Here is a 324,011-nt window from a genome sequence, read left to right as displayed (position 1 = left end):
TCCAGCATTACTTGGCTCGATTAACTCTTTGAATTTCAAGGAGTTTTTCGTTCCGACTACGCTGGAAGTGGGGCGCATTATAAGGGGATTCGAGACCCCGTCAAGGGTTAATTTCAAAAAACCTTAATATCGCTGAAAACAAAGCGGGGAGGCCTATCGGCCTCCCCGCTTCTATATATAGCTACACCAACAACCGGTCACTCTGCCTTGAGGGTGACCCGCGCAAACGCCTTCTTGCCCGCTTGGCACACATGGGTTGCGCCAATTGCAAACATGAAGTCGCGCTCAACCACCGCGCCGTCGACCTTGACGGCTCCGCCATTGAGAAGGTCCCGCGCCATCGCCGAGTTCTTCACCAGGCCCGCCCGGTTCAGAACGGCAGCGATCGGCAAGTCTTCTGTCGCGCAAACTTCAATCTCAGGCAAGTCTTCCGGCAGCTCGCCCTCTTTCATACGGTTACCCGCAGCACGGTGCGCATTGGCCGCAGCCTCTTCACCATGGAAACGCGCAACGATTTCTTCCGCCAACTTGATCTTGATGTCACGCGGATTCGCGCCATTGGCCACATCGGTACGGAACTGCTCGATCTCTTCCATCGAACGGAAGCTCAGCAGCTCGAAGTAACGCCACATCAGCGTATCGGGGATCGATACCAGCTTGCTGTACATGACACCCGGCGCTTCCTGGATACCCACATAGTTACCCAGCGACTTGGACATCTTCTTGACGCCGTCGAGGCCTTCGAGCAGCGGCATGGTCACAATGTTCTGCGCTTCCTGCCCGTAGGCGCGCTGCAGCTCACGCCCCATTAGCAGGTTGAACTTCTGGTCGGTACCACCCAGCTCCACGTCCGCCTTCAGCGCCACCGAGTCGTACCCTTGCACCAGCGGGTAAAGGAACTCGTGGATGGCAATTGGCTGGTTGGTGGTGTAACGCTTGTCGAAGTCATCACGTTCGAGCATCCGCGCTACGGTGTACTGCGAAGCCAGGCGAATGAAATCGGCCGGAGTCAGCTTGTCCATCCAGGTAGAGTTGAAGGCGACTTCGGTCTTGGCCGGATCGAGGATCTTGAACACCTGCTGCTTGTAGGTTTCAGCGTTGTCCAGCACCTGCTCGCGCGTCAGCGGCGGACGCGTGGCGCTCTTGCCGCTCGGGTCGCCGATCATCCCGGTGAAGTCACCGATCAGGAAGATCACCTGATGCCCCAGCTCCTGGAACTGGCGCAGCTTGTTGATCAGTACCGTGTGCCCGAGGTGCAGGTCGGGGGCAGTAGGATCGAAGCCTGCCTTGATGCGCAGAGGTTGGCCGCGCTTGAGCTTCTCAACCAGTTCCGACTCGACCAATACTTCTTCCGCACCGCGCTTGATAAGCGCCAGCTGCTCTTCAACCGACTTCATAGACAGACCCGCAAGGCTCAGATTCAAGGGGAGCCAACCATACAAGATCGGCCATCAAATACAAGTTTCGCAATGGAATGTGACCTGACCGCAGCATTGCGGCGTCTACGCGCCCTTGCGTGAAAATGGATTTGGTTATATTTTATACAGTTATTTCATCTTCATCATGTCATTCATCTTTTCCATATTCACTTTTCTTCAAAGCCACCTTACCTATGACCAACGAAACGCCTAAAGCGCCCCCGCTTTATCCGAAAAGCCATCTGTTGGCCGCCAGCGGCATCGCCGCCCTGCTCAGCCTGGCACTGCTGGTATTTCCATCCAGCGAAGTCGAAGCCAAGAAGACCACGCTCAGCCTGGAGCTGGAAAGCCCGGCCGAACAGCTGAAAGACGAGTCCAAGGCCGCGCCACTGGTGCAAGTCGAAGGCGATCAGGGCACGCCCTTCGCACAGATCGAAAGCGCCGAAACCACAACCGAACAAGCGGCTCAGCAAGCCCCTGCTGCCGAGCAGAAACCAGAAGCCAAGGACCCTAGCCACCGCGAAGTGATCGTCGCCCGCGGCGACACCTTGTCGACGCTGTTCGCCAAAGTCGGCCTGCCGACCAATGCCGTGCACGACCTGCTGGCCAGCAACAAGCAGGCCAAGCAATTCAGCCAGCTCAAGCATGGCCAGGTGCTGCAGTTCGAACTCGACAAGACTGGCCAGCTGGCCAGCCTGCACAGCAAGGTAAGCAACCTCGAAACCATTCGGCTGACCAAGACGGCCAAGGGCTACACCTTCGCTCGCGAAATCAGCAAACCCGTTGTACGTACCGCTTACGCCCATGGTGTCATCAAGAGCTCGCTGTCGGCCTCGGCCCAGCGCGCCGGGCTTTCCCACAGCATGGCCATGGACATGGCCAAAGTGCTCGGCTATGACATCGATTTCGCACAGGACATCCGTCAGGGCGACGAATTCGACGTGGTCTACGAGCAGAAGGTCATGGACGGCAAGGTCGTTGGCACCGGCAACATCCTCTCTGCCCGCTTCACCAACCGCGGCAAGACCTACACGGCAGTGCGCTACACCAACAAACAGGGCAACACCAGTTACTACACCGCCGACGGCAACAGCCTGCGCAAGGCCTTCATCCGTACCCCGGTTGACTTCGCCCGTATCAGCTCGCGCTTCTCCGCCGGGCGCAAGCACCCGATCCTGAACAAGATCCGCGCGCACAAAGGGGTCGACTACGCGGCACCACGGGGCACGCCGATCAAGGCTGCAGGTGACGGCCGCATCGAGCTCGCCGGCCGACGCGGTGGCTACGGCAACACCGTCATCATTGCCCATGGCAACAGCTACAAGACTCTCTACGGTCACATGCAGGGCTTTGCCAAAGGCATCAAGAACGGCAGCAGCGTGAAACAAGGCCAGATCATCGGTTACATCGGCACCACCGGCCTTTCCACCGGTCCGCACTTGCACTACGAGTTCCAGGTAAACGGCGTGCATGTCGACCCACTGAGCCAGAAAGTCCCCATGGCCGACCCGATCACCAAGGCCGAACGCCAACGCTTTATGCAGCAGAGTCAACCCCTGATTGCCCGCATGGATCAGGAAAAGGCCACCATGCTCGCTGCGAACAAGCGCTGACGCCATGGCGCTCTACCTGGGGGTGATGTCCGGCACCAGCCTCGATGGCCTGGATATCGCCCTGATCGAACACGGCGAGCAGTTGGAGCTGCTCGCCACTCATTACGTGCCCATGCCCTCCGATCTGCGCCAAGCGCTGCTGAGCCTGTGCAGCAGCGGCCCAGACGAGATCGCTCGTGCCGCACTGGCGGAAAATCGCTGGGCCAGTTTGGCAGGCGAAGGTATCCAGCAATTGCTGGCGAAACGTGGCCTGCAGGCCAGTGCCATTCGTGCCATCGGCAGCCACGGGCAGACCATCCGGCATGAGCCTGCTCGCGGCTTTACCGTGCAGATTGGCAATCCGGCGTTGCTCGCCGAACTCACCGGCATCAGTGTGATTGCCGACTTCCGCCGCCGCGACGTGGCGGCTGGAGGCCAGGGTGCGCCCTTGGTGCCAGCCTTCCACGAAGCCTTGTTCAGCCACCTCGGGCAGCGCCTGGCCATTCTCAATGTCGGCGGTTTCAGCAATCTCAGTCTGATCGAACAGGACAAGCCGGTGCATGGCTTCGACTGCGGCCCTGGCAATGTGTTGCTGGACGCCTGGATCGAGCGCAAGCACGGCCAACCTTATGACGCAGACGGTGCCTGGGCGGCGAGCGGCCTGGTGCAGGCCGATTTGCTCAGCTGCCTGCTGACTGATCCGTTCTTCGCGGGCAGCGGGCCGAAGAGCACTGGCCGTGAAGTGTTCAACCTGCCCTGGCTGGATAGCCACCTTGACCGACTTCCCCCCTACCGTGACGAGGACATCCAGGCCACCCTGCTGGAACTCACCGCGCGCAGCATCATCGACGCGCTGAACAACGCTCAGCAAGGTACCGAAGCCTTGCTGGTGTGCGGCGGAGGCGCACGCAATGGTGCATTGATGGCTCGCCTTGGCGCATTGCTGCCCGCGGCTCAGGTGGCTAGCACCGCGGCGCACGGCGTCGATCCTGATTGGGTCGAGGCCATGGCCTTTGCCTGGCTCGCCCATTGCTGCCTCGAGGGTATCGCCGCCAACCGCCCCAGCGTGACTGCTGCCAAAGGGCTACGTGTGCTCGGCGCGATCTACCCGGCCTGACAGGCTACGCCACAATGCAAAACGCCGCGCAAATGCGCGGCGTTTTCGTATCGCAAGGCTCAGATCGAGAACGAGGAACCGCAGCCACAGGTGGTGGCGGCGTTCGGGTTCTTGATCACGAAGCGCGAACCTTCCAGGCCTTCCTGGTAGTCCACTTCGGCACCTGCCAGGTACTGGAAGCTCATCGGGTCGACCACCAGGGATACGCCCTCGCGCTCGACGATGGTGTCATCTTCGGCCACATCTTCATCGAAGGTGAAACCGTACTGGAAGCCCGAACAACCGCCGCCGGTGACGAACACGCGCAACTTCAGACGCTCGTTGCCTTCCTCGGAAACCAGGGTCTTCACCTTTTGCGCTGCCCCTTGGGTGAATTCCAGAACCGTGGGGGTGAAGGTTTCGACGCTCATGTAGATTCTCCCGGCGCAGTGCCGCCATATAACTCGATGACGCGCATTATCCGCTTCTCCGAGAAAATTGGTCAAGAATTGTGCGGCTTTAGTCGCGGCAAACAAAAAGGCCCGCACTGGGCGGGCCTCTTCGTAAACCTGCGCTTATGGCAGCAGGCCAGCGTGGGACAGACCCATGCGCTCGTCCAGGCCGAACAGGATGTTCAGGTTCTGCACCGCCTGGCCGGATGCGCCCTTGACCAGGTTGTCGATCACCGACAGCACCACCACCAGGTCACCACCCTGCGGGCGATGAACGGCGATACGGCAGACGTTGGCACCGCGCACACTGCGCGTTTCCGGGTGGCTGCCCGCTGGCATCACGTCGACGAACGGCTCATCGGCATAGCGTTTCTCGAACAGCGCCTGCAGGTCGACGGCGGTATCGGCGACGGTAGCGTACAGCGTGGCATGGATACCGCGGATCATCGGGGTCAGGTGCGGCACGAAGGTCAGGCCGATGTCCTTGCCCGCAGCCAGACGCAGGCCCTGGCTGATTTCCGGCAGGTGGCGATGGCCTTTGACCGCGTAGGCTTTCATGCTCTCGCCGGCCTCACAGAACAGCGAGCCCACGGCAGCCCCGCGACCGGCACCGCTGACACCCGACTTGCAGTCGGCGATCAAGCGCGACGGGTCGGCCAGGCCAGCCTCCAGGAGTGGCAGGAAGCCCAGCTGGGTAGCGGTCGGGTAGCAGCCCGGCACCGCGATCAGGCGCGCCTGGCGGATCTTCTCGCGGTTCACTTCAGGCAAGCCGTAGACCGCATCCTTGAGCAGCTCAGGGGCGCCGTGCGGTTGACCATACCACTTGCCCCACTCGGTGGCGTCCTGCAGGCGGAAGTCGGCGGACAGGTCGATGACCTTGGTGCCGGCAGCCAGCAGCTCGCCAGCCAGTGCGTGGGCAACACCGTGCGGGGTGGCAAAGAACACCACGTCGCAGGCCGCCAGGGCCTTGCTGTCCGGCACGCTGAAAGCCAGGCCGTCGTAGTGACCGCGCAGGTTCGGATACATGTCGGCGACCGCCACACCCGCTTCGGAACGCGAAGTGATGACCGCCACTTCGGCCTGTGGATGCTGCGCCAGCAGACGCAACAGTTCGACGCCGGTGTAACCCGTGCCGCCGACGATACCGACCTTGATCATAACGCTTGCCCCTTTATCAACGAGCCAACTGGAAAGCGCACGATAATAGGGGTGCAAGGCGCCTGTAACAACTCTTCGGGTGACCCTTCGGGCACTTGGCCTCTACTATCTGACGACCGTGAAAACCTGAAGGAACTCCCTCCATGCTCTACCTATGGATCAAAGCGCTGCACATCGTCAGCGTGGTCTGCTGGTTCGCCGGCCTGTTCTACCTGCCTCGCCTGTTCGTCTACCACGCCCAGAGCCAGGACAGCATCAGCCAGGAGCGCTTCGTGACCATGGAGCGCAAGCTGTACCGCGGCATCATGAACCCGGCAATGATCGCCACCTATGTGTTCGGGGCCTGGATGCTATACCTCACTCCCGGCTGGCTGAGCCAAGGCTGGCTGCATGCCAAGCTGACCCTGGTGATCCTGCTGACCGGCTACCACCATGTATGTGGCGCCCAGCTCAAACGCTTCGCCAGCGGCGCCAATACGCGCAGCCATGTCTACTACCGCTGGTTCAACGAGGTGCCGGTGCTGTTCCTGCTGGGCATCGTGATCCTCGTGGTGGTCAAACCGTTCTGACGCAACCCGTTCTGCACTGGAGCCTTGCCCATGTCTTTACCCGCTTCGCTGGAAAATCGCCTGCGCTTGCCGGTGGTCGCTGCACCCATGTTCCTGATATCCAACCCCGATCTGGTACTGGCCTGTTGCGGCAAGGGTGTGGTTGGCAGCTTCCCGGCCCTGAACCAGCGCGACAGCGCTGGCTTCAAAGCCTGGCTAGAGGAGATAGAGGCAGGCCTGGCGCAGTTGCATGAGCCGGCGCCCTATGCCGTCAACCTGATCGTCCACCCCACCAATCCACGCTTGCAGGCCGACCTGGCGCTGTGCGTCGCGCATCGCGTGCCGATCGTCATCACCAGCCTTGGCGCAGTCAAAGAAGTGGTGGATGCGGTACACAGCTATGGCGGCCTGGTATTCCACGACGTAACCACCCGCCGGCATGCGGAAAAAGCCGCCGAGGCGGGTGTCGATGGCCTGATCGCTGTGGCGGCGGGCGCAGGTGGGCATGCCGGCACCTGGAGCCCATTCGCCCTGGCGGCCGAGATCCGCCAGTTCTTCGACAAAACCCTTCTGCTGGCCGGCTGCATCAACCACGGCCACGAGATTCTCGCTGCCCAGTTGCTGGGCGCCGACCTGGCCTACATGGGCACTCGCTTCATCGCCACGCGCGAAAGCCGTGCGCAAGCGCCCTACAAGCAGATGCTGCTAGGTGCCCATGCCGCCGACATCATTCACACCCCCGCGGTTTCCGGTATTCCAGCGAGCTTCCTGCGCCCAAGCCTGGAACAGGCCGGCTACGACATGGCCGCGCTGAAATCCGGGCACGAGGCCGGCAAACTCAAGCCCCTCGATGATGAAGCGAAGGTCTGGAAGACCGTCTGGTCCGCCGGCCAAGGTGTGGGCGAGATCCATGACCTGCCCCCAGCGGCCGAGCTGATCGAACGCCTGCACGGCGAGTACCGGGCAGCGCTGGAGCGCAGCCAGGCACTCAGCGTCAAGGCCTTGTAGCAAAAGGCAACACCTTGCCCGGCCAAGTTGTACACTAGGCGCCCTCTTCAGCCCCCAGGAGCCTTGCATGACCCGTTACGCCATGATCACCGGTGCTTCCAGCGGCCTGGGCCTGGCCCTGGCGGAAGCGCTGGCGCGGCGCGGGCGTAGTCTGATCCTGGTGGCACGCCATCGAGAAACCCTGGAGCCGGTGGCCATGGAGCTGACCCAGCGCTTTGGTGTCGAAGTGCTGTTTCGCGCCTGCGATCTGAGCCAGCCGCTGCGCCTGTCAGGCTTCGTGCTGGAGCTTGAGGAAGGCGAACGGCGTATCGACCTGCTGGTCAATTGCGCCGGCCAACGTACCTACGGTCCGTTTCTGGCCCACGAATGGGCCGACGAGCAAGACTTGCTGGAGGTCAACATCCTCGCCATGAGCCGCCTGTGCCACGCCATCGGCAACCTGATGGCGGTACAGGGCGGCGGGCAGATCCTCAATGTCGCCGGCCTGGCGGCAGTCGCGCCAGGCCCATGGATGGCGACCTATTCCGCGAGCAAGGCGTATGTGCTGAGCTTCACCGAAGCACTGCGCGAAGAGCTCAAGCCTACCGGCATCAAGGTCTCGGTATTGTGCCCCGGCCCGGTGCGCTCCGCGCGTCGACACATTCCCCGACTCGACGGCAGCAGCCGCTGCCTGAGCCCCGAGGAAGTGGCGTTGTACACCGTCCGCGCCCTGGCAAAAAACCGTTCGCTGATCATGCCGCTGCGGCGCAACCGCTGGCTGGCCTTCGCCCCACGCCTGCTGCCGCGCTGGCTGTCACGCAAGCTGGCAGGGTTCATCCACCGACGTTACTGCCCGGTCGGAATGGAATAGCCACTGGGCGAGCGGCGCCTGGCTCAGTACACTCGGCCCGGACCCTCACCATGGAGCATGTGCTGTGGACGATTTATTCTGCAAGATCATCAACCGGGAAATCCCGGCGAAGATCATCTACGAGGACGACCAGGTTCTGGCGTTTCACGATATCGCGCCCCAGGCGCCGGTGCATTTTTTGGTCATCCCGAAAAAACACATCCGCACCCTCAGCGACCTGACCGAAGAAGACAAAGGCCTGGCAGGACATATCCTGTTCACGGCTCAGCGCCTGGCCAAGGAGCTCGGCTGCGAGGACGGTTTCCGCGTAGTCATGAACTGCAACGAGCAAGGCGGCCAGACCGTCTACCACATCCACATGCACGTGCTCGGCCAGCGCCAGATGCACTGGCCACCGGGCTGATCCAGGGCAAGCGACCCTGAAGCGATTGCGGTAAACTGTCGGGCACACTCTAGCGGAGGTGCCCGATGGCTACCGAACGTCACTACTCGCCGCTCGACCGCTTGTTGCTGCAGGCCGATACCGCCATGCGCACCTTGCTGCCCTTCAGCGGCCAACCGTCCCGGCCCTCCCCGGCCATCATCCAGCCGGATGTCGACCTGGACGAAAGCCAGACCCGCCACGTTGCCGGGCTGATGCGCATCAACCATACCGGCGAAGTCTGCGCCCAGGCGCTGTACCAGGGTCAGGCCCTGACCGCCAAGCTGCCGCAGATACGCAAGGCGATGGAACATGCCGCCGAGGAAGAAGTCGACCACCTGGCCTGGTGCGAACAGCGCATCCGTCAGCTGGGCAGTCACCCAAGCGTGCTCAACCCGCTGTTCTACGGCATGTCGTTCGGCATCGGCGCCCTCGCCGGCCTGGTCAGCGACAAAGTCAGCCTGGGCTTCGTCGCCGCCACCGAGCATCAGGTGTGCAAGCACCTTGACGAACACCTCGAGCAAATTCCCCACGAAGACGAGAAATCCCGCGCCATCCTCGAACAGATGCGCGTGGATGAAGAACAGCACGCCGAATCTGCCCTCGAGGCCGGCGGCTATCGCTTCCCTGCACCGGTACGCTTTGGCATGAGCCTGCTGGCCAAGGTCATGACCAAGAGCACCTACCGCATCTAAGGGCACGCCCATGACGGACCGAATAGACGCCAAGGACCTGGCGCGCGCCGTGCAAGCCGGCATACTCCAGCCAGGCCAGGACCAGGCCCTGCTGGAGTTCCTGCACCACCAGCCCGCCTCGCGTGGCAGTTTCCAGTTGGCACACGTCGCCTTCTACTTCGGCGCCCTGTTGATCATGGGCGCCATGGGCTGGTTGCTGACCGAGGCCTGGATGCGCGTTGGCGACGTGGCCCTGTTGGCCATCGCTGCCCTGTACATCGCCTTGCTCACTCTGTTCGCCCGGACTCTGCAGAAGCGCCAGCAGCCCATTGCCGCTGGCGTGCTGGCGGCCGTCGCGGTGAGCATCGTGCCGTTGGCAGTGTTCGCTCTCGAACGCCTGGCTGGCTGGTGGCCGCTGGACGATGTGCAAGCGAACTATCACCAGTACTACACCTACGTACAGGGTGGCTGGCTGATGATGGAGGCAGCCACGGTGCTGGCCGGCCTGCTGATGCTGCGCTTGATCCCTTACCCGTTCATCGTGATGCCGATCGCCGTCGCGTTGTGGTTCATGTCGATGGACCTGAGCGAGTGGGTGTACGGTTCACCGTTCAGCTGGGAGCAGCGGCGCACGGTGTCGCTGTGGTTCGGGCTGGGGTTGTTACTGGTATTTCTGCTGGTGGACGGCCGTACCCGCGAGGACTATGCCCATTGGGGCTACCTGGCTGGGCTCGCGGCGTTCTGGGGCGGGCTGACGATGATGGAAAGCGACAGTGAGCTGGGCAAGGCACTGTACTGCTTGATCAACCTTGGCCTGATGGGGATGGCCGTACTGCTGCGCCGGCCGCAGTTCATGGTGTTCGGGGCGCTGGGGGTGGCGGCTTATCTCGGCTACCTGTCGTACGAGGTGTTTGCCGAGTCGCTGCTGTTCCCGGTAGTGCTGACGTTGATCGGGCTTGGCGTCATTGGCTTGGGGCTGGGGTATCAGAAGCGGCGGGAGCGGTTGAGCCAGGCGGTGAGAAGTTGGCTTCCGGGTTGGTTACTGGTGGCCTTGCCGGCACTGCGCAACTGAAAATTGCTGGGGCCGCTTTGCGGCCCTTTCGCGACACAAGGCCGCTCCTACAGAGATCGCATAAGCATTGTAGGAGCGGCCTTGTGTCGCGAAAGGGCTGCGCAGCAGCCCCAAAATCCCGGGATCAACCCAGTTCGACGATCTCGTAGCCGTGGGTGATTTCCACACCAGCGCGCTCCAGCATGATCGACGCCGAGCAATACTTCTCCGCCGACAGCTCCACCGCCCGCTTGACCTGAGCTTCTTTCAGCCCACGGCCCTTGACCACGAAATTCATGTGGATCTTGGTGAAAACCTTCGGGTCTTCACTGGCGCGCTCGGCTTCCAGGAAGGCTTCGCAGCTTTCCACCGCCTGCCGGGATTTCTTCAGGATGCTCACCACATCGAAGCTGCTGCAGCCACCCAGGCCGAGCAGAAGCATTTCCATCGGTCGCACGCCCAGGTTGCGGCCGCCAGCCTCGGGCGGGCCATCCATCACCACCACGTGGCCGCTCCCCGACTCGCCGAGGAACATCGCTTCACCGGCCCACTGGATGCGTGCCTTCATCTGTCCGTACTCCTGAAATTCGCAAAAGGGTGTCAGCTTAAGCCTTGTATGGCTGTCGGAAAAGCTCAATGCGCGTCGCATTTGTGCCGAAACATCCTGCGGTGTCTGATAAGCTGGCGCCAATTGACTGGCGCTACGCGCCATGCAATGACTAACAAGAGCCTATGCGTCACATCGAACAGGATTTCGTGATGGTTGCCTCAGCCCTACCCGCCAAGATCAAGAACATCGACAAGCTGCTGGTGCATTGCCAGCGCCGCCGCTACACCGCCAAGAGCAACATTATCTGTGCTGGCGATCGTGCCGAAACCTTGTCATTCATCATCAAGGGCTCAGTCACCATACTGATCGAAGACGACGAAGGCCATGAGATGATCATCGCCTACCTCAACAACGGCGATTTCTTCGGGGAACTGGGGCTGTTCGAGCCGTCCAACAGCGATCAGCAGCGCAGCGCCTGGGTCCGTGCCAAGACCGAATGCGAAGTGGCGGAGATCAGCTACGACAAGTTTCGCGAAGTGACGCGGCAAGACCCGGAGATTCTCTATGCCCTTGGCAGCCAGATGGCCCAGCGCCTGCGCAACACGACGCGCAAGGTCGGCGACCTGGCATTCTTCGATGTTACCGGCCGGGTAGCCCGTTGCCTGCTCGACCTGTGCAAGCAGCCTGATGCCATGACCCACCCTGATGGCATGCAGATCAAGATCACCCGTCAGGAAATTGGCCGCATCGTCGGCTGTTCGCGGGAGATGGTCGGCCGCGTCCTCAAGGATCTTGAAGAACGCAGCCTGGTGCAGGTCAAGGGCAAGACCATGGTGGTCTACGGCACCCGTTAGTCCTTGGGCAGCTTCGCCAGCACGTCGTTGTAGGCTTGTGACAAGCGCTCGAACCAGGGCGCCTCAGGCACTACTTCGTGCAGGGCGATATGGCTATCGGCTCGGCAGCGCTGTTCCAGCTCGCAACATTCGTTGAAGCGGTTGACCGCGGCGACCATCGACTCGCGCTCGTTATCCAGCAGCAGCGCGCCATGCACCAGCACCACCGGCCGCTTGCCGCCCAGTCCCTGCCGCCAGCGCTGGGCCGTACCAACCAGCTTGCGGCCATTCAAGTTGACGTTGTAGCGACCATCACAAAAAGCCCCGTCGATTTCGCCCACTGATGCCACGCCGCCCCATTCGCGCAAGACATCGCACAGCGGCAAGCACAGGCGCTCGTAGGCGTTTTCGATTCGGCCATGGTCGCCTTCGCTGCGCGGCGCGACGTAGACCAGGGCAACGTTCACCGTCGAATGGGACTGGGGCACCGGCTCGCCGCCGCTTTCGCGCAGCAGCACCGGCCAGCCGGCGATTGCCAGCTCCGCGCAGGCGACTTCGAAGTTGTCCAGGCGGCTCATGCGCCGGGGCATGACCAGGGCGTGGTCGGTCGGGCGCCAGAACAGCACGCCATACTCCCGTTCGCCGCGGCATACGGCAGCCAGCAGGTCCTGTTCGGCGTGAAGGCCTTGTTCGACGGTGAGGGCCAGAGGCTGGTCAGTCATTGTCCACCTTTGATGTTGTTGCCCCGCGAAGAGGCCATGACAGGCATACAAAAAAGCCGGCATAAGCCGGCTTCGTTTCAATCAGTCCAGTTGCTGAACGGTCTTCTTCACCTGCTCGGGGAAAAACAACCGCTGCAATTCCAGCCCCGGCTGCTCGGCGCGCATGAACGCTTCACCGACCAGGAACGAGTACACCTCGTTGATTTCCATCAGCTCGACATCGGCACGGTTGAGAATGCCGCTCTCGGTAATGGCCAGGCGGTCGCGCGGAATGCGCGGCAGCAGGTCGAGGGTGGTTTCAAGGCTGACCTCGAAGGTGTGCAGGTTGCGGTTATTCACCCCCACCAGCGGCGTATCAAGGGTCTTCAACGCGCGCTCCAGTTCGTCACCGTCATGCACTTCGACCAGCACGTCCAGGCCAACGTCCTTGGCGGTGGCAGCCAGCTCGGCCATCTTCACGTCATCGAGCGCCGACACGATCAGCAACACGCAATCGGCCCCCAGGGCCCGGGCTTCGACGATCTGGTACGGGTCGACCATGAAGTCCTTGCGGATCACCGGCAGCGAGACCGCGGCGCGGGCCTGCTGAAGGTACTCATCGGCACCCTGGAAGTAGTCCACGTCGGTCAACACCGACAGGCAGGTCGCCCCGCCCTTCTCATAGCTGACGGCAATGTCCGCAGGCACGAAGTTCTCGCGGATCACACCTTTGCTCGGCGACGCCTTCTTGATTTCTGCGATTACCGCCGGCTGCTTGCGCTTGGCCTGTTCGATCAGGGCCTTGGCAAAACCACGCGGCGCATCGGCCGTCTTGGCCAGGGCCTCCAGTTCGGCAACGCTGACGCGCGCGCTGCGTTCGGCCACTTCCTGGAACTTGCGGGCAATGATCCTTTCCAGCACCGTCGGCACACTCATGCTTCGTTCTCCACCTTGAATACCGCGGTAAAGGCACCCAACTCCTGCAGCTTCTCCCAGGCCAGGCCGGTGTGCAGGACGTCGTGGGCCAGTTCCACACCCGCCTTGAGGCTCATGGCATGGTCAGCGGCGTACAGCGCTGCGCCCGCATTGAGCACGATCATCTCGGCCGCTTTCTGGCCGTTTTCGGTCTTGCGTCGGCCCAAGGCGTCGCGGATCAGCTCCAGCGATGCCTGTGGGCTCTCGACGGCCAGGCCATGCAGGCTCTGGCTCTTCATGCCGAGGTCTTCCGGCTCGACCCAGTATTCGGTGATTTCGCCGTTCTTCAGCTCGGCGACAAAGGTCGGCGCAGCCAGGCTGAACTCGTCCAGGCCATCCTTCGAATGCACCACCAGCACATGCTTGCTGCCCAGGCGCTGCAGCACCTCAGCCAGCGGGCGGCACAAGGCTTGGGTGAACACGCCCACCACCTGGTGTTTCACTCCGGCCGGATTCGTAAGCGGGCCGAGCATGTTGAACAGGGTACGCAGGCCCAGGTCACGACGCGGGCCGGCGGCGTACTTCATAGCGCTGTGGTGGCTTTGGGCAAACATGAAACCGATGCCGAGGCTGTCGATGCAGCGCGCAACCTGAACCGGCGTCAGGTTCAGGTAGATGCCCGCAGCCTCCAGCAGGTCGGCGCTGCCACTCTTGCCGGACACGGCGCGGTTACCATGCTTGGCGACCGTGCAGCCCGCGGCCGCCAGGACGAACGACGAGGCGGTGGAAACGTTGAAGATGTTGGCGCCGTCGCCGCCGGTACCGACGATATCGACCACACCATCGAGGCTTTTCAATTCGACCTTGTCGGCCAGCTCGCGCATCACCGAAACCGCACCGACGATCTCGTCGATGCTCTCGCTCTTCATGCGCATGCCCATCAGGAATGCGCCGATCTGCGCTTCGCTGCACTGGCCGGTCATGATCTCGCGCATGACGTCACGCATTTCCTCGGTGCTGAGGTCCAGGTGGCCGACGATACGGCTCAACGCGCTCTTGATATCCATGTTCGATCCTTAACGGCGGCCGCCGGTCTGCTTGAGGAAGTTGGCGAACAGCTCGTGGCCCTGCTCGGTGAGGATGGACTCGGGGTGGAACTGCACCCCTTCGATATTCAGCGTCTTGTGGCGCAGGCCCATGATCTCGTCGACCGAGCCATCATCGTGGGCGGTCCAAGCGGTGACTTCCAGGCAATCGGGCAGGGTTTCGCGCTTGACCACCAGGGAATGGTAGCGGGTAACCGTCAACGGGTTGTTGAGGCCGGCGAACACGCCAAGGTCGCGGTGGTGCACCGGGCTGGTCTTGCCGTGCATGACCTGGCGGGCACGCACCACGTCACCGCCAAAGGCCTGACCGATGGACTGGTGGCCCAGGCACACGCCAAGGATCGGCAGCTTGCCGGCAAAATGCAGGATGGCCTCGATGGAAACACCCGCTTCGCTGGGCGTGCACGGGCCAGGGGAAACGACGATGCGCTCGGGGTTGAGGGCTTCGATCTGAGCGATAGTCATTTCATCATTGCGAATGACCTTCACCTCAGCACCCAACTCGCCCAGGTATTGAACGACGTTGTAGGTGAATGAGTCGTAGTTGTCGATCATCAGTAACATCGGCTGAACCTCTTGAATCTACTGACTTTGAATTCGAACCTTCCCCGGCCACAAGCGCGGGCAGCGGATGTTTTAGGCAAACGGGAAGGTAAACAGGGGCGGGCCGGACGGGCCGGCAGGAGATAAAGTCAGGCGCGCCAACGCCAACGGGCGTGGGCCTTGATTACGCGCATCAAGAGTTTGCTGACGATCAACACAGGATAGGTCTCGCTCATACGTCCCGGCACAGTAGCCTACCGACGCGGCGGGCGCAATATGCCCGTAAACACGGGGAAACGAATGGACTTGGAAGGCATGCCCAGCGATTTGCTAAGGTCAATCCGATTGTCCTCATAAAAACAATGAAAAGGATGTTCACCAATGCGCCAAGCACCGTTACTGCGTTTCACCCTCGCCTCGTTGGCCCTTGCCAGCAGCCAGGTGTTCGCTGCCCCCTCCCCTTATTCCACGTTGATCGTGTTCGGTGACAGCCTCAGCGATGCGGGGCAGTTTCCCGACCAGACCGGCGGTACTTCGGGGGCACGCTTCACCAACCGTGACGCACAGGGCAATTTCGCCCCCGTATCGCCGATGATCCTCGGCGGCAAACTGGGCTTTGGCGCCAGTGAGCTGGGCCCTTCGACCTCCCCCGGCAACCTGGCTCAGGGCCTTCCTGACGGCAACAACTGGGCTGTCGGCGGCTATACCACCGGGCAGATTCTGGCGTCGATAACCGACACCTCCGAAACGGTCATCCCACCCGGCCAGCCAGGGGCCGGGGCGGTGCTGCGGGAGCGACCCGGCTACCTGGCCAACGGCCTGCGGGCCGATCCCAATGCGCTCTATTACCTTACTGGCGGTGGCAACGACTTTCTCCAGGGTCTGGTCAACAGCCCGGCAGGCGCCGCAGCGGCCGGCGCACGCCTGGCCGCCAGCGCCCAGGCCCTGCAGCAAGGCGGCGCACGTTACATCATGGTCTGGCTGCTTCCGGACCTCGGCAAGACGCCAAACTTCAACGGCACGCCTCTGCAAGGCCCGCTGTCGCAACTCTCCGGTGTATTCAACCAATCGCTGATCAGCCAGCTCGGCCAGATCGACGCCCAGATCATTCCGTTGAACATTCCTGTGCTGATCGACGAAGTCCTGGCCAGCCCGGAACAGTTCGGACTGGCCAGCGGCCAGAACCTTGTCGGTACCTGCTACAGCGGCAACGGCTGCGTGCAGAACCCGGTATACGGCATCAACGGCCTCACACCCGACCCGACCAAGCTGCTGTTCAACGACTCGGTTCACCCGACCATCGCCGGCCAGCAACTGATCGCCGACTACGCCTACTCGATTCTTTCCGCCCCGTGGGAGCTGACATTGCTACCCGAAATGGCCCATGCCAGCTTGCGCGCGCACCAGGACGAGCTACGCAACCAGTGGCAGACGCCCTGGCAGGCAGTGGGTCAATGGCAAGCCTTCGTCAGCACCGGCGCCCAGGACCTGGACTTCGACGATCAGCGCAGCGCCGCCCGTGCGGACGGACATGGCTACAACCTGACCCTCGGGGGCAGCTATCGACTGAACGACGCCTGGCGCGTGGGACTGGCAGGCGGCGTCTACCAGCAGAAACTGGAGGCAGGCGAGCAGGACTCGGACTACAAGCTCGACAGTTACCTGGCCACGGCCTTCGCCCAATTCCGCCAGGACCGTTGGTGGGCCGATGCCGCGCTGACGGCGGGCCACCTGGACTACCGCGACCTCAAGCGGACCTTCGCGCTTGGGGTAAATGACCGCAGCGAGAAGGGCGACACCGATGGCGAAGCCTGGGCCGTGACGGGGCGGCTGGGTTACGACCTGATGACCGAAGCCAGCCATTGGCAACTGGCACCGTTCGTCAGCGCCGACTATGCGCGGGTGAAGGTCGATGGCTATGACGAGAAGAGCGGACGCTCGACGGCGCTGGGCTTCGATGACCAGGAACGCACTTCACGGCGCCTCGGCGTGGGGTTGCTGGGCAGCGTGCAGGTGCTACCGAGTACCCGACTGTTCGCCGAGTTGGCGCAGGAACATGAGTTCGAGGATGACCAGCAGGATGTGACCATGCACCTGACGACGTTGCCGGCCAACGACTTCACCCTGACCGGGTATACGCCCCACAGCGACCTGACCCGGGCCAGCCTGGGGGTGAGCCACGAGCTGGTCGCGGGGGTGCATCTGCGGGGGAACTATAACTGGCGCAAGAGTGATGAGTTGACCCAACAGGGGCTGAGTCTTGGGGTGAGCGTCGACTTCTGAATTGCTGGGGCCGCTCTGCGGCCCTTTCGCGACACAAGGCCGCTCCTACAGAGGTTCGCGTCTTTCTGTAGGAGCGGCCTTGTGTCGCGAAAGGGCTGCAGAGCAGCCCCGACGCCAGCGAATTACTTAACGCAAGTCTGCTCGGCCAACGCCACCGCACGGAACATCGCCCGGCGCTTGTTGATGGTTTCTTCCCACTCCAGCGCCGGCACCGAGTCGGCAACGATGCCGCCGCCGGCCTGCACATGAAGCTCACCGTCCTTGATCACGGCCGTACGGATGGCAATCGCGGTATCCATGTTGCCGTTCCACGCGAAGTAGCCCACCGCACCACCGTAGACACCGCGCTTGACCGGCTCCAGCTCATCAATGATTTCCATTGCGCGAATCTTCGGCGCGCCCGACAAGGTGCCTGCCGGCAGAATCGCCCGCAGTGCGTCCATGGCGGTCAGGCCCTCGCTCAGTTGGCCGGTGACATTGGAGACGATGTGCATCACGTTGGAATAGCGCTCGATCACCATCTTCTCGGTCAAGCGCACGCTGCCGGTCGACGACACACGCCCCACATCGTTACGGCCCAGGTCGATGAGCATCAGGTGCTCGGCGATCTCTTTCTCGTCCGACAGCAGGTCGTCTTCCAACGCCCGGTCTGCCTCCTCGTTGGCACCACGCGGGCGAGTGCCGGCAATCGGGCGCACGGTGACCAGGTTGTCTTCCACGCGTACCAACACTTCCGGCGAACTGCCGACCACATGGAAGTCGCCAAAGTTGAAGAAGTACATGTAGGGCGTCGGGTTGAAGCAACGCAGCGCGCGATACAGGTCGATGGGCGCGGCCTTGAAATCGATCGACATGCGTTGCGACGGCACCACTTGCATGCAGTCACCCGCCAGGATGTATTCCTTGATGCGCCCTACCGCGTTCTCGTAGTCGTCACGGGTGTAGCTGGAGCGGAATTCAGGTTCGGCCGCCATCGGGCCGCTCAGGTCAAGGCCTCGGCGTGGCGTGATCGGCTGACGCAGGGTTTCCAGCAGACCTTGCAGACGTGCCTGGCCTTGTTCGAACGCCTGCTCTTCGGCCGGGTCGACCAGCACGATGGCGTGCATCTTGCCCGCCAGGTTGTCGAACACCACCACGGCGTCGGAAACCATCAACAGAATGTCTGGCACGCCCAGTGGGTCTGGGTTCGGGCTCGCGCCCAAGCGTTTTTCCACATAACGCACGCAGTCGTAGCCGAAGTAGCCCACCAAGCCACCGTTGAAGCGCGGCAAGCCGGGGATGTCGGCGACTTTGTAGCGGTCCTTGAAGGTTTCGACGAAGGCCAACGGGTCTTCGACCTCGTGGCTTTCCACTTCCACGCCATCCTGCAGGATGCTGACGTGGTAGCCATGCACACGCATCACGGTGCGCGACGGCAGGCCGATCATCGAGTAACGGCCCCACTTCTCACCGCCCTGCACCGATTCGAGCAGGTAGCTGTTGGGCTGGTCAGCCAGTTTCAGGTAGATCGACAGCGGCGTGTCGAAATCGGCCAGGGTTTCGCAGGCCAGGGGAATGCGGTTGTAGCCGGCAGCGGCCAGGCGCAGGAATTCTTCGCGGGTCATGGGTAGCCTCGTGGCAAGCAGCAATAGGGTCGGGCAAGCGGACGGGCCGGCAGGCGCCGGCGGGCATAAGTCAGGCGCGCCAGCGCCAACGGGCCAGGGCCTTGATGACTTTCATCCAGAATTTGCCAGTGACCGCCACGGTGGACTCTCTGTCGGGTGAGGCTTGAAGGTCCGCCAACGTTATCCCAGTGGCCGAGTCCGCGCAACCGGGCAGCAGCGCGCGCAGGTCGTCGATCACCAGGTTCGGGGTCTCTTCATCGATGGGCCGGCCATGGTTGTAGCCATAACTCAGGCCGACGCACTGCACGCCGGCGGCCTTGGCCGCCAGTACGTCGCTGCGCGAGTCGCCGACGAACAACGACTGCTCTGGCGTGACACCCGCCATCTTCATGACGTGCAGCAGTGCTGCGGGGTCAGGCTTCTTCTGTGGCAGCGTGTCGCCGCCGATGATCCAGCGGAAGTAGCGGCCGATCTTCATCTGGTCCAGCAACGGCCCGACAAAACGCTCGGGCTTGTTGGTGATCAGCGCCATCTCCACGCCCTGCTTGCGCAGCCAGCGCAGGGTGTCCTGGACACCGGGATAGATGACGGTCAGTTCATGGCTTTGGGCATAGGCCTCCATGAACAGCGCCAGCGCCTGTTCCGCCAGAGCATCGTCTACCGCAGCATGGTCGATGCTGCCAGCCAGCGCCCGGCGCACCAGCACCTGGGCACCGTTTCCGACCCAATGGCGAACGGCTTCAAGGCCTGCGGGCTCGCGCCCGAGTTCGAGCAGCATGCGGTCCACGGCAGCGGCCAGGTCTGGCACCGAGTCGATCAGGGTACCGTCCAGATCGAACATCACCAGCCTGGGCAGCGCCCCGGGGAACAGCTGCTCGAAGCCACTCATGGGCGGGCCTGGGCCATTTCGGCGCGCATCTTGGCGATGACTTCCTGGTAGTCCGGGGCGTTGAAGATGGCCGAGCCGGCGACAAAGGTGTCCGCACCGGCGGCAGCGATCTCGCGGATGTTGTTGACGTTGACGCCGCCATCGATTTCCAGGCGGATGTCACGGCCGCTGGCGTCGATCAGCGCACGGGCTTCGCGCAGCTTGTCGAGGGTGCCGGGGATGAACTTCTGCCCGCCGAAGCCTGGGTTGACGCTCATCAGCAGGACCATGTCGATCTTGTCCATCACGTACTTCAAGGCATCCAGGCTGGTGGCCGGGTTGAACACCAGGCCGGCCTTGCAGCCGCCGTCACGGATCAGCTGCAGCGAACGGTCAATGTGCTGCGAGGCTTCCGGGTGGAAGGTGATGTAGGTGGCGCCCGCTTCGATGAAGTCGCCGATGATGCGATCGACCGGGCTGACCATCAGGTGCACGTCGATCGGCGCGGTCACGCCGTACTTGCGCAGCGCGGTGCAGACCATCGGGCCGATGGTCAGGTTGGGCACGTAGTGGTTGTCCATCACATCGAAGTGAACGATGTCGGCCCCGGCGGCCAGCACCTTGTCGACATCCTCGCCCAGGCGGGCGAAATCGGCGGAGAGAATGGAGGGGGCAATAGCGTAGGGCTGCATGGCGCACCTGTTGGCAGAATCACGGTGGCGCGCATTGTAACTCACGGAATCGAATGAAGGCTGATTGGTATCAATCCGTCTCGACGAGTGCCTTCTTTGCCTGAACCGGCGATGAGGCCAGCCCAGGCAAACGCCTATCAGGCAGGCTGCTGGGTCCTCAACTTTTCGCTACGCCCCCGCAACCACTCCAGGGTCAGCAACAACACCACCGAGAAGCCAATCAGCAAGGTCGCCGCCGCCGCGATGGTCGGGCTCAGGTTCTCGCGAATGCCGCTGAACATCTGCCGTGGCAGTGTCGCCTGCTCCGGCCCGGCAAGGAACAGCGTCACCACCACTTCATCGAACGAGGTGGCGAAGGCAAACAGCGCGCCAGAGATCACCCCAGGCGCAATCAGCGGCAAGGTCACCCGGCGGAAGGCCAGCAACGGCGAGGCGCCCAGGCTGGCCGCCGCCCGCACCAGGTTGTAGTTGAAACCCTGCAAGGTCGCCGACACGGTGATGATGACGAACGGCACGCCCAGCACTGCATGCACCAGGATCAGCGAGATGAAGCTGTTACCCATGCCCAATGGTGCAAAGAACAGGTAACTGGCCACGCCGATGATGACCACCGGCACCACCATCGGCGAAATCACCAGCGCCATCACCAGCGACTTGCCCGGGAAATCGCCTCGGGTCAGCCCGATCGACGCCAGGGTGCCAAACACCATGGCCAGGAACGTGGCCGCCGGCGCAACGATGATGCTGTTCTTCAGCGCCCGCATCCATTCCGCCGAAGCGAAGAAGTCCTGGTACCACTGCATCGAGAAGCCCTGCAGTGGATACACCAGGAAACTGCCACTGTTGAAGGACAGCGGCACGATCACCAGCACCGGCAACACCAGGAACAAGAGAATCAGGCCGCACAGAATGCGCAGGCTGTAGAACCACACCCGCTCGACGGGTGACATGTATGGGCTCAGCATCACAAGGCTCCTCAGCTCAGGCGCAGGCGGCTGGCGCCGACCAGCCAGCTATAGATCAGGTACAGCAGCACGGTCGCCAGCAGCAACAGCCCGCCCAGCGCGGTGGCCATGCCCCAGTTGATGCTGGTGTTGGTGTAGAAGGCGACGAAGTAGCTGACCATCTGGTCGTTGGGGCTGCCGAGCAGCGCCGGGGTGATGTAGTAGCCGATGGCCAGGATGAACACCAGCAGGCAGCCGGCACCCACGCCCGCGTAGGTCTGCGGGAAGTACACCCGCCAGAAGCTGGCGAACGGGTGGCAACCGAGCGAAATCGCCGCGCGCATGTAGCTGGGCGAAATGCCTTTCATCACGCTGTACAGCGGCAGGATCATGAACGGCAGAAGAATGTGCACCATCGAGATGTACACGCCAGTGCGGTTGAACACCAGCTCCAGCGGTTGGTCGATGATGCCCATGGCCATCAGCGCACTGTTGATCAGGCCGCCTGACTGCAGCAGCACGATCCACGCCGCCACCCGCACCAGGATCGAGGTCCAGAATGGCAGCAGCACCAGAATCATCAGCAGGTTGCTCTGCCGAGTCGGCAGGTTGGCCAGCAAGTAGGCCAGTGGGTACGCCAGCACCAGGCAGATGACCGTGATCACCACACCCATCCACAGGGTGCGGGCAAAAATATCCAGGTAAATGGCCTGGTCGGGGGTAGCCTTGGCCAGCTCGCCGAGGTCATCGATACGGTGGTCGAGCGCCGCCAGCAGGTAGAACGAGGTTACCGGGCTGGTATTGCGGCGGATCGCCTGCCAGTAGGCCGGGTCACCCCAACGCTCGTCGAGGGCTTGCAGGGCATCTTTATAGGAGGCCGGCTCTGTCTTGAACGGAAGCGCCCGCGCGGTTTTCGCCAACAGGCTACGGTAGCCGGCCAGCTCCATGTTCAGGCGCTTGGACAGGTCGCCCAACGTCTGGTTCTTGCGTGACTCGGCCAGATCCTGGCTCAGAGCCTTGTAGACCTCTTCACCCGGCAGGCTCTTGCCGTCCCACTGGGCGATGATTTCCACGGTGCGCGGCATGCCGCCGACCACTTCCGGGTTGCCGACGCTCTTGAACAGCAGCGCCGCGATCGGCACCAGGAACACCAGCAGGAGAAACAGCGCCAGCGGCGCGATCAACGCCTGCGCCTTCCAGCGGTTGACCCGCTCGGCGTGCTTGAGGCGCTGCTTCAGATTTGGACCTGCGCCTTCGTTGAGGGGCACTGCAATGGCCATGGCGAACTCCGCAAAACAGGCTGAAATTGGGGCTGCTGCGCAGCCCATCGCCGGCAAGCCGGCTCCCACACCCTCAGGTGGTCAACTCCACCTGTGGGAGCCGGCTTGCCGGCGATGAGCCGCGTAGCGGCTCCCTATCGTTTACTTCTTCGCCGCCCAGGCGTTGAAGCGTTGCTCCAACTGCTCGCTGTTGTCGGCCCAGAAGGCCACGTCGATCTGCACCTGATTGGCAATGTTCTCAGGCGTGGTCGGCATGTCCTTTTTCACATCGTCCGACAGCAGGCTGACGGCCTTGGAATTGGCCGGGCCATAGGCGATGTTTTCGGAGTAGGTCTTTTGCTGCTCGGGCTGGACGCTGAAAGCGATGAATTTCTTCGCCTCGTCAGCATCCTTGGCGCCTTTCGGAATGGCCCAGGCGTCGAAGTCGTAGATGCCACCGTTCCACACCACCTTGAGGTTGCTCTCTTTCTGCACGGCGGCGATGCGGCCGTTGTAGGCCGAGCTCATGACCACGTCACCCGAGGCCAGGTACTGTGGTGGCTGGGCGCCCGCTTCCCACCACTGGATGCTCGGCTTGAGCTCGTCGAGTTTCTTGAAGGCGCGGTCAACGCCTTCTTTGGTGCCCAGCACCTGGTACACCTCTTTCGGTGCCACACCATCTGCCATCAGGGCGAATTCGAGGGTGTACTTGGCGCCTTTGCGCAGGCCGCGCTTGCCCGGGAATTTCTTCGTGTCCCAGAAATCGGCCCAGCTGGTAGGCGCGGTCTTGAGCTTGTCGGCGTTGTAGGCCAGCACGGTGGACCAGACGAAGAAGCCCACGCCGCACGGCTGGATGGCGCCCTTCACATAGTCGCTTTCGTTGCCGAACAGGGCCGGGTCGAGTTCTTCGAACATGCCTTCGTCGCAGCCGCGGGCCAGCTCTGGCGACTCTACTTCCACCAGGTTCCAGGACACGCTCTTGGTATCGACCATGGCTTTGACCTTGGCCATCTCACCGTTGTACTCCCCAGCGACGATCTTGCCCTTGCCAGCCTTCTCCCAAGGCTCATAGAACGCCTTGACCTGGGCCGCCTTGTTGGCGCCGCCGAAGGAAACCACGGTCAAGTCCGCCGCCATGGCCTGGCCGGCGGCGAACAGGCCGAGGGCCAGGGCGGTCAGTTTCAACTGCTTGCGCATTATTATTCTCTCCACAGTACAGGGTTGGTGAAGCAATCCATCAGTGGGCTTCGGCAATCGGATCGAGCGCGCGCGCGTGCTCCACCTCCCAGCCCAGCGGTACCACATCGCCCACGGCCAGTGCCGGGTCGAGCTCGGCGATCGGCTGCTTCACGAAGAAGTCGGCCTTGCCGCAGACTTCCAGGCGCACGCGCACGTGGTCGCCCAGGTAGATGAACTCGGCCACACGGCCAGAGAAGCGATTGACGCAGCTTTGGCTGTGGCCATTGAGGCGCACGCGCTCAGGGCGGATCGACAAGGTCACCGGCTCACCGGCCTGACCGACGTTCACGGCCAGCGCCTCGACCCGTTCGCCGCGCGCCAGTTGCACCTGGCAGCGATTGCCGTCACTGGCCAGCAGGATGCCGTTGATACGGTTGTTCTCGCCGATGAAGTTGGCGACGAAGGTGTTGCGCGGCTCTTCGTAGAGGGTACGTGGGTCGGCGATCTGCTGGATTTCGCCCTGGTGGAACACCGCCACGCGGTCGGACATGGTCAGTGCCTCGCCCTGGTCGTGGGTCACGTAAACCACGGTTACCCCGAGGCGCTGGTGGATGTGTTTGATTTCCATCTGCATGTGTTCGCGCAGCTGCTTGTCGAGGGCACCGAGCGGTTCGTCCATCAGCACCAGCTGTGGCTCGAACACCAAGGCGCGGGCCAGCGCCACACGCTGCTGCTGGCCACCGGACAACTGGCCGGGGTAGCGCTTGGCGAATGCGTCGAGCTGGACCATGTTAAGCACCCGCTTTACCCGCTCGCTGATGTCGGTCTTGCTCAGGTTGCGCACGCTCAAGGGGAAGGCCAGGTTCTCGGCCACCGTCATGTGCGGGAACAGCGCGTAGTTCTGGAACACCATGCCGATGTCGCGCTTGTGCGGCGGCACATTGTTGATCGAGCGACCCGCCAGCTGGATTTCGCCGGCAGTGGGGGTTTCGAAACCGGCCAGCATCATCAGGCTGGTGGTCTTGCCCGAGCCGGAAGGGCCGAGCAAGGTCAGGAATTCACCCTTGCGAATGTCCAGGTTGAGGTCCTTGACGATCAGCGATTCGCCGTCGTAGCTCTTCTGCACACCACGGAAGCTGACCAGCGTCTCACCGGTGGTCGCGTTCGAATTCGCCTCGCTCATGCCTGCACCTTCTTGTTGGATGACTGCGTGGCAAAAGACTAGTGCAGGCGCAAGCGCCCGGAAATCGGGACTGCTGAGAGAATGCCATCATCCAGGTGGAGGATTGCGTGTAAGGATTGCCCTACAAACATGTCGCAAACAGAACGGTCACACCAGCTTGTGCTCCATGGCGTACTTCACCAGTTCCGCCAGGGAATTGACCTTGAGCTTCTGCATCAGCCGCGCCTTGTGAGTGCTGATGGTCTTGCTCGACAACGCCAGTTGCTGGGCGATGTCATTGACGTTGGCGCCCTGGGCCAAGCGCTCGAACACCGAAAACTCCCGCTCCGAGAGCAGGGTATGCAGGGGCCGGGTTTCGGTCAGGCCCACTTCGAACACCATGCGGTCGGCCAGCGCCGGATCGATGTAGCGCCCGCCGCCGGCCACCCGGCGGATCGCCGTCAGCAGCAAGGCCGGATCACTGTCCTTGGTGGCATAGCCAGCCGCGCCGGCCTTGAGCGCGCGGGCAGCCATCTGCGCTTCGTCGTGCATCGACAGCATCAGGATCGCCGGCGCATCCTGCAGCGCACGAATGCGCGGTATCGCCTCCAGGCCGTTCATGCCTGGCATGGAGATATCCAGCAGCACCACTTCGCATGGGGTATGGCGCAAGGTATCGAGCAACTGCTCGCCATTACTGGCCTCACCCGCCACCTGCATGTCCTTGGCCAAGCCGATCAGCTGCTTGATGCCTTCACGGACGATGGTGTGGTCTTCAGCCACCAGCACTCGAATCACGCTCGTTCTCCTACTCCAACGGAATGGCCACGCTCAGGCTGGTGCCCTCGCCCGCTTCACTGTCCAACGTCATGCTGCCGCCCAGCATCAACACCCGCTCACGCACCCCTACCAGGCCGAACGAGGTTGGCCTGGGTTGATCGTGGCAAAACCCACGGCCGTCGTCGCTGACCGTCATGCGCAGCTGCCCACCTTCGTGCACCAGCTCGATTTCCACGCTGTGCGCCTGGGCGTGGCGCATGACATTGGTCAGCGCCTCCTGCAGGATGCGGAACAGCCCGGTGGCCTTGGCATCGCTCAATGCTGGCAGATTTTCCGGCACCTGTACCAGGCAAGGAATCTGCGTGCGCGCTTCGAAGCGCCGGGCCTGCCATTCGATGGCCGAAGCGATGCCGGCATCGAGAATCGGCGGGCGCAATGCCGTGGCCACATCGCGCACCAGCTGGAACAATTGGGCGATCAGGCGCTTCATGCTGGCCAGGCGCTCGTTCAGCGCGGGGTCCAGTTCGGCGAACGCCAGCTCGCACATCGACACTTCAAGCTTGAGCACCGTAAGCATCTGGCCCAGTTCATCGTGCACTTCGCGGGCGATCCGGGCTTTTTCTTCCTCGCGCACGCTCTCCAGGTGTGCCGACAGTTCGCGCAGCTGCTCCTGAGACCTGGCCAGCGCCAACTCGGCCCGCTTGCCCTGGGTGATGTCCCAGACCACACCGTCCCAGACCACCCGGCCGTTGGCCAGGCGCCGGGCACTGGCCTTGATGTCGGCCCAGCGCTGTTCGCCGTCGCGGGTCAGGATACGCCCCTGCCAGGACCAGTCCTGGCCACTGGCAATGGCCAGGTCCTGCACCTGGTGGTAGTTGGCCCGGTCTTCGGGGTGGACCAGGTTACGCAAGCCCATCTGCGGGTGCTGGATCTGCGCGGGGGTGTAGCCGACCAGCGCCTCGCTGCCCTCACTGATATAGGGGAATTCCGGGTCACCTTCGGCGGGAGCAGGCTCCAGGCGAAATACCAGGCCCGGCACATTGCCAGCAATCCCCTTCAACCGCGCATCGCTCTCACGCAACGCTGCCAGCGCACGGTGGCGCTCAGTCACATCGGCGAGATAGACCACCAGGTACTCGGCATCGCGAAAGCGCAGGAAGCTCAGCGACAGCTCTACCGGCAGCAGGCTGCCATCGGCACGCAGGCAGTGAGTCTCGAACTGCCGCACACCACCCTCTCCGGTACGCGCGCCTTTCCACAACTGCAGCCAGCGGTCCATGCCGAGGTTGGGCTCGAAGTCAATCAACGGGCGTTCGAGCAACTCGGCCTCGGCATAACCGAGCATACGTTCCACGGCATGGTTGGCGTAGCGCACATGGCTGTCCCAGTTGACCCAGAGGATACCCACCGTGCTCTGGTCGATGGCGAACTGGCTCAGGCGCAGCGCCTCTTCACGCACCTGCCGCTCGCTCAGGTTCTCCCTTGCCGCCAGCAGACTGCGCTCGAGCTGCCGCTGCTGACGACGCTGCCAGACCAAGGTGGCAAGCGCACACAGCAGCAACATGCCGAACAGCAAGGCGAGGTTCTGCCAGAAGCCGGTCGAATCACTCAGGCGCGGATACCTGGGTTGCAACCAGCGTTGGTGAAGCAGCTCCAACTCCTTGGCCGGCATGGCCTGCAGGCCGCGTTCGAGCACATCGGCGAGCATCGGCCAGTCACGGCGCGAACCGACCCGCAGCAACTGCGGCAGGCCAATGTCGCCGACCACCACCAGCTCGCTGAACTCGCTCTCTCGCGACAGCCGACTGAGTTGGGCCTCGTCGAGTACCGCAAAGCTGGCCTGACCGCCGACCACCAACTGCAAGGCCTCGCGCTCGCTGGGCACACCCTGCAGGTTGAGGTTGCCGTAATTACCACGCAGGTAGTCGGCCAGCACGCTGGGCATGCGCACTGCCACACGCTCGTCGGCTTCGAGTTTTTCCAGCTCCACGGCCATTGCCCCGGTGCGTGGCCCCACCACCAGTTGCGGTACGCGCATGTACGGATCGCTGAACAGCCACAGGCGCAAGCTGGTGGGGGTCTGGGTCAGGCCGGGGGCGAAATCGATTTCGCCCGCCTGCAGGGCGTGCTCAAGGCTGGCCTGGTCGGCGAAGTTGCGCCAGGTCAGGTCCAGCTGGAGCGCCCCGGCCAGCCAGTTCACCAGCTCGACATTGGCACCGTAAAGCTGCTGCAGGCGGCGATCGAACTGGGCATAGGGCGCTTGCAGCACCACGCCGACGCGCAGGCTGCGGTGACGCTCCAGCCATTGCTGTTGGGCGGGTTCGAGGACCACCGTTGGCGCCACTTCCGGTCTTGCCAAGGCGATCAAGGGCAGCCACAGGCAGCCGATAACCCACAGGAGACGCAATCGCTTCATTCACACGCTCGTCTTGGCAAGGGCGGCCATGCAGCATGGCCGTCACGGGCAAATACTATTAGGCTGCCGGTACTATTCCGGCCTTGGGTTGATTCATGTTCACACTTTATCGCACGACGCTGGCAATGTGCTGCCTGGCCTCGCTCCTGCCCCTCGGCGCCCTGGCCGCCGACGTCGAAACACCACCCGCGGCCGCCGGAGCAGCCGCCGCCCCCGCCCCGCGGCCACCCTTGCTCGAACGTAGCCAGGAAGATGCACAGGCGCTGGAGCGCCTGGTGCCCAAGGCCGAGCAACAGACACTGCAGGCTGGCAACGAAAGTTTCCTGGCGCTGTGGAAGCCGGCCAACGACAGCGACCCGCAAGGCGCCGTGATCATCGTCCCAGGGGCCGGAGAAAACGCCGACTGGCCGAACGCGGTCGGCCCATTGCGGCGCAAGTTCCCCGATATCGGCTGGCACAGCTTGAGCGTGAGCCTGCCCGACCTGCTGGCCGACAGCCCGCAAGCGCGGATCGAAAGCAAGCCGGTAGCGCAGGTGCAGAAAGACCAGGGTGAAACCGCCCCGGCCAAGGACACGCCTGCGGACGCCAACGCCAATATTGCCCAGGCCACGGCGGCCGATACCGACACCGCGCAAAGCACCGACGCCGAGCAGGCCAGCGAGCAGAATGATCAGGCTGATGCCGAGCGCATCTTCGCGCGCCTGGATGCTGCCGTGGCCTATGCCCAGCAGCACAACGCACGCAGCATCGTGCTGATCGGCCATGGCAGCGGTGCGTACTGGGCGGCGCGCTACCTGAGCGAGAAGCAGCCAGCGCAGGTGCAGAAGCTGGTGATGGTCGCCGCGCAGACGCCCGCACGGGTCGAGCATGATCTGGAAAGCCTGGCACCTACCCTCAAGGTACCGGCTGCCGACCTCTACTACGCAACCCGCAGCACCGACCGCAAGGCTGCCGAGCTGCGCCTGCAGGCCAGCAAGCGGCAGAAGGACAGCCAGTACAAGCAACTCTCTTTGATTGCCATGCCGGGTAACAAGGTGGCCGAGCAAGAGCAGCTGTTCCGCCGGGTGCGCGGGTGGATGGCACCGCAGGAATAAATTGCGCGGTCTGTACCGGCCCTATCGCCGGCTTGCCGGCGATAGGGCCCTCAAAGCCCCCGCCGCTTGCGGATCAACGCATAGGCCTGATGCAATTCACGCGTCCGCTCGGTCGCCTCGCGCACCTGCACCTCACTCGCCCCGCTCCCGGCCAGCTTGTCCGGATGGTGCCGGCTGACCAAGCGGCGATACGCCTGCTTGACCCGGTCGCCGTCGGTGTCGGCCTCTACCCCCAGCAGGCGCAGCGCCGCCGCATAGGTCATGACGTCCGGGCTCACAGGGGCCTTGCGTGGTTCGTACTCCAGCGACATGGCCTGCACCTGCCGCCGACTGAGCCCCAGCTTCTGCCCCCAGTCCAGGAGTAGATCACGCTCATGCGGGCCGGCCTTGCCGTCCGCCCAGGCCATGCGCCAGCACGCGCGCAGGGTGCCCTCAGCCGCATGTGGCTGCAGGCGAATGCGTCGTAGGTGCCCGTTCAACCGGTCCTTGCCCGCCTTGCCCCGGTTGAAGGCGGCGATCGCACGCAACCGCTGCGCCTCGGCCAGGTCCAGGCGCACCATCTCCTGTCGGGCCTGCCGGATATGCTGCTCGGCTACCCGCCCATCGCTCTTGGCCAACCGTCCGAGCAGCACGAACAGCAACTCCTCATCACCCAGGGTCGGGCGACCGCCAAGCCGTTCGCGCATGTCTTCCCAGCCCTGCACCTGCAGGCGCCGGTCCATGGCCTGACCCAGCAGCGCCCCGAGCAGCGCACCGGGAATGCTGGCCACTGCGAACCCCGCGCCCAGCCCGATCACAGTGCCTGGCCACCACATCTCAAGCGCGCTCGCCGATCAGGCGCTCGGCCTCGGCCAGGCGCTCCAGGGTGCCGACATCGACCCAGTTCCCACAGTAATGCTCGCCAGTGACCTGCCCCGCCCGCATGGCCTGGCGCAACAACGGCGCCAGTTTGAAGGCGCCTGCCTGGCAGCCTGCGAACAAGGCCGGATGCAGTACCGACAGGCCGCTGAAGGTGAGGGTGCCGGGCGCGTCGTCGCCATCCTCTACTCGCTCCCCCTCCAAGCGGAAGTCGCCACGCCCGTGGTGGCCTGGGTTGTCGACCAGCACCAGGTGCGCAAGCCCCTGCAGCGGCGCCTGCAGGCGGGTGAAATCGTAGTCGGTCCAGACATCGCCATTGACCAGCAGGAACGGCGCCTCGCCCAGGAGGGGCAATGCCTTGAAGATCCCGCCTCCGGTCTCCAGCGGCTCGCCCTCTGGCGAATAGCGAATGCTCAGGCCGAAACGGCTGCCATCGCCCAGGTGGTCCTCGATCTGCTGACCAAGCCAGGCATGGTTGATCACCACCTCGGTAACACCGGCGCCCGCCAGGGCGCGCAAGTGGTACTCGATCAGCGGCTGACCGGCAACCGGCACCAGGGGTTTGGGGGTGTGCAGGGTGAGCGGACGCATGCGCTCGCCCTTGCCTGCTGCCAGGATCATCGCTTTCATGCAGGTACTCCGGCCTTGAGCTCGGCGATCAGCTGACCCAGTTCCGCAAGCTCCGGACGGCGGCTGACCACTTCCTCTATATAGGCGAAGAAACGCGGTACGTCGGCCAGGTAACGCGGCTTGCCATCGCGGTGGCAGATGCGCGCGAAGATGCCGATAACCTTCAGGTGGCGCTGCACGCCCATCAGGTCACTGGCGCGCTGGAAGTCTTCAAACACCGGCTGCACCGGGATACCGGCAGTTTGCGCCTGGTCCCAGTAGTTGCGCAGCCAGCCTTCGACTCGGGCCTGTGGCCAGCTGAGGAAAGCGTCCTTGAACAGGCAGGTGATGTCGTAGGTGACAGGGCCGTAGACCGCGTCCTGGAAATCCAGCACGCCAGGATTGGGTGCGCTCTGCATCAGGTTGCGCGGCATGTAGTCGCGGTGCACCAGCACCTTGGGCTGGGCCAGGGCGCTGTCGATCAGCAGTTGGCTGGTGCGTTGCCAGGCAGCCTTCTGCTCGTCGGTAAATTCCTTGCCGAGCTCGCGACCCACGTACCATTCAGGGAACAGCTCGACTTCACGGCGCAGCAGCGCGTCGTCGTAGCTGGGCAGCGGCGCCTCCATCGGCAGGCGCTGGAATGCCAGCAGCGCATCGATGGCGTCGGCGAACAGTGGATCGGCGTTTTCGGTGTTGATGATGTCGAGGTAGGTCTGATGTCCGAGATCACCCAGCAGCAGGAAGCCGCGCTCCAGGTCCTGTGCGTGAATCTGCGGTACATGCACCCCCGCCCCGGCCAGCAGGTGGTCGATGGCGACAAATGGTCGGCAGTTTTCCTGGGGGGGCGGTGCATCCATGATCACGAAGCTGCGGCCCGCGCCCTGCCAGCGGAAGTAACGGCGGAAGCTGGCGTCGCTGCTGGCGGCGGTCAGGCTGCCTTCAGGCACCTCGCCCCAGGCGTTACGGCGGAAAAGATCATTGAGCTGCTCATCGAGCCAGACAGTCAGTTGTTGCAGGCGTGCATCGTGTTCAGGCATTACAAGGGTCTCCGACGGCCCTAGCCGTCAAGCGGGTCATGCTTTATTATCCAGCATCTTTTTCAGACCATCGAGAGGCGTGCGGCCCCACACGCGGGCAGATGGCACGCAGGAAGCCCGGACTAATAAGATGGCATTGAAATCCCCCGCGTTTCGTAGAAAGTTTCCGTTGCTGGTGACCGGCGGTCTGCTGGCCATGCAACCTCTTGCCAGCCCCTATGTGGTGGCAGCCGAGCAGTTCGACTGCCAAGTGTCCGCCTCCGGTGGTTGGGACTGCAAGCCCAAGTCCCCAGTGAACAACCTGCCCCCGCGCCCCGTACACGACGGTGCTGCGCTCACATCCGGCACCGAAGCACCGTCGGCAGAGACCGAAAGCGCTGAAAAGCCGATGCTGGTCACCGAAAGCAAGGGCCGTGGCCTGAAGTCGCGCAGCGAAGACTACAGCCACCTGGACTGGGTCCCGCGTGAAAAGCTCACCGCAGCCCAGTTGGCCGAAACCGGCCCGTACTGCGGGGGCGCGTACGTCGAGCCGACCCGTCCAGGCATGGCCGACACCACGCCGAAGGACGAATCGCCGACCTACATCAATGCCAAGGTATCCAAGTACCAGCAGGAGCAGCAGATCGCGACCCTCGCCGGTGACGTGGTCATGCGCCAGGGCAGTATGCAAGTCGAGGCCGACGAGGCCAACCTGTACCAGACCGAAAACCGCGGCGAGCTCAAGGGCAACGTCAAGATCCGCGACAACGGCTCGCTGGTGGTAGGTGACGAGGCGCAGATCCAGCTCGATACCGGCGAAGCCCAGGTCGACAACGCCGAATACGTGATGCACAAGTCGCATATTCGCGGTAACGCCCTGTACGCCAAGCGTGGCGAAAACGCCATCATCCGTCTCAAGGACGGTACGTATACCACTTGCGAACCTGGCAGCAACGCCTGGCAGCTCAAGGGCAACAACATCACCTTGAACCCGGCTACCGGCTTCGGTACCGCGACCAACGTCACCCTGCGGGTCAAGGATTTCCCGGTGTTCTACACACCGTACATCTACTTCCCGATCGACGACCGTCGCCAGTCCGGCTTCCTGCCGCCGTCGTTCAGCAGCACCAGCGATACCGGCTTCATGCTGGTCACGCCGTACTACTTCAACCTGGCGCCGAACTATGACGCCACGTTGTATCCGCGCTACATGGCCAAACGCGGCCTGTTGATGGAAGGCGAGTTCCGCTACCTGACCAAGTCCAGCGAAGGTCAGTTCGGCGGGGCGTACCTGAACGACAAGAACGACGATCGCAAAGACCAGACTGACTACGAAGATCAGCGCTGGATGGTCAACTGGCAGCACAAAGGTGGCTTGGACGAGCGCCTGATGACCGAGGTTGATTACACCGATATCAGCGATCCGTTCTACTTCCAGGATCTTGAGAGCGATCAGATTGGCGTCGAAAGCCATGATGTGGTGAATCAGCAGGGTGCATTGACCTGGCGTGGCGACAGCTACACCGCTCGCCTGAATATGCAAGCCTACGAGATGGCGACCATTTCGCAGATTACGCCCTACAACATGCTGCCGCAGATCACCATTGATGGCGCGTTGCCTTATAACCCGGGCGGTCTTGTATTCGGTTACCAGGCCGAGGCAGTGCGCTTCGACCGGGACTTGAAAGACGACTTCGTGACCGATGAAGATGGTAATCCAGACATTAGCGCTGGCGCCCCAGGCCGTCGTCTCGACGAAAACATCTTTGGTGTCGCCCGCGCCAACGGCAATCGCCTCAACGTTGCACCGGCTATCAGCTTACCGATGAGCGCCAGCTACGGCTTCATCACGCCAAAGCTGAAGTACATGTACACCCATTACGATCTGGATCTGGACAGCAAAGGGAAAAATGACATTGCATCCCTGGCTGCTGCCAATCCGGATGCGCTTGATGTTCAAGGTGACTTCTCGAGCAGCCTCGACCGTAGCATTCCGATCTTCAGCGTTGACAGCGGCCTGTACTTCGACCGCAATACCTCGATGTTCGGCAATAACTACCGCCAGACACTCGAACCGCGCCTTTACTATCTTTATGTCCCATACAAGGACCAGATGGACATTCCGCTGTTCGACAGCGGCGAAACCTTGTTCAACTTCGACTCGCTTTTCCGCGACAACCGCTTCAGTGGTACCGACCGCATTGGCGACGAGAACAAGCTATCGCTCGGTGTGACCAGCCGATGGATTCAGGACGATGGGTTCGAACGCCAGAACTTCAGCATCGGCCAGGCATACTACTTCAAGGATCGCAAAGTCCAGCTGCCAGGCATCGATTACCGCACCCGCAAGGACGCACAGTCGGACGTTTCGCCGTACGCGCTGGTATACAACTACTTCTTCAACCGCGACTGGCGTTTCAATTCGGACTTCAACTGGGACCCGGACAGCCGCAGCACCCGCTCGGGCAGCGCGATGTTCCACTACCAGCCTGAAGACAACCCGAACAAGGTGGTCAACCTCGGCTATCGCTATCGTAACGACACCATCGCCTACGACTCCACCACCGGTACGTGGAAAGTGGGTGGCGGTGATTACGGCACGCCAGGCGATCCGAACTACATCAAGGATTACTACAAGATCCAGCAGCACGACTTCTCGGTCATCTGGCCGATCGTGCCGCAATGGAGCGTGATCGCCCGCTGGCAGCACGACTACAACCGCAACCGCACCCTGGAAGCCATGGGCGGTTTCGAATACGACAACTGCTGCTGGAAACTGCGCCTGATCAACCGTTACTGGCTCGACTACGACGACTTCAGCCAGGCCACCCCGCAGAACGAAAAAGGCGACCATGGCATCTTCCTGCAAATCGTGCTGAAAGGCCTCGGTGGCGTGGTAGGCAACAAGGTCGAATCTTTCCTCGACGAAGGCATTCAAGGTTACCGTACACGTGAAGACCAAGCTTATTGATCGTCTGCGCCCAGCGTTGCTGGGTGCGGTGTTGCTCAGTGGTGTGGCGCATGCCGCACCGCAACCCCTGGACCGCGTCGTGGCCATCGTCGATAACGACGTGGTCATGCAAAGCCAACTGGACCAACGCGTGCACGAAGTGCAGCAAACCATCGCCAAGCGCGGCGGCGGTGTTCCGCCGACCGGCGCACTGGAACAGCAGGTACTGGAACGTCTGATCGTCGAGAACCTGCAGCTGCAGATTGGCGAACGTTCCGGCATTCGCATCACCGACGAGGAACTGAACCAGGCCATGGGCACCATTGCCCAGCGTAACGGCATGTCGATGGATCAGTTCCGCGCCGCCCTGGCCCACGACGGCCTGTCGTTCGACGACGCTCGCGAGCAGGTCAAGCGCGAGATGATCATCAGCCGCGTGCGCCAGCGCCGTGTGGCCGAGCGTATCCAGGTGTCCGAACAGGAAGTGAAGAACTTCCTGAACTCCGACCTTGGCAAGATGCAGATGTCGGAAGAGTACCGCCTGGCCAACATCCTCATCCCGACCCCGGAAGCGGCCAACTCTGAAGCTATCCAGGCTGCGGCGCGCCAAGTCGGCGATGTCTACCAGCAGCTCAAGCAGGGTGCCGATTTCGGCCAGATGGCCATTGCCCGTTCAGCCAGCGAGAACGCCCTGGAAGGCGGCGAAATGGGCTGGCGTAAAGCCGGACAACTGCCACCTGACTTCGCCAAGTTGCTCAGCAGCATGGCCGTTGGTGACATCACCCAGCCAATCCGCATTCCCAACGGTTTCATCATCCTCAAGCTCGAAGAGAAGCGCGGGGGCGGTGAGAGCGTGCTGCGCGATGAAGTGCATGTGCGCCACATCCTGATCAAACCAAGCGAAATTCGCAGCGAAGCCGCGACCGAGCAACTGGCCGAGCGCCTGTATGATCGGATCAACAACGGCGAAGACTTCGCCGAGTTGGCGAAAAGCTTCTCCGAAGACCCAGGTTCTGCCCTCAACGGCGGTGACCTGAACTGGGTCGACCCGAACAGCCTGGTGCCTGAGTTCCGCGAGCAGATGTCCAACGCCCAGCAAGGCGTGGTGACCAAGCCGTTCAAGACGCAGTACGGCTGGCATGTATTGGAAGTGCTGGGCCGCCGCGCCACCGACAGCACCGAACAGGCCCGCGAGCAACAAGCCCTGAACGTGCTGCGTAACCGCAAATACGACGAAGAGCTGCAGACCTGGCTGCGCCAGATCCGCGACGAAGCCTACGTTGAAATCAAGCTGCCTGGCGCCGACCAGGTCGCACAGTGAAGCCCCTGCGCTTCGCCGTCACACCCGGCGAACCAGCCGGCATAGGTCCCGACCTGTGCCTGCTGCTCGCCGCCGACGCCCAGCCCCACCCCCTGATCGCCATCACCAGCCGTGACCTGCTCGCCGAGCGGGCCACGCAGCTGGGGCTGGCCGTCAACCTGTTGCCGGTGCTGCCGGGCCGATGGCCCGATCAGCCCGCACCCGCGGGGAGCCTTTATGTGTGGGACACCCCGCTGGCGGCACCCGTGGTGGCCGGTCAGCTGAACCAGGCCAATGCTGCCTTCGTCCTGCAAACCCTGACCCGTGCAGGTTCAGGCTGCATGAACGGCGATTTCGCGGGCATGATCACCGCCCCGGTGCACAAGGGTGTGATCAACGAAAGCGGCATCGCCTTTTCCGGCCATACCGAATTCCTTGCCGACCTGACCCACACGACCCAGGTCGTGATGATGCTGGCGACCCACGGCCTGCGCGTGGCCCTCGTGACCACGCACCTGCCGCTTCGGGACATCGCGGACGCCATCACCCCTGAGCGCGTGGAACGGGTAACGCGTATCCTGCATGCCGACATGCGTGACAAGTTCGGCATCGCCAACCCACGGATCCTGGTCTGCGGACTCAACCCGCATGCCGGTGAAGGCGGCCACCTTGGCCGCGAAGAAATCGACATCATCGAGCCGACACTGGCCCGCTTGCGCAGCGAAGGCATTGACCTGCGCGGCCCGCTGCCGGCCGATACCCTGTTTACCCCCAAATATCTGGAGCACTGCGACGCAGTGCTGGCGATGTACCATGACCAGGGCCTGCCCGTACTCAAGTACAAAGGTTTTGGTGCCGCGGTCAACGTGACCCTGGGCCTGCCGATCATCCGTACCTCGGTCGATCACGGCACCGCCCTGGACCTTGCCGGCACTGGCAAAGTCGACACCGGCAGCCTGCGCGTCGCCCTGGAAACCGCCTACCAGATGGCCGAGAACCGACCATGAACGAGCATTACCAACACCGGGCGCGCAAGCGCTTCGGCCAGAACTTCCTGCACGATGCGGGTATCATCGACCGCATCCTGCGGGCGATCAACGCCAAGGCCGGCGAACACCTGCTGGAAATCGGCCCAGGCCAAGGTGCCCTCACCGAAGGGCTGCTGGGCAGCGGTGCACAGCTTGACGTGGTGGAACTGGACAAAGACCTGGTGCCGATCCTTCAGCACAAGTTCGCAGGCCGCGACAACTTCCGCCTGCACCAGGGCGACGCCCTGAAGTTCGACTTCAACCAGCTGGGCGTGCCAGCACGCAGCCTGAAGGTGGTTGGCAACCTGCCGTACAACATTTCCACGCCGCTGATTTTCCACCTGCTGAGCCATGCAGGGCTGATCCGCGACATGCACTTCATGTTGCAGAAGGAAGTGGTCGAGCGCATGGCCGCAGGCCCGGGTGGTGGCGACTGGGGCCGGCTGTCGATCATGGTGCAGTACCACTGCCGAGTCGAACACCTGTTCAACGTCGGTCCAGGCGCGTTCAACCCGCCGCCGAAGGTGGATTCGGCCATCGTGCGCCTGGTGCCCCATGAAGTGCTGCCGTACCCGGCCAAGGATCATCTGCTGCTCGAGCGCGTGGTTCGCGAAGCCTTCAACCAGCGCCGCAAGACCCTGCGCAACACCCTGAAGGGCCTGCTCGACAGCCAGGCCATCGAAGCCGCCGGCGTCGATGGCAGCCTGAGGCCTGAGCAACTGGACCTGGCCGCCTTTGTGCGCCTTGCCGACCAGCTGGCTGATCAGCAAGCCTGATTCAAACTGTACCGGCCTATCGCCGGCAAGCCGACTCCCACAGGCACACCACAGCATTCAAGCGCTGTGGCGCTCCCTGTGGGAGCCGGGTTGCCGGCGATAGGGCCATACAGGCACTTCACCTCCCCCTCCCCAATAGCCTAGACTGCATGGATCGCCGTATCCGCGTGCTTGCTCAAGGCCTTTGCATGTCCGACCCCCGCTATCAGATCGACGTCAGCGTCGTGACCCGCTACCTCAAAGAACAATCCGACCCCGAAAGCAGTCGTTTCGCCTTCGCCTACACCATCACCGTGCAGAACAACGGCTCGGTCACCGCCAAATTGATGTCCCGCCACTGGCTGATCACCAACGGTGACGGCGAAGTCGAAGAAGTGCGCGGAGCCGGTGTAGTGGGTCAGCAACCGACCATAGAACCCGGTCAGAGCCACACCTACAGCAGCGGTGCGGTTATCAGCACCCGTGTAGGCACCATGCAGGGCAGCTACCAGATGTTTGCCGAAGACGGCAAGCGCTTCGACGCCGAGATCGTGCCCTTCCGCCTAGCGGTCCCGGGAGCCCTGCACTGATGGCTACCTACGCCGTCGGTGACCTTCAAGGCTGCCTGCAGCCGCTGAAATGCCTGCTCGAACGGGTCGACTTCAACCCGGCGGTCGATCGTCTATGGCTGGTCGGCGACCTGGTTAACCGCGGCCCCGAGTCGCTGGAAACCCTGCGTTACCTCTACTCGATTCGCCAGTCGCTGGTCTGCGTACTCGGCAACCACGACCTGCACCTGCTGGCGGCCTGGCACAATGTCGAGCGCCTGAAGAAAAGCGACACCCTGCGCGAAATCATCGAAGCACCTGATGCCGACCTGCTGTTCGACTGGCTGCGCCAACAGAAGCTGCTGCACTACGACGAGCCACGCGGCGTCGCCCTTGTACATGCCGGTATTCCACCCCAGTGGACCCTGGGCAAGGCACTGGAGCTGGCAGCGGAAGTGGAACAAGCGCTACGTGATGACGGGCGCCTGAAACTCTACCTGGATGGCATGTACGGCAACGAACCCAACAAATGGAGCAAGAACCTCAGCGGCATCGAACGCCTGCGGGTCATTACCAATTATCTGACCCGCATGCGCTTCTGTACTGCCGAAGGCAAACTTGACCTCAAGAGCAAGGAAGGTGTGGGCACCGCACCCAAGGGTTACAAACCCTGGTACGCCCACAAAGACCGCCGCTCCCGCCACGTGAAGATCATCTTCGGCCACTGGGCCGCACTCGAAGGGCGCGTCGATGAGCCCGGAGTGATTGCCTTGGACACGGGCTGCGTGTGGGGCGGCGCCATGACCCTGTACAACGTCGACAGCGGTGAGTACCACCGCTGCGAATGCGCCGACGACGGCAACCTGCGCCAGCCGGCACAACCCGTTAAACTCACCGATCACCCCTGAAGGAAGCCGTACCCATGAGCGAATTCAAACGCATCCCTCCCGAGCAGGCCCTGACCCTGCGCGCGCAAGGTGCGGTCGTCGTCGACATTCGCGACCCGCAAGCCTTTGCCGCCGGCCACATCACCGGCGCCAAGCACCTGGATAATCACTCGGTCGCCGACTTCATCCGCAATGCCGACCTGGATGCCCCTACCCTGGTGGTCTGCTACCACGGCAATTCCAGTCAGAGCGCGGCTGCCTACCTGGCGGGCCAGGGCTTTTCGGACGTGTACAGCGTCGATGGCGGCTTCGAACTGTGGCGCACCACCTACCCAACGGAAACCGCCCAAGGCGCTGCCGAATAATTTTTTCATTTTACTGCAGCCCGCGCCCCACGCGGGCTTGCGCCTGACCTGACGAACGGTCACCGACAACTTCTCCGCCGCTTACCCTTGACCTTGCGGATAACCAACTATTCTTAAGCGCAGGCCATCCAAAAAAAGGGGAGAGCCGGTACACCGGCGTGCGGGTCATCGGTAAGCGTTACAGGGTGTTCTGGGGGGTATACAGCAATCGGCGAGTCCGGTTGCATGCCAGCATCAGCTGACTGATCCGGCGTCGTCTCCACGTATCGAGCGAGGTGACGTCATGAGTATTTTTAGCCACTTCCAACAACGTTTTGAGTCTACGCGCCAGGAAGAACTTTCGCTGCAGGAGTACCTCGAGCTGTGCAAAGAGGATCGCAGTGCCTACGCATCGGCAGCTGAACGGCTGTTGCTGGCCATCGGTGAGCCGGAACTGATCGACACCTCAAGCAACTCCAGATTGTCGCGAATCTTCTCCAACAAAGTGATCCGCCGGTATCCGGCCTTTGCCGACTTCCATGGCATGGAAGAGTGCATCGACCAGATCGTCTCCTACTTCCGCCATGCCGCCCAAGGCCTGGAAGAGAAGAAACAGATCCTCTACCTGCTGGGCCCGGTAGGCGGCGGCAAATCGTCGCTGGCCGAGAAACTCAAGCAGCTGATGGAAAAGGTGCCCTTCTACGCGATCAAGGATTCGCCCGTATTCGAGTCGCCGCTGGGCTTGTTCAATGCCACTGAAGATGGTGCCATTCTCGAAGAAGAGTACGGTATCTCGCGACGCTACCTGAACACCATCATGTCGCCATGGGCCACCAAGCGCCTGCAGGAATACGGCGGTGACATCAGCAAGTTCAAGGTGGTCAAGCTGTACCCCTCGATCCTCAACCAGATCGCCATCGCCAAGACCGAGCCGGGTGACGAGAACAACCAGGACATCTCCGCCCTGGTCGGCAAGGTGGATATCCGCAAACTCGAGGAATTCCCGCAGAACGACGCCGACGCCTACAGCTACTCGGGCGCGCTGTGCCGGGCCAACCAGGGCCTGATGGAATTCGTCGAGATGTTCAAGGCGCCGATCAAGGTCCTGCACCCACTGCTCACCGCCACCCAGGAAGGCAACTACAACAGTACCGAAGGCCTGGGCGCGATCCCCTACTCCGGGATCCTGCTGGCCCACTCCAACGAATCGGAGTGGCACACCTTCCGCAACAACAAGAACAACGAGGCGTTCATCGACCGGATCTACATCGTCAAGGTGCCGTACTGCCTGCGCGTCAGCGACGAGATCAAGATCTACGACAAGCTGCTGGTCAACAGTTCGCTGGCCAAGGCCCACTGCGCGCCAGACACGCTCAAGATGCTCGCCCAGTTCACCGTGCTCTCGCGCCTCAAAGAGCCGGAGAACTCCAACATCTATTCCAAGATGCGCGTCTATGACGGCGAGAACCTCAAGGACACCGACCCGAAAGCCAAGTCGATCCAGGAGTACCGCGACGCCGCCGGTGTCGACGAGGGCATGAACGGCCTATCGACCCGCTTCGCCTTCAAGATCCTCTCCAAGGTGTTCAACTTCGACCCGCACGAGGTGGCCGCGAACCCAGTGCACCTGCTGTATGTGCTGGAACAGCAGATCGAACAGGAACAGTTCCCGGCAGAAGTGCGCGAGCGTTACCTGCGCTACCTGAAAGAGTACCTGGCACCGCGTTACATCGAGTTCATCGGCAAGGAAATCCAGACCGCCTACCTCGAGTCGTATAGCGAGTACGGCCAGAACATCTTCGACCGCTATGTGCTGTACGCCGACTTCTGGATCCAGGACCAGGAATACCGCGACCCTGAAACCGGCGAGATCCTCAACCGCATCGCCCTCAATGAAGAGCTGGAGAAGATCGAGAAACCAGCCGGTATCAGCAATCCGAAGGATTTCCGCAACGAGATCGTCAACTTCGTACTGCGTGCCCGCGCCAATAACAATGGCAAGAACCCGAGCTGGCTGAGTTACGAGAAGCTGCGCGTGGTGATCGAGAAGAAAATGTTCTCCAACACCGAAGACCTGCTGCCGGTCATCAGCTTCAACGCCAAGGCCAGCAAGGAAGACCAACAGAAGCACAACGACTTCGTCACGCGGATGGTGGAGCGTGGCTACACCGACAAACAGGTGCGCCTGCTGTCGGAATGGTACCTGCGGGTCAGGAAATCGCAATAAAGCGGCAAGCTACACGCCGCGCGCCCCGGGCTGGCCTTACAGCCCGCGGCCGCGGCGGCTGCTTTACGTGCAGCTCGTAGCTTGAAGCGTGCAGCTGTTCCCAGCTACCGGAGGGACCATGAGCTACGTTATCGACCGACGCCTGAACGGCAAGAACAAGAGCACGGTAAACCGCCAGCGTTTCTTGCGGCGTTACCGTGAACACATCAAGAAAGCCGTCGAAGAGGCCGTGAGCCGCCGCTCCATCATGGACATGGAACACGGCGAACAGATCAGCATTCCGGGACGGGATATCGATGAACCGGTGCTGCACCATGGCCGCGGCGGCAAGCAGACCATCGTGCATCCGGGCAACAAGGAATTCACCGCTGGCGAGCACATCCCCCGACCTCAGGGCGGCGGCGGCGGAGGCGGCCGTGGCAAGGCCGGCAACTCCGGCGAGGGCATGGACGATTTTGTCTTCCAGATCACCCAGGAAGAGTTCCTCGAATTCATGTTCGAAGATCTCGAACTGCCTAACCTGGTCAAGCGCCACCTGACCGGTGCCGACACTTTCAAGACCGTGCGCGCGGGGATCGCCAACGAAGGCAACCCGTCACGCATCAACATCGTACGTACCCTGCGCTCGGCGCACGCCCGGCGTATCGCCCTGACCGGCAGCAGCCGTGCGCTGTTGCGTGAGGCGCAGAAGGAACTGGCCCGACTCAAGGTGGAAGAGCCAGACAACTTCACCGACATCCAGGAGACCGAGCAGGAGATAGAGCGGCTCAAGGCGCGTATCAATCGCCTGCCCTTCCTTGATACCTTCGACCTCAAGTACAACCTGCTGGTCAAGCAACCCAACCCCAGCTCCAAGGCGGTGATGTTCTGCCTGATGGACGTGTCCGGCTCGATGACCCAAGCCACCAAGGACATCGCCAAGCGCTTCTTCATCCTCTTGTACCTGTTCCTCAAGCGCAACTACGACCGCATCGAAGTGGTGTTCATCCGCCACCACACCAGTGCGCGCGAAGTCGACGAGGAAGAGTTCTTCTACTCCAGGGAAACCGGCGGCACCATCGTCTCCAGCGCATTGAAAATGATGCAGGAGATCATGGCCGAGCGTTACCCGGCCAGCGACTGGAACATCTACGCCGCCCAGGCTTCCGACGGCGACAACTGGAACGATGACTCGCCGATCTGCCGCGAGATCCTCTCCAAGCAGATCATGCCGCACGTGCAGTACTACACTTACGTCGAGATCACCCCGCGTGAGCATCAAGCGCTGTGGTACGAGTACGAGCGAATCGGCGAGTCCTTCCCCGATACCTTCGCCCAGCAGCAGTTGGTTTCGGCCGGCGATATCTACCCGGTCTTCCGTGAACTCTTCCAGCGCAGGTTAGCCACATGACCGCCAGAGCACAGAGACGCCAACCCATATCCACGGGGTCCGAGTGGACGTTCGAGCTGATCCAGACTTACGACCGGGAAATCAGCCGCCTGGCCGAACGTTATGCCCTGGACACCTATCCCAACCAGATCGAAGTGATCACTGCCGAACAGATGATGGATGCCTACGCATCCGTCGGCATGCCGCTGGGCTATCACCACTGGTCCTACGGCAAGCAGTTCCTCAGTACCGAGAAGTCCTACAGTCGCGGCCAAATGGGCCTGGCTTACGAAATCGTGATCAACTCGGATCCCTGCATCGCCTACCTGATGGAAGAAAACACCATGTGCATGCAGGCACTGGTGATCGCACATGCCTGCTACGGCCACAACAGCTTCTTCAAGGGCAATTACCTGTTCCGCACCTGGACTGACGCCAGCTCGATCATCGACTACCTGGTGTTCGCCAAGCAGTATATTGCGCAGTGCGAGGAGCGCCATGGCATCGATGCCGTCGAAGACCTGATCGACTCTTGCCATGCGTTGATGAACTACGGCGTAGACCGCTACAAGCGCCCCTACCCCATTTCAGCCGAGGAAGAACGGCGCCGCCAGAAGGAGCGTGAAGAGCACCTGCAAAAGCAGATCAACGACCTATGGCGCACCATTCCCAAGAGTGCGGAAAAAGGAGGCGAGCGCGATGATGCACGCTTCCCTGCCGAACCTCAGGAAAACATTCTCTATTTCATCGAAAAACATGCACCTTTGCTGGAGCCTTGGCAACGTGAAGTGGTGCGTATCGTGCGCAAGATCGCGCAGTACTTCTACCCGCAGCGCCAAACCCAGGTAATGAACGAAGGGTGGGCCACGTTCTGGCATTACACCCTGATGAACGACCTCTACGATGAAGGTCTGGTAACCGATGGCTTCATCATGGAGTTCCTTCAATCGCATACCAGCGTGGTCTTCCAGCCGGGCTTCGACAGCCCTTACTACAACGGTATCAACCCGTACGCACTGGGTTTCGCGATGTACACCGACATCCGCCGGATGTGCGAAAACCCGACCGAGGAGGACCGCCACTGGTTCCCTGACATCGCCGGCAGTGACTGGCTGTCGACCATCAAGTTCGCCATGAGCAGCTTCAAGGATGAAAGCTTCATCCTGCAGTACCTGTCACCCAAAGTGATCCGCGACCTCAAGCTGTTCAGCATTCTCGACGACGACCAACGCGACGACCTGCTGGTACCGGCCATCCACGACGAAGCAGGCTACCGCACGATCCGCGAGCAGCTGGCCTCCCAGTACAACCTTGGCAACCGCGAACCCAACGTGCAGATCTGGAGCATCGACCGCCGGGGTGACCGCTCCCTGACCTTGCGCCACCAGCAGCACAACCGCAAACCGCTGGGCGACTCCACCGAGGAAGTACTCAAGCACCTGCACCGGCTGTGGGGCTTCGACATCCACCTGGAGACCGTGCAGGGCGACCAGGTGGTCAAGACCCATCACATGCCACCGCGTGGCGAGCACGGCGAAGGCGGCGATTACGGCCGCATGGACCTGGCCGTCATTCATCATCTCTAGCCGCAAAGCACCGCCATTGCTGCCGACAGGGTATCCTGTGGGCAGTAATGGAGGCTGCACATGCACATCTACAAAGTCGGCGGCGCGGTCCGTGACCGCCTGCTCGGACGCCCGGTCAGTGATATCGACTGGCTGGTGGTCGGCGCTACCGTCGAAGAAATGCACGCCAAGGGCTATCGCCCGGTAGGCGCTGATTTCCCGGTTTTCCTGCATCCCAAGACGGGCGAGGAATATGCCCTGGCCCGCACCGAGCGCAAGAGCGGACGCGGTTATGGGGGTTTCACCTTCCATGCCAGCCCGGACGTAACGCTCGAAGAAGACCTGATTCGACGTGACCTGACCATCAATGCAATGGCCGAAGACGACCACGGTAACGTCATCGACCCCTACCATGGCCAGGTCGATCTGGAGCAGCGAATTCTGCGCCACGTTTCACCGGCGTTCGCCGAAGATCCCCTGCGAGTCCTGCGCGTAGCGCGCTTTGCCGCTCGCTATGCCCCGCTCGGCTTCAGGGTCGCTGACGAAACCCTTGCACTGATGCGGCAGATCAGTGCTTCCGGCGAATTGCAGGCGTTGACCGCCGAGCGCAGCTGGAAGGAGATCGAGCGCGCATTGATGGAGGACCAGCCACAAGTATTCATCCAGGTACTGCGCGATTGTGCTGCCCTGCGCGAACTGATGCCTGAGATCGAGGCTGGGACGGCCTCGCTGAGCGCGCTCGTCCTGGCCGCCGAGCACCATCAACCCCTGCACGTGCGTTGGGCCTGCCTGCTGTGCGGCCTGCAACCGGCTGCGATCAAGGCGCTCAACCAGCGCTTCAAGGCCCCGCGCGAATGCCAGGAGCTGGCCATGCTGGCAGGCGAGTTTGGTGAACGCGGCCAAGGCGCCTTTGAATTGGAGCCAGAGGCTTTACTGGAGTTGTTGCAGAAGTTCGACGTGTATCGGCGACCGCAGCGGTTCGAGGACTTCATAGCCACGTGTGAAATGGATGCGCGGGGGCATGGCGCGCAAAGTTACCCACAGGGCGACTACTTGCGTGGCGCAGCGACGGCAGCCAGGGAAGTGGATGTGAAGCCCTTGGTGGCCGCGGGGCTGACCGGGCAGCAATTGGGGGAGGCGCTCAAGCAGGAACGACTCAGAGCGCTGCAGGCCTATAAACACGCCGCAAGGCCCTGAAGGTTGGTCTTGCACGATCCTGTGGGAGCCAGCTTGCTGGCGATGAGGCCGGAGCAGGCACAACACAGCCGCATTGAGTAGCCTGTTCGGCCCCTATCGCCGGCAAGCCGGCTCCCGCAGGTACGTCACCGTTTTCAATGCTTGCGGTTGGCCCCGCTCCATTCAAGCTGGGGTCAGCTGCAACCCGCGCCACTCGAACGCAACAGGTGCCAGCACCTGCTCGATGCGCGCTTCCTGCCACAACTGCGCCATGCGCTTCCCCGCCCCCGGATGCACCAGTTCAGGCGCCAGCAATGCCAAAGGCCACAGCACAAAGGCATTCTTCAGGATCTCTGCCCTGGGCAACACCAACCCATCGTAGGTACCGTGCAGATCGTCATACATCAGCACATCGATATCCAGCGGCAAACCCTTGCGGTCCGGGGCATATCGGCCGTTGTCAGCCTCGATGAACTTGAGGCGGCGGTCCAGCTCCATCAGTGGCAGGTCGGTCTTGCCCGTCACCACGAAGTTGATGAACGGGCCACTCTTGATCCCTACCGCCTGGCTCTCGAAGGCCGGAGAACAGCGCATGTCGGTGAGTATGGCGGCCAAGGCATCGAGCCCGGCGCACAGGTGCCTGTGGCGGTCGATATTGCTGCCAAGCCCCAGGTAAACCGTGCTCAAAGACATCCGCGCTCGATCTCCACGCCAACACCACCACGGGCTGCGGGGACCGCGCCCGGCTTGGTCAGCTTCAGCCGAACCCAAGGGATGTGGAATTCGTCCATCAGCGTCGCGACCAAGCGTTCGGCAAAGGTTTCCACCAGCTCGAAGCGCGCCTGCTCGGCAAAAGCCTGGATACGCGACGAAACGCTGGCGTAGTCCAACGCCAAGCTCAGATCATCTCCAGCCGCAGCTGGGCGGTTGTCCCAGGCGAAACTCAGGTCCAGGCGCAGGCACTGGCGAATATCCCGTTCCCAGTCATAGGCACCAATGACGGTGTCGACTTCCAGGCCTTCGATGAACACTCTGTCCAAGCACTTCTCTCCACAGCACGACAAGGGCGACTGGCGCCGTTAGAATCAGGGCGTCCTCGCCCGGAATAGTTAGCATGTTTTGGTTACTGGCGCTGCTTGCCTACCTGCTCGGCTCACTGTCCTTCGCCATCGTCCTCAGCCGCCTTTCGGGCAGCCCGGACCCGCGTTCCAGCGGTTCGGGCAATGCCGGCGCCACCAACATGCTACGCCTGGCAGGCCGCAAGCTGGCGATCCTGACCTTGCTCGGCGACCTGTGCAAGGGCTTGTTGCCGGTGTTGCTCGCGCGCCTGGCCGGGCTCGACTTGCAGGAACAAGCCTGGGTCGGCATCTGCGCGGTACTCGGTCACCTGTTCCCAGTGTACTTCCACTTCCAGGGTGGCAAGGGCGTGGCCACCGCAGCGGGCATGCTCATGGGCCTGTACTTCCCTGCCGCGCTACTGGCCATCGGCGCCTGGCTGATGACCTTCTACCTCACCCGCACCAGTTCGCTGGCGGCGCTGATCGCCACGCCTCTGACCCTGCCATTGCTGGCGTGGCGCGAGCCCGAGGCCTTGCTGCCGGTCAGCGTGCTCACAGTGATGATCGTCTGGCGCCACCGCAACAACCTGCGCGACCTGTTCGCCGGGCGCGAGCGGCACTTCTGACGCGATTCACAGGGGAGGCAGCTGCTCCATCGGCCAGCGCGCCTGCACGCTGATCGCCAGGTCTTGCTGCTGCCCGGCCAACAAGCGCTGGCAGCCGGCATAGGCGATCATCGCGCCGTTGTCGGTGCAGAACTGGGGGCGAGCGTAGTACACGTTGCCTTTGATACCGGCGAGCATGTCCTCCAGGGATGCACGCAACGCCTTGTTGGCGCTCACACCACCGGCGATCACCAGGCGCTTGAGGCCGGTCTGCTTCAGGGCGCGCTTGCACTTGATGGTCAGAGTCTCCACCACCGCCTGCTGGAACGCCAGGGACACGTCGCAACGGGTTTGCTCATTGTCGTCGCCAGCATTGCGGCACTGTTGCCAGGTGTTGAGGGCGAATGTCTTGAGGCCACTGAAGCTGAACTCAAGGCCCGGGCGATCGGTCATCGGCCGCGGGAACACGAAGCGTCCAGGCACACCCTGTTCGGCCAGGCGAGCGATTTCCGGGCCGCCGGGGTAATTCAGGCCCATCAGCTTGGCAGTCTTGTCGAACGCCTCACCCGCGGCGTCGTCGAGGCTCTCGCCCAGCAGCTCGTACTGGCCGATACCATCGACGCGCACCAGCTGGGTATGCCCGCCAGACACCAACAAAGCGACGAACGGAAACTGCGGAGGGTTTTCCTCCAGCATCGGCGCCAGTAAATGACCTTCCATATGGTGCACACCGATCGCCGGGATATCCCAGGCAAACGCCAGGGCCTGGGCGCACGAGGCGCCGACCAGCAACGCCCCGACCAGGCCAGGACCCGCGGTGTAGGCGATGGCGTCGATCTCGGTGGCCACGCAGCCGGCCTCGTCCAACACCTGACGGATCAGCGGCAACATGCGTTTGACATGGTCCCGTGACGCAAGCTCGGGCACGACCCCGCCAAACACACGGTGCAGGTCAATTTGGCTGAACAGCGCATCGGCTAACAAACCGCGTTCACTGTCGTATAATGCGACGCCGGTTTCGTCGCAGGATGTTTCCAATCCCAGTACTAGCATGGGCTCGTCCCTTGTGGGGGCTGATTTCGAAGCCGCGCATGATAGTCCCCGTGCCGGGTGCCGACCAGCGGTTTTCGATCAGAGGCTTTGCATTCCGGCGTGCTAAGGGTTAACATCCGCAACCCTTGAAAACCGACGTTCTCCAGCACACCTTTGTTTTGCCAGGAGCACGTCTACCCCGGTAATGAATTAAGGTAGCCCTGGATGCCAGCCGTCAAAGTTAAAGAGAACGAACCCTTCGACGTAGCTCTGCGTCGTTTCAAGCGCTCCTGCGAAAAAGCCGGTGTACTGGCTGAAGTTCGTAGCCGCGAGTTTTACGAGAAGCCGACCGCAGAGCGTAAGCGCAAAGCAGCTGCTGCTGTTAAGCGTCACGCCAAGAAAGTTCAGCGCGAACAGCGCCGCGCCGTTCGTCTGTACTAATACAGACGTTCAACGCAAAGCTTCTGCCCTGCCCGGCTCACCGCCGGGCCGATGGCAGCGGTTGTTTCAACCTTGAGCAGCTAGCCCAAGGCGTCCGCCGCAACTCGTAGTGGACAACCGCTTCAACGCGTCAGTACTGGTCTTCGACCAGCCGTGCACGTCCTGACTGACGAGCCCCCGGCAACTTTGGTGGCTACCGACGAGCACACATTCCCTCGCACTTCCCCTAGCAGCACTCCCCCCAACCGGCGCGCTAGCGATTAGACTTGCCAGTTGCCAGATGACGAGACTGCCATGGCCGGGCTGATTCCCCAAAGCTTCATTGACGACCTGATCAACCGCCTCGACATCGTCGACGTGGTGAGTTCACGCGTCCAGCTGAAAAAGACCGGCAAGAATTACTCCGCCTGCTGCCCGTTTCACAAGGAGAAGACTCCCTCCTTCACGGTCAGCCCGGACAAGCAGTTCTATTACTGCTTTGGCTGCGGTGCCGGCGGTAACGCCCTTGGTTTCGTCATGGACCACGACAACCTGGACTTTCCCCAGGCCGTCGAGGAACTGGCGCGCGCCGCCGGCATGGAAGTACCTCGCGAGGAGGGCCGACGCGGGCAGAAACCGCGCCAGCCAACCGACTCGCCGCTCTACCCCCTGCTGGATGCCGCCGCCGAATTCTACCGCCAGGCCCTGCGCAACCACCCCACCCGCAAAGCAGCGGTGGAGTACCTCAAAGGCCGCGGCCTGTCAGGCGAAATCGCCCGCGACTTCGGCCTGGGCTTCGCCCCGCCGGGCTGGGACAACCTGCTCAAGCACCTGGGCGCCGACACCCTGCAACAGAAGGTGATGATCGATGCCGGCCTGCTGATCGAGAACGCCGAAAGCGGCAAGCGCTACGACCGCTTCCGCGACCGGGTGATGTTCCCGATCCGCGACAGCCGCGGACGTATCATCGCCTTTGGTGGCCGAGTGCTCGGCGACGACAAGCCCAAGTACCTCAACTCGCCGGAAACCCCGGTGTTCCACAAGGGCCAGGAGCTCTACGGGTTATACGAGGCGCGCAAGCACAACCGAAACCTCGACGAGATCATCGTCGTCGAAGGCTACATGGACGTCATCGCCCTGGCCCAGCAGGGCCTGCGCAACGCTGTGGCCACCCTCGGCACCGCGACCAGCGAAGAGCACCTCAAGCGCCTGTTCCGCGTGGTGCCCAGCGTGCTGTTCTGTTTCGACGGCGACCAGGCCGGGCGCAAGGCGGCATGGCGCGCCCTGGAATCAGCCCTGTCGGCCCTGCAGGACGGGCGTCGAGCGCGCTTTCTTTTCCTGCCCGAAGGCGAAGACCCCGACAGCCTGGTGCGCGCCGAAGGAACCGATGCCTTCATGGCACGCATCAACCAGCACGCGCAGCCGCTGGCTGACTACTTTTTCGAGCAGTTGAGCGTCGAGGCCGACCCTCGCTCGCTGGAAGGCAAGGCGCATATGGCGACCCTGGCCGCACCGTTGATCGAAAAAATTCCCGGCGCCAACCTGCGCCAGTTGATGCGCAATCGCCTGAAGGAAATCACTGGCCTCGATCCGCAGCAGGTCGAACAACTGGCCCAACACGCCCCCGCCGCCAGCAGCGTGCCGGACTATGACCCCGGCTTCGACTACGACGCCATGGCCAGCTACACCCCGGACTACGGCGACATGCCGGTGCACGACTACGCCCCGGCGCAGCAGGAGCAGCAGTGGAAGCCGAACAAGGGTGGCGGCAAGAAACCGTGGAGCGACAAGCCCTGGGACAAGAACCGCAAAGGTGGCAAGCCGTGGCAACAGCGCGACGAAGCGCCGCCACGCACCCCAGCGCCGGTGGAACCGCCGACCCTGGCCGCCCTGCGCACTTTGCTGCACCACCCGCTACTGGCCGGCAAAGTCGAGGACGCCAGCCATTTCGCCGACGAAGAACACCTTTACAGCCAGCTGCTGGTGGCATTGATCGAAGCCGCTCAGAAAAATCCTGGGCTAAGCTCAATGCAGCTGATCGCACGCTGGCACGGCACCGAACAAGGTCGCCTGTTGCGGGCCTTGGCAGAAAAGGAATGGCTGATCGTGGCCGACAACCTTGAACAACAGTTTTTCGACACTATAACTAGCTTGTCCGCCCGCCAACGCGAGCGCAGCCTGGAACAACTGCTCAGAAAAGCACGTCAAAGCGAATTGACCAGCGAGGAAAAATCACAGCTCCTCGCCCTGCTGAGCCGGAATGTTCCCGCACAAACGCCGACCTCATCTGGCGCGTGAGGCCCATGCTCGGGTATAATCCTCGGCTTGTTTTTTGCCCGCCAAGACCTTCAGTGGATAGGGTGTTATGTCCGGAAAAGCGCAACAGCAGTCTCGTATCAAAGAGTTGATCACCCGCGGTCGTGAGCAGGGCTACCTGACTTACGCGGAGGTCAACGACCACCTGCCGGAGGATATTTCAGATCCGGAACAGGTGGAAGACATCATCCGCATGATCAACGACATGGGGATCAACGTATTCGAGAGTGCTCCGGATGCGGATGCCCTTCTGTTGGCGGAAGCCGACACCGACGAAGCCGCGGCCGAAGAAGCCGCTGCTGCGTTGGCGGCAGTTGAAACCGATATCGGCCGCACGACCGACCCGGTGCGCATGTACATGCGCGAAATGGGTACCGTCGAGCTGCTGACCCGCGAAGGCGAAATCGAAATCGCCAAGCGTATCGAGGAAGGCATTCGCGAGGTGATGGGTGCCATCGCCCACTTCCCGGGCACTGTCGACTATATCCTCGGCGAATATGACCGCGTCACCACCGAAGGTGGCCGTCTGTCGGATGTTCTCAGCGGTTACATCGACCCTGACGACAACATCGCCGCCCCGACCGAGGAGGTGCCGATTCCTGGCGCCAAGGCCGCGGCTGCGAAGGAAGAGTCCGACGACGAAGAAGAAAGCGAAGAAAGCAGTGATGACGAGGAAGAGGCCGAAAGCGGTCCGGACCCAGTCGTCGCAGCCCAGCGTTTCGGTGCAGTCTCCGACCAGCTCGCTGTCACTCTCAAGGTGCTGAAAAAGCATGGCCGCAGCCATGCCGAGAGTATCGGTGCCATGCAGGCCCTGGCCGATCTGTTCATGCCGATCAAGCTGGTGCCCAAGCAGTTCGACGTACTGGTAGAGCGTGTACGTGATGCCCTGAGCCGCCTGCGTCAGCAAGAGCGCGCGATCATGCAACTGTGCGTCCGTGATGCGCGCATGCCGCGTGCCGACTTCCTGCGCCTGTTCCCGAGCAACGAAACCGACCAGACCTGGAGCGGTGACCTGGCCAAGCGCAACACCAAGTGGGCTGCCGCCCTGGGTGAAAAGGACGCCGCCATCGTTGCTTGCCAGCAGAAGCTGATCGACCTCGAGACCGAGACCGGCCTGACTGTCGCCGAGATCAAGGAAATCAACCGTCGCATGTCCATCGGTGAGGCGAAAGCCCGCCGCGCCAAGAAGGAAATGGTCGAGGCGAACCTGCGTCTGGTGATCTCCATCGCCAAGAAGTACACCAACCGCGGCCTGCAGTTCCTCGACCTGATCCAGGAAGGCAACATCGGCCTGATGAAGGCGGTGGACAAGTTCGAATACCGTCGCGGCTACAAGTTCTCGACCTACGCCACCTGGTGGATCCGCCAGGCGATCACCCGCTCGATCGCCGACCAGGCGCGCACCATCCGTATCCCGGTGCACATGATCGAGACGATCAACAAGCTCAACCGAATTTCCCGCCAGATGCTGCAGGAAATGGGCCGTGAACCGACCCCGGAAGAGCTCGGTGAGCGCATGGAAATGCCTGAGGACAAGATCCGCAAGGTATTGAAGATCGCCAAAGAGCCGATCTCCATGGAAACACCGATCGGTGACGACGAAGATTCGCACCTGGGCGACTTCATCGAGGACTCGACCATGCAGTCCCCGATCGACGTGGCCACGGTCGAAAGCCTCAAGGAAGCGACCCGCGACGTGCTCTCGGGCCTGACCGCACGTGAAGCCAAAGTGCTGCGCATGCGTTTCGGTATCGACATGAATACCGACCACACCCTCGAAGAGGTGGGCAAGCAGTTTGACGTGACCCGTGAGCGGATCCGTCAGATCGAAGCGAAGGCGTTGCGCAAGTTGCGCCACCCGACTCGCAGCGAGCATCTGCGCTCCTTCCTCGACGAGTGAAGACGAACCCCGGCCCAGGCCGGGGTTTTTCTTTTGGGATAAAGGCTCGTCGTGGCCACTCGCTACCTCACCGGGCCAAATGCCCGTCTACACTCGACTTCAGACCACCTGAATGCGAGGCCGATATGCCGCCGATGCCGGCCATTCTGTTGCTGCTCCTGATCCTGTGGAACACAACGGCCGGCGCCCTGACCCTGACAGACGAGGAAAAAACCTGGCTTGCTGCCCACCCGCAGCTGAAGCTGGGCGTCGACGCCTCATGGCCACCATTCGAGTTTCGTGACCAGGAGGGCCGGTACCAGGGATTGGCCGCCGATTACATCGCCTTGCTCCAGGAACGCCTGAGTGTATCGCTCAAGCCGGTCGAGCCCAGCAGCTGGACCGAGGTACTCCAGCAGGCGCGGGAAAACCGCATCGACCTGTTGCCCGGCATCATGTCCACGCCGGAGCGCCAAGGCTACCTGGCCTTCACCCGCCCCTACCTGGACTTCCCGATCGTCATCCTGGCCCATGATGGCGGCCCGCAACCACGCACCCTGAAGGACCTTTACGGCCTGAAGATCGCCGTGGTGGAAAACTACGCCCCCCACGAGCTGCTGCGCACCCATCACCCCGACCTCAACCTCGTGGCCATGCCCAATGTCAGCTCGACCCTGCAGGCACTGGCCACCGACGAAGTGGATGCGGTAGTCGGCGACCTCGCTTCGAGCATCTGGAGCCTGCGCCAGCTCAAGCTAGACGGCTTGTACGTCAGCGGCGAAACACCCTATCGCTACCAATTGGCCATGGCCGCTCCGCGCGACAAGAAGATATTGGTCGGCATCCTCGACAAGGTCATGGCCGACATGTCCAGCGACGAAATCAACCAGATCCAGCAACGCTGGGTCGGCAACGTGGTAGACCAGCGCAGCTTCTGGCGCGACGTGCTGATGTACGGCCTGCCCGCCGTCCTGCTGCTGGTGGCCATCCTGGCCGTGGTCATCCGCATCAACCGCCGGCTCAGCTCGGAGATATCCCGGCGCATCGCGCTGGAACAGGAGCTGCGCAGCAGCGAATACCACTACCGGGGCCTGATCGAGAGCCTGTCGGCGATCGCCTGGGAAGCCGACGCCAACGATTTCACCTACAGCTACGTGTCGCCCCATGCCGAAGACTTGCTCGGCTACCCCTTGCACGATTGGCTCAAAGCCGGCTTCTGGCGCAGTATCCTGCACCCCGAGGACGCGCTGTGGGCCCAGGCCTTCTGCGAAAGCGAAACGGCTGCCGGGCGCGACCACAGCCTCGATTACCGGGTGATTGGCGCCGACGGCCAAGCCCTTTGGGTACGCAATATCGTCAGCATGATCGAACACGGCCACCGGCCGGTGATGCGCGGGCTGATGATCGATATCAGCGAAACCAAGCGCACCGAGGACGCCCTGCGTCTGTCCGAGCAGAAGTTCGCCTCGGTGTTCCAGCAATGCCCCGATATTCTGCTGATCGCCCGCCATAGCGACGGCTGCCTGCTGGAGGTCAACGAAGCCTTCGAAGAACAGATCGGCCTTAGCCCAAGCCAGGTCATAGGCCGTACCGCGACCGAGCTGGACCTCTGGGGCGAGCGAGGCGCCGGCCCGCATCTGCTCGAGCGCCTGCATCAGGGCGGCATCCGCAATCTGGAAATGAGCTACCGCCGCAGCAACGGCCAGCTGTTCATCGGCCTGACTTCTGCAGAAACCTTCGAACTGGACGGCACCTTGGCCTTCGTCGTGGCGGTGCGTGACATCAGTCAACTGAAAGAAACCCAGCAACAATTGCAAATTTCCGAAGAGAAGTTCGCCAAGGCCTTCCATGCCTCTCCCGACGGCCTGCTGCTGTCGCGCCAGAGCGATGGCCTGCTGGTCGAGGTCAACGAAGGCTTCTGCCGCCTGACCGGCTATGAACTCAATCCCTCGATCGACCAGACATCTTTCGACCTGGGGATCTGGGTCGACCTCAATGAACGCAAGCGCATGATCGACCAACTGGCCCGCGATGGTTTCGTGCGCGATTTCAGCTGCCATATTCGCCGCAGCGACGGGCAGATACGCCTGTGCGAGCTGTCCGCAAGGCCGCTTCCGATTGGCGGGGTCGACTGCATGCTGACCATCGCCCGCGACATTACCGAGCGCCACCTGATGCAAGAGAAGTTGCAGCTGGCTGCCACCGTGTTCGAAAACACGGCCGAAGGCGTGCTGATCACCGACATCGACCAGCGCATCAGTGCCGTCAACCGCGCGTTCAGCGAAATCACCGGCTACAGCGAAATCGAGGCACTCGGGCAAACCCCGCGTCTAATCTCCTCCGGCCAGCATGACAGCGCCTTCTACGCCGCCATGTGGCATCAGCTCACCGCCGAGGGGCACTGGCAGGGCGAGATCTACAACAAACGCAAGAACGGCGAGTTGTACCCTAGCTGGCTGACCATCAGCGCCGTGCGCAACAACGAGCGCGCCATCACTCACTTCGTCGCCGTGTTCGCCGATATTTCCAGCCTCAAGCACGCCCAGGCCAAGCTCGACTACCAAGCCCACCACGACCCGCTCACAGGCTTGCCCAACCGCGCCCTGTTCGAGAACCGCCTGCAGGCCGTGCTCACCTGTTCGCAGACCTCCAACCGCCAGGGCGCCGTACTGTTCCTCGACCTCGACCGCTTCAAGCACATCAACGACAGCCTCGGTCATCCCGTCGGCGACCTGCTGCTCAAAGGCATCGCGCAGCGCCTCAAGGAGCAGGTGCGCGACGTCGACACCGTGGCCCGCCTGGGCGGCGACGAGTTCATCATCCTGCTGCCTGGCCTGCACAGGCCCAGCGATGCCAGCGCCATCGCCAACAAGCTGCTGGCCTGCTTCAGCGCCCCCTTCCAGGCCGGCGAGCACGAGTTCTTCACCAGCGCCAGTATCGGTATCAGCCTCTACCCGCAGGACGGCACCGACGTTGCCACGCTGATCCGCAACGCCGACGCCGCCATGTACCGCTCCAAGGCCAAAGGCCGCAACCGCGTCGAAGCCTACACCCGCGACCTCACCGCCCAGGCCAGTGAACGCATTGCCCTGGAACACGAATTGCGCCGGGCCATCGAGCGCAACGAAATGAGCTTGAGCTATCAGCCCAAGCTCAGCCTCAAGACCCAGGCCCTGGTCGGCGCCGAAGCACTGATCCGCTGGAGTCATCCCACCTTCGGCGAGGTGCCTCCTGAGCATTTCATTCATCTCGCCGAAGAGAACGGCACCATTCTGCAAATTGGCGATTGGGTACTGGAGCAGGCCTGTCGGCAGATGCATCACTGGAAGATGGACTACCAGGCCTTCGGCCCGCTGTCGATCAACCTCGCCGGGGCGCAACTGCGCCACGGCGGCCTGGCCAAACGCATCGAGCAATTGCTCAGGACTTACCAGCTCAAGGCTGGCGACCTGCAACTTGAGATCACCGAAAACTTCATCATGAGCCAGGCCGAAGAAGCCCTGGCCGTGCTGCACCAGCTCAAGCAGCTGGGCGTGCAGTTGGCCATCGATGACTTCGGCACTGGATACTCGTCGCTCAGCTACCTCAAGCGCCTGCCGCTGGACATCCTCAAGATCGACAAGTCGTTCATTCGTGGGCTTCCCGATGATCCTCACGATGCGGCCATTGCCCGCGCCATCATCGCCCTGGGCCGCAGCATGCAATTGACCATCATTGCCGAGGGGGTGGAAAACCAGGCGCAGCAACGGTTCCTGGCTGCCGAAGGGTGCGAGCAGATCCAGGGCTACATCGTCAGCCTGCCGCTGCCGCCGGAGGAGTTTGCCGCTAGCTTTCTTCGCATAGCACTATCCGATCTTTCGGATGGCACGCTTTCGAAACCCTCGTTATAATCCGGGCGCTTACTGAGGGCCTATAGCTCAGTCGGTTAGAGCAGAGGACTCATAATCCTTTGGTCCACGGTTCGAGTCCGTGTGGGCCCACCATCAAATCAGGAGCTGCAGCGCTGCTGCAGTTTCGAGATCGCCTCATCAGATTCAGCGCTCGATAGCGCAGCTTGCCTCCCTGGCCATGCGCCTTCAGGCGCTTGATGCCATGCTCCCGCCCCCTCCGCTGAGCGCCCCGCGTACCAGACGCTCACACCACGGCCAGTCCGACAACCTCGCAGAAATTTGCCAGGTCACACTTGTACGCCCGGCCGGGTGCACGACAGCCCAAACGCAGCCCCCTCTTGCTCGCCACGCTGGAAATCCAGTTTCGATCAGGTCGTGTCCTGGACAATAATGGTGCAGCGCTGGCAGTCGCCTTAAGAGCACCTGCACATCATTCCTGAAGTAGCTGAGGCTATCTCGAACACATCAAGGCGGCCTCACCCACAAAAATTACCGAGGACCACCAACGCGTTAAGGAAGAAACCTGACATGGCCGTACCCGAAAAGCTGAGAGAACTGGTTTCACTGTATGAAGAAAACAGAACGGAATACCGCTCAGGCAAATTCAATGAAACACAGGCAAGAATCCAGTTCATCAATCCGCTGTTCGAGCTTCTGGGTTGGGATGTCAGCAACAAGAACGAGTACGCCGAGCTTTACAAGGATGTCGTTCATGAAGACGCGGTAAAAATAGGCGGAAGAACCAAGGCCCCCGATTACTCGTTTAGAATCGGCGGCGCGAGAAAATTCTTTCTCGAAGCGAAGAAGCCTGCAGTCCCGGTCACAGACGACATACCCTCGGCCTACCAGCTCAGGCGTTACGGTTGGAGCGCCAAGCTTTCTCTATCGGTACTGTCCAACTTTGAAGACCTTGCCATTTACGATTGCCGCATCAAGCCGGAGCCCTCGGACAAGGCAAGCAAGGCACGCGTCAAGATCTACCACTTCAAAGACTACGTAGAGCACTGGGACGAGATCTATTCCATCCTGTCCAAAGAGTCCGTTCTCAGAGGGTCTTTCGATAAATTCTCCAACGACGCCCGCAAGAAAAGAGGCACGGCACAGGTCGATGATGCGTTCCTGGATGATATCGAGTCATGGCGAGAAGCCTTGGCCAAAAACATCTTTCTGAGGAACAAGACGCTCAGCATTCGAGAGCTCAATACCGCCGTCCAGCGAACGATAGATCGAATCGTCTTCCTGCGGATCGCTGAAGACCGCGGCATCGAGCCCTACGGAACCCTCGGCAATCTCAAAGGCACCAAGAACATCTACGCCGCGCTCTGTGAGCTTTTTCGCAAAGCGGACGCTCGCTACAACTCCGGCCTTTTTCACTTTGATGAAGCAGACGGCTCCCAGGAAACACTCGACAACTTCACGCTGACCTTGAAAATTGATGAAAAAGTCCTGCATGAAATCCTCAAAGGACTTTACTACCCCGACAGCCCTTATGTGTTCAGCGTTTTGTCTGCGGACATCCTTGGGCAAGTGTATGAGCAATTCCTTGGCAAGGTAATAAGCCATAGCAAGAACGCCATTACGATCACGGAAAAACCGGAAGTCAAAAAGGCCGGCGGGGTCTATTACACCCCCTCGTACATTGCCGAGTTCATCGTCGAAAACACCATTGGAAAATGGGTAAGCGGTCGCACTCCCAACCAGGTGTCTGGCAATGATGCGAGAGTCAAGGATTCCGCGCCCTTACGGATCATCGACCCTGCGTGTGGCTCTGGCTCCTTTCTCATCGTCGCCTACCAGTACCTGTTGAATTGGTACTGCACGAAATATGTAGAAGAAAACGCAGAAAAACACGCCAAAGGCAGGGATCCTAAACTCTACTATGCGGCGGGCGGTGAGTGGCGCCTCACCATTGCGGAAAAAAGACGCATCCTGACCAGTCATATCTTTGGCGTGGACATTGACCCACAGGCAGTGGAGGTCACCAAGCTGTCTCTCCTGCTGAAGGTGCTTGAAGGTGAGAACGGCGACGTCGTTTCCAGCCAGATGGATCTTTTCAAAATGCGCGTACTTCCCGACCTCGGGAAGAACATAAAGTGCGGAAACTCTCTTATCGGTGACGACTTCTACGAGCTGTTCGACGCCGACAGCTTGTCACTGGACGAACGACTGTCAGTCAACACGTTTAACTGGGACAGGGAATTCTTCAAGGCATTCAAAGGGAAATTCGATATTTTAATCGGAAACCCGCCGTACCTTTACTCGTCTGCCGGCGAGAACAAGAAATACTTCTCAGAACACTATAAATATTCTCAATATCAAACCGACTTCTACCAGTACTTTATCGAGAGATCCTACGCGCTTGTCAAAGATAACGGTGTCATCTCTTACATCGTCCCAGACTCGTGGCTGAACTCCTCGAACTTTAGCAACCTTCGCAAGCTCATGGTTGAAGTCAACGGCGTCAACACGCTGGTGTTCTTCGACTATCTGGTCTTCAAGTCAGCCAGCATCGAGAACACAATCTTCATCGGCTCTCCGACCCAGAGCAATTCAATTTCAGTCGTTCGATCATCGGCACCCGGCGTATTCACTGACTACGCTGTCCTTGACACCTCGAAGGTCATCGCGCGAGGCATCATTGACCCCCGGTACACCGACGCGGACGAGAAAATCATAGCCAAGGTGGACACATTCTCTCCCGCCAGTGAGCGGTATGATATCAACCGCGGCCTGCACGCTTACCGCACAGACGGTTATGGGAAATCCGCCTATCAAGACGGCCCCCAAACAAAAGCTGATAAAGATAAACGCTCTTATCATTCCGAAGAAAAACTTAACGACACCTACCTGCCTGAAATTCGCGGTCGGGATGTCGGTTTTTTTGATTATTGCTACAGCGGAAGCTTCATTTCATACGGCGACTGGCTGGCCGAGCCGCGTCCAGAGCGGTTCATGAGAGAGCCCAAAGTTGTTCTCAGGAAGACGCTGGGCAGAAGGCTATCGTGCACCATTATCGAAGAGCCTGCTGCTGTAGATCAGGCACTGTATATCGCTATTTCCAAAAACAGTTCGGCAGACGATCTGAAGCTGCTTGCCGGCCTGGCAGGGAGTACGTTCGGCGCGTGGTACATCCGCACAAAATATGCGATCTATGATCGCCTGCACCCTTGGTACACGAAAAAGAATCTTGCCGATTTCCCCATTCCGGAATCGACTTCATCGATCATCTCTGTCTATGAAAAGATTACTTCCAAGCGCGCCAGATTGAAGGAATCAAAGCTTGAGCAGGAGCGAAACCTGCTTATCGCGGACATTGAACGGCTTGAGACATCCCTGGATGACGCCGTCTTCAATGCCTATGGCCTGACAGACAGCGAGAGAGCGGTAGTACTGTCAGGGGCACTCGATTAAGGAAGCCTTGCACATGACAAAGCCGCGCGAATGCGCGGCTTTTCTATTTCCACCCAGATCTACTCTTTGCTGCGCAGCGAGGTTTGCCGAGGGTTGTAGAACGTGCTGTTGGCTGGGATGTCACGGGTTACCAGCGACATGGCGCCGATGACCACATTGTCCCCGATGTTGATGTGATCGGCGATGATGCAGCTGTTGGCCCCCAGGCTGACATTGTCGCCTATGTGCAGCGCGTAGTGCTCCAGGCCAAGGGTCTTGATGCCGATCGAGCAGTTCTGGCGGACGAAGAAATTGCGGCCAATGGTTACGTGCCGGGTAATCACTACGCCCGGCAAGTGGGCGATGCGCAGGCCGGGTGCAATCTGTGCACCAATGTCGATGTCCACGGCGTACTTCAGGTTCAAGCGCTGCTGCATGCGCCGGGCGTGGCGCCGGGCCAGTCCGCCGCGGGCGTCGAGGTACTGCGCCAGGCGGAAAGCGAAGAGATAGCGAAGTTTATTGTCCTTGCGTGCACGTCGCAGAACATTGAACAACAGGCTGATGCGGCGTCCGGGCCCTTTCTTGTTGGAGACTTCCATCCTCCAACATTCGAGCAGGTCGGCGAACTTCACACCGGGCCTCCAACTGAAACGGCTCATTATGATGCCGCATAAATGGCCGTCATGCACTCGGCCTTGCCCTGTTCCCCTATGGCTGGCTAGGCTAGCCAGCCCACTGCAGAGACTCTGCCATGCCGGATTCGCGCCCCATCACCCTCGACGAAATCGACCGCCAGTTGATCGCCCTGCTACAGATCAACGCCCGCGAGAGCGTTGCCACCCTGGCACGCCAGCTGGGCATCGCCCGCACCACCGTCAACTCGCGCCTGGCGCGCCTGGAAAAAGGCAAGGTCATCACCGGCTATGGCGTGCGCCTGGGCCAGCGCCTGATCGGTGGCGGCCTGCAAGCCTACGTCGGGATCAAGGTGCAGCCGCGTTCCGGCAAGGAAGTGGTGCGCCGCTTGAGTGGCATGGGACAAGTGCAGCAGCTGTGCGCGGTGAGTGGCGAGTTCGACTATGTGGCCTGGTTGCGCAGCGATACGCCAGAGCAGCTGGACCAGCTGCTGGACCAGATTGGCAGTGTCGAGGGCGTGGAGAAGACCACCACGTCGATCATTCTGAGCAGCAAGGTCGATCGCGGCCAGCCGGCCTAGCTCGCCCCGTTGGCAGAATCGTCAAGATTGATCAAACCTTCGTCGTTATGACGAAACAACTTACATTCAGCCATCACTCTGCATCTTAATTACGAACATCCCACTCCATAAAATGACCTCCAGCCATCTCCTATACTCAGGCTCCGCCCTTCGCGCAGCCGCTCTGGCAAGGTCACTTCATGAACAAGAAAAACCGCCACCCCGCCGACGGCAAGAAACCCATCACCATCTTCGGCCCGGACTTCCCTTTCGCCTTCGACGACTGGCTGGAGCACCCTGCCGGCCTGGGCAGTATTCCCGCCGAGCGTCACGGTGAAGAGGTTGCCATTGTCGGTGCCGGCATCGCGGGCCTGGTGGCCGCCTACGAGCTGATGAAGCTGGGCCTGAAACCTGTGGTGTACGAGGCATCGAAGTTGGGTGGCAGGCTGCGCTCCCAAGCCTTCAACGGCACCGACGGCATCATCGCCGAGCTCGGTGGCATGCGCTTCCCGGTTTCCTCCACCGCCTTCTACCACTACGTAGACAAGCTAGGTCTGGAGACCAAGCCCTTCCCCAACCCCCTGACCCCTGCTTCGGGCAGCACGGTCATCGACCTGGAAGGCCAGACCTACTACGCCGAAAGGGCCAGTGACCTGCCAGAACTGTTCCACGAAGTGGCCGACGCCTGGGCCGATGCACTGGAAAGCGGTGGCCAGTTCGCCGAGATCCAGCAGGCGATCCGCGACCGCGACGTAACGCGCCTGAAGGCACTGTGGAACAAGCTGGTGCCGCTGTGGGACGACCGCACGTTCTACGATTTCGTCGCCACCTCGCGCTCGTTCGCCAAGCTCAGCTTCCAGCACCGCGAGGTCTTCGGCCAGGTCGGCTTCGGCACCGGCGGCTGGGATTCGGACTTCCCCAACTCGATGCTGGAAATCTTCCGCGTGGTGATGACCAACTGCGACGATCACCAGCACCTGATCGTCGGTGGCGTCGAACAGGTGCCGCAAGGCATCTGGCGCCATGTGCCGGAGCGTTGCAGCCACTGGCCCGAGGGCACCAGCCTCAGCTCGCTGCATGGCGGCGCGCCGCGCACCGGCGTCAAGCGTATTGCCCGAGCCGCCGATGGGCGGCTGGCGGTCACCGACAACTGGGGCGACACCCGCCACTATGGCGCTGTCCTTGCCACCTGCCAGAGCTGGCTGCTGACCACCCAGATCGACTGCGAAGAATCCCTGTTCTCGCAGAAAATGTGGATGGCCCTGGACCGCACCCGCTACATGCAGTCGTCGAAGACGTTCGTCATGGTCGACCGGCCGTTCTGGAAGGACAAGGACCCGCAAACCGGGCGCGACCTGATGAGCATGACCCTCACCGACCGCCTGACCCGCGGTACCTACCTGTTCGACAACGGTGACGATAAACCGGGGGTGATCTGCCTGTCCTACGCGTGGATGAGCGACGCCCTGAAGATGCTGCCGCACCCGGTGGAAAAACGCGTGCAGCTGGCCCTGGATGCACTGAAGAAGATCTACCCGAAGACCGACATCGCCGGGCACATCATCGGCGACCCGATCACCATTTCCTGGGAAGCCGACCCGCACTTCCTCGGCGCCTTCAAGGGCGCACTGCCGGGCCATTACCGTTACAACCAGCGCATGTACGCGCACTTCATGCAGCAGGACATGCCCGCCGAGCAGCGTGGCATGTTCATCGCCGGCGACGATGTGTCATGGACCCCGGCCTGGGTCGAAGGCGCGGTGCAGACTTCGCTGAACGCGGTGTGGGGTATCATGAATCACTTCGGTGGCCAGACCCACCCGGACAACCCTGGCCCGGGCGATGTGTTCGACGAGATCGGGCCTATCGCCCTGGCCGATTGAGACAAGGAGGCAGCATGCGCATCGCTCTGTTCCAGGGCACACCCAACCCGCTGGACGTGCCCGGCAACCTGCAACGGCTGCGCCACCAGGCGCAACGGGCGGCCGAGCGCGGCGCGCAGTTGCTGGTGTGCCCGGAAATGTTCCTGAGCGGCTACAACATCGGCCTGGAGCAGGTCGAGCGTCTGGCCGAGGCCGAGGATGGCCCTTCGGCCATGGACGTGGTGGAGATCGCCCAGGCCCACCGCATCGCCATCGTCTATGGCTACCCGGAGCGCGCCGAGGATGGCGCCTTCTACAACAGCGTGCAGTTGATCGATGCCCATGGCCGCAGCCTTTGCAATTACCGCAAGACGCACCTGTTCGGTGAGCTGGACCGCTCGATGTTCAGCGCTGGCGCAAATCACTTCCCGGTCGTCGAACTGGAAGGCTGGAAGGTCGGGCTGTTGATCTGCTACGACATCGAGTTCCCGGAGAATGCCAGGCGCCTGGCGCTGGCGGGCGCCGAGCTGATTCTGGTGCCGACGGCGAACATGACGCCCTACGATTTCGTCTGCCAGGTGACCGTGCGCTCGCGGGCGCAGGAGAACCAGTGCTACCTGGTGTATGCCAACTACTGCGGGGCGGAAGGCGAGATCCAGTACTGCGGGCAGAGCAGCATCATCGGGCCGGATGGCAGCCTGCTGGCGATGGCCGGGCGCGATGAGTGCCAGTTGCTGGCGGAACTGGAGCATGAGCGGGTGGTACAAGGGCGCGAAGCGTTTCCCTACCTGACGGATCTGCGTCAGGAGCTGCATTGGCATAACGTCTGACGGCCCTATCGCCGGCAAGCCGGCTCCCACAAAAAGCGCGCTGCTCTGCTCTCCTGTGGGAGCAACTGTCTTGCTCAATTTCTAAAAGCTGATGCAATGCCTGTGGGAGCCGGCTTGCCGGCGATGAGGCCGGGCCTGCCAGTACAAATGGGTTAGCATGAACACCTGCCCCGGAGTTCCCATGCCTGACGCCACCCGCCATCTCACCCTCGCCAACGGCCTGCGTCTCACCCTGCGCCACGCCCCGCACCTCACGCGTGCGGCGGCGGCATTGCGGGTGCATGCCGGCAGCCACGATGCGCCGCCCAAATGGCCTGGCCTGGCCCATTTCCTCGAACACCTCTTCTTCCTTGGCACACCTGGCTTTCCGCTGGCCGATGGCCTGATGCGCTACGTCCAGGCCCTGGGTGGCCAGGTCAACGCCAGCACCCGCGAGCGCACCACCGACTTCTTCTTCGAAGTGCCGCCAGCCGCCCTGGACGGTGGGCTGCAGCGCCTGTGCCAGATGCTTGCCGAACCTGACCTTGCCATCGATCGCCAGCGCCGCGAGCGAGAAGTAATCCACGCCGAATTCATCGCATGGTCGCGCAACCCGCAGGCCCAGCAGCAGTACGCGTTGTTGCAATCGGTAGGTGCAAACCATCCGCTGCGTGGCTTTCATGCCGGCAATCGCTACGCGCTGGCCTTGCGGGATCCTGCCTTTCAGCGGGCCCTCGCGGGTTTCCATGAGCGCTTCTATCGAGGCGGGCAAATCTCCTTGAGCCTCTGCGGCCCGCAAACGCTGGACACGCTTGAACAGCTTGGCCGGCAAGCCGCCAGTCTGTTCGCGCCTGGCGAACCTGTAGCGCAGTTGCCTGCGCCCGCTTTATCGGCAAAACCGACCACACAGCTCTTTGCCCATGACGACCTGCCCAATGGCGCCGAACAGGCACTGGAATTGTTACTTGCCTGCCTGAGCGACAACAGGCCGGGCGGCTGGCTCGACGCGCTTCGGCAGCGAGGCTGGCTGCAAGGGTTCAAGGCGCAAATGCTGTACGCCTTCGCCGGGCAAGTGCTCTGGCACATCGACTTGCAGCTAAGTGCAGACGCCAGTGCCGATGAAGCCTGGGCCTTGCTACACGGCTGGTTCGGGTTCCTTCGCCAGCTTGACCCGGCGCAGCTCAATGCCGAGTTCAGGCTCTTGCAGCAGCGCCGTGAACGCAGCGCCAGCCCGCTTGAACTGGCCCGCCGAGACAGTGCAGGCCAACCATTCGCGGCGCTGGATAGCCAGGGTTTGCACGCGCTGCAATCGCTACTCGCACAGTTGCCGTCCCGCGAACAGGGGCAATGGCGACTGCCTGCCATCGACCCGCTGCTGCTGGACGCATTGCCTGCTGCCAAGGCGAACCCTCTGCCCGCAGCCGTTACGTTCTGCGACCAACTGCCTGCGGCGCGCCAGTTCGCAGCGCTATATCTGCGCTGGCATATACCTTCAGCTCTGCGCCTGCCTCTGCACGCAGCACTTGAACGCGCCCTGCGCCCACTGCAGCAGCGTTGTGAGCGCGCCTCATTGCAACTGCAATTCAGCGCCCCTGGCGAGTACTGGCAACTGCGCTGCGCCGGGCATCCGGCTGCGGTGATACGCACTGTAGAACTGGCGCTGGCCAGCTTGCGCGTACCTTCACCAGACAGTTGGGACACGCCAGTGAATCAGGCGCCTGCCTTGATCCCGATCAGAGCACTGCTTGAGCGACTGTCTGATGCCGTACTCGGTACCGCCGCCGAACCTGGGTCCGCCGGCCCTCTCGGGCAACAGGTACTCGAAGACGCATGGCAACACAGCCGCTGGCATGGGCTGTCCGTGGGCTTCGACCAGACCGCTCGCGATGCGCTTGGCGCCGTGCTGCAAGGCTGCCCTGGCCATGCTGGCAAGCCGGACGCTCCGCCCGCATGGCAGGGCCACCGCTGGCACCACGCCCAGGTCGCCGGCAACGAACATGCGCTGCTGCTGTTCTGCCCGCTGCCGGCTCGCCAGCAAGCCTGCGGCCGCCTGCTGGCCCAGCTGCTGCAGGGGCCGGTGTACCAACGTCTTCGGGTCGAGCTGCAACTCGGCTACGCGGTGTTCAGTACCTTCCGTCAGATCGAGGGCATCGGCGGCCTGTTGTTCGGTGTGCAGTCGCCGCACACCCGCCACGGTGAAATCATCGACCATCTGTGGGCCTTGCTGCGCCAGGGCGTGAAGCTCGACCCAAGCGCCCGCCAGGTGCTGGCCGAGCAATTCGATGCAGCCGCCATGGCCAACGACGATCTCGCGCAATGGCTGTGGCAGACGCACCTCGCGGTACAGGGTGACGAGCTGGCATCGCTGCGCGCGTCTATTCTGAGCACGCACCAAACAGATCTGGACGAGCTGCTCGATGCGATGCTCGACGAGCAATCTCCTTGGCTCTGCCTGGCCAATGCGGCTGCAGTCGCAGGGCCCTGGCGGTAGGATTATTACATCGGCTGCAAGAGCGCTTTTCGAAGAATTAACCTTCCGGTACAAATTTTTCTTGTAAGATAGCGCAATCCCAGCCAATGGAACCTCCTGCGCAAGGTGGCATCCCAACAAGTAGCTGATCACCCCAACCCATTCGGAAGGAGTCTCCCATGTGGACCAAACCTGCATACACTGACCTGCGTATCGGCTTCGAAGTGACCATGTATTTCGCCAACCGCTAAGCCTTGCTTGCGGCTCGACGCCTCGGCCCGCCGGGGCGTCGTCGTTTTTCAGATATGCTTTTCGGATAAAGAGCCAAGCCATGTACATCCAGATTCTCGGCTCCGCCGCCGGCGGCGGTTTCCCCCAGTGGAACTGCAACTGCGTCAACTGCAAGGGCTATCGCGATGGCACCCTGCGCGCCACGGCACGCACCCAGTCATCCATCGCCTTGTCCGACGACGGCGAGCACTGGATCTTGTGCAACGCCTCGCCCGACATCCGCGCCCAGCTCCAGGCCTTCGCGCCCATGCAGCCGGCGCGTGCCCTGCGCGACACCGGCATCGACGCCATCGTGCTGCTCGACAGCCAGATCGACCACACCACGGGCCTGCTCAGCCTGCGCGAAGGCTGCCCGCATCAGGTCTGGTGCACTGACATGGTCCATCAGGACCTGAGCACCGGCTTCCCGCTGTTCACGATGCTCAGCCACTGGAACGGTGGCCTGCAGTGGAACCGCATCGAGCTCGACGGCAGCTTCGTCATTCCGGCCTGCCCCAACTTGAGGTTCACGCCCTTCCCCCTGCGCAGCGCCGCGCCCCCCTACTCGCCGCACCGCTTCGACCCGCACCCGGGCGACAACCTTGGCCTGTTGGTCGAGGACACGCGCAGCGGCGGCAAGCTGTTCTACGCCCCCGGCCTCGGCCAGGTCGATGACCAGCTGCTGGCGATGATGGACGGCGCGGATTGCCTGCTGGTCGATGGCACGCTGTGGGAAGACGACGAAATGCAGCGCCGCGGTGTCGGTACCCGCACTGGCCGTGAAATGGGCCACCTGGCGCAGAACGGCCCCGGCGGCATGCTCGAAGTGCTGGATGGTTTTGCGCACCAGCGCAAGGTGCTTATCCACATCAACAACACCAACCCGATTCTTGACGAAGACTCTCCAGAGCGCGCCGAAGTGGTCCGCCGCGGGGTGGAAGTCGCCTACGATGGCATGAGCATCGAGTTGTAATGCACGCGGTCCCTGTGGGAGCTGGCTTGCCAGCGATGAAGCCAGCCTGGGCAGCTCCCACAGGATCCTGCTCCCGCGAGGCATTTTCTGTTCTACAGGAGCCAGCTGAATGAACGACGCACTGCCACTGTCCCCGGCCGAATTCGAACAGGCCCTGCGCGCCAAGGGCGCCTACTACCACATTCACCACCCGTACCACGTGGCGATGTATGAAGGCCGCGCCAGCCGCGAGCAGATCCAGGGCTGGGTAGCCAACCGCTTCTACTACCAGGTCAACATCCCGATGAAGGATGCTGCGATCCTGGCCAACTGCCCGGACCGCGAAATCCGCCGCGAGTGGATCCAGCGCCTGCTCGACCACGACGGCGCGCCAGGCGAGGATGGCGGTATCGAAGCCTGGCTGCGCCTGGGCCAGGCCGTGGGCCTCGACCCAGACCAGCTGCGCTCCCAGGAGCTGGTGCTGCCCGGCGTGCGCTTCGCCGTCGACGCCTACGTGAACTTCGCCCGCCGCGCCAGCTGGCAGGAAGCGGCCAGCAGTTCACTGACCGAGCTGTTCGCCCCGCAGATCCACCAGTCGCGCCTGGACAGCTGGCCGCAGCATTACCCGTGGATCGACCCCGCCGGCTACGAATACTTCCGCACCCGCCTGGGCCAGGCCCGGCGTGATGTGGAACACGGCTTGGCGATCACCCTGCAGCACTACACCACGCGGGCAGGCCAGGAGCGTATGCTGGAAATCCTGCAGTTCAAGCTGGATATCCTATGGAGCATGCTCGACGCCATGAGCATGGCCTACGAGCTGAACCGCCCGCCTTACCATTCCGTCACCCAGGAACGGGTGTGGCACAAAGGAATCGCCCTATGAGTCTTGATCGCAAACAGGTGCCGAACTGGCGCCCCGGCTACCGTTTCCAGTACGAGCCGGCGCAAAAAGGCCATGTGCTGCTGTACCCCGAGGGCATGATCAAGCTCAACGACAGCGCCGGCCTGATCGGCGGCCTGATCGACGGAAACCGCGACGTGGCGGCGATCATTGCCGAACTCGAACAACAATTCCCTGGTGTGCCCGAGGTCGCCGACGACATCGAGCAATTCATGGAGGTGGCCCGTGCCGAACACTGGATCACCCTCGCCTGAGGTGCCGGTCGGCCTGCCGCTGTGGCTGCTGGCCGAGCTGACCTACCGCTGCCCGCTGCAGTGCCCCTACTGCTCCAACCCGCTGGACTTCGCCGAGCAGGGCAAGGAGCTGACGACCGCGCAATGGTTCAAGGTAATGGCCGAGGCACGCGAAATGGGCGCGGCGCAGATCGGCTTTTCCGGCGGCGAACCGCTGGTGCGCCAGGACCTTGCCGAGCTGATCGCCGAAGCCCGGCGGCTGGGCTACTACACCAACCTGATCACCTCGGGCATCGGCCTCACCGAAGCGCGCATCGCCGCCTTCAAGGAGGCCGGCCTGGACCATATCCAGATCAGCTTCCAGGCCAGCGACGAGCAGGTGAACAACCTGCTGGCTGGCTCGAAGAAAGCCTTTGCGCAGAAACTGGAGATGGCCCGTGCGGTGAAGGCCCACGGCTATCCGATGGTGCTCAACTTCGTCACCCATCGGCACAACATCGACAAGATCGACCGCATCATCGAACTGTGCATCGCCCTGGACGCCGACTTCGTCGAGCTTGCCACCTGCCAGTTCTACGGCTGGGCGCACCTCAATCGCCTGGGCCTGCTGCCAACCCGTGAGCAACTCGAGCGCGCCGAGCGCATTACCAACGAGTACCGGGCGAAGCTCAAGGCCGAAGACAACCCGTGCAAGCTGATCTTCGTCACCCCGGACTACTACGAAGAGCGCCCCAAGGCCTGCATGAATGGCTGGGGCAGCCTGTTCCTGACCATCACCCCGGACGGTACCGCCCTGCCCTGTCACGGCGCCCGGCAGTTGCCGGTGCAGTTCCCCAACGTGCGCGACCACGACCTGCGGCACATCTGGTACGACTCGTTCGGCTTCAACCGTTTCCGTGGCTATGACTGGATGCCCGAGCCCTGCCGCTCGTGCGACGAGAAGGAAAAGGACTTCGGCGGCTGCCGTTGCCAGGCCTTCATGCTCACCGGCGATGCCAGCAAGGCCGACCCGGTGTGCGCCAAGTCGGCCGACCACGGCATCATCCTCAAGGCCCGCGAGGAGGCGCAAACCGCCGAGCTCGCCATTGAACAGATGACCTTCCGCAATGAACGCAACTCCCGTGTCATCGCCCGCGGCTGAATTCAGCGCCGCTCAAGCCGTCGCCGCCGGCACCGACTTCGCCGAGCTCAAGGTCAGTGGCCAAGGGCTGTTCTGGAACGAGTTCCGCCCGGCCGACGGCGCCTGCCGGGTCTGGCGCTGGCACGGGCAACAGGCCAGTTGCCTGACGCCAGACGGCTTCAGTGTGCGCAGCCGGGTCTACGAATACGGCGGCGGCAGTTTCTGCCTGGGTGGCGACGGGCTGTTGTTCGTCAACGAACAGGACCAGCAGGTCTATACCCAGCCACTGGAAGGCGGCGCCCCCCGCGCACTGACAGGAGATAGCGCCAGCCGCTACGGCGATGTGCAGTGGCACGGCGGCAAGGTGCTGGCAGTACAAGAGCGCCATGGGCAGTCGGTCCAGCACCGTCTGGTCGCTTTCGACGAATGCACCCTGGAGGTCCTTGCCGAGGGCGCCGACTTCTATGCCTCGCCCACCTTGAGCGGCGATGGCCAACGCCTGGCCTGGATCGAGTGGGACCGCCCGGCGCAGCCCTGGACGGTCACGCGGCTGATGTGCCGAGCACGTGATACCGAAGGCAACTGGGGACAGGCGCGCTGCATTGCAGCGGCTGACGAATCCCTGCAGCAACCGCGCTTCGACGCTGCAGGCCAGTTGTACTGCCTGTCCGATCGCAATGGTTTCTGGCAGCCGTGGGGTGAGATCGACGGTCACTGGCAAGCCTTGCCTGCCGAGCCCGCAGACCACGCGGCCGCACCCTGGCAGCTTGGCACCTGCACTTGGCTGGCACTGGGACCGCAAACCTACCTGGCCAGCTGGTTCGACGACGGCTTTGGCCAGTTGGGGATGCGTACCGCCGATGGCCGGATGGAACGCTACGCCAGCGCCTACACCCGCTTTCGCAGCCTGGCCATGGATGGCGAACACCTCTACGCCATCGCCGCTTCGCCCATCAGCCCGCCCGCCGTCATCGCCATCGAGCGCGCCAGCCACGAGGTGCGCATCCTGGCAGGCGGCGCCGACGTTTTACCGGCTGCCTGCATCAGCCTGCCCAAGCCGATCCACTACGACAGCGGCGGCGAAATTGCCCATGGATTCTTCTACCCGCCAGCTCGCGCGCAAGGCCCAGCGCCGCTGGTGGTGTTCATCCACGGCGGTCCGACTTCCGCCTGCTACCCAGTGCTCGACCCCCGCATTCAGTATTGGACCCACCGGGGCTTTGCGGTTGCCGACCTGAACTACCGCGGCAGCACCGGCTATGGCCGTGCGTATCGCCAGGCGCTGCATCTGCGTTGGGGTGAAAGCGATGTGCAAGATGCCTGCGCTGCCGTCGAGCACCTGGCCGCGCAAGGCTTGATCGACCGGCACAAGGCCTTCATTCGCGGCGGCAGCGCAGGCGGTTACACCACCCTGTGTGCCCTGGCTTTCCAGGATGTGTTCCGTGCAGGTGCCAGCTTGTACGGCGTCAGCGATCCCATTGCCCTGGGCCACGCCACGCACAAGTTCGAAGGCGATTACCTGGACTGGCTGATCGGTGATCCGCAGCACGATACCGAGCGTTATCGCCAGCGCACTCCGCTGTTGTATGCAGCGCAGATCAACGTGCCGGTGATCTTCTTCCAGGGCGAGCTGGATGCCGTGGTGGTGCCGGAGCAGACACGTTCGATGCTGGAGGCATTGCGGGCCAACGGCATCGAGGCCGAAGGGCACTTCTATCCGGGGGAGCGGCATGGCTTGCGCAAGGCCGAAAACCTGGCGCATGCGCTGGAGGAAGAGTGGCAGTTCTATTGCCGGGTGTTGGGACAGTAACGGCCAATCGCCGGCAAGCCGGCGATGAGGCCCTGCAGGCTAGCGCTTGGCGATGATGTACACCGCATGCACGATGCCCGGAATGTACCCCAGCAAGGTCAGCAGAATGTTCAGCCAGAACGCCCCGCCGAACCCCACCTGCAGGAACACGCCCAGCGGCGGGAGGATGATGGCGATGATGATGCGTACGAAGTCCATGCGAGTCTCTCCTCAAAGGGTCTAAACAGAGACTAGCCGCGCCAGACAGAGGTTCCACAGGCAAAAAAAAACGCCCCTGGCCAAATGAAACAGGCCAAGGGCGATGCGCAGAAACGCCAGACGGTTCGTTGAATTCGTGTTACGCCGATACTTCGCGGCGTGCATGCTGTTGCGCATGCAGGCGGGCGAAGGCCCGGGCCAGGCGCAGCAGCATCTCTTCGATGTTGCCCTTGCTCACGGTCAGTGCCGGCGAAAAGCGCACCACATCCGCTTGCGGCGCATTGAGCAGCAGGCCTTCGTGCAAGGCCGCCTGGACCAGGTCATGGGCCAGGTTTTCCTGCAACTGCAGGGCCCAGAGCAGGCCCTGGCCGCGCACCTCGCCCTGGCCATAGCGACCGGCCAGGCGGCTCAGGCCATCGCGCAGGTGGCGGCCACTGTCCTGCACATGCTCGAAGAAGCCCGGCTCCAGCACGGTGTCGAGCACCGCCAGGCCAGCTGCGCTCATCAGCGCATTGCCGTGGTGGCTGCCCTCCAGCTCACCGGGCTCGGCACAGCAGGCACTGCCCCGGGCCAGCAGGGCGGCCAGCGGCACGCCACCACCCAGGCCCTTGCCCAAGGTGATGATGTCGGCGCGCACACCATAGGTTTCCTCGGCCAGCAACGCGCCACAGCGGCCGATGCCGGTCTGCACCTCGTCGAGGATCAGCAGGATGCCCAGCTCGCGGCACAGCTTTTCGACACCCTGCAGGTACGCTTTGGTCGCCGGGATGACACCTGCTTCACCCTGAATCGGTTCGAGCATGATCGCCACCGTGCGCGAGTCGACTTGCGCATGCAGCGCCGCCAGGTCGTTGAAGGGCACCTTGCTGAAACCGGGCAGGCCAGGTTCGCAACGGTTGCACGGCAACGGGTCGGATGCCGAAAGCGCGCCCAGGCTGCGGCCATGACAGCCCTGGCTGGCGGTGATGATGTGATAGGCCCCGTTGCGGTGCCGCTGGCCCCACTTGCGCGCCAGCTTGATCGCCCCTTCACAGGCTTCGGCGCCGCTGTTGAGCAGGTAAGCCTGGTCGCTGCCGGTGCTCTCGCACAAGCGATCGACCAAAGCCAACAGGCCGCGGTTGTGGTAACCGGCGCCCGGGTTGATCAACGCCTGGGCCTGATTGCCCAGCGCCTTGACCAGCACGCTAGGGCTATGGCCAAGGCTGTTGACCGCACAACCCTGGGTGAAATCCAGGTAGGCGCGCCCTTCGTTATCCCACAACCACGAACCCTGACCACGCACGAATACGTGCTCGGCACGCGCGCTGCCTGGCATCAGGCGCTCGCGAGACGGTGCCGGGGCGTCTGCTTCGATCACCGGCGCACGCCTAGGCTCGGCAACCGCGGCAGGGGCCGAGCGGCGCAGGTTGAACAGGTTCATCGGGGCTCCAACCAATCACGGTAAAGGGCGGCCAGGGTCCGGTCTTGCTGCCGGCACTTGATAATTTTGCCTTGCCTATCAAAAGTGTTTTTCAAACGGGGTAACAATCCAGCAAATGCTCGCTGTAACCCGTTGCAATGCCGCGATAGACTAGGCTTCGGCAGCGCTTGCGGCCATTCCGTTTTTCCAGCTTTTTCGATAAGTGTTAGTTATGGATTTTCGCCAACTGCGTTATTTCGTCGCGGTGTATGAAGAAGGCCATGTCGGCCGCGCTGCCGAACGCCTGTCACTGTCTCAGCCGGCACTCTCGCAACAGATTCGCCAGCTCGAACACAGCCTCGACCTAAGCCTGTTCGAACGCAGCAACAAACGCCTGCTGCCCACCCTGGCGGCGCACACCTTGTACAACCATGCCCTGCCCTTGCTGGACGGATTGCAACGGGCCCATGAGGCGATGCGCAACTTCAAGGGACAGTCACTGCGCACGCTGGCCATCGGCGTGCTGCAAACGGTGCGGCCGAGCCTGGTGCCGCAGTTGCTGGAGCGGGTGCGCAAGGCTCAGCCGCACCTTGTGGTGCAGATCTATGAACTGTCGGGGCTGGAGATCGAACGGCGCCTGCTCAATGGCAGCCTGGACATCGGCATCAGCTACCTGCCTCCGCGCCAGCCCGGCCTGCACGGCATGCTGCTGTATGAAGACGAGCTGCAGCTGGTCATCCCGGATACCCATCCATTGAAGGACTTCAAAAAGGTATCCATCCGTCAGGCCGCAGAGTTGCCCATGCTGATGCTGGGCGAGGAATTCCAGATCCGCCAGATCTGGAAGGAGCAGCTCGCCAGCCAGGGCCGCCGGCCTCAGGTTCAGGCAGAAATGAACAACATGGCGGGGATTCTCGACAGCCTGGCCCATACCGCGTTGGCCACGATCCTGCCCGGGCGGGCCAAGGATGCCGCCGAAGATGACCAAGGGCTGCTGTGGAAGCCGTTGAGCGAACCGCGCGTTCCGCTCAAGGTTGGCCTGGTGTTCCGTGACGCCCAGCGGCAACAGGCTTCGGTGGAGTTGCTGCGCAATCTGCTGGAGGAAGAAGCCGATGCAAGACCGCTGGGCACCTCGCCGCTGGATGTGCTCGGCTAAAACACGCGCACAAAGAAAACCCCGCCTAAGCGGGGTTTTCCAGACTGTTTCCCTGTGACATCCCTATCGCCCCGCCACCCTGGCAGGAAATCCTTCGTTGTCCCTGTTCTGTCCTTTGCGCTTCCTGCGCAACGTCCATGTAAGAAAGAGTAACTGTGGATCCAATCTGAGGCCAGTGGCGAAAAGTCACCACGTCATGTAGGAAAAGGCTTACACGCGACCTCCAACAATCAGAATTGCTCGGCGTCCAGCAGGTACAGGGACTCGCTCCCCGCCTTCACCGACGCCACCAGCGAGGTCACACGCGGCAACAAGCGGGCGAAATAGAACCGCGCAGTGCCCAGCTTGGCCGAGTAGAACGCCTCATCGCCCTCGCCCGCCTTGGCTGCCCGCGCCATCAACGCCCACATGTAGGCATAGGCGACATAACCGAAGGCATTCAGATAGTCGACCGACGCAGCGCCAATTTCATTCGGGTTGCCCTTGGCCTGCTCCAGCACCCATTCGGTCAGCCCATCGAGCTGGTCCAGGTAGGCCGCCAGCGGTTTGGCAAACTCGTCCAGCTCGCCGCCAGCAGTGGCAATGAACTGGCGGATTTCACCAGAGAACAGTCGGTAGTACGCACCACCGCTGGCCACCACCTTGCGCCCCATCAGGTCCAAGGCCTGGATACCGTTGGTGCCTTCGTAGATCTGGGTAATGCGCACGTCGCGCACCAACTGCTCCTGGCCCCACTCGCGAATGTAGCCGTGGCCGCCGAATACCTGTTGGCCATGCACCGTGCACTCCAGCCCCAGGTCGGTGAGGAACGCCTTGGCCACCGGCGTCAGCAGTGCTACCAACTCTTCGCTGCGTTTGCGCGTGGCCGGGTCTTCGCTGTACTTGGCGCTGTCCAGCTGCATCGCCACGTAGGTGGAGAAGGCGCGGCCACCCTCGATCTGGGCTTTCATGGTGAGCAGCATGCGGCGCACGTCAGGGTGCACGATGATCGGGTCGGCGACCTTGTCCTTGGCCTGAGGGCCAACAGGGGCGCGGCTCTGCAAGCGGTCGCGAGCGTACTCCACGGCGTTCTGGTAGGAACGTTCCGCCGTGGCCAAGCCCTGGATGCCAACACCCAAACGCTCGTAGTTCATCATGGTGAACATCGCGGCCAGGCCCTTGTTCGGCTCGCCGACGATGTAGCCCACGGCCTCATCGAAGTTCATCACACAGGTGGCCGACGCCTGGATACCCATCTTGTGCTCGATCGAGCCGCAATTGGCCGGGTTGCGCGCGCCGAGGCTGCCGTCCTCATTGACCAGGAACTTCGGCACCAGGAACAGCGAAATGCCCTTGGGACCTGCCGGTGCGTCCGGCAGCTTGGCCAGCACCAGGTGGATGATGTTCTCGGTCAGGTCGTGCTCGCCGCCGGTGATGAAGATCTTGGTGCCGCTGACTTTGTAGCTGCCATCGGCCTGGGGCTCGGCCTTGGTGCGGATGATGCCCAGGTCGGTACCGGCATGGGGCTCGGTCAGGCACATGGAACCGGCCCACACGCCGGCATACATGTTCGGCAGGTACTTTTCCTTGAGCGCCTCGCTGGCGTGAGCGTTGATCGACAGACAGGCGCCAGCGGTCAGCATCGGGTACAGGCCGAAGGCCAGGCTCGACGCATTGACCATTTCCTCGACCTGCGCGGAGATGGCCTTGGGCATGCCCATGCCGCCGAACAGCGGGTCACCGCCCACACCTACCCAACCGCCTTCGGCGTAGGTCTTGTAGGCCTCGATGAAACCAGCGGGCGTGCGCACGGCGCCATTGTCCCAGTGGCAGCCTTCTTCGTCGCCGGCGCGGCTGAGCGGAGCAATGCTTTTGCTGGTGACCTTGCCGGCCTCTTCCAGCACGGCCATGGCGGTGTCGGCATCGACCGCCTCGGCCAGCTCGGGCAGTTGTGCCCACTGCTCGGCCACGTTGAAGACTTCATTCAGAACGAAGCGCATGTCGCGCAATGGTGCTTTGTAGTCTGCCATGACAACCTCTCGCTAGTCGGGGTCGGGGGCGGTCCGAAGGGACCGCGGCTCGGGGTTGAAATCAAGTGTAACCGAACAACTTTTTAGAGACATAGGGTCATCAAGCGACCAATAAGTCATGTTCGGTCACGCAGTCCGTACCGCCCCACGCTGCGATTGTTGCCCATGAACCATGACGCAATTACGCCCGGCACCCTTGGCACTGTAGAGGGCCTGGTCGGCGGACTTGAGCACTTCCTCCGGGTTTCGGTGGTCGATCTGACGCTCTGCCACGCCGATGCTGATGGTCACCGACACCGCTCCACCGCCACTGCCGGCGCGGCGTTGACGCCCCGCAGAGTCGTCTTGCGGGCGGTTGTTCTGGTCGCGCAACTGCATGGCATAGTTGGCGATCATCTCGCGCACCGCTTCCACATGCGGCACGCATTCCTCTGCGGACTTGCCCGCGAATACCAGGGCGAACTCCTCGCCGCCATAGCGATAGGCACGGCCGCCTCCGGTAATTTTCGACAAGCGGCTGGCGACCAGGCGCAGCACTTGGTCGCCCACGTCGTGGCCGTGGGTGTCGTTGAATTTCTTGAAGTGGTCGACGTCGGTCATGGCGATCACATAATTGCGTCCCAGACGTTGCATGCGCTCATTCAAGGCGCGGCGCCCCGGCAGCCCCGTCAGCTCGTCACGGAAGGCCATCTGGTAGGCCTCATGGGATACCGCGGCAGCGATCATCAGCATCACCTGGCTGCACATGATGTTCAGGGTGAACGGCAGGATGAACGTCTTGGGCAGCATCCAGAAAATACCCACCAGGCCGATCAGCTGGGCGGCGTGCAAGGGCCTCGGCTCGCGCAGGTATTGCACCACGAGCAGGATGAAGACACCGATGAACAGCGGATAGACCATCTGGATCAAGCTCATCCACTGGCCATGCAGCGATGGCCAGCGGATCTCCGCCAACCAGGCCAGCAAGGCGTCGGGGAAACTCTGCTCCAACGCCACCGCGACGCTGCCAACGGCGAACAGCACGGCGAACCGGGCAAGCAGGTCCTGGGCAAGGTGGGTTCGCTCCTGCCAGGCACCGAACAGACCGAACAATGCCGGTAACAGCAGGCAGACGAGGTGGAAGATCACCGCCGCGTCTTCACGCACCCGTCCATTGTCGCGGTAATAATCGGTCTGGGTATCGAGCAAGAAATAAGCGATGTACACCGTGACCATCAGAAACAGTTCGCGCTGGCGACGGTATACGGCGCAATAAGCACCACCCAGCAATAGCACCAACGTGGGCAGCACGTTGAACAGTGAAGTGAAGAAGACGTTGAGGTCTCTTACGTAAGCCGCCGCAAGCCCTGCCAGCAACAGAAACAACGAAGGCAGAAAGTGGCTAGCGCGTACAGCGTTTGGACGAAACAAGGGTAATCTCCAACCCGGCAGATCAATAATGGCATTGTGCCTCTACTTCATCGGCAGCGCACATGAATAGATGAGGACAAAGGTGATTAACGGCAGCAGGGGTGGAGGGCTTGAGCTTTTCTTGTAACTGGACCTCAGGGCTCGCGCTGCGACCCAAAGCATGAAAACCCGCCTACCACTGTGGGTAGGCGGGTTTCCATCACACGCCAGTGATGCAATGTGTTGTTACAAGTCGTTGTTGAATGGCAGCAGTGGCCCCTGCAGAGCGGAGCGACCTTCGGCCCCCACGGCATTGAGTTGGAAAATGGCGTCCTGCGCTGGTCGAGAGGGGGACGTCGAACCCTGCGCGACGGAGTTCTCATCGCCCTTCTCACCCTGTGGCAGCATCAGTGAGGGGTGATCGAACGGTGCCCGTTCCCACGCGACTCGCGGATCAAGCAAGCCGACCTCCATGAACTTGACCAGTGCATCCACTTCATCCGGGGTCAGGTTCAGCGGGGTCATGTCCGGGTCAAGGTTGGAGCCGTTGTGCTGATTGACTGCCGGATGTTCGAAACCGCTGGTGTTGCTGGCGTCTTCGCCACGGCGGTCGCCGCCGCGGTTGTAGAACTCCATGACCTGTTGCAGCGTTGCCCGGCTGCCATTGTGGAAATACGGCCCGGTCAACGCAATGTTACGCAGCGTCGGGGTCTTGAAAGCACCATCGACCGAGTCGCGGAAACCGACACTGGGCTTGAGTGTCGCGTCGCAAGGGACCGCTGCGCTCAGCGGCGCCTCGAAGGTGCAGACATCGACATCCAGTGGGTCAGGGATATTCCCGCCTTGCAGCACAGTGTTGTATTGACGGGTGAACGACAATGGATTGCCCCAGGCGTCCGAAGCGCCCAGCGCCAGGTCTTCCGAGGTCGGGCGCACACCGGTGTTGTAGAAACCGTTGTCGTAGAGCGTGGTCAAACCGTCCGCCATGACCATGCGCTCGATGCGCTCACGAGGCTCGAACAGCAGCCGGCTGGCCGCGTTGGTCAACTCCGCGCCACCATGGCAGGCCACACACTTGCCTTTGCCCAGGAACAGGTCCATGCCTTTCACCTGCTGAGCGTTCATGGCGCTGAGGTTGCCCTGCAAATAGGCATCCAGGGGTGCCTGGTCGGAGATCAACGTGGCCTCGTACATCTGAATCGCCAGCCCGAAGAACAGCGAGAAGTTCGCTTCCATCTGGCTGTAGGGCTGACCGCCCAGCGATACCTGTTGCGTGGCATTCCACAGGCGTGGCTGGAATGCGTTCTTGATCAGCTCGCGATAGGTCGGCCGGCGGGCACTGGAGACGGGCCCGAGCACCGAATCGGTGGGCGAGATTTTTTGCCCCCTGAGCATCATGGTGTCGAGCATGCGCCGACCGATGTCAGCGAAGGTACGCCCGCCACAGGACATTTCCACCGCGCTGCCGGGAGGCCCCACGGCTTGCGAGGCCGCCGAGGCATCCTTGAGGGCCAGTCGTGCCTTGACTGCCACGCCACTGCGATCATTGGTCACGAAGATGGCGGCGTCCGGGTCGCGATTACCGAACGGTGAGAAGCCGTTGAACACGTTATTGGCCCGACCATCCCAGAAGTTGCGGACGTTAAAGGCCGCATTGATGACCGAAGGCGCATTGCGCCCGGTGCTGCGCCGCACGTTGATACCGCCCACCTGGAAAATCCCGTCAGGTTGCCGTGTGCATTGGTCGAAGCGCGATTGCCGGGGTTTGACGAAGTTGGCCTCGATCACGCCTTGTGAGCCGATGACGTCATCCGTGGAGTAGACAATCATCGAGTTGCGATCCAGTGGATTGGCCAGCACGTGGGTCGGGAAGTCCCCTTTTTTCAATGTGTAGTTCGGGCCGCCCTTGCCACCGGAGCGGGTGGCGTAGCTGGGCACGTCGCCAGGAATATCGGCGGCCGTGAACGGCTTGTTGAAGATCGATGCAACGTTCGCATTGGAATTGGCCTGGCCGGGGTTGATCTGGTTGGTGACCCGGTGATCGACACCCGCGTGGTAGTGGCAGGAAGCGCAGGCGGTGGTGCCGTCGCTGCCGATTGCCATGTCCCAGAACAGGGCCTTGCCCAACGTGATTGCTGCCACACGATTGGTCACGTAGTCGGACATCAGGTCGACCTTGCGGCCATCCTCGGTACCTGAAGGATCCGGCGGGATCATGCCACGCAGTGAGTTCAGACTGGGGACTTCCGGCGCTGGCGCAGGGGGCTCGGCCGGGTCCGCAGCCCGAACGCTCATGAACGGCATGCCGACAGCGGCGAGGGTCATCGCTATCGCGCAGGCCAGGCGGGGGATTCGCAACGTTCTCAAATATTCAGCCATGATGAACTTCCCGATTCAGCACGGAGTAGCCAGCTCCGTTTTTTGCCTGTGTCGAGATGAACTCATCTGCTATTCCATCTTGCAGCTTGCAGCTTCACCCACTTCAACTGAACGTTGTTTGGGCAGCGCAAGGCCTCGCTGGCAAGGTAATCTCTTGGCTCAGGTTGTTTTTAAAACTGATCGTTCACGCACGCAGTGCGCTTAATGCCAACATAGCTGTAACAAAGTATTTCAGCTGAAAAAACTTTCAGTATTTTTATACCGACTCATTTACAGGATCATGCCAATAAATTCTGACAACCCCGCTTCCTCAATTCCGGTGTTAGTTCCCCACCATTATTGGGTGCCATTCCCCGAAACCCTGTAGCCAGCGCTCACTGGAGCCGCGTGAGCGCCGAAAATAGAAGCTTCAGGAATTTGGCAATGTAATTGCTAACTCATACTGATCGGCAATCAATAGTTGGAGCCAGCCTGAGTCCTGACTCAGATGTAATTCAAAAAACATGAATAACTGCACGTGCGCGCAAGTTGTACTGCGTCAGCATTGGCTATTGGATTTCCCCTACGCCATTTTTAAATCGCCAAAAAAAACGCCGCTCACTAGGAGCGGCGTTTCTTGATTACTTCACCCAGGCTTAATAACCCAGCGAGAAGTCCTCTTCCTTCATGTCCATCAGGTTATTCGCACCCGACAGCATGGTCGCCACATGCGTACGGGTACGCGGCAGGATGCGCTGGAAGTAGAAGCGCGCAGTCTGCAGCTTGGCGGTGTAGAACGCCTCCTCGCTGGTGCCGGCTGCCAGTTTCTCGGCAGCCAGGCGGGCGATGTCGGCCCAGAAGTAGGCCAGGCAGGCATAACCGGAATACATCAGGTAGTCCACCGAAGCGGCACCCACTTCTTCGCGGTCTTTCATCGCCGCCATGCCGACCTTCATGGTCAACTCGCCCCACTCCTTGTTCAGCGCGGCCAGGGGTTCGACGAACTCCTTGAGCGCATCGACGCCTTCCTGGGCCTGGCAGAACTTGTGCACGATCTTGGTGAAGCCCTTGAGCGCTTCGCCCTGGGTCATCAGCACTTTACGGCCGAGCAGGTCGAGTGCCTGGATACCCGTGGTGCCCTCGTACAGCATGGAGATACGGCTGTCGCGCACGTTCTGCTCCATGCCCCACTCGGCGATGAAGCCGTGGCCACCGTAGATCTGCACGCCATGGTTGGCAGCCTCGAAACCGACTTCGGTCATGAAGGCCTTGGCGATCGGCGTCAGGAACGCCAGCAGGGCGTCGGCCTTCTTGCGCTCTTCCTCGTCCTGGCTGTACTTGACGATGTCCACCTGCTTGGCGGTGAAGTACACCATCGCCCGGTTGCCCTCGGCGAAGGCTTTCATGGTCAGCAGCATACGACGCACGTCCGGGTGGACGATGATCGGGTCGGCGGCCTTGTCTGGCGCTTTCGGGCCGGTCAGGGAGCGCATCTGCAAGCGGTCACGGGCGTATTTCAAGCCACCCTGGAACGCCACTTCGGCGTGTGCCAGGCCCTGCAGTGCAGTGCCCAGGCGCGCGGTGTTCATGAAGGTGAACATGCAGTTCAGGCCCTTGTTGGCCGGGCCGATCAGGTAGCCGGTGGCGCTGTCGAAGTTCATCACGCAGGTGGCGTTGCCGTGGATGCCCATCTTGTGTTCGAGGGAGCCGCAGCTCACGCCGTTGCGCTCACCCACGCCGCCTTCGGCGTTGGGCAGGAACTTCGGCACGATGAACAGCGAGATGCCCTTGGTGCCAGCGGGTGCATCGGGCAGGCGGGCCAGGACGATATGGACGATGTTATCGGCCATGTCGTGCTCACCTGCGGAAATGAAAATCTTGGTGCCGGACACTTTGTACGAACCGTCGGCTTGCGGCTCGGCCTTGGTGCGCAGCATGCCCAGGTCGGTGCCGCAGTGTGGTTCGGTCAGGCACATGGTGCCGGTCCACTCGCCGCTGACCAGTTTGGTCAGGTAGGTGTGCTGCTGCTCTTCGGTGCCGTGGGCCGAGATGGTGTTCATCGCGCCATGGGACAGGCCTGGGTACATGCCCCACGACCAGTTGGCGCCGCCGACCATTTCGCTCAGGGCCAGGCCCAGCGACTCTGGCAGGCCTTGGCCGCCGTGGGCGACGTCGTGCGCCAGGCTCGGCCAGCCACCTTCGACGAACTGCTCGTAGGCTTGCTTGAAGCCGGTCGGCGTTTTCACGCCCGACTCGCTCCAAGTGCAACCTTCCAGGTCGCCGACACGGTTCAGCGGGGCCAGCACCTGCTCACAGAACTTCGCGCCTTCTTCGAGGATCGCGTCGACCATGTCGGGCGTGGCGTCCTGGCAACCCGGCAGGCTCTGATAGTGCGCCTCGTAGCCGAGCAGCTCGTCGCGGACGAAACGAATATCACGCAAGGGGGCTTTGTAATCAGGCATTGCGAGGAACCTCTGTGATGAGTTCGGTAGGGAGACCGCTGATACCGACCAGCTCTTGGTGGCTTTCGGTCAAACAGTTGTTTGAAACTAACGTTTAGCACGACCGGAGTCAAGGAGGGGCAGTAGTGCCATTAACGCCACGAAAAATGGCATTTATGCCATTTCAGAAAAACAGGTGCTTAAAACGACTGTGGGAGCAGGCTTGCCCCGCGAATGCGCCAGCCCAGACAGCGAAAAGTTGTCTGTCATGGCGCATTCGCGGAGCAAGCCCGCTCCCACAAAAGATGTCCGCAGTGCTTTCGAAATCAGGCGTAGGTGTCGATGAAGCGACCGAGCATTTCGTCGGACGCCTTGGCGACCTTCGTGCCGAGTTCGGCTTCGGTCTTGCCCAAGGCCAGCTGCACAGTGCTGGTGGCCAGGTCCATCTGCTGGCTGCGATCGACCGCGCGCAGGCGTTCGGCCTGAAAGTCGCTGGACTGGCTGGTGGCGGCTCGCTCGACGGTGGTGCTGGCGATCTGGCCGGCGGCCAGGTCGATTCGGTTCTGACCCGTGTGGATGGCGCTGAGGCCGGCGTAGTAGGCGGAGTTGCCGGTGATTTCCATGTCAGTACTCCAGTATCGCTGGATTGAAACAGACTGAATTAAAGCAGGCCAAGGCCCAAAAGGCCCGTTTAAATCCCTAATGGCCTAGTGCTAGCTGATAGACCAGGGTGATGCCTGCTAATCCAGCAAGTCCAGCTGCAGGTGCTCCGCCACCGCATCCGCAGTGGCCACCTTGAGCCTGGGCACGCGCCCAAGGCAGGGTGCCGGCAGGCGTTCCGCCAGGCTGGCAAGGTTCTCTTCAAGTCTTGATGTACGCGGTTCGATGATGTTGGCCACCCAGCCCGCCAGTTGCAGCCCATCGCGCGCGATCGCTTCGGCACTGAGCAAGGCATGGTTGATGCAGCCCAGGCGCACGCCCACGACCAGGATCACCGGCAGCTTCAAGGCAATCGCCAGGTCGGAGAGGTTGGCATGATTGGACAATGGCACCCGCCAGCCCCCCGCGCCTTCGACCAGGGTGAAATCCGCCCCTTGGTCCAGTACATAGCGCATGGCGTTCAGCAGGGCCGGCACTTCCAGCACCACACCGGCCTCGCGTGCGGCCACGTGGGGCGCAATGCCTGGCTCGAAGGCAAATGGGTTGACCGCTTCATACTCAAGCTTCAGCGTGCTTTCGTCGATCAAGGCTTGGGCATCGGCATTGCGCAGGCCTTTGGCGGTGACCGTGCAGCCGGAGGCCACCGGCTTGGCACCCAGAGTGCTCAGGCCCTGCAGCCGTGCCGCATGCAGCAGCCCTGCCGCGATGGTGGTCTTGCCAACATCCGTGTCGGTGCCGGCGATGAAATAGGCTTGGCTCATGTCACTCCTCTCATGCCCGTGGCTTGCGCATCACACCATAGACCACCTGGTAGGTGGCTGGCAGTCCTTGGGGCTTACGAAACGCCTCGTATGCCTGCAGCAAACCTTGCATGCGGGCGCGCCCGGTCAGCCCGGAAGGCCGCCCTGGGTTGAGATTGTGGGCGCCCAGCGCCTTGAGTTCATGGGTAAGGCTGCGCACATCCGGGTAATGCAGCACATGCGCCCGCCGCTGCAGGCCGACCTGCTCGAAACCACTGGCCGCGCACAGGCGCTGATAGTCCTCGAACTGGCGGAAGCGGTTCACATGCACCATGCCATCCACCGCCTGCCAACTGGCGCGCAGCTCATCGAGCGTGCCGACACACAGGCTGCTGAAGGCCAGCACGCCACCGGGTCGCAACACCCGTTGCGCCTCGTTCAATACGCTGGCGAACTGGCCGCACCACTGCACCGCCAGGCTGGAAAACACCAGGTCGACACTGGCGTCGCGCAGCGGCAAGCGCTCGGCATCCCCGGCCACATGATAGGCAGCGCCAGCCTGTTCGCCGCGAGCATGGCGCAGCATGCCTTCGGCGATATCCACCGCCACACCGCTGGCAGACGCGAAACGCTCGGCCAGCACCCGGCTGAAGTGGCCGGTGCCACTGCCCAGGTCGAGCCAGCGCGAGGGCGCCAGGTCGCCCGGCAGCTGCTTCAGCAGGCTCTCGCCCACCGCGCGCTGAAGGGCCGCCACGCTGTCGTAGCTGGACGCCGCACGGGAAAACGAGGCGGCCACCTGGCGCTTGTCCGGCAGCGCACCGGGCAAGGTTGGACGGGAAAGGTCAGTCATCGCCACTCTCATGCAGGAAACTCTTGATGCCCGCCGCCAGCTCCTGAGGATATTCCAGCAGGAAGGCGTGGGAACTGTCTTCGACCAGACCGACTTCAATGTCGGGCAGCAGCTCGCTCAGGGCTTTGGCCGCTTCGGCCGGCACCAGCGCATCGCTGCCGGCGAACAGGTGCAGCTGCGGGCCGCCGTAGGCCTGCAACGCTTCACGGGTATCCAGCTTGGCCAGTACTTCAAGCCCAGTAGCCAGGTACAGCGGATCGGTATCCGGCACACCGACGCCCAGCTGGCGCAACAGCGTGCGCGGTTGTTGGGCGCCGTCGCTGCACAAGCTGCGAAAACGCTTGAGGGTCACCGACGCGTGACTTCGGCAACCATCCAGGAAGGTGCCGAAGGTATCTTCGGCCATGCCAGGCCAGCCCGGGCGAGCGACGAAACAGGGGTTGCTGGCCAGGGTCAGCAACCCGCAACAATGGTCGCCGCGCTTGCGCGCCAGCTCGCTGGCAAGCATGCCACCGAACGACCAGCCACCCAGCCAGGTATCGGAAGGCAGTTTGCGGTCAAGGTGGTCTACCCAGGCTTGCACATCGGCGTCGGCCAGTTCCGGCAACGGCATCAGCTCGACCTGCAGGCGCGCATCCTGCGCCCGCAGGCTGGCGGCCAGCGGCTCCAGTGCGGCGGTGCCCAGCCCCCAGCCAGGCAGAAGGATCAGTCGGTTACGCATCGGCGGCCTCCAGCTGTGGATAACACTCGGCCAATGCATTCAACAATAGCTGTACCTGCGCCTCACTGTGCGCAGCGCTCAGGGTCACGCGCAGGCGTGCGCTGCCGACAGGTACGGTGGGTGGACGGATCGCGGTTACCAGAAGCCCACGCTCGCGCAGCATTCGCGACAGCCGCAGGGCCTGTGCACTGTCGCCAATCAGGATCGGCTGAATCGGCGTCGGGCTGTCCAGCAGTTGCAGTCCGATCTGCTCGGCGCCTTCGCGGAACTGGTGAATCAACGCAGCCAGGTGCTCACGCCGCCAGGTTTCGCGGCGCAGCAGCTCCAGGCTCTTGAGCGTTGCGCAGGCCAGTGCCGGCGGCTGACTGGTGGTGTAGATGTAGGGCCGGGCGAACTGTACCAGCGCCTCGATCAACGCTTCGCTGCCGGCGACGAAGGCACCTGAGGTGCCGCACGCCTTGCCCAAGGTGCCGATCAACACCGGCACGTCATCGATGCCCAGGCCGAAGTGCTCGACGATACCGCCACCCTGAGCGCCCAAGGTGCCCAGACCGTGAGCGTCGTCGACCATCAGCCAGGCACCGCGCGAGCGCGCGACCTTGGCCAGTGCCGGCAAGTCAGCGAGGTCGCCGTCCATGCTGAACACCCCGTCGGTCACCACCAGTGTGTTGCCGACAGCTTTGTCCAGACGGCTGGCCAGGCTGGCCGCATCGTTGTGCAGGTAGCGGCTGAAGCGCGCACCGCTGAGCAAGCCACCATCGAGCAAGGACGCGTGGTTCAGGCGGTCCTGCAGCACGGTGTCGCCCTGCCCCACCAAAGCGGTGATGGCACCGAGGTTGGCCATGTAGCCGGTGGAAAAAAGCAGGGCGCGCGGGCGACCGGTCAATTCGGCCAGCGCCTCTTCGACGGCATGGTGCGGCGTGCTGTGGCCGATCACCAGGTGCGAGGCGCCACCACCGACACCCCAGCGCTCGGCGCCGGCCTGCCAGGCGGCAATGACCTCGGGATGGTTGGCAAGGCCCAGGTAGTCATTGCTGCAGAAGGCCAACAACGGCTGACCGTCGACCACCACTTGCGGCCCCTGCGGGGTTTCCAGCAACGGCCGCTGCCGATACAGGTCTGCGGCGCGCCGTTCGGCCAGGCGCGCCGCCAGATCGAAGGCCATCTCAGGCAGACGCAGCGTCGTAGAACAGCTCGCTGCTGCGTTGCTCGACCAGCGCCTGCTCGATGGCGGCCTGGTGCACTTCGTCGGCATGTTCTTCGCGCGCTTCGGGCTTGATGCCCAGACGAGCGAACAACTGCATGTCCTTGTCGGCCTGCGGGTTGGCGGTGGTCAGCAGCTTTTCACCGTAGAAGATCGAGTTGGCACCGGCCATGAAGGCCAGGGCCTGCATCTGCTCGTTCATCTGCTCGCGGCCGGCGGACAGCCGAACGTGGGACTTGGGCATGAGGATGCGCGCCACTGCCAGCATGCGGATGAAATCGAACGGGTCGACATCTTCTTCCTCGGCCAACGGCGTGCCGGCTACCTTCACCAGCATGTTGATCGGTACCGATTCCGGGTGCTCGGGCAGGTTGGCCAGCTGGATCAGCAGGCCGGCGCGGTCATCGAGCGATTCGCCCATGCCCAGGATGCCACCGGAGCAGATCTTCATCCCGGCATCACGGACGTAGGCCAGGGTCTGCAGGCGCTCGCTGTAGGTACGGGTAGTGATGATGCTGCCGTAGAACTCCGGCGAGGTATCGAGGTTGTGGTTGTAGTAGTCCAGGCCGGCCTGGGCCAGGGCCGCGGTCTGCTCCTGGTCGAGCTTGCCGAGGGTCATGCAGGTTTCCAGGCCCATGGCCTTCACCCCTTTGACCATCTCCAGCACATAGGGCATGTCCTTGGCGGACGGGTGCTTCCAGGCGGCGCCCATGCAGAAGCGGGTAGAGCCGATGGCCTTGGCCCGTGCGGCTTCTTCCAGCACCTTCTGTACTTCCATCAACTTCTGTTTTTCCAGCCCGGTGTTGTAGTGGCCGGACTGCGGACAATATTTGCAATCTTCAGGGCAGGCGCCGGTCTTGATCGACAGCAGCGTCGAAACCTGTACTCGGTTCGGGTCGAAGTGCGCGCGGTGCACAGTCTGCGCCTGGAACAGCAAGTCGTTGAACGGTTGCTGGAACAGTGCCTTGACCTCAGGCAGAGACCAGTCGTGACGTGTTGTTGCAGTTGTGCTGGCGCTCATCGGCGTTTCCTTGTTTAGGCTGTAGCTGGCGCCGAGGCACAAGTGCCCGCCAGCGCATCACGGATAGCTCGCATAGTCATTGAAGGCCTATGAACTGTCAACCATGGTTAAAGTCGCTGGTTTACAAGTGTACGAATATTGATCACTCATGTTCTCTCTGCAACGAACGGGCCGAGCAGCCCTACCCGCTTTGTGGCGCTTGCGAGCATGAGTTGCCGTGGCTGGACGAATACTGCCTGCGCTGCGCACTCCCCTTGCCGATGGCCGGCCTCACCTGCGGCCAATGCAGCCGCCACGCGCCCGCCTTCGATCAGGTCATCGCGCCCTGGCACTACGGGTTTCCGCTGGACACGCTGGTCAACCGCTTCAAGCACGACAGTCAATGGCCTGTGGGCCGCCTGATGGCCGAACTGCTGAGCCTGAACCTGCGCCATCGCTTTCAGGAAGGCCTGTTGAAGCCCGCGCTGTTGTTGCCTGTACCGCTGGCCAGGCGTCGACTGCGCGAGCGCGGCTTCAACCAGGCCGGCATGCTGGCGCGCTGGCTGTCGAAAGGCTTGGGCATCCGTTGCAATGACCGGTTGTTGCTGCGTACACGCGAGACACCTGCCCAGCAAAGCCTGGATGCCAGGGCGCGCCGGCGCAATCTGCGCCAGGCTTTCGCGCTGGCCGATGAAGTATCGCTCGCAGGCATGCACGTGGCTGTGGTCGATGATGTGCTGACCACCGGCGCCACCGCGCAGGCCATCGCCCAGCTGTTGCGCCGGGCCGGGGCAGGCCGGATCGATGTGTATTGCCTGGCACGCACGGCAAAACCGGGGCAAGCTTGACGGGTCAGTCCCAGATAGGCGCCATCATGTCCCTGCCCGCCCTGCTCACCCAACACATTGCCCGCCGCCCCCAGCGCATCGCCTTGCTGCAGCACATCGCCGATCAAGGCTCGATCACCCGCGCCGCCAAGGCCGCCGGTATCAGCTACAAGGCCGCCTGGGACGCCATCGACGAACTCAACAACCTGGCAAGCCAACCCCTGGTCGAGCGCAGCACCGGCGGACGCGGTGGTGGTGGTGCACGGCTGTCGGCCGAAGGCGAGCGCGTGCTGCGCCTGTATCAACGCCTGCAGAACCTGCAGGCACAGCTGCTGGAAGCTGCCGAAGAATCCAGCGACCTCGACTTGCTCGGGCGCCTGATGCTGCGCACCAGCGCCCGCAATCAGCTGCAAGGCCAGGTCAGCGGTCTGCGCCGCGAAGGCCGGCATGATCGGGTGAGCCTGGCCCTGGGCGGCGGGCTGGAGATCGACGCGTTGATCACCCACGACAGCACCGAGCGCCTGGAGTTGACACTGGGCACCGTGGTGGTGGCGCTGCTCAAGGCGGGCTGGGTGCAATTGCTGGGCGCACGCGACGACGCCGAAGCCGGTAGCAATGTGCTCAAGGCGACCGTCGAAGAGGTACTTGAAGACGGGCATGAACCCAGTGAAGTGCGCTTGGCGCTGAGCAACGGGCAGACGCTGTATGCCTTTGCCGAGGTGCAGTGGCTTGCGCAGCACCCGCTGCAGGCGGGGAGCGAGGTGCGTGTGCAGTTCCATCCCTCCAGCGTATTGCTAGGGGTACCTGTTTAGGCTGGCCGCGCTTCGCGCGGTTCGCGGGGCAAGCCCGCTCCCACAGGTACACTCGGCGGGGATCCTGTGGGAGCGGGCTTGTCCCGCGAAGGGGCCGGCACTGATACCATGAGCCCTTGCAGCCCACCCCGGAGCACTCATGTCGCACCCCTTCTCCACCCTCACCCCCGACCTGGTCCTAGATGCCGTGGAAAGCCTCGGCTTTCTCAGCGACGCCCGCGTCCTCGCGCTGAACAGCTACGAGAACCGCGTCTACCAGGTAGGCATCGAGGATGCGCAGCCACTGATCGCCAAGTTCTACCGCCCGGGCCGCTGGAGCGACGCAGCGATTCTCGAAGAGCACCGCTTCAGCGCCGAGCTCGCCGACCTGGAAGTCCCCGTGGTCGCCCCGCTGCAGCACGAAGGACAGACCTTGTTCGAGCACCAGGGTTTTCGCTTCACCTTGTTCCCCCGTCGTGGCGGGCACGCACCGGAACCCGGCAACCTCGACCAGCTCTACCGCCTCGGCCAACTGCTTGGCCGCCTGCACGCCGTGGGCGCGGCACGCCCGTTCGAACACCGTGAGGCATTGGCTGTGGACAACTTCGGCCACGCCTCGTTGGCCACCTTGCTCGACGGCGGCTTCGTCCCCAAAGACCTGCTGCCAGCGTTCGAGTCCGTAGCCCGCGACCTGCTCAAGCGCGTCGAAGACGCCTACGCCCGCACGCCCCACAAGGTCATCCGCCTGCATGGCGACCTGCACCCCGGCAACCTGATGCACCGCGACGATGTCTACCACGTCGTCGACCTCGATGACTGCCGCATGGGCCCGGCGGTGCAGGACTTGTGGATGATGCTCGCCGGCAGCCGCGAAGAGCGCATGGGACAACTGGCAGAGCTGATCGATGGCTACAACGAGTTTCACGATTTCGATCCGCGCGAGCTGCCCCTGATCGAGCCGCTGCGTGCCCTGCGCCAGTTGCACTACAGCGCCTGGCTGGCGCGGCGCTGGGACGACCCGGCGTTCCCGCCGAGCTTCCCGTGGTTCGGCCAGCCACGTTATTGGGGCGACCAGATTCTCGCCCTGCGCGAACAACTGGCCGCGCTGGATGAACAACCGCTGAAATTGTTCTAGAAGCGCGCCTCGCTCTGTCTACAATAGGCGTCGCTTCAATTAGCTTCCTAAGCAAGGATTCTGCATGCACGCCGCAAACCCGCGCCACGGGTACATTCTGGGCCTTGGCGCCTACATCATCTGGGGCTTGTTCCCGCTGTACTTCAAAGCCATTCAGAACGTTCCCTCGGTGGAGATCATTGTCCACCGGGTGCTCTGGTCAGCCCTGTTCGGCTCCCTGCTGCTGCTGGTGTGGAAACACCCCGGCTGGTGGCGCGAGCTGCGCGAAAACCCGCAGCGGCTGGCCATCCTGGCCCTCAGCGGGTCGCTGATCGCCGGCAACTGGCTGACTTACGTGTGGTCGGTGAACAACGGCCGCATGCTTGAGGCCAGCCTCGGCTACTACATCAACCCGCTGGTGAACGTGCTGCTGGGCATGCTGTTGCTGGGTGAGCGCCTGCGCCGCCTGCAATGGGTGGCCGTGGGCCTGGCGGCGCTCGGCGTGGCGCAGCAGGTATGGCAGGTTGGCAGCTTGCCGTGGGTATCGCTGGCGCTGGCGCTGAGCTTCGGGTTCTACGGCCTGATTCGCAAAAAGGCGCCGGTCGCGGCGCTGCCCGGGCTGGTGGTGGAAACCTGGATGCTGGTCCCGCTGGCGCTGGGCTGGCTGTTGTTGAACCCCACCGCAATGAGCGCTCAGCCGGCGTTCTACAGCAGCAGTGAGGCGCTGTGGCTGATGGCTGCGGGGCCGGTGACGCTGGTACCGCTGGTGTGCTTCAACGCTGCGGCGCGTCACCTGCCCTACACCACGTTGGGCTTCCTGCAGTACCTGGCGCCTACCCTGGTGCTGATGCAGGCGGTATGGCTGTTCGACGAGCACTTGTCACCCAGCAGCCTGGTGGCATTCCTGTGCATCTGGGCGGGCTTGGCGCTGTACAGCGTCGATGCGTGGCTGAGTCTGCGCAAGCGTGCCTGATCAAAAAATGATCATAATTGTGCAGGCCACGTCGTTCGTGGCCTGCACAGAGATCTCCAAAGGTTATCCACACCCTCGTCCCCGTGGTTTGTGCACAAGCTACTGAAAACTGGGTGTTTTTTGCTCAAATGGCGGGAGGGCTCGGCCTTGTTGGGCTGGCGAGGTGCGCCCCCAGCTTATCCACAGGGACGTCCCCGGTATATCGGGATAACAGTCGGGGCTGCGTAGAAGTCCAGAGTGGACTTTTATTGTGGGAGCGGGCAATGAAGGGTCAATCCTCCGGCCGCAGCTTCAACTCCACCATCAAGTCATCCGCCAGGCTCTCCAGCTTCTGCTGCAGCTCATCCAGCGACAAGGTCAACGGCAGCGCCAGCAAGGCATCGGCATGGAACAACGGCTCACTGCTCATCGGTGCCGGGCGCACCTCGGTGGTGAAGCGCTCCAGGTTCACGCCGTGGTCAGCCAGCAAACGGGTGATATCGCGCACGATCCCTGGCCGGTCATTGCCCACCAGCTCCATCGCGATGGGCTTCCAGGTGCAGGAGGGTTCGATGCCGCTTTCAGCGATCAACACCCGAATACTGTACTGGCTCAGCGCCTGCAGCGACTTCACCAGCTCATCGTAATTCTCCGCCGGCACCGCCACTCGCAAGATCCCGGCGAACTGCCCGGCCATGCGCGACATGCGGCTCTCCAGCCAGTTGCCGTTATGGTCGGCAATGCACTGGGCAATGCGTTCGACCTGGCCGGCCTTGTCAGGGGCAATCACGGTCAGTACAAGATGATCCACAGCGCCTTCCTCTGCGTCGGGCCGCCCGAAGCGGCGTAAATACGGGGGATCGATTCAGTATAGGCAAGGCGCGGCAACCTGCCGCAGGACAGTTCGCAGAACTAATCGTGTACTGTTTCAAGATTTATCTGGAACAATCCACCGGTTTTTTGCGAACATAGCCACTCCCAGCGTGACCCGACGCGACCACACGGTCGCAGAGCGGCGCTTTGAGTCTGATGTTTACCTGCCTGCTGCTTCATGTAGTATGCGCTGGCGCGGACTACAAAACGTCGTTTCGATGTCTGCCAAGGCGCCTGTGAAAATACGCCAACCGCCCGCCAGCCTGTCTGGCGAGCCGCACCCAGCCGCGCTCGTGGATGACGAGAGCAAGCACTGGTGCCGTGTTTAGAGAAGCGCTACAGGCTTAATACAGAAGAGCGAAAGCGAAATAGCTGAGCAGAGGTGAGGCAAGCAATGACTGGATACGTTCAAGTCGGTGGCCTTCAGGTCGCCAAGGCCCTGTACGACTTCGTCAACAACGAAGCGATCCCTGGAACTGGCGTCAAAGCCGATGCGTTCTGGGCCGGGGCAGAAAAGATCATCAACGACCTCGCCCCAAAGAACAAAGCCCTGCTCGCCAAGCGCGACGAGCTGCAGGCCAAGATCGACGCCTGGCACCAGGCGCGAAAAGGCCAGGCCCATGACGCCGTAGCCTACAAAAGCTTCCTCCAGGAAATCGGCTACCTGCTGCCGCAAGTCGAAGACTTCCAGGCCACCACTCAGAACGTGGACGAAGAAATCGCCCGCATGGCCGGCCCGCAGCTGGTGGTGCCGGTGATGAACGCCCGCTTCGCCCTGAACGCCGCCAACGCCCGCTGGGGCTCGCTGTACGACGCGCTGTACGGCACCGACGCCATCAGCGATGAAGGCGGCGCGGAAAAAGGCCAAGGCTACAACAAGGTCCGTGGCGACAAGGTCATCGCCTTCGCCCGCGCCTTCCTCGACGAAGCCGCGCCACTGGCGGCCGGCTCGCACGTCGACTCGACCGCTTACCGCATCGAAGGCGGCAAGCTGGTTGTCACCCTCAAGGGCGGCAGCAACAGCGGCCTGCGTGACGATGCCCAGCTGATCGGCTTCCATGGCGACGCCGCCGCACCGACCGCCGTACTGCTCAAGCACAACGGCCTGCACTTCGAGATCCAGGTCGACGCCAGCACCCCGGTCGGCAGCACCGACGCCGCCGGCGTCAAAGACATCCTGATGGAATCGGCACTGACCACCATCATGGACTGCGAAGACTCGGTCGCCGCTGTCGATGCCGACGACAAGGTCATCGTCTACCGCAACTGGCTGGGCCTGATGAAAGGCGACCTGGCCGAAAGCGTGAGCAAAAGCGGCAAAACCTTCACCCGCACCATGAACCCGGACCGCGAGTACGCCGCGCCCAATGGCGGCAGCGTTACCCTGCACGGTCGTTCGCTGCTGTTCGTGCGCAACGTGGGTCACCTGATGACCAACCCGGCGATCCTCGACGCCCAAGGCAACGAAATCCCCGAAGGTATCCAGGACGGCCTGTTCACCAACCTGATCGCCCTGCACAACCTCAACGGCAACACCAGCCGCAAGAACACTCGCACTGGCAGCGTGTACATCGTCAAGCCGAAGATGCACGGCCCCGAAGAAGTGGCGTTCGCCGCCGAAATCTTCAGCTGCGTCGAAGACCTGCTGGGCATGCCGCGCAACACCGTCAAGGTCGGCATCATGGACGAGGAGCGCCGTACCACGGTCAACCTCAAGGCCTGTATCAAGTCGGCCGCCGAGCGCGTGGTATTCATCAACACCGGCTTCCTCGACCGTACCGGTGACGAGATCCACACGTCCATGGAAGCCGGCGCCGTGGTGCGCAAGGGCGCCATGAAGAACGAGAAGTGGATCGGCGCCTACGAGAACAACAACGTCGACGTCGGCCTGGCCACCGGCCTGCAAGGCCGTGCGCAGATCGGCAAGGGCATGTGGGCCATGCCGGACCTGATGGCTGCCATGCTCGAGCAGAAAATCGCTCACCCGCTGGCCGGCGCCAACACCGCCTGGGTGCCGTCGCCAACCGCCGCCACCCTGCACGCCCTGCATTACCACAAGGTCGACGTGCAGGCGCGTCAGCGCGAACTGGCGTCGCGCGTGCCGGCTTCGGTGGACGATATCCTGACCATCCCGCTGGCTGCTGATACCAACTGGTCGGCCGAAGAGATCCGCAACGAGCTGGACAACAATGCCCAGGGCATCCTGGGTTACGTGGTGCGTTGGATCGACCAGGGCGTCGGTTGCTCGAAGGTGCCGGACATCAACGATGTCGGCCTGATGGAAGACCGCGCCACCCTGCGTATTTCGGCCCAGCTGCTGGCCAACTGGCTGCGCCACGGCGTGGTCAGCCAGGAGCAGGTGCTGGAAAGCCTCAAGCGCATGGCTGCAGTGGTCGACAAGCAGAACGCCGGTGACGCCCTGTACCGCCCGATGGCGCCGAACTTCGACGACAACGTCGCGTTCCAGGCGGCTGTGGAGCTGGTGGTCGAGGGTGCCAAGCAACCGAACGGTTATACCGAGCCGGTGCTGCACCGTCGTCGTCGCGAGTTCAAGGCGCGTAACGGGTTGTAATCGGAGGGGTCGCTTCGCGGCCCTTTCGCGACACAAGGCCGCTCCTACAGGGATCACGCTGTACCTGTAGGAGCGGCCTTGTGTCGCGAAAGGGCTGCAAAGCAGCCCCGACCCTCGATCACTCGAGCTTCAATTCCTTCTTCACCAGCCCCAGCAACTTGCCCAGGTCCACCGGCTTGAGCAGGAAATCCACCACCCCCAGGTGCATCACGTCCACCGCCTCCTTCACATCGGTGTCGCCCGACACCACGATGATCGACAACGCCGCCCGCTCCGACTCACGGATCTGCCGGATCAGCTCCAGGCCATCCTTGGGCTCCATGCGCAGGTCGGTGATCATCAACGCAATGCGCGGCTCGTAGTGCAGCTTGAACATCGCCTCCTGCGCGCCATCGGCCACCATGCTGTCGATGCCCCTGCTCTTGAGGTACAAGCTCAAGGCCCCGCTGTTCACCGGGTTGTCATCGACCACCAGCACCACAGGTTTCGGCGCAACCGGCGCACTCACCACGGCCAAAGCTTCACGTTCGGCTTCACTCAGGATGTCGTCATGCTCAACCATGGTCGTCTCGTCAAAAAAATAGCCCGCTCAGTCGGTAGGACCGCACCTTGCGAAATTGATCACAGCCCGCTCATAGACTTACGTCCAATGGGCACCACACGGCCGCCAGCCGACCATGGGGGCCGAGAACAACAAGGCCGGCACCTATATATAGATATATATAGTTCGGCGTAGCGATACGGTCAGTTTCATGAGCAAAAAGGACGCCTACAGCCAGGCGGGCAGGACAGCCGTCCTGCAGAACATCCAGGGTACCCTGCAGTTTCTGCAGCGCTTCCCACCGTTCAACCAGATGGAGCACAGCCACCTGGGCTTTCTGGTGGAACAGTGCCAGCTGCGTTTCTACGCCAGCGGCGAAAGCATCCTCAAACCCGTGGATGGCCCGGTCGAGCACTTCTACATCGTCAAGCAGGGGCGCGTGGTCGGCGAACGCCAGCACCTGGTCAAACCGGGCGTGGAAACCACCTTCGAGATCACCAGCGGCGAATGCTTCCCGCTGGCCGCCCTGCTCGGCGAACGCGCTACCCGTACCGAGCACCTCGCCGGTGAAGACACCTTCTGCCTGCAATTGAACAAGGCAGCTTTCATCCGCCTGTTCTCGATGTCGGATGTGTTTCGAGATTTTGCGCTGCGCGGCGTCAGCAGCCTGCTCGACCAGATCAACCAGCAAGTGCGCCAACGTGCAGTGGAAACCCTCGGCACCCAATATTCGCTGAACACACCGCTGGGCGAACTGGCCATGCGGCACCCCGTGATCTGCGCCCCGGATACGCCCCTGCGCGAGGCCGTGCGGCTGATGCACGAGCAGCAGGTCGGCAGCATCGTGGTGGTCGACCCACAGCGCTACCCGGTGGGCATCTTCACCTTGCGCGACCTGCGCCAGGTGGTGGCAGCGGCCGACGCCGACCTCGGTGCGCCGATCGACCGACACATGACCGCCCAGCCGTTCTACCTCAGCCCGCAAGCCAGTGCCTTCGACGCGGCCATGGCCATGACCGAGCGGCACATCGCCCACGTCTGCCTGGTGGACAACCAGCGCCTGTGCGGCGTGGTTTCCGAACGCGACTTGTTTTCCCTGCAACGGGTCGACCTGGTGCACCTGGCGCGCACCATCCGCCACGCGCCGCGCCTGGACACCCTGGTATCGCTGCGCGGAGAAATCGGTCAACTGGTCGAGCGCATGCTCGCCCACGGCGCCTCCTCGACCCAGATCACCCAGATCATCACCCTGCTCAACGACCACACGGTCTGCCGGGTGATAGAACTGGCATTGGCCGAGCGCGGCGACCCCGGCGTGCCCTTCAGCTGGCTGTGCTTTGGCAGCGAAGGCCGGCGCGAACAGACGCTGCACACCGACCAGGACAACGGCATCCTGTTCGAAGCCCGCGACAGCGCCGAAGCCGAGAGCATCCGCGCCCGCCTGCTGCCACTGGCCCAATACATCAATCAGTGCCTGGCCCAGTGCGGCTTCACCCTGTGCAAAGGCAATGTCATGGCCGGCAATCCGGAGCTGTGCCTGTCGCGCGCCGAATGGACACGGCGCTTCGCCGGCTTCATCCGCGAGGCCAGCCCGGAAAACCTGCTGGGTTCGAGTATCTACTTCGACTTGCGTGTGGTCTGGGGCGACGAACAGGGTTGCGAGCAGCTGCGCCACAGCCTGCTCGAACAGGTGGCCGACAACCGTATCTTCCAGCGCATGCTGGCCGACAATGCCCTGCGCCAGCGGCCACCGGTAGGCCGTTTGCGCGACTTCGTGCTGACCCGCCAGGGCAACGACAAGGCCGCCACCCTCGACCTCAAGGTCCAGGGCCTGACGCCCTTCGTCGATGGCGCCCGCTTGTTGGCGCTGGCCAATGGCATTGGCGCCTGCAACACCCTGGAGCGTCTGCGCCAGTTGGTCGACAAAGGCGTCATCGAAGCACTTGATGGCGCAGCCTATGAAGAGGCCTACCACTTCATCCAGCAAACCCGCATGCAGCAACACCAACGCCAGAGCCGCGACAACCTGCCGTATTCCAACCGGCTCGACCCGGACAGCCTCAATCACCTGGATCGGCGTATCCTGCGCGAGTCCCTGCGCCAGGCCCAGCGCCTGCAGAGCAGCCTGGCCCTGCGGTACCAGCTATGAGCCTGTTCGCCTGGCTGCGCCCTGCCGCTGCGCCGCTGGACCACGCCCTGCGTGAGCGCCTTGCGCACCTGCCCAAGCCTGCGCCGCTGGGTGTCTGTTCCTTGCGCGAACAACGCTGGGTCGTACTCGACCTGGAAACCAGCGGCTTGAACCCCAGCCGCGATCAGGTGTTGTCGATCGGCGCCGTTGCCATTGAAGACGGGGCCATCGACTTTTCCCAGCAGTTCGAGCGCACCCTGCACCGTCCGACGCAGAAGACCAACGCCAGCGTACTGATCCATGGCCTGGGGCCGAGTGCCCTGGCTGCCGGGTGCGACCCAGCCGAAGCCTTGCTCGATCTGCTCGAATTCATCGGCGCCAGCCCGGTGCTGGCGTTCCACGCGCCGTTCGACCAACGCATGCTGGCCCGGGCACTCAAGCAGAGCCTTGGCTACCGGCTGCAGCAGCACTTTCTCGATGTGGCCGAACTGGCGCCGATGCTCAACCCCGATACCGTACTGCGCGAAGCCGGGCTGGACGATTGGGTCGCCCGCTTTGACCTGCACATCGAAGAGCGCCACCACGCCAGTGCCGATGCCCAGGTGACGGCGGAGCTGGCGCTGATCCTGCTGAGTCAGGCCCGCCGTCAGCAGCTGGACAGCCCGTTGCAACTGGAACAGCGCTTGCGCGGATGGCGGCGGCGCAAGGCGCAGAGTCACTGCCTTTAGCTCAGGTCTGGCCCCATCGCCGGCAAGCCGGCGATAGGGCCAGCACTGACAACCTCAATTTTCAGCCCCAGCATGCTGGCATTCCGATAAGCGTCCATTGCACGGCACCCCCCGCCTCTGCAACAATCGCGAATAATTATCGTTAGTTAATGCATACGTTCCGGGGGACGCTGCGTGTCTTCAGCACAAAGCCCACATGCCGATCTGGTCGGTGCGCTGTATCGCGACCATCGCGGCTGGCTGCTCGCCTGGCTGCAGCGCAGCATGGCCTGCCGCCAACGTGCCGAAGACCTGAGCCAGGACACCTTCGTGCGCCTGCTCGGCCGCGCACAGCTGGATACCCCTCGTGAACCCCGCGCCTTCCTCGCCGCCGTGGCCAAGGGCCTGATGTTCGACCACTTCCGCCGTGCGGCGCTGGAGCAGGCCTACCTGGCCGAACTTGCCCGTTTGCCGGAAGCCGAACATCCCTCCCCGGAAATCCAGCACCTGATCCTCGAAGACCTCAAGGCCATCGACCGCCTGCTCGGCAAGCTGTCGAGCAAAGCCCGCGCGGCCTTCCTGCACAACCGCCTGGACGGCATGGGCCACGCCGAGATCGCCGAGCGCCTGGGGGTTTCGGTATCGCGAGTGCGCCAATACATCGCTCAAGGCATGCGCCAATGCTATATCGCTCTGTACGGGGAGCCGACGTGAACGGCTCACCGGTTTCGTCCCGCGTCCTTGAAGCCGCCATCGCCTGGAAGATGAGCCTGGACGACGGCAGTGGCACGCACGATGATCGCAACGAATTCATGCGCTGGCACGCCGCCAGCGAAGAACACGCCCGCGCCTGGCGCCAGCTTGGCGCCCTCGACCAACGCGTCAGTGCTGCCGCCGGCCCGGCCCGTCAGGCGCTGCTGCAATCGCGCGCCGGCCTGCGCCGGCGCATCGCCAAGACTGGCAGCGGATTGGCTGGCATGCTGCTGCTCGGCTCGCTATTGGCCTGGGTCGGCGGGCCATCGCTGTCGCCCAGCTACTGGCTGGCCGACCAGCGCACCGCCACCGGCGAGCTGCGCACCTTGCGTCTTGAAGACGGCACGCTGCTAAGCCTCAACAGCCACACGGCGGTCGACATCGATTACCAGGGCGATCAACGCGTACTGGTCCTGCACCAGGGTGAAATTTCGGTCGAAACCGGTCACCTGGACCCTCGCCCGTTACTGGTACGCACCGACGATGGCCGCCTGCGCCCACTGGGCACGCGCTTCCTGGTGCGCCGCGAAGATCGCGGCACGCGCCTGGAGGTGCTGCAGGCTTCGGTCGCCGCTATGCCGCTGAACAGTGGTGACGAGCAGATACTGCGCGAAGGCCAGCAAGTGCTGATGAGCACCAATGGCCTTGGCCAGGTCGACCCGGTGCAGGCCGGTGCCGATGCCTGGACCCGCGGCATGCTGGTGGTGGACAACGTGCGCCTGGCCGACTTGCTGGCCAAGCTGGGCCAGTACCGCAGCGGGCACCTGGGCGTGGCCGATGAAGTCGCCAACCTGCGGGTCACAGGCAGTTTCCCGCTGACCGACACCGACCTGGCACTGGCCTCGCTGGTGCCGGCATTGCCGGTGAAGATCGAGCGGCATGCGCCGTGGTGGGTGACCGTAGTTCCCAAATAAAACCGTGTTGGCTTCATCGCCGGCAAGCCGGCTCCCACAGGGAAAGCACAGCTCTTGAGAGCAGTGACCTACCCGTGGGAGCCGGCTTGCCGGCGATAGGGCCAGAGCAGGCTGCAACCAAACCCGAACAATTCTCACTTTTTTGCAGATTACCCCTGTCACTTCACAGATCTCGCTCGGCAAGGAAGCAGAAAGCACTTATCCGTCGAGGAGCCGCTGCATGTCCCGCGCTGTTGATCGTTTCCTGCGTCCCAGCCTGATGGCCCTGGCCATCGCCGTGGCCGCCCCATTGGCCAGCCCTGCCCTGTTCGCCGCCGAGCAATCGGCTCCGCGCACCTATAAGCTACCTGCCGCCCCATTGGCCAACACCCTGAACCAGATCGCCAGCCAATCGGGCATTGCCCTGGCCATCGATCCGGCGTTGGTCAGTGGCCGCCAATCGGCGCCGGTCAACGGCCAGTACGACGGCCTCGGTGCGCTGCAAGCCGCCCTGCGCGGTACTGGACTGCAACTGGAGCAGAGCAGCGTCGGCAGCTATAGCCTGGTGGCGACCCCAGAAGGGACACTGGCGTTGCCGGAAACCACGATCGACGCCAACTCCAGCTACGAGAGCGCCTGGGGCCCCGTCGAGGGCTACACCGCAAAGCGCACCGCTGCAGGTACCAAAACCGATACCGCACTCGTCGAAGTACCGCGCTCGATTTCCGTCGCCACCCGCCAGCAGATGAGCGACCGTGGCGTGCACAGCCTGGATGACGCCGTGCGCTACATGCCGGGGATCGTCTCCGCCAGCTTCGGCAGCGACACCCGTTATGACTGGATGCGCGTACGTGGCTTCGAACCAACCCAGTTCCTCGACGGCCTGCCGCTGCCACGCGGTGTCTACGCGAACCCCAAGGCCGAAACCTGGAACCTGGACCGCCTGGCCCTGCTGCGCGGCCCGGCATCCTCGGTCTATGGCCAGACCCCGCCCGGCGGCCTGCTGGACATGGTCAGCCGTCGCCCGCAGGCCGAAAGCGCCAACGAAATCGAACTGCAGTACGGCAGCGACAACCACCGCCAGATCAACTTCGCCAGCACCGGCAAACTCGACGAGCAGGGCCAGTTCCTGTACAGCCTCAGCGGCGTGGTCCGTGATGGCGGCACACAGATCGACCACATCGACGACAAGCGCTACAACATCGCCCCGAGCCTGACCTGGAATATCGACGAAGACACCTCGCTGACCTTCCTGACCCAGTTCACCCGCGACGATACCGGCGTCACCAGCCAGTTCCGGCCGATCCAGGGCACCAAGATCGACATGCCGTTCGGCGACATCTCGCACCACAAGAACCTCGGTGACCCCGACTACGATTTCTATGACCGCACCTACTACGCGCTGGGCTACGCGTTCGAGCACCGCATCAACGACGTGTGGCAGTTCCGCCAGAACCTGCGCTACACCAAGTCGGACCTGGAGTTCCAGACGGTCACCGTCAACAGCTACCTGCCAGAGTTCGGCATGGTGGTGGACGACGAAGGCAATGTCGGTCGCGGCACCACCAATGTCGATGAAGACATCAGCCAGTTCGCGGTCGACAACAACTTCCAGGCTGATTTCGCCACCGGCGCCGTCAACCACACTCTGTTGCTCGGCCTGGACCACCAGCGCAGCAACACCAATTACCTGGCCATCTTCGGCTCGGCGCCGCCAATCAACGTCAACCATCCGGAATACGGCCTGCCGATCACCCGCCCGCCCCGCTCCGATGCGTTCTACGACTACAACCAGAAGACCTACCAGACCGGCCTGTACGTCCAGGACCAGATGGCCCTCGACAACTGGCGCCTGACCCTGGGCGGGCGTGAAGACTGGGTGCATACCGGCACCAAGTTCTTCAACAAGGGCGATGCCACCAACACCCAGCGCGACAGCAATTTCAGCGGCAACGCGGCGATCAGCTACGTCTTCGACTCCGGCTTCGTGCCGTACCTGTCCTATGCCGAGTCCTTCCAGCCGGCCAGCAATGCCAGCGTCGACCCGCAAGAATCGTTCAAACCGACCGAAGGCAAGCAGTGGGAGCTGGGTATCAAGTACCAGCCGCCAGGCTCCAACACCTTGCTGTCGGCTGCCATCTATGACCTGACGCAGAAAAACGTCTCGGTCACTAACAACGTTGGCAACGTCACCGTCACCAGCCAGACCGGCGAAGTGAAAGTCCACGGCCTGGAGCTTGAAGCCGTGTCCGACGTCACCGACAACCTGAAGGTGATCGCGGCCTACACCCTGGCCAAGTCGGAAGTGCAGGACGGCCTGTACAAAGGCAACCGTCTGCAACTGATGCCCAACCAGCAAGCCTCGCTGTGGGCCGACTACACCTGGCACACGGGTGTGCTCGATGGCTTCGGTGTCGGCGCCGGCGCACGCTATACCGGCAATACCTACGGCGACCAGGCCAATACCTACCTGGGTAAAGCCGACGCCTACACGGTCTTCGACGCGGCCGTGCACTACGACCTGGGCCGCCTGGACAACAGCCTCAAGGGCGCCTCGGTGGCAGTCAACGCCACCAACCTGTTGAACAAGGACTACATCTCCACCTGTGACGCGTTCTACTGCTACTACGGCGACCTGCGCAGCGTCGTCGCCAGTGCCACCTACAAGTGGTAAGCCTGTGACGTTGTGAGATCGCCGACCAAGCCGTCCCCTGTGGACGGCTTTGGTCTTTCTGAACATCGAGAAACAAAATGTAATGAAAAGCCCAACCATCCGCCGCTGGTCGGTGATCCACACCTGGAGCAGCCTGGTCTGCACCCTGTTCCTGCTGTTGCTGGCCCTCACCGGCCTGCCACTGATCTTCCATCACGAACTGGAACACCTGCTCGGCGATGCCCCCGAACTGCGCGAGCTGCCGGCGGCCACACCCCACCTTGACCTGCAACAGTTGGTGGTCAAGGCCGAGCAGCACCGTCCTGGCGAGGTGATGCAGTACTTCGGCTTCGATGAAGACGAACCCAACGGCGTGATGGCGATCACCGCCGCCACCGCCGGCACCGAGCCCAACTCATCGCACACCTTCATGCTCGACGCGCGCACCGGCGAGGCCGTGGCCATGCCAGCCGCCAACGGTGGTTTCATGATGATCATGCTGCGGCTGCATGTGGACATGTTCGCCGGCCTGCCCGGCAAATTGCTGCTGGCCTTCATGGGTGTGCTGTTCGTCGTGGCGATCGTTTCCGGCACGGTGCTGTACGCACCGTTCATGCGCCGCCTGTCCTTCGCCACGGTGCGCCACGACAAGTCCCGGCGCCTGCGCTGGCTCGACCTGCACAACCTGATCGGCGTGGTGACCCTGGCCTGGGCACTGACGGTAGGCGTCACGGGTGTGATCAGCGCACTCTCCGACCTGGTCATCGCTGCCTGGCGCAACGACAGCCTGGCCGCCATGGTCGAGCCGTACCGCGGTGCCCCGCCACTCACCGAACGCGCGCCGGCCACCCACTTGCTGGCCATCGCCGAGCAGGCCGCGCCCGGCATGCGCCCGGACTTCATCGCCTTCCCCGGCACACGCTTCTCCAGCGAGCATCACTATGCGGTGTTCATGAAAGGCGCCACGCACCTGACCTCGCACCTGCTGACGCCGGTCCTGATCGATGCACAGACTTTGGCAGTAACCGCCGTCGGCGAGCGCCCTTGGTACATGGACGCCATGGGCCTGTCGCAGCCGCTGCACTTCGGTGACTATGGCGGGCGGCCGATGCAGATTCTCTGGGCAGTGCTCGATGTATTGACCATCATCGTCCTCGCCAGTGGCCTTTACCTGTGGTGGGGCAAGCGGCGAAAAGGCAAGGGAGGCCGACCATGAGCCACCGTTCACAATCCACCTCGCGCCTGTTCACCTGGCCACTGCTGATAGCACTGCTGGGCGCCGTCGGGCTGTTCGCCGCGCTGCTCGGCGACGGTGGCTGGGACGTGCTGGCCTGGGTCGGGCTCGGCATTCCCGCACTGCTCAGCGCACGGGCTCTGTTCTGGCGCAGCTGAGGTAGCGGGCTAGCACCTGACAGGCGCCAGGCGTTTTCAGCATGGGCGACCTTGTCATCAGGACCAGCCCGCATGCGCCCTCTCGAACAACTCGAACGGATCGATCAACAGATCCGTGATCTACTGAAAAATCTCCCGGCACCACAGACCGACGATGCAGCCACACGCTCTCGCCTGCATGGCGACCTGGCCAGTTTCTGGAGCACACCGGACGACGAAGGCCTGACGCCCCGGCAACACCTGCTGCGGCTGCGTAATGCCCAACTGGTCGCCGAAGCCCGGCTGCGCCTGGATGACCAGACCCTGACCGACGAGCAGGCCGCGCTGCTATACACCTGCCTCGCCTTTCCCCTGGCCGGTCAGCGCAGGCATTTGCCATTGGGCCAATGCTCGCAGGTGTACCGCATACTGATCGAAGGCTTTCATCCCAACTGGCGCAGTTACCTGCCAGGCACGCTGGTCGTCATCGGCGGTACCGAAGAAGGCCGGATGCTCACCGGGCAAGCCACGACAGGGCCGGTGCTGCTCTGTAGCCTGACCCAAGGCATCGAAGCGTTCGACACCCTCGCAGAGCTTCATCGGGAGCTGTGTGAAAGGCTCGAAGACCCCTTGCAGAGCCAGTCGCTATTACGCCTCTACAGCGATGCCACTCAGGCCGAGCGTGCCCGCCAGGCACAGCGCCTGCGTTATGACTGGTACGCCGACAGCCTGCTCGAAGCGCAGATCGACGTGGTCATCGAGGCCCAGCGCCAACGCTTCAACGACCCGAACCTTTGGCTCGACGCTACTCGCGAGCGGATGAACGCCGCCATGGCGCTGGATCGCGACATCGACAGCCAGGCCTTGGTGCGCACGCGTTACTCGCTACTGCTGGAAAAGAACCTCCCCAATTGGCTGCGCAATGCCGGCACTCAAGGGCTGAGTCACATCATGCAAACCATGCAGGAACTGGTGGTAGCAGCCGAGCGAGCGGCGGCTCCTGGCATTCTCGACATCCGGGCGTTCACCCAGCAACACAGCCTGCTCGCCTGGGCCAGAGCGCGCCTGGGTGAGCGCTTGCGCAGCGACCTGGGCATCGACAGCCCACCCGAACAGATTGAGGTCAGCGTGGTCCGCACGCGGCGAACCGGGGCCATACTGCATCCGTTCGCCACCTCGTCCTATATCGCCTACCACGGCTTGCTGCGGGTGGGCGATGAAATGATCGAAATGGTCAAGGAGACCCAATCGCTGGACCAACTGGCCCTGCGCAACTTGCCCTGGTTCGATACCGACTATTGGCTGACCGCACAGGTGACACACCGTCAGGGCAAGGCGCTGCCGCCCGAACTGTCGGCGGCTTATGTGAAGGGCCTGATCAGGGACCTGAACGTGGGTGGCAGTTACAGAGACTTCCTGCAAACCCAGCTGATCACGTCCAAGGCTGGCAAGTGGCGGTTGCGCAATCATGCCCTGGTCAACCGTGCGCGCCTGCGTGCCGAAGCGGCCAAGGCCCGTTATGCCGGGCACTTCGGCGACGACCCCTTCGAACATGGCTATCAATGGGCGAACGCCGTGATCGATCATCCACACAACGCTTTGCGCCCACTGGTGGCCGGCTATGCGATCAAGGCCCGGCAACTGCGCATCATGGGGCATACGCTGCAAGGCGTGCTATTGATCAACACCACCGCCCAGCGCTCCCCCAGTTGCGTGTTGTACACCCCTGATGCACCGGACCGCAGGGCTTGGCGCCGATTCCGCAACACTCGCGAGCTACTGCGCACCCTACGCCAGCAGCCCCCTCTGAGCGACTACGTCGTCCAGCGTTTGCCGCTGCTGCCTGCCGCGCAGGTAAGGCGCTTGTTGAGCAAAGGCAAGCTCAGCACATCCCTGAGAACCCCGGAGATCGAAGACGACCTGTTCTATGCCTGCTACATGGCCGAAGCCCGTGCCATGCTGGCCGATGCCAATGCCAATAGCAGGACGACCCGGGAGGTCGACGCACAGTCGATCCTCGACCTGTCCTGGCGCCTGCTCGACTTCATCGGCCTGTTGCTGCCCAGCCGGGCCTTGCTGGCCCTGTCCGTCGGGCGTATGGCCATCGATGTCTGGGACGGCGTCAACGCGTTCAAACAGAAGGATGCAGAAGGCGTCCTGCGCCATGCCTACAACACCCTCAGCCATGCCAACGACGCTGCCATCAGCTACGCCGGCTCCGGCCTGCTGCGACGCACCCTGCGCGGCATGCCCAGGCAACCGCCGTTACCCTTGCCCAAACGCTTCGAGGTGCAGGTGGATGTCAGCACCCTGCGCTACCGCATCGATGGCATCTACGGCGAGGGTGTGTACGAGCAGGTCTCGCCGTTTGGCGGGATGTCGCAGTACTTCGTCAAGGACAAGGACAACCGCCACTACAAGGTCAGCTTCGATGGCCAGCGCTGGCGGGTCATCGACCCCGAACAGCCGGATGCCTACTTGCAGCAGCCAGTGAAGCGCAAGACCGACGGGCAATGGGTGATCGACTCACCACTACTCTGGTATGACGGGCTGCCGGACCTGCAGCAGTTGCTGGATGACTGCTACCTGAGCGAGGCGCTCGAGGGCGTGCCGCTGGAGGTGGCGCAAGGCTTGTATGAGGCTGATGGGCAGCTGTATCTGGTGCTGCGCAAAGGGCAAGTGCTCGTTCGCCGGCATCTGCTGCAGGATCGGTTGCATCTACCGATCCCGACGGCACAGGAGGCGGGTGTGGTGCCTTGGGCGGTATTGCGCTGGGAGGCAGGCAAGTGGCTGATCCGTGTGCGCCAGGCCGGGCGGAGCAGCGACTGGATACCGTTGCCGGATGTGCCATTGAAACTTGGCTGAAAGACTGCGGCGGCCAAGTTGCCATTGCCGGCGATAGGGCCCGAGAATACAGCCCAATTGCAGGGCTCAGCGTGATCCATGTGGGAGCGGGCTTGCCCCGCGAAACAGGCAGCGCGGAGCATGGCACCGGCTTCGCCGGTGTTCGCGGGACAAGCCCGCTCCCACAGGAATCGCGTCAACTTTTAGAAATTGAGCAAGACAGTTGCTCCCACAGGGGTCGTGGGGGTTTCGTCAGGCCAGCTTCGGCAACAAGCGGTCGAGCCGCTGGTGCAAGGCGCTACCACTCGGCCAGTTGCGCAGCAGCCGTGCCCGGTCCCGGGCATAGGCCGGCGCGAAGCTGAGCTGGGTGGCATGCTGGCACATGGCGTCGAGGTCGATCAGCGACCACTGGCCGTTCTGCCAGAACAGGTTATGGCCCTTGAAGTCGCCGTGGCTGATGCGCTCGCGGATCAGCTGCTGCATCACGTGCACCAGCGCATCGACCTGTTCCTCAGGCGCATCACCGTTTTCCACGTAAGGCGCGAAGCAGGCCGTCAGGTCCGGGCCATCGGCAAATTCGGTGACCAGGAAAGCCCGGCTGCGCAGGCCCATGACGCGCTGCTCCAGCACCGCCAACGGGCGCGGCGTGGCGATGTCGAGAAACGCCAGACGGTGGCCTTCGATCCAGGAGTGCCAGGCGCGGCTAGGTCGCCAGAAGCGCTTGAACCAGTGCGCGGTGTTCTTGATGTTGTAGCGTTTGAGCACCAGGGTGCGGCCGCCCACCTCGATGCGCGCCACACTGGCCGCACCGCCGGTCTTGTACAGGTGGCCCTGGTCGATCAGCGCATCGGCCTGCTCCAGCACCGGCAGCATGGCCTCGACTTCGCCACGGCGAATCGCGCGCAAACCGGACAGGCTGCGCTCGACGCTGAACAGCGTGCATTCGCGGCCGGCCTTTTCCAGGTAATCCTTCAGGCGCCAGTTGCGCACCTTGTCCACCTGCTTCTGCAGCGCTTCCATCGGCAACGCATGCTCGGCGTTGGCCAGCAGGTAGTGCACCAGCAGCTCTTCGATGAACGGCTCCAGGCGCTTGGGCAACTGGGCGAAGAACACGCCGAGGTTTTCCAGCACGCGCGGGCGCGACAACTGCTGGCCGGGCGTCTCGGCCTTGATGCCGGCGCCGTCGATCAGGTACAGCTTGCCGCCGTGACGCAGCAGGTTGTCCAGATGCAGGTCTTCCTGCCACAGGCCCTTGGCGTGCATCTGCGCCACGGCGGTCAGCGCTTCGCCGAGCACCAGGTGCTGCTCGTCCGCCAGTACCGGCAGGCCCTCTACCGCTGCCCAGGCATCGGCCAGGCTTTCGGCACCGTCAAGGAACTCGAACAACAGCCAGCCACCCTCGCCTTCCTTCAGGCCGTCGGCCAGCAGCTTCGGTGTGGTCAGGCCTTGTTCGGCCAGCAGCTTCACCCCGTCCAGCTCACGCTGGAAATGGCGCGCGGCGTTACTGCCCACCAACAGCTTGGCCAGCACCGGTGTACCACGCCAGACGCCGGCGCCCACATAACGCTGGCCTGGCAATACGCGCAGCAGGCTGAGCAGCTGCAGGTCGGCGCTGCCGGCCGCATCGGCCAGGGTCACGGACAAGGGCAGCGATGGGCTGCGTCCGGCGGCTTTCAATTCAGACAAACGCATCAGCGGGCCTCTTTTTCACGACGGCGTTGCGTCAGGCGTTGCAGCCAGTTTTCGACTTTGGCGCCCTCGGCCGGCTGTACCAGGTAGGCGGCCAGCAGCTGGCGCACGTCCGCCTCGCTCCAGGCGCGAGCACGGCGCAGCAGCGGCTCCAGGTCCTTGAGCCGGTCGCGCATGCCGAACAGCAGCGGTCGGGTCTTTTCCAGATCGATCAGTTGCGCATCCCAGCCGTCACGGCGACGACGCAGGAAGATGTGCTTGGGGTAGAAGCAGCCATGCACCTGGCCGGCGCCGTGCAACGTCCGCGCCAGCAGGCCGCAGGCCTGGAGGATACCGCCACGTTCGGCCTCGGTCAGCTCGGGCCACTGGGCCAGCAGGCTTTCCAGGTCGCTCCAGTCGTCCAGCGCGCGGGTCAGCAGGATCGCCCGGTGCTGGCCGTCCTGCTTGCGCTCCCCGTAGAACACCGCCTGCAGGGCCGGGATCTGCAGCTTCTGGTAACGGCTGATGTTGCGGAACTCGCGGGCGAAGGTCGGTTCGCCGAAGGGTCGGTGCAGGGTGCGGGTCAGGTAGTCGCTCTGGCGCTTGAGGTAGTAGCCTTTGCCTTCGAGCTCCAGGCGGAACACGCTGCTCCAGCCGCCACGGCCGGTATTGGGTTCGTCCACGGCATCGAGCTGCAGCGCCCACAGCGCCTCGAAGTCGTTGAGGCCATGGCGCTTGAGCAGCGCGAGGTCCGCGCTGGCCAGGTAATCGGTCATTCCCTTCCCTCGAAGAAACTCAGCACCTGGCGAATGCGCCGCTTGTCGCGCACGTTCAGGCGATGGCGCCCGCGGTACTGCAGGTAGAAACGCAGACGCTGAGTCGCCGACAGGTGATATTTGGCGACCTTGTCCAGGCACGCCAGGTCCTTGATCATCCGGTGGCGCCACATGAATCCACGCCAGAAGTCGCCGGTCGGACAGTCGATGAAAAATAGCGTGCCCAGGTCGTCGACCAGCAGGTTGCGCCACTTCAGGTCGTTGTGGGCAAAACGATGCTCGTGCATGACCCGGGTGTAGCGCGCCAGTTGGTGAGTGACATGCTTGACCCAGTGGCGGTCGGCCAGACGTGGGTCGTTGCGCTCGGCCAGCGCCGACAGGTCTTCAGTGTTCGGCAGCTCGCGGGTGATCATCGCGCCACGGCCAAAGGCCAGGCCTTTGCGTTCCAGGCCCCAGGCGACCACTTCGGCGGTAGGGATGCCCCACTTGGCGAACTGCTTGAGGTTCTGCCATTCGGCCTTGATCCGCGGTCGGCCCAGGTAGCGGCGCATATGCTTGCCGGCACCGGTGTAGCGCTTGACGTAGTAGTGGACGCCGCCACGCTCGACACGGATGACCTCGCTGAGTGGGTCGTGGGTCAGGCGCTCGCCCTGCAGGGCGAACACCGCATCAAGACTGCCGAAGTCCGCCGCCAGCTGTTCATAGCCCGGCGCCAGTGTCCAACCCGCCATCAGAGTGCATCCCCATAGCGTTGCTTGCGGTCGTAGAGTTTTTGCGCCTTGCGTTCGAGCCAGGCGAGCAGCGCCGCCTCGTCGACGAGGATCTGGCGCAGCGGGCGCTGGAAATACCCGCGCAGGAAGCGCAGCTTGTCACGCTGGGTCAGGCCGATGTCCAGCGCCGAGAAGTACAGCGCGGCCAAGTCCTTGTCACGCCAGCGGCGGCTGATTTTCGCCCGGGTCTGGGCACGGTGCAGGTCGATGACCGACAGTTTGAAGTCATCCGCCGTCACCGGGCGGTCGGTGTGCAGGAGGAAGTGGCAGATGTAGCAGTCGCGGTGGTTGACCCCGGCGCGGTGCATGCCGCCGGTCATCTTCGCCACTTCGCCGATCAGCGCACGCTTGAGGCGCGGCTCGGGCGGCTGCTTGACCCAGTCGAGGCTGAAGTCTTCCAGGCTGACGGTCGGCGCCAGCTCCTCGGTGACGATGAACGAATGCTGGGTCGCCGGGTTGCTGCCTCGCTCGCCATAGGCGACCGCCGTCATGGTCGGCACGCCAACCTCATGCAGGCGCTGGATGGCCTGCCACTCCTGACCAGCGCCGAGCACCGGCAGCTTGGCGGTGAGCAGGTTCTTGAAGATCTCGCTCCAACCGATGCCGCGGTGGATCTTGACGAAGAAACCTTCGCCTTCGACCACCGTACGCAGCGTGCGGCGCCCTTCCAGCTCGCGGTAGACCTCCCCTTGCAGCGCTTCCACGGCCTCGAAGGCATCACGCCCGGCCCACAGGCGCTTGAAGGGTTCGGCCAGTATCAGCTTCATGCGGTCTCCTGCCCCAGGATCACGTCGGCAGCATGCTGCGGCATGCTGTACAAGTCAGCGGTCTCGGCAAAGGCCAGGCCGTTGCGCGACCACTCGGCACGCGTTTGCGGCTCTTCGAGCATGCGCTGCAGGTAGCGGTTGAGCTGCTCCTGCTCGAACGGCTCATCCAGCACCAGGCCGCAGTCGGCCTCGGCGATGTAATGGGCGTAGCCACAGACCTTGGACACCAACACCGGCAGGCCGGCGACCAGGGCTTCGAGCAGCACCGTGCCGGTGTTCTCGTTGTAGGCCGGGTGGATCAGCAGATCGGCACCGAGCAGGAAGCGCGGGATGTCGCTGCGACCCTTGAGGAACTGCACCTGATCGCCCAGGCCCAAGGTGGCGCTCTGCAGCTGGAACACCTTGGGGTCGTCCTGGCCGATGACCATCAGCCTGGTGCGCTTGCGCAGCGCCGACGGCAGCGCGGCCAAAGCCTTGAGGCTGCGATCCACGCCTTTGGTCTTGAAGCCCGAGCCGATCTGCACCAGCAGCAGGTCGTCATCGCCCAGGTTGAATTCCTTGCGAAACTCGGCGCGGATCTCGGCGGCATTGGCCGGCGCGCGGCGGTCCTGGGAAATGCCCGGCGGCAGCAGGTGGAAGCGCTCGACCGGCGTGCCGTAGTGCTTGATGAACAGCGGTTGCTGCACCTCGGAAATCATCAGCACTTCGGTGTGCGCATCCTTGGCGAACACGGCCCGCTCGTAATCGGCAAAGTGCCGGTAGCGGCCCCAGCGCCGGTACAAACCGCCGCGCAGGGTCTGGGCCTTGTCCTCGAAGCAGCCGTCGGCGGCGTAGTACACGTCCAGCCCCGGCATCTTGTTGAAGCCCACCAGCCGGTCGACCGGGCGCTTGGCCAGGTCTGCCGCCATCCAGGCGCTGAGCTTCTCGTTGCGGCGGTGGTTGAACAGCGCCTTGACCGGCGCCACCAGCACCTCGAAGCCCGGCGGAATATCACCCTCCCAGATCAGCGTATAGACACGGATCTGGTGGCCCCGCTTCTGGCACTCCAGGGCAATGCGCATGAAATCGCGCTGCAGCCCGCCAAAGGGGAAATACTTGTAAAGCACGAAAGCCAGTTGCATCAACGGACATCCTCAGCCAGCAGCAGCGCGCTCAAGCGGCTCGCCACATGCTCGGGATTCAGGCGAGTGAAGCACAAAGGCCACTCGCGTTTGAGATCGAACCGGCGCACATCGTCGGCGCTCGGTTTATAGGTGCACTTTTTCTGCAGGCACGGCGCGCAAGGGAAGTCGCTGGCCTGGTGGACCTGGACGCGGCCGTAGGCGCCGGTCAGGCCCGGGTTGGTCGGGCCGAACAGCGAAATGGTCGGCACATCCAGTGCCGCGGCCAGATGGCCCAGGCCAGTGTCCACCGCCACGCAGGCCTTGGCCGCTGCCAGCACGCGAGCGACGCCGGCAAGGTTCAATTTGGGCAGTACTTCACAGTTGTTCAAGCCCTGGGCGATACGCTCGGCACGTGCCTTCTCGGCTGGGTTGCCCCATGGCAGGCGCACCTGCAGCTTGCGCCGGCCCAGGCGTTCGGCCAGTTCGCGCCAGTAGGCTTCGGGCCAGTGCTTGGTCGCCCAGGTGGTGCCATGCAGGAACACCACGTAGGGCGCGGCCGGTGGCAGCTGCAGGCGGTCGAGGTCCAGGCCGTAGTTGCCGATGCCTTCCGGCAAGTCGTAGGCCAGGGCCATGGCGAACAGCTGGCGTACGCGTTCCACCGCGTGCTGGCCGACCGCGACCGACAGGCGCCGGTCATAGAAGCGACTGGCCAGGCCTTCGCGCGCCGAGAAGCGGTCGAGCCCGGCCACCGGCGCCTTGACGTAGCGGGTCAGCCAGGCCGATTTGACCAGCCCCTGTGCGTCGATCACCAGGTCGTACTTGTGCTCGCGCAGACGTTGCTTGAAGGCCTTCCACTCACCGCTCTTGAGGGTCTGCCAGAGGTTCTTGCGCCAACGCCGAATGGCCACCGGGATGACCCGGTCGACCGCCGGATGCCAACTGGGGATTTCGGCGAAGCCCTCTTCCACCACCCAGTCGAAGCGAATGCCAGGGATGGCATGGGCAGCATCGGTGAGTGCCGGCAGCGTGTGGATCACGTCGCCCAGCGACGAGGTCTTGATGATCAGTACCCGCACTTAGTCGACCTCGGCCACGGTATCGATCAGGTTCGGCCCGCCCAGGCTGTACAGCGCCGTGATCACCTTGCCAGGCTCCAGCAAACGCAGGCAGTTGTAGTGGCCGAAGCGGCAGGTACGGTCGAAGCACGGGCTGCACTCGATGCCCGTGCGCACGATCTCCACGTGTTCTGCCAGCGGTGGCGTGAAGCCCGGGGAAGTCGAGCCGTACACCGCGACCAGCGGGCGGTTCAGCGCTGCGGCCACGTGCATCAGGCCAGAGTCGTTGGACACCACGGCATGGGCGCAGGACATCAGGTCGATGGCTTCTGCCAGCGAGGTTTCACCCGCCAGGTTGTAGGATTCTTCACGCAAGCCCGGAATCAGCCGGTCACGGATCTGCTCACCGACCGGGTGATCGTTCTTCGAACCGAACAGCCACACCTGCCAGCCTCGGCGAATCATGGCATCGGCCACTTCGGCATAGTGCTCGGCGGGCCAGCGCTTGGCCTCGCCGAATTCGGCGCCTGGGCACAACGCCAGCACCGGGCGATCCAGTTCGAGGCCGAACTTGGCCATGGCGGCCTCGCGGCTCGGCGCCTCGATCTGCAGGCTGGGCCGTGGATAGGGCTTAGGCAGCTCGGCGTCCGGCGCGTAGGCCAAGGCCATGAAGCGCTCGATCATCAGCGGGTAGCGGGCCTTGTCCAGCTTGCGCACATCGTTGAGCAAACCAAACCGCATTTCACCACGCCAACCGGTGCGCTTCGGGATGCCGGCGAAGAACGGCACCAGCGCCGACTTCAGCGAGTTGGGCAGCAGGATCGCCTGGTCGTACTGGCCGGCTAGGGACTTGCCGATACGCCGGCGCGTGGCCAGCTCCAGCGCACCGTGGCCGAGCGGGAAGCTCAAGGCCTGGCGTACCTCGGGCATGCGCTCAAGGATCGGCCGGCTCCACTCGGGGGCCAGCACGTCGATCACGCAGTCGGGGTGCTGCTGTTTCAGGCACTGGAACAGGGTCTGCGCCATCACCATGTCGCCGACCCAGCTGGGGCCAATGATCAGTATTCTCATGCTTAGTCCAGAAACGCTCGGGGAGGCTACAGGCTGCGCTACAGCCTGGCCTCCCCTCTTTATATTCAGGCTATGTGGCGGACAGTGTACCACCGGTGGTGGGACATGGACCTTTGGGGCTGCTTTGCAGCCCTTTCGCGACACAAGGCCGCGCCTACAGAGTGAATGCAATCTCCTGTAGGAGCGGCCTTGTGTCGCGAAAGGGCCGCAAAGCGGCCCCAACAATCTCAAGTCAGCCCAAGCTCACCCCAGATCCGCCGCACCTCGCGGCGTTCATCGGCAAACAGCGTCGCGTCGATCACCCCGGCCTCTTTCTGCAAGGCCTGGCGGTGTGAAGCAGAACGAAACGCCTTGTACACCTCGCGCAGCAGGATCGTATCGCTGGCCGGCATCAACTTGGCCTGCTCCAGCTCTTCCAGAATGCGGATGTTATCGGTCCATCGAAGAATGGCCGGATGGTCGTGGGACCAGGCCAGAGCGGCGTATTGCACCATAAATTCGATATCGACGATACCGCCGGCGTCCTGCTTGATATCGAACGCCATACCGTTGTCGAAAGCGTTGCTGGCAGTGCCTGCAGCCGTCGCCTTGGTGCCCAGGTTGTCGCGCATCTTGGCGCGCATCTCGCTGACTTCGCTGCGCAGCTTGTCGAGGTCGCGGGGCTGGCCCAGCACCTTGGCGCGCACACTTTCGAATGCCGTGGCCAGCTGCTTGCAGCCCACCAGCACCCGGGCCCGCACCAGGGCCTGATGCTCCCAGGTCCAGGCTTCGTTCTGCTGGTAGCGCTCGAACGCGCCCAACGAACTGACCAGCAGGCCCGACGCGCCGGAGGGGCGCAGGCGCATGTCGACGTCGTAGAGTTGGCCTGAGTTGGTCTGGGTGGTCAGCAGGTGGATGATGCGCTGCCCAAGGCGGGTGAAGAACTGCGCGCTGTCGATCGGTTTGGCGCCGTCGGTTTCGGCCTGCGGGTCGCCGTCGTGGATGAACACCAGGTCCAGGTCCGAGCCGTGGCCCAGCTCCAGGCCGCCCACCTTGCCGTAGCCGATGATGATGAACCCCGGGTCGCACAGGCTGCCGTCGCTGCGCTTGGGCTGGCCATGCCGGGACACGGTCTGGCGCCAGGCCAGGGCCAGCACCTGGTCGAGGATGGCCTCGGCCAGCCAGGTGAGGTAGTCGCTGACCTTCATCAACCGCAGGTTGCCGCTGATTTCCGAGGCGGCCACACGCAGGCTGTGGGCCAGCTTGAAGTGGCGCAGCGCCTCCATCTGTTGCTCAAGGTCGTCCTCGGGGATGCGCGTCAGCCGTTCGCGCAACTCGGCCGCCAGTTCCGGCGCCATCGGCGGGCTGAACAGCCGGCCTTCATTGAGCAGTTCATCGAGCAGCAACGGGTAGCGGGCGATCTGCTCGGCAATCCACGGGCTGGCAGCGCACAAGGTCAACAGCCGGCGCAAGGCGCTGGGGTTTTCGGTCAGCAGCACCAGATAGGCAGAACGCCGTGCCACGGCCTCGACCAGCGGCAGCACCCGCTCCAGTACCAGGTCCGGGTTCTCGTGCTCCACGGCCTGGGCCAGCAGCCGAGGGATAAAGGCATCCAGGCGCTCACGGCCGATGCGCTGCATCGAGCGCAACTGCGGGCTGCCATGCAGCCCGGCCAGGCGCCGCAAGGCTTCGGCGGGTTTCTTGAAACCGGCCTCCTGCAGCTGCCGGCAAGCGGCTTCTTCATCTTGTGCCTGCTCCCACAGCGGCGACCACTCGCCGCCGACCACTAGTTCGCCTTCGCCGTCTTCGTCATCCGGGTCGGCGATCACCTGGCGGAAGTGCCAGTCGACACGGCCACGCCAGTGCATCAGATGGTCATGGAAACTTTGCCAGTCGGCATAACCGAGCATGTAGGCCACCCGCGCGCGATCAAGTTCGCTGTCCGGCAGCATCTGCGTCTGGCGGTCGGCAATGGCCTGGATGGCATGCTCGGTATAACGCAGGAATTCATACCCCTCGCGCAGCTCAAGCACCACCGCTGTCGGCAGGTAGCCCTGGCCCTCCAGGGTCGCCAGCACCTTGAGCAAAGGCCGTTGCTGCAGGCTCAGGTCGCGTCCGCCATGGATCAGCTGGAAGGCCTGGGCGATGAACTCCACCTCGCGGATGCCGCCGGCACCGAGCTTGATGTTGTCGGCCATGCCCTTGCGTCGGACCTCCTGCTGGATCAGCTGCTTCATGGTGCGCAGCGCCTCGATGGCAGAGAAGTCCAGGTAGCGGCGGTAGACGAACGGGCGCAGCATGCCCTGCAACTGCGCACCGGCGTCATGGTCGCCCGCCACTACCCGCGCCTTGATCATGGCGTAGCGCTCCCAGTCACGACCCTGGTCCTGGTAGTACTGCTCCAGGGCGTTGAAGCTGAGCACCAGCGAACCGGCCGAGCCATAGGGGCGCAGGCGCATGTCGACACGGAACACGAAGCCATCGACGGTCACCGGGTCCAGCGCCTTGATCAGCCGCTGGCCCAAGCGGGTGAAAAACTCCTGGTTGTCCAGTGAACGCTTGACCCCTTCGGTTTCGCCACCTTCGGGGAAGGCGAAGATCAGATCGATGTCCGACGACAGGTTCAGCTCCACCGCCCCCAGCTTGCCCATGCCCAGCACCACCATATGCTGCGGCTGGCCGCTGCGGTGGCCGATCGGCGTACCGAACTGCTGGCAATGGCGCGGGTACAGCCATTGATAGGCTTCGTCGATGGCCGCATCGGCCAGGTCGGACAGGTCGCGGCAGGTTTCGCCGAGCTCGGCCTGGCGAGTGATGTCGCGCCAGATGATGCGCAGTTGCAGGCGGTTGCGCTCGCGACGCAGGTTGCGCGCCAGTTCCTCTTCGCTCTGCGCTGCCTGTGCCGCGGCGGCGATGTGCGCGCGCAGCTCGCCCCCTACATAACGTCGCTCCAGCTCACCGCTGGCCACCAGCGCAAACAGCATGGCCGGCTCGCGCTGGGCAAGGCCCAGGACGAAGTCGCTGGCCGCCGCCACCTGGTCGAATTGCTGCCGGTGGACCGGGCTCCAGGCCGTCAGGTCAAGTTCGGGGTGGCCAGCCAGCGCATCGAGCAGAAACTGCTGATTACGCGCGACCAGCGGTTGCAGGGTGGCAGGCAGTTCGAGCGGCAAAGGCAGGCGCATGGACTATCCTTGATCGGCGTGAATGAGAGGGTTGAATGCGGCCAAGAGGAAGCTGGACCACGGTTGGACTGTCGTACAAAAGTTGGAAATAGCTGAAAAAAACGAATCATTGGCATCAAACATCAAGAATCACCCGTTCGCGACACAACGCCAACCAACATGAACGTTTTTCCTCACAAGCCAAGGTGCGACCAAACGTCGCATTTGTGTAGTATTACTACTACCCCGCCCGTGTAAAAGCATGAAATACGAAAGCAAATGTAGTAAAACTACACGCCGCCGGTGCACACTCCGGTAATCCAAGAATTCACGACGTCTGCCCATAAGGCCAGTCGCAAACTCAGGCCCCCGATTCTGGTGGCCTTTCCGCCCTGGAGCAAGCCATGCAAGACCTCGATCCAATCGAAACCCAGGAATGGCTGGATGCCCTGGAGTCGGTCCTCGACAAAGAAGGCGAAGACCGCGCTCATTACCTGATGACCCGCATGGGCGAGCTGGCCACCCGTAGTGGCTCCCAGCTGCCATACGCAATCACCACGCCATACCGCAACACCATCCCAGTCACCCACGAAGCACGCATGCCTGGCGACCTGTTCATGGAACGCCGCATTCGCTCGATGGTGCGTTGGAACGCGCTGGCCATGGTGATGCGCACCAACCTGAAGGACTCGGACCTGGGTGGCCACATCTCCAGCTTCGCCTCCAGTGCCACCCTGTACGACATCGGCTTCAACTACTTCTTCCAGGCCCCGACCGAAGAACACGGCGGCGACCTGATCTTCTTCCAGGGCCACGCTTCGCCAGGCGTCTACGCCCGTGCCTTCATGGAAGGCCGCATCAACGAAGACCAGATGAACAACTTCCGTCAGGAAGTGGACGGCAAAGGCCTGTCTTCGTACCCGCACCCATGGCTGATGCCTGACTTCTGGCAGTTCCCGACCGTTTCCATGGGTCTGGGCCCGATCCAGGCGATCTACCAGGCGCGCTTCATGAAGTACCTGGAAGCCCGTGGCTTCATCCCGGCTGGCAAGCAGAAGGTCTGGTGCTTCATGGGCGACGGCGAGTGCGACGAGCCGGAATCCCTGGGCGCGATCGCCCTGGCTGGCCGCGAGAAGCTGGACAACCTGATCTTCGTCATCAACTGCAACCTGCAGCGCCTCGACGGCCCGGTTCGCGGCAACGGCAAGATCATCCAGGAACTCGAAGGCGTGTTCCGTGGCGGTGGCTGGAACGTCAACAAGGTCGTCTGGGGCCGCTTCTGGGACCCACTGTTCGCCAAGGACACCAACGGTGCCCTGCAGCGTCGCATGGACGAAGTCATCGACGGCGAGTACCAGAACTACAAAGCCAAAGACGGCGCCTACGTGCGTCAGCACTTCTTCAACACCCCAGAGCTCAAGGCCATGGTCGAAGACCTGTCCGACGACGAGATCTGGAAGCTCAACCGTGGTGGCCACGACCCGTACAAGGTCTATGCGGCCTACCACCAGGCGGTCAACCACAAAGACCAGCCGACCGTCATCCTGGCCAAGACCATCAAGGGTTACGGTACCGGTGCCGGCGAAGCCAAGAACACCGCGCACAACACCAAGAAGGTCGATGTCGACAGCCTGCGTCACTTCCGTGACCGCTTCGACATCCCGGTCAAGGACAGCGAGCTCGAGAACCTGCCGTTCTTCAAGCCCGAAGAAGGTTCCGCCGAAGCCAAGTACCTGGCCGAGCGCCGTTCCGCACTGGGTGGCTTCGTGCCACAGCGCCGCGCGAAGAGCTTCAGCGTGCCGACCCCGCCCCTGGAAACCCTGAAGGCGATCCTGGACGGCTCGGGCGACCGCGAAATCTCCACCACCATGGCCTTCGTGCGGATCCTCGCGCAGCTGGTCAAGGACAAGGAAATCGGCCAGCGCATCGTCCCGATCATCCCGGACGAAGCCCGTACCTTCGGTATGGAAGGCATGTTCCGCCAGCTGGGCATCTACTCGTCGGTCGGCCAGCTCTACGAGCCAGTCGATAAAGACCAGGTGATGTTCTACCGCGAAGACAAGAAGGGCCAGATCCTCGAGGAAGGCATCAACGAAGCCGGCGCCATGTCGTCGTTCATCGCTGCCGGTACTTCGTACAGCTGCCACAACCAGCCGATGCTGCCGTTCTACATCTTCTACTCGATGTTCGGCTTCCAGCGTATCGGCGACCTGGCCTGGGCCGCTGGCGACAGCCGCACCCGTGGCTTCCTGATCGGCGGTACCGCCGGCCGTACCACCCTCAACGGTGAAGGCCTGCAGCACGAAGACGGCCACAGCCACATGATGGCGGGCACCATCCCGAACTGCCGCACCTATGATCCGACCTACGGCTACGAGCTGGCGGTGATCATCCAGGACGGCATGAAGAAGATGACCGAAGAGCAACAGGACATCTTCTACTACATCACCGTGATGAACGAATCCTACCAGCAGCCAGCCATGCCGGCCGGTGTCGAGGAAGGCATCATCAAGGGCATGTACCTGCTCGAGGACGATACCCGCGAAGCCGCGCACCACGTACAGCTGATGGGCTCCGGCACCATCCTGCGCGAAGTTCGCGAAGCGGCGAAGATCCTGCGTGAAGAGTTCAACGTCGGTGCCGACGTGTGGAGCGTCACCAGCTTCAACGAACTGCGCCGCGACGGCCTGGCCGTGGAACGCGCCAACCGCCTGAAGCCTGGCCAGAAGCCAGAGCAGACCTACGTCGAGCAGTGCCTGGCTGGCCGCAAAGGCCCGGTTGTTGCCTCTACCGACTACATGAAGCTGTTCGCCGAGCAGATCCGTCAGTGGGTGCCGAGCAAAGAGTTCAAAGTCCTGGGTACCGATGGTTACGGTCGCAGCGACAGCCGCAAGAAGCTGCGTCACTTCTTCGAAGTCGACCGCCACTTCGTGGTGCTGGCTGCCCTGGAAGCCTTGGCTGACCGTGGCGAGATCGAACCGAAGGTGGTGGCTGACGCTATCGTCAAGTTCGGCATCGATCCGGACAAGCGCAACCCACTGGACTGCTGAGGAGTATTTTTAAGTGAGCGAACTCATTCGCGTACCTGACATCGGCAGCGGTGAAGGTGAAATCATCGAGCTGTTCGTCAAGGTCGGTGACCGTATCGAGGCCGACCAGAGCCTGCTGACCCTGGAGTCCGACAAGGCCTCCATGGAGATCCCGGCGCCCAAGGCCGGTGTCATCAAGGAACTGAAGGTCAAGCTGGGCGACCGCCTGAAAGAAGGCGACGAACTGCTGGTGCTGGAAGCCGAGGGCGCCGCTGCGGCGCCCGAGGCTCCGGCCGCGGCACCTGCCCAGGCTGCCGCACCGGCTCCGGCTGCTGAAGCTGCCCCTGCTGCCGCCCCGGCTGCAGCACCTGCCGCTGCCAGCGTGCAGGACATCCACGTGCCGGATATCGGTTCGTCGGGCAAGGCCAAGATCATCGAAGTGCTGGTCAAGGTCGGCGATACCGTCGAAGCCGACCAGTCGCTGATCACCCTGGAGTCCGACAAGGCCTCCATGGAGATCCCGTCGCCTGCTGCTGGCGTGGTCGAAGAAGTCCTGTGCAAGCTCGAAGATGAAGTCGGCACTGGCGACCTGATCTTCAAGCTCAAAGTCGCTGGCGCTGCCCCGGCTGCAGCACCGGCTCCGGCCGCTGCTGCGCCAGCCAAGGCTGAAGCTGCTCCGGCCGCCGCACCTGCTGCTGCCCCGGCTGCCGCTGCCCCTGCTCCGGTTGCCACCGCACCGGCTGCCGGCAACAACGCCAAGGTTCACGCAGGCCCGGCGGTTCGCCAACTGGCCCGTGAATTCGGTGTCGAGCTGGGCGCGGTTGCCGCTACCGGTCCGCACGGCCGCATCCTGAAAGAAGACGTGCAGGTCTACGTCAAGGCGATGATGCAGAAGGCCAAGGAAGCACCAGCAGCCGCTGGCGCAACCGGCGGCGCTGGCATCCCGCCGATCCCGGCCGTGGACTTCAGCAAGTTCGGTGAAGTGGAAGAAGTGGCCCTGACCCGCCTGATGCAGGTCGGTGCCAACAACCTGCACCGCAGCTGGCTGAACGTGCCGCACGTGACCCAGTTCGACTCTGCCGACATCACCGAGCTGGAAGCCTTCCGCGTTGCGCAGAAGGCCGTGGCCGAGAAGGCTGGCGTCAAGCTGACTGTGCTGCCCCTGCTGCTCAAGGCCTGCGCCTTCCTGCTCAAGGAACTGCCGGACTTCAACAGCTCGCTGGCGCCAAGCGGCAAGGCCATCATCCGCAAGAAGTACGTGCACATCGGCTTTGCCGTGGACACCCCGGATGGCCTGCTGGTCCCTGTGATCAAGAACGTCGACCAGAAGAGCCTGCTGCAACTGGCTGCCGAAGCTGCCTCGCTCGCCGAGAAAGCCCGCACCAAGAAGCTGTCGGCCGACGACATGCAGGGCGCCTGCTTCACCATCTCCAGCCTCGGCCACATTGGCGGCACCGGCTTCACGCCGATCGTCAACGCGCCTGAGGTGGCGATTCTCGGTGTGTCCAAGGCAACCATGCAGCCGGTCTGGGATGGCAAGGCCTTCCAGCCGAAGCTGATGCTGCCGCTGTCGCTGTCCTACGATCACCGTGTGATCAACGGCGCTGCCGCCGCGCGCTTCACCAAGCGCCTGGGCGACGTGCTGGGCGATATCCGCACCATGCTGCTGTAACACGCAGCCAACCTGCCTTCCTTCGGGGAGGCAGGTACCTTTTTCGAGCTGCCACGCTCGTACCTCAACCCCGTCAATTGGCGGGGCTTTTTTTTGCCTGTGCCGCAGCAACCTTCAGTTTCCCGCCCCGCCGCCGAAAACATACACATGACACGCCACATGGCCGCTTGCCAGCCCTGGGGACATGATGCAACCTTGCCAGATGCGCCGCCGCCCAGGCCGCGTCTCCCTCTTCAAGCGAGTCTTCGATGAAAAGCCAACCCGATGCCGCCAGCCGTGTGGCGGCCGAGGTCGTCACGCAGCTTCCCGTGCCCTCGCGGCTCGGCATGCTGCGTTTCGAAAGGCTCAACGAAGCGACCTGGGCAATGCTCTACCTCGACCCCGCCTGCGAGCGCCAGTTCGGCCTGCCCGCCTCCGCGCTGTGTGCGCTGATCGACGCGCCGTATGCCAGCCTCATGGAGCCGGAAGCGCGCTACCGCCTGCACGACGAAATCCAGCTGCAGCTCAACCGCCGCAGCTATTACCGCGTGCGCTACACCTTGCACGCACAGTCGCGCACGCTGCGCATACTGGAGGCCGGCGAAGCGTTCAAGCAGCACAACCGCCAGCTGCTGCGCGGGTTCCTTACGGTGCTCGAAGACGAAGACGACGAGCTGGATGCCACCGATCTCGAGTCGCGCAACAACCGTCTCGAACTGGCCCTGCAACTCAACCAGCGCGCCCAGCAAGAGCAGCTCGAACACCTGGAGCGCGTGCGCGGCCAGCAGGACCTGATCCTGCGTCTGGCCCGGCAACGCTATAGCGCCGAGAACTCGCTGCTCGAAGCTGCGCAGTTGATCACCCGCAGTGCCTGCGAAATCTACAAGGTCGACAGCGCCAGCATCTGGCACCTGGAAGAACAGCGCCTGGAGCCGATCAGCGCCTGGCTGCGCAAGGAGCAGGTCCACCGCCTGCCCGACCCTATCGACGCCAGCCGCTTTCCCGACTATCTGGAAGCCCTGCACGCCAGCCGCGCCATCGATGCGCACAACGCCAACCACGATCCGCGTACCCGTGAACTGGCCGAGACCCTGTACGCCGACAACAACGCCATGCTCGACGCCAGTATCCGTGTCGATGGCCAGGTGGTCGGCGTGCTGTGCCTGGAGCAGACCGGCCAGCCGCGCACCTGGCAATCGGATGAAATCGCCTTCGCCGGCGAGCTGGCCGACCAATTCGCCCAGGTCATCACCAACCACAACCGGCGCACCGCCGCCAGCGCCCTGCACCTGTTCCAGCGCGCCGTGGAGCAGAGCGCCAGCGCGTTCCTGCTGGTCAACCGCGATGGCGTGGTGGAGTACGTCAACCCCAGCTTCACGGCGATCACCCAGTACAGCACCGAGGAGGTCCAGGGCCACCACCTGGCCGAGCTGCCGGCGCTGGAGAACCTCAGCGAACTGCTGTTCGATTCGCCGTCGAGCCTGGCCATGGGCAACAGCTGGCAAGGCGAGTTCAAGAGCCGGCGCAAGAACCTCGAACCGTACTGGGGCCAGCTGTCGATCTCCAAGGTCTACGGCGACAACCGCGAGCTGACCCACTACATCGGCATCTACGAAGACGTCACCCAGACCAAGCTGGCCCAGCAGCGCATCGAGCGCCTGGCCTACACCGACAACCTGACCAACCTGGGCAACCGCCCAGCGTTCATCCGCAGCCTCGACGAGCGCTTCGCCCGCGAAGGCGACAGCTCGACCTGCCTGCTGCTGGTGGACATCGACAACTTCAAGCGGATCAACGACAGCCTCGGCCACCAGACCGGCGACAAACTGCTGATCAGCCTGGCCCGGCGCCTGCGCAACAGCCTCAGCGCCAGTGGCGTGCTGGCCCGTTTCGCCAGCAACGAATTCGCCGTGCTGCTCGACGACACCAGCCTGGAAGACGGCCAGGGCGTAGCGCTGCAACTGCTGCGCACCCTCGACAAGCCGATGTTCGTCGACAACCAGTTGATCAACGTGACCGCCTCGGTGGGCCTGGCCTGCGCGCCGCTGCACGGCAGCGACCCGACCACCCTGATGAAGAACGCAGGCCTGGCCCTGCACAAGGCCAAGGCCAACGGCAAGCATCAGGTGCAGGTGTTCACCGAAGTGCTCAATGCCGAGGCCAGCTACAAGCTGTTCGTGGAGAACAACCTGCGCCGCGCCCTGACCCAGAACGAGCTGGAGGTGTTCTACCAGCCCAAGCTGTGCCTGCGCAGCGGTCGCCTGCTGGGCCTGGAGGCGCTGCTGCGCTGGAACCACCCCGAGCGCGGCATGATCCGCCCCGACCAGTTCATCAGCGTGGCCGAGGAAACCGGCCTGATCATCCCCATCGGCAAGTGGGTGGTCCGCCAGGCGTGCTGCATGAGCCAGCAACTGCGCGAGGCCGGCATGGGCAACCTGCACGTGGCCATCAACCTCTCGCCCAAGCAGTTTTCCGACCCCGACCTGGTGGCATCGATCGGCACGATCCTCAAGGAAGAAGCCCTGCCCCCGCACCTGCTGGAGCTGGAGCTGACCGAAGGCCTGCTGCTGGAGGCCAGCGAAGACACCCACCGCCAGCTCGATGAGCTCAAGGCCCTGGGCCTGACCCTGGCCATGGACGACTTCGGCACCGGTTATTCGTCGCTGAGCTACCTGAAGAAGTTTCCGATCGACATCATCAAGATCGACCGCAGCTTCATCAACGAGATCCCCGACAACCAGGACGACATGGAGATCACCTCGGCGGTGGTGGCCATGGCCCACAACCTCAAGCTCAAGGTGGTGGCCGAAGGGATCGAGACGCCGGAGCAGCTGGCGTTCCTGCGTCGGCACCGCTGCGACGTGGGCCAGGGCTACCTGTTCGACCGGCCGATTCCGGGGCGTGAGCTGGCGGAAAAACTCAAGCGCTATCCGCGCGGTCCAATGGACTGACAGCTGCGCCAAGCTCGGGCACTATAGAGTCCATTCGGGCCTCATCGCGGATGAATCCGCTCCTACAAATGCGTGTAGGAGCGGATTTATCCGCGATGAAGCCAACACTGTTATTCAACTGAAAAACACAGAGGAACGGCCATGGTCCTGCGTTCGGAAATCCTGATGAACAAAAACGTCATGCCAACCGCCGAGCAAGCCCTGCCCGGCCGCGAAACCCCGATGACCCTGCCTGAGTTCCACTACGTGTTCGAAGGCACCCCGCTGCTCGGCCCGTTCTTCGAAGGCAGCATCGATTTCGCCATCTTCGGCCTGGGCTGCTTCTGGGGCGCCGAGCGCCGTTTCTGGCAGCGTGAAGGCGTGGTCAGCACCGTGGTCGGCTATGCCGGCGGCTTCACTCCCAACCCTACCTACGAAGAAGTCTGCTCGGGCCTGACCGGCCACACCGAAGTGGTGCTGGTGGTGTTCGACAAGAACCGCGTCAGCTACCGCGAACTCCTGACGATGTTCTGGGAGCTGCACAACCCGACCCAAGGCATGCGCCAGGGCAACGACGTCGGCACCCAGTACCGCTCGGCCATCTTCTGCACCTCACCGCAGCAGCTCGAAGAAGCCAAGGCCAGCCGCGACGCCTTCCAGGCCGAGCTGAGCAAGGCCGGCTTCGGCGAGATCACCACCGAGATCGACCAGGCACCGACCGTGTACTTCGCCGAGGCCTACCACCAGCAGTACCTGGCCAAGAACCCGGACGGCTACTGCGGCATCGGCGGCACCGGCGTGTGCCTGCCACCCAGCCTGCAAGGCAACTGAGCCATGGCCACGATGACCCTGTTCCACTCGCCCCTGTCGCCGTTCGTGCGCAAGGTCATGGTGGTGCTGCACGAGACCGGCCAGCTTGACCGCGTGGCTCTGCAGCCGGTGAACATCAGCCCGGTGAACGGTGACGAGCAGCTCAACCAGGGCAACCCAATCGGCAAGATCCCGGCCCTGCGCCTGGAAGACGGCACCGTGCTGCACGACAGCCGGGTGATCTGCGAATACCTCGACCTGCAGCATGTCGGCTTGCCGCTGCTGCCTCGCGAGGGTTCGGCGCGCTGGCGGCGCATGGCCCTGATGTCGCAGGCCGATGCGATCATGGACGCGGCGGTGTCGTCGCGCTATGAAAGCTTCTTGCGACCGGAGGACAAACGCTGGGATGGCTGGCTGGAGGCGCAGGGCGAGAAGATTCGGCGCAGCCTGGCCAACCTGGAGCAGGAGCACCTGGCGGAGCTGATTTCGGGGTTTGATCTGGTGGCGATTGGCGTGGCCTGTGCGCTGGGGTATCTGGACTTGCGCCAGCCTGAGTTTGGCTGGCGAGCGCGCCAGCCAGGATTGGCGGCGTGGTATGCCGAGGTGAGCAAGCGGCCGTCGATGGTCGCCACGGCACCGGTGGCCTGACAGACCGCTATCGCCGGCAAGCCGGCTCCCACAGGTACGGTGCAGTCCTTGAATCCTGCGCTGTACCTGTGGGAGCCGGCTTGCCGGCGATAGGGCCGGTACAGGCTGAACCAATCAGCAGTCAGGCTTGCCCGTAGTAAACCGCTTCGCCGGGTTCACTGCCGCCTTGAACTCGCGCAGCGCCTTGGCCCCCACCAGCAGCGGGTAGTTGAAGTGGCTGCGGTCCACCAGGTTCACCTCCACGGTGCGCTTCACATCCCCCAGGCACAGCTCCAGGTCGACCACCGGCCGCTTGGAGAGCTCCGGTGCATCACCTTCGTCCTCTTCTTCGGCACGGCCCTTGATCTTGCTGATGCGCGAGACCTTGTGCTCATAAACCTTGCCGTTCGAATCCTTGGTCGCCAGGCGAAAACGCACCCACTCCTCGCCATCGCGATTGAACAGCTCGATGTCCTTGGCCGACAGCGACGCGGTGTAGGCACCGGTGTCCATCTTGGCTTTCAGCGTTTCGCCAAGCTCAGGCAAGGCAATGTTCTCGTAGCGGCCATAGATCGTCGGCTCGGCGGCCATGACTGGCAGCGCCAGCAGCGATAACAGGGCAAGCATGGATTTCACAGGGCAGGCTTCCTTGTAAGGGGTCAGTGCTTAGACTGCACAGGCAGGATAGGTTCGCTGACACAAGGCTAAACAACATAATGTGAAACATTTGTCCCCGCCGCAGGCAATTGCACATTTGGCGTAGGACGCAGCCCTGCTTATCATTGCCCACTGCTTCCTTTCACAACACGAGTTTCCTTATGCGTCGCCTGTTCACTGGCATTCTCACGACCACCCTGCTGCTGCTCAACACTGTGGTGTTGATCTGCCCGCTGCTGGTCTTCGCCCTGCTCAAACTGGTCCTGCCGGGCCGTGGGCGTGACTATGCCTCGTGGGCGGTGATGTGGGTGGCCGAAACCTGGTCGGAAATCGACAAGGCCATTTTCGCCCTGTGCATCCCGACCCAGTGGGATATCCGCGGCGTCGAGAATCTGCGCAAGGACACCTCGTACCTTGCCGTCAGCAACCACCAGACCTGGGTCGACATCCCGGCGCTGATCGAGAGCCTCAACCGGCGCACGCCGTTCTTCAAGTTCTTCCTCAAGAAGGAGCTGATCTGGGTGCCGCTGCTGGGCCTGGCCTGGTGGGGGCTGGATTACCCGTTCATGAAGCGCTACAGCAAGGCGTTTCTGGACAAGCACCCCGAACTCAAGGGCAAGGACCTGGAGATCACCAAGGCCGCCTGCGAGCTGTTCAAGCGCCAGCCGGTGACCGTGGTCAACTACCTGGAAGGCACGCGCTTCACCGAGGCCAAGCACCGGGAACAACAATCACCCTATCGCTACCTGCTCAAGCCCAAGGCGGGCGGCGTGGCGTTCGTGCTGGCGGCGCTGGGCGAGCAGCTCGATGCGCTGCTGGACGTGACCATCGTGTATCCCGGCAACAAGGCGCCGGGATTCTGGGCCCTGCTCAACGGCAGCATCAGTCGGGTGATTATCGACATTCGCGTGCGTGAACTGGACCCGGCCTTGTGGGCGGGGGACTACGAGAATGATCCGGCCTTCCGCCAGACTGTGCAGGCCTGGGTGAATCGGGTGTGGGAGGAGAAGGATCAGCGGATCGAGCAGTTGCGCTCGGAAATACGTTGACCTGATCGGGCCCTATCGCCGGCAAGCCGGCTCCCACAAGTACACCACCGCTCTCAAGGCTTGCGCCATACCTGTGGGAGCCGGCTTGCCGGCGATGGGGCCCTGACACACACCGACTAATCCCAATTAAAACCCAGACTTATAATCAGCATTAGGAATACTTCTTTGTCACACCCCACCTAAGTGGATAAAAATCGATCAAAGCACAACTACAAAAAAGCCTGGATCGATCAATGGCCAACCAACCTAGCTCCGCCCCGCCCCAACTTCGCCGTGTCCTGGGCCTCCCAGCCCTGGTGTTCTTCGGCCTGGTCTACATGGTCCCACTGACCATCTTCACCACCTATGGCATCGTCACCGAACTCACCGGTGGCCGCACCGCCGGCGCCTATTTGGTCACCCTGCTGGCCATGCTGTTCACCGCCGCGTCCTACAGTTTCATGGTCAAGCGCTTCCCGGTCGCGGGCTCGGCGTATTCCTACACCAACATGGCCTTCGGCCAGAACGTCGGCTTCCTGGCAGGCTGGTCGCTGCTGCTCGACTACCTGTTCCTGCCGATGATCAACTACCTGCTGATCGGCCTGTTCCTCAACATCGCCTTCCCGGCAGTGCCCGCCTGGGCCTTCGTGCTTGCCTCCATCGCCCTGGTGACCGTGCTCAACGTGGTCGGCATCAACTCGGTGGCCAAGACCAGCAACCTGATCGTCGGCGCGCAGATCGTGTTCATCGGCGTGTTCGTAGCGCTGTCGTGGCAGACCCTGGGCAACGGCCAGCCAATCGACTGGCTGACGCCGCTGCGCGGTGATGGCAGCGCACCCGGCTTCGGCCCGCTGATGGCTGGCGCTGCCGTACTGTGCCTGTCGTTCCTGGGTTTCGACGCTGTTTCCACGCTGGCCGAAGAAAGCCGCGACGCTCGCCGCGATGTGCCGCGTGCCATCATCCTCACCACCCTGTTCGCCGGCCTGCTGTTCACCGTGCTGGCCTATGTGAGCCAGCTGGTACTGCCGGGTAGCACCTTCGCCAACGCCGATGCCGCCGCCAACGAGGTGATGCTCAAGGCGGGTGGGCAGTTCTTGGCCAACTTCTTCACCGCCGCCTATGTAGCTGGCAGCTTGGGTTCGGCACTGGCCTCCCAGGCAGCGGTGTCGCGCATTCTCTACACCATGGGCCGCGACCGAGTGCTGCCGCAGCGTACCTTTGGCCACCTGTCGCCACGCCTCGGCACGCCGGTGTTCGCCATCCTGCTGGTGTCGGCGTTTTCGCTGCTGGCGCTGGTGATCGACCTGTCCACCCTCGCCTCGCTGATCAGCTTTGGCGCGCTGGTGGCGTTCTCGGCGGTGAACCTGGCGGTGGTGAAGACCCACCTGATGGACGACAGCGCACAGCGCAACCTCAAAGGCCTGCTGTGCTATGGCGCGGTGCCGCTGGTGGGGTTGAGCCTGACCTTGTGGCTGTGGACCAGCCTGTCGGCGCTGACCATGGTGATTGGTCTGTGCTGGTTTGCGCTGGGGTTGGCGTATCTGGCCGTCTTGACCGCCGGTTTCCGCCGTCCGGTTTGCCTCGTCGATTTTTCCGAAGCCGGTTGAACGCGGCGCGGTTTCATAGCGGACCCTGATAATTCTGCTAGTTGTGCACGGCCTCGCGAAGACGAAGACTTATGCAACACGTCTTTTGCGAGGCCCTGTCCATTGAAAACCGCCGCCCTTGCCTATAGCCCGTACGGGTACATCGCCAATCAAGCACGTCTGGTCTCGATGCTTGGTTTCAATGGAGAACGGTACGATCCGCTGAACAGACTTTATGCGTTAGGAAAAGGCTACCGTAGCTACAATCCAGCACTGATGCGCTTTGTCGCACCCGACAGCCTGAGCCCATTCGCAGAGGGTGGCACCAACGCTTATGCCTATTGTGCTGGAGATCCCATCAACTACGTGGATCCCACCGGTCATGCACCCACTGTCAACCAGTTGATACAGGCCAGAAGCAGACTTAAAAAGCCCGCAAGTTCAGCCACGTCACAGAAAATTTATTTGAAAAAAAATCATGTCGGCAAGCGCAGTAAAGTCAACACTGCCCCCCTTGATACGCCCAGCTCCGTACCCGAAACACTCCAACTGTCCATCCCTCAGCGCCGCGCGGCCAAAAGCCAAGGCAGCTCGATCTTAAGCAACCCGGTTTCGCGGGAACACACCTACAAAGATCGGCAGGTATATTATTTATTCGTCGACAAACTGCTGAACACCCAAGCAAAGTCAGAGCAACTATTTTTCGATTTACCCGTCACAATCGCCTACAAATCACAGACAGATATAAAAACAACCAACATTGAACTTGCTCGCATTAGAGACGAGACCAATCTGTTACGAGCCACTGCAGCAAGACTCTATCCCTATACCGATCTACCCATTGCTCCGCGCGTAGTATGAACACAGTTATCGAAGATATAAGAGATGATCTCGCATGAGATTATAGAAGAACGAAATTGGCTGATAAAATTTAAAACCACCCTGAAGAGCTATCGGTTCTGAAGGCGAGGTGAGGGACACTTGATGAGAAGCGCGACGTTTCTTGCTTATACGCCTTATGGACATTTTCAAGATGCCCACGTGAATCAGCAGCTGCTCGGCTTCAATGGCGAAGTGCTAGAAAAGCGCTCTGGAACCTACCTGCTTGGTAATGGCTATCGCCCGTACAGCCCGGCAGTTATGAGATTCCTTGCACCTGATAGCTGGAGCCCGTTTGGCAGAGGTGGCCGAAATGCCTATGCCTATTGCGCAGGCGAACCGATCAACCGTCTTGATCCCAGCGGACATGTCGATATCAGCGGCATGCGAAGGGTTGCCAATCCAATGCGCGACCGGGCAAGAGCAATCGAGACAAGGCGGGTTCAACAACAACCCGCACAACAGCGGGTCGCGGAACTGAGACAGCGGCTAGCACAACGGCAACAAGCTCAAGTACCTCAACCGCGGAACAGAAACCCTCTAGCACAAGGTGGCGGAGATCAGCACTTCGCACACTTAGCCACGAACCAACGCGGTCCTCAGGGTAACGGCCCCCTGGCTTCCAGACAGCCATCTGTCTCTACGGAAAATCAGATGACTGTCCCTGAAGCAGTCGACCTGTATGACCGCCTGACGACCGCATTAGGGCACGAACAGACCTATATCAATAACCTTAATTATGTAGCGCCGGGTACCGAGATACGTCGTCAATATGACGCAGATATTGCCCGGATACGCACAGACATAGCAGACATACGGGACCGACTCGGCGTTCATCTCAGAGGTGGGCAATTTTAACTAACCGCACCCTGCAGGTTCGCTACTCATGGATAGGGTTCAGACCGAAGGCGTGGCCGCGGGTGCCGGTGTAGTCCACAGGCTACCCAGATTCTGCAGCAACGACCCAGCGATGCCCTGCTGGCCAAGATACTGCAGAATCAGCGGGGCAAACTGGCCGATCATCCCGGTGTCCATCCCCAGCGCCTTGAACGCAGTGTCCAGGTCATTGCGGTTCTCGACGTTGTTGCCCAGGGCATTGCTCAGCGCCGACTGGCTTTCGCTGTTCTTGCCCAGCAACTCGCCCAGGCCACTCAAGCCGCCCAGCGCATTGGCGCCCGACAGCAGGTCGAGGCCCGGCACGGCCTTGGTCAGTTGGCCATAGTCATCGCTGCTCAGGTTGTTGCGCGCCAACCCCAGCATGGCCCCCGCCCCGCCCACGGCTTGTTCGGGCGTGATCTTCAGCTCGCTACCCAAGGTATTGAGCAGATTGGCCTGCCCCTCGGGCGCCTGCACCTGGCCCTGTGGGTTTTGGTTCTGCATGGCCGACACGGCGTTGGCAGCGTCGCTGAGGTTGAAGGCGAACACCGGGCTTGCGGCCAGGGTCATCAGGGTTGCCAGGGTGAATGCTTTCATTGGGAGGAACCTCGTGGGCCGGGATGGCCGGGGAAACGAGGCATTCGACTCGGCGTTCGGGGGTTTGTTCCTGGGCAGGCTGGTTCGGCTACCTAGTATTTTTGTCAGTAGCCACTCCATTTGTTCCCCACTCATTATGGTGTCACACCTCACTCCATTGGTAGTTGCATCGGTAAACCACCAACGAGGCATCACTTGAAGAGGAATGCGCCATGCAATCAAAACGAGATGCCACCCAGCTTTTCTATCAGAACGAGAAACTCAGCATTGTCAAAGCAGACAGTAGTACACGCAGCGTTTTACGCATCGCGAATACGCCGCTGGCTGTGAAAAATAACGCCACCCCATCGGCTATTTTGATCTCCGACCGAACCGACTCTGTCCTTGGCACAATTGAGTCCAATCGACTCGAAAATGAATTGCACGCCTATACCGCCTACGGATACAACTCAAGGTTGCTTTCGCATTGCGGCCCGGTGGCCTTCAACGGTGAGCGCCTTGAGCCAATCACCCAGAACTATGCACTGGGCAATGGCTATAGGCTGCTCAGGCCTAATTTGATGCGCTTCTGCTCGCCCGATGATCTTAGCCCGTTTGGTGACGGTGGGTTGAACAGCTACATGTACTGTGGCGGAGATCCTATAAACAACACAGACCCATCGGGCCACTCGATAGTCAAATGGATAGGCAATAAATTCTTTGGACGGCAAGCGAAAAAAATTGAGCGCATTCAAACGTACAACAAGGGTGTAAACAAACGAAACGACCAGCGAAGCAGGATACTTTACGGCAAAAGTTATAGCGCCTATGAAGAAGGTCCTCGACCCTTGCCGTTGTCGCCAGGAGAGAGTACGCAGCGCTTGGTGGATATAAGCACTGGGATAAAAAAGCACGCATTCACAAAAACTAAATCACTCAATGCAAAAGACATAAAATACGCAGAAAAATATGACATCCCACTCAGTACGATAGACCAACACTTGAAAGAGCAATTGGAATTTGCAGAAACACTAATAGCAGAAAGACGCGGCTCCCCGGTACCAGCAAATAAAACAGCTTCTCTTGCGCCTAGCCGGCGCACAGCGCCCTTAGTGGTGGACATCAGAAGGGACAGAGACAGGTTTGCTTTCAATCCACCTATCTGAGTTAGGCGATACGGGAGGGCAAGCGGCACGTTAGTGACGCTTGTCCTCCCGCATGCCAACTCCAATCTGCCGCATCAAAGGTGGCTCCTCACCTACAGCCCCTGCAAAGCGGGTTTATCTCCCACCTTTTTAATTTTTTTCCTATTTCTTGTAGGAAATTTCTGAAACATACTCTCAACCCCCTCAAGCCATTGCGGTGACCTGGGTTGCGCACTAGTCTCGGGCGGTCGTTGCGAAAGCGGCGATCAGCTTTGACAGGCTGACTAGGTTAGAACGATGGTTTTGCCTTTATGGCGGCTGTACGTGGGGCACTTCGGTGCGCCGGGTTTCGTTCTTCCTACCGGTCTGTCAACCCATGTACAGCTGCCACCTTTCTGTTTGACAGCAGACGGTGACGAGCTCCCTTAACCAGGAGAACAAATATGTTAAAAATCGTCCCCGATCCACCTCACAATCCCCACTCTCTCGAAGACACCCTCATCCAGGCCACGGACTATGCCCTGTGCGCCCAAACCGTCGCGCATCAGGCGATTCTGCTGCAACCCAAATCACCGGTTTCGATTCTGATGATGGCCACGATGCATGAGCTTGAAGCGCTGCGGGTGCTGCTTGAGTCCGCGTTGATCCAGGCGCAGATGCCCGTGGAGCCGCGGACGCTGCACTAAGGGCTCAAACCATGTGCTGCATGGTCTGGCCTCATCGCGGGTAAACCCGCTCCTACAGGGACAGCTCAAGGCCATGGTCTGTGGTGAACCTGTAGGAGCGGGTTTACCCGCGATGAGGCCGGATCAGGCAGCAAAGAACCTTCAGGGAGATCGAACAATGACCACAGACGACACCAAAACCACCGTGGGCAAGACCTTCTTCTACCAGGCCGAAGGCCAAACCCAACCGCTGTTCTGCATCGCCCCAGGCATTCCTTGCCAAAGCGCCCGCGAACAGGCCTCGGAGCTGATGGGCTATGTGCGCGACATGACCCTCACCGGCCTGATGGAAGGCGACCAGCAACTGATCTGGGCTTCCCACTACCTCAGTGCAATGGCCAAGGCGCTACTGGATGATGCCGAGCTGGGAATGATGCACTGATACCCGGTACCTGATATTTCTACCAGTTTCATAATCCCTGCAACTGTTCAGAATGAACGTACTCAACACCACTGCAGGGGACCGAAGCCATGAGCAACTCATTGTTCTTCTACCAAGGTGACAAGCTCATCACCGTGAAACAGGGTGATCAGCATCGCAGCATCTTCCGCCATGCGGACATGCCGCTGGCCGAGCAGCAATCGGACGACCCAGCGGGCAACGGGCTACTGGTAACCGACGACAAGGGTTCTGTGCTGCAAGTATTGGACGCCGATAAAAACGAAGCCCCTCAATAGAGGGGCTTCGTCATTTCAGTCACATCACGCCGCACTGAAGGTCTTGTGCGGATCGATCACAAACTTCTTCGGCACACCTGCATCGAACTCACCATAGCCTTCCGGCGCCTGATCCAGGCTGATGACCTGCACACCCACCACTTCAGCGATGTTGATACGGTCCCACATGATCGCCTGCATCAGCTGACGGTTGTACTTCATGGTCGGAGTCTGGCCGGTGTGGAAGCTGTGCGATTTCGCCCAGCCCAGGCCAAAGCGGATGCTCAGCGCGCCGATCTTGGCGGCAGCATCGACCGCGCCTGGGTCTTCGGTCACATACAGGCCCGGGATACCGATGTTGCCGGCAACACGGGTCACTTGCATCAGCGAGTTCAGCACGGTAGCCGGGGCCTCGTGCTTGGCGCCTTCATGACCATGGCCACGGGCTTCGAAGCCTACGGCATCGACGGCGCAATCCACTTCAGGCTCACCGAGGATGTCGATGATCTGCTCGTGCAGCGGGGTGTCCTTGGACAGGTCGACCACTTCGAAGCCCTGGGACTTGGCATGTGCCAGGCGCAGTGGGTTGAGGTCGCCAACGATGACGCAGGCTGCGCCCAGCAGGCGGGCCGAGGCAGCCGCTGCCAGGCCGACCGGGCCGGCGCCCGCTACGTAAACAGTACTGCCTGGGCCAACGCCGGCCGTCACGGCTCCGTGGTAACCGGTTGGCAGGATATCGGACAGGCAGGTCAGGTCACGGATCTTCTCCATGGCCTTGTCGCGGTCCGGCAGTTTCAGCAGGTTGAAGTCGGCGTACGGTACCAGCACGTATTCGGCCTGACCGCCGGTCCAGTCGCCCATGTCGACATAACCGTAGGCGCCACCGGCACGGGCCGGGTTGACGGTGAGACAGACGCCGGTGTGCATCTCTTTGCACGAGCGGCAGCGGCCGCAGGCGACGTTGAACGGAACGGACACCAGGTCACCGATCTTCAGGCGTTCGACGTCACGCCCCATCTCGACGATTTCACCGGTGATTTCGTGGCCCAGCACCAGGCCGACCTGGGCAGTGGTACGGCCGCGGACCATGTGCTGGTCGGAGCCGCAGATGTTGGTGGAGACCACCTTGAGGATGACGCCGTGTTCGATCTTCTTGCCGCGCGGGTCCTGCATTTTCGGGTAGTCGATCTTCTGTACTTCGACCTTGCCAGCGCCGAGATACACCACTCCACGATTGCCAGACATGCTCTTACCTCGCTTGATTTGTATTTATGCAGCGTTGGTTGAAGCGCCGCCATCCGTGGGCGGCATGGGGTACTGGGATGCAGAGAATTGTGGGCCTGATGGGGGATGTCGCAGTGACTGGAAGCGACAGGGAGATGCCTTTTTACGGCAGGGGAAAAGGGGTTGGGCCAATCGCCGGCAAGCCGGCTCCCACAGGTACTGCGCCAGGCTTGAGGCCTGTGGGGTACCTGTGGGAGCCGGCTTGCCGGCGATGAGGCCCGAGAGTTCGCTACAGAACCACAGTCCGATTGGCGTTAAGGAACACCCGCCGCTCGATGTGATACCCCACCGCCCGCGCCAGGGTCAGGCATTCGATGTCCCGCCCCTTGGCAATCAAGTCTTCCGGATAGTGGCTGTGGTCCACCACCTCGACCCCCTGGGCAATGATCGGCCCTTCGTCGAGGTCGTTGTTGATGTAGTGCGCCGTGGCGCCGACCATCTTCACGCCCTTGTTGTACGCCTGGTGATAAGGCTTGGCACCCTTGAACCCCGGCAGCAACGAGTGGTGAATGTTGATCGCCCAGCCATCCAGGCGCCGGCACAGCTCGGGCGACAGCACCTGCATGTAGCGGGCAAGGATCACCAGCTCGGCGCCGCTTTCCTCGATCACCTGCAGCACCTTGCGCTCTTGCCCGGCCTTGTCCTTGGGGTCGAGGGCGAAGTGGTAGTAGGGAATCTTGTGCCACTGCGCCAGCGGCTCCAGGTCAGGGTGGTTGGACACCACCGCAACCACATCCATCGACAGCTGGCCGATGCGCTGGCGATACAGCAGATCGTTCAGGCAGTGGTCGGCCTTGGATACCATGATCACCACCTTGGGGCGGTGATTCGGCGCGGTCAGCTCGAAGGCCATGCCGAACGCTTCGCTGCGCTCGCCGAGGCCGGCACGAAAGCCCACCTCGTCGAAATCGTCCGGCTGGCGGAATTCGACGCGAATGAAGAAGCGCCCCGACTGCCGGTCATCGAAGGAGTGGTGCTCGGTGACGTAGCAGCGCTGCTCGAAGAGGTAACGCGTCACCACGTCGACGGTGCCGAGCATGCTCGGGCAGTCGGCGGTGAGAATCCAGGTATCCGGTGCCCGACTCATGTCATGTTCTCCTTAGGCCTCGATGCTCAGGCCGTACTCGGCCGAAGCGTCTTGCAGCCACAGCCACCAGTAGTCGGCGAAGCTGCGGCGAATCACCAGCTCCCAGGTGTCTTCGGCGGTGCGGCGGATCACCAGTTGCGACTTGGCGAACACGGTGCCCACGGCCTTGCCCACCGGGAAGTTGTTCGGATGAACATCATAGCTGGTGGACTTCATCAGCACTTCGCGCACGTTCGGGCCGCGCAGTTCCAGCAGGCTTTGCCCGCCGCTGACGTTGACCACCTGGATGTGCTTGCCTTCGAGGGCCGCGCGCAGCTTCTGCTCGACGGCGAACTCCTGGCCACCGGGGACGATCAGCAACCACTCGTCCGGTCCCATCCATTGCAGCGAGATCTCGCTGTTGGCGACCACGGTCAGGGCCACCGGCAGCTCCAGGCCCAGGGCCTTGTGCACGCCTGCGGCGAACTCTGGGTCATGGCCGTCGCCACGCAGGGTCAGGTGACCGAGGAACTTCTTCTCGCGCAGGGTCACGCCTGCGTTCTTGCGGCCTTTGCCAACCAGGCTGGCCAGGTCGGCGTGGTGCAGTGGCGACTGGGCCTTGGCCTCGGTGCCGGGGTTTTGCTGGAAGACGTTGATAGCGCTCATTTCTTACCTGCCTTGAATTCTTGGTCGTCGATACGACGCAGTTTCTGGGTTGGATTTGCCGGCCCTATCGCCGGCAAGCCGGCTCCCACAAGGGGGACTGCACCTACCTCCAGAACTGCATCGATCCTGTGGGAGCCGGCTTGCCGGCGATGGGGCCAGCCGGCTCACCACAGGGCCCGGAGTCAAACGTTCTGCCGCTCACCCTTCGGATCGAAGAACACCGAAGAAACGATCTCGGCCTCGATCACGCTGCCGTCCGCCTGGGGCGAGAACACGCGCTCGCCCATGCGCTTGAGGCCGCCCTTGACCACACCCATGGCGAACGAATAACCCAGGGAGTTGGCCGCGTAGCTGGAGGTGACGTGGCCGACCATGTCCATCGGGATCGGCTGTTTCGGGTCGAACACCAACTGGGCGCCTTCCGGCAACCACTTGGTCGGGTCTACCGGTTTCAGGCCGACCAGCTGCTTGCGGTTCTCGCGCACGCAGTCTTCGCGGTTCATGCCACGCAGGCCGATCCACGAAAACGGCTTGTTGCGGCCCACGCACCAGCTCATGTTGAGGTCGTCCGGGGTCATCGAGCCGTCGGTGTCCTGGCCGACGATGATGAAGCCCTTCTCGGCACGCAGTACGTGCATGGTCTCGGTGCCATACGGGGTCAGGTTGTACTGCTTGCCTGCTGCGATGACTTTTTCCAGCACGCCCATGGCGTAGTTGGCCTGCACGTTCACTTCGTACGACAGCTCACCGGTGAACGAGATACGGAACACCCGGGCCGGTACGCCAGCGACGGTGCCTTCCTTCCAGGTCATGAACGGGAAGGCGTCCTTGTCCAGGTCGATGTCGTCGGTCAGCTCGCTGAGCAGCTTGCGGCTGTTCGGGCCGGACAGGGTCAAGGTGGCCCAGTGGTCGGTGACCGAGGTGAAGTACACCTTCATTTCCGGCCATTCGGTCTGGTGGTACAGCTCCAGCCACTGCAGCACGCGGGCGGCGCCGCCGGTGGTGGTGGTCATGTAGAAATGGTTGTCGCCGACGCAGGCAGTCACGCCGTCGTCGAAGACCATGCCGTCTTCCTTGCACATCAGGCCGTAGCGGGCCTTGCCCACGTCGAGCTTGGTCCAGGCGTTGCTGTAGATGCGGTTGAGGAACTCGCGGGCATCCGGGCCCTGGATGTCGATCTTGCCCAGGGTCGAGGCGTCGAGCAGGCCCACGCTGTCGCGCACGGCCTTGCATTCACGGGCCACGGCGCTGTGGATGTCTTCACCGGCTTTCGGGAAGTACCACGGACGCTTCCACTGGCCGACGTCTTCGAACTCGGCACCGTTCTTCACGTGCCAGGCATGCAGGGCGGTGAAGCGCACCGGCTCGAACAGGTGACCGCAGTGGCGGCCGGCAACGGCGCCGAAGGTCACCGGGGTGTAGTTCGGGCGGAACATGGTGGTGCCCATTTCCGGAATGGTGATGCCGATCGAACGCGCGGCAATCGCCAGACCGTTGATGTTGCCCAGCTTGCCCTGGTCGGTGCCGAAGCCCAGCGCGGTGTAGCGCTTGACGTGCTCGACCGACTCGAAGCCTTCACGGGTAGCCAGTTCGATACCGGCGGCGGTCACGTCGTTCTGCTGATCGACGAACTGCTTCGGCCCCTTGCTGCCCTTGTCGTGCGGCACCTGGAACAGCGCCACGGTGGCCTCTTCCTTGCGTGCGACGGTTTTCGGCAGGGTGCCGGTGGCGGCCTTGAAGCCGGCCTCGGTGGCTGCGCGAACGCCGCCTTCGAAGCCATCGGCGATCACGTCGCCCAGGGCGTACACGCCGTTGATACCGCCCACGCATTCACGTTTCTGCGGTGCATCACCCGGCACGAAGCCGAGGATGTCGTCACGCCAGACCGGGCGACCGCCCAGGTGCGACGCCAGGTGAACGATCGGGCTGTAGCCGCCGGAGGTCGCGATCAGGTCGCACTCAAGGGTTTCGCCGGGGCTGGTGACTTTGTGTGCCTGCACATCGATGGCGGCCACGCGGGCGCCGGTGACGTGCTTGCTGCCCTTGGCCTCGACCACGGCGCTGGAGGTGAGGATGCGGATACCCTTGGCACGGGCTTCCTCGACCAGCGAACCACGCGGGTTGTGGCGAGCGTCGGCGATGGCGACCACTTGCAGGCCGGCGTCATGCCAGTCCAGCGCGGCGCGGTAGGCGTGGTCGTTGTTGGTCGACAGCACCAGCTTGCGGCCCGGTGCCACGCCGTAACGGCGCACGTAGGTGGACACGGCGCCGGCCAGCATGTTGCCCGGCACGTCGTTGTTGCCGTAGACCAGCGGGCGCTCGTGGGCACCGGCAGCCAGCACCACGCGCTTGGCGCGGACACGGTGCACGCGGTGACGCACCTGGCCGATCGGCGCGCGGTCGCCGAGGTGATCGGTCAGGCGCTCGTGGATGGTCAGGAAGTTGTGGTCGTGGTAGCCGTTGACCGTGGCACGTGGCAGCAAGGTCACTTCCGGCAGGCTGGCCAGCTCTTTGACCACGGCGTTCACCCAGTCAGCGGCGGGTTTGCCGTCGAGGGTTTCGCGGCTGTCGAGCAGGCTGCCGCCGAACTCTTCCTGCTCGTCGGCCAGGATCACCCGGGCGCCGCTGCGCGCAGCAGCCAGTGCGGCGGCCAGGCCCGCAGGGCCGGCACCGACGATCAGCACGTCGCAGTGCTGGTTCATGTAGTCGTAGCTGTCCGGGTCGTTCTGCAGCGGCGCACGGCCAAGGCCGGCTGCCTTGCGGATGTACTTCTCGTAAGTCATCCAGAACGATTTCGGGTACATGAAGGTTTTGTAGTAGAAGCCTGGCGGCATCATGCTGCCGCCGACCTTGCCCAGGATGCCCATGACGTCGTTGTTGACGTTCGGCCAGCCGTTGGTGCTGGTGGCGACCAGGCCTGCGTACAGGGCCTGCTGGGTAGCGCGCACGTTGGGGATCTGGGTGGATTCGCTGGAGCCGATCTGCAGGATGGCGTTCGGCTCTTCGGTACCGGCGGCGATGATGCCGCGTGGGCGCGAATACTTGAAGCTGCGGCCAACGATGTCGACGCCGTTGGCCAGCAGCGCGGCGGCCAGGCTATCCCCGGCATAACCCTGGTAGGTCTTGCCGTTGAAGGTGAAGTTCAGGACCTTGCTGCGGTCGATACGGCCGCCGCTGGCGAGGCGATAGGTCTGGCTCATACTTTTTCCCCTTGGCCTTTGACGGTCGACGGTGCGCTGCTGGGCTTGCCGCCTGCGGTGACTTGCGGCTTCTCGCCAACCTTGTAGGTTTCCAGAATTTCGTAGGTCACGGTGTCGCGGGTGACGTTGAAGTACTGACGGCAGCCGGCAACGTGGTCCCACAATTCATGGTGAATACCGCGCGGGTTGTCGCGGAAGAACATGTAGGTGCCCCACTCCTCGTCTGAGCAGGCGTTGGGGTCCAGCGGGCGGGCGATGTGCGCCTGGCCAGAGGCGTGGAACTCTTCTTCGGAGCGCAGCTCGCCGCAGTGGGGACAGAAAATATGCAACATGACGGTGGCTCCGATTAGTGGGCGACGGCGGCGGCGCCGTGTTCGTCGATCAGTGCGCCGTTGTAGAAACGGTCCATGGAGAACGGCGCAGCCAGCGGGTGCATCTCGCCCTTGGCAAGGCTGGCGGCGAAGACGTTGCCCGAGCCCGGGGTCGCCTTGAAGCCGCCGGTGCCCCAGCCGCAGTTGAAGAACATGTTCTTGACCGGGGTCTTGGAGATGATCGGGCAGGCGTCCGGCGAGGTGTCGACGATGCCGCCCCACTGACGGTTCATGCGCACGCGCGAAAGGTTCGGGAACATCTCGACGATGGCCTGCAGGGTGTGCTCGATCACCGGGTACGAACCGCGCTGGCCGTAGCCGACCCAGCCGTCGATACCGGCGCCGATCACCAGGTCGCCCTTGTCGGACTGGCTGATGTAGCCGTGCACGGCGTTGGACATGATCACGGAGTCGATGATCGGCTTGATCGGCTCGGATACCAGTGCTTGCAGCGGGTGCGATTCCAGCGGCAGACGGAAGCCGGCCAGCTTGGCCATGTGCCCGGAGTTACCAGCGGTGACCACGCCGACGCGCTTGGCACCGATGAAGCCTTTGTTGGTTTCCACGCCGATGACCGCGCCGTTTTCCTTGCGAAAACCGATCACTTCGGTCTGCTGGATCAGGTCAACGCCCAGGGCGTCGGCGGCACGGGCGTAACCCCAGGCCACGGCGTCGTGACGGGCGACGCCACCACGGCGCTGAACGGTAGCGCCGAGGATCGGGTAACGGGTGTTCTTCGAGCAGTCCAGGTACGGGATTTCGGCCGCGACCTGGGCGGTGTTGAGCAGCTCGCCATCGACGCCATTGAGGCGGTTGGCGGAGACGCGGCGCTCGGAATCACGGATGTCCTGCAGGGTGTGGCACAGGTTGTAGACGCCGCGCTGGGAGAACATCACGTTGTAGTTGATGTCCTGGGACAGGCCTTCCCACAGTTTCATGGCGTGCTCGTAAAGCTGCGCCGACTCGTCCCACAGGTAGTTGGAACGCACGATGGTGGTGTTACGGGCGGTGTTGCCGCCGCCCAGGTAACCCTTCTCGATCACCGCGACGTTGGTGATGCCGTGTTCCTTGGCCAGGTAGTAGGCCGTGGCCAGGCCGTGGCCGCCACCGCCGACGATGACCACGTCGTAGACCTTTTTCGGGGTCGGCGTGCGCCACATGCGCTGCCAGTTTTCGTGGTGGCTGAGGGAGTGCTTGAAAAGGCCGAAGCCCGAGTAACGTTGCATGGTCGTCTGCTCCACTCAGCGGTAGACAGGGAAGTCGGCGCACAGGGCCGAGACGTTCTTCGCCACATCGGCTTCGACGTCGGCGTCACCGAGGTTGTCGAGGATGTCGCAGATCCAGCCGGCCAGGGCTACGCACTGGGCGACCTTGAAGCCGCGGGTGGTGACGGCCGGGGTGCCGATGCGCAGGCCCGAGGTGACGAACGGCGACTGCGGGTCGTTCGGCACGGCGTTCTTGTTGACGGTGATGTGCGCGCGGCCCAGGGCGGCGTCGGCATCCTTGCCGGTCAGGCCCTGACGGATCAGGCTGACCAGGAACAGGTGGTTGTCGGTGCCGCCGGACACCACGTCGTAGCCACGGTCGATGAATACCTGGGCCATGGCCTGGGCGTTTTCGATGACTTGTTTCTGATAGCTCTTGAACTCAGGCTCCAGCGCTTCCTTGAAGCACACTGCCTTGGCGGCGATCACGTGCATCAGCGGGCCGCCCTGGGCGCCGGGGAACACGGCCGCGTTGAGCTTCTTCTCGATTTCTTCGTTCGACTTGGCCAGGATCAGGCCGCCACGCGGACCGCGCAGGGTCTTGTGGGTGGTGGTGGTGACCACGTCGGCGAACGGAATCGGGTTCGGGTACAGGCCGGCGGCGACCAGGCCAGCCACGTGGGCCATGTCGACGAACAGCAGCGCGCCTACCTTGTCGGCGATGGCACGAAAACGTGGGAAGTCGAGGGTCTTGGAGTAGGCCGAGAAGCCGGCGACGATCATCTTCGGCTTGTGCTCGACGGCCAGGCGCTCGACTTCGTCGTAGTCGATCAGGCCGGTGTCGGTATTGATGCCGTACTGCACGGCGTTATAGAGCTTGCCCGAGGACGACACTTTGGCGCCGTGGGTCAGGTGGCCGCCGTGGGCCAGGCTCATGCCCAGGATGGTGTCGCCGGCCTGCAGCAGGGCCAGGTAGACCGCGCCGTTGGCCGAGGAGCCGGAGTGCGGCTGGACGTTGGCGTAGTCGGCGCCGAACAGCTGCTTGGCGCGCTCGATGGCCAGCGCCTCGACCTTGTCGACGTGCTCGCAGCCGCCGTAGTAGCGCTTGCCTGGGTAGCCTTCGGCGTATTTGTTGGTCAGGCCGCTGCCTTGGGCCTGCATCACGCGCTTGCTGGTGTAGTTCTCCGAGGCGATCAGCTCGATGTGATCTTCCTGGCGTTGTTCTTCGGCATTCATCGCCGCCAGCAGTGCGTCGTCATAACCCTGGATCTGGTCTTGCTTGCTGAACATCTTGTTTCTCCCGGCAGCGATCAGTTCTTGTCTTTAAGGCACTGTGGCCCTTTGTGGCGATGGTATGACTGGCCGGGGTGGGTCAGATGCCTGCGCACGCCTTGCAATGGCGCGTTTACGACATTGGCTCACCGGCTACCCAAATCCTTGTAGGAGCGGCCTTGTGTCGCGAAAGGGTCGCAAAGCGGCCCCAGCCTCCAGCGGCGTCACCTGAACCCTTGGGGCTGCTGCGCAGCCCGTTCGCGACGCAAGGCCGCTCCTACATAGGCAACCGTTTCAGCAATGGTTTAGAGTGCTGATCTGCGTCGTTCAAAGGACAGTGCCATGACAGACAAGAGCCAACAATTCGCCAGCGACAACTACTCCGGCATCTGCCCCGAAGCCTGGGCCGCCATGGCCAAGGCCAACCAGGGCCATGACCGCGCCTACGGCGACGACCAGTGGACCGAGCGTGCGTCGGAATACTTCCGCAAGCTGTTCGAAACCGACTGCGAAGTGTTCTTCGCCTTCAACGGCACGGCCGCCAACTCCCTGGCCCTGGCCTCGCTGTGCCAGAGCTACCACAGCGTGATCTGCTCCGAGACCGCCCACGTCGAAACCGACGAGTGCGGCGCGCCGGAGTTCTTCTCCAACGGTTCCAAGCTGCTGACCGCGCCCAGCGTGAACGGCAAGCTGACGCCCGAATCGATCCGTGAAGTGGCGCTCAAGCGCCAGGATATTCACTACCCCAAGCCGCGCGTGGTGACCATCACCCAGGCCACCGAAGTGGGCACCGTGTACCGCCCCGACGAGCTCAAGGCCATCAGCGCCACCTGCAAGGAGCTGGGCCTGAACCTGCATATGGATGGCGCACGCTTCAGCAATGCCTGCTCGTTCCTCGGCTGCAGCCCGGCCGAGCTGACCTGGAAGGCCGGCATCGACGTGCTGTGCTTTGGCGGCACCAAGAACGGCATGGCGGTCGGTGAGGCGATCCTGTTCTTCAATCGTGCGCTGGCCGAGGACTTCGACTACCGCTGCAAGCAGGCCGGGCAATTGGCCTCGAAGATGCGTTTCCTGTCTGCGCCGTGGGTGGGTCTGCTGGAGGAAGGCGCGTGGTTGCGCCATGGCGCGCACGCCAACCATTGCGCGCAGTTGCTGGCGTCGTTGGTGAGTGACTTGCCGGGGGTGGAGCTGATGTTCCCGGTGGAGGCCAACGGGGTGTTTCTGCAGATGCCGGAACAGGCGATCGAAGCACTGCGCGGCAGGGGCTGGCGGTTCTATACCTTCATCGGTAGCGGTGGGGCGCGGTTCATGTGCTCGTGGGATACCGAAGAAGCGCGGGTGCGCGAGCTGGCGGCGGACATCCGCGCCATCATTGGCGCCTGACAGATCGCAATCGCCGGCAAGCCGGCGATAGGGCCGGTACTGGCCATACAACTACAGCAGGCAAACAAAAAGCCCCGACTCTCACGAGCCGGGGCTTTTTTGTGTCGCTACGACTGCAATCAGCCGTTGAACACTTCATCCACATTGTTCAGCGGATAGTGCTTCGGATACGGCAGGGTAGCTACGCCGGATTCGATCGCGGCCTTGGCCACAGCGTCGGAAACGACGGTGATCAGGCGTGGGTCCAGTGGCTTCGGAATGATGTACTCACGGCCGAATTCCAGGGCCTGGACGTTGTAGGCGTCGCACACTTCCTTCGGCACCGGCAGCTTGGCCAGGTCTTTCAGGGCGATAGCGGCGGCGATTTTCATTTCTTCGTTGATGCGCTTGGCGCGAACGTCCAGGGCACCACGGAAGATGAACGGGAAGCCCAGAACGTTGTTGACCTGGTTCGGGTAGTCGGAACGACCGGTGGCCATGATCACGTCGTTGCGGGTAGCGTGCGCCAGCTCCGGGGAAATTTCCGGGTCCGGGTTCGAGCAGGCGAACACGATCGGGTTGGCAGCCATCGACTTCAGGCCTTCCGGGCTCAGCAGGTTCGGGCCGGACAGGCCAACGAACACATCGGCACCGTCCAGGGCATCGGCCAGGGTGCGCTTGTCGGTCGCGTGGGCGAACTGGGCCTTGTACTGGTTCAAGTCGTCGCGGCCAGCGTGGATCACGCCGCTGCGGTCGATCATGAAGATGTTCTCGACCTTGGCACCCATGCTCACCAGCAGCTTCATGCAGGAGATGGCGGCAGCGCCGGCACCCAGGCAGACGATCTTGGCGTCTTCCAGCTTCTTGCCGGCGATTTCCAGGGCGTTGATCATGCCGGCCGCGGTAACGATCGCGGTGCCGTGCTGGTCATCGTGGAATACCGGAATGTCGCACTGCTCGATCAGGGTGCGCTCGATTTCGAAGCACTCTGGCGCCTTGATGTCTTCGAGGTTGATGCCACCGAAGGTAATGGAAATGCGGCGCACGGTGTCGATGAAAGCCTGTGGGCTTTCCGATTCCACTTCGATGTCGAACACATCGATACCCGCGAAACGCTTGAACAGAACGCCCTTGCCTTCCATCACCGGCTTGGAAGCCAGTGGGCCGAGGTCACCCAGACCGAGGATGGCGGTGCCATCGGAAATCACCGCAACCAGGTTGCCCTTGCCGGTGTATTTGTAGGCCAGCTCTGGATCACGGCCGATTTCGCGCACGGGCTCAGCAACACCTGGGCTGTAGGCCAGGGCGAGGTCACGGGCGGTGGCGGTGGGCTTGGAGAGCTCGACGCTCAGTTTCCCCGGACGAGGTTGAGCGTGATATTCGAGAGCGGCGGTTTTCAGGTCTGACATGGTGGGCATTCCGCTATTTACTGTTCTGACGGACCGCCGAGGATACGCAAAGAGCCGGGGAGCCACAAGACTGGTCGGTCACTTGTGTCAAGGCCTTTAGCCTACGACTTTACGCTATAACCCGCGGGGGCATTGGAATTGACAGTGTGTACAATCCAATAGCGAAATGTCTACATCTTTTCAGCCTGAAACACGCTCCAGCATGCTTGGATCGGTCAACGGCAACAGCCAACGTCGCTGCCCTGGCTTGAGCCCATCCTTGCGGGAACGATCCAGCACCCAGCCACGCGCCTCAACCTGGCGTCCTTTGAGGTTATCGAAGAAGCTGGCGGGGAAGTTGCCTTGCAGACGAGCGGGAATCTGCAGCACCACGCCGTTGTCCAGTTCCAGCCAGATGCCGGCGCGATTGCGCTCGATGCTGCCGATCCTGCCCGTGATCAACGCGAAGCCAGATTGCCTGACATCCTCGGCGCGCAGTACCGCAGCACGCTGCCACAGGCCCAGGTTCGCCTGGCGCGCCGCCTGCTCGGCGGCTTGCTGGCAGCCCGTCAGGCGGACATTGGGCGCAACCGCGACACGGTAACCCAGCCCCTCGCTCAGCAGTCGCGCTTCGAGATTGTCGCCATCAGCGGCGTAAACATGCGCCAACGTGCGACCGTACTTGTCCTTGGCCTCTTTACCCGGCACCAACCCGACACGCCCATCGCTGGCCTTGACCAGCGCCTGCAAGCGCCGCTTGGCCGCCTCGGCATAGGGCTCGCTGGTTCGGCCCTTGCGACCGATTTCCGGGGCATTGATGCCGATCATGCGCACACTGCGGCCATCGCTCAGGCGCAGTGTGTCGCCGTCCACCACCTGGCGCACCGCCACCGGCTGCGGCCGGTCCGGCAAGGGGCAGAAGGCCTGGACCGGAATGTGCCAGATCGCGCCCACAAAAAAGGCGCCCACAGGGGGCGCCTTTTTCAGCAACAACGCGAAACCCGAAGGATTCGCCATGCGCATGATTACTTCTTGGTACCGAACATACCGAAGCGATCGGCGAACTTCTGTACGCGACCACCGGTGTCCAGGACTTTCTGCTTACCGGTGTAGAACGGGTGGCACAGGTTGCAAACGTCGATCGCCAGGGTGTTGCCCAGGGTCGAACGAGTTTCGAACTTGTTACCGCAGCTGCAGGTGACTGCAACTACTTCGTAGTTCGGATGAATATCTGCTTTCATGGTCACTTCCTCGAGCTGCGTGCCGCCACCCAACACCAATTGTTGAATACCGCACGTAATTAGGCGGGGAATAATACCAGAGCATCACGCCAACGCAAGTTGTCGCTTGCACCGACCGTCGTCTGCTAGGCTCGCCAGTCATTGAAATGCCCTCCGAGATCTTCCGCGTGTCCGACGTCATCCTGCGCCTTGCCCTGCCCTCCCCCTTGCGTCGCCTGTTCGACTACCGGGCGCCAGCGAGCATGGCGCGCCAGGCCCTGGTGCCCGGCATGCGTATCCGCGTGCCGTTCGGCCGTCGCGAGATGATCGGCGTGCTGGTGGAGGTGTGCGAACAGAGCGAAGTGCCCGCCGACAAGCTCAAGCCGGCCATTGCCCTGCTCGACCCGGTCACACCGGTGCCGGCAGCACTGTTCAAGCTTTGCCTGTGGACTGCCCAGTATTATCAGCACAGCCTCGGCGATACCCTGAGCTGGGCGCTACCTACCCTGCTGCGCCAGGGGGAACCAGCCCAAATGCGCCAGGAGCGCTTCTGGCACGTGGCACCCGGCGCCCGCCTGGAAGACCCGCGCATCGCCCGTGCGCCACGCCAGCGCGACGCCCTGAAGACCCTTGCCCAGCACCCCCACGGTGTGGCCCACAGCCTGCTGGCCAAACTCAATCTGAACAAGGACAGCCTCGACTTGCTGCTGGCCAAGGAGCTGGTGCAGGTGGAAATTCGTCGCCAGCGCCCGGCAGCGCGCCATGAACACTGGCTGGCACAGCCGGAGCTGTCGCTCAACGAGGAGCAGCGCGAAGCTTTCGACACGGTGCGCGAGGGCTTTGGCGGTTTCGGCGCGTTCCTCCTGGCGGGCGTTACCGGCAGCGGCAAGACCGAGGTCTACCTGCAGCTCATCCGCGAAACCCTCGAGGCCGGCAAGCAGGCACTGGTGCTGATTCCCGAAATCAACCTCGGCCCGCAGACCCTGGCGCGCTTCGAGCAGCGCTTCAATGCCCGCATCGCCCTGCTGCACTCGGCCGTGAATGATCGCGAGCGTCTTGACGCCTGGCTGGCGGCGCGTGACGGAGAAGCCGACATCATCATCGGCACGCGTTCGGCGCTGTTCACGCCCATGAAGAACCCCGGCCTGATCATCATCGACGAAGAGCACGACGGCTCCTATAAACAGCAGGAAGGCCTGCGCTACCACGCCCGCGACCTGGCGCTGGTGCGCGCCCACCAGGAAAACATCCCGATCCTGCTCGGCTCCGCCACCCCGTCGCTGGAGACCTTGCACAATGCCCTGACCGGCCGCTACCGCCTGCTGCGCATGAACCAGCGCGCCGGCGGCGCACGCCCGCCACGCATGCTGCGCCTGGATGTGAAGAGCCTGCCGCTGGACAGTGGCATCAGTGGCCCGCTGCAGCAGGCCATCCGCCTGACCCTGGAAGCCGGCCAGCAGGTGCTGGTGTTCCTCAACCGCCGAGGTTTCGCCCCGACCCTGCTGTGCCATGACTGTGGCTGGCTGTCCGAATGCCCCCGTTGCGATGCGCGCATGACCGTGCACCAGCGCTCCGGCGTACTGCGTTGCCACCACTGCGGCTATGACGAACGCCTGCCGCACCAGTGCCCGAAGTGCAACCATGTGGACTTGCGCCCGGTCGGCGCCGGCACCGAACGCGCCGAAGAGCGCCTGAAGGTGCTGTTCCCCGATTACCCGATCCTGCGCGTGGACCGTGACAGCACAGCGCGCAAGGACGCCATGCACAACCTGTTCAGCACCATCCAGCGCGGCCAGCCGAGCATCCTCGTCGGCACCCAGATGCTGGCCAAGGGGCACCACTTCCCGCGGGTTACCCTGGTGGCCATTCTCGATGCCGACGGCGGGCTGTTCTCCGGCGATTTTCGCGCCAGCGAGCGCATGGCCCAGCTGATCGTCCAGGTGGCCGGACGCGCCGGGCGTGCCGAGGAGCCGGGCAAGGTCATCATCCAGACCCACCTGGCCGATCACCCGCTGCTGGTGCAGCTGACCGAGCAGGGTTACTTCGCCTTCGCCGAACAGGCCCTGGGCGAGCGCCACGCAGCCGGCCTGCCGCCCTACTCGCACCTGGCCTTGCTGCGCGCCGAAGCGCACAAGCCGGGGCAGGCCGAGGGCTTCCTCGACGAGGCCTGCAGCGCGGCGGAACGCCTGGTGGCTGAACAGCAGTTGCCGGGCATCGAACTGTTGGGCCCGGTCCCCGCTCCGATGGAGCGCAAGGCCGGTCGCTTTCGCGCACAATTGTTGATCCAGGCCAACACCCGGGCACCCTTGCATCGACTGATCAGTGCCTGGTTGCTAGTGTTGGAACAAATGCCGAGTGGGCGCCAGGTACGCTGGTCGCTGGATGTAGATCCGGTGGATCTGTACTGAATCCATTGGCCCTATCGCCGGCAAGCCGGCTCCTACAGGGAATTGCAGCGCTGCGTCCATTGTGGGAGCCGGCTTGCCGGCGATAGGGCCATCGAACACCGCCAAAGGTTGGCAACCCGGCCCCAGCAACGGATAATGCCCAGTTTTTCCACCTGCGCATCCAGGCGCCCTACCGCGCTTGCGGTCGAAAAGAGATCCCCATGAAAGACACCATTCGCCAGCTGATCCAGCAAGCCCTCACCCAACTCGTCACCGACGGTGTGCTGCCTGAAGGGCTGTCGCCGGCGATCCAGGTGGAAAACGCCCGGGACAAGACCCACGGCGACTTCGCCAGCAACATCGCCATGATGCTGGCCAAGCCGGCCGGCATGAAGCCGCGTGACCTGGCCGAAAAGCTGATCGATGCCCTGCCGGCCAGCGCCGACATCAGCAAGGTCGAAATCGCCGGCCCCGGCTTCCTGAACTTCTTCCAGAACACTGACGCCCTGGCCAACCGCCTCGACGCCGCCCTCGCCGACGCCCACCTGGGCGCACGCAAGGCCGGCCCTGCGCAAAAGGTGGTGATCGACATGTCGGCACCGAACCTGGCCAAGGAAATGCACGTCGGCCACCTGCGCTCGACCATCATCGGTGACAGCGTTGCCCGCGTACTGGAGTTCCTCGGTGACGAGGTCATCCGCCAGAACCACGTAGGCGACTGGGGTACCCAGTTCGGCATGCTGATGGCCTACTTGCAGGAAAATCCGATCACCAGCGACGAGCTGTCGGACCTGGAGAACTTCTACCGCGCCGCCAAGAAGCGCTTCGACGAGTCCGAAGAGTTCGCCACCCGTGCCCGCGGCCTGGTGGTCAAGCTGCAGGCCGGCGACCCGGATTGCATGGCGCTGTGGACACGCTTCAAGGACATCTCGCTGTCCCACTGCCAGAAGACCTACGAGCTGCTCAACGTCAAGCTGACCATGGCCGACGTGATGGGCGAGAGCGCCTACAACGACGACCTGGCCAACGTGATCAGCGACCTCAAGGCCAAGGGCCTGCTGGTCGAGGACCAGGGCGCCCAGTGCGTGTTCCTCGACGAGTTCAAGAACAGCGAAGGCGAGCCACTGCCGGTCATCGTGCAGAAGGCCGACGGCGGCTACCTGTACGCCACCACCGACCTGGCTGCCGTGCGTTATCGCAGCAACGTGCTCAAGGCCGACCGCGCCCTGTACTTCGTTGACCAGCGCCAGGCGCTGCACTTCAACCAGGTGTTCGAAGTGGCCCGCCGCGCAGGCTTCGTCGGCCACCCGATGCAGATGGAGCACATGGGCTTCGGCACCATGAACGGCGCCGACGGCCGCCCGTTCAAGACCCGTGACGGCGGCACCGTGAAGCTGATCGACCTGCTGACCGAAGCCAAGGACCGTGCCTACGCCCTGGTCAAGGAAAAGAACCCGAGCCTGGCCGAAGATGAATTGCGCCACATCGGTGAAGTGGTCGGTATCGGCGCGGTGAAATACGCCGACCTGTCCAAGCACCGCACCAGCGACTACAGCTTCAACTTCGAACTGATGCTCAACTTCGAAGGCAACACCGCGCCATACCTGCTGTACGCCTACACCCGCGTGGCCGGCGTGTTCCGCAAGCTGGGCAAGGGCTTCGACGAAGTCGAGGGCAGCATCGTCCTGCAAGCTCCGCACGAACAGGACCTGGCCGCACGCCTGGCGCAGTTCGGCGAAATCCTCAACAACGTGGCCGACAAGGGCACGCCGCACGTGCTGTGCAGCTACCTGTACGACCTGGCCGGCCTGTTCTCCAGCTTCTACGAGAACTGCCCGATCCTCGCCGCCGAAACGCCAGAGCAGCAACAGAGCCGTCTGCGCCTCGCTGCCCTGACCGGCCGTACCCTCAAGCAAGGTCTGGAACTGCTCGGCCTGGAAACCCTGGAGCGTATGTAAGTTGGCTGCCAAGAAAAAACCAGCACCCAAGCGCGGCGCCAGCCGCACCCAGGCACCGGCCAAACAGCCGATTCCCGGCTGGGTATGGTTGGCGGTCGGCCTGACCGTCGGCGCCTTCATCGTCTTCCTGATGAAGCTCGAGCCGGGTGGTGGCGACATCAAACGCGCCAAGCCCGAGCAACAGAAGCCGGAGAAGGTGGCCGAGGCTGGCAAGTCCACCGCTGCCACGCCGCAACAGCCGGTGAAGCCGAAGTACGACTTCTACACGCTGCTGCCGGAGTCCGAGGTCATCGTGCCGCCGGAGGCCGTACCCGAGAAGACACCACCGGTGCCGGCACAACCGGTGACCCCGGTCACCCCAGCGGAAGCCGCCAAGATTGATACGGCGCGCGCCCAGGCCGCCTTGTTGGGCCAGACGCCACCTCCGGCGCCGCCCGTGATCAAGCCGGCAGCGACCACGCAGTTCTTCCTCCAGGCGGGCTCGTTCCGCAAGCAGGCTGATGCCGACAAGGTGCGTGCACAGATCATCCTGCTGGGCCAGGCAGTCAAGGTCGAGTCGGGGACGGTCAAGGATGAAACCTGGTACCGCGTGCTGGTCGGCCCGTTCAGCAACCGTGAACAGCTGACCGGGGCGCAGAAGCAGCTGGCAGGGGCAGGTTTCAGCAACCTGCTGTTGCAACAGCGGCAAACCCGCCAGTAATGAAAAAGGCCTTGCCGCGTAATGCGACAAGGCCTTTTTTCTGCCTCAGCGACGCTCGGCGTTGACCTGGGAGACCTGGCCGTTCAGCGTCCAGAAGTCATACAGCACCCCCACCAGGAACAACCCGCCGGTGAAGAAGTAGAGGATCGCGCTGATCCATTTGCCCTGGTACAGCCGGTGTACGCCAAAGATGCCGAGGAAGGTCAACAGCAGCCAGGCGATGTTGTAGTCGATGCGCCCGGACTGGAAACGCATGTCGGCCTCGCGGTCCATCGACGGAATCAGGAACAGGTCGATCAACCAGCCGATGCCCAGCAGCCCCAACGTGAAGAACCAGATCGTGCCGGTGATGGGCTTGCCGTAGTAGAAGCGGTGTGAACCGGTAAAGCCGAAAATCCAGAGCAGGTACCCGATCACCTTGCTGTGGGTGTCGTGATACGGCGCTCCCTGTTGATAACTGTTCATTCGTAGCCCTCTTGGGTTATCTAAAAATTTTCTAAAAAAAAATGTGACTTTTCTGCTGCTGGCCGACGCATGGCACCATGACAATCGACCAACGGATCAAAAATTGATCAAAAAGCTGTTATAAAGTTGCCCGCCAACACACATAAAACATTCATAAAGAGCTTCATCTATGCCGCCTTTGTTCAAGACATGGCTGACCCTCTGCCTATTATTGCCCCTGGCCGCCCACGCCACCAATCGTGAGCAACGTCTTCCCAACGGTTTCACCGGTTACACCAGCAACACTTCGGTGAAGCACGCCCCGGTCAAACAGACGACGCTGCGCGCACGTCATAACGCTTCGGCCAAGGACCAGAGCCTGCCAGCCGTAGCCGCGATGTCGCCCAAGCAGAGCAGCGACGTGCTCAGCCGTGCCGTCAATGTGCTCGGCACGCCGTACGTATGGGGTGGCAGCAGCCCTAAAAGGGGCTTTGACTGCAGCGGGCTGGTCAAATACGCCTTCAACGACGTGGCTGACGTCGATTTGCCGCGCACTTCCAACGCCATGGCTCAAGGCCACGGCGTGAAAGTGGCGAAAAACGACCTCAAGCCAGGCGACTTGATTTTCTTCAATATCAAGAGCCGTCGGGTCAACCACGTTGCCATCTACCTGGGCAACGACCGCTTCATCCACGCACCGCGTCGCGGCAAGCGGGTGAGCATCGACAACCTGAGCAAGCCTTACTGGCAGAAGCACTATGTTGTCGCCAAGCGGGTGTTGCCGAAGGAACAGCAGCAACTGGCTCTGGCCAAGCGCTGATCTCACTGGCCCTATCGCCGGCAAGCCGGCGATAGGGCCAGAAGCCCTCATGCAGACTCGATCAACCCATTGATCTTCAGGCGATGCATCGCCCCCTCCATCGTCCGCATCCCCTCCGCCGCCCCCGTCTGCATCACCGAACACAACTGGGCCATGCGCCCCTCGCGAATCAGGTTGCGCACCGCCGCCGTGGCCACCAGCACCTCCCTTGCAGCCACCCGACCGCCGCCTGCCCGCTTGAGCAGTACCTGCGCCACTACCACGCGCAGCGACTCGGCCAACATCGCCCGCACCAAGGGCTTTTCCTCCGCGGCAAATACCTCCACCAGCCGGTCGATACTGCTCACCGCCGAGCGCGTATGCACCGTCGCCAGCACCAGATGCCCCGTCTCCGCGGCACGCAGTGCCAGACGAATCGTCTCCAGGTCTCGCAATTCGCCAATCACGATCACATCCGGGTCCTGACGCAGTGCACTGCGCAAGCCCTGGGAGAAGTCACGGCAGTGCCGGCCGATCTCCCGCTGGTTGACCAGGCTGCGCTGGCCGCTGTGGATAACTTCGACAGGGTCTTCCAGGGTGATGATGTGCAAGCAGCGCTCGCGATTGAGCTGATCGATCAGGGCCGCCAAGGTGCTGGATTTACCGCTACCAGTTGGCCCCCCGATCAGGATCAGGCCATCGGTATGCTGCGCAATAGCTCGATACACTTCTTCCAGCGCCAGTTCATCGAGTGTCGCGATGCGTTTGGGAATCAAGCGGAAGGTCGCTGCGGGGCCATTCAGCTGACGAAACAGGTTCAGACGAAAGCGCCCGAGTGACGGTAGCTCCAGGGCCAGGTCCAGTTCATCCCCCTGCTGCCACTGTTGCCGCTGGCCATCGCCAAGCAACGGCGCCAGGCCATCGTCAAGGGTCGCAGGCTGCACGCAAGGCAGATCCAGGCGTCGCAACTCGCCATCCAGGCGCAGCATCGGTATTTCGCCCGTGGCCAGGTGCAGGTCGCTCGCCCCTGCCTCCACAGCCCGGGCCAGCAGGTCGGTCACATCCATGAGACTCCCCAAAGGCCATCAAGCAGGTAGAATGCCGCAGAACCCAGAGCCGACGGCATCGATCCATGTCCACCATAGCAGACAACCTTTCCGCCCTCGCCGAGCGCATCGATAGCGCAGCCCGGGCCGTCGGACGCGACCCGGCCAGCATCCAGTTGCTGGCGGTGAGCAAGACCAAACCGGCCAGCGCCATCCGCGAAATCCATGCGGCGGGCGTGCGCGATGTGGGCGAGAACTACCTTCAGGAAGCGCTGAGCAAACAGGGCGAACTGCGCGACCTGCCCTTGATCTGGCACTTCATCGGCCCCATTCAGTCGAACAAGACCAAAGCGATTGCCGAACATTTCGACTGGGTACATTCCGTGGACCGCCTGAAGATCGCCCAACGCCTGTCCGAACAGCGCCCCGCAGGCTTGCCCCCGCTGAACATCTGCCTGCAGGTGAATGTCAGCGGCGAAGACAGCAAGTCGGGCTGTGCCCCGGCCGACCTGCCAGCACTGGCCAATGCCGTGGCTGCGCTGCCCAACCTGCGCCTGCGTGGGTTGATGGCGATCCCCGAGCCGACCGAAGACCGCGCGGAACAGGAGGCGGCCTTTGCCAGCCTGCGCCAGCTGCAGGAGCGCCTGGGCCTGGGCCTGGACACCTTGTCCATGGGCATGAGCCACGACCTCGAAGCGGCCATTGCGCAAGGTGCGACCTGGATACGCATCGGCACCGCCCTGTTCGGCGCACGCAGTTACCCTGCCAGCGACCCTGTCTGATTCCATGCTTTACTCACTCTTTCCCTCAAGGACCTGACATGAGCAAGACACGTATTGCCTTTATCGGCGCCGGCAACATGGCCGCCAGCCTGATCGGCGGTCTGCGTGCCCGAGGCCTGGACGCATCGCAGATCCGCGCCAGCGACCCGGGCGCCGACACCCGCGCCCGGGTGCAGGCCGAACATGGAATTGAAACCTTCGAAGACAATGCCAGCGCCATCGCCGATGCCGACGTGATCGTCCTGGCGGTCAAGCCACAGGTGATGAAAGCCGTCTGCCAGGCCTTGCAGCCCAAGCTGCAAGATGGCCAGCTGATCGTCTCCATTGCCGCCGGCATCACCTGCGCCAGCCTGCAAGCCTGGCTCGGTGCCCGCCCGGTGGTGCGCTGCATGCCCAACACCCCGGCCCTGCTGCGTCAGGGCGTCAGCGGCCTGTATGCAACGGCCGAAGTTTCCAGCGAGCAGCGCGAGCAGGCCGAACAGCTGCTTTCGGCTGTAGGCACTGCCCTGTGGCTGGAGCTGGAACAACAGCTCGATGCCGTCACCGCCGTTTCCGGCAGTGGCCCGGCCTATTTCTTCCTGCTGATCGAAGCCATGACCGCTGCCGGCGAAAAACTCGGCCTGCCGCGCGAAACCGCTTCGCAACTGACCCTGCAAACGGCCTTGGGCGCTGCACACATGGCAGTGGCCAGCGACGTCGACGCCGCCGAGCTGCGCCGCCGCGTCACCTCGCCTGCCGGTACCACCGAGGCGGCGATCAAGTCGTTCCAGGGCAACGCATTCGAGGCCATCGTCGAGCAGGCGCTGGAGGCTGCGGCCAAGCGTTCTGCCGAGCTGGCCGAGCAATTGGGCAAATAAGGAGTTCTTGATGAATGCACTGTCAGGCGCCGCGATCTTCGTGGTGCAAACCCTGGTCAGCCTGTACCTGGTGATCGTTCTGCTGCGCTTTGTACTGCAGCTGGTCAAAGCCAACTTCTACAACCCGCTGTGCCAGTTCGCCGTGCGCGCCACCCAGCCGCTGCTCAAGCCAATCCGCCGGATCATCCCCAGCGTCGGTGGCCTGGACACTTCGTCGCTGTTGCTGTCTGTCGTCATCCAGGCCCTGCTGATGGGCTTCGTGCTGATGGTGACCTACGGCACCTTTGGTGATGTTCTGCACCTGCTGATGTGGGCGATCATCGGCATCACCTCGCTGTTCCTGAAAATCTTCTGGGTCGCGATGATCGTCATGGTGATCGTCTCCTGGGTCGCGCCGAACAGCCACAACCCGGCAGCGGAACTGGCCTACCAGATCAGCGAACCGGTGCTGGCACCGTTCCGCCGCATCATGCCTAACCTGGGCGGCATGGACATCTCGCCGATCTTCGCCTTCTTGGCGATCCAGGTGATCCAATCCTTCGTCATGCCTCCGCTGGCCGCCTACGCCGGCATGCCACAGGAACTGTGGCGGATGATCTGACCCCGCGTGCACCTGGCGGCAAGCCATTGCTTGCCGCTGGGGGTAGCGCTCTTTAGACTTACGCCTCCGTCAAGCGTGAGCAGGGTCGATGTCCACTGTCCTTCCCGAAGATTCCGTCGGTCTGGTTACACCGCAAATTGCCCGGTTCGAAGAACCACTGGCCCTGGCTTGTGGCCGTTCCCTGGCCAGCTACGAGCTGGTCTACGAGACCTATGGCAGCCTGAACGCCAGCGCCAGCAATGCCATACTGATCTGCCATGCCCTGTCCGGCCACCACCATGCCGCGGGCTACCATGCCACCACCGACCGCAAGCCGGGCTGGTGGGACAGCTGCATCGGCCCTGGCAAACCGATCGACACCAACCGCTTCTTCGTGGTCAGCCTGAACAACCTCGGCGGCTGCAATGGCAGCACCGGCCCGAGCAGTGTCAACCCGGCCACCGGCAAGCCCTATGGCGCCGACTTCCCGGTACTGACCGTGGAAGACTGGGTGCACAGCCAAGTGCGCCTGGCCGACCGCCTGGGCATTCAGCAATGGGCCGCCGTGGTCGGTGGCAGCCTCGGTGGCATGCAGGCGCTGCAATGGACCATCACTTACCCTGACCGCGTACGCCATTGCGTCGACATCGCCTCGGCCCCCAAGTTGTCGGCACAGAACATCGCCTTCAACGAAGTGGCGCGCCAGGCCATCCTTACCGATCCGGAGTTCCATGGCGGCTCGTTCCAGGACCAGGGCGTGATTCCAAAGCGCGGCCTGATGCTGGCGCGCATGGTCGGCCACATCACTTACTTGTCCGACGATTCGATGGGCGAGAAATTCGGCCGTGAGCTCAAGAGCGACAAGCTCAACTACGACTTCCACAGCGTCGAGTTCCAGGTCGAGAGCTACCTGCGCTACCAGGGCGAAGAATTCTCCGGACGCTTCGACGCCAACACCTACCTGCTGATGACCAAGGCCCTGGACTATTTCGACCCGGCTGCGGCCCATGGCGGTGATCTGGCGGCCACCCTGGCCGACGTCACCGCCAACTACTGCATCATGTCGTTCACCACCGACTGGCGCTTCTCGCCGGCCCGCTCGCGCGAGATCGTCGACGCCCTGATGGCTGCGCGCAAGAACGTCTGTTATCTGGAGATCGACTCGCCTTATGGGCACGATGCCTTCCTGATCCCGACGCCTCGCTACATGCAGGGTTTCTCGAACTACATGAACCGCATCGCCATCTGAGGACAGCATGAGAGCCGATCTGGAAATCATCCACGACTGGATTCCCGCCGGCAGCCGGGTACTCGACCTGGGCTGCGGCAGTGGCGAGCTGCTGGCTTCGCTGCGCGATCGCAAGCAAGTCACCGGCTACGGCCTGGAAATTGACGCCGACAACATCGCCGCCTGCGTGGCCAAGGGCGTCAACGTCATCGAGCAAGACCTCGACAAGGGCTTGGGCAACTTCGCCAGCAACAGCTTCGACGTGGTGATCATGACCCAGGCCCTGCAGGCCGTAGAGTACCCCGACCGCATTCTCGACGAGATGCTGCGGGTGGGCCGTCAGTGCATCATCACCTTCCCCAACTTCGGCCACTGGCGCTGCCGTTGGTACCTGGCGACCAAAGGCCGCATGCCGGTGTCGGACTTCATGCCGTATACCTGGTACAACACGCCGAACATCCACTTCTGCACCTTCGCCGACTTCGAAGAGCTGTGTCATGAACGCCACGCCAAAGTGCTCGACCGCCTGGCCGTCGACCACTTGCACCGGAACGGGTGGGGTGGCCGGCTTTGGCCTAATCTTCTAGGTGAAATCGGCATTTATCGCGTCAGCAGCCCTGGCCTGCAGGAGCACCAGCTCGCGGTCTGACGCTCACCGGAGGAATCGCACCATGCGTCGTCTAGCCCTGTTCCTGATCAGCCTGTGCCTGGCCCTGCCAGTACTGGCTGCCGATGCCGCCAGGCCCGAGCGCAAGGAAGTGTTTGGCGACGTGACGGTGCACTACAGTGCCTTCACTTCAAGCATGCTCACGCCAGAGGTGGCAACGGCCACCGGCCTTGTCCGCAGCAAGAACCAGGGCGTGCTCAATATTGCCGTGCTCAAGGCCGACAAACCTGCGATGGCGGTGGTCAGCGGCACGGTCAAGGACCTGACCGGACGCAGCAGCCCACTGTCGTTCAAGCAAATCACCGAACAGGGCGCGGTGTATTACATCGCCCAGTTCAAGATCGACCAGCCAGAAACCGTCACCTTCGATCTGAATATCGAAACCGGCGGTACCAGCAATTCTCTCAGCTTCAACCAGGAAGTGTTCCCAGGCGAATGATGAATTTCCAGCAACTCGTATTGGCCAGCCATAACGCTGGCAAACTCAAGGAACTCCAGGCCATGCTCGGCCAGTCGGTGCAGTTGCGCTCGATCGGTGAGTTCAGTCAGGTCGAGCCTGAAGAAACCGGCTTGTCGTTCGTCGAGAACGCCATCCTCAAGGCCCGCAATGCGGCCCGCATTTCCGGCTTGCCGGCGCTGGCCGACGATTCGGGCCTGGCGGTGGATTTCCTAGGCGGCGCGCCAGGCATCTATTCGGCGCGCTATGCCGACGGCAAGGGTGACGCGGCAAACAATGCCAAGCTGCTCGAAGCGCTCAAGGATGTGCCGGAAGATCAGCGCGGCGCCCAGTTCGTCTGCGTCCTGGCCCTGGTGCGGCATGCCGATGATCCGTTGCCGATTCTCTGCGAAGGCCTGTGGCAAGGGCGCATCCTGTTCGAAGCCAGCGGTGAGCATGGCTTTGGTTACGACCCGCTGTTCTGGGTGCCGGAGCGCAACTGCTCGAGCGCCGACCTCGCCCCTTTGGATAAGAACCAGCTCAGCCACCGCGCCCGCGCCATGGCCCTGCTGCGTCAGCGTCTGGGCCTGGCATGATCGCAACGCTGTCCCAACCAGCCCCGGTGGCTTTCACCACGCTGCCGCCCCTGGCGCTGTATATCCACATTCCGTGGTGCGTGCGCAAATGCCCTTACTGCGACTTCAACTCCCACGCCGCCGGCCCTGAGCTGCCGGAAGAGGCCTATGTCGACGCGCTGCTGACCGACCTCGACCAGGAGCTGGCTGCCGCTCAGGGCCGGCCGATTTCGTCGATCTTCTTCGGCGGCGGCACGCCCAGCCTGTTCAGCGCCAATGCCTTGGGCCGCTTGCTGCGTGGCGTGGAGCAACGCATCCCGTTCGCCCCAGACATCGAGATCACGCTGGAAGCCAACCCAGGCACCTTCGAGCAGGAGAAATTCAAGGCCTACCGGCAAACGGGCATCAATCGCCTGTCCATCGGTGTGCAGAGTTTCCAGCCCGCCAAACTGCAGGCCCTGGGCCGCATCCACAATGGCGACGAAGCGGTCCGCGCAGCGGCCATGGCCCGCGCCGCCGGCTTCGACAACTTCAACATGGACCTGATGCACGGCCTGCCGGACCAGTCGCTGGAAGACGCCCTCGGCGACCTGCGCCAGGCCATCGACCTGGGGCCGACCCACCTGTCGTGGTACCAGCTGACCGTGGAACCGAACACGGTGTTCTGGAACCAGCCGCCGGAGCTTCCGGAAGACGACATTCTCTGGGACATCCAGGAAGCTGGCCAAACCCTGATGGCCGAGCATGGCTTCAAACAGTACGAAGTGTCGGCCTACGCCCAGCCCGGCCGCCCGGCACGGCACAACCTGAACTACTGGCAATTTGGCGATTTCATCGGCATTGGTGCCGGGGCCCACGGCAAGTTGACCTTCGCCGATGGCCGCATCCTGCGTACCTGGAAGACCCGCCTGCCGAAGGACTACTTGAACCTTGCCAAGCCCTTCAAGGCCGGCGAGAAGCTGCTACCGGTCGATGAATTGCCGTTCGAGTTCCTGATGAACGCGCTGCGCCTCACCGATGGCGTGGACGCCGAGCTGTTCACCCAACGTACCGGGTTGCCCCTGGCGCAACTGGCCGAGGCACGCCGCGCCGCCGAACAAAAGGGCCTTTTGCAGATCGAACCGGATCGATTGGTGGCCACCCCGCGCGGCCAGCTGTTCCTCAATGACTTGCTGCAGTATTTCTTGACCTAAGGATGACCCATGGATCTGGTACTTGATCTGCTGGCCACGGTTTCCCGCTGGAGCCGTAGCAACCTGTCGGAGATTTCCCTGGCCCTGGTAGGCTGCCTGCTGGTGCTGTTCGGCACCGATCTCAAGGCATGGGTGGAACAACGCCTGGGGGGCCTGGCAGGCGCCCTGCGTGTGCCGTTTATGGCGCTGCTGGTGATGATCGGCAGTGGTGCGGCGCTGATCTATGCCACGCCCTGGGTGGTGAAGGGGCTGAGCCAGTTCAACAACTATGCGTTGGCACCGGTGCTGTTGGTGGTGCTGGTGCTGATTGGCGTGGTGGCTGATCGGCGGGGGTGATGGTCCTAAAAGCTGCCCCGGAGAACCAGGGCAGCCCTACCACCTGACTAGCCCTTACTGGGCATCATCGAAGTGATCACGCATGAAATCCCTCGCGGTCTTGAGTACGAACAAGATCCGGATGAGCTTCCAAACGCGGCTCAGCGCATCAAGCAAACGCTTCATATGCCTTGGCCTCCTTGTTGGCGGGCCAATCTTCCAGCATCTAACCGGTTCTTCGATGCCTTCGAAAACTGTGTGAATGTTCTCGGTGAAGTGGCCAGGTTGATGGCCCTTCGAAATCAGCAACCGGCACGGTTCTCAGGCCATGTCGAAGGGGCCAGAAAGCAGAATTCTTCTCCTACCCGGCCCATCACCGAATTCATCCACACAGGAGCAACGCGATGATACTTGGGATGTACGGCCAAAGCTGTTAACCGCTCCGACACATATGATGCTGGATCTTTCAGATCATTGACGCACCCTGCGGGGCTGCCTATGATCCATTGACTGTGTGAGTGTTTTCGGTGAAGCCCCGAGCGAAGGATACTCAGTCCTATCGCTCACATAAAAAAACCGCTCTTCTCAGAGCGGTTTTTTTTGCCTGCAGTTCTGCAGAGACCAGCACATCCAAAGGCCAACTCAGCCTCTCAATCCTCCTTCTCGAACTTCAGATCCCAAACCCCATGCCCCAAGCGCTCACCACGGCGCTCGAACTTGGTGATCGGTCGCTCTTCGGGACGCGGCACATAAGCCCCATCCGCCGCCTGGTTACGGTAGCCCGGTGCAGCACTCATCACTTCCAGCATGTACTCGGCATACGGCTCCCAGTCGGTCGCCATGTGGAACACGCCACCCGGTTTGAGCTTGCGGCGTACCAGCTCGGCGAACTCGAGCTGCACGATGCGGCGCTTGTGATGGCGCGCCTTGTGCCAAGGGTCGGGGAAGAACAGCATCAAGCGATCGAGGCTGTTGTCGGCTACGCAGCGGTTGAGCACTTCGATAGCGTCGCAGTCATACACCCGCAGGTTCTTCAGGCCCTGGGTCAGCACGCCGTTGAGCAGTGCGCCAACTCCCGGACGGTGCACTTCCACACCGATGAAGTCCAGCTCCGGCGCGGCAGCGGCCATTTCCAGCAGGGAATGGCCCATGCCGAAACCGATCTCCAGGATGCGCGGCGCCGAACGGCCAAACACCTGGTCGTAGTCCACCGGGCTGTCGGCCAGCGGCAGGATGTACAGCGGGCCGCCCTGGTCCAGGCCGCGTTGCTGGCCTTCGGTCATGCGCCCGGCGCGCATCACGAAACTCTTGATGCGACGGTGGGGGCGCGCTTCGCCGTCAGGGGTGGTCGGCGTATCTTGCGGTTCAGTCATCGGGGGCTCTTACTTGATCAGACCATCCAGCGGCGAAGAGGCGCTGGCATAGAGTTTCTTCGGCATGCGCCCGGCCAGGTAGGCCATGCGGCCAGCCACGATGGCGTGCTTCATGGCCTCGGCCATCAGCACCGGCTGCTGGGCGTGAGCGATGGCCGAGTTCATCAGCACGGCTTCGCAGCCCATTTCCATGGCGATGGTGGCGTCGGAGGCGGTGCCTACACCGGCGTCCACCAGTACCGGCACCTTGGATTCTTCCAGGATGATCTGCAGGTTGTACGGGTTGCAGATACCCAGGCCGGTGCCGATCAGGCCGGCCAGCGGCATCACCGCGATGCAGCCGGCTTCGGCCAGCTGACGGGCAATGATCGGGTCATCGCTGGTGTAGACCATCACGTCGAAACCGTCCTTGACCAGCACTTCGGCGGCCTTGAGGGTTTCGATCACGTTGGGGAACAGGGTTTTCTGGTCGGCCAGGACTTCCAGCTTGACCAGGTTGTGGCCATCGAGCAGCTCACGGGCCAGGCGGCAGGTGCGCACGGCTTCGACCGCGTCATAACAGCCAGCAGTGTTCGGCAGGATGGTGTAGCGGTCCGGCGGCAACACGTCGAGCAGGTTCGGCTCGCCTGGGTTCTGGCCGAGGTTGGTGCGGCGCACGGCGACGGTGACGATTTCGGCACCCGAGGCCTCGATGGCCAGGCGGGTTTCTTCCATGTCACGGTACTTGCCGGTGCCGACCAGCAGGCGCGACTGGAAAGTACGCCCGGCCAGGGTGAAGGGCTTGTCGCTACGAACGTTGCTCATCGTTGTTCCTCGGGAAAAGGTTGCTGGGCTTGCAGGTGAATCGCCGGGACGGAATCAACCGCCACCGATGGCGTGGACCACTTCGACCTGGTCGCCTTCGTTCAGCTGCGTGCTGTCGTGCTGGCTACGCGGCACGATATCCAGGTTGAGTTCCACCGCCACCCGGCGCCCAGTCAGCTCCAGACGCGTCAGCAGGGCCGCGACGCTTTCGCCAGCGGGTACTTCGTAAGGTTCACCGTTCAGTTGAATGCGCATGCGCACGGCCACCATCGTTCTTTGGGGCCCGCATTCTAGCGCCGAACAACGCCTTTACCCAAGGGCGACGGGAGCCATTAGTCGCGATTGTGGACCGTTTGGTCAGCCCAGGCGCCAGGCCGCCAGGCCCAGGCACAGCCAACCGGCGAGCAAGCACAGGCCGCCAATGGGGGTGATGATGCCCAGCTTGCCCAGCCCGCTGAGGGTCAGCAGGTACAGGCTGCCGGAAAACAGCACGATGCCCAGGGCGAACAGGCCGCCGGCCCAGCCCACCAGACGCCCTGGCAAGTGCGCCGCCAGTACAGCCACACCGAAGATCGCCAGGGTATGCACCAACTGGTAGGTCACACCGGTGTGAAAGATTACCAGGTACTCCGCCGTCAGCCGGTTTTTCAGGCCGTGGGCGGCGAACGCGCCAAGGGCGACACCGGTAAAACCGAAAAAGGCGGCGAGCATCAGGAAGCTGCGAAGCATGGGACGACTCCTTGGATCGGGTCTGTATAATGGCCCCTTCCACCGGTCCGGCCAAGCCATCGCCATGCTTTCATCGATCATCCGCCGCTTCGCCCGCGCCCTGCTCTGGTTCGCTGCCGGCAGCATCGTACTGGTGCTGGTGTTTCGCTGGGTGCCGCCACCTGGCACGGCATTGATGGTCGAGCGCAAGGTGCAGTCGTGGGTAAGTGGCGAGCCAATCGACCTGCAGCGCGACTGGGAGCCTTGGGAGAATATCTCCGACGAGCTCAAGGTCGCGGTCATTGCCGGTGAAGACCAGAAATTCGCCACGCACTGGGGCTTCGATATCCCGGCCATCCAGGCGGCGCTGGCCTACAACGAACGCGGCCGCAGCATTCGCGGCGCCAGTACGCTGACCCAGCAGGTGGCCAAGAACCTGTTCCTGTGGTCCGGGCGCAGCTGGTTGCGCAAGGGGCTGGAGGCCTGGTTCACGGCGCTGATCGAACTGTTCTGGTCGAAGGAGCGCATCCTTGAGGTCTACCTGAACAGTGCGGAATGGGGCAAAGGGGTATTCGGTGCCCAGGCAGCGGCGCGTTACCACTTTGGAATCGATGCAAGCCGGCTGAATCGGCAACAGGCGGCACAACTGGCGGCCGTGCTGCCAAGCCCGATCAAGTGGAGTGCCAGCCGGCCGAGCGCCTATGTAGCGAGCCGCGCGGGCTGGATTCGCCGGCAGATGAGCCAGCTGGGCGGGCCTGGTTACCTGATGCAACTGGATGCTTCGCGCAGGCCTTGAGCTGATTTGCTGATTGTTCTGGCCCTATCGCCGGCAAAGCCCCTGCAAATAAAAAAGCCGCCAACCCTCATCAGGCCAGCGGCTTCTCAGTACAGCCAGGCAGCGGTCAGACCGCGATCAATGCCTTGACCTTGTTCATCGCATTCTTCTCCAGCTGGCGAATACGCTCAGCCGAAACACTGTACTTGTCCGCCAGCTCATGCAACGTTGCCTTTTCTTCCGCCAGCCAGCGCTGGTAGAGGATGTCACGGCTACGCTCATCCAGGCCCTGCAGTGCTTCATGCAGGTTGCTGGTGGAGTTGTCACTCCAGTCCGCGTCTTCCAGCTGCACGGCCGGGTCGTAACGGTGGTCTTCCAGGTAATGCGCAGGCGACTGGAAGGCGCTGTCATCGTCCGCTTCGGCTGCCGGGTCGAAGGCCATGTCCTGGCCACTCAGGCGGCTTTCCATCTCGCGCACTTCACGTGGCTCGACGCCAAGGCTTTCCGCCACGCGATGCACTTCGTCATTGTTCAACCAGGCCAGGCGTTTCTTCTGGCTGCGCAGGTTGAAGAACAGCTTGCGCTGGGCCTTGGTGGTGGCCACTTTGACGATACGCCAGTTGCGCAGGATGAACTCGTGAATCTCGGCCTTGATCCAGTGCACTGCGAAGGACACCAGGCGCACACCCATTTCCGGGTTGAAGCGCTTGACCGCTTTCATCAGGCCAACGTTGCCTTCCTGGATCAGGTCGGCCTGGGCCAGGCCGTAGCCTGCATAGCTACGGGCGATGTGTACGACGAAACGCAGGTGGGCCATCACCATTTGCCGAGCGGCCTCAAGATCCTGCTCATAGTAGAGACGCTCGGCCAGATCACGCTCCTGCTCGACAGTCAGCAGCGGGATGCTGTTGACCGTGTGCACATAGGCTTCCAGGTTCGCACCAGGTACCAGGGCATAGGCAGGTTGCAACGATGTGGTCATTCAAGAACCTCCGACTTACTAGACTCGCGCCTTGTGAGCGCTGCCAACATTGACCCGGAACGACGGTACAAGTTCCAAAATGAAAAAAATGTCAATGCTGGCACGAAAAAACTATCGTGGTGCCAACTCGTTCAAGTGTCGGGCCACCGCGATCCATGCACCGATATACCCCAACAGCACCGCCCCGATCAAGAGCGACAGACCATCGGATGCTGGCACTCCGCCCAGGGCGAAGTCGCTGTCATACAGCCCGGACAGCCCTACCACGGCCTCGTTCAGCCAGTTCAGGCCAAACGCCAGAATCCCCCAGGCCAGCATGCCCGCACCCAGGCCGTACAAGGCCCCCATGTACAGGAAAGGCCGGCGTACATAGCTGTCGGTGCCGCCTACCAGCTTGATCACTTCGATCTCGACGCGACGGTTTTCAATATGTAGACGAATTGTGTTACCGATTACTAACAGCAAGGCCGAAATCAGCATGACCGCCAGGCCGAACACGAACCGGTCGCCCAGTTTGAGAATCGCCGCCAGGCGCTCGACCCATACCAGGTCAAGCTGTGCATTCTCGACGCGCGGCAGCTCGGCCAGGCGTTGACGCAGCGCCTCGAGCGCCGGCTTGTCGACTTCGCTCGGGGTTACCACCACCACGCCGGGCAGCGGGTTGTCGGGGAGTTCGCGCAATGCCTCACCCAGCCCGGATTGCTGCTGGAATTCTTCGAGCGCCTGCTCGCGGCTGACGTACTGGGCATCTGCCACGCCCGGCATGCCTTTGATCTCGTCGCGCAGGGCCTCGCCTTCCTTGCTGCCCGCATCGAGCTTCAGGTACAGCGAGATTTGCGCCGCACGCTGCCAGGAGCCGCCGAGCTTCTCGACGTTCTTCAGCAGCAGCGACAGCCCCATGGGCATGCTCAAGGCTACCGCCATGACCAGGCAGGTGAAAAAGCTGCCGATCGGCTGCTTGCCCAGCCGGCGCAGGCTGTCGGCCAGGCTGGCACGGTGGCTTTCCAGCCAGGCATGCAACAGGGTCCGGAAGTCCGGGCCATCATCGTCATGTTCCCCGCGCTTGTTCTTCGCGGGCTGCGGGTCGGCAGGTTTCGGTGCGACCCGTTCGGAAACCTTCGGTGTACGTGCATTGCTCATTGCCCGGCCTCCCCATCGCCGATCAGACGGCCGCGCTGCAAGGTCAGCATGCGGTGGCGCATGCGCGCGATCAGTGCCAGGTCGTGGCTGGCAATCAAAACCGTGGTACCCAGGCGGTTGATGTCTTCGAACACGCCCATGATTTCCGCGGCCAGGCGCGGGTCAAGGTTACCGGTGGGTTCGTCAGCCAGCAGCAAGGCTGGCTGGTGGACGATGGCCCGGGCGATACCGACCCGCTGCTGCTGGCCGGTGGACAGGTCGGCCGGGAACAGGTCGCCTTTGTCGACCAGCGATACACGCTCCAGCGCCGAATCCACCCGCTTGGTGATCTCGGCCTTGGACAGGCCGAGAATCTGCAGCGGCAAGGCGATGTTGTTGAACACCGTGCGGTCGAACAGCAGCTGATGGTTCTGGAACACCACCCCGATCTGCCGGCGCAGGAACGGGATCTGTGCATTGCTGATCTGCCCCAGGTCCTGCCCCGCCAGCAGCAATTTACCGCTGGTCGGTCGTTCCATGGCCAGCAGCAGGCGCAGCAAGGTGCTCTTGCCGGCGCCGGAATGGCCGGTGACGAACAGGAATTCGCCCCGGCGCGCCCGGAAACTCAGCTCATGCAAGCCGACATGGCCGTTGGGATAGCGCTTGGCAACCTGTTCGAATCGGATCATGGGTGCTCTCGCTCGGCGAACAGAGCCTTGACGAACGGCTCGGCTTCAAAGGTGCGCAGGTCGTCGATCCCCTCACCGACACCGATGAAGCGGATCGGGATGTTGAACTGCTTGGCCAGGGCGAAGATCACCCCACCCTTGGCAGTACCGTCCAGCTTGGTCAGGGCCAGGCCGGTCAGTTCGACGCTCTGGTTGAAGTACTTGGCCTGGCTGATGGCGTTCTGTCCGGTACCGGCGTCGAGCACCAGCAACACCTCGTGCGGTGCCTCGGCATCGAGCTTGCCAATGACCCGACGGACCTTTTTCAGCTCTTCCATCAGGTTGTCCTTGGTGTGCAGGCGGCCGGCAGTGTCGGCAATCAGCACATCGACGCCACGGGCCTTGGCGGCTTGTACGGCGTCGAAGATCACCGAGGCGGAGTCGGCACCGGTGTGCTGGGCGATCACCGGGATCTGGTTGCGCTCGCCCCACACTTGCAGCTGCTCGACAGCGGCGGCACGGAAGGTGTCGCCCGCGGCCAGCATGACCTTCTTGCCTTCGAGCTGCAGTTTCTTGGCCAGCTTGCCGATGGTTGTGGTCTTGCCGGCGCCGTTCACGCCGACCACGAGGATCACGTAAGGCTTGTTCTGCGCTTCGACCTTCAGCGGCTGCTCGACCGGGCGCAGCAGCGCGGCCAGTTCTTCCTGCAGCGACTTGTACAGGGCGTCGGCATCGGCGAGCTGCTTGCGCGCGACCTTCTGGGTCAGGTTCTGGACGATGGCCGAGGTGGCTTCCACGCCGACATCAGCGGTCAGCAGGCGGGTTTCGATCTCGTCGAGCAGGTCGTCATCGATGACCTTCTTGCCAAGGAACAGGCTGGCCATGCCCTCGCCGATACTGGCGCTGGTCTTCGACAGGCCTTGCTTGAGGCGAGCGAAGAAGCCGGGCTTGGACTGCTCGGTGGCGGCAGGGGCAGCGACCACCGGAGCCGGCTCAGGCTCGATGACGGCTGGGGCCGCGACTACAGGCTCTACGACTGCCGGGGCCGCAGCTACGGTAGCGACGGGCTCTGGCGCCGGGCGCTCAGGAATCGCCGGAGGAGCCTTGGGCTCGAGGTCCGGGACCAGGGCGACAGGCTCTTCCGCAACAGGCAGGACCAGGTTGCTGACGGGCGGCTCAACTGGGCGAGCAACCGGGATTTCAGGGGCTGCAACCACCGGGGTCGGGCTTTCGACCTGTGCTGGGGCAGGCTCCGCATTCGCGGGCAAGCCCGCTTCCACAGGGGCCTGGTGTACAGGCTCAGGAATGTCGGCTGGCGCAGGAATAGTGACTGGCACAGGCTCAGGGGCCGCTATCGGCTCATACTGCACTGTGCGCGGCACCTCAGGAGCAGCAGGCGCAGCAGGGGCTTCGGCAGCCGCCGGCGCTGCCGGAGCGGCTTCAGGCAGCTCGACGGCGGGCTGCTCGGCTACCGGCTCGGCAGCTTGAGCTTCAGGCGTTTGTGGCTGTTCGGCGACAGGTTGCTGCGGCTTCTTGCGAAACCAGCTGAACAGGCCTTTTTTCTCGCCAGCCTCGGCCGGCGCTTTTTTGTCGTCGTTGGAACCAAACATGGAAGACGGCTATCTCAGGGTAGCGATGGGCCAGCAGTGGCGCATCGGGAATTCTCTAAACGCAGAACAGACTATTTTGAATCCGGCTGGTTCATGCGCAATGTTTTGTCTAAATGGGCCTAGGGCCAGAACGGCGACAGGCATGGTCGCCAGGCAACCGGATCAGTATCCTAGCACCTCCTGGCCCGCCGACGCTAAACCCTGCGGGCCGCCGAACAGGTTAAACACCTTATGAATGCTCTAGCCCGCCGCGCCGCTGGCCTGCTGCTCAGCACGCTCTGCCTGCCACTCATGGCTTTCGCCGCCGATGTGCAACCCACCCACGAGTTCATCCTCGACAACGGCCTCAAAGTGGTCGTGCGAGAGGATCACCGCGCGCCTGTGGTGGTTTCGCAGATCTGGTACAAGGTCGGCTCCAGCTACGAGACGCCGGGCCAGACCGGCTTGTCCCACGCGCTCGAGCACATGATGTTCAAGGGTAGCGCCAAGATCGGCCCCGGCGAGGCCTCGCGCATCCTGCGTGACCTTGGCGCGGAAGAGAACGCCTTTACCAGCGACGACTACACCGCCTACTACCAGGTCCTGGCCCGTGACCGCCTGCCAGTGGCCTTCGAGCTGGAGGCCGACCGCCTGGCCAGCCTGCGCCTGCCGGCTGACGAGTTCGCCCGGGAAATCGAAGTGATCAAGGAAGAGCGCCGCCTGCGCACCGACGATCAGCCCAGCTCGAAAGCCTTCGAGCTGTTCCGCGCCATGGCCTACCCGGCCAGTGGGTACCACACACCGACCATCGGCTGGATGGCTGACCTCGAACGGATGAAGGTCGAGGAGCTGCGCCACTGGTACGAGTCCTGGTACGCACCGAACAATGCCACCCTGGTGGTGGTCGGCGACGTCACCGCCGATGAGGTCAAGGGCCTGGCACAGAAGTACTTCGGCGCCATCCCCAAACGCAGCGTGCCGCCGGCCAAGCTGCCGCTCGAGCTTGCCGAACCGGGCTTGCGCCAGCTGAGCCTGCACGTGCGCACCCAGCTGCCGAGCCTGATCTACGGCTTCAACGTACCCGGCCTGGCCACTGCCAAGGACCCACGCACCGTGCACGCCCTGCGGCTGATCTCGGCGTTGCTCGACGGCGGTTACAGCGCCCGCCTGCCGGCACGCCTGGAACGTGGTCAAGAACTGGTGGCCGGCGCCTCGTCCAGCTACAACGCCTTTACCCGCGGCGACAGCCTGTTCCTGATCTCGGCCACGCCGAACGTGCAGAAGCAGAAAACCCTGGCCGATGTGGAAAAAGGCGTCTGGCAGCTGCTCGACGAACTCAAGACCACCCCGCCCAGCGCCGAAGAGCTGGAGCGCGTGCGCGCCCAGGTGATTGCCGGCCTGGTCTACGACCGTGACTCGATCAGCAGCCAGGCCACGACCATTGGCCAGCTGGAAACCGTTGGCCTGTCCTGGAAGTTGATCGACAGCGAGCTGGACGAACTCAAGCGCGTCACCCCCGAGGATATCCAGAACGCTGCACGCACCTACTTCACCCGCGAACGCCTGAGCGTTGCCCATGTACTGCCCGAGGAGTCCGCTCATGAGTGATCGCAGCGCACCACGTTACACCCTGATCGGCGCAGGCATCATCGCGCTGGTGGTGGCAGTGGCCGCCGTCCTGGCGCGCCCGGCTCACTCCGAGGCCGACAGTAGCGCCGCACGCTCGGCCAACACCCTGCAATCACTGGCCGAACTGGACGGCAAGGCACCGAGCCGGCGCCAGCTGAACATCCAGAACTGGACCACCGCCGAGGGCGCCCGGGTGCTGTTCGTCGAGGCCCGTGAGCTGCCGATGTTCGACCTGCGCGTGACCTTCGCCGCTGGCAGCAGCCAGGACGGCAAGACGCCCGGCCTGGCCAGCCTGACCAACGCCATGCTCAACGAGGGCGTGGCCGGCAAGGACGTGACTGCCATTGCCGAAGGCTTCGAGGGCCTCGGCGCGGACTTTGGCAACGGGTCCTACCGCGACATGGCCGTGGCCTCGCTGCGCAGCCTGAGCGCCAAGGACAAACGCGAGCCCGCGCTCAAGCTGTTCGCCGAAGTGGCCGGCCAGCCGACCTTCCCGGAAGACGCGCTCAAACGCATCAAGAACCAGCTGCTGGCCGGCTTCGAGTATGAAAAGCAGAACCCCGGCAAGATCGGCGGCAAGGCCCTGTTCGCCCAGCTCTACGGCGACCACCCCTACGGCCAGCCCAGCGATGGCACTGCCGAGAGCATCCCGGGCATCACCCTGGAACAACTGCGCGCCTTCCACGCCAAGGCTTATGCTGCCGGCAACGCCGTGATCGCCCTGGTCGGCGACCTCAGCCGCGAGGAAGCCGAAGCCGTTGCCGCCCAGGTATCCGCCGCCCTGCCGAAAGGCCCGGCACTGGCGGCACCGGCCCAACCGGTAGCGCCCAAGGCAGGCATCACCCACATCGACTTCCCGAGCAAGCAGACGCACCTGATGCTCGCCGAGCTCGGCATCGACCGCCAGGACCCGGACTGGCCAGCCCTGTCGCTGGGCAACCAGATTCTCGGCGGCGGCGCCTTCGGCACTCGCTTGATGAGCGAAGTACGGGAAAAGCGCGGCCTGACCTATGGCGTGTACTCGGTATTCAGCCCGATGCAGGTGCGCGGTCCGTTCATGATCAACCTGCAGACCCGTGCCGAGCTCAGCGAAGGCACGCTCAAGCTGGTTGAGGATATTCTTGCCGACTACCTGAAAAGCGGTCCGACCCAGCAAGAGCTGGACGACGCCAAGCGCGAACTGGCGGGCAGCTTCCCGCTGTCCAACGCCAGCAATGCGAGCATCGTCGCCCAACTGGGCGCCATCGGCTTCTACAACCTGCCGCTGACCTGGCTGGAAGACTTCATGCAGCAGTCCCAGGCGCTGACGGTCGAGCAGATCAAGACAGCCATGAACAAACACCTGGCAGCCGACAAGCTGGTGATCGTCACCGTTGGCCCAAGCGTGCAGCAGAAACCGCTGCCAGCCCCCACTGACAAACCTGCCGAGCAAGCGCTCGGCGTACCGGAGCACTAATGCCTAGATCCAACCCTCCCGCCCGCCCCCAATCGAGCCAAAGCAAGGGCCAGGGTCACCTGCGCATCATCGCCGGCGAATGGCGCAGCCGCCGTCTGGCGGTACCGGAAGGCGAAGGCCTGCGGCCAACGCCCGACCGCGTGCGCGAAACCCTGTTCAACTGGCTGGCGCCTCATATCGAAGGCGCCCGGGTGCTGGATGCCTTCACCGGCAGCGGCGCTCTGGTGCTCGAGGCATTGTCCCGCGGCGCCGAGGATGCCGTGGCGCTGGACAGCAACCCGGCAGCGATCGCTAGCCTGAAGAACAACCTGGAACTCCTGCGTTGCCCGCGCGGGCAGATCCTGCAGACCGACGCCCTACGCTACCTGCAAGGACCGGCCAAGCAGCAGTTCGACCTGGTGTTCCTCGACCCGCCGTTCCACCAGGACCTGCTGGCCAATGTCTGCAACCTGCTGGAGCAGAACCAGTGGCTGCGCGACCAGGCCTGGATCTACACCGAAAGCGAAGCGGCCCCTTCGACCCTGCAACTGCCGGGCAACTGGCGCCTGCACCGCGAGAAGAAGACCGGCCAGGTGCACTACGCACTGTGGCAACGGAGCTCAACCGACCAATAGCGCAGATACGGCGGTGAGGTTTCATGGCACTCTAGGCAGGCACAACACGAGTCGCCCAGTATGCCCAGTCTCACTGCCACCTTCCGCCCGGCCATCGGCCTGTCCAACCCCCACTTGCAGACCCTGTGGGGCCCGCTGTGGCGAAAGCTGCCCGCGCTCGAGCGCAACCGCGAGCGCCTGTGGCTGGCCGATGGCGACTTCCTCGACCTCGACTGGCATGGCCCGCACCTAGCCGATGCGCCGCTGGTGCTGGTGCTGCATGGCCTGACCGGCTCCTCCCACTCCCCCTATGTCAAAGGCTTGCAGCAGGCGCTGCAGGCGCGTGGCTGGGCCAGCGTGGCGGTGAACTGGCGCGGCTGCTCGGGCGAGCCCAACCTGCTGGCCCGCAGCTACCATTCCGGCGCCAGCGAAGACCTGGCCGAGGTGGTCGCCCACCTGCGCGCCGAACGGCCATTGGCACCGCTGTATGCCGTGGGTTACTCGCTGGGCGGTAATGTACTGCTCAAATACTTGGGCGAGAGCGGTTGTGCCAGCCAGCTGGAAGCGGCGGTGGCGGTTTCGGTGCCCTTTCGCCTCGACCAGTGCGCCGACCGTATCGGGCAAGGTTTTTCCAAGGTCTATCAGGCCCATTTCATGCGCGAGATGATGGCGTATGTGCAGTCGAAGCAGCAGCACTTCCGTGCGCAGGGGCATCATGAGGGCCTGGCTGCACTCGACCGCCTGGGGCCGTTGCGCAACTTGCGTACCTTTTGGGACTTCGACGGCAAGGTCACCGCGCCGCTCAACGGTTTCAGCGATGCCCACGACTACTATCGCCGGTCATCGAGTCGTTATTACCTGGGGGAGAACCGCACGCCAACGCTGATCATCCACGCCGTTGATGACCCCTTCGTCTCCGGCCACAGCCTACCCACGGTCAGCGAGCTGGCACCTCAGACGCATTTCGAACTGCATGCCCGCGGTGGGCACGTGGGGTTTGTCGAGGGCAGCCTGCGCAATCCGGCTTACTACCTGGAGCGGCGGATTCCGCAGTGGCTGGTCGAGGGCAGGTAGCGCTCGACTGGCCTCATCGCCGGCAAGCCGGCTCCCACAGATGTTTCTGGAATCGCTGGAACCCCTGTGGGAGCCGGCTTGCCGGCGATGAGGCCAGACCTGTTTACTCGCCCGTCGCTACACCGTGCTTCGGATCATTGATCCACTCGCTCCACGACCCGGCATACAACCGACCCAGTGGATAACCCGCCAACGCCAGGGCGAACAGGTTATGGCAGGCGGTTACCCCCGACCCGCAATACGCGACCAACTGCTCGGGCTCGCGTCCGGCGAGTTTTTCAGCAAAGCGCTGCTTGAGTTGCTCCGGCGCCAGGAAACGCCCCTCCGCGTCCAGGTTGTCGGTAAAGGCTGCACATTGGGCGCCCGGAATATGCCCGGCTACCGGGTCGATCGGCTCCACTTCACCGCGAAACCGCGGCAAGGCACGCGCATCGATCAAGGTCAGCTCGGGGGTGCCCAGACGCTTGAGCAGATGCTCGGCATCGATCAGCAGCTTGGGGTCCGGCTTGCCGTTGAACGAACCCTCTCGCTTGACCGGTGCATCGAGGCTCAACGGTAGATGCGCCGCGTGCCAGGCCTTGAGGCCACCCTCGAGAATGGACACGTCACTGCGCTTGCCCAGCCACACCAACAGCCACCAGGCACGTGCGGCAAAGGCACCGGGGCCATCGTCGTAGAGCACCACCTCGCTGTCGTCGTCCAGCCCCCACTCGCGCAACCGCTCGACCAGACGCTGCGGATCGGGCAGCGGGTGGCGACCGGTTCGTCCCTTGCTCACCGGACCGCTCAAATCCCTTTCCAGGTCGGCAAAGTGCGCCCCGGCGATATGCCCCTCGGCATAACTACGCTGGCCGTAATCCGCATCCTCCAGGGCAAAACGACAATCCAGGATCACCAGGTTGGGCGAGTCCAGACGCTCGGCCAGCTGCTGCGGGGTGATCAATTGCGCAAGGGGCATGACAATCTCCTGATCGATGGCACGAAGACCCTGGCTACTGTTCCAGGGCCTGGTTAAAGGGAACGTGGAATTCCTGGCACAACGCGTCCACGGCACTGCGCGCGCTATTGGTAACGAAGCCGAGCTCCAGCACCAGCACCTGATAGACGCCGCGCTTAAAGGCTTCTTCACCCAGGTGGGCGGAATGCTCGCGCGTGGTACTGAGAAAACGGACCCAGGACGTCAGCACGATCCAGGCGTTGATGGTCAGCGATTCGATCTGCGCAGGCTCCATGGCCAGGATGCCGGCATCGACGAAGCCGCGGTAGATCGCCTGGCCCTGGCGCAGGCACCGCTCGGAAAACCGCCGGTAACGGGCGGCGAGCTCGGCATCGCTGTCCAGCAGGTGCTCCAGATCGCGGTGCAGGAAGCGGTAGTTCCACATCGCCGCCAGCAGCGCCTTGAGGTAGAAGCGCTTGTCTTCCACCGTGGCCACGCGCCCTTGCGGCGGGCGCAGGAAGCTATCCACCAGTTCTTCGTACTGGCTGAACAGCAGCGCGATGATCGCCTGCTTGTTGGGGAAGTGGTAGTACAGGTTGCCGGGCGACATTTCCATGTGTGCGGCAATGTGGTTGGTACTGACGCTGCGCTCGCCCTGCTGGTTGAACAGCTCCAGGCTGTTCTGCACGATGCGTTCGCGGGTCTTCATGCGCGGGGCCATGCTCAGCTCCCAGTCTGAAGGCTTTCGATAATGGCTCATCTTACGGTGTAACACGCCCCGGATGCACCGCTCGGTACCGGGAAAAAAATCGCACCATGGTACGAATTAGAGTATAGGCTCTAGACATTCTCAACCCACAGAGGATGCCACCGTGACCTCGCCCATCGCCTTGCCTCCTGTGCATTCCGACACCGACCTGGAAGCGACGTTCGCCGCCCAGCGCAAGGCGTTCGCCGGCAACCCGATGCCACCGGCGGCGCAACGGCGACAGTGGCTGAAAAGCTTGCGCGAAGCGTTGCTGGCGAATCAGCAGCAGCTGATCGAAGCAATCGACACGGACTTCTCCGGGCGCAGCGCAGATGAAACCTTGCTGGCCGAGCTGCTGCCGTCTGTACAAGGCATCCGCCATGCCGAGCGCCACCTGCGGCGATGGATGCGCCCAGCCAGAAGAGCCGTCGGCCTGGCCTTCCAGCCCGCCAGTGCGCGTGTGCTGTATCAGCCGCTGGGGGTGATAGGCATCATCGTGCCGTGGAACTACCCATTGTTCCTCGCCATCGGTCCGCTGACCTGCGCCCTGGCCGCGGGCAATCGAGTCATGCTCAAGCTCAGCGAGGCCACGCCGGCCAGTGCCCAGGCGCTGAAGGCCTTGCTTGAGCAGGTGTTCCCTGAAGACCTGGTCAGCGTGGTGCTGGGCGAAGTGGCGGTGGGCCAGGCATTCGCCAGGCTGCCCTTCGATCACCTGCTGTTCACCGGCGCCACCAGCGTCGGTCGCCAGGTCATGCTGGCCGCCGCGCAAAACCTGACCCCGGTGACGCTCGAGCTGGGCGGCAAGTCGCCGGCCATCGTTTCGGCCAGCGTACCGCTGGACGCCGCCGCCGAGCGCATCGCCTTCGGCAAGACCCTCAACGCCGGCCAGACCTGCGTGGCCCCCGACTACGTACTGGTGCCACGCGAGCGCCTCGAAGCCTTCAGCGATGCCTACAACCATGCGGTTCACCGTTTCTACCCACGTATTGCCGACAATCCCGACTACAGCGCCATCATCAACCCACGGCAGCTGCAGCGCCTGCAGCAGCTGCTGGACGACGCCCGCGCCAAGGGCGCCCGGGTAGTCGACCTGTACCCCGATGAGCCGCGCCAGGGCCGGCGCTTGCCGCCGCACCTGCTGCTGCAGGTGAGCGACGACATGCATGTCATGCAGGACGAGATCTTCGGCCCACTGCTGCCGCTGGTCCCCTACGACAGCCTCGACGATGCGCTGGCCTACATCAACCAGCGCCCGCGTCCCTTGGCGCTGTACTACTTTGGCTACGCCCGTGCCGAGCAGGAACATGTGCTGCAGCACAGCCATTCGGGCGGCGTATGCCTCAACGACACCCTGCTGCATGTGGCCCAGGACGACTTGCCCTTCGGCGGCATCGGCCCTTCCGGCATGGGTCACTACCACGGCCACGAGGGTTTCCTGACCTTCAGCAAGGCCAAGGCAGTGCTTGCCAAGCAGCGCCTGAATGCGGCGCGCCTGATCTACCCACCGTATGGCAAGGCCTTGCAGCGCCTGGTCTACAAACTGTTCATCCGCTGAGACCTGCACCATGCATCGTCGCGACTTGCTGCGATTCAGCCTGGGCGCAAGCGCCTTCCTGGCCACCGCCAGCCTGGTCGGTTGCAGCTCCCAGGCGCCTGCCAGTGGTTATCAGGTACTGCGCGCCGACGACCTGCCACTGCTGCGCGCCATGATCCCGGTGGTGCTCGCCGGGACGGCGGCCAACGACGTGCTGGTGCTGCACAGCCTCGACCACAAGCTGGCAGCGCTGTCCCCGGAAATGCTCAAGCTCACCCGACAGCTGTTCGACGTGCTCAGCCTGCCCCTGACCCGAGGGCCGTTGACGGGCGTATGGGGCGCCTGGGAGCAGGCCGGTGCGGATCAGGTGACGGCGTTTCTGCAGCGCTGGCAGGACAGTTCGCTGAACCTGCTGCGCATGGGCCACGCCTCGCTGCTGCAACTGCTGCAGATGGCCTGGTACGAGCGCCCGGAAGCCTGGACGGCCTGTGGCTACCCCGGCCCGCCGAAAATCTGACCCACGACAAGAGCCCTGCCAATGCCTGTCATCGACCCGTTTCGCCAAGGCCTCGACCGCGGCTGGATTGCCCGCGACGGCTCACGCCTGGAGCACGACCTCACCTTGCAGGCCGACATTGCCGTGATCGGTAGCGGCGCAGGGGGCGCCACCAGCGCGCAGATCCTCAGCGCTGCAGGCTACAAGGTGCTGCTGATCGAGGAAGGCCCCCTGAAAACCAGCAGCGATTTCCACCTGCTGGAGAGCGAAGCCTATGCCAGCCTGTATCAGGAAGGCCTGGGCAGAATGAGCAAGGATGGCGCCATCACGATCCTGCAGGGCCGGGCGGTGGGCGGAACGACGCTGGTCAACTGGACTTCGAGCTTTCGCACGCCAGCGCAGACCTTGGCCCACTGGGCCACGGCGCACGGTGTGAAAGGCCTGGGCGAAGCTGAAATGAGCCCCTGGTTCGAGCGCATCGAACAAGAGCTGGGCATCACGCCCTGGGCCATGCCGCCCAACGCCAACAACGATGTGCTGCGCCGCGGTTGCGAGCAGCTCGGCTACCGCTGGGCGGTGATCCCGCGCAATGTGCGGGGTTGCTGGAACCTCGGCTATTGCGGCATGGGCTGCCCGGTCAACGCCAAGCAGTCGATGCTGGTCACACGCATTCCCGCCCTGCTCGAAAACGGTGGCGAGCTGCTGTACCTCGCGCGTGCCGAGCGCTTCGAGCACGACGGCGAACGCATCGCCCAGTTGCACTGCCAAGCCCTGGATGCCCAAGGAATACAGCCAACGGGGCGAAGCATCAGGGTTCGCGCTCGGCACTACATCCTCGCCGGCGGCGGCATCAACAGCCCCGCCATGCTGCTGCGCTCCAAGGCACCCGATCCCCACGACCTCCTGGGCAAGCGCACCTTCCTGCACCTGGTGAATTTCAGCGCGGCGCGCTTCGACGAACGCATCGACCCCTTCCATGGCGCCCCGCAGTCCATCTACAGCGACCACTTCCAGTGGCAGGACGGCGTCGACGGCGCAGTGGGCTACAAGTTGGAAGTACCGCCCCTGCACCCGGCCCTGGCCAGCACCTTGCTCGGCGGCCATGGCACCGACAATGCCCAGCGCATGGCTGAACTGCCGCACACCCACGTCATGCTTGCGCTGCTGCGGGACGGTTTCCACCCGCAAAGCACGGGTGGCACGGTGGCGTTGCGTGGCGATGGTTCCCCGGTGCTCGACTACCCGGTCAGCGACTACCTGCGCGATGGCCTGCGCCGGGCCTACCGCAGCATGGCGCAGATCCAGTTTGCCGCGGGCGCCACCCACGTTACCCCGCTGCACAGCGATGCCCGCGCCACGACCGACCTGGCGCAGACGCTAAGCATGATCGACGGTTTGCACCTGGAGCTGTTCCGTACCCGCCTGGGCAGCGCCCATGTCATGGGCGGCTGCGCCATGGGCGAAGACCCGCGCCAGGCGGTGTGCGACAGCCTGGGCCGCCATCATCAGCTGGAAAACCTGTCGATTCATGACGGTTCGCTGTTCCCCACCAGCATCGGCGCCAACCCTCAATTGTCGGTGTACGCCCTGAGCGCAAAGCTCAGCGAAGCCCTGGTCGCCCGCCTGGCACACAGTGCATGACAACGAATACGGCCCCTGTCTATAGTGCCATCAGCCGGCCGGATGACTTGGCCGGGCGCAATCGCTGCGCTACCATCCGACTCCCCAACGCACTCCAGCCAGGATGACGCGATGAACCGAGTGTTGTACCCGGGTACTTTCGACCCCATTACCAAAGGCCATGGCGACCTGGTCGAACGCGCCTCGCGGCTTTTCGACCACGTGATCATCGCGGTGGCGGCCAGCCCGAAGAAAAACCCCCTGTTCCCCCTGGAGCAGCGGGTAGCGCTGGCCCGTGAGGTCACCCAGCACCTGCCCAATGTCGAAGTCATCGGCTTCTCTTCGCTGCTGGCGCACTTCGCCAAGGAACAGGGTGCCAACGTCTTCCTGCGGGGCCTGCGCGCGGTTTCGGACTTCGAGTACGAATTCCAGCTGGCGAACATGAACCGGCAACTGGCGCCCGACGTCGAGAGCCTGTTCCTCACCCCTTCGGAGCGGTATTCGTTCATTTCCTCGACGTTAGTGCGGGAAATCGCCGCGCTGGGCGGTGATATCAGCAAGTTCGTCCACCCGATCGTGGCCGAGGCATTGACCGAACGGTTCAAGAAGTAAGCCCAAGCGCCTGATTATCGCGCCCGCGTGCACTGCGGGCGCGAATGCGGCACAATTGTGCCCATTGCGTTGAACATGCCCGGGCGCAGAGCCCCGGCCGGAGTCCCCATGTCCCTGATCATCACCGACGATTGCATCAACTGCGACGTCTGCGAACCCGAGTGCCCGAACGAGGCCATCTCCCAAGGCGAAGAGATCTACGTGATCGACCCGAACCTGTGCACCCAGTGCGTGGGTCACTACGATGAGCCGCAGTGCCAGCAGGTCTGCCCGGTCGACTGCATCCCGCTGGATGAAGCGCACCCGGAAACCGAAGATGAGCTGATGGCCAAGTATCGCCGCATCACCGGCAAAGCCTGAGCATGTAGGAGCGGCCTTGTGTCGCGAAAGGGCTGCGAAGCAGCCCCAGGGATCTGCGCATCATGCATGGATCGCCGGGGCCGCTTCGCAGCCCTTTCGCGACACAAGGCCGCTCCTACAAGGCGCCGTGCAACGCTCAGCGCTGGCAGCGCGGGCAGTACACGCTCGCCCGCTGCCCCAGCTTCACCTCGCGCAACGTCGTGCCGCACAGCTTGCACGGCATCCCGCCGCGCCCATAGACGAACAGCTCCTGCTGGAAGTATCCCGGCTGCCCATCACCGCCAATGAAATCGCGCAGGGTGGTCCCGCCCTGTTCAATGGCCGCCGCCAGCACGCGCTTGATCTCGATGGCCAGCTTCAGGTAGCGCGCCCTCGAAATCCCGCCCGCTTCCCGCCGTGGGTCGATACCCGCGGCGAACAGCGCTTCGGTCGCGTAAATGTTGCCCACCCCCACCACAACCGCGTTGTCCATGATGAACGGCTTGACCGCCATCGACCGCCCGCGTGACAGCTGGAACAGGCGCTCGCCGTCGAACAGGTCGGTCAGCGGCTCTGGCCCCAGGCGCAGCAGCAGCTCATGGTTCAGCGGGTCGAGGCTCCAGAGCATGGCACCGAAACGCCGCGGGTCGGTGTAGCGCAGCATCAACCCCGACTCCAGCTCGATGTCGACATGCTCGTGCTTGCCTGCCGGCAGCCCGACCTCGACCAGCCGCAAGTTGCCCGACATGCCCAGGTGGCTGATCAGCGTGCCCACCTCGGCATTGATCAGCAGGTACTTGGCACGCCGTTCGACGCTGACGATACGCTGCCCGGACAGCCGCACGTCCAGGTCCTCGGGAATCGGCCAGCGCAGGCGCCGGTCACGCACCACCACGCGGCTGACACGCTGGCCTTGCAGATGTGGCGCAATACCGCGCCGGGTTGTCTCGACTTCGGGTAGTTCTGGCATGGATCAGTGCCCGCCCAGCTCGCGAATGGTCTGTTTGAGGTTCTCGAAGTCGTACTCCGACAAGCCGATGTAGTCCAGTACCAGCGGGCCGACCGCATGCCACTCGTGGTCGACGGCCTGGTTGCCCAGTACCCGGTACGAGGCGCAGATGTGCTCGGCCATCTTCAGCACCGCCAGCAGGTTCTTCAGCTGGTTCTGGGTATTGCGCGACGACTCCTCGCGGAACACGGCCAGCGCGTTGTGGTGGTTGGCGATGGCCGCGCTGATGTGCTCCGGCAGGCGCCACGACTTGGCCGTGAAGTAGCCGACTACCGAGTGGTTGGTGTTGAAGGTGCGGTTTTCGGTATCGACCACCCGGGTTTCTGCGCTGGCGCTGGCATAGGCCTCTTCCAGCACCTGCATGTAGTTGGGGAAGCGCTTGAGCATCAGCGGCACGCCGCAATCATGGAACAGCCCAAGGGTGTAGGCCTCGTCTGCCGCCTGGATGCCCGTGCGCTTGGCCAGGGTCAGGCAGGTCATGGCCACGTCCTGGGCGGTGTCCCAGAAACGGTTTAGGGTGACGATGGTCTCGTCGCTCATCTCGCCCTTGATCGACTGGGCGTTGATCAGGTTGATGATGGAGCGGCTACCCAGCAAATTGACCGCACGCTGGATCGACCCAATCTTGTTGGCCAGGCCGAAGTGCGCCGAGTTGACCAGCTTGAGCAGGGCACCCGACAGGCCGGGGTCCTGGGAAATCAGCTTGGCGATGGTATCCAGGTCCGGGTCGGGCATGTACTGCTCGAACTGCAGGTCGACCATGATCTGCGGTTGCGGCGGAATGGTGATGCCTTGCAAGGCTTGCTGGATCTGTTCGGCGCTGAGTTCTTGGGACATGCGTGCACACTCGTTGAGGACGGAGGATTCTAGCACTGGATCGCGTCTAGGCTGGCCCTGTAGGAGCCGGCTTGCCGGCGATGAGGCCAGCACTTTGTCGTGCCCTGCACCGATCCCAGGGCCAACCAGTTATACTCCCGCTCTTTTTTCCCGGAGCGACGTCATGTCCCTGCCCAGCCTTCGCCTCAAAGCCAATGCCGACCGCCGCCTGCGCGCCGGCCACCTGTGGGTCTACAGCAACGAAGTCGACGTCAGCGCGACCCCGCTGCAAGGCCTGCAGGCCGGCCAGCAGGCGATCCTCGAGGCAGCCAATGGCAAGCCGTTGGGCATCGTGGCGCTGAGCCCGAACAACCTGATCTGCGCCCGCCTGCTGTCGCGTGACATCAAGCTGCCGCTGGACAAGTCGCTGCTGGTGCACCGCCTCAACGTCGCCCTGTCCCTGCGCCAGCGCCTGTTCGACCAGCCGTGCTACCGCCTGGTCTACGGCGACTCCGACCTGCTGCCAGGCCTGGTGGTCGACCGCTTCTTCGATATCCTCGTGGTACAGCTGGCCTCGGCCACCATGGAACAGCACAAGGATGACGTGATCGCCGCCCTGGTTCAGGTGATCAAGCCAAGCGGCATCCTGTTCAAGAACGATTCTGCGGCCCGTGATGCCGAAGGCCTGCAGCGCTACGTCGAAACCGTTTACGGCGAAGTACCCGACTGGGTGGCGCTGGAAGAGAACGGCGTGAAGTTCGAAGCGCCGGTCCGCGAAGGTCAGAAAACCGGCTGGTTCTACGACCACCGCATGAACCGCGCGCGCCTGGCACCCTATGTCAAAGGCAAGCGTGTGCTCGACCTGTTCAGCTACATCGGTGGCTGGGGTGTGCAGGCAGGCGCATTCGGCGCCAGCGAAGTGTTCTGTGTCGATGCCTCGGGCTTTGCCCTGGATGGCGTCGAGCGTAACGCCGCACTCAATGGCATCAGCGAAAAAGTAACCTGCATCGAAGGTGACGTGTTCGAGGCCCTGCGCGAGCTGAAAGCTGCCGAAGAGCGTTTCGACGTGATCATTGCCGACCCACCCGCCTTCATCAAGCGCAAGAAAGACCTGAAAAACGGCGAAGCGGCCTACCGCCGCCTCAACGAGCAGGCCATGCGCATGTTGAACAAGGACGGCATCCTGGTCAGCGCCTCGTGCTCGATGCACCTGCCTGAAGACGACCTGAACAACATCCTGCTGACCAGCGCTCGTCACCTGGACCGCAACCTGCAACTGCTCGAGCGCGGCGGCCAGGGCCCAGACCACCCGGTGCACCCGGCAATCGCCGAAACCCGCTACATCAAGAGCATTACCTGCCGCCTGCTGCCTAACAGCTGATTGGCAAACGCATAGAAATGGGGCCGCATTGCGGCCCCATTTTCATTTCTCAGATATCCAGCACGTACGAAGCGATCCCGAAGTACACCAGCACCCCCGCCGCATCGGCGATGGAGGTGACCAGCGGCCCACTGGCAGTCGCTGGGTCAAGCTTGAGCTTGGTGAACATGAAGGGCAGGCTCATGCCGATCAGGCTGCCCAGCAACACGATCACCAGCATGCTGCTGGCAACGATCAGGGCAATCTCCGGCCCGCCTCGCAATGCCCCGAGCGATGCCACTGCCAGTGCCATGGTGCCACCGAGCGCCAACGCGACCCCGCACTCTCTCCCCAGCATGCGCAACCAGTCACGCATGACCACTTCGCCCGTCGCCAGGCCGCGCACCATCAAGGTTGCCGACTGCGCCCCGGCATTGCCACCGCTGTCCACCAGCAACGGCAGGAAGAACACCAGCACGATATGCGCGGCAATGGTCTCTTCGAACGCCGCAATGCCCGCCCCCGAGAACAGGTTGCCGAACACCAGCAGCACCAGCCACAGCACGCGCTTGCGGTACAGCAGGCTGACCGTGGCATCACGCAGGTTGCCGACATGATTGGTGATCGAGGCGCCCTTGTGGAAATCCTCGGTGGCTTCATCCACCACCACGTCGAGCGCTTCGTCGCAGGTGACGATGCCCACCAGGCGTCCGACTTCGTCCAATACAGGCACGGCCAGCAGGTCATGCTCACGGATCTTGCGCGCGACCTCTTCCTGGCGAGTACTGGAACAGACGCAGATGACATTGCGCACCATGATGCGCTCGATGGGCTCATCCGGCGCCGCCAGGATCAGCTCGCGCAACGACAGCGTCCCCAGCAGGTTGCGCTGCCCGTCGAGCACGTAGGACTGGTAGATGGTTTCGGCATCCGCCGCTTCCCGGCGCAGCATGTCGATGGCCTGGCTGGCGGTAAGGCCGGCGTCGAGGCTTGAGTACTCACTGGTCATCAAGCTGCCAGCCGTGCCTTCGCCGTAGCCTTCCGGGTGCAGAAAATCATCGCGCCGGGCCTGGGCAGCCTGGCGCGGGGTAAGCGGAGTATCACGGAATTCGGAAGTGTGTTGCATGAGGTTCTCCAGGCGCCGACGCAGGCGCCCACAGACCTCAGTCACATGGACTCAAGCCCTCGGCAGCCCTGGCGGCGGCGCGCTCAGTGCCAGATTGCGGGTTCATGTCGAACCGAAAACTGGGAAGGTCCATTAAGGGTGTTTCTCGTCAAGCCGCACATGCGGCGCGGGGATAATAGGCAAGGTTGCAAGTGGCGACAGCTGGGAAAGCGGCAGGCAAAGGCTTTTCAGACCCCTCCTACAAATCATTTCCCTAAATCATGCAAAACGTGATGGTTGTTGGCGATGATGTTGGTAATCAGCGACTCTCCCGGGAAGTCCGCAATGATAATGCCGACGGTTCTTTTGCTCGTTCCCCATGCATTGAGACCCTTCAGGTCATCCCGTGTCAGAACGTTGGTTCCTTCGAAGGAAATGGTGCATAGCCCGAGCACGCAGGTCGTTCGCGGGAAGCTCGTGTACCAGGCCACGTCACCTACGGAAACCAGCCCGGTAGAGAGCCTGGGGGCATCCGTGGCAGGCGACACATGCCCACTGGCGACGAAGTAGGGAAAAGCGCCCCCACTACCAGACAGATAATTGACGTAGAACCTGTTCGGATCCCCCGCTGCCGCCCGGTACAGCTGGTGCATGACCTTGATGTACTTCTCGTGCAGATCCCAGTTGTTGGCCAGGGCATAGGCATCCTGAATATCGAAATTGTCGTATCTGAGCCCATAGGGATTGAGGTTGGAAACGTTGGAAAGCACCACGAACTTCCCTCGCGCCTCGCCAAGCGTGACGTTGCTACGCGGCGCCTTGAGGTGGACGCTGGAAAACTGCTTCATGTAGCGGTCGAATACGTCCACCAGACTGGCGGTTACATTGCTGTCCGCCTGGTGTTCCTCCCTGACCCGGAACAGCACTGTTTCACTGGGGTTGGCCTGAAGAAAACGTTCGATCGAGCGCAAGGCTGAGCCAAACATCTTGTCGAGGTAGACCGGGCCATGATGCAGGGCCAGGGCATCGCCGGTTCGCCTCAAGCGCAGATCGAACACCCTGATGCCATAGTTGAGCTGTTCATCGAAGTTGAGTGACTGCGTGACGACGATGTCGTCGACGATTGGGAACAAGTGTTTGTCGAACGTTGCCGAGTCGTGGGTGCCCGGCATCGCCAGTTCACTCAGTTGCACGTCGTCACGGATCGACGCCATCCAGTCTTTCTTGTGGGTAAAGGGATCATTGGCATCGTGGGAGTAGGCATCATCCAAGTGAGGATGGGCCTGGACGGTGAGGCACAACAGCAGACCGCCAAGGCCGAGAAGTGTGCAGAAGGCTCGCATGATGAGATTCTCCGAAGGGCGATTGACCTTCGCTACCCTAAGGGCCGGGCTCTGCACAGGGCGCTAAATAGATAGCGAAACCGGACGACCGCACCTCGGGTTCCACGCGCTTATTCATTCCCTCGCGGCGCCAGCGGTGTAGAATCGGCCTATTCATCGCCAGTCATCCCCCGGCGGGTTTATGAGCTCTGGCCAAGCATGCGGCGATCCCGTAGTGTCTTGGGCCCCCATCCGTGCCAGTGGCAACCGGCCTGCGGTGCAAAGGACAAGAGAAGCTCACTTCCCTTTTTGTGACCTGATTCAGCCGCCAGGAGCGCTTCATGCCTGATTATCGTTCCAAGACCTCCACCCACGGCCGCAACATGGCCGGCGCCCGTGCCCTGTGGCGCGCAACCGGGATGAAGGACGAAGATTTCAAGAAACCGATCATCGCCATCGCCAACTCGTTCACCCAGTTCGTCCCAGGTCATGTGCACCTGAAGGACCTGGGCCAACTGGTTGCCCGCGAGATCGAACGCGCCGGTGGCGTGGCCAAGGAATTCAACACCATCGCGGTCGACGACGGCATCGCCATGGGCCATGACGGCATGCTCTATTCCCTGCCGAGCCGCGAGATCATCGCCGACGCCGTCGAGTACATGGTCAACGCCCACTGCGCCGACGCCATCGTCTGCATCTCCAACTGCGACAAGATCACCCCCGGCATGCTGATGGCCGCCCTGCGCCTGAACATCCCGGTGATCTTCGTTTCCGGCGGCCCGATGGAAGCCGGCAAGACCAAGCTTGCCAGCCACGGCCTGGACCTGGTCGACGCCATGGTCATCGCCGCCGACTCCACGGCCTCCGACGAGAAGGTTGCCGAGTACGAGCGCAGCGCCTGCCCGACCTGCGGTTCCTGCTCCGGCATGTTCACCGCCAACTCGATGAACTGCCTGACCGAAGCCCTGGGCCTGGCCCTGCCGGGCAACGGTTCGACCCTGGCGACCCACGCCGACCGCGAGCAGTTGTTCCTCACCGCTGGCCGCACCATCGTCGAGCTGTGCAAGCGCTACTACGGCGACAACGATGAGTCGGTGCTGCCGCGCAGCATCGCCAACTTCAAGGCGTTCGAGAACGCCATGATGCTCGACATCGCCATGGGCGGTTCGACCAACACCATCCTGCACCTGCTGGCCGCCGCCCAGGAAGGCGAGGTCGACTTCGACCTGCGCGACATCGATCGCCTGTCGCGCAAGGTACCGCAGCTGTGCAAGGTGGCGCCGAACATCCAGAAGTACCACATGGAGGACGTCCACCGCGCCGGTGGCATCTTCAGCATCCTCGGCTCGCTGGCCCGTGGTGGCCTGCTGCACACCGACCTGCCGACCGTGCACAGCCGCAGCATGGAAGAAGCCATCGCCAAGTGGGACATCACCCAGACCGATGACGAAGCGGTGCACACCTTCTTCAAGGCCGGCCCGGCCGGTATCCCGACCCAGACCGCGTTCAGCCAGTCGACCCGTTGGGAAACCCTCGACGACGACCGCGAGAACGGCTGCATCCGTAGTTTCGAGCACGCCTACTCGCAAGAAGGCGGCCTGGCTGTGCTGTACGGCAACATCGCCCTCGACGGTTGCGTGGTGAAGACCGCCGGTGTCGACGAGTCGATCCACGTGTTCGAAGGCAACGCGAAGATCTTCGAAAGCCAGGACAGCGCCGTGCGCGGCATCCTCGCCGATGAAGTGAAGGCCGGCGATATCGTCATCATCCGTTACGAAGGCCCGAAAGGCGGCCCGGGCATGCAAGAGATGCTCTACCCGACTTCGTACCTGAAATCCAAGGGCCTGGGTAAAGCCTGCGCCCTGCTCACCGACGGTCGCTTCTCGGGCGGTACCTCGGGCCTGTCGATCGGCCACGCCTCGCCGGAAGCCGCCGCTGGCGGCGCCATCGGCCTGGTGCGCGACGGCGACAAGGTGCTGATCGACATCCCTAACCGTTCGATCAACCTGCAGGTCAGCGATGAAGAGCTGGCTGCGCGCCGTGTGGAGCAGGACAAGAAGGGCTGGAAGCCGGTCGAAGTGCGCCCGCGCAAGGTCACTACTGCGCTGAAGGCTTACGCGTTGCTGGCGACCAGTGCCGACAAGGGTGCTGTGCGTAACAAGGCGATGCTGGAAGGGCTGTGAGGCCTTGACGGTGTGAAACAAGAACCGGCGCCCTGAGCGCCGGTTTTTTTATGCCTGTACCGGCCCTATCGCCGGCAAGCCGGCTCCCACAGGGGACAGCGCAGCTCTCAAGCACTGTGGTGTCCTTGTGGGAGCCGGCTTGCCGGCGATAGGGCCATTACAGACACCCTGGAAAGCTACTGAATCTGCTCCGGCGTCACGATCACCCAGTTCTTGTCCGCCGTCACCGGCAACCCCTCCTTGGCCTGCGCCGCCGCCTGCTTGGCGATCATCCCGTTCAGCTGGTCCATGTACTTGGCCTTGCGATTTATCCACAGATGGATGCCGCCCTTGTCCACATCCACCCCATGGAACTGCATGTAGCCATCACTGGTCGGCGTATCTCCACCGACCAACACCGGTTTCTTCCATTCATCGATATAGGTGAGGATCGCCGCTTGCTTGCCGGCCATCCAGGTCGCGGGTGTCCACAGGTAGGGCGTCAGTTCCAGGCCGTCGTTGGCCTTGGCATCGTATTTACCCTCGGTGATCTGCTTGCGCGCCGTGGTCAGTTGGCCGCTGGCACGGTCCTTGAGCAGCAGGCTGACGCCAATCACATTCTCGGGTTTCACGTTGTAGCCGTACTTGGGGTCCGAGGCGACCATCCGCACCAGCTCCTCCGAGGCCGCCGAGATCACGTAGACCTCGATGCCGTTCTCCATCAGCTTGTTGTACAGCTCGGCCTGGCCGGTGAAGACCTTGGGCGGCTGTACCTCGATGGTCTTGACCTGATCGCCCTCGAAATAAGTGCTTGGGACCGGCTTGCCCGAGGCCATCAGCTCATCGACCTGGGCCTTCAGTTCCTTGAGGGTGAAGCCGGAGAACACCTGGGCCACCCACGGGTAGCAGACCATGTCGTCGACTTCGCACAGGCGATAGTAGTAGCTGAACAGGCTTTCCTTGTGCGTAGCGGTGTCCTTGAACGGCATCAGCTTGAGCGAGGGGTCGAGCTTGTCACGGGTCAGCAGCCCCTTGTTCTCCATGAACGGCAGTAGCGCTTCTTCGAGGTCAAAACGGTAGCTGGTGTTGTCCATGTCGAATACCGCGTAGTTACCTTTGTTGGCATTGGCGGCAATCATGGCATCGAGCTGTCTGGCCGCTTCCGCCGGCCAGTGCTTGAGCTCGGTGGCGAAGGTTTCGACGCTGAACAACAGGGACAAACCGATGGCCAAGGCTTTCGGAGCGAACTTCATGTGCGGATCTCCTGAAATAATCCCGGAAAACTAGTCCAGGAATGCCTGCCCGGCGCCCCTCATAACGACCTTTGTGCAGCCGTAAACGCCGTGTTTATTGCTATTTGCGACAAACCGTTATTCCATTAGCGACTAAGCAAATTACTTTTGGGTATAAATTCGTTTGTTTTCAGGCTGTTAGCATTTCCGTTCGCAATCGCTCACAGAGGCGATGCCTCTTCTGCTTTTTCCTGGAGCTTCAATGAACCTGCCGTTGTCTCTCAACCTGCTGGCGTTCCTGGCCTTGCTGCTGGGCCTGGCGCAAACCCGCCGTACCGACTGGAGCCTGGCCAAGAAGGTCTTGCTCGGCCTGGTGCTGGGCGTGGTGTTCGGCCTGGTGCTGCACACGATCTACGGTGCTGGCCATCCGGTACTGAAAGCCACCATCGCTTGGCTCGATCTGGTCGGCAATGGCTACGTCGGCCTGCTGCAGATGATCGTCATGCCGCTGATCTTCGCCTCGATCCTCAGCGCCGTGGCCCGCCTGCACAACGCCTCGTCGCTGGGCCGCATCAGCGTGCTGAGCATCGGCACGCTGCTGCTGACCACCGCCATCGCCGCGCTGATCGGCGTGGCCTTGACCAACCTGTTCGGCCTGAGCGCCGAAGGGCTGGTGGCCGGCGTACAGGAGAGCGCACGCCTGCAGGCCATCCACAGTGACTATGCCGGCAAGGTCGCCGACCTCAACATCCCGCAGTTGCTGCTGTCGTTCGTCCCCAGCAACCCGGTGGGCGACCTGGCACGGGCCAAGCCGACCTCGATCATCAGCGTGGTGATCTTCGCCGTGTTCGTTGGCCTCGCCGCGCTGCAACTGATCAAGGACGACGCCGACAAAGGCGGGCGGGCGCTGTCGGCCATCGACACCCTGCAAGCCTGGGTGATGCGCCTGGTACGCCTGGTGATGAAACTCACCCCCTACGGTGTGCTGGCGCTGATGACCAAAGTGGTGGCCAGCTCCAACCTGGACGACATCCTCAAACTGGGCAGCTTCGTAGTGGTGTCGTACATCGGCCTGGGCCTGATGTTCGTGGTGCACGGCATCATCCTCGCCGTCACCGGCGTCAGCCCGCTGCGCTTCTTCCGCAAGGTCTGGCCGGTGCTGACCTTCGCCTTCACCAGCCGCTCCAGCGCAGCCAGCATCCCGCTGAACATCGAGGCGCAGACACGCCGGCTGGGTGTGCCGCAATCGATCGCCAGCTTCAGTGCTTCGTTCGGTGCGACCATCGGCCAGAACGGCTGTGCCGGCCTGTACCCGGCCATGTTGGCGGTGATGGTGGCGCCGGCGGTGGGTATCGATACCTTCGACCCGCTGTGGATCGCGACCCTGGTGGCGATCGTCACCTTGAGTTCGGCCGGTGTCGCGGGTGTAGGTGGCGGGGCCACCTTCGCTGCGCTGATCGTGCTGCCGGCCATGGGCTTGCCGGTTGAACTGGTGGCGCTGCTGATTTCGGTGGAGCCGCTGATCGACATGGGGCGCACGGCGTTGAACGTGAATGGGTCGATGACGGCGGGTGTGGTGACTAGCCAGCTGTTGAAAGAGACCGACAAGGATGTGCTGGCCGGTGACGAGCATGCCGAGTTGAGCCATAGCTGAAATCGCCGAGGGCGCTGCGCGCCCTTTTCGCGACACAAGGCCGCTCCTACAATACCCAGCCCCTGTAGGAGCGGCCTTGTGTCGCGAAAGGGCTGCAAAGCAGCCCCCGCTCCCTCAAACCTTGTCCCACACCTCGAAGTGATAGGCAGGCTTGTCCACCTCGACCTGCGCCTCGCTCGAAACCCGCCGCCACTGCCCCTGATCGAACTCAGGGAACCAGGCATCCCCTTCCGGCGCCAGTTCCACGCGCGTCAGGTACATGCGGCTGACCAAGCCCTTCTTCAGCGCCTGTGCATACAGCTGCGCACCACCAATCAGCATCAACTCGTCAACGCCCTGCTCCCGCGCCCACTGCTCGGCACGCACCAGCGCCGTCTCCAGCGAAGCGAACACCTCGGCACCCGCCAGTTGCAGCCCCGGTTGGCGGCTGACCACGATATTCAACCGCCCCGGCAGTGGCCGGCCCAGCGAATCCCAGGTCTTGCGACCCATGATGATCGGCTTGCCCAGGGTCGTGGCCTTGAAGTACTTGAAATCCCCCGGCAAGTGCCAGGGCATGGAGTTGTCGATGCCGATCACGCGGTTCTCGGCATGCGCCGCGATCAGGCTCAGAGGAAGTGATGTATTCATGCCCGCGAGGATAGCACCCGGCGTGTGGGTTATGCTTCTGCCCTGAACCGTGCAATGGAAGACCTTGTGACTGCACTGACTCCCCTGGACAAACGCTGGCTCACCGAAGCGGTGCGCCTGCGCGAGGAACACGCCGGCCTCCTGGAGGACCAGGAAGCCAACCGCCGCGCCCGCCAGCTGGGCGGCGACCTGGCGGCGCGTATCGAAGCCCGCGCATTGTTCCTCGCCGAACGTGACGGCATCAGCAGCGCCTTGCGCCACTGGAAGCAAGGCGCACGCCTGGCGCTGCTGGCGCTGATGGTAATGGCCGTACTCAGCGGCGCCGGCCTGGCCTTTGCCGCTCTGGGTGACGGGCAACGCCCGGTCAACGTGTTCTGGGCCCTGGGCAGCCTGCTCGGGGTGAACCTGTTGATGCTGCTCGGCTGGGTCGCTGGGCTGGCCATGAGCAGCGAACAGGGCGCCAGCCTGGGTCGCCTGTGGTTATGGCTGAGCGAACGCTTCGCCCGCGACGCCAAGGCTGCGCACCTGGCGCCAGCGCTACTGGTGCTGCTGCAACGCCAGCGCTTGAATCGCTGGCTGCTGGGTGCGCTGGTACACGGCCTGTGGCTGCTGGCGATGCTCAGCGCGCTGGTGCTGCTACTGGCCTTGCTCGCCACCCGGCGCTATGGCTTCGTCTGGGAAACCACCCTGCTCGCCGCCGAGCCCTTCATTCAACTGACCCGGGCCCTTGGTGCCCTGCCCTCGCTGCTCGGTTTCGCCGTACCCGACGAGGCGATGATCCGCGCCAGCGGCGACACCTTGCCGGCGCTGGACCTCGCCCGCCAGGCGTGGGCCAGCTGGCTGCTCGGCGTGGTCGTGGTCTATGGCCTGCTGCCTCGCCTGCTTCTGTTCGGCCTGTGCCTGTGGCGTTGGCGCCAGGGCCGCCAGCGCCTGACCCTGGACCTGAGCCTGCCGGGCTACGCGCAACTGCGCGAATCCTTGATGCCGCGCAGTGAACGCATTGGCGTGCAGGACGCCGCGCCCGAGGCATTGCCGCAATTCCAGGCCGGCCAAATGGACACCGACAACAGTGGTGCCTTGCTGGTGGGCCTGGAACTGGACGAGCAACATCCCTGGCCACCCGCCTTGCCCCATTCAGTGACCAACGCCGGCGTGCTCGACAGCCGCGAGTCGCGCAACAAACTGCTCGAACAACTCAGCCGCTTCCCCCCCGCGCGCCTGGCGATCGCCTGCGACCCCCGCCGCTCGCCCGACCGCGGCAGCCTGGCGTTGCTCGCGGAGCTGGCACGCAACGCTGGCGCCACCCGCATCTGGTTGCTCCAGCCAGCACCGGGCGAGGCCCTGGATGCCGAACGCCTGGGAGACTGGCACGAGGCGTTGGACCGCCTTGGCCTGCCCCATGCCGACACCTCGCCGCTGACCTGGCTGGAGCATGGCCATGACTGAGCCGCTGAAACTGGCCGTGGTCGGCCACACCAACGTCGGCAAGACCTCGCTGCTGCGCACCCTGACCCGCGACGTGGGCTTCGGCGAGGTGTCCCATCGGCCCAGCACCACGCGCCACGTGGAGGGCGCACGCCTGTCGGTGGACGGCGAGCCGCTGCTGGAGCTCTACGACACACCCGGGCTGGAAGACGCCATTGCCCTGCTCGACTACCTGGAGCGTCTGGAACGACCGGGTGAGCGCCTGGATGGTCCGGCCCGCCTCGAACGCTTTCTGCAAGGCAGCGAAGCGCGCCAGCGTTTCGAGCAGGAGGCCAAGGTGCTGCGCCAGCTGCTGGCGAGCAATGCCGGGCTGTACGTGATCGACGCGCGCGAGCCGGTGCTGGCCAAGTACCGTGACGAGCTGGAAGTGTTGGCCAGTTGCGGCAAGCCGCTGCTGCCGGTGCTCAACTTCGTCGCCAGCAGCCAGCACCGCGAGCCGCAGTGGCGCGAAGCCCTGGCACGCCTTGGCCTGCATGCGCTGGTGCGCTTCGACAGCGTGGCGCCGCCGGAAGATGGCGAACGCCGCCTGTATGAAAGCCTCGCCCTGCTGCTGGAAGAGGCTCGCCCGGCGCTGCAACGGCTGATCGACGACCAGCAAGCGCAACGCCTGGCACGCCAGCGCAGCGGCAAGCGCCTGATCGCCGAACTGCTGCTCGACTGCGCCGCCTGCCGGCGCAGCGTCACGGCCGAGCCGGCTGCCGAAGCCAAGGCCATCGAGGGGCTGCGCCAGGAAGTACGTCAACGCGAGCAACGCTGTGTCGAGGCGTTGCTCAAGCTCTATGCGTTCCGCCGCGAGGATGCCAATGCTGGCGACCTGCCACTGCTGGACGGGCGCTGGGGCGATGACTTGTTCAACCCCGAAACCCTGAAGCTGCTGGGCGTGCGCCTGGGCAGCGGGGTGGCAGCCGGGGCGGCGGCTGGCGCGGGTGTCGACCTGCTGGTCGGTGGCCTGACCCTCGGTGCCGCCGCACTGGCCGGCGCCATCGCCGGTGGGGCGCTGCAAACCGCGCGCAACTATGGTTCGAGGTTGATGGGCAAGCTCAAGGGCCAGCGCGAGTTGACCGTGGACGACAACGTGCTGCGCCTGCTCGCCTTGCGCCAGCAGCAGTTGATGGTGGCGCTGGAAAATCGTGGGCATGCGGCACAAGACAGCATTCGCCTGGGGCCACTGGATGAGAAGGCCTGGCGCGAGGGCAAGCTGCCCGAGGCCTTGAGCAAGGCCCGGGCGCACCCGCAGTGGTCGACCCTCAACCCCGGGGCGCGGGTGAATCAGGCGGAGCGGCAGGAGCAATTGGAGGCGCTGGTTCTGCAGATTTGAAGTTGGCTGTGCCGGCCTCATCGCGGCTAAAGCCGCTCCTACAGGGTCTGCGCAACTCTTGTAGGAGCGGCTTCAGCCGCGATGAGGCCAGCACAGACACCCAACAACTCAGAGCAGAGCCAACGCCTTGCCCTTCAGCACCGCCAGATCGATCACCGGCACGCCCACCTCCTTGGCCTGCTCATCCCACTCGCGCATCCGCAAACTCACCTTGAACAGCGGCCCCTGTTCGAACGCATCCGCCTCGGCCTCCGTCATCACCCCGCCCTGATACTCCAGGGTCCGCCGGCTGGCCTCGCTCAGCCGTGCGTAATACCCCGGCTGACGCAACGTCAGGTAACGCTTGGCCTCCACGTGATACTGCACCAGCAGCGCCATGCGCTCGCTGAACCCACAGCGACGCAGGTATTGGGCACCGATGCGTTCATGGCTGACCACGCCATAACCGCCCATGTCCCCCTCGCCGCCACACAGGTGGCCGATATCGTGGAAGAACGCGGCCAGCACCACTTCATCGTCGAAGCCTTCTTCCATGGCCAGTTGCGCGGCCTGGGACATATGTTCGAGCTGGGTGATGGCTTCGCCGATGTAGTCGTCGCTGCCGTGGCGTTCATAGAGGGCGAAGGTGTTGTCGATGACCTGGTCGGGGGTGAGCATCGATTGGATTTCCTCAGGTGAAATTTAAGGTGCCTGTCAGTCCCTATCGCCGGCAAGCCGGCTCCCACTGGGATAGCGTAGGCCAACGCTGTTCCTGTGGGAGCCGGCTTGCCGACGATACTGACAGGCCTCGCAGCGCTTACTGCTGCGCCACTTTCTCCGACTTGCCGTCATAGCGCTTACGCCACTCGGTCAGAATCTCGTCACGATTTTTCGAAGCCCAGGCAAAGTCGTTCTTGATCAGGCGCTGCTCGTAGTCAGCCGGCAACTCCGTCTGCGGCTTGGCGATGCCGGGTGCTGCGAGTACGGCGAAGTTCTCTTTGTACAACTCCATGGCTGCGGGGCTTGCCGAGAAGTCGGCCAGGCGCTTGGCCGCCTCGGCGTTCGGCGAGCCCTTGATCACGGCAGTGGCCTCGATCTCCCAGCCCAGGCCTTCCTTCGGCAAAACGATCTCCAGCGGCGCACCCTGGCGCTTGAGCTGCACCGCCGGGTACTCGAACGAAATACCGATCGGGAACTCGCCGGCCGCCGCCAGCTTGCAGGGCTTGGAACCCGAATGGACGTACTGCCCGATGTTCTGGTGCAGGGCGTCCATGTAAGCCCAGCCCTGGGGTTCGCCAAAGGTCTGCAACCAGGCGCTCACATCGAGGAAACCGGTGCCGGACGAGGCCGGGTTGGGCATGACGATCTTGCCCTTGTACTCCGGCTTGGTCAGGTCCTGCCAGCTCACCGGCTTGCTCAGGCCCTGCTTCTCGGCCTCGATGGTGTTGAAGCAGATAGTCGCGGCCCACACGTCCATGCCGACCCAGGCAGGCGGGTTGGCAGCGTCACGGTAGTTGGCGGAAATCTTGCCCAAGTCCTTCGGTGCATAGGCTTCGAGCATGCCGTTCTGGTCGAGGATGGCCAGGCTGGAAGCGGCCAGGCCCCAGACCGCATCGGCCTGCGGGCGCTCTTTTTCGGCCAGCAGCTTGGCGGTGATGATGCCGGTGGAATCCCGCACCCATTTGATCTCGATATCAGGGTTGGCCTTTTCGAACGCCTGCTTGTAGCTCTTGAGCTGCTCGGCTTCCAGGGCGGTGTACACGGTCAGCTGGGTGCCGGCGGCCGAGGCCTGCAGGCTGAAAACGGCGGATACGGCAGCGGCAAGTGCAAGGGGCTTGAACATGATGCGTTTCCTATCAGTGTGGGCAGTCGGTCAATGGCCGGCAGCGCGCTGGCGCCAGGCCTGGGAGCGGCGCAACAGGCCGCGTGAAGCGGCGGCCAGCAGCAAGGAGGCGGCGGCGCTGGTCAGCAGGATCAGGGTGGACATGGCTGCAGCGCCGCCAACGTTGCCGGCATCGTCCATGTTCAGCACGGCGACAGCGGCGAGGATTGTGTCGGGGCTGTACAGGAAGATGGCCGCCGAGACGGTGGTCATCGCCGAGACGAACAGGTAGCGGATGATGTCCAGCAGCGCCGGCAGGCAGATGGGCACGGTGACCCGCACGAAGTGCTTGTACAGCGGCGCCTTGAGCGATAGCGCAGCCGCCTCGAACTCGCCATCGAGCTGGCGCAGCGCGGTGGTCGCGGTCATCTGCGCGGTGGTCAGGTAATGGGCGATGGTGCACACCACCAGCAGCGCCATGCTGCCGTAGAACACATGCAGCGGGTTGCCGGTGAGGTTGAAGAAGAAGACATAGCCCAGGCCCAGCACCAGCCCTGGCACCGCCATGGGGATGAAGCTGAGCAGACGCAGTGCCTGGTTGAGCAGGCGCTGGCCTTGGGTCTTCTCCATCAGGTAGGCACCCGTGAAGATCACCAGGCTGCCGATCAGCGCGGTGGCGATGGCCATGGTCACGCTGTTGCGGTAGGCCAGCCAGCCGCCGCCCGCCGTGTCTTCGAACATGTAGTGCTTGAACGACAAGGTCAGGTTGTAGGGCCAGAAGGTGACCAGCGACGAGTACACCGCCATGCCGATCACCGTCAGCAGCGCCGCGCACACCAGCAGCACGATGGCCAGGAAGCAGGCATCGCGGCCTCGCGACGACTTGGGCTCGAACACCTGGGCACGGCCGCTCATGGCATCGCCCTGGCGCCGGCGCAACCAGGCATCGACGGCAAAGCTCAGCAGCGCAGGCACCAGCAGTACCATGCCGATCAACGCACCACGGCCGAACTGCTGCTGCCCCACCACCGCCTTGTACGCTTCCAGTGCCAATACCTGATAGTCGCCTCCGACCACGACTGGCACGCCGAAGTCGGTGATGGTCAGGGTGAACACCAGGCAGAACGCGGCGAACACGGCCTGGCGCGTGGCCGGCCAGGTAATGCTGCGAAACGCTCGCCAAGGCCCGGCGCCCATGCTTGAGGCCGCATCGAACAGCCGCCCATCGGCCAGCGACAGGGCCGAGAGCAGGATCATCAGCGCATGGGGGAAGGTGTAGATGGCCTCGCCCAGGACAATGCCCCAGAAGCCGTAGATGTTGTCGTGCAGCAGCCCGCGCAGCAGGCCCTGGTTGCCGAACAGGTAGACCAGAGCGATGGCCGGCAGCATCGACGGCGCCAGCAACGGCAGCAGCGAGATGCCCCGCCACAGGCCCTTGCCCGGGATCAGCGTGCGCTGCAGGGCATAGGCGAACAGGTAGGCCAACGGCACCACGATGGCAGCGACGCTGAAGGCCACGCTGAGGCTGTTGCCGAGCAGCCAGTGGAAGTTGTCGCTGGCGAACAGCTCACGGGCCGCGAGCAGGCCACCACCCTGGCCGGCCTCACCACTGAATCCGCGCCAGAAGATCGCCAGCAGCGGCATCAGCACCGCCAAAAGAAGCAGGAACAGCAGCAGGCTCTTGCCACCGACGACGAACAGGCGATCACCCAGGGCGACATCACTGCGCGATGCGCGCTTGGCCTCGGAGAGCGGCAGGGACATTGGCGCGGCCATCTCAGGCAAACACCTGCAGGCTCTGTGGCGGCAGCGCCACCCAGATGTCCTGCGAGCCCAGGCGCGGCATGGCTTCTGGCGCCAGCTCGGCGAGCAGGGCGTGGCCCGGCAAGGCCTGCAGTTCGAAACTCATGCGGCAGCGGTTGCCGAGGAAGGTGATCTCGCGCACTTTCGCCGGGAACAGGTTTTCCTCGTGCACGACCGGGTTGACCGTGATCGCCTCCGGGCGGCAGAACAGCCGGCCACTGCTGGCCCGTGGCGCGCCGGCGGCCAGGCGCATGTTCATGGCGCCGACCTGGGCGTGGCTGTCGCCATTGCGCTGGAACGGCAGCCAGTTGCCCTGGCCGACGAATTCGGCCACGAACGGCGTGGCCGGCTGGTCGTAGATTTCCTGCGGGGTGGCGTACTGCTCGACCTGGCCGTTGTTCATCACGGCGATGCGGTCGGCCATGAGCATGGCTTCATCCTGGTTGTGGGTCACCATCAGCGTGGTGATGCCCAGCTGGCGTTGCAGCTGGCGCAGCTCGGTGCACAGGTGCTCTCGCACACGGGCATCGAGCGCCGACATCGGCTCATCCAACAGCAACAGCGACGGCGCCGGGGCCAGCGCACGGGCCAAGGCCACACGCTGCTGCTGGCCGCCGGAGAGTTGGCCGGGGTATTTCTTTTCGCTGCCGGCCAGGCCCACCAGTTCAAGCATCTCGGCCACGCGCTGGCGGCTCTGTTCACGGCTGCTGCCGGTCAGGCCATAGGCGATGTTGGCTTCGACGGTGAGGTTGGGGAACAGCGCGTAGGACTGGAACAGGATGCCGTAGTCACGGGCCTGGGGCGGCAGCTCGGAGATATCGCGCTCGCCGATGTACAGCGTGCCACGGTCCTGGCGTTCGAGGCCGGCGATGCAGCGCAGCAGGGTGGTCTTGCCGCAGCCAGAAGGGCCGAGCAGGCACACCAACTCGCCGGCGGCGATGTCCAGGCAGACATCGTTCAGCGCGGTGAAGGCGCCGAAACGCTTGTGGATACCGCGCACTTTCATTTGTGCGCCTGGGGTGGCGTGGTTCATGGCAAGGCCTCATCGAAGAGATGGGGCCATGCTAGGAAGGCTGTGCGAAGGTTCTGTGGCTTTAGGGCAAAAGCGGGTGATAGTGGTATAGGCAGATTTTGTATTGGCCTTGCCGGCGATAGGGCCGGTACGGCCACCACAGAACTGTCAGAACTGCGAACCAGACACTTCCTGCGCCACCCCAAGAAATGCCGCCGGCAACCGCGCCTGGCGCCGCTCCTTCAAGCAATACAGGTATTCATGCATCACCGGCGCATTCTCCAGCGTCAGCACCCGCAGTTCGGAGTTGTGCGGCACCTCATGCCGGGCAATCACACTGATGCCGATATTGCGCAACACCGCCTCGCGGATCGACTCGCGGCTGCCGATCTCCAGCAAGGCCCCAGCCTTCACACCGGCCTCCTGCAGCATCTGCTCGGTCAGCTTGCGGGTGGTCGAACCCTTTTCCCGCATCAGCAGGCAATGCCCTGCCACCACGTCGATGGACACCGCCTGGCGGTGCGCCAGCGGGTGATTGCGGTGCACCGCCACCACCAGCGGGTCGGTGCCCAGCACCCGCCGCACCAGGCGGGCATCTTCGAGCAGCTGAGACGAGGCGGCGATATCGACACGGTAGTCTTCAAGCATCTCCAGCACCTGCTGGGAGTTGCCGATCTCCACCGCCACTTCCACCTGCGGCAGGCGCTCGCGGAAGATCTTCACTAGATCGAGGACGTAGTACGGCGCGGTAGCAGCGATACGCAGACTGCCCTGGGCATGGCCGCTGTTGCGCAGCTCGAACTCGATGTCGGCCTCCTGCTGCAGCAGTGCCTTGACCATCGGCAACAGGCGCACGCCTTCTTCGCTCAGCACCAGGCGCCGGCCGCCACGGTAGAACAGCTCGACGGCGTACTGGCTCTCCAGGTTGCGAATCTGGGTGGTCACCGTGGGCTGGCTGAGCCCGAGCTTCTTGGCCGCCAGGGTGATGCTGCCCAGGCGGGCCACCATGTAGAAGGCTTTGAGCTCGGCACTCAGCATTGCAGGACCTCTGTTGCGCGCAGCCTGCGCTACTTGCGCAACAGCCGCAGACCGTTGAATACCACCAGCAGACTCACGCCCATGTCAGCGAACACCGCCATCCACAGGGTCGCCATGCCGGCAAAGGTGATCGCCAGGAACAGCGCCTTGATGCCCAACGCCAGAACGATGTTCTGCGTCAGGATCGCCGCACTTTGGCGCGACAGCCTGACGAACGCCGGGATTTTGCGCAAGTCGTCATCCATCAGCGCCACGTCGGCCGTTTCGATCGCGGTGTCGGTCCCGGCAGCGGCCATGGCAAAGCCGATTTCGGCGCGGGCCAGGGCCGGCGCGTCGTTGATGCCATCACCGACCATGCCGACGCGGTGGCCCTGTGCATACAGCTGCTCGATAGTGGCCAGCTTGTCGGCGGGCAGCAGGTTGCCTTCGGCACGGTCGATGCCGACCTGGGCGGCGATGGCCTCGGCGGTGTGGGGATTGTCGCCAGTGAGCATGACAGTCTTGATACCCAGCGCGTGCAATTCGGCGATGGCCTGGCGGCTGCTGTCCTTGACCGTGTCGGCCACGGCGAACAGCGCCAGCGGACCGGAACGGTCGAGCAGCAGCACCACGGTCTTGCCCTGGCGCTCCAGCACATCGAGCTGCGCTTCGAGCTCGGGTGAGCACAGGCCAAGCTCTTCGACCAGGCGGTGATTACCCAGGTGATAGGTTTCGCCGTCGATATCACCGCGCACGCCTCGGCCGGCCAGGGCGGCAAACGCGCTCACTTCGTTCAGCGGCAGGTTCTGCGCCTTGGCGAACTGGGCAATGGCGCCCGACACCGGGTGGTCGGAGCGTGCGGCCAGGCTTGCCGCCAGGGCCTGGGCACGGCCTTCGAACAACGGCTCCAGCACCTTGGTGTCGGTTTGCACCGGCTTGCCGTGGGTGATGGTGCCGGTCTTGTCCAGGGCCAGGTAATCGAGCTTGCGGCCGCCTTCCAGGTAGACGCCGCCCTTGATCAGGATACCCTTGCGCGCCGCGGCGGCCAGACCGCTGACGATGGTCACCGGGGTCGAGATCACCAGTGCGCAAGGGCAAGCCACTACCAGCAGCACAAGGGCGCGATAGATCCAGTCGAACCAGGCGCCGGCCATGAACAGCGGGGGAATGATCGCCACGGCCAGGGCCAGCGCGAACACCACCGGGGTGTAGATGCGCGAAAAGGTATCGACGAAGCGTTGGGTGGGCGCCCGCGCGCCTTGGGCCTCCTCGACGGCTTTGATGATGCGCGCCAGGGTGGATTGCCCGGCGCCGGCCGTCACCCGGTACTCCAGGGCGCCGGCCTGGTTGATGGTGCCGGCGAACAGTTTGTCGCCAACGGCCTTCTCGACAGGCAGGCTTTCGCCGGTGATCGGCGCCTGATCGACGCTGGATTGCCCACTGACCACCTCGCCATCGAGGCCGATGCGTTCACCCGGACGGACCCGCACGCGAGTACCGATGGCGACGTCGCGCACCTCCACGTCCTGCCATTGGCCATCCGCCTGCTGCACCGTGGCCATGTCTGGGGTCAGCTGCATCAGGCCGCCGATGGCATTGCGCGCACGGTCGAGGGAGCGCGCTTCGATCAGTTCCGCGAGGGTGAACAGCACCATGACCATGGCCGCTTCCGGCCACTGGCCGATCAGCACCGCGCCGGTCACGGCAATGCTCATCAGCGCGTTGATGTTGAGGTTGCGGTTCTTCAGGGCAATCCAGCCCTTCTTGTAGGTACCCAGGCCGCAACCGAGGATCGCCACCAGCGCCAGCGCGGCGACCAGCCATTCGGGTGCCAGCGCGCTGAAGTGCACGACCTCCGCCGCGACTGCGGCAAAGCCGGACAACGCCAAGGGCCACCAACGGGTCTTGCTCGGCTCGGCAGCCTTGTCCACGTCCTGCGCAGTCAAGGGCTCGGCCTTCATGCCGAGGCTTTCGATGGCCCGCTCGATCTCGAGGGTGCCCGCGAAGGTATGGTGCACGCCCAGCACGCGGTTGATCAGGTTGAACTCCAGCTGCTCGATGCCGGCCAGCTTGCCGAGCTTGTCCTGGATCAGGGTCTGCTCGGTGGGGCAGTCCATGGCTTGAATGCGAAAGCGGCTGAGTTGAGCCTTGCCACTGGCCTTTTCGGTCAGTTGCACCAGGGCGGGCGCGGCTTTGGAGCCGCAGCAGCTGTGGGCGTGGTCATGCGCGTGCTTGTGTTCGTGGCTGACAGGCTGGTTCATGGGGTCATCCTTAATGTGCGCCTGTTGCCAAGTGAACACCCTGTAGCCACTATAGGGTCAAGCCACCTGCTGGAGAATGTGCCATGAAGATCGGAGAGCTGGCCAAGGCCACCGACTGCGCCGTGGAGACCATCCGCTACTACGAGCGTGAGCAACTGTTGCCGGAGCCGGCACGTACCGACGGCAACTATCGGCTCTACACCCAGGCCCACGTCGAGCGGCTGACCTTCATTCGCAACTGCCGCACGCTGGACATGACCCTCGACGAAATCCGCAGCCTGTTACGCCTGCGCGACAGCCCTGAAGGGTCGTGCGGCAGCGTCAATGCGTTGATCGATGAGCATATCGAGCATGTACAGGCGCGGATCGATGGGCTGGTGGCGCTGCAGGCGCAGCTGGTGGAGCTGCGTCAGCGTTGCAATGCGCAAGGGGCGGAATGCGCGATCTTGCAGCAGCTTGAGGTGAACGGGGCGGTGTCGGTGCCCGATACCGAGCATTCGCATGTGGGGCGTAGTCACGGGCATTGAAATGCAGGGGCTGCTTTGCAGCCCTTTCGCGACGCAAGGCCGCCCTACAGGCATACGCGTGTTCCTGTAGGAGCGGCCTTGTGTCGCGAAAGGGGCGCAAAGCGCCCCCAGCAGTCAAACAGCCATCGGCGCCGTCATCGGCGCATGGTGCTCGTAACCTTCCAGGCTGAAATCGCTCGGCTCGATCTTCTCCAGCCACTCCGGCTCGTACTTGCCAGTCTTGGCGAAGTCCGGCACGCGGTCACTGATGACCAGCTTCGGCGCTTCCAGCGGCTCACGCTTGAGCTGCTCATTGAGCATGTCCAGGTGGTTTTCATACACATGGGCATCGCCGATGAAGTAGGTGAACCACCGCGGGGTGTAGCCGGTGAGGCGACCGAACAGCGACAGCAGCGCCGCGCCTTCGGTGAGGTTGAACGGCGTGCCCAGGCCCAGGTCGTTGGAGCGGATGTAGAGGGTCAGGGAAATTTCCTTGGTCTCGACATTCGGGTGGAACTGGTACAGCAGGTGGCACGGTGGCAGGGCCATTTCGTCCAGCTGGGCGCAGTTCCAGCCGTGGAACAGGATGCGCCGGCTGCCCGGGTCGTTGGCGATGGTGTCCAGGCACTGGCGCACCTGGTCGATGGCCTTGTACAGGATGACGAACGCCTGGCCGTCTTCTTCGTCCTGGGCAATCTTGCGAAAGCCTGCTTTCTCGGCCATCTCGATGGCCGCCGGGCTGCTCAGCGGGATGCGCTTGTAACCCGGCCACTGGCGCCACTGTACGCCGTAGATCTCGCCCAGGTCGTCATGGCCCTGGCGGAACGGGTTGGCCAGCCACTGGGCGTTCTCGTTGGCGTTCTGGTCCCACACCTTGCAGCCCAGCTCGCGGAATTCTCCGGCGTTCTTCACGCCACGCAGGAAGCCGACCATCTCGCCGATCGCCGACTTGAACGCCAGCTTGCGCGTGGTGATGGCCGGGAAGCCTTTTTGCAGGTCGAAGCGCAGCATGGCGCCTGGCAGGCTGATGGTGCGGATGCCGGTGCGATTGCCTTGCAGCGTGCCGTTTTCGATGACGTCGCGGACCAGATCTAGATACTGTTTCATGGCTTACCTGTAACAAGAACGGCAGGGGGATCGCCCCTGCCGTGAGAATCATACGGCGGGTTTTGCCGTGGGTTTACGGTTGTAGGCCAACCAGATCAGGAAGATGCCGCCGACGATCATCGGCACGCAGAGCAACTGACCCATGGTCAACCAGCCGAAGGCGATGTAGCCGAGTTGGGCATCGGGCACCCGCACGAACTCCACGATGAAGCGGAAAATACCGTAGAACAGCGCGAACATGCCGGAAACGGCCATGGTCGGGCGCGGTTTGCGCGAGTACAACCAAAGAATCACGAATAATGCCACACCTTCCAGGGCGAACTGGTACAGCTGCGACGGATGACGCGGCAGCTGGGCGGGGTCGCTGAACGGTGGGAAGACCATTGCCCAAGGCACATCGGTAGCCTTGCCCCACAGTTCGGCGTTGATGAAGTTGCCGATACGCCCGGCACCCAGGCCGATCGGCACCAGCGGCGCGACGAAGTCCATCAGCTCGAAGAACGACTTGTTGTTGCGCTTGCCGAACCACAAGGCCGCCAGCATCACGCCAATGAAGCCGCCATGGAACGACATGCCGCCTTTCCACACTTCGAAGATCAGCGTCGGGTTGGCCAGGTAGGCGTGCAGGTCGTAGAACAGCACGTAACCCAGGCGCCCACCGACGATCACCCCCATCGACAACCAGAACACCAGGTCGGAGAGTTTCTCGCGCGACCAGGTAGGGTCGAAACGGTTGAGCCGGCGCGAGGCGAGCAGCCAGGCGCCACCGATGCCGATCAGGTACATCAGGCCGTACCAGTGGATTTTCAGCGGCCCGATGGCCACGGCCACGGGATCTATCTGCGGGTAAGGCAGCATGGATATTCCTCTTGGTTCAAATCAGAAAGCTCAGCCCGACGCAGAACAGCAGCGCGGCGAACAGGCGCTTGAGCAGGCGCGGCGACAGTTTGTGTGCCAGGCGCGCGCCGAAGCGGGCGAAAAACATGCTGGTCACGGCGATGCCGACCAGCGCCGGCAGGTAGACATAACCCACGCTGTGGGCGGGCAGGTGCGTTTCGTCCCAGCCCAGCCACATGAAACTGAGGGCGCTCGCCACGGCGATCGGCAGCCCGCAGGCAGACGATGTCGCCACCGCCTGCTGCATGGGCAGGCTGCGCCAGGTCAGGAACGGCACGGTCAGCGATCCACCGCCGATACCGAAGATCGCCGAGGCCCAGCCGATCACGCCGCCCGCGCCGACCAGCAAGGGTTTGCCGGGAACGCCGTGGCTGGCCTTGGGCTTGAGATCCAGGGCCATCTGCGCGGCAACGATCAGGGCGAACACACCGATGATCTTTTGCAGCTGCGGCCCCTGGATCAGCGAGGCGGTCTTGGCGCCGATACCGGCGCCGAGCAGGATGCCGACGGTCATCCAGGCGAAGATCGGCCATTGCACCGCGCCCTTGCGGTGGTGCTCGAGCACGGCGTTGATCGAGGTGAAGACGATGGTCGCCAGCGAGGTACCCACTGCCAGGTGGGTCAGTACCGATGCGTCGAAGCCCTGCAAGGTGAAACTGAACACCAGCACCGGCACGATGATGATGCCGCCGCCCACGCCGAACAGCCCGGCCAGCACGCCCGCACAGGCGCCCAGCAGCAGATAGAGTGCGAACTCCATTCGTCGTCCCCGAGAAAAACAATCCGGCATGGTAACGGAAGCCGGCCTCGTGGCTCTAGTGAACTCTGCGTCAGGATGGAACGCCTGCGCCACAGTGGGTAGAGTGGCGAAAAACACAGAGGCTCAACCTATGTGCCTGATCGTATTCGCCTGGCGGCCGGGGCATGCCCTGCCGCTGATCGTCGCGGCCAACCGCGACGAGTTCTATGCCCGGCCGACGCAGGCCCTGGCAGCGTGGGAGGATGCGCCTGGCGTGCATGCCGGACGTGACCTGGAGGCAGGCGGTACCTGGCTGGGCGTGGGGCCGCAAGGGCGATTCGCGGCGTTGACCAACATCCGTGACCCTGGGCAGCCGCCTGGACCGCGCAGCCGCGGTGAGCTAGTGGCGGGGTTCCTGCAGGGGGAACTAGGGGTCGAGAGCTATCTCGACCACGTCGCTAGCCGCAGTGCGCTGTATTCGGGGTTCAACCTGCTGGTGGGGGATGGGCGTCAGCTGGGCTACCTGAATGGCCGTGAAGCGACACCGCGACTGCTCCAGGCTGGGGTGTACGGGCTTTCCAATGCTGGGCTGGATACGCCGTGGCCCAAGCTTGTGAAGGCGCGTGAAGGGCTGGAGGGCTTGCTGGCGACTGCGGATCCGCAGCGGTTGCTGGCTTTGCTGGCCGATGCTGAGCCGGCGGCGGATAGCGCGTTGCCGGAGACCGGTGTGGGATTGGCGACCGAGAAGCTGCTGTCGAGTGTGTTCATTGCCAGCCAGAACTATGGGACTCGGGCCAGTACGGTGCTGATTGTGGATGATCAGGGGAAAAGGCGGCTGATCGAGCGCAGTTTCGGGCCGTTTGGTGGTCACTTGGGAGAAGTTGAGATCATCGCCTGACAGTAGCGGCCCTATCGCCGGCAAGCCGGCTCCCACAGGGTTCGGTGCGATCCTTGTGGGAGCCGGCTTGCCGGCGATAGAGCCGGTGCAGACCTCAGAGCGTCTTGTTGGCCCCAGGCCCGATCATCCGCGCCAGGCCCAGGTTCTTCAGCGCCAGCTGCAACGAGCTGTGGATAACCTGCGGGTTGTCATGGCTCATGGCCTCGGCCAGCAGCTCCTTGGCCTTGCTCATGTTCATCTGGCGCAGCATCCACTTCACTTTCGGCAGGTTGGTGGCGTTCATCGACAGGCTGTCGAAGCCCATGGCCATCAACAGGATCGCCGCTGCCGGGTCACCGGCCATCTCGCCGCAGATGCTCACCGGCTTGCCTTCGCCATGGGCGTCGCGCACCACAGTATTCAAGGCCTGCAGCACTGCCGGGTGCAGGTAGTCGTACAAATCGGCGACCCGCGGGTTGTTGCGGTCGACCGCCAGCAGATACTGGGTCAGGTCGTTGGAGCCGACCGACAGGAAGTCCACTTGCCGCGCCAACTCCTTGGTCTGGTACACCGCCGCCGGAATTTCCACCATCACACCCACGGGCGGCATCGGCACATCGGTGCCCTCGTCGCGTACCTCGCCCCAGGCGCGGTGGATCAGGTGCAGAGCCTCTTCCAGCTCGTGGATGCCGGAGATCATCGGCAGCAGGATGCGCAGGTTGTTCAGGCCCTCGCTGGCCTTGAGCATGGCGCGGGTCTGGACCAGGAAGATTTCCGGGTGATCGAGGGTCACGCGAATGCCGCGCCAGCCCAGGAACGGGTTTTCTTCCTTGATCGGGAAGTACGACAGCGACTTGTCACCGCCGATGTCGAGGGTGCGCATGGTCACCGGCAGCGGATGGAATGACTGCAGTTGTTCGCGGTAGATCGCCAACTGCTCCTTCTCGCTGGGAAAGCGCTGCTGGATCATGAAGGGGACTTCGGTGCGATACAGGCCGACACCTTCGGCGCCACGCTGCTGGGCACGGGCCACGTCGGCGAGCAGCCCGGTGTTGACCCACAGCGGCATGCGATGGCCGTCCGGGGTGATGCACGGCAGTTCGCGCAGGGCGTCGAGGCCCTGGGCCAGCTGGCGTTCTTCTTCGACCACTTCGCTGTACTGCTTGCGCAGCACGTCGCTGGGGTTGGTGAACACCTCGCCCTTGTAGCCGTCGACAATCATCTCGATGCCGTCGACCTTGGAATACGGCAGGTCGACCAGACCCATCACCGTGGGAATACCCATGGCCCGGGCCAGGATGGCCACGTGCGAGTTACCCGAGCCCAGCACCGAAACCAGGCCGACCAGCTTGCCTTCCGGCACCTCGCCGAGCATCGCCGGGGTCAGCTCTTCGCTGACCAGGATGGTGTTGTCGGCATAGACCAGCGATTGCGAACGGGCTTCCTGCAGGTAGGCCAGCAGCCGCCGGCCAAGGTCCTTGACGTCCGAGGCGCGCTCGCGCAGGTAGTCGTCGTCCATCAGCTCGAAGCGATTGACGTGCTCGCCAACCACCTGACGCAGGGCGCCCTGCGCCCATTGCCCGGTCTTGATGACTTCCGCCACCTCGCCGCCGAGGGCGGCATCTTCGAGCATCATCAGGTACACATCGAACAGCGCGCGCTCTTCTGGGCGCAGCTGGGTGGCCAGCTTGGCCGACAGCTTGCGCATGTCTTCGCGCACCCCTTCGAGGGCGTTGTTGAACAGTTTGAGTTCGGCGTCGATGTCTTCGACGGTCTTGTCCGGCACCACTTCCAGGTCGGCCGGCGGCAGCATGACCACCGCCCGCCCAACGGCGGCGCCCGGCGAGCCAGGCACGCCAACGAAACGCGCTTCCTGGATGCCCTTGCCCTGGCGGCCCAGGCCACGGATGGAGCCGGTGGCCTCGGCATGGGCGATAACCCCGGCGAGCTGGGCGCTCATGGTGACCAGGAAGGCCTCTTCGCCCTCGTCGAACTGACGGCGTTCTTTTTGCTGAATGACCAGTACGCCAACCACCCGCCGGTGGTGAATGATCGGCGCGCCGAGGAACGAAGCGAATTTCTCTTCGCCGGTTTCGGCAAAGTAGCGGTAACGCGGGTGATCGGCGGCGTTTTCCAGGTTCAGTGGCTCTTCCCGGGTACCGACCAGGCCGACCAGGCCCTCGTTGGGGGCCATGCTGACCTTGCCGATCGAACGCTTGTTCAAGCCTTCGGTAGCCATCAGCACGAAGCGGTTGGTTTCCGGGTCAAGCAGGTAGACCGAGCAGACCTGGCTGCCCATGGCCTCCTTCACGCGCAAGACAATGATCCCCAACGCCGTCTTGAGATCTTTGGCGGAGTTCACTTCCTGGACGATCTTGCGCAGCGTATTGAGCATGGCTCGGGGTCGAACTCCGTCGTCAGTCGCGCGTCAGCAGACGCGGTGCTAGCTCTTTCAGGGCGCGGCGGTAAACCTCGCGCTTGAATGTCACCACCTGGCCCAGCGGATACCAATAGCTGACCCAGCGCCAGCCGTCGAATTCCGGTTTGCCGGTAAGGTCCATCCGCACCCGTTGCTCATTGCTCACCAGGCGCAGCAGGAACCACTTCTGCTTCTGGCCGATGCACAGCGGCTGGCTGTGGGTACGGACCAGTCGCTGGGGTAAACGATAACGCAACCAGCCGCGGGTGCAGGCAAGAATTTCCACATCGTCGCGTTCAAGGCCAACTTCTTCGTTCAGCTCGCGGTACAGGGCATCTTCCGGCGTCTCGTCAGGGTTGATACCACCCTGAGGGAATTGCCAGGCATCCTGGTTGATCCGCCGAGCCCATAGCACCTGCCCGGCATCATTCGTAAGAATGATCCCGACATTGGGGCGAAAACCATCCGGGTCGATCACGGCAGCAACCTCGCAAACGCATGTCACCGCATTGTTCCACAAAGCCTGCGAGCGCAGCAACGCGCCCGCCAAGCTTATGTGCAGCGAGGTGAAAACTCCGTATTCTGCGGGCCTACTCTGTAGCTGATGCGAGTGACCGCGATGCGCCTGGCTTTATTCGACCTGGACAATACCCTCCTCGGTGGCGACAGCGACCATGCTTGGGGTGACTACCTGTGCGAGCGGGGCATTCTCGACCCGGTCGCCTACAAGCAACGCAACGATGCCTTCTACCAGGATTACCTGAACGGCACCTTGGACCTGCAGGCCTACCTGGCCTTTTCCATGGAAATCCTCGCGGCCACCGAGCCTGCGCAACTCGACCAGTGGCACCGTGAATTCATGCGTGACTGCATCGAGCCGATTATCCTGCCCAAGGCCCTGGCCTTGCTGCAGCAGCACCGCGAGGCGGGTGACCAGCTGGTGATCATCACCGCCACCAATCGCTTCGTGACCGCACCGATTGCTCGCCGTCTGGGTGTGCGGGTGCTCCTGGCTACCGAGTGCGAGATGCGCGGTGGCCGCTACACCGGGCGTAGTACCGATATACCGTGCTTCCGTGAAGGCAAGGTGACGAGGCTTGAACGGTGGATGCTGGAGAACGGGTTCGATCTGGAGGACAGCTATTTCTATAGCGACTCGATGAATGACTTGCCGTTGCTGCAGCGGGTGACGCATGCGGTGGCGGTGGATCCGGATCCTAACTTGCAGGCGGAGGCTGAGCGGCGGGGGTGGCCGGTGATTTCGTTGAGGGATTGAGATTGCTGGGGCCGCTTTGCGGCCCTTTCGCGACACAAGGCCGCTCCTACAGGGGGCGCGTTTCTCTGTAGGAGCGGCCTTGTGTCGCGATGGAGGGCAAAGCCCTCCCATGCCTCAAATCGGCTTGGCGCCCATCAAACCGGCAATCGACAGGAAGCACACCCCGCTGAACACCGCCAAGGCCAGGGTAAACCGCAACCCCACCACCTCGGCCTTGCGCAGCCGGTTCAGGCGCACCAGCAACCACCACACGGCAAACGCGCCAAGCGTATAGATGACGCTAGAGGCCAGCACCCAGGTCTGCCCCAGCGGCCAGCCGACCAGATGCACCAGCCACCAGCCAGTGAACGGCATGCTCACCAGGCACACAGCCATCAGCAACCAGACGAACACCAGCGGCCGGCGCAGCAGCTTGCCATAAGCCTCGGCGTCCCCCTGACGACGGGCGCGCACCGTCCAGATCGCCAGGCCCAGCGCACCCAGCAGGAGCAATGCAGTAGCAATGACGTGCAGCGCCTTGAGGGTTGTCAGATGTTCCATGAGCTTCGCATCCTTGAGCAGTAAGCCAAGCTTAGCCGCTTAGCCCAGAAACAGCCGGTAAGCCGGGTTGTCGGTCTCGTCCCAGTACGGGTAACCGATCTTTGCCAGCGCCGCCGGCACCAGGTGGCGCTCGTCTTCCGGCACCTGCAGCCCTGCCACCACACGCCCGTCGGCTGCGCCGTGGTTGCGGTAGTGGAACATCGAGATGTTCCAGCGCCCGCCCAGCTTGGTGAGGAAGTTGAACAACGCCCCCGGCCGCTCGGGAAACTCGAAGCGCAGCACGATTTCGTCGCTGGCACCGGCCGAGTGGCCACCGACCATGTGGCGGATATGCAGCTTGGCCAACTCGTTGTCGGTCAGGTCGGTCACCGGGAAGCCCTGCTCGATCAGCTGCTGCACCAGTGCGGCCCGTGGGTCGTTCTCCGGGTGCGTCTGCACACCGACGAAGATGTGCGCCTCGTCGGAGGTGTGCTTGCGGTAGTTGAATTCGGTGATCTGGCGTTTGCCAATGGCTTCGCAGAAGGCTTTGAAGCTGCCCGGGCGCTCGGGAATGGTCACGGCGATGATCGCTTCGCGCTTTTCACCCAGCTCGGCACGCTCGGCGACATGGCGCAGGCGGTCGAAATTGACATTGGCGCCCGAGTCGATGGCCACCAGGGTCTGCCCGGTAACGCCCTTGAGCTCGACGTACTTCTTGATCCCGGCGACACCCAAGGCGCCAGCAGGTTCGGTGATCGAGCGGGTATCGTCGTAGATATCCTTGATTGCCGCACAGATCTCGTCGGTGCTCACCGTGACCACTTCATCCACATGCAAGCGGCAGATATCGAAGGTGTGCTGGCCGATCTGCGCCACCGCCACGCCATCGGCAAACAGCCCGACCTGTGGCAGCACCACGCGCTCGCCCGCAGCCATCGCCGCCTGCAGGCAATTGGAGTCGTCCGGCTCGACGCCGATCACCTTGATTTCCGGGCGCAGGTACTTCACGTAGGCGGCAATACCGGCGATCAGGCCACCGCCGCCAACCGGCACGAAGATCGCGTCCAGCTGACCGGGGTGTTGACGCAGGATTTCCATGGCCACGGTGCCCTGGCCGGCAATGGTGTGCGGGTCGTCATAGGGGTGGATGTAGACGAAGCCCTTCTCGTCCACCAGTTTCAGCGAATAGGCCAGCGCTTCAGGGAACGAGTCGCCATGCAGCACCACCTTGCCGCCCCGCGAACGCACGCCCTCGACCTTGATCTCCGGGGTGGTCTTGGGCATCACGATGGTGGCCTTGATACCCAGCTCCCGGGCCGCCAGGGCTACGCCCTGGGCATGGTTGCCCGCCGAGGCAGTGACCACGCCACGGGCCAGCTCCTCAGGGCTCAGTTGCGCCAGCTTGTTGTACGCCCCACGGATCTTGAAGGAGAACACCGGCTGCAGGTCTTCGCGTTTGAGCAGAATCTGGTTGCCCAGGCGCTTGCTCAGCTGTGGAGCGCTCTGCAACGGGGTTTCGACGGCGACGTCGTAGACGCGCGAGGTGAGGATCTTCTTGACGTACTGTTCGAGCATCGGGAAAGCATCACTGGCCGCGGGACAAGGGCTGCGAGTCTACCCCAGCGCTACGTCGGGCGACCACAGCAAAGCCGCCCAAGCCGTTATACTAGGCAACTTTGAAACCGCCCTGCCCCTTTCGGAGCCCGCATGACCCAGGACCAACTCAAACAGGCCGTCGCCCAGGCCGCTGTCGACTTCATTCTGCCGAAGCTGGATGAAAAGAGCGTCGTCGGCGTCGGTACGGGTTCGACTGCCAACTTCTTCATTGACGCCCTGGCCCAGCACAAGACAGCCTTCGACGGCGCGGTCGCCAGCTCCGAAGCCACTGCCCAGCGCCTGAAGGGCCATGGCATTCCGGTCTACGAGCTGAACAGTGTCAGCGAGCTGGAGTTCTACGTCGACGGCGCCGACGAAAGCGACGCGCACCTGAACCTGATCAAAGGCGGTGGCGCGGCACTGACCCGCGAGAAAATCGTCGCGGCCGTGGCCAAGACCTTTATCTGCATCGCCGATGCCAGCAAGCTGGTACCGGTGCTGGGCGCCTTCCCGCTGCCGGTCGAAGTCATCCCGATGGCCCGTAGCCATGTGGCCCGCCAGCTGGTCAAGCTGGGCGGCGACCCGGTGTACCGTGAAGGCGTGGTGACCGACAACGGCAACGTGATCCTCGACGTCTACAACCTGCAAATCACCAACCCGGTGGAGCTGGAAGCGCAGATCAATGCCATCGTCGGCGTGGTGACCAACGGCCTGTTCGCGGCGCGGCCGGCGGACCTGCTGCTGCTGGGCACTTCGGAAGGTGTGAAGAGCCTCAAGGCCGAGTGATGCCACCACCGGCAAGCCGGCTCCCACAGGGTGTTCTCCACCGCCCTTGTGGGAGCCGGCTTGCCGGCAATGAGGCCCAAAAGAACACTCAATCAGCCGGCTGCTTGAACACATAGAACAGGTTCGGCTCACTGACCAGATAGATGGTCCCCGCCTCATCCATCGCAATCCCCTCCGCCTGCGGCACTGTCTGCTTGAGCCCCTGAAACCCCTTGCGCAATGACAAGGTGCTCAGCGGCCTGCCCTCGACATCCAGCTCCAGCACCAGCCGCGACTCATCCGACAACGCCAGCAAATGCCCACTGCGCTCATCGAACTGCAGGCTGGAGAGATCGCGCACGAACAAACCCGAATCGCGCTTGCGATCCTGCAGCACATGCACCGCATAGGGCTGATCGGGGTTTTCGTGGGGGAAGCCATGCACCTCGTAGATCAGCATCGGGTCGCGCTCCTTGGCCACGAACAGACGCTTGCCCGCAGAGTCGTAGGCCAGCCCTTCGAAACCCTTGTTGCCGTTCAGGCCGATGCCCAGGGACAGTTGCTCGGCGTCCCCGGCATCGAGAAACAACGTGTCGTCGTCGACACGCACGCGGATCAGCCGCTGCTGACGCTCATCGGTAATCACATAGCTGTTGGGGCCGACATATTCGACGGCTTCCGGGTCGCCGAAGCCGGTCAGCGGGAGGCGGCGCAGAATACGACCGTCGAGTGACAGCTCGATCAACTCCGAACGGGCGTTGGTGACGGTGAACAGGGTCTTGCGGTCGGGATCGTAGGTCAGCGCTGACAGGTCGTCATCCAGCCCGTCCACCGGCTGAGCCTCGATAACCACCTGATAGCGCTCAAGGCCCATGCTCTGCTCGGCCGGTTGCCACCAAGCCTTGACGTTGAACCAGGCCCGCTCGTACAGGCGAAATTCCTGACCGGCCAGGCCCAGTACCAGCAGCCCGGCAAGCACGAACAGCAAAGGCAAACGAAGAAAACGACGCATAACGGCAGACTCGACTCAGGGGGTGGCGAATCTAACCATGGGTTACTGAAGTAAAGCTTAATCTCGGCGTCAGAATGATCCGAAAATGCTATCAGTTTTTCTTGAAGCGATAAAAGAGCGCAGGCTCGCTGACCATGTACAGGTTGCCCTGGTCATCCATGGCCACGCCTTCGGCACGCGGAATGGTGTGCTCAAGGCCGTTGAAGCCGCCCAACAGGGTCATGAAGCTGACTTGCTGACCCTGTTCATCGAGCTCCAGCAGCATGTTGGAGTCGGCCGACAAGACCAGCAGGTGACCGGTACGCGGGTCGACGCTTAGGGCCGAGAGGTTGCGCACGTCGAGCTCGTCACTGGCCAGCAGCTGCTTGTCACCCTGGAGCGGGTTGCGACCGTCGGTGGCCCAGGTGTACAGCTTCGGTGGCCGCTCTTCGCCAATCACCAGGCGCTGGCGCATCGGGTCCCAGGCCACGGCCTCGAAGCCCTTGTTGCTCTTGACCGACTTGCCCAGGTCGTAGCTGTGGAAGTCCGCATGGTTCAGCGTGCGAGTCTGCGCGTCCACCTTGACCACCGTCAGGTCGTGCAGGCGCTCATCGGTGATGGCCAGCTGACCATCTTCGAGCACGGTGAGGCCTTCCGGGTTGCTCCAGCCCACCAGAGGGATTTGCCGCAGTACATCGCCTTCGAGGCTGAGCTCGACCAGGAACGGGTTCTTGCCCATCACCACGAACAGGGTGCGGGTCTGCGGGTTGAACGCCACGTCCGAGGCTTCGTCATCATCCATGCCGGGCAGAGGCTTGGCATCGATATCGACCTGGTAGTCCGGCAGCCAGACGCTTTCGCTGCGCTCGGCGCTACTCTCGAAGCCTTCCTTGACCCACAGCAGACCACGATCATCCCAGTGCATGGCTATCGCCAGCCCGTAGCCAATCACCGTGGCAACAGCCAGGCCAAAGGGCCAGCGCAGGTAGAAGCGGCGCTTGGGCCTGGAGGAAGCAGGGGCGCTGGAAGGAGATGCCATGCGGAGTGGTCCTGGGAAAAAGGGGTTGGCGCATTATCCGGATGGATTGTGAAAAAAACGGTAAATCGCGCCGCCCTCTTCGCGGGGCAAGCCCGCTCCCACAGGTACTGCACTGAGCACAGGACAGCAGAATACTTGTGGGAGCGGGCTTGCCCCGCGAAGGGCTCGCCTCGGTATCAGATCAGAGCACGCGGCTTTCGAAGCGGCTCGCGCCCGGCAGTTCCAGCACCAGCTCATCGCCCACATTGAACGGACCCACGCCAGCCGGCGTACCGGTCAGAATCACATCACCCGCCTGCAGCGAGAAATGCCGCGCCATGTACTGAATGACCGGCACGATCGGGTTGAGCATCATCGCGCTGTTGCCATCCTGGCGCACTTCGCCGTTGACGGTCAGGCGTACCGGGATATCGGTGACATCGTCAAAGGCGGCGGCCGAGACGAAGGGCGGCAGCACGCACGCCCCGTCGAAGCTCTTGGCCAGCTCCCACGGCAGGCCCTTCTCCTTGAGCTTGGCCTGCACGTCGCGCAGGGTCAGATCGAGCGCCGGCGCATAGCCGGAAATGGCGTCGAGCACTTCTTCCTCGGACGCATGGCTGGACAGCGACTTGCCAAGCAATACCGCAATCTCGGCCTCGTAATGCACCGAGCCACGGTCGGTCGGAATCTTGAAACCACCTTCCAGCGGCACCACGCAGCTACCCGGCTTGATGAACAGCAGCGGTTCGCTGGGGATGGGGTTGTCCAGTTCCTTGGCATGCTCGGCATAGTTGCGGCCGATGCACACCACCTTGCCCAGCGGGAAGTGGATACGCGTGCCGTCTACGTACTGGTGCTGGTAACTCATGGCCGACTCCTAGGCTTGCTGCTTTTTATTCAGGAGCGAAGATCTTACCCGGATTCATGATGCCGTTAGGGTCGAAGACGGCCTTAATCGCCTTCATGCAGGCAATTTCTTCAGGTGAGCGGCTGTAACCCAGGTAGTCGCGCTTGGTCATGCCCACGCCGTGCTCGGCGGAGATCGAGCCGTTGTAGCGCTGGACGATCTCGAACACCCACTTGTTGACCTTGGCGCATGAGGCGAAGAAGTCGTCCTTGCTCATGTGGTCGGGTTTGAGAATGTTCAGGTGCAGGTTGCCGTCGCCGATATGGCCGTACCAGACCACCTCGTAATCCGGATAGTGCTCGCTGACGATGGCATCGATGTCGCGCAGAAAGGCCGGCACCTTGGAAACGGTCACGGAAATATCGTTCTTGTACGGCGTCCAGTGGGAGATGGTTTCCGACAGGTACTCGCGCAGCTTCCACAGGTTCTTCAGCTGGGTTTCACTCTGGCTCATCACCCCGTCCAGCACCCAGCCCTGTTCGACGCAGTGTTCGAACGTGGCCAGCGCCTCGTTGGCCACCGCCTCGGTGCTGGCCTCGAACTCCAGCAAGGCATAGAACGGGCAGTCGGTGGCGAACGGCGCCGGCACATCGCCCCGGGCCATGATCTTGGCCAGGCCTTTATCGGAGAAGAACTCGAACGCGGTCAGGTCGAGCTTGCCCTGGAAGGCATGCAGCACTGGCATGATCGAGTCGAAGTCCGGCGTGCCCAGCACCATGGCGGTGAGGTTGCGCGGGGCACGGTCCAGGCGCATGGTCGCCTCGACCACGAAGCCCAGCGTACCTTCGGCGCCGATGAACAGCTGGCGCAGGTCGTAGCCCGTGGCGTTCTTGATCAGGTCTTTGTTGAGCTCCAGCAGCTCGCCCTTGCCAGTGACCACCTTCAGGCCGGCCACCCAGTTGCGGGTCATGCCGTAGCGAATCACCTTGATGCCGCCGGCATTGGTGCCGATATTGCCGCCAATCTGGCTGGAACCGCTGGAGGCGAAGTCCACCGGGTAATAAAGGCCATGCTCTTCGGCAAAGGTCTGCAACTGCCGGGTGATGACTCCTGGCTGGCAGACCACGGTGCGGTCGAAGGCATTGAAGTCGAGAATCTGGTTCATGTAGTCGAAGGCGACCACCACCTCGCCATTGGCCGCCACGGCCCCGGCCGACAACCCGGTACGCCCGCCAGAAGGCACCAGCGCGACCTGATGGCGATTGGCCCAGCCGACGATGGCCTGCACCTGCTCTACAGTCTTGGGGAACACGATGGCCGTGGGCGCCGGGGGGTAATGCTTGGTCCAGTCCTTGCCAAAGGCCTCCAGGGAAGCCGGGTCGGTCAGAACCTTGCCCGGGTCGACAAGGGTCATCAGTTCATCAATTACCGCAGGCTGGGTCATCGCTGGAACTCTCGACTTATTCATAGTCACCCTGAGTACTCTTCACCTGTCGGGATAAGCTCAGATTGTGTCGCGTATGCTAGCATAGCCCTCCCGCTGTTCATGCTAAGGCCGATGCCGCGCCTAGCATCACCCCTCGCCATTTTTTCTCCGGGATACAGGTTTACGCAGATGAGCAAGACTTCTCTCGACAAGAGCAAGATCAGGTTCCTTCTTCTTGAAGGTGTGCACCAGAACGCGGTCGATACCCTCAAGGCTGCCGGCTACACCAACATCGAATACCTCACTGGTTCGTTGCCGGAAGCCGAGCTGAAGGAAAAGATCGCCGATGCCCACTTCATCGGCATCCGCTCGCGCACCCAACTGACTGAAGAGATCTTCGACTGCGCCAAGAAGCTGGTCGCCGTCGGCTGCTTCTGCATCGGCACCAACCAGGTAGACCTGGCCGCTGCCCGCGAGCGCGGTATCGCCGTATTCAACGCGCCGTACTCCAACACCCGTTCGGTCGCCGAGCTGGTGCTGGCCGAAGCCATCCTGCTGCTGCGCGGCATCCCCGAGAAAAACGCTTCCTGCCACCGTGGTGGCTGGATCAAGAGCGCTGCCAACTCCTTCGAGATCCGCGGCAAGAAGCTGGGCATCGTCGGCTACGGCTCGATCGGCACCCAACTGTCGGTACTGGCCGAGAGCCTGGGCATGCAGGTCTACTTCTTCGACCCGCTGACCAAGCTGCCACTGGGCAACGCCGTTCAGGTCACCAGCCTGCACGAACTGCTGGGTCTGGCCGATATCGTCTCGCTGCACGTGCCTGAGCTGCCGTCCACCCAGTGGATGATCGGCGAGAAGGAAATCCGCGCGATGAAGAAGGGCTCGATCCTGATCAACGCCGCCCGTGGCACCGTGGTCGAACTGGACCACCTGGCCGCCGCGATCAAGGACAAGCACCTGATCGGCGCCGCCATCGACGTGTTCCCGGTCGAGCCGCGCTCCAACGACGAAGAATTCGAAAGCCCGCTGCGCGGCCTGGACAACGTGATCCTGACCCCGCACATCGGTGGTTCGACCGCCGAAGCCCAGGCCAACATCGGTCTGGAAGTGGCTGAGAAACTGGTCAAGTACAGCGACAACGGTACTTCGGTATCCTCGGTCAACTTCCCGGAAGTGGCCCTGCCGGCGCACCCGGGCAAGCACCGCCTGCTGCACATCCACGAAAACATCCCAGGCGTGCTCAGCGAGATCAACAAGGTCTTCGCCGAGAACGGCATCAACATCTCCGGTCAGTTCCTGCAGACCAACGAGAAAGTGGGCTACGTGGTAATCGACGTGGACGCCGAGTACTCGGACCTTGCGCAAGAAAAGTTGCAACAGGTCAAGGGCACCATCCGCTCGCGCGTACTGTTCTGAGTGTGATCGCTGCATGAAAAAGGGAGGCCCTGGTGGCCTCCCTTTTTTGTTGTGCTTACTTCACCTCGACGGTGATCTTCTTCGACTCGACGCTCGGCTTGAACGGTACGTGGTACTTGTCACCCAACACCAGTTGCAAGGTGTGCTTGCCCGGGGTCAGGGTAATGGTGGCCTCGGTCTGTGCCTTGCCGAAGTGCAGTACTTGCGGGCCGGCCGGCAGCGCTACACCGCTCTCAGGCATCAGGCTGGTCGGCAGCGGTTGGTCGGCGACAGGCTCCTTGTCCACATCCACCAGCAGGTGATGATGGCCCGAGTGCTCCGTCTGGTCACCCGCCGGCTTGAGCGCGATGCCCTCGATGCCGAACTTGACGGTGAAGGTCTTGTCGACCGTGGCGCCATCGGCGGGGGAAACGATGAAGACCTTGGCATCCTTGGGTGGCTCTTGGCTCTTCAGCACGGTATCGGCGGCGCTGGCCACGACTGCGGCTCCCATTAGCAATCCGGCGACGGCAGCACGCGAAAATAGGCTGTTCATTCACTTCTCCTGTGATTCACTTAAAGACCGCAGCCTGAAAAAAACAACGGCGGCGGTGTTTCACCATAGCCCACAAAGAGAAATATTTCAGTTAGGGTTAAACCTCGCCAAGGCTTCAAGGTCATAGGCTGCGCTCGACCGCGACGAAGGAACAAAGTTGCGGCGATAGTTATTCAACTGCCGAAAAAGGGGCATTACATGCGTTCGACCATGGGCGTACTGCTAGCAGTACTGATCACGCCATTGGCTCAAGCCGAGCTGATAGACGAAATAGCCGACCGGGGCGAACTGCGTATTGCCGTGCAGGCCGACAGTCCACCTTACGCATTCAAGGAAAATGACCACCTGACCGGTTTCGAGATCGAGTTCGGCCAGGAATTGGCCAAGGAGCTGGACCTGCGCGCCGAATTCATCGAGGCGCCGGCGGCAGAGGTGCTGCCGGGTGTCGAAAGCGGCAAGTACGATGTTGCCTTGACCCCTGCGGGCAACACACCCGAGGCGAAAGGCCCATTCGATGTCAGTCAGCCGTTCGGTGAGAAGAAGTTCGTGATTCCGTTCCAGAAGGACAACCCGGCCTTCGAAAGCGCCCTGAACAATGCCCTGCAGCGGCTCAAGGACCGTGGGCGCACGTCGGAACTTGAGCAGAAGTGGTTCAAGGGTGAGCAGGAGACTGCGGCGGGGCAGTGAGTGCTTTTTAGACTGTACCGGCCCTTTCGCGGGGCAAGCCCGCTCCCACAGGTATTGCACACAAATCTAAAGCTGTGGAGTTCCTGTGGGAGCGGGCTTGTCCCGCGAAGAGGCAGGCGCAGAACTACGCTGAAAGCGCGGCCAACGCCCGCTGTACCTCTTCCAGCTCCAGCTCGCTGAACACCTGCACCCCCTCGCGCCGCAGCAACGCCGTGGTCACCCCCTCCCCCGGCACCTTCACCCCAGTGAATGTGCCATCGTAGGTCAGCCGGTTACCACACGAAGGGCTGCCGGCCTTGAGCACCGCGACCCGGATGCCATGCCGGCGTACCAGTGCCAGGGCTTGCTGCGCACCGGCAAGAAAAGCCGCACTGACATCCTCGCCCGCCACCGTCAGCACCTGCGCGCCGCCATCGAGCACGTCGCCACCCTGGCCACCTGGAATCTCCGCCGGCGGCCGTGGCGTCGGCAACCCGCCGGCCACTTCCGGGCACAACGGCACCACGCGGCCCTCGGCCTGCCAACGCTGCAAAAGATCAGGATGCCCACTGGCCCGCCCGTCATAACGCACCAGCTGCCCCAGCAGACAGGCGCTGACCAGCACCTTGGGCAGCTCAGAACAGGTCGTTGCCACGGCGCCGAAACCAACCGGTCAATGACAACCGCTCACGCGTGGCGGGCAGCACTTCATGGGGCACCTCGCCCGACAGGAACACCACCAGGTTCCCGGCCAGCGGCTGCACATCGTGCTCCACACCATCCGCCAGAAACATGCGCAGCTGGCCGCCATCCTGTGGCTGCCAGTCTTCATTGAGGTAGAGCACCGCCGAAACCATGCGCCGGTCATCGTCGCGAAAGCGGTCCAGATGCCGGCGGTAGAACGCCCCTGGCGGATACAGGGCGAAGTGGCATTCGAAGTCTTCAAGGCCCAGGAACAGGCCCTGGTTGATGGCCAGGCGCAGGTGGTCCATGGCGTCCAGGTATTGATCACAGGCTTCGGCCTGGCCTGGGTCGATCCACTGGATCTGATCACCGCGAATGGTCTCGCGCACCTCCTGGGAAACCCCGCGCCCAACCCCGGCAGGATTGAGTTCGCCTTCGGCATCGCGGCGCCGACACTCAGCCGCCAGCGCGCGAACCAGGTCGGCAGGCAGAAACAGCGCTTGCTGGGACCAGCCATGGGTGGCCAGATCGTCGACGACGGCCGCAAGCATCGGGTGTTCAGGGGAAATGTGCATGGCGCGCATCATATCCATAAGCCCTGCACTCGCACAGCGCCACTTGGCCGAGAAACTCCCTCCTGTCTCGACAAACCGGCGTTCGGCCAAGGACAATAGCCACCTGCCGACAGGAGTCCTGAATGCGCCGTCTGTTTTCTCTGTTTTTTCTGATGATCTGCACCATGCCTGTCTGGGCAGACAGCCTCGATCAACTGTACAAGGCCGCCGGCTGGCCCGACCAGCGCGCCCACTTCAACGATGCCGTGAGCGCTGCCCAGCTGCGCTACCGCAACAGCCTGCCGCCTGCGGTTTACCAGGCGCTGGTCAACAACAGCAACCAGCGCTTCCAGGCCCAGGCCATGGACCGGCGGGCCCAGGCACAACTGCGCGTCGCCCTGCCTGACCCGGCGCCGGCGCTGGCCTTTTTCCAGTCCCCGCTGGGGCGCAAGATTGTCGCCGCCGAACTGCTGGCCACGCGCAAGGACCAACTGGCCAAGAACGCCAAGGGCCTGCCGAAGATCCAGGCCAGCGACAACCGTATCCTGATCATCGGCCACCTGGCCCAGGCCCTGCCCGCTCGTGAGGCCGGTGCCGAAGTCAGCCTGGCGATTGCCGGGGTGGCCGCCGACAGCTTGAGTTCGATGATCCCCGGCCTGTTCGGCGGTGGCCAGGCCCAGGGCCTGCTCGATGGCCAACGTCAACGGCTCATGAACCAGATTGGCGAAGACCTCAACAATACCTTGCTGTACGTCTACCGTGACCTGTCCGACGCCGAACTCGAACAGTTCGCCACCTTCGCCGAGTCGCCGGAAGGCAAGGCTTACTACCAAGCCGCCGTGGCCGCGGTGCGTGCGGGCCTGGCGGTCGGCCAGAACGGCGCGGACCTGAAGTGATCAGCCCAGGCGCTGGTCGATGAAGTCGAAGTAGCGCTGGCGAATGCCCGGCAGTTCGTTGGCCAAATGGTGGCGAGCCTCGGGCAGCATCAGAATCTGCGGTTCGGCGAACTTGGCCTTGAGCACTTCGAGGTTATACGGCCAATCCACCGTGCCATCGGCCTCCCCCTGTACGATCAATGGCTGGCGCGTGCTGCGTGGCGCAGCCTCGATACGCTTGACCCACGCCATCAGCGCACCGACCCAGGCCGTCGGCAGACGCCGGGGTTGCAGCGGGTCGGCTTCGAGGAACGGGAGGAAGGTCGGGTCGTTGGTGTTCTCGCTGAAGCGCCGCTCGATGCCGTTGACGAAGTGACGCAGCACCCGGTAGCTGAACTTCGACCACCGCCAGGCCCGGGGCCGTACCAGCGGCGCCAGGAGAATCACCTGGCCATCGATGGGGCTCTGTGCGCCCTTGTGCAACACGTGGTCGACGGCGATGGCGCCGCCCGTGCTCTGCCCGCAGAGGTGCCAGGGGCGCGGCAAGGCAAGCTGTTGCGCCTGCTCGAACAGCGCATCCAGCACCTGCTGGTACAACGCGAAATCGCTGATGCTGGCACGCTCGCCACTGGACAGGCCGTGGCCCGGCAAGTCGCAGCTGATGACCGTATAGCCAAGCTTCAACGCCCATTCGATCACATGCCGATAGAGGCCCATGTGGTCGTAGTAGCCGTGCAGCAGAAACAGGGTCGCCACAGGCTGCTGCGGCGCCCACACCTGCCCGACCAGATCGAAACCCGCCGCCTGGAAACCACCCAACCAGCTCTGCGCCGGCAGGTTAAGGCCGTAAAAGCGCTGGTACGCCTGCGCCTGCGCAGACAAGGGCTGGCGTGCGCCAAGGGGCGCGAGGCTGGCGCGCAGGCGGTCGGGGTCAAAGGCAGCAGGCATTGGGTACATCCACAGCGAAGCGAGTATTGATCTGGGATATTCAGCTCTGAGCTTCGCCGTGGCAAGCTTGGGACATGTGTCACCTGCACCGGCCCTATCGCCGGCAAGCCGGCTTCCACAGGACGATCACCCCTTTCAGACCTGGTGCTATCCCTGTGGGAGCCGGCTTGCCGGCGATAGGGCCGGTGAATCCACCACAAGGCCCACGCGCACGCTCATGCAGACCCGCCTCCTCAAACCCATCCTGACTACGCTCGCACTGCTGCTCGGCGCCGCCGTCCTCTGGCAGGCGTACTCCAGCTTCCAATCCCGCTACCTTCGCCCCTTCGACAACCAGACCACCTTCTTCGACGGCAGCCAACTGCGCCTGCCCGCCGAGCTCGCCGGGCCCGGCCCCATCCGCGTGGTGCACTTCTGGGACCCGGCCTGCCCGTGCAACGTCGGCAACCAGCAACACCTGGGCGATCTGGTCGATCAGTTCGCCGGCCAGGGCGTCACCTTCCACGTCGTGCAAAAACCGGGCAGCCACGGCCAGTTGCCCGCCAACCTCGGCAGCCTGCAGCCCATCGCCCAACTGCCCGGCAGCGAGCACCTGCCCGCGTCTCCCGCCGTGGCGATCTGGGATCAGCAGGGCCACCTCGCCTATTTCGGACCCTACAGCGAAGGCGCGGTGTGCAATGCCAGCAACAGCTTCATCGAGCCGATCCTCAAGGCATTGCTCGACGGCCGCCAGGTCACCGCGTCCAACACCCTGGCGGTGGGCTGCTACTGCCCCTGGGCCGGCTGACCCCACCACGGCGTAGAAATACCTGTCGGGGGCTATGCTCTGTTCGCGAGTGGTTCACACGAATGCACAAGGAGTCTCGATGAAACGCAGCCTCACCCTGTTGGCCGTGGTGGTGGCCGTGGCCGCCGGTGCCGGCTTTTGGTACGTGCAGGGCAAGCTGCCGCAGCGCCAGGGCGAGGCCACCCTCGCCGGGCTGCAGGCGCCCGTCAGCGTGCGCTACGACGCCCGCGGCGTCCCGCACCTGCAGGCCGAGAACGAAGCAGACCTGTACCGTGCCCTCGGCTACGTGCACGCCCAGGACCGATTGTTCCAGATGGAAATCATGCGCCGCCTGTCCCGTGGCGAGCTGGCCGAAGTGCTGGGCGACAAGCTGCTGCCCACCGACACGCTGTTCCGCAGCCTGCGCATCCGCGAGCAGGCCGCGCTCATGGTGCAGCGCCTGGACCACCAGTCGCCCGCCTGGAAAGCCCTGCAAGCCTACCTCGACGGTATAAACGACTGGCAGGACAGCCACCCCAAGCCCATGGAGTTCGACCTGCTCGGCATCACGCCCAGACCGTTCACCGCTGAAGACACCCTGAGCATCGCCGGCTACCTAGCCTACAGCTTCGCCGCCGCATTTCGCACCGAGCCCGCCCTCACCTACATTCGCGACCAGTTCGGTCCGCAGTACCTGGAGATTTTCGACCTCGGCTGGCAGCCCGAAGGCGCACTGGCCACCCCGCTGGCGACGGTCGACTGGCAGAGCCTGGAAGCACTGGCCCGCCTCAGCCACGATGCATTGAGCGAAGCTGGCCTCCCGCAGTTCGAGGGCAGCAATGCCTGGGCCATCTCCGGCAGCCGCACCCGCAGCGGCAAGCCATTGCTGGCTGGCGACCCGCACATCAGCTTCGCGGTGCCGGCCGTGTGGTACGAAGCCGAGCTGTCGGCACCGGGCTTTAACCTGTACGGCTATTTCCAGGCCCTCAACCCATTCGCGCTGCTTGGGCACAACCGCGACTTCGGCTGGAGCCTGACCATGTTCCAGAACGACGACGTCGACTTGATCGCGGAAAAGACCAACCCTGCGAACAACGACCAGGTCATGGTCGATGGCCAGTGGCGAACGCTGGAAAAGACCGAACAGCAGATCGCGGTCAAGGGTGAGCAGCCTGTGACCATCAGCCTGCGCCGCTCACCCCACGGGCCGATCGTTAATGAGGTGCTCGGCGCCACCGCCGGTACCACGCCGATCGCCATGTGGTGGGCGTTCCTGGAAACCGAAAACCCTATCCTCGAGGGTTTCTACCAGCTCAACCGCGCCGATACCCTGGCCAAGATGCGCGAGGCCACGGCCAAGGTGCAGGCACCGGGGCTCAACTTCGTCTGGGCCAATGCCAGTGGCGACATCGGCTGGTGGGCTGCCGCGCAATTGCCGATCCGTCCGGACGGGGTGAACCCGGCGTTCATCCTCGATGGGGCGAGTGCCCAGGCGGACAAGCTGGGTTTCTACCCGTTCAGCGCCAACCCGCAACAGGAGAACCCGGCCAGTGGCTACATCGTCTCAGCCAACGTCCAGCCGCCTGCCGCGATGGCGATTTCCGGTTACTACAACCTGCCCGACCGCGGTCGCCAGCTCGACCGCCACCTGGCCAACCCTGAGGTGAAATGGGACACCCAGAACAGCCAGGCCCTGCAGCTGGATACAGCCAGCGACTATGGTCCGCGAACCCTGGCGCCGCTGCTGGCGACCCTGCGCCATGTTGCCCAGGGCGACGAAGAAAAGGAGCTGGTCGAGCAACTGGCGGCCTGGACCGGCGATTATCCGCTGGGATCCACCAGCGCCACGCTGTTCAACCAGTTCCTCTACGAATTGGCCTATGCCGCGCTGCACGACGAATTGGGCGACACCTGGTTCCCGGTGCTGATCGGCACCCGCGCCATCGATGCCGCACTGCCGCGCCTGGCGGCCGACGCCGATTCGCCCTGGTGGAATACCCGTGGCGCCAACCAGCGCACTGATCGCACCAGCGTCGTGCGCATCGCCTGGCAGCAGAGCCTCAAGCACCTGCGCGACACCTTCGGCAACGAGCCGGCCAGCTGGCAGTGGGGCAAGGCGCATACCCTCACGCACAACCATCCGCTGGGGGTGAAGAAGCCGCTGAACCTGCTGTTCAACGTCGGCCCGTTCGCGGCGCCCGGCACCCACGAGGTGCCGAACAACCTCTCGGCGAAGATCGGGCCGGCACCGTGGCCGGTGACTTACGGGCCTTCGACACGGCGGCTGATCGACTTTGCCGATGCCGGGCAGGCGTTGACAAGCAACCCCGTCGGGCAAAGTGGCGTGCCGTTCGATGCGCACTATTCGGACCAGGCAGAGGGGTATATCGAAGGGCGGTATCAGCGAACGCAGATGGGGGCAATTCCAACGCAAAGCTCACTCAAGCTGGTTCCGGCGGAGTGAAGGGGGCTGCTCTGCAGCCCTTTCGCGGGACAAGCCCGCTCCCACAGAGATTTGTGGTGAAACTGTGGGAGCGGGCTTGTCCCGCGAAAGGGCCGGCAAAGCCTGCTCAGCATTTGCGCCAGCCACAAACGAAAACGCCGACGCAAATGCGTCGGCGTTTTCCATGCGAGGGCCTGGCAGGCGAATCAGAACGCCGGCAGCACCGCGCCGCTGTACTTCTTGGCGATGAAGGCCTTCACTTCAGGGCTGGTCAGGGCCTTGGCCAGCTTCTGGATCGCATCGCTGTCCTTGTTATCCGGGCGTGCCACCAGGAAGTTCACGTAAGGCGAGTCGCTGCCTTCGATCACCAGCGCATCCTTGGCCGGGTTCAGGCCCGCTTCCAGCGCGTAGTTGGTGTTGATCATGTCCAGGTCGACCTGATCCAGCACACGCGGCAGCATGGCCGATTCCAGCTCGCGGAATTTCAGCTTCTTCGGGTTCTCGGCGATGTCTTTCGGCGTGGCCAGAGCGTTCTTCGGGTCTTTCAGGGTGATCAGGCCAGCCTTCTGCAGCAGCAGCAGGGCGCGGCCGCTGTTGCTGCCCTCGTTAGGGATGGCAACGGTGGCACCGTCTTTCAGCTCGCTAAGGCTCTTGACCTTCTTCGAGTAGCCACCGAAGGGCTCGACGTGCACGCCGACCACGGTTTCCAGGTGAGTGCCCTTGCCTTCGTTGAAGTTCTGCAGGTACGGCAGGGTCTGGAAGTAGTTGGCGTCCAGACGCTTCTGGTCGACCTGAACGTTAGGTTGCACGTAGTCGGTGAAGACCTTGATCTGCAGGTCCACGCCTTCCTTGGCCAGGGTTGGCTTGATCAGTTCGAGGATCTCGGCGTGAGGAACCGGAGTGGCGGCAACCACCAGTTTCTCGGCAGCGGCGGCCAGGCCGGAGAACGACAGGGCGGCGGCCAGGGCCGTGGTCAGCAGGGTCTTCTTCATGGTGGTCCTTGTTCTGATTCTGGGCCATCGGCGATGGCAAAGTCGGTTGCCCAACCGGTTCACCCGGGAGCGTGAGGCGACAATACCGAGATTTTTTATTCCAGAACAATATCTTTTAATTAGCTGCTTATACCGAAAACAAATTGCCATCACGGTATTTGTTCATGAGCGCTGTCTAGCGTGCGGTGTCTGGCAAATCGAGGTCCTCTGGCAGGATCTCGTCACCGTCATTGACCAGCAGCGCGAAGTGGATGACGTTCTCCAGCTCGCGAGTATTGCCCGGCCAGGCATGGGCCTCCAGCAGGCGTTGCGCCGCTTCGCTGATCAGCGGCAGCGGGCGTTGCAGGCGCACGCAATAGATACCCACGAAGTACTCGGCCAGCGGCAGGATATCGCCACGCCGCTCACGCAAGGGCGGCAGCTCCAGCGCACCTTCGAGCAGGTATTGGTACAACCGCTCGTTGAAACGGCCTGCGCGTACCACCCGCGCCAGGTCGATGCTGGTCGCGGCCACCAGGCGCACATCCACCGCTTGCGGCTGCTGCGCGCCAACCCGGGTGACCTCACGGTTTTCCAGCGCCGCCAGCAACTTGCCCTGGATCTCAAATGGCAAATCGGCGATTTCGTCCAGGTACAAGGTGCCGCCGTTGGCCGAACCGAACCAGCCGGCGCGGCTGCTGGCAGTGCCACCCAGGGTCCCGGCGCTGTAGCCGAACAACTCGGCATCCGCGTAGGTCGGGCTGATGGCGGCGCAGTTGACCGACACGAACAAGCCGGCGCGGTCGCTGGCGCGGTGGATCTGCCGCGCCAGCAACTCCTTGCCGGTACCGGTCTCGCCACGGATCAACACCGGCAGCGCTTGCGGCGCCAGGTGCTCCAGCGCCTGGCGCAGCTGCTGCGAGCGTGGGTCGATGAACACCAGCGCCTTGGCACGGATGCTCAGTGGGCTCTTGTCCAGTTCAGGAAAGGTCAGCAACGGCTGGCCAAAGGGGTTTTGAAATGTCATGCAAAACTCCCGCCCCGGGTCGTGGGTGGCCGGGCGTCAGGCAAAGGTGAACGATAAGGTGGATCAGGCGCGACGCAGCGCGCGCTGCTCAACCCGGCTTTGCAGGCGATACAGGTAGGCGAAGCCCTGTTCCCAGCGCTCATGCCCGGACTTGACGTTGATGTGCCCGGCATTGCTCAGCAGGCCGGCTTCAGCGCCCCAAGCCTGGGCCAGGTACAGCGCACGCGGCACACTGACCGCAGGGTCGTTGTCCGAGCTGACCACCTGGCTGGGAAACGGCAATGCCTGCAACGGGATCGGCGCGAAGTTGCGCAAAGCCGGTGCGCAGGTCGGGCGCTCGACGTCCGCCGGCGCCACCAACAATGCACCGCGTACACGCCCCAGAAGCACCGGGCTGGCCTGCGCCGCCCAATGGGCGACCGTGATGCAGCCCAGGCTGTGGGCGATGAGAATCACCGGCGAGGGTTCGGCCGCGATGGCCCGCTCCAGCGCTTGCACCCAGTCCTGGCGCTGCGGGGTCAACCAGTCATGCTGCTCGACCCGGGCGCTGTTGGGCAGGCTGCGCTGCCAGTGGCTTTGCCAATGGTTGTCTGGCGATCCTTGCCAGCCCGGCACAATCAGGTAACGAATCGACTCATTGCGCATGGGGACGCCTCCAGTAAGTTTGCGTGCTTGCAGGTCAGTATAGGGCTCGAGTTATATCAGTAAAGGAATAAGAAGCTATTTATTAATAACTAAAAATGCAAAATCAATGACCCGCATCAATAAAAAAAGGGCCATCCCCTGCCAAGAGATATGGCCCTAAGCACTTGCCTGAAGAGGGTTCGCCGGTCAGCGTGCGGTGATCACCGCCAGCTTGCTGATTCCGGCACGTTCGATGGCCGCCATCGCGCGGGCCACTTCGCCATAGTTCACGCCGTCGTCGGCCTGAAGCTGTACACGCACTTGCGCATCCTTGTCCTTGGCCGCCTTGAGGTTGCTTTCCAGCAGCTGGGGCTGGATCTCGTCCTTGTTGATGAACAGCTTGCCGTCACCGTCGATGCTCACCACCAGCGGATCCTTCTGCTCTACCGGGGCCACCGCCTCGGTCTTGGGCAGGTTGATGGGAATGGCGTTGGTCAGCAGCGGCGCGGTGACGATGAACACCACCAGCAGTACCAGCATGACGTCCACCAAGGGCGTGACATTGATTTCACTGAGGACTTCGTCGCTGTCCTGGGTCGAAAAGGCCATATCAGGACGCCTCCTTCACCGGCTGGGTGAACCCGACATGGGCCTTGTGCGCCGCCGGGTGCACCAGTACGCGGAAGGCACTCTTCTGCGCCAGGCTGTAGAAGTCGTGGGCGAAGTCATCCAGGTCGGCGGCGGTCAGCTTGAGGCGTCGGAGGAAGTAGTTGTAGACCAGCACCGCCGGCACGGCGACGGCGATACCCACGCCGGTGGCCACCAACGCCGCGCCGATCGGGCCGGCCACGGTTTCCAGGCTGGCCGAGCCGGCCGCGCTGATGCCCTTGAGCGCTTCCATGATGCCCCACACCGTGCCGAACAGGCCGATGAAGGGCGAGGTGCTGCCGATACTGGCCACCACCGCCAGGCCGGTTTCCAGCGAGCGACGCTCACGCACGATCTGCTGGCGCAGGGCACGTTCGAGGCGGTCCTGGTGGTTGATGGCGTGGCTCAGGTCATTGGCCTGGGTATCGCCGACGGCGATCGCGGCGTAACCGGATTGGGCGACACGGGCCGCAGGGCCGGGTGACTCATGGCTGATTTCGGCAGCCGAATCCAGGCTTGAAGCCGCCCAGAACTGCTGGTGGAAGCGCTTGTCCTGGTGCTTGAGCCGCACGAACTGCACGACCTTGACCAGGGCCAGGCCCCAGGTGACGACAGAGAAACCGACCAACAGCCAGATGACTGCGCTTTCAACGGATTCGAGGGGGGATGCCAGCAGGCTCATGATGATGTCTTCCTGTGTTCTGCGAAAAAGTTAACGAAGCTTGAAATCGATTGGCACGCTGACCCAGCCGGCCTGGGCCACGTCGCCCTGCTTGGCGGGAACGAAGCTCCAGCGCTTGACCGCGGCCAGGGCGGCGGCATCGAGGGCGTCGCGACCACTGCTTTTCTGGATCTGGATCTGGCCCGGCTTGCCGCTGGCCAGCACCTCGACGCGCAACAGCACGGTGCCTTCCCAGCCACGGCGCAGGGCCATCTGCGGGTACTCCGGCGCCGGGTTTTTCAGGTACGCGGCGTTGGCCGAGGGTGGCGTGACCGGCGCTGGCGCGGGTGGCGCGGGCGGTGTCGGGGCCGCTACCGGAGCAGGTGGCGGCGCCTCGACCGGCTTGGGCTGTGGTTTGGGCGGTTGCTTGGCCACGGGCTTGGGCAGCGGTTTTGGCTTGGGCTTGGGCTTGGCGGCCAGCTCGTCGACCACCGGTGGCGGTGGCTCCACCACAGGCGGTGCCGGGGCCGGTGGAGGCGGCTCGACCACAGGCGGCGCGGGGGCGGCGAACTCGATGGTCATGGGTGGAATCTGTGGCGGTACCACTGGCAGCGCGGGGGTCGGCGCCTGGCTGACCCAGTAGGCTGCGGCACTGTGCAAGGCCAGCACCAGCAGGGCCAGCGCCAGCTTGTCGCGGCGCTTGAGGCCACTGACCGGGGTGCGTTGCAGACGCAGTTGGCCCAATGGCAGGCGTAGCGTCCGTCCGAGCTCGACCAGGTCACCCGGGGCCGGGCGCCATGGCTGGTCGTAGGCCCTGACGGCCGTCTGGACATTACCCATTGATCAAACTCCTGGGGTTCTTGATTCAGGTGTGTGGTTGAATCATCGGGGCCAGAGGCTTATCTCTTAAAGTAATGTTTAAAGTTAAAAATAGATCGTTTAGAAATATATGTTTTCGAGGGACGTTGCAAAGCCGCGCCGTTCGTGGGCCGTAGGCGAATGCCCAAAACAACATGCATTGAAGGCATATGAAATATTCGTGCAAGGCATGGGGTTGATGCGAGGGCTTCGCCCTCGATCGCGACACAAGGCCGCTCCTACAGGAGACCGCGTTCTTCTGTAGGAGCGGCCTTGCGTCGCGAAGGGCTGCAAAGCAGCCCCAACAATCTGCCAGGCAATAAAAAACCCGGAACCATGCCCGGGTTTCTCACGCTCAAAAGCGACTCAGATATCCGCCACCTTCTGCCACACCTTCGGCCGGAAGAACAGCGTCTCGCCCCGCGCCAGCCCGGTCAGGCTGTCGTGATCCTTGACCACTTCAGCTTCGATCAGCTCGCTCTGCCCTTCCACCTTCAAGGTCACCCGGGTAGTCGCACCGAGCGGACGAATATCCCGCACCTCGGCGGCATGGTGCCCCTCGGTCTCATGACGCGACAGCGACACTTCATGCGGGCGGAACAACACGTGATGCCCTTCGCTCAAGGCCAGGCGGTTGGAATCGCCCAGGAAGTGGTAGACGAAGTCGTTGGCCGGCTTCTCGTAGACCTCGCCAGGCGAGCCGATCTGCTCGATCACGCCCTTGTTCATCACCACGATGCGATCTGCCACTTCCATGGCCTCTTCCTGGTCGTGGGTCACGAACACCGAGGTCAGGTTGATGTCCTCGTGCAGCCGCGCCAGCCAGCGGCGCAGCTCTTTACGCACCTTGGCATCGAGGGCGCCGAACGGCTCGTCGAGCAGCAGCACCTTGGGCTCCACCGCCAGGGCGCGGGCCAGGGCGATACGTTGACGCTGGCCACCGGAGAGCTGCTCAGGGTAGCGGTCGGACAGCCAGTCCAGCTGCACCATGTTCAACAGCTCATGGACCTTCTCGGCGATCTTGCTCTCGCTCGGGCGTTCGCCCTTGGGCTTCATGCGCAAGCCGAAGGCGACGTTGTCGAACACGCTCATGTGACGGAACAGCGCGTAGTGCTGGAACACGAAACCGACGTTGCGATCACGTACATCATGGCCGGACACATCCTCGCCATGGAACACGATGCTGCCGTCATCCGGCGTTTCCAGGCCGGCGATGATGCGCAGCAAGGTGGTCTTGCCGCAGCCGGACGGGCCGAGCAGGGCCACCAGCTCACCGCTGTGGATATCCAGGTTGATGTTGTCCAGAGCCTGGAAGCTGTTGAAGCGCTTGCTGACGTTACGAACTTCGATCGACATGAATCATTCCTCCGCGGCGCTATGGCGCAGGCGGTTAATACGGTTCTCGCTCCACTGCTTGAGCAGCAGGATGAAGAGCGCCAGGATCAGCAGCAGGCTGGCCACGCTGAAGGCCGCGACGTGGTTGTACTCGTTGTAGAGGATCTCCACGTGCAGCGGCAAGGTGTTGGTCACGCCGCGAATGTGGCCGGACACCACCGACACCGCGCCGAACTCGCCCATGGCCCGCGCGGTACACAGCACCACGCCGTAGATCAGGCCCCATTTGATGTTGGGCAAGGTCACGTGCCAGAACATCTGCCAGCCGTTGGCGCCGAGCAGGCGCGCGGCCTCCTCCTCTTGCGTGCCCTGCTCCTGCATCAGCGGGATCAGCTCACGGGCGACGAAGGGTACGGTGACGAAGATGGTCGCCAGCACGATGCCCGGCAGGGCGAACACGATCTGGATGTCGTGGTCCTGCAGCCAGGGGCCGAACAGGCCCTGGGCGCCGAACATCAGCACGTAGACCAGGCCGGCGATTACCGGGGACACCGAGAACGGCAGGTCGATCAGGGTGACCAGCACGCTTTTGCCGCGGAACGTGTACTTGCTCACGCACCAGGCGGCGCTGACGCCGAACACCAGGTTCAACGGCACCGAAATGAACACTGCCAGCAGGGTCAGCTTCAGCGCCGACAAGGCATCGGGTTCGAAGATCGCCTCGAAGAACGTGCCGAAACCGCTCTTCAATGCCTGCGACACCACGATCACCAGTGGCAGTAGCAGGAACAGCGCGAACACCAGCCAACCAAGGCCGATCAGGATGCGCCGCGAGGTGGCGCTGCCACGCCGGGCGGCATTGGCGGCGGCGCTGGCGCTCAGGGATGAACTGGACATAGCCGGGCCTCCTTCAAGGGGTTTCGATACGGCGCTGCAGCAGGTTGATCAGCAGCAGCAGGATGAAGGAAACCACCAGCATCAGCACGCCGATGGCGGTCGCGCCGGTGTAGTCGTACTGGTCGAGCTTGACCATGATCAGCAGTGGCAGGATCTCGGTCTTCATCGGCATGTTGCCGGCAATGAAGATCACCGAACCATACTCACCCACGCCACGGGCAAAGGCCAGGGCGAAGCCGGTGAGCCAGGCCGGCAACAGCGCCGGAGCCAGTATGTGGCGAAACACCTGCAACGGTTTGGCGCCCAGGCAGGCGGCGGCTTCCTCGACCTCACGGGGGATGTCGGCGAGTACCGGCTGCACCGTGCGCACCACGAACGGCAGGGTGACGAAGGTCAGTGCCAGGGTGATGCCCAACGGCGTATAGGCGATCTTGAAGCCCAGGTCGGTGGCGAACTGGCCGACCCAGCCTGACGGCGCATACAGGGCGGTCAACGCGATGCCGGCAACTGCAGTGGGCAGAGCGAATGGCAGGTCGATCATCGCATCGATGATCTTGCGCCCGGGGAAGGTGTAGCGCACCAGCACCCAGGCCAGCAGGGTACCGATCACACCGTTGATGATGGCGGCGAACAGGGCAGTGCCGAAACTCAGTTGCAGCGCGGCGATCACCCGCGGGGCACTGATGATGTTCCAGAACTGCTCCCAGGTGAGCTGCGCGGCATGCACGAACATGGCGGCCAGCGGTATCAGCACGATCAGGCTGAGGTACACCAAGGTGTAGCCCAGCGTCAGCCCGAAGCCGGGTATGACGGGGGAAATGCGACGTGACATAAATATCCCTGGTTGAACGCACGAAGCCCGGCGGTTATGCCGGGCCGGTGCAGGCTTCTGAATCCTGGGGCTGCTGTGCAGCCCTTTCGCGACACAAGGCCGCTCCTACAGGCCAACCGCGAACCTTTGTAGGAGCGGCCTTGTGTCGCGAAAGGGCCGCAAAGCGGCCCCCGTTTTTTCACTGCGCCTGATAAATCTGGTCGAACACCCCGCCATCGTTGAAGAACTTGGGTTGTGCAGTCTTCCAGCCACCGAAGTCCTTGTCGATGGTTACCAGGTCCAGTTTCGGGAATTGCTTGCCGAATTCGGCAGCGACTTTCTCGTCCCGTGGGCGGTAGAAGTTCTCGGCAGCGATTTTCTGGCCAGCTGGGCTGTACAGGTACTTCAGGTACGCCTCGGCGATCTGCTCGTTACCCTTTTTCTCCGCGTTCTTGTCGACCACGGCCACTGGCGGCTCGGCGAGGATCGACAGCGACGGCACGACGATTTCGAACTTGTCACTGCCACCGTCTTCCTTGAGCGCCAGGAAAGCTTCGTTTTCCCAGGCCAGCAATACATCGCCCTGGCCGTTGTTGACGAAGGTGATGGTCGAGCCACGGGCGCCGGTATCCAGCACCGGTACGTGCTTGAACAGCGCCTGCACGTAGGCCTTGGCCTTGTCTTCGCTGCCACCCTGCTTCAGGCCATAGGCCCAGGCGGCCAGGAAGTTCCAGCGGGCGCCGCCGGAGGTTTTCGGGTTGGGGGTGATGACCGAGACGTCGTTCTTGATCAAGTCGCCCCAGTCCTTGATGCCTTTCGGGTTGCCCTTGCGCACCAGGAACACGATGGTCGAGGTGTACGGCGTGCTGGCGTCCGGCAGACGCTTCTGCCAATCCGCCGGCAGGGTCTTGCCGAGCTTGGCGATTTCATCGATGTCGCCGGCCAGGGCCAGGGTCACCACGTCAGCGCGCAGGCCATCGATCACCGCACGGCCCTGCTTGCCCGAGCCGCCGTGGGACTGCTGGATCTTCACTTTGTCATCCGGGTGAGCCTGCTGCCAGTGCTTGATGAATTCGGCGTTGTACTGCTGATACAGCTCACGGGTCGGGTCGTAGGACACGTTCAGCAGTTCGTAGTCCTTGGCGATAGCGGAACCGGCAAAAACGGCACTGGCCAGAGCGGCGAGCGCATAACGGCGGATGGACATGGTGAAGCTCCCGATTGGCATTTTTCTAGTTTTGGAAGAGGGGCGGTATCAGCCGGGCTTGTTGCCGGGCTGCTGCAGGCGGAACTTCTCCTTGCGCTCGATCTGCACGACCTGCGCGTTGTGCACGGTAATCTCCACTGCGCCGAAACGCAGGTCGCGCAAGGCGCTCTGGATCTCACGCAGAATGATGGCTTCGTCCTGACCGTCGATGCTTCGCAGCGATGCGCTCATGCTCGTTCTCCTGTGAACAAGGGTGCCGGGCAGAGGTTTTGAAGGGGTGCGCCTGGCTTGAGAGCAATAGTAGTGAGGCGCGGATATTCTTAAAAATACTGTTTAAGAATTTTTATATAACTGTTTTTAGTTGATGGCACGAAGCCATTGCGGGAGCGGGCTTGCCCCGCGCATGCAATGGTGAATTCACCATCGCATGCGCGGGGCAAGCCCGCTCCCACAGAGGTCAATGTGCAGGTTTTTCGCTGTGTTCAGGTTCTTTGATCTTGTACCAGGCCACATACAGCGCCGGCAGGAACAACAGCGTCAGCAGCGTTGCACTGATGATGCCGCCAATCATGGCGTAGGCCATCGGCCCCCAGAACACCTCACGAGCAATCGGGATCATGCCCAGGCTGGCGGCCGCCGCCGTCAGCAGGATCGGCCGGCGACGGTGGTTGGTGGCCTCCATCACCGCGTCCCACGGCGAATAGCCCTGGGCCTCGAACTCATCGATCTGGGTCACCAGAATCACCGAGTTACGGATGATGATGCCCGCCAGCGCCAGAATGCCGAGGATCGCCACGAAGCCCATGGGCGTCCCCGTGGGCACCAGCGCCAGGACCACGCCGATCACCCCGAGCGGCGCCACGCTGACCACCAGGAACAGCTTCTGCGTGCTGTGCAACTGGATCATCAGGAAGGTCGCCATGAGGAACAGCATCAACGGAATGACCTTGCGAATCGGACCCTGGGCCTTGGCACTCTCCTCCACCGTACCGCCGGTTTCCACTTGATAGCCGACCGGCAACTTGCTGGCGAACTCGTCGATGCTCGGTTTGAGCTGGGCCACCAGGTCGGTGGGCTGTATATCGCCATTGACCGAAGACTTGATGGTGATGGTCGGCTTCCGGTCGCGACGCCACACGAGCGGTTGCTCCAACTCGTAGCGTACCGTGGCGAACGCCAGCAGCGGAATCGAGGTGCCGCTCGGGGTAACGATCTGCAGGTTTTGCAACGTGTCCGGCGAGCCCCGCTCACTGTCCACGGCGCGAGCGATGACATTCACCAGGTAGATGTTGTCGTTCACCTGCGTCACCGGTGCACCGCTGACGATGCTGTTCATCACATTGGCCACGTCCTCGGAAGACAGGCCCAACTGACGCGCCTTGTCCTGGGCGATTTCCACCCGCAGCACTTTACCGGGCTCGTTCCAGTCGAAGATCATCTCGCCGATGTGCTCGTTGCTGTCGAGCAAGGTGGCCAGGTCGATGGCATGCTTGCGCACCAGGTCGATGTCCGGGCCGCTGACCCGGTACTGCATCGGCCGTCCCACCGGCGGACCCATTTCCAGTGACTGGACGTTGGTGCCGATGCCGACGAACTCTTCGTGCAGAATCTTCTGCAAGCGCGCCATCATCCCCGCACGCTCCTTGAAGCCTTTGCTGACGATCACCAGCTGGGCGTAGTAGGGGTTCTGTAGCTGCTGGTCCAGTGGCAGGTAGAAGCGAATGGCGCCCTCGCCGATGTAGGTGCTCCAGTGCACCAGGTCCGGGTCGTCCTTGATGCGCGCCTCAAAACGGTCGACCACCTTGCGTGTCTCTTCGATCGAGGCGTTTTGCGGCAGGTTGAGGTCGACCAGGATTTCCGGGCGGTCCGAGGACGGGAAGAACTGGTTTTGCACGAACCGCAAGCAGAACAGCGAAAGGGCGAACAGCAGCACCGTACCAATGATGGTCAGCCAGCGGTGGCGCATGCACCACACCAGCCCACCTTCGAACGCTCGTCCGACCCGGCCAGGCTCGGCCTCGTGCGCCTTGAGCTTCTCAGCCTTGAGAATATGCACGCCAAGCACGGGCGCGAAGAACACCGCCACCACCCAGGATACGATCAGGGCCACGGCGATCACCGCGAACAAGGTGTAGGTGTACTCACCGGCCGAACTGCCATTGAGGCCGATCGGCACGAAGCCAGCCACGGTCACCAAGGTGCCGGTCAGCATGGGAAATGCCGTCGAGGTGTAGGCGAACGTTGCCGCCTGCTCCTTGGTATCACCCAGTTCGAGCCGCGTGACCATCACCTCCACGGTGATCATCGCATCGTCCACCAGCAAGCCCAGGGCAATGATCAGTGCACCCAGGGAGATCCGCTGCATGGTGATGCCACTGTACTCCATGAACACGAAGACCATGGCCAGTACCAGCGGGATCGAACAGGCCACCACCAGCCCGGCGCGAATCCCGAGGCTTACGAAACTCACCGCCAGAACGATCACCACCGCTTCGAACAGGGCGCTGGTGAAGCCACCGACCGCCTCCTTCACGACTACCGCCTGGTCCGACACGGTGTACACGCCGACGCCCACGGGTAGGTCTTTGATCACGCTGTCCATCTTTTTCTTCAGCGCAGCACCAAACACCTGCATGTTGCCGCCCGCCTTCATGCCGATCGCAAGGCCAATGGCGGGCTGGCCGTTGTAGCGGAACATCGGCGAAGGCGGGTCGACGTAGCCGCGCTCGATATCGGCGATATCACTGAGGCGGAAGAAGCGGTCGTTGATGCGCAGGTTGACCGTCTGCAGGTCTTTCTCCGAAGCGAACTGCCCGGTGGTACGTACCGAAATGCGCTCAGGTCCCGCCTCGATCACCCCGGCCGGGGTCACCGCGTTCTGCTGTTGCAGGGCCTGCATGACCTGGCGCTGGTCGATGCCCAGGGCCGCCAGCTTACGCGTGGAGAAATTCAGGTAGAGCACTTCGTTCTGGGTGCCGATCAGCTCGATCTTGCCGATGTTGGGCACCTCGCGCACCTCGGCGCGGGTTTGTTCCACGTAGTCGCGCAACTGGCGATGGGTCAGGCCGTCGGCGGTAAAGGCGTAGATCGAGCCGTACACGTCACCGAACTCGTCGTTGAACGCCGGCCCCTGGATACCTTGCGGGAACTGGCCGCGGATATCCTGGATCTTCTTGCGCACCTGATACCAGATTTCCGGGATGTCGGGCGCCTTGGTGGTGTCGCGCAAGTAGACGTAGACGGTGGACTCGCCGGGGCGGGTGTAGCTCTTGGTGTAATCGAGGGAGTCGAGCTCCTCGAGCTTCTTCTCGATACGATCGGTGATCTGGTAGAGCGTTTCGTCCTGGGTCGCACCTGGCCAGCGGGTCTGGATCACCATGGTCTTGATGGTGAACGACGGATCCTCCTCGCGCCCCAGGTTGAAGTAGGAAAAAATGCCCATCAGCAGGCCGACGAACATCAGGTACCAGACGAACGACTGGTGACGCAGCGCCCATTCGGAGAGGTTGAAGCTTCCTTTCATTGTGAATCCTCGGCGAATGTGACCTTCTGGCCAGGCTTGAGACTATTTACTCCGGCGGTGACGACACGCTCGCCAGGCTGCACGCCGGAAGCCAGCACAATGCTGTCGTCCGTGCGCTCGATCAACTTCACGTCACGCATCGCAACCGTTTTCTGCTGCGGGTCGATCACCCACACTTGAGTCTTGCCCTCGTGTTCCAGTAGCGCACTGCGGGGCAGCTCACTGCGCGGGGAAATCGCCGAGGTCAGGGTGACGCTGATCGCGGTCCCCAGGTGGAAGGCACTCGGTGTGCTGGCCAGGGTCAGGCGGGCGCGCCGGGTGCGGGTGGCTGCATCGGCCTGGGGCCCCAGTTCGCGCAGGGTGGCGGTGGTATTGATGCTGCTGTCCAGCTGCGAGGCGACGGTGAAGGTGAGGTCCTTGGTCAGCGCTTCGGCTATGCCGATCGGCAGGTCGATCACCGCTTCCTTGACGTCTGGACGGGCCAGGGTGACCACGGGCTGGCCCGCTGTCACCGTCTGCCCGGCCTCGGCCTGCCAGTTGGTGATGACCGCCGCATGGTCGGTGCGCAGCGTGCTGTAGTCGAGCTGGTCGCGGGCCTGGCTGACGGCCGAGCGGGCCTGCTCCAGGCTGGCGCTGGTGGTTTTCAGGTCGGTCTGGGCGATGTCCAGCTGTGCCTGGGCGCCGACGCCGCGGTCATACAGCTGTTGCTGACGACGGGCATTGGCCTGGGCGTTGATCCATTGCGCCTGGATCTTGGCCAGGTCGCCCTCGGCGGCACGCAGCTGGTTCTGTTGATCGGTCGGGTCGAGCGTGGCCAACGTATCGCCAGGTTTTACCTGGGCGCCCACGTCGAGCCAGCGGCGGGCGATGCGCCCTGATACACGAAAGCCCAGGGTGCTTTCAAAGCGCGCCTGGATGGTCCCGGCGAAGCGCCCCAGATGCGACTGGTCCTGAGCTTCGACCAGGGTCGAAAGCACCGGTCGGACGGCTTCGGCGGGTGCTTCTTCTTTGCCACAGGCCGTCAGCAACAGGCCGGACGCAAGCACGAACAGCATCCGCTTCATGGTGCGGCTCCTCCATCCTTGGCATCGACCATTTGCACCTGCATGCCCGGATGCAACAGCTGGCCGCCACTGACCACGACGGTTTCACCTCCTTTGATGCCTTGGGCGATGACGACCTTGCCGGTGAGGTAGCGGGCAACCTGAACCTTGCGCAATTCGACCTTGTCGTCCTCACCCACTACCCAAACGCCAGGCTCGTGCACGTCCTTGGTCAGCGCCGACCAGGGCAGCTCGATGCTCGGCCGCCCCTGGGCATTGGCCGTGGCGGTCACGGGTGAGCCAAGCTGCATGGCCGGGGGTACGTTGCGCAAGGAAACCTTGACCTGCACCGTACCGCTTTGCGCCGACACGGTCGGCGTGATTTCACGAACGAAGCCCTGAGCCTGGACCTTGGGGTTGTCCAACAGGCTGACGATCACCCCCGCATCGCTGGGCGGCGCTACCAGTAGCGATTCATAGACGTTGAACACGGCGTCGCGGTCGCCATCGCGGGCCAGGCTGAAGATCGGCATGGTCGCCTGAACCACTTGGCCGACCTCGGCCTGGCGCTCGGTGATCACGCCATCGGCTTCGGACACCAACGCGGTGTAACTCAGTTGTTCGTTGGCATTGGCCAGTTGCGCCTGGGCGGCCTTGAGTGCGCTCTGGTTGCTGCGCAGCGCCGCCTCGGCGGAGTCGTATTCGCTTTGGCTGGTGTAGCCCTTGGGCAGGAGTTTCTGTTGCCGCACGAACGCCGCGCTGGCCTGGGTCACCCGTGCCTGGGCGGCGAAGACCTCGGCCTTGGCCGAGTCGACGTTGTTCTGCAGGTCTTTCGGGTCGAGTCTGGCCAGCACCTGGTTGGCCTTGACGTGATCGCCCACGTCGACGCTGCGCGAGATGATCTTGCCACCCACGCGGAATGACAGGTCGGTTTGCACCCGCGCCTGCACGTCGCCGGTGAGGGTAACCCTGGCCGCAAAATCAGTGGGTTGAACTTGAAGCACACCGACCCGGGGCTTGGGCTCTGGTGGATGTTCCTTGCTACATCCCGTGAGCAAGTACAGCAGACCCATGCCTGCCAGTAACAATGGAAGCGTCACCCTCATGCAGGCTCCTAAGCTTGCGCGCAAAACAATTCGAAAAGTTGCGACTGTTAGCGTAGATCAGGGTTCCACAACCGGCACTGACAAGGATCAGTTGGTGTTCGATGGTGGGCAGGAGATTGCAGGCCAGCTCGATCGCTGTGGGAGCGGGCTTGCCGGCGATGAGCGAAAGACGGTTAGGGCCCTATCGCCGGCAAGCCGGCTCCCACAAGGTACACCATCGCTTTCAAAGCCTGTGATGTACTTGTGGGAGCAGCCGATCAGGCCGACGCAGCAGCGGGCGCTGGGCGCTTGATCTGGGGTTGCGACACGTTGGCTGCGGCACCTTCCTCGATGGCCTGCTGGATCGCCTTGCGACGACGCTCTTCGGCCCGGCGGCTGAAGAACCAGACAAAGAAGGTCACCAACGACACCGACAGCAGGATCAAGCTGGCCACGGCGTTGATCTCCGGCTTCACGCCCAGGCGTACAGCGGAGAACACTTCCATCGGCAAGGTGGTCGAGCCCGGCCCGGACACGAAGCTGGCCAGTACCAGGTCATCCAGCGACAGGGCGAACGACATCATGCCGCCCGCCGCCAGCGACGGCGCGATCATCGGGATGGTGATCAGGAAGAACACCTTCCACGGCTTGGCACCCAGGTCCATGGCCGCTTCCTCGATCGACAGGTCCAGCTCACGCAGGCGTGCCGACACCACCACCGCCACGTAGGCCGCGCAGAACGTGGTGTGGGCGATCCAGATGGTGACGATGCCACGCTCCTGCGGCCAGCCGATCATCTGCGCCATGGCCACGAACAGCAGCAACAGCGACAGACCGGTAATCACCTCGGGCATCACCAGCGGCGCGGTGACCAGGCCACCGAACAGCGTGCGGCCCTTGAAGCGGGTGACCCGGGTCAGCACGAAGGCCGCCAGGGTGCCCAGCGCCACTGCGGCCACCGCCGTGTAGCAGGCGATCTCCAGCGAGCGCATCACCGAACCCATGAGCTGGGTGTTGTCGAGCAGGCCGACGTACCACTTGATCGACCAGCCACCCCACACCGTCACCAGTTTCGAGGCGTTGAACGAGTAGATCACCAGGATCAGCATCGGCAGGTAGATGAACAGCAAGCCGAGCACCAGCATCAGCTTGGAAAAACTGAAGCGCTTCATGCCCTGCCCTCCATTTCTTTGGCCTGGCTGCGGTTGAACAGCAGGATCGGCACGATCAGGATCGCCAGCATCACCACTGCCAGGGCCGAAGCCACCGGCCAGTCACGGTTGTTGAAGAACTCTTGCCACAGCACCTTACCGATCATCAGGGTTTCCGGGCCGCCGAGCAGTTCAGGAATCACGAACTCGCCCACCACCGGGATGAACACCAGCATGCAGCCGGCGATGATGCCGTTCTTCGACAGCGGCACGGTGATTTTCCAGAAGCTGTTGAAGGTGCTCGAACCCAGGTCCGATGCAGCCTCGAGCAGGCTCTGGTCGTGCTTCACCAGGTTGGCGAACAGCGGCAGGATCATGAACGGCAGGTACGAATAGACCACGCCGATGTACACCGCCAGGTTGGTGTTGAGGATCTGCAGCGGCTGGTCGATCAGCCCAATCCACATCAGGAAGCCGTTGAGCAGGCCGTTGTTGCTGAGGATACCCATCCAGGCATAGACGCGGATCAGGATCGCGGTCCAGGTCGGCATCATGATCAGCAGCAGCAGGACCGTCTGGGTTTCCTTTTTGGCGTTGGCAATGGCGTAGGCCATCGGGTAGCCGATCAGCAGGCACAGGAGGGTGCTGATGAACGCCATCTTCAACGAGCCCAGGTAGGCCGAGATGTAGAGTTCGTCCTCGGTCAACAGGCCATAGTTGGCCAGGTTCAGCACCAGCTGGATCTTGTCCTCGACGTAGCTGTAGATCTCGGTGTAAGGCGGGATCGCCACGTCGGCTTCGGCAAAGCTGATCTTCAAGACGATGAAGAACGGCAGCATGAAGAACAGGAACAGCCAGATGAACGGCACGCCGATCACCAGGTGCCGCCCCTCCGGGGTAAGGCGCTGGAACGCTCGCTTGAGCTTGCGAAGTTTCATGACCGCAGTACCACGCCGCTGTCGTCTTCCCACCATACGTACACTTCATCGCCCCAGGTTGGCCGGGTGCCCTGGCGCTCGGCGTTGGCGACGAACGACTGGACCACCTTGCCGCTTGGCAGCTCGACGTAGAACACCGAGTGGCCACCGAGGTAGGCGATGTCGTGGACCTTGCCGCGCGACCAGTTGTGCTCGCAGGTCGGTTGCTGGGTGGTGACCAGCATCTTCTCCGGGCGCAGGGCGTAAGTGATGTGCTTGTCTTCCACCGACGTGGTGATGCCGTGGCCGACGAAGATCTTGCGCTCCAGCTCCGGGCTGGCAATGATCGCGTGGCCTTCGGCGTCTTCGACCACTTCACCTTCGAACAGGTTGACGTTACCGATGAACTCGCACACCAGGCGGCTGGTGGGGGTCTCGTAGATGTCCACCGGCGAGCCGATCTGGGCGATCCAGCCCAGGTGCATGATGGCGATGCGCTGGGCCATGGTCATGGCCTCTTCCTGGTCGTGGGTCACCATCACGCAGGTCACGCCCACGCGCTCGATGATCTCTACCAGCTCCAGCTGCATCTGCGAGCGCAGTTTCTTGTCCAGGGCGCCCATCGGCTCATCGAGCAGCAGCAGTTTCGGGCGCTTGGCCAGCGAACGGGCCAGGGCCACGCGCTGGCGCTGGCCACCGGAGAGCTGGTGCGGCTTGCGCTTGGCATACTGGGTCATGTGCACCAGCTTGAGCATCTCGGCCACGCGGGCGTCGATCTCGGCCTTGGGCATCCGGTCCTGCTGCAGGCCAAAGGCGATGTTCTGCGCCACGGTCATGTGCGGGAACAGCGCGTAGGACTGGAACATCATGTTGATCGGCCGCTCGTAGGGCGGCATGTCGGTGATGTCGACGCCATCGAGCAGGATCCGCCCTTCAGTCGGGCGCTCGAAACCGGCCAGCATCCGCAGCAAGGTCGATTTGCCGGAACCGGAGCCACCCAGCAGGGCGAAAATCTCGCCTTTGCGGATTTCCAGGGACACATCGTCCACGGCTACCGTTTCGTCGAACTTTTTTGTGACCCGGTCGATTTTGACCAGCACCTGCTTGGGTTGCTGGCCACCCTCGAGGGCTTTCTTATAGGCACCGGAGGCAACTGCCATGAGTGAAACTCCCAACAAGATTTTGTTGCCCGCCGCGCTTGAGTGGCGGGCCTGGATTGTTACTTGCCCGACTTGACCTTGGTCCAGCTGCGGGTCATCAAACGTTGCACCTTGGGTGGCAACTCACTGTTGACGAACATCTTGTCCAGCACTTCCTGCGGTGGGTATACCGCGGCGTCAGTCCTCACGGCCTGGTCCATCAGGTCGCCAGCCTTGGGGTTCGGGTTGGCGTAACCGACGTAATCACTGACCTGGGCGATAACCTCAGGCTTCAGCAAATAGTTGATGAAGGCGTGGGCCTCTTTCACGTTCTTGGCATCCTTGGGGATCGCCAGCACGTCGAACCAGAGGTTGCCGCCTTCCTTGGGAATCGCGTAGGCCAGGTTCACGCCCTTCTTCGCTTCTTCAGCGCGGGCCTTGGCCTGGAACACATCGCCGGAGAAACCTGCCGCGACGCAGATGTCGCCGTTGGCCAGGTCGGTGATGTACTTGGAGGAGTGGAAGTAGGTAACGTACGGGCGTACTGCCAGCAGCTTCTGCTCGGCCTTTTTGTAGTCCTTGGGGTCGGTACTGTTGGGGTTCAGACCCATGTAGTTGAGCACCGCCGGGAGCATTTCGTCCGCCGAGTCGAGGAAGGCCACACCGCACTTGGAGAGCTTCTTCATGTTCTCGGGCTCGAACAGCACGGCCCAGGAGTCGATGGTGTCCACGCCCAGCGCGGCCTTGACCTTGTCGACGTTGTAGCCGATGCCATTGGTGCCCCACAGGTAAGGCACGGCGTACTGGTTGCCCGGATCGTTCTTTTCCAGGCGTTTCATCAGCGCCGGGTCCAGGTTGGCGTAGTTCGGCAGCAGCTTCTTGTCGAGCTTCTGGAACGCGCCCGCCTTGATCTGTTTGCCGAGGAAATGGTTGGACGGCACCACCACGTCATAGCCGGTGTTGCCGGCCAGCAGCTTGCCTTCCAGGGTTTCGTTGGAATCGAAGACGTCCTGCACAGGCTTGATGCCCGTGGCTTTTTCGAAATCCGCGAGTGTGGTCGGGCCGATGTAATCGGACCAGTTGTACACATGCACCGTAGGCGCCGCTTGGACGCTGCATGCCAGCGTCAGGCCCGCTCCAGCCATCAAGGCCTTGCGTAATACAGAAATAGACAAGTGGGTGGTCCTCACAATCAGTGCCTTGGTAACGGCGCAGTACTGCCGCGCAGGAAAAACCGGCGCGCAACTTACCTTCGCAGCTTCAATGCCGCAATCATCAATTGCCATTCACGGGCTCTGGGCCGGCAAACCCCGGCCCAGAGGTGTTGCATCGGGCTTATTTACCCGACTTGATCTTGGTCCAGCTGCGGGTGATGGCACGCTGGGCGGTGGCATCAGGTGCAGCGATCGCGTACAGCTGCTTTTTCACTTCAGCTGGCGGATAGATGCTCGGGTCGCTGGTGATGTCTTTGTCGACGAACTGAGTGGCAGCAGCGTTGCCGTTCGGGAAGCGCACGGCGTTGGTGATCTCGGCCATGATTTCCGGCTGCATCAGGAAGTCCATGAACTTGTAGGCAGCTTCTTTATGCTCGGCATCCTTGGGGATGGCGACCATGTCGTAGAAGGTACCGGCACCTTCTTTCGGAATGATGTAGTCGACCTTGACCTTGTCGCCGGCTTCGTGGGCGCGGGCCTTGGACTGCTCCAGGTCACCCGAGTAGCCGACGGCTACACAGATGTCGCCGTTAGCCATGTCGCCAATGTACTTGGAGGAGTGGAAGTAGGTGATCGAAGGACGGATGCTGAGGAACAGGTCTTCGGCCGCCTTCAGGTCTTCTTTCTTGGTGCTGTTGGTTGGCTTGCCCAGGTAGTGCAGCGCGGCCGGAATCATTTCGGTCGGCGCATCCAGGAAGCTCACGCCGCAGCTCTTGAGCTTGGCGATGTTCTCAGGCTTGAACACGGCGTCCCACGAGTCGATCTTGTCCACGCCCAGCACGGCCTTGATCTTCTCCGGGTTGTAGCCGATGCCGATCGAGCCCCACATGTACGGGAAGGCGTGCTTGTTGCCCTGGTCGCTGGCGTCACCGACGGCCTTGAGCAGGTCTTGGTCGAGGTTCTTCCAGTTCGGCAGCTTGGAGCGGTCCAGCTCCTCGTAGACGCCGGCCTTGATCTGCTTGGCCAGGAAGTTGTTGGACGGCACGACGACGTCATAACCCGACTTGCCCGCCAGCAGCTTGGCTTCCAGGGTTTCGTTGCTGTCGAAAACGTCGTACTTGACCTTGATACCGGTCTGTTTCTCGAACTTGGCGATGGTGTCCGGAGCGATGTAGTCCGACCAGTTGTAGACGTTCAATACTTTGTCTTCAGCCTGAACAGCAGTAGCCATGGCACCCATCAGGGCTGCGGCCAGCAACGTCTTGCCCATTTTATTCATGCGTCATGCTCCAGATTTTTTTGATTAGCCATCCGTTCAGCAGCCAGGTCCCGCAGTACACGCGTTGGGCGACTGAAACAGTCGCTAGTCTGGCAAGTTACAAGGCGCTGTTTCAAGGAAAGCAGCCCCTTGTAACCAACTAATGTCACAACGCTAGCCTAGCAAAGGCTCAATGGATCGCTTCGAGGGTCAGATCCAGGCACTTGCGCGCCTTTTCCACCAGCTCGTCGACCTCCGCATGGCTGATCACCAGGGGTGGTGCAATGATCATGGTGTCGCCCACCGCGCGCATGATCAGGCCGTTTTCGAAGCAGAAGTTGCGGCACACCATGCCCACGCCCTTGCCTTCGTAGCGGCTGCGGGTGGCCTTGTCTTTGACCAGCTCGATCGCACCGAGCAGGCCCAGGCCGCGAACCTCTCCCACCAGCGGATGGTCCTGCAGTTCCCGCAGACGTTTTTGCAAGTAGGGTGCCACTTCCGTACGTGCGTGCTCGACAATCTTCTCGTCGCGCAGGATGCGCAGGTTTTCCAGGCCCACAGCCGCTGCCACCGGGTGCCCGGAGTAAGTGAAGCCGTGGTTGAAGTCGCCACCTTCGCTGAGCACCTTGGCCACCGTGTCACGCACGATCACACCGCCCATAGGGATGTAACCGGAGGTAAGACCCTTGGCGATGGTCATCAGGTCGGGCTTGAGGTCGTAATAGTCGGAGCCGAACCACTCGCCGGTACGGCCAAAGCCGCAGATCACTTCGTCGGCGACGAACAGGATGTCGTACTTGGCCAGGATCTCCTTGACCTTCGGCCAGTAGGTATCCGGTGGGATGATCACCCCGCCCGCACCCTGGATCGGCTCGGCGATGAAGGCGGCGACGTTGTCTTCGCCCACTTCCAGGATCTTCTTCTCCAGCTGCTCGGCTGCCCACACCCCGAATTCGTCCGGGGTCATGTCGCCGCCTTCGCCGAACCAGTACGGCTGCGGGATGTGCACGATGCCCGGGATCGGCAGGCCGCCCTGCTCATGCATGCCGCTCATGCCGCCCAGGCTCGCGCCGGCGACGGTGGAGCCGTGATAGCCGTTGATGCGGCCGATGATGGTCTGTTTCTGCGGCTTGCCCTTGAGCGCCCAGTAATGGCGGACCATGCGCAGCACGGTGTCGTTGCCTTCGGACCCGGAACCGGTGAAGAACACGTGGGACATGCCCTCGGGGGCGACGTCGGAGATGGCTTTGGCCAACTCCAGGGCCGGCGGGTGCGCGGTCTGGAAGAACAGGTTGTAGTAAGGCAGCTCGCGCATCTGCTTCTCGGCAGCCTGCACCAGCTCTTCGCGGCCATAGCCGACTGCCACGCACCACAGGCCGGCCATGCCATCGAGGATCTTGTTCCCCTCGCTATCCCACAAATGCACACCCTGCGCCTTGGTAATGATGCGCGGCCCCTTCTCCTTCAGCTGCTTGTAGTCACTGAAGGGTGCAAGGTGGTGCTCGCCGCTCAGGGTTTGCCATTCACGGGTTTGCGGGTTTTTGACGCTCATGTGCTTCTCCAGGGTCCGCAGGCCGCCGGAGGGCGGCCTCAGGGGGTTGATCACACAGCAAACAGCAGGAACTCACGCTCCCAGGAGCTGATGACACGCTTGAAGTTCTCATGCTCGGCGCGCTTGGTGGCGACGTAGCCGGTGATGAATTTCTTGCCCAGGTACTGGGTCAGTGCACGGCTGATCTCCATGCGCTCCAGGGCATCTTCGATAGTCAGTGGCAGGCGCAGGTTGCGCCGCTCGTAGCCACGCCCCACGACCGGAGCGCTGGCGGCAATGCCTTCGACCATGCCGATGTAGCCACACAGCAGGCTGGCGGCAATGGCCAGGTAAGGGTTGGCGTCGGCGCCCGGCAGGCGGTTCTCGACACGACGGTTCTGCGGGCCGGCATCCGGTACGCGCAGGCCGACGGTACGGTTCTCCTCGCCCCACTCGACGTTCACCGGCGCCGACGTGTCGGGCAGGAAGCGGCGGAACGAGTTGACGTTGGGGGCGAACAGCGGCAGCGCCTCGGGAATGAATTTCTGCAGGCCGCCAATGTGGTGCAGGAACAGTTCGCTCATGCTGCCGTCTTCATTGCTGAAGATGTTCTTGCCGGTGGTCGCGTCGACCACGCTCTGGTGCAGGTGCATGGCACTGCCCGGCTCGCCGGTCATCGGCTTGGCCATGAAGGTGGCGGCCACGTTGTGCTTGAGCGCCGCCTCGCGCATGGTGCGCTTGAACACCAGGATCTGGTCGGCCAGGTGCAGGGCATTGCCGTGACGGAAGTTGATCTCCATCTGCGCCGTGCCGTCTTCGTGGATCAGCGTGTCGAGGTCCAACTGCTGCAGTTCGCACCAGTCGTAGACATCTTCGAACAGCGGGTCGAATTCGTTGGCCGCTTCGATGGAGAACGACTGGCGGCCTGTTTCCGGGCGGCCCGAGCGGCCTACCGGTGGTTGCAGCGGGAAGTCCGGGTCTTCGCTGCGCTTGGTCAGGTAGAACTCCATCTCTGGCGCGACGATCGGCTGCCAGCCCTTGTCGGCATAGAGCTTGAGAACTTTCTTGAGGACGTTGCGCGGCGACAGTTCGACCGGGTTGCCCTTCTTGTCGTAGGTGTCGTGGATGACTTGCGCGGTCGGCTCGATGGCCCAGGGCACGAGGAACACAGCGTCTTCGTCGGGCCGGCAGATCATGTCGATGTCGGCCGGATCGAGCAGTTCGTAGTAGATGTCGTCGTCGACATAATCGCCGGTCACGGTCTGCAGCAGCACGCTCTCGGGCAGGCGCATGCCTTTTTCGGCAATGAACTTGTTGGTCGGCGAGATCTTGCCGCGGGTGATGCCGGTCAGGTCACTGATCAGACATTCGACTTCGGTGATCTTGTGCTCTTTCAACCAATCGGTGAGCTGGTCGAGGTTGTTACTCATAGATACCTCAGGAGGTAATGTGGTCCGCGCATTGATTCTGGATGGAGTGGATTGCTAAAGCAAAAACACTCACGCAGAAGCACAGTGGATACACTGGAAACGAGCGTGTCCGTAATGAGTTTGAAAGGCACGAAGACAAGAAGCGCAGCGAAATGACGCTACGAGGTGAAGTCCGGGCGCGCAAACCGTCAATTATTGCGGCCAGGGCGACCACAACGCAGTTGATGCTTGCAGGAACGACAGGGATACCCGAGCGCACCGCATAGGCAGCGCTTTCAGGTCGCGACAAGCGGACCATGTGACCCTCGTATTATTGTGTTCTGGGTTGAGGCCGAGCTTAGCCTTGTTCATTTTTTTACACAATACCTCCGTAAAAAATAAAACACGGCGTGTCGGAGATAGCCCTTGGCATCGGAAATAGCGGATAATGGCACGCCCCGATATGCAGCAAATCTGCCGTCGATGTGCCATTTCAGGGCATCATGGGGTTGGCTTGACATCAGTAGGGCTTTTCGATTGACTGGTCCTGCAAGCCCCCCTTGATTGATATTTTTAACAACAAAGGTGTTGCATCATGTCGGTACCCCCGCGTGCCGTTCAGCTTAACGAAGCGAACGCGTTCCTTAAGGAACATCCTGAGGTTCTCTACGTTGACCTTCTGATTGCAGATATGAATGGTGTGGTGCGTGGCAAGCGCATAGAGCGCACCAGCCTCCACAAGGTTTACGAGAAAGGCATCAACTTGCCTGCCTCCCTCTTCGCCCTGGACATCAACGGTTCCACCGTCGAAAGCACCGGGCTTGGTCTGGACATCGGTGATGCCGACCGCATCTGCTACCCGATTCCCGGGACCCTCTCCAACGAACCCTGGCAGAAGCGCCCTACCGCGCAGCTGCTGATGACCATGCACGAAATCGAAGGCGAGCCGTTCTTCGCCGACCCGCGTGAAGTGTTGCGCCAGGTGGTGAGCAAGTTCACCGACATGGGCCTGACCATCTGCGCCGCGTTCGAGCTGGAGTTCTACCTGATCGACCAGGAGAACGTGAATGGCCGCCCGCAGCCGCCACGCTCGCCGATCTCGGGCAAGCGCCCGCAGTCGACCCAGGTGTACCTGATCGACGACCTCGACGAATACGCCGATTGCCTCCAGGACATCCTCGAAGGTGCCAAGGAGCAAGGCATTCCGGCCGATGCCATCGTCAAGGAAAGCGCCCCGGCGCAGTTCGAAGTCAACCTGCACCACGTTGCCGACCCGCTCAAGGCCTGTGACTACGCGGTGCTGCTCAAGCGGTTGATCAAGAACATTGCCTACGACCATGAAATGGACACCACCTTCATGGCCAAGCCCTACCCGGGCCAGGCAGGCAACGGCCTGCATGTACACATTTCCGTGCTGGACAAAGATGGCAACAACATCTTCACCAGCGAGGATCCCGAGCAGAACGCCGCGTTACGTCACGCTGTCGGCGGTGTGCTCGAGACCCTGCCCGCGTCCATGGCGTTCCTTTGCCCGAACGTCAACTCGTACCGCCGTTTCGGCGCGCAGTTCTACGTACCGAACGCGCCGAGCTGGGGTCTGGACAACCGCACCGTGGCCCTGCGCGTGCCGACCGGTTCGCCGGATGCCGTGCGCCTTGAGCACCGCGTGGCCGGTGCCGACGCCAACCCGTACCTGATGATGGCGGCCGTGCTGGCCGGCGTGCACCATGGCCTGACCAACAAGGTCGAGCCCGGTGAGCCGATCGAAGGCAACTCGTACGAGCAGCTGGAGCAGAGCCTGCCGAACAACCTGCGCGATGCCCTGCGCGAGTTGGACGACAGCGAGATTCTCAACAAGTACATCGATCCGAAGTACATCGACATTTTCGTCGCGTGCAAGGAAAGCGAGCTGGAGGAGTTCGAGCACTCGATCTCCGACCTCGAGTACAACTGGTATCTGCACACTGTGTAAATGAAAACGCCGCCCATCAGGGCGGCGTTTTTCATTGGGATATTGGGGCTGCTTTGCAGCCCTTTCGCGACACAAGGCCGCTCCTACAGAAGTCCGCAATCAACCTGTAGGAGCGGCCTTGTGTCGCGAAAGGGGCGCAACGCGCCCCCAAATATCACAACGGTTTCTCAAAGATCTTCGAATTGCGCTGGTAGTTGTACAGCGAAGCCCGCGCCGCCGGCAGTCGCTCCACGCCACTGGGCGCAAAGCCACGCTCACGGAACCAGTGCGCAGTCCGCGTGGTAAGCACGAACAGCGTATTCAAGCCCAACTGCCGCGCCCGGCCCTCGATGCGCTCGAGCAGCTCATCCCCGCGCCTGCCATGGCGATATTCCGGGCTCACCGCCAAACAGGCCAGCTCACCCGCCTGCGAATCAGCAATCGGATACAACGCCGCACAGGCGATGATCATGCCTTCGCGCTCGACCACGCTGAACTGCTCGATCTCCCGCTCCAGCACCTCACGTGAGCGCCGTACCAGGATTCCCTGCTCTTCCAGCGGACTGATCAGCTCCAGCAAGCCACCGACATCCTCGATGGTCGCCTCGCGCACCACTTCGAACTGCTCCTGCGACACCAGCGTACCGCCGCCACCGCGGGTGAACAGCTCGGTGAGCAGGGCGCCGTCCTCGGCATAGCTGACGATATGGCTACGCGCCACGCCGCCCTTGCACGCCTCGGCCGCCGCATCCAGCAACTCGCCTTGATAATCGCTGCCCAGCCGCGCCAGGTGTGGACCGATCTGCTGTGGACGCAGTTCACGCACCAGCTTGCCCTGCTCGTCCAGCAAGCCAGGCTCGGCGCCGAACAGCAGCAATTTGTCGGCACCCAGCTCGATGGCGGCGCGGGTGGCCACGTCCTCGCAGGCCAGGTTGAAGATCTCGCCGGTAGGCGAGTAACCCAGCGGCGACAGCAGCACGATGGAACGCTCGTCGAGCAGGCGGCTGATGCCCTTGCGGTCGATGCGGCGCACTTCGCCGGTATGGTGGTAGTCCACCCCTTCAAGCACGCCGATAGGACGCGCGGTCACCAGGTTGCCGCAGGCCACGCGCAGGCGCGAACCCTGCATCGGCGATGCGGCGATGTCCATCGACAGGCGCGCCTCGATGGCCAGGCGCAAGGCCCCTACTGCATCGATCACGCAGTCCAGCGTGGCGGCATCGGTGATGCGCATGCCACGGTGGTAATGCGGGGTCAGGCCACGGGCCGCCAGGCGGCTCTCGATCTGCGGCCGCGAACCATGCACCAGTACCAGGCGCACGCCAAGGCTGTGCAGCAGCACCAGGTCGTGAACGATATTGCCGAAATTCGGGTGTTCCACCCCATCGCCGGGGAGCATGACCACGAAGGTGCAGTCGCGATGGGCATTGATGTACGGGGAGGCATGACGCAGCCAGTTGACGTAATCGGGCATGACAGGGCCTGTGGATAAAGTGGACGGAGAACGGTAGATGACACAGCGTTCAGGATCATCGTCGGAACAGGCTTGCGGTCACGCGCGGTCTCCTCTAGGCAACAACGAATCAGCAGGGTGGACGTTTAATGAAGGCAATAGTGCCGGATCAGGTCACGCAATAGACGCACGGTAGGCTCGATTCGTGACATTTCCAGGTATTCGCCGGGCTGGTGGGCACAGGCGATATCACCGGGGCCGAGCACGATGGTCTGACAACCCAACTGCTGAAGATAAGGCGCCTCGGTGCCGAACGCCACCGCTTCGGCGCGATGCCCGGTCAGGCGTTCGGCCACCTGCACCAGCTCGGCATCGGCGGCCTGCTCGAACGGCGGCACCGCCGGGAACAACGGCGCGTAGTCGATGCGCACCTCATGGCGTTCGGCCACTGGCTGCAGCTTGGCCCGAATGGCCGCGCGCAGCTGCTCCACGTCCATGCCCGGCAACGGGCGCAGGTCGAATTCCAGGGCGCATTGGCCACAAATACGGTTGGGATTGTCACCGCCGTGAATGCAGCCGAAGTTCATGGTTGGCGTGGGCACGCTGAATTGCGGGTTGCGGAAGGTATCCTGCCACTGCCGGCGCAGGCCCATCAGCTCGCCCATCACCGCATGCATGGCCTCCAGGGCGCTGTGGCCCAGGCTGGGGTCCGACGAATGGCCACTGCGCCCGAGGATGTCGATGCGGTCCATCAGAATGCCCTTGTGCATGCGAATCGGCTTCAAACCGGTGGGCTCGCCGATCACCGCCGCACGGCCCAGCGGCTGCCCGGCCTCGGCCAGTGCGCGGGCGCCGGACATCGAGCTTTCTTCATCGCAGGTGGCGAGGATGAGCAGGGGCTGCTTGAAGTCATGCTCGAGCAAGGGGATCACGGCCTCGATGATCAAGGCGAAGAACCCCTTCATGTCGCAGCTGCCAAGGCCCACCCAGCGGCCGTCGATTTCGCTTAGCTTGAGCGGGTCACTGGCCCACAGCTGCTCGTCGTAGGGCACCGTGTCGCTATGCCCGGCCAGCACCAGGCCACCGGGACCGGTGCCGCGGCTGGCCAGCAGGTTGAACTTGCCTGGGCTGACCTGCTGGATATCGCAACGGAAACCCAGGTCGCCCAACCAGCCCGCCAAGAGGTCGATGACCTGGCGGTTGGACTGGTCCAGCGCAGGCTGGGTGCAACTGACCGAGGGCGCGGCGATCAACGCGGCAAACTGGTCTTTGAGCGTGGGCAACGGCATGCGCGTACTCCTCGGAAGCGTTGCCCATCATAGGGCCATCCGCCGTAAGGAATAAACCGTTGCCAGCCCAGTCCTGTAGACTGCACGGCTATCACGCCCTCCCTTCGAGCCTGCGATGCACAAAGAAACCGAACTCAAGCTCCGCGCCAGCCGCGATACCCTCGCTGCCCTGCGCGAGCACCCTCTGCTGAAAAAGCGCAACAAGTCCGGCTGGCAGACCCGCGAACTGCTCAACCAGTACTTCGACACCCCCGAGCGTGACCTTGCCGCCGCCCGTGTCGCCCTGCGCCTGCGCCGCGATGGCGAGGAAGTCATCCAGACCCTGAAGTGCCGTGGCCAGAGCGTCGCCGGCTTGTCCGAGCGCAACGAGTACGAGTGGCACCTGGACAAGGTCAAGCTCGACCTGAAAAAGCTCGACGCCACCTGCTGGCCCGAGCAACTGGCCGAACTGGACAAGAAAACCATCAAGCCGCTGTTCACCACCGACTTCACCCGCGAGTACGCGGAAATCGCCTGGGGCCGCGGCAAGAGCAAGGTTGTGATCGAGGCCGCGCTGGACCAGGGCTTCGTGATTGCCGGCAAGCGCAAGGAAGAAATCTGCGAGCTGGAGCTGGAGCTGCGCGAAGGCGAGCCCGAAGCCCTGCTGGAGCTGGCCGCCGAACTGGCCGCCAGCCTGCCACTGATGCCGTGCGACATCAGCAAGGCCGAGCGCGGCTATCGCCTGATGGAGCCGGACAGCTACGAGCTGAGCCTGCCTCACACCGAGCTGGAAGCCGAAATGGCGCTGGACGATGCCTTCACTGCCCTTGCCTGGCAGCTGCTGGGCAGCAGCCAGCGCCTGGCCGAGCAGTATCGCCACAATGGCCACTGGCGCCTGCTGCAGGACTGGGTGCAGTGCCTGGCCGAGCTGCGCGCAGTGGTCAGCAGCCTGGGCCAGGCCGCGCCGCGTGCCACCACCCGCGACCTGCGCACCAGCCTGGACGCGCTGCTGGAAGACTGGCGCCCGCTGGTGCAGGCCGGCAATGACGACGAAGATATCCGTCGCGCTGCCCCCGAGCAGTTCATTGATGAGCTCGAGGACGTGCGTTGGGGTCAGTTCTCCCTGGAAACCTCGCGCTGGTTGCTGGCTCGCGGCTGGACCGTCGAGCGCAAGGGCCGCGGCGAGCGCCAGGGCAAGGCACAACTGGCCAGTTGGCTGGCCCATTTGCTGGGCGAGGAAGGCCGGGCGCTTAAGCTGCCGCTGTATACCCAGCGTCCGGAAGACCTGGCCGAGCAGTTGCCGCGTATCGAACAGTTGCTGGTCTGGTTGCGTCATGCACGTCAGGTGCTTGAAGCGCCGCAGATGGACCGCCTGTATGGCGACCTGAAAAAGCTCCACGAGCTGGCGGAGCAACCGCTGTCCGAGGAGCCTGACGAGCTGCTGGAGGCCCGTATCGAGCAGGCTCGTGCGATCGATCAGAGCCGTGGCTGGAAGCATCTGCTCAGGGCTTGATACCCGCCGAGCCCCCATCGCCGGCAAGCCGGCTCCCACAGGTACACCGCAGCCCTGTAGGAGCCGGCTTGCCGGCGATGGGTTCAACGCTTCAACGGCAGGCTGGTGGTGGACTTGATCTCCGACAGCGCCACGATCGAGTTGACCTCCTGAATACCCGGCACGTTCGACAGTTTTTCGAAGAAGAACCGCTCATAGGCTTCGATATCCGACGTGACGATACGCAGCAGGAAATCCACCGACCCCATCAGCACATAACATTCCAGCACTTCCTCAAAACCGCGGATCGCCTCGGTGAATTCGGTGAAGTTGGTGCGCCCGTGTGCATTGAGCTTCACCTCGGCAAAAATCTGCGTGTTCAGGCCCACCTTCTTGCGATCGAGCAACGTTACCTGCCCCCGAATGACCCCCTCTTCCTTCAGCCGTTGAATGCGGCGCCAGCAAGGCGATTGCGACAGCCCCACGCGCTCGGCGATTTGAGCGCTGGACAGCGACGCGTCCGCTTGCAGCAGTTCGAGGATGCGGCGGTCGTAGGCATCCAGATCGCTTTGCATGACTAATTCCTAAACTAATGAATTCGCGAATAGACCTATTCGCCACCAGGCGAAATTCATCGAATCATAGCGAAAAAAAACCGACTCCAACCTGCAAGAATTTCTCCCACCTTTGCGGAGACCAGCATGAACGCTCTCGAACGCCCCCAACCCCGTACCGATGCCTGGGCCGCCAACGCCAGCCATGCCACCGTGCACTATTGCCTGCAGGCTGAAGCCGAACCGGACAGCCTGTGCCGCGTGCTCAACCTGTTCGCCCTGCAGTTCCTGACCCCACACAGCGTGAACGTCAGCCAGCAGGATGATCTGCTCGACATCGAAATTGGCATCGGCGGGCTCAGCTGGCATCGGGCCGAGGTCATTGCACAGAAACTGCGCAACCTGGTGTGTGTGGCAAGTGTCAGCCTGGAGCGTCAGGTGCGCGTGGAGTTGGCGGTGGTCTGATCCGCTGCCGCAAGACTTCGAAACCCTTTACCCCCCAGGAATCACAACTGCCGGCTAGCCTTGCCCAAGAACTCATCACCTGGCACGGATGCCGCCATGCACACCACGGACGATCGCTCCCTAGACTTGTCGTTACTGCTGGACGCCCTGCAGAGCGACCAGCACCTGGCCACCGACGATGCCCACCGGGTACTGGAATTCGCCAACGCACACCCAGGCCGCCACCCGCTGGAAACTATCGCCGCACTCAACCTCGAAGACCGCCGCACCCCCGGCCAATGGCTGCACCTGGACAGCCTGTGTCAATGGCTCGCCCGCAAAGTTGGCCAACCTTACCTGCGCATCGACCCCCTGCAACTCGACCTGGTGCAGGTCAACGGGCTGATATCCCCTGCCTTCGCGCGGCGCCACGGCATCTTCATCGTTGCCAGCGATACCAACGGCATCACCGTCGCCAGCGCACAGCCCTACCAGGACCAATGGCAAGCCGACCTGGGCCGTAGCCTGGGCAAGCCGATCCTGCGTGTGCTGGCCAGCCCGCTGCAGATACGCCAGATGGGCCAGTCGATGGTGCGGCTGGCTCACTCGGTACAAGGCGCACAGCGTCTGCAGCCGGCAAGCTTCGGCGAGCTGGAACAGTTGCTGGACGTGGGCAAGCGCCAGGCAGAGCCCGGCGCCGATGATGCGCCTATCGTGCACATCGTCGATTGGCTGCTGCAGTACGCCATCGAGCAACGCGCCAGCGACATTCACCTGGAACCACGCCGCGATCAAGGACGGTTGCGCTACCGGATAGACGGCCTGCTGCATACCGTCTATGCGTTTCCGGCGAATGTGATGCTGGCGGTGGTCAGCCGGCTTAAACACCTCGGGCGCATGGATGTGGCGGAAAAACGCCGACCACAAGATGGCCGGGTGAAGAGCCGGCTGTCAGCCGGGGGCGAAGTGGAAATGCGCTTGTCGACCCTGCCGACGCCGTTCGGCGAGAAGTTGGTGCTACGCCTGTTCGACCCGCTGCAGTTGCAGGAAGACTTCGACCGCCTCGGCCTTGAAGGTGAACAGCTGGCCCAGTGGCGATCGCTGCTGCAGCGACGCCAAGGCATCCTGCTGGTCACTGGCCCCACGGGGTCCGGCAAAACCAGCACGCTTTACGCGAGCCTCAAGCTGTTGGCCACACCGGAGGTCAACCTGTGCACCATCGAAGACCCGATCGAGCGCCTGGAGCCGACCTTCAACCAGCTGCAGGTGCAGCCGGCGCTGGACCTGGGCTTTGCCAATGGCGTGCGCGCCATGCTGCGTCAGGACCCGGACATCATCATGATCGGCGAGATCCGCGACCGCGAGACGGCGCTGGTGGCCGTGCAAGCTGCGCTAACCGGGCACCTTGTGCTCTCGACCCTGCACACCAATGACAGCTGTAGCGCCATCACCCGCCTGCTGGAGCTAGGCGTGGCCGATTACCTGATCAGGGCCACCCTGGGCGGGGTGATGGCCCAGCGCCTGGTGCGCTTGCTCTGCCATGAATGCCAAGGGCGTCCATCGAGCCCTTCCTGCCAGGTTTGCCGGGGTACCGGCTTTCATGGCCGCACAGGCGTGTTCGAATTGCTGATTCCCAGCGAAAGCCTGCGCGCACGGATCAGTGTCGACACTGATCTGGCCAAACTGCAACGGCAAGCTCTAGCTGAAGGGTTGCAGGATTTGCGCAGCTGCGGGGAAGCGAAAGTGGCCCGTGGGCTGACCCTTTCAGAAGAGGTGCTGCGGGTCTGCTCATGAGCAAAAAACCCTTGTATTCAAGGAACTTGCGACCATTTGGCCCGATCAAAGCGGGCATCTCCAACCCTCACCCTTCGAGGTGTTTCATCATGCGTCTCAAAACCGCCATCGCAGCTGCTGCCCTGCTTTCGCTGCCTCTGGGCTCCGCCATGGCCGATACCTTCTGGCGTAATGTAATGACTTCCGGTGCCACCACGGCATCGAGCTACATCACTTCGCACGACAAAAAGCTGGTACTCGCGGCGCAGGATGACGCGGGCAGCTTCGTCGCCAGCGAGGGCGCTATTCGTGGGCCGTTCCTCGAGCAGGCGCTGCGTCAGGTACGCACCGAGAACCCAGGGATGCAGGCTTCGGACATGGAACTGGCCAATGCCATTTTGGCCAGGAATGCGGTAGCCGAGTAATCGCTGCGGGGGCTTCGCCCCCGATCGCCGGCAAGCCGGCTCCTACATGCAGTGAGAACCTGTGGGAGCCGGCTTGCCGGCGATGACGCACACCGATCTCAGCGATAAGCCTCCACCGGCACACAAGCACAGAACAGATTCCTGTCCCCATACACGTTGTCCACCCGGTTCACCGCCGGCCAGTACTTGTGCTGGCGCACGTGAGCACTGGGTGCCACCGCCTGCTCAAGGCTGTACGGCCGGGTCCACGGCGCCAGCACATCGGCCAGCGTATGCGGTGCGTGCTTGAGTGGGTTGTCCTCCGCCGGCCAGGTACCGTCCTGCACCTGGTCAATCTCCGCACGAATCGCCAACATCGCTTCGATGAAACGGTCCAGTTCGGCTTTCGATTCGCTCTCGGTCGGCTCGACCATCAGTGTCCCCGGTACCGGGAACGACATGGTCGGGGCATGGAAGCCATAGTCCATCAGGCGCTTGGCGACATCCTCTTCAGTGATACCGGTCTGGGCCTTCAGCGGCCTGAGATCGAGAATGCACTCATGGGCCACACGCTGATTGCGCCCGCGGTACAGCACCGGAAACGCCCCGCCCAGCTGGCTGGCCAGGTAGTTGGCCGACAGAATGGCCACCTCGCTGGCGTCGGCCAATTGCGGGCCCATCATGGCGATGTACATCCAGCTGATTGGCAGGATGCTCGCGCTGCCCCAAGGGGCGGCACTGACGGCGCTGTTGTTCGGGTCCAGGCCCGGTACCGGCACCACTGGGTGGCTGGCAACGAAAGGCTTGAGGTGGGCGCCAATGCCGATCGGCCCCATGCCGGGCCCGCCGCCACCATGCGGGATACAGAAGGTCTTGTGCAGGTTCATGTGCGAGACGTCGGCACCCATGTCCGCTGGCCGCGCCAGGCCGACCTGGGCGTTGAGATTGGCGCCGTCCATGTACACCTGGCCGCCCTGTTGATGGACGACCTCGCATATCTCGCGAATGCCCTCTTCATACACGCCATGGGTCGAGGGGTAAGTGACCATCAGGCAGGACAACCTTTCCCCTGCCGCTTGTGCCTTGGCCTTGAGGTCCACAAGGTCGACATTGCCCTCGTCATCACAATCGACGATCACCACCTCCATGCCGGCCATTTGCGCCGAGGCCGGGTTGGTGCCGTGGGCCGATGACGGGATCAGGCAGAGGGTGCGCTGGGCTTGGTGGCGGCTGCGGTGGTAGCGCGTGATCGCCATCAGGCCGGCGTATTCGCCCTGCGCGCCGGAGTTGGGCTGCATGCAGATGGCGTCGAAGCCGGTAATGGCGCACAACCAGCTTTCCAGCTCATCGATCATCGCCTTGTAGCCCGTGGCCTGGGCAGCAGGCGCGAAGGGATGAAGCTGGGCGAAACCGGGCCAGGTGATGGGGATCATCTCACTGGTGGCATTGAGCTTCATGGTGCAGGAACCCAGCGGAATCATCGACTGATTCAGCGCCAGGTCCTTGTTCTCCAGTTGCTTGAGGTAGCGCAGCATCTCGGTTTCGCTGTGGTGCAGGTTGAACACCGGGTGGGCAAGAAATGGCGTACGTCGTACCAGGGCGGCAGGAATGCCCTCGGGCAACGCTTGCTGGTCGAGGGTGGCAATGTCCAGGCCATGGTTCACGCCGAGGAAGATGTCGAAAAGCCGCAATACGGTCGCTTCGCTGCAGGTTTCGTCCAGGCTTACCCCCAGGTGCCCGCGACCGAGGATGCGCAGGTTGATGCGCGCCGCTTCGGCGCTTTCGATGATCGCCGCCTGGGCGCCGCCGACATCCACCGTCAGGGTATCGAAGAAGTGCTGGTTGAGGCGCTTGAGGCCCTTGGCCTCAAGGCCGGCCGCCAGCACGAAGGTGAGCCGGTGCACGCGCTGGGCGATGCGCTGCAAGCCTTCAGGGCCATGGTAGACCGCATAGAAACCGGCAATGTTGGCCAACAGCACCTGGGCTGTGCAGATATTTGAGTTGGCCTTCTCGCGGCGAATGTGTTGCTCGCGGGTCTGCAGCGCCATGCGCAGCGCGGTATTGCCACGGGCATCGCGCGACACGCCGATGATGCGCCCGGGCATGGCCCGCTTGAAGTCGTCGTGGCAGGCGAAATAGGCCGCATGGGGGCCGCCGTACCCCATGGGCACGCCGAAACGCTGGGTCGAGCCCAGCACCACATCGGCACCCAGTTCACCTGGCGGTGTCAGCACCACCAGGCTGAGCAGGTCGGCGGCCACGCAGGCCAGGGCATGCTGGCTGTGCAACTGGTCGATCAGTGGGCGCAGGTCGCGCACTTCGCCATGGGTGTCGGGGTATTGCAGCAAGGCGCCGAACACCTGGTGCTTGGCGAGGTTATCCACAGCGTCGATGATCAGCTCGAAACCGAACCCTTCGGCGCGGGTGCGTAACACCGACAGCGTCTGCGGGTGGCAGTGCTCGTCCGCGAAGAACGCATTGCTCTTGTTGCGCGCCACCCGCTTGGCCAGGGCCATGGCTTCGGCAGCAGCGGTGGCTTCATCGAGCAACGAGGCATTGGCCAGGGCCAGGCCGGTGAGGTCGATGACCATTTGCTGGAAGTTCAGCAGCGCTTCCAGTCGGCCTTGGGCGATTTCTGGCTGATAGGGGGTGTAGGCGGTGTACCAGCCGGGGTTTTCCAGCACGTTGCGCAAGATGACGGTGGGGGTGACGGTGCCGTGGTAGCCCATGCCGATCAGGCTGGTCCAGACCTGGTTCTGCTCGGCGTAGCCGGCGAGCTTGGCCAGTGCGGTCTGTTCGTCCAGGGCTGGCGGCAGGTCGAGGGGGCGGTTGAGGCGGATGCCCGGTGGCACTGTCTGCTCGATCAACTCGCTGCGGCTCTTCAGGCCAAGGGTAGCGAGCATGGCCTGCTGCTCCGAGGCATCGGGCCCCAGGTGGCGGCGCAGGAAAGGGTTGAGCTCTTGCAGTTGATGCAGGGATGGCGACTGGGACATGACGACGCTCTCTTCCTAGACCAGGTCTCATGGAGACTTATAAGTCTAGGAAGGATTGCCGAGAGTGCGGGAAAACTTGCTTGCAGGTTCGGCCTCATCGCCGGCAAGCCGGCTCCCACAGGGTTCGCTGCGGTCCTTGTGGGAGCCGGCTTGCCGGCGATGAGGCCAGAGGCTTATTCGCCGATAGCGGCTTGGTAACCCGCAGCATCCAGCAGCTTGTCCAGCTCCGCCGGGTTGCTCGGCTTGAGCTTGAAGATCCAAGCGCCGTAGGGTTCTTCGTTGAGCATCTCCGGGCTGTCGGCCAGCGCTTCGTTGACCGCGATCACTTCGCCACCGATCGGGGCGTAGATGTCGGAAGCAGCCTTGACCGACTCGACCACACCCGCCGCATCGCCAGCTGCAAAGGTTTTGCCGACTTCGGCCAGCTCGACGAACACCACGTCACCCAGGGCTTCCTGGGCGTGGTCGCTGATGCCCACGGTCACGCTGCCATCGGATTCCAGGCGCGCCCACTCGTGGCTTTCGGCAAAACGCAGATCGGCGGGGATATTGCTCATGTCTTGTATTCCTCGATTGGGTCAGCGGTTCGGCCCGCCGTTGATTGTTCAGATGAGAATCTTGCCGTGGCGCACGAAGGTCGGTTTGACCACCCGCACCGGGTACCACTTGCCGCGAATCTCGACCTCGGCACGGTCGCCGGTGGCCATGGGTACGCGGGCCAGGGCAATGGACTTGCTCAGCGTAGGAGAGAAACTACCACTGGTGATCTCCCCTTCGCCAATGCCGCCAACGCGAACGACCTGATGGGCACGCAGAACACCGCGCTCTTCCAGTACCAGGCCGACCAGTTTGTCCTGCACGCCACGCTCGATTTCCGCCAGCAGGCCGGCACGGCCAATGAAGTCGCGCTCGGCAGGTTCCCAGGCGATGCACCAACCCAGGTTGGACGTGAGTGGGGTGTGGCTTTCGTCGATGTCCTGGCCGTACAGGTTCATGCCGGCTTCCAGGCGCAATGTGTCGCGGGCACCCAGGCCACTGGGGGCGATACCGGCACCGACCAGGTCGTTGTAGAAGGCGACGGCCTCACAGCCCGGCAGAATGATCTCCAGGCCGTCCTCACCGGTATAACCCGTGCGCGCAATGAACCAGTCGCCTTCGGCAACACCTTCGAACGGGCGCAGCTCGCGAATCAGCGCGGCGCGCGATGCGCTGAGCAAGGCGGCGACCTTGTCCCGGGCCTGTGGACCTTGAATGGCGAGAATGGCCAGATCAGGGCGCACCTTGAAATCGACAGCGAACCCGCTTTGCTGGGTCTCCAGCCAAGCCACGACCTTGGCCCGGGTTGACGCATTGGTGACCAGGCGATAGCCATTTTCGGTGCGATAGGCGAGCAGGTCATCGATGACCCCGCCCGCTTCGTTGAGCAATGGGCTGTACAGCGCCTTGCCGATAGCGTCCAGGCGGGCGACATCGTTGGCCAGCAACCGCTGCAACCAAGCGGTGGCATCAAGGCCAGCGACGTCGATCACGGTCATATGGGAAACATCGAACACCCCACAGTCGCTGCGCACCTGATGGTGCTCCTCGACCTGCGAGCCATAGTGCAGGGGCATGTCCCAGCCACCGAAATCGACCGTCTTGGCGCCTAGCGCCAGGTGCAAGTCGTACAAGAGCGTGCGCTGTCCCATGGGTTCTCCTTCCGGGCGTGGCGAAGCGGCGGCGGTTGTTGACGTTTGATCGTCAGCTCTTCTTGTAGGACCCGCCGCGCGAATGCCGCGCATTGTAGCCGCAAGGGCGCGGGCTGGCATCCTCAGTGAGTGTGACCGGGGCGCCGGGCAGAACGGCGAATCAGGCCGATGACCGGCAGCAGGCCCACCAGCACCAGGGTCAAGGCAGGCAATGACGCGCGCGCCCACTCGCCTTCGCTGGTCATCTCGAACACCCGTACCGCCAAGGTGTCCCAGCCGAACGGGCGCATCAGCAAGGTGGCGGGCATCTCCTTGAGCACGTCGACGAAAACCAGCAGCGCAGCGCTGAGGGCACCCGGCACCAGCAGTGGCAGATACACCTTGAAAAATAATCTCGCGCCACCGACACCCAGGCTTCGCGAGGCCTCGGGCAACGACGGGCGGATGCGTTCCAGGCCGCTTTCCAGCGGCCCGTAAGCCACGGCGATGAAGCGCACCAGGTAGGCCAGCAGCAGGGCTGCCAGGCTGCCCAGCAGCAGCGGCTTGCCCGCCCCGCCCAGCCATGTCGAGAGCGGAATCACCAGGTGATTATCGAGGTAGCTGAACGCCAGCATGATCGAAACCGCCAAGACCGAACCGGGCAATGCGTACCCCAGATTGGCCAGGCCAACCCCGGCACGTATACCGCCCGTCGGCGCCTGGCGACGCGCGAAGGCCAGCAGCAACGCCACGCACACCGTGATCAGCGCGGCCATGCCACCCAGGTACAGGGTGTGCAGCACCAGTCCGACATAACGTTCATCCAGGTCATGCCGCCCACGCTGCCAGAACCACACCAGCAATTGCAGCAGCGGAATGACGAAGGCACAGGCAAACACCAGAAGGCACCAACCGCTGGCCAGCAGCGCCTTGATGCCTCGCAAGTGGTACAGCGCCTGCCCGCGGGGCCGCTCGTTGCCGGTGCGGGTTGCGCCCCGTGCTCGGCGTTCGCCGTACAGCACCAACATCACCGCCAACAGCAACAGGCTGGCCAGCTGGGCCGCGCTGGACAGGCTGAAGAAGCCGTACCAGGTCTTGTAGATGGCAGTGGTGAAGGTATCGAAATTGAAGACCGCCACCGCACCGAAATCCGCCAGGGTCTCCATCAGGGCCAGGGCGATGCCTGCGCCAATAGCCGGCCGTGCCATGGGCAAGGCCACCCGCCAGAACGCCTGCAGTGGCGACAAGCCCAGTACCCGCGCGGCTTCCATCAGGCCCTTGCCCTGAGCCAGGAACGCCGTGCGTGCGAGCAGATAGACATAGGGGTAGAACACCAGCACCAACACGGTGATCACGCCCCCCGTCGAACGCACCCGCGGCAGGCGCATCGGCCCGAACACTTCGCGCAAGGCGCTTTGCACGGGGCCGGCGAAGTCGAGCAGGCCGACGAAGACGAAGGCCAGGACGTAGGCGGGTATCGCGAAGGGCAGCATCAGCGCCCAGTCCAGCCAGCGCCTGCCGGGGAATTCGCAAAGGCTGGTAAGCCAGGCCAGGCTGACACCGAGCACGGTGACACCCACGCCCACGCCCAGCACCAGGGTGACGGTGTTGCCCAGCAGGCGGCTCATCTGGGTGTCGAGCAGGTGCGACCAGATTTGCAGGTCGATCGATTGCCAGGCCAGCAGCAGGACGCTCAGGGGCAGGAGCACCAGGGCGGCGATCAGGGAGACCGGGAGATACCAGCGGCGTTGGGGGGCGTGGGGCAAGGTCAAGAATCTCGGTTGCGATGGCGACCGCTACGCGGTCGATCGCGGGCAAGCCCGCTCCTACAGGGGTCGGTGCCGCCCGCGAGGGTTTCACAGTACCTGTGGGAGCCGGCTTGCCGGCGATTGGGCCCTAACAGACCCCAGAAGGATAAGGCCTGGTGCTTAGTTCCAGCCAGCCCGGTCCATCAAACGAATGGCCTCGGCCTGACGCTTGCCAGCCACCTCGACCGGAATGCTGTCTGCCTTGAAGCTCCCCCAGGCCGCCACTTCCTCCGAAGGCTTGACCTTCGGGTTGGCCGGGAATTCCTGGTTGATGTCGGCGAACAGCTTCTGCGCTTTCTCGCCGGTCATCCATTCCACCAGCTTCTTCGCTGCTTCAGGGTGCGGTGCATGCTTGGTCAGGCCGATACCCGACAGGTTGACGTGCACCCCGCGGTCGCCCTGGTTCGGCCAGAAGATCTTCACCGGCAGTTTCGGGTTCTGGTTGTGCATACGGCCGTAGTAGTAGGTGTTGACCACGCCCACATCGCACTGGCCCGCCTCGATGGCCTGGATCACCGCGTTGTCGTCCGAGAACACGTCGGTGGACAGGTTGTTGACCCAACCTTTGACGATCTTTTCGGCCTCAGCCTCGCCGTGGTTCTCGATCAGCGTGGCGGTCAGCGACTGGTTGTAGACTTTCTTCGCCGTGCGCAGGCAAAGGCGGCCTTCCCACTGCTTGTCGGCCAAGGCTTCGTAGGTGGTCAGTTCCTCGGGTTTGACCCGATCGGTGGAGTAGATGATGGTGCGTGCACGCAGGCTCAAGCCGGTCCAGTCATGGGACGAGGCGCGGTACTGTGGTGGGATGTTCTGGTCGATGATCGGCGACTTGATCGGCTGCAGAATACCCATCTGCTCGGCCTGCCAGAGGTTGCCGGCATCGACGGTCAGCAACAGGTCGGCCACACCGTTCTCGCCCTCGGCCTTGATGCGCTGCATCAGGGGGGCTTCCTTGTCGGTGATGAACTTGATCTTGACCCCGGTTTCGGCGGTGTAGGCATCGAACACGGGCTTGATCAGCTCGTCGATGCGCGAGGAGTACACCACCACTTCGTCCGCCGCCTGGGCGGCGCCGCCGAACAAGGTCAGGGCCAGGGCGGCCAGTAGGGGCTTGCGTGGCAACATGGGAAGCACTCCTTGGATCGTATGAGAGGCGCAAATGGTAGTTAATCCCATTTTCTGGCTCACCTACCCAGCCGTTACCGGATGTTGCAGGCTGGGACTGCTTCGCAGTCCTTTCGCGACACAAGGCCGCTCCTACAAGGGACAACACGTTCGTGTAGGAGCGGCCTTGTGTCGCGAAAGGGCCGCAAAGCGGCCCCAGCCATCTCAGGCCTTGGCCAAATCCGGAAGATCCCCACTCAACCCAAGCGCCTGACGCACAAACACCGCCTTGGCCTCCGGCATCTGCTCCACCAACTTCAACCCACTGTTGCGCAACCAGCGCAACGGCAGCGGATTGGCCTGGAACAACCGCTCGAAACCTTCCATCGCCGCCATCAGCGCCAGGTTATGCGGCATGCGCCGTCGCTCGTAACGGCTGAGCACCTTCACATCCGCCAGGCGCTCGCCACGCTCACAGGCATTCACCAGCACTTCGGCCAGCACGGCGGCATCGAGGAAGCCCAGATTGACGCCTTGCCCTGCCAAGGGGTGGATGGTGTGCGCGGCATCGCCGATCAGTGCCAGCCCCTCATCCACATAGCGCTTGGCGTGGCGCTGACGCAGCGGTACGCAGACACGCGGGTCGGCCTCCAGCACGTCGCCCAAGCGCCCTTCGAAAGCGCGTTCCAGGGTCTTGCGGAAGACATCGTCAGGCATCTCCATGAGCTGCTCGGCCTGCTCCGGCGTGGTCGACCAGACGATCGAGCACCAGTCCTGCTTGCCGTCACGCAGCAAGGGCAGGAACGCCAGCGGCCCCTCATCGGTGAAGCGCTGCCAGGCGGTGCCCTGGTGTGAGGCGCTGCAGCGCACACTGGTGACGATGGCGTGGTGCAGATAGTCCCATTCGCGGGTTTCGCAACCGGCCAGGCGCCGCACCGCCGAATTGGCGCCATCGGCGGCCACCACCAGCGGCGCACGCAGGTGGCGCCCATCGGCCAGGGTCAGCAGCCACTCGTCGCCAGAACGACGCAGTTGCTCCAGACGGGCATTGGGCAGCAGGCCGATGTCGCTGTCGTGCAGGCGGTCCAGCAGGCCGTCCTGCACCACCCGGTTCTCGACGATGTGGCCCAGCGTCTGGGCATGCACGCTGGCAGCCGAGAAATGAATCTGCCCGGTGCCACTGCCGTCCCACACATGCATGTCGGTATAGGGTGCGACACGCCGCTTGGCGATACCTTCCCAGGCGCCCAGGCGCTCCAGGATGCGCTGGCTGGCGGCCGACAGGGCACTGACCCGGGGCTCGAACGGCGCGTTGCCATCGAACGGTTTGACCGACAGCGAGCCGCCATCGAGCAGGAGGATTTCCAGGCCGCTATGGCGCAAGGCCAGGGCCAGGGCGCTGCCGACCATACCGGCACCGACAATCAACAGATCTGCGCGCATTTCCATGCCTTACGCCTGCCTCGCTTGCGGCTTGAGCCGCACGTATAGGGTTTTATCGACCCGCGCCACCAGCTCACCGGTGCCGTCGCGGATATCGACCTGCAAATGTGGCAGGTACTTCTTGCCACTGGCGGTCTGCTGGCGGATTTCCTCAAGCAGCGCGTCATCGACATGGAATTCGGCATACACCGGGCCCTTGCCTGGGGTGATGAAGTCGATGCTGGCGGCCTTGTCCCAGACAATGTATTCACGGCCCAGCTGCTCGATCAGCAGCAGCATGTAGAACGGGTCGACCATGGAATACAGACTGCCGCCGAACTGGGTACCGACATAGTTGCGGTTCCAGCGGGTGAGCTTCATGCATACCTTGACGCTGCGCATGTCCGGGCTGATGTGCTGGATGCGGATACCGGCACCGAGGTACGGCGGGTAGAGGTTCAGCAGCCAGCGCAACATGCGCGCCCGGCGCGCCAGCCTGCGCGGGTCGCTCATGCCTGGCCCCGCGGATCGGGGCGGGTGCCCAGGCCCATGGCCTGGCGGGCGAACCAGCTTTTTGCCGGTGGCAGCAGGTCGAGGCCGAGCAGACCGATGTTGCGTCCAGCCGCAAGCAAAGGCTGATTGCTGCCGAACAGGCGAGTGACCTGGTCGGAAAAGCCGATGGTCAGGGCCTGGTCGAGCCGCTGGCGTTGATGATAGGCCAGCAAGGTCGCCAGGTCGCCTGGCTGCTGGGGACCCGCCAACAGCGCGTCGGCCAGCGACTGCACGTCGCGCAGCGACAGGTTGAAGCCCTGCCCGGCGATCGGGTGCAGGCTGTGCGCGGCATTGCCCAGCACCACCAGGTGCGGGCGTACCTGCTCCTGTGCTTCGACCAGCGCCAGCGGATAGAGGTGCCGCGCGCCGACCTGGCGCAACGCGCCAAGGCGGTAGCCGAAGGCATCCTGCAACTCGCGCAGGAAGCTGCGCTCGTCGATTTCCGCCAGGCGACGGGCATCCATCCCCTGCCGCGTCCAGACCAATGCGCAGCGGTTTTCCGGCAACGGCAACAGGGCCATGGGGCCCTGCTCGGTAAAGCGTTCGAAGGCCTGGCCGCCGTGCGCTTCGCCTGGGGAGATATTGGCGATCAGCGCACTTTGTTCATACGGCGTGCGGCGCACGTGGATGCCCAGTTGTTCGCGCAGATCGGAGCGGCCACCATCGGCCAGCACCGCCAAATCGCATTCCAGGCGGGTGTCGTCTTCCAGCTGCAGCCGGTAGCCGCCTTCGATGGCCTGCATCGCCCGCACTTCGGCCGGGCAGCGCCAGCTCACCACTTCTCGGTCCAGCCCTTGCCACAGGCACTGGCCAAGCCAGGCGTTCTCGACCACGTAGCCCAGTGCCGGCACGCCTTCTTCCTGCGCGTCGAGGCGCGTGGCGCCAAAGCGTCCACGGTCGGACACATGAATTTGCCGGATCGGCTCGGCACGCGGGCTGATCGCTTGCCAAAGGCCAAGGTGCTGATAGATCTGCTGAGTTCCGAACGACAGCGCCGACGAGCGTGCGTCGTAGCTCGGCTGGAAGCTGTCGCCAGGCGCGAAGGGTTCGATCAGCACGATTTTCCAGCCACGTGCCTTGGCTCCGGCCTGCAGCGCCAGCGCGAGGCTCGCGCCCACCAGCCCGCCGCCGATGATCGCCAGGTTGACCCGATTCATGCTGCGTCCTTACGGGCTGCCTGCATCAGCGCCTCGATCTCGGCGACCGTGCTGGGCACGCCCGAGGTCAGAATTTCACAACCTTGCCTGGTCACCACCACGTCGTCCTCGATCCTTACGCCGATGCCACGCCATTTCTTCGCGACATTCTGGTTGTCGGCGGCAATGTAGATGCCTGGCTCGACGGTCAGCGCCATGCCGGGCTCCAGCACGCGCCACTGGCCGCCCACCTTGTATTCACCGACATCGTGCACATCCATGCCCAGCCAGTGTCCGGCACGGTGCATGTAGAAGGCCCGGTAGGCCTCACTGTCGATCAGCGCCTGCACTTCACCCTTGAGCAGCCCCAGTTCAACCAGGCCCTCGGTGATGACCCGCACGGTGGCCTCGTGGGCGTGGTTCCAGTGCTTGCCCGGTGCGATCTCGGCGAAGGCGGCGTGCTGGGCTTTGAGTACCAGCTCGTAGATGGCCTTCTGCTCCGGCGAAAAGCGCCCGCTGACCGGGAAGGTGCGGGTGATGTCACTGGCATAGCAGTCGATCTCGCAGCCGGCATCGATCAGCACCAGGTCGCCGTCCTTGAGCGGTGCGTCGTTTTCCTGGTAGTGCAGGATGCAGCCATTGCGACCGGCGGCGACGATCGAGCCGTAGGCAGGCATCTTCGCCCCGCCCTTGCGGAACTCGTAGTCCAGCTCGGCTTCCAGGCTGTATTCATGCAGCCCTGGCCGGCAGGCCTGCATGGCCCGCACATGAGCCCGGGCGGAAATCGCCGCCGCAGCACGCATCACCTTCACTTCCGTCGCCGATTTATACAGGCGCATGTCGTGCAGCAGGTGATCCAGCGCAACGAACTCGTTCGGCGGCTGGGCGCCGAGGCGGGCCTTGGAGCGGATCACGTTGATCCAGTCCATCAACCGACGGTCGAACTCGGCGTTGCTGCCCATGGCGCTGTAGACCCGCTCGCGGCCTTCGATCAGGCCGGGGAGGATCTCGTCGATGTCGGTGATCGGAAAGGCATCGTCCGCGCCGAAGTCACGGACCGCGCCTTCCTGCCCGGCGCGCAGGCCGTCCCATTGCTCGCGCTCGGGGTTGCGCTCGCGGCAGAACAGCACGTATTCGCCATGCTCGCGCCCTGGGATCAGCGCGATCACCGCCTCCGGCTCCGGGAAGCCGCTGAGGTACTGGAAGTCGCTGTCCTGACGGTACACGTGCTCGACGTCGCGGTTGCGGATGGCAACCGCGGCCGCCGGCAGAATGGCAATGCTGTTGGGGACCATCTGTGCCATCAGCGCCTTGCGCCGACGGGCATACTCGGCCTTGGGTATGTGGCTCATGGGCAGAACTACCCCCGGTTGATCAGTGCAGCGATGGTTTTGGCGCAGGCGCGGCGGGTGCGGCCAGTTCCGTGAACAGCAGCAGCGGCGCGACACGCAGGTATTCCATGACTTCCATGTAGTCGCTCTCGCCGTCTTCGGACTCTTCCAGGGCTTCCTGGACCTGGGAAATGGCCACCAGGTCCTGGAGCACTTCCTTGGCATCGGTGGACAGGTCCTTGCCGCCGGCGTTCAGCCCGAAGCCGGTGATGAAGCCCTGGCACCATTGGCCCAGCGCCGTGGCGCGGTCGGTCAGCGAGGTTTCGTCGCCCGGCAGCAGCAGGACGATGGCGATGTCTTCGCCGGTAAGCTCGGCTTTGACCATTTCCTGCAGGCCGATCAGGGCTGCGCGAACCGTGTCTTGCGGCTCGTTCTCCAGCACACCGGCGGCGTCGGCCAGCCAGGAGTCGGGGTCGAAGCCGGCACCGGCGCAGCTGCGGCCAATCAGCAGGCCATGCAGCTCGGCAGGGGAAACAGGGTGGCCGTTGCTCGAGAGCAGTGCGGCGAATGCAGTGTAGGGCGATTGGGTATTAGGCATGGTCGGCTAGGCGCCAGACGGCGCATTTGACTAGAATGAAGACCTTGTATCCTAGCATCGGCAGGCGCGCCAAGACCATCGGCACTGGCCGTCGCCGTACAGGGAGAGGCATCATCGCAGGGTGATTCAACGACGGAGCGAATCGAGTGCAACCCACGCAAGAGAACGACCTGCAGGCGCTGATGAGCCGGTTCGAGTTGCTGATCGAACGTGTCGAGCAACTAAAACGGCAAAATGCACTCCTAATAGCTCAGGAAAAATCCTGGCGCGAGGAGCGCGCGCACCTCATCGAAAAGAACGAAATCGCCAAGCGCAAGGTCGAGTCGATGATTTTACGCCTGAAGGCCCTGGAGCAAGACTCATGAGTTCAAGCAATAGCGTCACCGTGCAGATCCTCGACAAGGAATACTCGATCATCTGCCCGCCGGAAGAGCGCAACAACCTGGTCAGCGCCGCGCGCTACCTGGATGGCAAGATGCGTGAGATCCGCAGCAGCGGCAAGGTGATTGGCGCCGACCGTATTGCAGTCATGGCCGCGTTGAACATCACCCACGAGATGCTGCACCGCCAGGAAGATCGAAACGACGCTCCTGCTGGCGGCACCACCCGCGAACAGGTACGCGACCTGCTCGATCGCGTCGACAAGGCATTGTCCGACGATGCGGATACCAAAATCGGCTGAGATTGGTATACTGGCGCCACTCCCTGGGGGATGCGCCAGTCGGTTATGTCCCTGAGCCGATACGCACAACCACGGGGGTTGCACGCTGGGGCCGGTGTGCATGTCCGCCCGACGGAAAGCCTTAACGCCCCCTGCAATCTCCACCTTGAACTTTCGGGTTCAAGGGCTACACCGATAGCGGTCTTATCGGGGAGCCTGATTTCCTTTGCCTGCCGGCTCGGCAGGCAATCCGACACCTGGGACCGCCAGTGCCATGACTGAAACTGAGCCGCTTACCCGCCCCCAGCTTCGTCGTCTGCTTCGCAATGCCCGCCGCGCACTCACCCCTGCCCAGCAGCGCCAGGCCTCGCTTGGCCTGTATCGCCAATTGGCCCAGCACCCGCTGTTCCGGCGCGCCCGCCATATCGCCCTGTACCTGCCCAACGACGGTGAAATCGACCCGCAGTTACTGCTGCGCGAGGCCCAGCGCCGGGGCAAACGCACGTACCTGCCGGTACTGCACGCCTGGCCGCGGACCCGCATGGTGTTCCAGCGCTTCGAACAGGGTGAAAAACTCAAGCGCAACCGCTTCCGTATTCCCGAACCGATAACCGACCGCAAGCGCCAGCGGCCGATCTGGTCACTGGACCTGATCCTGCTGCCGTTGGTCGGCTTCGATGAAGTGGGTGGGCGGCTGGGCATGGGCGGCGGCTTCTACGACCGCAGCCTGGCCTACCAGTCGCGCCGCAAGGCGTGGAAGAAACCCTTGTTGCTGGGGCTGGCCCATGAATGCCAGAAGGTCGAACGACTGGCGCAGGCCAGTTGGGATGTACCTTTGCAAGGCACGGTCTCGGACCGTGGCTGGTACCTGGCGCCGAACTGAGCGGCGTCAGCGGCGGGGGATCAGCGCTGCGGCTGGCCGGCGTCGACCGGGGTCTGGTAGGCAATGTCCAGCTTGCGCTCCAGGATGCCCTGGGCATAACCGGTGGTGACCACGCCAAGGCCAAAGATGAAGACCAGAATCCACAGCAGATCCGGTTTGCGTTGGTTCATCGAAGCATGCCCCCCTAGGCACTGTCAGGCTCGGCGACTTTCTTGGAGTCCCCGGAGCTTCTAGCTTTAAAATCGGCGCATTCTCCGACAACCTGAGTCGACACGCAAACGTTGACGCCAACCGGCTGTCGGTTTCGTGCAACAGGTTATTTCAAACCTTTTCAGGAGCAGTATCCATGGCCTATTGGCTGATGAAATCCGAGCCCGACGAACTGTCGATCGAAGGGTTGGGCCGCCTGGGCGAGGCGCGTTGGGATGGCGTGCGCAACTACCAGGCACGTAATTTCCTGCGGGCCATGAGCGTCGGTGACGCGTTCTTTTTCTACCACTCCAGCTGCCCGCAACCGGGCATTGCCGGAATAGCCCGGATCACTGCAGCCGCTTATCCCGACCCTACTGCGCTGGACCCCGAGAGCCACTATCACGACGCCAAGGCCACCCCTGAGAAGAACCCGTGGAGCGCGGTGGATGTGGCGCATGTGAAGACGTTCAGGCAGGTGCTGGGGTTGGGGCTGCTCAAGCAGCAGAGTGCGCTGGCGGAGCTGCCGCTGGTGCAGAAGGGGACACGGTTGTCCGTGATGCCGGTCACCGAGGAGCAGTGGGCGGCGATCATTGCGTTGGCGAGTTGAATGGGATTGGCCTGGCTGGAGATCTTTAGCGTTCTTGCGATCGAGCGCCGCCCGCGCGGCGCTCGATCTCAATCGCACCGCAATGCTTGTGGCGAACGCTTCAAAAAATCATCACTGCACAATCAGGTTATTGAACAGCAGATCCTCGACAATCGGCTTGCCCTCTTCCGCCTCCATCACCTGCTGCACCTGCTTCAACGCTTCCTGGCGCAGCTTCTCCTTGGCATCGACGTTGCTCAGGTTATCCACGGATTGCTGGGCAAACAGTGCCACCAGCTGATTGCGAATCAGCGGTTCGTGGTGCTTCACCGCCGCGGCGGCGATATCGCCAGTCACACGCAGGGCCACGTCGGCCTTGTACACCCGCAGTCTAGGACCGCCATCGAGGGCGTAATTGCCGACAAAGGGCGGGCTCAGGCTGATGTAGGAGACCTTGGGCGCTCCTTCTTTGGCTTCCTCGGCCATCGCCGCCGCCGGCAGCATCAGGGCCAGCACCATCAACATCCACGCTTTCACGAATTCGCTCCTCAACACGATTGGCGCCAGCTTACCCAGCACACCTCTGAAACCCAAGCCTGGTCTTATGCCGGGCCATCAAGGCGGGGCATGCTCGTTGACCCGGCAAACGACCCTCCTACACTTATCGGCCACTACACGCAAAGGAATAGCCCCGATGAAAGCTGTGTTGTGCAAAACCCTGGGTCCGGCACGCAACCTGGTTCTGGAAGAGGTGGCCAGCCCGGTGCCGAAGATCAACGAGGTCCTGCTCGACGTCCAGGCAGCCGGGGTCAACTTCCCCGACACCTTGATCATCGAAGGCAAATACCAGTTCCAGCCGCCGTTGCCGTTTTCGCCAGGGGGCGAGGCCGCAGGGGTGGTCGCCGCGGTCGGTGACAAGGCCGGGACCTTCAAGGTGGGTGACCGGGTAATGGCCCTGACCGGTTGGGGAGCGTTCGCCGAACAGGTGGCGGTGCCGTTCTACAACGTGCTGCCGATCCCCGCGAGCATGGACTTCCCCACCGCTGCCGCCTTCGGCATGACCTATGGGACTTCGATGCATGCGCTCCGCCAGCGTGGCCAGCTTCAGCCTGGAGAAACCCTGCTGGTGCTGGGTGCATCCGGCGGCGTTGGGCTGGCGGCGGTGGAGATCGGCAAGGCGATGGGCGCCAAGGTCATTGCCGCAGCCAGTAGCGCAGAAAAACTTGCCGTGGCCAGGGCGGCGGGCGCCGACGAACTGATCGACTACAGTCAGGCCAGCCTCAAGGACGAAATCAAGCGCCTGACCGGTGGCCAAGGTGTGGATGTGATCTACGACCCGGTCGGTGGTGAGCTGTTCGACCAGGCAGTGCGCGGTCTGGCGTGGAATGGCCGGTTGCTGGTGGTCGGGTTTGCCAGCGGGACGATCCCGAAGATGGCAGCAAACCTGGTGCTGCTCAAGGGCGCTGCGGTGCTAGGGGTGTTCTGGGGCGCGTTTGCACAGCGCCAGCCGCAGGATAACGCGGCCAACTTCAGGCAACTGTTTGCCTGGCATGCCGAGGGCAAGCTCAAGCCACTGGTGTCGAAGACTTATCCACTGGCTGAGGCGGGGGCAGCTATCGAACAGCTGGGACAGCGTAAGGCTGTGGGTAAGTTGGTGGTGCTGGCGAGGTAGGGCTGAGGTTGTTCACGCGGGCCCTATCGCCGGCAAGCCGGCGATAGGGCCGGAACAGGCTGAATCAAACCTCGCGCAAGTTATGGCAGCGCCTGAACCGCGCTTCCAGGTTGCGATCCGGCATCTGGTGGCTGCGCAGCGCATTCAACGTCTGTTCGACATAGTCGCGGGTGGTGCCATACCGCCCCTTGGCGCTGGCCAGAATCTGGCGGAGCAGGGCATCCGGCAGGTTGCCGGCGTAGCACGGCAGATGCCGCTCCAGCACAAAGCCCAAGGCCTGCACCTTGCTTCCATCACTCAACCGGCAACTGAGCCAATGCGGCCGATAGGCCGGGTACGGCATCTCTCGCTGCCACAGGGCCATCAGCGACTCGTCCAGATTGCTTTCATCGAGACGATAGGCAAACCCGCTGCAGGAACCGCCGCGATCCAGGCCAAATACCAGGCCCGGCGTCTCTGGTGTGCCACGATGCTCGTGCGACCACAGGTAAAGCCCACGGTGATAACCATGCACTCGCGCCCGCTGACGCTCCACGGAATTACACTCCGGGCGCCAGATCAACGAACCATAAGCGAACAACCACACCGGCCCACCCTGATGCCGCGACATGGTCGACTGCATGGAATTGAACAGTTGCTCGTGAGTCAGTTGTTGGCCGAAATCGAGCGCCGGAGGGTATGAAACTTCCCAGGATAAACTTTCAAGTGCCGACATAAGCTGCCGCCATTAATCCCCGTGAACTATGCATGGAGCGAGAACCGCTGCGTGGCGGGCCTTGCGCCGCCACATCATGGGTGCATGCATTTACCTTAGGATACAAACACGCCCGTGCTCAAGCCCTGCAAGCAAAGTCTTACGCAAACTTCCGACGATTGGAGAGGATTATTCCAAGTTACGCGATAGTTATTGGCCAAGGCGGTAACAATTACCGCCTTATACCCACTAACAAGAAGTTCGGTTATTAACCGCGTGGCGCGTAGGCAAACACATCGGCGCGCATCCGGTGCGCATCCATGCCCTTCTCCACCAGCGCATCAAGGGTGGCGTAGACCATGTTGGGCGAACCGCTGGCATAGACGTGAACAGCATTGAGGTCCGCGACGTCTTCGCAAACTGCCTCGTGCAGCAGGCCGCAACGGCCTTCCCAACCACACAGGTCGCTGACCACCTTGTGCAGGAACAGGTTCGGCAGGCGCTGCCATTCGTCCCAGTGTTCGAGGGTGTAGAAGTCCTCGGGACGGCGCACGCCCCAGTAGAGGTGCACTGGGTACTTGAAGCCCTGGGCGCGGCAGTGCTCGACCAGGCTGTGCATCTGCCCCATGCCAGTGCCCGCAGCAATCAGCACCAGCGGCCCCTCGGGCAACTCGGCCAGGTGCGCGTCACCGAACGGCATCTCGATGCGGGCAATGCCATCACGCTTCAACTGCGCCAGCAGCTGCTGGGCGCTGTCTTCGCGGCACAGCACGTGCAGCTCCAGGTCACGTCCACCATGGGGCGCCGAGGCCAGGGAGAAGGCGGCCTGCTTGCCGCCCTCGCGCTCGATCATCAGATACTGCCCGGCGTGATAGCGCAGTGGCTTGCCCGCAGGCGCGCGCAGGCGCACGCGCCAGACATCGCCGCCAACCTCGACGCACTCGGTGACGCTGCACGCCAGCTTGCGCACCGGCAGTTCACCCAGGGCCAGCACACCATCCCAGAGCAAGACGCAGTCCTCCAGCGGTTCGGCAATGCAGGTGAACAGCTCGCCGTGGTCACGGACCTCACCTTCCTGACGAACACGGCCTTCGACCAACAACGCGGCGCAGACATGGCAATTGCCATTGCGGCAGCTGCTCGGGCAGTCATAGCCCAGCCGCCGCGCACCTTCCAGGATCCGTTCCCCGGGTTCGAGCGCCAGCACTGCCCCGGACGGCTGCAACGTTACCTGCATCAATCTATTCCCAACTGATCCCACAGCTCATCGATACGGCGGGTGACGGCCTCGTCCTTGACGATGACCCGGCCCCATTCGCGTGTAGTCTCGCCCGGCCACTTGTGCGTGGCGTCCAGGCCCATTTTCGACCCCAGCCCCGATACCGGCGACGCGAAGTCCAGGTAGTCGATTGGCGTGTTGTCGATCATCACCGTATCACGCTTGGGGTCCATGCGCGTGGTGATGGCCCAGATCACATCGTTCCAGTCGCGGGCGTTGATATCGTCATCGGTAACGATAACGAACTTCGTGTACATGAACTGTCGCAGGAACGACCACACACCCAACATCACGCGCTTGGCATGGCCTGGGTACTGTTTCTTGATGGTCACCACCGCCATGCGGTAGGAACAGCCTTCCGGCGGCAGGTAGAAATCGACGATTTCCGGGAACTGCTTCTGCAGGATCGGCACGAACACTTCGTTCAGCGCTACGCCGAGGATCGCCGGCTCATCTGGCGGTCGCCCGGTGTAGGTGCTGTGGTAGATCGGCTTTTGCCGATGGGTGATGCGCTCGACAGTGAACACCGGGAAGCTGTCCACTTCATTGTAGTAGCCGGTGTGGTCACCATACGGGCCTTCGGGTGCCATTTCGCCCGGGTGAATCACGCCTTCGAGGATGATTTCAGCGGTGGCAGGGACCTGCAGGTTGCTGCCACGGCACTTGACCAGCTCAGTGCGGTTGCCGCGCAGCAGGCCGGCGAAAGCGTATTCGGACAGGGTATCCGGCACGGGCGTCACCGCGCCGAGGATGGTCGCTGGGTCAGCGCCCAGGGCCACGGCGACCGGGAATGGCTGACCCGGATGCTTCTCGCACCATTCGCGGTAATCCAGCGCGCCGCCACGGTGGCTCAGCCAGCGCATGATGACTTTGTTGCGGCCGATCACCTGCTGGCGATAGATGCCCAGGTTCTGGCGGTCCTTGTTCGGGCCACGGGTAACCGTCAGGCCCCAGGTGATCAGCGGCGCCACGTCGCCCGGCCAGCAGTGCTGGATCGGCAGCTGGCCAAGGTCGACGTCATCGCCCTCGACCACGATTTCCTGGCACACCGCATCCTTGACCACCTTCGGCGCCATCGACACGACCTTCTTGAAGATCGGCAGCTTGGACCAGGCGTCCTTCAAACCTTTCGGCGGCTCTGGCTCCTTGAGGAAGGCCAGCAACTTGCCGATTTCACGCAATTCATCGACCGACTCGGCGCCCATGCCCATGGCCACCCGTTCCGGGGTGCCGAACAGGTTGCCCAGTACCGGAATGTCGAAGCCCGTGGGCTTTTCGAACAGCAACGCCGGGCCCTTGGCGCGCAGCGTGCGGTCGCAGACCTCGGTCATCTCCAGAACGGGGGAAATCGGAACCTGGATGCGCTTGAGTTCGCCGCGCTGCTCCAGGCCACGGATGAAGTCGCGCAAATCGCGATACTGCATGCATGTGCCTCGTGTTGGCCGTATCGGTCGGGGTGCAGAGTGTAGCGCCGTTCAGGGCTTTATTGGGGGCAAAAATGATTTGGGGCCGCTTCGCGTCCCATCGCCGGCTTGCCGGCGATGGGCTGCGAAGCAGCCCCAATCATTTCCGGTCGGAAGCGCTTACTTGCGCTTCATGGACAGGAAGAACTCGTCGTTGGTCTTGGTCTGCTTGAGCTTGTCGACCAGGAACTCGATGGCGGCGATCTCGTCCATCGGGTGCAGCAGCTTGCGCAGAATCCACATGCGCTGCAGTTCGTCATCAGCGGTCAGCAACTCTTCGCGGCGGGTGCCGGAGCGGTTGATGTTGATGGCCGGGAACACACGCTTTTCAGCAATGCGACGGTCCAGGGGCAGCTCCATGTTGCCGGTACCCTTGAACTCTTCGTAGATCACTTCGTCCATCTTCGAGCCGGTTTCCACCAGCGCAGTGGCGATGATGGTCAGCGAACCGCCTTCCTCGATGTTACGCGCGGCGCCGAAGAAGCGCTTCGGCTTCTCCAGGGCGTGGGCGTCGACACCACCGGTCAGTACCTTGCCGGAGCTCGGGATCACGGTGTTGTAGGCACGCGCCAGACGGGTGATGGAGTCGAGCAGGATGACCACGTCCTTCTTGTGCTCGACCAGGCGCTTGGCCTTCTCGATGACCATCTCGGCAACCTGCACGTGGCGGGTCGGCGGCTCGTCGAAGGTCGAAGCGACCACTTCGCCACGCACGGTGCGCTGCATTTCGGTCACTTCTTCCGGGCGCTCGTCGATCAGCAGAACGATCAGGTGGCACTCGGGGTTGTTACGGGTGATGTTCGCCGCGATGTTCTGCAGCATGATCGTTTTACCCGCTTTCGGCGGGGCGACGATCAGGCCACGCTGGCCTTTGCCGATCGGTGCGCACAGGTCGATGACGCGACCGGTCAAATCTTCGGTGGAGCCGTTACCAGCTTCCATCTTCAGGCGCTTGTTCGGGAACAGCGGCGTCAGGTTTTCGAACAGGATCTTGTTCTTCGCGTTTTCCGGGCGGTCGAAGTTGATGGTGTCGACCTTCAGCAGGGCGAAGTAACGCTCCCCTTCCTTCGGTGGGCGGATCTTGCCGACGATGGTGTCGCCAGTACGCAGGTTGAAGCGGCGGATCTGGCTGGGCGAGACATAGATATCGTCGGGGCCGGCCAGGTAGGACGCATCAGCAGAACGCAGGAAACCGAAACCATCCTGGAGAATCTCCAGCACGCCGTCACCCGAGATCTCTTCGCCGCTCTTCGCATGCTTTTTCAGCAGGGCGAAAATCACGTCCTGTTTGCGCGAACGGGCCATGTTTTCGATGCCCATCTGTTCGGCCATTTCCAAAAGATCGGTAATCGGCTTTTGCTTGAGTTCAGTCAGGTTCATAAGGGGAATGACGTAATCATGTAAGGAAGGGAGAATTAAGCGTTGGCTTAATGAGGCCGCGCCGCTAGATGGCGACAGGATCGCGTACTGATTCGAATTAGGGATGCTTCGGCGACGGCATGCAGAGGGCACTGGAGAAGCAGTGCGAGGTCGAATGTAACACTTGCTTTTTTCGACGTCTAGTGGGTTAAAAAAGAAAGCCCCGCATTTGCGGGGCTTTTTCACATCACAGGTGGGCGTCGAGGAACGCGGCCAGCTGCGACTTGGACAGCGCGCCGACCTTGGTGGCCTCGACGTTGCCGTTCTTGAACAGCATCAGCGTCGGGATGCCACGCACGCCGTGCTTGGCCGGGGTTTCCTGGTTGTCGTCGATGTTCAGCTTGGCGACGGTCAGTTTGCCCTCGTAGGTGGAGGCGATGTCGTCCAGTACTGGCGCGATCATCTTGCATGGGCCGCACCATTCAGCCCAGTAGTCGACCAGCACCGGGCCTTGAGCCTGCAGGACTTCGGTCTCGAAGGTGGCGTCGGTGACGTGTTTGATCAGATCGCTGCTCATGGATATCTCCAGGGTCGTAAGCAAAAAACGTGGCCCATGATAGCCGCACCCAGGCCCTACAGGAAGTCACGGACGATTGAGTGTAACTATAGTTGTGCAAGACGCCTCGAATCGAAACCGTCACACAAGTGTCATAGCATCGAATGGCACATTGCCTTGCATCAACCCTTGGCGTACCGCGCGTTGGCGACAGCCAAGGATCGTGGCACGATTGCCGGGTTAACGACCGAGAACACTCAGATCATGCCGCATACTACAGCGAAGAACCTGTCTCTGATCGCCGCCATCGACCTTGGCTCCAACAGTTTTCACATGGTCGTGGCCAAGGCCCACCACACCGAGATACGGATTCTCGAGCGCCTCGGCGAAAAGGTTCAGCTGGCCGCCGGCATCGACGAATCGCGCATGCTCAGCGAAGAAGCCATGGAACGGGGGCTTGAGTGCCTCAAGCGCTTTGCTCAGCTGATCAACGGCATGCCCGCAGGCGCTGTGCGCATCGTCGGCACCAACGCCCTGCGCGAAGCGCGTAACCGCAACGAATTCATCCAGCGCGCCGAAGCCATCCTGGGTCACCCAGTGGAAGTGATTTCCGGCCGTGAAGAAGCGCGCCTGATCTACCTGGGCGTATCCCACACCCTGGCCGACACCCCGGGCAAACGCCTGGTCGCCGACATTGGTGGCGGCAGTACAGAATTCATCATCGGCCAGCGCTTCGAGCCGCTGCTGCGCGAAAGCCTGCAGATGGGCTGCGTCAGCTTCACCCAGCGCTACTTCCGCGATGGCAAGATCACCCCGGCGCGCTACGCCCAGGCCTACACCGCCGCGCGCCTTGAGCTGATGAGCATCGAGAATGCCCTGCACCGCCTGACCTGGGACGAAGCCATCGGCTCGTCCGGGACCATCCGCGCCATTGGCGCCGCGATCAAGGCCGGCGGCCTGGGCAATGGCGAGGTCACCGCCGAAGGCCTGGCCTGGGTCAAGCGCAAGCTGTTCAAGCTCGGCGAGGTCGACAAGATCGACTTCGACGGCATCAAGCCGGACCGTCGCACCATCTTCCCGGCCGGCCTGGCGATTCTCGAAGCGATCTTCGACGCGCTGGAACTGCAGCGCATGGACCACTGCGACGGCGCCCTGCGCGAAGGTGTGCTGTTCGACCTGCTCGGCCGCCATCACCACGAAGACGTGCGCGAACGCACCTTGAACTCGCTGATGGAGCGCTACCACGTCGACCAGGGCCAGGCCGCGCGCGTCGAGCGCAAGGCCTTGCATGCGTTCGACCAGGTGGCCAAGGCGTGGGATCTTGAAGAAGGAAACTGGCGCGATCTGCTGGGTTGGTCGGCGAAAATTCACGAAATCGGCCTGGATATTGCCCATTACCACTACCACAAGCACGGCGCCTACCTGATCGAGCACTCCGACCTGTCAGGCTTCTCCCGCGAAGACCAGCAGATGATGGCTCTGCTGGTGCGCGGCCACCGCCGCAATATTCCCAAGGACAGGTTCGCCGATCTGGGCGATGAAGGCGTGAAACTGCTGCGCCTGTGCGTGCTGCTGCGTTTCGCCATCCTGTTCCACCACATCCGTGGCACCCAAGAGATGCCCAAGGTGCAGCTTCTAGCGGCCGACAACAGCCTCGACGTCGCCTTCCCGGAAGGCTGGCTGGAGCAGAACCAACTGACCCAGGCCGACTTCGCCAACGAGGCGGAATGGCTGACCCGGGTCAATTTCGTCCTCAGCGTACGTTGAGCACCGGCAGGCTCAGGCGCTCCAGCAAGGTCGCCTGAGCACTGCGCGGGTTCTGGTTGCCGGTCGGGCTGCTGCGCACGTAGCGCCCGTCGGGCTGCAGGGTCCAGGCATGGGTGTTGTCGGTCAGGTAGCCTTCAAGCTCCTTCTTCACCCGCAGCAACAGCTTCTTGCCCTCCACCGGGAAGCAAGTCTCGACGCGCTTGTCGAGGTTGCGCTCCATCCAGTCGGCGCTGGACAGGTAGATCTGCTCTTCGCCGCCATTGAGGAAGTAGAACACCCGCGTGTGTTCCAGGAACCGGCCGATGATCGAGCGCACCTGAATGTTGTGCGACACCCCCGGGATACCAGGACGCAGACAGCACATGCCGCGCACCACCAGGTCAATCTTCACCCCCGACTGACTGGCCTTGTACAGGGCCTTGATGATCTTGGCATCGGTCAGCGAGTTGAACTTGGCGATGATATGCGCAGGCTTGCCTTCCAGGGCGAACTGGGTCTCCCGGGCGATCATGTCGAGCATGCCCTTCTTCAGGGTGAACGGCGCGTGCAGCAGCTTCTTCATGCGCAGCGTCTTGCCCATGCCGATCAGTTGGCTGAACAGCTTGCCGACGTCCTCGGTGAGGGCGTCGTCGGAGGTCAGCAGGCTGTAGTCGGTGTACAGGCGGGCGTTGCCAGCGTGGTAGTTGCCGGTGCCCAGGTGCGCATAGCGGACGATCTCGCCTTGTTCACGGCGCAGGATCAGCATCATCTTGGCGTGGGTCTTGAAGCCGACCACACCGTAGATCACCACCGCGCCGGCAGCTTGCAGGCGGCTGGCCATCTGCAGGTTGGACTCTTCGTCGAACCGCGCACGCAACTCGATCACAGCAGTGACTTCCTTGCCGTTACGCGCCGCGTCCACCAGGGCGTCGACGATCTCCGAGTTGGCGCCGGAGCGGTACAGGGTCTGACGCACGGCGAGCACATGCGGGTCCTTGGCGGCCTGGCGCAGCAGGTCGATCACCGGGGTGAACGACTCGAACGGGTGCATCAGCAGGATGTCCTGCTTGCTGATCACGCTGAAGATGTTGTCGGCATTCACCAACAGCTTGGGGATCGCCGGGGTGAACGGCGTGTACTGCAGCTCCGGGTGGCTATCGAGCCCGGTGATGCTGAACAGGCGGGTCAGGTTGACCGGGCCGTTGACCTGGTACAACTCGCTCTCGCTCAGGCTGAACTGCTTGAGCAGGTAATCGGACAGGTGTTTCGGGCAGGTGTCGGCCACTTCCAGGCGCACGGCGTCGCCGTAACGGCGCGAGAACAGTTCGCCGCGCAGGGCCCGGGCAAGGTCGTCGACCTCTTCGGAATCCAGCGACAGGTCGGCGTTACGGGTCAGACGGAACTGGTAGCAACCCTTGACCTTCATGCCCTGGAACAGGTCATCGGCGTGGGCGTGGATCATCGACGACAGGAACACGTAGTTGTCGCCGGCACCGCCTACCTCTTCCGGCACGCGGATGACCCGTGGCAGCAAACGCGGCGCCGGGATGATCGCCAGGCCCGAATCGCGGCCGAAGGCGTCGACACCTTCAAGCTCGACGATGAAGTTGAGGCTCTTGTTCACCAGCAACGGGAACGGGTGGGTCGGGTCGAGGCCGATCGGCGTGATGATCGGTGCAATCTCGTCGCGGAAATAGCGACGCACCCAGGTCTTGAGCTTGGGTGTCCAGTAACGACGACGGATGAAACGAATGGCGTGTTTTTCCAGCTCCGGCAGCAGCACGTCGTTGAGGATCGCGTACTGACGCTCCACTTCGATGTGCACCAGTTCGCTGATGCGTGCCAGCGCCTGGTGCGGCTGCAGGCCATCGGCACCAGCCTGTTCACGGGCAAACGTGATCTGCTTCTTCAGGCCCGCCACACGGATCTCGAAGAACTCGTCCAGGTTGCTGGAGAAGATCAGCAGGAACTTCAGGCGCTCGAGCAGTGGATAGGATTCATCCAGTGCCTGCTCCAGCACGCGAATGTTGAACTGCAGCTGCGACAGTTCGCGATGAATGTACAGGCTGCTGTCGTCCAGGTTCGGAACGGCGATGGCAGGGGTCGGCGCAGGGGCAGGCACAACCGCTTCGACCACGGGCTCCGGGGCCTCGGGCAGGTCTGGCGGGGTCTGCACCATTTCTTCGGGGACGGCCTGGGCATCCTTGATCGCGACAGGGGTTAGCACTTCATTATTCATCTGGACGTTCCTGAGGACGTTAACGCCCTATCATCAATTGAGCGGGACGATAAGCGGCCATTATGACGCCTGTGTTACACCTTGAGGCAAGCCCATGACTTGCGGCCGAAGGCATTGTCCGTGTAGGAATAGTTCACGTCGAGACACATTTGGACACTTTCACGAAAGCGCGCGAAGGGGTAGGCTGCGCGTTCATTTCGCCAGCACCTCAGAAAATGCTTCAACAATTCCTGCAGGATTTCGGCTACTTTGCCCTTTTTCTCGGCACCTTCTTCGAAGGCGAGACCATCCTGGTGCTTGCGGGATTCCTCGCATTCCGCGGCTACATGGACATCAGCCTGGTGGTGGTCGTAGCGTTCTTCGGCAGTTATGCCGGCGACCAGCTGTGGTACTTCATGGGCCGTCGCCACGGCCGCGCCATCCTCGCGCGCAGACCGCGCTGGCAGGCCATGGGCGACCGAGCGCTGGAACACATCCGCCGCCACCCGGACATCTGGGTGCTGAGTTTTCGCTTCGTCTACGGCCTGCGCACGGTGATGCCCGTGGCCATTGGCCTGTCCGGCTACCCACCACGGCGCTATCTGCTGCTCAACGGTATCGGTGCGGCCGTCTGGGCATTGGCCCTGGGCGCGGCCGCGTACCACTTCGGTGCCATCCTCGAAGGCATGCTGGGCAACGTGAAGAAGTACGAGCTATGGGTGCTCGGCGGCCTGTTGCTGCTGGGTGGCCTGCTCTGGTTGCGCCGGCGCTTCCGCACCCTGCGCGCGGAGCGCAAAGCGGCGGCAGAAGGCCAGAGCCCAGAGGCTGACAAGGCTGTAAGCCCCGAGCAGGAACCACGCCAGGGGCGTGACCAGCACTAAGCCAGACGCGCCGGCCAGGTACAACGCCGGCGCATTCGACAGCAGCCGCGCCAGTTCCAGGCGCACTGCCCACGGCCGGTTCTCCAGGGCCGCACCCAGCACGAACAGGCCAAACGCCGTCACCGACCAGCCCAGCACCAGCGCGGCGCTCGGCACCTGCTCGGCAACGTCCATCAAGTAACTGCCCAACGCCACGTAGGCCACGAACTGTGCGGCCACATACACCTGCTGCGCGCGCCCCAAGGCAATCTCGAACTTTCGGAACAACGCCAGGTTCTGCTTGGCCTGTGGATAACGCCCAACGACATCCGCCGGGCGCCAACCGGTGGGCATGAACCAGATACGCAGTTTGTCCCACAAGCGTCGGGTGCGCCGGGCATCGTCCCAGAGCTGTGCATAGAACTGCAGGTTGGCCCACAACGGGTTCCAGCTCGCCAGCGGCGTGGTCACGCCAAACACCACCGGCTCGGCCGGATCCTCTTCCTTGAAGGTGCCAAACAGGCGATCCCAGAGAATGAACACCCCGCCGTAGTTGCGATCCAAGTAAGCAGGATTCTGCGCATGGTGGACGCGATGATTGGACGGTGTGATCAGCACCCATTCAAGCCAGCCCAGCTTGGGAATATGGCGCGTATGTACCCAGAACTGGTAGAGCAAATTCAACGACGCCACCGTGATGAACACCACTGGCGGCACGCCGATCAGCGCCAGCGGCAGGTAGAAGATCCACGAAAAGATGAAACCGCTGCTGGTCTGGCGCAGGGCGGTGGTGAGGTTGTACTCCTCACTCTGGTGATGCACCGAATGAGCGGCCCAGAGCACATTGCGTTCATGCCCCAGGCGGTGCAGCCAGTAGTAGCACAGGTCATACAGCACGAACGCCAGCAGCCACACCCACCAGGCCTGCTCCGGCAAACGCAGCAGCGCCAGGTGCTCCCAGGCCAGTGCATAGGTCAGCAGCCCTACCCCTTTGGTCAACAGGCCCGTGCTGGTGGAAAGCACCCCCGTGCTCAAGCTGTTGATCGAATCGGCAACGGTGAAGTTGCGCTGGCCGCGGACACGGTCGGCGATCAGCTCTACCGCTATCAGCACGAAGAAGAACGGCACGGCCAGCAGAATAAGGTCCATGGAGGGTAGCCTCGAAGGTTATCCACTGAGATTAGGATGCGCCCGCGCGAATCCCTATGGCCACATCTGCCAAACTAGAGGACATTTAGTGCCTCGAAAATGGAGTAATGAGCATGACGAAAAAAGTAGCGGTGATTCTTTCCGGCTGTGGCGTGTACGACGGCGCCGAAATCCATGAAAGCGTGATCACCCTGCTGCGCCTCGACCAGCGCGGTGCACAGGTACAGTGCTTTGCGCCGAATATCGCGCAGCTGCATGTGATCGACCACCTGACCGGTGAAGAGATGCCTGAGTCGCGCAACGTGCTGGTGGAGTCGGCGCGCATTGCTCGTGGTGAGGTGAAGGATATCCGTGAAGCCAAGGCCGAGGACTTCGATGCGCTGATCGTGCCCGGTGGTTTCGGCGCGGCGAAAAACCTGTCGAGCTTCGCCGTGGATGGCGCCAAGTGCACCGTGAACCCGGATGTGCTGGCCTTGGCCGAAGCCTTTGCCGTGGCCTGCAAGCCGGTCGGCCTGATCTGCATTTCGCCAGCGCTGGCGGCGAAGATCTATGGCCCGGGCGTGGTTTGCACCATTGGCAACGATGCCGGGACCGCTGCCGCCATGGTCAAGATGGGTGCTACCCATGAAGAATGTGATGTGCATGACATCGTCGAAGACACCCAGCGCAAGCTGGTGACCACTCCCGCCTACATGGTCGCCAAGTCGATCAGTGAAGCGGCGGGTGGCATCTACAAGCTGGTGGACCGAGTGCTGGAGCTGACCCACGAGGGTGAGTGATCAGCCTTTGGCCAGGCGGGTCAGGATACGATCCAGCGCATTGGCGAACGCCTGTTTCTCGCGTTCGCCATAGGGCGCCTGCCCGCCCCCGACCTGCCCCTGCTCGCGCAGTTCGGTGAACAGGTTGCGCACCGCCAGTCGCTCGCCCATGTTGCGCTCGTCGAATTCGCGCCCACGCGGGTCCAGCGCAGCCACGCCCTTCTTGATCAAGCGGTCGGCCAGTGGAACGTCACTGCAGATCACCAGCTCGCCGGGCACGGCGTGCTCGACCAGGTAATCGTCGGCAGCGTCCATGCCGCTGGGCACCACGATCAGCCGCACCACGGCGAAGGCGGGCTTGGCCACGGCCTGGCCGGCCACCATGATGACCTCCAGCTTGCGCTTGAGGGCGAATTTGACGATCAGGTCCTTGGCTGCCTTGGGGCAGGCATCGGCGTCGATCCATATGCGCATGTAGCAATCCCTTCTGTCAGAGCCGGCCTCTTCGCGGGACAAGCCCGCGAAGAGGCCAGCAACATCAACACCTAAACGGCAGCCCGGCGCTTCTCAGCCAGGCGACTACGCCCATAGAGCACCAAAATAGCCAGCAACGCCACCGCCTGTGCCGCCAGCGAATACGCATCGGCATGAATCCCCAGCCAGTCGAACTCGAAGAACGCCACCGGCCGCGTGCCCAGTACGCCCGCCTCCTGCAACGCCTTCACGCCATGCCCGGCGAACACCACCGACAGCGCACACAGCAAGGCCGCGTTAATGCTGAAGAACAGCGCCAGCGGCAGTTTCGCCGAGCCGCGCAAAATCACCCAGGCCAGGCCGACCAACAGCACCAGCGCCGTGGCACCGCCTGCCAGCACCGCCTGATGCCCAGCTGGGCCGGCCTGCAGCCACAGGGTTTCATAGAACAGGATCACCTCGAACAGCTCGCGGTACACCGAGAAGAACGCCAGCACGGCAAAGCCGAAGCGCCCGCCCCCGCTGACCAGGCTGCTCTTGATGTAGTCCTGCCAGGCCGCGGCGTGGCGGCGGTCGTGCATCCATACGCCCAACCACAGCACCATCACCGACGCGAACAGCGCCGTGCAGCCTTCTAGCAGTTCACGCTGGGCGCCACCGACGTCGATCACATAGGCCGCCAGCGCCCAGGTGCCGAAGCCTGCGACCAGCGCCAGGCCCCAGCCGACATTGACGCTGCGCACCGCCGACTGCTGGCCGGTGTTACGCAGGAAGGCCAGGATCGCGGCCAGTACCAGAATGGCTTCAAGGCCTTCGCGCAGCAGTATCAGCAGGCCGGAAATGTAGCTCAGCGACCAGCTCAGGCCATCGCTACCCAGCAGCTTGGAGGCTTGGTCAAGCTTGACCTTGGCTTCGGCCATGCGCTGTTCGGCCTGGGCGACCGGCAAGCCGTCCTGCAGTGACTGGCGGTAGGCCATCAAGGACTTTTCGGTGTCCTTGCGCGCCTGGGTGTCGATGTTGTCCAGCGAGCTTTCCACCAGCTCGAAGCCTTCCAGGTAGGCGGCTACCGAGAGGTCGTAGGCCTGGTCGTGATCGCCTGCGCGGTAGGCGGCCAGGCTCTTCTCCAGGGTGCTGGCGGTGTATTCGAGCAGCTGCGCCGGGCCCCGCTTGACCTGCGGCGGCTGGGCACGTTGGGCGCGGAATGCCTGTACGGCTGCGGCGCCTTCGTTGGCAGCGACTTCGGCCGGGGTCTGCCGGGCCAGGTCGGCCAGGTTCCAGGTCTTGTCGCCCTTGGCCGCCTGCGGGTCGGCGGTGAAGCTGGCGATGTAGGCGGCCACGTCCCAACGCTGGCGGTCATCGAGCTGGTCGGCGAAAGACGGCATCTCGGTGCCATCGATGCCCAGGTTGATCGTGTTGTAGAGGTCGAACAGGCTGAGCTGGTCCAGGCGCTCGGTCTTGCGCAGGTCGGCTGGTGCAGGTTCCAGGCCCACGCCTGCCGGACCGTCGCCCGCGCCGGTGTCACCGTGGCAGATCGAGCAATTCTGCGCATACAGCGAAGCGCCACGGGCCGGGTCCGGGGTGATCACCGGGGCCTGGCTGACTTCATAGGCTACCGCCAGTCGCGCGCCCAGCTGGCGAGCCTGTTTGGCGACTGCGGCACCGTCCTGGCGTTGGTCGATGGCCTGTCGCAGCGCTTGGACGCCCTGCTCCAGGGTGTTTTGCTCGGCATTGGCTGGCAGCCCTTTGACCAGATCGGCCAATACCGCGCTGAATTCTTGTTGCTCACGGTATTCGCCGCTGTCGATCACCTTGCCGTCGCGCACGGTCGGCGGGTAGTCGGCGCCGATGTAATCGAGCAGGTGCAGGGCCTTGCCGGCCTCGGCAGGGGATTCGGCCAGCACCACGGTGCTGCATAGCGCCAGCATGGGCCATAGCAACCAGGCAAGCAGACGGGAACGGGAATTCATGGCCAATCTCGAAGGAAATACGAAAGAGAACATTGTTCACTTCCACTCAGGTTCCCTCAAGGTTTGTGGGCGGATTTCATGAAAAATCTTGAGACAAATGCTTGGCAAGGGCTTCGCCCTCGATCGCCGGCAAGCCGGCTCCCACAGGTACCCCGCCGTTTCAGATCCAGCGGGGTACCTGTAGGAGCCGGCTTGCCGGCGATGGGCCGCGCAGCGGCCCCGGTACTCAAGGCCTATTGAAGAACCTTGTTCAATCCCAGCTCCAGATCATCGATCAAGGCCTTGGCCATCTCACTGAGAATCCGCGCCGCACTACCGGCGACGCGGTCATTTTCCATCTCCGCTTCGGTGGTGAGGTAGCGGATGCAGCCGAGCAGCACCGACAGCTGCGAGAAGGCATGACCGAAGGGAACATCAGGTTTCAGGGTGAACAAGTCGAAAGTTTCAACACCTGCCGTTGAAGCGTCGCGTGGCTCATTCACAGGCTTCGCTCCTGTTCTCAAGTGCTTTGAGGCCAGGGTGATCCATGACGGCGTTGAGCACAGCGCACATGACGCGCATGCTCATGCCCATGGCATCGCGGCGCACGCCTGGAGGGCTGTCGATAAGCACATTGGCGGTTTGGACGAGGGTGAGGGTCAGTGCGCTCACCAGCAGATCGCGTTCCATCGGCGCGGGTGGGGTTGCGAGGGTAACGGCAGGCACGTCGAGTGCGAGAAGGTAGGCGGGTGGATCAAGGACGAGCTTTTTTCATGGCGGATCTCCTGTACTGGAAATGTTCTGCCTTCCTCCTCGTCTCACGGATTTGGGTGGCAGTCGTGCATGGGGTGAGACCCGGGGTACAGGAACCCGGCCAGACCGAAGCTTGCCCACGCACGACCGCCATTAAGCGGTGCTACCTGTAACCAGCCGGGTGTCTCACGCCCGGTCGCCTTGCGAGGCGCCCGAGGACAGTATTCCGGGAACACTTTCCAGCCAAGACAGCACCTTCCGACAGGTGCCGTAGGATAATTCGACAGAGAACCAGAACTGAAGCATTTGGTTTCAGATTCGGAAATGTCCTACGACCCTGACGAGGGCTTCGCCCTCGATCGCCGGCAAGCCGGCTCCCACAGGGTCAGCGCTGCGCTCAAGTCTGCGCAAATCCTGTGGGAGCCGGCTTGCCGGCGATGGGGGCACCGCTGTAACACCAGGTGCCAATTGAACCAAACCTTGCAGATCCATCATTACTAGCCTGATGAGCTAACCATCAGGAGGCAGGGAACATGGAACGTCCCCATTCAAATCAGTTGAGAATTGGCCGGTTTTCAGAAAGGAATCGGCTGTATCTCCTCACCAGCACCACATTGCACAGAGCCCCGGTATTGAGTGGGTTTCACTCGGCTCGTCTGCTGGTCAGCCAGTTTCGCCAGGCCGAACTGGAAGGTGCCGCCCGATCTTTAGCCTGGGTGGTGATGCCTGATCATTTCCACTGGTTGATTGAATTGGGGCCGGTGAGCCTGAAAACCCTGATGCGCCGAGTGAAGTCGCGAAGTACCTGCGTTATCAACCATCATCTAGGGCGATATGGAAGGCTTTGGCAGAAGGGGTTTCACGACCGGGCTTTGCGGCGCGAAGAGGATGTGCAGGATGTGGCGCGGTATATCGTGTTGAACCCGAAACGGGCGGGTTTGGTTGATCGGGTGGGGGATTATCCGCATTGGGATGCGATCTGGCTTTGATTGAGGTGTTGTCTGTCAGGGCCTCATCGCCGGCAAGCCGGCTCCCACAGGGTCGGCGCTGCCCTCAAGCTCTGCGCAAATCCGGTGGGAGCCGGCTTGCCGGCGATTGGGCCTCAATGCTTGGCGGCATCCTTCCAGCCACCACCCAGCGCCAAGAACACCCCAATCTGCCCAAGCGCCACCTGGCTATTGGCAGCCGCCAACTGCGCACGCACATCGGTATAGGTGCGCGTCGCTTGCAGATCGGCCAGGAACGACTCACGCCCTGCCTGGTAATACCGGTGCGTCTGGTCCGCCGCTTCCTTCGCCGACTGCTCCGCTTCGGCCAGCGCATCACGCCGGTCCAGCAAGGCGCTGTACTGCGCAAGCCGGGTCTGGGTCTCGCGCACGGCGTTCAGGACCACGCCGTCAAAATGCGCCAGCGCGGCCTGGGTCGAAGCCTCGGCCATGCGAATGCGGGCACGGGTGCCGTTGGTTGGAATGGTCCAGCTGATCTGCGGGCCAAAGCCCCAGCGGTTGGTCGAAGGTTCGCCGAGGTTTTCGAGAATGCCGATTGTGCCGACCTGGGCGCCGATGCTGATATCCGGGTACAGCGCACCCGTGGCCACGCCAATAGTCGCCGTAGCCGCCGCCAGCTGGCGTTCGGCCTGGCGCACGTCGGGGCGGCGCTTGAGCAACGCGGCGCCATCGCCAACCGGAACCAGCTGATTCAAATGCGGCAGCTCGGCGCAATCGGCAGTACCGGCAGGCAGCTGCTCGACCGGCTTGGCCAGCAGTGCCGCCAGGGTATACATGCCGGTCTCACGCTCGGCCTTGAAGCGCGGCAACTCGGCGCGCAACGACTTGAACTGGGTCTGCGAGCGGGTGACCTGGGTTTCATCGCCTCGGCCGGCATCGCGCAGGCGTTGGTTGAGCTGCACGCTCTGCTCCTGCAGGTCGAGCGACTCACGGGCGATGTGGTATTCCTCGTTGGCCGAGCACACCTGCGTATAGGCTTTGACCACATCCGCCACCAGGGTGATGCGCGCGGTGTCGGCAGCAGCCTGCACGGCATCGGCATTGGCCTGGGCCGCTTCGGTGCCGCGCTTGAAGGTGCCCCACAGGTCGAACTGGTACGAAGCGCTGATGATCGCCTCGCCGATGTTGGCCACCGGCACCTTCTCAGGCAGCAGGAAGGCTTCGCCCGACTCCTGCAAACGCTGGGCGCCGGCCTTGATGCCGCCATTGAAGCCACCTTGCGACTCGGCCACTTCGACCTGGGCCCGGGCCTTGGCGATGTTGGCCGCGGCCACACGCAACTCGGTGTTGGCACTCAGCGCCTGGCGTACCAGCTCGTTGAGGCGCCGATCCTGATACAGCTGCCACCAGTCCTCGGGCACCGGCGCCGACACCACGCTATCGGCATCCTGACGCAACGAGCCGTTGAGGTCGCTGCGCTGCACCGCCGCATCCTTCGGCACTTCGTAGTCGGGGCCAACCATCATGCAGGCCCCCAGAGACAGGCAAAAGCCAGCCAGGATCAGCTGTTTCATGGATGCTGCCCCTCGATGATCGAGACCGTGGCGGTACGCCCGGCGATCATGCGAAAGTCCTGCGGCACTTCGTCGAAGGCGATACGCACCGGGATCCGCTGGGCCAGGCGCACCCAGCTGAACGCCGGGTTGACGTTGGGCAGCAGGTTGGCGCCGCTGCTGCGGTCGCGGTCTTCGATACCGGCAGCGAAGCTCTGCACATGGCCGCGCAGACGGGTGTTGTCGCCCATCACGCGGATGTCCACGGCATCGCCGATCTGAATACCGCCCAGCTTGGTTTCTTCGAAGTAGCCATCGACGTGGTACGAAGCACTGTCGACCACGGACAGCACCGGGCGGCCAGCGGTGACGAACTCGTGGTTACGCGGCGCACGGTCATTGAGGTAGCCATCCACCGGGCTGCGCACCACCGAACGGTCGAGGTTGAGCTGGGCGGTGTCCACCGCCACCTGAGCCTCGCTGACCGCCGAGCGGGCACGCGACTCGCGGGACTGGCTTTCTTCCAGTTGCTCCGCCGCCACCAGGTTGCCCAGCTTGCGGTTGCGCTGCGCCTCGCGGGAGGCCTGGGCCAGGGTTTCCTGGCGCTCGCCAAGGGTGGCCTTGGCCTGGCGCAGGGCCAGGGTGAAGCGGTCCTGGTCGATGGTGAACAGCACATCGCCGCGTTTGACGGTCTGGTTGTCGCGCACTTCGACTTTCTGGATCAGGCCGGAGACATCCGGGGCGATCTGGATCACGTCGGCGCGGATATGCCCGTCGCGGGTCCAGGGGGCGAACATGTAATACACCACCATCTGCCACACGAGCACGGCGGCGAAGGTCACTACCAGCAAGGTCAGGACCACACGGCCCAGGGTCAACAAAGGTTTTTTCATGGCAGCATCAGGCTTCGGCAAAAATGGTCCACCGCGCCAAGCAGCACGGCATACAAAGCAACGTTGAACAGCGCCCGGTGCCAGACCAGGCGGTAGAAATGCAGACGCACCAGCACCGCGTGCACCCCGAGAAACAGCAGGTAGGTGCAGCACATCATCACCAGCAGCGTGGGCAGGAACACCCCGCTGATATCTAGTTCACCGATCACAGGGGCGCTCCGTCCAGCCCAGGGGGCAGTTGCGGTTGTTCGGCAGGCTCGAGCATCACTTCGACACCCGGCAACAACGCCAGGCGCAGACCGCTCAGGGCGTGCAGCAGGTGGGTGCGGGCATCGCCGCGTTCGTACAGTTCATCCAGGTTCAGCGCTTGGCGCGCACGCTCCATGTTGCGCAGCAGCGCGGCGGGCGCATGCAGGCGTTCGCCGGCGCGCAGGCAGGCCGCGTAGTGGCTGCCGACTTCCTCGATCACCGTTTGCAGGCGTTCACGGGCCTGGGTGCCGGCACGCGGCAGGTAGGCCAGCAGGTCGAGCAGGTTCAGGCCTACGCGCACGTCGCGCAGGGCCACACCGCTGTCCTGGCCGGTCTGCGACAGGCGCGGCAGGTGCTGCATCAGGCGGTCGAGCATCTGCACGCCAACCTGGCGGTGCTCGGCCAGGGTGGCCGGCGCGGTCATTTCGACGATGTCGCGCCAGAGGAAACGGGTCATGCGCTTGGCCGCCAGCTCCACGCCGAACGGGCGCATCACCAAGGTCCAGATGAAGGCGAACAGCAGCCCGACCGGGCCGGCCAGGTTGGAGTTGAGGAAGGTGAAGAAATCCGCGTCGTAGGCGCCCTGGATGCTGATGAAGGTCGAGGTGTTGACGATGGTCAGCAAGGTGCCCAGGTAGAAGCGCGGCTGCACGGTCAGGGTGCCGATGCAGATGAACGGCACGGCGAAGGCCAGCACCAGCATCGGGAAGTCATGCAGGTTCGGCAGCACCAGGAACAGGTACAGGCTGGAGAAGATGACCGACATCAGCGTCCAGAAGAAGAACCGATAGATTTGTGGCGCCGGGTCGTCCATGGCGGCGAAGAAACTGCACGATACGGCGGCGAGGATCACCGCGCTGGCGCCGTCGTTCCAGCCCAGGCCGATCCACAGGCCACAGGCAACGATGATCGCCAGCACCGTGGACACCACCGAATAGAGCATCAGGCCGCGGTCAAAAAATGCCGTCAGGCGGCCCAGCCGCCAGTGCCGGTAAACCGGGCGCCAAGGCTTGGCGTCGTCGGTGCGCAGGAAGTGCTGCAGGGTGCAGCAGTCCTGCCACAGGTCGACCCATTCGGTCAGACGGTACAGCGCATTGGACAGCAGCAGTTCGGCACGCTGGTCAAGGGCGGCAGCGCCCGGCTGCAGGCGGTCGATGTGCTCGTGCAGTGCCGTCCAGCGCGCCACCGAGGCATGCTCGGCGGTGCCTGCAAGCCATTCGCGCGCCGCGGCCAGCACCGGCTGCAACTGGGCGAACTGCGCCGGGGCGCGGCCTTCGAGGGCGACCAGGGCGTCGTCGAGGGCATCGATCACCGGCAACAGGTGAATCATCCGACCACGCAGCTCGCGGGCGTTCTTCAGGGTGTGTGGGCCGGCGCCTTCATGGCCGAGCTGGCCGATCATCAACTCCAGCGAGTTGAAGGTGGCGACCATCGTGCCGCGCATGCTGCCTACTTTGTCGGCGGCAACCTCGCGGGCCAGGTAGGTATCGCTGTAGCGGATCGCCTCGGTGAACCAGCTTCCGGTAGCGCCGACCACCACCGGGGCCAGGCGCCGCGGCCAGAAGATCGCGCCCACCACCGCTGCGCAGACGATGCCCAGGCAGATTTCCTGGGCCCGTGAGGAGGCCACGTCGAATACCGCCAACGGGTTGTCGACCACCGCCAGGGCGATCATCGGCAGGGTGTAGCCCGCCAGCATCAGTACGTAGTTGTTGGCCGTGCGCAGGTTCAGCGACAGGTACAGCAAGGTGCCGGTCCACAGGGCAATGGCCACCGTCAGCAGCAACGGCGACTGCACCAGCGGCGGCACCAGGAAGATCGCCCCGCCAGCACCGAGCAGCGTGCCCATGGCGCGATACAGGGCCTTGGAACTGGTCGGCCCGACAAACGGGCTGGAGACGATGTAAACGGTCGCCATCGCCCAGTACGGGCGCGGCAGCTGCATGAGCAGGGCGATGTACAACGCGATCATCGACGCGGCAAAGGTACGCACACCGTAGAACCAGTCGCGGGCGGGTGGCACCGAGCTGAAGAAGCCGTTCATGCCACCCCGCCCGCCGTGCCCAGGCCGGCGGCTTCGAAGGCACGCAGCACACGCAGGGTGGCTTGCAGGTCGGCCTCGTCGATACCTTGCAGCACGTCGTGGCGCAACCGCACCAGTTCCGCTTCGATGGCCACGGCCAGGCTACGGCCTTCGGCGGTCAGGCTCAGGGCCTTGGCGCGGCGGTCCAGTGGGTCCTCGCTGCGGCACACCAGGCCGGCCTTGCACAGTTGGTCGAGCAGGCGCACCAGCGACGGGCTTTCCAGGCCGGCGGCCTGGGCCACGGCCACCTGGTGCACGCCATCGCCCAAGCGCACGATCATCAGCAACGGCGCGGCGCAGGCTTCGGAAATGCCGTAGCTGGTCAGGGCCGAGTGGCAGATCCGCCGCCAGTGGCGAGCGGCAACGACCATGCCGGTGCTGACTTGCAGGCGCAGAGAGTCAAGGGTCATGTGGGGGGAACCAAGGATATTCATAGTTTGCTAACTATCAATATACGCCTTGCCCTCCCCCTGTCGTCAACCGGGGGCGACGGAGGGAATGGATGAATTGTTGTTCATGCTCAGGGATAAGGTGGCTGAACTGGCCCTATCGCCGGCAAGCCGGCGATGAGGCCCCAACAGGCACAGCTAAACCTGATCTTCCAGCTTCATCGCCAAAGCCAACTTGCTGCCCATCTGCACCGCCCGATCCCGCCAATCCAGATAGCGCACCGCATCGAACCGGCTGAAATGCACCGCCAACTCTTCGGCCGCCTGCATGACCCCAGTCGCGGCCGCCAGCTCCAGCCAATACAACCCGGCCTTGATATCGGCCGCCACGCACAAGCCATGCAGCAGGCGATAACCCACTTCGAAGCGACAACGCGCTTCACCCCGTTCGGCGCCACGGTAGAACCACTGATAAGCCCTTGGCAGATCCACCTGCCAGTCGAGCCCCGCATCGCACACCTCTTCCTCGTACAGATCGCCAAGCGCGGCAGCGGCGTGCAGCATGCCCCGCTCGAACGCCTGCCGGTAGCACTGCGCAGCTTGCACATAGGAGGTCTCGACGCCCTTGCCGAAGTAATGTTGCTGCCCCAGGTTGAACCAGGCCGCCGCATTGCCCTGCAGGGCCGCCATGCGCAGCAGGTGCCCGGCCAGCGCGGTGTCGGCGCGCCAATACTTGCCATTCAGCCAGATCCAGCCGAGGTCGTTGAGCGCCGCCACGTTACCGGCCAGTGCCTGATGGCGCAGGTCGGCATACACCGCCTGCAGGTCCGATGCTTCATCCAGCCGGCTGACCAGCAACGTCCGCTGGCTGGGCAAACCCACGCCGGCGAACAGGCGCTGCCGCCTTCCGCCAAGGGTCGGCGGGCAAATCACCTGCTCAGGCAAAAGACGGGCGAGCAGCGAATGGATATTGCTGACAGCAGACATGTTCATCCTCATTGAACGATCCACAGGCCCGACCGCGGCTGTGATGAGGCGTAATTCTGCGCGATGGCACGTCGAAACCTGTCGCGAACGATTCGGCATGTGGCAACCAATCGCAGGTTCCTTGATCTGATCGTGCCATGGCTAATTGCCATGACCCCCTCATGCCGCCATGCTACTGCGGCAAGCCTAGACAAGGACGTTACCTTTTGCCGTTCGCAACTACTCGCGCCACCCTCAGCCGTCAATGGGCGTTGCTGCGCCAGCTACCCAGCCGCTCACCGGGCATAACCAGCGCCGAACTGGTGTGGCGCCTGCGCGATGTGGGGTTCTCCGTCAGCAAACGCACGGTGGAGCGCGACCTTAATGAGTTGTCGCTGATCTTTCCGCTGGAACGCAATGACAAGAGCATTCCGTTTGGCTGGCACTGGTCGGCGAAGGTTGTAGGAGAGCATCGCGGAAACTTCGACCTGCAAGGTTATCTGCGCGGTGAAACGCTGCAGCCGGCCCAAGGTGATGGACTGCAACTGCAGGCCTGGGTCAGCGATCAGGTGGCCCGTCAGTTGCGAGAGATGCCCTTGAGTGCGGACATGCAGCTCACGGCGCTGGAGCAGGGGCATCGGCTGCAGGCCACGTTGGACGATGGCTGGGCGTTGCGCTGGTGGGTGTTGAGCCAAGGGGATGGGGTGATGGTGGAGCAGCCGGATCAATTGCGAGAGGAGATAGCCAAAACCCTGAGCAATGCGGTTGCCCTTTACCAGAATTAGTGGCTGTACTGGCCCTATCGCCGGCAAGCCCGCGATAGGGACGTACAGAAACATCGGCTATCTCGAACAGTACGCTCTCCACTTCCAGCCGCGAACCGAGCAATGGAGACGTCTACGACCCGGAGGGCTCACTAGCCCTTCAGCGCTACTATTAGATTAGGCCTTTTTGAACCACATACTACTGTAGCCAAGAGCGTATACCCACTAGGGCCCCTAGTAACGCAAAGAAAGAGCCGTGTAAAAACAGAAGCAGACACTTCATCCCACGGGGAAACTCCTTTACATCATCTATTTCAACAAGTCCTCTGCGAGCATAAATCCTAGGCAAGAGCAGCATCATTACAACACCATGGAGACGCATGATCTTCCCGACCAGCTCATTTTTATTGTGAATTGCTTTATTTTCCTCCACCGCTTTAGAGTTTGGCAGCCTCGACTCTATTAGCTCAATATAGCTACGCGCCACATAGGCTATGGAGAACATGACCAGCGCCATAAGCAATATTATAGATACCACAATAAGAGCAACCACATCAGGCGTGACGAAAACCATTATAAAACTCCTGCACAGCCACACTTAACCCTTTCAATCAGCCTCATGAAAATTACAACCATACAACTCCTACAAATAACAGTTAGCCCCGCAAAAAACCTATCCACAGACAAAAAGCCGCAAGTGAAGCAGATACAATCAAGTGCAACGCCCATATAGAAAGTAGCAGCCTCTTGATGCGCACAGGTAGTGACTGCACATCCCCAGGGTGAAGAAAACCCTTGCGGATACATAATCGGCTCATGGATAACATCGCCGAAATAGACCCCACACGCATAACCTTCCCAAACACTCCAGCACCCGCAAAGATATTTTTATTACCAACAACCACTGCGCTATTCTTGAAGAATGATTCGACATATTCCAGATAACGACAAGCAACGAATATCCATCCCCCAATGATTAATATAGGCGATGCAAACAAACATATACCAAGCACCGCTACTTGCGCGCTCGTCATTTTGCTGCCTCATATAAAATTAGGCCCAGCCCCTCTCCCCCCATACTTCCTAACTCTGCTCCCGCCATACCGGCGAGGCCTCCACCGATGACTACGCAAGCAAGCGCTCCCGCTCCACCTGTTGGAATGCCAATTGCACCGCAGATGATAGGAGCAACGAAACCTCCCGCCGCGCCTACAGTAGTTCCTAGACTCGTACTGCCTATCAAACCGCCTCCCTCGACATACTTAGCCTTTTTACATTCTTCCTCGCGACCTGACGTACATGCCTCATGAATGGATAGACCCGTTGCCGCCACATCTAATGCGACGCCCACATAGCCGCCTTTCTTGATTAAATTTGCAGCTCTAGCCACCCCTGTAATTTTCTGCGCATAATTGGAAACCTCCCCCGCACTCAAATAACTTTTGGTAGACAACTGCAACATCCGCTTAATCGATCCCTGGTTGCGCAGTCCTGAGCCAAAAGCCGCGGTATTCTCAAGCTGGTCATTCAACTGCATGAAAAGTGTTGCGCGTTTGGCATAAAACTCTTCCCGCGCCCTGAACGCACCGCCACTCATATGCTCACGGTGCAGCTGCTCGATCTGCTCCATCGTCTTTTTGATCGCCTCCAAGTGCCTGGCCCAGCCATCGCTGGCTGCACCGGCCCCCATGGACGCATGCGCCAGCAGACTCTGCAGCATCTCGAAGTTCTCCAGCAGAAAGCCATCAACGCCCCCGCCGTTAAACACGATGTCACGGTGAATGCCCACTGCCTTGGCCATGAGAAAGGCCTCATGACTGGTACAAGACGGCGTACTCGGGTCACCCACGATCACCAGTTCGCCGGCAAAGACCACTGTATTGACGATATGCGCATTCAGCACATCGAACTTGGCGCGCTGATTGGCGTTCATCGGCGTGCCGTTCTTGAGCGTTGCGTAGTTTTGCGCCTTGGGATTTATAAAGCTGCGTGCCTCGGACATGGTCATCCCTCACGCAAACTTCTTGTTGGCGATCCGGTCCCATCCGCCGGTCACATTGCCGCCCGCACTGCCATCGACGCGCTGCTGTCGTGTGTAGGTGGTCTTGATACGGCCGTAGTCGAGCTGGACGATTTCGGTCGGCACGCCCGCGTGTGCAGTTTGTGCGTAGTCGGCGATGATCACTTCTTCGAGCACCACTTCGTAGTACTTGAGCTTGTCACTGCCGGCGCGGCAAACGACCAGTTTCACTTCTTTCAGGTGCTGCCCGGCACAACTGGCTTCGAGCAGTTTGCAACTGGCACTGTCCAGGTACTTGGTGAAGGTCAGATTGCTCAGGCTGGTGCGCCCAGAAGTGGCGCCGCCAGCGGAACTGGCGGTGGCCGACGTGCTTTGGCTGGTACCGAATGTGTAGCCGAGAATCTCGATCCAGTTGGTGTACTTCTCGTCCTTTGCTTCGCCCGTGATTTCGGCGATTTGAATGTAGGCATCGAAAGCCATGTTCACTGCTCCCTGTAAACGATTGGATCGGGGAAGGTCACTTGATGCGACCGTCACGAGCGGATGAGGCTAGGCCCGAAGGAGGAAGCCCCGCAATCGTTTAAAGGAGATCGGCGATAAAATCAGACGTTTCCTACAGATTCACCGACAAATTGCCGATGGGATGTTAGAAATTGTTACTGCAAAACCGTCTACCGCTGCATCCCCCAGCGCCGCACGGTCAGCCGCTCCAGGGTATTGAACACCAGCCCCTCGACCAGCAACCCGATCAGGATCACCACCGCCAACCCGGCGAACACCTTGTCGGTATACAGCTCGTTACGGTTCTGGAAGATGTACCACCCCAACCCACCCTTGCCACTGCTGGCGCCAAACACCAGTTCGGCCGCGATCAGCGTACGCCAGGCAAAGGCCCAGCCGATCTTCAGCCCCGAAAGGATCGACGGCAGTGCCGCCGGCACCAGGATATGCAGCACCAGGCGCAGCCCTTTCAGGCCATAGTTGCGCCCGGCCATGCGCAAGGTTTCCGACACGCCGAGAAAGCCTGCGTAAGTATTCAGCGCCAGCGCCCAGAGCACCGAGTGCACCAGCACGAAAATCAGGCTGTTGTCGCCCAGCCCGAACCACAGCAGGGCCAATGGCAGCAGGGCAATGGCCGGCAGCGGGTTGAACATCGAGGTCAGGGTGCCCAGCAGGTCACGGCCCAACTGAGTCGACACTGCCAGGCTGGTGAGGCCGAAGGCCAGGACAATACCCAGCACATAGCCCTTGAGCAGGATCACCAGCGACACGCCGACCTTGGCCGGCAGCTCCCCGCTGACAAGGCCGTCCCAAAGGGCGGCGGCGGTCTGCAGGAAGGTCGGCAGCAGCAGGTCATTGCCCTGGTAGCGGGCAATGCCCTCCCACAGTGCGGCGATCACGACAAGGATCACCGCCTTGCGCAACCAGCCGTGCTGCCACAGGCGCTGGGCCAGCGGCAGGTTGCGTTCCACAGGCACGCTGAGCAAGGGCTCCAGCTGCACCTCGTATTCCTGGCGTACAGGTGTAGTGGTCATGGCTGAAGCTCCTGTCAGTAGGCGATGCGGATGTCGTTGAAGCCCAGGTCATCGGCCTGCTCCGGGGCTTCGGCCTCGTCGAACAGGAGCCGATGGATGCGCCGTGCGCTGGCCTGGAAGTCCGCAGCGCCAAGGCTGCCGAGGTCGTACTGGTGGCTGTGCACCTCGGCCCGCACCCGTCCCGGATGCGGCGACAACAGCAGGATGCGATTGCCGACCACCAGCGCCTCCTCGATGGAGTGCGTGACGAACAGCAAGGTGAAACGCACCTCCTCCCACAGCAGCAGCAATTCTTCCTGCATCTTGCGCCGGGTCAGCGCATCGAGCGCGGCGAACGGCTCGTCCATCAGCAGGATCTTCGGTTGGGTGGCCAAGGCTCGGGCAATCGCCACGCGCGCCTTCATGCCGCCCGACAGCGTGTGGGGGTAGGCATCGGCGAAGGCAGCCAGGCCGACCTTGTCCAGGTAATGCAAGGCGCGTTCTTCAGCCTCGGCGCGCTTGAGCTGACCAGACACCAGCAACGGGAACATGACGTTCTGCTTCACCGTCTTCCATGGCGGCAACTGGTCGAACTCCTGGAACACGACGATGCGATCAGGGCCAGCGCCGTTGACCGGCTGGCCCTGCAGCAGGATCTGCCCTTCCCGGGGGCTGATGAAACCGGCCACGGCCTTGAGCAAGGTGGACTTGCCGCAACCGGATGGGCCGAGCAGGACGAAACGGTCGGCACGGTCGACTTCGAAGCTGACCTGGTGAGTGGCCCGCACCACGCGTTGCGAGGTGCGGTATTCGAGGCTCAGGTTGTCCACCTTGAGCAAGGACGGCGTAGTGACACGGCTCAGGTTGCTGACCGTGTGGCCTGGCAATGGGGCGGTCATGATCGATCAGCTCCCCTGCAACGGGCGTTCATCCTGGAAGAAGTAGTCCTTCCACGATTCCGGCTTGTGCTTGATGGCGCCCACCCGGTACAGGAAGTCGGCCAGCTTGTAGGTGTTCTTCGGCGTGACGGTGAACTCGTACTGCGGGTTGTCGATCAGCTTGATCAGCGCATCGCGGTCGATCTTGGCCTTGGTCACGCGGATGTAGGTATCCGCCGCAGCCGCCTTGTCCTTCTGCGCGAAGTCCGCCGCCTCGGCCAGGGCGTCGACGAAGGCCTTGTAGGTCTTGGGGTTGTCGTTGCGGAATTTCTCGGTGGCGAACAGCAGCGTCGGCGAGTTGGGGCCGAGCAGGTCGTAGCTGTTGAGCACTACGTGAACGTTCTTGTTGGCCAGCGCCTGGTCCTGGAACGGCGGGTTGGAGAAGTGTCCGTTGAGCTCGGTGCCTCCGGCCAGCAACGCGGCGGTGGCATCCGGGTGCGGCACGGCCAGGGTGTACTTGTCGAGGCGGTTGTATTCCTTGTCGCCCCACTGCTGGGCGGCGGCGTACTGCAGGAAGCGCGATTGCACCGAGACGCCGACCGCAGGCACGGCAATGCGGTCCTTGTCGGAGAGATCGGCGATGGTCTTCACGTTCGGGTTGCTGCTGACCAGGTAGTACGGGAAGTTGCCCAGCGAAGCCACGGCCTTGACGTTCTGCCGGCCTTTGGTGCGGTCCCACACGGTCAGCAGCGGGCCGACGCCGGCACCGGCGATATCCACCGAACCGGACAGCAGCGCGTCGTTGATCGCCGCGCCACCGGAGAGCTGGGCCCAGTCGACGTCGATGTCGATGCCCTGCTCCTTGCCATGTTTTTCGATCAGGTGCTGGTCACGCACCACGTTGAGCAGCAGGTAGACGATGCCGAACTGCTCGGCGATGCGAATCTTGCCTTCGGCATGGGCCACGGTGGGCGCCGCGAGGCTGCCGACGACCAGGCTGGCGCCCAGGCCGATGCTTGCCGCCAGGCGGCTGATGGATTTGCGCATGATGTTTTCCTCAGTCGTCAGAACGGGGCATCGCCCTGGATGGTGGTACGGAACAGTTTGCGCCGCAGGTGCGCCGGGCAGCCGGTGGCCAGGTGGATCAGCGAACGGTTGTCCCAGAACACCAGGTCATGGGGCTGCCACTGATGGCGATAGATGTTCTGCTCAAGCACGCTCAGCGCGTACAACTGCTGCAGCACATCGCGGCTTTCATCCTCCGGCAGGCCGACGATGCGGGTGATGAAGCCCTCGCTGACAAACAGCGCCTTGCGGCCGTTTTCCGGGTGGGTTCGCACCACCGGGTGGATGACTTCTTTCACCTGGGCAAGCTGCTCGGCCGTGAGCGTCGGGCGCCAGTTGCCCTCGAACTTGGTCTCGGCATAACGGGCGGTATAGGAGTGAGCGGCACTGCGGCCCTCGACCACGTTGCGCAGGGCATCGGGAACGGCGTCCCAGGCCTTGTGCATGTCGGCGAACAAGGTGTCCCCCCCTTCGCTGGGCAGCTCCTGGGCATGCAGCATGGAGCCCAGGCTGGGGAGTTCTTTGTAGGAGAGGTCCGAATGCCAGAACTTGCCAGCATCGCCCAGGCCGATGTTCTGGCCGTTTTCGATGATGTTGGAAACGATCAGGATCTCGGGGTGGCCGGCCAGCAGAAACTGCTTGAGCACATGGATCTGCAGCTCGCCGAAGCGGCGGCTGAAGTCGATTTGCTGCTGCGGGCTGATGCGCTGGTCACGGAACACCAGCACAGGGTGGTCGAGGTGGGCGCGATGAATACGGCTGAAATCTTCGGCACTGACTGGCTTGGTCAGGTCCAGGCCGACAATCTCGGCGCCCACGGCACCGGAGAACGGAAGGATTTCGAAGAATTGCGGCTGGGCGCTGTCGATGGACGACAAGGCGTTCGAGGCGGCTGGCATGTGTCACTCCCACGCAGTGCGCGACTTCAATGGCGCGCAACGATCAGAAACGCACGGGGATTACCCGTGTGGGTTCAAGTCGTGCGGCGCATCGATTGGTCGACGGGTACGCAGTGGGAGCGACTATAAAGGCATAAGAAAAATAATTTAAATACCGTTAGAGAATAACCATATGAAGCAGTCAATTCTCTGCCGAGGGGCGCGCTGGGCGCCCCTTAGCGCCATTCGCTGTAGGGCTCCAGTGCGGTGACGGGCAAGGCCAGGTTGCCGCGCCACGGCTCGAACAGGTAGCGCACGTAGAGCAGGGCGTGGCTTGGTGTGTAGTCGTCGCTGTGCTGCCAGTCGAAACCTCCACCCAGTACCCAGCGATCGTTCAGGCGTCGTTCGAACGCGCCATGCAGGCGGTAGCCCAGGCCGGTGCTTTCGCTGGAGTCAGTCATCGCATTGATGTTGGTTTCGCCGATATCCGAAGGTGCAATGTCGTAGTGCTCAAGAATTTTGCGGTTTACGCTCGAGTCCGGGTACAGGCGGCTACTGCCACTATGGGCGCGAGACCAACTGACCGAACCTTCCAGCAGGAACGACCAATCATAATTGCGCCAGGCATAGCTAACTGGCACTCCGATCGATTCGTAGCGTTCGGGGCTGTAGTACCCGCCCTGGCCGAGGCTGTAGCCACCCAGGTCCTTGTCATAATTCCAACGCATCACGGTCAAGCCAACGCGCATCCGCTCGTCCGCCCTTTCCACGACGCGGCGGTAGTACCCCGCCATGATGCGTGTGCGCTCGTTGTCAGCGACGTTCTCGCCATACAGCCAGTGGTGCCCCAGGCTGGCCCAGACGCCGTGATCACCACCTTGGTCCCAGCTCAGGCCAAGTGTGGCGCCATTTGCCGTCACACCGCCCCAGCGGATGCGGGTATTGGGGTCTCGGGTGCCGCCAAACGAAAGCAACGAGTTGCTCATTGGCCGGCGCGAGGCAGCGAGCGACCAGCCGACCTGCCCGAGGTCGCCATTGAGAATCGCGCCGCCCAACCAGTTGTTGACCTCGAAGCCTTGGGTCGTACCCAGGTCGAAGCCCCAACGTTCGTTCTGCCAGCCCGCGGCCAGAACCGCACCGTTGGCGCTTTCCGAACTACCCGCACAGCCCACGCGCTCACCATCCTTCTTGATGAACTGGCAAGAACCAAAATCCTCTGTGTGCTTGTTGTTTTCACCCACGTCGAATGAACCCGCATCCATGCCAATGCGCTCCACGCGCGCAAACGCCCTGCCGTCTTCCCAAGGGGTATCGACATGCAGCAAGGTCGTTTGGGTGCTCAGCCGGGAAATACCGTCCGTACCGTCATTCTTGCGCCAGCCGTAGTCGTGCATGAGGGTGACGCTGGTGTTGCGCTGCTGGTACAGCTCATCGACGTCACTGCGCAGGCTGCGCGCCAGCCAGTCATCCGTGTCCTTCGCGCGGCTGGCGTAGGTCAGGGCGCGGTCATCACGCGGCTCCACCGCCTCACGGCTGAGCAACTGTGCATCGGCCATGGCCGCCGCATACAGGTCGAGCGCCCGCTGTGGATCGTTGGCGGCCACCAGGCGGGCGGCGTCGCGGCGCAGCAACGGGTCGGGTTGGGTCTGCTGTGCGGCGATATGGTCCAGCAGTCGGACAGCCTTGTCCTTCTCGCCCAGCGCAACATAGACCGCAGCCAGGCGCCGCTGGGCATCGCTTTGCGCGTCGGTCAACTGCAGGGGCTGCGCGTCCAATGCTTGGCGCACACGCGCCAGGTCGCCTTCGGCGATCCAGCTTTCCATCACGCCCAGGCGGGCCTCGGGGCGCTGCGGCTGAACCTGCAGCACGCGCTCGTAATAGCCACGCGCCTTGCGCTGGTCGCCCCGCTCTGCGGCCCAGTCCGCCATCAGCAGGAGGTCGTCCGGGTCACCCTGGCCATGGGCCAGGCCGGCTTCCAGCACCGCTGTGGCCTCGTCGGTGCGGCCCTGGTCCTGCAGGCGCTGGGCCTGGGCCAAGGTCATGCGTCGGCGCACACGCTTGTCGAGGGCACGCATGTCGTCGGTCCAGGCGCCTTGCGGTACGGCGCGCAAGGTGTCCTGAGCCTGTGCATCACGGTCACTGGATTCCAGGTACAGACCATGGGCATAACGCGTGGCGGGGTCGGCCGATTGACGTTGCAGTATCCGGGTGAAGGCGGCGTCTGCCTCGGCGTTGCGCCCCTGCTGGCGCAGACTGCTGGCCAATTGGTAGGCCAGCCAAGGCTCATCGGGCGCCAACTCGGCAGCCCGACCCAGGACCTGACTGGCAGTAGCCCAGTCCTGACGCTGCAATGCCGCATCAGCCTGTTCGCGCAGGCGGCCAAGCTCCAGGCTGCGGCGCAGGCTGGCGAACTGGGCCTGTTGGGCTCGCGGCAAGCTGTCCAGGTAGGCTTCGGCCTTGTCTGTCGATTGCGCCTGGTAGATCCGCATCAGGCCACGCACCGCGCTTTCATTGCCCGGCACCATGCGCTGCACCTGCAGGTATTGCCGTTCGGCGCCGGCCAGGTCGCCTTCGGCAAACGACACATCGGCCAGCCCGAGCAAGGCGAACTCGTCCTTGGGGCGTTGCTGGCGCGCCTGCTGGTAGAGCGAGCGGGCGGCGCGCAGGTTCTGCTTCTCCAGCGCGCTGTCGGCCCTCTGCAACAGCCCCCAGTACTGGCTGGAGGCTTCAAGATCTTTCCATTTGCTCATCAAGCGGGTGTTCTGCTCGATGGCGACAGCCCGGTGAAAAGACGCGTTCGCTTCCGAATAGCGGCGCTGGCGCATCAGCGCAACGCCAAGCGCACCGTGCAGGCTGGCATCGTCGGGATAGCGGCGCAGGGCCAGACGCAGCTGCGCCTCGGCCTGGGCGTTACGTTCCTGATCAAGCAGGGCCTTGCCACGCTGCCCAGCCTGCCAGGCCGGGTCGCCCACCAGGGTGCGCTGCTGCTTGAGGTTTTCGTTGGCCTGCGACAACAGCGGCGAAGCGGGATAACGCTGGATGAATGCCTGCCAGGCAGCCACGCTACTGGCATTCACCGGTTGCTCGGACAGGTAGTCGAACTCGCGCTGCGCGGCGGCATCGCGGGCCGTCGGGTCGCGCGACAACTGGTGGAGCACGGCCAAGGCCTCGCTGTCGCGATCTTCGCTGAACAGCCAGCTGGCCAAGGTCTGACGCAGGCCGGCATTGCCCGGGTACTGGCGATCGAGTTGCTGCAGCTGGCGGATCGCTTCCGGCCGTTGCCCTGGCAGGTTGGCTCGCACACGCCAGTAATCCAGCGCCAGCTCCAGGCTGGGCGGTTCGCCGGCGAACAACTGGTCATAAGCGACCAGGGCTTCTTCGTAGCGCCCTGTCACCGCCATCAGGCGCGCTTGCTGCAGGCGCCGCATCTGCTCCGGTTGCTGCAGCTGCATCAGGCGCCGGGCTTGCCGGTCCTGAAGACTGCCCGGCGCCACTTCGGCGATTCTTGCGCGCAGTTGCTCGGCTTCCTCAGGCTTCTGCTCACGCAGCGCCAGGCTCAAGGCGGCCAGCAAGGCATCAGGGTTGCGCGGCTCGAGCAGGCGCAACCGGGCCAGGGCGTCGTGAATCAGGTCGTCGCGGTGCAACGCTTCGCCGATACGCACCTGCTCGAGCAGCCATTGGCGTTGTTCATCCCGGTCCTTGGGCTGCGCAGCCACGGCGCAAGACAACGCGGTCAGCGTCAGCACGCCGATCATTCGGAACATGGCGCACTCCAGGCAGGCAGCAGACGACCTTGGTTGTCGAAGCGATAGCGGGCTTCGTCCCAGCCCTGGCCGAACATGGCAAGGACCTGGTTGTAATACGCCTGCGCGTCGACGGGCTGCTCGCGCAGCCTTTTGCGCTGGGCTTCGAGCGCTGTCGGGTCAGCAGAGGCGTTGGCCAGCAGCGGTAGCAGCGCCGCAGAAAAGCCCGCCGGGCCATGACCGCTCAGCTTGCCGCTACGGGCATCGACGCTTTCCGGCGGCAGGCCGCCTTGCGTGGTGGCGGCGACCATCGGCGCGAAGTGACGCAGCAACTCGTCGCGCTGCGGCGCGCCGTTGGCCAGCATGCCCAGCCACAGGTAAACACGGATGGCGTCATAGTCCCCGGCGTTGCCGTGCTCAGGGTCGGGCTCGATGCCTGCCGCAGGTGTCCACAGCAGCCAGTCCGGTGCAAAGCCCTTGGGCGACGCCTGTAGCCAGACGCGCCGGACGTTGCCCGCCATCTCACCCCACAACGGGTCCACAAGGGCAAAGCGGTCGAACAGCTGCGGCGGCAGGTAGCTGGGGTTCAGGCGCCAGCCACGGTTGTCTTCGAAGCCATAGTCTGCGGGCAACAGCATCACACCCAGGCCGGGCAGCTTGCGCACGGTCTGGGCGGCGATGCGCCAGAGCATCTGCGTGCCCAGCTGGGTATAGGCCGGCTCGTCCCACAGCCGCCCGGCTTCGAGCAGGCTGTAGGCGATCCACAGGTCGGCATCGCTGGCATTGTTGCTGTCCAGCACCTGCCACTGCTGCTTGCTGCGCCCCCACAGCCAAGCCGGCAGGTGACGCGAAAGGTCGCCTTCGGCCAGGTTGTTGCCGGTCCAGCGCAACAGCTTCGCGAACGCCTGCCGGTCATTGCCGACCAGGGCGAAGAACAGCGCATAGCTCTGCCCTTCGGAGGTGGTGATCTGGCGCTCGTCACTGCGGTCGAGTACCCGGCCATCGGCGCTGACCAGTTCGGCCTTGAAGCGCTCCCAGGCCGGCCACGGACAAGTCGTCGACGCCGTGGCGACAGCGGGCATGCACAGCACCAGCAGCACTGCCAACAACTGGCGCATGGTCAATCGGCTCCGCCCAGGCGACGACGCGAAGCCCAGCGCAGCGCACGCCACAACAGGAAGGCGAACAGCAGCACGCTGACGGTGGCGATCACCGCGATCAGTGCCGGGTAGTCAGACAGGTGGAACCACAGCAGCAGCCACCATGGCAGCTGGCCGACGTAATAGTGTTCGCCAACGAACTGGCTGCTGACGCCGCTGCTGCGCACCAGGGCGACAGAGCCTGCCACTGCATCCAGCTTGCCGGAATCGGCCAGCACATCGCGCAGCATGCCGTAAGCGGCATCGGAGCTGGCCAACAGTGCAACGACGCTGCGCTGCTCGTGGAACGGCGACTTCAGGCCGGTGATCGCCGCAATCGGCGCCTGGGCGCTGATTTCGACCCGGCTATTGGATACCACCGGCGAGGTATCGAAGCGGCGGTTGCCGGTTTGCTCCAGCACGCGCCCCTGCACCATCCAGTCACGCTGTGCATTGAGCAGCAGGCCAAGGTTGGGCTGCTCGCGCAGGTCTTCGGGCAGGCTGCCGATCAGCAGCAGGTCGGCATCGGCTTCTGAAGCCTGCTTCCAGTTGTCGCTCAGGCGCACGTTCAGGGCCGGGTAGCCCACCTGCCCGCCTATGCTGCTGATCACATCCAGCAGGGTGCCGACCTGCATTGGCGTCGGCTTGGCCGGCACCACGATCACGGTATCGGACAGGTCGGCCATGCGGCTGTAGGGGAAGCCGCTGCGTACGAAGGCGCGCAGGTCGGGCATGGCCATGTAGTGGTGGTAGCCGGACAGGTCGATGGTCGAGTTCTCGTCGATCGCCGCGCGCACGTCCACCGGCAGGGTGGTCTGGCAATGGTCGCGCTGTGCGCTGCCCATGGTGCTGGCAAAGCTGAAGTCGAACCGCAGGCGGTTGCGCGCGCCGATCTTCAACGCCGGTACCAGCGATTGCTCGGTCAACGCGGTGCTGTCGGTAGACAGCACGTTCAGGCGCATTTCTTCCAGGGTGCTGCTGCGACGGTCGTTGCCCACCAGCGGCATGCTGGTGATGTACTGGTCGTTGACGCTGATGCTCAGGCGCGATTCGTCGGTGACGGCGGGCGGCGTGTAGCGATACAAGGTCTGCAGCGGGATGCCCTGGTTGCGCCAGACGAACAGGTCCGGCGGCAGGTTCACATCCAGGGTGATCGGCCGCGGCTGCAAGCCGCTGACCTGCAGCTGCTCGGGGTAGTCGAGCAGCTCGGAGAAACGCACCGGCCGGTCGGTACGCGTCCAGTTCGGCGCATCGTACGGCTTGCGTGGTTGCAGGGCGGTCATCTGCTCGACCTTGACCCGCGGGCCGCGGAACAGGTCGCTGCCAACGGCCAGCGCCGACGCGGCCTTGATCAGGTCCTCGTCATTGCGGCCAAGCACCAGCAACAGTTTGCTCCAGCGATCGTCCGGGTGGTCGATCAACTGCACCACCGGGCCATCGACTGCGGGGAATTTTTCCAGGTCGGCGATAAACGCCGGGCGCCGCTCGTTGGTGGCGAACACCACGGCAGGCCGGGGTTTGTCGCCGCTGGCCGGCAGGCTGTTGAACGACACCGGGAAGGTTGCCTTGCGCCAGCCCGCCTTGCTGCCGAAGTACGACGCGAGGATTGCCGCAGCACGCTGTTCACCCACGGTCGGTGCGTCGGCGAACACCACCGGCAGCTCGACCTTGCTGGTGTCGCGCGCGTCGTAGAACGGCAGCGGGAAGTAGGCCAGGTCATTCTCCAGCGCCAGCGCCTGCTCGCGCAGCTGGACCTGACTCTTGCGGTTGACGTTCAGCCACAGGCCACTGTGCGCCGGGTCTTCACAGATATCGGTGTAATGCCCGACGAACTCCAGGCGCACCCGGTTGAAGTCGCTGATCAGCTTCGGGTCCAGCGGCATCTGGCGACGCACGCGCTGGCCGAGCTGTTCCTTCTCGATCGGCACCACGCCCATCAGCTCATCGTTGAGGTACACGCGCAGATGGGACAGGTTCGGCAGCAGCGCTGGCGAAGGGGTGTAGTCCAGCTGCAGCACCGCGTCGGTTGCCAGGCGGTCCCGGCGCACGCCGAATTCGATGTTTTCGCTGTTGCGCACGCCCAGCAACAGGCTGTCGGCCGGTCGGCCAAGCTGCTCGAACGTCTGGTTGACGGGCCAGGTGGGCACCGATGGCTCGTCCGGTACGGCAAGGGGGGCTACATCGGCGACGGCAGCGTTCTGGAACAGCGAGGCAAGCAGCGCCATCGCCAGGCCCCAGGTGCGTGCGGGATAACGAGTCATCATGCGTCTCGGTCAACAAGGTTCGTGGATGGGAGAGGTCGGGGGGTGCGCGGCAGGTAGCTGCCCAGCCAGCGCGCCAGGTCGCGCACTGGCAGCAGTCGATCGCGCAGCCAACCAGGTGTGTGTTCGATCAGGCGCAGGTAACCGATGCCGCCCATCTTGAGGACGTCGACCAGGCTGCGCAGCGGGCGTTCAACTTCGTGATTGTCCTGCCAGTTCAGCCAGGCATCGGCGCGGGCGAAGGTGCAGTGCACCAGGTCGATGCGCTGCTGCTGGGTGAGGCCATCAAAGGTCAGGCCCACATGTCGGCCGACGATGCGGGTCACCCGTGCATTGAAGGCAAATTCACGCTGTCCGCGGCTCAGCAGCAAGCGCACGCGCTCGCCTGGCGCAGGCGACACGCCGTCGCCCAACTGCAGGCCGATGCCGCCATCGGAATAGTCGACCAGGGTGCAAGGGAAGCCGTGCCCGCTTTCCAGCTGCAGGGCAGCCGGCAAGTTCATCTGCACACGGTGTGCACGCCGCACTTGACGTACTTCGGCGGCAACCGCGCAGGCGGCGCCGATGATCAGCAGGTTGTAGAGCACCCACAGCGAACTGACGATCACTGTTCCGATTTCCGCAACCGGGCCAGTGAACAGGCGCCAGACGGCAAACCCCAAGCCAGCCACGTTGAGGCCGGCGAGGAACAGGTAGGGTCTGGCGATGTGCCAGTCGAACTGGCCATGCTCCATCAGACCGCCCTTGGCCGTGACGTTGAACGTGCCTTTCTTCGGCGCGAACAGCGCGACCGTGGTCGGGCGGGCGATGTACCAGGCCAGTACGGTCTCGTAGACCTCGCCCCAGAAGGTCTGCCGGTACTTGCCCTGCGTGCGCGAGTTGGTGAGGCTGGCGTGAATCATGTGCGGCAGTACGTAGAGCAGGATCATCACCGCCGGCGCGTAGATGATGTAGGCGTGCAGCAACAGGAACGCCAGCGGTGCGGTGAGGAAGACCAACCGCGGCAGGCCGGCGAGGAAGTGCAGCATGGCGTTGGCGTAGCAGATCCGCTGGAACAGGCTCAGCCCGCGACCGAACAGGGGGTTGTCGGTACGGAAGATCTGCACCATGCCGCGCGCCCAGCGTATGCGCTGGCCAATGTGCGCCGACAGGCTTTCGGTGGCCAGGCCCGCGGCCTGGGGAATACTCAGGTAGGCCGAGGTCCAGCCCTGGCGGTGCAGGCGCAACGCGGTATGGGCATCTTCGGTCACCGTTTCGACGGCAAAACCACCAATGCTCTCCAGCGCGGTACGCCGCAGCACGGCACAGGAGCCGCAGAAGAAGGCGGCGTTCCACATGTCGTTGCCGTCCTGGATCAGCCCGTAGAACAGCTCGCCTTCGTTGGGACGGCGGCGGAAGGAGCCCAGGTTGCGCTCGAACGGGTCGGGCGAGAAGAAGTGATGGGGCGTCTGCACCAGCGCCAGCTTGGGGTCCTTGAGGAACCAGCCGACCGTCATCTGCAGGAAGGAACGCACCGGCACGTGGTCGCAGTCGAAGATGGCAATCAGCTCGCTGTCGGTCACACCCAACGCATGGTTGAGGTTACCGGCCTTGGCGTGCTTGCTGTTCGGCCGCACGATGTAGCCCACCCCGACCTCGTCGGCGAAGGCACGAAACGCCTCGCGCTTGCCATCGTCGAGGATGTAGATGCGCAGGCACTCGCGCGGCCAGTCCAGGCCCAGGGCGGCGAGCACGGTGGTGCGCACCACCGACAGATCCTCGTTGTAGGTGGGGATCATCAGGTCGACTGTCGGCCAGTGTGCAGGGTTTGCCGGGAGGGCCGCCGGCTTGCGCTCCAGCGGCCAGCAGGTCTGGATGTAACCCAGGATCAGCACGAACCAGGAGTAGGTTTCGGCGGCGAGCAGAATCACGCCACAGACCAGGTCGAGCTTGTCGTTCCAGTTCAAGGTCGAGGTGTAGCGCCACCACAGGTAGCGGCACGAAATGATCGTCGACAGCACGATCAGCATCAGGGTCGGGAACCGGCCTGGCATGTAGCGCACCAGCATGGCGATGCCCCACAGCAGGAAAATGAACACCAGCTGCGCCTGGTAGCCGAACGGCTCGGTCACGCAGAGCACGGCCAGAAGCACGGCGCACAAGGTGAGCACGGTATAGAACAGGCGACGGCCGAACACACTCAGCCGGCGCAAGCGCTGGGCGGCATCGTGCTGCAAGTTGCTGTCGCGAAAACGTCTCGGCACCTGGCGCATGGTTTCGGCCAGCCGCGCGCGATACCTGCGCAGCACCTGCCATGCCCCGTGCAAGTGGCCGACCGCGAAGGACCAGGCGCGCACGGGCCGGCCCGGCTTGCGCGGCTGAGGCACACGCCGCAGCAGCAGCCAGAGGCACTGGATCAAAAGGCGCAGCGGGTCGCCCAGCGTCGGCCGCTTGCCGACGAACTGCGGAAACAGTCGCTGATGCTCGGCCAGCAATGCCTGCCAGGACGGCGATTCGAGCCGCAGCAACAGGAACGCCACCCACACACCCAACGTGAACAGCAGGGCGACCGGCCAGTGCGCGCCGCGTGCGGTGAAGTAGGCGTAGGCCGAGCGTGGCGTCACGTTCACGCTTGCCGCCTCGCCAGGCAGCGCACCGCCAGGCTTTGCACGTCGCGCGATGCCAGGCATTGCGGTGCGTAGTGACCCACTGGCGCCTTGCTGGCGAAGGCTTCGCCGAACGCTTCGTCACGGTGCACCAGCTGCAGCGGCAACTGGTTGCGGAACAGGTCACGCCACACCATCACCACATCGCTCTGCAGGCTGCTGGCAGGGTCGAAACGGTTGACCAGCAGCAGGTCGTAGCGCTCGACCGGCTGGCGACCGAGCAATACGTGGCTGGTCATCTCGGCTTCGGCCACCAGGATCCGCATGTCGGTGTCGAAGCCGCGTGTGGCTTTGGCCGCGACCGGGTGAGGCAGGTCGAACAGCAGCCAGTCGAAATGCTCGGCCAGTGCGGCCTGGCGTGTACGCCACACTTCGGGCTGCTGGTAGGCCCCCAGGTCGTCGAGCCGCTCTTGCGCCACTTCACCGAAGGGCATCAGGCACAGCCCGTCGAGCACCTCATAGATGGGCTCGCCGAAAGGCCGCCCCTGCAGTTCGGCGCACGCCCAGCCATCGCGCTGGTCGAGCGGCAGGTTGAAGTGCAGGCCCAGCAGGTTGTCCGGGCTCATATCCACCAGCAGCACGCGCTCGCCGAGCTCGCGCATGGCATAGCCCAGCGCTGCCAGCAGGGCAGTACGGCCCAGCCCGCCGCGCAATCCATGCAAGGACAGGCTGATCATGACCGCAGGGTCTCATGCTTTTCGGGCTGCTCGACGGCAGCGTTGCCGAGGGTGGCCATGCAGCTTTCGCCCAGCAGCGGCCAGCGCTGCAAGGCCTGCTGTACGCCGACCATCATGGAGATGTCCTGGTAGCTCAAGGCAGGCATGGCCAGGTACTGACGCAGTTGGGCGATATCGTCACTGCGGTCGGAGGGGTCAGCTTTGCCAGCCATCATGGGCTCTCCTTGGGAACAGGCTGCCAATCCGGCTGGCCTTGCAGACGCATGTAGGTCCGGCCCTGGTAGTCCAGGACCTGGGCACCGGAGGTTTCCGACACGCGCTCGGTGGTGGGCAGGTCAGTCAGCAGGCTCGGCAGGTCGAGGGTCTGGCCGGCACCCAGGCCGGCATAGACACGCGACACCAGCTCGGACAGGGCCAGGAAGCTGGTAGGTGCGGTGACTTTCAGCGGCTCGCTGCGGGCCGGCTGGCCCATGCCGATGAACTTGAGGCCGACCGGCACGTGGGTGATCGACGGCGTTGGGATTTCGCGCATGCCGGGCAACTGCATGCGGTCGCCGTGCAGGGCAGCACCGTGTTCGGGAACGATGGCGACCACCACGCGGCGGCCGCTGGCTTCGAGTTCGTCGAGGAACTTGCCGAGGTCGCCGAACAGGCGATTGGCCCGCGTGGCGTAATCGGCCTGGCGCGTGCCGCCGTCGGCGGTCACCAAGCGGTTGCCATCATGCAAGCTGATGGTGTTGTAGAACAGCGAGACGTGCTCGGCACCGGAGCTCTTGCGCTTGCCCCACCAGCCGTTCAGGACGTCCAGGTCGCCGGCGATCGGCGAGCCGTCGAAGCTGACCAGCGCCCGCGGGAAGTCGCTGACACTGAAGCCAGGCTGAGGCATGTGCTGCCGGGTGATGTCGCCGATGAAGTTGTCGAAGCGCCCGCTGTGGTTGAGCAAGGTCTGGCTCTGGAAACCGAGGTTGGCCAGGTTCTGGAACAACAGGCACTGTTCGGGCGCCTGCTGGTACAGACCCACATGGGACGATTGACCACAGCTGGCCCGCAGCATGCGAATCGCTGCCGGACCACTGTAGGAAGTGGCCGAGTTGAACTGATCGAAGACCACGTCCAGGCGCGAGAACAAGGGGTTTTCGTGCAGGCCGACGGCCGAGAGGTCATCCCAGGCCAGGGAGCACACGTTGATCACCAGCAGGTCGAACGCCTGCTCATCCGGCTTGGCAGCAGGGAACGTGGTCACCCGTTGACGTTCGCTGGTGAAGAAGCGGTCAAGCCAGGCATTGAGGGTCGCGGTGTCGGCGACCGCCCCGGCAGGCGCAGTGGCGGCGGTGGCGGCCGTGTTGGCTGCACCGGCAACGGCCGGCTGGCCGGCTCCGGTGCCCAACGACGGCAGCCCGCCAACCGCCAGCCACGCCAGGCCGACCAGGCTCAAGGTGCTCAGGCGCACCCAGTGCCGCAGGAACAGGTACCCCACCACCAGCAGCACCAGGGCGCCGACCAGGTTCCAGTTGACGAACCTGGCCATCAGTTCCAGCAGGTAATCCCACGAGAAATCGAGCACGCCCGGCTGCTCCAGCAAGCGCCTGAACGGCGGCAGCCAGGTGTCTTGATAGAACAGGGCGACACCCACTGGCACGGCCACCACCTGGCGCCCGACGCGCAACCAGCGCCCAGGCAGGGGGACCAGCAAAAATGCGGCGAACAGCAGGTTGGGCAGCGCCTGGAAGTCCAGCATGCCGCCGGCAACCAACAGGAACTTGGCCAGGAAGTAGAGGTTCCAGGCACCCAGACCGTGCCAACGGCCCGGTATCGAGGTTGAAAATGTCGAGCTAGTCATGATCAGGGTCCTGACGCACAACACGGCGGCGTACACCCACCGGCTTCAGGTAACGGGGGCGCAGATGACGGCTGAGCCAGCCTTGCACCATGGCACGTACGCGAAGCACGAACATGACGAGGATCAAGGTAACCAGCGCACTGATGCCGACTACCTGGAGCAATTGCGCGAAGTTCACTTGGCCCCCCAATGACGCAGGGTGATCTGCCGCGGTGCCAGGGCAGGCCTTTTATGCGCCGCTGGCAGCGCCAGCGACTCGGCCAGTGGCGGTTGCGGTATGGTTTCGTCGAGGAAGGCCGTGCCGCCCAGGCTGTCGAGGCTGACCAGGACCTCCTGGCCGATGAACAGCTCTTTCCAGGACAGCTGGAAGATATGGTCCAGCGCCTGCTCGACACCTTCCGAACGGCAGGCGAACAGGAACAGGAACAGCACGTCGTCGACCACACAGGCGATATCGCCATCGCGGCGGAACACCGTGCGCGAGCAGGCCTGTAGTGGGCTCAGGCCGGGGGCGGGGCGCAGCACCAGCAGCTGGTGGACGATTTCACCGTTGCGATGGCCCTGCCACATTTGTTGCACCGCTTCGGCAAAGGCACGCGGGGCCACCAGCCCACAGATCGGCAGCGGCCGCAGGCGGGCGAGCAAGGCATCGAAATCAGCGGGGAGATGACGGGGCCATACATAACCCTGAATGCTGTCGACCATGGTCAGGAAGCGCGAAAGACTGGCACCGAAGGGCACGATCTGGCTGGCACCACAGGCCAGCAGCAGTTGCTCGTCCTGATAACGCAGCGTCGGGGCCATTTCGCGTACCACCAGCTTCAGGGCATTGCCGCGCAGTTGACGCAAGGTGTGCAGTTGACGGGCCAGCACGTCGAGACGCTGACCACCGTCCATGGCGAAAATCACGGTTGCCGACACGGCGCGCCCGGCCTTGGCCCCTAGCTCGCTGATGCTGTCGAACACTTGCCAGTGCTCGGACAGTGCCGGCGCACCTTCAAGCACCTGGCTCTGGGCCAGGCACAGCAGTTCATCGCCACCCGCATCGGACAGCGGCTGAAGCCGACCGGCAACCGCAAACCCGCTGGCCTGGCGCGCCAGTTCGACGTCCATGGGGCCGACAACGCCAAGCAGGTTGCTCCAGTAATGCTGCAGATAGCGCACACCGCCCTGGCCACGGTAGAGCTGGGCAAGTCCGTCGAGGGATTGGTTGAATGCGCGCAGGCGCTCAATCAGCGAGGCGCTCTGACCTTCACTGATCACCACGATCAGTGCACCGGCGGCGAGTGCCGCTTGGCGCAACGTCTGGCACCAGCGCTCGACCTTGCCCCCTTCCCACGCAGCCGTCGATACCAGTGCTACCAGCACCCGGCCCGGCAAGTCGATGCGTGGCAGGTCGTCTTTGAGCTGCAGGATGGCCCGGGTGTCAGCCTCGTACAGAGTCAGTTCGGCAGGACCACAAGCCGGGTCCAGCCCTTCGAGGGACTCTTGCATGACACGCGCATCACCGAGCAACGCAGCCCGGCCTTGTTCAGGCATGGCGGCGATGACTTGGCGGCAGAGCGTAGCGGCGTTTTCTGTGGTGTCACAGGCCAACCAGTACAAGCCTTGGTCATGAAACTGACTATGCTCGGCACCCAAACCGGGAATAGCCAACAATGGAATACTTTTCGTCAAAACGATGACTCTGAATTCAAAATCGAAGCTGATTCAAGGATGGGAGGCCGCACGCATGTCGTCGCGGCTTTTTGACGAAATTGCTCGTCAAAAAAACGGCGCCTGCAGATTGGGCTTGGTTTGAAAGCGTCAATTCTACAGCACCAGGGGAAAATAGTGTCAAGTTGCTATTTAACAGACAGCCGCACACGTTTGCCAGAGACAATCTGACGCACCGTTGCAAACGGTGATCCAGCTCTCAAACAGGGTCTCGGAATGCCCCTTGATGATCGGTTTGAGCAGGGAGCACTCGGCAACCTCTCGATGAACAGGCGCAATACCGCATCATTGCCTATGCTGCGCCTTAGCCAGCAAGCCAAGGAACCCACGTGACGAGGATGGACGCCATGTTCTACGTGCAGCGTAACGCCAGCGGTCAGTTGCAGCGGGTGGAAGCCGCCCCTTACGCCGAATACACGGAAATCCTCCCGGCCGACCATGTCGAAATCCTGGAGTGGTTTGCCGACGACGTCGTCGAGAACAGTCTCAAGCAGCTCAAGCAGAGTGACCTGGACATGATCCGCGTGCTCGAGGACCTGATCGAGGTGCTGACCACCAAGGGCGTGATCAGCATCACCGACCTGCCGGCCGGCGCACAGGCCAAGTTGCTCAGTCGCTCCACAGCGCGCAAGGCGCTGGGCAGCCTGAATAACCTGATCGAAGAAGAAGAGGAAGGCGGGTTGATCTGAGCCCCTGGGGCGCGTGGCGCCCCGGCACACTTGAAATTAGCGCCAGGGCGCAGGTTCGCCAACCAGCTGGCCCTGGATACCGCCCACACCCATTTCCACCAACACCAACCGCTCCCCTTCTGTCTCCACCCGCTCGGCAATCAATGGCAGGTCGATGCTGTGCGCCGCGCGCTGGATAGCTTCGATGAACAATCGCTTGTGCTGTTCCTGATCGATATTGCGGATGTAGCTGCCATCAATCTTCAGGTACGCCAGGCCCAGATGCGCCAGGTTGCCGATCATGCTGAAGCGGCCACCAAAACGCTGAAGTGCCAGGCCGAAACCAAGCCCTCGCAGGCGCCGGGTCAACTGTTCCAGCGCCGCCTGCTCGGGCAATTGCTCTTCGCCGATCTCGAAGATCAGCCGCGCGCCCAGTGCCGTGTTCTGGTCCAGCAACTCATAGACCCGCTGCAGGGCCTTGGGGTCGGCCAGGGTCGCGGCGGTCAGGTTCAACGCCAGCACCTGATCATGGCTGCGCAGGTGCGCGAGCACTTTTTCCAGCACCAGCAGATCCAGTCGCGACATCCAGCCGAAACGCTCCAGCCAGGGCAGGAAGCGGCCGGCGGGCAATGCCTCGCCCTGGTCGTCATGCAGCCGCGAGATCACTTTGTAATGAAGGAGCCGCTGGCCCGTCTGGGCATCCACCACCGGCTGGAAGAACAGCTCGAACTGGCCGCCGGCAAACGCCTCGTCCAGGCGTGTATGCCATTCGTGCTGGTTGTCGCCGGCAACGGCAGCCGCGCCCTGCTCAAGGCACACCCAGCCCGGTGTCGGTTGGTTCTCGGCACGCGCCAGTGCCTCGTCAGCCAGCTTGAGCAGCGCCTGCGGGGCATCGCCCGGGCTGAATGGCGCCAGCCCAATGCAGGCGACTGGCGAGAGGTCGCTGGCACCTGTCTCGTGCAGGCTTTGCAGCGCCGCCTCAAGGGCCTGGGCAAGGCGTACCGCGTCTTCGTGGACCATGCCGGGCGCCAACACTGCGAACTCCCCGCCTCGGCTGCGTGAAATCAGGTCGTTGGTCTCGGGGAAGCTGGCACAGGTGCGCCGAAGCTGCTCGCCAACTGCCTGCAACAGCTGGTTGGTACGTTGCCCGCCAAGACGCGCGTTGAGCCCGGCCAGCCCCTGCACACGCAGCAGCAGCAGGTAGCCGGCACGGGCCTCCTCCAGGTTGCTGACTCGGGCGTTGAGCTGCATCTCGAAGTAGCGCCGGTTCGACAGGCCGGTCAGGCTGTCCTGATACGACTCGGCACGCAACCGCTCACTGCGTTCGGCCTGTTCGCTGAACAGGGCCTTGAGCTTGTCGACCATCTGGTTCATTGCCTGAACCACCCGGCGCAGCTCCGGCGTGCGCGGCTCGGGCAGGCTGAGAAACTCGCGGCGGGCAATGGCCTGGGACTGCTCGACCATGGCATCCAGCGGACGCAGCTGGCGGCGCAGCAGCAAGGCTCCCAGCGCCGCGCTCGCGGCACCGCACAGCAGCAGCCAGCCCAAGCTGCCCAGTGCGCTCTGCCAGAGCTTGCCGATGGCGAACATCGGATGGCTGATCACCTCGACCCGTGCGGCCTGCTGCCATCCGCGGCTGACGATGGCATCGCCGCCCGCTGCTTCCAGGCCGATCAGGCGGATGAACCAGGCAGGGACACCGCCAGGGTCTGGTTTGGCGTGACGCTCCACCAGCACCGCGTTGGAGCCCAGGTCGATGACCTTGATGCTGGCGTAGTAGCCACTGTCGAAGATCGAGCTGACCATCAGCTCTACCATGGCCGGGTCATCGATGCCCGGCGTCAAGGAGAGCGCCAGTGCGGTGGCCGCATCCTGGGCATGCGAGCGCAGCTGGTTGACGTACTGACTACGCGAGCTTTCCAGGCTCACCATGAAACTGCCGCTGAATGCGACCACCAGGAACAGACAAATGGCCAACAGCAATTGTTTGAACAGTGACATCTGCGCTCCTTCAGTAGACCGGTTCGGCCGGGAACCCTTCGGCCTGCATTTTCTTCAACAAGTCCTGCCAGCGTGACAGGCGCTTGGTGTCACCGACCTTCTTGTTGCCCGCGCCCCCCGTCAGCCACAGGCCTTCGCCATTGAAGGCGTAGACCGGCAACAGGTCGGTGCGTTGGTTGGCCGGCTCGATCGCGTCCATCAGGCTGTCGAGCACCAGCGGCTGTGCCTGTGGGTTTGAATAATAGGTCAGCACCATGTGCGCACGGTTCTGACGCAGGGCCTTGACGTAAGTGATACGCAGCTTATCGCTGGCAATACCCATGCGCCGCAGGCTGAAGTACTTGGCGATGGCGTAGTCTTCGCAATCACCGGCGCCCTTGATGAGTGCCTGGATCGGCGTGGCCCAGTAATCGACTTCACGCCAAAGGTCGATGTCTTCGACGTAACGCAGCTGCTGGTTGAAGAACAGGTTGACCACCTGCAGGCGCTGCAACTCGGTGCCCTGGTTTTGCGTGGCCATCAGGTTCTGCCAGGCATCGATGCGGCCTTTCCCTGCACCGAGAGGGCCATACAGCGTTTGTGATTTGCGGCTGATGTCGGTGAAATCCCAATCCGCATGCAAACCGCCGAGCAACAGGCTACCCAGTAGCACAGCAAGGCCGGCACGGCGCACGGCAATTTTGAGGACCCAGGATATCGCCACTGCGAAGACCTGTTCAGACCAATCGAAAACAGCGATGGTGGCGCCAGTCGGTTTAAAAGACAATGGCATCCGGCAATCAGGACACCAGTGGTCGGGACGCTATAACTTTATTGATAACGCTTAATGTGTAGCGCTTTCTTTGCCAAGCGACTTCATCCAACATGAATGAACTCCTGCTTCGCGAGTCTCAGTGCGCGCGTTGGTTTGACAAGCCTCCTTGCCGGTTACTCGTTTCATTGGATCAAACTTTCATTATCGAGGCAGACTCCGCGTGCCCGAGAAAATCAAACTGAGCAACGTGCTGACCGCTGAACAGCTGCCGTCGCACCTGGCCCGTGCCGTGATCGAAGAACGCCTGCGTAGCGCCATTCTCGATGGCCGCCTGCCGCCCGGTACCGCCGTGCGTCAACAGGAGCTTGCCACCTTGTACGGCGTCAGTCGCATGCCGGTACGGGAAGCGCTGCGCCAGCTTGAAGCGCAGTCGCTGCTGAGGGTGGAGATGCACAAAGGTGCAGTGGTTGCCCCCTTGATCGGGGTGGACGCGGTCGACACTTATGAGCTGCGCGTGCTACTGGAGAGTGAAGCGTTACGTCAATCGATCCCGTTGCTGGATGCCGCTGACATTGCCAGTGCCCGCAGTTACATCCAGCAACTGGAAAACGAAACACGCCATGCGGAAATCGGTCGCCTTAACCGGCTGTTCCACATGTCTCTGTATAGCAAGGCACCGAATCAGAAGCTGTTGCGCCTGATTGAAATCGAGCTCAATGAGGAAGAGCGCTTTCTGCGCTTCCACTTGTCATCGATGGGCCTGGGCAAACTCACTCAGGACGATCACAACGCGCTGGTGGATGCGGCCAGCGGCAAGCGGGTGGACGAGGCCGTGAAGGTGCTGGAGCAGCATCTGAACAAGGCGGCCCGGGTGATGAGGGCTTACCTGGACAAGCAGGTGGCCAAGTAGTACTTCCACACCGCCAGGCGCCTGCGCCGAAGCCTGGCATGTGACGCGGTTCTGTGACCGGCCCCGAAAAGACAAAGCCCCTGTCTGCGATGCAGACAGGGGCTTTGTGTTTGAATCTTGACGATGACCTACTCTCACATGGGGAAACCCCACACTACCATCGGCGATGCATCGTTTCACTGCTGAGTTCGGGATGGGATCAGGTGGTTCCAATGCTCTATGGTCGTCAAGAAATTCTGTGTGCTGGCCCGTCCTCGGGACGTGCCTGCGAATTTCTATGGCTTCTACTTAAAGACAAAACCCCTACCTGCTTGCGCAGATAGGGGTTTTGCGAAATGAATCTTGACGATGACCTACTCTCACATGGGGAAACCCCACACTACCA

Annotated in this window: 289 protein-coding genes, 1 tRNA gene, 1 rRNA gene, 1 other RNA gene and 1 pseudogene; 123 read left to right on the top strand and 170 right to left on the bottom strand. The window is 62.9% G+C overall.

What is annotated here, in order from left to right:
• Positions 1-197: 197 nt before the first annotated feature.
• A complete protein-coding gene (gene tyrS / locus ACIPZG_RS19095) occupies positions 198-1,397 on the bottom strand; it encodes a tyrosine--tRNA ligase (RefSeq protein WP_400716113.1) in 1,200 nt (399 codons plus the stop codon).
• Positions 1,398-1,612: 215 nt separating this feature from the next.
• Between tyrS and ACIPZG_RS19090 the strand changes: the two genes are divergently transcribed.
• Positions 1,613-3,031: a peptidoglycan DD-metalloendopeptidase family protein gene (locus ACIPZG_RS19090; protein WP_400716111.1), complete on the top strand. Its 1,419-nt coding sequence runs from the start codon at positions 1,613-1,615 to the stop codon at positions 3,029-3,031.
• 4 nt (positions 3,032-3,035) lie between these two features.
• Positions 3,036-4,127, top strand: coding sequence for an anhydro-N-acetylmuramic acid kinase (locus ACIPZG_RS19085; protein ID WP_400716109.1), 1,092 nt, complete (start codon positions 3,036-3,038; stop codon positions 4,125-4,127).
• Positions 4,128-4,186: 59 nt separating this feature from the next.
• On the opposite strand, the gene erpA is transcribed toward ACIPZG_RS19085, so the two are convergent.
• Together erpA and argC are read right to left on the bottom strand one after the other, a co-directional pair.
• Positions 4,187-4,537, bottom strand: a complete 351-nt coding sequence (erpA, locus tag ACIPZG_RS19080; protein ID WP_008089525.1) for an iron-sulfur cluster insertion protein ErpA — start codon at positions 4,535-4,537, stop codon at positions 4,187-4,189.
• A gap of 144 nt (positions 4,538-4,681) precedes the next feature.
• Positions 4,682-5,716, bottom strand: a complete 1,035-nt coding sequence (argC, locus tag ACIPZG_RS19075; RefSeq protein ID WP_400716107.1) for an N-acetyl-gamma-glutamyl-phosphate reductase — start codon at positions 5,714-5,716, stop codon at positions 4,682-4,684.
• A gap of 143 nt (positions 5,717-5,859) precedes the next feature.
• Here argC and hemJ point away from each other — a divergent pair, with 143 nt between their 5' ends.
• The 6 genes from hemJ to ACIPZG_RS19045 all read left to right on the top strand — a co-directional run bounded on the left by hemJ (position 5,860) and on the right by ACIPZG_RS19045 (position 10,289).
• Positions 5,860-6,285: a protoporphyrinogen oxidase HemJ gene (hemJ, locus tag ACIPZG_RS19070; RefSeq protein ID WP_400716105.1), complete on the top strand. Its 426-nt coding sequence runs from the start codon at positions 5,860-5,862 to the stop codon at positions 6,283-6,285.
• A gap of 30 nt (positions 6,286-6,315) precedes the next feature.
• The gene (locus ACIPZG_RS19065; RefSeq protein WP_400716103.1) at positions 6,316-7,272 is read left to right on the top strand and encodes an NAD(P)H-dependent flavin oxidoreductase; all 957 of its coding nucleotides are present in this window, start codon (positions 6,316-6,318) and stop codon (positions 7,270-7,272) included.
• Positions 7,273-7,339: 67 nt separating this feature from the next.
• Positions 7,340-8,122: an SDR family NAD(P)-dependent oxidoreductase gene (locus tag ACIPZG_RS19060; protein ID WP_400716101.1), complete on the top strand. Its 783-nt coding sequence runs from the start codon at positions 7,340-7,342 to the stop codon at positions 8,120-8,122.
• Positions 8,123-8,186: 64 nt separating this feature from the next.
• Positions 8,187-8,525 carry a histidine triad nucleotide-binding protein gene (locus tag ACIPZG_RS19055; RefSeq protein ID WP_008089536.1) on the top strand — a complete coding sequence of 113 codons (339 nt, stop codon included), beginning with the start codon at positions 8,187-8,189 and terminating at the stop codon, positions 8,523-8,525.
• A 65-nt stretch (positions 8,526-8,590) separates the two neighbouring features.
• Positions 8,591-9,238, top strand: coding sequence for a 2-polyprenyl-3-methyl-6-methoxy-1,4-benzoquinone monooxygenase (coq7, locus tag ACIPZG_RS19050; protein ID WP_008089539.1), 648 nt, complete (start codon positions 8,591-8,593; stop codon positions 9,236-9,238).
• Positions 9,239-9,248: 10 nt separating this feature from the next.
• A complete protein-coding gene (locus ACIPZG_RS19045) occupies positions 9,249-10,289 on the top strand; it encodes a DUF2157 domain-containing protein (protein WP_400716099.1) in 1,041 nt (346 codons plus the stop codon).
• Positions 10,290-10,413: 124 nt separating this feature from the next.
• Here the strand turns inward: ACIPZG_RS19045 and ACIPZG_RS19040 are convergent, their stop codons facing one another.
• Positions 10,414-10,836, bottom strand: coding sequence for an OsmC family protein (locus ACIPZG_RS19040; protein WP_004376171.1), 423 nt, complete (start codon positions 10,834-10,836; stop codon positions 10,414-10,416).
• A 191-nt stretch (positions 10,837-11,027) separates the two neighbouring features.
• Here ACIPZG_RS19040 and crp point away from each other — a divergent pair, with 191 nt between their 5' ends.
• Positions 11,028-11,672: a cAMP-activated global transcriptional regulator CRP gene (crp, locus tag ACIPZG_RS19035; protein ID WP_400716097.1), complete on the top strand. Its 645-nt coding sequence runs from the start codon at positions 11,028-11,030 to the stop codon at positions 11,670-11,672.
• On the opposite strand, the gene ACIPZG_RS19030 is transcribed toward crp, so the two are convergent.
• The 4 genes from ACIPZG_RS19030 to ACIPZG_RS19015 form a co-directional block, all read right to left on the bottom strand.
• Positions 11,669-12,373 carry a biotin/lipoate A/B protein ligase family protein gene (locus ACIPZG_RS19030; RefSeq protein ID WP_400716095.1) on the bottom strand — a complete coding sequence of 235 codons (705 nt, stop codon included), beginning with the start codon at positions 12,371-12,373 and terminating at the stop codon, positions 11,669-11,671. The two genes, crp and ACIPZG_RS19030, sit on opposite strands and share 4 nt — an antisense overlap.
• An 81-nt stretch (positions 12,374-12,454) precedes the next feature.
• Positions 12,455-13,288, bottom strand: a complete 834-nt coding sequence (gene trpC / locus ACIPZG_RS19025; RefSeq protein WP_400716093.1) for an indole-3-glycerol phosphate synthase TrpC — start codon at positions 13,286-13,288, stop codon at positions 12,455-12,457.
• Entirely contained in the window at positions 13,285-14,334 is a 1,050-nt protein-coding gene (gene trpD / locus ACIPZG_RS19020; RefSeq protein WP_400638930.1) for an anthranilate phosphoribosyltransferase, read from the bottom strand. The genes trpC and trpD overlap by 4 nt, the downstream gene beginning before the upstream one ends.
• Positions 14,335-14,343: 9 nt before the next feature.
• On the bottom strand, positions 14,344-14,937 hold the full coding sequence (locus tag ACIPZG_RS19015) for an aminodeoxychorismate/anthranilate synthase component II (RefSeq protein ID WP_400716091.1): 594 nt from the start codon (positions 14,935-14,937) through the stop codon (positions 14,344-14,346).
• A gap of 360 nt (positions 14,938-15,297) precedes the next feature.
• On the opposite strand from ACIPZG_RS19015, the gene estP reads away from it, so the two are divergent.
• Positions 15,298-17,199, top strand: a complete 1,902-nt coding sequence (estP, locus tag ACIPZG_RS19010; RefSeq protein WP_400716089.1) for an esterase EstP — start codon at positions 15,298-15,300, stop codon at positions 17,197-17,199.
• Positions 17,200-17,321: 122 nt separating this feature from the next.
• Here estP and trpE read toward each other — a convergent pair whose 3' ends face one another.
• The 9 genes from trpE to ACIPZG_RS18965 form a co-directional block, all read right to left on the bottom strand.
• Entirely contained in the window at positions 17,322-18,803 is a 1,482-nt protein-coding gene (gene trpE / locus ACIPZG_RS19005; protein WP_400716087.1) for an anthranilate synthase component I, read from the bottom strand.
• Positions 18,804-18,873: 70 nt separating this feature from the next.
• On the bottom strand, positions 18,874-19,692 hold the full coding sequence (locus ACIPZG_RS19000; RefSeq protein WP_400716085.1) for a phosphoglycolate phosphatase: 819 nt from the start codon (positions 19,690-19,692) through the stop codon (positions 18,874-18,876).
• Positions 19,689-20,363, bottom strand: coding sequence for a ribulose-phosphate 3-epimerase (rpe, locus tag ACIPZG_RS18995; protein WP_400716083.1), 675 nt, complete (start codon positions 20,361-20,363; stop codon positions 19,689-19,691). Before rpe ends, ACIPZG_RS19000 begins: the two co-directional genes overlap by 4 nt.
• Positions 20,364-20,500: 137 nt before the next feature.
• Positions 20,501-21,328, bottom strand: a complete 828-nt coding sequence (locus ACIPZG_RS18990; RefSeq protein WP_008091220.1) for an ABC transporter permease — start codon at positions 21,326-21,328, stop codon at positions 20,501-20,503.
• Between the two features lie 11 nt (positions 21,329-21,339).
• Positions 21,340-22,587 carry an ABC transporter permease gene (locus ACIPZG_RS18985; RefSeq protein WP_400716081.1) on the bottom strand — a complete coding sequence of 416 codons (1,248 nt, stop codon included), beginning with the start codon at positions 22,585-22,587 and terminating at the stop codon, positions 21,340-21,342.
• 141 nt (positions 22,588-22,728) lie between these two features.
• A complete protein-coding gene (locus ACIPZG_RS18980) occupies positions 22,729-23,763 on the bottom strand; it encodes an ABC transporter substrate-binding protein (RefSeq protein WP_400638923.1) in 1,035 nt (344 codons plus the stop codon).
• Positions 23,764-23,803: 40 nt separating this feature from the next.
• Positions 23,804-24,928, bottom strand: a complete 1,125-nt coding sequence (locus ACIPZG_RS18975; protein WP_008091215.1) for an ABC transporter ATP-binding protein — start codon at positions 24,926-24,928, stop codon at positions 23,804-23,806.
• Between the two features lie 147 nt (positions 24,929-25,075).
• Complete coding sequence (locus tag ACIPZG_RS18970; protein WP_400716079.1) at positions 25,076-25,705, bottom strand: response regulator; 630 nt, start codon at positions 25,703-25,705, stop codon at positions 25,076-25,078.
• Between the two features lie 10 nt (positions 25,706-25,715).
• Positions 25,716-28,103, bottom strand: a complete 2,388-nt coding sequence (locus ACIPZG_RS18965; protein WP_400716078.1) for a PAS domain S-box protein — start codon at positions 28,101-28,103, stop codon at positions 25,716-25,718.
• 95 nt (positions 28,104-28,198) lie between these two features.
• On the opposite strand from ACIPZG_RS18965, the gene ACIPZG_RS18960 reads away from it, so the two are divergent.
• Positions 28,199-29,197, top strand: coding sequence for an alpha/beta hydrolase family protein (locus ACIPZG_RS18960; RefSeq protein WP_400716076.1), 999 nt, complete (start codon positions 28,199-28,201; stop codon positions 29,195-29,197).
• Between the two features lie 50 nt (positions 29,198-29,247).
• Here the strand turns inward: ACIPZG_RS18960 and ACIPZG_RS18955 are convergent, their stop codons facing one another.
• From ACIPZG_RS18955 to ACIPZG_RS18945, 3 genes are read right to left on the bottom strand one after another with little or no spacing between them, the layout of a single operon-like run.
• Complete coding sequence (locus ACIPZG_RS18955; RefSeq protein ID WP_400716074.1) at positions 29,248-30,012, bottom strand: TerB family tellurite resistance protein; 765 nt, start codon at positions 30,010-30,012, stop codon at positions 29,248-29,250.
• A gap of 1 nt (position 30,013) precedes the next feature.
• Positions 30,014-30,685, bottom strand: a complete 672-nt coding sequence (gene murU, locus ACIPZG_RS18950) for an N-acetylmuramate alpha-1-phosphate uridylyltransferase MurU (RefSeq protein WP_400716072.1) — start codon at positions 30,683-30,685, stop codon at positions 30,014-30,016.
• On the bottom strand, positions 30,682-31,701 hold the full coding sequence (locus ACIPZG_RS18945) for an aminoglycoside phosphotransferase family protein (protein ID WP_400716070.1): 1,020 nt from the start codon (positions 31,699-31,701) through the stop codon (positions 30,682-30,684). The genes murU and ACIPZG_RS18945 overlap by 4 nt, the downstream gene beginning before the upstream one ends.
• A gap of 130 nt (positions 31,702-31,831) precedes the next feature.
• Between ACIPZG_RS18945 and ACIPZG_RS18940 the strand changes: the two genes are divergently transcribed.
• The 11 genes from ACIPZG_RS18940 (at position 31,832) to ACIPZG_RS18890 (ending at position 45,850) form a co-directional block, all read left to right on the top strand.
• The gene (locus tag ACIPZG_RS18940) at positions 31,832-34,651 is read left to right on the top strand and encodes an LPS-assembly protein LptD (protein ID WP_400716068.1); all 2,820 of its coding nucleotides are present in this window, start codon (positions 31,832-31,834) and stop codon (positions 34,649-34,651) included.
• Positions 34,632-35,951, top strand: coding sequence for a peptidylprolyl isomerase (locus tag ACIPZG_RS18935; RefSeq protein ID WP_400638916.1), 1,320 nt, complete (start codon positions 34,632-34,634; stop codon positions 35,949-35,951). Before ACIPZG_RS18940 ends, ACIPZG_RS18935 begins: the two co-directional genes overlap by 20 nt.
• On the top strand, positions 35,948-36,937 hold the full coding sequence (gene pdxA / locus ACIPZG_RS18930) for a 4-hydroxythreonine-4-phosphate dehydrogenase PdxA (protein ID WP_400716066.1): 990 nt from the start codon (positions 35,948-35,950) through the stop codon (positions 36,935-36,937). Before ACIPZG_RS18935 ends, pdxA begins: the two co-directional genes overlap by 4 nt.
• Positions 36,934-37,734 (top strand): 16S rRNA (adenine(1518)-N(6)/adenine(1519)-N(6))-dimethyltransferase RsmA, encoded by an 801-nt coding sequence (rsmA, locus tag ACIPZG_RS18925; protein ID WP_008091200.1) that lies wholly within the window; start codon positions 36,934-36,936, stop codon positions 37,732-37,734. Before pdxA ends, rsmA begins: the two co-directional genes overlap by 4 nt.
• Before the next feature lie 188 nt (positions 37,735-37,922).
• Entirely contained in the window at positions 37,923-38,303 is a 381-nt protein-coding gene (gene apaG / locus ACIPZG_RS18920) for a Co2+/Mg2+ efflux protein ApaG (protein WP_008091198.1), read from the top strand.
• The gene (locus ACIPZG_RS18915; RefSeq protein WP_400716064.1) at positions 38,303-39,169 is read left to right on the top strand and encodes a symmetrical bis(5'-nucleosyl)-tetraphosphatase; all 867 of its coding nucleotides are present in this window, start codon (positions 38,303-38,305) and stop codon (positions 39,167-39,169) included. Before apaG ends, ACIPZG_RS18915 begins: the two co-directional genes overlap by 1 nt.
• Before the next feature lie 14 nt (positions 39,170-39,183).
• Complete coding sequence (gene glpE / locus ACIPZG_RS18910) at positions 39,184-39,513, top strand: thiosulfate sulfurtransferase GlpE (protein WP_400716062.1); 330 nt, start codon at positions 39,184-39,186, stop codon at positions 39,511-39,513.
• Between the two features lie 283 nt (positions 39,514-39,796).
• Positions 39,797-41,719, top strand: a complete 1,923-nt coding sequence (locus tag ACIPZG_RS18905; protein ID WP_400638911.1) for a PrkA family serine protein kinase — start codon at positions 39,797-39,799, stop codon at positions 41,717-41,719.
• 118 nt (positions 41,720-41,837) lie between these two features.
• A complete protein-coding gene (locus ACIPZG_RS18900) occupies positions 41,838-43,109 on the top strand; it encodes a YeaH/YhbH family protein (protein WP_008091189.1) in 1,272 nt (423 codons plus the stop codon).
• Positions 43,106-44,674: a SpoVR family protein gene (locus ACIPZG_RS18895; protein WP_400638910.1), complete on the top strand. Its 1,569-nt coding sequence runs from the start codon at positions 43,106-43,108 to the stop codon at positions 44,672-44,674. The genes ACIPZG_RS18900 and ACIPZG_RS18895 overlap by 4 nt, the downstream gene beginning before the upstream one ends.
• 60 nt (positions 44,675-44,734) lie before the next feature.
• Entirely contained in the window at positions 44,735-45,850 is a 1,116-nt protein-coding gene (locus tag ACIPZG_RS18890) for a multifunctional CCA tRNA nucleotidyl transferase/2'3'-cyclic phosphodiesterase/2'nucleotidase/phosphatase (RefSeq protein ID WP_400716060.1), read from the top strand.
• Between the two features lie 162 nt (positions 45,851-46,012).
• Here the strand turns inward: ACIPZG_RS18890 and folK are convergent, their stop codons facing one another.
• Both folK and folB read right to left on the bottom strand, forming a co-directional pair.
• A complete protein-coding gene (gene folK / locus ACIPZG_RS18885; protein ID WP_400716058.1) occupies positions 46,013-46,522 on the bottom strand; it encodes a 2-amino-4-hydroxy-6-hydroxymethyldihydropteridine diphosphokinase in 510 nt (169 codons plus the stop codon).
• Positions 46,513-46,869, bottom strand: coding sequence for a dihydroneopterin aldolase (gene folB, locus ACIPZG_RS18880; protein WP_400716056.1), 357 nt, complete (start codon positions 46,867-46,869; stop codon positions 46,513-46,515). Before folB ends, folK begins: the two co-directional genes overlap by 10 nt.
• Positions 46,870-46,943: 74 nt before the next feature.
• Between folB and plsY the strand changes: the two genes are divergently transcribed.
• The gene (gene plsY / locus ACIPZG_RS18875) at positions 46,944-47,513 is read left to right on the top strand and encodes a glycerol-3-phosphate 1-O-acyltransferase PlsY (RefSeq protein ID WP_008091177.1); all 570 of its coding nucleotides are present in this window, start codon (positions 46,944-46,946) and stop codon (positions 47,511-47,513) included.
• Positions 47,514-47,519: 6 nt separating this feature from the next.
• Here the strand turns inward: plsY and tsaD are convergent, their stop codons facing one another.
• The gene (gene tsaD / locus ACIPZG_RS18870; RefSeq protein WP_400638905.1) at positions 47,520-48,545 is read right to left on the bottom strand and encodes a tRNA (adenosine(37)-N6)-threonylcarbamoyltransferase complex transferase subunit TsaD; all 1,026 of its coding nucleotides are present in this window, start codon (positions 48,543-48,545) and stop codon (positions 47,520-47,522) included.
• Between the two features lie 204 nt (positions 48,546-48,749).
• Here tsaD and rpsU point away from each other — a divergent pair, with 204 nt between their 5' ends.
• From rpsU to ACIPZG_RS18840, 6 genes are all read left to right on the top strand, one after another.
• Positions 48,750-48,965 carry a 30S ribosomal protein S21 gene (rpsU, locus tag ACIPZG_RS18865; protein ID WP_003255575.1) on the top strand — a complete coding sequence of 72 codons (216 nt, stop codon included), beginning with the start codon at positions 48,750-48,752 and terminating at the stop codon, positions 48,963-48,965.
• A 294-nt stretch (positions 48,966-49,259) separates the two neighbouring features.
• Positions 49,260-51,242, top strand: coding sequence for a DNA primase (gene dnaG / locus ACIPZG_RS18860; protein ID WP_400716054.1), 1,983 nt, complete (start codon positions 49,260-49,262; stop codon positions 51,240-51,242).
• Between the two features lie 67 nt (positions 51,243-51,309).
• Complete coding sequence (gene rpoD, locus ACIPZG_RS18855) at positions 51,310-53,160, top strand: RNA polymerase sigma factor RpoD (protein ID WP_008091168.1); 1,851 nt, start codon at positions 51,310-51,312, stop codon at positions 53,158-53,160.
• Between the two features lie 125 nt (positions 53,161-53,285).
• Entirely contained in the window at positions 53,286-57,029 is a 3,744-nt protein-coding gene (locus tag ACIPZG_RS18850) for an EAL domain-containing protein (protein WP_400716052.1), read from the top strand.
• Between the two features lie 16 nt (positions 57,030-57,045).
• A tRNA-Ile gene (locus ACIPZG_RS18845) sits at positions 57,046-57,122 on the top strand.
• Positions 57,123-57,557: 435 nt separating this feature from the next.
• A complete protein-coding gene (locus tag ACIPZG_RS18840) occupies positions 57,558-60,440 on the top strand; it encodes an Eco57I restriction-modification methylase domain-containing protein (protein WP_400716050.1) in 2,883 nt (960 codons plus the stop codon).
• Between the two features lie 59 nt (positions 60,441-60,499).
• Here the strand turns inward: ACIPZG_RS18840 and ACIPZG_RS18835 are convergent, their stop codons facing one another.
• Positions 60,500-61,078, bottom strand: a complete 579-nt coding sequence (locus tag ACIPZG_RS18835; protein WP_400716048.1) for a serine acetyltransferase — start codon at positions 61,076-61,078, stop codon at positions 60,500-60,502.
• 92 nt (positions 61,079-61,170) lie between these two features.
• Between ACIPZG_RS18835 and ACIPZG_RS18830 the strand changes: the two genes are divergently transcribed.
• From ACIPZG_RS18830 to ACIPZG_RS18785, 10 genes are all read left to right on the top strand, one after another.
• A complete protein-coding gene (locus ACIPZG_RS18830; protein ID WP_008091161.1) occupies positions 61,171-61,632 on the top strand; it encodes an Lrp/AsnC family transcriptional regulator in 462 nt (153 codons plus the stop codon).
• Between the two features lie 179 nt (positions 61,633-61,811).
• Positions 61,812-63,494, top strand: coding sequence for a flavin monoamine oxidase family protein (locus tag ACIPZG_RS18825; protein WP_400716046.1), 1,683 nt, complete (start codon positions 61,812-61,814; stop codon positions 63,492-63,494).
• Between the two features lie 14 nt (positions 63,495-63,508).
• Positions 63,509-64,303, top strand: a complete 795-nt coding sequence (locus ACIPZG_RS18820; RefSeq protein ID WP_400716044.1) for a carbon-nitrogen hydrolase family protein — start codon at positions 63,509-63,511, stop codon at positions 64,301-64,303.
• A gap of 181 nt (positions 64,304-64,484) precedes the next feature.
• Entirely contained in the window at positions 64,485-66,773 is a 2,289-nt protein-coding gene (gene pqqF, locus ACIPZG_RS18815; RefSeq protein WP_400716043.1) for a pyrroloquinoline quinone biosynthesis protein PqqF, read from the top strand.
• Between the two features lie 158 nt (positions 66,774-66,931).
• Positions 66,932-67,003 carry a pyrroloquinoline quinone precursor peptide PqqA gene (gene pqqA / locus ACIPZG_RS18810; protein WP_003243383.1) on the top strand — a complete coding sequence of 24 codons (72 nt, stop codon included), beginning with the start codon at positions 66,932-66,934 and terminating at the stop codon, positions 67,001-67,003.
• A gap of 80 nt (positions 67,004-67,083) precedes the next feature.
• Positions 67,084-67,995: a pyrroloquinoline quinone biosynthesis protein PqqB gene (gene pqqB, locus ACIPZG_RS18805; protein WP_400716041.1), complete on the top strand. Its 912-nt coding sequence runs from the start codon at positions 67,084-67,086 to the stop codon at positions 67,993-67,995.
• A gap of 109 nt (positions 67,996-68,104) precedes the next feature.
• A complete protein-coding gene (gene pqqC, locus ACIPZG_RS18800; RefSeq protein ID WP_008091151.1) occupies positions 68,105-68,860 on the top strand; it encodes a pyrroloquinoline-quinone synthase PqqC in 756 nt (251 codons plus the stop codon).
• A complete protein-coding gene (gene pqqD / locus ACIPZG_RS18795) occupies positions 68,857-69,132 on the top strand; it encodes a pyrroloquinoline quinone biosynthesis peptide chaperone PqqD (RefSeq protein WP_400716039.1) in 276 nt (91 codons plus the stop codon). Before pqqC ends, pqqD begins: the two co-directional genes overlap by 4 nt.
• Complete coding sequence (gene pqqE, locus ACIPZG_RS18790; RefSeq protein WP_008091148.1) at positions 69,104-70,252, top strand: pyrroloquinoline quinone biosynthesis protein PqqE; 1,149 nt, start codon at positions 69,104-69,106, stop codon at positions 70,250-70,252. The genes pqqD and pqqE overlap by 29 nt, the downstream gene beginning before the upstream one ends.
• A complete protein-coding gene (locus ACIPZG_RS18785) occupies positions 70,218-72,041 on the top strand; it encodes a prolyl oligopeptidase family serine peptidase (RefSeq protein ID WP_400716037.1) in 1,824 nt (607 codons plus the stop codon). The genes pqqE and ACIPZG_RS18785 overlap by 35 nt, the downstream gene beginning before the upstream one ends.
• A 39-nt stretch (positions 72,042-72,080) precedes the next feature.
• Here ACIPZG_RS18785 and ACIPZG_RS18780 read toward each other — a convergent pair whose 3' ends face one another.
• The gene (locus ACIPZG_RS18780) at positions 72,081-72,239 is read right to left on the bottom strand and encodes a YqaE/Pmp3 family membrane protein (RefSeq protein ID WP_008095322.1); all 159 of its coding nucleotides are present in this window, start codon (positions 72,237-72,239) and stop codon (positions 72,081-72,083) included.
• A 139-nt stretch (positions 72,240-72,378) separates the two neighbouring features.
• Positions 72,379-73,659: an aspartate aminotransferase family protein gene (locus ACIPZG_RS18775; protein WP_400716035.1), complete on the bottom strand. Its 1,281-nt coding sequence runs from the start codon at positions 73,657-73,659 to the stop codon at positions 72,379-72,381.
• A 211-nt stretch (positions 73,660-73,870) separates the two neighbouring features.
• Here ACIPZG_RS18775 and ACIPZG_RS18770 point away from each other — a divergent pair, with 211 nt between their 5' ends.
• Positions 73,871-74,794, top strand: coding sequence for a LysR family transcriptional regulator (locus tag ACIPZG_RS18770; protein WP_400638883.1), 924 nt, complete (start codon positions 73,871-73,873; stop codon positions 74,792-74,794).
• Positions 74,795-75,024: 230 nt separating this feature from the next.
• Here the strand turns inward: ACIPZG_RS18770 and ACIPZG_RS18765 are convergent, their stop codons facing one another.
• From ACIPZG_RS18765 to bioB, 10 genes are all read right to left on the bottom strand, one after another.
• Positions 75,025-76,803, bottom strand: a complete 1,779-nt coding sequence (locus ACIPZG_RS18765) for an acyl-CoA dehydrogenase C-terminal domain-containing protein (RefSeq protein ID WP_400716033.1) — start codon at positions 76,801-76,803, stop codon at positions 75,025-75,027.
• A gap of 126 nt (positions 76,804-76,929) precedes the next feature.
• Positions 76,930-78,213, bottom strand: coding sequence for a diguanylate cyclase (locus ACIPZG_RS18760; RefSeq protein ID WP_400716031.1), 1,284 nt, complete (start codon positions 78,211-78,213; stop codon positions 76,930-76,932).
• 225 nt (positions 78,214-78,438) lie between these two features.
• Positions 78,439-80,571 carry a cytochrome-c peroxidase gene (locus ACIPZG_RS18755; protein ID WP_400716029.1) on the bottom strand — a complete coding sequence of 711 codons (2,133 nt, stop codon included), beginning with the start codon at positions 80,569-80,571 and terminating at the stop codon, positions 78,439-78,441.
• A gap of 635 nt (positions 80,572-81,206) precedes the next feature.
• Entirely contained in the window at positions 81,207-83,012 is a 1,806-nt protein-coding gene (locus ACIPZG_RS18750; RefSeq protein ID WP_008095332.1) for a phenylacyl-CoA dehydrogenase, read from the bottom strand.
• 305 nt (positions 83,013-83,317) lie between these two features.
• Positions 83,318-83,614 carry a pyrroloquinoline quinone biosynthesis protein PqqE gene (locus tag ACIPZG_RS18745; protein ID WP_400716028.1) on the bottom strand — a complete coding sequence of 99 codons (297 nt, stop codon included), beginning with the start codon at positions 83,612-83,614 and terminating at the stop codon, positions 83,318-83,320.
• A 117-nt stretch (positions 83,615-83,731) separates the two neighbouring features.
• On the bottom strand, positions 83,732-84,412 hold the full coding sequence (gene bioD, locus ACIPZG_RS18740) for a dethiobiotin synthase (RefSeq protein ID WP_008095337.1): 681 nt from the start codon (positions 84,410-84,412) through the stop codon (positions 83,732-83,734).
• A 10-nt stretch (positions 84,413-84,422) separates the two neighbouring features.
• On the bottom strand, positions 84,423-85,241 hold the full coding sequence (bioC, locus tag ACIPZG_RS18735; protein WP_400716026.1) for a malonyl-ACP O-methyltransferase BioC: 819 nt from the start codon (positions 85,239-85,241) through the stop codon (positions 84,423-84,425).
• Positions 85,234-85,962 (bottom strand): alpha/beta fold hydrolase, encoded by a 729-nt coding sequence (locus ACIPZG_RS18730; RefSeq protein WP_400638878.1) that lies wholly within the window; start codon positions 85,960-85,962, stop codon positions 85,234-85,236. The genes bioC and ACIPZG_RS18730 overlap by 8 nt, the downstream gene beginning before the upstream one ends.
• Positions 85,955-87,127, bottom strand: coding sequence for an 8-amino-7-oxononanoate synthase (gene bioF, locus ACIPZG_RS18725; protein ID WP_400716024.1), 1,173 nt, complete (start codon positions 87,125-87,127; stop codon positions 85,955-85,957). The genes ACIPZG_RS18730 and bioF overlap by 8 nt, the downstream gene beginning before the upstream one ends.
• A gap of 1 nt (position 87,128) precedes the next feature.
• The gene (gene bioB / locus ACIPZG_RS18720) at positions 87,129-88,187 is read right to left on the bottom strand and encodes a biotin synthase BioB (protein WP_008095345.1); all 1,059 of its coding nucleotides are present in this window, start codon (positions 88,185-88,187) and stop codon (positions 87,129-87,131) included.
• A gap of 89 nt (positions 88,188-88,276) precedes the next feature.
• Between bioB and ACIPZG_RS18715 the strand changes: the two genes are divergently transcribed.
• From ACIPZG_RS18715 to rarD, 4 genes are all read left to right on the top strand, one after another.
• Positions 88,277-89,014, top strand: coding sequence for a double zinc ribbon domain-containing protein (locus tag ACIPZG_RS18715; protein ID WP_400716022.1), 738 nt, complete (start codon positions 88,277-88,279; stop codon positions 89,012-89,014).
• 26 nt (positions 89,015-89,040) lie between these two features.
• A complete protein-coding gene (locus ACIPZG_RS18710) occupies positions 89,041-89,805 on the top strand; it encodes a TOBE domain-containing protein (protein WP_400716020.1) in 765 nt (254 codons plus the stop codon).
• Positions 89,806-89,944: 139 nt separating this feature from the next.
• Positions 89,945-90,919, top strand: a complete 975-nt coding sequence (locus ACIPZG_RS18705) for a serine/threonine protein kinase (protein ID WP_400716018.1) — start codon at positions 89,945-89,947, stop codon at positions 90,917-90,919.
• Between the two features lie 64 nt (positions 90,920-90,983).
• Positions 90,984-91,871 carry an EamA family transporter RarD gene (gene rarD / locus ACIPZG_RS18700; RefSeq protein ID WP_400716016.1) on the top strand — a complete coding sequence of 296 codons (888 nt, stop codon included), beginning with the start codon at positions 90,984-90,986 and terminating at the stop codon, positions 91,869-91,871.
• Between the two features lie 271 nt (positions 91,872-92,142).
• On the opposite strand, the gene ACIPZG_RS18695 is transcribed toward rarD, so the two are convergent.
• The gene (locus tag ACIPZG_RS18695; RefSeq protein WP_008095353.1) at positions 92,143-92,661 is read right to left on the bottom strand and encodes a glycine cleavage system protein R; all 519 of its coding nucleotides are present in this window, start codon (positions 92,659-92,661) and stop codon (positions 92,143-92,145) included.
• A 456-nt stretch (positions 92,662-93,117) separates the two neighbouring features.
• On the opposite strand from ACIPZG_RS18695, the gene ACIPZG_RS18690 reads away from it, so the two are divergent.
• On the top strand, positions 93,118-95,295 hold the full coding sequence (locus ACIPZG_RS18690) for a malate synthase G (protein WP_400716014.1): 2,178 nt from the start codon (positions 93,118-93,120) through the stop codon (positions 95,293-95,295).
• 118 nt (positions 95,296-95,413) lie between these two features.
• Here ACIPZG_RS18690 and ACIPZG_RS18685 read toward each other — a convergent pair whose 3' ends face one another.
• Entirely contained in the window at positions 95,414-95,857 is a 444-nt protein-coding gene (locus ACIPZG_RS18685; RefSeq protein WP_400638871.1) for a response regulator, read from the bottom strand.
• Between the two features lie 190 nt (positions 95,858-96,047).
• On the opposite strand from ACIPZG_RS18685, the gene ACIPZG_RS18680 reads away from it, so the two are divergent.
• The 8 genes from ACIPZG_RS18680 to ACIPZG_RS18645 all read left to right on the top strand — a co-directional run bounded on the left by ACIPZG_RS18680 (position 96,048) and on the right by ACIPZG_RS18645 (position 107,206).
• Entirely contained in the window at positions 96,048-97,985 is a 1,938-nt protein-coding gene (locus ACIPZG_RS18680) for a putative nucleotidyltransferase substrate binding domain-containing protein (protein WP_400716012.1), read from the top strand.
• Positions 97,982-98,692: a PolC-type DNA polymerase III gene (locus ACIPZG_RS18675; protein ID WP_400716010.1), complete on the top strand. Its 711-nt coding sequence runs from the start codon at positions 97,982-97,984 to the stop codon at positions 98,690-98,692. The genes ACIPZG_RS18680 and ACIPZG_RS18675 overlap by 4 nt, the downstream gene beginning before the upstream one ends.
• Positions 98,693-98,866: 174 nt before the next feature.
• Entirely contained in the window at positions 98,867-99,385 is a 519-nt protein-coding gene (locus tag ACIPZG_RS18670) for an RNA polymerase sigma factor (protein ID WP_400638868.1), read from the top strand.
• Positions 99,382-100,338 (top strand): FecR domain-containing protein, encoded by a 957-nt coding sequence (locus ACIPZG_RS18665; RefSeq protein ID WP_400716008.1) that lies wholly within the window; start codon positions 99,382-99,384, stop codon positions 100,336-100,338. Before ACIPZG_RS18670 ends, ACIPZG_RS18665 begins: the two co-directional genes overlap by 4 nt.
• Before the next feature lie 220 nt (positions 100,339-100,558).
• The gene (locus tag ACIPZG_RS18660; protein ID WP_400716006.1) at positions 100,559-102,991 is read left to right on the top strand and encodes a TonB-dependent siderophore receptor; all 2,433 of its coding nucleotides are present in this window, start codon (positions 100,559-100,561) and stop codon (positions 102,989-102,991) included.
• A gap of 82 nt (positions 102,992-103,073) precedes the next feature.
• Positions 103,074-104,186: a PepSY-associated TM helix domain-containing protein gene (locus tag ACIPZG_RS18655; RefSeq protein WP_400716004.1), complete on the top strand. Its 1,113-nt coding sequence runs from the start codon at positions 103,074-103,076 to the stop codon at positions 104,184-104,186.
• A complete protein-coding gene (locus ACIPZG_RS18650) occupies positions 104,183-104,362 on the top strand; it encodes a hypothetical protein (RefSeq protein WP_400716002.1) in 180 nt (59 codons plus the stop codon). Before ACIPZG_RS18655 ends, ACIPZG_RS18650 begins: the two co-directional genes overlap by 4 nt.
• A gap of 72 nt (positions 104,363-104,434) precedes the next feature.
• A complete protein-coding gene (locus tag ACIPZG_RS18645; protein WP_400716000.1) occupies positions 104,435-107,206 on the top strand; it encodes a dermonecrotic toxin domain-containing protein in 2,772 nt (923 codons plus the stop codon).
• Between the two features lie 231 nt (positions 107,207-107,437).
• On the opposite strand, the gene ACIPZG_RS18640 is transcribed toward ACIPZG_RS18645, so the two are convergent.
• From ACIPZG_RS18640 to glnE, 8 genes are all read right to left on the bottom strand, one after another.
• The gene (locus ACIPZG_RS18640; protein ID WP_400715998.1) at positions 107,438-108,877 is read right to left on the bottom strand and encodes a lipopolysaccharide kinase InaA family protein; all 1,440 of its coding nucleotides are present in this window, start codon (positions 108,875-108,877) and stop codon (positions 107,438-107,440) included.
• Positions 108,877-109,629 carry a lipopolysaccharide kinase InaA family protein gene (locus tag ACIPZG_RS18635; protein WP_400715996.1) on the bottom strand — a complete coding sequence of 251 codons (753 nt, stop codon included), beginning with the start codon at positions 109,627-109,629 and terminating at the stop codon, positions 108,877-108,879. Before ACIPZG_RS18635 ends, ACIPZG_RS18640 begins: the two co-directional genes overlap by 1 nt.
• The gene (locus ACIPZG_RS18630) at positions 109,626-110,360 is read right to left on the bottom strand and encodes a lipopolysaccharide kinase InaA family protein (RefSeq protein ID WP_400715994.1); all 735 of its coding nucleotides are present in this window, start codon (positions 110,358-110,360) and stop codon (positions 109,626-109,628) included. The genes ACIPZG_RS18635 and ACIPZG_RS18630 overlap by 4 nt, the downstream gene beginning before the upstream one ends.
• Positions 110,360-111,166 (bottom strand): lipopolysaccharide core heptose(I) kinase RfaP, encoded by an 807-nt coding sequence (gene rfaP / locus ACIPZG_RS18625; protein WP_400715992.1) that lies wholly within the window; start codon positions 111,164-111,166, stop codon positions 110,360-110,362. Before rfaP ends, ACIPZG_RS18630 begins: the two co-directional genes overlap by 1 nt.
• Entirely contained in the window at positions 111,163-112,287 is a 1,125-nt protein-coding gene (locus ACIPZG_RS18620; protein WP_400715990.1) for a glycosyltransferase family 4 protein, read from the bottom strand. Before ACIPZG_RS18620 ends, rfaP begins: the two co-directional genes overlap by 4 nt.
• On the bottom strand, positions 112,287-113,345 hold the full coding sequence (waaC, locus tag ACIPZG_RS18615) for a lipopolysaccharide heptosyltransferase I (protein WP_400715988.1): 1,059 nt from the start codon (positions 113,343-113,345) through the stop codon (positions 112,287-112,289). The genes ACIPZG_RS18620 and waaC overlap by 1 nt, the downstream gene beginning before the upstream one ends.
• Positions 113,346-114,395: a lipopolysaccharide heptosyltransferase II gene (gene waaF / locus ACIPZG_RS18610; RefSeq protein ID WP_400715986.1), complete on the bottom strand. Its 1,050-nt coding sequence runs from the start codon at positions 114,393-114,395 to the stop codon at positions 113,346-113,348.
• A gap of 227 nt (positions 114,396-114,622) precedes the next feature.
• The gene (gene glnE / locus ACIPZG_RS18605) at positions 114,623-117,556 is read right to left on the bottom strand and encodes a bifunctional [glutamate--ammonia ligase]-adenylyl-L-tyrosine phosphorylase/[glutamate--ammonia-ligase] adenylyltransferase (protein WP_400715984.1); all 2,934 of its coding nucleotides are present in this window, start codon (positions 117,554-117,556) and stop codon (positions 114,623-114,625) included.
• 383 nt (positions 117,557-117,939) lie between these two features.
• On the opposite strand from glnE, the gene aceE reads away from it, so the two are divergent.
• The 5 genes from aceE (at position 117,940) to ACIPZG_RS18580 (ending at position 126,603) form a co-directional block, all read left to right on the top strand.
• Positions 117,940-120,585 (top strand): pyruvate dehydrogenase (acetyl-transferring), homodimeric type, encoded by a 2,646-nt coding sequence (gene aceE, locus ACIPZG_RS18600; protein WP_400638855.1) that lies wholly within the window; start codon positions 117,940-117,942, stop codon positions 120,583-120,585.
• Between the two features lie 13 nt (positions 120,586-120,598).
• Positions 120,599-122,236, top strand: coding sequence for a dihydrolipoyllysine-residue acetyltransferase (gene aceF / locus ACIPZG_RS18595; RefSeq protein WP_400715982.1), 1,638 nt, complete (start codon positions 120,599-120,601; stop codon positions 122,234-122,236).
• A gap of 248 nt (positions 122,237-122,484) precedes the next feature.
• Positions 122,485-125,166 (top strand): putative bifunctional diguanylate cyclase/phosphodiesterase, encoded by a 2,682-nt coding sequence (locus ACIPZG_RS18590; protein ID WP_400715980.1) that lies wholly within the window; start codon positions 122,485-122,487, stop codon positions 125,164-125,166.
• Between the two features lie 141 nt (positions 125,167-125,307).
• Entirely contained in the window at positions 125,308-125,976 is a 669-nt protein-coding gene (gene msrA, locus ACIPZG_RS18585) for a peptide-methionine (S)-S-oxide reductase MsrA (RefSeq protein WP_400715978.1), read from the top strand.
• A gap of 3 nt (positions 125,977-125,979) precedes the next feature.
• Positions 125,980-126,603 (top strand): glutathione S-transferase, encoded by a 624-nt coding sequence (locus tag ACIPZG_RS18580; RefSeq protein ID WP_400715976.1) that lies wholly within the window; start codon positions 125,980-125,982, stop codon positions 126,601-126,603.
• 114 nt (positions 126,604-126,717) lie between these two features.
• On the opposite strand, the gene ACIPZG_RS18575 is transcribed toward ACIPZG_RS18580, so the two are convergent.
• Positions 126,718-127,218, bottom strand: coding sequence for an ATP-dependent zinc protease (locus tag ACIPZG_RS18575; RefSeq protein ID WP_400715974.1), 501 nt, complete (start codon positions 127,216-127,218; stop codon positions 126,718-126,720).
• 182 nt (positions 127,219-127,400) lie between these two features.
• On the opposite strand from ACIPZG_RS18575, the gene ACIPZG_RS18570 reads away from it, so the two are divergent.
• From ACIPZG_RS18570 to ACIPZG_RS18555, 4 genes are all read left to right on the top strand, one after another.
• Complete coding sequence (locus ACIPZG_RS18570) at positions 127,401-128,288, top strand: acyltransferase (protein ID WP_400715972.1); 888 nt, start codon at positions 127,401-127,403, stop codon at positions 128,286-128,288.
• Positions 128,289-128,521: 233 nt separating this feature from the next.
• Positions 128,522-129,874 carry an APC family permease gene (locus ACIPZG_RS18565; protein WP_400715970.1) on the top strand — a complete coding sequence of 451 codons (1,353 nt, stop codon included), beginning with the start codon at positions 128,522-128,524 and terminating at the stop codon, positions 129,872-129,874.
• A gap of 102 nt (positions 129,875-129,976) precedes the next feature.
• Positions 129,977-130,714 carry an RHS repeat-associated core domain-containing protein gene (locus ACIPZG_RS18560; protein WP_400715968.1) on the top strand — a complete coding sequence of 246 codons (738 nt, stop codon included), beginning with the start codon at positions 129,977-129,979 and terminating at the stop codon, positions 130,712-130,714.
• Between the two features lie 123 nt (positions 130,715-130,837).
• Positions 130,838-131,590 carry an RHS repeat-associated core domain-containing protein gene (locus tag ACIPZG_RS18555; protein ID WP_400715966.1) on the top strand — a complete coding sequence of 251 codons (753 nt, stop codon included), beginning with the start codon at positions 130,838-130,840 and terminating at the stop codon, positions 131,588-131,590.
• A 39-nt stretch (positions 131,591-131,629) separates the two neighbouring features.
• Here ACIPZG_RS18555 and ACIPZG_RS18550 read toward each other — a convergent pair whose 3' ends face one another.
• Positions 131,630-132,205, bottom strand: coding sequence for a DUF2780 domain-containing protein (locus ACIPZG_RS18550; RefSeq protein WP_400715964.1), 576 nt, complete (start codon positions 132,203-132,205; stop codon positions 131,630-131,632).
• A 212-nt stretch (positions 132,206-132,417) separates the two neighbouring features.
• On the opposite strand from ACIPZG_RS18550, the gene ACIPZG_RS18545 reads away from it, so the two are divergent.
• The 4 genes from ACIPZG_RS18545 to ACIPZG_RS18530 all read left to right on the top strand — a co-directional run bounded on the left by ACIPZG_RS18545 (position 132,418) and on the right by ACIPZG_RS18530 (position 134,732).
• On the top strand, positions 132,418-133,350 hold the full coding sequence (locus ACIPZG_RS18545) for an RHS repeat-associated core domain-containing protein (RefSeq protein WP_400715962.1): 933 nt from the start codon (positions 132,418-132,420) through the stop codon (positions 133,348-133,350).
• 422 nt (positions 133,351-133,772) lie between these two features.
• On the top strand, positions 133,773-134,015 hold the full coding sequence (locus tag ACIPZG_RS18540) for a hypothetical protein (protein WP_008095907.1): 243 nt from the start codon (positions 133,773-133,775) through the stop codon (positions 134,013-134,015).
• 157 nt (positions 134,016-134,172) lie between these two features.
• Positions 134,173-134,436: a DUF3077 domain-containing protein gene (locus ACIPZG_RS18535; protein WP_400715960.1), complete on the top strand. Its 264-nt coding sequence runs from the start codon at positions 134,173-134,175 to the stop codon at positions 134,434-134,436.
• A gap of 89 nt (positions 134,437-134,525) precedes the next feature.
• Positions 134,526-134,732 carry a hypothetical protein gene (locus ACIPZG_RS18530; protein ID WP_400638846.1) on the top strand — a complete coding sequence of 69 codons (207 nt, stop codon included), beginning with the start codon at positions 134,526-134,528 and terminating at the stop codon, positions 134,730-134,732.
• A 24-nt stretch (positions 134,733-134,756) separates the two neighbouring features.
• On the opposite strand, the gene fdhA is transcribed toward ACIPZG_RS18530, so the two are convergent.
• From fdhA to ACIPZG_RS18495, 7 genes are all read right to left on the bottom strand, one after another.
• Positions 134,757-135,956 carry a formaldehyde dehydrogenase, glutathione-independent gene (gene fdhA / locus ACIPZG_RS18525; RefSeq protein WP_008095899.1) on the bottom strand — a complete coding sequence of 400 codons (1,200 nt, stop codon included), beginning with the start codon at positions 135,954-135,956 and terminating at the stop codon, positions 134,757-134,759.
• A gap of 268 nt (positions 135,957-136,224) precedes the next feature.
• On the bottom strand, positions 136,225-137,082 hold the full coding sequence (purU, locus tag ACIPZG_RS18520; protein WP_008095897.1) for a formyltetrahydrofolate deformylase: 858 nt from the start codon (positions 137,080-137,082) through the stop codon (positions 136,225-136,227).
• 12 nt (positions 137,083-137,094) lie between these two features.
• Entirely contained in the window at positions 137,095-137,727 is a 633-nt protein-coding gene (locus tag ACIPZG_RS18515; RefSeq protein ID WP_400715958.1) for a sarcosine oxidase subunit gamma, read from the bottom strand.
• A gap of 182 nt (positions 137,728-137,909) precedes the next feature.
• Positions 137,910-140,927 (bottom strand): sarcosine oxidase subunit alpha, encoded by a 3,018-nt coding sequence (locus ACIPZG_RS18510; RefSeq protein WP_400715956.1) that lies wholly within the window; start codon positions 140,925-140,927, stop codon positions 137,910-137,912.
• A complete protein-coding gene (locus tag ACIPZG_RS18505; RefSeq protein ID WP_400638842.1) occupies positions 140,924-141,259 on the bottom strand; it encodes a sarcosine oxidase subunit delta in 336 nt (111 codons plus the stop codon). The genes ACIPZG_RS18510 and ACIPZG_RS18505 overlap by 4 nt, the downstream gene beginning before the upstream one ends.
• A 14-nt stretch (positions 141,260-141,273) precedes the next feature.
• Positions 141,274-142,524 (bottom strand): sarcosine oxidase subunit beta family protein, encoded by a 1,251-nt coding sequence (locus ACIPZG_RS18500; RefSeq protein ID WP_008089646.1) that lies wholly within the window; start codon positions 142,522-142,524, stop codon positions 141,274-141,276.
• A 15-nt stretch (positions 142,525-142,539) separates the two neighbouring features.
• Entirely contained in the window at positions 142,540-143,793 is a 1,254-nt protein-coding gene (locus ACIPZG_RS18495; protein ID WP_008089648.1) for a serine hydroxymethyltransferase, read from the bottom strand.
• Between the two features lie 324 nt (positions 143,794-144,117).
• Between ACIPZG_RS18495 and ACIPZG_RS18490 the strand changes: the two genes are divergently transcribed.
• On the top strand, positions 144,118-145,158 hold the full coding sequence (locus tag ACIPZG_RS18490; protein WP_400715954.1) for a low specificity L-threonine aldolase: 1,041 nt from the start codon (positions 144,118-144,120) through the stop codon (positions 145,156-145,158).
• A 119-nt stretch (positions 145,159-145,277) separates the two neighbouring features.
• On the opposite strand, the gene ACIPZG_RS18485 is transcribed toward ACIPZG_RS18490, so the two are convergent.
• The 3 genes from ACIPZG_RS18485 to rpmE all read right to left on the bottom strand — a co-directional run bounded on the left by ACIPZG_RS18485 (position 145,278) and on the right by rpmE (position 147,766).
• The gene (locus ACIPZG_RS18485) at positions 145,278-146,546 is read right to left on the bottom strand and encodes a malic enzyme-like NAD(P)-binding protein (RefSeq protein WP_400640200.1); all 1,269 of its coding nucleotides are present in this window, start codon (positions 146,544-146,546) and stop codon (positions 145,278-145,280) included.
• 180 nt (positions 146,547-146,726) lie between these two features.
• The gene (locus ACIPZG_RS18480; protein WP_400715952.1) at positions 146,727-147,548 is read right to left on the bottom strand and encodes a thermonuclease family protein; all 822 of its coding nucleotides are present in this window, start codon (positions 147,546-147,548) and stop codon (positions 146,727-146,729) included.
• 2 nt (positions 147,549-147,550) lie between these two features.
• Entirely contained in the window at positions 147,551-147,766 is a 216-nt protein-coding gene (rpmE, locus tag ACIPZG_RS18475; protein ID WP_008092997.1) for a 50S ribosomal protein L31, read from the bottom strand.
• Positions 147,767-147,933: 167 nt separating this feature from the next.
• Between rpmE and ACIPZG_RS18470 the strand changes: the two genes are divergently transcribed.
• The 3 genes from ACIPZG_RS18470 to ACIPZG_RS18460 all read left to right on the top strand — a co-directional run bounded on the left by ACIPZG_RS18470 (position 147,934) and on the right by ACIPZG_RS18460 (position 152,790).
• On the top strand, positions 147,934-150,153 hold the full coding sequence (locus tag ACIPZG_RS18470) for a primosomal protein N' (RefSeq protein ID WP_400715950.1): 2,220 nt from the start codon (positions 147,934-147,936) through the stop codon (positions 150,151-150,153).
• A gap of 200 nt (positions 150,154-150,353) precedes the next feature.
• A complete protein-coding gene (argS, locus tag ACIPZG_RS18465; RefSeq protein WP_400715948.1) occupies positions 150,354-152,090 on the top strand; it encodes an arginine--tRNA ligase in 1,737 nt (578 codons plus the stop codon).
• 1 nt (position 152,091) lies between these two features.
• Positions 152,092-152,790, top strand: a complete 699-nt coding sequence (locus tag ACIPZG_RS18460) for an SPOR domain-containing protein (RefSeq protein ID WP_008092993.1) — start codon at positions 152,092-152,094, stop codon at positions 152,788-152,790.
• 45 nt (positions 152,791-152,835) lie between these two features.
• Here the strand turns inward: ACIPZG_RS18460 and ACIPZG_RS18455 are convergent, their stop codons facing one another.
• Positions 152,836-153,255, bottom strand: a complete 420-nt coding sequence (locus ACIPZG_RS18455; protein WP_400715946.1) for an NINE protein — start codon at positions 153,253-153,255, stop codon at positions 152,836-152,838.
• Positions 153,256-153,424: 169 nt separating this feature from the next.
• On the opposite strand from ACIPZG_RS18455, the gene ACIPZG_RS18450 reads away from it, so the two are divergent.
• Positions 153,425-154,054 (top strand): C40 family peptidase, encoded by a 630-nt coding sequence (locus tag ACIPZG_RS18450; protein ID WP_400715944.1) that lies wholly within the window; start codon positions 153,425-153,427, stop codon positions 154,052-154,054.
• Between the two features lie 47 nt (positions 154,055-154,101).
• Here ACIPZG_RS18450 and ACIPZG_RS18445 read toward each other — a convergent pair whose 3' ends face one another.
• Entirely contained in the window at positions 154,102-155,100 is a 999-nt protein-coding gene (locus ACIPZG_RS18445; protein WP_400715942.1) for a type IV pilus twitching motility protein PilT, read from the bottom strand.
• Between the two features lie 65 nt (positions 155,101-155,165).
• Here ACIPZG_RS18445 and ACIPZG_RS18440 point away from each other — a divergent pair, with 65 nt between their 5' ends.
• From ACIPZG_RS18440 to ACIPZG_RS18400, 9 genes are all read left to right on the top strand, one after another.
• Positions 155,166-155,861: a YggS family pyridoxal phosphate-dependent enzyme gene (locus ACIPZG_RS18440; protein ID WP_400715940.1), complete on the top strand. Its 696-nt coding sequence runs from the start codon at positions 155,166-155,168 to the stop codon at positions 155,859-155,861.
• A 38-nt stretch (positions 155,862-155,899) separates the two neighbouring features.
• Positions 155,900-156,718, top strand: a complete 819-nt coding sequence (proC, locus tag ACIPZG_RS18435; RefSeq protein ID WP_400715938.1) for a pyrroline-5-carboxylate reductase — start codon at positions 155,900-155,902, stop codon at positions 156,716-156,718.
• A 10-nt stretch (positions 156,719-156,728) separates the two neighbouring features.
• Entirely contained in the window at positions 156,729-157,319 is a 591-nt protein-coding gene (locus ACIPZG_RS18430) for a YggT family protein (RefSeq protein WP_400715936.1), read from the top strand.
• An 88-nt stretch (positions 157,320-157,407) separates the two neighbouring features.
• A complete protein-coding gene (locus tag ACIPZG_RS18425) occupies positions 157,408-158,547 on the top strand; it encodes a homoserine O-acetyltransferase (RefSeq protein WP_400715934.1) in 1,140 nt (379 codons plus the stop codon).
• A 7-nt stretch (positions 158,548-158,554) separates the two neighbouring features.
• Positions 158,555-159,175 carry a methionine biosynthesis protein MetW gene (metW, locus tag ACIPZG_RS18420; protein WP_008092977.1) on the top strand — a complete coding sequence of 207 codons (621 nt, stop codon included), beginning with the start codon at positions 158,555-158,557 and terminating at the stop codon, positions 159,173-159,175.
• 22 nt (positions 159,176-159,197) lie between these two features.
• Positions 159,198-159,632 (top strand): DUF4426 domain-containing protein, encoded by a 435-nt coding sequence (locus ACIPZG_RS18415; RefSeq protein ID WP_008092975.1) that lies wholly within the window; start codon positions 159,198-159,200, stop codon positions 159,630-159,632.
• Entirely contained in the window at positions 159,629-160,225 is a 597-nt protein-coding gene (gene rdgB, locus ACIPZG_RS18410; protein ID WP_043273294.1) for an RdgB/HAM1 family non-canonical purine NTP pyrophosphatase, read from the top strand. The genes ACIPZG_RS18415 and rdgB overlap by 4 nt, the downstream gene beginning before the upstream one ends.
• On the top strand, positions 160,222-161,397 hold the full coding sequence (gene hemW / locus ACIPZG_RS18405) for a radical SAM family heme chaperone HemW (RefSeq protein WP_400715932.1): 1,176 nt from the start codon (positions 160,222-160,224) through the stop codon (positions 161,395-161,397). The genes rdgB and hemW overlap by 4 nt, the downstream gene beginning before the upstream one ends.
• Before the next feature lie 9 nt (positions 161,398-161,406).
• A complete protein-coding gene (locus tag ACIPZG_RS18400; RefSeq protein ID WP_008092971.1) occupies positions 161,407-161,733 on the top strand; it encodes a DUF3392 family protein in 327 nt (108 codons plus the stop codon).
• A 629-nt stretch (positions 161,734-162,362) separates the two neighbouring features.
• Here the strand turns inward: ACIPZG_RS18400 and trmB are convergent.
• The 4 genes from trmB to ACIPZG_RS18380 all read right to left on the bottom strand — a co-directional run bounded on the left by trmB (position 162,363) and on the right by ACIPZG_RS18380 (position 164,618).
• Positions 162,363-163,085, bottom strand: a complete 723-nt coding sequence (gene trmB, locus ACIPZG_RS18395) for a tRNA (guanosine(46)-N7)-methyltransferase TrmB (RefSeq protein ID WP_400715930.1) — start codon at positions 163,083-163,085, stop codon at positions 162,363-162,365.
• Between the two features lie 9 nt (positions 163,086-163,094).
• Positions 163,095-163,889 (bottom strand): thiazole synthase, encoded by a 795-nt coding sequence (locus ACIPZG_RS18390; protein ID WP_008092966.1) that lies wholly within the window; start codon positions 163,887-163,889, stop codon positions 163,095-163,097.
• Positions 163,890-163,943: 54 nt separating this feature from the next.
• The gene (thiS, locus tag ACIPZG_RS18385) at positions 163,944-164,144 is read right to left on the bottom strand and encodes a sulfur carrier protein ThiS (protein ID WP_008092964.1); all 201 of its coding nucleotides are present in this window, start codon (positions 164,142-164,144) and stop codon (positions 163,944-163,946) included.
• Between the two features lie 102 nt (positions 164,145-164,246).
• Entirely contained in the window at positions 164,247-164,618 is a 372-nt protein-coding gene (locus ACIPZG_RS18380) for a DUF423 domain-containing protein (protein ID WP_400715928.1), read from the bottom strand.
• A gap of 64 nt (positions 164,619-164,682) precedes the next feature.
• Here ACIPZG_RS18380 and mtgA point away from each other — a divergent pair, with 64 nt between their 5' ends.
• Positions 164,683-165,393: a monofunctional biosynthetic peptidoglycan transglycosylase gene (mtgA, locus tag ACIPZG_RS18375; protein ID WP_400715926.1), complete on the top strand. Its 711-nt coding sequence runs from the start codon at positions 164,683-164,685 to the stop codon at positions 165,391-165,393.
• A 106-nt stretch (positions 165,394-165,499) separates the two neighbouring features.
• Here mtgA and rpoH read toward each other — a convergent pair whose 3' ends face one another.
• The 4 genes from rpoH to ftsY form a co-directional block, all read right to left on the bottom strand.
• Entirely contained in the window at positions 165,500-166,354 is an 855-nt protein-coding gene (gene rpoH / locus ACIPZG_RS18370) for an RNA polymerase sigma factor RpoH (RefSeq protein ID WP_008092958.1), read from the bottom strand.
• A 111-nt stretch (positions 166,355-166,465) separates the two neighbouring features.
• Complete coding sequence (ftsX, locus tag ACIPZG_RS18365) at positions 166,466-167,494, bottom strand: permease-like cell division protein FtsX (protein ID WP_008092956.1); 1,029 nt, start codon at positions 167,492-167,494, stop codon at positions 166,466-166,468.
• Complete coding sequence (gene ftsE, locus ACIPZG_RS18360) at positions 167,491-168,162, bottom strand: cell division ATP-binding protein FtsE (RefSeq protein WP_008092954.1); 672 nt, start codon at positions 168,160-168,162, stop codon at positions 167,491-167,493. Before ftsE ends, ftsX begins: the two co-directional genes overlap by 4 nt.
• Complete coding sequence (gene ftsY, locus ACIPZG_RS18355) at positions 168,159-169,751, bottom strand: signal recognition particle-docking protein FtsY (protein ID WP_400715924.1); 1,593 nt, start codon at positions 169,749-169,751, stop codon at positions 168,159-168,161. Before ftsY ends, ftsE begins: the two co-directional genes overlap by 4 nt.
• 231 nt (positions 169,752-169,982) lie before the next feature.
• Here ftsY and ACIPZG_RS18350 point away from each other — a divergent pair, with 231 nt between their 5' ends.
• The 4 genes from ACIPZG_RS18350 to ACIPZG_RS18335 are packed head-to-tail and all read left to right on the top strand — an operon-like array spanning position 169,983 to position 174,482.
• Entirely contained in the window at positions 169,983-171,338 is a 1,356-nt protein-coding gene (locus ACIPZG_RS18350; protein WP_008092950.1) for a pitrilysin family protein, read from the top strand.
• Positions 171,331-172,815: a M16 family metallopeptidase gene (locus ACIPZG_RS18345; RefSeq protein ID WP_400715922.1), complete on the top strand. Its 1,485-nt coding sequence runs from the start codon at positions 171,331-171,333 to the stop codon at positions 172,813-172,815. Before ACIPZG_RS18350 ends, ACIPZG_RS18345 begins: the two co-directional genes overlap by 8 nt.
• Positions 172,815-173,429, top strand: a complete 615-nt coding sequence (rsmD, locus tag ACIPZG_RS18340) for a 16S rRNA (guanine(966)-N(2))-methyltransferase RsmD (RefSeq protein ID WP_400715920.1) — start codon at positions 172,815-172,817, stop codon at positions 173,427-173,429. The genes ACIPZG_RS18345 and rsmD overlap by 1 nt, the downstream gene beginning before the upstream one ends.
• 60 nt (positions 173,430-173,489) lie before the next feature.
• Positions 173,490-174,482, top strand: a complete 993-nt coding sequence (locus ACIPZG_RS18335; RefSeq protein ID WP_008092942.1) for a hydrolase — start codon at positions 173,490-173,492, stop codon at positions 174,480-174,482.
• A 103-nt stretch (positions 174,483-174,585) separates the two neighbouring features.
• Here ACIPZG_RS18335 and ACIPZG_RS18330 read toward each other — a convergent pair whose 3' ends face one another.
• The gene (locus ACIPZG_RS18330; protein ID WP_400715918.1) at positions 174,586-175,440 is read right to left on the bottom strand and encodes a sulfurtransferase; all 855 of its coding nucleotides are present in this window, start codon (positions 175,438-175,440) and stop codon (positions 174,586-174,588) included.
• Between the two features lie 34 nt (positions 175,441-175,474).
• Positions 175,475-176,140 carry a TetR/AcrR family transcriptional regulator gene (locus ACIPZG_RS18325; RefSeq protein WP_008095798.1) on the bottom strand — a complete coding sequence of 222 codons (666 nt, stop codon included), beginning with the start codon at positions 176,138-176,140 and terminating at the stop codon, positions 175,475-175,477.
• A 151-nt stretch (positions 176,141-176,291) separates the two neighbouring features.
• On the opposite strand from ACIPZG_RS18325, the gene ACIPZG_RS18320 reads away from it, so the two are divergent.
• The 5 genes from ACIPZG_RS18320 to ACIPZG_RS18300 all read left to right on the top strand — a co-directional run bounded on the left by ACIPZG_RS18320 (position 176,292) and on the right by ACIPZG_RS18300 (position 180,789).
• Positions 176,292-177,722 (top strand): coniferyl aldehyde dehydrogenase, encoded by a 1,431-nt coding sequence (locus ACIPZG_RS18320; RefSeq protein ID WP_400715916.1) that lies wholly within the window; start codon positions 176,292-176,294, stop codon positions 177,720-177,722.
• Between the two features lie 10 nt (positions 177,723-177,732).
• Positions 177,733-178,218 (top strand): twin-arginine translocation pathway signal protein, encoded by a 486-nt coding sequence (locus ACIPZG_RS18315; protein WP_400715914.1) that lies wholly within the window; start codon positions 177,733-177,735, stop codon positions 178,216-178,218.
• A 21-nt stretch (positions 178,219-178,239) separates the two neighbouring features.
• Positions 178,240-179,838 (top strand): GMC family oxidoreductase N-terminal domain-containing protein, encoded by a 1,599-nt coding sequence (locus ACIPZG_RS18310; protein ID WP_400715912.1) that lies wholly within the window; start codon positions 178,240-178,242, stop codon positions 179,836-179,838.
• Between the two features lie 111 nt (positions 179,839-179,949).
• Positions 179,950-180,429, top strand: a complete 480-nt coding sequence (coaD, locus tag ACIPZG_RS18305) for a pantetheine-phosphate adenylyltransferase (RefSeq protein ID WP_008095803.1) — start codon at positions 179,950-179,952, stop codon at positions 180,427-180,429.
• A 108-nt stretch (positions 180,430-180,537) separates the two neighbouring features.
• The gene (locus tag ACIPZG_RS18300; protein ID WP_008095804.1) at positions 180,538-180,789 is read left to right on the top strand and encodes a YfhL family 4Fe-4S dicluster ferredoxin; all 252 of its coding nucleotides are present in this window, start codon (positions 180,538-180,540) and stop codon (positions 180,787-180,789) included.
• 136 nt (positions 180,790-180,925) lie between these two features.
• Here the strand turns inward: ACIPZG_RS18300 and mutM are convergent, their stop codons facing one another.
• On the bottom strand, positions 180,926-181,738 hold the full coding sequence (gene mutM / locus ACIPZG_RS18295; protein ID WP_008095806.1) for a bifunctional DNA-formamidopyrimidine glycosylase/DNA-(apurinic or apyrimidinic site) lyase: 813 nt from the start codon (positions 181,736-181,738) through the stop codon (positions 180,926-180,928).
• Positions 181,739-181,741: 3 nt separating this feature from the next.
• Positions 181,742-182,560: an HDOD domain-containing protein gene (locus ACIPZG_RS18290; RefSeq protein WP_177324915.1), complete on the bottom strand. Its 819-nt coding sequence runs from the start codon at positions 182,558-182,560 to the stop codon at positions 181,742-181,744.
• Positions 182,561-182,777: 217 nt separating this feature from the next.
• On the opposite strand from ACIPZG_RS18290, the gene ACIPZG_RS18285 reads away from it, so the two are divergent.
• Positions 182,778-183,974, top strand: a complete 1,197-nt coding sequence (locus tag ACIPZG_RS18285) for a class I SAM-dependent rRNA methyltransferase (protein ID WP_400715910.1) — start codon at positions 182,778-182,780, stop codon at positions 183,972-183,974.
• A gap of 49 nt (positions 183,975-184,023) precedes the next feature.
• Here ACIPZG_RS18285 and mgtE read toward each other — a convergent pair whose 3' ends face one another.
• Complete coding sequence (gene mgtE / locus ACIPZG_RS18280) at positions 184,024-185,079, bottom strand: magnesium transporter (protein ID WP_400715908.1); 1,056 nt, start codon at positions 185,077-185,079, stop codon at positions 184,024-184,026.
• Positions 185,080-185,324: 245 nt separating this feature from the next.
• Positions 185,325-186,401 (bottom strand): phosphatidylinositol-specific phospholipase C, encoded by a 1,077-nt coding sequence (locus ACIPZG_RS18275; protein WP_400715906.1) that lies wholly within the window; start codon positions 186,399-186,401, stop codon positions 185,325-185,327.
• A 320-nt stretch (positions 186,402-186,721) separates the two neighbouring features.
• Between ACIPZG_RS18275 and ilvD the strand changes: the two genes are divergently transcribed.
• A complete protein-coding gene (gene ilvD, locus ACIPZG_RS18270) occupies positions 186,722-188,563 on the top strand; it encodes a dihydroxy-acid dehydratase (RefSeq protein ID WP_008095814.1) in 1,842 nt (613 codons plus the stop codon).
• Between the two features lie 176 nt (positions 188,564-188,739).
• Here the strand turns inward: ilvD and ACIPZG_RS18265 are convergent, their stop codons facing one another.
• A complete protein-coding gene (locus ACIPZG_RS18265) occupies positions 188,740-189,795 on the bottom strand; it encodes a haloacid dehalogenase-like hydrolase (RefSeq protein ID WP_400715904.1) in 1,056 nt (351 codons plus the stop codon).
• A 241-nt stretch (positions 189,796-190,036) separates the two neighbouring features.
• Here ACIPZG_RS18265 and ACIPZG_RS18260 point away from each other — a divergent pair, with 241 nt between their 5' ends.
• Positions 190,037-191,428 (top strand): L-cystine transporter, encoded by a 1,392-nt coding sequence (locus ACIPZG_RS18260; RefSeq protein ID WP_400715902.1) that lies wholly within the window; start codon positions 190,037-190,039, stop codon positions 191,426-191,428.
• A gap of 114 nt (positions 191,429-191,542) precedes the next feature.
• On the opposite strand, the gene ACIPZG_RS18255 is transcribed toward ACIPZG_RS18260, so the two are convergent.
• The gene (locus ACIPZG_RS18255; protein ID WP_400715900.1) at positions 191,543-192,058 is read right to left on the bottom strand and encodes a dihydrofolate reductase; all 516 of its coding nucleotides are present in this window, start codon (positions 192,056-192,058) and stop codon (positions 191,543-191,545) included.
• 54 nt (positions 192,059-192,112) lie between these two features.
• Here ACIPZG_RS18255 and ACIPZG_RS18250 point away from each other — a divergent pair, with 54 nt between their 5' ends.
• Entirely contained in the window at positions 192,113-193,504 is a 1,392-nt protein-coding gene (locus ACIPZG_RS18250) for a DUF2868 domain-containing protein (protein WP_400715898.1), read from the top strand.
• Positions 193,497-194,861, top strand: a complete 1,365-nt coding sequence (locus ACIPZG_RS18245; protein WP_400715896.1) for a GTPase/DUF3482 domain-containing protein — start codon at positions 193,497-193,499, stop codon at positions 194,859-194,861. The genes ACIPZG_RS18250 and ACIPZG_RS18245 overlap by 8 nt, the downstream gene beginning before the upstream one ends.
• Positions 194,862-194,969: 108 nt before the next feature.
• Here ACIPZG_RS18245 and ACIPZG_RS18240 read toward each other — a convergent pair whose 3' ends face one another.
• From ACIPZG_RS18240 to ACIPZG_RS18215, 6 genes are all read right to left on the bottom strand, one after another.
• A complete protein-coding gene (locus ACIPZG_RS18240) occupies positions 194,970-195,518 on the bottom strand; it encodes a phosphonate degradation HD-domain oxygenase (RefSeq protein WP_400715894.1) in 549 nt (182 codons plus the stop codon).
• A gap of 139 nt (positions 195,519-195,657) precedes the next feature.
• Positions 195,658-196,683: a putative 2-aminoethylphosphonate ABC transporter substrate-binding protein gene (locus ACIPZG_RS18235; RefSeq protein WP_400715892.1), complete on the bottom strand. Its 1,026-nt coding sequence runs from the start codon at positions 196,681-196,683 to the stop codon at positions 195,658-195,660.
• A gap of 30 nt (positions 196,684-196,713) precedes the next feature.
• A complete protein-coding gene (locus ACIPZG_RS18230) occupies positions 196,714-198,438 on the bottom strand; it encodes a putative 2-aminoethylphosphonate ABC transporter permease subunit (protein WP_400715890.1) in 1,725 nt (574 codons plus the stop codon).
• A 1-nt stretch (position 198,439) separates the two neighbouring features.
• Positions 198,440-199,498 (bottom strand): putative 2-aminoethylphosphonate ABC transporter ATP-binding protein, encoded by a 1,059-nt coding sequence (locus tag ACIPZG_RS18225; RefSeq protein WP_400715888.1) that lies wholly within the window; start codon positions 199,496-199,498, stop codon positions 198,440-198,442.
• Positions 199,499-199,645: 147 nt separating this feature from the next.
• Positions 199,646-200,515, bottom strand: a complete 870-nt coding sequence (locus tag ACIPZG_RS18220; RefSeq protein ID WP_400715886.1) for a LysR family transcriptional regulator — start codon at positions 200,513-200,515, stop codon at positions 199,646-199,648.
• Positions 200,516-200,544: 29 nt separating this feature from the next.
• Positions 200,545-202,755: a heavy metal translocating P-type ATPase gene (locus ACIPZG_RS18215; RefSeq protein WP_400715884.1), complete on the bottom strand. Its 2,211-nt coding sequence runs from the start codon at positions 202,753-202,755 to the stop codon at positions 200,545-200,547.
• A gap of 83 nt (positions 202,756-202,838) precedes the next feature.
• Here ACIPZG_RS18215 and cadR point away from each other — a divergent pair, with 83 nt between their 5' ends.
• Positions 202,839-203,282 carry a cadmium resistance transcriptional regulator CadR gene (gene cadR / locus ACIPZG_RS18210; protein ID WP_008093256.1) on the top strand — a complete coding sequence of 148 codons (444 nt, stop codon included), beginning with the start codon at positions 202,839-202,841 and terminating at the stop codon, positions 203,280-203,282.
• A gap of 114 nt (positions 203,283-203,396) precedes the next feature.
• On the opposite strand, the gene ACIPZG_RS18205 is transcribed toward cadR, so the two are convergent.
• Genes ACIPZG_RS18205 through ACIPZG_RS18195 form a run of 3 tightly spaced genes read right to left on the bottom strand, consistent with a single transcriptional unit; the run spans position 203,397 to position 206,025 of the window.
• Positions 203,397-204,368: a thymidylate synthase gene (locus tag ACIPZG_RS18205; RefSeq protein WP_400715882.1), complete on the bottom strand. Its 972-nt coding sequence runs from the start codon at positions 204,366-204,368 to the stop codon at positions 203,397-203,399.
• A gap of 48 nt (positions 204,369-204,416) precedes the next feature.
• Complete coding sequence (gene lgt / locus ACIPZG_RS18200; protein WP_400640166.1) at positions 204,417-205,226, bottom strand: prolipoprotein diacylglyceryl transferase; 810 nt, start codon at positions 205,224-205,226, stop codon at positions 204,417-204,419.
• Positions 205,227-205,242: 16 nt separating this feature from the next.
• Entirely contained in the window at positions 205,243-206,025 is a 783-nt protein-coding gene (locus tag ACIPZG_RS18195; RefSeq protein WP_400715880.1) for a sulfite exporter TauE/SafE family protein, read from the bottom strand.
• 130 nt (positions 206,026-206,155) lie between these two features.
• Between ACIPZG_RS18195 and ACIPZG_RS18190 the strand changes: the two genes are divergently transcribed.
• The gene (locus ACIPZG_RS18190; protein ID WP_400715878.1) at positions 206,156-206,902 is read left to right on the top strand and encodes an NRDE family protein; all 747 of its coding nucleotides are present in this window, start codon (positions 206,156-206,158) and stop codon (positions 206,900-206,902) included.
• Between the two features lie 94 nt (positions 206,903-206,996).
• Here the strand turns inward: ACIPZG_RS18190 and ptsP are convergent, their stop codons facing one another.
• Entirely contained in the window at positions 206,997-209,276 is a 2,280-nt protein-coding gene (ptsP, locus tag ACIPZG_RS18185; protein WP_400715876.1) for a phosphoenolpyruvate--protein phosphotransferase, read from the bottom strand.
• Positions 209,277-209,298: 22 nt separating this feature from the next.
• Entirely contained in the window at positions 209,299-209,778 is a 480-nt protein-coding gene (locus ACIPZG_RS18180; RefSeq protein ID WP_003249017.1) for an RNA pyrophosphohydrolase, read from the bottom strand.
• A gap of 141 nt (positions 209,779-209,919) precedes the next feature.
• Between ACIPZG_RS18180 and ACIPZG_RS18175 the strand changes: the two genes are divergently transcribed.
• Positions 209,920-210,576, top strand: coding sequence for an HAD family hydrolase (locus ACIPZG_RS18175; RefSeq protein ID WP_400715874.1), 657 nt, complete (start codon positions 209,920-209,922; stop codon positions 210,574-210,576).
• A 114-nt stretch (positions 210,577-210,690) separates the two neighbouring features.
• On the opposite strand, the gene ACIPZG_RS18170 is transcribed toward ACIPZG_RS18175, so the two are convergent.
• Together ACIPZG_RS18170 and ilvA are read right to left on the bottom strand one after the other, a co-directional pair.
• Positions 210,691-211,116, bottom strand: coding sequence for a DUF2269 domain-containing protein (locus ACIPZG_RS18170; RefSeq protein WP_400715872.1), 426 nt, complete (start codon positions 211,114-211,116; stop codon positions 210,691-210,693).
• A gap of 39 nt (positions 211,117-211,155) precedes the next feature.
• A complete protein-coding gene (gene ilvA, locus ACIPZG_RS18165) occupies positions 211,156-212,670 on the bottom strand; it encodes a threonine ammonia-lyase, biosynthetic (protein ID WP_008093230.1) in 1,515 nt (504 codons plus the stop codon).
• A 132-nt stretch (positions 212,671-212,802) separates the two neighbouring features.
• Here ilvA and rpiA point away from each other — a divergent pair, with 132 nt between their 5' ends.
• Positions 212,803-213,477, top strand: coding sequence for a ribose-5-phosphate isomerase RpiA (gene rpiA, locus ACIPZG_RS18160; protein WP_008093229.1), 675 nt, complete (start codon positions 212,803-212,805; stop codon positions 213,475-213,477).
• A gap of 88 nt (positions 213,478-213,565) precedes the next feature.
• Here the strand turns inward: rpiA and ACIPZG_RS18155 are convergent, their stop codons facing one another.
• The 4 genes from ACIPZG_RS18155 to ACIPZG_RS18140 all read right to left on the bottom strand — a co-directional run bounded on the left by ACIPZG_RS18155 (position 213,566) and on the right by ACIPZG_RS18140 (position 217,756).
• Positions 213,566-214,468, bottom strand: coding sequence for an SdiA-regulated domain-containing protein (locus ACIPZG_RS18155; protein ID WP_400715870.1), 903 nt, complete (start codon positions 214,466-214,468; stop codon positions 213,566-213,568).
• A 91-nt stretch (positions 214,469-214,559) separates the two neighbouring features.
• The gene (locus tag ACIPZG_RS18150) at positions 214,560-215,486 is read right to left on the bottom strand and encodes an SdiA-regulated domain-containing protein (protein ID WP_400715868.1); all 927 of its coding nucleotides are present in this window, start codon (positions 215,484-215,486) and stop codon (positions 214,560-214,562) included.
• 181 nt (positions 215,487-215,667) lie between these two features.
• On the bottom strand, positions 215,668-216,333 hold the full coding sequence (locus ACIPZG_RS18145; protein ID WP_008093224.1) for a fumarylacetoacetate hydrolase family protein: 666 nt from the start codon (positions 216,331-216,333) through the stop codon (positions 215,668-215,670).
• A 25-nt stretch (positions 216,334-216,358) separates the two neighbouring features.
• Positions 216,359-217,756 (bottom strand): FAD-binding oxidoreductase, encoded by a 1,398-nt coding sequence (locus ACIPZG_RS18140; RefSeq protein WP_400715866.1) that lies wholly within the window; start codon positions 217,754-217,756, stop codon positions 216,359-216,361.
• Between the two features lie 171 nt (positions 217,757-217,927).
• Between ACIPZG_RS18140 and serA the strand changes: the two genes are divergently transcribed.
• On the top strand, positions 217,928-219,157 hold the full coding sequence (gene serA, locus ACIPZG_RS18135) for a phosphoglycerate dehydrogenase (protein ID WP_008093221.1): 1,230 nt from the start codon (positions 217,928-217,930) through the stop codon (positions 219,155-219,157).
• Between the two features lie 55 nt (positions 219,158-219,212).
• Here serA and ACIPZG_RS18130 read toward each other — a convergent pair whose 3' ends face one another.
• On the bottom strand, positions 219,213-219,692 hold the full coding sequence (locus ACIPZG_RS18130; RefSeq protein WP_400715864.1) for a DUF4399 domain-containing protein: 480 nt from the start codon (positions 219,690-219,692) through the stop codon (positions 219,213-219,215).
• A 198-nt stretch (positions 219,693-219,890) separates the two neighbouring features.
• On the opposite strand from ACIPZG_RS18130, the gene ACIPZG_RS18125 reads away from it, so the two are divergent.
• Positions 219,891-220,379, top strand: a complete 489-nt coding sequence (locus tag ACIPZG_RS18125) for a transporter substrate-binding domain-containing protein (RefSeq protein ID WP_008093218.1) — start codon at positions 219,891-219,893, stop codon at positions 220,377-220,379.
• 124 nt (positions 220,380-220,503) lie between these two features.
• Here the strand turns inward: ACIPZG_RS18125 and ACIPZG_RS18120 are convergent, their stop codons facing one another.
• Positions 220,504-221,013, bottom strand: coding sequence for a DUF523 domain-containing protein (locus tag ACIPZG_RS18120; RefSeq protein WP_400715862.1), 510 nt, complete (start codon positions 221,011-221,013; stop codon positions 220,504-220,506).
• Positions 220,994-221,626 (bottom strand): 2OG-Fe(II) oxygenase, encoded by a 633-nt coding sequence (locus ACIPZG_RS18115; protein ID WP_400716121.1) that lies wholly within the window; start codon positions 221,624-221,626, stop codon positions 220,994-220,996. The genes ACIPZG_RS18120 and ACIPZG_RS18115 overlap by 20 nt, the downstream gene beginning before the upstream one ends.
• A gap of 113 nt (positions 221,627-221,739) precedes the next feature.
• Between ACIPZG_RS18115 and ACIPZG_RS18110 the strand changes: the two genes are divergently transcribed.
• Positions 221,740-222,492 (top strand): DUF2059 domain-containing protein, encoded by a 753-nt coding sequence (locus ACIPZG_RS18110; RefSeq protein WP_400715860.1) that lies wholly within the window; start codon positions 221,740-221,742, stop codon positions 222,490-222,492.
• Here the strand turns inward: ACIPZG_RS18110 and ACIPZG_RS18105 are convergent, their stop codons facing one another.
• The gene (locus ACIPZG_RS18105; RefSeq protein ID WP_400715858.1) at positions 222,493-223,419 is read right to left on the bottom strand and encodes an alpha/beta hydrolase; all 927 of its coding nucleotides are present in this window, start codon (positions 223,417-223,419) and stop codon (positions 222,493-222,495) included.
• Positions 223,420-223,636: 217 nt separating this feature from the next.
• Here ACIPZG_RS18105 and ACIPZG_RS18100 point away from each other — a divergent pair, with 217 nt between their 5' ends.
• Both ACIPZG_RS18100 and ACIPZG_RS18095 read left to right on the top strand, forming a co-directional pair.
• Positions 223,637-224,206, top strand: a complete 570-nt coding sequence (locus tag ACIPZG_RS18100; protein WP_400715856.1) for a DUF6436 domain-containing protein — start codon at positions 223,637-223,639, stop codon at positions 224,204-224,206.
• Between the two features lie 79 nt (positions 224,207-224,285).
• Positions 224,286-226,649, top strand: a complete 2,364-nt coding sequence (locus tag ACIPZG_RS18095; protein ID WP_400715854.1) for a penicillin acylase family protein — start codon at positions 224,286-224,288, stop codon at positions 226,647-226,649.
• Positions 226,650-226,834: 185 nt separating this feature from the next.
• On the opposite strand, the gene ACIPZG_RS18090 is transcribed toward ACIPZG_RS18095, so the two are convergent.
• The 21 genes from ACIPZG_RS18090 to ACIPZG_RS17990 form a co-directional block, all read right to left on the bottom strand.
• Entirely contained in the window at positions 226,835-227,620 is a 786-nt protein-coding gene (locus ACIPZG_RS18090; RefSeq protein WP_008093207.1) for a MetQ/NlpA family ABC transporter substrate-binding protein, read from the bottom strand.
• Between the two features lie 175 nt (positions 227,621-227,795).
• Positions 227,796-228,626 carry a sigma 54-interacting transcriptional regulator gene (locus tag ACIPZG_RS18085; RefSeq protein ID WP_400715853.1) on the bottom strand — a complete coding sequence of 277 codons (831 nt, stop codon included), beginning with the start codon at positions 228,624-228,626 and terminating at the stop codon, positions 227,796-227,798.
• A 63-nt stretch (positions 228,627-228,689) separates the two neighbouring features.
• The gene (locus ACIPZG_RS18080) at positions 228,690-229,271 is read right to left on the bottom strand and encodes an alpha/beta hydrolase (RefSeq protein ID WP_400715852.1); all 582 of its coding nucleotides are present in this window, start codon (positions 229,269-229,271) and stop codon (positions 228,690-228,692) included.
• A 186-nt stretch (positions 229,272-229,457) separates the two neighbouring features.
• Entirely contained in the window at positions 229,458-229,859 is a 402-nt protein-coding gene (locus tag ACIPZG_RS18075; protein ID WP_400715851.1) for an ExbD/TolR family protein, read from the bottom strand.
• Position 229,860: 1 nt separating this feature from the next.
• Positions 229,861-230,580 carry a MotA/TolQ/ExbB proton channel family protein gene (locus tag ACIPZG_RS18070; protein WP_008093200.1) on the bottom strand — a complete coding sequence of 240 codons (720 nt, stop codon included), beginning with the start codon at positions 230,578-230,580 and terminating at the stop codon, positions 229,861-229,863.
• A gap of 30 nt (positions 230,581-230,610) precedes the next feature.
• The gene (locus tag ACIPZG_RS18065; protein ID WP_400715850.1) at positions 230,611-231,399 is read right to left on the bottom strand and encodes an energy transducer TonB; all 789 of its coding nucleotides are present in this window, start codon (positions 231,397-231,399) and stop codon (positions 230,611-230,613) included.
• Positions 231,400-231,783: 384 nt separating this feature from the next.
• On the bottom strand, positions 231,784-232,773 hold the full coding sequence (locus tag ACIPZG_RS18060; RefSeq protein ID WP_008093195.1) for a sulfate/molybdate ABC transporter ATP-binding protein: 990 nt from the start codon (positions 232,771-232,773) through the stop codon (positions 231,784-231,786).
• 3 nt (positions 232,774-232,776) lie between these two features.
• The gene (gene cysW / locus ACIPZG_RS18055) at positions 232,777-233,649 is read right to left on the bottom strand and encodes a sulfate ABC transporter permease subunit CysW (protein ID WP_008093193.1); all 873 of its coding nucleotides are present in this window, start codon (positions 233,647-233,649) and stop codon (positions 232,777-232,779) included.
• 13 nt (positions 233,650-233,662) lie between these two features.
• Complete coding sequence (gene cysT / locus ACIPZG_RS18050) at positions 233,663-234,481, bottom strand: sulfate ABC transporter permease subunit CysT (protein WP_008093191.1); 819 nt, start codon at positions 234,479-234,481, stop codon at positions 233,663-233,665.
• A gap of 178 nt (positions 234,482-234,659) precedes the next feature.
• A complete protein-coding gene (locus ACIPZG_RS18045; protein WP_400715848.1) occupies positions 234,660-235,667 on the bottom strand; it encodes a sulfate ABC transporter substrate-binding protein in 1,008 nt (335 codons plus the stop codon).
• A 48-nt stretch (positions 235,668-235,715) separates the two neighbouring features.
• Positions 235,716-235,898 (bottom strand): sulfur starvation response protein OscA, encoded by a 183-nt coding sequence (gene oscA / locus ACIPZG_RS18040; protein WP_400715846.1) that lies wholly within the window; start codon positions 235,896-235,898, stop codon positions 235,716-235,718.
• Between the two features lie 226 nt (positions 235,899-236,124).
• A complete protein-coding gene (locus ACIPZG_RS18035; protein ID WP_400715844.1) occupies positions 236,125-239,190 on the bottom strand; it encodes an efflux RND transporter permease subunit in 3,066 nt (1,021 codons plus the stop codon).
• Positions 239,187-240,254 (bottom strand): efflux RND transporter periplasmic adaptor subunit, encoded by a 1,068-nt coding sequence (locus ACIPZG_RS18030; protein ID WP_400715842.1) that lies wholly within the window; start codon positions 240,252-240,254, stop codon positions 239,187-239,189. Before ACIPZG_RS18030 ends, ACIPZG_RS18035 begins: the two co-directional genes overlap by 4 nt.
• Entirely contained in the window at positions 240,251-241,339 is a 1,089-nt protein-coding gene (locus ACIPZG_RS18025) for an efflux RND transporter periplasmic adaptor subunit (protein WP_400715840.1), read from the bottom strand. The genes ACIPZG_RS18030 and ACIPZG_RS18025 overlap by 4 nt, the downstream gene beginning before the upstream one ends.
• A 257-nt stretch (positions 241,340-241,596) precedes the next feature.
• Positions 241,597-242,490: an ABC transporter permease subunit gene (locus ACIPZG_RS18020; RefSeq protein WP_008099340.1), complete on the bottom strand. Its 894-nt coding sequence runs from the start codon at positions 242,488-242,490 to the stop codon at positions 241,597-241,599.
• Positions 242,487-243,407, bottom strand: coding sequence for an ABC transporter permease subunit (locus tag ACIPZG_RS18015; RefSeq protein ID WP_008099341.1), 921 nt, complete (start codon positions 243,405-243,407; stop codon positions 242,487-242,489). The genes ACIPZG_RS18020 and ACIPZG_RS18015 overlap by 4 nt, the downstream gene beginning before the upstream one ends.
• Positions 243,404-244,546, bottom strand: a complete 1,143-nt coding sequence (gene potA, locus ACIPZG_RS18010; protein ID WP_400715838.1) for a polyamine ABC transporter ATP-binding protein — start codon at positions 244,544-244,546, stop codon at positions 243,404-243,406. The genes ACIPZG_RS18015 and potA overlap by 4 nt, the downstream gene beginning before the upstream one ends.
• Before the next feature lie 59 nt (positions 244,547-244,605).
• Positions 244,606-245,700 (bottom strand): polyamine ABC transporter substrate-binding protein, encoded by a 1,095-nt coding sequence (locus ACIPZG_RS18005; RefSeq protein WP_400715836.1) that lies wholly within the window; start codon positions 245,698-245,700, stop codon positions 244,606-244,608.
• A 160-nt stretch (positions 245,701-245,860) separates the two neighbouring features.
• Positions 245,861-246,958, bottom strand: coding sequence for a polyamine ABC transporter substrate-binding protein (locus ACIPZG_RS18000; RefSeq protein WP_400715834.1), 1,098 nt, complete (start codon positions 246,956-246,958; stop codon positions 245,861-245,863).
• Positions 246,959-247,127: 169 nt separating this feature from the next.
• Positions 247,128-248,489, bottom strand: coding sequence for an aspartate aminotransferase family protein (locus tag ACIPZG_RS17995; protein WP_400715832.1), 1,362 nt, complete (start codon positions 248,487-248,489; stop codon positions 247,128-247,130).
• A 50-nt stretch (positions 248,490-248,539) separates the two neighbouring features.
• Positions 248,540-249,898 (bottom strand): glutamine synthetase family protein, encoded by a 1,359-nt coding sequence (locus ACIPZG_RS17990; RefSeq protein WP_008099348.1) that lies wholly within the window; start codon positions 249,896-249,898, stop codon positions 248,540-248,542.
• A 574-nt stretch (positions 249,899-250,472) separates the two neighbouring features.
• Between ACIPZG_RS17990 and ACIPZG_RS17985 the strand changes: the two genes are divergently transcribed.
• Entirely contained in the window at positions 250,473-251,849 is a 1,377-nt protein-coding gene (locus ACIPZG_RS17985; RefSeq protein WP_008099349.1) for a glutamine synthetase family protein, read from the top strand.
• 154 nt (positions 251,850-252,003) lie between these two features.
• Here ACIPZG_RS17985 and argA read toward each other — a convergent pair whose 3' ends face one another.
• Positions 252,004-253,302, bottom strand: coding sequence for an amino-acid N-acetyltransferase (argA, locus tag ACIPZG_RS17980; RefSeq protein WP_008099350.1), 1,299 nt, complete (start codon positions 253,300-253,302; stop codon positions 252,004-252,006).
• A gap of 125 nt (positions 253,303-253,427) precedes the next feature.
• Positions 253,428-254,570: an acetylornithine deacetylase gene (gene argE / locus ACIPZG_RS17975; protein ID WP_400715830.1), complete on the bottom strand. Its 1,143-nt coding sequence runs from the start codon at positions 254,568-254,570 to the stop codon at positions 253,428-253,430.
• A 115-nt stretch (positions 254,571-254,685) separates the two neighbouring features.
• Between argE and ACIPZG_RS17970 the strand changes: the two genes are divergently transcribed.
• Positions 254,686-256,062, top strand: a complete 1,377-nt coding sequence (locus tag ACIPZG_RS17970; RefSeq protein WP_400715828.1) for an inorganic triphosphatase — start codon at positions 254,686-254,688, stop codon at positions 256,060-256,062.
• Between the two features lie 83 nt (positions 256,063-256,145).
• Here ACIPZG_RS17970 and ACIPZG_RS17965 read toward each other — a convergent pair whose 3' ends face one another.
• Positions 256,146-256,616 (bottom strand): Lrp/AsnC family transcriptional regulator, encoded by a 471-nt coding sequence (locus ACIPZG_RS17965; protein ID WP_008099356.1) that lies wholly within the window; start codon positions 256,614-256,616, stop codon positions 256,146-256,148.
• A gap of 126 nt (positions 256,617-256,742) precedes the next feature.
• Here ACIPZG_RS17965 and ACIPZG_RS17960 point away from each other — a divergent pair, with 126 nt between their 5' ends.
• The 3 genes from ACIPZG_RS17960 to ACIPZG_RS17950 all read left to right on the top strand — a co-directional run bounded on the left by ACIPZG_RS17960 (position 256,743) and on the right by ACIPZG_RS17950 (position 259,237).
• The gene (locus tag ACIPZG_RS17960) at positions 256,743-257,060 is read left to right on the top strand and encodes a hypothetical protein (protein ID WP_400715826.1); all 318 of its coding nucleotides are present in this window, start codon (positions 256,743-256,745) and stop codon (positions 257,058-257,060) included.
• Between the two features lie 96 nt (positions 257,061-257,156).
• Entirely contained in the window at positions 257,157-258,833 is a 1,677-nt protein-coding gene (locus ACIPZG_RS17955; RefSeq protein ID WP_400715824.1) for a GspE/PulE family protein, read from the top strand.
• A gap of 89 nt (positions 258,834-258,922) precedes the next feature.
• Positions 258,923-259,237, top strand: a complete 315-nt coding sequence (locus ACIPZG_RS17950) for a DUF2388 domain-containing protein (RefSeq protein ID WP_400715822.1) — start codon at positions 258,923-258,925, stop codon at positions 259,235-259,237.
• A 98-nt stretch (positions 259,238-259,335) separates the two neighbouring features.
• Here the strand turns inward: ACIPZG_RS17950 and gcvP are convergent, their stop codons facing one another.
• The 10 genes from gcvP to ACIPZG_RS17900 all read right to left on the bottom strand — a co-directional run bounded on the left by gcvP (position 259,336) and on the right by ACIPZG_RS17900 (position 271,824).
• Positions 259,336-262,209, bottom strand: a complete 2,874-nt coding sequence (gene gcvP / locus ACIPZG_RS17945; RefSeq protein ID WP_400715820.1) for an aminomethyl-transferring glycine dehydrogenase — start codon at positions 262,207-262,209, stop codon at positions 259,336-259,338.
• A gap of 173 nt (positions 262,210-262,382) precedes the next feature.
• Complete coding sequence (gene gcvH, locus ACIPZG_RS17940; RefSeq protein WP_400715819.1) at positions 262,383-262,766, bottom strand: glycine cleavage system protein GcvH; 384 nt, start codon at positions 262,764-262,766, stop codon at positions 262,383-262,385.
• 48 nt (positions 262,767-262,814) lie between these two features.
• The gene (gene gcvT, locus ACIPZG_RS17935) at positions 262,815-263,897 is read right to left on the bottom strand and encodes a glycine cleavage system aminomethyltransferase GcvT (RefSeq protein ID WP_400715817.1); all 1,083 of its coding nucleotides are present in this window, start codon (positions 263,895-263,897) and stop codon (positions 262,815-262,817) included.
• 122 nt (positions 263,898-264,019) lie between these two features.
• Positions 264,020-265,642, bottom strand: coding sequence for an ABC transporter permease (locus ACIPZG_RS17930; RefSeq protein ID WP_400715816.1), 1,623 nt, complete (start codon positions 265,640-265,642; stop codon positions 264,020-264,022).
• Between the two features lie 162 nt (positions 265,643-265,804).
• Positions 265,805-266,806 carry an extracellular solute-binding protein gene (locus ACIPZG_RS17925; RefSeq protein ID WP_400643407.1) on the bottom strand — a complete coding sequence of 334 codons (1,002 nt, stop codon included), beginning with the start codon at positions 266,804-266,806 and terminating at the stop codon, positions 265,805-265,807.
• A gap of 204 nt (positions 266,807-267,010) precedes the next feature.
• Positions 267,011-268,228: a 2-octaprenyl-3-methyl-6-methoxy-1,4-benzoquinol hydroxylase gene (locus ACIPZG_RS17920; protein WP_400716119.1), complete on the bottom strand. Its 1,218-nt coding sequence runs from the start codon at positions 268,226-268,228 to the stop codon at positions 267,011-267,013.
• 9 nt (positions 268,229-268,237) lie between these two features.
• Positions 268,238-268,720, bottom strand: a complete 483-nt coding sequence (locus tag ACIPZG_RS17915) for a DUF4442 domain-containing protein (RefSeq protein WP_008099375.1) — start codon at positions 268,718-268,720, stop codon at positions 268,238-268,240.
• Positions 268,717-269,916 (bottom strand): 2-octaprenyl-6-methoxyphenyl hydroxylase, encoded by a 1,200-nt coding sequence (gene ubiH / locus ACIPZG_RS17910; protein WP_400715814.1) that lies wholly within the window; start codon positions 269,914-269,916, stop codon positions 268,717-268,719. The genes ACIPZG_RS17915 and ubiH overlap by 4 nt, the downstream gene beginning before the upstream one ends.
• On the bottom strand, positions 269,913-271,247 hold the full coding sequence (pepP, locus tag ACIPZG_RS17905) for a Xaa-Pro aminopeptidase (RefSeq protein ID WP_400715812.1): 1,335 nt from the start codon (positions 271,245-271,247) through the stop codon (positions 269,913-269,915). The genes ubiH and pepP overlap by 4 nt, the downstream gene beginning before the upstream one ends.
• Positions 271,248-271,269: 22 nt before the next feature.
• The gene (locus ACIPZG_RS17900; RefSeq protein ID WP_008099383.1) at positions 271,270-271,824 is read right to left on the bottom strand and encodes a YecA family protein; all 555 of its coding nucleotides are present in this window, start codon (positions 271,822-271,824) and stop codon (positions 271,270-271,272) included.
• A gap of 182 nt (positions 271,825-272,006) precedes the next feature.
• On the opposite strand from ACIPZG_RS17900, the gene ACIPZG_RS17895 reads away from it, so the two are divergent.
• From ACIPZG_RS17895 to ACIPZG_RS17880, 4 genes are all read left to right on the top strand, one after another.
• Positions 272,007-272,189, top strand: a complete 183-nt coding sequence (locus tag ACIPZG_RS17895) for a TIGR02449 family protein (protein WP_043274084.1) — start codon at positions 272,007-272,009, stop codon at positions 272,187-272,189.
• Positions 272,186-272,506, top strand: a complete 321-nt coding sequence (locus tag ACIPZG_RS17890; RefSeq protein ID WP_400715810.1) for a cell division protein ZapA — start codon at positions 272,186-272,188, stop codon at positions 272,504-272,506. The genes ACIPZG_RS17895 and ACIPZG_RS17890 overlap by 4 nt, the downstream gene beginning before the upstream one ends.
• Positions 272,507-272,523: 17 nt before the next feature.
• Positions 272,524-272,703, top strand: a non-coding RNA gene (ssrS, locus tag ACIPZG_RS17885) — 6S RNA.
• A gap of 56 nt (positions 272,704-272,759) precedes the next feature.
• Entirely contained in the window at positions 272,760-273,368 is a 609-nt protein-coding gene (locus ACIPZG_RS17880; protein WP_400715808.1) for a 5-formyltetrahydrofolate cyclo-ligase, read from the top strand.
• 20 nt (positions 273,369-273,388) lie between these two features.
• On the opposite strand, the gene ACIPZG_RS17875 is transcribed toward ACIPZG_RS17880, so the two are convergent.
• Positions 273,389-273,538 (bottom strand): hypothetical protein, encoded by a 150-nt coding sequence (locus tag ACIPZG_RS17875; protein ID WP_008099392.1) that lies wholly within the window; start codon positions 273,536-273,538, stop codon positions 273,389-273,391.
• 176 nt (positions 273,539-273,714) lie between these two features.
• Here ACIPZG_RS17875 and ACIPZG_RS17870 point away from each other — a divergent pair, with 176 nt between their 5' ends.
• Positions 273,715-274,167: an EVE domain-containing protein gene (locus tag ACIPZG_RS17870; protein WP_400715806.1), complete on the top strand. Its 453-nt coding sequence runs from the start codon at positions 273,715-273,717 to the stop codon at positions 274,165-274,167.
• 111 nt (positions 274,168-274,278) lie between these two features.
• Here the strand turns inward: ACIPZG_RS17870 and ACIPZG_RS17865 are convergent, their stop codons facing one another.
• Positions 274,279-274,683: a flagellar basal body-associated protein FliL gene (locus ACIPZG_RS17865; RefSeq protein ID WP_400715804.1), complete on the bottom strand. Its 405-nt coding sequence runs from the start codon at positions 274,681-274,683 to the stop codon at positions 274,279-274,281.
• A gap of 157 nt (positions 274,684-274,840) precedes the next feature.
• Between ACIPZG_RS17865 and ACIPZG_RS17860 the strand changes: the two genes are divergently transcribed.
• The gene (locus ACIPZG_RS17860) at positions 274,841-275,818 is read left to right on the top strand and encodes an NADPH:quinone oxidoreductase family protein (protein ID WP_400715802.1); all 978 of its coding nucleotides are present in this window, start codon (positions 274,841-274,843) and stop codon (positions 275,816-275,818) included.
• A gap of 64 nt (positions 275,819-275,882) precedes the next feature.
• Here ACIPZG_RS17860 and ACIPZG_RS17855 read toward each other — a convergent pair whose 3' ends face one another.
• The 5 genes from ACIPZG_RS17855 to trxA all read right to left on the bottom strand — a co-directional run bounded on the left by ACIPZG_RS17855 (position 275,883) and on the right by trxA (position 281,190).
• A complete protein-coding gene (locus tag ACIPZG_RS17855; RefSeq protein ID WP_400715800.1) occupies positions 275,883-276,533 on the bottom strand; it encodes a gamma-glutamylcyclotransferase in 651 nt (216 codons plus the stop codon).
• Positions 276,534-276,780: 247 nt separating this feature from the next.
• On the bottom strand, positions 276,781-277,749 hold the full coding sequence (locus ACIPZG_RS17850) for a CDP-6-deoxy-delta-3,4-glucoseen reductase (protein ID WP_400715798.1): 969 nt from the start codon (positions 277,747-277,749) through the stop codon (positions 276,781-276,783).
• Positions 277,749-279,215, bottom strand: coding sequence for a 4-hydroxy-3-polyprenylbenzoate decarboxylase (ubiD, locus tag ACIPZG_RS17845; RefSeq protein ID WP_008096851.1), 1,467 nt, complete (start codon positions 279,213-279,215; stop codon positions 277,749-277,751). The genes ACIPZG_RS17850 and ubiD overlap by 1 nt, the downstream gene beginning before the upstream one ends.
• A 159-nt stretch (positions 279,216-279,374) precedes the next feature.
• A complete protein-coding gene (gene rho, locus ACIPZG_RS17840) occupies positions 279,375-280,634 on the bottom strand; it encodes a transcription termination factor Rho (RefSeq protein WP_003253661.1) in 1,260 nt (419 codons plus the stop codon).
• A 226-nt stretch (positions 280,635-280,860) separates the two neighbouring features.
• The gene (gene trxA, locus ACIPZG_RS17835; RefSeq protein WP_008096856.1) at positions 280,861-281,190 is read right to left on the bottom strand and encodes a thioredoxin TrxA; all 330 of its coding nucleotides are present in this window, start codon (positions 281,188-281,190) and stop codon (positions 280,861-280,863) included.
• Between the two features lie 243 nt (positions 281,191-281,433).
• On the opposite strand from trxA, the gene ppx reads away from it, so the two are divergent.
• Positions 281,434-282,936 (top strand): exopolyphosphatase, encoded by a 1,503-nt coding sequence (ppx, locus tag ACIPZG_RS17830; protein WP_008096859.1) that lies wholly within the window; start codon positions 281,434-281,436, stop codon positions 282,934-282,936.
• Here the strand turns inward: ppx and ppk1 are convergent.
• The gene (gene ppk1, locus ACIPZG_RS17825; protein ID WP_400715796.1) at positions 282,923-285,154 is read right to left on the bottom strand and encodes a polyphosphate kinase 1; all 2,232 of its coding nucleotides are present in this window, start codon (positions 285,152-285,154) and stop codon (positions 282,923-282,925) included. The two genes, ppx and ppk1, sit on opposite strands and share 14 nt — an antisense overlap.
• Before the next feature lie 215 nt (positions 285,155-285,369).
• On the opposite strand from ppk1, the gene ACIPZG_RS17820 reads away from it, so the two are divergent.
• Complete coding sequence (locus ACIPZG_RS17820) at positions 285,370-286,014, top strand: DedA family protein (RefSeq protein ID WP_008096862.1); 645 nt, start codon at positions 285,370-285,372, stop codon at positions 286,012-286,014.
• Between the two features lie 501 nt (positions 286,015-286,515).
• Here ACIPZG_RS17820 and ACIPZG_RS17815 read toward each other — a convergent pair.
• Positions 286,516-287,142, bottom strand: a pseudogene (locus ACIPZG_RS17815) (sterol desaturase family protein); the annotation flags it as partial.
• A gap of 113 nt (positions 287,143-287,255) precedes the next feature.
• Here ACIPZG_RS17815 and elbB point away from each other — a divergent pair.
• Positions 287,256-287,921, top strand: a complete 666-nt coding sequence (gene elbB / locus ACIPZG_RS17810) for an isoprenoid biosynthesis glyoxalase ElbB (protein ID WP_400715794.1) — start codon at positions 287,256-287,258, stop codon at positions 287,919-287,921.
• On the opposite strand, the gene ACIPZG_RS17805 is transcribed toward elbB, so the two are convergent.
• From ACIPZG_RS17805 to ACIPZG_RS17790, 4 genes are all read right to left on the bottom strand, one after another.
• A complete protein-coding gene (locus ACIPZG_RS17805; RefSeq protein WP_400715793.1) occupies positions 287,922-288,374 on the bottom strand; it encodes a YaiI/YqxD family protein in 453 nt (150 codons plus the stop codon).
• A 71-nt stretch (positions 288,375-288,445) separates the two neighbouring features.
• On the bottom strand, positions 288,446-290,374 hold the full coding sequence (locus tag ACIPZG_RS17800; RefSeq protein WP_400715791.1) for an FTR1 family protein: 1,929 nt from the start codon (positions 290,372-290,374) through the stop codon (positions 288,446-288,448).
• A 200-nt stretch (positions 290,375-290,574) separates the two neighbouring features.
• The gene (locus ACIPZG_RS17795; protein WP_400715789.1) at positions 290,575-290,823 is read right to left on the bottom strand and encodes a DUF3077 domain-containing protein; all 249 of its coding nucleotides are present in this window, start codon (positions 290,821-290,823) and stop codon (positions 290,575-290,577) included.
• A complete protein-coding gene (locus ACIPZG_RS17790; protein WP_400715787.1) occupies positions 290,816-291,010 on the bottom strand; it encodes a hypothetical protein in 195 nt (64 codons plus the stop codon). The genes ACIPZG_RS17795 and ACIPZG_RS17790 overlap by 8 nt, the downstream gene beginning before the upstream one ends.
• A 596-nt stretch (positions 291,011-291,606) precedes the next feature.
• On the opposite strand from ACIPZG_RS17790, the gene ACIPZG_RS17785 reads away from it, so the two are divergent.
• The gene (locus ACIPZG_RS17785) at positions 291,607-292,062 is read left to right on the top strand and encodes an REP-associated tyrosine transposase (protein WP_400715785.1); all 456 of its coding nucleotides are present in this window, start codon (positions 291,607-291,609) and stop codon (positions 292,060-292,062) included.
• 113 nt (positions 292,063-292,175) lie between these two features.
• Here ACIPZG_RS17785 and ACIPZG_RS17780 read toward each other — a convergent pair whose 3' ends face one another.
• The 6 genes from ACIPZG_RS17780 to ACIPZG_RS17755 form a co-directional block, all read right to left on the bottom strand.
• Positions 292,176-293,594 (bottom strand): efflux transporter outer membrane subunit, encoded by a 1,419-nt coding sequence (locus tag ACIPZG_RS17780; RefSeq protein WP_400715783.1) that lies wholly within the window; start codon positions 293,592-293,594, stop codon positions 292,176-292,178.
• A complete protein-coding gene (locus ACIPZG_RS17775; protein WP_400715781.1) occupies positions 293,591-294,466 on the bottom strand; it encodes an efflux RND transporter periplasmic adaptor subunit in 876 nt (291 codons plus the stop codon). Before ACIPZG_RS17775 ends, ACIPZG_RS17780 begins: the two co-directional genes overlap by 4 nt.
• On the bottom strand, positions 294,463-294,675 hold the full coding sequence (locus ACIPZG_RS17770) for a DUF1656 domain-containing protein (RefSeq protein WP_400715779.1): 213 nt from the start codon (positions 294,673-294,675) through the stop codon (positions 294,463-294,465). The genes ACIPZG_RS17775 and ACIPZG_RS17770 overlap by 4 nt, the downstream gene beginning before the upstream one ends.
• Entirely contained in the window at positions 294,672-296,759 is a 2,088-nt protein-coding gene (locus tag ACIPZG_RS17765) for an FUSC family protein (protein WP_400715777.1), read from the bottom strand. Before ACIPZG_RS17765 ends, ACIPZG_RS17770 begins: the two co-directional genes overlap by 4 nt.
• Positions 296,756-297,208 (bottom strand): MarR family winged helix-turn-helix transcriptional regulator, encoded by a 453-nt coding sequence (locus tag ACIPZG_RS17760; RefSeq protein ID WP_008096890.1) that lies wholly within the window; start codon positions 297,206-297,208, stop codon positions 296,756-296,758. The genes ACIPZG_RS17765 and ACIPZG_RS17760 overlap by 4 nt, the downstream gene beginning before the upstream one ends.
• 177 nt (positions 297,209-297,385) lie before the next feature.
• Positions 297,386-298,174 (bottom strand): tetratricopeptide repeat protein, encoded by a 789-nt coding sequence (locus ACIPZG_RS17755; protein WP_400715775.1) that lies wholly within the window; start codon positions 298,172-298,174, stop codon positions 297,386-297,388.
• 206 nt (positions 298,175-298,380) lie between these two features.
• Here ACIPZG_RS17755 and ACIPZG_RS17750 point away from each other — a divergent pair, with 206 nt between their 5' ends.
• Entirely contained in the window at positions 298,381-298,938 is a 558-nt protein-coding gene (locus ACIPZG_RS17750) for a WYL domain-containing protein (RefSeq protein ID WP_400715773.1), read from the top strand.
• A 178-nt stretch (positions 298,939-299,116) separates the two neighbouring features.
• Here the strand turns inward: ACIPZG_RS17750 and ACIPZG_RS17745 are convergent, their stop codons facing one another.
• From ACIPZG_RS17745 to bcsE, 17 genes are all read right to left on the bottom strand, one after another.
• Positions 299,117-299,491 carry a hypothetical protein gene (locus ACIPZG_RS17745; RefSeq protein WP_400715771.1) on the bottom strand — a complete coding sequence of 125 codons (375 nt, stop codon included), beginning with the start codon at positions 299,489-299,491 and terminating at the stop codon, positions 299,117-299,119.
• Between the two features lie 82 nt (positions 299,492-299,573).
• On the bottom strand, positions 299,574-299,951 hold the full coding sequence (locus ACIPZG_RS17740; RefSeq protein WP_400715769.1) for a hypothetical protein: 378 nt from the start codon (positions 299,949-299,951) through the stop codon (positions 299,574-299,576).
• Positions 299,948-300,919: a hypothetical protein gene (locus tag ACIPZG_RS17735; protein ID WP_400715767.1), complete on the bottom strand. Its 972-nt coding sequence runs from the start codon at positions 300,917-300,919 to the stop codon at positions 299,948-299,950. The genes ACIPZG_RS17740 and ACIPZG_RS17735 overlap by 4 nt, the downstream gene beginning before the upstream one ends.
• Positions 300,920-300,928: 9 nt before the next feature.
• Positions 300,929-301,417: an Hcp family type VI secretion system effector gene (locus tag ACIPZG_RS17730; protein ID WP_400715765.1), complete on the bottom strand. Its 489-nt coding sequence runs from the start codon at positions 301,415-301,417 to the stop codon at positions 300,929-300,931.
• Positions 301,418-301,608: 191 nt separating this feature from the next.
• On the bottom strand, positions 301,609-302,472 hold the full coding sequence (locus ACIPZG_RS17725; RefSeq protein WP_400715763.1) for an ABC transporter permease: 864 nt from the start codon (positions 302,470-302,472) through the stop codon (positions 301,609-301,611).
• 14 nt (positions 302,473-302,486) lie between these two features.
• On the bottom strand, positions 302,487-303,350 hold the full coding sequence (locus ACIPZG_RS17720; RefSeq protein ID WP_400715762.1) for an ABC transporter ATP-binding protein: 864 nt from the start codon (positions 303,348-303,350) through the stop codon (positions 302,487-302,489).
• 6 nt (positions 303,351-303,356) lie between these two features.
• Positions 303,357-304,376, bottom strand: coding sequence for an ABC transporter substrate-binding protein (locus ACIPZG_RS17715; protein ID WP_400715760.1), 1,020 nt, complete (start codon positions 304,374-304,376; stop codon positions 303,357-303,359).
• A gap of 17 nt (positions 304,377-304,393) precedes the next feature.
• Positions 304,394-305,293 carry a TauD/TfdA dioxygenase family protein gene (locus ACIPZG_RS17710; protein WP_400715758.1) on the bottom strand — a complete coding sequence of 300 codons (900 nt, stop codon included), beginning with the start codon at positions 305,291-305,293 and terminating at the stop codon, positions 304,394-304,396.
• A 215-nt stretch (positions 305,294-305,508) separates the two neighbouring features.
• Complete coding sequence (gene bcsC / locus ACIPZG_RS17705; protein ID WP_400715756.1) at positions 305,509-309,036, bottom strand: cellulose synthase complex outer membrane protein BcsC; 3,528 nt, start codon at positions 309,034-309,036, stop codon at positions 305,509-305,511.
• Positions 309,024-310,133 carry a cellulose synthase complex periplasmic endoglucanase BcsZ gene (bcsZ, locus tag ACIPZG_RS17700; RefSeq protein ID WP_400715754.1) on the bottom strand — a complete coding sequence of 370 codons (1,110 nt, stop codon included), beginning with the start codon at positions 310,131-310,133 and terminating at the stop codon, positions 309,024-309,026. The genes bcsC and bcsZ overlap by 13 nt, the downstream gene beginning before the upstream one ends.
• A 2-nt stretch (positions 310,134-310,135) precedes the next feature.
• Complete coding sequence (gene bcsB / locus ACIPZG_RS17695) at positions 310,136-312,418, bottom strand: cellulose biosynthesis cyclic di-GMP-binding regulatory protein BcsB (protein ID WP_400715753.1); 2,283 nt, start codon at positions 312,416-312,418, stop codon at positions 310,136-310,138.
• A complete protein-coding gene (gene bcsA / locus ACIPZG_RS17690) occupies positions 312,415-315,024 on the bottom strand; it encodes a UDP-forming cellulose synthase catalytic subunit (RefSeq protein WP_400715751.1) in 2,610 nt (869 codons plus the stop codon). Before bcsA ends, bcsB begins: the two co-directional genes overlap by 4 nt.
• The gene (bcsQ, locus tag ACIPZG_RS17685) at positions 315,021-315,737 is read right to left on the bottom strand and encodes a cellulose biosynthesis protein BcsQ (protein ID WP_400715749.1); all 717 of its coding nucleotides are present in this window, start codon (positions 315,735-315,737) and stop codon (positions 315,021-315,023) included. The genes bcsA and bcsQ overlap by 4 nt, the downstream gene beginning before the upstream one ends.
• The gene (gene bcsR, locus ACIPZG_RS17680; protein ID WP_400715747.1) at positions 315,734-315,952 is read right to left on the bottom strand and encodes a cellulose biosynthesis protein BcsR; all 219 of its coding nucleotides are present in this window, start codon (positions 315,950-315,952) and stop codon (positions 315,734-315,736) included. Before bcsR ends, bcsQ begins: the two co-directional genes overlap by 4 nt.
• Positions 315,949-317,577 (bottom strand): cellulose biosynthesis protein BcsG, encoded by a 1,629-nt coding sequence (gene bcsG / locus ACIPZG_RS17675; RefSeq protein WP_400715745.1) that lies wholly within the window; start codon positions 317,575-317,577, stop codon positions 315,949-315,951. Before bcsG ends, bcsR begins: the two co-directional genes overlap by 4 nt.
• Positions 317,570-317,755, bottom strand: a complete 186-nt coding sequence (gene bcsF, locus ACIPZG_RS17670; protein WP_400715743.1) for a cellulose biosynthesis protein BcsF — start codon at positions 317,753-317,755, stop codon at positions 317,570-317,572. The genes bcsG and bcsF overlap by 8 nt, the downstream gene beginning before the upstream one ends.
• Complete coding sequence (gene bcsE, locus ACIPZG_RS17665) at positions 317,752-319,182, bottom strand: cellulose biosynthesis protein BcsE (protein ID WP_400716117.1); 1,431 nt, start codon at positions 319,180-319,182, stop codon at positions 317,752-317,754. The genes bcsF and bcsE overlap by 4 nt, the downstream gene beginning before the upstream one ends.
• On the opposite strand from bcsE, the gene ACIPZG_RS17660 reads away from it, so the two are divergent.
• Positions 319,066-319,329, top strand: a complete 264-nt coding sequence (locus tag ACIPZG_RS17660) for a hypothetical protein (RefSeq protein WP_400716123.1) — start codon at positions 319,066-319,068, stop codon at positions 319,327-319,329. The two genes, bcsE and ACIPZG_RS17660, sit on opposite strands and share 117 nt — an antisense overlap.
• Before the next feature lie 311 nt (positions 319,330-319,640).
• A complete protein-coding gene (locus tag ACIPZG_RS17655; RefSeq protein ID WP_400716115.1) occupies positions 319,641-319,982 on the top strand; it encodes a tryptophan synthase subunit beta in 342 nt (113 codons plus the stop codon).
• 36 nt (positions 319,983-320,018) lie between these two features.
• Here the strand turns inward: ACIPZG_RS17655 and lapD are convergent, their stop codons facing one another.
• Both lapD and lapG read right to left on the bottom strand, forming a co-directional pair.
• Positions 320,019-321,962, bottom strand: a complete 1,944-nt coding sequence (gene lapD, locus ACIPZG_RS17650) for a cyclic di-GMP receptor LapD (protein WP_400715741.1) — start codon at positions 321,960-321,962, stop codon at positions 320,019-320,021.
• Between the two features lie 10 nt (positions 321,963-321,972).
• Positions 321,973-322,734 (bottom strand): cysteine protease LapG, encoded by a 762-nt coding sequence (gene lapG / locus ACIPZG_RS17645; protein WP_400715739.1) that lies wholly within the window; start codon positions 322,732-322,734, stop codon positions 321,973-321,975.
• 202 nt (positions 322,735-322,936) lie between these two features.
• Here lapG and ACIPZG_RS17640 point away from each other — a divergent pair, with 202 nt between their 5' ends.
• Complete coding sequence (locus tag ACIPZG_RS17640) at positions 322,937-323,626, top strand: GntR family transcriptional regulator (protein ID WP_400715737.1); 690 nt, start codon at positions 322,937-322,939, stop codon at positions 323,624-323,626.
• A 115-nt stretch (positions 323,627-323,741) separates the two neighbouring features.
• Here the strand turns inward: ACIPZG_RS17640 and rrf are convergent.
• Positions 323,742-323,857, bottom strand: a 5S ribosomal RNA gene (gene rrf / locus ACIPZG_RS17635).
• Between the last annotated feature and the right edge of the window lie 154 nt (positions 323,858-324,011).

The organism is Pseudomonas sp. NPDC089395 (genome assembly GCF_044749525.1).
Taxonomy (GTDB): Bacteria; Pseudomonadota; Gammaproteobacteria; order Pseudomonadales; family Pseudomonadaceae; genus Aquipseudomonas.
This window is presented reverse-complemented; position numbering and strand designations above follow the sequence as displayed.

Bases quoted from the DNA above. Each gene is read 5' to 3' on its own strand.
- tyrS (WP_400716113.1), bottom strand. From the start codon at position 1,397: ATGAAGTCGGTTGAAGAGCAGCTGGCGCTTATCAAGCGCGGTGCGGAA.
- ACIPZG_RS19090 (WP_400716111.1), top strand. From the start codon at position 1,613: ATGACCAACGAAACGCCTAAAGCGCCCCCGCTTTATCCGAAAAGCCAT.
- ACIPZG_RS19085 (WP_400716109.1), top strand. From the start codon at position 3,036: ATGGCGCTCTACCTGGGGGTGATGTCCGGCACCAGCCTCGATGGCCTG.
- erpA (WP_008089525.1), bottom strand. From the start codon at position 4,537: ATGAGCGTCGAAACCTTCACCCCCACGGTTCTGGAATTCACCCAAGGG.
- argC (WP_400716107.1), bottom strand. From the start codon at position 5,716: ATGATCAAGGTCGGTATCGTCGGCGGCACGGGTTACACCGGCGTCGAA.
- hemJ (WP_400716105.1), top strand. From the start codon at position 5,860: ATGCTCTACCTATGGATCAAAGCGCTGCACATCGTCAGCGTGGTCTGC.
- ACIPZG_RS19065 (WP_400716103.1), top strand. From the start codon at position 6,316: ATGTCTTTACCCGCTTCGCTGGAAAATCGCCTGCGCTTGCCGGTGGTC.
- ACIPZG_RS19060 (WP_400716101.1), top strand. From the start codon at position 7,340: ATGACCCGTTACGCCATGATCACCGGTGCTTCCAGCGGCCTGGGCCTG.
- coq7 (WP_008089539.1), top strand. From the start codon at position 8,591: ATGGCTACCGAACGTCACTACTCGCCGCTCGACCGCTTGTTGCTGCAG.
- ACIPZG_RS19045 (WP_400716099.1), top strand. From the start codon at position 9,249: ATGACGGACCGAATAGACGCCAAGGACCTGGCGCGCGCCGTGCAAGCC.
- ACIPZG_RS19040 (WP_004376171.1), bottom strand. From the start codon at position 10,836: ATGAAGGCACGCATCCAGTGGGCCGGTGAAGCGATGTTCCTCGGCGAG.
- crp (WP_400716097.1), top strand. From the start codon at position 11,028: ATGGTTGCCTCAGCCCTACCCGCCAAGATCAAGAACATCGACAAGCTG.
- ACIPZG_RS19030 (WP_400716095.1), bottom strand. From the start codon at position 12,373: ATGACTGACCAGCCTCTGGCCCTCACCGTCGAACAAGGCCTTCACGCC.
- trpC (WP_400716093.1), bottom strand. From the start codon at position 13,288: ATGAGTGTGCCGACGGTGCTGGAAAGGATCATTGCCCGCAAGTTCCAG.
- trpD (WP_400638930.1), bottom strand. From the start codon at position 14,334: ATGGATATCAAGAGCGCGTTGAGCCGTATCGTCGGCCACCTGGACCTC.
- ACIPZG_RS19015 (WP_400716091.1), bottom strand. From the start codon at position 14,937: ATGTTACTGATGATCGACAACTACGACTCATTCACCTACAACGTCGTT.
- estP (WP_400716089.1), top strand. From the start codon at position 15,298: ATGCGCCAAGCACCGTTACTGCGTTTCACCCTCGCCTCGTTGGCCCTT.
- trpE (WP_400716087.1), bottom strand. From the start codon at position 18,803: ATGACCCGCGAAGAATTCCTGCGCCTGGCCGCTGCCGGCTACAACCGC.
- ACIPZG_RS19000 (WP_400716085.1), bottom strand. From the start codon at position 19,692: ATGAGTGGCTTCGAGCAGCTGTTCCCCGGGGCGCTGCCCAGGCTGGTG.
- rpe (WP_400716083.1), bottom strand. From the start codon at position 20,363: ATGCAGCCCTACGCTATTGCCCCCTCCATTCTCTCCGCCGATTTCGCC.
- ACIPZG_RS18990 (WP_008091220.1), bottom strand. From the start codon at position 21,328: ATGCTGAGCCCATACATGTCACCCGTCGAGCGGGTGTGGTTCTACAGC.
- ACIPZG_RS18985 (WP_400716081.1), bottom strand. From the start codon at position 22,587: ATGGCCATTGCAGTGCCCCTCAACGAAGGCGCAGGTCCAAATCTGAAG.
- ACIPZG_RS18980 (WP_400638923.1), bottom strand. From the start codon at position 23,763: ATGCGCAAGCAGTTGAAACTGACCGCCCTGGCCCTCGGCCTGTTCGCC.
- ACIPZG_RS18975 (WP_008091215.1), bottom strand. From the start codon at position 24,928: ATGAGCGAGGCGAATTCGAACGCGACCACCGGTGAGACGCTGGTCAGC.
- ACIPZG_RS18965 (WP_400716078.1), bottom strand. From the start codon at position 28,103: ATGAAGCGATTGCGTCTCCTGTGGGTTATCGGCTGCCTGTGGCTGCCC.
- ACIPZG_RS18960 (WP_400716076.1), top strand. From the start codon at position 28,199: ATGTTCACACTTTATCGCACGACGCTGGCAATGTGCTGCCTGGCCTCG.
- ACIPZG_RS18955 (WP_400716074.1), bottom strand. From the start codon at position 30,012: ATGTGGTGGCCAGGCACTGTGATCGGGCTGGGCGCGGGGTTCGCAGTG.
- murU (WP_400716072.1), bottom strand. From the start codon at position 30,685: ATGAAAGCGATGATCCTGGCAGCAGGCAAGGGCGAGCGCATGCGTCCG.
- ACIPZG_RS18945 (WP_400716070.1), bottom strand. From the start codon at position 31,701: ATGCCTGAACACGATGCACGCCTGCAACAACTGACTGTCTGGCTCGAT.
- ACIPZG_RS18940 (WP_400716068.1), top strand. From the start codon at position 31,832: ATGGCATTGAAATCCCCCGCGTTTCGTAGAAAGTTTCCGTTGCTGGTG.
- rsmA (WP_008091200.1), top strand. From the start codon at position 36,934: ATGAACGAGCATTACCAACACCGGGCGCGCAAGCGCTTCGGCCAGAAC.
- apaG (WP_008091198.1), top strand. From the start codon at position 37,923: ATGTCCGACCCCCGCTATCAGATCGACGTCAGCGTCGTGACCCGCTAC.
- ACIPZG_RS18915 (WP_400716064.1), top strand. From the start codon at position 38,303: ATGGCTACCTACGCCGTCGGTGACCTTCAAGGCTGCCTGCAGCCGCTG.
- glpE (WP_400716062.1), top strand. From the start codon at position 39,184: ATGAGCGAATTCAAACGCATCCCTCCCGAGCAGGCCCTGACCCTGCGC.
- ACIPZG_RS18905 (WP_400638911.1), top strand. From the start codon at position 39,797: ATGAGTATTTTTAGCCACTTCCAACAACGTTTTGAGTCTACGCGCCAG.
- ACIPZG_RS18900 (WP_008091189.1), top strand. From the start codon at position 41,838: ATGAGCTACGTTATCGACCGACGCCTGAACGGCAAGAACAAGAGCACG.
- ACIPZG_RS18895 (WP_400638910.1), top strand. From the start codon at position 43,106: ATGACCGCCAGAGCACAGAGACGCCAACCCATATCCACGGGGTCCGAG.
- ACIPZG_RS18890 (WP_400716060.1), top strand. From the start codon at position 44,735: ATGCACATCTACAAAGTCGGCGGCGCGGTCCGTGACCGCCTGCTCGGA.
- folK (WP_400716058.1), bottom strand. From the start codon at position 46,522: ATGTCTTTGAGCACGGTTTACCTGGGGCTTGGCAGCAATATCGACCGC.
- plsY (WP_008091177.1), top strand. From the start codon at position 46,944: ATGTTTTGGTTACTGGCGCTGCTTGCCTACCTGCTCGGCTCACTGTCC.
- tsaD (WP_400638905.1), bottom strand. From the start codon at position 48,545: ATGCTAGTACTGGGATTGGAAACATCCTGCGACGAAACCGGCGTCGCA.
- rpsU (WP_003255575.1), top strand. From the start codon at position 48,750: ATGCCAGCCGTCAAAGTTAAAGAGAACGAACCCTTCGACGTAGCTCTG.
- dnaG (WP_400716054.1), top strand. From the start codon at position 49,260: ATGGCCGGGCTGATTCCCCAAAGCTTCATTGACGACCTGATCAACCGC.
- rpoD (WP_008091168.1), top strand. From the start codon at position 51,310: ATGTCCGGAAAAGCGCAACAGCAGTCTCGTATCAAAGAGTTGATCACC.
- ACIPZG_RS18850 (WP_400716052.1), top strand. From the start codon at position 53,286: ATGCCGCCGATGCCGGCCATTCTGTTGCTGCTCCTGATCCTGTGGAAC.
- ACIPZG_RS18840 (WP_400716050.1), top strand. From the start codon at position 57,558: ATGGCCGTACCCGAAAAGCTGAGAGAACTGGTTTCACTGTATGAAGAA.
- ACIPZG_RS18835 (WP_400716048.1), bottom strand. From the start codon at position 61,078: ATGAGCCGTTTCAGTTGGAGGCCCGGTGTGAAGTTCGCCGACCTGCTC.
- ACIPZG_RS18830 (WP_008091161.1), top strand. From the start codon at position 61,171: ATGCCGGATTCGCGCCCCATCACCCTCGACGAAATCGACCGCCAGTTG.
- ACIPZG_RS18825 (WP_400716046.1), top strand. From the start codon at position 61,812: ATGAACAAGAAAAACCGCCACCCCGCCGACGGCAAGAAACCCATCACC.
- ACIPZG_RS18820 (WP_400716044.1), top strand. From the start codon at position 63,509: ATGCGCATCGCTCTGTTCCAGGGCACACCCAACCCGCTGGACGTGCCC.
- pqqF (WP_400716043.1), top strand. From the start codon at position 64,485: ATGCCTGACGCCACCCGCCATCTCACCCTCGCCAACGGCCTGCGTCTC.
- pqqB (WP_400716041.1), top strand. From the start codon at position 67,084: ATGTACATCCAGATTCTCGGCTCCGCCGCCGGCGGCGGTTTCCCCCAG.
- pqqC (WP_008091151.1), top strand. From the start codon at position 68,105: ATGAACGACGCACTGCCACTGTCCCCGGCCGAATTCGAACAGGCCCTG.
- pqqD (WP_400716039.1), top strand. From the start codon at position 68,857: ATGAGTCTTGATCGCAAACAGGTGCCGAACTGGCGCCCCGGCTACCGT.
- ACIPZG_RS18785 (WP_400716037.1), top strand. From the start codon at position 70,218: ATGAACGCAACTCCCGTGTCATCGCCCGCGGCTGAATTCAGCGCCGCT.
- ACIPZG_RS18780 (WP_008095322.1), bottom strand. From the start codon at position 72,239: ATGGACTTCGTACGCATCATCATCGCCATCATCCTCCCGCCGCTGGGC.
- ACIPZG_RS18775 (WP_400716035.1), bottom strand. From the start codon at position 73,659: ATGAACCTGTTCAACCTGCGCCGCTCGGCCCCTGCCGCGGTTGCCGAG.
- ACIPZG_RS18770 (WP_400638883.1), top strand. From the start codon at position 73,871: ATGGATTTTCGCCAACTGCGTTATTTCGTCGCGGTGTATGAAGAAGGC.
- ACIPZG_RS18765 (WP_400716033.1), bottom strand. From the start codon at position 76,803: ATGGCAGACTACAAAGCACCATTGCGCGACATGCGCTTCGTTCTGAAT.
- ACIPZG_RS18755 (WP_400716029.1), bottom strand. From the start codon at position 80,571: ATGGCTGAATATTTGAGAACGTTGCGAATCCCCCGCCTGGCCTGCGCG.
- ACIPZG_RS18750 (WP_008095332.1), bottom strand. From the start codon at position 83,012: ATGCCTGATTACAAAGCCCCCTTGCGTGATATTCGTTTCGTCCGCGAC.
- ACIPZG_RS18745 (WP_400716028.1), bottom strand. From the start codon at position 83,614: ATGGAAATCACCGGCAACTCCGCCTACTACGCCGGCCTCAGCGCCATC.
- bioD (WP_008095337.1), bottom strand. From the start codon at position 84,412: ATGAGCCAAGCCTATTTCATCGCCGGCACCGACACGGATGTTGGCAAG.
- bioC (WP_400716026.1), bottom strand. From the start codon at position 85,241: ATGACTGACCTTTCCCGTCCAACCTTGCCCGGTGCGCTGCCGGACAAG.
- ACIPZG_RS18730 (WP_400638878.1), bottom strand. From the start codon at position 85,962: ATGCGTAACCGACTGATCCTTCTGCCTGGCTGGGGGCTGGGCACCGCC.
- bioF (WP_400716024.1), bottom strand. From the start codon at position 87,127: ATGGCCTTCGATCTGGCGGCGCGCCTGGCCGAACGGCGCGCCGCAGAC.
- bioB (WP_008095345.1), bottom strand. From the start codon at position 88,187: ATGAGCGCCAGCACAACTGCAACAACACGTCACGACTGGTCTCTGCCT.
- ACIPZG_RS18715 (WP_400716022.1), top strand. From the start codon at position 88,277: ATGAACTGTCAACCATGGTTAAAGTCGCTGGTTTACAAGTGTACGAAT.
- ACIPZG_RS18710 (WP_400716020.1), top strand. From the start codon at position 89,041: ATGTCCCTGCCCGCCCTGCTCACCCAACACATTGCCCGCCGCCCCCAG.
- ACIPZG_RS18705 (WP_400716018.1), top strand. From the start codon at position 89,945: ATGTCGCACCCCTTCTCCACCCTCACCCCCGACCTGGTCCTAGATGCC.
- rarD (WP_400716016.1), top strand. From the start codon at position 90,984: ATGCACGCCGCAAACCCGCGCCACGGGTACATTCTGGGCCTTGGCGCC.
- ACIPZG_RS18690 (WP_400716014.1), top strand. From the start codon at position 93,118: ATGACTGGATACGTTCAAGTCGGTGGCCTTCAGGTCGCCAAGGCCCTG.
- ACIPZG_RS18685 (WP_400638871.1), bottom strand. From the start codon at position 95,857: ATGGTTGAGCATGACGACATCCTGAGTGAAGCCGAACGTGAAGCTTTG.
- ACIPZG_RS18680 (WP_400716012.1), top strand. From the start codon at position 96,048: ATGAGCAAAAAGGACGCCTACAGCCAGGCGGGCAGGACAGCCGTCCTG.
- ACIPZG_RS18675 (WP_400716010.1), top strand. From the start codon at position 97,982: ATGAGCCTGTTCGCCTGGCTGCGCCCTGCCGCTGCGCCGCTGGACCAC.
- ACIPZG_RS18660 (WP_400716006.1), top strand. From the start codon at position 100,559: ATGTCCCGCGCTGTTGATCGTTTCCTGCGTCCCAGCCTGATGGCCCTG.
- ACIPZG_RS18655 (WP_400716004.1), top strand. From the start codon at position 103,074: ATGAAAAGCCCAACCATCCGCCGCTGGTCGGTGATCCACACCTGGAGC.
- ACIPZG_RS18650 (WP_400716002.1), top strand. From the start codon at position 104,183: ATGAGCCACCGTTCACAATCCACCTCGCGCCTGTTCACCTGGCCACTG.
- ACIPZG_RS18645 (WP_400716000.1), top strand. From the start codon at position 104,435: ATGCGCCCTCTCGAACAACTCGAACGGATCGATCAACAGATCCGTGAT.
- ACIPZG_RS18640 (WP_400715998.1), bottom strand. From the start codon at position 108,877: ATGCGTTTGTCTGAATTGAAAGCCGCCGGACGCAGCCCATCGCTGCCC.
- ACIPZG_RS18635 (WP_400715996.1), bottom strand. From the start codon at position 109,629: ATGACCGATTACCTGGCCAGCGCGGACCTCGCGCTGCTCAAGCGCCAT.
- ACIPZG_RS18630 (WP_400715994.1), bottom strand. From the start codon at position 110,360: ATGGCGGGTTGGACACTGGCGCCGGGCTATGAACAGCTGGCGGCGGAC.
- rfaP (WP_400715992.1), bottom strand. From the start codon at position 111,166: ATGAAGCTGATACTGGCCGAACCCTTCAAGCGCCTGTGGGCCGGGCGT.
- ACIPZG_RS18620 (WP_400715990.1), bottom strand. From the start codon at position 112,287: ATGCAACTGGCTTTCGTGCTTTACAAGTATTTCCCCTTTGGCGGGCTG.
- waaF (WP_400715986.1), bottom strand. From the start codon at position 114,395: ATGAGAATACTGATCATTGGCCCCAGCTGGGTCGGCGACATGGTGATG.
- glnE (WP_400715984.1), bottom strand. From the start codon at position 117,556: ATGCGCCTGCCTTTGCCGCTCGAACTGCCTGCCACCCTGCAACCGCTG.
- aceE (WP_400638855.1), top strand. From the start codon at position 117,940: ATGCAAGACCTCGATCCAATCGAAACCCAGGAATGGCTGGATGCCCTG.
- ACIPZG_RS18590 (WP_400715980.1), top strand. From the start codon at position 122,485: ATGAAAAGCCAACCCGATGCCGCCAGCCGTGTGGCGGCCGAGGTCGTC.
- msrA (WP_400715978.1), top strand. From the start codon at position 125,308: ATGGTCCTGCGTTCGGAAATCCTGATGAACAAAAACGTCATGCCAACC.
- ACIPZG_RS18580 (WP_400715976.1), top strand. From the start codon at position 125,980: ATGGCCACGATGACCCTGTTCCACTCGCCCCTGTCGCCGTTCGTGCGC.
- ACIPZG_RS18570 (WP_400715972.1), top strand. From the start codon at position 127,401: ATGCGTCGCCTGTTCACTGGCATTCTCACGACCACCCTGCTGCTGCTC.
- ACIPZG_RS18565 (WP_400715970.1), top strand. From the start codon at position 128,522: ATGGCCAACCAACCTAGCTCCGCCCCGCCCCAACTTCGCCGTGTCCTG.
- ACIPZG_RS18555 (WP_400715966.1), top strand. From the start codon at position 130,838: ATGAGAAGCGCGACGTTTCTTGCTTATACGCCTTATGGACATTTTCAA.
- ACIPZG_RS18550 (WP_400715964.1), bottom strand. From the start codon at position 132,205: ATGAAAGCATTCACCCTGGCAACCCTGATGACCCTGGCCGCAAGCCCG.
- ACIPZG_RS18545 (WP_400715962.1), top strand. From the start codon at position 132,418: ATGCAATCAAAACGAGATGCCACCCAGCTTTTCTATCAGAACGAGAAA.
- ACIPZG_RS18540 (WP_008095907.1), top strand. From the start codon at position 133,773: ATGTTAAAAATCGTCCCCGATCCACCTCACAATCCCCACTCTCTCGAA.
- ACIPZG_RS18535 (WP_400715960.1), top strand. From the start codon at position 134,173: ATGACCACAGACGACACCAAAACCACCGTGGGCAAGACCTTCTTCTAC.
- ACIPZG_RS18530 (WP_400638846.1), top strand. From the start codon at position 134,526: ATGAGCAACTCATTGTTCTTCTACCAAGGTGACAAGCTCATCACCGTG.
- fdhA (WP_008095899.1), bottom strand. From the start codon at position 135,956: ATGTCTGGCAATCGTGGAGTGGTGTATCTCGGCGCTGGCAAGGTCGAA.
- purU (WP_008095897.1), bottom strand. From the start codon at position 137,082: ATGAGTCGGGCACCGGATACCTGGATTCTCACCGCCGACTGCCCGAGC.
- ACIPZG_RS18515 (WP_400715958.1), bottom strand. From the start codon at position 137,727: ATGAGCGCTATCAACGTCTTCCAGCAAAACCCCGGCACCGAGGCCAAG.
- ACIPZG_RS18510 (WP_400715956.1), bottom strand. From the start codon at position 140,927: ATGAGCCAGACCTATCGCCTCGCCAGCGGCGGCCGTATCGACCGCAGC.
- ACIPZG_RS18505 (WP_400638842.1), bottom strand. From the start codon at position 141,259: ATGTTGCATATTTTCTGTCCCCACTGCGGCGAGCTGCGCTCCGAAGAA.
- ACIPZG_RS18500 (WP_008089646.1), bottom strand. From the start codon at position 142,524: ATGCAACGTTACTCGGGCTTCGGCCTTTTCAAGCACTCCCTCAGCCAC.
- ACIPZG_RS18495 (WP_008089648.1), bottom strand. From the start codon at position 143,793: ATGTTCAGCAAGCAAGACCAGATCCAGGGTTATGACGACGCACTGCTG.
- ACIPZG_RS18490 (WP_400715954.1), top strand. From the start codon at position 144,118: ATGACAGACAAGAGCCAACAATTCGCCAGCGACAACTACTCCGGCATC.
- ACIPZG_RS18485 (WP_400640200.1), bottom strand. From the start codon at position 146,546: ATGTCAGACCTGAAAACCGCCGCTCTCGAATATCACGCTCAACCTCGT.
- ACIPZG_RS18480 (WP_400715952.1), bottom strand. From the start codon at position 147,548: ATGCGCATGGCGAATCCTTCGGGTTTCGCGTTGTTGCTGAAAAAGGCG.
- rpmE (WP_008092997.1), bottom strand. From the start codon at position 147,766: ATGAAAGCAGATATTCATCCGAACTACGAAGTAGTTGCAGTCACCTGC.
- argS (WP_400715948.1), top strand. From the start codon at position 150,354: ATGAAAGACACCATTCGCCAGCTGATCCAGCAAGCCCTCACCCAACTC.
- ACIPZG_RS18455 (WP_400715946.1), bottom strand. From the start codon at position 153,255: ATGAACAGTTATCAACAGGGAGCGCCGTATCACGACACCCACAGCAAG.
- ACIPZG_RS18450 (WP_400715944.1), top strand. From the start codon at position 153,425: ATGCCGCCTTTGTTCAAGACATGGCTGACCCTCTGCCTATTATTGCCC.
- ACIPZG_RS18445 (WP_400715942.1), bottom strand. From the start codon at position 155,100: ATGGATGTGACCGACCTGCTGGCCCGGGCTGTGGAGGCAGGGGCGAGC.
- ACIPZG_RS18440 (WP_400715940.1), top strand. From the start codon at position 155,166: ATGTCCACCATAGCAGACAACCTTTCCGCCCTCGCCGAGCGCATCGAT.
- proC (WP_400715938.1), top strand. From the start codon at position 155,900: ATGAGCAAGACACGTATTGCCTTTATCGGCGCCGGCAACATGGCCGCC.
- ACIPZG_RS18430 (WP_400715936.1), top strand. From the start codon at position 156,729: ATGAATGCACTGTCAGGCGCCGCGATCTTCGTGGTGCAAACCCTGGTC.
- ACIPZG_RS18425 (WP_400715934.1), top strand. From the start codon at position 157,408: ATGTCCACTGTCCTTCCCGAAGATTCCGTCGGTCTGGTTACACCGCAA.
- metW (WP_008092977.1), top strand. From the start codon at position 158,555: ATGAGAGCCGATCTGGAAATCATCCACGACTGGATTCCCGCCGGCAGC.
- ACIPZG_RS18415 (WP_008092975.1), top strand. From the start codon at position 159,198: ATGCGTCGTCTAGCCCTGTTCCTGATCAGCCTGTGCCTGGCCCTGCCA.
- rdgB (WP_043273294.1), top strand. From the start codon at position 159,629: ATGATGAATTTCCAGCAACTCGTATTGGCCAGCCATAACGCTGGCAAA.
- hemW (WP_400715932.1), top strand. From the start codon at position 160,222: ATGATCGCAACGCTGTCCCAACCAGCCCCGGTGGCTTTCACCACGCTG.
- ACIPZG_RS18400 (WP_008092971.1), top strand. From the start codon at position 161,407: ATGGATCTGGTACTTGATCTGCTGGCCACGGTTTCCCGCTGGAGCCGT.
- trmB (WP_400715930.1), bottom strand. From the start codon at position 163,085: ATGACTGAACCGCAAGATACGCCGACCACCCCTGACGGCGAAGCGCGC.
- ACIPZG_RS18390 (WP_008092966.1), bottom strand. From the start codon at position 163,889: ATGAGCAACGTTCGTAGCGACAAGCCCTTCACCCTGGCCGGGCGTACT.
- thiS (WP_008092964.1), bottom strand. From the start codon at position 164,144: ATGCGCATTCAACTGAACGGTGAACCTTACGAAGTACCCGCTGGCGAA.
- ACIPZG_RS18380 (WP_400715928.1), bottom strand. From the start codon at position 164,618: ATGCTTCGCAGCTTCCTGATGCTCGCCGCCTTTTTCGGTTTTACCGGT.
- mtgA (WP_400715926.1), top strand. From the start codon at position 164,683: ATGCTTTCATCGATCATCCGCCGCTTCGCCCGCGCCCTGCTCTGGTTC.
- rpoH (WP_008092958.1), bottom strand. From the start codon at position 166,354: ATGACCACATCGTTGCAACCTGCCTATGCCCTGGTACCTGGTGCGAAC.
- ftsX (WP_008092956.1), bottom strand. From the start codon at position 167,494: ATGAGCAATGCACGTACACCGAAGGTTTCCGAACGGGTCGCACCGAAA.
- ftsE (WP_008092954.1), bottom strand. From the start codon at position 168,162: ATGATCCGATTCGAACAGGTTGCCAAGCGCTATCCCAACGGCCATGTC.
- ftsY (WP_400715924.1), bottom strand. From the start codon at position 169,751: ATGTTTGGTTCCAACGACGACAAAAAAGCGCCGGCCGAGGCTGGCGAG.
- ACIPZG_RS18350 (WP_008092950.1), top strand. From the start codon at position 169,983: ATGAATGCTCTAGCCCGCCGCGCCGCTGGCCTGCTGCTCAGCACGCTC.
- ACIPZG_RS18345 (WP_400715922.1), top strand. From the start codon at position 171,331: ATGAGTGATCGCAGCGCACCACGTTACACCCTGATCGGCGCAGGCATC.
- rsmD (WP_400715920.1), top strand. From the start codon at position 172,815: ATGCCTAGATCCAACCCTCCCGCCCGCCCCCAATCGAGCCAAAGCAAG.
- ACIPZG_RS18335 (WP_008092942.1), top strand. From the start codon at position 173,490: ATGCCCAGTCTCACTGCCACCTTCCGCCCGGCCATCGGCCTGTCCAAC.
- ACIPZG_RS18330 (WP_400715918.1), bottom strand. From the start codon at position 175,440: ATGCCCCTTGCGCAATTGATCACCCCGCAGCAGCTGGCCGAGCGTCTG.
- ACIPZG_RS18325 (WP_008095798.1), bottom strand. From the start codon at position 176,140: ATGGCCCCGCGCATGAAGACCCGCGAACGCATCGTGCAGAACAGCCTG.
- ACIPZG_RS18315 (WP_400715914.1), top strand. From the start codon at position 177,733: ATGCATCGTCGCGACTTGCTGCGATTCAGCCTGGGCGCAAGCGCCTTC.
- ACIPZG_RS18310 (WP_400715912.1), top strand. From the start codon at position 178,240: ATGCCTGTCATCGACCCGTTTCGCCAAGGCCTCGACCGCGGCTGGATT.
- coaD (WP_008095803.1), top strand. From the start codon at position 179,950: ATGAACCGAGTGTTGTACCCGGGTACTTTCGACCCCATTACCAAAGGC.
- ACIPZG_RS18300 (WP_008095804.1), top strand. From the start codon at position 180,538: ATGTCCCTGATCATCACCGACGATTGCATCAACTGCGACGTCTGCGAA.
- mutM (WP_008095806.1), bottom strand. From the start codon at position 181,738: ATGCCAGAACTACCCGAAGTCGAGACAACCCGGCGCGGTATTGCGCCA.
- ACIPZG_RS18285 (WP_400715910.1), top strand. From the start codon at position 182,778: ATGTCCCTGCCCAGCCTTCGCCTCAAAGCCAATGCCGACCGCCGCCTG.
- mgtE (WP_400715908.1), bottom strand. From the start codon at position 185,079: ATGCAACACACTTCCGAATTCCGTGATACTCCGCTTACCCCGCGCCAG.
- ACIPZG_RS18275 (WP_400715906.1), bottom strand. From the start codon at position 186,401: ATGCGAGCCTTCTGCACACTTCTCGGCCTTGGCGGTCTGCTGTTGTGC.
- ilvD (WP_008095814.1), top strand. From the start codon at position 186,722: ATGCCTGATTATCGTTCCAAGACCTCCACCCACGGCCGCAACATGGCC.
- ACIPZG_RS18265 (WP_400715904.1), bottom strand. From the start codon at position 189,795: ATGAAGTTCGCTCCGAAAGCCTTGGCCATCGGTTTGTCCCTGTTGTTC.
- ACIPZG_RS18260 (WP_400715902.1), top strand. From the start codon at position 190,037: ATGAACCTGCCGTTGTCTCTCAACCTGCTGGCGTTCCTGGCCTTGCTG.
- ACIPZG_RS18255 (WP_400715900.1), bottom strand. From the start codon at position 192,058: ATGAATACATCACTTCCTCTGAGCCTGATCGCGGCGCATGCCGAGAAC.
- ACIPZG_RS18250 (WP_400715898.1), top strand. From the start codon at position 192,113: ATGGAAGACCTTGTGACTGCACTGACTCCCCTGGACAAACGCTGGCTC.
- ACIPZG_RS18245 (WP_400715896.1), top strand. From the start codon at position 193,497: ATGACTGAGCCGCTGAAACTGGCCGTGGTCGGCCACACCAACGTCGGC.
- ACIPZG_RS18240 (WP_400715894.1), bottom strand. From the start codon at position 195,518: ATGCTCACCCCCGACCAGGTCATCGACAACACCTTCGCCCTCTATGAA.
- ACIPZG_RS18235 (WP_400715892.1), bottom strand. From the start codon at position 196,683: ATGTTCAAGCCCCTTGCACTTGCCGCTGCCGTATCCGCCGTTTTCAGC.
- ACIPZG_RS18230 (WP_400715890.1), bottom strand. From the start codon at position 198,438: ATGGCCGCGCCAATGTCCCTGCCGCTCTCCGAGGCCAAGCGCGCATCG.
- ACIPZG_RS18225 (WP_400715888.1), bottom strand. From the start codon at position 199,498: ATGAACCACGCCACCCCAGGCGCACAAATGAAAGTGCGCGGTATCCAC.
- ACIPZG_RS18220 (WP_400715886.1), bottom strand. From the start codon at position 200,515: ATGCTGAGTGCCGAGCTCAAAGCCTTCTACATGGTGGCCCGCCTGGGC.
- ACIPZG_RS18215 (WP_400715884.1), bottom strand. From the start codon at position 202,755: ATGAACCAGCCTGTCAGCCACGAACACAAGCACGCGCATGACCACGCC.
- cadR (WP_008093256.1), top strand. From the start codon at position 202,839: ATGAAGATCGGAGAGCTGGCCAAGGCCACCGACTGCGCCGTGGAGACC.
- ACIPZG_RS18205 (WP_400715882.1), bottom strand. From the start codon at position 204,368: ATGAAACAGTATCTAGATCTGGTCCGCGACGTCATCGAAAACGGCACG.
- lgt (WP_400640166.1), bottom strand. From the start codon at position 205,226: ATGCTGCCTTACCCGCAGATAGATCCCGTGGCCGTGGCCATCGGGCCG.
- ACIPZG_RS18195 (WP_400715880.1), bottom strand. From the start codon at position 206,025: ATGGAGTTCGCACTCTATCTGCTGCTGGGCGCCTGTGCGGGCGTGCTG.
- ACIPZG_RS18190 (WP_400715878.1), top strand. From the start codon at position 206,156: ATGTGCCTGATCGTATTCGCCTGGCGGCCGGGGCATGCCCTGCCGCTG.
- ptsP (WP_400715876.1), bottom strand. From the start codon at position 209,276: ATGCTCAATACGCTGCGCAAGATCGTCCAGGAAGTGAACTCCGCCAAA.
- ACIPZG_RS18175 (WP_400715874.1), top strand. From the start codon at position 209,920: ATGCGCCTGGCTTTATTCGACCTGGACAATACCCTCCTCGGTGGCGAC.
- ACIPZG_RS18170 (WP_400715872.1), bottom strand. From the start codon at position 211,116: ATGGAACATCTGACAACCCTCAAGGCGCTGCACGTCATTGCTACTGCA.
- ilvA (WP_008093230.1), bottom strand. From the start codon at position 212,670: ATGCTCGAACAGTACGTCAAGAAGATCCTCACCTCGCGCGTCTACGAC.
- rpiA (WP_008093229.1), top strand. From the start codon at position 212,803: ATGACCCAGGACCAACTCAAACAGGCCGTCGCCCAGGCCGCTGTCGAC.
- ACIPZG_RS18155 (WP_400715870.1), bottom strand. From the start codon at position 214,468: ATGCGTCGTTTTCTTCGTTTGCCTTTGCTGTTCGTGCTTGCCGGGCTG.
- ACIPZG_RS18150 (WP_400715868.1), bottom strand. From the start codon at position 215,486: ATGGCATCTCCTTCCAGCGCCCCTGCTTCCTCCAGGCCCAAGCGCCGC.
- ACIPZG_RS18145 (WP_008093224.1), bottom strand. From the start codon at position 216,333: ATGAGTTACCAGCACCAGTACGTAGACGGCACGCGTATCCACTTCCCG.
- ACIPZG_RS18140 (WP_400715866.1), bottom strand. From the start codon at position 217,756: ATGACCCAGCCTGCGGTAATTGATGAACTGATGACCCTTGTCGACCCG.
- serA (WP_008093221.1), top strand. From the start codon at position 217,928: ATGAGCAAGACTTCTCTCGACAAGAGCAAGATCAGGTTCCTTCTTCTT.
- ACIPZG_RS18130 (WP_400715864.1), bottom strand. From the start codon at position 219,692: ATGAACAGCCTATTTTCGCGTGCTGCCGTCGCCGGATTGCTAATGGGA.
- ACIPZG_RS18125 (WP_008093218.1), top strand. From the start codon at position 219,891: ATGCGTTCGACCATGGGCGTACTGCTAGCAGTACTGATCACGCCATTG.
- ACIPZG_RS18115 (WP_400716121.1), bottom strand. From the start codon at position 221,626: ATGCGCGCCATGCACATTTCCCCTGAACACCCGATGCTTGCGGCCGTC.
- ACIPZG_RS18110 (WP_400715860.1), top strand. From the start codon at position 221,740: ATGCGCCGTCTGTTTTCTCTGTTTTTTCTGATGATCTGCACCATGCCT.
- ACIPZG_RS18105 (WP_400715858.1), bottom strand. From the start codon at position 223,419: ATGCCTGCTGCCTTTGACCCCGACCGCCTGCGCGCCAGCCTCGCGCCC.
- ACIPZG_RS18100 (WP_400715856.1), top strand. From the start codon at position 223,637: ATGCAGACCCGCCTCCTCAAACCCATCCTGACTACGCTCGCACTGCTG.
- ACIPZG_RS18095 (WP_400715854.1), top strand. From the start codon at position 224,286: ATGAAACGCAGCCTCACCCTGTTGGCCGTGGTGGTGGCCGTGGCCGCC.
- ACIPZG_RS18090 (WP_008093207.1), bottom strand. From the start codon at position 227,620: ATGAAGAAGACCCTGCTGACCACGGCCCTGGCCGCCGCCCTGTCGTTC.
- ACIPZG_RS18085 (WP_400715853.1), bottom strand. From the start codon at position 228,626: ATGACATTTCAAAACCCCTTTGGCCAGCCGTTGCTGACCTTTCCTGAA.
- ACIPZG_RS18080 (WP_400715852.1), bottom strand. From the start codon at position 229,271: ATGCGCAATGAGTCGATTCGTTACCTGATTGTGCCGGGCTGGCAAGGA.
- ACIPZG_RS18075 (WP_400715851.1), bottom strand. From the start codon at position 229,859: ATGGCCTTTTCGACCCAGGACAGCGACGAAGTCCTCAGTGAAATCAAT.
- ACIPZG_RS18070 (WP_008093200.1), bottom strand. From the start codon at position 230,580: ATGAGCCTGCTGGCATCCCCCCTCGAATCCGTTGAAAGCGCAGTCATC.
- ACIPZG_RS18065 (WP_400715850.1), bottom strand. From the start codon at position 231,399: ATGGGTAATGTCCAGACGGCCGTCAGGGCCTACGACCAGCCATGGCGC.
- ACIPZG_RS18060 (WP_008093195.1), bottom strand. From the start codon at position 232,773: ATGTCGATCGAAGTTCGTAACGTCAGCAAGCGCTTCAACAGCTTCCAG.
- cysW (WP_008093193.1), bottom strand. From the start codon at position 233,649: ATGTCCAGTTCATCCCTGAGCGCCAGCGCCGCCGCCAATGCCGCCCGG.
- cysT (WP_008093191.1), bottom strand. From the start codon at position 234,481: ATGTCACGTCGCATTTCCCCCGTCATACCCGGCTTCGGGCTGACGCTG.
- ACIPZG_RS18045 (WP_400715848.1), bottom strand. From the start codon at position 235,667: ATGTCCATCCGCCGTTATGCGCTCGCCGCTCTGGCCAGTGCCGTTTTT.
- oscA (WP_400715846.1), bottom strand. From the start codon at position 235,898: ATGAGCGCATCGCTGCGAAGCATCGACGGTCAGGACGAAGCCATCATT.
- ACIPZG_RS18035 (WP_400715844.1), bottom strand. From the start codon at position 239,190: ATGAAAGGAAGCTTCAACCTCTCCGAATGGGCGCTGCGTCACCAGTCG.
- ACIPZG_RS18030 (WP_400715842.1), bottom strand. From the start codon at position 240,254: ATGAAGCGGATGCTGTTCGTGCTTGCGTCCGGCCTGTTGCTGACGGCC.
- ACIPZG_RS18025 (WP_400715840.1), bottom strand. From the start codon at position 241,339: ATGAGGGTGACGCTTCCATTGTTACTGGCAGGCATGGGTCTGCTGTAC.
- ACIPZG_RS18020 (WP_008099340.1), bottom strand. From the start codon at position 242,490: ATGAAGCGCTTCAGTTTTTCCAAGCTGATGCTGGTGCTCGGCTTGCTG.
- ACIPZG_RS18015 (WP_008099341.1), bottom strand. From the start codon at position 243,407: ATGAAACTTCGCAAGCTCAAGCGAGCGTTCCAGCGCCTTACCCCGGAG.
- potA (WP_400715838.1), bottom strand. From the start codon at position 244,546: ATGGCAGTTGCCTCCGGTGCCTATAAGAAAGCCCTCGAGGGTGGCCAG.
- ACIPZG_RS18000 (WP_400715834.1), bottom strand. From the start codon at position 246,958: ATGAATAAAATGGGCAAGACGTTGCTGGCCGCAGCCCTGATGGGTGCC.
- ACIPZG_RS17995 (WP_400715832.1), bottom strand. From the start codon at position 248,489: ATGAGCGTCAAAAACCCGCAAACCCGTGAATGGCAAACCCTGAGCGGC.
- ACIPZG_RS17990 (WP_008099348.1), bottom strand. From the start codon at position 249,898: ATGAGTAACAACCTCGACCAGCTCACCGATTGGTTGAAAGAGCACAAG.
- ACIPZG_RS17985 (WP_008099349.1), top strand. From the start codon at position 250,473: ATGTCGGTACCCCCGCGTGCCGTTCAGCTTAACGAAGCGAACGCGTTC.
- argA (WP_008099350.1), bottom strand. From the start codon at position 253,302: ATGCCCGATTACGTCAACTGGCTGCGTCATGCCTCCCCGTACATCAAT.
- argE (WP_400715830.1), bottom strand. From the start codon at position 254,570: ATGCCGTTGCCCACGCTCAAAGACCAGTTTGCCGCGTTGATCGCCGCG.
- ACIPZG_RS17970 (WP_400715828.1), top strand. From the start codon at position 254,686: ATGCACAAAGAAACCGAACTCAAGCTCCGCGCCAGCCGCGATACCCTC.
- ACIPZG_RS17965 (WP_008099356.1), bottom strand. From the start codon at position 256,616: ATGCAAAGCGATCTGGATGCCTACGACCGCCGCATCCTCGAACTGCTG.
- ACIPZG_RS17960 (WP_400715826.1), top strand. From the start codon at position 256,743: ATGAACGCTCTCGAACGCCCCCAACCCCGTACCGATGCCTGGGCCGCC.
- ACIPZG_RS17955 (WP_400715824.1), top strand. From the start codon at position 257,157: ATGCACACCACGGACGATCGCTCCCTAGACTTGTCGTTACTGCTGGAC.
- ACIPZG_RS17950 (WP_400715822.1), top strand. From the start codon at position 258,923: ATGCGTCTCAAAACCGCCATCGCAGCTGCTGCCCTGCTTTCGCTGCCT.
- gcvP (WP_400715820.1), bottom strand. From the start codon at position 262,209: ATGTCCCAGTCGCCATCCCTGCATCAACTGCAAGAGCTCAACCCTTTC.
- gcvH (WP_400715819.1), bottom strand. From the start codon at position 262,766: ATGAGCAATATCCCCGCCGATCTGCGTTTTGCCGAAAGCCACGAGTGG.
- gcvT (WP_400715817.1), bottom strand. From the start codon at position 263,897: ATGGGACAGCGCACGCTCTTGTACGACTTGCACCTGGCGCTAGGCGCC.
- ACIPZG_RS17925 (WP_400643407.1), bottom strand. From the start codon at position 266,806: ATGTTGCCACGCAAGCCCCTACTGGCCGCCCTGGCCCTGACCTTGTTC.
- ACIPZG_RS17920 (WP_400716119.1), bottom strand. From the start codon at position 268,228: ATGCGCGCAGATCTGTTGATTGTCGGTGCCGGTATGGTCGGCAGCGCC.
- ACIPZG_RS17915 (WP_008099375.1), bottom strand. From the start codon at position 268,720: ATGAGCGACCCGCGCAGGCTGGCGCGCCGGGCGCGCATGTTGCGCTGG.
- ubiH (WP_400715814.1), bottom strand. From the start codon at position 269,916: ATGAATCGGGTCAACCTGGCGATCATCGGCGGCGGGCTGGTGGGCGCG.
- pepP (WP_400715812.1), bottom strand. From the start codon at position 271,247: ATGAGCCACATACCCAAGGCCGAGTATGCCCGTCGGCGCAAGGCGCTG.
- ACIPZG_RS17900 (WP_008099383.1), bottom strand. From the start codon at position 271,824: ATGCCTAATACCCAATCGCCCTACACTGCATTCGCCGCACTGCTCTCG.
- ACIPZG_RS17895 (WP_043274084.1), top strand. From the start codon at position 272,007: ATGAGCCGGTTCGAGTTGCTGATCGAACGTGTCGAGCAACTAAAACGG.
- ACIPZG_RS17890 (WP_400715810.1), top strand. From the start codon at position 272,186: ATGAGTTCAAGCAATAGCGTCACCGTGCAGATCCTCGACAAGGAATAC.
- ACIPZG_RS17880 (WP_400715808.1), top strand. From the start codon at position 272,760: ATGACTGAAACTGAGCCGCTTACCCGCCCCCAGCTTCGTCGTCTGCTT.
- ACIPZG_RS17875 (WP_008099392.1), bottom strand. From the start codon at position 273,538: ATGAACCAACGCAAACCGGATCTGCTGTGGATTCTGGTCTTCATCTTT.
- ACIPZG_RS17870 (WP_400715806.1), top strand. From the start codon at position 273,715: ATGGCCTATTGGCTGATGAAATCCGAGCCCGACGAACTGTCGATCGAA.
- ACIPZG_RS17860 (WP_400715802.1), top strand. From the start codon at position 274,841: ATGAAAGCTGTGTTGTGCAAAACCCTGGGTCCGGCACGCAACCTGGTT.
- ACIPZG_RS17855 (WP_400715800.1), bottom strand. From the start codon at position 276,533: ATGTCGGCACTTGAAAGTTTATCCTGGGAAGTTTCATACCCTCCGGCG.
- ACIPZG_RS17850 (WP_400715798.1), bottom strand. From the start codon at position 277,749: ATGCAGGTAACGTTGCAGCCGTCCGGGGCAGTGCTGGCGCTCGAACCC.
- ubiD (WP_008096851.1), bottom strand. From the start codon at position 279,215: ATGCAGTATCGCGATTTGCGCGACTTCATCCGTGGCCTGGAGCAGCGC.
- rho (WP_003253661.1), bottom strand. From the start codon at position 280,634: ATGAACCTGACTGAACTCAAGCAAAAGCCGATTACCGATCTTTTGGAA.
- trxA (WP_008096856.1), bottom strand. From the start codon at position 281,190: ATGAGCAGCGATCTGATCAAACACGTCACCGACGCCACCTTCGAGACC.
- ppx (WP_008096859.1), top strand. From the start codon at position 281,434: ATGCCGCATACTACAGCGAAGAACCTGTCTCTGATCGCCGCCATCGAC.
- ppk1 (WP_400715796.1), bottom strand. From the start codon at position 285,154: ATGAATAATGAAGTGCTAACCCCTGTCGCGATCAAGGATGCCCAGGCC.
- ACIPZG_RS17820 (WP_008096862.1), top strand. From the start codon at position 285,370: ATGCTTCAACAATTCCTGCAGGATTTCGGCTACTTTGCCCTTTTTCTC.
- elbB (WP_400715794.1), top strand. From the start codon at position 287,256: ATGACGAAAAAAGTAGCGGTGATTCTTTCCGGCTGTGGCGTGTACGAC.
- ACIPZG_RS17805 (WP_400715793.1), bottom strand. From the start codon at position 288,374: ATGCGCATATGGATCGACGCCGATGCCTGCCCCAAGGCAGCCAAGGAC.
- ACIPZG_RS17800 (WP_400715791.1), bottom strand. From the start codon at position 290,374: ATGTTCTCTTTCGTATTTCCTTCGAGATTGGCCATGAATTCCCGTTCC.
- ACIPZG_RS17790 (WP_400715787.1), bottom strand. From the start codon at position 291,010: ATGGAACGCGATCTGCTGGTGAGCGCACTGACCCTCACCCTCGTCCAA.
- ACIPZG_RS17785 (WP_400715785.1), top strand. From the start codon at position 291,607: ATGGAACGTCCCCATTCAAATCAGTTGAGAATTGGCCGGTTTTCAGAA.
- ACIPZG_RS17780 (WP_400715783.1), bottom strand. From the start codon at position 293,594: ATGAAACAGCTGATCCTGGCTGGCTTTTGCCTGTCTCTGGGGGCCTGC.
- ACIPZG_RS17775 (WP_400715781.1), bottom strand. From the start codon at position 294,466: ATGAAAAAACCTTTGTTGACCCTGGGCCGTGTGGTCCTGACCTTGCTG.
- ACIPZG_RS17765 (WP_400715777.1), bottom strand. From the start codon at position 296,759: ATGAACGGCTTCTTCAGCTCGGTGCCACCCGCCCGCGACTGGTTCTAC.
- ACIPZG_RS17760 (WP_008096890.1), bottom strand. From the start codon at position 297,208: ATGACCCTTGACTCTCTGCGCCTGCAAGTCAGCACCGGCATGGTCGTT.
- ACIPZG_RS17755 (WP_400715775.1), bottom strand. From the start codon at position 298,174: ATGTCTGCTGTCAGCAATATCCATTCGCTGCTCGCCCGTCTTTTGCCT.
- ACIPZG_RS17745 (WP_400715771.1), bottom strand. From the start codon at position 299,491: ATGGTTTTCGTCACGCCTGATGTGGTTGCTCTTATTGTGGTATCTATA.
- ACIPZG_RS17740 (WP_400715769.1), bottom strand. From the start codon at position 299,951: ATGACGAGCGCGCAAGTAGCGGTGCTTGGTATATGTTTGTTTGCATCG.
- ACIPZG_RS17735 (WP_400715767.1), bottom strand. From the start codon at position 300,919: ATGTCCGAGGCACGCAGCTTTATAAATCCCAAGGCGCAAAACTACGCA.
- ACIPZG_RS17730 (WP_400715765.1), bottom strand. From the start codon at position 301,417: ATGGCTTTCGATGCCTACATTCAAATCGCCGAAATCACGGGCGAAGCA.
- ACIPZG_RS17725 (WP_400715763.1), bottom strand. From the start codon at position 302,472: ATGACCACTACACCTGTACGCCAGGAATACGAGGTGCAGCTGGAGCCC.
- ACIPZG_RS17720 (WP_400715762.1), bottom strand. From the start codon at position 303,350: ATGACCGCCCCATTGCCAGGCCACACGGTCAGCAACCTGAGCCGTGTC.
- ACIPZG_RS17715 (WP_400715760.1), bottom strand. From the start codon at position 304,376: ATGCGCAAATCCATCAGCCGCCTGGCGGCAAGCATCGGCCTGGGCGCC.
- ACIPZG_RS17710 (WP_400715758.1), bottom strand. From the start codon at position 305,293: ATGCCAGCCGCCTCGAACGCCTTGTCGTCCATCGACAGCGCCCAGCCG.
- bcsC (WP_400715756.1), bottom strand. From the start codon at position 309,036: ATGTTCCGAATGATCGGCGTGCTGACGCTGACCGCGTTGTCTTGCGCC.
- bcsZ (WP_400715754.1), bottom strand. From the start codon at position 310,133: ATGCGCCAGTTGTTGGCAGTGCTGCTGGTGCTGTGCATGCCCGCTGTC.
- bcsB (WP_400715753.1), bottom strand. From the start codon at position 312,418: ATGATGACTCGTTATCCCGCACGCACCTGGGGCCTGGCGATGGCGCTG.
- bcsQ (WP_400715749.1), bottom strand. From the start codon at position 315,737: ATGATCAGCCTGTCCTTGCATGGATTGCGCGGCGGGCTGGGCCGTACT.
- bcsR (WP_400715747.1), bottom strand. From the start codon at position 315,952: ATGATGGCTGGCAAAGCTGACCCCTCCGACCGCAGTGACGATATCGCC.
- bcsG (WP_400715745.1), bottom strand. From the start codon at position 317,577: ATGACTAGCTCGACATTTTCAACCTCGATACCGGGCCGTTGGCACGGT.
- ACIPZG_RS17655 (WP_400716115.1), top strand. From the start codon at position 319,641: ATGTTCTACGTGCAGCGTAACGCCAGCGGTCAGTTGCAGCGGGTGGAA.
- lapD (WP_400715741.1), bottom strand. From the start codon at position 321,962: ATGTCACTGTTCAAACAATTGCTGTTGGCCATTTGTCTGTTCCTGGTG.
- lapG (WP_400715739.1), bottom strand. From the start codon at position 322,734: ATGCCATTGTCTTTTAAACCGACTGGCGCCACCATCGCTGTTTTCGAT.